The sequence below is a fragment of the Microcella sp. genome, assembly GCF_025808395.1.
Classification (GTDB): Bacteria; Actinomycetota; Actinomycetes; order Actinomycetales; family Microbacteriaceae; genus Microcella.
Window position 1 is genome coordinate 909006 of sequence record NZ_CP075524.1, and the last position, 457149, is coordinate 1366154.

Sequence of the window (457149 nt, forward strand, 5' to 3'; positions counted from 1 at the left end):
CGATCCTGACCCAGAATCGAGCTGGCGAGCAGATCGGGTAGGCCCCCGAAGAAAGCCATGGCCGGCACCACCGCGACCCCGGCCGCCTTCGCGGCTGCATCGCACTCGTGAAAAACCCGTCGCACAGAGTCTTGCTCCGCCGAGATATCGAGATAGTGCGCGCCCGCCGCGATCGCAGCATCGGCCAGCTCAATCGCGGTGTCGGCGAAGGGTCCTGCTGCGTTAATCACGACTGACGAGCCGGTGAGCGCGGCGCGCAGCGTGAGGGGCGAGTCGAGCGAGAACGCGCGCTGCTCGAGAGCTGGGTGGCGGGCGGCAAGCGACTCGAGCCGCACGGGGTCGCGGCCCGCCAGCACCGGGCTCACCCCGCGACTGACCAACTCGTCGACGATGAACCGACCTGTGTGGCCGGCAGCACCGTAGACAAGAACCTGATCTTTGCGACTCACCGGCCCATCGTGCACTGACATCGGGCACCCCGGTAAGTGTCCGAAACGACAACTGTCGTACACTTTCAGACATGCACCGGGTGGCCCTCATGATGCACGACACCACCATGCTTTACGAAGTGGCGATCGCTACCGAAGTATTCGGCGTCGATCGAGCAGACCTCTCACCGACTGGCGAGTGGTACGAATTGATCGTCTGCACCGCCGACGGAAAGCCGCACCCGTGGGTGCCCACAGAGTCAACGGCCGACTACTCGGCAGCGGCGAACTGCGACTCGATCATCGTGCCATCAACGGCCGACACATCGGCCGACGCGAGTGAGTACCTGATTGCGACCCTGCGCGAAGCCCACCGGCAAGGGGTGAGAATCGCCGCGCTCTGCACGGGCGCATTCGTGCTCGCCGCAGCAGGGTTGCTCGACGGTCGGGTGGCCACGACCCACTGGATGCACGCTGACGACCTTGCGGCGCGCTACCCGCTCATCGACGTGTCGGCCTCGATGCTCTACGCCGACAATGGCGACATCGTGACCTCGGCGGGCAAGACCGCGGCACTTGACCTGTGCCTGCACCTCGTCGGGCGTGACTTCGGAGCCGCTGCCGCCAACGGACTCTCGCGCCGCCTGGTCGCACCCGCTCAGCGCTCGGGAGGCCAAGCGCAGTACATGATCCGCCCGCACCCTGGAGGCGAGTCAGCTGGCCTCGCGACCGCACTCGACTGGGCGCGAGCCAACCTCGAGGACGTGATCACAGTGGGCGACATGGCGCGTCGTGCCAGCCTCAGCAGTCGGCAGTTCACCCGCCGAATGAAGACGGAGACTCTCAGCACACCGCTCGCCTGGCTGCATCAGCAACGCATCGCTCGCGCGCGCGAACTCTTGGAGTCGACAGGTGTTTCGGTCGAACGCATCGCTCAGCTCTGCGGCATGGGTACCGCAACGACCTTGAGGCGGCACTTCCACCAAGCGGTCGGGGTCTCCCCCACCGTCTATCGTGCGAGCTTCACCCCAGCTGCGCCAAACGATCAACCCTGACACGATCGCCCCACTCTGCGAGTGGGTCAAGCAAGGAGTTCAGCTCGTTGCCGCGTGCGGTCAGTCGGTAGTCAACCCGCAGAGGAAAGCCGGGTGCCGCCTCTCGATTGACCAAGTCGTCACGCACGAGTTCGCGAAGCTGATCGGCGAGCACCTTCTCGGAGATTCCGGCGATGGAGCGCCGCAGTTCTGCGAAGCGCCGATCACCTTCGGCAAGACGCCACAAGATCGTGGGCTTCCACTTCGAGCCGACAAGGCCGAACACCACGTTGACTCCACACTGTTCGCGGTCGTTCATCGATTCCGTCCTTACTCCGGGGGGTGTCCTTACTCCATTGTGCGTACTAGACCAACCACATGCACTCCTTCAGCATGGCGGGTATGACAGACACACACTCGCTGGCAGGAAGCACACCCCGCACTATCGCAGTGCTCGGGCTTGGGCCCATGGGAGCGGCGATCGCGGCTGCCGCAGACACCCGCGGGTATCGCGTCGTCGCATGGAACCGCAGGCCGAAGACTCTTGGCGACATCGGGTTCGAACATGACACTGCGGTGACGCTCGCCTCCACACCGCGGGACGCGGCGAGCGACGCTGACCTCGTGGTGGTGTGCGTGCGCAATCATGATGCGAGTCGATTGCTGCTCGATCAGATCGCACCAGAGAGCAGAGGCCGGATCGTCGTGAACGTCTCTACCGGAACCCCCGGCGAGGCTGCCGACTCGGCGTCACACGCCGCGCAACTCGGCGTGCGCTACGTGACAGGCGCGATCATGGTTCCGACCCCGATGGTCGGCACCGACGACTGCTTCGTCATCTACGCGGGAGCGTCAGAAGACCTCGCCGAGGCAAGCTACTTCTTCGACGTGATGAACGGCACAAGTGATGTCGTCGGCGACGACCACGCAGTTCCACCGGCACTCGACCTCGCGATGCTCGACATCTACTTCAGCGGCATGTACGCGCACCTGCACGCAACAGCGCTCGCCCGCGCCCACGGCATCGAAGCCTCGCGGTTCTTGCCATACGCACAGGGCATCGCCGACACACTTCGTGGGTCTCTCCCCGACCTGACGACAGCTATGGAACGTCGACGCTATGACGCTGGCGAGGCGAGCTTGGAGATGTGCCTCTCATTTCTCGAGCACATCGTGGAATCGAGCCGCGATGCGGGCATCGACCCCGGGATTGCAGAGCTCGTGCGCACCGCGTCTGCGCGTGCGATGCAGCGCTGGCCAGGCAACACCGACTGGGATGTGGTCGCGGAGCACTTTCTGGCGCCGCCGCACGCCACCAGCGAGCGAGCGCCGCAGGATCCGGAGACCGCGAAGACTCCGGTTTGACTCTTACGTTACGTCAACTTATAGCTTCGTGACGAACGAAGGAGAAGTCGCCGATGGCGCAGAAGAAGTTGATGGCACAGGTCAAACTCGAACTACAGGCTGGCAATGCCGCCATGGTCGACCTCGGCAAAATGCTCGGCCCACACGGCGTCGCGACTCTGGAAGTCAAGAAGCGGTACGACGCCGAGACTGCGCGCTTCGGAGGCGAGGTCATTCCGGTCATGATTCTCGTGTACGAAGACCGCTCGTGGGATCTACATCTCAAGACCCCGCCCACGGCCTTCCTCATCAAGCAGGTAATCCGAGCAAAAGGAGCCGCGCGCCCGGGGCACGACGAGCCTCAGACAATCACCGTGCAAGAGCTCGAGGCCGTCGCTCGTCGAAAACTGCCCGACCTCAACACCGATGACCTCGCCGCAGCGATGCGGCAGATCGAGGGAACGGCTCGCTCGATGGGCGTGCGCGTGCAGAGGTGACACGGGTGGCACGCGCGCGAAAGCTGCCAGACCTCTCTACGTTCGACGGGTTGCTCGATGCGACTCGTCGAGCACTGGATGCTGGCGCGCTCGACGGTGTGCTTTCCGCGCTACCTGACGAGAGGCACGCCACTGACCTGCTCAATGAGAAGCTCGCAACCCTGCAAGTGTGGTTGGCACGAAGCGCTACGCACGGAGGTTGGCGTATGCAGACAAGTGATCCCGCTGCGTCACGCCTGCCAAGTGACCGAGACGACGCTCTGCTCGGTCTTGCCCGGCTCGTCGAAGCAGACGGGTGGCATCGCATCAAGGCGTGCGAGTCGCCCAACTGCGAGAAGCAGTACATCGATGTGACCAATGGAATGGTTCGCAAGTTCTGCGATGCGCACGCGGCGAAACCGCGGACCCCCGCAGCTGCGCGATCTCGTAAATAGACGCCACGCGCATGTCGACCGTCTCTACTCGAACGGCCAGACCGGGCGTACCTCGACGCGGCCGAAGCGAGCCATCGGGTGCTTCGCTGCGACCTCGAGCGCCTCGTCGAGGTTGTCGACGTCGATGAGGTCGAAGCCGGCGATCCACTCTTTCGACTCGGCGAACGGGCCGTCGGTGAGGATCGTCGTGCCGTCGCGCACCGTCACCGTCGTGGCGTCAGTGGGCGGGCGAAGGCGGTTGCCGGTGCGGTAGGCGCCGCGCTGCTCGAGGTCGGTCACCCACTCTTCGACGTTGTCTTCTTCGGGCACGTAGGTGGGGGCGGCGGGGTCGCTGACGATGAACAGTAGGTATTCCATGGGGTTGGCTCTCTATCTCTTGTGTGAAGTGGCTCTGTGCAGGAAGGGGTGCTGACACCAGTACGACGAAGCACGGTCCAGTGCGAGGACACTTGTCGCTCGACACGGATCAGGCGAGCGGACTCAGCCCCGTGGAAGCAGAGCCTCGCCACGAGCGATCATCCGCTGTACTGCAGCGAGCGTCTGCTCTGGGCAGTGCGTCGTCGTGTCGATCACGTGAGGCTCAAAACTTGCGAGGTCTGCGAATTGATGCCACAAATCAATCACCGGAGCCTCGTCGACCAGAGCACCTGGCGCCGTACGCTGCTGCGCCCGTCGCAAGGCTTCATCGCGACTTGGGCGAAGCACAATGTAATGGAGTCGTGAGCCAACCCCCTCGACGGCAGCAGTCGGCTCGCGAAAGTGATGCAACATCCACGGCCCGATGATGCCGTCGATGACGGTCACGAAACCCCCTGCCGCGTATGCCCACGCTGCTCGCTGAATGACCGTCATGACCGTCTCGTTTTGCGCATTCGACTCGGGCAGGAATGGAGCGATGCGTCCAGAGACTATCGAGTGCCAAAAGTCGTCAGTGTGCAGATGAACCGACTTCGCGTAGGTCGTGGCGAGACCTCGAGCGGTCGTCGTCTTGCCTGATCCTGGCGAACCCGTCAACAGCACAATGTCGGCATTCATCGCTTCACCGTAACAGCGCACTCACAGATGAGACCGGCCAGCCACGTGGGCTCGACGCACACCCCCGAGCGGACGCGGCCGCACTCACAACACTGAAGCGCCACGGCGGAACGACCGATGTCGCTCAGATCGCAATCGGCGGAGGAGCCGAGCTTGATACGCCGGTCGAACGTCAGTGGGCGGGCGCAGGCTATGGCCGGTGCGGTAGGCGCCGTGCTGCTCGAGGTCGGTCACCCACTCTTCGACGTTGTCTTCTTCAGGGATGCAGGCGGAGCGGTGGGGTCGCTGACGATGAACAGTAGGTCCTCCATGGCTTTAGTTCTCGTCTGATGTGTGCATGAGGCGGCGCACCTCGATGGGCGAATGCTTGACCTCGGCGAACTTGCCGGCGATCTCGACGGCGCGCTCGCGGCTGGCGACGTCGACGATGTAGTAGCCGCCAATGTATTCGGTGCCCTCGGTGAACGGGCCGCGCGTGGTGACGGGGGTGCCGTTGTGGTGGCCGATCACCGTGACGTTCTCGGTGTCGAGCTCGTTCGTGTCGACGAGTTCTTTGCTTGCTGCCAGCTCGGCGATGACGGCGCCGTGGGTGGCGTCGAGGGTTTCGCGTTCGCCGTCGATCCACGCCTGATCGGCGGTCGGATTCGAATGGATGAGAATCACGTACCGCATGGTTTCACTGCCTTCTGTTCGTGACGATTACACCAGTGCGACGAAGACAGGGCCAGCGGGAGGACACGACTGACCGAAGAGTCGTTGAGCACTGTGCCGCTGACGGCACCTGCTGCAGTCGATTGGCCCGTAGCTAGTGATCATGAGTCGCAGTGTGCACGTGAGCGCGTTCGCCCTGCCGCCCGACCAGACTGAGGTATTCGACCGGCCCCGCGCTGGTGGCAGCGAACCAGTGCGGAGTTCGGGTGTCGAACTCGACGGCCTCGCCGGCCTGCAACAACACGTCTTGGTCACCGAGTACTAAGCGCAAGGTTCCGTTGAGCACGTACGCCCAGTCAAAGCCCTCGTGCGAACGCAGGTCAGGTTTCGCGTCATCTCTGCCCGTGGGCAAGACGAATTTGAAGGCCTGGATGCCACCGGGGCGACGCGTGAGCGGAATGATGATGGAGCCGTCAGAGCACGACATCGGCCGCAGATCGATGCGCGGATTCGCCGTGCGAGGGGCGTCGACGAGCGAGTCGAGCGTGACGCCGTAGTACCGGGCGAGCGGCAGCAGTTGCTCGAGAGTGGGCCGACGCAGACCGGCTTCCAATCGCGAAAGCGTGCTGGTCGAGATTCCGGTCTCGTCGGCGAGCGTGGTGAGGGTGACGTCTCGGCGCAGGCGCAAGTGCTTGAGGCGTGGCCCGACAGTGTCGAGCGTCGTGTCTGTCTCCTCCTGCATGGCGACATTTTGCCATTCGGCAAGAAAGATTGCCAGTCTGCTCGTTCTCGGTGACTCTGGTCTCACCCACGAGCAAGAAACCGAGGACTGATGGCCGAATTCGACGAGAGTTATTGGCGCGACCACTGGACCCCCGCCATCGCGCACCAAAACCTCCTCCCCGTGAACCCTTACGTGCCTGCCGAGACAGCACACCTTCCCCGTGGCACTGCGCTCGACGCGGGGTGCGGAGCAGGTGCCGAGGCGATCTGGCTCGCCGAGCAGGGATGGGCCGTCACAGCAGCCGACATCTCTCGCGCCGCCCTCTCACGCGCGCAGGCCCACGCCGTGAGCGCTGACGTGGATGCTCGCATCGAGTGGATCGAAACCGATCTCACCCGGTGGGTTCCGCAGCGCACATGGGATCTCGTCGTCACGAGCTACGCCCACGCCGACATCGGCCAGCTCGCGTTCTACCGGCGCATCGCCTCGTGGGTCGCCCCCGGCGGCACGGTGCTCATCGTCGGGCACGGTCACGGCGGTCACGTCCATCCCGACGACGCGACGGTCACCCTCCACGCCATCACCCGTTCGTTCAGCGAACCCGAATGGCGCATCGAGTCGAGCTGTGAAAGCACCCGAGTCGTCACGGCTGGCAATGCCCTCGTGACCCTGCGCGACGTTGTCGTGCGCGCACGCCGCTCCGGCACCAGCCGGCACGCATCCACCCTGAAAGGAACCCCACTGCAATGACGTCACCTTCTTCACTCGGCGCGGAATCTGCCGCTGCACCCCTCATCGACGATCCCCGTCGACGGCGAGCGATTCTGTGGGCTGTCTGCACCGCACTGATGGCCGTGGTCGCGTCGGTCTCGGGCCTGAACGTCGCCCAGCCGCAACTTGCGTTGACCTTCGAAGCCTCACAAGGCGAGGTGCTGTGGATCATCAACACCTACACCCTCACCCTCGCGGCGCTGCTGCTGCCCTTGGGCGCCATGGGCGACCGCCTCGGGCGCAAGCCGGTGTTCATAGCGGGCCTCGTGGTCTTCGGGCTCGCCAACGTCGCCGCCGCCGTAGCGCCGACCATCGAGGTGATGCTCGCAGCAAGACTGCTCACCGGCGTGGGTGCCGCGATGATCATGCCCGTCACGCTCTCGGTCATCACCGCCTCGTTTCCTGGCACCGCGCGCTCTCGGGCAATTGGTATGTGGACGGCGGTTGCCGGGGGTGGCGGCATTCTCGGCATGTACCTCTCTGCCCTGCTGGTCGACATCGCGACGTGGCGGCTGCTGTTCGCGCTGCCGCTCGTGCTCACCGCCGCGGCACTTATGATCGGCACTCGCGCGATTCCGAATTCTCGTGACGCTGCTCCCGGCCCCTTCGACCTGCTGGGTGCTGCCAGCTCGATCGTCGCAGCCGTGGGGTTCACCTTCGCGCTTCATGAGGCACCGTCCCTCGGCTGGACCGACCCGCTCGTGCTCGGCACGCTCGGCGCGGCCGTGCTCGCCGTCGCGGTGTTCATCATTTGGGAACTGCGTACGCCGTTCCCCCTGCTCGACATCCGACACTTCCGCAGCCGTAGTCTCTCGTCGGGCACGACCTTGCTGTTGGTCTTGTTCGGCATCATCGGAGGCATCTCTCTCGTGCTTTACCCCTACTTCCAGGTCGTGCTTGGTTGGAGCGGCCTGCTTTCCACGATCGGCATGATGCCCATGGTGCTGCTCATGATGTTCGCGTCTGGGTTCGCACCCCGAATCGCAGCGCGCATCGGCGCTCGAGCGGCCATGGCCACCGGCCTTGCCATCGCCACCGCGGGCCTCGCTCTCATGGCGGCGCTCGTCTCAACCGAGGGCGGATACCTCAGCGTGCTTCCCGGCATCATGGCCATGGGTCTCGGCGCTGGACTGGCCATGACCCCCTCGACCGAGGCCATCACCTCGTCGTTGCCTCGCGAGCAACAGGGAGTTGCTTCAGCGCTCAACGACTTGACCCGCGAGCTCGGCGCAACGCTGGGCATCGCCCTTCTGGGCGGCCTGCTCGTCGCGGGGTATCACGGCGCGATCTCCGAACGACTCACCGGCGTGCCCGAAGCGCTTGCGGCCACTGCGCGTGATGGCATTGCCAGCGCCGCTGCGGCGAGCGAGCGCGCCGGGGTATTCGCCCAGCAAATTCTCACCGCCGCCAATGAGGCCTTCATCGTCGGATGGCAGCAGGCCTTGTGGGTCGGCGTCGCCGTCTTGAGCGTGCTTGTGCTGTTCGTCGTGTTCCGCGGGCCGCAGGGCTCGCCCACGCTGTCGGAGCCGCTGGGTCGCTCGCCTCACGTATGACGCAGTCGCCTGGCACCAAGACCTGAGCACCCGGCACACCGCCGCCCTGACACTCGCAATCGTCAGGGCGGCGGGTCGACCGATGTCGCCTAGATCGGTGTCGGCGCGGGGGCCGAGCTTGAGACGCCGGTCGCGCGTCTCAGCTGCACCGAGTCGAGATAGCTGACCCCGGTGCCGGCATCAACGAACTCGACGGTCAACTGCGTGTTCTGACCGCTGTCGAACGTCTGGGTGACCAGAACCCACCCATCGGAGGCCGCCACCGAGTGCGGCCCGGTGACCGGTGTTCCGTTGCCGCCGCGAACGACGTAGTCGATCGTGCCGCCGGGCGATCGTACCCAGAAGCTCAGCGTGTAGTCGGTGTTCGCCGCCGCCGAGATCGTCTGCGCGAGAGTCTCGTCGCTGCCCGAACCGTCGACTCTCATCGAGGCTGCGCCCTGGTACTTGTCGTCGTTCGACAGCCCGAAGCCTGACCCGACAACCCAGTTCGTCGTCGCTTTCGCGTCGAACTCGCCGTTGCTCACCAGGTTCGGGTACAGCGGCACGTCGGTCACGCGTTGCACGCTGATCTCGTCGAACAGGTGCGTGCCGTCGCCGTTGAACCCGATGTACACGGTGAGCGCAGTGCGGTTGCCGGCGTTGAGTCGAACGGTGTACTCCGTCCACTCACTGCTGGCCGCAACCGTGCGTTCCCCGACGACGATGCCACCTGCGGCAAGAATGCGCACGAGCGCGCGGTTGTCGGTCGACTTCGCCCAGAACGTCACTCGGTAGTCGTGGTACGGCTCGACGGTGATCGACTGGCTGGTGCCGCTGTTGGCGCCCGACACACCGACCGCTTGCAGCGCAGACGAGCCAGCGTGAACATCGCTGCCGGTCACTGAGAAGTAGTTGCCGAGGTTCCAGCCAGTGGCACCACTCTCGAAGCCGGAGTTCGTGACGAGGTTCGGCCCCGGGTCGGGTTCGTTCGGCTCGGGCGGGTCGACGCCGTCGCGCACGAGCTGCAAGTAGTCGAGGCTGACCCCGACGCTGCCCGGCATCTCGTCATTCTTCAGCGTCACCGTGTTGTGGGCTCCGGCAGCCAACTCGATGTCGACTGAGACCACCCCGAAGTTCACCCAGCCCGTCGTCGGAAAGTCCACTTCGCCTTGTCGAACGCCGTTGACATAGATGCCCATCGTGGCGCCCACGTTGCCGGTGCGATAGCGCACGTCGAGGGTGTACGTGCCGCCAGCGCCACCGTTGACGTGGTGCCACGTCAGGTAACGGCCCGGGTAGTGGAAGTTCGTCGCGAACTTGCCACCCGAAGCATCCGGGTTCGAATACACGCCCGAACCACCTTCGGCGATCTCGACGTGCTCAGCCTCCGTGAACTGCACGTCGACCGGGTCAACAGCCGGATAGGTCGGCGGGGGCGGTATCACCGGATCCGGCACGATAGGCAGCGAATCCGAGATGATCGTGGCCAAGTCGAGGTAGACCTCGGTGGCCCCCGACGCGTCGGCCTGCTCGGCGCGAATCTCGACGGTGTTGACGCCAGCCGCGAGTTGCACGACGGGCCTCACCGTCGCAAAGTCGAAGCGGTCATCGGTCGGAGCAAAGACGACATCGTGCACCTTGACGTCGTTGACGTACAGCGCCTTCTCGGCGGCATTCTCACCGCCCGAATAGCGCAGTTCGACGCGGTAGTCGCCAGCAGATGGTGCGACGACATCATCGAGGACGACGGATGCTCCGACCTGGCCTAGGCCACGCACGACGTTCCACCCGGAGGCTTCAGTGTTGATCGCGATCTGCGCGCCCCCGGTGCGAGTGCCCGTCTCCACCTCGATCTGCTGGCTGTCGGCGACCGGAAGAACTCCGTCGCCTCCATCGGGGTGCTCGACCGCGCCGCGATCGGGAGCCCCGGTGTAGAGCGGGTTGCCGAGAATGTCTTCGTCGCCCGCATCAGCGATCACCGTGCCGGTGTTGCGCGCGGGCGAGTCTGGGTGCAGGGCGAAGCCAGCGATGCCCGCGAGCCCGGCCTTCTCGATCACCTCGACGAACATCGGGTCGGCGACGATCTTGTTGTCATCTTTCGGCCCGGGAAACCCGTAGTAGAGGTTCGAGTCGAAGATTGGTTCAGCAAGACCCGGCACCGCCTTCACGCTCATGCCTTGACCGACGAAGATGTTGTTCTCGAAGAGGTTCGACTCGTAGGCGTCGCCCCACGTGTTCACCGTGATCACGTCGGTGTCGTTGTAGATGACGTTGTTGTAGATGTGCACGTTGCCGTCACCGAGCCTGAAGTCGCTCGACGCGTCGTTGTGGCTGACGTTGTACCGGTAGATGAGCTCGGTGTTGGGGTCGCTCTGCTGCATGACGAGCAGGGCACCCGAATTGCCGTACGTGTAGTTGTACTGGAACACGTTTCGGCCGCTCATGTGCAGGTCGAAGTCGAAGCCTTGAGAGTCGCCCGACTGCGCGGTGTTGATGATCTCGTTGTACTGGAACGTCAGATTCTTGCTGTAGGTCGGAAAGATGGCAGCGAAGACGTTCGAGTTGTACTGCGGCCTGAAGCTGCCCACGTTGACGAGTCGATTGTTCTCGATGAGCGCGCCATCGAGCATCCAGTAGATCTGTGCGGTATTGCCCGAGACGTTGTCGACATGCACGTTCGTGCTGAACGGGCCGCCGAGCGAGGTGTTCGACGAGTAGAAGTTCAACCCGTTGGGAATGCTGTTCATGGTCGTGATGTCTTTCACGAGCACTCGGTCGAACGCAGATGGCGTCACGGTGCCGCCCGCGTTGAAGTAGATGAGCGACGGAAACGACACGGTGCCGCGCACCTTGACGCCGTTGACGCTGTGCACGTCGATGTTCTGCACCGTGATGCCGCTCACGCGGCCACCCGGGGTGTTGATCGCTTCGACTCGCACGCCCATGAGGGTGTCGACGAACTCGACCTCGGCCATGTTCGTGATCTCGAGGTTCTCGATCGTCCACCACGACTCGTTGCGCAGCAACACGAGCTGCTCAACCTGCCCGTTGCCGTTGAGCTGCGGCTTCGCGCCCGTGCCGTAACTGCTGAGCACGATGGGTTGCGCGATCGTGCCCGAGCCCTTGAGCACAAGGCTCTCGCCGTTCCAGACCGAGCCAGCCTTCAGCAGAATCTGGTCGCCCGGAAGGAAGGTGTGCTCGTTCACCTTGGCGAGCGTCTGCCAGGGGGCGGCGCTATCGGTGCCGTCATTCGCGTCGTCGCCGGCGTCGGAGTCGACGTAGTAGGTGTCGGCGTCTCGAGGCTCGGCCGTCGTGACGGTGTAGCGGTCGAGGCGCAGCGGGTACGGCGTGGCCGCGGCGTTGATGAGCTGGATCGTGTTCGCGGTGCCCGGGTCGAGGGGCACGGTGATGGTCGTCTCGCCCCACACCGACCAGTCGTTCGACGGACTCGTCGACGCGAACACGACGGTGCCCACCGAGAGACCGTTGACGTAGATCGTCTTCGTGTTGCTGTTGCCTGCGCCGTTGGCATACCGGATCGTGACGTCAGCATTGCCGCCGATGCCGCCATCGACGCCCGTGATCGTGTTGTACTCGCCGACGGCTGTACCGACCCGCACGAAGGCCCCGCCCGACGCGTTCGCGTCAGTGACGATCTCGGTCTGCGCACCGCTGCTGAGCTCGCCGTCTTCGGCCTCATAGGCGACGTCTCCCGTCGCGACCGTCACCGAGTAGTAGTCGAGCCTGATCGGAAAGTACTTGGTCACGTCGTTGATGAGTTGAATCGTGTTGCCTGCACCGGGCTCGAGTGCCACCGTGATGGTCTTCTCGCCCCACACCGACCAGTCGTTCGACGGGCTCGTCGAGGCGAAGACGACGTTGCCGATCTCCACCCCGTTGACGACGAGCACCTTGGTGTGGCTGTCGCCGGCACCGTATGCATATCGGATCGTGACCTCTGCGTCGCCACCGATGCCGCCCTCGATGCCCGTGATCGTGTTGTACTGGCCGGCCTCATTGCCAACTCGCGCGAAGGCGCCGCCCGATGCGTTCGCGTCGGTGACCACTCCGGTCTGCGCGCCGCCGCTGCTCAGCTCACCGTCTTCGGCCTCGTAGACGGTCTCGACGGTGACCGGCGTCGCAGCGTGGGCCGCATCGGTGAACAAGGGCGGTGGCGCCAGAATGCCCACCGAGGTGATGACGAAACCGATGAGCGCGAGCAGGGCTGCCGATCGGCGCCCGAGAGTGGGTGAAGCAGACACGTCGTTCTCTCTTCTTCAGTGGGATGCGGCATTGCATCTGACGACGTCATTGCCCGTCGCCGATGTCACGGTATCCCTGCGTGAGAACTCACGTCAAGGATTAACCCGATGTTTAAGCCGCAATCTCGAGGCGTGACCCTCGACTTCAGAGCGTTTCGGTGTGGAATGGCGCAAACTCGCGGAGAGCATCCCGGTAAACATCCGAGCATTGAGCGCTCGGTGACCGCGCCGCGGGGCCTCAGCGCGCGGTCGGCAACGACGCCGTCGCCCCCGCAGGGCGAATGTCGGTGAGCGCACCCGAGTAGTGGCGCAGCGCGTGCGGCTGATACGGATACCGCGTGAGCGCCGCCGTGTCGATCTCGACGCCGAGGCCCGGGGCGTCAGACACCTCGACGACGCCATCGGCGAACCGCGCCGACTCTGATGCGATCTCGGCGCGCCACGGAACATCGGTCGCCATCGTCTCGAGCCAGCCGAAATTCGGGATGCTCGCCGCAAGCTGCAGCGTCGCCGCATTCGCCACCGGCCCGCTCGGGTTGTGAGGGCAGAACGTCACCTGCCACATCTCGGCCGCCGCAGCGATGCGCGACAGCTCGAGAATGCCCCCCGCGTGCGAGACGTCGGGCTGCACGTATGAGGCGCAGCCGCGCTCGAAGACCTCGCGAAAATCCCACCGGGTGTAGAGCCGCTCACCGAGCGAGATCGGCGTGCGCGTCGACCGGTTCAGGCGAGCGTAGTTCTCGAGATTGCCCGGAATGAGCGGCTCTTCGAACCACAGCACGTCGAAGCGCTCGAGCTCGTGGGCGATGCGCGTCGCGGCCGGCAGATCGAACCTGCCGTGGCCCTCGATCATGAGCTCTGCGTCGTCGCCGACAGCCTCGCGCACCGCCTCGACGCACTCGAGGGCCGCGCTGAGCTCGCGTCGCGTGAGGTCGCGAAAGGCTGCGCCGAATGGGTCCCACTTGAGCCCGGTGTAGCCGCTCGCCACCGTGTCGACCGCGCAGCGCGCGAAATCGGCGGGCGTGCGCGACCCCGCGAACCACCCGTTCGCATAGGCCCGGATGCTCGGCCGAACCCTGCCGCCCAGCAGTTCGTGCACCGGCACCCCGAGCGCCTTGCCCTTGATATCCCACAGCGCCATCTCGATCGCCGAGAGGGCGCTCGTGAGCACGACCCCGCCCCGCCAGTAGGCGTCGCGGTAGGCGTCGTGCCACCACGCGCTGATGTCGCGCAGATCGCGGCCGCGCAGGCTCGGCTCGAGCTCGTGCACGGCCTCGACGACGGTCTTCTCGCGATACTCGAGCGTCGCCTCGCCCCAGCCGTGGATGCCCGACTCGGTCGTGAGCTTCACGAAGACCCAGTTGGTGCGAAAAGCGTCGCAGACGAATGTCTCGAGTGTGGCCAGCTGCATGCGCGGTGCTCAGATCTCAGTCGCGGTAGCGGCGTCGCCGCAGCGTGCTCAGCGTGCTCTCGCCCTCGGGCACCGGCCGAGGGTCGAGGTATCCGGGCACGGCAGAGGCGTCGGTGAGCACGAGCGGGTAGTCGCTGATCGGCACGGTGAACCGCACCCCGAGAATCGCGTCGAACGCGAGCTGCTCGTCGAGCGGCATCGGCTCGATCACGTGCACGGCACCCGTGAGCATGTCGACCAGCACCGGTCGATCAAGGGTCAGATCGTTGTCCCACCACACCTGCACCTGCACCTCGCGCGGCGCCGAACGCTGCTGCGGGTCTTCACTGAGCCAGTAGGCGAACACCGGGTGCCCTGCGCGCGCGAAGCTCGCGCACACGGGAGCCGAGAGCATGCCGGTCTGCTCGGGATGCTGCTCATCGACCTCGCGGAACATGCTCAAGAGCTCACGGCGCTCGCTCGAATCGTCGACGAAGAACGCGACGCGCTGCAGCACCTCGAAAGCCTTCTTCGGCTCATAGCTGTCACCGCGGATGAGCCCCATCATCACCGGGGGCCGCTCGCCGCCATCTGACTGCCGATAGGCCTTCGCCATGAGGTCGACGGCGTGAAAGTAGAACGACCGCACGAAGCCCACCCCGAGATCGGCAAAGACCCGGCGCGCGACCCAGCGTGCCTGCACGTCTTCGTCGATGTCGTAGAGCCCGAGCCAGTCGTCGTTGTGACCGAACGCCTGCGAGGGGCACCCCGCTTCGCCCTGCCAGATCTCGACGCTGCCGGGCGGTGAGTATCGATCGAGCAGGCGCCGCACGAGGTCGTGCATGGTGCGCAGATTGTGCTCGGGCACAGGCTGGTAGGGGTGGAAGGTCAGCACGTCGATCGTGTCGGCGAGGCCCGCCTGCAGTGCCTCTTCGAGAAAGATCGGGTCGACGCGCGAGAGCGCACCCCCGACGATCACGACGTCGGGGTCGACCTCGCGCACGGCGGCAGCGGTGAGCGCGGCCAACCGGGCGTAGGCCGCCCCGTTCTCTTGCGCGGGCATCCAGAACTGCGGAATGTTGGGCTCGTTCCAGACTTCCCAGTGCGAGACGCGCCCGCGAAGATGAGCGGCGAGAGCACCGACATAGCGACACCATGCCTCGACGACGTCGTCGGAGTAGTTGACGGGCACGTAGCCGACGGCCGACTCGTGCGGAGCATCCGTCGTATAGAGAATGTTGCCGAACGTCAGCGACAGCAGCGTCGAGACCCCGGCCGCGGCGAGCTTGTCGATGATGTCGTCGAGCCACGCGAAGTCATACACACCCGGCGCTTTCTCGCACTTGCTCCACCCCGACTGCACGCGCGCCCACCCGACGCCGAGCTGCGCGAGCAAGGGGTACACCCGCTCAGGGTCGAACAGATCGCGGTCGAGCGTCTCGAAGCCGACGCCGAGGCGCGAGGCGATCGCACCCGTGCGCGACGGCAGCTCGAGAGTGCCGGCGACCGGAAGATCGATGAAGGTGGGTGCGGTGCTCATAGCCACTCGCTCTCGTGCTCGTCGGGGCGCCCCGTGGGGGCCGTGTAGTCATCAGGAAGGCGCGGAAGCATTGTGCGACCCGTGCGGTGGGCCACGAGCTCGCTGAGTGCGGGGTCAGCGCCGTCGACCCGCACGACGAGCTCGCGCGTCGTCACCGGTTCGGCGAGCACGTGCAGTCGCCCGACTCCGATCGAGCGCCCGCTCGCGATCGTCGTGCCGCCGGCGATGAGCTCGTGGTTCGTGGCGCGCTGGCCGCGAGAGAGGTCTTCGCGCACGCGCACGTGGTCGACCGTGACCTCGTCGTCGAACTCGGCGAGCCACTCACCGTCGCGCAGCGGGGTCAGGGTGGCGACGAGGGGGGTGCCGAACCGCCGCTGCAGCTCGTCGCCGAACTCGGTGATCACCCGTGCGTCGAGGGGGTCGATGCGACCGCGAGTGTCTGGGGGGATGTTGAGCAGCAGGTTCGCGCCCAACCCGATCGACCGGTAGTAGATGCCGAGCAGGTGCTCGAGCGTCTTCGGCGCATCTTTCGCGTGCCAGAACCATCCGCGTCGCAACGACACATCGCACTCGGGCGGCAGGTATGCCGCCTCGGGCAGGCCGATGCGCAGGTTCGTGTACTGGCTCGACATGGTCTGCGTCACGACGTACTCGACGGGGTCATGGGCCAGCCCGTCTTCGTTTCCGACCCACCGGATGCTCGGCCGACCCATATTGAACACGATCGTGCTCGGCTGATGGGCGTCGATGACCTGCATGATGCGAGCCCAGTCGTAGATGTAGCCCTCGCTGCCGGCGCCGTCGAGCCAGATCTCGGCGATCGGGCCGTACTGCGTGCAGAGCTCGGTGAGCTGCCGCGCATAGAACTCGGAGTACGCCTGCGGGTCGGCGTAGCTCGGCTCGTGGCGATCCCACGGCGAGAGATAGAGGCCCGGCAGCACGCCGCGCTCGCGGCACGCCTCGACGAACTCCCCCACCAGGTCGCCGCCCCCGCCCCGCCACGGCGACGAGGCCACCGAGTAGTCGGTGGTCGCGGTCGGCCACAGGCAGAACCCGTCGTGATGCTTGGCGGTGAGAATCGCATACCTCGCACCCGCTGCCACGGCGGTGTCGATCCACTCACCCACATCGAGGTCGCTCGGGTCGAAGGCCGACGCCGGCACGGTGCCGTCGCTCCACTCGAGGTTGGCGAAGGTGTTGACGCCGAAGTGAAAGAACGCCCCCATCTCGAGTCGCTGCCAATGCAGCTGCTCGCGGGTCGGAACGGGAATCTCGGTGGCGGCCGCAGCCTGGCTCGTCATCCCTTGAGCGCTCCCGCTGAACCGGCGCCCTCGAGAAAGTAGCGCTGCAAGACGAGAAACAAGCCGACCGGAAAGATGATCGCCAAGAACAGCGCGGCCATCTGAATGTTGAGCGGCACGATCTCGGCGACCCGCGGCAGGGCGACCGAGATCGGCTGCAGTGAGGCGTTGGGCAAGACGAGCATCGGCCAGAGAAAGTCTTTCCAGCTCGCGACGATCGTCAGCAGCGACGCGACACCGATGATCGGCTTCGACATCGGCAAGATGATCGTCGTGAAGACCCTGATCGGCCCGGCCCCGTCGATGCGCGCCGCCTCATAGAGCTCAGGCGGAATCGCATCGAAGAAGCGCTTGAAGACCAGCAGCAGGAAGGGGCTGGCCGCGTGCGGCAGCCACACCGCCCAGTAGGTGTCGAGCAGCGAGATGTTGAGGAGCGGCATCTCGATGATCGTGAGGTAGAGCGGCACGAGCGAGATCACGTTCGGAATGAAGAGCGTGGCCAGAATCGCCCCAGCCACGAACCCGCCCCACTTGGGTCGCAGCACGCTCAGCACATAGGCACCGGTCATGCACGTGAAGATCGTGACGAACCACGACCCACCGACGACCCAGAGGGTGTTCAGCAGATACTGACCGACCCTGATGGTCGTCCACGCCGTGACGAAGTTCTCCCAGAGAAACTGCCCCGAGGTGAAGACCCCCATGGGATTGCGCACGAGCGTCTGCGACTCGGCGAGGGCTGCCATGAAGAGCCACACGAGCGGGCCGAGCGACACGACGATGAGCGCGATGAGCAAGAGCGACTGAGAGATGCCGAGCGCGATGCGCACGCTCAGCTTCTTGCGATCGGCGAACGACACCGCACCACGCTCGTAGTGGCGGGGCGCGCGGGTCGCCCGCTTGGTCTGCACGGTGACGAGTCCGGGGGTTGCACTCACTTCGAATACCTCCGCGTGGCGTAGAAGTAGATGACCGAGACGACGCACAGCACGAGGCCGAGCAGCACCGAGAGTGCTGTGGCCGCACCGAAATCGGCACCGATGAAGGCGTAGTTGTAGATCATCAGCAGGATCGTCATCGAGGCGTTGTCTGGGCCGCCCTTGGTGAAGATGAAGGGCTCGGTGAACACTTGCATGCTGCCGATGATCGAGAGCAGCAGAAGAATGAGAATGACGCCGCGGATCTGCGGAAAGGTGATGTGCCAGGTGCGCGACACGATTCCGGCACCGTCGAGCTCTGCCGCCTCGTAGAGGTCGCGACTGACACTCGTCATCGCGGCGAGATAGATGATCATGGCGCTGCCGGCACCGGCCCACGTCGCGGCGAGCACCATCGACGGAATCACCATGTCTGACGAGTTCAGCCAGCCGAACGGCCCGATGCCGAACACGCCGAGAATCTCATTGAAGAATCCGCTCGCGCCCGGGTTGTAGAAGAACTGCCAGAGCAGCACCACGACGACGGGCGGAATGAGCACCGGCAGGTAGGCCAGCACACTGTAGAGCCGCCGCGAACCGCGAAGCTCTGCCATGAAGGTCGCCATGAGCAGCGGCAAGGGAAAGCCGAACAGAATCGAGAGCCCGGCGAACATGAGCGTGTTGCCGATGACCTTGGGCAGCAACGGGTCAGTAAGCACGTACTCGAAGTTGCTCCACCCGACGAACTCGTCCGGGCCGAGAAAGTCGGGGCGTTGGAAGGCCATGGTGAGGCCACTGATGATCGGCCACCAGGCAAAGTAGCCGAAGATGAAGATCATCGGCACGGCGATCATCAGCGTCGAGAAGCCGCCCATGATCCACCATCGCCTGAGGCGATGCAGCGGGCCACGAGAACGCGGGGGGCGCGACGGCCGAGGCACCTCCGCGGTGCGGGCTTCAGCTGAAGCCCGCACCGCGGTGGTGATGGTGTTGTTCGTCATCGAGCGAGCAACCGCGCAACCGCCGTATTGGCCTCTTCGAGCACCGTCGCGGGGTCAGCAGACTCGTCTTCAAGAATCCTCTGCAAGATCACGCTCGTCTCGGCGTAGATCTCTTGAGTCTTGAGGGCGGGCTCGCCGCGCAGCACGTAGGTCGAACGCGAGTTCAAGAACGGCGCGAACTGCTCGATGGGCACGTTGTTGTACGGCGCGATCCACTCGAGGTACAGCTCGTACTGCTCTTCGCTCACCGGCGCGTAGCCCGGAATGTGGGCAGACGCACCCGACTCTGCCGCGGCCTGAGCCTGATCGACGGCGAAGGCCTCGTCGGTGAACTTGCGCAGGTGACGGTAGTTGATCCACTGCACCGCAGCGACCTGCTCTTCGAGCGTGGTCGTGGGGCTGACGATCTGAATGCCACCGCCGGAGAGGGTGCCAGGAGTCGCGCCGCCGCCGACCGGCATCGGCCCCATGCCGAAGATCGCGGGGTCGGCCTCATTGCGCACGATGATCGGCTCGTACATGCCGTTGTGCCCGATCATCATGCCGACCTGGTCGGCCGAGAACTCTGCGTAGCTCTCGGCACCACCGAAGACGACCATCTCGCCGACGGTGTTGTCTTCCCACCGCATGTCGCGGTAGAGGGTGAGGAAGTCGACGACCGGCTGCGACGTGAGCGTCGCCTCGGTGCCGTCGTCGCTCACGAGAGAACCGCCGAAACCCGCGGCGCCCGCGGCGAGCATCCAGCCGCCACCGGTGCCCTGCGTCGCGTAGGGAGTGAACCCGGTCTTCGCGTCGGTGCGCTCGACGATGAGCTTCGCGTATTCGCGAACCTCGTCCCACGTCGCCGGCGGCACGTCAGGGTCGAGGCCGGCTTGTTCGAAGAGCACACGGTTGTAGATGATGCCCAGAGGGCCGACACCGGTCGGAATCGCGTAGATGCCGCCGTCTGGCCCCGTCACGGTAGCGACGAGGTCGGGGTTGAGCGCCTCATCGAGCCCCGTGATGCGAAGTGCATCGTTCAGGTTGGCGACTTGCTGACGGCTCGCGATCGACGCCGCCTCGGTCACCGCGGTGAACATCACGTCGGGCAGATTGCCGCCGGCGAGCTTCGCCTGGAAGGTCTGGGGATCCCACGTCTCTTCGATCGGGTTCAGCGTGATGTGCGGGTATTCGAGCTGGAAGGCTTCTACCTGCTCGAGAAACTGCGCGCGAGAGGCCTCGTTCGCCTCGGGCGGCAGGTCTCCGATGGTGAGGGTGACTTCGAGCGTGGGGTCGAACGCGACCTCAGGCTCGGCATCGGGAGTCGCGGTGCATGCGACGAGCGAGAGCCCGGTCGCCAACGCGAGAGCGCCAGCCACCACCCTCCGCTGTCGTGTTGAGAGCACAACTGACATGTGACTTTCTCCTTTGATAAGTCCCACAGGATCGAGGGCAATCTTGGTGATGTTTCGTGATGGTGCAGAGCGACATCGGATGTCAACGTCATAATTGCTCCGATGTTTCCCTGAATTGTAGGCATATCGACCGGTCACCGTCAACAATTGATCCGATGTCTGTCTGCATGAGGCCCTTGGGGTCACCCGACCGAGTCGAAGGCCTCGAACCAGAGCCGCGCGATGAGTCGTTCGCCGAGGCCAGAAGGATGCACGCCGTCTTGGGCGAGCAGGGCCGCGCCTCGCTCGTGCGCGGCCTCGGTCATCGCCGCTTGCAGCGGAATGAAGTGCGCCCCATGAGCACGGGCGAGCGACTCGACGATCGGGCGCTTCGAGTCGAGATCGGCGCGCGCGAAGTCTTCGCCCGCCCTCCACGGCCCCGCAAACGGCACGTCGGTGAGAAAGAAGGGCTCGATGACGATGATGGTCGACGTGCCCTGTGCGACCGACCTGCTGAGCACGTCATCGAGGTCTGCTTCGAACTCGGCGGGAGGCGTCGGCTGGCCCTGAAACCAGGTGCGCACGGTGTCGTTGACGCCGATGTACACCGTGAGCACATCAGGCTCGAGGTCGAGAACATCGTGCTGCCAGCGGGCTCGCAGATCACGCACGCATTCGCCCGACACCCCCCGATTGATGACCTCGACCGACGCTGAGCGTCGCTCGAACTCTTCGGCGATGAGGTTGACGTAGCCGCTGCCGAGCTGCAGCGGGTCGCTGCGACGATGAGCATCGGTGATGCTGTCGCCGATGAAGACCATTCTGCGCATTCAGAGCCCCCCTCTCATGAACAGGTCGACGACTATGCGACGTCAGATCTCGGCACCTGCTGCGCCGCCAGACCACCGTCGATGATGATGCGCGACCCAATCATCGACGGCACAAGATCAGACGCGAGAAGTGCCACGAGCTCGGCGATCTCAGCCGCCTCGGTCGGCAGACCCCACGGCACGTTCGCCCGCCGACGCTCGAGCGCCTCGTCGGTGAGATGCTGCCAACGATCAGAGTGGATGTAGCCGGGTGCGATCGCGTTGACCCGCACTCCGTGCGGTGCGAGCTCGATCGCCATCGCACGCGTGAGGCCGTCGAGAGCAGACTTGCTCACGTCATAGGCGGGTCGGCCGTGAATGGCTCGCTCGCCGGCCAGAGACGAGATCATGATGATCGCACCTCGGCCCTCATCGATCATCGCCGCGGCCGCTCGTTTCGAGAGGTGATGCACCCCGAACAGATTCACCTCGAGCACCTCGCGAAACGCTTCGCGAGGCTGGGCCATGAACCCGGCAGACTCCACGTCGAGCAAGGCCGCGTTATTGACGAGAATCGAGGGAGACCAGCCTGCAGCGGCGAGCTCATCGACGGCGGCGTCGATCTGATCAGCGTCGGCGAGATCGAACACCGCCGTCGTGAGCTCGGCCTCGGGCACGAGCTCGATGATCTCGCGCCGAGCGTTCTGCGCCTCTGCGTCGGTGCGGGCGTGCACGACCACTCGCGCTGCCGCAGCCGCGAGCCGCGTCGCGATCGCGAGGCCCAGGTTGCGGCTCGAGCCGGTGACGAGCGCGGTGGCTGACGAGAGATCGATCGCCCCGGGGTTCACCGTCGGCGACTGGGCGCCCTGACCGCTCGACGACATGGCACGCCCTCCCCCCTGTGCTGGTCGCTCTGACTGCACCATCAGCGCACAACGACCTGTAGCGATCGTACACAAAGATCGGACGTTTGCGGGGCCGCGTTGCGCAGCGCGGAGAGCGTCACCATGCTGCAGCCACTGCGCAGTCGTCAGCGAAGAACTCGAGGTCTCGCGAGGTCTCGCCCTGCCGAACGAGGGCGACAAGCCGACGCCACGCGGCCCGATGAGCGGTCTCCCAGACCGACTCGAGCTCGTTCGCACCGGCGGGGCTCGTCACCACGACCCGACCCGGAGCAGCTGTCGCCGGGTCGAGAACGGTCAGCTGCACCACCCTCTGCTGGTTGACGATGCGCAGCGTCGCCGAGGCCGCCACCGAGTCGGTGCCGATCGCCGTGAGGTTCACCCGACCGCCGGTCGCGAGCACGGCGGTTGCCGAGTAGCCCGTGCGGTCTCGACGAATGACGTCGAGCGAACGTACCGGCGAGACCGCGGCGCGAATCACCGACAGCTGGTCGAGCAGCACGCGGTGCCACTCTGACCCGACGGCCGACGAGACACGCGCTTCGAGCAGACAACGATCATCGGCGACCTCGGCGAACGATGCGGCGCTCAGCTCGACCGCCGGATCATGAGTCCACATAGAGTCGATCACGACGGGCACGCCTCGAGCGGCAGCGCTCTCGACGAGCGATGCGGCGTCTGCGGGCACCGGCCGCACGATGAGCAGACCGCGGGCTCCGGCATCGATCGCCCGCTCGGCAGCCGCGGGCCAGCCGGCACCGCCGTCGATGCCGACGAGCTCGCCCGCTTCAGAGCCGCGCGCCAGCGACACCGGCAGCGACGCGATCACCTGAGCTATGGCACCCGAGTCTTGCGCGGCCTGGTCGAAGGCCACCGTGAGCGGAGCATCCATCATGCCTCCCTCGTCGACCGCATGCTGATCGCGTTGTCGCGGGCGGCCGCGGAGGCGAGATCTGACACCTCGAGCGCGAACCTGAGGTCGTCGACGAGCTCGTGCACGTCGATCGGTTCGGCGGTGCCGTGGGCGAGGTCGGCGAGAAACCGCCACTCGCCCTCGTAGCCGTTCATCGAGAACGGGCCGAGCACTCGAGCACTCGTCCCCTCGAACAGCGTGGCCGTCGCCGACCCCGCGTGCACATACGACGGCGTGAAGTCGATGCGCAGCGAGCGGTCGTCGGCGATCGCCTCGAGGTACCACTCGGTGCTGAAGCCCTGCGAGAAGATCGCGAGCATCTCGACAGTGCAGTCGCCGACGCGCAACGTCACCGAGTAGCCAGACGGGTCGAGAGCCGTGGCAGAGAGCACCTCGACACGGCTGACGTCTGAGCAGAGCACGCGCACGAGCGGGAGGTCGTGAATCGCCAGACCCAGAATGCCGCCGCGGAGCATGCGGAACGCCACCTCAGGATCAGTCGGGTCGGCGGGGGCGTGCACGGGGCGCGTCAGCACCTCGGTGGCGACGTCTTCGAAGCGCGCATTCGGCGGCAGCACCACCGAGTACCTGATGGTGTGCACCGACTCGACCAAGTCTGCCCAGTGCTGCCGGGCCGCGAGCCAGCCCGGGTCGAACGTGTGCATCGCACCGACGATGATCGGCACACCGGTGTCGGCTGAGACTGCAGCGATCTGCTCAGCCTCTTCTGCCGACATCGCGAAGGGCTTCTCGCAGAGCACCGCCGTCTTGCCGGCGCGGCAGGCGGCGATGACCTGTTCTGCGTGAAAGGGCGACGGGCTGCAGATGACGATGATCTGCGCTTCGTCGTCACCGAGAACGTCATCGATGCTCGTCGTGGCCTTCGCGCCGACGCGGGCGGCGACCGACGCGGCGACCTCGGCATCGACATCCATGATGTGCACGACACGGAAGAGGTCTTCGAGTCGAGACAGCGTGGGCAGGTGAATCGCCTGGGTCACCGGCCCTGCACCGATGATGCCTACCCCCAGAATCGGCGTGCTCATGACACCTCCATCTCGGGCTGACCGTGGCGCAACTCGGCTGCGCCCGCCGCGAGAAAGGCCAGGTCTGCCGCGGCGTCGTAGTGCGGCGGCGACATGTGATCGCCGGTGACGGTGAGATTCTCGAAGACTGCGAGGTGAGCGGCGAGCCCCGCCTCGACGAACCTGTCGATGTGCGCGGCCTTGGGGGTCATCGTGTCGTCGTACGACGCCCGCACGCGCAGACGGTACCCGCTGAAGTCAGCGGCGGCCCCGGTGAGGGGCGCGTGGCCGCGCACCCGAGTCGCGAAGTCGTGGGGCGTCGCATCGTACGCATCCCGAATCGCAGCAGACGACTGGCCCTCGTCGCACACCCACTGAAAGTTCAGCGCGGGTGCGAGCGCGACAGCAGCCATGATCGACGGCACGGTCTTGCGCAGCAGCACCGAGAACGTCGTTCCGCCGCCCTGCGACTCGCCCAGCAGCAGGCGAGGGCCGATGGTGAACACCGCACTGACATAGTGGTCGACGTTGGCGATGCAGTCGTGCGCGTACGAGTTGCCCCACGAATTGCCGCCGAGCGAGGCGGCAGAGATGACCCAACCCGCATCGATCGCCCCCGCGACATAGTCGGCGAACACCTCATCATCGATGACGGCGTCAGACCCTCCCGACCCGTGGAACATCATGAGATGCGGTCGAGGGGCGTCGGTGTCGAGGCCGTCTGCCCAGGCGATGGCGGTGCGGTCGGCGACGCCGTTCGGGTGCACTCGCGCGATCGAATAGCGCGTGCCACGCGGGGTGACCGCGGTGGCAGTGGTCAGTTCGTCAGGAAGCGTCATCACGATGGATGCCCCACCACACCCTTGCGCACCGTCGCGTTGCCGTACGTGCGCGTCTCGCCAGTGCGCACGATGATAAAGGCTTCTTTCGCCTGGGCGTAGTACTCGAAGCGCTCGACGAACCGCGTGGTGTCGACGTTCGTGCCCGCCGCGGTCATCAGCTGCTGCTGCACGTCGAGCACCGTGCCGTCGGCTGAGGTCATGAGGTCGAGACCGGGCTCGTCGTCGAGCGGAAGCACGGTGCAGATGGCCGCGAGCACGGCGGGGGTGCTCGTGCCCGGCAGGTCGATGACGTGGCGGCCGAGCGCCCACGCCGGAAAGTGCGCGTCTGCGACGACGACGGCGTCGGAGTGGCCCATGCGGTCGAGGTGCAGCAGCAGCTCGCCCGTCAGCAGCGGATCGATTCCTTCGAGCATCAGGTGCCATCCGATCGGGGAATGAGGTCTTCGTCGATGAGGTCACTCCAGAATGGCTCAGCGATCGGCAGAGCCGCCAGCTCGGCGTTCTCACGCACCTGCTCGGGGCGCGAGCCCGCCACCACCACCGAGCGGACCACCGGATCACGCAGCGGAAACTGCACGGCGGCCGCGGGAAGCGGCACGTCGTGATTGCGGCAGACACTCAGGATGCGCTGCAGCCGGTGCCAGAGCGCGTCGGGAACCTCGCCGTATTCATAGCGGGCGCTGCGGATCGGCTGCGCTGTCGCGAGCAGACCGGTGTTGAACACGGATGCCGCGACCACGCCGGTGCCGCGCTCACGGCAGGCCGGCAGCACGTGCTCGGCGGCGGGCTGCTCGAGCAGGGTGTAGCGCCCAGCGATCATGATGAGATCGAGCTGGGCTTCTCGCACACAGCGGGCGAGCGCCGCAGAGGTCATCGAGCCGACACCGACAGCATCCACTCGCCCCTCTGATCGCAGCCGCTGCAGGGCCGGAAGCGCCTCGTCGATCGCGAGATCGAGATCGTGCCGCTCGGGGTCGTGCAGGTAGAGCAGATCGACACGGTCGAGCCCGAGCCGGTCGAGCGACTCGTCGAGACTGGCGCGAATGCCATCGGCGGTGAAGCTCCACTCGCGTCGAAGAACATCTGGCACGAAGAAGTCGTTGTCGGTGTCGAGGCCGCCGAGATGGTCGGGGTTCTCTCGAAGAAGGCGGCCGACCTTCGTCGACACGACGAACTCATCGCGCGGCTTCGACTGCAAGAACGCACCGAGCCGCCGCTCGGCCAGCCCCAGCCCGTAGTGGGGGGCGGTGTCGAAGCAGCGGATGCCAGCGTTCCACGCGGCATCGAGAATCGCCCATGCGTCGTCGTCGTCGAGCTCGCGATGCAGATTGCCGAGGTTCGCGGTGCCGAAGCCGAGCCGGGGCACGCTGTCGAACGCGTCAGGCATACGTGCCACTCCAGGTGAACTCGGTGCGGCTGCTGTGCTTCATCTCCATGCCTGTTCCCGGCGCGGTCGGGGCCAGGTATGAGCCGCCGCTGATCACGGCGGGCACGACGAAGTGCTCGTGCAGGTGATCGACGAACTCTATCAAGCGCCCTTCGCGAGTGCCGGAGACGGCGATGAAGTCGAACATCGACAGGTGCTGCACTGCCTCGCAGAGCCCGACCCCGCCGGCGTGCGGGCAGACCGGCACCCCGAACTTCGCCGCCAGCAGCAGGTTGGCGATGTTCTCGTTGACCCCCGCGACGCGCACGGCGTCGATCTGCATGACCTCGAGCGAGTTCGCCTGCAGCAGTTGCTTGAACGTGATGCGGTTCTGCGCGTGCTCGCCGGTGGCGACTCGAATCGGGGCGATGCCGCGCGCGATCTCGGCGTGGCCGAGAATGTCGTCCGGATTGGTCGGCTCTTCGACCCAGGTCGGGTGGAACTCGGCGAGTGCCCGCACCCACTCGATCGCCTCAGAGACCTCCCAGCGCTGATTCGCGTCGATCGCGATCGGAAAGTCTGGCCCGCACACCTCGCGCGCCTTGCGAAAACGTCGGATGTCGTCATCGAGGTCGGCTCCGACCTTGAGCTTGATCTGCGTGAAGCCCTCGTCGAGCGCCTCACGCAGCAGCCGCTCGAGCTTCTCGTCGGAATACCCGAGCCACCCCGGCGTGGTGGTGTACGCCGGGTAGCCGGTGGCCAGCAGCTCGGCTTCGCGCTGCGCGCGACCGGGTTCGGCTTCGCGCAGCATCGTCAGCGCCTCATCGGCGGTGAGGGCGTTGCTGAGGTAGCGGAAGTCGACGAGCGAGACGAGCTCTTCGGGAGACATGCGCGCGAGCAACTGCCACAACGGCATGCCCGCCCGCTTCGCCTTGATATCCCACAGCGCATTGATCACGGCGCCGATCGCCATGTGCATGACACCCTTCTCGGGGCCGAGCCAGCGCAGCTGCGAGTCGCCGACGATCTCGCGGAACGTGCCGCCCATGTCGGCGAGCAGCGGTTCGATCTCACGGCCGACGAAGTGCTCGGCGAGGGCATCGATCGCAGCGACCTGCACGTCGTTGCCTCGGCCGATCGTGAACACGAACGCGTGCCCCTCGTCTGCGCTGTCGGTGCGCATGACCACGTAGGCCGCCGAGTAGTCGGGGCACGGGTTCATCGCGTCAGAGCCGTCGAGCGTCAGCGACGTCTGAAATCGGATGTCTGCGGTGTCGAGTGCGACGATACGACTCACGGGTGTCCTTCCATCCCGCAATCTCTCGTCGACTGCACGGAACACCAGGAGTATAAACATCGGATGTCTAGGCTGTCAATGTGAGCAGTCCTCTTGGAAGGGCTCTCGATCGACGACGATGCGGCTTGCCGCAAACATCCGACATATTTCAGTATGATGGTTGACGTGGCTGTCACAGATGACGCGATCGAACGCATCAAAGCGATGATCGTCGCGGGTGAACTCGCTCCCGACGACCGGCTTCCGCCCGAGAAAGAACTCGCCGAACGACTCGGCCTCTCACGCAACTCGATGCGAGAAGCCGTCAAGGCTCTCGAAGTCATGGGCGTGCTCGACGTGCGCCGCGGAGACGGCACCTACGTCACGAGCCTCGAACCACGACTGCTGCTCGAAGCGATCTCGTTCGTCGCCGACCTGCACAACGACGACTCGCTGCTCGAGATCTTTCACGTGCGCCGCATACTCGAATCGCAAGCGACCGGCATGGCGGCAGCGCTCGCCGATGAGGCCGCGATCGCCGCCCTGCAGCGCGAAGTCGAGACGATCGACCCTACCTCGGTCAGACTCGACGAACTGGTCGAGCACGACGTGCGCTTTCACCGAGAGATAGCGCAGCTCGCCGGCAATGCCTACCTCGCCAGCCTCATCGAGAGCCTCAGCGGCCAGACGGTGCGCGCCCGCATCTGGCGAGGGCTCACCGAAGAAGGCGCGGTCGAACGCACCCTCGCCGAGCACCGCGCCATCGCCGACGCCATCAGCCAGCACGACTCAGGGCTCGCCATCTCACTCGCCACCGCGCACGTCGCCGGGGTCGAGCGCTGGCTGCGCCAGGCCTCACTGCCGCCGGCGCCCTGAGGTCTCGAGGTGACGGGGCGGGCTGACAGGATTCGTCCCCACCGGCTCGCTGGTGCAATGTCGCACTGCTGATGACATGCGAAAGGGCCGTCCGTAGGACGGCCCTTTCGCATTCGGTCGGGCTGACAGGATTTGAACCTGCGACCCCTTGACCCCCAGTCAAGTGCGCTACCAAGCTGCGCCACAGCCCGTGGCCGGCCCGATGGTGCGCGGGCCGTAGAAGAGTCTAGTGCAGGGGCGCGGGTGCTGGCGCCCGCCGCGGCCCGAACGTCACCGTGATCGCCGCCGTGACGGCGAGCACGACAGCCGCGACCAGCAGGGCCGACGTGACACCGTCGAGAAAGGCTGACTTGGCTGCGTCGATGACGGGCTGGGCGGCGGCTCCGAACTCGGCGACCCGATCTGATTGGGTGAACGCGATCGACGACTCGACGGCCGAGCCGATCGCGGGCGGCAGGCCCGCGATCGCATCCTGAACCCCCGATTTGTAGGTGGCCGTCAAGATGCTGCCGAGCACCGCGATGCCGAGCGCGCTGCCGAATTCGCGCGCCGTGTCGTTGACAGCCGACGCCACGCCCTGCTTGCCAGACGGCAGCGACTGCGTGATCGCCGTCGTCGACGGAGCACCCGACAGGGCCATGCCGATCGCGAACAGCACGATGCCGGTGCCGAAGACGGCGTAGTTCAGCTCGACCTCGAGCCGCGAGAAGACCACGAACGCGGCCGCGATCAGCAGCAGCCCGACCGGGGCGACACGGCGGTAGCCGAAGCGCTCGGCGAGGCGCGGCGAGAAGCGCGCGAGCGGAATGAGAATGAACGGCATCGGCAGCAGGCACGCCGCCGCCCACAGCGGGCTCAGCCCCGCCACGAACTGCAGATACTGCAGCGCCGCGAAGAAGAAGCCGAACGCGGCGAAGAACTGCACCGCGAGCGACAGGCTGCCCATGCCGAAACCGCGCACCGCGAACAGGCGCGGGTCGAGCAGCGGTGCAGAGACACGCCACTCCCACAGTACGAACGCCACGAGCGCGGCGAGACCCGCGGCAAGCACTCCGAGTGCGAGCGGGTCGTCTGCACCCCGTTCAGGAATCTCGATGATGCCGAACACGATTCCCCCGACGGCGAGCAGGCTCAGCACGGCGCCGAACCCATCGAATCGAGGTGGATGCTCAGCTCGACCCGGCGGAACCACGAGCGCCGTGCCCACGAAGCCGTCAGTCGCGAGCCCCACGTTGAGCCAGAAGAACGACGGCCACTCGAACCACTGCAGCAGCAGGGCTGCCACGAACACCCCGATCGCTGCACCGCCGCCGGCCACGCCCACCCACACTCCGACCGCCTTCGGTCGCTGGTCGAGCGGAAACGTCGTCGTGATGACCGACAACGTCGTCGGCATGATCGCCGCCGCACCGATGCCCATCACGGCACGCAGCGCGATGAGCGCGCTCGGAGTCTCGACGAAGGCCGCGGCCGCCGCCGCCACACCGAAGATGGCAAGACCGACGAGCAGAATTCCCTTGCGACCCACACGGTCGCCGATCGCGCCGGAGGCGAGCAGGAGGCCCGCGAAGATGACGGTGTAGGCGTCGACGATCCAGGTCAGCTCGGTCTGGCTCGCACCCGTCGCGCGGGCGAGGCTCGGCAGCGCCACATTGAGCCCGCTCACGGCACTCACGACCGTCATGAGCGAGATGCTCACCACGAGCAGCACCAGTCGAGTGCGGTGCGCAGAGAGCAGCACAGGGGCGGCGCTGGCGTGGTGCTGCGAAGCGGGCATGTGCTGACGCTACTCCTGAGACGAGCCCTGCGCAGTTAGGGTGAACGCGTGACTGACGGTGACGCGAACCCCTGGCGCTCACTCGCGTCGCCCGCCCTGCTGCGGGGGCTCGCCGTCGCCGGGGTGATCATGCTCGTCGTCGGTGTCGCGGCGCAGATACTGGTCGCACTCGGCGACCTGCCCGGCTATGCCCGCGCCCTCGCCGGGCAGCTCAGCCGACTGTTCTACGCCGGGGCCGAATACACCGCCTGGGCCTGGTACACGGCCGCGCTCATGGCCGCCGTCGGCGTCACGCTCGCCGTGCTCGCCGCCCTGCACCATCGCGCTGGAAGGCCCGCGCAGCCCTACGCCGTGCTCGCCGCCGTCGCCCTGCTGCTCTCGATCGACGAGACCGCCCAACTGCACGAGTCGCTGTCGACGTGGCCCCGCGCACTCGGGCTCGAACGGCTGCCCACCGTCGACTGGCTGCTCGTGGGCATCCCGATCGCCCTCATCGCCGGAATCATGCTGCTCATCGTTGCCCGCCGCATCGACGCTCGGCTGCGGCGCTGGCTCATCGTCGGCGGCGCGGTGTTTCTGTTCGGGGCGATCGTGCTCGAAGGGGTCGGAGGGCTCGTCATGAGGGCGGGGTCGGGCGACCCGGTCGTCGAGTTCTGGTACCAGGTGCTGCTCGCTGTTGAAGAAGGGTTCGAGCTCGCGGGAGTGCTCATCGCACTCGCCGCATGCCTCGCCGCGATCGAATGGCGAGGCGTCGGCGCGAACGTCGAGGTGCGCGTGCGCGAACCTGCCGGTAGCGTGACAGCATGAGCGAACCGCCGACCGACGGGCCACGAGGCACCGGGGCATCGGGCGGCCGCCTCGCGCTCATGAGCCTCGGGCTCACCTTCTTCATCGTCGGAGTCGTCTTCAGCCTCACGATGCCCGACAACATCGCGCTCGGCATCACGTTTCTCGCCCTCGGAGTGGTCTTCTTCACGATCTCGGGCCGCAAGCAGCCGCCGAGCGTCTGAGGGCGGTTGTTCCACAGGTGGTGCTCGTGCCGTCTGCGTGTCGGTGGTCGAAGCTATGTTCGAATCACCGAACGGCAGAGGGAGGTGAGCGGCGTGATCGCGTCAGCGATGTCGGTGGCGGTGGATGCTCTCACTGCTGTCCCTCGTGCTCTCGAGTCGTATCGTGCGCTGGCTGATGAGGCGTTGCTTGATCTCACCCGTCTGGCGGCAGAAGAGGTGCGACTGGCGCAACTGCATGTGTCGCTGTTGGCGGGCGAGATCGCCCGCCGCTCGACCCCCGAGTTGGGCTCTGAAGGGCTCGCGCAGCGCACCGGGCACCGCACCGCCGAAGAGCTCGTGCGCGTCACGACCGGAACCCGCGTGGTGGATGCCCGCACGGCGGTGCGTGTCGGCACCACTGTCGGTGCTGAGGAGCAGAGCGTGCTCGGTGCGGCCGTCATCCAGGGGCGCGTCAGTGTTGCCGTTGCTGACGCCGTGAGCACCGGGCTGGGCCGAGTGGGCGGGGGTGTCAGCGCTGATGACCTCGACCAGGCTGCCGCTGCTCTGCTTCCGCGCATCGAGGGGCTCGATGCAGACCGAGCGGGTCGTGAAGCACGCGCGGCACGGGATGACCTCGATGCGGCTGGTGTTGCGGAGCGTGAAGAAGTCCGCCGCGAGCAACGCTCCTTCCGGCTTGGGCGTCGTGCTGACGGAATGGGGTACGCCCATTGGGTGCTCGACCCTGAAACCTTCGCCCTCGTCAGCGACGTGTTCGACCGCGTCACCTCACCCCGCCGCACTAGCCCACACTTCACCAGTTCCGATGAGAGCGGTGCCGACGAGAGGGCAACCTGCGACAGCGGGCGCAACGCCACATCGAGCACGGCGGCTGAGTTGGCTGACACGCGCACTCTCGAGCAGCGCGCTAGTGATGTGTTCGCCGAACTACTGCGGCAGGGAGCTGCCGCCGACACCACACATCTGCTCGGCGATGCCCCGATCGGGGTGCGCATGATCGTCGCCGCCACCGCTCTCGCCACTCGCACTGGTCGTGGGTTCATCGAAGGCCACCCCGACCCGGTCTCGATCGCCACCATCGAACGACACGCCTGCACAGCCGGCACCATCACCCTCACCGTCGACGGTGCTCCCGAGAACGCCGGACAACCTTTGAACCTGGGGCGTGAACGGCGCCTCTTCACACGAGCACAACGCCTCGCCCTCGCCGCCCGCGACGGAGGATGCCGCTGGCCCGGCTGCGAACGTCCCCCTTCTTGGACAGAAGCGCACCACATTGAGCACTGGCACCGCGACCGCGGAAGAACCGACATCGCAGACGGAATCCTCCTCTGCCGACATCACCACCTGCTCGCCCACAATAACGGATGGGAAATCACCCGCGCCGGGCCGGAGTATCTGCTCCACCCACCCGACAGTATCGACCGCGACGCACGAGAGATGCCCAGCAAGAGTCGAGCCCTCGGCGACGCACTGAGCAGCGCGCTGAGCGCGTGAGCACACTCGCGCTCGGTGACTCGTGACAGGCTGAACGCATGAGCCTGCCTGCCGACCGCCTGCCGACCGTGCTCGTCACCGGGTTCGAGCCCTTCAACGGCGCCGCCCTCAACCCCAGCGCAGAGCTGGTGCGGCGGCTGACTGAGCTCGGGCATCCCGATTGCCGCATTGTCGGCGACGTGCTGCCGGTGTCATTCGCGAACGCACCTGGGCTGCTGGCCGCCGCCATCGACGCCCACCACCCCGACATCGTCGTCATGCTCGGGCTCGCCGAGAACCGGCACGCCATCACGCCTGAACGCGTCGCTCTCAACCTCGCCGATGCGAGCATCGCCGACAACGACGGAGCCCAGCCGACGGATGCTCCGCTCGAGCCGCACGGGCCCGCCGCCCGTTTCACGCTGCTACCCGTCAAGCACATCGCCGACGCGATCAGTCAGGCCGGCATCCCAGCCGAAGTGTCGCTCAGCGCCGGAACCTACGTCTGCAACGCCGTCATGTATGCCGCACTCGGCATCGCCGAGCAGCGCGCCGCTGCGCGGGCGGAGGTGGTTTCGGGTGAGGACGATGTGACGCTTCGGGTCGGATTCATCCACGTGCCGGCGACGCCGCAGCTCGGCGGCGACCCGCGGTTCACGCTCGATGAGCTCGAGCGGGGCATCCGCATCGCCATCACGACCATCATCGACCAGCGCCGGTGAGCGAGACGACGCGCGACGGCACAGCCGCGACGCCTCAGCCGGGGGCAGCGCGGGGGGTCGCGGCCCAGGGCACCGTCATTCGCGTGTCGGCGGTGCTCGCGGTCGACGACGCCGGCCGACTGCTCGTCGTGCGCAAACGGGGCACGCACGTGTGGATGCAGCCCGGCGGCAAGCCCGAACCGGGCGAGACTGCAGCCGAGACGCTCGCACGCGAACTGCTCGAAGAACTCGGCGTGCGCCTCGACCCCGACGAGCTCGAACCGCTCGGCACCTTCACCACCGACGCCGCCAACGAAGCGGGCGCCACGCTCATCGCCGACGTCTTTCGTGCGCGCATCGAGCACCCGGTCGTCGCCGACGCCGAGATCGACGCCGTGACGTGGATGCACCCCAGCGAGTTCGACCAGCACCGACTCGCGCCGCTCATCACCCAGCACATGCTCGCCCTGCTGCCCAGTGTCGGCGAACCCCGCTAACGTTTCGCCATGACCGCGTTGACCATCGCGCCCGCCGCCGACGTGCCCTGGGCGTCAGTCGAGCGGCTGTTCGACTCGACAGCCGCGTCGCGACACTGCTCGTGCCGCTGGTGGCTCACGACCAACGCTGAAGCCGCCGTGCTCGACGACGCCGACCGACGCACCGCCTCGCAGGGCGACCATGCCGCCCGCACGCTGCGCGGGCTGATCGCCCGCCTCGGCGACGAGCCCATCGGCTGGGTCGGCGCCGGTCCGCGCGCCGACTTCGTGCGGCTGTCGCGCACCAAAGCCATCGCGGGCGCCGTGCCCGACAGCGACTTCGGCGATGCCGGTGTCTGGTCGATCGTGTGCTTCATCGTCGTGCCCGACCACCGCGGCACCGGCGTCGCGCGTGCGCTGCTCGCAGCAGCGGTGGCGCACGCCGCCGCAGCGGGTGCGGCCATCGTCGAGGCCTACCCCGTCGACGCAGACGCGCAGGCCGCGAACCCCGCGAGCACGAGATCCACGTTGAAGCCGAGCGGCCTCAACACCGGCACCGCAGCGCTGTTCAGCGACGCCGGCTTCGTCGAGGTCGGCGCGCGCGTCACAGACGCTCGACCCGTCATGCGCGTGTCGACGGCGGTGCAGTCGTGACGCGTCGAGGGCTGGTGCTGTTCATCGCGCTCGGCGTGGTGTGGGGGGTTCCCTACCTGTTCATCAAGATCGCGGTCGGCGAGCTCAGCCCCGAGTTTCTGGCCCTCGCCCGCTGCGCGCTCGCGGCAGCGCTGCTGCTGCCCATCGCCTTGCACCGCAATGCCGTGCGGTCGGTGCTCGTGCGCTGGCGGCCCCTGCTGATCTTCGCCGTCATCGAGATCGTGCTGCCCTGGTACTTTCTTGGCGCCGCCGAAGTGCGGTTGCCGAGCTCGACCACCGGGCTGCTGCTGTCGAGCATCCCGATCGTCGCCGTCGGCATCGCCTTTCTCATGGGACGACGCGACCGGCTCACCGGCCGCAACTGGGTGGGCATCGCCCTCGGCACGGCCGGAGTCGCCGCGATCGTCGGCTTCGAGATCGACGCCTCAGACAGCGGCAGCGTCGCCATGCTCATCGTCGTCGTCGTCGGCTATGCGCTCGGCCCGGCCATCCTCTCGCGATACATGCACGACCTGCCCGGCGTCGGCGTCATGGCGCTCGCACTGACCGCGAGTGCGCTCATTTATGTACCCGTCGTCGCGGTGACGGGCGGGTGGCCGACCGAGGTGCCGTCAGCGCCCGTGATCAGCGCCGTGCTCGTGCTCGCCGTGCTGTGCAGCGCCGTCGCGTTTCTGCTCATGTTCGCGCTCATCGCCGAGATCGGGCCGATTCGCATGACCGCCATCACCTACGTGAACCCCGCCGTGGCCGTCATCGCCGGCGCGCTTGTGCTCTCAGAGCCGATCACGATCTTCACAGTCGTGGGCTTCGCGCTCATTCTGCTCGGGTGCGCGCTCGTCACCCAGCCCGACCGGCGGCCGCCGACGATCGCAGCGGATGCTGTTCCGGTGCCCGCGATCGCCGACGAGGTGGCCCCTCCTCCCCCGCCTCGGTGACGGCGATCGGGTGTTGCTAGCGTGAGCGTGTGCACCTCGAACTCGACACCTTCGGCCTGACCGCGGCCATCTTGGCCGTCGCAGGTCTCGTCGCGTTTCTCGCACACCGCGCGAGGCAGCCCCTCATCATCGCGTTCATTCTCGTCGGCATCGTCGTCGGGCCCAGCGTGCTCGGCTGGGTCGCCGAAGTAGAGCCGCTCGAACTGTTCGCCGAAATCGGCATCGCCATTCTGCTGTTTCTCGTCGGGCTCAAGCTCGACGTCAACCTCATCCGCTCGATCGGCACCGTCGCACTGCTCACCGGGCTCGGTCAGGTGGTGTTCACCTCGGCGATCGGGTTCGGCATCGCGCTGCTGTTCGGGCTCGACCCCATCGCCGCGCTCTACGTCGCCGTGGCGCTCACGTTCTCGTCGACGATCATCATCGTCAAGCTGTTGAGCGACAAGCGCGAGCTCGACGAGCTGCACGGGCGCATCGCACTCGGCTTCTTGATCGTGCAAGACATCGTCGTCATCGTCGCCATGATCGCCCTCACCAGTTTCGCGGGCGGCGGCGATGCCCCGATCGGCGACCAAGTGCTGAGGCTTGTGCTGAGTGCGGGCGGCATCTTCATCGGACTGTTTCTCATGATGCGGTGGGTGCTGCCGTGGCTGCTGAAGCAGTTGGCGACCTCGCAAGAGCTGCTCATCGTGTGGAGCGTCGCGTGGGCCGTCATGCTCGCCGCCATCACCGACTTTCTGGGCTTCTCGATCGAAGTCGGAGCCTTTCTCGCCGGCTTCGCCCTCGCCTCGACGCGATACCGTGAATCGATCGCCGCCTCGCTGAGCGGCTTACGTGACTTTCTGCTCTTGTTCTTCTTCATCGTGCTCGGTGCGCAGCTCGACTTCAGCCAGATTGGCGCGCAGATTCCGGCCGCCATCGTCTTCTCGCTGTTCGTGCTCATCGGCAACCCGATCATCGTGCTCGTCATCATGGGCGCCATGGGCTACCCGAGCAGGGTCGGCTTTCTCGCCGGGCTCGCGGTCGCGCAGATCAGCGAGTTCAGTCTCATCCTCATCGCACTCGGGCGCGACCTCGGGCAGGTCGACGACGGCATCGTCGGGCTCGTCACCCTCGTCGGCCTCATCACCATCGCCGGCTCGACCTACATGATCTTGTACTCGAAGCAGCTCTACTCGTGGCTCGAACCCGCCCTGCGCATCTTCGAACGCCGCACCACCCTGCCCGAGCAGCAGTTCGACTCTGAACGCTATGACGCCATCGTCTACGGGCACGGCCGCTTCGGCGGTCAGTTGGTGCGCGAACTCGTGCAGAGCGGGTGCTCGGTGCTCGTCGTCGAGTGGGATCCGTATGCACGGGTCGAGATCGAGACTGAGCAGCTCGACGGCACCGTGTCTGTCGTGTTCGGCGACGCGAACAGCACAGAGTTTCCTGAAGCGCTGCCCATTCGGCACGCGCGCTGGATCATCAGCACGCTTCCCGATGCCGACACCAACCTGGTGCTCGCCGCAGCGTTGCGTCGCCACGGCGCGACGTGCCCGATCGCGGTCACGGTGCACACCGACGAGGCCGAGAGTCTCTACCGCGAGGCCCTCGCCGACGGCACCATTTCGGCCGTGCTGCACCCGTTTCGCGACGCCGCCGACGACGCGCTCGAGGTGCTGAAACGACTCGAAGACTCCGAGCCCGAGACGCCCTAGCCTTCGGCGTGCTCGTGCAGCCGCTGGCGGAGCGTCGGCCAGGCGGTGTCGAAGGCGGGGTGCAGGGGTAGAGCATCCACCTCGCTGAGGGGCACCCAGCGCAGGGCGACGCTCTCGGCGTCAGCCACGATCGGAGCAAACAGCCGCACCACTCGCACCGCGACAGTCGTGTATGACCAGAAGCCCAGGTCGAGTTCGCTCTCGAACAGCGGCGTGACCGCGTCAGCCGGAACGCCCGCCTCTTCATACGCCTCGCGCAGCGCGGCGTCGTGCGCAGACTCGTGCTGGTTGCGCGCCCCGCCGGGAAGCCCCCACGTGCCGCCATGGTGCGACCAGACGGCGCGATGCTGCAACAGGATGCCCGCATCGGCATGCCACGCCAACAAGCCTGCCGCCCCGAAGCGACCCCAGTAGCGCTGCCCGTCTGGCCCCTCGACCCAGGCGTCGCCGGGGTCGCGCGCGGCGCCCGAGGGCAGCGGCGGTGGCGAGCTCGACAGCGGGTCGTAGGTCATGGTGAGTTCAGGCTAGGCGAGGATGATGAGAGTGCGCCCGCGCTCGGTGGTCGTGCTGGGCGGTGGTGCTCGGTTCTCGGCGGTCGTGCTCGGTGCTCGGTGAACGTGCTCTGCGTCGTTCCTCGCGCCGCACCTCTTCGCGCCGCCCCTCGTCGCGCCGCCCCTCTTCGCGCGACCCAGCGCTCGCAGCGCGTGCGCGCGCCGCGTGTGAGACGCGGGTACGTCGCCGCGGGGATCCGGCAGTCATGCTCACTCCCCGCAGACTCCCGAAGTGTAGGAGTCGGCGGGGCCGATGTGCGCTCACCCTCCTACAGTTCGGGAGTCTGCGCGGGTGGAGCACCGACCCCCTCGGGGTGGGGGCAAGGAAGGCGGTCGGTGGCGTGGCGAAGACGCGAGGTGGTCTTCGCTGGAAGCGCTCTAGCGCTTCCTCTTTTCTCTGCCCGCGATCCGAGACGGATCGCGGCGTGTGCGAGGCAGAGGCCAGAAATGGCCTCTGCTGGAAGCGCTCTAGCGTTTCCTCTTCTCTCGCACACGCATGTTGACCTGGATGGGGGTGCCCTCGAATCCCCAGACCTCGCGCAAGCGACGCGTGATGAAGCGACGGTACTGCGGGTCGAGAAAGCCGGTCGTGAACAGCACGAAGGTCGGCGGGCGCGTCGACGCCTGCGTCGCGAACAAGATGCGCGGCTGCTTGCCGCCACGAACGGGGTGCGGATGCGCGGCCGTCAACTCGGCGACGAAAGCGTTCAGCTTTCCGGTCGCGATGCGGGTATCCCACGACTCGAGTGCGACCTCGAGCGCGGGCACGAGCTTCTCGAGGTGCCGACCAGTGCGCGCCGAGATGTTGACCCGAGGAGCCCACGAGACGTGGTGCAGATCTTGGTCGATCTCGCGCTCGAGATAGCGGCGGCGCTCGTCATCGAGCAGATCCCACTTGTTGAACGCGAGCACGAGCGCCCGGCCCGACTCGAGCACGAGGTCGATGATGCGAACATCCTGCTCGCTCAACGGCTCAGTCACGTCGATGAGCACGACGGCGACCTCAGCCTTCTCGAGCGCTGCGGCCGTGCGCAGCGAAGCGTAGAAGTCGGCGCCCTGCTGCAAGTGCACGCGACGACGGATGCCCGCCGTGTCGACAAACCGCCACACCTTGCCGCCGAGCTCGATCTGCTCGTCGATCGGGTCGCGCGTCGTGCCCGCCAACTCGTTGACGACCACGCGCTCTTCGCGCGCGGCCTTGTTCAGCAGACTCGACTTGCCCACGTTGGGGCGGCCCAGCAGCGCGACGCGGCGCGGCCCGCCGAACTCTTGCTTCGCCACCGCCGACACTTCGGGCAGCACCGTCAGCACATGGTCGAGCAGGTCGGCGACGCCGCGGCCGTGCAGGGCAGACACCGGCCACGGCTGACCGAGCCCCAGACTCCACAGCGAAGCCGCTTCGGCCTCTTGGCGCACGTCGTCGACCTTGTTGCCCGCGACGATGACCGGCTTGTTCGAGCGGCGCAGCATCGACACGACGAACTCGTCGGTCGCCGTGACCCCCGTGATGGCGTCGACGACGAACAGCACGGCGTCAGCGAGATCGACCGCGACCTCGGCCTGCGCGGCGACCGACGCGTTGATGCCGCGCGCATCTGGCTCCCACCCTCCGGTGTCGACGAGGGTGAACCGACGGGTATTCCACTCGGCCTTGTACGTCACCCGGTCGCGCGTGACGCCCGGCGTGTCTTCGACGACCGCCTCACGGCGGCCCAGAATGCGGTTGACGAGCGCGCTCTTGCCGACGTTGGGGCGCCCGACGATCGCGAGCACCGGCAGGGCCGGCATCGTGATGATGCCGTCGTCGCCGAGCTCGGCACCCTCGAGCAGCTCGATGTCGTCGTCGTCGAGCTCGTAGTCTGCGAGGCCGGCGCGCAGAGCATCCGCTCGCTTCGCCGCCAGATCGTCGTCGAGATCTGCGAGACGCGCGGCAACCGCCTCGGCGGCCTCCGCGTTGTCGAATTCAGGTTCGACGAACTCGGCGTCGTCACCCTCGCGCGGGGCGGTGTTCTCAGTCATGGTGTCCTCAAGCGCACAATGTCGATGAGACTCTGCACCGTCTGCTCGAAGTCGAGATCGGTGGAGTCGAGAGTCGTGACGCCCTCCGCCGCGGTCATGAAGTCGACCACTCGGGAGTCTTGTGCGTCGCGCTCGGCGAGCTGCCGGGCGGTCGTCTCGGCCGACTCGGCGCTCACCTCAGCCGACCTACGGGCCATTCTAGCCTCCGGTGCCGCTGTCAGCAGAATGCGCACCTCGGCGTCGGGCGCCACCACCGTGGTGATATCGCGCCCCTCGACGATGACGCCCGCCTCGTCGCGCTGCGCGATCAAGCGTCGAAAGAGCTCGTTGAGCACGGCCCGAACCTCGGGAACGCGCGCGACAGCGCTCACGACCGCCGAGACACGAGGCTCGCGAATGTCGAGCGTGATGTCTTCGCCGCCGACGCGCACGAAGTAGCGGTCGGGGCTCATGCCGATGTCATAGTCGAAGTCGGCGACGCGTGCGGCGATCGCCTCGGCGTCGTCGAGGTCGACCCCCTCATCGAGGCAGTGCCAGGCGAGGGCACGGTATGCGGCACCCGTGTCGAGATAGGCGAACCCGAGGCGACGAGCAGCCTCGCGGCTGACGCTCGACTTGCCGCTGCCGGCGGGGCCGTCGACGGCCACGATCAGATCGCTCATGAGGGGCCTTTCGGTGAGAAGCGGTGCGGGGTGGTGCGGGATGGTTCGGGATGGTACGGGGCGGGGTGGTGCGGGGTGGGCTGTTCGCCTGTCAACTCGCGCCGGCGATGCGCCAGCCACGGGACTGCAGCTCGTCGACGAGAAACTTCTCTGACTCAGGAACAACCGACACCTCGGCGAACCCGACCGGTGCACCCGGCGAGTGCTCGAGCCGCAGGTCTTCCATGTTGACGCCGAGTTCGCCGATCTCGGTGAGCAACTTCGCGAGCTGACCGGGGGTGTCGTCGATCATGACGACGAGTTGGGCGAATCGGCGGTCGTCTCCGTGCTTGCCCGGAATGCGCGCGACCCCCGTATTGCCCGCCCCGATGAGGTCGGCGATGGCCCGGCGCGCCCCCGCCGCGTCGGGGTCGGCGAGAGCCTGCAGCACCGTGTCGAGGTCGTCGCGCAGTGCGGTGAGGATTCCCGAGACCGGTTCGGCGTTGGCGCTGAGAATCTGCACCCACAGCCCCGGGTCGCTCGAGGCGATGCGGGTGAGGTCGCGCACCCCTTGCCCGGCGAGGCCGATGGCGCCGTTCGAGCCGCCGGTGAGCCGCGCGGCCATGGCGCTCGCGACCAGCTGCGGAACATGGCTGATGAGCGCCACCGAGCGATCGTGCTCGTCGACCGTCATCTCGATCGGCACTGCTCCGACGTCGAGAATGAGGTCTTCGATCGCGCCAGCGCGGCGGTAGTTGATGGCGTCGTGACCGGCGAGCACCCAGGGGCGGCCGAGAAACAGGTCGGCGCGCGCCGAGATGGGCCCGCCGCGCTCTCGGCCCGCCATGGGGTGCGTGCCGAGGTATCGGCTGACGTCGGCGCCGAGCGAGTGCAGTTCGGCGAGCACGCTGCCTTTGACGCTCGCGACATCGGTGACGAGAGCATCCGGATGCTCTCCGAGCGCCCTGGCCACCGTCTCAGCCGTGACATCCGGCGGCACCGCGACGACGATGAGCCCGGGTCGATCGTCGCTGCGCAGCGGGCGGCCGGCGCCGTAGTCGACGGCGAGGCGCACCGCCGTGGGCGAGACGTCGGTGAGTGTCGCCTGAGCACCTTTTTCGGCGAGGGCGAGGCCGATGCTCGTGCCGAGCAGGCCTGCTCCGATGATGTGCACCTGCTCGGTGAGGCGGCGGTCGGTCATGCGGGTGCCTCCGGGGTCTCGGGCGCTACACCGTGCTGCCGGGCGATCGTGAGCAGGGCGCCGCGTTCGGCATCCGTCAACTCTCGCGTCTTTCCGAGGCCGAGGCCGCCCAAGTGCAGCGGGCCGAACTGCCGTCGCACGAGTTCGACGACGGGGTGGCCCACTTCGGCGAGCATGCGCCGCACGATGCGGTTGCGGCCCGAGTGCAGCGTGAGCTCGACCATCGAGTGGCCCTGGCTCGGCGCGCCGAGCAGCCGGGCGGCGTCGGCGACAATGGGGCCGTCGTCGAGCTCGACGCCCTCTTTGAGCGTGCGCAGGGTCTGCTGGTTGACCGAGCCGCGCACTTTGGCGATGTAGGTCTTCTCGACCCCGTAGCGCGGGTGCGAGAGCACGTTGGCGAGGGGCCCGTCGTTGGTGAGCAGCAGCAGCCCGCTCGTCTCTGCGTCGAGCCGGCCCACGTTGAACAGGCGCTCGTCGAACTCGGCGGCGACGGTGCGGAGGTCGGGGCGCCCGCTCTCGTCGGCCATCGAGCTGACCACGCCGGTCGGCTTGTTGTACATGATGTAGCGCTTCGTCGGGTCGAGCTGAATGGCGACGCCGTCGACGGCGACGAGATCGCTCGCTGGTTCGACGCGGCTGCCGAGTTCGCTGACGACTTCTCCGTTGACGGTCACTCGGCCGGCGGCGATGAGTTGCTCGCTGACCCTGCGGCTCGCCACCCCCGCCGCCGCGAGCACTTTCTGCAGCCGTTCGCTCGTCGGCGAGTCACCTGCGCGCTGGTTGCTCGACCAGTCGATCTCGACGTCGGGCACGAGGTCTCTGTCGCGGCGCTTATCTGACATCGTCGAATCCTTCACTGCCGTCGTCGAGCAGCGGCGAGATCTTGGGCAGCTCGTCGAGCGAGTTGATGCCGAGCTGCACCATGAGCAGGTCGGTGGTCTCGTAGTGGATCGCGCCCGTCTCGCTGTCGGTGAACGCTTCGGTGATGAGCCCGCGGCCGAGCAGCGTGCGCACGACCGAGTCGACGTTGACGGCGCGAATCGAGGCGATCGCCCCGCGGCTGATGGGCTGCTTGTAGGCGATGACGGCGAGCGTCTCGAGTGCTGCTTGCGAGAGCTTCGAGGGGTTCTGGGTGTGCACGAAGTCGCGCACGACGTCGTCGAGCTCTGCGCGCACATAGATGCGCCAGCCTCCGCCGACCTCGCGCAGCTCGAAGCCACGGCGCGGGCCGCCCACCTCGCCGTCGTAGTCTGCGACGAGCTCGGCGATCGCCGCGCGCACCTCCTTCACCGGGCGACCGACAGCGCTCGCGAGCCCGACGACGCTCTGCGGCTCGTCGACCACCATGAGAATCGCTTCGAGCGCGCGTGCGATGTCGATGTGGTTCGGGATGCCCTGCTCTTCGGTTTCGGCTTCACTGGCCATAGTCGGCTCCCAGGTTCACGAGGTTCTCGTCGCTCCAATTCTCGGCCGTCCAGCGCACGGTGAGCTCACCGAGCGGCTCGAGCTGCTCGAAGCCGACGGCGGCGTTGCGATACAGCTCGAGCAGGGCCAGAAAGCGGGCGACGATGACGCCTTTGAGGTCGGCTCCGGCGATGAGCTGCCGGAACGTCATCGGCTCGCCCTGACGCAGCAGGGCAACGACGTGCGCCGCCTGCTCGCGAATCGAGATGAGCGGGGCATGCAAGTGCTCGAGCCCCACCACCGGAATCTCGCGCGGGGTGAGCGCCAACAGGGCGAGGGCGGCGAAGTCATCGAGGCTGAGAGTCCACTGCAGTTCGGGGGTGCGCTCGCGGTATTGGTCTTCGAGGCGCACCGAGCGCACGTGGCGGGAGCTCTCGTCGTCGATGCGCCGTGCGAACCACGCCGACACCTCTTTGAAAGCTCGGTACTGCAGCAGTCGCGCGAACAGCAGGTCGCGCGCTTCGAGCAGCGCGACATCTTCGGCGTCGACGAGCTCGCCCTGCGGCAGCAGGCTCGCGATCTTGAGGTCGAGCAGCGTCACGGCGACGACGAGAAACTCGCTCGCCTCGTCGAGCTGCTCGCTGTCGTAGCCGTGCTCGGTCTGCATCGCGCGCAGGTAGGCGAGAAACTCGTCGGTGACGACTCCGAGGCTCACTTCGGTGATGTCGAGCTCGCGCTTCGTGATGAGGCTGAGCAGCAGGTCGAACGGGCCGTCGAAGTCGTCGAGCGTGACGCGAAACCCTGCGGGAGCATCCGTCGGCGACGGTGCCGGCTCGGTGAGCGTCGCACTCACGACGCCGGCCAGCGAGCCGCCTGACACCGTGCCCGAGTCGTCGCCCACCGACTGCTCAGGCGACCTGGCCACGCGCGATCAGCTCTCGAGCCAGCTGGCGATACGCGGCCGCGGCCGGGTGGTCTGGCGCGAAGGTCGTGATCGGCGCGCCCGCGACGGTCGCATCGGGAAACTTCACGGTGCGACCGATGACTGTCTCGAGCACCTTCTCACCGAAGGTCTCGACGACGCGTTCGAGCACTTCGCGCGAGTGCAGGGTGCGCGAGTCGTACATGGTCGCGAGAATGCCGTCGAGCTCGATGGCCGGGTTGAGGCGCTCGCGCACCTTGTCGATGGTCTCGACGAGCAGGGCGACGCCGCGCAGGGCGAAGTATTCGCACTCGAGCGGAATCAGCACCCCGTGCGCCGCCGTCAGCGCATTGACGGTGAGCAGGCCGAGGCTCGGCTGGCAGTCGATGAGAATGACGTCGTACTCAGGCACGATCGGCGCGAGCACGCGCGCCAGAATCTGCTCGCGCGCCACCTCGCTCACGAGGTGCACTTCGGCCGCGCTCAAGTCGATGTTGGCGGGAATGAGGTAGAGGTTCTTGGTGGCCGTGGCCTGCACTGCGCGGCGCGCGTCTTTCTCACGGCCCAGCAGCAGGTCGTAGATGGTGACGACGTCGTGGCTCGGCATGCCGAGGCCGGCCGAGAGGGCGCCCTGCGGGTCGAAGTCGATGACGAGCACCTTGCGACCGTATTCGGCGAGCGCCGCACCCAGACTGATCGTGGTGGTCGTCTTGCCGACGCCGCCCTTCTGGTTGCACAGGGCGATGATGCGCGCGGGGCCGTGACCCTTGAGCGGCTTCGGCTCGGCGAAGTCGCGCAGCGGGCGACCGGTGGGGCCCGGCATGAGAGCGTCGAAGCCCGCGAGCTCTGCCCCGCTCGTCTCGTCGCCCATAGCGCCCCAGTCTAGTGACCTGCGGGGCTCACGCTCGGGTGCCTCGCGGGGCGTCGAGTTTGGTGATGGTCGTGGTTGACTTCGAGCATGCAGCAGAACCCGCCCGACGACGTGGTGTCAGCCGACACCGCGCAGCTCGAAGCCTGGGCGTTCGGTCGGCAGGCGACCGAGGCTGACGCTGAGCGCGCTGAGGAGGCGATGCTCGAGCTCGGGCGGCGCGCTGCAGCCGCGGCGGCCGCAGACGCTGCGGGCACCGACTCGACCGACCCGCGCACGGGCGACGAGAGCGAGAAGCGCACGCGGATCACGCGCATCACGATCGCCCTCGTGGCGTGCATTGTGCTCGCCGCGATCGTGGCCGTCGCGCTGCTCGTGTCGGCCCCCAGGGCCGTGCGGGCCCTCACGGTATTCGACCGCGAGCCCACGACGTTCGAGACGCTGCTCGGCGGCCAGTTGCAGGGCATCGGTCAGCGCGTCGACGCGGGGCCGAGCATCCTGGTCGAAACAGGTATGGCGACCATCGTCGCCTACCGGTCGAGCAGCCGGGCCAATGGGCCTCTCGACCTGGTGTGCGTCGCCGTCATCGAACCGCACGGGGTCGGTGACTGGTCGTGCGTCTCGTATGACGACTTCGCCGTCACGGGCCTCGACGCCACCCTGTACGGGCTGCTGGGGTTGTACGCGATCGACTGGAGCCCTCAGGGTGAGCTGATCGCACGCACGCCTGGGGCGTTCGATGTCGGCCCGTCTGGCGGTTCCGGGCCCCGCGGCGACTACCGCGACGCCCTGGTGGTCGATCAGTCCGAGATCGACCGCGAGGTCGGGCGGGTGCTGGGCGCGCTCGATGTCACGCTCGGCGCCGGCCCCGTCGTCGTCGTGCCGCTGGCGTCGCTCGAGGGCGGGCCGGCTGACGACCCGGGTGTCGTCGCCGCCTGGTCGGCGATCGCGACCGACCCGCAGACCGGTGTCATCGTCTGCCTCGGCATCGTCGACCTGCCAGCGCTCGGTGCGAGAGAGGGTGCGGTGCGGTCGTCAGAGTGCGTCGTCGACGAACGGATGTCCTCCGACGGCCTGCGCTTCGAGGCGAGCTACGGCACCCGCACCTGGGTGTGGCTCTGGAACGACGAGCTCGGCCTGCGAGGCAGCACTACCGATCGCTGACGCTGTGCGGTTGACTGAGGGCATGCCGACCGAGCCCGGCGATGCCGCTGGTGGGGACGAGGCGCTCAACCACGTGGTCAAGGGCCTCTTCGATGCCGAGCTCGAACGCCTCGCGTTCGGCCGCCCGCAGAGCGAGGGTGAACGGCAGAAGGCCGCAGCGGCCGTGCGCGAACTTGACCGCAGGGCTGCCGAGCATGCTGCGCGCGCCGGTGAGCAGGCACCCCCGGCCGTGCCCGACGTGCTGGCTGGGCACTCGGCTCGAGGTGCGAGTGCTCGTTCGGCGCTCGACCCGGCAGAGCGCCCGTGGTGGCGTCGCACCGCCACGATCGTCGCCGCGAGCGTGCTGCTGGTCATCGTCGCCGCGAGTCTGGCTCCTCTGCTGACGTCGAGCCCCGTGCAGTCGTCGTCGCTCGCGGTGTTCGCTCGCGAGCCGAGCCCTGCAGAGCTCGACCTGCGCACTCAGTTGCAGCTCGACGGGCTGCGCCTCAGTGCATCGCCCCGCGTCATCGCCGAGCGCGACTCGACGCAGATCGTGGCGTATCGCTTCGTGACGACGGCCCCCGGAGAGCGGCCGCGCAACGAGGTCTGCGTGGTGCTCGTCGATGTGCGGGTGATCGGGCTGCCGGCGTGCGCGACCCACGAGGCCTTCGCCCGCGACGGCCTGCAGACGACCCTCTCAGGCGTGTCGAATCGCTTCGTGATCGGCTGGGGGCCGTCGGGCACTCCGACCGTCTCGGTGCTGCCAGATGTCGACTCCTCACTCGGAGTGCCGTCCTCCCCCGCAGCAGAGGCCTTCTTCGCAAATCAGCCGAGCGACGACGACCTTGCGAACGCTTCGCTGCTCAGGGCGTTGCACCCGAACGATCGGCTCATCGTGCGTGTGCTCTCGACGACGGAGTCGTGGCGCGCAGTCGGAGCGCTCGTCGCCTCTGCCGACACCGCACTCTGGTCGTATTGCGTGCACCTTCTCGAAGAGTCTCGCGACGAGCGATTGCAGCTCGGCGCGAGCGTGACGTGCGCAGGGCGGGTGGCGTTCGAACGCGATGGGCTCGTCGCACAGGCACGCACCGCCGAGAGCAGTGTGCTGCTCGAGTGGAAGCCCGACGACACCGTCTTCATGCAGGAGCTCGGCAGGCCGTAACCCGCTCTGGCCGCCTTCCACAACAACGGAGCGGACGAGACTGATTCACCTGCTCCGCGGTTGTGGAAGCGTGTGAGGGTGGCACTGCGGCACCTGCGCGCGGCGACGAACGCGCGCCGACAAACGCCCGGAGACGAGTGCGCGGAGACGAGTGCGTGATTGACTGTCGTCGTGAGTGACGATCTCTCGACGGTCGACGCCGCGCAGCTCGAACGCTGGGCGTACGGTCGACCGACGACGGGTGAAGAGCAAGGCCGAGTCGAGCACGCACGAGCGGTGGCGGCCCTCGCCGAGCTGCGACGACGAGCGGCGGCCGAGCACGAGCGAGCGCAGCGCGAGCTGGTCGAGCGCGCCGCCGCCGAAGCGCACGCCAGCGAACGCGGCGCCACCGAGGCCGCGGGCGCCCCCGGCGTCGAGGCGCTGACCGACAGCGAACGCCGACACCGGCGACGGATGCTCACCACAGGCATCGCCGGACTCACCGCAGCCGCACTCTCCCTCGGCGCGGGCGTCTACGTGCTCAACCAGCCCGACCCCGATCCGCTCGCGATCTTCGAGCGCGAAGAAACCCAGCTCGACCGCGACTGGGCGCTCAGACTCGACGCTGGAGGGTTCGGGCCCATCACCACAGGCCCCCGAGCCATTGAGCTCGACGACGATCGCGTCATCGTCGTCGCACGAGTGTCGACCGTTACTGATGGCCGCAGTACCGAGTGGGACGCCTACTGTCTGTTCATGTCGAGTCTCCCCGAGAGCGACGGCTCATGGGGACTCAGTGGCGCGTGCACCTACCCCGAGAGGTTCGAGCGAGACGGGCTCATCCTGCCCGACCGGCCCTCGCTTCCTGGAGATGGATTCGACACCGCCATCTGGGGCCCTGAGGGCGAACCACGCATCGCCCGAAATCAACCCCTCTACGGCGAAGTTGGGCTCATCAGCAGCGTGCTTGACTGGTTGGCGGCTCCCGCAAACCGCGACCCACAGATCACGGCCGACGATCTCATCGATCACTCAGAACGCTTGCTCATGGGCCCCGTAGTCATTCCCCTCTCTGCCGAGGGCGCAGACCTTGCCGCTCTTCGTGACAGTGGAATTCAGGCCATCGCGATGCTCATTGCCGGTGAGCGGCCGAGTGGCAGCCCCCGGCTGTGCGTCTATGTCGACCTCGGCGATGGAACCAGCCGTTTGCCGTGCGCCGCCCTCGGCACCGTGCGCCGAGAAGGCATCGAGGTGCCCGTCACCGCCAACGGGCGCAACTGGCTCGTCACGATCGGCGCCGACGGGCGCGAGCGCAGCAACACCGTGCGGCTGCTCGACTGAACGACTACAGGGCGCGCGGGTGCGCCGTGGCCCACGCCTCGCGCACAGCATCTGCCGTCACAAGCGTGTAGAGCTGCGTCGTCGCGACCGACGCGTGGCCGAGCAGCTCTTGCACGACGCGCACGTCGGCTCCGCCCTCGAGCAAATGGGTGGCGAACGAGTGCCGCAACGTGTGCGGCGAAAGCTCGGTGGTGAGCTGAGCCTTGAGCGCAGCATCCCGAATCACCAACCACACGCTCTGCCGCGACAACCGGGCCCCGCGCGCGCCCAAGAACAGCGCAGGAGTCGCCCGCCCACGCGGAGACAGCAGCGGCCGCGCCCGCACGAGGTATGCATCGAGCGCCTCGCGCGCATACCGCCCGAGCGGAACCATGCGCTGCTTGCGCCCCTTGCCGAACAGGCGCACCGACTCGGCAGTGGCCCCACCCTCGCCCATGACATCGTCGACGTTGAGGTCGACCGCCTCACTCACACGGGCGCCGGTCGCGTAGAGCAGTTCGAGCAGAGCGCGGTCGCGCAGCGCGATCGGCTCATCGCCGCTGCAGGCCTCGAGCAAGCGCTCGACCTCGTCGATCGAGATCGCCTTCGGCAAGCGCTTCGGCTGCTTCGGCGGGCGCTGCTCGGCCGCGACATCGCGCGGCGCCAGACCCTCCTCAGCGAGAAACCTGTGCCAGCCGCGCACACTCGACAGCATGCGCGCGGCACTCGACGCGCTCACCCCCGCCGAGCCGTCATCGGGCTCGCGCACGGCGGCGACGAACGCCGACACATCGGCTTCGGCGATCGCCGCCGGGTCGTCGATGCCGCGCCCGGCGAGGTGCGTCAGGTATCGGCCGAGGTCGCGGCGATACGCCGACACCGTGTGCGGTGAGCGCCCGCGCTCGAGCGCCACGTGCCGCAGATACCGCTCGGCCGCCGCTTCGAGCGCAGCCACGGTCAGCCTCGAGTTCGACGAGCGTGCTCGGCGAGCACTGCGGCCAAGAAGATGCCGTTGTGCACGCGGCCGGTGAGCGCAGCATCCACTGCCTCATCGAGGGCGACCCACCGCAGCACGATGTCGGCCTCTTCAGAGTCGCGCGCGAACGCCTCGGGCGCCGCCGACAGGCCTGTCGCACGGAACACGTGAATGACCTCGTCAGACCCGCCCGGCGAAGTGTGCAGCGTGATGAGCGGCTGCCAGTCATCCGCCACCAGGTCGGCCTCTTCGGCGAGCTCACGCTGCGCGGCCTCGAGGGGCGGCTCGCCGTCGACGTCGAGCAGGCCCGCCGGAAGCTCCCAGTTGCGCATCTGAATCGGGTGACGATACTGCTGGATGCTCAAGACACGATCATCGGCATCGACGGCCAGCACGGCCACCGCGCCGGGATGCTCCATGAACTCACGGGTCAGCGTGCCCTCGCCGTAGGCGAACCGCTCGCGGCGGATATCCCACACGGCACCGTCGAACGCCACATCGCTCGCGAGCACCTCGACGCTGAAGGCCTCGTCGCGCAGCGACGCTGAAAGGTCAGGCTCGTTCACGCGCTCGCGCTCTGACCCGCGTCGACGGTGACCACTTCGCCGGTCTCGTCGTCGAACAACTTCGAGGCGCGCTGGCGGTCGAGTGCAGCGCCGACGAGCCCGCGAAACAGCGGGTGCGCGTTCGTGGGGCGCGAGCGCAGTTCGGGGTGCGCCTGGGTGGCGACATAGAACGGGTGCACCTCGCGCGGCAGCTCGACATATTCCACGAGGGTGCCGTCGGGGCTCGTGCCCGAGAAGTGCAGGCCCGCCGCGGCGATCTGCTCGCGGTAGGCGTTGTTCACCTCATAGCGGTGGCGGTGGCGCTCGTGCGAGACGGAAGCGCCGTACAGCTCTTCGACGATCGACCCGGGGGCGAGTGCGGCCTCGTAGAGGCCGAGTCGCATCGTTCCGCCCAGGTCTCCTCCGGCGATGATGTCGACCTGCTCGGCCATGGTCGCGATGACCGGGTACTCGGTGTCGGGGTCGAACTCGCTGCTCGAGGCGGTCGGCAGCCCGGCGACCGACCGCGCGAACTCGATGACCATGCACTGCAGGCCCAGGCACAACCCGAGCACGGGAATGCGGTTCTCGCGAGCGAACGTCAGCGCCCCGAGCTTGCCCTCGATGCCGCGCACGCCGAAGCCGCCGGGCACGCAGATGCCGTCGAGGTCGGCAAGGTTCTTCGCCGCACCCTCTGGCGTCTCGCACTCGTCGCTCGCGATCCAGCGAATGTGCACCTTCGCCTGGTGGGCGAACCCGCCAGCGCGCAGTGCCTCGGTGACGCTCAGGTAGGCGTCGGGCAGGTCGATGTATTTGCCCACGAGGCCAATAGTCACCTCGCGCTTGGGCTCGTGCACGGCGGTGAGCAGGTCTTTCCAACGATCCCACTGCACTTCGCCGGCGCGCAGATCGAGCTGGTCGATGATGTAGCTGTCGAGGCCTTGGCTGTGCAGCATCGAGGGGATGTCGTAGATCGAGGGAACATCCACCGCATTGACGACAGCGGCCTCGTCGACGTCGCACATCAGCGCGATCTTTCGACGGTTGGCGCTCGAGACGGGCCGGTCGCTGCGCAGCACGAGGGCGTCGGGCTGGATGCCGATCGAGCGCAGCGCCGCCACCGAGTGCTGCGTCGGCTTGGTCTTCTGTTCGCCGCTCGCGCCCATGTACGGCACGAGCGAGACGTGCACGAAGAACACGTTGCGCCGGCTGAGCTCGTGGCGCACCTGACGCGCAGCCTCGATGAACGGCTGCGACTCGATGTCGCCGACGGTGCCGCCGACCTCGGTGATGATGACGTCGGGCTGTGGTTCGTCGTGCGACTGCAGGCGCATGCGCCGTTTGATCTCGTCGGTGATGTGCGGAATCACCTGCACCGTGTCGCCCAGGTACTCGCCCCGGCGTTCGCGGGCGATGACGTCAGAGTAGATCTGGCCGGTCGTGACGTTGGCGGCCTGATCGAGGTTGATGTCGAGAAAGCGCTCGTAGTGGCCGATGTCGAGGTCAGTCTCGGCGCCGTCGTCGGTGACGAACACCTCGCCGTGCTGAAAGGGGTTCATCGTGCCGGGGTCGACGTTCAAGTAGGGGTCGAGCTTCTGCATGACGACGCGCAGGCCCCGCGCGGTCAGCAGATTGCCGAGGCTGGCGGCCGTGAGCCCTTTGCCGAGAGACGAGACGACGCCTCCGGTGACGAAGATGTGCTTCGTGACGCGCCGTTCGCCGTCGTGCCCGCCAGAACCTGTCTCAGAAGAGTCCACCACGGGGTTCAAGAGTATCTCACCGCGCCCACGGCGCCTCTCGACGCGCGGGTCGTCGGCGGCGTACGCTCAGCGCATGAGTACTCATCACGGTCTGCTGCCCTCTCGACGCCTCATCACGAGCGTCGTTCTCGCGAGCGCAGCGGCGCTCGTTCTGGCCGGATGCTCGGCCCCCCAGTCGATCGCCGCCGAGACCGTGCGCGGCCTGCCCGCCGGCGTCACGCTCGCCGACGACGAGCAGATGGGCGAGCAGCCGGTCGCCCTCTGGACAGACAACCGCGTGACCCTCACGGTGGTCACCTGGGGCTCGTCGAGCTGCCCGCCGATTCCGACCTCGCTCGAGGTGGAGTCGGCCGCGCTCATGATGCTGACGTTCGCCCCGCCCGCCGGCGAGGTCTGCACGGCCGACTTCGCGCCGACGAGCCACGTGTTCACGACCCCCGACGGCATCAGCTTCGGCGCCATGCAGCTCGAGATCACCTTCGAGGGGCGCGGCGGCGACGAGTCGACGACCGTGACGGTGCCGATTCGCGACAACGGCTGAGGTCGCTGACCCCCACCGTCGGCGGCGCGCGCCCTCGGGCGTGCGGCTCTACCCTCCGACGAGCTCGCGGGCCGTCTCGACGAGTTCGCGCGCGTGGGTGAGGCCCGACTCGCTGTCGGGCAGCCCGCTCAGCAGTCGCGCCATCTCGGCGATGCGGTCGTCTCCGGTCAACTGCCGCACGCTCGACGCCGTCACCGAGCCGTCGCTGTCTTTCACGACGCTCAAGTGGTTGGTGGCGAACGCCGCCACTTGCGCCAAGTGGGTGACGACGATCACTTGCGCCGACTGGGCGAGGCGGGCGAGTCTGCGACCGATCTCGATGGCGCTCGCGCCGCCGACACCCGCATCGACCTCGTCGAAGACGAAAGTCGGCACCGGGTCTGTGGCGGCGATGACCACTTCGAGCGCGAGCATGACGCGCGAGAGCTCGCCGCCCGATGCGCCTCGACCGAGAGCGCGCGGCTCGGCGCCGGGGTGCGGCTGCAGCAGAATGGCCACCTGGTCGCGCCCGCTCGCGGTGTATTCGTCGCGTGGCGTCACCTCGACGGTGATGCGCGCGGCGCCCATCGCGAGCGCCGCCAACTCACCGGTGACGCGCTCAGAGAGGCGGATGCCCGCCACCCGCCGCAGATCGCTCACACGATCGGCGAGCGACATGACTCGGGCTCGATCGGCGTCGACCTCGGCCCGCAGCGCGTCGATGCGGTCATTGTCGTGGTCGAGCTCGAGCAGCCGGGTGCTGCCCGAATCGAGGTAGTCGATGACCTCGTCGAGGGTGGGGCCGTACTTGCGCATGAGCACGCTCAGTTCGGCCCGTCGCTGCTGCACCGTCTCGAGCTCGCGGCCCCCGTCGCTGTCGAGCGAGGCGAGGTACGACGACAGCTGCGTGGCGAGCTCGCCGACGACGAACCCGGCGTTGGCGATCGCATCGACGATGGGCACGAGCTCGGGGTCGTGCGCCGCCACGCGGTCGACGGTGCGCCGCGCGCTCTCGATGAGCGCAAGGGCGTCGCGCGCCTCGTCGAGGCTCTCGCTCGAGATGAGCTCGTGCGCTTGAGCAGCCGCGAGCCGCAGGTCTTCGAGGTTGGTGAGGCGGTCGGCGCGCTCGGCGAGCTCGACGTCTTCGCCGCGTCGGGGCGCGGCCGCCTCGATCTCGGTCATCGCGAGCCGCAGCTCGTCGGCTTCGCGCGCCCGCCGGTCTCGGTCGGCGATGAGCACGTCGAGCTCGGCTTGAGCGTCGTTCCACCGTTGAAAGACCTCGCGGTAGTCGCCGAGCACCTGCTGCAGCTCTGGGCCGGCGAAGCGGTCGAGCGCTTCGCGCTGGGCGGTCGCCGACTTCAAGCGCACCTGGTCGCTCTGACCGTGCACGACGACGAGCTGCTGCCCGATCTCGTTGAGCACGCCGACCGGTGTCGACCGCCCTCCGACGACGGCTCGCGAACGGCCTTCGCCCGAGATCGAGCGACTGAGAATGAGGGCTCCGCCGTCGAGGTCTCCCCCGGCGTCGCGCACCCGGTCGGCGACGGCGCCGCGCTCGTCGACGTGCCAGTGGCCTTCGACGAGAGCCTGGCCCGAGCCCGAGCGAATCGCCCCCGTGTCGGCGCGATCGCCGAGCAGCAGCCCCAGGGCGGTCACGACCATCGTCTTGCCTGCGCCCGTCTCGCCCGTGAGCGCCGTGAAGCCGGGGCCGAGCGGCAGCCGCGCCTCACCGATGACCCCCAGATTGCGAATGGAGATCTCTTCGATCACGGTGCACGCCCTTCGTCGTCGACGGGCCCGCGCCAGCCGTGCACGGGCAACGCGAACTTGTTGACCAGTCGGTCGGTGAACGGCCCGGGGTGCAGCCGCGCCAGCCGCACCGGCGTCGACGAGCGACGCGCGACGACCCTCGCGCCCCGAGGCAAGTCGAAGGTTCGGCGCCCGTCGCACCAGAGCACGCCCACACCTTGCGTGCGGTCGAGCACCTCGACGGCGAGCGAGCTGCCGGGGCCGATGACGATGGGCCGCGCGAAGAGTGCGTGCGCGCTCAGGGGCACCATCAGCAGGGCATCGAGGCTCGGCCACACGACGGGCCCGCCCGCCGAGAAGGCGTACGCCGTCGACCCGGTGGGAGTCGACATGACCACGCCATCGCACCCGAAGCTCGACAGCGGCCGGCCGTCGACCTCGATGACGACTTCGAGCATGCGCTCGCGACTCGCCTTCTCGACCGTCGCCTCGTTGAGCGCCCACGTCTCGTACACGACCTCGCTGCCGAGCTTGACGCGCACCGACAGCGTCATGCGCTCTTCGACGAGGTAGTCGCGCTCGAGCGCCCGCTCGACCGCCGACGCGAGGTCGTCGCGCTCGCTCTCGGCGAGAAAGCCGACATGACCGAGGTTGACGCCCAAGAGTGGCGCCGAGCCGCCGCGCGACACCTCGGCCGCGCGCAAGATGGTGCCATCGCCGCCGAGCACGATGACCAGTTCGATGTCGCCCACGCCCACGTCATGGTGCAGCACGCTCAGAGTGCCGTCGCCCGCGGCGTCGCGAAGGTCGTCGAGCGATTCGGCGGGCACCACGGGCGTGACCCCGGCCTCGCGCAGCAGGTGCACGACCCGCACGGCGGCGTCGAGCGACTCGTCGCGGCCCGTGTGGGCGACGACGAGAATGTGCCGTTCGGTCACGAGGGGGCCTCCTGGCTGCTGTCGGTCGGGCTGCTGTCGGTGGTGGAGCCGGGCAGGGCGCGCGCGAGGGCTTCGGCGCGGCCCCTCCATTCTGTCGGATGCACCCCGGCACCCGGCCTGAAGACCGCCAGATACTCATGATTGCCCGAGGTTCCGACAATCGGGGAGGAGATCAGCTCGCTTGCCAGCAGACCCAGATCTGACGCCGCCCACAGCACCGCCATGATCGCGTCGTCGCGCACTCCTGCGTCTCGCACGATTCCTTCACGGATGCCCTGCCGCCCGGCCTCGAACTGCGGCTTGATCAGCACGACGAGCGGCACATCGGTGCCGACGGTGTCGACGATCGCGGGCAGCACGAGCGTGACGGAGATGAAGCTCAGGTCTGCCACGACGATGCCGATGGGCTCGGCCGCCGACACGGCGCCGCCGCTCACCTCGGCGAGTCGATCGACCGTGAGCGCGCGAGCGTTCTCACCCTCGACGACCACCACTCGGGAGTCGGCGCGCAGGGCGGGGTCGAGCTGACCGTGCCCGACGTCGAGCGCGATCACCCGTCGGGCTCCGCGTTCGAGCAGCACTTGCGTGAAGCCGCCCGTCGAGGCGCCGAGGTCGAGGGCGAGTAGGCCGCTCACGTCGAGCGAGGCCGCATCGAGTGCGGCCGCGAGCTTGAGAGCGGCACGGCTGACATACCGATCGTCTCCGTCGACCTCGAGCCGGGCATCCGGTGCCACGGGGGCCGCCGGTTTCACGACCGCGCGCCCGTCGACCGACACTCGCCCCTGTTCGATGGCGGCGCGTGCCGTGGTGCGCGAACGCGCGAGACCCCGCTCGACGAGCGCCACATCGAGTCGCAGGGTGGCGGCGCGATCGTTCACGATGCGAACGCCACGACGCTCATGCCGAGTGGCCGGCGTCGCCGTCAGCAGACTCGAGCTGGGTGCGCAACTCGTCGTGCAGGTGCCGATACGCTTCGGCGCGGTCGGCGAGCGGGCGCTCATCGATGAGCGCGAGGCGCGACAGCAGCGCGTCGTCTGGCGCCGTCACCGCGTCTGGCTCGCTCATGGTCACGAGACTACCGCGAGGTGCATGAGCTGCTCGTCGACGTCGAGCCCGTAGATCTGCAGGCCCGAGGCGTAGATGGCGGCGGCCCCCGCGCGCAGCAGGTCGAGCTCATCGTTGCCCGCGCGTGCGACGCGCACGACGTGCTGCTTCATGCGCACGACAGACTTGCCCACGGTCACGGTGCGCACACCGTCGGCGTCGACCTCGCTCGCCACCGCCGGGTACGGCTCGAAGAGCTCGCGCAGATCGCCGAGAATGTAGTCGGGCTGCATCGTGGGGGGCGCCGCGAGCACCTGCTTGGCGCGGTCGATGCCGGTGAGCACGAGAGCCGTCGCGTGCCCCGCGCGCTTGCCGCCCATGATGTCGGTGTCGAGGCGGTCGCCCACGACGAGCGGGTTCTGGGCCGCGAAGCGCTCGGTCGCGACCTCGAAGATCGCCGCTTCGGGCTTGCCGGCGAAGACCGGCAGCCGCCCCACCGCCAAGTGCACGGCCGACACGAGCGTGCCGTTGCCCGGCGCGATGCCGCGCGCCACCGGAATGGTCCAGTCGGTGTTCGTCGCCACCCACGGAATACCGGTGTGCAGCGCGAACGACGCCTCTGCCAGTTGCTCCCACCCGACGTGGGGGGCGAAACCCTGCACGACGGCGTCTGGAGCGTCATCGGCCGAGCGGGTGACCGAGAACCCTGCGGCTTCGAGTTCGGTGACGATGCCGTCGCCACCGACGACGAGGATGCGCGCACCCGGTGCCACGAGCGTGGCGAGCACGCGCACCGCTGCTTGCGGGCTCGTCACCACATCGTTCGCGGAGACATCGAGCCCGAGCTCGCGCAAGTGCTCGGCGACCTGCTCGTCGGTGCGCGAGGCGTTGTTCGTGATGTACCCCACGCGCATCGACCGAGCTGCGCGGTTGATGCTCTCGACGGCGTGCTCGATCGCACCAGGGCCGGTGTAGACGACGCCATCGAGGTCGAGCAGGAGGGCGTCTCGACCGGTGAGCGGAGTCGCGCGCGCCTTACCGAGCATCGTCGCCCTCGGGTTCTTCGAGCTCGGGCTCGGCGATCTCGGGCTCATCGATCGCGGTGACAGAGTCGAGCACGTCGCTGTCGTCGAGTTCGATGATCTCGATCGTCTCATCGCCCTCGGTCGCTCCGGCCGCCGCGAGCGCTTCAGCAGCGATGTCGGCGCGGCGGCCCCACACCTCGGCTTCGTCGGTGCGACCGAGCTCGTCGAGCACGATGGCATAGGCGTCGAACAGTGCGGGGCTGTAGCTGAAAGCGGTCGTGGGGTCGAGCTGCGAGATCTCGAGCTCTTCGAGAGCCTGCTGTGGCTGGCCGAGGTCGAGTCGGGCACCCGACATGGCGATGGCGAGCTCGACGCGAGTGGGCACGCTCAGCGTGCGTCGGTCGACCGAGCGGCCGAGCTCGAGCGCCTTCTCGGGCCGGCCGAGCCCGCGCTCGCAGTCGACCATGAGCGGCAGCTGCTCGTTCGACCCAGAGATGCGTCGATAGGTGCGCAGTTCGCGCAGTGCGAGCGCGAAGTCACCCACGGCGTAGGCGGTGATGGCGAGTGACTCGCGAGTGACGGCGATGCGCCCAGCACGACGAGCCGCCGCCTGAGCGTGCTTGTGCGCGAGCTGCGGATCGTCATCGATGAGCGCCGCAGCCATGACGAGGTGCTGCGCGACGCGGTCTGCGTTCTCTTTCGCGAGCGTCTTGAGCTCGTTGCGCGCGATGCGGTCGAGCTCTTTGCCCGTGATGTCGTCAGGAATCGGCGGGTCGTCATGCCTCGGCCGATCGTTGTCGCCCTCAGGTCGATTCGGGCGCGGAGGCCGCGAGCCGCCCGCAGGCCGCGCGCCGCGGTAGCCTGCGCCGTCGCGCCGCGGGGCGCCGTCACGCTTCGGGGCGCCGTCACGCCGCGGGGCGCCATCGCGCTGCGGGGCGCCATCGCGCTGCGGGGCGCCATCGCGCTTCGAGCCGCCCTCCCACTTCGGGGCGCCATCGCGCTTGGGGGCACCCTTGCGGGGCCCGGTGCCGTCGCGGCGCGGTCGTTCACCATCACTGTGACGGTTCGGGCGCTCTGCCATGGGTGCTCCTCAGGCTCACAACTGCTCGTTAACGCGAAATGGCCACCCATCACTGGGTGGCCATCTCACAAAGAAGTCCGGCGGTGTCCTACTCTCCCACGAGGTCTCCCTCGCAGTACCATCGGCGCAGAAGGTCTTAGCTTCCGGGTTCGGAATGTAACCGGGCGTTTCCCCTTCGCTATGGCCGCCGAAACACTATTGATTTATCAATCGTTTACGGACAGACATGCATAAGCATGGATCTGTGCGTAGTTCTCGACCGTAAATCGAGAACCACAAAGTGGACGCGAGCAACAAACTCAGATCTCTCAAAGAGAGGGTGTTGTCAAGTTATCGGCTTATTAGTACAGGTCAGCTGCAAGGGTCTTTAGTCCCCTCTTCCACATCCTGCCTATCAACCCAGTAATCTGGCTGGGAGCCTCTCACCTAAAAGGTATGGAAGTCTCATCTTGAGGCCGGCTTCCCGCTTAGATGCTTTCAGCGGTTATCCATCCCGAACGTAGCTAATCAGCGGTGCTCCTGGCGGAACAACTGACACACCAGAGGTTCGTCCAACCCGGTCCTCTCGTACTAGGGTCAGATCCTCTCAAACTTCCTACGCGCGCAGCGGATAGGGACCGAACTGTCTCACGACGTTCTAAACCCAGCTCGCGTACCGCTTTAATGGGCGAACAGCCCAACCCTTGGGACCTACTCCAGCCCCAGGATGCGACGAGCCGACATCGAGGTGCCAAACCATGCCGTCGATATGGACTCTTGGGCAAGATCAGCCTGTTATCCCCGAGGTACCTTTTATCCGTTGAGCGACAGCGCTTCCACAAGCCACTGCCGGATCACTAGTCCCGACTTTCGTCCCTGCTCGACCTGTCAGTCTCACAGTCAAGCTCCCTTGTGCACTTACACTCGACACCTGATTGCCAACCAGGTTGAGGGAACCTTTGGGCGCCTCCGTTACTTTTTGGGAGGCAACCGCCCCAGTTAAACTACCCACCAGGCACTGTCCCTGAACCGGATTACGGTTCGAAGTTAGATATCCAGAGTGACCAGAGTGGTATTTCAACAACGACTCCACCGACACTAGCGTGCCAGCTTCACAGTCTCCCACCTATCCTACACAAGCCACACCGAACACCAATACCAAGCTGTAGTAAAGGTCACGGGGTCTTTCCGTCCTGCTGCGCGTAACGAGCATCTTTACTCGTAGTGCAATTTCGCCGAGTTCGCGGTTGAGACAGCTGGGAAGTCGTTACGCCATTCGTGCAGGTCGGAACTTACCCGACAAGGAATTTCGCTACCTTAGGATGGTTATAGTTACCACCGCCGTTTACTGGGGCTTAAATTCGCAGCTTCGCTTACGCTAACCGCTCCTCTTAACCTTCCAGCACCGGGCAGGCGTCAGTCCGTATACATCGTCTTGCGACTTAGCACGGACCTGTGTTTTTAGTAAACAGTCGCTTCCCACTGGTCTCTGCGGCCTTCATCGCTCCAGGAGTAAATCCCTTCACGAGTCCGGCCCCCCTTCTCCCGAAGTTACGGGGGCATTTTGCCGAGTTCCTTAACCACGATTCTCTCGATCTCCTTGGTATTCTCTACCTGACCACCTGAGTCGGTTTGGGGTACGGGTGACTAAAACCTCGCGTCGATGCTTTTCTTGGCAGCATAGGATCACTGATTTCCCCCGTGAGGGGTACGCATCGGATCTCAGGCTATGTGAGAGACGGATTTGCCTATCTCTCGCCCTACATCCTTACACCGGGACAACCATCGCCCGGCTCAGCTACCTTCCTGCGTCACACCTGTTAATACGCTAGCCGCACCAGCATAGGGTCGAGTGCTAGCCCCGGAGCTCCTCCCCGAAGGGATCGGTCACCGGTATTCGGACTCTTAGCATTACTGGATTAGCTTGGGCGGTTTTTCGTCAGTACGGGAATATCAACCCGTTGTCCATCGACTACGCCTGTCGGCCTCGCCTTAGGTCCCGACTTACCCAGGGCGGATTAACCTGGCCCTGGAACCCTTGGTCTTTCGGAGGACGGGTTTCTCACCCGTCTTTCGCTACTCATGCCTGCATTCTCACTCGTGTGGCCTCCACGGCTGGTTCACACCGCCGCTTCGCTGGCCACACGACGCTCTCCTACCGATCCGCACGGCTGGACCACGAAGGCCTACCAAATATGCGAATCCTACGACTTCGGTGGTGTGCTTGAGCCCCGTTACATTGTCGGCGCGGAATCACTTGACCAGTGAGCTATTACGCACTCTTTCAAGGGTGGCTGCTTCTAAGCCAACCTCCTGGTTGTCTGTGCAACTCCACATCCTTTCCCACTTAGCACACGCTTAGGGACCTTAGTCGGTAGTCTGGGTTGTTTCCCTCTCGACGATGAAGCTTATCCCCCACCGTCTCACTGCTGCGCTCTCACTTACCGGCATTCGGAGTTTGGCTGACGTCAGTAACCTTTTGGGGCCCATCGGCCATCCAGTAGCTCTACCTCCGGCAAGAAACACGCAACGCTGCACCTAAATGCATTTCGGAGAGAACCAGCTATCACGAAGTTTGATTGGCCTTTCACCCCTATCCACAGCTCATCCCCTCAGTTTTCAACCTAAGTGGGTTCGGTCCTCCACGACGTCTTACCGTCGCTTCAACCTGGCCATGGATAGATCACTTCGCTTCGGGTCTAGGACATGCGACTGAATCGCCCTATTCAGACTCGCTTTCGCTACGGCTACCCCTCTCGGGTTAACCTCGCCACATATCGCTAACTCGCAGGCTCATTCTTCAAAAGGCACGCCGTCACAGCTGCTAGGGCTGCTCCGACGGTTTGTAAGCAAACGGTTTCAGGTACTATTTCACTCCCCTCCCGGGGTACTTTTCACCTTTCCCTCACGGTACTTGTCCGCTATCGGTCATCTGGGAGTATTTAGGCTTATCAGGTGGTCCTGACAGATTCACACGGGATTTCTCGGGCCCCGTGCTACTTGGGATACTCTCCGGGCCATTACGACATTTCGACTACGGGGCTGGCACCCTCTGTGGCTGGCCTTTCAAGACCATTCGTCTATATCGCGCTGTAACCCTTGTAGATCGGCAGATCTACGGGAAAGTCCCGCAACCCCGACCATGCAACGCCTGCCGGCTATCACACATGATCGGTTTAGCCTCTTCCGGGTTCGCTCGCCACTACTACCGGAATCACGGTTGTTTTCTCTTCCTGTGGGTACTGAGATGTTTCACTTCCCCACGTTCCCTCTACCCGCCCTATATATTCAGGCGGGAGTCACTAGGTCGCACAAGTACGCCCAGCGGGGTTTCCCCATTCGGAAATCCTCGGCTCAAAGCTCGCTTATCAGCTCCCCGAGGCTTATCGCAGATTGCTACGTCCTTCTTCGGCTCCAGATGCCAAGGCATCCACCGTTTGCTCTTAGAAACTTGACTACATGAGTTTGAATCGATCGGCGTCTGCTGCCCGAGGGCAACCAACGCAGACCAATGATCTATGTCTCTTTCGAGACGTTGATCGTAGAAAAGAGATCTTGCGATCTCAGTTCTAAGATGCTCGCGTCCACTGTGTAGTTCTCAACATACGGTCGGTACCGCTTCTGTCGACGACCCCGGAGGGTGCTTTCTAGTCGATCAGACCGCGGTCCGAGGAATCGTGTCTCGAGGTCACCCTCGAGGCCCGGTCCCTCAGGACCCAACAGCGTGCATGTGGCCGGCTCTGGTCGGCAGCGCTTCCAACCCCGAAGGGCGTACTGAGCTGCCGGCTTTCGCCTGCCACCAAAGTCAATGTTCCACCCATGAGCTACCAGCTGAGAACAGAGTCTCAGATCTGGCTTCTGGCTGCACTCGCCGAAGCGAGGCAGCAGATGCTCCTTAGAAAGGAGGTGATCCAGCCGCACCTTCCGGTACGGCTACCTTGTTACGACTTAGTCCTAATCACCGATCCCACCTTCGACAGCTCCCTCCTTGCGGTTGGGCCACTGGCTTCGGGTGTTACCGACTTTCATGACTTGACGGGCGGTGTGTACAAGGCCCGGGAACGTATTCACCGTGACGTTGCTGATTCACGATTACTAGCGACTCCAACTTCATGAGGTCGAGTTGCAGACCTCAATCCGAACTGAGACCGGCTTTTTGGGATTCGCTCCACCTTGCGGTATTGCAGCCCTTTGTACCGGCCATTGTAGCATGCGTGAAGCCCAAGACATAAGGGGCATGATGATTTGACGTCATCCCCACCTTCCTCCGAGTTGACCCCGGCAGTCTCCCATGAGTTCCCACCATGACGTGCTGGCAACATAGGACGAGGGTTGCGCTCGTTGCGGGACTTAACCCAACATCTCACGACACGAGCTGACGACAACCATGCACCACCTGTTTACGAGTGTCCAAAGAGTTGACTATTTCTAGCCCGTTCTCGTATATGTCAAGCCTTGGTAAGGTTCTTCGCGTTGCATCGAATTAATCCGCATGCTCCGCCGCTTGTGCGGGCCCCCGTCAATTCCTTTGAGTTTTAGTCTTGCGACCGTACTCCCCAGGCGGGGAACTTAATGCGTTAGCTGCGACACAGAAACCGTGGAATGGTCCCTACATCTAGTTCCCAACGTTTACGGCATGGACTACCAGGGTATCTAATCCTGTTCGCTCCCCATGCTTTCGCTCCTCAGCGTCAGTTACGGCCCAGAGATCTGCCTTCGCCATCGGTGTTCCTCCTGATATCTGCGCATTCCACCGCTACACCAGGAATTCCAATCTCCCCTACCGCACTCTAGTTTGCCCGTACCCACTGCAGGCGCGAGGTTGAGCCTCGCGTTTTCACAGCAGACGCGACAAACCGCCTACGAGCTCTTTACGCCCAATAATTCCGGACAACGCTTGCACCCTACGTATTACCGCGGCTGCTGGCACGTAGTTAGCCGGTGCTTTTTCTGCAGGTACCGTCACTTTCGCTTCTTCCCTGCTAAAAGAGGTTTACAACCCGAAGGCCGTCGTCCCTCACGCGGCGTTGCTGCATCAGGCTTGCGCCCATTGTGCAATATTCCCCACTGCTGCCTCCCGTAGGAGTCTGGGCCGTGTCTCAGTCCCAGTGTGGCCGGTCACCCTCTCAGGCCGGCTACCCGTCGTCGTCTTGGTGAGCCGTTACCTCACCAACTAACTGATAGGCCGCGAGTCCATCCTTGACCGAAGTTCTTTCCAGCTGATGACCATGCGGTCTCAGCTCGTATCCGGTATTAGACGTCGTTTCCAACGCTTATCCCAGAGTCAAGGGCAGGTTACTCACGTGTTACTCACCCGTTCGCCACTAATCCACCAGAGCAAGCTCCGGCTTCATCGTTCGACTTGCATGTGTTAAGCACGCCGCCAGCGTTCGTCCTGAGCCAGGATCAAACTCTCCGTAAATGTTTGATTGCACAGCGGCCCGAAGGCTGCCGGCACATCTAGTGTCTCTGCCGGACCGAGGTCTGAGCAGGGACGAGTTTGTCTGACTGAAGTTCGAATATCTACTGACATTCTTGTTTCAATCCAAAGGAATCTCATACGGATGATCGAGACCATCCGTCGAGGTTGTTTGGCATTGACTTAGTGCACGCTGTTGAGTTCTCAAGGATCGGGCGCTCCAGACCTTCGGCTTCTCAGCCGTCGCAACTGGGCAACTTCCCTAACATATCCGCCGGAGAGACCCGTGGCAAATCGGGGATCTCGGTGAACCGAGCCCGATCGACTGGATCGATCTTGGCGGCGGACTTACCATCCTACTTGGCGATGAGCGCACCAGCAAGTGGCTGCTCTGTCTTGGAGGATGTGCACCGCTTGAGCTGAGCCCCGCCTCTCGGCGAGCCGCATCATTTGGGGTGACGAGTTAGAAGATTACGGTTCGCCCGCACTCGGAGCAAGTTTGCCCGAATCCCGGGCGTGTCGCGCCATACTCGAGGGGTGATCGACCACCTCCCCGAGCCCGACCTGCCGCTGCGAGATCGCCTGCTGCGGCTGCAGAACTCGGTGCCGCGCTCGGCGTTGCAGGCCTGGGCAGCAGGGCTCGCGCTCGGTGAGGTGGGCGACGATTCGGCCGAGCACCCGTCGATCGAGTGGCTCGGAGGCACGCGCGGATGGCGGCCGTACTGGAGCCGAACGTGGGGCCTGCGGCTGCTGCTGCACATCGGAGTCGACGACGTCGCCGTGCCGGCACTCTCGGCTGTGCTGGCCGATGAGTCGTGGCGCGTGCGAGAGATGGCCCTCAAGGTGATCGCGCGGCACGAGCCGCCCGTCGACGGGCAGACGGTGGTCGAGCTGCTCGACGACCCCGTGGCGCGCGTGAGGGAGGCGGCAGGGCGCGTGCTCGCGCGGCCCGAGCGCTAGCTGCCCGAGAAGCGCACGCCCGCGAGGGTCTTCTTGCCGCGCCGCAGCACGGCGCACCGCCCGGCGAGCGCGGAGCCCTCGAGGGTCTGCTCGTCGCTCGACACCTTGACGTTGTTGAGCGAGACCCCGCCCTGCGCGATCGCGCGCCGAGCCTCGCCCGCGCTCGAGCAGAGGCCGGTGGCCACGAGCGCGTGCACGACGGTGTCTGACTCGGCGACGTCGGCACTGGGGAGCTCGGCGATCGCGGCGGCGAGAGTCTGAGCATCCAGCGCCGAAAGGTCACCCTGGCCGAAGAGCGCTTCAGAGGCAGCGATGGCGGCCGAGACCGCTGCGGCTCCGTGCACGAGCCCCGTCACCTCGAGGGCCAGCCGCTTCTGCGCGGCGCGGCGGAACGGCTCGGTCTCGACGAGCTCGGCGAACGCCTCGATCTCGGCGCGCGACAAGAACGTGAAGACCTTCAAGCGGTCGATGACATCGGCGTCGTCGGTGTTGAGCCAGAACTGGTACATCGCGAAGGGGCTGCACATGTCGGCGGCGAGCCAGATCGCGTTGCCTTCGCTCTTGCCGAACTTCGTGCCGTCGCTGTTGGTGATGAGCGGCGTGCCGATGGCGTGCACGCTGCGGCCCTCTGCCTTGTGGATGAGGTCGGTGCCGCTCGTCAGGTTGCCCCACTGGTCGCTGCCGCCCGTCTGCAGCACGCAGCCGTGCTGCCGGTGCAGCTCGAGAAAGTCGTAGCCCTGCAGAATCTGGTAGCTGAACTCGGTGTACGAGATTCCGGCGTCAGAGTTGAGGCGCGCGGCGACCGCGTCTTTCTTCAGCATCGTGCCGACGCGGTAGTACTTGCCGATCTCGCGCAAGAAGTCGATCGCGCTGAGGTCGGCCGTCCAGTCGAGATTGTTGACGAGACGCACGGCGTTCGCGCCGTCATCTGACAGAAAACGACTGACCTGGCCCTGCAGCCGTTCGACCCAGGCCGCCACCGTCTCGCGCGTGTTGAGCTGCCGCTCTGCGGTGGGCCGAGGGTCGCCGATGAGCCCCGTCGACCCCCCGACGAGAGCGAGCGGCCGGTGGCCGGCGAGCTGCAGCCGACGCATGAGCAGCAATTGCACGAGGTTGCCGAGGTGCAGGCTCGGCGCGGTGGGGTCGAAGCCGCAGTAGTAGGTGATCGGCTCGCCGCCGAGAGCCTCTTTCAGGGCAGTCTCGTCGGTCGAGACGTGCACGAGCCCGCGCCACACGATCTCGTCCCACACGGTCTCGAAGGTGGAGTCGTTGCGGGCGGGGGTCAGGGTGATCGAGTCGTCAGTCACGGGTGCGGCGGTCACCGCGTCAGCGTATCAGCGGCGGCGACCCCCGCTCGACGAATCATCCTTGTATGCTTGATCATCAAGAGATCATGCCGAGAGGGTTGATTATGGGAGCCATGTTCGTGGTCATCGCTGACCAAGTGGGCAGCCGCGACGACATCGACCGCGTCGCGGGCGCCCTCGAGACCCTCGGCGAGCGGTTCGGCGACCACTACGCACTCACACCCGAACGCACCGCGGGCGACGAACTGCAGGCCCTCACCGCCGACGCCGACGCCGCGCTCGAGACCGCGCTGCACCTGCTGCGCTCGCCCCACTGGCGGGTCGGGCTCGGCATCGGCGCCGTGCGCAGGCCGTTGCCGACGAGCGTGCGCGAAGCGAGCGGCAGCGCCTTCACCGCCGCACGCGCCGCCGTCGAGCGCGCGACCACCCGGTCGACGCGATTCGCCGCCGTCGGCGCCGACGCCCTCGCCGACGCCGTGCACGACTGGGCGGCCCTCGTCGACCTGCTGCTCACCCAGCGCGCCCGCTGGAGCGCTCCCGGCTGGCAACTGCACGACCTGCTCGACGACGGCCTCACACAGGCCGAGGCGGCCGCTCGGCTCGGCATCACGCCGCAAGCGGCCAGCAAACGAGCCCGCGCCGCCGCCCTGCGCATCGATTCGGATGCTCGCCGCGCGCTCACTCGCATCGTGACGCAGGTCGGGGCTACGGTGAAAGACCCGGTCGACACCACGCCGACCGGCGACGCCACCGCAACCGGAGACGAGTCATGACCCTGCTGCCGCCGTTTCTCGCCGAACTCATGGCCCTGCCCGCCTGGAGCGCCGTCGCCGCACTGCTGCTGCTCATCGCCGCCCTCGCCGTGCTCGCCACCGCGACCGCTCGACCCCGACTCGTCGTGCCCGCGATCGTCGTCATGACCGTCGGAGCCGCCGCCCTGCTGCTCGGATTCGAGCCGCGGCCCCCCGGCGTCTTCGCGCCTCTCATCGCCGTCATGCTCGCCGTCGTCGGCGTCGTCGCCGGCGGCCCCGTCGTCACCCTCGTGCTCGCCGCAGCCACGCGCGGCGGCGCACCCGACGGCGCGCACGGCGGCATCATCGTGCCCGTCGAAGCGTCGACCGGCACGAGCGCCCGGGCCAAGCCCACCACGCGAGAGGTGCTGCGCGGCGGGCTCACCATCGGCTACCTCGAACGCATCGTCGTCATCGCCGCCGTGCTCTTCGCCCGCTGGGAGCTGCTCGCCGCCCTCATCGCCGTCAAAGGCCTCGGGCGCTTCCGCGACCTCGACGCCGGCGCCGCCACCGAACGGTTCATCATCGGCACGCTCGTGAGCCTGCTGTGGGCGGGCGCGTGCGGCGCCCTCATCGTGCTGGGATCGACCGCGATCTGGTGACGGCGGGGCGATAGACCGACACCGTGGAATCCCCCGCGAGCCAGTAGCGCCAGGGGAACTCTGCGGTGCCGCCGGGGCCGCTCACGCCCACGCGCGGCCCTGACGCGATGCGCTCGGGCGGCAGCGGCTCGCCGAGCTCGAGGCGCAGGGGGCCTGCGGCGAGCATCCCGCCGCTGTCGGCCAGGTCGATGCCGAGCGAAGTCGCCAGGCGGGCGGGGCCGCGAGCGAGGTCGCGATGGGGAATCGTGCGGGATGCGCAGGCTCCCGCCCGGCGAGGTGCCGCGGCCGCGCGGCGCTGCTGCGCGAGCTCGGCGCCCGCGATCACCTCGCCCGCTCGCAGCAGCACGGCCCCGGCCTCGCCCGCCGGGCCGCAGACGAGGTTGAGGCAGCGGTGCAGTCCGTAGCTGAGGTAGACGTAGATCGTGCCGGCCGGGCCGAACATCGGCTCGGTGCGCGGGGTGCGGCCGCGAAAGGCGTGCGAGCCGGGGTCGGCGCCCTCGCCGCGGTAGGCCTCGACCTCGGTCAGCCGCACGCTCACACCGCGGCCGTGCAGCACGGCGCCGAGCAGCCGCGGAGCCACCACCACGGGGTCGTCGTCGAGCAGTCGCACGGCTGGTCAGGGCAGAGCCGCGAGGCGCTCGGTGAGGTGCGCGCGTTGCGCAGCCACGGCGGCCGGGGCCGTGCCGCCCGCGCCCGCACGCGAGGCGATCGAGCCCTCGACCGTGAGCACGTCGCGCACACCGGCGGTCAGGCGCGCGTCGATCGCTGCGTAGTCGGCGTCGCTCGGCTCGTGCAGCTCGAGGCCGCGCTGCTCGCAGTGCGCGACCAGCGCGCCCGAGATCTCGTGCGCCTCGCGAAACGGCACACCCTGCCGCACGAGCCAGTCGGCGACGTCTGTCGCCAACGAGAAGCCCTGAGGGGCGAGCGCGGCCATGCGCTCGGTGTCGAAGCGCAGCGTCGCCACCATGCCGGTGAACGCCGGCAGCAGCACTTCGAGCGTCTGGACGGCGTCGAACACGGGCTCTTTGTCTTCTTGCAGGTCGCGGTTGTACGCGAGCGGCAGGCCTTTGAGGGTGCTCAGCAGCCCCGTCAGGTCGCCGATGAGGCGCCCGGCCTTGCCGCGCGCGAGCTCGGCAATGTCGGGGTTCTTCTTCTGCGGCATGATCGACGAGCCGGTCGAGTAGCCGTCGTGCAGGGTGACGTAGCCGAATTCGCGCGTGTTCCAGATGATGATCTCTTCGGCGAGACGCGACAGGTCGACGCCGAGCTGCGCCGCGATGTAGGCGAACTCGGCGACGAGGTCTCGCGCGGCCGTCGCGTCGATCGAGTTCTCGGTCGGGCCGCTGAACCCCAGCTCAGTGGCGACGAGGGCCGGGTCGAGGCCCAGACTCGACCCCGCGAGCGCGCCAGCGCCGTACGGCGAGCGGTCACTGCGTGCCGCCCAGTCGCGCAAGCGCTCGAGGTCGCGCACGAGCGGCCACGCGTGCGCCAGCAGGTGATGCGCGAGCAGCACCGGCTGCGCGTGCTGCAAGTGGGTGCGGCCCGGCATGACGGCATCAGGATGCGCGTCTGCCTGCGCCGCGAGGGCCTCGATGAGCGACCGCACTTCGCGCGCGATCACGGCACCGTGGTCGCGCAGATAGAGCCGCACGAGCGTGGCGATCTGGTCGTTGCGGCTGCGCCCAGCGCGCAAGCGCCCGCCCAACTCTGCGCCGACCTCGGCGACGAGCGCCGCCTCGAGAGCACCATGCACGTCTTCGTCGTCTGGCCGAGGTTGCAGGCTGCCATCTGCCCAGCGCGCCTCGAGGGCGTCGAGGCCGGCGAGCATCCGCTCGAGGTCGTCGTCGGTCAGGTAGCCCGCCGCGGCGAGGGCGCGAGCGTGAGCGCGCGAACCCCGAATGTCGTAGCCGCCGAGCTGCCAGTCGAACTGGGTCGAGCGGCTGAGGCGCTGCAGTTCAGGCGAGGGTCCGTCGCTGAAGCGCGCGCCCCAGAGCGAGCCCTCGTTCGTGGCGCCGCTCATCGCGCACCCGCCGACGACTGCGCCAAGAGCCAGACCAGCAGCGCCTTCTGGGCGTGCAGCCGGTTCTCGGCTTCATCCCAGATCACCGATTGGGGGCCGTCGATGACCTCGGCGGTCACCTCGTAGCCGCGGTCGGCGGGCAGGCAGTGCAAGAACAGCGCATCGGGCTTCGCGTGCGCCATCATCGCAGGGTCGACCTGAAAGGCGCCGAACGTCGCCACGCGGTGCGCCTTCTCGTCTTCTTTGCCCATCGATACCCACGTATCGGTGACGACGACGTCGGCGCCCGTCACGGCAGCCACCGGGTCAGTGGTGACGGTGATCGAGCCGCCCATCTCGGCCGCGCGCCGCTCGGCATCGGCGACGACGGCGGCGGTCGGGGCGAACGCCTCAGGGGCCGCGACGCGCACGTGCATGCCTGCCGTGGCTCCCGCCAGCAGGTATGACTGCGCCATGTTGCTCGCGCCGTCGCCGAGAAAAGCCACCGTGAGCCCGGCGAGGTCGCCGCGGTGCTCGCGAATCGTCAGCAGGTCGGCGAGCAGCTGGCAGGGGTGAAAGTCATCGCTCAGCGCGTTGACGACCGGCACCGTGGTGCCCGCGGCCATCGCCTCGAGCCCCGACTGCGCGTAGGTGCGCCACACGATCGCCGCGACCATGCGCTCGAGCACGCGCGCCGTGTCGCTCGGCGTCTCTTTGCCGCCCAGCTGGCTGCTCGCGGTCGAGATGATGAGGGGCACTCCCCCGAGGTCGGCGATGCCGACCGCGAAGCTCACGCGCGTGCGGGTCGACGACTTGTCGAAGATGACGGCGACCGTCTGCGGGCCGGCGAGGGGTGTGCGCGCCCAGCGGTCGGCCTTGATCTGCATGGCGAGGTCGAGAATCTGGGCCTGCTCGGCGGGCGTGATGTCGTCGTCTCGCAAGAAGTGGCGTGCGGCGGGTGCGGTCATGGCTGGTCGGCCTCCGGGGTGTCGACGGTCGCGTGCGCTGCATGCAGGCTCGCGGCGAACAGGTCGAGAAAGCGAGCGATCTCAGCATCGCCGATGATGAGCGGCGGCGCGAGTCGAAGGCTCTCGTCGGTCGCGGCGTTGATGATGAGGCCGCGGTCGAGCGCTTCGGCGACGACGCGGTGCGCGAGCGGCGCGGTGAGCCCGATGCCGAGCAAGAGCCCGCGACCGCGCACCTCGGCGACGAGGGACGAATCGAGGCTCAGGATGCCCTGCCGCAGCTGCTCGCCCCGCCGAGCCGCGTTGCCGACGAGGTCGGCCCGTTCGATCTCGGCGAGCACGGCCCCGGCGACCGCCGTCGACAACGGATTTCCGCCGAAGGTCGACCCGTGCTGGCCGAGCGTGAACAGCTCGCTTGCCGCGCCGCGCGTGACGAGAGCACCGATGGGCACTCCCCCGCCGATGCCTTTCGCCACGACGATCGCGTCGGGCAGGTCGTCAGCGAGCTCACGCTGGAAGGCGAACCACTCGCCCGTGCGCCCCGCCCCGGTCTGAATCTCGTCGACGATGAGCAGCGCGCCATGCTCGCGCGTGAGCCGACGCGCCTCGGCGAGAAAGCCCTCGGGCAGCGGAACCACGCCGGCCTCGCCCTTGATGGGCTCGAGAATGACGGCGGCGACGTCGGGGCCGAGCGCGGCGGCGAGCGCCGCGAGCTCGGTCGGCAGGTGCTCGATGCCCGGCAGCATGGGCTCGAAGGGCTCGCGCAGGGCCGGCTTGCCGGTCACGGCCAGAGCGCCCATCGTGCGGCCGTGAAAGCCGCCCTCGAAGGCGAGAATGCGGGGCCGACCCGTGCGCCTCGCCAGCTTGACGGCGGCTTCGATGGCTTCGGCGCCCGAGTTGGCCGGGTAGACGCGGCCCGTGTCGCCGAAGCCGGCGAGTCGCACGAGCCGCTCGGCGAACTCGACCGCGGGCCGAGTAGTGAAGTAGTTGCTGACGTGCACGGCGCGCGCGGCCTGGGCGGCGATCGCCTCGACGACCACGGGGTGCGCATGACCGAGCGAGTTGACGGCGATGCCCGAGAGAAAGTCGAGGTACTCGTTGCCGTCGACATCGCGCACCAGAGCGCCGCGACCGTGGTCGAGCACGGCCATCGGGCTCGGGGCAGAGCGCATCGCGACACGGGCGAAGCGCTCGCGCAGAGCATCCGTCTCAGCACCGTGCCTCACGCGACCACCTCGGTGCCGATGCCGGCCTGCGTGAAGATCTCGAGCAGAATCGAGTGCGGAATGCGGCCGTCGATGATCGCCGCCTTCGAGACGCCGCCGTCGACCGCATCGAGGCACGCCGTCATCTTCGGAATCATGCCCGACTCGAGGCTCGGCAGCAGCGCGCGCAGCTCGTCTGCCTCGATCGACGAGACGAGCGAACTCGTGTCGGGCCAGTCGCGGTAGAGCCCCGCGACGTCGGTGAGAATCACGAGCTTCTCAGCGCCGAGCGCCACGGCGAGCGCCGCAGCCGCAGAGTCGGCGTTGACGTTGAGGCTCTGCCCCGGTGTGTCGCTGTCTGGCGCGATCGACGACACGACGGGGATGCGCCCCGCGTCGAGCTGCGCGAGCACAGCGGCGGGGTCGACGTGCACGACGTCGCCCACGAGGCCGAGATCGACTTCAGCGCCGTCGATCATGACACCTCGACGCCGACCCCGGAAGAGCCCCGCGTCTTCACCCGAGATCGCGGCCGCGAACGGCCCGTGCTCATTGATGAGGCTCACGAGCGATCGACTGATCTGGCCCGTGAGCACCATGCGCACGACCTCCATGGCTTCGGGGCTCGTCACGCGATAGCCGCCGCGAAACTCGCTCTCGATGCCGAACTTGTCGAGCATCGCCGAGATCTGGGGGCCCCCGCCGTGCACGATGACGGGCCGCAAGCCGACGGTGCGCAAGTAGACCATGTCTTCGGCGAACGCGCGCTGCAAGTCGTCGCTCACCATCGCGTTGCCGCCGAACTTGATGACGACGATGCGGTCGCGAAAGCGCTGCAGCCACGGCAGCGACTCGATGAGGGTCGCGGCTTTCACTGCTGCTTGGGCGTGGTCGTCGGCGACGGTCGCCGGGTCTCTCAATTCGCTCACGGTGGCCTCAGCTCGAGTACGCGCTGTTCTCGTGCACGTAATCGTGCGTGAGGTCGTTGGTGTAGATCTCGGCCTCGGCCTCACCGGCGTGCAGCTCGATGAGCACGCGAATGCCCCGGCCGCTCAAGTCGACCTCGGTGCGCGGGCGATCGGGCGCCCCCGCGTGGCACAGCCGCACCTCGTTGAACGAGACGTCGACGGCGTAGGGGTCGAAGTCGGCCTGCGTCGTGCCGATCGCGGCGAGCACGCGCCCCCAGTTGGGGTCGTTGCCGAACATGGCCGCCTTGAACAGGTTGCTGCGCGCGACCGACCGCGCCACCTCGACGGCGTCGGCCTCGGTCGCCGCGCCCTCGACCCTGATGCGAATGTCGTGGCTCGCCCCCTCGGCGTCGGTGATCAGCTGCTCGGCGAGGCTGTAGCAGACGGCCCTCAGCGACATCGTGAACCGGTCGAGTTCGGGGCGGATTCCGGATGCTCCGCTCGCGAGCAGCGCCACCGTGTCGTTGGTCGACATGCAGCCATCAGAGTCGATGCGGTCGAAGGTCGTGCGGGTCGCCTCGCGCAGCGCGGCATCGAGTTCGGCCGACGAGAGGTCGGCGTCGGTGGTGAGCACGACCAGCATCGTGGCGAGGCCCGGAGCGAGCATCCCGGCCCCCTTCGCCATGCCGCCGATCGACCAGCCGTCTGACGACAGCCACGACTCTTTCGGCACCGAGTCGGTCGTCATGATCGCGAGGGCCGCATCGGGGCCGCCCTCGGCGCTCAGCACTTGGCTGGCGACGGCCACTCCATCGAGCAGCTTCTTCTTGTCGAGCGGTTCGCCGATGAGGCCCGTCGAGCAGACCAGCACGTCGCCCGCCGACACGTCGTCGAGCATGCCGGCCACGAACTCGGCCGTCGCGTGCGTCACCTGAAAGCCCTCGGGCCCGGTGAAGCAATTGGCGCCGCCCGAATTGAGCACGATCGCGCTCACCTCGCCGTCGGCGATCACCTGCTGCGACCAGAGCACGGGGTGCGCCTTGGCGCGGTTGCTCGTGAATACCGCAGCGGCGGCCTTCGAGGGGCCCTGATTGACGACGAGCGCCAGGTCTTTGCCGCCGCTCGACTTCAGGCCGCAGGCGACTCCAGCGGCGACGAAACCGAGGGGGCGGGTGACACTCACGGGGCGACTCCGTTCACGGGCAGGCCGAGGGTCTCGTCGAGGCCGAGCGCGAGGTTGAGCGACTGCACGGCCGCACCCGCCGTGCCCTTCACGAGGTTGTCGATCGCGACGACGATGACCACGCGTTGCGCGTCGTCGTCGACCGCGAGGCCGATGAGCGCCGTGTTGGCGCCGACGACCGAACTCGTCGACGGAAACCGCCCCTCGGGCAGCACGTGCACGAACGGCTCGTCGGCGTAGGCAGACTGCCATGCGGCGCGCACGCTCGAGGCATCAGCGCCCGGCGCGAGTCGCGCCGTGACCGTCGCGAGAATGCCGCGCGCCATCGGCACGAGCACGGGCGTGAACGAGATGGTGGGCCGGTCGGCACCCGCCCAGCGCACGTTCTGCAGCATCTCGGGAACATGCCGGTGCACTCCCCCGACGGCATACGGCGTCGCGGCGCCCAGCAGTTCGCTTGCCAGCAGATCGGTGCGCAACGTGCGCCCGGCCCCACTCGGCCCGACGGCGAGCACCGCCGTCAGGTCGTGCGCTTCGATGACTCCGCTTTGGATGCCCGGTGCGAGCCCCAGCGTCACCGCCGTCACGTTGCACCCGGGCACGGCTATGCGGCGCGCGCCTTCGAGGCGCGACCGTTGGCGGCCACCGTCGGCGAGCACCAGTTCAGGAAGCCCGTAGGCCCATGCTCCGCGGTGCTCGCCCCCGTAGAAGCGCGCCCAGTCGTCGGCACTCTCGAGCCGGTGGTCGGCGCCGCAGTCGAGCACGAGAGTGTCGTCGGGCAGCTGCGCGGCGATTGCGCCCGAGGCGCCGTGCGGCAGCGCGAGCACGACGGCGTCGTGGCCGGCGAGCTGCTCAGCGGTGGTCTCGACCAGGGTCAGATGGTCGAGCGAGCGCAAGTGCGGGTGCACCTCGACCAGTGGTTGCCCGGCGTTGCTGTGCGCCGTCACCGTGCGAATGTCAACCTGAGGGTGGTCAGCGAGCAAGCGCAACACCTCGCCACCCGCATAGCCGCTGGCCCCAGCGACCGCCACCGAATAGGACATGTGCTTAACCTTTGCAGACAATACGATGTGAATTCGACACGGGCGCGCGCGAGGCCGCCCGTCGAATGAAGGAGCAAGAGCATGGACGACCTGAGCAGCCTCATCAACCTCATCCCGATCGGTGACATCGCCAAGAAGATCGGCGTCGACGAGAACGTCGCGAAGGCTGCGGTCGCCGTCGCTGTTCCCGCCATCGTCGGTGGGCTCGCCGCCAACGCGAAAGACAAAGACGGGGCGAAGTCGCTCGAGAGTGCGCTCGGGCACCACGCCGGCCGCACCCCGAAGAAGCTCGCCGACATCGACGAAGAAGACGGCGAGAAGATCGTCTCTCACGTGTTCGGGTCAAAGAAGAACGACGTGGCCAAGGCCGCGGCCGCGAAGGCCGACGCGAAGGCCGAGGGCGTCGACATCGGCGCGATCGTCGCTCAGGTGCTGCCGATCATCGCGCCGATCGTGCTGGCGTTCGTCGCCAACCAGTTCATGGGACAGAAGGCTGAGCCTGCCGCAAAGGCTGAGCCCGCCGCTGCCGCAAACCCGCTCGCCGATATGCTCGGCAGCCTCGTGTCGAGCCCGCAGGGTCAAGAGCTCATCGTCGGCGCCCTCGGCGGACTGCTCGGCGGTGGCAAGAAGTAGTAGCTCTCGCGGCAGTGACTCGGGCGCGGCATCCCTTGCGGGTGCCGCGCCTTGGTGTTGCTCGGGGTGGGTTGGTCGGGGTGGTTAGTCGGGGTGGTTGCTCGGGGTGGGTTGCTCGGGAGAGTTGCTCGGGGCAACGTGATCGCGCGGGTTGCCCGGGTGGGCTACGCGAGGCGGCACCGGCGGTTGACCTCGCGTTGTGCCGGTCTTGAAACGATCCATCGGTCACTTGTTGTGGGCAGTACTGAGTCGAGACGTCATAAGTGACCGATGGACGGCCGAAGTGACAGGTCGAGGGTGCTGCCCGGCATTGGTGAACCTCTTGGTGAGCCCGCGACGGTCTGCGGCGGCACAAGGTGCTGACACGTGCTGCAGAGGTTCAGAACCCCCACGACTGGTCAGTTGTTGCCGCTACACCCAGACGTAGCAGCAACAAGTGACCACTCGGCGTCGATTCGTGCACGCCTGGAGGGTCGCGCAACCGCAGAGCGCTCACCCTGCAGGGTCGCGCAACCGTAGAGCGCAAGGTCGCGCAACCGCAGCTTTCAGGCGCGCAACCGCAGCGGTCAGGCGCGTAGCGTCGCGCCCAGCCGCTCGGCGGCGAGTGCAAGCCCCGCGAGCTTGGCCTCGGTCGCTTCAGCGGCCGTCAAGGTGCGGTCGTCTGCCCTGAAGCGCAGCGCGAGGGTAATGGCTTTGGTGCCGGGTTCGAGGCCGGTTCCGCGATAGTCGTCGACGATCTGCGCGTCTTCGAGCAGCGCGCCCGCACCCTCGACGACGGCGTCGCGCACGGCTCCGGCCGTCACCGACTCATCGACCACGACGGTGAGGTCTTGCGTGGCAGCGGGAAACCCGACGATGCGACCCGCGACGACCTCGCTCGAGCCCAGCTCGATGAGCGCGTCGAGGTCGAGTTCGAGCACGCCGACCTGTCGCGGCAGGTCGCGCTCGAGTGCGACGGCGGGCAGCAGTTCGCCCGCGACCCCGACAGGGGTCTCGCCAACCCACAGCGACGCCGTGCGCCCCGGGTGCAGCGCGGGATGCGTGGCGGTGTCGACGCGCAGTTCGACGCCGACGACCGAGGCGATGGCACGCGCGGCGTCGAGCGCGTCGGCGATGCCCGCGGCTTCGGCGCTCTGGTCGATTCCGCGCGGGCGCCGCTCGCCGACGAACAGTGCCGTCACATAGCGGGGCTGCTGCGGGATGCTCTGCTGCAGCTCGGCCAACTGCGCGTCACTCGGCCGGGCGCCGCCCGGCGGCACGTCGTCGACGCCGTAGCGCTGACCGGCCTCGGGTAAGAACACCGTGCCGATCTCGAACAGGCTCACGTCGGTGAGGCCGCGCGACACGTTGCGGTGCGCGATGCGCACGAGCCCGGGAATCAGGCTGCGTCGCAGTCGAGCCGCCTCAGAGTCGATGGGGTTGGCGACGACCATGCTCGACGCCTCGGGCCCGTCGATGAGCGCGTTATCGGCTTGTGACACGAAGGGGTAGGCGAGCACTTCGGTGAGACCCGAGGCTGCGAGGGCGTTGGCCACCGCGCGGCGCACGCGCTGGGCTCGGGTGAGCCCGCGCCCCGGGGGCGCGATCGGCAGCACCGCCGGAATGCGGTCGTAGCCCACGATGCGCGCCACCTCTTCGGCGAGCGAGGCCGCGTCGATGAGGTCGGGTCGCCAACTCGGCGGCGTCACGAGCCAGCCGTCGGTCTCGACCGTGAGCGAGCATCCGATCGCCTCGAGCGAGTCGGTGATCTCGTCGAGCGAGAAGTCGACTCCGACGAGTGCGTCGACGTAGCCTTCGGCCACGTGAATCGTGCGAGGGCTCGGTGCGTCGACCCAGGCCGACCCGAGGTCGTCGGCGGTGCCGCCGGCGAGCTCGACGAGCAGGTCGACGACGCGCTGCGCCGCGGGTTCGGCCACGAGCGGGTCGACGACGCGCACGAAGCGGCGTGAGGCCTCGCTCGGCAGTTTGTGCCGCTTGGCGGTGCGGGCGATCGAGACGGGCTCGAAGCGCGCGGCCTCGATGAGCACGTCGACCGTCGTCGATGAGATCTCGGTGCTCGCGCCGCCCATGACCCCCGCGAGGCCGATCGGCCCCGACCCGTCGGTGATGAGCAGGTCTTCGGGGTGCAGGGTGCGGGTCTGGTCGTCGAGGGTCACGAGGGTCTCGCCCGCGCGTGCTCGGCGCACCGTGATGCCTCCGCTGAGCTTCTGCAGGTCGTAGGCGTGAATCGGCTGGCCGAGTTCGAGCATGACGTAGTTGGTCACGTCGACGACGAGAGAGATCGAGCGGATGCCCGCGAGCGACAAACGGGAGATCATCCATGCCGGAGTCGGTCGCGACGTATCGATGCCGCGCACGACGCGCGTGACGAACGCATCGCACCCGGGCACCGAGCGAATGGGTGCGTCATCGCGCACGACGACCTCGAAGCCGGATGCCCGGCTCGGGGTGACGGCGAGCGCCGGGTCGCGAAACACCGAGCCCGTCGAGTGCGAGTACTCGCGCGCGACGCCCCGCATCGACAGCGCGTAGCCGCGGTCGGGGGTCACGTTGATCTCGACCGCGACGTCGTCGAGGCCGAGCAGGGCGATCGCGTCGGTGCCCACCTCGGGGTCGAGCTCGAGCGTGGCCAGGCGCAGAATGCCGTCGTGCTCGTCGCCGAGGCCGAGTTCGCGAGCGCTCGCGATCATGCCGTCAGAGACGTGGCCGTAGGTCTTGCGGGCCGAGATCTCGAACGGCCCGGGCAGCACGGCTCCCGGCAGCGAGACGACAACCTTGTCGCCGACCTCGAAATTGTGCGCGCCGCAGACGATGCCGCGAACCTCGTCTGGCCCGGTCTGCACCTGGCACCAGCGGATGGTCTTGCCGTTCGACTGCGGCTCGTCAACGAATTCGAGCACCTGCCCGACGACGATCGGGCCCGTGAGCGGCGAGCCGTGAATCTCTTCTTCTTCGAGGCCGACGCGCACGAGTGCCGCGTGCACCGCTTCGGCGTCGCCCATCGGGTCGCCGGTCTTCGGCACGTCGACGTAGTCGCGCAGCCACGACAGTGAAACCCGCATCAGACCACCATTCCGAACTGCTGTGAGAAGCGCACATCGCCTTCGACCATGTCGCGCATGTCGCTCACCCCGTTGCGGAACATGAGCGTGCGCTCGACTCCCATGCCGAACGCGAAGCCCTGATAGACCTCGGGGTCGATGCCGGCCGACCGCAGCACGTTGGGGTTGACCATGCCGCAGCCGCCCCACTCGATCCAGCGCGGGCCTTCGCGAAAGGTCGGATGCCACACGTCGAGCTCGGCGCTCGGCTCGGTGAACGGAAAGTATGAGGGGCGCAACCGAATGCGAGCACCTTCGCCGAACAGTGCTCGCGCGAGGTGCTCGAGTGATCCGCGCAAGTGGGCCATCGTGAGCCCTTTGTCGATGGCGATGCCCTCCATCTGGTGAAAGACGGGGGTGTGCGTGGCGTCGAGCTCGTCGGTGCGGTAGACGCGGCCGGGCGCGACGATGTAGAGCGGAACCCCTCGGCGCAGCATCGACCGCGACTGCACGGGGCTCGTGTGCGTGCGCAGCAGCAGGTGGCGCTCTTCTGGCTCGACGAAGAAGGTGTCTTGCATGGCGCGCGCGGGGTGATCGGGCGCGAAGTTGAGGGCGTCGAAGTTGAACCAGTCGTTCTCGAGCTCTGGGCCCTCGTCGACCTCCCAGCCCATCCCGACGAAGATGTCGCTCATCTGCTCCATGAGCGTCGTCAGCGGGTGGCGCGCACCGGGCAGACGCAGGGGCGGGATGCCCGTCACATCGATCGCTTCGGCCTCGAGCCGTGCTTGCTCTTCACCCGCGACCAGTTCGGCCTCGCGGTCGGCGATCGCCTGAGTGACCCGCGCTCGAGCCTGGCCGACGAGCTTGCCGGCTGCCGCCTTCTGGTCACCCGGAACGTCGCGCAGCTGTGCACTGAGCGCTGCGAGCGCTGATGACTCGCCGACGTGCGCCGACTTCGCGGCCTTCAGCGCGGCCGAGTCGGTCGCGGCGGCGATCGCCTCGAGGGCGGCCTTGACGGCAGAGTCGACGGCGGATTCGGTGATCGCGGGCTGTGACGGCACGAAAGACGAGTTTAGTGCGGGTGAGCGGCAGCGGTCGCCCGCTGGGCGAAGGCGCTCTCGTAGAGGCACACCGCTGCTGCGGTGGCGAGGTTGAGCGACTCTGCCTTGCCGTAGATCGGCACGATCACCGCGCGGTCGGCGAGCTGCAGTTGCTCGTCGGTGAGCCCTCGCGCTTCGTTGCCGAAGAGCCACGCCGTGGGGCCGTCGAGGTGACCGTCTGACCGCACGGCAAGCAGATCGTCACCCGAGATGTCGGCGGCGAGAATGCGTGAACCCGCCTCGCGCAAGCGCTGCAGGGTCGACTCGAGCTCGACCGAGACGACGACGGGCAGGTGGAAGAGCGAGCCCGTCGTGGCGCGCACGACCTTGGGGTTGAAGACGTCGACGCTTGTGCCGGTGAGGATGACGGCATCGGCGCCCGCGGCGTCGGCAACCCTGATGATGGTGCCCGCATTGCCGGGGTCGCGCACCTCTTCGAGCACCGCCACAAGTGTGGGGCGGCGCTGCAGCAGCTCGTCGAGTGCGAGGGGAAACTGCCGGCAGACCGCGACGACTCCCTGCGGGGTGACGGTGTCGGCGATGGTGGTGAGCACAGCATCCGTCGCCGATTCGACGCGCACGTCAGACCGCGCAGCCTCGCGAGCGATGGCCGGGTGGCGGTCGAGGGCCGCCGAGGTGATGAAGATCTCGACGACGAGCTCTGGCCGATAGTGCAGTGCCTCGAGCACCGCCTGCGGCCCCTCGATGAGGAAGAGCCCGGTCTCAGACCGCTGGTTCTTCTTCGCGAGTTTGGCCGCCGCGCGCACGCGGGGCGAGCGCGGGTTGTCGATCACAGCGCCATGCTAGCGATCGGGGTATGAACGCACGGTGAACACGGCCGCGCGAACACGAACGCGGCGCGCCCCCAGTGAGGGGCACGCCGCGATGACGAATCGTGAGGCGATCAGGCCGCGTCGGTCTTCGGAGCAGACGTGTCTGCCGGAAGAGCCTCTTTGGCCACCTTCACGAGAGCGGTGAACGCCGCCGGCTCGTTGACGGCCAACTCGGCGAGCATGCGACGGTCAACCTCGACGCCCGCAAGGCCGAGACCCTGGATGAGGCGGTTGTAGGTGAGACCGTTGGCGCGCGACGCAGCGTTGATGCGCTGAATCCAGAGGCGACGGAACTCGCCCTTCTTCGCACGGCGGTCGCGGTACGAGTAGACGAGCGAGTGCGTGACCTGCTCTTTGGCCTTGCGGTAGAGGCGCGACCGCTGACCGCGGTAGCCCTCGGCCCGCTCGAGGATGACCCGACGCTTCTTGTGGGCGTTGACCGCCCGCTTGACTCTTGCCATTTCTTCAGTCCTTCAGTTTCGTCTCGGGTCTTACTTCTTGCCGATGAGCTTCTTGATGACCTTGGCGTCTTGCGGCGCGAGCACGACCTCGCGGTTCAGACGACGCGTGACCTTGCTCGACTTCTTCTCCAGGTTGTGGCGCATGCCGGCACCCTGCTTCATGACCTTGCCTGAGCCGGTCAACTTGAATCGCTTCTTCGCACCGGAGTGCGTCTTCTGCTTAGGCATTTCTTCCTCGTTTCGTCGTGGTTCTGCACCGACGGGTTCAGTCGCCGTCGGAAGTCTCTGGTGTTGCGGTGGCAGGTTCGTTGGTCTCTTTGCGAGCCGCCTTGGTGGCAGCACGTGCCGCCATCTGTTCTGCCTTCGCGTCGGCCTTCGTGCGCAACGGCCCGATGATCATCACCATGTTGCGGCCGTCGATCATCGGCGTCGACTCGACGGTGCCGAACTCGGCAACATCTTCTGCGAAGCGCTGCAGCAATCGCACCCCCTGCTCGGGGCGTGACTGCTCGCGCCCGCGAAAGAGGATCATGGCCTTGACCTTGTCGCCAGCCTGCAAGAAGCCTTCAGCGCGCTTGCGCTTGGTCTCGTAGTCGTGCTTGTCGATCTTCAAGCGAAAACGCACCTCTTTGAGGATGGTGTTCGCCTGATTGCGTCGGGCCTCTTTGGCCTTCTGCGCAGCCTCGTACTTGAACTTGCCGTAGTCCATGATCTTGACCACGGGCGGCTTCGAGTTCGGGGCAACTTCGACGAGGTCGAGGTCTGCCTCTTGCGCCAGGCGCAGGGCAACCTCGATCTTGACGACTCCGACCTGTTCTCCTGCTGGGCCGACGAGGCGCACCTCGGGCACACGGATGCGATCGTTCGTTCTCGGTTCGCTGATGCGATTCTCCTCTGCTGTGTCAACACGGGTGGTGCTGTGGTGAAAGCGGAGGAATTCCCTGGCGCAAACCAGTACCACCCACGGACTTCGCGCGGCCTTCCAGCCGTCGAACGGGGTGATGCGACCCGGTAACCTAGTAGTCGGTCAAGCGCGGGTGGGAGGTGACTCCACTTTCGTACCGGGGGTCTGGCCCCGGAGCCCGCACAACAATAGCAGGTGAAAGGTCTCATGAGCGAGAGCGCCACCGACACCGACCCTTCGCGCGACATCGCAGAGGTTCCGGCCGTCGAGATCATCAACACCGTCGCCGTGCACCTCTTGAGTGCTGCCGCGGTCAAGTGCGGGCTCTCAGAGAACGGCGACGACGAGATCGACCTCGCCGAAGCCCGCAAACTCATCATCGCCCTCGCCGGGCTCATCACCGCCTCGGCACCCGAGCTCGGAGATCACCACGCGCGCGTGCTGCGCGACGGTCTGCGCTCGGTGCAGCTCGCCTTTCGCGAGGCCTCGCCGTTTCCGGATGCCCCGGGCATGGGGCCGGGCGAGAAGCTCACGGGGCCCGTGTCGTAGGGGTTCTCGGGTCACTCCCCTGATCGCGGTGCAGCCCGTTGACGAACTCGACGAGGTCAACCCGTCTCGGGTGTTCGGGGTGGCTCCCCGGCGAGCACCTGACCCGCTCGGTACTCCGTCTCTAGACCGATCTCTCGTATGCCTAGGTTCCACCCTGGAACAGAGGACGGCACCAAGCCCAGGCCGAATCACTGCCGCTCGCACTCCGTCGCCGTCGGCTTCGAGGATGATCGAGCCGTGCAGGTTCGGATACGTCCACTGCTCACGAGGCTCAGCACCGAGCACGAAGCGCACTGCTGCGCCACCGGGAAGAGAGACCGTGTATTCCGTGATGGCACCGCCAGCATCCACCACCAGACCAGACAGATCAGCGGCGGCAGTGTGGGCGTAGCGAGTTGTGACCGCCGACTCACCCGGCACTGTCACCGAGCGAGCCACAATGCGATTGGTGACATCGCGCACGTACTCAATCACCGTCGACGTGGAGTCGCCATGATCGATGTTCCCGCGTGTGCTCTGCTCCGCAGCTACCGATTCGGCGGGGCGGGCTACTCGCTCGAAGCGGCCACGGGCTGCACCGTGAGCGAGTCGATGCGCTCGGCGACCGTCGCATCGTTCGACCACGCGGCGGTGAGGGCGCCGATGATGGTGCGCAGGGCATCCCCGTCGAGCCCCGGTTCGATCGCGAGACGCACGATCACCTCGGGGCCAGCGCCGCGCGCGAGCGGATCACCGGCCACGAGCGAGACCGCCCAGATCTGCGGATGCTCTGCCGCGGGCCGCGCCACCGCCTCGAGCACCCCGGCATCGTCCACCGCGGGCACCCACTCTTCGCCTTGCGCGATCGCCCACACCGCAGGGCGCGGCAGCACGACCTCGTCGCCGGCCGAACGCGCATCGATCACGACCCGATCGGTGCCCTCGCTCGCCGCCGCGAGCGCGACCCTCACGGCACTCGCCGGAACGGGGCGAGCATCGGGCCGCCAGCGGTTCATCGCCGCCACCGACGAGAACACGGGCAGAATCGGGCGGCCATCGGGCCCCGACACGGTGATGATCGACAGCTCTTGACTCTTGTCGACCACGAGTCCGTCGGCAGTGACGCCGGTGTCGCCCGCGACGGCGACGAGGGGAATGAGAAACCGACACTCACGAACGGCGTCGACGAGAGCGCTGAAGCTCAGCTCGCCGCGGCGAAACGCGTCGCGAGCCTCGACGTAGCTCGACGGCGCTGAACCGTCGTCGTCGGCGCTCGGGTTGGGCTCGAAGTGCCGCCCCTCCCAGGGCTGGCCCGCCGAATCAGCGGCCCGCGACATCCAGAGCTTCGGGCAGGGTGAAGGCACCGGCATAAAGGGCCTTGCCCACGATCGTGCCCTCAAGGCCGAGCGGCACGAGTTCGCGCAGCGCGGCGATGTCGTCGAGGCTCGACACGCCACCGGAGGCGATCACCGGGCGGTGGGTGCGCTCCATGACCGAGCGCAGCAGGTCGAGGTTCGGGCCTTTGAGAGTGCCGTCTTTCGTGACATCGGTGACCACATAGCGAGCGCAACCCGCCGACTCGAGGCGCTCGAGCACCGACCAGAGGTCGCCGCCCTCCTCCGTCCAGCCACGAGCCGCGAGCGTCGTGCCCCGCACGTCGAGCCCGACGGCGATCGCCTCGCCGTATTCGGCGATGACGTGCGCTGCCCACTCGGGGTTTTCAAGAGCCGCCGTGCCCAAGTTGATGCGCTTCGCACCCGTCGCGAGCGCTGCCTCGAGCGTCGCGTCGTCGCGAATACCGCCCGACAGCTCGATGTTGACGTGGCGAGGGGTGGTCTTGACGACCTTCTTGATGACGGCGCGGTTGCTGCCACGGCCGAACGCTGCGTCGAGGTCGACCAGGTGAATCCACTCAGCACCCTGATCGGCGAACTCGTGAGCCGCATCAACCGGGTCGCCGTAATTGGTCTCGGTGCCGGCCTCGCCCTGCGTGAGCCGCACCGCCTTGCCCCCCGCGACATCGACCGCCGGAAGCAGGGTCAGGGTCGGGATTCTCGAGAACTCACTCATGCGGGGCTTTCTGATCGTGTCACGGTGTCAGTCATCTCACGGCCGACGACGCAACGACGTGGCCAAACACAAGATCGTACTCCGACTCGGCGACGCTTCTGACCCGCACGCACAGACGAATCACAGCGTCTCAAGCCAATTGGCGAGCAAGCGCAAGCCAGCCGCCCCCGACTTCTCGGGGTGAAACTGCGTGCTGCACAGCGGACCATTCTCGACCGCGGCGACGAAACGCTCGCCGTGCTCGGCCCACGTGACCATCGGCGCAGCAATCGCCGGGTGCGGGTCGAGCAGCCACTCGTGCGCAGCATACGAGTGCACGAAGTAGAAGCGTTCGTCAGAGATTCCGGCGAACAAGCGCGACCCGCTCGGGGCTTCGACGGTGTTCCAACCCATGTGCGGCACCGTCGCAGCGGTCAGCTCGGTCACCGCTCCGGGCCACTGCCCGAGGCCGGCCGTCACGACGCCGCGCTCGACTCCGCTCTCGAACATGATCTGCTGACCCACGCAGATGCCGAGCACCGGTCGGCCGCCCGCGAGCCGCCGATCGATGAGTTCATCGCCGCGCACGGTGCGGAGGGCATCCATCACCGCATTGAACGCGCCGACACCGGGAACCAGGAGTCCGTCGGCGGCCAGCACGCGGTCGCGGTCGGCCGTGAGCTCGACGCGCGCCCCCGCAGCCTCGAGGGCCTTCGCCGCCGAATGCACGTTGCCAGAGCCGTAGTCGAGCACGACCACATCGGGCGCAGTCACGATCAGAGGGCGCCCTTGGTCGACGGAATGCCGTGCACGCGCTCATCGAGCTGCACCGCCTGGCGAAACGCGCGCGCGAAAGCCTTGAACTCGGCCTCGGCGATGTGGTGCGGGTCGCGCCCGGCAAGCACCGTGAGGTGCACCGTCAAGCCCGCGTGCATCGTGATCGCCTCGAAGACGTGGCGCACCATCGAACCCGTGAAGTGGCCGCCGATGAGGTGGTGCTCGAAACCGGCGGGCTCGCCAGAGTGCACCAGGTAGGGCCGACCGCTGACGTCGACCACCGCCCGAGCGAGGGCCTCATCGAGCGGCACGAACGCGTCGCCGAAGCGCGCGATGCCGGCCTTATCGCCGAGAGCCTGCGCGATGGCTGAGCCGAGCACGATGCCGGTGTCTTCGACCGTGTGGTGCACGTCGATGTGCGTATCGCCGCTTGCCGACACGTCGAGGTCGACGAGCGAGTGCTTCGCGAACGCCGTGAGCATGTGGTCGAAGAAGGGCACGCTCGTCGAGATCGACGAACGACCGGTGCCGTCGAGGTCGAGTCGCAACTTGATCGACGACTCACTGGTCTCGCGCCGAAGCTCGGCGATGCGGGGTGTGCTCACCGACCCATCCTAGCCAGCACCTCGAGAAACTCGGTCGTCTCACCAGGGGTGCCCGCGGTGACGCGCAAGTGGTTGTCGAGCCCCACATCGCGAATCAAGATGTCGTGGTCGAGCAGATAACTGAAGGTCGTCTGCGGGTCAGCGACACCGCCGAACAGCACGAAGTTGGCCCAGCTGTCGTGCGGGGCAAAGCCGAGCGCGGCCAGCTCGACGATGAGCCGATCACGCTGCTGCCGAATCACGTCGACCGTGCGCAGCATGGTCTCGGCGTGCTCGAGCGCCGCCACAGCCGCGGCCTGCGTCACCGCAGACAAGTGGTAGGGCAGCCGCACGAGCCGCAGCGCGTCGATGACGGCAGCGTCTGCGGCGAGATACCCCAGCCGCGCCCCCGCAAAGGCGAAGGCCTTGCTCATGGTGCGCGAGACGAGCAGCCGCGGCCGACCCTCGAGCAGGCCGATTGCGTCTGGCTTACCCTCTGGCATGAACTCTGCGTACGCCTCGTCGACCATGACGATGCCGCGGCTGGCCTCATAGACCGCCTCGATCGTGTCGAGACCCAGTGGCGTGCCCGTGGGGTTGTTGGGCGCGCACAAGAACACCAGGTCGGGGTCGTGCCGCTCGACCGCGGCCACGGCGGTGTCGGGCGACAGCGTGAAATCGGCGTCGCGCTCGCCCGTCACCCACGCTGTGCCCGTGCTCGCCGCGATGATCGAGTGCATCGAATAGGTGGGAGGAAAACCGAGCACCGTGCGGCCAGGGCCGCCGAACGCCTGCAGCACGTGCTGAATGACCTCGTTCGACCCGTTGGCGGCCCACACCTGCTCGGGGCGCACTCGCCCCGCGAGATAGCCGGCGAGACTCTCGCGCAACGCCGTGAACTCGCGATCGGGGTAACGGTTGATCGAGCGCAGCTCGCGCTCGACCGCGGCGGCGACGTGCGCCACGACCTCGTCGGGCACCGGATGCGTGTTCTCGTTGACGTTGAGCGCGATGCGCACCGACTTCTGCGGGGCGCCGTACGGCGACTGCCCCCGCAGGTCGTCACGAATGGGCAGTTCGTCGAGACTCGTCACGCCCTCAATCGTAGGGGCGCAACCGGAGGCGCTCAGTCGACGTCGGGCGGTGGCCCGCTCAGTCGACGTAGCGATCGGGAACGATGAGCTGCTGACCGGGGTGCACCGAGGCGCTCGTGAGGTTGTTGATCGCGATGAGGTCTGAGACGACATCGGCCGTCGAGCTGCCCGGGGCGATCATGCTCGCCACCTGCCACAGCGACTGCCCCGATTCGACGGTGACGGTCGTCACGGTCGAGGCGCCCGACGTAGCCGTGGCTCCCCCACCGTTCAGGGCCATGCTGATGAGCGCGAGCACGAGCGGCAGCGCCACGAGCACCGCGATCACCACGCGCCCGCGACGCGTGAGCCGCAAGCGGGTGCGGGGCGCGACCGTGCGCGCAGGGGTGCTCACCCAGCTGTCGTAAGAGATCGCCGTCATGATGTGGCCTTTCTCGACTGTCGTGGTACAGGTCCCCCGGCATCGGGGGGATGCCGGGGGATGCATGCGCACCTCGGCCGGGAGGAACCCATGCGAACCTGTGTTTCGAACATACCTTCGATCGAACACAGTTTCAAGCCCCCGAGACACTTTCTGCCCGATTTTTCTCGACACACTCGAACAGATGTTTGATCTGCGCCGTCTGACTGGATAGAGTTTCGAGGGTTCGGAAGTATTCCACTGCCGACCACCGACATTGCGCTCGAGCACTGCGCAGAACGGAGCCGATCATGGCCGAAGAGAACTCGACACACGAGAGCTCAGAGTTCGACGCCGTCGCGCCCGGCACCCGGCGCCGCACGACGCTGAGCGACAAGCAGCGCGAGATTCTCAGCGTCATTCAGGCCTCGGTCGCACGCCGAGGCTACCCGCCGAGCATGCGCGAGATCGGCGAGGCCGTCGGGCTCGCATCACTCTCGAGCGTCTCGCACCAGCTCGGTCAGCTCGAGCTCAGCGGCTATCTGCGCCGCGACCCGAACCGCCCCCGCGCGCTCGAAGTGCTCATCGACCTCGAGCCCGAGCCCGGTTTCGGCACCGACGTTGAGACGCCAGCGGGCCCCTCAGTGGGCGACGCCGCCATGGTTCCGCTCGTCGGTCGCATCGCCGCGGGTATTCCCATCACGGCAGACCAGATGGTCGAAGAAGTGGTGCCGCTGCCCCGCCAGCTCGTGGGCAAGGGCGACCTCTTCATGCTCACCGTCGTCGGCGACTCGATGATCGACGCGGCCATCTGCCACGGCGACTGGGTCGTCGTGCGTCAGCAGAACACGGCAGAGAACGGCGAGATCGTCGCCGCGATGCTCGACGACGAAGCGACCGTCAAGGTGTTCAAGCAGCGCGACGGCCACACCTGGCTGCTGCCGCAGAACTCTGCATACGAACCCATTCTGGGTGACCACGCGACCGTGCTCGGCAAGGTCGTGGCGGTCTTGCGCTCGGTCTAGGTCGAGCGAGCACTCACGCGGTCGGCTGAACGGCGAACTGCTCGACGAGCGTAGCGATCTCGGGTGTCGCGAAAGCGTGCACCCGGGTTCCGGCCTCGACGTACGACGTGTCGATGATGCGCCCACGCTCGTGCAGCAGCGAGACGAGGTCGCCGCGCTCATACGGCACGATCACGGTGAGCTCGACATCGGGGTTCGGCAGCATCGCCGCGATGCGGTCTTGCAGCTCGTCGATGCCCTCACCGGTCTTCGCCGAGACGAACACCGCATCGGGCACCAGGCCACGCAGCAGCAGTCGCGCATCGTCGTCGAGCAGGTCGCACTTGTTGATGGCCACCAGTTCGGGCAGGTCACGCGCACCCACCTCGCCGATGACGTCGCGCACGGTGGACAACTGAGCAGCAGGGTCAGGATGCGCGCCATCGACGACGTGCAGAATCACATCTGACTCGGCCACCTCTTCGAGAGTCGAGCGGAACGCCTCGACCAGCTGATGCGGCAGATTGCGCACGAAACCGACGGTGTCGGCGATCGTGTACGGGCGCCCGTCAGGAGTCGTCGACTTGCGCACCGTCGGGTCGAGGGTGGCGAACAGGGCGTTCTCCACCAAGACTCCCGCACGCGTGATGCGGTTGAGCAGACTCGACTTGCCGGCGTTCGTATAGCCCGCGATCGCGACGCTCGGCACCGAGTAGCGGTCTCGATTGGCGCGCTTCGCTGCCCGAGCAGGGGCGAAGCCCTTGATCTGGCGGCGCAGCTTGGCCATGCGCGTGTTGATGCGGCGGCGGTCGAGCTCGATCTTCGTCTCACCCGGGCCACGGCTGCCCATGCCCGCTCCCCCAGCGCCGACCTGGCCACCGGCCTGTCGAGACATCGACTCACCCCAGCCGCGCAGCCTCGGCAACAGGTATTCGAGCTGCGCGAGCTCGACCTGCGCCTTGCCCTCACGACTCTTCGCGTGCTGGCTGAAGATGTCGAGAATCACCGCGGTGCGGTCGATCACCTTGACCTTGACCACGTCTTCGAGAGCACGTCGCTGGCTCGGGGCGAGCTCGGTGTCGGCGATGACGGTGTCAGCCCCCAGCTCTTTGACGATGAGCGCGAGCTCGCGCGCTTTGCCCTTGCCCAGATAGGTGCTCGGGTCGGGGTGCGGCCGCCGCTGCAGCAGGCCGTCGAGCACGACCGCCCCGGCCGTCTCGGCGAGGGCGGCGAGCTCGCGCAGCGAGTTCTCGGCGTCGTCGAGCGAACCCTGCGGGTAGATGCCGACCAGCACCACGTTCTCGAGACGAAGCTGCCGGTATTCGACCTCGGTGACGTCGTCGAGCTCGGTCGAGAGGCCGCCGACGCGCCGCAGCGCCGCACGATCTTCACGATCGAACTGATCGCCATCGCGGTCGGCAGAATAGCTCGCGTCATCTTGCAGCGCAGAAGCGCCGTGCAGCGTCACCGAGCGCGCGCGCGACTCGCCATGGGCCAGAACGCGCGCCACAGCATCCGCCCCCGCATCGCGGGGCAGATCAGACGGCGCCAGCTCGGCGCCACCCTCGTCGGGCACTGTGCGGTCTCGATCGGTCATCGCGTTCACTGTACTCCGCCAAGGTTCGGTAGATTCTGGGCATGGCTCACGAGCACTACTTCAGCGCTCAGCCGAGCGGCGAGTTCACGCCGCGCCCACTCGACGTCACGCTCGCCGGCCGACCGGTGACGCTGCAGACCGCCGGAGGGGTGTTCAGCCCCTCGGGCCTCGACACCGGCACCCAGGTGCTGCTGGGCCACGTGCCGCCACCGCCGCCGAGCGGCGACCTGCTCGACCTCGGTTGCGGGTGGGGGCCGATAGCGCTCACGCTCGCTCTCGAGTCTCCCCACGCGACCGTGTGGGCCGTCGACGTCAACGAACGAGCGCTCGAGCTGACGCGCCGCAACGCCGAAGCGCTCGGGCTCGACAACGTTCGCACCGCGCTGCCGCACGAGGTGCCCGACGACGCCCGATTCATGTGCATCTGGTCGAACCCGCCGATTCGCGTCGGCAAGAACGAGTTGCACGGGCTGCTCGACGCCTGGCTGCCCCGACTGCGCGAGGGGGCAGACGCCTGGCTCGTCGTGGCGCGCAACCTGGGCGCAGACTCACTGCAGCGCTGGATGGATGCTCGCTATCGCGGCCAGCTCAGCGTCGGGCGGCACGCCACCCACAAAGGCTTTCGAGTGCTGCGCGTGCGCAACCGCACCGGGCTCACCGGCCCCATCACGACGATCGGTCAGTGAGCTAGCCGACGTCAGTCAGCTCGGCGTCGAACGTCAGCACGGCCGGGCCCGACAAGCCGACATGCTCGCCGTCTTCGGCGGCGAACATGCGCACGCCCAGCACGCCGCCCGGCACGCTGACCCGCCACTCGTTCGGCGCAGACGACCCCGCCCAGTGCCGCACGGCGAGAGCCGCTGCCGCAGCACCGGTGCCGCACGACAGCGTCTCGCCGCTGCCGCGCTCGTGCACGCGCATGCGGATGCGGCCGATGCCGTCGACCACAAGAGGGTCAGACGGCACCACGAACTCCACGTTGGCACCGCCACGCGGCGCTGGCTCGATGACGGGTGCAGCGCTGAGATCGAGGGCGTCGAGCTCGGCATCGCTCGCGAGGGCCACCACGACGTGCGGGTTGCCGACGCTGATGCCGAGGCCCGGCCGAGCGACGGGCAGCTCACGAGCGCGCACGAGAGGCTCAGAGCCATCGAGGCCCCAACGCCCCAGGTCGGCGGCGTAGCCGTCGGCGAGGCGGTGCACGTCGCGCACCCCTGCCCGCGTGCCGATGGCGATCGAGTGCCCCGGTTCGAGCGAGGCGAGGCCCGTCTCGAGCAGATAGTGCACGAACACGCGGATGCCGTTGCCGCACATCTCGGCCACGCTGCCATCGCTGTTCGAGTAGTCCATGAACCACTCGGCGTCGGGGTGCTCCTCCAGCAGAGCCCGACCCTCGTCGAGGTTCTCAGAGCGCACGGCGCGGATGAGCCCGTCACCGCCGACACCGAAACGGCGGTCGGTGATCGCCGCGCGTCTCGCCGGGCTCAACTCGAGCTCGCCCTCGGCATCGGCGACGAGCACGAAGTCGTTGCCGGTGCCGTGCCCCTTGGTCACTCGCAGCGCGCTCACGAACCCATGCTATCGACGAGCCCCTCGGCAACCTGACGGTCGACCTGGTCGACGAGGTCGTCGGCAGCAGCATCCACCCACTCTGTTGCAGCGTCGCGACGCAACCAGCTCACCTGACGGCGGGCATATCGCCGTGTGAGCGCCTGCGTCTGCTCGATCGCCTGCGCCTCGTCGAGCCTGCCGTGCAGTTGCTCGATCGCCTGCGCATAGCCAATCGCCCGACTCGCCGTCACCCCGCGCTCGAGCCCGAGCGGCAGCAGCGCGGTCACCTCGTCGAGCAGGCCGCCCTGCCACATCGAGCGCACACGTTCATCGAGCCGCTCGACCAGCTGTGCACGCTCAAGGCCCAGTGCGAACTGCCGGTAGGGGCGCCACGGCTCGGTGCGCGCCCCGAGACCTGCTGTGAAGGGCTTGCCCGTGAGCTCGCCCACTTCGAGGGCCCGAACGATGCGACGACCGTTGTGCGGCCCGATCGCCGCCGCCGCCTCAGGGTCTCGTCGCTCGAGCTCGGCGTGCAGCGCCGCGAGGCCGAGCCGCTCGAGCTCGCCCTCCCAGTGGGCGCGACGCTCGGCATCGGTGCCCGGAAACTCGAAGTTCGTCAGCACCGCGGCCAGGTAGAGCCCCGAGCCGCCGACGAGCATGGCCACATTGCCGCGCGCGGTGATCGCGTCGATGGCCTGCCGCGCGTCGTGCTGGTAGCGCGCGACACTCGCCTCGTCGGTGACGTCGAGCACGTCGATGAGGTGGTGCTCGACGCCCTCGCGTTCGGCGGGCGGCAGCTTGGCCGTGCCGATGTTCATGCCGCGATACAGCTGCATGGCGTCGGCGTTGACCACTTCGACCGTCACGCCGCGAGCTCGCAACCGCTCGGCGAGGCGCAACGACAGCGCGCTCTTGCCGGTTCCCGTCGCCCCCGTGATGGCGATGATCATGCGGATGCCCTCCGGGCGCTCAGCCTCGCACCGAGCTGGGCACGCGCAGGGTCGGAAGCCCGAGCGAGACAGAGCCGCCCTGCCCCGAGGCGCTGCCGGCCTGAGGTGACGGGGCAGCGCAGCTCTCGGCTTCGGCGCGATCCCACGCGTCACCTGCCCGCGTGCGGCGGATCTGCAGCGGCCCAGCGTGATCGGCCACCAGGTGGAACGATGCCGCGTGGGTGATGGTCGTCGTCACGATGTCGCCGGGTCGCGGCCGCTCACCGCCCGGCGGCAGTGCGACGTGCACGAGCCTGCCGTCTTCGGCGCGGCCCGAGATGCGATCGGTCTCGGCGTCCTTCTTGCCCTCGGCGGTCGAGATGAGCACTGCTACCTCGCGCCCGACCTGCCGCTGATTCTCTTCGGCACTGATGCGGTCTTGCAGCGCCATGAGTCGCTCGAAGCGCTCTTGCACGACGGCCTTCGGAATCTGGTCGGGCATGGTGGCGGCAGGAGTGCCGGGGCGGATCGAGTACTGGAAGGTGTAGGCGCTCGCGAAGCGCGACTGTTCGACCACGCGCAGGGTCTCGTCGAAGTCGGCGTCGGTCTCACCGGGGAAGCCGACAATGATGTCGGTCGTGATGGCGGCGTGCGGAATGCGCTCGCGCACGCGGTCGAGAATGCCGAGGAAGCGGTCGCTGCGGTAGGAGCGGCGCATGGCCTTCAGAATGCGGTCTGAGCCCGACTGCAACGGCATGTGCAGCTGGGGCATGACCGCGGGGGTGTCTGCCATCGCCTCGATGACATCGTCGGTGAAGGCGGCGGGGTGCGGGCTCGTGAAGCGAATGCGCTCGAGGCCCTCGATCGTGCCCGCTGCTCGCAGCAGCTTGCCGAAGGCGAGGCGGTCGCCGAACTCGACGCCGTATGAGTTGACGTTCTGACCGAGCAGGGTGACTTCGATGGCACCGTCGTCGACGAGGGCCTGCATTTCGGCGAGCACGTCGCCGGGGCGACGGTCTTTCTCTTTGCCGCGCAGCGCTGGCACGATGCAGAAGGTGCACGTGTTGTTGCAGCCGACCGAGATGCTCACCCAGCCGCTGTGGGTCGATTCGCGCCGCGTGGGCAGCGTCGACGGAAAGACGTCGAGCGATTCGAGAATCTCGAGCTGCGCTTCGTTGTTGTGCCGCGCCCGCTCGAGCAGGGCCGGCAACGACCCCATGTTGTGCGTGCCGAAGACGACGTCGACGTAGGGCGCCTTCTGCAAGATGACCGAGCGGTCTTTCTGCGCGAGGCACCCGCCGACGGCGATCTGCATGCCCTCGTGCTCGCGCTTGATGCTCGCGAGGTGGCCGAGGTTGCCGTAGAGCTTGTTGTCGGCGTTCTCGCGTACGGCGCAGGTGTTGACGACGACGACGTCGGCCTGGCCGTCGACGGCCTTGACATACCCGGCTGCTTCGAGTGATCCGCTCAGTCGTTCAGAGTCGTGCACGTTCATCTGACAGCCGTAGGTGCGCACCTCGTAGGTGCGCACGGGCTCGACTGCTGTCATGGACATGCGCCCAGTTTACGGTCGTCGACCTCAGCGAAACTGCACGCGGTGCACGACGCCCCCGCCAGAGTCGCTCTCGTCGAGCGCCTGTCGTGCGGCGTCTCGGGCCGTCGAGCCGGTGTGGCCCTTGCGCGCGAGAAAGTCGACGAGCCGTCGTTCTGCCGTCGAGCGGTCGAGACCGCCCAGTCGACGCGCGCGATCGCGGGCGAGTTCGACGACAAGATCGTCTGCAGCGTCGTCGAGCTCTGCCTCGGCCAGGGCCTCGTCGATCACCTCGCGGTCGAGCTTGCGGCGCATGAGCTCGTTGCGCAGCGCCGAAGGGCCGAGCTTCTTGCGGGTGCGCAGGCGATCGACGAGCTCGAGCGCGAGCGCCTTGTCGTCGATGAGACCCACCGATTCGAGCCTGTCGAGCTCGGATTCGACCACGCAGACGTTGATGTCGCGGCGCAGCAGAAGCTCCCCGATCTCGGCACGCGACTGACCACGGCGCGTGAGCGCGTGCATGCTGATGTTCTCTGCCCGACGTTCTTCAGCCTCATAATCGCTCTGCGACTCGTCAGTGCCGTATTCGTCTGTGCCGTACCCATCTGGGGCGAACTCCTCAGGGTCGTACTCATCGACACCCTGCTCGTCACCACGGCGCGCCCCGGGCAAGTAGGCGACGGGCGCGAGGCGCGGCTCGTCATCGTCTCTCTGCCCGGGGGCGCGCGTGGTCACTGTCAGGCTCCTGACGCGGCGCGCAAGGGGGCGTCTGATTCGCTCTCGGCAGCAGCACCAGCAGCCGGGGCGGCGGCGGGCTTCTGCTTGTCAGCACCGCCCTTGGCCGGTGCCGCGGGCGCGGCGAGCGGCTCGACCGCAGCGAGCTTGGCGCCGATGCCGAGCTTGGCGAGGATCTTGCCCTCGATCTCGGCCGCCATCGCCGGGTTCTCGAGCAAGAAGTTGCGGGCGTTCTCTTTGCCCTGGCCGAGCTGGTCGCCCTCGTAGGTGTACCAGGCGCCAGACTTGCGCACGATCTCGTGCTCGACCCCGAAGTCGATGAGGCTGCCCTCGCGCGAGATGCCGACGCCGTACAGAATGTCGAACTCGGCTTGCTTGAAGGGCGGCGCCATCTTGTTCTTCACGACCTTGACGCGCGTGCGGTTGCCGACCGCGTCGGTGCCGTCTTTCAGCGTCTCGATGCGGCGGATGTCGAGGCGCACCGAGGCGTAGAACTTGAGCGCCTTGCCACCCGCGGTGGTCTCGGGGCTGCCGAAGAACACGCCGATCTTCTCGCGCAACTGGTTGATGAAGATCATCGACGTGCCGGTGGAGTTGAGCCCACCCGTGAGCTTGCGCAGGGCCTGCGACATGAGGCGCGCCTGCAGGCCGACGTGGCTGTCGCCCATCTCGCCCTCGATCTCTGCGCGCGGCACGAGAGCGGCCACCGAGTCGATCACGACGAGGTCGACCGAGCCCGAGCGCACGAGCATGTCGGCGATCTCGAGCGCCTGCTCACCCGTGTCGGGCTGCGAGACGAGCAGCTCGTCGATGTCGACGCCGAGCTTCTGCGCGTAGTCGGGGTCGAGCGCGTGCTCGGCATCGATGAAGGCGGCGATGCCGCCCGCCTTCTGCACGTTCGCGATCGCGTGCAGGGTGAGCGTGGTCTTGCCGGACGACTCTGGGCCGTAGATCTCGATGACGCGGCCGCGCGGAAGCCCGCCAATGCCGAGCGCGACATCGAGGGCGATCGACCCAGTGGGAATCACCGCCACGGGAGCACGCTCATCGGAACCCAGGCGCATGACGCTGCCCTTGCCGAACTGTCGGTCGATCTGCGCAAGCGCAGTCTCGAGGGCCTTCTCGCGGTCTGCTGCTGAGGGCATTGCGGTCTCCGTTTCAACTCGTGTGCGGTGTGCCTGTCTGCTGCCGCTCGTCACCTGGCCGATGGAGCAAGGCCGGGTGGTTCACGACAAGGCGTGACGGCGTTCGCCGACGAGACCGACGGTACGCCTCGCCCCCGACATTGCCGGGTTCGACGCGCACTTCGCGCAATGACTCGTGTTCGAGTGCCGCTGTGAAGGAGTCTAGGTGAGAAGCGAACACATGTTCGAATGATGCGCCGTGCGGCGTGTCGCCGCACGAGCGACGCGAGCGCGCGCGACTACCCCTTCTTCGGCTCAGGGCGGCCTGCGCCGTACCAGCGCTCGCGCGGAACATCCATCGCGGCGCACAGCGCCAACCACACCTCGCGAGGCGCCACGCCCGCCGCCAGCGCCTCGTCAGCCGTGCGATCGTCGAGCGCCGTCAGCACCAGATCGCGCACCAGACTGCGCCCATAGGCCTCGCCGAACTCGTCGGCGATCGCTCGTGCGAACTCGCTGCGGGTCAGAATCGCGACCGATGTTCGAGAACGAGCGGCGTCAGCGCATCGCGAGGTTGGCGTCGAACTCGGCGACCAACTCGTCGGGCAGCGTGTCAGGAACCGCGCTGAGACCCTCGACGACCGCAAGACGATCGCCCACTTCGCGCATGATCACCGAGATGGGAGTATCGAGGGCGTCGGCCACCGAGGCGAGAATCTCGCTCGACGCCTCTTTCTGCCCGCGCTCGACCTCGCTCAAGTAGCCCAGCGCCACGCTCGCGCGGCTCGCCACCTGTCGAAGCGTGCGGCCCTTCTGCAGGCGCACGTCACGGAGGACCTCACCGATTTCTTGTCGAACCAGAACCATGGGAACCTCCTTCACTGCCTCTCGGCCGGTGCATCACCGGGTCGCACACGATACCCGATCACGATGTCTTCACTGTAATCGCCTGCACCTGTGCAACCGTTGTCAACTTGCTGTCTGTAACACGACTGTCACCCAGAGCATTCCCGCAGCCGATCGATCAGCAGCTCGAGGGCCGCGGCGACCGCTGCCGAGCGCACAGCGGCCCTGTCACCGTCGAAGCAGAACTCGCGCACGGCCGAACCACGCGCATCGGCCACAGCGACGAACACGAGGCCCACGGGGGCGTCGCCCTGCGGGTCGGGCCCGGCGACTCCCGTGGTCGCGACGCCGACAGCTGCAGGATGCCCTCCGACCGCCGCCGCGGCTCGAACCCCCTCGGCCATGAGCCCCGCCACCTCGGCGTGCACGGGCCCGTGTTCGGCCAGCAGCTCGGCTGGCACCCCCAGCAGGCTGCTCTTGAGCGCCGTGTCGTAGGCCACCACGGCACCGCGCAGCACCGCCGAGGCGCCCGGAATGCTCACCAGCTCGGCGCACAGCGCGCCGCCCGTGAGCGACTCGGCCAGAGCGACCGTGAGGCCCGCCCGGGCGAGCAGACCGATCGCCTCGACCGCGCGCGGCGAGGCCGACTCGGTCATGCTCGCGCGGCCCGATTCTGCCGCCACGCCTGCACGAGATAGTCGATGCCCGTCACGACTGTGAGCAGCACCGCGGTCGACATCAGCACGGTGTTGACGACGTGAACCCACTCGCCGAACCACTGCCAGAACGGCACCAGGGCGAACGAGATCGCGACAGCCTGCACGACGGTCTTGAGCTTGCCGCCGCGCGACGCCGGCACCACGCGGTCGCGCAGCACCATGAAGCGGTAGAGCGTGATGCCCCACTCGCGCACCAGAATCACGATGACGACCCACCACGGCAGCTCGGCCAGAATCGCGAGCATCACGAGCGCGGCACCCGTCAGCAGCTTGTCGGCGATCGGGTCGAGCAGAATGCCGAGATCGGTCACCAGATTGCGGCGCCGAGCGAGCATGCCGTCGACGCCGTCAGTGGCGATCGCGACGATGAAGAGCGCGGCCGCGGCGACGCGCAACGGCCCATCGGCGCCACCGTCGAGCACGAGCAGCACCACGAAGAGCGGCGCGAGCAGAATGCGCACCACCGTGATGATGTTCGCGAGGTTGCCGCTGCTCGCCGGGGTCTCCCCCGCTCGCACGACTCGGCCGCGCATCGAATACGACCGATCGCTCGAATCAGCCACAGAACCCTCCGGCTCGTCGGCGGCCTGGCCCCCTCGGGCGTCAGTCGCGATCGGTCAACTTCCAGGCGTCTTCCTCAGACTCGCCCTCGACCTCAGGATACCCCTCAGTCATGCGCTGCACCGGGTCGTCAGAGGCGGGTGACGCCGCCGGAGCATCCTCACCCCGAAGCCGCGCGAGCACGTCGGCAAGCTGGTCGGGGCTCACGAGCACATCACGCGCTTTCGACCCCTCAGAGGGGCCGACGATCTCGCGCGATTCGAGAAGATCCATGAGCCGGCCGGCCTTGGCGAAGCCCACGCGCAGCTTGCGCTGCAGCATCGACGTCGACCCGAACTGCGTGCTCACCACGAGCTCGGCGGCCGCCAGCAGCACCTCGAGATCGTCACCGATGTCGGCGTCGATCTCACGCTTCTGGGTCTCGGCGGCGACGTCTTCGCGGTATTCGGGCTGCGCCTGCTTCTTGACGTGGTCGACGACAGCGGCGATCTCAGCCTCGGTCACCCACGCGCCCTGCACGCGGATCGCCTTCGAGGCACCCATCGGCAAGAACAGCGCGTCGCCCTGGCCGATGAGCTTGTCGGCACCCGGCTGGTCGAGAATGACGCGGCTGTCGGTCATGCTCGACACCGCGAACGCCAGCCGACTCGGCACGTTGGCCTTGATGAGCCCCGTCACGACGTCGACGCTCGGGCGCTGCGTGGCGAGAACGAGGTGGATGCCCGACGCGCGAGCCAACTGAGTGATGCGCACGATCGAGTCTTCGACGTCACGCGGCGCCACCATCATGAGGTCGGCGAGCTCATCGACGACGACGAGCAGGTAGGGGTAGGGCTGCAGCGTGCGCTTGCTGCCCTCGGGCAGCTGGATCTCGTTGGCGAGCACCGCGCGGTTGAAGTCATCGATGTGCCTGAAGCCGAACGACGCGAGGTCGTCATACCGCATGTCCATCTCTTTCACGACCCACTGCAGCGCTTCGGCCGCCTTCTTCGGGTTCGTGATGATGGGCGTGATGAGGTGCGGCACGCCCTGATAGGCCGCGAGCTCGACGCGCTTCGGGTCGACGAGCACCATGCGCACCTCGGCCGGCTTCGCCCGCATGAGCACGCTCGTGATCATCGAGTTGACGAAGCTCGACTTGCCCGAGCCCGTCGAGCCGGCGACGAGCAGGTGGGGCATCTTGGCGAGGTTCGCCACGAGGTAACCGCCCTCGACGTCTTTGCCCACGCCGATCGTCATGGGGTGCAGCGCCTTCGCCGCCGCGCTCGAGCGCAGCACGTCGCCTAGGCTGACGATCTCGCGGTCGACGTTCGGAATCTCGACGCCGATCGCGCTCTTGCCCGGAATCGGCGACAGGATGTTCACCTCATTGCTCGCGACGGCATACGAGATGTTCTTGGTCAGAGCCGTGAAGCGCTCGACCTTGACACCCGGCCCGAGCTCGACCTCGTAGCGCGTGACGCTCGGGCCGCGGCTGAACCCCGTGACCCTCGCATCGACCTGAAACTGTGCGAGCACTTCGGTGATCGACGCCACCACGGCATCGTTCGCGGCAGACTTCGACTTGGGCGGGTCACCCGGCTCGAGCAGCGAGGCGGCGGGCAGTCGGTAGGGTCGCGCGCCCGTCGGCTTTGCTGCTGGCGCATCGGCGAACTCGCCAGCCGCACCCTTCTCGCTGGCCTTCGTCGTGAAGCCGGGCAGCACCGCGGGGGCGAGAGGCTCGCCCACTGCCGGCGGCGCGACATCGCCCGTGAACCGCTGCACGGCCTGCTCTGCCCGCTCGAGCTCGCGCTCGAGGTCGCCCGTCACATTCGAGCGCACCACCGGGTCGATGACGTCGGTGACCTTCTCGCGCTCGACCGGGCTGTCGAAGGGCGCGGAGTCGCGCGAGGCCTTGCCCTTGCGCCACCAGGGCATCGAACTCGTGTCATCCATGTCGAGACCGAGATCGGTGAGCGAGCCGAACTCGACCGCCTCGGTCTCGCCCTTCTGCTTCGGCTCACGCGGAGCCAGCTCGGCGCCGAACAGATAGTTGTAGAGCTCGCGCAAGCGATCGCCGATGCGGTTCGGCGGAGTCTTGGTCATGATGAGCACCGAGAGCGCCGCGAGCAGCGAGAGCACGGGCACCGCGACGTAGACCGTCGCGAACAGCAGCGGGGTCGCGAGCACCCAGCCGACGATGCCGCCAGCCTGGGCGAGCACGAGCGCACCATCAGACGGCTGCGGGGTGCCGTACGCGATGTGGCAGAGACCGCTCACGCTCGTGAGCAGCACTCCGAGCCCGATGCCGATGCGCGTGTTGTCGTGCACGCTCGCCGGGTGCCTGAACAGCCAGGCCGCGAAGACGATCATGATGACGGGCAGGGCGTACGCCAGTCGACCGAACAGCCCCCCGAAGGTGTAAGCGTTGAGGGCGACGGCCACCTCTTGCCCTTGCGCGAACCACTCGACGACCGCGCCGATGATCGCCAGCACCACGATCAAGAACGGCACGCCGTCTCGACGCTCATCCTTCGCGAGCGTCTCGCGCCCGAGCACCCTGAAGGCACCGCCGGTGATGTGCGCGAGACCCATCCAGAGCGAGGCGAGCATGCCCCGTTCGGGCTCGGCAGCTGGCAGCTTCTTCGTGGGCTGCGTGCGCGCGCGACTCGACGGCGTCGACGAACGCGAATTCGAGCGCGACGACGAGGCGCGCGAGCGCGACGACGATCGAGTGCCCGAAGCCATGCGCCCACGGTACCCGCGAGAACGCGGGCCGCGGCGGGACGACACGCACGCGACGAGCACCGAATATTCGTGTCACTAACCATTGACATGAAACTTCGACCAGGCGTACGGTCGGCTGCATGAGCCCGCCCCGCGCCTACACCCTGGGCCGCCGCGCCACCAGTGCGGCCGCCACGCGAGAAGCCATCATCGGCGCCGCACTGCAGCAGTTGGCTGATCGACCCATGAGCGACTTCACGCTCGAACGCGTCGCCACGCTGGCCGACTGCTCGGTGCGCACCGTCATCAGGCACGTCGGCGGTCGCGATCGAGCCATCGATCTCGCGCTCGAACGACTGCTCACCGACGCCGAGTCGCACCCGCCTGAAGCATGGGAGAGCGTCGACGAAGCTCTCGACAGCATCGTGCAGCACTACGCGCAGTGGGGCGGCCTGGTGAGCAGGCTGCTCGAGCAAGAGCACATCGAGCCCAGACTCGCCGGAATCACGCGAATGGGTCGAGACATGCACCGCGCAGAAGCCCGACGAATCGTCGAACTCGCCACGGGAGAAAGCGAACCCAACGACGCGCTCATCGACCTCGTCGCCATCGCCACCGATGTCTCAGCGTGGCAACTGCTCGTCGACGTCTACCGCCGAAGCCCGCACGACGCGGCACGCTCGATGCGCCGCATGGCGCTCGCCGTGATCGCGCACCGCGAAGGCACGCCATGAGCCGCTACGTGCTGGCCACAGTCGACGCGGGCGGCAACGTGCCGCCCATGGCCGGCATCGCGCGAGAGCTCGTGCGACGGGGGCACGCAGTGACCCTGCTCGCTCACGCGCACCAAGCTGAGGCACTCGCAGCCACGGGCGCGAACGTTGTCGCATACCCCACCGGCCGCACCTACGTCGCCGCCGAGCAGCGCAGCGACCTCGCAGACATGGTGGCGTTCAGCGGCATGATGGCCGATCGCGCCATCGCCCGCGACATTCGCGAAGCTGCAGACCGAGAACGAGCAGATGCCGTGCTCATCGACTGCCTGCTGCCCCGCGCGATCAGAACCCTCAGCCAGTCGAGGCATGCCACCGCCGTGCTCGTGCACACCCTCTGGAGCTACTGGAGAGCCGCGTCGAGAGGCCCCTTCGGCCTCGCGGTCGCCGCCCGAGGGTCGCGAATGCTCGGCGATGCGCAGCGCGCCGACCTCATCATCGTCGCCACACTGCCGTCTCTCGACGCACTCGACGAGCGCGATCGCCGCAACACGGCACTGCACCACGTCGGCGGCGTCTGGAGCGATGCAGGTCGAGAAGCCACTCCTGACGAACCAGAGCACATACTCGTCAGCCTCAGCACCACTGCGTACAGCGGACAACCTGAGGTTCTGCAGCGCATCGTGACGGCACTGCGCGATCTGCCGCACCGAGTCGTCGTCACCACCGGCCCCGCGCTCGACCCAGGCACGCTCGACTCGGCAGCGAACATCGACGTGCGACGGTGGGCAGACCACGGCGCGCTGCTGCCGCGAGCCACGGCCCTCGTGACCCACGGCGGCCACAGCACCACCATGCGAGCGCTCGAGCACGGCGTGCCCATGGTCGTCGTGCCGCTGCACAGCGACCTCGATCAACCGCGCATCGCCGAACTGCTCAGCCAACGCGGCGCCGCCGTGCACGTGCAGCGAACGGCACCGCCAGACGAGATCAGCCGAGCAGTGCAGCGCGTGCTCGAAGAACCGAGCTATCGCGAGGCCGCGCACCGCCTGCAGCAAGAACTCCGTGAGCGCGACGGCGCCGCGGTGAGCGCCGACCTGCTCGAGCACCTCGCGTCGACCTAGTGACTACGCCTCGGCCCGCGCCGCTCGCGCGGCGCGGCGAACCAGCACCGTTTGGGTGATCGAGGCTACGCCTCGATCACGACTGGCACGATCATCGGGCGGCGGCGGTGCTGAGTGTTGACCCAGCGTCCGACCACTCGACGCACGACCTGACTGAACGCGTGCTGGTCGCGAGTGCCATTCGCCGCGGCCTCCGACAGGGCTTTGATGATCTGCGGCTTGACGTCATCGAAGATCGCCTCGTCGGGGGCGAACCCGCGCGCGTGAATCTCGGGGCCGACGACGACCCTGCCGGTCTGAGCATCCACCGCCACGAAAATCGAGATGAAGCCCTCTTCGGCGAGAATTCGGCGGTCTTTCAAATCGGCGTCAGTGATCTCGCCGACCGTCGAGCCGTCGACATACACGAAGCCGATGTCGAGCTGACCGGCCACGCGCGCCACACCGTCGCGCAGATCGACGACGGTGCCGTTGTCGGTGAGCAGCACATTCTGCTCGGGCACACCCGTCGCGATCGCGAGCTCGGCATTCGCCACGAGGTGGCGCTGCTCGCCGTGCACCGGCATCACATTCTTCGGCTTGAGCACGTTGTAGAAGTAGAGCAGCTCGCCCGCCGACGCGTGGCCCGACACGTGCACGCGCGCCGTGCCCTTGTGCACCACCTTCGCCCCGAGCTTCATCAGGCCGTTGATGACGCGGTAGACCGCGTTCTCGTTGCCCGGAATCAAGCTCGACGCCAGAATCACCGTGTCGCCATCGCCGATCTCGATCTGGTGCTCGAGATTCGCCATGCGAGCGAGCACCGCCATCGGCTCGCCCTGGCTGCCGGTCGACATGTAGACGATCTGATCGTCTGGCAGGTTCGCGGCCTTCTTGTGGTCGATGAGCAGATTCTCGGGAACGTTGAGAAACCCGAGCTCGGCCGCGATCGTCATGTTGCGCACCATGCTGCGACCCATGAGCGCCACCCGTCGGCCGTTCGCGTGCGCGGCGTCGAGCACCTGCTGCACGCGGTGCACGTGGCTCGAGAAGCTCGCCACGATGACGCGGCGCGGCGCCCGGGCGATCACATTCTCGAGCACCGGGCCGATGTCGCGCTCGAGCGCCGTGAACCCCGGAACATCGGCGTTCGTCGAATCGCTCAGCACGAGGTCGACGCCCTTCTCGCCCCAGCGAGCGATCGCGCGCAAGTCGGTGATGCGGTCGTCGAGGGGCAACTGGTCCATCTTGAAGTCGCCCGTGTGCAGCACGGTGCCCACGGGCGTCTGCACGACGATGGCGAGGGCATCGGGAATCGAATGGTTCACCGCGATGAACTCGAGCGTGAACGGGCCCAACTGCTCGACCTGACCCTCAGATACCGTGTTGGTGTACGGCTGAATGCGGTGCTCTTTGAGCTTCGCCTCGATGAGCGCGAGCGTCAGCGTCGAGCCCAGAATCGGAATGTCGTGGCGCATGCGCAGCAGATAGGGCACGGCGCCGATGTGGTCTTCGTGACCGTGCGTCAGCACCACCGCGAGCACGTCGTCGAGGCGATCGCGAATCGGCCCGAAGTCGGGCAAGATCAGGTCGACGCCCGGCTGCGTCTCTTCAGGGAAGAGCACGCCGCAGTCGATGACGAGCAGCTTGCCGTCGAGTTCGTACACGGTCATGTTGCGGCCAACCTCGCCCACCCCGCCGAGCGGGATGATGCGCAGCGTGTCGCGGTCGAGAACGGGCGGGTCGAAAAGTTCACTGGCCATAGGGTGCCTGACTGTCATCGTGCTCGGCGGGGCTCGCGGGCCCCCTGATTGTGGACTATCGGGTGGTGCCAGCCACCTTCGGCAGGGCGCCACCGGCGGCCGCGTTGCGGTCGGGGCGGAAGTTGCTGACGTCGACCCCTGCGACACCGTGCACGAGATCGAGCTCGTCTTCGATGATCGCGGCCTCGTGCTCTTCGGGGCCGACCAGAGGCAGCCGCACGCGGGGCGAGCCGATGCGACCGAGGCCGTGCAGCACGTACTTCGCCGCGACCGTGCCCGGCACGTGCGTCATCACGGCGCGCACGAGCGGCTCAAGACGACGGTGGTGCTCGGTCGCGGTCGCGAGGTCGTTGTCATTCACAGCATCCACGATCGCCCGATACGGAGCTGGCGCGATGTTCGCCGTCACGCCGATGAGGCCGGTGCCGCCGATCGCGAGGGTCGGCAGAATGTTGGCGTCGTCGCCCGAGAAGTACATGAGGTCGGTCTGGTTGAGCACGCGGCTCACCTCGCTGAGATCACCCTTCGCGTCTTTCACGGCGAGAATGTTCGGGTGCTTCGCGGCGCGCAAGATCGTGTCGTAGCGAATCTCGATGCCAGCCCTGCCCGGAATGTCGTACAGAATCACCGGCAGGTCGGTCGCGTCGGCGACCATGCGAAAGTGCGTCAGCACCCCAGCCTGCGTCGGCTTGTTGTAGTAGGGCGTCACGATCATGACGCCGTCGGCGCCGGCCTTCGCGCTCGCCTTGTAGAGCTCGATCGCGTGCGCCGTCTCGTTCGAGCCGCCGCCCGTGATGATGGATGCTCGGCCGGCGCTCACCGACTTTGCGACCTCGACCAGCCGAATCTTCTCGGCGTCGGTCAGGGTGCTGGTCTCACCCGTCGTGCCGGTGACGACGACACCGTCGGCACCCGCCGTGATCACGTCGTCGATGTGCTTCTCGACCCCGGGCCAATCGACCTCGCCGTCAGCCAGCATGGGCGTGACGAGCGCGACGAGCACTTGACCGAAGGGGTTGTTCGCAGACACGTGCTTCAGGGTATCGCGCCGACGCGGGGCCGCGCGCGGCTGTGTGCCGTTCGCGAGCCGCGCCGTTGCCCTGCCCGACACCTGCCGAGGCGCGTGAGCGGGCGCGTGTCCGCTCGCCCCGGGGAACCGCGCGACACGCGCGCTGCAGAGTGCGACACGCTGCGCTCGACCTCAAGCGCCGGGGCGAACGGACAAGTGGTCGCCTCGAGCAACGATGGCTGCGACAGTCGCAACGACCCCGTCCGGGTCACCGAACACTTGTCTGTAGTCGGGCCGATACACGCAGAAGCCGAGGGCTATGAGCGACTCGTCGCGCCGAAGATCTGCCCGCCGGTTCGCCGGCTCCGCGTGGTGAGCCTCGCTATCGCACTCGATGAGCAACCGATCGCCGACGAGCAGATCGGCACGCGCGAAGTCGCCGATCGGAAGCGGCGCCTGCGGCGTCGAGTGGATGCCCGCCTCACCCAGCAGCACCCTCAGCACGCTCTCGGTACCCGACTCTGAGCGCTCATCGGTGAGCGCCGCCGCGGCTCGCGCCGCTGGGCGCCACGTGCTCGCGAGAAACTGCAACTCGACCGGCGTGAGTGGCGTCACTCGCAGAGCCGAGTCGAGCACCGCCACGGCGAACGGCAGTGGCAGGTCGTTGGCAGCGCGCGCGAGCGTCGCCTCGAGCGGTGCGACGCCGAAGCGTGGATGAGTGCCGGCGGGAAGCCAGTGCACGAGCACGGTCGAGCCCTGGGCGTCTGCGGGTCGTTGCTGCACTTCGTCGACGACCTCGACGTGCAGCACCGAACTCGCGCCGGGAGGCACCCACAGGCCGTGGTGGTGCAGCGCTGAGACTCCGGCGACGCGCCCGCCGACCTCGGCCGCACGACGGATATCTGGGTCGAGGTCGGGCAAGGTGTACACCCCTCGACGTAGCCGACGCAGTTCACCTCGAGCGTGTGCGCGTCTCAACGCCCGCTGGTTCGACTGACCGTGCGCGAGTTCAGAAGCCCGGGCGACTCCGCCGTGAGCTCGGAGTACCGCGGTGAACGAGTGCATGACGCGAGCATCCGTTGGCACGGCCCGACGGAAGAGGGAACGCGACCAATATGTGCACGGAGCGCGACCTTGGAGGGCTGGGGTGGAAGGGATCGGTGTCCGTTCAGCCCGGAGTTTGGCGCGACTCGCCGTCGTGCAGGCACGACTCGCCGCGGGGGTGCGGGTCACCGGGGTGAGCGGACAAGACCCGGGCACACGACCGCCAAGTGCGGGAGACGGGGCAGTGCGCGCGGGGCGCGGATCAGGGCGCGGGAGACAGTGCGGCCCGCGGCAGGGGCGGGCGGGTCAGGGGGCGACGCGGCCGTTGGCGTTGAAGGCGTCGTAGGTGAGGGGCATGAGCTCGGCGAAGTGCTGCTCCATGGCCTCGGCGACCATCTCGATCTCGCGCTGCGGAAACGACGGAAAGTGCGTGCCCTCGCGCTTCGTGCGCAGCGACAGAAAGTTCATGAGCGAGCGCGCGTTCATGGTGACGTACATCGAGCTGTAGATCGTCACGGGCAGCACCGCGCGGGCCACCTCGCGCGCCACACCGGCCTCGAGCATCCGCTGGTATGAGGCATAGGCCGCCGTGCAGACGCCCCGCACCTCGGCGTCGACGAGTGCGGTCTGCTCGGGGGTGCCCGGCAGAAACTCGTAGGCTCCGGGCTTGCCGACCTGCACGAGGTTGCGGGTGGGCCCCGGCACGTAGAACATCGGCCGCAGCTCGCGGTAGCGACCCGATTCTTCGTTGTAGGAGGCGATGCGGTGGCGCATGAACTCTCTGAAGACGAAGATCGGCGCCTGCACGTAGAACGTCATCGAGTTGTGCTCGAAGGGCGAGCCGTGGCGGTCGCGCATGAGGTAGTTGATGAGTCCGCGGTCGCGCACCGTCGCGTCGTCGCCCGCTGCGGCGGCCTCGAGCGTCTGCTCGCCCTGCGTCGACACGCGAGCGGCGAAGAGCACGTCGCTGTCGTGGGCGCTCGATCGCACGAGCTCGACGGTCATCTCTGAACGGAACTGGATCTCGGGCGCCTCGGTCACGCCGCCACCCTACAAGCCGGTGCGGTGCGGTGGATGCTCGACGCGCGCCGCCGTGCCCAACACGTCACCCCACTCTCGGTCGATGGCCGAGCGTCACGGATCGTCACGATCGGGAATAGTGCGAACTGTTTCTCTATTCTGCAAGGTATGGACTTCGTCACCGCGATCGTCATCATCGCGCTGCTCATCGCCGGCGCGACGGCGCTCGGGCTCATCGCCCGCAGCCGATCGGCTCGCGTGGCCTCGGGGTGCGGCGGCGACGAGCACGACCTCGTCGTGGCGGGCGCAGAGGTGACGCTCGTGCAGCTCTCGAGCCCCGTGTGCTCGGCGTGCGACGCGATGCGCCGGGTGGCGCTGCAGCTCACCGAGGCCGACTCATCGATCGGTCACCGCGAGATCGATGTGGTCGACGCGCCAGAGGTGGCGAGCCGCCACTCGGTCTACTCGACCCCGACGACGCTCGTGCTCGACCACGAGGGCCATGTGCGGGCGCGGCTCATCGGGGCCGTTCGACCGGCAGACGCACGCGCGGCGATCGACGCCGCGCGCACAGAGAGGGTGCCCGCATGAGCGAGAAGCCGTTCGGCATCGACCCGCGCGGGCCGCGCTTCGGTGCAGCCATCACGTCGGTGCTGCTCATCATCGTCGTGCTGCTCGGGCTCACCGAGCCTTTCGGTGCCGACCTCGTCGCACGCGCGCTGCAGCCGTCAGCGCTGCTGCTGACAGTGATCGTGGCGCTCTTCGCCTGGGGAGCGTTCGCGGGCATCCAGCGCCACCCCTACGGAGTGCTGTATCGCCGACTCGTGGCCAAGCGCCTCACGCCGCCCACCGAGCGCGAGCACCCCGCGCCCCCCACCTTCGCGCAGGGTGTCGGGCTGCTGGTGACAGCGGTGGGGCTCGCGCTGCACCTCGCGGGGGTGCCCGGCGCACTCGTCGTGGCCGCGGCGGCGGCGTTCGTCGCCGCGTTTCTGAACGCCGCCTTCGCCTACTGCCTGGGGTGCCAGATGTATGTGCTGTTGGTTCGCCTAGGAATCATTCGCCGGTCGAGCTCACCCGCATAGGCTGGAGGCCCGCAGCGAGCGAAGTCAAAGGAGCACTGCCATGGCCGTCACCAGCGAAGCAACCACCCTGTGGTTCGGATCACTCACCGAAGGTTCGGGCACGACCTCGCTCGATTCGTCTGACGCCGGGGAGTTTCCGGTGACCTGGGCCGCGCGCTCAGAAGGCGTCAGCGGTCGCACCAACCCAGAAGAGCTGCTCGGCGCCGCGCACTCCGCGTGCTACTCGATGGCGCTCAGCCACGCGCTCAGCCAGGCAGGGCACGCGCCCGAGAGCCTGCAGGTGACGGCGGCCGTCACGTTCGTGCCGGGCGAGGGAATCACCGGCAGCCATCTGCTGGTGAGCGCCAAGATCGCCGGCATCAGCGCTGAAGAATTTCAGACGTTCGCCGAAGAAGCGAAGACCGGATGCCCGGTCTCGGCCGCACTGACCGGCACGTCGATCACGCTCGAAGCCTCGCTCGCCTAGTGGCGGCGGCAACGCCGATGCGCGTGCTCATCGCGGGCGCGTCGGGCATGATCGGCACCGAGCTGCAGCGGCAACTGGCGGCCGAGGGGCATGAGGTGCGCACCCTCGTGCGCCGTCGGCCCCGCACCGAGACCGAGTTCTCGTGGGCACCGGAGGCACGGGTTCTCGATGCGAGCGTCTTCGACACGGTCGATGTCGTCGTGAATCTGTCGGGCGCGTCGATCGCGCGGATTCCGTGGACTCGCGGCTACAAGAAGCAGATTCTCGACTCTCGTGTGCAGGCGACGCGCGCACTCGCCGAAGGCATGGCCAGGGCGAAGACGCCTCCGCGCGTGTTCATCAGCGGCTCTGCCGTCGGGTTCTACGGCGACCGCCCGGCCGCCCGGCTGACCGAAGACGCGGCCAAGGGCGAGGGATTTCTCAGCGATGTCGTCGCCGCCTGGGAAGAAGCCGCGATGCTGGCTCCGGAGAAGACCCGCACCGTGGTCGTGCGCACCGGACTCGTCGTGGGCGACGGCGGCGCGATGACGCCGCTGAAGCTGCTCACGAGCGTCGGCGCTGCCGCGCGCATCGGCACGGGAGGGCAGCACTGGCCGTGGATCAGCCTCTACGACGAGGCGGCCGCGATTCGCCACCTCATGACGTCGACGCTGCGCGGGCCCGTGAACCTGGCTGGCCCCACCCCGGCCACGAGCGACCGCATGACCCGCGCGCTCGCGACGGCGATGCGCCGGTGGCATCTGTTCACGATTCCGGAGGGTCTCATCGCGGGGCTCATGGGCGATGCCGGTCGTGAGCTGCTGCTCTCGAGTCAGAAGCAGATTCCGGCGAAGCTGCTCGCCGATGGCTTTCGCTTTCGGCATGAGACGGTCGAGCAGGCGATCGAGGCTCTCGTCAGGCCTCAGCGGGGGGGGCGACCAGTCGCCCCCCGAGGCTGACCGCCCCGATTGATGCGGATGGCCTCGCGCAGCGCCCACCGCGCACGCCTGCGGTCTCGCGCGGCGTCGTAGGCGAGCGCGAGTCGAAACCAGTGCTGCCAGTCGTGCGGGTTCTGACGCACCTCGGCGGCATAGCGCTCGAAGGCCTCGTCGGCAGCCTGCCGCTCGATGCGCCCGCTCGCACTCGCGGGCAGCGCCTCGCGCGGCATGCCGCCGTCAGCCTCGAGGCGACGAGCCAGTGACTCGGCGCGAAACCCGAAGACGATCTCGGCGGCGAGAGCCCAGGCCCCGATGACCGGCAGCACGACGAGCGCCCACCCGATCGCCTGCGCGACCGGCACGGGGTCTGCGATGAGCCGCGCGGCATAGCCGAGCACGACGACGAGGTAGAACGCGAGCAGCCCGGCCATGCCGAGTGCCGCCCATCGGGTGCGAGTCACTCGTCGTCGCCGGAGGTGTCGTCGCCCGCAGAGTCGTCGGCACCAGAGCCGTCGGCGCCCGGCGTGAGACCGATGAGCGAATCGAGCCCCACGATGAGCCCCGTGGCGGTCGCCGCCGCGCGCAGGCCGAGCAGAATACCGGCGTCGTATGAGCTCGCCGACAGCGTCTCGTGCGTCACGGTGACGAGCTCACCGATGCCGCCGAAGTGCACGTCTTGCCGCGCGACGGCACCCTGCAGGCGCAACGAGTGAATCGGCACGCTCGCGACCTGCTGGCCTCGCGCCCGCTGGTCGGTGTGCGGGGCCACGACGGGGCCGAGCTCGCTGCGCGCATGCCCGATGAGCTCGGCTGTGCGCACCGCTGTGCCCGAGGGCGAGTCGACCTTGGCCGCGTGGTGGGTCTCGACGATCTCGATCGACTCGAAGTATCGAGCGGCGACGGTGGCCAGGTGCGTGGCGACAACGCTGCCGATCGAGAAGTTCGGAATCACGATGACCCCGCAGTCGGGGTGGGCATCGACGAGGGTGCGCAGCGAGCGCAGCCGGTCTTCGTTCCAGCCGCTCGTGCCCACGAGCACATTGAGCCCGTTGCGCACGGCGTGGTCGACGACGGTGGGTGATACGCCCGGAGTGGTGACATCGAGCACGACGTCGGCTCCGAGCATCTCACCGAGGTCGCTGCGAGAGTCGAGCTGCGCGACGAGCGAGAGGTCGCTCTGCTGCTCGATCAGTGCGCACGCAGAAGACCCGAGCCGCCCGCTCGCACCGACGACGGCAACTCGTGTGACCATGCGGCCATCCTACGGCGCACTCGCGACGCCTAGGCTGAGCGCATGGTGACCTGGCGAGACTCCCTGCCGAGCAACGAGTCGGCGCTCACACTGCTCGACCAGTACTTCACCGCGCGCGCCGCCGACTTTCCGGCCGGGCCAGACGCCTACCGGCGCGCCCAGCCCCTCGACGCGCAGTTCGCGCCGCCGCACGGCGTCTTTCTGCTCGCCGAGGGAGAGAACCTGTCTGGCGAGCCAGCCGACATCGGTTGCGGTGGCGTGAGACGCATCGACGACGGCCCGCACGGCTCGCGTTTCGAGGTCAAGCACCTGTGGGTGCAGCCCCACGCGCGTCGCCTCGGCGTCGGCCGGGCTCTCATGGCCGAACTCGAGCGTCGGGCTGCCGACCTCGGCGCCGCCGAGCTCGTGCTCGACACGAACGACAGTCTCGAGCAGGCGGCGGCACTGTACCGCTCGCTCGGCTTCTCTCAGATCGAGCCCTACAACGACAACCCCAACGCGACGACGTGGCTGGGCAAGCAGCTCACGCCAGGCTGAGAAAGAGCTTCTCGAGATCGGCGACCTCGACCGGGTCACCGGTGCCGTCTTCGCGCAGGCACTCTTTGAGTGCCGAGGCGATGATCGCGAAACCCGCCCGGTCGATGGCGCTGGATGCTGCGCTCAGCTGGGTGACGATCTCGCGGCAGTCGCGACCGTCGTCGATCATCGAGAGCACGGCTCCGAGCTGCCCCTGCGCTCGGCGCAGGCGATTGGTGATCTTCTTGGCCTCGTCGGCGGGAATAGTGGTCATCGGTCGTCTCCTGTCTGGTAGTCGAGCCCGCGCTGCACCCAGGCCATCGTGCCGCCCGCGACCGAGACCGCGTCGAACCCGTTGGCGTTGAGGTAGTCGGCGGCGCGCAGGCTGCGCGCACCCGAGCGGCAGATCACGTAGAGCGTCTCGTCGCGCGGAAGGGCATCCAGTGCATCGGGGATCGTGCCGAGCGGCACGAGTCGCACCCCCGGCACATGCGCATCGATGTACTCATCGACTTCGCGCACGTCGACGACCGTCGCGCCGCGGTCGAGCTCGATGACCAGCTGGTCGACGGTGATCTCTTCTGCCACGGTGTTCTCCTTCGTCGGTGGTCGGGTCACGGGGTCGAGACTGCTGCGGTTCCGGCCCGCCACGTCGTGTACCCACCATCAAGATTGGCCACGGTGACACCGTACTGCCGAAGCAGCGCCGCCGCGGTGTGGCCGCGCTGACCGACCTTGCACGTGACGATCACACGCTCGCCGCGCAAGCGCTCTGCGTGCTCGCGCAACGAGTCGAGCGTGATGAGCTCGCTGCCCGGAATCGCCCCGAGGGCGTTCTCGTCGGCGGTGCGAACGTCGACGAGCTTCCAGCCCTCGGCCATGCGCGACGCGAGCTCGTGCCACTGCACGCTCTGCTCGCCGTCGATGAGGTTGTCGTCGACGTAGCCGAGCATGTTGACGGGGTCTTTCGCCGAGCCGAACTGCGGGGCGTAGGCGAGCTCGAGATCGGCGAGGCCGCGAGCCGGAATGCCGCCGGCCATCGCCGTCGCGATGATGTCGATGCGCTTGTCTGCGCCGCCGCCGACAGCCTGCGCGCCCAGAATCGCATCGGTGCCGGCATTGACGATGAGTTTGAGCGACAACTGCTCGGCACCCGGGTAGTAGCCGGCATGGTCGGTCGGGTGGGTGTGGATGACCCTGATCTCGCGGCCCTCGTCGCGCAGTTCTCGCTCGGTGCGACCGACCGCGGCGGCGGTGAGCCCGAACAGCCCGATGACGGCCGTGCCGAGCGCGGGCACGGCGGCGTGCGGCCGACCGGCGATGGCATCGGCCGCGAGGCGGCCGTGCCGGTTGGCGAGACCGGCGAGCCACACGGGAGACGGGTCGCCGTCGAAGCGCTGCTTCACGACGGCGTCGCCGACGGCGAAGATCGCGGGATCTGACGTGCGCTGGTGCGCGTCGACGACGATGTAGCCGCGGGCATCGAGATCGAGACCCGCGTCGCGTGCCAACCCACTCTCGGGCCGCACCCCCACCGAGAGCACGACGAGGTCGGCGGGCAGTGTCGCGGCTCCCCCGTCGAGCACGACGTGGTCGGGCTCGATGCCGCTGAGCGCCGTGCCGAGGTGCAGCTCGACTCCGTTGGCGCGCAGCCGCTGCGCGACGATGTGCGCCATCTCGGCGTCGAAGGGCCGCAGCACCTGGGGCAGCATCTCGACGACGGCGACGTCGAGGCCGCGGTGTCGCAGGTTCTCAGCGAGTTCGAGGCCGATGAAGCCTGCGCCGGCGACGACGACTCGGTGAGCATCCGTCGCCGCGTCGATGATGCGATCCATGTCGGCGATGTCGCGCAGCACGAGACCGCGCTCGACCCCAGGAATCGGAATGCGCAGAGGCGAGGCGCCGGGGCTCAGCACGAGTGCGTCGTAGCTGAGCGACTGCTCGTCGCCGCTGTCGAGCGCGCGCACCGTGACCGTGCGCGCCTCGCGGTCGATCGCGACGGCTTCGGTGCGCACGCGCACGTCGAGCGCGAAGCGGGCGCCGAGCGACTCTGGAGTCTGCAGAATGAGAGCGCTGCGATCGTCGATGACTCCGCCGACGTGGTACGGCAGCCCGCAGTTGGCGAACGAGACGTGCTCGCCTCGTTCGATCACGATGATGCGAGCGTTCTCGTCGAGGCGGCGGAGCCTGGTGGCGGTCGACATGCCGCCGGCGACGCCGCCGACGATGACATAGGTGCGCGGTGTGGTCATGAGCACAGCCTATACCCCCTGGGGTATTCATCGTGGGATGTTCGCCCTGGGCAGAGCACGGCCCGACTCTCGCTCTCAGCCGGCTCACGAGCTTCAGCCAGAGCACTGTGCCAGAGTCGGCACTATGGCCCGACCCGCCCTCACCACGCGACTGCGCGGCCGGGTGCTCACCATGTTCTCAGGAGAACCCGACGGCACCCCCGATTGGGTGCGAGTGCTCGAGACCGGAGACGACGAAGGCTACTTCGGGCCAGGCTCGGCCGTCTGGCAGGTGCACAGCGGCATGCCGACGGTCGTCGCCGGCATTCGAGCGCTGCTCATGCAGACGCTGCACCCGGGCGCGATGGCCGGGGTGCACGACCACTCGCGCTTTCGCGAAGACCCGCTCGGGCGGCTCGCCGGAACCGTGCGATGGGTGCTGACCACCACGTTCGCCGATCGCGCGCAAGCGCGAGCGGCGTGCGAGTGGGTCGCTCGCCTGCACGAGTCGGTGCGCGGTGAGTACCTCGACGCCGAGGGCAACCTCGTCGCATACTCGGCCGCCGACAGCGACCTCATCGCGTGGGTGCACTGCGTCTTCGCCGATGCGTTCATCGGCAGTCATGAGACCTGGGGAGGCGCGATCAGCGGCGGGTCTGACCGGTACGTCGCCGAGTGGGCGACGGCCGGCATCTTGATGGGGATGCCCGACCCCCCTCGCACCCGCGCCGAGCTCGACGCCCGCATCGCGTCGTACCTTCCCGTGCTGCGACGAGACGCCCGCGTCGACGACGCCGTGCGGTGGCTGCGCAACCCGCCGCTCGGCAGAGGCATCGGGCCGGCCTACCGCATGCTGTTCGCCGGCGCTGTCGCCTCGCTGCCCTCCCCGTATCGAACGCTGCTCGGCCTGAGACGACCGTGGTGGCCAGCCCTGACGATCACCAGAGCAGCGCTGTGGTGGTTGCGGCTCGTGCTCGGGCCGGAGTCGTCGAGTCTCAGCTACACGAAACGACGGCTCGCTCGACTCTCGGGCACGCAGTCGGCCGGGCCAACGCCGACCCGCTAGAACGGCTGCTCGACCGGCAGCCCGGTGCGCAGCTCGACGGGCAGGTGCCCCAGATCGTTGTGAGTCACGAGCACCGGCGGCTTCGCCGACCGCACTCGAATGATGGTCAGGCCACAGTTGGCCTGGTTGACACCCATCCACCGCCACGCCGGGGCGCCGAACACCTCGCGCACGAACCAGGCGATGACGAAGTTGTGGGTGATCAGCAGATCGTGCCGGTCTTCGCGAGACGGCGACAGCCACTCTGAGGTGGCGTCGGCCATCTGAGCCTCCCCCGCGGCGATCTCTTCAGGCGTGATCGCTCCGAAGAACGGCTCGAACGCGTGCGGCATGTCGGGCGTCGGGCCCGAGGGGATGCAATCCATGAGCAGGGCAGACGGCTGCGGCTCGATCGCGGGCATGAGCTGGGTCATCGAGAGCGCGGTCTCGACCGCGCGCTGCAGCGGCGAGGTGTGCACGCTCGCGAACGGCACGCCGCTCAAGCGCTCGGCGATGGCGCGCGCCTGGCGTTGACCGCGGCCGCTGAGCGGCCCATCGGGAAGCCCGTGCTCGGCATCTTGCTGCTCACCATGACGCACCAGATACACATACCGAGACACGACCCACGCTCCTCATCAAACCCCGTCGAGCATAGGCCATCGATGTGAGCGAGCTGGTGACCAGCAGATGAGCACGCGGGGACAGACAGCACGGTCTGTCCCCTCTGGTACTGTGGGGGAGTTCGCGCCACCGGCCGGCCCACCCGAGGCCTCAAGACCGGTGCTCTTCACCTTCTGGAGTTCGTGGTGACATCTCTACTGCAGGCCGAGACCACTCGGCGCATGGCTCCTGCCAAGGGTCGAATTCTGGCCGCAGCGACCTCGCTGTTCGCCGCCGAGGGCATCCGCTCGGTCGGCGTCGATCGGCTGATCCAGCAGTCGTCTGTCACCAAGGCGACGTTCTACAAGCACTTCGGTTCGAAAGACCGCCTCATCCATGACTACCTGCAGGCGGCGTCGGTGGCGAGCATCAGCGAACTCGACGACATCATCGTGAGCGCCGACTCGGCTCGAGCTGCGCTCTATGCGATCGCCGATGCCGTTCGCGACGCTCTGCACAACGACAAGTTTCGCGGGTCGATGTTCATCAACGCCGCTGCCGAGTTTCCTGACCCTCGAAGCGCTGTGCGACTCGTGGTCGCCGATCACCACGAGGCGGTCTCAGAACGCTTCACGCAACTGCTGCAGCGGCTCGAGCATCCACTCGCCGGTGAAGCGGCAGACGAGCTGATGCTCGCCTACGTCGGTGCCTTCTCGTGGGGCCACGTCGGCGACCCGATCGGAGCCTCGGTCGCACTGCGGCGCACCATCGACCGCATCGTCGCCGACGCGTCGCCCGCTGCCTGAGCCCTCACAGACTCGGCGTCAGGCGCTGGCGCGATCGAGTTCGGTGAGCTGCTGGCGTGACAGCGGGGTGCGCGGCGCCGACATGATCTGGTCGAGCTGATCTGCTGAGCTCACTGAGACGACCGGCGCCACCACGCGCGGCCGACTCAGCAACCAGGCCAGCGCGATCGTGGCGACCGACGACTGCGCCTGGTCGGCGACGCGGTCGAGCGCCGTGATCACCCGCGCACCTCGACGCGTCAGATACGGCACGACCTCGTGGCCCCGGCGGTGACGCTCGAGGTCGCCTCGCGTGCGGTACTTGCCCGTCAGAAAGCCCGCCGCCAGGGCGAACCTCGGCAGCACCCCGAGATCGAGCTGAGCAGCGATGCGCGCGAGGTCTTTCTCGTATTCTTCGCGATGCATGAGGTTGTAGTGCTTCTGCACCGCCACCATGTGGGCGACCCCCAACTGAGCAGACGCGATGCGCGCTTCGAACAGGCGATTCGCGGTGTGATCGCTGCCGCCGAAGTAGCGCACGTGTCCCGCGCGGATCAGCTCATCGACGGCCAGCAGGGTCTCGTCGAAAGGGGTGTCTGGGTCATCGACGTGCAGAAAGAGCAGATCGATCTGCTCGACGCGCAGCCGACGCAGTGATGCTTCGACCGCGGCTCGAATCGCGGGGGCCGAGAGCCCAGGATGGTCTGGCCCTTTGCCCACCTTCGTCGCGATCGTGAGCGAGTCGCGATTGCCCCGAGCGCGCATCCAATTGCCGATCATGATCTCGCTACGCCCACCCGCGTACGCGTCTGCGGTGTCGATGAACGTGCCCCCGAGCTCGACGAACCGGTCGAGAATCGCGGTGGTCGTCGGGCCGTCTGCCGTCCACCCAAAGACGGTGCCGCTGAGAGCGATCGGAAACACCGACAGATCGCTCGGCCCCACGCGCCGAAGCACCGCATTCGGCCCGGTACCCAGCGGCGCGTCGAGCGGCTCGGGGCTGGCAGCGGGGGCGTTCACGGTTCGGCGTCTCTCTCGCGACCCCTCGGTCGGGGCAGTCGGTGGTGTGTGCGAGGCTAGCGCCTCACCGATGCGAGAGAGGCTCACGGCGCGCGATCGTTATCGTGCCGTGTCGAACGAGGTGACGCTGCACAGAGCGACGCCGGTGCGACCACATCGTCAGACATGGTCGCACCGGCGCTCGAGACGCTGCCGTCAGCGCGAGAGAGGGTCAGACCCCCTGCACGCGCTTGATCTGCGCCGACTCGTCGACGCTGCTCTGCTTCGCAGCACGCACCGCGATGAGACCGAAGCCCACCTTGTTGAGCACATCGGCGATCACGTAGATGATCGCGGCGACGCCGATCGCGAGCGCAGCGTCGCTGCCGCTCAGCTCGAGAAACTCTTGCGTGGCGGTTCCGATCGGGTAGATGGCCCAGCCGGCGATGACGAACCACTTCATGATCGACACCGCGCGCTGCACGTGGGCGGGCGCGTCAGCGCCGAGCTTGAGCGTGTAGACGACGTAGACGATGTAGAGCCACGCTGCCGACGAGATCACGAAGAAGACGATGTTGCCGATCGATCCCGGAACACCGATCTCACCGAGGTAGCCGGTGACGATCATGACGATGTCGGCGATGATGAGCTTCGTCAGCAGCCCTTTCTTGAGCGCGCCGGCGATGGCCACGATGAGCGCGAACTCGACGAGCAGCAGCGGCGTGGTGAGCAGCCAGTCGATGTACCGCAGCGGCAGGGTCGCGTCGACGTCGGCCGCCGTGATCTCGCCGCCCGGAAACTTGACGACGTCTTTCATGACGTAGTACATGATCGCGGCGATGAAGGTGATGACCGCGGCATACGTCGCCACCGAGCGCAGCTCTGGCTTGAGGTCGTTGCGCTCGAGATAGAACCACAGGGTTCCGGCCGCCATGGCGACGAACCCGAGCATGAAGAACGCTTGCACAATCTGGAAGTCCACAATTCTCCTTCGAATCGTGTCGGAGGGCGCCACAAAGAGGCTCGCCGACAAGGGGGTTGACGATGAGTGCGAAGTGTCGACACACGCCAGGATCGGGGCCAGAGCGAATCGATTTCAGTGAGACTGTACGCCCGAGTCTGCGCTGCCACCCGGGGATTCGCTGGAAGTCGCCGTGAGCCGGCTGTGTGTTTCGAGCGCGAGCGCTTGACTCCAAGTTGAACACACGTTTAGCATGTTGAACATGCGTTCACCCTCGCCCGATCTGACGACGCGCGCCCGCATTCGGGATGCTGCGCTCGAGCTGTTCGGCGCGCAGGGCTTCAGCGCCACCACCGTGAGAGCCATCGCCGATCGCGCCGACGTGAGCGCCGCCCTCGTCATTCACCACTTCGGCAGCAAAGAAGAACTGCGTGCGGCGTGCGACGCCGTCATCGTCGACGAGATCATGGGGCGCAAGTCGGCGACGCTCGCCGACATGGGCTCGCAGGCCGACCTCTCGGCCACCATGCGGGGGTGGCTCGCCGACATGGACACCTTTCGCCCCAGCTTCGACTACCTCGCCCGCATGATCATCGACGGGGGCGAAGCGGGGCAGGCCCTATTCGACGCGCTCGTCGACCGCACCGAAGCCATGATCGCCGAGGGCGTCGCCGCCGGCGCCATGAACACACCCAGCGATCTGCGCACCACCGCTGTCGTCGTCGCCAGCTACGGCGTAATGCCGCTGCTGCTCGAACGCCACATAGGGCGGGTGATGGGCGGCGACGGCCTCACGCTCGACATCGTGCGCCGCCTCACCGTTCCGATGCTCGAGATCTACACTCACGGGCTCTACGCCGACGACACCGCGCTCGCAGCAGCGACCGCTGCCCTCGAGGGTGTGCTCGACACCAGCCGGGGCCCGCACTCTGACAAGGGCGCTGGCGACCCGAACCAAGACCCCGACCCGCCCGAGTAGGCATCAGCAGACGACTCACGGCGCCATCAGGCGCTTCACCACGACGAAAGGAACCGGGGATGACCCCCGTCATCGAAACACGGGCGCTCACGAAGCGCTACGGGCGCCGTACGGCCCTGCACGGCATCGATCTCGCGATCGAGCCGGGCCGCGTCTTCGGCGTCATCGGCCCCAACGGGGCCGGCAAGACCACGACCATGCGCGTGCTGCTCGACATCATCAGGGCCACGAGCGGCGACGTTCGGGTGCTCGGCCACGACCCGCGCACTGCGGGCCCCGCCCTGCGGCGCAGAATCGGCTACCTGCCTGGCGAGCTCTCGATGGAGGGCCGAGTGACAGCACGCTCTCTGCTGACGCACTACGCCCACCTCAACGGCTCGAGCGACACCGCGCGCATCACTGCGCTCGCAGACCGCCTCGGCCTCGAGCTCGGTCGCCCAGTGCGCTCGCTCAGCAAGGGCAACAAGCAGAAGGTCGGGCTCGTGCAGGCATTCGCCCACTCCCCCGAGCTGCTCGTGCTCGATGAGCCGACGAGCGGACTCGACCCCCTCGTGCAGCAGGAGTTCTTGAGCATGGTGCGCGAGGCTCGAGATGCCGGCCAGACGGTGTTCTTGAGCTCGCACGTGATCAGTGAGATCGAGCAGGTGGCCGACGATGTGGCCATCTTGCGTGATGGCCGCATCGTCGACGTCAGCACCGTCGCGCAGCTGCGCGCGACGGCGCAGCGAGACGTGCGCGTGACCGTGCAAGCATCGACCGGTGCCTCGCTTGCTGAGAGACTCGCCGCCCTCGAGTCGGTGACCGACATCACGGTGTCGAGCGACGCAGACCGCGACATTGTGTCTGCTCGGCTCAGCGGCGGTATCCCCGCCTTCGTGTCGTCGCTCGCGACGTCAGACCTGCTCGACCTCGTCGTGCAAGAACCCGACCTCGAACGCACCGTGCTGCACTACTACGGCTCGCAGACGGCGAACGGCGAGGTGACGGCATGAGCGCGCTCCCCCTGTTTCGTCGTGCACTCGCCGACTCGTGGCGCGGGCTCATCGGCTGGGGTCTCGGCGTCACCGCGGTCGTCGCGATGTACCTGCCCCTCTACCCCTCGATCGGCGGAAACCCGCAGTTCATCTCGATCATCGAGAGCATGCCGCCCGAGCTGATCGCCGCTCTCAACTTCGATCAGATCACGTCGGGCGCGGGCTACACGCTCGGCACGGTGTATGGCCTCTTGGGCTTCGTGCTGCTCACGATCGCTGCGGCGGGATGGGGTGCGAACGCGATCGCCGGTGACGAAGAGCGGGGCACCCTCGAGCTGACGCTCGCGCACGGCGTCAGCCGGCCTCAGGTCGTGCTCGAACGCCTCGCGGCGATCGTGGTGAAGATCGTCGCTCTGGTGCTCTGGGTGACACTGCTCGTCGCCGCCCTCAACGAGCCGAGCGAGCTGAGCATCAGCGGCGAGGGAATCATCGGCGGCGGACTCGCCCTGCTCGGAACAGGGCTCGTCACAGCAACGCTCGCGCTGCTCGCGGGAGCCATCACGGGTCGACGATCGATCGCGGTCGGCGTCGGCGCCGGCAGCGCCGTGCTGGGCTACGCCTTCAACGCTCTCGGCAACCAGAGCATCGACCTCGAGTGGCTGCACGCCGTCTCGCCGTACTACTGGGCGTTCGGCACCAACCCCCTCGAGGGAGACATGGCGGCCAGTGTCTGGCTGCTCTACGCAGTCGCTCTCGTCGCGAGCGCGATATCAGTGCTCGCCTTCCAGCGCCGCGACGTCGGCGTCTGATCGCGCGCCGCTCGCGCGCAGACGACGGATGCCCGCCCTCGGTTCGAGGGCGGGCATCCGTTCGTTCGTGCGAGGCGGCGGCAGTTAGCCGTCTTCACCCTCGGCGGGGGCGTCGCCGCCCTCGCCCTCAGCCAGCACCGGGGCGAGCGAGAGCTTGCCTCGGTCGTCGGTCTTGGTGATCTCGACGAGGATCTTCTGGCCGACGGCGAGCACGTCTTCGACGTTCTCGACGCGCTTGCCACCCGCGAGCTTGCGCACCTCGCTGATGTGCAGCAGGCCGTCTTTGCCGGGCATGAGCGAGACGAAGGCACCGAAGGCTGCGATCTTCACGACCGTGCCCAGGTACTGCTCGCCGACCTCGGGGTTGATCGGGTTCGCGATCGCGTTGACCTGCAGGCGAGCCGCCTCGGCCGACGCACCGTCGACAGCACCGATGTAGACGGTGCCGTCTTCCTCGATCGAGATCTGCGCGCCGGTCTCGTCCTGGATCGAGTTGATGGTCTTGCCCTTGGGGCCGATCAGCTCGCCGATCTTGTCCACCGGAATCTGCACGCTGATGACGCGAGGGGCCGTCGGGGCCATCTCGTCGGGCGCGTCGATCGCCTGGTTCATGACGGCGAGAATCGCCATGCGGGCGTCTTTCGCCTGGCCCAGCGCCTGCTGCAGCACCGACGACGGGATGCCATCGAGCTTGGTGTCGAGCTGGATGGCCGTGACGAACTCGCTCGTGCCGGCGACCTTGAAGTCCATGTCGCCGAGCGCATCTTCGGCACCGAGGATGTCTGTGAGAGCTGCGTAGCGGGTCTCACCATCCACGACGTCGCTGATGAGGCCCATGGCGATGCCCGCGACGGGCGCCTTCAACGGCACACCCGCGTTGAGCATCGAGAGCGTCGACGCGCAGACCGAGCCCATCGACGTCGAGCCGTTCGAGCTCAGCGCCTCGCTCACCTGACGGATCGCGTACGGAAACTCTTCGCGGCTCGGCAGCACCGGCACCAGAGCGCGCTCGGCGAGGAAGCCGTGCCCGATCTCGCGGCGCTTGGGGCTGCCCACGCGGCCGGTCTCACCGGTCGAGTAGGGCGGAAAGTTGTAGTGGTGCATGTAGCGCTTGCTCGTGACCGGGTTGAGCGAGTCGATCTGCTGCTCGAGCTTGAGCATGTTCAGCGTGGTGACTCCGAGAATCTGAGTCTCACCGCGCTGGAAGATCGCCGAACCGTGCACGCGCGGGATGACCTGCACCTCTGCGTCGAGCGCACGGATATCGGCCAGCCCGCGGCCGTCGATGCGCACGCCCTCGGTGAGCACGCGCGCGCGCATGATCTTCTTCGATACCGACTTGTAGGCGGCCCCGAAGTCTTTCAGCGACTCTTCGGGCAGCGAGCCGTCGGCGATCTTCGCTTCGATGGCCTGCTTGGTGCGGGCCTTCAGTGCGTCGTCTGCCGTCTGGCGCTCGACCTTGTCGGCGATCTGGTAGACACCCGCGAGCTCGGCCTGAGCCGACTCTTCGACGGCGCTGTAGAGCTCGGCGCTGTACGAGAGAAACACGGGGTAGTCCTGGATCTCTTTCGCCGACTGCGCGGCCAGCTCTGACTGGGCCTTCGCGAGCTGCATGATGAACGGCTTCGAGGCTTCGAGGCCCTGGGCCACGATCTCTTCGCTGGGCTTGACGGCGCCGCCCTGGATCAAGTTCCAGCTGCCCTCGGTGGCTTCGGCCTCGACCATGGTGATCGCGACGTCTTCAGAGCCGTCGGAGTTGGTGACGACTCGACCGGCGACGATGATGTCGAAGACTGCTTCAGCGAGCTGGCTGTGCTTGGGGAAGGCGACCCACTGGCCTCCGCCGTTGTTGTCGGGCATGAGCGCCAGTCGCACCGAGGCGATCGGGCCGCTGAACGGCAGCCCCGAGATCTGCGTCGAGGCACTCGCCGCGTTGATCGCGAGGGCGTCGTAGAACTCGTCGGGAGCGATGCTGAGCACCGTGATGACGATCTGCACCTCGTTGCGCAGCCCCTCGATGAAGGTCGGGCGCAGGGGGCGGTCGATGAGGCGGCACACGAGGATCGCTTCGGTCGACGGACGACCTTCGCGACGGAAGAACGAGCCGGGAATCTTTCCGGCGGCGTATGCGCGCTCTTCGACGTCGACCGTCAGCGGGAAGAAGTCGAAGCCCTCACGGGGGTGCTTGCCGGCGCTCGTCGCGCTCAGCAGCATGGTCTCGTCGTCGAGGTAGGCGGCGACGGCGCCCTGGGCCTGCTGCGCGAGGCGGCCCGTTTCGAATCGAACAGTGCGCTTGCCGTACTTGCCGTTGTCGAGAATCGTCTCGGCGAACTTGATTTCAGGACCTTCCACGAGGTCTCTCTCCTTTGCGTCTGTGCACGAGCTCTCCGTCTGAGAGCGCGCGCGTACACGCGGAGCAGGAGCGGGCAGGAAGGGACGGTGTCGTCAATCGACGCCGGGCGTCTGCTCTGGCCAACAGTAGAGATGCACCGATTCGCTTGATCGTGCGATTCGGGAGACCACCACCGGTGACCAGCTTCGAGCCGGCCTGCTCCGTGCGGTATTCACTTGAATGGCGCGAGGAATCGCGCCGCCGCTCAGACTATCAGCCCGGCGTGTCGCGACCTAGTGCCGGCGACGCAGCGGCGCGCCGACCGAGTCTCGAGGCGCCGTCATCAGGGGCGAATCGCGGGTGGCTCGAGTTGGCTGAGGGCACGGCCGGGGTCGGGGCAGGTCGCACGAATCTGCTGCGCCGTCGCGTCATCGACGTTGCGCAGCTCGGCGACTCTCCAGACGCTCTGCAGAGGTTCTGCAGCCAGTGCCCCGGCTGGCGCGCTCGACAGCCCTCCGGTCGTGGGGTAGATCGATGCATCGATCGCCGCCTCGAGGTCATCGATGACGAGCTCACCACCCCACCGCCGCACGCACGCTGGCAGAGCCACGGTGACCTGATGCGTGACCCACGCGTGCTCGACCGGGCCGCCGAACGCGGCGGAATCGCTCCACGGCGACAGCTGCACCGTGCAGCGAACATGCGCGACCGGCAGGGCCCAGGTGGGCTCTTTCGCGGGCCGCGGCGCCAAGACGAGGTTGTTGCGCACCACCGAACCGACAGTGCGCCCGGTCGCGAGGCTCATGCACTGCAGCACTTCAGAGGCATAGCGCTCGGGCGCGACCCATCGGTCGAATGCCAGGGTGGGGTGCACAGCGTCAGGCCACTCCCGCCGCAGATATGCGTCTGCCTCGGCGGCGACTCTCAGCCACTGGTCGGTCGCGGTTCGTGAGCGCTCATCGATGACCTCGTCGAGCCCGGGCGCTGCCGCGGTCGACGCACACCCGGTGAGCGCAACGATGAGGGTCGCGGCCGCGGCCGCGAGGCGGCGCATCACCGCTCACTGCCCGAGGGCAAGAGCTGACTGAGAATCGTCGAGGGATGCGGGCACAGCGCCTGCACACGTCTCAGTTCGCCGGCATCACCTCGAGCGTTCACATACGGATCCCACCGCGGAGTCGAGCCCCCCGACACGATCGCGAAGGGTTCGGTGCCGAGCGGCGGAGCGATGACACCCTGTCGGCGCAGGCATGCGGGCAGCTCGACGCGCGCATACTGGGTGACCCAGGCGATCTCGACGCCACCCGGTTCGTTGCGTGCGAGGTTCGGAGGCGGAAATCGCCCGTGGCAGAGGTAGATCGACACCTCGAAGTCGCGCAGCTGCCCCGCCGTTCTGGGCGCGGGGTTCGCGTGCACGCCGATCGACGGGTCAGTGCGCACCGTCAATCCCGAATACTCGCGCGCACAGTCTTCGAACGCCGCCCGCCACTCACCAGTGTCGAGCCAACGGTCGACGCTGGTCTCGGGAAGCTGCAGGTCTGGCCATCGGCCGGTCAAGTAGTCGGCATAGGTGCTCAGCAGCGTCTCGACCCGTTCGTCTGCCCGCTCGGCACGCTCGGCGGCCACCTGGTCGAGCGTGACGGTCGTCGACGATGAGCCAGCGCAGGCGGCGAGGCTGAGGCTCAGAGCCGCGCCGCCGATCACGGCGAGCGCCGACCTCACGGCAGCGCCTCGAGCACGGCGTCGGCCGACGGGCAGGTCGCGGCCGCGCGGGCCCGCTCAGCGATCGACTCGCCGACCAATGCGTACGGGTCGAATTGCTCGTCGGTGCGCCAGGTGGCTGTGAACTGCTCGTCGGCGGGCAGTGGCGCCACGAGATAGCCGGCGGCGAGCAAGCACGGCGTCACCACCGATTGCGTGAACTCGCGCGCCCACGGCGCCTCGACCTCACTCGTGACACGCTCGAACCACGAGAGCACCGGATACTGCGATTGGCAGGCGAAGGTCGCGACATCGAGCGCGTAGAGCAACCGCGGCTCGGTCGTGCGCACCCCGCTGAAGTCGAGGCGCTCGCCGCCTTCGGCTACGAGAACTCCGGCGACTCCTTCGCTCTCGAGGCACGCGGCCACGGTCGGCGCCCATTCCGAGGCCGCCACCCACCGCTCGATACCGCGATCGGGCAGCGGCACCGGCCCCCACTTGTCCCGCAGATAGCTCGCAAGGCGGGCGGTGCTCGCCGTGTGTGCCGCTGCCGCCGCGCGCTCTCGTTCGACCAGCATGCGGTCAAGGCTGTCGCTCATCGGCTGCACTGCCGGCGCACAGGCCGCGAGCGAGGCCGTGGCAATGAGCAGGCAGACAGCGGCGATCGCTCGACGCGTCGGCATGCTCTCTCGCATGGCGCCAGCGTGCCCGCCGCAGTCGGGAAACCGCTGACAGCGTGCTCATAGCCAAAGTGCAGTCACTGCATTGCAATCTGCAGTTACTGTAGATACGTTAGCCCCCCACCGAATGGAGCCTCCATGACCCTCGACCACCCGCCCGCGGCGACCCCCGCCTCGAGCCCCCCGCCCGCTGCCGCCCTCGAGGCCGTGAGCCTCTCGAAGCACTACGGCAGCGGCGCCAGTCGGTTCGAAGCCCTGACCGACGTGAGCCTCTCGATCGCCCCAGGTGAATGCGTCGCCATCGTCGGCAAGAGCGGCTCAGGAAAGAGCACGCTCATGCACCTGCTCGCCGTGCTCGACGAACCGTCGAGCGGTGAGGTGCGCATCCACGGCACGAATGCCCGAAGCCTCTCGCCCAGGGCGCTCAACCGCCTGCGCAATCGCGAATTCGGGTTCGTCTTTCAGCAGTTCTTCCTCAACGCCCAGCAGACGGTGCTCGAGAACGTGACGCTACCGCTGACGATCGCGGGAATGCGACGCACCGCGCGGCGGGAGAGAGCGATGCACGTGCTGGCCTCGCTCGACATGGCCGACAAGTCGACCGCCAGGGCGATCACCCTCTCGGGCGGGCAGAAGCAGCGCACCGTCATCGCCCGGGCGCTCGCCGGCAGCCCCTCAGTCATCTTCGCGGACGAGCCGACCGGCAACCTCGACTCGACGACGGGCGCCATCGTCGAAGACATGCTCTTCGAGCTCAACCGAGAGCACGGCATCACCCTGGTCGTCGTCACGCACGATGACGAGCTGGCTGCCCGCTGCGACCGCCAGGTCGTGCTGCGAGACGGTCGCATTGTGCGCGACAGCGCCACAGCCGCGCTCGAGGCGGTAGCGCGATGAAGGCCACCGACCTCGTGCGCACCGCTGTGGCCAACACCTTTCGCTCACGCCTTCGCACCACGCTCACCGTGCTCGCCCTGTTCGTCGGAGCCTTCACGCTCACCCTGACGACCGCGCTCGGCGCAGGAGTCTCGAACTACATCGAGACGCAAGTGAACTCGTTCGCCGCCGACGACGTGCTGCTCGTGCAGGCCACCGCCGACGCTACGGCGGCCCTGCAGAATGATGGGCCGGCCGAGTGGAATGCCGAGACCTCGACCTCGACGAGTTCGCAGCCAGGTGGAGCACCGCTGGCCGCTGCTCAGGCAGAACCGCTGAGCGATGACGACCTCGACACGATTCGTGCCATCACGGGCATCAACGGCATCGACCCGGTGCGCTCTGTCTCTACCGACTGGGTGCAGCACTCATCGAGCGCCAAGTACGAGTTCAGCGTGAACCCGCAGTCGGCGGTCACCATCGCCGACCTCGATGCCGGAGACCAGCTCGATCACTCGACGAGCAGCCTGCAGGTCGTGCTGCCCAACGACTACCTCGAGGCACTCGGCTTCGAGACCGCGAACGACGCCGTCGGCGCAGAGGTGACGATCGGGATGACCGACATCACCGGCACTGCGCACGAGCTCATCGCCGAGGTGGTCGGCGTCAGCCGCTCGAGCCTCTTCGCGAGCGGTGCTGGAGCGAACAATGCTCTCGTCACCGAGTTGGCAGAACTTCGCACGGCAGGCATCGACGGCGCTCAGCAGAACTCGGTCATCGCCATCGCCTACCTCGAGAGTGGCCTGACCGCCGCTGACATCGACGCCGTGAAGAGCGAGCTCGCCGATGCCGGCTTCAGTGCGCAGACCATCGAAGACCAGCTCGGCATCGTGACCACGATCATCGCCGGCATCACGGGCGTGCTCAACGCGTTCGCGATCGTCGCGCTCATCGCGGCGGCGTTCGGAATCGTCAACACCCTGCTCATGAGCGTGCAAGAACGAACTCGCGAGATCGGGCTCATGAAGGCCATGGGCATGGGCAGCGGACGCATCTTCACGCTCTTCAGCCTCGAGGCGGTGGCCATCGGCATCATCGGCAGCGTGCTCGGGGTGGGCACCGCGATGCTCGCCGGGGCTGGTCTGAGCTCTGCGCTGTCGGCCGGGCTGCTCGCCGACCTCGAAGGGCTGACCCTGTTCATGTTCGAACCGCTCAGTCTGCTGGGCGTGGTGGCTCTCATCAGCACCATCGCGTTCGTCTCGGGAGCGCTGCCGGCGAGTCGAGCGGCTCGCCAGCGACCGATCGAGTCTCTGCGATACGAATGATCACCCGGTGCCGCGAGAAGATAGAGCCATGAGCGACGACGGAGGGCAGCGCGCCCGGACGAGCGCGCAACCCTCTCGCGGCACGGCGACGGCGCTGCGCATCGAGCGCAGCGCCGTCGCGCTCGTGGTGCAGCACGGGTTCGACGACACGACCGTCGACATGATCTGCGCAGATGCGGGCGTCTCGCAACGCACCTTCTTCAACCACTTCGCCACGAAAGACGCCGCCGTCATCGGCACGGCAGAGCCGCGCCTCGACGAGCAGCGGGTGCGAGCGTTCATCGCCTCGAACGACGCCAACATCTTGGCCGAGGCGACGACGCTGGTCTCGGTAGCGATGATGGACGCCGCAGCCGACCACGAGCTTCTCGCAGCCCGCATGCGCGCCATCACCTCGAGCCCGGTGCTCATGCAGCGCCAACTCGAACGGTTCTCGGCCATCGAGACCGAGCTCGCCGAGGTGATCCACTACCGCCTGGTGAGAGTGTCGCCTGCTGATGAGTCTGCCGAACGACTCGCCGAGCAGTCGCGGCTCACCGCGATGCTGCTCGCCGGAGCCATGCGCTACTCGGCGGGACGAGTGATGCAGGCCGCTCCCGGCTCGGTATCAGACGCACTCGACGACACGCGCCAACTGCTCATCGACCTTCTGCCCAAACTCAGCGGCGGCGCTTCTGCCACCACTCGACGAGATAGCTGAGCACGATCGCGGCGACACCCAGCACGACGATCACCCGGAAGACACCGCGCAACGGCCCGAGCAGGTTGGTGAATGCCAGCACCAGCAGGCCAATGACGGCGATCGCGATCACGAGCCGCACGGTGCTCACTCGAGTCAGCGGCCCTGTTGCTCGAGGTGTCACCCCTCCATCGTGGCATGGAGCAGTCGGGAGCATGACCAGGCGGTCGCACCTGGGCGTGCTCGCGACTGCTATATCGTCGAGCCATCGGCCCGACGAACGAGGAGACGGCAGTGAGCACAGAGCCCGGCAATCACCCGGATTCTGAACCCACGGCACGGCCATGGGTGCCCCCAGAGCCACTCGAGACGAGCCTTTCGGTCACCGCGCGAACGGCGAGCCCAGAGCAGTCATCGACCGCGACGACATCGTCACCAGGTACTGCCGACCAGCCACCGCGCTCTGCCGCACGCCGCAGAGTGCTCGCCGTCGGCATCACCGCGGCGTCGCTCGGTCTGATCGCCGCGATCGTCGCACTCGGTGTCGGACTGTCTGCGGCCATCACCGCCGCGATCGGCGGATCGACCACCATCGCCGAGCCACTCATGGTCGGTGCACCGGGCAACCCGGCGCCACTCGAAGCCACCGACTGCGACGACCCGTGCTTCGGCGACGATCACCTCTACGAAGCCCGCCTCGACGCGAGCGAGTTCGCGCGCCTCGGCACGCCGCTCGTGCTCGACCCCGACTTCTGGTATGCCGAGACCTCGCCCGTCGAGCAGTACGACCAGACGATCGACTACTGGCGCAGCAGCCGATTGACTCCCGACACCTGTCTCTTCACCGCCACAGAGACCCCGACAATCATCACCGCGGGTGAGCGACCCGTCGACCGTGATGCGATCCACTGGCTCGCGAGCTTCGAAAGCGAAGGCGGCCACTCGATGGCGGTGCGCGCTCTGCGGATGTTCCCCTCGGCTGACGCAGCAGGCGCACACCTGCGTCAGTTGCACGAGCGCGTGCCGAACTGCGTGCAGTACGGTGCCGACGGTCTCGGCGCAGGGTGGAGCACGACCGTCACTCCCATGCCTGCGCTCGAGCTGCCGCCCACTGTCGCAGCAGTCGGTTGGGTTGAGACCCTCAGCGGGAATGGCAGGTACTACGCCGTCGACATACTGCGCTCGAACGCGGTCATACGGCTCAGCGTGCTGACCGACAACAGCGTCTCAGAAGCGGCGTTCCGCACCCTCGCCCAGACCGTGGCAGTCGATCTCGCCGGCTGGCCGCTCGAGGTCGACGGCGGGTGGGGCTCTGAAGGCAGGCCCGCTCCGGGCTTTCAGCCCGAAGACGGGCAGCCGCTGAGTGATCGTGAACCCTGCCGAGGGCAGTGCAGCACCGTCGACCAGGCCATGACCCTCGCCCCCACCGCAGCCGACCTGGCAGCGCTCGGTCTCACTCGCGTCGGCGATGCCCAGCCGGTCGGAGACACTGCAGGGGCCGCACTCGATGCTCGGCAAGCCATCGAGACCACTAACGCGCAGTGCCGCTTCGCGCTCGGCATCGAGCCTGTGGTGCGCGGCAACCCCGCTGCCGCGTCAGGGGCACGCCTCGACGAGCTCGTCGATCTGGGGCGCTACGAGCGCTCGGGCACGAGCATCCGGATCGTCGCACGCGTCTTCGAGAACCCGCAGCGTGCCGAGGCATACGCCGCCGCCGCCGGGTACGCGCTGAACCTGTGCAGCCGGCAGACCCTGTCGAGCCCCAACGGCGAGGTGCTCGTCACGATGCTGCAGGCGAAGATCGTCGGCTACGACTCGAGCAGCGACCCGATTCGCGCTGAGCGCCCTGTGACCCACATCGGCTGGCAGCACGCAGGCGGTCGCAGCGACCGCGGGCACGACCTGCAGTACGGCAACGTCGTCGTACGAGTCGTCATCGACGGCGAGAACGCGCAGCCGATGACCGAGAGTGAGGTCTCGCGCCTGTTGCTGCCGATGATCGATCGGCTGCAGGTACTCGCCCCGAGCACCTAAGCCGCGCGAACCACGAAGGCCGCCACCCGACGCATCGGGGGCGGCCTTCGCAGAAGAAGTTCGCGGTGTCTCTCGACGACGCGCTAGCGCACAGGAGTGAGGCTAGCGGCGCAGTCCCAGTCGCTCGATCAGCGAGCGGTAGCGCTCGATGTCGATGTCGGCCAGGTAGCCCAGCAGACGGCGACGCTGCCCGACGAGCAGCAGCAGGCCACGACGTGAGTGGTGGTCGTGCTTGTGCTCTTTCAGGTGCTCCGTGAGGTCTTTGATGCGACGCGTGAGCATCGCCACCTGAACCTCAGGGGACCCAGTGTCACCGGGATGGGTTGCGTATTCGTCGATGATCGCCTTCTTGACGTCTGATTCCAGTGCCATAGATGGGACCCCCTTCTCTGCTCGTTGCGCGGCGCCCGCAGCAGGATGCTCGAGCTCTCTTTCTCCGCGGCCGTTAGACGGCAACCTTCAGATACTACCAGGGTCTCGCAGACTCACGACTTGCGGCGATTGCTGAGCCAGCGCAGTAACAGGTATCCCAGAACGACCGCGATCACAGCCGCGAGCATCAACTTGACGACGACGACGAGAGCGCTGAACAGCACCTCGACGACCCACCACGAGACGAGGAAGAACAGAATTGTGACGACCGGGTTTGGAACGCACATCTATATGTGGTGCAAGGCCAATCTCATAGCCGCCCAGCACTCCCGGGCGGCGAGGCCATGCGGTTCAGGACCTTCGGCCCTACACACTCGCGCGTGAACGGAGTGAGATGAAGAACTCGACAGTGCCGTGACGAACGGTGCCGTGCAGAAGGGACTCGATCGTGGTCATGGGATTCGGAGGCGTCACCGAGCTAGCTGCTGACGACTGCTGGAGCCTCTTGCGCGACCACTCACTCGGACGCATCGCGGCGAGCGCGGCCGGCACTGTCGACATCTTTCCGGTCAACTACGCCGTCGACGATCAGTCGATCGTCTTCCGCACCGCGCCGGGCACGAAGCTGCTCGAGCTCGCCATCAACGACCGCGTCGCGTTCGAAATAGACGGGCGCTCGGCGACAGAGGCCTTCAGCATCGTCGTCAAGGGCGTCGCCGAGCGCCTCGAGCGGCAGACCGAGATCGATGAGGCAGAGAAGCTCGGCTTGACGCCCTGGATTCCGACCCTGAAGTACCGCTGGGTGCGCATTCACGCGACCGAGGTGACGGGCAGGAGATTCGCTCTAGGGCCCGAGCCCGAGCGCGTCTAGGCTGACGCCAGGCCGAGTCACTCGCTCGGCGCACCCCTCCGGAAAGCAGGAACCACCATGGCTGCACCCAGCACGGCTCCCTCACCCTTCGTCGTCGAGCGCGGCTTCGTCATCGCCTCGGCGATCTCGGCCATCGTTCTCGGCATCGTCGCCCTGATCTGGCCGGGCGCGACGCTCTTGACCGTGGCACTGCTGTTCGGTGCGTTCTTGGTCGTCACCGGCATCTTCAGGCTCGTCATCGCCTTCACGAGCAACGCCCTCAGCGCAGGGCTGCGCTGGCTCGTCGGCATTCTCGGCGCCCTCGTCGTCATCGCCGGTGTGTTCGCGCTCGCCAACCCGCTGCTCTCGCTCGAGATTCTCGCCTACGTGATCGCCTTCGGCTGGATCTTCGACGGCATCGCGGCGATCGTGGCCGGTGTGCAGGGCACGTCGGCCACTCCGCGCTGGCTGGCCATCGTCTCGGGCGCAGTGTCGGTCATCGCCGGTGGCGTCATGCTCTTTCTGCCCGCGCTCGGCATCGCCACGCTCGTGCTCGTCGGCGGCTGGATTCTCATCGCGATCGGCATTGCGACCTTCTTCACACTGCCGAAGAAGTCGGCCGACGCCGCAACGCCGGCCGTCAACGAGAGCGCGACTGCCTAGGCAGCGCGACTCGCGTCAGACGTCGAGGGCCCCGCGCACAATGGAGTTGCCAGAGTGCGTGGGGTCTCCGTCTACCGGCTCGGCGCTGATGTCGACGACCGAGAACCGAGTGAGATCGACCGTGGCCGGAATCACGAACTCACCCGTCGGCCCATCGAGCAGCCCGAGGCTGATGAGACCGTCGACGCTCTCGGTGAGCAGCCACACTTCGCGCACGAGATCGTCGTCGACGACAGCGTCGAGGGCGATGCGAATGACACGCTCGCCGTCAGCACGCTCGGCCACGGTCGCCTGACCGGCAGCACCGACCCAGTCGGGCAGAGCATCCAACTGCGCCGATGCGACCGTGACTCCGGGATCACGGGGGGCACCCGCGCTCCACGAGAGCACGCCCGCCGTGACGAGGGCGGCCGCGGCTGCCGAGGCGAGCACCGGGGCGATGAAGCGGCGGATGCCCGCTCGACGAGCACGCACGTCGTCGAGTCGCACGGGCTCGGCGACGACGGCCTCAACGTCAGCCACACGGTTCGGCACGACCCCGGCAGCAAGGCCCAACTCGGCGCTGATCGAGTTCCAGACGTGCGCGGGCGGCTCGGTGAGCTCGTGCTCGCCGACAGTCGAGCGCGCCAGCGTCACGGTCGACCGCAGTGCTTTGATCTCGAGGCGGCACGACTCGCACGATTCGAGGTGCCCACTCACCCTGGCATCGGCCACGGGTTCGCCGAGCGCGGTGAGCGCGGCGATCTCTGGGTCAAGATGCTGGTCCATGGCTCACCTCCAAGCGGCCTCTGAGTTTGCTCAAGCTTCGTCTGATGTGCGACTTCACTGTTCCGACCGGCAGGTCGAGGCGCTCTGCGATCTGCACGTGCGTCAGGTCGTCGTAGAACGCCAGGTGCACCACGGTGCGGGGTATCGGGTCGAGTCGGGCGATCTCGTCGGCGATGAGCAGTCGATCGGCGAGATCGACCTCGGCGCTCGGAACCGACTCTTCGGGAGCGAACGCCGCCGCCTGCTCGGCCAGCCTGCGCTCACGCGCACGAGACTCGTGCATATCGGCAATGGTGTGCCGGGTGATGCCGACCAACCATGCCGAGACTGTCGCCCGCTCGGGGTCGAACCGCTCGCGCCCGCGCCACGCAGACACGAACACCTTCTGCGTGACGTCTTCGGCATCGGTCGCGTTGCCGAGCGATCGCAGTGCGAGCGAGTAGACCAACGACGACCACTGACCGTAGATCTCAGCAAGAGCCTGCTCATCGCCGGCAGCGAAGCGTCGACCGATCGCGGTCGCGCTCTCGAGTGCCGTTGACATCGCTGCAGACCACCCTTGCGTCGAAGACCCGTCAGTGCGCTCGGCACCCATGGCGGTCATCGTAGCCGTCGCGGCTGTCATGTCACCTTCTCGGCCGTCACGATGTAGTTGTCGCGGTACGACGAAGCCTGGGCGTTCCACTCGCCTCCGCACGTCACGAGCACGAGGTGCGGCTCGCCGACCCCCGTGAAGACCCTGTTGAGCGGCACCTCAGCCTTAGCGATGCGCTCGACCTCGGTCACTCGGTAGACGTGCTCGACGCCGCTGTCATCGATCACCGTGACCTGCATGCCGACTGCGGCCTCTCGCAACCTCGAGAACGGCCCCTTTCCCTCGGCGAGCGAGTCGACGTGGGCGGCGATGACCGTCGAGCCCTGCACGCTGTCGGGTGCTGAGCCGTAGGCGTACCACCCCGCGGTGAAGGGGCTGAAGGGCAGCGACATCTCGCCGATCTCGTCGAGGCCGTGAGGTTCGACCGGCATGTCGATCGACAGGTCTGGCATCGAGAGCCGAACCGGTGCGGTGAACGACTGGTTCAGCAGCGAGAGCGAGTCGGTGTTGAGTTCATTCGGCTGACTGGCGGGTGCAGGTGGTGACGACGCCGGCTCGACCGTGACCGGTGAGCACGCCGCCGCCACGGCCACGAGGCCGGCCGCGGCGAGAGCCGCCACGACCGACCTCGTGGATGAGTGCATGCGGTTCATCGTGCCTTAGCGGTTGACCGTCGCCGTGCGGGTGCGCACCACGAGAGCAGTACCGGCCATGAGCGCGAGCACGAGGGCCGCGATGCCGCCCAGGGCAGCCGCGTTGAGCGGAGCGCCCTCGTCGACCAGACCTGCCGTGCCACCGGGCACGCCGCTCGGCGTGGTGAGACCACCGAAGCTGAACACGACGGCACTGAAGTCGCCCTCAGTGTCAGGGCCGTAGGCGTGCACGAAGATGTTCGTGGCCGCGGGCAGGGTCACATCACCGAGCGAGATCGCCGGCGTTGCGGCGTCGACACCCGCGTAGACGTTGGGGTACGTCGCGGCAGGAACCTCGAGCACCGCCTGGTTGGGGTTCGCGAGGGGGCCCGCGAGCTCGGTGCCGTCAGAGTAGATGTTGACCGGCACGACGTCGGCGGTGTGGCGCACGGTGATGACACCGTTGCCGGCAGCCGCGGTGACCTGGTTCTCGAAGATCGAGACCGTGAAGGCTCCACCGATCGCGGGGTGGGCCACGGCGGTGTACGACTTGTTCGCCGCGAGCGTCACGTCTTGGTTGAAGAGCTCGGTGGCGGTGCCCGCGAGCGTGATGGTCACGTTGTACGTTCCGGGATCGAGGTTGCCGAGAGCGGCAACTGCGACGTTCGGGGCCGCAAGGCCGGGGCCAGCGGCCACACCCTCCGGCACACCGGGAAGATCGATGGCGCCGCCGGCGATCGAGATGTCGACCGTCGTGTCGGGGATTGTCGCGGTCGCGGGGAAGGCGTGGACCAGGTACAGGTCAGCCTTTCCGGCGTCGAACGCGTTCGCCGGAGCGGCGAAGCCAACGGTGGCGAGGGCGGCAACGCCCAGCCCCGCAAGAATGCGCTTGTGCATGGTTCCTCCTTGGTAGGTCTCCCGAGGGAGTGATCCCCTCTCGGGGAGTGAGGCGGAAGTGCCTTCACTCATCACTTCTCTGCAGACCCGCTCGGCGGATGCGCCACAACCTGGCAGTTGCCTGAGAACGAGCGCGCGCGACTGCGCGAGCGATCAGGAGAGCACCGCGTTGAGACCGCCCACGGTCACGACGAGCCCGGCGATCCAGAGCACGAGATTCACTCCCCCCGCCGCAAGCCCGGCGACCGCCAGACCGCGACCACGGGTGACTCCATTGGCCGTCTCACGAATCGCGCGCGTGCCCGTGATGCCGCACACGGTCATGAGTGCGGCATTGCCGACGAACATCACCGCGAGCACGAAGAACACCGCAGCCCAGGCCCCGTCGGGCTCGCCGTTCTCGACGCGGGCGAGTGCCACCCTGCCGAGCTCGGTCGCCACCAGGTTGCCGACCACTGAGAGGGCGAGCGGCGCGATGCCCGTGACGAGCGACCAGGTCGCCGCGGTGCTGCGCGCCGCGGGAGCACGACGGTGCACTCGTGGCGCGATGCGCGCGGGGATGGCCGATGGTGCCACCTCGCTCGGCTCTGATGCGAGCGCAGGCTCCGGAAGCGCCGGCGACGCGGGAGGTTCAGGCGAGACAGCGGGTTCGGGTGCGACAGCGGGTTCGGGTGCGACAGCGGGTTCGGGTGCGACAGCGGGTTCGGGTGACGCGGGAGACACGCTGAGGGGCAGGCTCGCCGGTGCGGGCAGCGAGACGGGAGCATCCTGCACCGCATCGATCGCCGTGCCGCATCGCGTGCAGAAGCGCGCGCCATCGCGCACCGAAGCGCGGCAGGCGGTGCAGGTGGGCATGGCGGCGGATTCCTCTGCTGGTCGAAGCGACGCCCGACAGGCTAGCAACCGCAGGTGGCGCCGACCTGCGGCCTGTGCACTTCGCGGTGCAGAGCGATCACGATCGAGCGGGTCTTGCGGCGCACGCTCGCCCGGTGCAGACTGGAATCAGATCAACTCGCCGCCCAGAAGCGCCGGAGGCATCGCCCCGCCACTGGGCGGCGAGTCTGTTTCACACGGCACGAACAGCGCATGACAGGCTGAGCGTGTGGATCGCACCATCGACTACACCCCCCTCTTCGCCGAGGTGTCGCGTGACGACGTCGTGCAGTATCGGGCCGAGCTGGCGAGAGCATCGACGCACGCCGCTCACGAGCACATCACTCGCGTCGTCACGTGGGTGATCGCCGCACTGGTGATCATGACGATGAGCCTCGTGGTCGTCTTTCCGCTGCTCGTCACTGTTGTCGCCATCGCGAGCGGAGCGCGACCGATCACCGAGTCGGTCGCAGCGCTGCCGGGGCTCGTCATCGTCGTCGTCGCCGTCGTACTCGCCGTGCGGTTTCTGCGCAGTGCACAGCAGTCGTGGCAGCAGCGCGTGCGCATGAGCCGGTTCGCCGCCGCCAACGGGCTCATCTTCGAGCCCCGAAGCCCTGCCCCCTCCTACCCGGGCGCGATCTTCGGCCTCGGATCATCGCGACTCGTCACCGATCACTTCCGCACCCCAGACGGCAGGTTCATCGACTTCGGCAACTACACCTACGTCACGGGCAGCGGCAAGAGCCGCACCACTCACCGGTGGGGCTTTCTGGCCATGCACCTCGATCGCGCTCTGCCTCACATGCTGCTCGACTCGACCGCCAACAACGGCATGTTCGGGGCCTCGAACCTGCCCACCGCCTTCAGACGAGACCAAGTGCTCTCGCTCGAAGGCGACTTCGACCGGTACTTCACCCTCTACTGCCCGAAGCAGTATGAACGCGACGCGCTGTATGTCTTCACGCCCGACCTCATGGCCCTGCTCATCGACGAAGCGGCCCCCTTCGACGTCGAGATCATCGACCGTTGGCTCTTCGTCTACGCAGCTCGACCCTTTCCCCTCGCCGACCCCGCCACCTACCAACGACTGCTGCGCATCGTGTCGACGGTCGGCGCGAAAACCCTCTCGCAAACCGACCGCTACGTCGACGAGCGCATCGGCGTCTTCAGCGCCAACATCGTGGCTCCCGCCGGTCAGCGCCTGAAGGGCAGCGTTCGCTGGGCGGGAATCATCGTGATCGGGGTGATCGTGGTCGCCTGGGTCGTGCCGATCGTCTTCTCGTTTCTGCAGTGACCAGGCGCCTGCACGCTCACTGCGGGCTCGAGGCAGTGCCGCGCAAGGTGTGGCGCGACGCCGCGACGCGGCGAAGAAGTTCTGCCTCGTCTGCCTGCGCACCGATCGTGTCGCGGTCGCCCAGAATGCGCTGCCGAGCGTAGGCGAGCGATGTCGAGTCGCGGATGAACGCCTTCATGACGGGTGCGACGCCGTTCGTGCGCGCCCAGGCCATCGCGGCGCGCCTGCCCGCGGGGTTCGAGAGCATCGCCACCTCTTGCTCGTGAAACCACCCGACCGCTGCGTACTCGGCCAATCGCAGCGCGGTGATGCGCTGCTCTTGCTTGCGCAGCAGCGAGACGAGCCAGACCGCGATCACGAACATCGGCACCTGCACGAGCACGTAGTAGCCGTAGAAGTCGCTGATGAAGAACAGAACGCCGTTCCAGAAGGCATGCAGCAGCACGGCGGGCACCAGACCGACGCCGAAGGCGACGACTCCGCGCCACCACCCCGGCTTCTGCGCGGCATAGCCGATCGCAGCACCGATGAAGGCAGTGAACATGACGTGGGCGAACGGCGACATGATGCCGCGCACGAAGAACACCTCGAGCGTGCTGGCGGTCGACGACGACAGCAGCTCTGCCCCGAAGTACAAGATGTTCTCAGTGAAGGCGAAGCCGCCAGCGACCCAGGCGCTGTAGACGATGCCGTCGACCGGGCCGTCGAAGTGGCGGCGCACCGCGAAGAAGAGCAGCAGAACGCCGAGACCCTTGCCCACCTCTTCGACGATCGGAGCCTGCACCGCATACCCGAAGAACTCCACCCCGAAGCCGCCCAGACCGGCAGAGGCGATGACGTTCTGAATCTCGGCATCGATAACGAGGGCGATGAGCACGCTGACGCCGGCTCCCCACATGAACGCGAAGACGAGGGCGCCACGCGGTTCGGGTTCCCACCGATCGATCCAGCGGATGCCCCAGAACACGATCGCGAGCGGCACGAGTGCCATCACTCCACCGATGACGACACCCGCTGCCCCCAGCCCGACGAACAGGTAGGCGAGCACGAAGAGCAGGGCCAGTGAGGCCGCGATGAACCCGATGACCGACGCGATGACAAGAGCGACGTTGGTGCGTCGTTGCGGTGCGGCGACGCCCTGCTGCGGCGCCGCCGTCTCGAGCTGCACGTCGGCTGGCGCCGACTGCAGCGGGGGCGCTTCGGCGTGCCCGGTTGCGGTAGCGGTGTAGTCGGGGGTGCGGCTGAACGACAGGGGCGGTGAGGGTTCGACCATGGGGGAAACTGTAGTGGGGCGAGGCCCTCTGCGGCAGTCACGGGTGATGTCTGATTTCCGCTAGTACGTGCTCGTGATTCCTGCCACCGTGGTGGCATGCCCGCACTCGATCATCACCGCTGCTATCGCGCCCTCGCCTCGCGCGATGCCCGATTCGACGGGCAGTTCATCGCCGGTGTGCACTCGACCGGCATCTACTGCCGGCCCAGTTGCCCCGCCGCCACTCCGCGGCCCCACAACGTTCGGTTCTATGCCACCGCTGCCGCCGCGCACGAGGCCGGGTTGCGGGCGTGCAAGCGATGCCAACCAGACGCCGTGCCAGGCAACCCCGACTGGAACCTGCGAGACGATCTGGCGGGCAGGGCGATGCGCCTCATCGTCGACGGAGTGGTCGAGCGCGACGGGGTGCCCGGCCTGGCAGCCCGACTCGGATACACGCCGCGGCATCTGGCGCGAGTGCTCATGCACGAGCTGGGCGCAGGCCCGCTCGCCTTGGCCCGCGCGCACCGCGCCGACACCGCTCGGTCGCTCTTGGCCGCGACCGACCTTCCCGCCTCGCAGGTCGCCTTCGCGGCCGGCTTCTCGAGCGTTCGCCAGTTCAACGACACGGTGCGCGAGGTGTATCAGCTGACACCCCTCGAGCTGCGATCACTCGCTCGACGGGGCAGACAGGGGGCACGACCCGAACCCGGCGTCGACGGCACGACGGTCTCGCTGCGACTGGCGGCCCGCGACCCCTTCGACGGCGACGGGGTGCTGCGCTACCTCGCCGATCATGCCATCGGCGGCGTCGAAGTGGTCGACCTCGACGCGGGGAGCGTCGAGCGACTCATCACGCTGCCCGGCGGCGACGCACACGTGCGGGTCGTGCTCGATCGGCAGCGCCCAGGTGTGCAGGTGACAGCTCGGCTCGGAGCTCTAAGCGATGTCGCGCCCCTCACCGCGCGGGTTCGGCGCTGGTTCGATCTCGATGCAGACAGCCGAGCCATCGACGAAGCCCTGCGCCACGACCCGCTGCTGGGGCCGTTCGTGCGCGCAGCGCCAGGAATCCGCATTGCGGGAGGCCTCGATCCTGCCGAGACGCTGCTGCGCACCATGGTCGGGCAGCAGATCTCGCTGGCTTCGACTCGCACCGTGCTCACTCGGCTGGCTCTCGAGCTGGATGACGGCCGCGAGTCATCAGATGCTCCACCTCGACTGCGCCCGTTTCCGTCACCGCAGGCATTCGCCGAGCGAGGCCGCGAGGTGCTGCGCGGGCCCGCCAGCCGAGTGCGAGCGATTCATGGGGCGGCGATCGCCATCGCGCGCGGAGAGGTCGAGCTCGATGTCGGCCTGAGCACCGCCGAACTGCGCTCTCGCCTGCTCGCCCTGCCCGGAGTCGGCCCGTGGACGGCCGACTATGTGGCCATGCGCGTGCTCGGCTCGCCCGACATCTTGCTCTCGACCGACCTCGTGCTGCTGCGCAGCCTCAGCCTCGCCGGAGCTGCCTCGACCACTCGAGAGGCAGAGGCCCTCGGCGCACGGTGGGCACCGTGGCGGTCGTATGCAACCCAGCATTTGTGGCGCGCGGCCGCCCCGGTGGCGCCGCAGCGGGCAGCGCGAGACACTGGAGGAGAGCCATCGACCACGACGAGGAGAGACACCCATGGATCGCGAGTATGAACCGAACCTCGACGACGAACGCTCCGTCGAGCTCGACGACGATGTCGTCGACGTACCGCCCCCGACCGTCGACCCCGACGAACGCATCGAGGCCGAACCCGAGGCGCCCGCGATCGACGACGAACGACCTGCCTGAGCTCGGCGGCTCTCAGCTCTCAGGCGCCACCATCGGCAGAGGAATCGCGCCCGTCGCCGGCACCACTCCGCTCAAGCGCTCGGGCGACAGCAGCTTCGCGATCTCGGCTTCAGTCATGAGCCCGCGCTCGATGACGAGCTGACGGATGGGCACCTTGGTCGAGAGGGCCTCGTAGGCAAGCGAGGCCGACTGCTGATAGCCGATGTAAGGAGTCAGCGCGGTCACGACGCCGACGCTCGCCTCGACCATCTCTGACAGCCGATCGGTGTTCGCCGTGATGCCGTCGATGCAGTTGAGTCGCAGTGTGCGGCACGCGTTGGTCATCCAGGCGAGCGACTGCATGATGCTCGTCGCGATCACCGGCTCGAAAGCGTTCAACTGCAGCTGCCCGCCCTCGACGGCCGCCGTCACCGTGGCATCGGCACCGATGATCGAGAAGGCCACCTGGTTGACCACCTCGGGAATCACCGGGTTGACCTTGCCCGGCATGATCGAGCTTCCGGCTTGACGCGGGGGGAGGTTGATCTCGCCGAACCCCGCCTGCGGTCCGCTCGAGAGCAGCCGCAGATCGTTGCATATCTTCGAGAGTTTCACCGCAGCGCGCTTGAGGGTTCCTGACACGGTCATGAAGATGCCCGTGTCGCTCGTGGCCTCGATGAGGTCGGGCGACGTGACCATCGTGTAGCCCGAGATCTCGCTCAAGTGGTGTCGCACCGCTTCGGCATAGCGCGGATCAGCCGTGATGCCGGTGCCGATCGCCGTCGCGCCCATGTTGATCTCGTTGAGCCACGGAATGATCTCGCTCAAGCGCTCTTGATCTTCGCCGAGCGTGGTGGCGAAGCCCCGAAACTCTTGCCCGAGCGTCATCGGCACGGCATCTTGCATCTGCGTGCGCCCGACCTTCAGAATCTGGGCGAACTCTTGGCCCTTCGCCGCGAACGAGTCGATGAGCAGCCGGTGCTCGTCGAGAAGGCTCTTCAGACTGAACACCATCGCCAGCTTGATCGCCGTGGGGTACACGTCGTTCGTCGACTGGCTGCGGTTCACATGGTCGTTGGGGTGAAAGCTGTCGTAGTCGCCCTTCGGCTTGCCCATGAGTTCGAGGCAGCGGTTGGCGATGATCTCGTTGGCGCACATGTTCGTGCTCGTTCCCGCGCCGCCCTGCAGCACACCGAGCACGAACTGATCGTGCAGGTGGCCGTCGATGATCTCGCTGCACGCCTGGTCGATGAGGTCTGCCCGTTCGGCGCGCAGCACTCCGATCTCTTTGTTGGCCCGCGCCGCCGCCTGCTTCACCATCGCGAGCGCGATGATCAGGTTGGGGTGATTGGAGAGAGCGCGACGGGTGATCGGAAAGTTCACGAGCGCTCGGGCCGTGTGGATTCCCCAGTAGGCGTCTGCCGGAATCGGCATCTCGCCGAGACTGTCGCGCTCGGTGCGCATGGCGCGAGGCGAGTCGGGGTCTTCGTCGAGGCCCGGTCGGTAGATCGGAACCCCGTCATCACTCGTGGCGAAGCTCGGGCCAGGGCCGGTGGTGCGCACCATGCTGAAAATCCTCTTCCTCGAGGGTCGGTTGCAATGCGGTGGCGGCACCTAGCCTAGTGGCGCTCGCCCGCCCTCGTCGTCAGTCTGTCGGCAGGGGCAGGCGAAGCCGAGCGGTGATGAGCCTGTCTGCCACGGGCGTGTGCGAGATCACGACGATGGCGCGCTCGGCACCAGCCGCGGCGCCCAGCAGCTCGTCGAGCAACGATTCGGCCTGCGCGGGGTCGACGTTGGCGGTCGGCTCGTCGAGCACCAGCACCGGAGCCTCGGTGAGCAGGGCTCGCGCGAGCGAGATGCGCTGCGCCTCGCCACCGCTCACGAGGCGGCCGCGTTCACCGACCGGCGCGTCGAGCCCTCCGCGCGCTCGGCACCACTCCCCCAGCCCGACCCGGTCGAGCACCGCGAGAAGGTCGGCATCGGTGGCCGAATCGCGCGCGAAGAGCAGATTCTGTCGGATGCTCTCATCGAACAGATGCGGAGCCTGCTCGCACAGCACGACCCTGGTGCGAACCTCATCGGGGTGCAGCTCTCGCACGTTCACGCCGCCCAGCAGATACTCGCCCTCGTGATCGAGAAAGCGCACGAGCACGTGGGCGAGGCTGGTCTTGCCCGCCCCGCTCGATCCTTCGACGAGCAGCCGATCTCCGGCCGTCAGATCGAGGTCGATGCCGCTGAGGGCGTCGCGCGACTCGCCCGGCCACCGAGCCGACACCCCACGCAGCCTGACCGTCGCCTCGAGCCGTGAGGCGTCGACCCCGCGCTCGGGCGCTGAGGGAATCTCGGCCGGAACCTCGTCGGGAATGATCGTCGCGATGCGGTCGGCACTCGCGCGCACTCGCCACCATGCCGAGAGTGCCGTCGGCAGCGCCGCCACCAGCTCGAACACCGCGAGCGGAATGAGCACGAGCATGGCCAGCACCGGTCCGGTGATCGAGCCGTTCAGGTGCGAGGGTTCAGCGACGATGAGGGTCGCCAGCACCGTGACGCCGGCACCGAGCGTGAAGAGGGCGGCGACACCACCGGCGGCTGCCGACTGGCGCGTCTGCGCCCGGCGCAGAGCGGCGTCGAGCGCCATCACCCGATCTCGTCGTTCGGCATCGGCGCCGAACGCGCGCAAGGTCTGCCAGCGCGTCACATACTCGAGCACCGCGTCGGCGAGCTGGGCACGCAGCGGCGCGATGCGCGAGTCGGCACCGCGACTCAGCGCCGACATCACGACAGCGGCGACCGCGGTCGTCACGACGAGACCGATGAGCAGGGCGACACCCGCCGCAGGCGTCACCCACCAGACGCCGACCACGGCCAGACCTGCCACCGTGAGCGCCGTGACGATCGGCTGCAGCACCCTCAGCGGAAGATCTTGCAGGGCGTCGACATCGCGCACCAGGGCCGTGAGCAGGTCACCGTGACGCACGCCGCGCAACCCGTCTGGCGCGACCGGCAGCAGTCGTCGGAAGACGCTGACGCGCAGCGTGCCGAGTGCTCGGAACGCCGCGTCGTGAGCGGTCAGCCTCTCGAGGTAGCGGAACACCGCTCGGCCCAGGGCGAAGGCGCGCACGCCGACGATCGCGAACCCGAGAAACAGAATCGGCGGCTGCTCGGCGGCTCGAGCGATGAGCCACGAACTGGTCGCGAGCAGCGCGACCGTCGAGCCGCTCGCGAGCACTCCGAGCGCGAGCGCAGGCCACAGCGAGCGCATCGGCGGCAGCGAGGCGCGCAGAATGGGCCGACGAGCGGTGCGTGCCGGTGAGCTCATCGTGCGACCCCCTCGACGCCGGCGGAGCGCGGCTGCACCGCGCTGTCGACGGTGAGCACAGCATCCGCCGCCGCCATCACGGCACGCCGGTGCGTCACGACGACCACGAGTCGCCCCTGCCCCGCAAGCTGGTGCATCCCCTCGATGACACGCCCTTCGGTGACCGCGTCGAGAGCCGAAGTCGGTTCGTCGAGCAGCACCACTCTGCTGCCTCGCTCGACGGCGCGATAGTGCGCACGAGCCAGCGCGACCCGCTGCGCCTGGCCGCCCGAGAGCCCCTCGCCCGCCGCGCCCAAGACGGTGCCACGCGGCACGTCGTCGACGGCGGCCCACGCGAGCGAACGCTCGACGAGTGCAGCGTCGACCGTCGCAGCACCGAGCGCGACGACGTCGTCGAGCGTGCCCCCGGTGAGCTCGGGGCGCTGCCCCGCCCAGGCGATGCGGTGCATGCGATCTGCCGGGCTCAGTGGCACTGCGTCGAGCTCGACCACACCCTCGGCCTCGACGAAGCCCAGCACTGCGCCGAGCAGCGAGCTCTTGCCCGCGCCGCTCGGGCCCGTGATGGCGAGCACCGTGCCGGGCATCCATGCAGCAGTCAGGCGATCGATCACCACCCGATCGCCGCGTCGCACCGTGAGATCGCGCACGGCCAGCGCGGGCACGGCGCTCGTGGCTCGGGAACGCGTCGAGTGGTCAGTTGCTGCCGCTACCGCGGCGGGTGGCAGCAACGAGCGACCACTCGACGTCGACCGTGACGCCGGGGGCGCCGGTGGCGCGGACTCAAGCAGCGTGAGCACGTCATCGGCCGCCGCGATGCCCTCGCTCGCGGCGTGGAACTGCGCACCCACCTGCCGCAGCGGCAAGTAGGCCTCGGGCACGAGGATGAGCACGAAGAGACCGAGCGCCAGACCGATGTCGCCGTCGATGAGTCGCACGCCCACCGACACCGCCACGAGCGCGACCGACAAGCTTGCGGCGAGCTCAAGGGTGAAGCCCGACAGAAACGACAGCCGCAAGACCTTCATCGTGCTGCGGCGATAGTGCTCGGTGACGCTCGCGATGCGGTCGACCTGCCGATGCTGCCGACCGAACACCATGAGCGTCGACAGGCCCTGCACCACCTCGAGAAAGCCCTGCGCGAGCGTGCCGAGCAAGCGCCACTGGCGACGCTGCACCGCTTGCGTCGCCATGCCGATGAGCACCATGAAGACGGGGATGATCGGCAGCGTGAGAATCACGGTGATGCCCGTCACCAGGTCTGCCATGAGCAGCGCCGCGACGACGAGCGGAGTCGCGACGGCGGTGAGGATCAGCTGCGGAACATACTTGCCGATGTAGCCGTCCATGGCGTCGAGCCCCTGGCCGACCACCGTCGCCACGTGCGCGCTCGAACGGTCGCCGAGCGTCGTCGACCCGCCCTCGTCGACCGCCGCGATCACCCGAGCCCGCAACTGGCTCTTGACCGTGGCGGCTCCGCGCACGGCCAGGGCGTCGAGCGACGCCTGGGTGCTCGCCCGCAGTGCGATGGCGATGGCGGTGGCGATGATCGGTTCGCCGAGCTCGAGCACCGGCACGCCGTCGATGACGCCGACGACGGCCTGAGCCGCGAACCAGCAGAACGCGATGACGCTGAGTGTGTGCGCGACGGCGACGACCGCGCCGACCGCCAGCAGAGTGCGGGCGGCCGACGCGGTGCGCAGCAGTCGGGGGTCGAGGGGCTTCAGTGCGCAGCCACCGGAATCGATTCACGAGTGATGCGGCGCCTGAACACCCAGTACGTCCACGCCTGGTAGGCGAGCACGAGCGGCAGCATCACCACGGCCACCCACGTCATCACCTCGAGAGTGTATTGAGAGCTCGAGGCGTTGGCGATCGTGAGGCTGTACGCCGGGTCGGTCGTCGACGGCATGACGTTCGGAAACAGGGCAGCCAGAATGCTCAACACCGCGAACGTGATCGTGACGGCCATGAGACCGAACGCCCACTTCTCGCGCCCGACGCGGTTGGCCACCCACGACCCGATCAGCGCGACCGCCGCCGCCGCCGCGAGCGCGACGAGCACGGGCAGGTGCGCGATATCGAGGTGCTGCAGCACCGTCCAGACCAAGAACGACGCCGCCACCACGATCGTGATGAGCCCCGACCGCACCGCCAACGACTGCGCGCGTGCGCGCAGCTCGCCGTCGGTCTTCAGCGCGATGAACTGCACCCCGTGCGTGAAGAACAGCATCAGGGTGGTGAGTCCGCCCAGCAGACCGTAGGGGTTGAGCAGGTCGAAGAGCGTTCCGGTGTATGTGCCGCTCGCGTCGATCGCCACACCCTGGATGATGTTGGCGAAGGCGACGCCCCAAAGCAGCGCCGGCACGGCCGAGCCGATGATGATCATCCAGTCGAACCAGGCCTTCCACTGCGTCGACTTGCCGAGCCTGCGGTACTCGAACGAGACGCCTCGCGCGATGAGCGCCAGCAGAATCAGCAGCAGGGCCAGGTAGAAGCCGTCGAACAGGGTCGCGTACCAGTAGGGGAAGGCGGCGAACAGGGATGCTCCTGCAACGATCAGCCACGTCTCATTGAGATCCCACACCGGGCCGATGGTGTTGATCATGACGCGCTTGTCGGTGTCGTCCTTCGCGAGGAAGGGCATGGCCATTCCAACACCGAAGTCGAACCCGTCGAGCACGAAGTACCCGATGAAGAAGAATCCGACGATGCCGAACCAGAGGATGGCGAGATCCATGATGTGTGCTTCTTTCGATTCTCTAGTAGACGGTCGCGAGCTTGGCGGGGTCGACGGAAACGTCGCCGTCGCCGGTGTGGTCGGCGTCGTACTTCGCCCACTCGAGGGGGCCGTCGACCGCCGCGCGAATGATGAGCTTGAACTCGACCACCGCGAGGGCACCGTAGATGAGCGTGAAGGCGATGAGCGAGATCAGAACCTCCAGGCCCGAGACACCTGGTGATACTCCGTCTTCGGTCAGCATGAGCCCGAAGACGATCCACGGCTGCCGGCCCATCTCGGTGAAGATCCAGCCCACGAGGCTCGCGACGAGCGGCAGCGGAGCCGACCAGATCGCGACCTTCCACATCCAGCCCTGCGGAGTGCGCCCGCCACGGGTGACCCACAGGCCCACCGCCGAGATCAGGGCGGCGAGTGCGCCGAGGCCGATCATCCACCGGAAGCTCCAGTAGGTGATCCAGATGATGGGCGTGTAGTCGCCGGGGCCGAACTGCTGCACGTACTGCGCCTGCAGGTCGTTGATTCCTTCGACCGTGCCCATGAAGTCGTGCGTCGACAGGAACGACAGCAGGTACGGGATTCTGATCGAGAAGACCTCGGCTGAACCATCGGGGGTTCCGAGCGAGAAGATCGAGAATGAGGCTCCCGCCGTCGTCGTGTAGAGCGCTTCGGCCGCGGCCATCTTCATCGGCTGGGTCTGCGTCATGACGATGCTCAACTGGTCACCCGTGAGCGCGACGCCGACGAAGGCGACGATGTTGACGATGAGGCCGAAACGCAGCGCCGTGCGCATCTCATCGAGGTACTGGCCCTTCGACAAGTGGTACGCGGCGACCGCGACGACGACCACGGCCGAGAACATGACCGAGGCGAAGATGGTGTGCGGAAACTGTGCGAGGGCGACGGGGTTCGTGAGCACGGCACCGATGTCGGTGAGCTCAGCGCGACCGAGCTCTTCATTGATCTCGAAACCCACGGGGTTCTGCATGAAGGCGTTGGCGGCGAGGATGAAGTACGCCGACAGGGTCGTCGAGAGCGCCAGCAGCCAGATGACCGCGAGGTGCAGCCTGGCCGAGAGCTTGTCCCACCCGAAGATCCAGAGCCCGATCATGCTCGCTTCGAGAAAGAATGCGAGCAGGCCCTCCATGGCGAGCGGGGCGCCGAAGACGTCGCCGACGAAGCGCGAATAGTCGCTCCAGTTCATGCCGAACTGAAACTCCTGCACGATTCCGGTGACGACGCCCATGGCGAAGTTGATCAAGAAGATCTTGCCGAACAGTCGCGTCAGGTGCAGATACTTCAGATTCGCGGTGCGCACCCACGCCGTCTGGAACATGGCGACGAGAATCACCATGCCGATCGTGAGCGGAACGAAGAGGAAGTGGTAGAGAGTCGTCAGACCGAACTGCCACCGGGCCAACAAGAGCGGATCGAGCCATTCGACCACGAGGGGTCACCTGCCTTGCAGAGAGAGGGTGAGAGTGCGGCACTCCGCCGCAGTCTTGAGCCTAGAAACCACGGTGGATGCTCCACACGGGCCGAAGGTCCTGAATCGTCATCGCGGTCAGAGGCTCTGCAGAGAACTCGCGGCTAGGCTCGTGCTGTGAACGAGTGGCTCGACGCGATTCTCGACCTCGTGCAAGGCGTCGACCCCGTGCTGCGCACCGCCCTCGCCGGCATCTTCATCATGCTCGAGACGACCATTCTGCTGGGCCTGATCGTTCCCGGCGACACCGTCGTCCTGGTCGCCAGCACCGCGGTCGCCAGCCCCCTCGAGTACTGGTCGCTGTCGATCGTCGTCATCGTCGGAGCGCTCGCGGGAGCCTCACTCGGCTTCGCGATCGGTCGGTACTTCGGGCCGCGATTGCGGGCATCCCGACTCGGTGCCCGCATCGGAGAGAAGAACTGGCAGCGCGCCGAGAACTTTCTCGATCGCCGGGGCGGCATCGCCGTGTTCGTGTCGCGATTCTTGCCCGTGCTGCACTCGCTCACGCCGCTCGTCGTCGGCATGAGCACCCTGCGCTACAAGACCTTCATGCTCTGGCTGACGCCTGCCTGCATCATCTGGTCGTTCGCCTACGTCTCTGTCGGGTCTGCGGCTGCAGTGGGATACCGCAGCATCGCCGAGACCCTCGACTCGGCAGCCCTGATCTTCGTGGCTGCGATCGTCGGCTTCTGGCTGCTGGTCTTCGGGGTCAAGAAGCTGCTCGATCGCTATGTGGCGCGATTCGCCGACCGACCGGGCGACGGCGACGCCACGACGCGCGACGACTGACTGACGACAGCCGAAAGGGGCGAGAACCAGTGCGGTTCTCGCCCCTTCCGGCGAATGGATGCTCTGCTCGACTAGGAGATGAACCCGTTGTCGGCGAGCCACTGCGCGGCGATCGCCGAGGTCGACTGCTGCTCGACCGTGCTCTGCACGTTGAGCTCGACGAGACCCTCAGGAGTGAGGGCCGCACTGATGGCGTTGATGATCGCCACGGCCTCAGCCGGCAGGTCGGCCGACGCGAGCGGAACGACGTTCGAGGCCAAGAAGAGCCCCTCGGGGTCGGCGAGCGTCACAAGACCGTTCGACCCGATGCGAGGGTCGGCGCTGTAGACGTTGGCGACGTTCACGATGCCCTCGAGGAGCGACTCGACGGTGGTGTCGCCCGTTGCCTGGAAGCCCACGGTGACGCCGTAGACCTCGAGCAGGCCGCTCGGGCCGTACGGGCGCTCTTCGAGCTCGGGGAACCCGCCGAGAATGAGGCCGTCGACGCCGGCGAGATCGCCGATCGACTCGAGCCCGTTCGCCGCGGCGAAGTCGGCGGTGATGTTGTAGCTGTCTTGGTCGGTGGCCGACGACTGGTCGAGCACCTGCAGACCGGCCGGCACGGCTGCCTGCAGCTCGGCGTAGACCTCATCGGCCTGCGTGGCCGTCGTGTCTGGCACCCAGAACTGCAGCAGATTGCCGGTGTACTCCGGGAACAGGTCGACCTCTCCTGCCTCGATGGCGGGAATGTAGGCGTCTCGCTGACCGATGGCGAAGTTGCGGTCGACGTCGAAGCCTGCGTCTTCGAGCGCTTGAGCGTAGATCTCGGCGATGATCTCGTTCGAGTAATAGGCCTGCGAGCCGATGACGATCGTCTCGCCAGAGCCCTCGGCTTCAGGCTCGGGCGCCAGCGGGTCGCCCGATGCACACCCTGCCAGGGCCAATGATGCCCCGACCGCGGCCGCCGTCATGGCGAGCCGGCCCTTGTTCCTTGCTGTGAACATGCGTGTCTTCTCTTCTCTATGTGGTGGTGGCCGTGGTGACCACCGCCGCACGACGCCCGGTTGGCGCAGTGCGGGGTTCTGGGGCGCGTGCCGCGCGCACACCGCGCGGCACCGCGAACTTCTCGAGCAGCGCGAAGACCGCGTCGAGCACGAGAGCAATGACGATGATGAGGATGGCCGCCCCGAGCATGCGGTCGTAGTCGCGCAGCGCGATGCCCTGGATGATGGGCAGACCGAGGCTGCCGAGCCCTAAGAACGCTGCGAGGCTTACGGTTGCCACCACTTGCAACGTGGCACTCCGGAGTCCGCCAAGCAGCAAGGGCAAGCCGAGCGGCACTTCGACTTTCCATAGAATCTGCCACTCGGTCATGCCCATTGCCCGAGCCGCATCAAGAGTGCGTCGATCAATGACCTCTAGCCCGGCATAGGCCCCGGCGAGAATCGGAGGGATCGCCAGCACGACGAGGACGAGCACGGTGGCCGGCCCGCTGTTGCGCGCCCCGAACATCATGACGAAGAGAAACACCAGGCCGAACGAGGGCAACGCGCGAGCAGCGCCCGCGATGCCGACAGCGAGCTCGCGGCCGCGCCCCGTGTGACCGATGAGCCACCCGACCGGTACGGCCACGAGCGCCGCGAAGACGACAGCGAGCAATGTGAACCACAAGTGTTGCCCCGTGAGCTCAATCAGGCCGTTCTGGCCGTGCCAGTTCTCAGCGTCGAAGAGCCAGGAGAAGGCGTCGCCGAAAATGTTCACGTCGTCACCTCACTCGGCACGAGGGCGCGACGGGGCGATTGCGAAAGTCGTGCCCATGGCATGAGCCACCGGCCCAGCAATACGAGGATCGCGTCGAACATCAACGCGATGAGCACGGTCATGACCACTCCCGCAAGCACTTGTTCGATGATCTGCCGTTGAAAGCCGTTCGTGAAGAGGTATCCGAGGCTCTGCACGCCAACGACGATGCCGACCGTCAGCAGGCTCACGGTGCTGACCGCGACGACGCGCAAGCCTGCGAGCAGCACCGGCCCCGCGAGGGGCAGGTCGACGGTCATGAACCGCCCCCAGCCTGAGTAGCCCATTGCGGTTGCCGCTTGCGTGACGCCCCCGTCGACACTCGCGAGCGCCTCGGCGACCGACCGGGTCATAATCGCGACCGCGTAGATCGTGAGCGCGATGAGCACGTTGGCTTCGCTGAGAATGCGCGTGCCCAGCAGCGGCGGCAAGATGACGAAGAGCGCGAGCGACGGAATCGTGTAGAGCAGGCCGACGAGCGTCAGCACGAGACCCCGGGTCAATCGGTAGCGATAGGCGACCCACCCCAGCGGCAGGGCGATGACGAACCCCAGCACGATCGGAATGATGCTCAGCCTGATGTGCTGCAACGTCAGCTGCAGAATCAGATCGAGATTGTTGAGCACCCAGGTCACGCCGGACCCGCCTCCACGAGGCGGCCGGCGGCGTTGCCGTCGGCATCGACGAGCACGCTGGCACCGTCGATCTCACGGATGCTCAGCGCTCGCTTGCCGCGATCAGCGCCGATGAAGCTCGCCACGAAGTCGTTGGCGGGGTTCGCGAGAATCTCGTGCGGCGAGCCCTTCTGGGCGATGCGAGCACCCTTCTCGAGAATGACGACCTGGTCGCCGAGCAGAAAGGCCTCGTCGATGTCGTGCGTCACGAACACGACCGTCTTGCCCAGTTCACGCTGCAGGCGCAGCAGCTCTTGCTGCAAGTCGGCGCGCACGATGGGGTCGACAGCACCGAACGGCTCGTCCATGAGCAAGATGTTCGGGTCGACGGCGAGCCCCCGGGCGACGCCGACGCGCTGCTGCTGACCGCCCGACAGCTGTGCGGGGTACCGCTCGGCCATCGCGCGGTCGAGCCCCACGGTGTCCATCAACTCGAGCGCTCGCTCGTGGGCCTCGCGCTTCGGCACGCCGTTTAACCTCGGAACCGTGGCGATGTTGTCGATGACACGGCGGTGAGGCAAGAGACCCGAGTTCTGCATGACGTAGCCGATGCGCCGACGCAGCTTCACCGGCTCGATCGTCGCGACATTCTCGTCGTCGATCAGCAGCTCGCCGCTCGTCGCATCGACCATGCGGTTGACCATGCGCAGCAGCGTGGTCTTGCCGCACCCGCTCGACCCGACCAGCACGGTCGTCTGGCGCGAGGGGATGACGAGGCTGAAGTCGTCGACCGCGATCGTGCCGTCGTCGAACCTCTTGGAGATGGAGCGAAACTCGATCACGATGCCCTCTTCTCGTCTGCCAGTGCTCACGGCGCACCCCGAAGGCAACGCACAGCGCACCCTCAGTCAAACAGCATTCGGAGCCGAGACAGCATCAGTTCGGGCCGATTAAGGGCAGTTCTCCAGTCACCCGCACGCGGGTGACGCGTCACGAGCCGCGCTACAGAACGTCGGCGAGCACCGCGCGCACCGCGCGCTCGGCCTCAGCGAGCAGCACGGGGTCTCCCTGAGGGTTTCGTGAGAACGCGCGCGCCGTGAGTGCATCGATGACCTCGACGGCCGTGCCGATCGCCCGACGCAGATCGGCGGAGTCGACCACCCCGTAGTGCGCGACGAGCGCATCGCTCACGGCCTCGGCGAACAGACTGTTGGCAGACGCCTCGGTCGTGGGCGGCAGCAGATCGAGCACATCGCCTGCCCGCAACGACCGATAGCCGGGCTCGGTGCGGAACAGATCGATGGTGACGGCGTTGATCGCCAGCACCGCATCGAGCGCCGAGTCGTGACGGCCAGAGGCCAGCTGCTCGTCGGCGCGACCCATGAGCCGCTCGACATTGCGGGCTGCGAGGCTCTGCAAGACCGCGATGCGGTCAGGGAAGTACCGGTAGACCGTTCCGATCGATGCGCCGGCACGTTCGGCGACCATGGCCGTCGTGAGTCGCTCATAGCCGATCTCATCGATCACCGCGGCTGCCGAGTTGAGAAGAGTGGCGAGGCGCGCGGTGCTGCGCGCCTGCACGGGCTCGTTGCGGATGGGCGCGGCAGCAGAGGCGAACGCTGCACTTGATTCGAGGGTGATCACGGTTCGTACCTTTCGACGTGCGCCACTGTACTCCTCGACCTGAGGATTAACGGGGAGAACGTTCGTTCTGCGATTCTGCAAGACTGGTCAGGTGACTGCCGAGACGACGACAGACGACTCGGCCCGACCGGCCCGATGGGCCAAGTGGGCGTCAGGCCTCGAAGACCGATTTCACCGCATGCGCGAGCGACTCGGGCGGCGCCGAGGTCTCGTGCCGGTCGTGATTCCCTACAGCGGATACGGTGGCGACGGCTGGATCCGAGTGCTCTGCCGCGTGCTGCTCGCGCGGCCGGTCGCCAGCACGAAGGCACGAGCGACGATTCGCGGGTGGCGCAGTTTTGTGAGCATCCCCGTCGCCGACTGCCCCGTGACCATTCGCGTCGGCGACGACGAGTTCACCGTCACGGCCGATCGCGGCGGAGTCGTCGACGTCGACATCGCTATTCCGCTCGAGCCCGGCGTGCGATCGATCCGCCTGCAGGCAGACGGATCTGCCGAGGTCACGGCGCGAATCTTCGTCGTCGAGCCCGACGCGCGCATCGGCATCGTCAGCGACATCGACGACACCGTCATGGTCACCGCCCTCCCCCGCCCCTTTCTCGCAGCCTGGAACACCTTCGTGCTCGATGAGCACGCGCGGCGCCCCGTGCCCGGCATGGCCGTGCTGCTCGAGAGGCTCGCTCGTGAGAACCCCGGCTCGCCCGTCGTCTACCTGTCAACGGGCGCATGGAACGTCGCCCCGACGCTCGACCGATTCATGAGCCGCAACCTGTACCCGCCCGGAACGATGCTGCTGACCGACTGGGGGCCGACGCACGACCGGCTGTTCCGCAGCGGTCGGGAGCACAAGCGCGACAGCCTCGAACGCCTCGCCCGAGAGTTTCCTGACATTCGCTGGGTGCTCATCGGCGACGACGGCCAGCACGACGAAGAGCTCTACCGAGCTTTCGCCGAATCGCACCCCGAGAACGTTGCCGCCGTGGCCATTCGACAGCTCTCGACGCCCGAAGCGGTGTTCGCCGGTGGGCGCAGTCGCGCCGATGAGAGCGAACTGTCGCGGGGTGACGCCGCACCATGGGTATGGGCCCCCGACGGGGCAGGGCTCGCTCACCAGCTGGCCCGGCTTGGGTTCATCACGATCGACGACGGCGGCTGAGCCTTCGCCCTCGAAGTGAGGTCGACCGCTCTCGAGCGTGAGAGTGTTCTCATTCGCGCGACTGCGGGGTGGCGCCCCGCACGATAATGGGGGCATGGCGCCCCTTGCGATGCCCCGCTGGTCGGTGCGGTCGCGCATCCTCGCGGTGATCCTCATTGTGACGAGCCTCGGCATGGCTGTCTCGGGCTTCGCGGCCTACGTGGTGCAGCGCGATCGCGTCCTGAGCGCGATCGATGCCGAACTGCTGGGCTCGGTCGAGGCCGCGCGCGCCATCGTCACCGGCGTCACAGTCGCTGCCGACGGCGACTCTACTGCGGTGGCCGACCTCGACACGACGACCTTCACCACGGTCGAGTCGGCGCTCAACGCGGTCATGTCTCGGCTCGTGCCCGGTCGCCACGAGAGCAGCGTGGCCATCATCGACGGCGTTGCACGATTCATTCCCGGCACCGAGATCGCCTTCCATCTCGAAGACGACCCAGACTTCATCGATCGTGTGTGGGCCGAAGCAGCGTCGGGCAGGGTCACGCTCGGCACCGCGATCACCAGCGTGGGCACGCTTCGCTACGTTTCGGTTCCGGTCACGATCGCGGGTGACGATCAGGCAGGCACTTTCGTTGCGGCGGTGGATGCCCAACGGGCGGTCGACGAAGTGGCAGGCGCCTTTCTCACTTACGCCGGTCTAGCCCTGCTCTCGCTCGCCGCGATCGCGGTCGCCGGATGGTTCGTCGCCGGACGGCTGCTCGCGCCGATTCGAATACTCTCTGAGACGGCATCTCGCATCACGGCAGAAGACCTCTCTGAGCGCATCCCCGTCAATGGAAACGATGACGTGTCAGCGCTCACCGAGACGGTCAACGACATGCTTGACCGCATCGACGAGGCCATCACCGGTCAGCGCCAACTGCTCGATGACGTGCGGCACGAGTTGAAGACACCCATCACGATTGTGCGCGGCCACCTCGAGCTTCTCGACGAAAACAGCCCTGCCGATGTGCGAGCGGTACGCGAAATCGCCATCGACGAGCTCGACCGCATGACCGGCCTGGTCGATGACATCGACGCTCTCGCGAGAGCTGAGCGCGCGATCGAACTCGTCGAGGCCACTGATGTCGCCGACCTGACTGCGATGGTCTTCAGCAAGATGCAGGCGATCTCTGACCACGATTGGCAACTCGAAGGCGCGGCCGAGGTGGTCGCCAGAGTGTCGCCAAACCGCATCACGCAAGCCTGGCTGCAATTGGCCGACAATGCCGCGAAGTACTCGCCGGCGGGATCGGCGATCAGGGTGGGAAGCACTCGCTACGACGCGAGCGTCGAATTCTGGGTGGCTGACGAAGGGCCCGGCATTCCGGACGGTGCAGAGCGCCGCATCTTCGAACGCTTTGGCCGTGCCGACACCGGTCGCGGCATCAGTGGTTCGGGGCTCGGGCTGCCGATCGTCGCCGCAATCGCCCGCGCCCACGGAGGATACGTCAGTCTTGACACTTCGGCCTCTGGTGCTCGCTTCGGCATCGTCGTGCCGACCGTCGACGGCGGTTCAGCGCCGCCGCCAGCTCAGGGTTTCGATGCAGACCTCGACGACGCGCCCACTACCGATTCGAGGAGCACACCGTGACCAGCATCTTGATCGTCGAGGATGAGACGCGAATCTCAACCTTCATCGAGAAGGGCCTCGCGGCTGCGGGCTACACGCCCACGGTCGTCACGGATGGGCGCGCCGCGCTCGACTACGTCGCCACGGGGTCATTCGATCTCGTGCTGCTCGATGTTGGGCTACCCGGAATCGACGGATTTGAGGTGCTCACTCGCCTGCGAGCGAACGGCGAGACAATGCCGATCATCATGCTCACCGCACGTACTGCAGTCGACGACACGGTGGCCGGTCTCGACGGCGGCGCCAACGACTACCTGCCGAAGCCGTTCAAGTTCGACGAGCTCGTGGCCCGCATCCGCCTGCGTCTGCGTGAATCGAGCCAACAGGCCGTCGCCGAGACCGTGCTTCGGCACGGTGACCTCGCTCTCGACCTGACGACGAGACGTGTGAGTGTCGGCACGGTCACGAATGATCTCTCCGCTCGAGAGTTCGCCCTCGCCGAGCAGTTCTTGCGCCACCCCGATCAGGTGCTGTCGCGCGAGCAGCTGCTGAGCAGGGTGTGGGGGTTCGACTTCGACCCCGGCTCGAACGTCGTGGATGTCTATGTGCGCTACTTGCGCGGCAAGATCGGAGCCGATCGCATCGAGACAGTGCGGGGGATGGGTTATCGACTGGTCTGAGCGCCGAGCGTCAGTCTGCCGAGTCGACGCTCGCAGGGCTCGGCGGGCTGACTGACGACGCGGGCTGCGGAGCTACCGGCTGAGCTGGCGGCGCGGGTGCGGGCACCACTGTGGGAGCTGATGCGGGCTCGGTCGGCTGCCCGGGCTCGACACTCGACTCTCCATCGAGAGTGACGTAGCGGCCCGAACCTTTCAGCTCGCCCGGCACTGTTGAGATGGGGGGAACCTCTGCGGTCGTCATCGAGTCGACCAAGGGCACAGCGTTCGCGATTCCGACGGCGCCGCTCGCGAGTGCACCGATGCCGAGTGCAGACGCAGCTGTGATCGCTATCCAGCGCGGTGCGGTCGCCATCGTCAGTTCCCCTCAGTTCGTCACCACCAGTGTGCGCGACCAGCATGAGAAGGATCGTGCTACGGAATGAGAAAACTCTCATGAGCTCACCACGACGAGCCAGTGAGGGGCCTCTCGTCTGCATGGACGACACGGTGGGCGCGCTCGAGAAGTTCGGCGGCTCCGGCAGACCCCGCCGCTGATCGCGAGAGTGCATGGCCCAGCAACTGAGTGGCGGCGATGGCGTGAGCGCGATCGGTGAACCCGGCTTCTGAGGCCGAGAACCAGCGTCGTCGCCAGCCGTCAGCGAGCACCGAGCATCGACGGGCCCGCACCGTGGCGCCACTGCCCCCGTCATGCACGACCGTGGCGATCAGATGGGCATACAGCGCCGCAGCGTCGTCAGCAGGGTCACCCCAGCCAGAGGTGTCGATGTCGAGAACGCCGGTGATGGCAGTCGGCTTGTCGGGGTCGACGAGCAGCTGCGCCAGGTGCAGGTCGCCGTGCACTGTCATCGACGGCGGTGGTGCGCCACCCGCACGATACCGGCGCGTGATGGTTCTGACAGTGCGTTCGATGAGCCCATCATGCTCGGGCAACTGCTCGATCAGGCGGTCTTCATACCAGTCGATTCGGCGCACGAGCGAGGCACGAGCAGCCGCCGTCGACGGCACGCTTGCGATTCCCGAGACAACTCGCTCGATCTCGTCGAGCAACGCGGCCGGATGCTGCACCCGGTCGAGCACCGAAATGACCTCAGCACCGTCGAGGGCTTCGAGCGCGACGAGCCCCTCTTCGCTCCAGCCGAGTACTGCGGGCACCGCGACCCTGTTCTCGCGCCAGAGGGTGTGCTTAGCCTGCAACGGCTCAGCTGCGGGCGGGCGAACGACCTTCAAGAAATATGCCGTGCCGGTGGTGTCGACTCGCACCACCGCGCGCTTGCCTGGCCGATACGCCGCGAGGCTGACGCGCAAGTCGTCGACGGGCAGTCCCAGTCTGGCAAGCACCACTCCCGCCGCTTCGGCGTACACCGCGGTTCGGAGGGCTGGGAGAGCGGGGTCTGCTGGGTAGACCCAGACATCGACCTTCTCTCCCGTCGAAGGATTACTGAGCGTCAAGACACCTGGTCGAGTCGCTTCAGGAGGCGAGGTCTCGACGAACACCGTGTGTTCGGCCGTCGAACCGGCATCGTCGATCATGCTCACCCGGTACCCGTGGGTGAAGCCGTTGCCCGTCGGCTCGACCTGAAGTGCATGAGCGTCGACCAGTCGGGACTCGAGCGACGTAGCAACCGCTTCGAGAACATCTCGATGCCGCAATCGCCCCCCCGGTGATGTCACCCTTCCATTCTGCCTGGTCGCGAGCACCCGGTTCGTTCACCGGCGGCGAGTCGCGACACCCCCTGTTGCGGGGCTCCCGGTTGAAGTCTTGACGGAGTATCATGAAATTCGAGCACCGGTCATCGAGGCCGTGCAGAGGCGCACCCGAGCGCCCCACCCTTTATCCCGACACCCAGCGGGAGGCGACGAAGCATGATTGCTCTTGCCGTGACCGCTGCCACCCTCGTGTTGGTCGGCGCGCTCGTTGTCTCGCTCGAGCGCCACCGGCGACTGACTCCGATCACCGCTCTCATCACCGGGCTTGCGACGCTGGCAATCGTGCTCGGCGCCATCACGACAACGATTGCCGCGGCAGACCCCGCCTTCGCCACCGGACCGAAACGCGGTGCGGTCAACCAGCCGCTGATCGAACGCGTCGTCGACGTCGAGCTTCCGCTGCCTCAGCCGCTCGACTGATCGCCACCGGCCTCAGAGCTACCCCAGCACTTCGGCCCGCAATCGATGAAGGGCCCGATCTCGACGCTCGCGTCGCGGCGCAGACCGAGCACGCGATGCAGCGAGGCGTCGATGCGTGACTCATCAAGCCGACCGTCATCGACTGCGGCGGCGAGCGCCGTCACCAGGCCAGAGAGGTCGACGCCCACCGTCGACGGGTCACCAGGCAGTACGTAGAGCAGAAGATCATTGCCCGCGGCGAGCGCACGCACGCCGTTCTCGACGGGGTCGCGATAGTCAGCAATGCCTGAGCGCTGCAGCATCAGCAAGTCGTCAGTGACGATCACACCGTCAAAGCCGAGTTCGTGCCTCAAGATTGCCACCCACGTCGGCGAGAGCGACGCGGGCAAGGGGCTGATTCGAGAGAACTGCAAGTGCCCCATCATGACGAGCTGGGCACCCTCGGCGATGCCTGCGCGAAAGGGCACGGCGTGCGTGGCACGCCATTCGGTCATTCCGATTGACGAGTGAGGAATGCTGACATGCGAATCGTCGGGGCTGGCGCCATGACCGGGAAAGTGCTTGAGAGTGGAGAGAACGATGCCCCGCTCGCCGCGAACCGCCGCTGCGACACGATCAGCAGAGGCGTCGGGAGACTCGCCGAGCGTTCGGCTCATGATGAACGACGACCGGTCGGGGGTGACGTCGGCCACGATGCCAAAGTTGATCAGCACGCCGGCCTGGGCGACCAGGGACGAGCGTTCACGAAACGCGTCTTCAGCGGCCTCTGGCGGCAAGTCGCGCAGTGCTCGCGCGGCCGGAGCGTTGTCCTCGCGCAATCGTCGAACGATGCCGCCCTCTTGATCGATCGCTGTGAGAACCGGCAGGCCAACCTCACTGTTCAGCGCTGAAGTCAGGCCCGCCACCACGGGAGCAAGACCGGCGATGTTGTCACCCATCAGAATCACGCCAGCGAAACCATGAGCGTCGACCACGTCACGGATGCGTGCGGGGTCGGTGCCGGGAACGTGAATCATGACGAGCGCCGCGACCTTCTGCTCGATGCTCATGGTGGCAATGCGCTGCTGCAGGTAGATCTCACGCACGTCGAGTGCGGCGGGCGCACCCACCAGCCGAGCCGGCGCTGGCGCCGCATCATGGTCGGTCGAATGAGCAGTGCACGCTGTTGTGCCGACGAGAGCGCCGACCATGACAGCTGCGGCGACTGCTCGCCACCTCACGCGTCGTCGCATGGCCTGATCGTATCCCGCCCTGGCCCCCGTACGATGGGCCGCATGGTGCGTGGCACGAGTGCGAAGGTGCGCGCGGTGGTGGGTGCTGCGCACATCGGCCCCAGCATTGTGGTCACCACAGTGACCGTCGTACTCGCCCTGTTGAGCGGCCTCGAACCGCTGCGCGTCGTCGCGGTGGCCCTCATGATGGCCTTCAACCAGTTGTCGATTGGCTGGTCGAATGATGCGATCGATGCTCATCGAGACGCCGACGCGCACCGCATCGATAAACCACTCGTGCGAGGCGACATCAGCTCTCGCATTGTGCTGTCTCTGGCGATCTCGGCTGCCGCGCTCTCGGTTCTCATCTCGCTCACCCTCGGGCCGATATTGGCGATGGTGCATCTCATCGCACTGGCGGGAGGTTGGGCGTACAACCTGGGTCTCAAGCGCACCATCGCCGCCACGGCCTGCTACATCGTGAGCTTCGGCTTGATTCCGGTGATCGTGACGAGCGCTCGAGAAGACGCAACTCTGGCGCCATGGTGGGCGATCGCGATGGGCAGTCTGCTCGGTCTCGCCGCGCACTTCACCAACGTGCTGCCTGACCTCGACGCCGATCGCCGGCACGGCATCCGATCATTGCCTCATCTCTTGGGGGCTCGCCTGGCAGGAAGCATCGCTCTCACCGCGTTGGCCGCTGCAGGGGCACTGGGCGTGCTCGCGCCCCTCGAGATTTCTCTACTCGCGATCGTGGGCGCCTCGGCGACGGCGGCTCTGCTCATCACCGGGGCGGTGATTCTGGTTCGGGCACCGCAGTCTCGTGCACTCTTCCGCGTGATCATGCTGTCGGCCCTTGCCGCTGTGGTGACTCTCGCGGGCTCGGCGGGCTCGTTCGTCGTCACCTAGTCGCCACGCCGGGCCGTCTGATGCCGATGGCCGAGATCACCCCACCCACCACCATGAGTGATGCGCACAGCACGAGCGCTCGATCGAGCCACTCGGGGTTCACCGTTGTGCCGACCACCGCACCCAGCAGGGCAATGGCGACAAGCCCTGAGATGCGCGACACCGCGTTGTTGACGGCCGACGCGATGCCTGAGCGCGCGGGATCGATCGCGCCGAGCACGGCCGATGTCAGCGGCGCCACCGTGATCGCGAGCCCGAGCCCTAGCGCGACGACACCGACGAGCGCTTGGCTCACGAAGTCGAACGGCTCGTCGATCGCGAGCATCGACACCAGCCCGCCAGCGGCCACGAGTGGCCCCGCCGTCATGAACCAGCGAGAGCCGTACCTGCCGGCAAGTCTTCCGAACAGCGAGGAGAACACGATGAGCATGATCGTCACTGGCAGCATCGTGAGCCCTGACTGGGTGGCAGACAACCCCGCAATCTGTTGCAGAAAGAGCACGATCACGAGGGTCGACAGAGACAGCGATGCGTAGATGGCGACCGTGGCGAGATTGCCGACGGCGAAATTGCGCTGGCGGAACAGTGCCAGGGGCATCATCGGATGCTGAGCCGTCGCTTGGCGCACGATGAAGCCGAACAGGCTCAGGCCGCCGACCACCAGTGGAATGATGACCAGCGGCGAACCCCAGCCGTAGTTCGCTTGCTCGATGAGGCCGAACACCACTCCCCCGAGACCCACGGCACCGAGAGCGGCGCCCACCAGGTCGAGAGGTACCTTCACGACGGCTGGCTCGTTGCGCAGGGGGGCCATCAGCAGCATCGTCGCGGCAATAGGCAGCACGTTGATGAGGAAGACCCATCGCCAACTCACGAGATCTGTCAGTAGCCCGCCGACCACGGGTCCGACGATGAACGCCGCCGAGGTCCACGCCGTCCAGAGCCCAATCGCTCGAGCCTGACTCTCACCGCGGTGGCTCGCCATGATGAGGGCGAGAGAGCTGGGCACGAGCAGAGCGCCCGCGGCACCCTGGGCTGCTCGAGCCACGATCAGTAGTTCTGCCGTCGGAGCGAGTCCGCACGCGATCGAGGTGATCGCGAAGCCAATGAGCCCGATGCGCAGCACGGCGATGCGCCCCAGAAGGTCAGAGAGCGAGCCCGCCAGCAGAATGAGCGCACCCAGCGTGATCAGGTAGGCGTCGACGACCCACTGCTGTACGGGCAGCCCTCCGCCCAACTCGTCGGTGATGGCAGGCAGTGCCACGGTCACGATCGATCCGTCAAGAAAGGCGACGAACGCTGCCAGGATGGCGACAAGCAACACTCGCCGATTGAGCGGGGTCGTCTCCATGCGCTCAGTCAAGCACGGCGAAGTGGGGTCTAAGGGCCCGAGCCTCGGCGCGACTCGGCAAGTACCATCGGGCTATGCGTCGCGACGAAGATCTTCGATGGCACGAGAGATCAGTTGCTGAGTCGCTAGAAGAGTTGTCGTCACGCAGGTCTGGCCTCAGCGATGATGACGTTGTCGAGCGCCGTGCCACGTTCGGGGTCAACGAACTCGTCAGCACCCCGCCAACACCGTGGTGGAAGACGTTACTTCGCCAGTTCTCGTCGCCGCTCATTGTCATCCTCATGGGAGCCGCGGTCGTCACCACGATTCTGGCGAAGTGGGTCGATACCGCGGCCATCATGATTGTGCTCGTTCTCAACGGCACCATTGGGTTCTGGCAAGAGCGCAAAGCAGCAGCAGAGGTTCGCGCGCTCGCCCGGCTTTCTCACCCGAGCTGCCGTGTGGTGCGTGAAGGCTCTGAAGTTGAACTTGATGCTCGCGACGTCGTGCCAGGAGATATCGTGCTTCTCGAGACCGGCGAAAGAGTTGCCGCCGACCTGCGCTTGATCGAGTCGACAGCCTTGCAGGTCGATGAGTCGATGCTCACCGGCGAGGTGCTGCCCGTCAGCAAGCACGTCGAATCGGTTGCTCGAGATGTCGGCATCGGCGATCGCACCTGCATGGCATACAGCGGAACCTTCGTCGTCTCAGGTCGCGGCAGCGGAGTCGTCGTGGCGATCGGGGCCGACACCGAGCTGGGGGTCATCAACGAGCTCGTGCAGCGGGCGTCGCCGACCACGCCGCTGCAGCGACTTCTTCGACAGCTGGAAGGGCGCATCGGTCTGTTGATCGGCGGAGTGTGCGCCATCGTTTTTGTCGCAGGTGCGGCACTCGGGGGTGACCTCGCCGACGTCTTCCTCTCTGCTGTCGCACTCGCCGTGGCGTCGATTCCCGAAGCACTTCCTATCGTGCTAACGATTGCCATGAGCATCGGTGTCGCGCGCATGGCCAAGAAGAACGCGGTGCTGCGCAGCCTGCCTGCTGTCGAAACACTGGGTTCGACGACGGTCATCGGCTCAGACAAGACCGGAACCCTCACTCAGAACATCCTCACCGTCGAAGAGGTCTGGACACCAGACGGCCGAACAGTGCTCGCCGACGAGCCCACGGCAGTGCACACTGACCCGCTTGTGCGCGACACACTTCGCGCAGGGGCACTCACGAATGAAGCGCGTGCATCCGCAGACTCACGCAGTGGTTTCGTCGGCGACGCAGTGGACGTCGCCATGGCGATGGCGGCAATCACTCACGGAGTGCTCACCATCGACGAACTGCAGTCTGCTATGGAGCTGCACGTGCCGTACGAGCCCGAACTCGCATACTGCCAGTCGGTGCGGCGCCATGCAGACGGCACGCGCATGCTCTACGTGAAGGGCGCGCCAGACAAGCTCATCGGCATGTCGACACACATGCGGACGGTGGCCGGAGACGAACCGATCGACAGCGACGAGGTCGCAGACGCCAACCACGAACTTGCCTCGCGTGGCTTGAGAGTGATCGCCACCGCTTGTCGCGCGCTTGGCGAAGATGAGGCCCGCGATGGTTTCTTGCCGCCGCCGAGCGAGCTCACCTTTCTCGGTCTCGAGGGCATGGCTGACCCGCCGCGGCCAGGTGTGGCGGCGGCTGTTGCCGCGTGTCAAGACGCGGGCATCGCCGTCAAGATGATCACGGGCGACCACCCCTCGACGGCGGAGGCGATCGCCGACCGACTGGGCATTCCGCGCCGCGGGCCCGCCATCACGGGCAAAGAGATGTCACGGCTCGACGACGATGTGCTCGTGGCGCGCTTGCGCGAGACGAGCGTGGCGGCACGCGTGTCGCCGAGCGACAAGCTGCGCATCGTCACCGCGCTGCAGCGCGCGGGCGAGGTGGTTGCCGTCACGGGTGACGGCGTGAACGATGCACCTGCGCTCAAGGCAGCATCGATCGGTGTCGCGATGGGTGCCTCGGGAACCGAGGTGGCTCGTGAAGCCGCCGACATCGTGCTCGCCGACGACAACTTCGCCACAATCGTGAGTGCGGTGCACCAGGGACGGGTGACCTTCGCTGCCATCCGAAAGGCGACCTTCTTCTTGCTGTCGACGGCGCTCGGAGTCATCATTGCGGTGCTCATTAACGTCTTCAGCGACCAACCCCTAATGTTCTTGCCGATTCAGGTGCTCTGGATCAACCTTGTGACGAACGGCCTTCAAGACGTCGCTCTCGCCTTCGAACCAGCCGAGGGTGGCGAACTTCAACGGCCCCCGCGCCGCCGCTCTGAAGGGCTTCTCTCTCGAGTGCTGTGGATTCGCCTCGTCATGACCGGTGCATGGATGGGTGTACTCATCTTGATCACGTTCTCGTGGGCTGTCGGTGCCGGATACAGCGATGACCACGCGCGAACGCTCGCCCTCACCCTCGTCGTATGTCTGAACTTCTTTCAGGCAGGCAGCTCGCGCGCTGAGCATCGATCGCTGTTCACCCTGAACCCCGTGAGCAACCCGTTCTTGCTCCTCACCGCCGTGGGCTCTCTCGCTCTGCACGCCGCCGCGATGTGGTGGGGGCCAAGCGCCTCGATTCTGAGCCTCGCACCCCTGTCACTCGCCGAGTGGGCGCTGTGTTTCGCGCTCGGCTCGACTGTGCTCGTCATCGTTGAACTCGAGAAGTTCGTGCGCCGCACCCGAGCACGTAGCTAACGACCCTCCTATACCCCCATGGGTATTTGATACACTCGCCAGAACGATCTGCTCTGGAGGAGAATCATGCGCCGAATCTTGCTGTCTATCGCCCTTGCTCTCGGCCTCGCTCTCGGGGCCAGCGCGTGCGCCTCCCCCGCCGAGCCTCGTGCGCTCGATGCCGGCACGGTGGTGATCGACGTACGCACCCCCGCCGAGTTTGCCTCGGGCCACCTCGAGGGCGCCGTCAACCTCGATGTGCAGTCTGCCGACTTCGAGGCACGCGTCGCCGAACTCGACCCTGCAGGCAGCTACTTCGTGTACTGCCGCAGCGGCAACCGTTCAGGTCAGGCCATCGACCGCATGAGGGCACTCGGCTTCACCGACCTCACCAACGGGGGCAGCGTCGAGGCCGCGTCGAGCTCGACCGGCATCGCCGTCATCACCCTGCCGTAGGTCGATCGCCGGGGCGAACCCGTCTACGAACTCGCGCCCACCAATCGATCAGCGAGCAGTTCACGCACCATCGGAATCACCCGCGTGCCGTAGAGCTCGATGGCGTGCAGGAGCTTGCCGTGCGCGAGAGGGCCCGTGCTGTACTTGAGATCGAATCGTTGGATGCCGAGGGCAGACACCGTGCTCGCGATCTTGCGGGCCACGGTTTCGGGCGAGCCGACATAGAGAGACCCGTGCTCGACCTCCGACCTGAAGTGGTCGTACGTCGTGGGGCCCCAGCCGCGCTCGCGGCCGATGCGACCGAACATGATCTCGTAGGCAGGCCACAGTTCTTCCATGGCCTGCTCGTCGGTGTCAGCGATGTACCCGGGCGAGTGCACTCCCACCGGCTGCCAGGGCTTCTCGAGTTGCGTGAGGGCGCGGTGGTAGAGCTCGACGAAAGGTGCAAATCGTTCAGGCTGCCCGCCGATGACGGCGAGCATCAGCGGAAACCCGTAGTTCGCGGCACGAACAACCGACTCTGGGCTGCCCCCCACCCCGACCCAGGTACGCAGCGCACCCGACTCGGTTGTCGGGTACACCATCTGGTCGGCCAGCGGGGCGCGCGTCGTGCCCTGCCAGGTCACGGGCTTCTCTTCGCGCACCGCCGCGAACAGGTTGAGTTTCTCTTCGAACAACGTCTGGTAATCGTTCAGGGCGTAGCCGAACAGCGGAAACGACTCGGTGAACGAACCCCGACCCATGATGATCTCAGCTCGACCGTGCGAGATCGCATCAAGGGTGGCGAATCGCTGGAACACGCGAATCGGGTCGTCAGAACTCAAGACTGTGACGCCGCTGCCGATGCGTATGCGTTCGGTGCGGGCGGCGATCGCCGTGAGCACCACGTCGGGCGCCGAGACCGCGAAATCGTCGCGGTGATGCTCACCCACAGTGATCGCGTCAACACCCACCTGATCGGCGAGCACCCCCTCGGCAACCACGTTGCGGATCACCTCGGCGTAGCCGAGGGGCTCGCCTCGGTCATCGCTCGTCACGTCACCAAAGGTGTCGAGACCCAGTTCAAGGTCGTTCGGGTCTGCAATGGGCATGTCGTGGCTCCCTCATCGTCTCTTCACGCATCCTATGCGTACGCATACACCTCGACAACGTCACACCCACGAGGTGTATTCCCGACGAGGCGTCAGGGCTGAAGTCTCTCGACCCGCCACGTCGAGTTCGCCTCGCGCTGGTAGATCAGCCTGTCGTGCAGGCGCGACGTTCGACCCTGCCAGAACTCGACGCGATGCGGCACGAGCCGAAACCCACCCCATCGCTCAGGCCGAGCCACGTCGTCGGATGCGGAGAACTGTGCATCAGCATCCAGCACCTTCTGCTCGAGGGCCGCACGCGACGCAATCGGCTGCGACTGATCGCTCGCCCACGCGGCGATCTGCGCGCCGCGCGGTCGTCCGGCGAAGTACGCATCAGAGTCAGCGGCATCGACCGGGTGCGCCACGCCGAAGATCTTCACCTGGCGGTGCAGCGTGTACCAGGGAAACACCGCGGCCACCGCCGGGTTCGCCAGCAGAGCGCGACCCTTGCGCGAGGAGTAGTCAGTGTAGAAGGCGAAACCGCGATCGTCGACAGCCCGCAGCAGCACGGTGCGAATCGACGGCGCCCCATCAGGGTCGATCGTGGCGAGCACCATGGCATTCGGCTCGTAGACCTGCCGCTCACCAGCTTCGGCGAGCCACGCGACGAACTGGCTGATCGGATCACTCGCGAGGTCGCCCTCGTCGAGCTTCTCGACGCCGTAGTCGGTGTGCGTGCGCAGCGCCGCGTCGAGCGCGGGCGGTTCGTAGGCGGTCATGCCCCTACGCTACGACGCTCGAGCCGACAACAGCCCGAGTCGAGGCGCGGTCGCTGCCCACACGGCCAGCACCGCACAGAGAATCAGGGCCGTGCCCAGCAGCTGATCGCCGAACTGGGCGAAGTCATCAAGGTTCAGCGGCACGTCGAGATTGCGCACCAGCACCGCGAAGGCGAGCACCGTCACGCCGAAGACGGCGTTCGCGAGAAACAGCAGCACCCGAGCCGCCCTCGGGTAGCGCGGTGAGTCGCCATGGGTCGCCCGTGCCTCGGTCGCGAAGCCCCAGACGAAGCCGAACAGCACGAGCGCGACACCGCTCGACCCGATCACGATGCTCAACGGATCGGCGATCACCTCTCGCCACGCGAGCGCCGCCGAGAGCACCAGGGCCATGGCCAGCAGTGCCGCGCGCTCTTCATCGAGCGTGCCCCGCACGGCGAGCACGACGACCACTACGCCGGTCACGAGCGCCACCCACACGGCCAGAGCGTCGCTCGACCAGGGAGCGGTCACCCCCAGCAGGGTCGGCAGGGTGGCGCTCACCGCGATGACGCCGATCGCCAGCAGCAGCTCGGCGGCTCCGCGTGGCAGTCGTGCGACGAAGGCGACCGCGACGACGATCAGTGAGACGCCGACCACAGCCCGAACGACAGTCGCCACCGCAGCGCTGCCCAGCACCGCCGCCAGCTCGAGGCCTGACGCCAGCAGGTCGACCGGCGCTCCCCACGACGCCGCGACCTGCACGATGAGCAGCATGACGACGATCGGCGCGATCGTGATCGACAGCCCAATCGCCACGGGAATCGCGATGCGGTCGACCGCGCTGTCGAGCTCGTCAGCCGCCCCCACCGAGTCACCGCGCCGTCGGGCGAGCACGAACCAGCCGACGGCCACGACCGCCAGCAGGATGGCGCTGCCCGGCAGGGCAGCGAGCAGCTCTCCGTCTGGCTCACCGGCCACGACCGACGGCACGACGACGTCGACCACCCTCCACACTCCGACGATCACGAGCAGCACCACCAGCGCCACCGGCACTGCGCGAGGGGTCGCGCCCGTCGAGCGGCGCACGACTCCGACCACGGCACGCGATGCGTTGAGTGCCACTTGCGCCACGACGAGCCCGGCGGCGATGGCGGCCGGAATGGCCAGTTGACCGATCGACGTCATCACGACCGAGAGCGCCGTCGGCCCGACGTCGATGCCGAACACCGCGCTCTGCATCGACGACGCGCCGAGGGCGACCGCTGCGCTCAGGCCGAGCAGGGCCAGCACCGCCGGAAACTCCCACCACGCGAATCGCGATCGCCGCCGCAGCACGGTGAGCGCGACCAGCCCCCCGGCAACGACCAGCGAGATCAGCTTTCCCGCGGTCACGGTGACCCCACCCTCCCCGTCTGGCCCGAGATCGATGGCTCCGATGAAGAGCACTGAGAGCACCGTCATCGCCGTGAGCACGATCGCGACGGTGCGATGCACGTGCAGGGCCGCGGTCTGCATGAGTGCGAGCGCCACGATGACCAGCCAGAAGATCGTCGGCAGCAGTGCTCGCGGCAAAGACAGCGTGCTCGCGCCGACCGTCGCCGTGAGGGGCAGCAAGGCCCGCAGAGCCGGAGCGGCGAGAATGAGCGCGACAGCGAAGACGAAGGCCCCAGTGCCGAGCGCGACGACGGGAGTCAGCCCGGGGGGCCACCCGGTATCGCGCACTCGACCTTCGCGAATGGGCGTCACCACGATGCCGCGCCAGACCCGGGCAGTGGCCCTGGCGCCGCCCGCGAACACCCCCGTCGCCGTCATCGGGCCGCCGCCCGCCACATCGTGCCGGTCGAGTCGACCACGATCACCGAGTCGCCGATGATGCTGAGCGAGCGGGTGACTCCCGGCAGCACAGCGCCGAGGGTGCGACTGGCGAGCGTGTCACCGCTCTCGACCGATTGCAGCACGAGTTCAGAGGCGCGCAGAGACACCAGGCTTCCGCCCGCGATCGCCGCCGCTGCTGCGCCCTCGTCGACCCAGAGCACCGAACCCGTCGTGGGATGCACGGCGCGCGTCGCGCCCTGCCCGACCAGCACGAAGGCCGCGTCACCGGCCAGCACCTGATGCACGACGTCGCCGCCGCTCTGCACGCTCCACGTCGTCGAGCCATCGCTCAGCGCGACAGCGAGAGCGAGCCCGCTCTCGAGCACGAGCACCGCCGAACCGTGCAGCTCGCTCACCGTCATGGCCTCGACGGGGCCAGGGTCGATCCTCCACCGCAGCTCGCCCGTTTCTGCGTCGACAGCGGTCACCCGACCTCGCTCATCGGCGGCCAGCACGACGCCTGCCGCGGCCACTGGTGCGCCGCGGCCATCACCGCCGAGGTCGGCCGACCACCGGGGCACGCCGCTAGAGGCGTCGAGCCGTGACACGGTGCCGGCGAGGGTGAGCACGATCGGATCACCCGCGTGCTGCGCGACAGGGGCGAGCGCGAGCTCGTCCATCGTGGTCGACCACACGCGGCGCCCGAGCAGGTCGTAGGCGGCCGTCTGCCGCGCCTCGGTCGTCACCACGGTCAGCGGGCCGACGGCCGCAGCACTGAGAATGGTGCCGCCGGGGTGACTCGACCAGAGCGAGGCGGGCTCGGGCGACTGCAGACTCCAGCGCTGCACCGAGTTGCCGCGGTCGTCGATGAGCACGGCATCTGCATCGGCAGCGACGACAGGCAGGGTGTACTGGCCTGTCGCCAGAAAGTCGCCGAAGAAGCCGTCGGTGAGGGTGAGCGTCGAGGCCACCGGTGCCGTGAGCGAGCGGGCATCTCGTGGCCACGACGCCGCGGCTCGAGGTGAATCGCCGCGCGCCTCGACCGCGCCGGTGGGCACCTCGGCGAATCCGATGGAAGCGCCGTTGACGGTTCCGGTGCTCCACACCGGGCCGCGACCGGGGCACCAGACTGTCGACTCGTCGAGCTGGTTCTCTGCCTGATCGACGGGGTCGGTGATCGTCACGAGCAAGCGCACCCCGATGCACCCCCACTCGAGAGCGATCTCACGCCCCCCATAGTCGAGAATCGGCTCGGTGACGGCGACAAGCTGCGTCGACGCGGTGTACGTGAGCAGACCGCCAGGCAGAGCACTGCCGGTGCCCTGCCACGACGACCCGGGCACGGCATCGGCAGGCACGAGCACCAGCGCAGGGTCGAACACCAAGCCCAGTTCGCTGCCCCATGTCGCCACCTGGGCCACCCCGGTCTCGCCGAGTCGATACAGGTCAGTGACGCGCCCGCCCTCGTCATCGGTGCGCGAAGCCCGCCAGAACCGCGAGCGACGCACGCCGTCTTCACCCCCGTGCTCGAGCAGCGTGCTGACCACGATCGACGGCGCGTCGAGCGCGCCCTCGATGCCCGCCGTGCGAGCGTGCTCGGTGACAGTGACCACCCCATCGGCCGAGGTGGTCAGCGTTCGGTGACCGTCGAGCGGCACGAGCAGCTCGGCAGCGCTCGCGACCGAGCCGCTCGGGGGCGCATCGGCGCCGGCCAGTGCCATCGCCACCACCACGGCGACGAGCGGCACCGCCACCCAGGCAGGCCAGTGCGCGGGCGGCGTCGGCTCGGGGTGCTCGGGTGTCGACGGCAGCACGCGCTCAGTGTAGGGTCAGCGCCGCCGCGAAGGCGAGGGTCAGCGCATCGTATCGAGCACGCTGCGCAAGTCGTCGATCGTCGTGCGCGGGTTGACAATGGCGAAACGAGCGTTCGTGCGCCCCGAGTGCGAGCTCGGCACGACGAACGCATGCTGCTCATCGAGCAGACGATTCGACCAGTGAGCGTAGTCTCCGGCGCTCCACCCGACGCGCTCGAACACCACGACCGAGAGCTGCGGTTCGCGCACCAGCCTCACGTGATCACTCGCGTCGATCTCGCGCGCGACGGCGTGCGCGAGCTCGATCGACGCCGAGATCGCGTCGCGATAGGCCTGCGCACCGAACGTGGCGAGCGAGAACCAGAGCGGAAGACCGCGCGCGCGCCTGGTCAGTTGCACCGAGTAGTCAGAAGGATTGAACTCGCTCGACTCGGTGAGAGCATCCAAGTATTCGGCGTGCTGCGTGTGCGCCGCCCTCGCGATCTCGGGGTTGCGGTAGATGAGAGCGCACGAATCGAACGGCGTGAACAGCCACTTGTGCGGGTCGACGATGAGCGAATCGGCGCGTTCGATGCCGGCGAAGCGCGGGCGAGCGATCGGCGTGAGAGCTGCGGCCAGGCCGTATGCCCCGTCGATGTGCAGCCAGAAGTCGTAGCGGTCTTTCAGCGCGGCGATCGACGCGATGTCGTCGACGATGCCGAAATTGGTCGATCCGCCCGTCGCGACCACGGCGATCACGGCGTCGCCGTGCTCATCGAGGGCGTCGCGCACCTGGTCGCCATGCAGGCTGCCGCTGTCGCCCACAGGCACCGCGACCACCTCGACATCCATGACCCGCGCGGCGCTCGCGATCGACGAATGCGCCTCAGCGCTGCACACGACGACCCACCGGTCGGGTCGGGGCTCGCCCGCCTCGAGGCGAGCACGAGCGGCGTGGTCGCGAGCGGCGACGAGCGCCGAGAGGTTGCCGATGGTGCCCCCCTGCACAAAGACACCGCGCGCCTCGACAGGCAGACCGAACTCGGCGGCGAGCCAGGCGAGCACCTCGTTCTCGGCGTAGACCGCGCCCGAGCCCTCGAGCCACGAACCGCCGTAGACCGCCGTCGCCGACACGATGAGGTCGAACGCCGTCGCCGCCTTCGACGGAGCCGACGGGATGAACGAGAGATACCGAGGATGCTCGGTCGTGATGCACGACGGAGCCAGCACATTCTCGAACAGTGCGAGCGCGCGACGGGCGCCCATACCGTCGTCAGAGATGCTGCCCCCGGCAAGGCGTCGCAACTCGGCTGGGGTGAACGGCTTGTCGAGAGGGGTGTCGTCGCTCAAGATTCGTCGACGAGCGTATTCGAGCACCATGTCGACGATCTGCGTGGTCTCGTCGCTCAGTGCATGCATGCGCACGGCGGGGTTGAGGGCATCTGCGGCCTGGCTGCGGCTCACGAAAGGTCCTTCCGAACCGGATCAGCACTGACACGTGCCGATCGTCCGACGCGCCGCCCCGCCACTCGGGCCAGCAGGCGCCGGATACGACGAATCCCGGCCGAGACCGGGATTCACATCGTGGTGGACCTGAGGGGACTCGAACCCCTGACCCCCTGCATGCCATGCAGGTGCGCTACCAGCTGCGCCACAGGCCCGTGGCGACCGGCCCACGGGGCCGGAGACAACTCACCAAGAGTAGTACACGCCGGCACGCGCGACCAATTCGCGCTCGAGGCCGAACTCAGTCAGCGCCGTCGGTCGCCGCGCCAGTGCCCACCGCGGTCAGCGGGATGGCGGGGCAGTCTTTCCAGAGTCGTTCGAGCGAGTAGAAGAGCCGCTCTTCTTCGTGGAACACGTGCACGACGATGTCGCCGAAGTCGAGCAGAATCCAGCGACCCTCAGCCCGCCCCTCACGGCGCAGCGGCTTGGCGCCGGCCTCGATCATGCGGTCTTCGACCTCAGAGGCGATCGCCTGAACATTGCGCTCATTGCGCCCCGTGACGAGCACGAAGACGTCGGTCAGCGGCAGCGGGCCAGACACGTCGAGAGCGACCACGTCGTCACCCTGCTTGGAGTCGGCCGCGCTCGCGGCGATCTGGGTGAGCGCGAGAGCGCGGTCAGAAGCGGTCACAGTGTCCTTTGGTGAAAACGAGAGAGCGGAGCACTCAGAATAGCCCGTTGACCGCCGCGACGACGAAGAGGCCGATGGCGACCACCGCCATGACGACGGTCGTGGCGACGAGCACAGTGGTGACGACGTTGCTGGTCGAACGCTTGCCCGTCATCACGGTGTGCGTGCCCGTGTGGCTGCTGACCGCCTTGAGGGCGCTTACCGGAGCGGAATCAGGAGCAGCCACCTCGTGGTCTCCCGGCTCGAACAGGTCATCGATATCGGGGCTGTCGTGCATGGTCGGCACGGTTCCCGTCGACGACACCACTCGCGACACGTCGATCATGCCCGTCACGATGATCTCACCGGTTCCGGCCACCGGCCCCGCGATGCTGCCCGTGGGCATCTCCGGAAGCACGAGCGCATTGGTGTTGAGCGCCGCCGTCGACCCGACCTCGCGGCTGAACGTGTTCTCGAAGGGGTCGTCGGCGTCGTGAATGCCCACCGACCAGTGCGAGCCGGTCGAGACGGGCACGACGGGCGCTGCAGGCGCGGCCGGTGCGACGGGCGCTGATTCGAGCAGGGCCGCCTCGACCGGGGCAGGCTCGATCGGCGCAGCCTCCATCGGCGCAGCCTCGACCGGCGCAGGCTCGATCGTGGCGTGCACCACGCCGTCGTCGTCATGCGTCGGCGCGACAGGGGCGGCAGGCGCAGCGGGCGCTGCCTCCGTCACCGAGAAGGCGGGCTGCTCGGCGATGGTCTGCGCGGCGCGGCTCTCGCGCAGCTCACGCCGCGACCGCGTCTGCTCGAGCGCGCCGAGACCCTGCGCGGGCGGCACGATGACGTGCACGGGCGCAGGCTCGACGGGCGGCTCAGACCGCGGCGCAGCATCCGGTCGCGGTGTGAGCTGGGTGTGGTACTCGAGCGGGGCGTCGAACGCCTCTCGAGGCTCGACCCGTGGCGCCTCGGCGGGCACCTCTGCTGGGGGGCGGAAGTCTCGACGGCGCACCTGCTGCACCGGATACGCGGGAGGAGCGGCGGGCACGAACGCCGGGGCGACGGGCGCCGGAGGAGCGGTCGGAGACACGAGAGAGGGCGGCGCGTCGTCGTAGTGCGGCACGCGGGGGCGCACCTCGGTGCGATAGGCGATATCGCTCGGAGCCGACGACGGAACAGACACGGGCGCGCTGCCGCGGCGACCGTCTGGCGCCTCGGCACCCTCACCGGGCCGAGCGAAGACCTCAACGCCCTCGTGGTGCGCCGCTTGCTCAGCCAGCCGTGCGGCGCGGCGGCTGAGCGGCGGATCGTTCGGGCTAGTCATGATGAAGTGCTCCGGTACAGCTGGTGCTTCGCGATGTACTGCACCACACCGTCAGGCACCAAGTACCAGACCGGAAAGCCCTGCTCGACGCGGCGACGGCAGTCGGTAGACGAAATGGCCAGCGCGGGAATCTCGAGCAAGCTTACGTCGCGGTGCGGCAATGCGCTAATGCTGAGCGCGTGCCCTGGTCGACTCACAGCCACGAAGTTCGCCAGCTGCCACAGCTCGTCGACATCTTTCCAGTCGAGAATCTGCGCGATCGCGTCGGCTCCTGAGATGAAGAACAGATCGGCATCAGGATGCTCGGCTCGAAGATCACGCAGGGTATCGATCGTGTACGTCGGGCCGTCTCGGTCGATGTCGACCCGACTGACGCGGAACCTCGGGTTCGAGGCCGTCGCGATGACGGTCATGAGATACCGATGCTCGCTGTGCGTCACCCCGCGCTTCTGGTAGGGCTCACCCGTCGGCACGAACACGACCTCGTCGAGATCGAACGCCTGCGCGACCTCGCTGCCCGCCACCAGGTGACCGTGGTGAATCGGGTCGAAGGTGCCGCCCATGATGCCGATGCGCTCACGCTTCGCGACCGTCATCATGGTGTCAGCGCCGCAGAAGCCGTGGTCGGGCTCAGTGACCTGCGGAGTTTCCGCTCGACTTCTTGTGGCTGTGGCGGTTCGCGACGTCGCGGTAGGCGAAGGTGACGAGACCCATCATGATGAAGACGAGCGCCGCGACACCGGCGATGACCTCGGCGGGCGCGACGAGCGGTGCGAGTTCTTCTTCAGAGGCGAGAATGACACTGGCCAGCGTCGTCAGCATGCAGAACTCCCGGGGTCGTTTCGATCGAGTAACACCAATCTACCGCGAATCATGCGCGCACCTGCCCATCGCCGCGCACGATCCACTTGGTGCTCGTGAGCTCGGGCAGGCCCATCGGCCCCCGAGCGTGCAGTTTCTGCGTCGAGATTCCGACCTCGGCGCCGAAGCCGAACTCACCGCCGTCGCTGAACCGCGTCGACGCGTTCACCATCACCACCGCCGAGTCAACCTCGGCCAGAAACCGCTCGGCGTTGGCCATGTCGCGCGTGATGATCGACTCGGTGTGCTGCGTCGAATAGCGGCGGATGTGCTCGAGCGCAGCATCCACATCGTCGACGATCGCCACCGACAGCTCGAGAGCCATGTGCTCTGTGGCGAAATCGGTGTCGTCGGCCGCCTCGAGAGAAGCGTCGATCTCGCGTGCCCGCTCGTCGCCTCGCACGACGACCCCGGATGCCCGCAGAGCGTCGATCACCGGTGGCAGCACTCGCGGCGCCGCCTCACGGTGCACGAGCACCGTCTCGACCGCGTTGCAGACGCTCGGCCGCTGCACCTTCGCGTTGTGCACGATCTCGACAGCCATCGCCTCGTCGGCACTCGCATCGAGGAAGATGTGCACGACACCGGCGCCCGTCTCGATGACGGGCACGGTCGAGTCGCGAACCACCGTCTGGATGAGGTCGGCGCTGCCGCGCGGAATCAGCACATCGATGAACCCGCGAGCTCGCATGAGCGCCGTCGCGCCCGCCCTACCGTGCTCGTCGATCGTCTGCACGGCCGTGCGCGGCAGCCCGCAGTCATCGAGAGCGCCCTGCAGGGTCGACACGAGCATGCGGTTCGAGTTCTCGGCAGCGCTGCCGCCGCGCAGCACGACCGCGTTGCCGCTCTTCAGCGCGAGAGCGGCGATGTCGACCGTGACATTCGGTCTCGCCTCGTAGATGGCGCCGACGACGCCGAACGGCACGCGCACTTCGCTCAGCTGGATTCCGTTCGGCAGGCGCGAACCGCGCACCACGGTGCCGACCGGGTCGGGCAGCGCGATGACGTCGCGCACGGCCGTGGCCAGGGCGCGAACTCGCGCCTCGTCGAGTCGCAGTCGATCTCGTAGGCCCGCAGAGAGCCCGTTCTGCTCACCGCGCTCGAGATCGAGGGCGTTCGCCTCGACGATCGCGTCGATCGACGACTCGAGTGCCGTCGCGATCGCGTCGAGCGCGGCGTTCTTGCGCGCAGTCGTGAGCGTGGCGACAACGCGAGATGCGGCCTTCGCGGCCGCGAGCTGATCGTCGAGCAGGCCGGGCGAAGACATGCAGTCAGTCTACCGGCGCGGCCTCGAACCAGGTTCCGACCTCGTCGCCGCGCAGCGCCTCGGCGACGAGCGTCGTCGACGTGAGCACGACCGGAACACCGCTCTCGACAGCGAGGCGTGCTGCTGCGATCTTCGTGCCGGCGCCGCCCGTGCCGACGCCGGCCGAGCCGATGTCGCCGAGCTCGACGCCGCTGAGATCGTCATCGTGGGCGACGAAGTCGATGCGCTCGGCTCCGGGCTCTGCGGGGGGCTTCGTGTAGAGGGCGTCGACGTCGCTCAGCAACACGAGCAGATCGGCCGACACGAGCTCGCTGACGAGTCCGGCGAGCCGGTCGTTGTCGCCGAAACGGATCTCTTGCGTCGCGACCGTGTCATTCTCATTGACGATCACCAGGATGCGCAGGCCGAGCAGGCGCTCGAGAGCGCGCTGCGCGTTGCTGCGTGGAGTGGCGTGCTCGAGATCAGTCGCAGTCAGCAGCACCTGGCCGGCGACGATGCCATAGCGGTCGAGGCTGTCTTGGTAGCGGTGGATGAGCGCATTCTGACCGACAGCAGCCGCCGCCTGCTGCGTCGCCAGATCGAGCGGCCGAGAGTCGAGACGCAGGAAGGGCATGCCGGTGGCAATGGCCCCCGACGAGACGAGCACGACCTCGACACCTCGAGCGTGCGCCGCCGCGAGCGCATCGACGAGGGGTGCGATCTGGCCGGAGTTGTCGCCACTGATCGACGACGAACCCACCTTCACCACGACTCGTCGCGCGCGCGTCACGGCATCACGGCGACCCCTCGAGGCGCCCCCTTCAGTCATCGTCGCCTTCCTTCCACATTCCTGCCTCGCGCTCGGCTTCCAACTCGGCGCGTGCCGCTGCCTTCGCATCCATGCGCTCGTGATACGTCTGACGCCGCTGACTCGTCGTCGGGCGGTTGAGCGCGTCGAGGCGCGGGTCGGTGCCGCGGGGCGCCGTCATGAGTTCGGCGGCGCTCGTCAACGTGGGCTCCCAATCGAAGATCACGCCGTCGGCAGGGCCGATCACCACGGTCGCACCTGCCACGGCGCCCGCCTGGAAGAGAGCATCCTCAATACCGATCTTGGCCAGCCGATCGGCAAGGTACCCCACCGCTTCGTCGTTGCGGAAGTCTGTCTGCTGCACCCACCGCTCGGGCTTCGCACCCAGAATTCGATAGATCGGCCCGTCGCTGCCGCCCTCGACGGCGATGCGGAACTCTTCGGTGTCGACCGGCTTCGGCCGCAGCACGATGCGCTCGCGCACCGTCGCCTCGGCCGCCTTCGCAGCGCGGTCAGACTCGACGAGCTCAGCCAGAGCGAACGTCAGAGGCCGCAGGCCCTCGCGGCTGACAGCACTGATGTCGAAGACCCGATAACCCCGCGCCTCAAGCTCGGGGCGCACCAGGTCGGCGAGATCGCGCGCCTCGGGCACGTCGAGCTTGTTGAGGGCGATCAGCTGCGGGCGATCGAGCAGCGGCACCTGACCGTCGGGAACCGGGTAGGCGGCCAACTCGGCGAGAATCACATCGAGGTCGCTGATCGGGTCGCGGCCGGGGTCGAGGGTGGCGCAGTCGAGCACGTGCAGCAGGGCGCTGCAGCGCTCGACGTGACGCAAGAACTCGAGGCCGAGCCCCTTGCCCTCGCTCGCGCCCTCGATCAGCCCGGGAACATCGGCGACGGTGAACCGGGTGTCACCCGACTCGACGACACCCAGATTCGGGTGCAGGGTCGTGAACGGGTAGTCGGCGATCTTCGGCTTCGCGGCGGAGATCGCAGCCACGAGACTCGACTTGCCGGCGCTCGGGTAGCCGACGAGCGCCACATCGGCGACCGTCTTGAGCTCGAGAACGATGTCGCCCTGCCAGCCCTCGGTGCCGAGCAGGGCGAAACCGGGAGCCTTGCGCTTGGTCGTCGCGAGCGACGCGTTGCCGAGACCGCCCTGGCCGCCAGGAGCGACGACGATGCGCATGCCCGGTTCGGTCAAGTCGGCGAGCTCGGTGCCATCGGCATCGCGCACGACAGTGCCGACAGGAACAGGCAAGACCAGAGGGCCGCCGCTGAAGCCTGAACGGTTGTCGCCCATGCCCGGGCCGCCGTTGTCGCTCGAACGGTGCGGACGACGGTGGTACGGCAGCAGGGTGGTCTCCTGAGGGTCGGCGACGAGCACGATGTCGCCGCCGTCGCCGCCATTGCCGCCGTCAGGCCCGGCGAGGGGCTTGAACTTCTCGCGACGCACCGAGACGCAGCCGTGGCCGCCGCTCCCTGCGCGCAGGTGAAGAGTCACACGGTCGACGAACGTCGCCATGATGGTGCCTCCTTCTGCTCTGCCGCGCCAGTCGACGTTCGATGTCGGTGCTGATCACAACCGTGCTGTTCAACGGCGAAGGGGCGGGCCGAAGCCCGCCCCTCGCGTGAGTCTGTGCAGTGCGTTATGCGCTGACGATGTTGACGACCTTGCGGCCGCCCTTCTGGCCGAACTCGACCGAACCGGCCGCGAGTGCGAACAGGGTGTCGTCGCCACCGCGGCCGACGTTCGCCCCGGGGTGAAAGTGAGTGCCGCGCTGACGCACAAGAATCTCGCCAGCCTTGACGACCTGACCGCCGAAGCGCTTCACGCCGAGGTACTGGGGGTTCGAGTCACGACCGTTGCGGGTGGACGATGCGCCCTTTTTGTGTGCCATGTCTTGTCGCGACCCTTCTTACTTGATGCCGGTGATCTTGACGCGGGTCAGATCAGCGCGGAAACCCTGACGCTTCTTGTACCCGGTCTTGTTCTTGAACTTCTGAATGACGATCTTCGGGCCGCGGAGGTCGTTCAGCACCTCGGCGGTCACCGTGATCTTCGCGAGCTTCTTGGCGTCGGTCGTGACCGTGTCGCCGTCGACGTGCAGAACCGGGGTCAACTGAATAGTGCCGTCTTCGCCCGCCTTGACGCGATCGAGCACGACAACCGTGCCGACCTCGACCTTCTCTTGCCGCCCACCGGCGCGCACCACTGCGTAGACCACGTTTCACCTTTGCTCTGTTATCACGACAACTTCTCGCCCGCACGAATCGTCGTGAGTGAGAAATCTTGAGGGAGGGTACTGGCGCGGGCGCAGCCCAGCGCACACCAACGGTCAAGAATAGCCGACGCGACGAGACCCGGTCAAACTGGTGGGGCGCGCGTCGCGCTCTCTTCTGGCGGCCCGCCTCGACTGGCGGGCCCGCCGTGCTCGCCCGCCACCTCCATGAGCTCTGTCCACAGGTGGTGCTCGTGCCGTCTGCGTGTCGGTGGTCGAAGGTATGTTCGAATCACCGAACGACAGAGGGAGGTGGGCGGTGTGATCGCGTCAGCGATGTCGGTGGCGGTGGATGCTCTCACTGCTGTCCCTCGTGCTCTCGAGTCGTATCGTGCGCTGGCTGATGAGGCGTTGCTTGATCTCACCCGTCTGGCGGCAGAAGAGGTGCGACTGGCGCAACTGCATGTGTCGCTGTTGGCGGGCGAGATCGCCCGCCGCTCTACCCCTGAGTTGGGCTCTGACGGTTTGGCGCAGCGCACCGGGCATCGCACCGCCGAAGAGCTGGTGCGCGTCACCACGGGAACCCGGGCTGTGGACGCCCGCACGGCCGTGCGCGTCGGCGCGACGATCGGTGGCGACCAGCAGGGGGTGCTCGGCGCCGCCGTGGTGGAGGGGCGGGTCAGTGTTGCCGTCGCTGACGCTGTCGGCATCGGTTTGGGGCGAGTCGGTGGGGGTGTCAGTGCTGATGACCTCGACCAGGCTGCCGCTGCTCTGCTGCCGCGCATCGAGGGGCTTGATGCCGACCGCGCCGGCCGTGAAGCACGCGCTCTGCGGGACGACCTTGACCTTGCTGGTGTTGCGGAGCGTGAAGACGCCCGCCGCGAGCAGCGCTCCTTCCGGCTCAGGCGCCGCGCTGACGGCATGGGATACGCCCACTGGGTGCTCGACCCCGAAACCTACGCCCTGGTCAGTGACGTGTTCGACCGCGTCACTTCGCCCCGCCGCACCGGCCCCCACTTCACCGACGCGCGCTCTGATGGCGCGAGCCCAGCCGACGCCTCCGCGGCTGAGTGGGCTGACACGCGCACCCCCGAGCAGCGCGCCAGCGACGTGTTCGCCGAACTCCTCAGGCACGGTGCTGCCGCCGACACCACACAGCTGCTCGGCGATGCCCCCATCGGAGTGCGCATCATCGTCGCCGCCACACACCTCACCACCCGCACCGGTCGGGGGTACATCGAAGGCCACGTCGACCCGGTCTCGATCGCGACGGTCGAACGGCACGCCTGCACAGCCGGCACCATCACCCTCACCGTCGACGACACACCCGACAACGCGGGACAACCCCTCAACCTCGGCCGCGAACGACGCCTCTTCAGCCGTGCGCAGAGGGTTGCTCTCGCGGCCCGCGACGGAGGATGCCGCTGGCCAGGCTGCGAACGACCCCCCTCCTGGTGCGAAGCGCACCACATCGAGCACTGGCACCGCGACCACGGAAAGACCAATGTCGCCGACGGAATCCTGCTCTGCCGACATCACCACCTCCTCGCCCACAACAACGCATGGGAGATCACCCGCGCCGGGCCCACCTACCTGCTCCACCCACCCGACGACGGCGACCCCACGCGCGACGACCCCACTCGCGACAGAGCAGCCCGCGAGAGCGCCTCGCGCGCCATCACCATGCCCAGCCGCAGCAGGGCGCTGCACGACGCCCTCAGCGCATGACCCACGTGCGGTCGACGCATGACGAATGCGCAGGCAGCGAGCGCCTAAGATTCCAGCACTATGACCGTGCTCATCGACGAAGCCGCCTGGCCCGCCCACGGCAGACTGTGGGGGCACCTCGTGAGCGACCAGTCGCTCGACGAGCTGCACAGCTTTGCACGCAGAGCCGGAATACCCGAGCGCGGCTTCGATCACGACCACTACGACTACCCCGAAGAACGACGGCACGCGCTCATCGCACTCGGGGCAGTACCGGTGACGGGGCGCGAACTGGTCGAGCGGTTGCAGGCCTCAGGGTTGAGGGTGAGCCAGCGCGAAAAACGCGGGCTCTGACCGGCGCGACCATCGCGGCAACGCAGCATCGCCAACGAACAGCACTGCAGTCACGCAGCCACATCGTCACTCAGCCGCACAGTCGCGCAGCCACTCAGCCACGCAGCCACGGGCCCCCGCTACCAGATGGCGCCGAAGCCCTCGAGCGTGCGCACGATCGCCCCAGACTCGATGTCGACGATGACCGTGGTGATCGAGGTCGGGCGACCGTTCACGCGGCGACCGTCTGGCACAGCATCCGCCACCGAAGGGGTCACCTCCACCGCGACGAACTGGTCGTTCGGCGACACCGAGAAGCCGCCGATGCTTCCGCGATCGTCGACGGTGCTGAGCAGCAGCCGCGAAGCACCCGACCCGTCATCAGCGACGAGCAGCGTGCGGAAGGCTCCTCCCGTCGCGTCAGGAATGGCCACCTTCTGCACCCACAGGTCGCCCGCAGTGAAGATGGCCTCGCCGCCGAATGCCAGATCTCCCTCAAAGAGCGAGGGGTCGAGCCGCACCTCGGCTCCCGACTCGAGATCGAGGTAGATCACCCCGAAAGCGTCGGCACCGGTGAGCTTCTGCGCGTCGGTCGACAAGCCGAAGACTGTCTGCACCTGGTCGATCGGCAGCACGAGCCCCGACCCCGAGAGATCGATGCGCAGCACAGACTGGTCGAGCGCGTGCGCGATGAGAGTGGCACCATCGGGCAAGAACTCGGCCATCACGACAGAGACCGGAGCGCCGTCGAGCCCGAGCACCGGGGTGACCGAACGATCGCCGGCGAGATCGATGACGGCGAGCGTGTTCGAGAACTCAGGGATTCCCTGCTCGGGCCCCTCCCCCGGCACGCTCGACAGCACGACCGCCACGAGGGTTCCGAGAGGAGGAGCGATCAGCTGCTGAACCCGCACACCGTCAGGCAGGCGCAACTGCTCGACCGCACCACCGGGGCCCGGTTGCACCGACTCGAGCACGCTGCCGCCCTCGCCGTCGTCGCGAGCGAGCACGAAGACCCCCTCGACGGGAACGAAGTGCTGAATGCCCTCCGCTGCGACGACCACCTCGCCGCGACCGGCACCGAGCAGAGGCGCGCGCAGAATCTCATCGCCCGCGTCATCGCGGTCGAGGTAGAGCACGCTGCCGGGCGCTGTCGTGAATCGGTGCTCGAAATCTGCCGTCGCGTCGCGGCTCGTCGCACCCACGTCTCGCACCTCGACCACGTACTCGGTCGAGTAGCGCAGTCGCTGCTCGAACTGCACGATGAGCAGGTCGCCCTGCACGGCGACCGAGATCGACGCTGCCGGGGTGACCGTCACCTGGTCGGCCGAGACCTCGGCGAGCGGCTGATTGGCGAACAAGCGCAGCTGCACTCCCGCCTGCTCGGTCACGCGCTGCGGGTCGACCACGGCCGAGCTGAGTTTGGGGCCCTGCAGAGAACCGAGCAGCAAGAAGACTGCCGAGAAGGCGGCGAGCGAACCGGCAAGAATCCAGAACGTGCGCTCGAAGCGCCGCCGCGCCTGCTGCGACCGAAGCCGCTGCGACGTCGCCGCGACTCGAGCAGTGGCCGAAGCGGGTGCCGCACCCGTCGTGAGCGAGTCGCCGCGGTCGCCGTTCTGGGCTGCGTCGGGGGGAGACTCAGAAGAGGTAGGGCTCACGCGGCTGCTCCACCGCCTCGACCGACTCGGGAATCAGCACGATCGGCTGCGAGCTCGTGCGAGAAGGGTTGCTCGCGAAGGGCCCAGACACTTCGACCCAGGTGCCTTCGGCGAAGGTGGCCTGCCAGCCGGGCAGGTGCACCGGCACCCCGAGCGGTTGCGCGTCGACAGCGCAGCAGGTCACCACGAAGCGCGAGACGTAGAACATGTTGTCGGGGTCGTCGGTGTCAGGAGTCACGAAGCCGAGCAGCGCCGTGGCGGGCTTGCCGTCGAAGAACGCCAGATCGCTCGTCTGCCGCAGCACCGACGACCACTCGCGCACCGTGAAGCGCGCGATCGCCTCGGCGTCGGCCGTCGACGCCTGTTCGAGACTCGCCGAGTCGGTGCTCGCCGTCGCGTTGACCTCTCGCTGCTGCGCTGTCGCGGTGCTGAGCGTCGCGGGCGGAATGACCACCATGCCGAGAGTGAAGACCCCCGCGATGGCAGCAGCCGTGAGCCCGAGCATCCGTTCACGCCGCTCGGGAGGTGCGCCGTGCTCGTCATCGTGCTGGCGACGACTCGAGACAGCCAGCACCGACAGCACGACCGCGATGATCGACATCGTCACGGTGAAGACGATGTAGCGAGGGTGGATGTAGAGCACGAGCTGGCCGCTCACCGCGAGCCACAGCGTGATGGCGGCCATCGTGCCGATGATGACGACGCCGCGCCACCGCTGCACGCGACGCCACAGAGTGTCAGGCAAAGACGTTCACCACCAGTCCGAGGGCGAGGCTCAGCAGACCGACCATCGTGGTCAGCTGCACGAGCGTTCTCGTCGTGTAGGTGGTGCGCATGAGCGCGAGCATCTTGATGTCGATGATCGGCCCGAAGACCAGAAACGCGACGATCGACCCCGGCAGGAAGGTCGACGCGAACGGCAGCACGAAGAAGGCATCGACGTTCGAGCAGATCGAGATGATGAATGCGAGCAGCATCATCGCCAGCACACTGAACAGCGGGTCGCTGCCGAGCGCCACGAGCACCTCGCGCGGCACGATCACCTGAATACCGCCGGCCACGAGTGCGCCGATGACGAGGGCCGGCATGAGAATGCTCGACTCGCGCACGAACAGGTCGAGAGTCTGCTCGCGCCGGTTGCGAGAGTGCGTGTGCCCGTCGTCGAGTCGGCACTGCTCGGCGAAGCGGCCGCTCAGCAGACTCATCGGCTCGGGGTGCTTGCTGAACAGCCAGCCGAGAATGTTGGCGATCGCGAAGCCGCCGAGCAGCCGTGCGATGAGAATGCCGTCGTCGAAACCGAACGCCTGGTGCGTGGTGATGATCGTGACGGGGTTGAGAATGGGCGCCGCGATGAGAAAGGTCATCGACTCGGGCACCGTGAAGCCGCGCCTGACGAGCCCGCGCGCCAGGGGAACATTGCCGCATTCGCACACCGGCAGAAACATGCCGAAGAGCGAGATGACCGCGCGCCGCCCCCACTCGTTGCGCGGCAGAATGCGCAGCAGCCAGTGCTCAGGAATCCACACCTGCACCAGAATCGACAGCGCGATGCCGAGCACGATGAACGGAAGCGATTCGACGAGCACGCTCGTCGACAGCGTGAGCAGGTCTTGCACCGGGTTCGGGATGCTCGGGTCGAGATTCTCGGCCGTGAACGCCCGCACCGCCACGAGCCCGATGAGCACCGCGGTCGCCGCAGCCGCCCAGACCACGTGCACGGCGCGCCAGCGCCGAGGCGCTTCGTGCTCTGCGGGCTCGTGACTGCTGTGGCGGTGAGCGCCGTGGTCGGCGTCGTGGTCGTGACGCGGCCGAGTCGCACCGCGCTCGGTGTCGGGCTGGCTGTGCGTCACGCCGTCATCCTAGACAGCGAGTCGGTGCTCGTGCGTCAGGCGGGCCTGCCTCACGAACCGTCTGCGGACGAGGTGGTCGTGATCGTGCCGCTCGTGACCCGGCGCGAGGCGCGCTTGCGGGTTCCGGGTGCTGGAGGCTCTGGCAGCGATTCGAGCACCGAGTCGAGCAGCTCGTCTGCCGACTTCGGATCGAGCGCCGCCCGCTTGCGCACCGGCTTCGCCTCGACGGGGATGTCGAGAATCTCAAGGGTTGTCGCGGAGGGCTCGGTGCCCGCCGAGTCGGTGGTGCCGGGCTCGGTGGTGCCGGGCTCGGTGGCGCCGCGCTCGGTGCTGCCGCGCTGACCGCTGGACGACTCGACGCTGGCCGACTCGACGCTGGACGACTCGACCCTGGCCGACGAGTCGGTGGACGCGACTGCCTGCTCGGCAGCAGCATCCGTCGCCGAGGGAAGCGTGATCGCGCCCGTCGCCGTCGAGGCGACCGTCTTCGCCGCGATCTGCGCGAGCGCGCGACTCACGTCGTCGGTGATCGCGTGCGTGCCTGCCGAGGGGCCTGACTTGGTGGTCGAGCCGCCGTTGCGCGCGCCGCCGCCGTTCGGCGAGTTGCCGCCGCCGCGTCGCCGACCGCCGCCGTTCTGGGTCGAGTCGCTCGGGGCGCGGTGCTTCGCGACGGGGTCGTGGTGAATGATCAACCCGCGACCGGCGCACACGTCGCACGTCTCGCTGAAGGTCTCGAGCAGGCCGAGCCCGAGGCGCTTTCGCGTCATCTGCACGAGGCCCAGGCTCGTCACCTCTGCCACCTGGTGCTTGGTGCGGTCACGGCTGAGGCACTCGATGAGCCTGCGCAGCACGAGGTCGCGGTTCGACTCGAGCACCATGTCGATGAAGTCGACGACGATGATGCCGCCGATGTCGCGCAGGCGCAGCTGGCGCACGAGCTCTTCGGCCGCCTCGAGGTTGTTCTTCGTGACGGTCTCTTCGAGGTTTCCGCCCGAGCCGACGAACTTGCCGGTGTTGACGTCGACCACGGTCATCGCCTCGGTGCGATCGATGACGAGCGAGCCGCCCGAGGGCAGCCAGACCTTGCGGTCGAGGGCCTTCTCGATCTGCTCGCTGATGCGGTATTCGTCGAAGGGGTCGTGGTCGCCCTCGTACTTCTTCACGCGGTCGAGCAGGTCGGGTGCCACACCGCGCAGGTATGACTCGATGGTCTGCTGCGCGTCTGCTCCGCTGATGACGAGCGAGCTGAAATCTTCGTTGAAGACATCGCGAATGATCTTGATCAGCAGATCGGGCTCGCTGTGCAGCAGCGCAGGCGCCGGCGTCTTCTCGAGCTGCGTGCTGATGTCGGCCCACTGGCTCGTGAGGCGCTGCACGTCGAGGGTCAACTGCTCTTCGGTGGCGCCCTCGGCCGCGGTGCGCACGATGACGCCCACATTCTCGGGCAGCACCTCTTTCAAGATCTTCTTGAGTCGCGCACGCTCGGTGTCGGGCAGCTTGCGGCTGATGCCGCTCATCGAGCCATTCGGAACGTAGACGAGGTAGCGCCCCGGCAGGCTCACCTGGCTCGTCAGTCGAGCACCCTTGTGCCCGATGGGGTCTTTCGTCACCTGCACGAGCACCTTGTCGCCTGGCTTCAGTGCGAGCTCGATGCGACGCGGCTGAGTCTTGCCGTCGCTGTCGAGCGCGGCGGAATCCCAGTCGACTTCGCCCGAGTACAGCACGGCGTTGCGGCCGCGGCCGATGTCGACGAAGGCCGCCTCCATGCTGGGCAGCACGTTCTGCACCTTGCCGAGGTAGACGTTGCCGATGAGGCTCGACTCGCTCGACCGGGCGACGTAGTGCTCGACGAGCACACCGTCTTCGAGCACGCCGATCTGAATACGGCCGTCTTTCGACCGCACGACCATGGCGCGGTCGACGCTCTCGCGGCGGGCGAGAAACTCTGCCTCGGTGACGACCGGGCGCCGGCGGCCGGCGTCGCGGCCGTCGCGGCGGCGCTGCTTCTTGGCCTCGAGTCGGGTCGACCCCTTGATGCGCTGAGGCTCGGTGATCGGCTCGGGGCTGCGTCGACCGCGCGAGCGGCCGGAATCGTCGCCACGGCCGGAGTCGCCACGGCCCGCATCGCCACGGCTCGCATCGCTGCGACCGCCCTCGTTGCGGGCATCGCCGTCTGCGGATGCTCCACCTCGACTGCGACGCGTGCGCGAGCGTCGACGACTCGTGCTGGTGCCCTCGTCGTCGTCGAGGGCGTCGGCATCTGACGGCCGACGGCTCGGCGACACCGCGGCTACGGGAGGTGCGAAGAACAGCAGCGACGTCGTCGACTCGGGCTTGAGCTCAGGAAACACGGGTGCGGAGACGGGCTTCTCGACTGCTGAGGTGCTCGCGTCGAACGCGGGGCTCTCATCGAGCGAGGCACTCGCGTCGGACGCTGCGTTCGCGTCGGACGGGGCGCTCGCGTCGGGCTCGCGCTTCGCCCCGCGCTCGCGCTTCTTGGCGGGTTCGGTTGGTGCGTCAGGCTCGGCCTGTGCGGCAGTCGCTGCCGTGGCTGCCGGCTTGCGCCTGGTCTTGGCGGGAGCTGCCTCAGACGCGGGAGCCGTCTCGGGCTCAACAGCGTGTGCAGACTCCAGTGCGGACTGTGCGGCGGGCTCGGGCTCGGCGAGGTGCGCGGCATCGAAGCCGGGCTCGCTCTGCGACGCATGGTCGGTCGCCCGCTTGGGTGCTCGACCGCCGAAGAGTCTCGTGCGCTTCTTCGGGGCCGTGCTCTCGTCGTTCAGGTTGTCGTCACTCACCATCGCTGGTGCACTCCTCGACCGCTCGGGCCGCGCCCGCACGGTGGCATTGGGGGCGAGAGCTTCTCTCTCTCACCGAAATCTTTGGTTGTGGCACAGCGCCCCCGACTCGGGTTCGGCGCTCTCTCGGGCCCTGTCACGACCTCGCTGCTGCCGCCGCTTTCGCTCTGTCACAGCGGTGCGGCACAGGAAACTGGCTATTCCCCACGGTCGCGGCAATCGGTGCCGCGAAACTGGTCCGGTCATGCCCGGAAAGCTTTGTTGGTGGTCGTCGCGAGCGCGGCTGGCGACGACTTCGCCTCATTATCGCACGGACTCGACGTGTCGGGACGTTAGACCCAGGTGTCGCACGGTGCGCAGCGGGATAATCGAGCAGTGACCACCACTGCTGATCGACTTCACCCGCGCGCAGACGCACCTCGCCCCATCGCACTCGCGATCACCCTCATCGTCACGGGAGCGGTCGGCTGGTACGGCGCGATGTCGCTCATCGTCGAGCGAGTGCACTCGCTCATCGACCCCACCTACGTGCTCAACTGCGACGTCAACCCGCTCGTCTCGTGCGGCAGCATCATGGAGTCGTGGCAGGCATCGCTGCTCGGTTTTCCGAACCCGCTCTTGGGGGTCGCGGGTCTTGTCGCGCCGATCGCCGTCGGCGTGGGTCTGCTCGCCGGTGCACGGTTCGCCCGGTGGTTCTGGTGGAGCTTCATGGTCGGCGTCGCGGGCGCCTTCGTCTTCATCATGTGGCTGTTCGACCAGGCCGTCTTTCAGATCGGCATTCTGTGCCCCTGGTGCATGCTCGTCTGGGCCACGGTGATTCCGATGTTCTGGGTGCTGCTGCTCTGGACGCTCGCGACCGGCGCGCTCGTCGACAACCCTCGCGTCGCGCGGTTCGCGTCGACCGTGCTGCCGTTCGTATGGGTGCCGATCGTCGCCACCATCGTGGCGATCGTGGTGGCCATCGTCGTGCAGTTTCCGACCCTGATCGGGCTACTGCTGGGCTGACCCTGTCGGGCTCGGCGGCGTCAGGCGAACCAGAGCGCCAGCTCGCGAGCGGCAGACTCGGGAGAGTCTGAGCCGTGCACGAGGTTCTGCTGCACCTTCAGGCCCCAGTCGCGCCCGAGGTCGCCGCGAATGGTGCCCGGCGCCGCCGTCGTCGGGTCGGTCGTGCCCGCCAATGAGCGAAAGCCTTCGATGACGCGGTTGCCGGCGATGCGCGCGGCGACGACGGGGCCAGACTCCATGAACTCGATGAGCGGCTCGTAGAAGGGCTTGCCTTCGTGCTCGGCATAGTGGGCGGCAAGCAGGTCGCGGTCGGGCTGCACGAGCCTGAGGTCGACGAGCTGGTAGCCCTTCGCTTCGATGCGGCGCAGAATCTCGCCGGTGAGGTTGCGGGCGACACCATCGGGCTTCACGAGCACGAGGGTCTCTTCAACGGTGGTGGTCATGATGTCTCCTGATCGGTGTGGTCGGTGGATGCTGCGCTCGCGCTCGTCGCCGCATCGAGTTGCCGGCCCTTGACGAGGCCGTAGATCCAGAATCCCACGAAGACGGCCGCGGTCACGGCGGCGAGCACTTCGATGATGCCCGTGAGCAGCAGCACGACCTGCAATGCCGAGCCGAACCACACTCCCCAGCGGTAGCGTGCAACCCGCACGGCCACGACGAGCAGCACCAGCAACACGGCTCCGCCGATGAAGACCGATGACGACGGCAGTATGCCGAGCCCGTTGATGGCGAGGGTTCCGAAGACGACGGCGAGCATCTCCATGCCCAGGGTGATGACGAGCAGCGACTCTGTCGCGCTGCGGGTGCGCCGCGCGCGGCGCGCCGGCTGTTCGGGTGCTGGTGTCGAGGCGGTGTCGGTCACAGCACCCAATTCTGCTCGCGCGCGATGAGCAGCGCCTGACCGGCCATCGTCACCGAACCGGTGATGAGCACGGCGTCGTTCGGCCCGGCCTCTGCTCGAGCTGCGTCGATCGCCGCGGCCAGACTCGGCTCGACCGACACTCGATCGTGGCTCGCCACGGCGGCGACGACATCGGCGAGCTCGTCGCCGTCGATCGAGCGGGCCGTCGCGCTGCTGCTCACGATGAAGCGGTCGACGACCGGATCGAGGGCTTCGATGATGCCCCTCGCGTCCTTGTCATCGAGCACGCCGACGATCGCGGTGATCGAGTCAAAGGCGAAAGACGTGAGCAGTGCCCGCGCGAGCGCTTCGGCGCCGTGCGGGTTGTGCGCCGCATCGATGAGCACGCTCGGCTCGGTACCGATGAGCTGCAGCCGCCCCGGGCTCGTCACCGAGCCGAGCCCTTCGGCGAGCACGTCGTCGGCGAGCGGCTGCGTGCCGTCGCCGAGAAACGATTCGACGGCGGCGATCGCCACGGCGGCGTTCTGAGCCTGATGCACTCCGAACAGCGGCAAGAACACTTCGCGATACTCGCCCGCCCTGCCCCGCACGTCGATGAGCTGCCCGCCCACCGCGAGCCGGGCATCGACGAGAGCGAAGCCGATGCCTTCGCAGACTACCGCGGCTTCGTTGTGCTCGGCGGCCGCGGTGAGCTCTTGCATCGCCTCGGGCTGCTGGATGGCCGTGACGACCGTCGCGGCCGGTTTGATGATGCCGGCCTTCGTGCGAGCGATCTCACCGACCGTGCTGCCGAGAAAGCGTTCGTGATCGAGCGCGATGGGCGTGAGCACGGCGACGTCGCCGTCGGCGATGTTCGTCGAATCCCACTCGCCACCCATGCCCACCTCGAGCACGGCGACATCGACGGGAGCGTCGGCGAAGGCGGCGAACGAGAGCGCGGTGAGCGCCTCGAAGTTGCTCAAGGGCGCTTCGCCGTTCGCGGTCAACTCGGCATCGACCATGAGCAGGTATGGTGCGATGTCTGCCCAGGTGTCGGCGAGCATCCGGTCGCTGATGGGTTCGCCGTCGATCACGATGCGCTCGTTGAGGCGAGTGAGGTGCGGGCTCGTGAGCAGGCCGGTGCGCAGACCGTATGCGCGCAGGATGCTCTCGATCATGCGTGCCGTCGATGTCTTGCCGTTGGTGCCGGTGATGTGCACGATCGCGAAGCTGCGGTGCGGGTCGCCGAGCAGTTCAGCGGCGCGACGCGTCGCTTCGAGGCGCGGCTGAGGGTTCGCCTCGCCGATGCGGGCGAGCAGCTCGGCGTGCACTGCCTCGGCGGCGGCGCGGTCGTCGGCCGAACGGTCGGGGGTCATGCGCGCACCACCGACACTGTCACGGTTGCCGCATCGCCGACGGCGACCGCCGCACCCTCGCCACCCTCGACGACGTCGAGGCTCGTGGCGAGCGTCTCGGCGCTGATGAGCGGTGCGTGGGCCTCGATCGCGTCGCGCGTGCTGGCGTCTGCCGAGCCGAGCCGCAGCGCGATGCGATCGCTCACGTCGAGGCCTGCGTCTTTGCGCGCCTGCTGCACGGCGCGGATGACGTCGCGTGCGAGCCCTTCGGCCGCGAGTTCGGGGGTGACGCGGGTGTCGAGCAGCACGAATCCTCCTCCAGCCAAGAACACGACAGCCGCGGCGGGGTCGTCGAGCTCGAGCTCGAGGGTGTACTCCCCCGGCTCGAGGGCGAGCCCGCCGACGACGACGCTGTCGCCGTCGACCGACCAGTCGCCGGCCTTCGCGGCGGCGATCGCCTGCTGCACACTCTTGCCGATGCGCGGCCCGGCCGCGCGAGCGTTGACGGCGAGCCGCCGGGTGATGCCGTACTCGGCGACGAGCGACTCGTCGAACTCGACGAGCTCGACCGACTTGACGTTGAGCTCATCGCGCACGATGTCGCTGAAGTCGGCGAGCGCCGAGATTGCCGGGGCGACGACCGTGAGCGACTGCAGCGGCAGGCGCACGCGCAGCCCTTGCGCCTTGCGCAGTGCCAGACCTGCGCTCGCGATCGCCCGCACCGTGTCCATCGAGGCGACGAGAGCGTCGTCTGCCCCGAACTGTTCTGCTGCCGGCCAGTCGGCGAGGTGCACGCTCTCGCCCCCGGTGAGACCGCGCCAGACCTCTTCGGCGACGAGAGGCGCCAGGGGTGCCGACAGCCTGGCGAGGGTCTCGAGCACGGTGAAGAGGGTGTCGTGAGCATCCCGATCATCGCCCGCCCAGAATCGATCGCGCGACCGGCGCACGTACCAGTTGGTGAGCACGTCGGCGAAGTCGCGCAGCGCCGCTGCGGCGAGCGGCGCGTCGAGCGAGTCGAGCTGGCTCGTCACCTCGACGACGAGGTCGCGGGTCTTGGCGAGCAGGTAGCGGTCGAGCACATGGGGTGAATCGGTGCGCCAGGTGGCCTCACCGAGAGTGCCGGCGTTGGCGTAGAGCGTGAAGAAGTAGTAGGTGCTCCACAACGGCAGCACGAATTCGCGCACACCCGCGCGAATGCCCTCTTCGGTGACCACGAGGTTGCCGCCGCGAATGACTGAGCTCGACATCAAGAACCAGCGCATGGCGTCGGCGCCGTCGCGCTCGAACACCTCGCCCACGTCTGGGTAGTTGCGCAGGCTCTTCGACATCTTCTGCCCGTCATTGCCGAGCACAATGCCGTGGCTGATGACGCTGCTGAACGCCGGGCGGTCGAACAGCGCCGTCGCGAGCACGTGCATCGTGTAGAACCAGCCCCGCGTCTGCCCGATGTACTCGACGATGAAGTCGGCGGGGTTGTGCGAGTCGAACCAGTCGGCGTTCTCGAACGGGTAGTGCACTTGGGCGAACGGCATCGAGCCCGAGTCGAACCAGACGTCGAAGACATCGTCGATGCGCCGCATCGTCGACCGCCCGGTCGGGTCGTCGGGGTTCGGGCGAGTCAACTCGTCGATGAACGGGCGGTGCAGGTCGACCTCGCCATCGGCGTTGCGCGGCAGGGTGCCGAAGTCGGCTTCGAGCTCGGCGAGCGAGCCGTAGACGTCGACGCGCGGGTAGGTCGGGTCGTCGCTCTTCCACACCGGAATCGGGCTGCCCCAGTAGCGGTTGCGGCTGATCGACCAGTCGCGAGCGCCCTCGAGCCACTTGCCGAACTGGCCGTGCTTGACGTTGTCGGGCACCCAGGTGATCTGCTCGTTGAGCTCGAGCGCACGATCGCGCAGCTCGGTGACGCGCACGAACCAGCTCGAGACGGCCTTGTAGATGAGCGGGTTGCGGCAGCGCCAGCAGTGCGGGTAGCTGTGCTCGTAGCTGCGCTGCTGAAACAGACGGCCCCGCTCGCGCAGCATCGCCGTGAGCGGCTTGTTCGCGTCGAAGACCTGTTGGCCGGCGACGTCGGACACCTGGGGCAGAAACCGGCCGCCGTCGTCGACCGAGATGATCGTGGGAATACCGGCCGCCGCGCACGTCAGCTGGTCGTCTTCGCCGTAGGCGGGCGCCTGGTGCACGATGCCCGTGCCCTCGCCGGTGGCGACATAGTCGGCGACGAGAATCTGCCAGGCGTTCTCGGTGCCCCACGTCTCGACGTCGGCGTAGTAGTCGAACACGCGGTCGTACTGCACACCGCCGAGCTCGCTGCCGACGAGCGTGCGGGTGACAGCGGCGCGCGCCTCGTCGGCGTCGGCATAGCCGAGCTCTTTCGCATAGGCCGCAATCGTGTCGGCCGCGAGCAAGAAAGTGCGAGCATCCTGAGCCTCACCGCCGCGGGGCACGACCGCGTAGACCACCTCGGGGCCGACGGCGAGCGCCAGGTTCGTCGGTAGAGTCCACGGGGTCGTCGTCCACGCGAGGGCCTCGACACCCGTGAGGCCGAGCGCTTCAGCCTTCTCGCCGACGAGGGGAAAGGTCACCGTGACCGACTGGTCTTGCCGCAACTGGTAGACGTCGTCATCCATGCGCAGCTCGTGGTTCGACAGCGGCGTCTCGTCGCGCCAGCAATACGGCAGCACGCGGTAGCCCTCGTAGGCGAGCCCGCGATCGTGCAGGGTCTTGAAGGCCCACAGCACGCTCTCCATGAACGTGATGTCGAGCGTCTTGTAGTCGTTCTCGAAGTCGACCCAGCGCGCCTGGCGGGTCACGTAGCTCTGCCACTCGTCGGTGTAGCGCAGCACGCTCTCGCGGGCCTTCGCGTTGAACGCCTCGACGCCCATCTCTTCGATCTGCGCCTTCTCGGTGATGCCGAGCTGCTTCATCGCCTCGAGCTCGGCGGGCAGACCGTGGGTATCCCACCCGAACCGGCGGTGCACCTGCTTGCCGCGCATGGTCTGAAAGCGCGGAAAGACGTCTTTCGCATACCCGGTGAGCAGGTGGCCGTAGTGCGGCAGACCGTTGGCGAACGGCGGGCCGTCGTAGAACACCCACTCGTCGCACCCCTCGCGCTGCGCGATCGACCGCCGAAACGTGTCGTGCTCGGCCCAGTAGGCGAGCACCTCGTGCTCGAGCGCCGGAAGGTTCGGCGATGCGACAACACCGCTCTCGTCGCGGTGGCGGGGGTAGACCATGGTTCCTCCGGTCAGTGGATGCTGCGATCACTTCCCGCGAGGACGCCAGGCTCGTGAGCCTGCCGCGGTACCACCCCGCTTGCGAGCATCTGGGATGCTCGCCTCTCTCCTGCGGCGATGACGGGCCTGCCCCGCTCGGGTCTAGCAGCTCGCACGAGTCGAGCGTTCTTCCGAGAACTCCCCGGTGATAGCCGGATCAACGCTGTTGACTCGAGTGTACGCGATCGCGGTATGCGCGATGCGAACACCCGATCTGTCTACTGCGGGGGTGTCACGTACATGTCACGCGCATGTCACGCACGACGGCGCACACTGCGAATGCGCGGTGGGGACTGCGCCATCTTGTGTTCGGGGGGACCAATTGACCATCACGCACCGCACCACTCGACCGACCGCCTCACGGCTCGTCGCGCTCTTCGGCGCCATCATGCTCGCCGCGGCGCTGCTCACGGTCGGCGGGCACAGTGCACCGGCTGCGGCGGCTCCGATGCAGCAGTGCAACGGCGTGGGTGGTGGCGGCGGCGAGGGCTACGACTGCACCGTCACGATCACGAACCAGTACGACGTCGCGACGGGCCTCGGCAGCTCGACGATGCGCACGGTCGTCTGCAACGGCGGCGCGAACACCGACACCGAGCTCATGGTCTGCGTCGACTCGGGAATTCTCTCGTATCCGCACCTCACCGAGACCGTCAATCAGTGCAACGGCACTGTCGGCGGCGGCGGTGCCTCGCTCTACTGCTCGGTGTCGATGACCAACACCATCGTGGGTGATGCGACGACGTCGATCGCGACCGTCAATCAGTGCATCGGCTCGCTCGGCGGCGGCGGCGTCGTGCCCGGCAGCTACTGCGACCCGATTCAGTCGACGACGGGCGCAACGATCAACCAGTGCAACGGCAGCGTGACCGGCACGGGCAACTTCATGGTCTGCACCGTCGAGTCGAACTCAACGGCGAACTCGGCCTTCGACGTCTCGATCACGCAGTGCGACGGCTCGGCCGACGGCAACGGCAGCGTGCTCGTGTGCGACGTGAGCATCACGACGATCATCGTCCCTGCGGGCGGCGATGACGGTGGAGACGACGGCGGCGACAACGGCGGTGGTGACGACGGCGGTGACGACGGCGGCTCGGGGATTCTCGGCGGCGACGGCAGCGACAGCGGTCTCTCGCAGTTCTCGGGCAACCTCGCCGCGACCGGGCCGGCCGGTTTCGGCTCGTTCGCCGCAGTCAGCACACTGCTGCTCGTGATGGGCAGCGCGTTGCCGCTCGCGAGGCGCCGGGCAGCACTGCGGTAGCACCGGCGTACACTGCGACGACGAGAGGTCGTCTATGACTGCAACGCACTTGAGCCTGCTCGGCTCGTTCGAAGTCGCAGTCTCAGGAGCGCCCGCCGCCACCTCGACCGCGGGAACGCAGCGACTCGTCGTGCTCTTGGCCCTGCGAGACCGCGTCGTGTCGCGCGCAGCCGTCGCGGGAGCGCTGTGGCCCGACACGACGAGCGAGTTGGCCGCACTGCGGTTGCGCACGGCCCTCAGCCGGCTCGACAGCTCGGCGCAGTCCGTCGTCGAGATGACACCGGGAGGCTTGCGCATCGACGCGGCGTGCGCCGTCGACTACCGGCTCGCACGACAGCAAGCGTTCGACATGCTCGAGACCGAGCATCCGTCGCCGAGACAGAGCGCGGCGCAGACTCGAGAGTCGATCGCGCTGCTGTGCCTCGAGCTGCTGCCAGACAGCTACGACGACTGGGTGCTCGATGAGGCCGAAGACTGGCGGTTGCTGCGTGCGATCGCGCTCGAAGCGCTCGCGGCGACACTGTCGGCCGACCACCGCCCGCACCTCGCTATGGGAGCCGCGCAGGCTGCCGTGCGCAACGAGCCTTTGCGAGAGACGGCGCAAGCGGCGCTCATCAGGCTGCACCTCGTCGCGGGCAATCAGCACGAAGCCTTGCGCGTGTACGAGCGATTCGCCGTCGTGCTCGCCGATTCGCTGCAGCTGAGCCCGAGCCCCATGCTGCGCGATCTCGTGAGCACCCTCGTGCCGGTGTCGTGACCGATCGGGAATGCACGAAGGGCCCAGTACGCTGACGTTCTTGTGACGAACGCATCGCGCGGCCCGGCCGCCACTCACCCTGCCCCCGCCCCCTCCGACCCGCGCATCGCTCGCCGCGCTCGGTGGGCATCACTCGTCGGAACCTCGCTCGAGTCGTACGACTTCTACCTCTTCGCCTACTTCTCGGCGTTCTTCGCCGGCCCGCTGTTCTTCGAACCGCTCGGCGAAGTGGGGGCGAACCTCGCCGCGCTCGCGACCATCGGCGTCGCCTTCGTCATCAGGCCCGTCGGCGCCATCGTGTTCGGGCACCTCGGTGACCGCATCGGCCGCCGAACGACACTCATCGTCACCATCACCATGATGGGCGTCGCGACCGGACTCATCGGAGTGCTGCCCACGTTCGACCAAGCCGGCTGGTTCGGTGCGGTGCTGCTCGTGCTGCTGCGCGTCGCGCAAGGCGTGTCACTCGGCGGTGAGTGGGGCGGCGCCGTGCTCATCGCCACCGAGCACGAGAGCCGTGCCAAACGCGCCTTCGCCGCGGCGATGCCGCAGCTCGGCTCGCCGATCGGGTCGATCCTCTCGGCGGCAGCCTTCATCTGGCTCACGCTCGCCCTCACGAGCGAAGAGATCAGCGAGTGGGCGTGGCGCGTACCGTTCTTGACGGCGATTCCCCTTCTTGCGGTGTCGCTCTACCTGCGGCTGGCCGTCACCGAGACCCCGGTCTTCACCGCGGTGAAAGACGCCGGGCGCGCGCCGCGCATCCCCCTCGCCGCCCTGCTGCGCGCCCAGCCCGTCACGATCGTCGTCGCGGTCGGCGTCGCGCTGCTCGGCATCGGCTCGTACTCGCTCATGAACACCTACACGCTCAACTACGGGGCAGGCGTGCTCGGCTTCGACTACTACGAGCTCTTGATCGCGACGACAGCGGGCGGCCTGCTGCAGCTCATCACCATTCCCCTGTTCGGCGCGTGGGCGACCCGCATCGGCTCAGGCCTCGTCGTCGCGATCGGGGCGCTCGGCACACTGCTCGTCGCGTTTCCGATCTACTTCTTCTTGCAAGAGGCGAGCTTCGCGTTTCTCGTCGGCATGATGATCATCGGCGGCATTCTGCCGACCATGAGCTGGGCGGCGCTCGGCGGCATCTTCACCGAACTGTTCGACGAGCGCTACCGCTACTCGGCTCTCGGCTTCGCCTACGCGCTGGCCGCCGTCGTCGCCGGCTTCGTGCCCGCGCTCACGGGCGCACTCGGCGCTGCCACCGGCAACGCTTGGTGGCACCCCGCCGTGGTGCTCGCGGGCATGTCGCTCATCACCCTGGTGGCGTCGCTCGTGGCCATTCGCATTCGGGTCGACCGCGACGACGCCCTCGAGTGAGGGGCTGACTCGCCTCTGCCTCTAGCCTTCGGCGGCTGTCGAGCCATAGTCTGAGCCGCAGCGGCCGCACGGCTGCCGTCGACCTAGTGCACAGGGAGGCCACCGTCATGAGCGACCCCACCCCCGACGACGCGCCCACCGAGGCGTTCGCCGCACCCACCGTGCCCTTGCCCGAGCAGCCAGCTGCCGGGGGCGAACCACCGAGCGACGAGCGCAAGAACCGCACACTGCTCATCGCTCTGCTGTCGGTCGCCGGCGCGATTCTGCTCGCCCTCATCGTGCTCATCGCCGTGCTGCTCGGAGGTCAGGGCGACCCCGAGCCAGCACCGCTGCCGACCGAGACGTTGAGCGAGTCGCCGACGCCCTCGCCCGAGCCGACCGAGAGCGAGTCGCCCGAGCCCGAGCCGTCTGAAGAACCCGAGGCCTCGGCGAGCGCCCCGCCGCCGCCGCCGCCCCCGCCGCAGAGCCCGAGCTTCGCCACCTTCAGCGGGCCGAACAAAGCCAACTGCCCTGACACGTCGAGTTCGGTCGAGATCACCTGGAGCTGGAGCAGCAGCAACGCTGTCAACGCATGGTTCGGCATCGGCACGAACAACGCGAAGCTGCAGCCATACGAGCAAGTGCCGACGACGGCGACCTACACGTTCTACTACCAGTGCTCTGAGGCCAGCCAGATCTACACGGTGACGCTCGAAGACTCGGCAGGCCGACTGACGCACAAGACGGTGACAGCCACGCGGTAGTGCGGTGCTTCTGGGCTCGTCCCGATACCATGGGGCGACCCTGACATTCAGGCACCTCAACCCTTGACACGGTGCCGCACATACCGAAGCGAGACCGCGATGACTCACGCCAGCCTGCCCGAGAAGCCCGCCCTGGAAGGCCTGGAGGGCAAATGGGGCGCGGTGTGGGAATCGAACGGCACCTATCGCTTCGATCGTCAGGCGGCGGTGGATGCTGGCCCAGACTCGGTCTACGCGATCGACACTCCCCCGCCCACCGCCTCGGGCTCGCTGCACATCGGCCACGTCTTCAGCTACACCCACATGGACCTCGCTGCACGCTTTCAGCGCATGCGCGGCATGAACCTCTTCTACCCGATGGGCTGGGACGACAACGGGCTGCCGACCGAGCGCCGCGTGCAGAACTACTACGGTGTGCGCTGCGACCCCACCCTGCCCTATGAGCCCGACTTCACCCCGCCCTTCGAGGGCGGCGACAACGCGAACTCGAAGGCCGCCGATCAGGTGCCGATCAGCCGCCGCAACTTCATCGAGCTGTGCGAGCGGCTCACCGTCGAAGATGAGCAGCAGTTCGAAGACCTGTGGCGCACTCTCGGCCTGAGCGTCGACTGGAGCCAGACCTACCGCACGATCGGCGACGACGCGCAGCGCGCCGCCCAGCGCGCCTTCCTGCGCAACCTGGCGCGCGGAGAGGCCTACCGCGCCGACGCCCCGACGCTGTGGGACGTCACGTTTCGCACTGCCGTCGCGCAGGCAGAGCTCGAAGACAAAGAGATGCCCGGCGCCTTCCACCGGGTGAGCTTTCACCGGCCAGACGGCGGCACGGTCGAGATCGAGACGACGCGCCCCGAGCTCATCGCCGCCTGCGTGGCCCTCGTCGCGCATCCTGATGACCCCCGCTACCAGCCCCTCTTCGGCAGCACCGTGCGCACGCCGCTGTTCGGAGTCGAAGTGCCCGTCGTGGCTCACCACCTGGCGCAGCAAGACAAGGGCTCGGGCATCGCCATGGTCTGCACCTTCGGCGACGTGACCGACGTGGTCTGGTGGCGCGAGCTCGACCTGCCGATGCGCCCCATTCTCGGCAAGGATGGGCGCATTCTCGCCGATGCGCCCTCAGGTCTCGAGGGCGAGGCCGTCGAGACCTACGCCGAGCTCGCGGGCAAGACGGTCTTCAGCGCGAAGGCGCGCATGGTCGAGCTGCTGCGCGAGTCAGGCGACCTCATCGGCGAGCCACGCCCCATCACGCACCCGGTCAAGTTCTTCGAGAAGGGCGACAAGCCACTCGAGATCGTGACGACCCGGCAGTGGTACATCGCGAACGGTGCACGCGACGAGGCGCTCAACGCCCGGCTGCTCGAGCGAGGCCGCGAGGTGGCTTTTCACCCCGACTTCATGCGCGTGCGCTATGAGAACTGGGTGGGCGGCTTGAGCGGCGACTGGCTCATCTCGCGCCAGCGGTTCTTCGGCGTGCCGATTCCGGTCTGGTACCGCCTCGACGAGCACGGCGAGCAGACCGGCGAGCCGATCGTGCCGACCGAAGACCAGCTTCCGGTCGACCCCTCGTCGATGCCGGCCCCGGGGTTCGACGAAGCGCAGCGCGGGCAACCGGGGGGCTTCATCGGCGAGGTCGACATCATGGACACCTGGGCGACGTCATCGCTCACGCCGCAGATCGCCGGCAAGTGGGAAGACGACCCAGAGCTCTTCGACCTGGTGTTTCCGTACGACTTGCGCAGCCAGGGTCAAGACATCATTCGCACCTGGCTGTTCTCGACGGTGCTGCGCGCAGAGCTCGAGCACGGCACGGTGCCGTGGAAGCACGCGGGCATCTCGGGCTTCATCGTCGACCCCGATCGCAAGAAGATGTCGAAGTCGAAGGGCAACGTCGTCACGCCCGCCGCGATGCTCGACGAGCACGGCAGCGACGCCGTGCGCTACTGGGCCGCGTCGTCACGACTCGGCACCGACGCCGCCTTCGACCCGCAGAACCCGAAGCAGATCAAGATCGGGCGACGCCTGGCGATCAAGGTGCTCAACGCCGCCAAGTTCGTCTACTCGTTCGAGGCGCCCGCAGGCACTGCGTCGGGAGCCGATGCTGTGACCGAGCCGCTCGACATCGACATGCTCGCGACCCTCGGCGAAGTGGTCGCCACCGCGACGCGCGCCTACGAAGAGTACGACCACGCGCGAGCCCTCGAAGTCGCCGAGCAGTTCTTCTGGACCTTCACCGACGACTACCTCGAGCTCGTGAAAGAGCGGGCGTACGGTTCGCAGGGTGCAGAGGGCCAGGCGAGCGCGGTGTCTGCCCTGCAGCTCGCGATCGACGTCTTCGTGCGCCTGTTCGCGCCGGTGCTGCCGTTCGCGACCGAAGAGGTGTGGAGCTGGACTCACGACTCGTCAGTGCACACGGCGCCCTGGCCGACCGTCGACGAGCTGGGTGTCGACGCTCAGCATGGCGGGCTGCTGCCGCTCGTCTCTGAGGCGCTCATCGGCATCCGCCGCGCGAAGACCGACGCGAAGGCCTCGCAGAAGACTCCCGTGACGCGGGCTGTCATCGCCGGCCCCGCGCTGCTCGAGCACGCCGCGGGCGACCTCGCGGCGGTCGGGCGCATCGCCTCGCTCACGATCACTCCGGCCGACGAGGTGTCGGTGCTCGAGATCGAGCTCGGCGAGCTTCCGCAGGCCTGAGCGCAGCATCCCGGGCGGTGCTGGCGGCGCGTGGTGCGCGCCCTGGTCATGGCGCTGGTGCCCATCGCCCTGTCGCCCTGTCGCCTAGACCCGGTGATTTGCGCGACACGCCGTGTCGACAGCGCGACACGCCGGGGCGGGGCGAGAAGACCGGGGTGAGCGGACAATCCGAGGTGCGTGCGGCGCTCGCTGCAGCAGCCAGCGAGTCGTGCAGAGCCGTCGCGCGCCGCCGCCCCCGCACCGCCGCCATCGCCGCCAGTGCGAGAGACTGGAGGCATGAGCGACTCCAGCGCCGCGCGCGTGCGGCCGATCGACACTGGCGACGAAGCTCGATGGCGCGAGCTGTTCACCGCCTACGGGGTCTTCTACGAGACCGCGTTCAGCGACGAAGTTCTCGACGGTGTGTGGACGTGGCTCATGGATGCCCACCACCCCCTGTTCTGCCTCGTCGCCGATCTCGACGGCGAGGTCGTGGGCTTCGCGCACGTGCGCGAGCAGCCTGACACCTTCACGGCCGGCCCCGGCTGGTTTCTCGACGACCTGTACACCGTGCCCGAGGTGCGGGGCTCGGGCGCGGGAACTGCCCTGCTCGAGGCGATCGCCGAGCACGCCCGTGCGCACGGCGGCGGCACCGTGCGGTGGATCACCGCCGCCGACAACGAGCGCGCACAGTCGGTCTACGATCGGCTCGCGACCCGCACGAGCTGGGTCACCTACGAGTGGGAGGTCTGAGCCATGCAGCTCGGAACCCGGTGGTCGGTCGGCGACGATCCGCCCGCGCGCCTCGCTGACGAGGTTCGATGGGCGATCCGCGCCGTCGAGGCAGAACTGGTCGAGCTCGACACGAGCTCGTGGCGGTGGACGCTCACCTGGTTGGAGGGCCGCCCCGTCGTCGAGCTCGACGACGGAACGACCATTCGCGTCGCACCTGACGGCTCGGTCACGATCGTGGGCGCAGACGCACTCGACTGAGCGCGCTTCGGCCCGCTGTCGTCAGGAGTGGAAGCCGTAGCGTGGCCGGGCGTCACGCAGTGCGACTGCCGCTTCGCGAGCCAGCAGCCGCTGACGGGCGTCGTGGTCGCACGATGCGAGCTGCGCTCGGCCGACGGGGATGGCTCGCCCCCACGCGACGAGCGCGAGGCCGGTCGAGATGAGAAGGGTGCGCACGAAGGGCTGTCGGTGGCACTCCACTGACAGCGGAATGGCGGCGGTGCTCATGGCTGTGCCTCTTTCTGGTCGAAATCGGTGTCTGGGGTGTGGGGCTGAGGAATCTCGACCCCGTCGAGAACGGGAAAACCGAAGTACTGCACTTGCACCGGTCGAGAGCCGGGCACGCGTTGGCCTCGATACCGGGTGGTGAACTCGGTGATGAGGTCGATGATGGCCTCGTTGAGCTCGGTGAGCTGCGGCGCGGTCACGTGCAGGCTCGCCGAGTGCAGCACGGTGGCTTCGAGCCAGTTGCTCGGCAGTTCTTCCATGCCCCGATCGACGATGTCGCGCACTCCCGCTTCGCGGTGGTGCAGCCACTCGCGCATGACGACGCGCGAGGCTGCTTTGCTGGCGGCACTGTCGTCGAACTCTGGGCTGCCGATCTGGATGGGGCCAGGCACGCGCTCCCACCACCGCTCGCGCCCGGTGCCACGGTCGGCTACTTCACGCACGTAGTTGTGCTTCTCGAGCTGCCGCAGGTGGTAGCTCGTGGCGCCGCTCGACTCTCCGAGACGATCAGCGAGCGTGCTCGCCGTGTGCGGGCCGTAGGTCGACAGCGCTTCGATGATCTGCACGCGCAGCGGGTGCGCGAGCGCCTTGAGGCTGTCGAGGTCGGCGACACGCGCCTCGTGCTCGACTGGGTGATCTGTCATGTGCATCAGCGTAGCAATGCAAACATTTCTTTGCAAGCACTTCTTTGCATGACTTTCTTTGCAAGAGAATCTTTGCACGATCAGCGTAGGCTGAAGCCATGTCGAACCCGTTCTTCGCCGCGAGCACCCTTCCCTACCAATTGCCGCCCTTCGCCGACATCGCCGATGAGCACTACGGCCCCGCGATCGAGCAGGGGATGGCCGAGCAGCTGCGAGAGATTCGGTCCATCACCCGACGCCGTGACATGCCGACCTTCGAGAACACCATGGTGCCGCTCGAGTCGAGCGGGCAGCTGCTCACCCGGGCCCTGCGCGTCTTCTACAACAAGGCCTCTGCCGACTCGAACGACGCGACGAACGCGCTCGAAGAAGAGCTCGCGCCGAAGCTCGCCGCGCACGATGACGCCATCAGGCTCGACTCGGCGCTCTACTGGCGCATCGATCAGCTGCACCAGCACCTCGACTCGCTCGAGCTCACCGCCGAGCAGCGCTACCTGGTCGAGCGGTGGCACCGCGAGATGACTCTCGCCGGCGCCGGGCTCGACGACGACCAAAAGAGGCGACTGAGCGAGCTCAACGCGAGACTCTCGACGCTCACCACCCGCTTCGAGAAGAACCTGCTCGCCGACACCAACGAGCTCGCCGTCGTCATCGACGACCCCGCCGAGCTCGACGGGCTCAGCGCCGGTGAGATCAGCGCTGCTGCTCAGGCCGCCACCGATCGCGGGCTCGACGGCAAGTATCTGGTCACGCTCGTGCTGCCGACGGGGCACCCGTGGCTCGAGAGCCTCACGAACCGCGAGGTGCGCGCGCGCATCATGGCCGCGTCTCGCGCACGCGGCAGTCGCGGCGGCGAGCACGACAACCGCGAGGTGCTGCTCGAGATCGTGCGCTTGCGCGCCGAACGGGCAACCCTGCTCGGCTTCGAGAACCACGCGGCGTTCGTCACCGCCGACCAGACGGCGAAGACTCCCGCCCGCGTCGCCGAGATGCTCGAGCGGCTCGCCCCCGCCGCTGCACGCAACGCCGCCGCCGAGCAGGCGAAGCTCGAAGCCCTCGCGGGCCATCCGATCGCGGCGCACGACTGGGCCTACTACAACGAGAAGGTGCGCAAGGCCGAGTTCGACGTCGACTTCGGCGAGCTGCGGCCCTACTTCGAAGCCGAGCGCGTGCTGCAGCAGGGCGTCTTCGCCGCCGCCACGAAGGTGTACGGCATCACCTTCCACGAGCGCGACGATCTCGTCGGCTACCACCCCGAGGTGCGCATCTTCGAGGTGCGCAATGACGACGGCACCGAGCTGGGGCTCTACCTGCTCGATCTCTACACCCGCGACAGCAAGCGCGGCGGCGCGTGGATGAATGAGCTCATCGGGCAGAACACGCTGCTCGAGCATCCGACGATCGTCGTCAACAATCTCAACGTGCCGAAGCCCGCCGCGGGCGAGCCGACGCTGCTGACCTACGACGAGGTCAACACGTTCTTCCACGAGTTCGGCCACGCGCTGCACGGCCTCTTCGCGCACGTCACCTACCCGCGGTTCACGGGCACGAACGTCTACCGCGACTTCGTCGAGTTTCCGAGCCAGGTGAACGAGATGTGGATGCTCTGGCCCGAGATCGTGGGCGACTACGCGGTGCACCACCTCACCGGCGAACCGATTCCGGCCGAGACGCTCGACAAGATCCGCGCCAGTCAGACCTGGGGTGAGGGCTTCGCGACGAGCGAGTACCTCGCCGCGGCCCTGCTCGACCAGGCCTGGCACACGCTCAGCCCCGAGCAGGCAGCAGCCGTGACGGATGTCGCCGCCTTCGAAGCCGAGGCGCTGCAGCGGGCGGGCCTCGACAACCCGGCCGTGCCCACGCGCTACTCGAGCACCTACTTCGCCCACACCTTCTCGGGCGGCTACGACGCCGGCTACTACAGCTACATCTGGAGCGAAGTGCTCGACGCCGACACCGTGCAGTGGTTCGAGCAGAACGGCGGGCTCACGCGCGCCAACGGCGACCGGTTTCGGCAGTACGTGCTGGGGTTGGGCGGCGCGGGCGACCCGCTCGACGCCTACCGCGAGTTCCGCGGGCGCGACGCGGTCATCGAGCCGCTGCTCGAGCGCCGCGGGCTCGTCGCCTGATCGCGCTCAGAACCACGTGCTCAGATACGGGGCGCGCGTGGGCCGCACGAGCGCAGCGAGTCGATCGGCCGCACCGGGTGACCCTTCGGTGAGCCGACCGCCGAGGCGCAGGGCGTCGATCGGCGTGCCGCCGAGCAGCAGTGCTCCGAGCGCTTCGACACCGAGGTCGATCACCGCAGCGTCGGGTGACGAGCCCCCGGCGGTCACGGTGGCGCGCCCCTCGGAGTCGGTGCTGAGCAGCCAGGTTCCGGCGGCGAACCCGAGGTCGTCGGCAACGCGCAGCACGACGCTGTCTGCGGCAGCGTATCGGCGCGCGGTCACAGCAGCCGGTACGTCGAGAATGCGCAACCACAGGTGATCGTGGCGCGCCGTCGTCTGCACGGCGCGAGGGTTCGACACGAGCCACGGCAAGGGCTCGTCGACGGGCCGCATCGACGCCTTCACGGTCGACACCAGGTCTTGGTCGAGCACGTAGTGCCACAGCGCCGCGTAGGCGTCGTCGGTCGCGGCGCTCAGATACTCGACGCGCAGCGAATGGTCGGAGAAATCGTTCGGGTTCTCGGTAACCGAGTAGAGCACGTAGCCCTGCGGCACACCCGCGGCGTCGTCGTAGCGCGCTGCCCGCAGCTTCGCCGCGTGCGAGGCCGTGCGTGCCGCGAGCGCGAACAGGCGATCGTACTGCTGCCGCTCGAGCGGCACCTCGCCTGCGATGCGCCTCTGCGCCCGTTCGGTGAGCTCGACAGCGAGCGGCCGCAGGTCGCGCGCGGTGACCCGGTGCACTCGGCCGTCGGGCAGGGGTGCGGTGAACCGCAGCCCCCGCGTGTCGATGCGGTAGTCGGCGGTGTACGCCGCGGGGCCGAAACCCCAGCGACCGTAGATGGTCGCCTCAGAGGCAGTGAGCATGGCCAGCGGGATGCCCGCCGCGTGGGCAGCGCGCAGCTCGCCCTCGAGCAGGGCGCGGGCGACGCCTCGACGCCGGTGGGTGGCGGCCACCGAGACGAGGCTGATGGCCCAGCCTTCGACTTCCAGCGATTCGCCCGCCCGGCTCTCACCGAGACGCAGCGGTGAACGCCACGACGCGACTGTCGCGATCGGGCTCTCGGCCTCTGCCGTCGTCGAATCCCACACGCCGATCACCCGTGAGGGGCCGACGCCGTCGCGGTACTGCGCCAGTTGCTCGTCGGTGAACGCGTCGAAGTGGAAGCCTCGGTAGACCGCCTGCAGCCAGCGGTCGAACGCGGCAGTGTCGGCCGGGTCGAGCTGTGCATAGCGCAGGCCCTCGGCCGCGAGCGCGGCGCGCGAGCCCTCGTCGAGCGGGAGAGCGTTCTGGGGGTCGGTCATGCACCCAGGGTATCGAGCACGCCCCTCAGTCAAGCCCCCGGCGCAGGGCGGCGATGGCTGCGGTGGCGGCATCCACCCCGTCGGCGGCGGCGCGCTGCTCGAGGGCGGCGGCGAGCTCGGAGGGCAGCGTGAGCGCGAGGTGCTCGGTGGGCGACGAGCCGACGGCAGCGGCATCCACCACCGCGACCGCCGGTGCGTCTTTCACGAAGATGGCCAGCACGGGAACGACCACGGTGCCGAGCACGTCGAGAATGCCGACGACCCCGAAGAGCCGCCAGTACCACTCTTCGTTGTCATACCCGGGAATCTCGCCCTCGCTGACGATCGGCAAGATGATCATGATCGCCACCGCGGCGATCATGACGAGCGTGACCATGAGCCCGATGCGGATCAGCAGGCGTCGGCGACCGGCGAGCAACAGCAGCAGGTTCGCGTGGGCGAAACTGACGGCGAGCACCCCCGCCGTCGCGAAGACCTTGAGCCAGTCTTCAGAGAAGGCGTCGTACCAGTCGCGCCAGATCAGCACCAGGCCGGTGATGAGCGCGAGCGCGCTCGCCGCAAGACCCACGAAGCCGACGATGCGCATCGCACGATCGGCGATCGCCAAGTGGCACAGCGCAGTGATGCTCGACGCCCCCATGAGCAGGGTGGTCAAGATGATCTTGCCCTGCGTGTCGCCGAAGTCGCCGCTCAGCAGCGCGATGATGCCGACGATCGCGGCGATCGAGAACGAGACGATGATGCCGTAGATGGCGCCCTTGCGGGCAGCGCCGATGGTGGAGTCTCGACGGTCGGCGGCGGTGCCCGTGCGAGCACCCTCTGGGTTGGTCATGAGCGAACTCCTCTGCTGGTGGGCTCGACCCTACTCTTCTGCGCCCGCTTCTGGCACCGGCGGGCCGACGACCGTGCGAGGCCGGGTGACGAGCATCACGAGCGCGCCCACGATGAGCCCCCAGAACGCGCTGCCGACTCCGAGCACCACCACGCCCGAGGCGACGACGATCAGCGTGACGGCCGCCGTCAACCGCGTCTCAGGCACCTCGAAGGCGCTCACGAGGCCCGTCGTGAAGGCTCCGAGCAGGGCGAGGCCCGCGACGGCGATGATGAGAATCGGCGGAGCAGCCGAGACCAGGGCCGTCGCGACCCCAGCGCCGAGCCCGAGCACGATGTAGGTGGCGCCGCCCGCCACGGGCGCGACCCAGCGCTTGGCCGGGTCGGGGTGCGAATCGGGGCCGGCCATGAGGGCCGCGGTGAGCGCGGCAAGGTTGAGGGCGTAGCCGCCGAAGGGCGCCGCGAGCACGGTTGCGGCACCGCTCGCGGCGAGCATGCGGCGGGCGGGCACGTTGCGGTAGCCGAGCGTCGCGAGCACGGCGAACCCGGGCACGTTCTGCCCCGCCATCGTGACGATGTAGAGCGGAACTCCGAGCGACACGATCACGAGCGGGTCGAGCTCGGGCATCGTGAGGGTGAAGCCGGGCGTGAGGGTCGCACCGAGCATCCACTCGCTACCGGCGCTCACGACCACGCCGACGATCGCGACGAGCATCGCGGCCGGCACCGCCCAGCGCGGCCACCAGCGCACGAGCAGCAGCCACACGATGATGACGGGCGCCGCGAGCAAAGGCTCTTCGATCACGGCCGTGACGGGCGCGATGCAGATGGGGAAGAGGATTCCGGCGAGCATCGCCCCCGCGAGGGGCATCGGGATGCGCGTCATCGCTCGACCGAGCCACGACCACAACCCGCTCACGACGATGAGCAGCCCGCACACAATGAATGCGCCGATCGCCGCGCCGTACGAGCCCGTCGAGCCGCCAGCCGCGACGAGCAGCGCGGCGCCCGGCGTCGACCACGCGAAGCTCAGGGGCAGCTTCGACTGCCACGACAGCAGCGCCGCGAGCAGCGCTTGCGCGATGCACAGCGCGAGCAGCCCGCTCGCCGCTTCGTCGGGGCTCGCTCCAACAGCGATGAGCCCCGCGATGACGATGGCGAACGAACTCGCGAACCCCGTGAGGGCGCCGATGACCCCGGCGATGATCGGCTGCAGCACCTGCTCAGCCTAAGCCTGAGTCACGACCTGAAGACGTCGCGCAGTGCGGCCCAGTCGGCGGCGCGCACGTAGACCGGCGCCTCGTGCCACGGCACCTCGGTGGTGTGGGTCGCGCCGCCCTCGACCTGCTCGCCGCTGAACGCGTGCACCCACTCCCCCACAGGCAGTGTCGCCGTGTGCGACGTCGCACCCTCGGTCGTCACCGGTGAGACGAGGATGCTGCGGCCGAGCATCCACTGCAGAGGCGCGCTCCACAGCCGCTCGTCGTCTGGCCAGTCGAAGAACAGCGGGCGCATGAGCGACGTGCCCCGCTCGATCGCCCACGCGCTCTCGGCCGAGAGATGGGGCACGAGCCGTTCGCGCAGGTGCACGACGCTGCGCACCGCAGGCAGCACCCGCTCGTCGCCCGTTCGCTCTGCGATGTTCCACGGCGTGCGATCACGGCTGGGCGAGCGGTGGTGGTTGAACTCGCTGTGGTACTGCATGATCGGCACGAACGCGGCCGCAGCCATCGAGCGCAGGTACAGCTCGGGCGTCGGAATCTCGCCGCTGAAGCCGGCGATATCCCACCCCCAGTAGAGCATGCCGCTCGCGGTGGCGTTGAGGCCGGCGAAGAGCGACCAGCGAAACGCCTCCCACGTGGAGTTCTCGTCACCCGCCCAGATGGCGCCGTGGGCCTGGGCTCCTGTGAACCCGGCGCGCGAGAAGGTCACGGGCGCCTTGCCGGCACGGCGCAGCAGATCGCCGTAGGCCTTCGCATAGGCGACCGGGAAGGTGTTGTTGGCCTCATCGCCACGGCGACCGTCGAGGTAGAGCAGCTCACGACCCCAAGCGTGCTCGCCGCCGTCGGTCTTGAAACCGTCGATGCCGAGCTCGTCGACGAGATAGCGCCGCTTCTCTGTCCACCATTCGGCCGCTCGCTCGTCGGTGAGATCGGGCATGAGCCCGAGCGGAAACCACCAGCCGCGGTTGCGATACGGCCGTGGCCGGCCGTCTGGCCCCGGTTCGCGGATGAGCACGCCCTCGCGCACCGCTGCCTCTGCGTCGTGGCGGGTCTGCCCCCGGGGGTGCGGTCGCATCTTGATGAGCGGAATCTGCCAGAGCAGCAGGGCGATGTCGCGCGCGTGCAGCTCGTCGACCATGCCCTTCGGGTCGGGCCACGCGCCCTCTGCCGGAAAGGTGAAGTCGGCCAGGCGCATCGGCCCGCCATCGACCCGCGGGGTGTACTGCGCGTCGCGCCAGATGTGGAAGGTGCTCTCGTCGCTCCACGCTTCGATGACGATGCTGCCCACGGGAATGTCATGCTCGCGATGCGCATCGGCCTGGCGCATGACCTCGGCTTGCGTGTTCCACTCGTTGCCACTCGCCCAGAGCCTCAGCACCCAGTCGGGCAGTTGCTCGGGCCTGCCGACCTCGGCGAGAAAGGCGTCGAGCACGTCGTGCGGGGTGCCGGTGTATGCGGCGACATCGAGCACCGCAGCCGCCGAGCTCGCTGCATCGATCTCGGCCTCGATGACCAACCGATCGGGGGCAGACGCGCCCACGTCGAACCAGACGCGGCGCGACGTGCGCACGTGAAAGCCCCAGCCGCGCCCGCCCACGACGTGCGCGAAGGGCATCGGCAGGTAGGTCTTGCGCTCGGCTCCCTGCGACTTGTACTGCTCGAAGACGACCGAATCGAGGGATGCTCCCCGGTGGTCGAGCGCGTCGAACCGTTCTCCGAAACCACTGACATGCTCGCCGGGCGCGAGCGCGAGTGCGAAGCGCACGCGCCGCAGACGCTCACCGTCATCGAGCACCTCGACGCTGCCCGCGATGAGACCGGCCGCAGCATCCACCGCCACCATGCCGTCGTCGACGCTGCGCCACGCTGCGACGCGCAGGTCGAACCAGCGCGTGCTCTGCGAGCGCGGCGCCGAGCTCGGGCCGCCCACGAAGCGGTAGCGGTAGGCGCGGTGCGGCTCGAGGTCGGTGAGGGTCACCGAGAACCCGCTCTGCGCCCGCGCGAGCCGCGCTTGCGCGCTCGCGAGGTGCCCGCCGTCGACAGTCTGCCCGCGTGAGCGGCGAGCCGCCCGCTCGAGCGCATGCTCGGTGACGGTCGAGGCGTCGTGCCACTGCAACCGCACCTCGTCGACACCCGCAGAGGCGCGAACGCCGAGCGTGAGCGGCGTGCCCGCGACCGGGTCGACGGGGTCACGCTGCTCGGTATCGATCGAATAGGGGTGCCCCGAGCCGAACGGTGTGTGCCGAATCATGCGCCGACCTTCCGCTCGAGCCTCGCCGCGGGCATCACGTCGAGCTCGACCGCGAGCCGCACGAACATGGCGTGGCTCCACAGTAGCGGCGTGGCCACCGGGCCCCAGCGCTCGATCCACTCGTCGCGCCTCGAGGCGTCGAGCAAGTGATCGGGCACCTGCTCGGGCATGAAGCCTTCGGCCGTCTCGGTGCCGGCCGCCCAGACCAGCAGCCGCATCGCGGCCTCGCGGTCGCCGGCCCGCGCGTGCGCGAGCCCCAGAAAGCAGCTCAGCAGCGGCCACTGACCGCCGCCGTAGAACGTGTCGAGCAGATAGCGGTGCACACCGCCATCGACGCTGAGGTCTGACTCGATGGCCCGGATGCTCGCGAGCCCGAGCGAGCTCGTGGCGTCGATGACACCGAGCGGGGCGATCACCGCGGCGAGCGAGCCGTCGAGAGCCGTCGAGCCCAGCCACTTGCTGAGGTGGCCGTCGTGGCTGCCGCGCTCGGCGATCAGCTGGCGGGCCTGCAGTGCGGCCTCGCGCGCGGCGGATTCGACGTCGGGTTGCAGCACCGCGGCATTCGCCGCCGCCTCGAGGCCGGCGATGACGCAGCCGAGCGTCGAGACGTGCACCTCTTCTCGATGCTCCTCCCACCAGTCGTAGCAGGGGCGTCGCCAGGTGGCGAGCAGGTAGTCGACGCTGAGACGGATGCCCTGCCGCCACCGAGCCACATCGAGACCGTGGCGGCTCGCGTGGGTGACGCAGGCCCACACCCAGGTGCCGTAGCCGTCAGTCTGGAAGTCCCACCAGTCGTCGTCACCCTCGCCTCCGTCGAACGTGAATCGGGTGGGCAGCATGCGGTCATCGGGCAACGGCGTGCCGGCGGCCTCGGCGGCAACGATCTCGGCCACGTGGTCGCGGCGCTGGTCGAGCATCCGATCGCACCAGTCGAAGAATCGCGACGCCGACTCGACGGCGCCCGCCGCCGACATGCCGTCGGCAATGAAGGCTCCGTCGCGAAACCAGCTGTAGCCCTGGTAGGCAGAGAAGGTGGGGCTGGCGGGGTATGCACCGTCGGCGTCTTGCAGGCTCTCGATGAGCGCCACGCTGCGCGCGGCGAGGTGGGCGAGTCGATCAAGGTCGCTCGAAGTGGTCGTGGTCATGCTCGTGAGCCCTCCGGGGCGTGGCCGGGGAGGGGTTCCGGCGACTCGCGCCGCCGGAACCCCGCCAGAGGATGGACGTGGATCAGCCGCCGATGACGGCGTTGATGCGCTCCTCGGCGCTCGCGAGGGCCTCTTCGACGGTCTTGCGACCGGCCTGGGCCTCGATGAGCTCTTCATTGATGATGTCTTGCATCTCTTGCTGACCGCGCTCGACGATCGGGGTGAGCGCGATGCTGTCGAGCGAGTCGAACACTGCCTGACGGTTGGCGGGCAGGTCTTTCGTCAGGTAGACGGCGAGCTGCGCCTCGTCGCTGATCGGCGGAAGCTCCCACCCCGAGTCGAGTCGCACGTCTACCATCGTCTGCGACGAGGTCAAGAACTCGGCGAACAGGGTTGCCGCTTCGATGTTCTCTGAGTTCGCCGACACACCGACCGCGTTCGAGAACACGGCGCTGGCCTGCTGCGTGTTGCCCGGCTCGACGGCGATGTCCCACCCGAACGGAACGTCGGCGACAGCGCCGAAGACCCAGATGCCGGTGTGCATCATGCCGAGCTTGCCGTCACGGAACAGGTTGGTGTCGAAGTCAGGAGTGCCCTGACCCTGCTCGATGGTCGGCATGACCGTGCCGCTCTTCTCGGTGAGCCACTTCGCCGCCTCGATGCCGCCCGGCGTGTTGAACGCCACCGAGGTGCCGTCTGCGCTCAAGAACGACTCGCCGTTCTGCTCGAGCACCTTGTAGAACTCGTAGAACGACACCGGCTGGTGGCTGCCCCAGACGTCGTCACCGAGTGCGGTGATCGCCTCGGCCGCTGCCTTCTCGTCTGCCCACGTCCAGTCAGACGTCGGGTAGTCGAGGCCCGCCTGGTCGAAGAGGTCGGCATTGTAGTAGAGCACGACGGCCGAGAACGAGCTGGGCAGGCCGTAGCTCACTCCACCCGACGAGTAGGCCTCGACGAGCGACTCGCGGTATGCACCCGGGTTCGAGATCTCGAGCGGTGCGAGAGCACCGGCCGCGACCAGCTGCGGAAAGAAGTCGTAGTTCGAGTCGACCACGTCGGCGATGTTGCCGGCCGCGAGGTCGGTCTGCAGCGCCGTGAAGTAGTCGCCGTACGGCAACGTCGTGACCTCGACCTTGATGGTCGGGTTCTCGGCCTCGAAGGCGTCGACGATCGTCTGAAGGTTGTCTTCGTTGCCTCCCGCCGAGATGAAGTTGCTGTAGGTGATGGTGACGGTGCCCTCGGTCTCGGCAGGCTCGGTCGAGCAGCCTCCGAGCACGAGAGCGGTGGCGGCGGCGATGCCGACCGCTGCGATGAGTGATTGCTTCATGTGAGTGCTATCTCCTTTGATATTTCGGTACCGGTGGTGCGGATCGTGATGGATGGGTGGGTTCTCGAGGGCTACTTGATCCCCGAGCTGGCGACGCCCTGAATGATGTACTTCTGGGCGAAGATGTAGAGCGCGAGCATGGGCAGCACGCTGATGACTGAGCCGGCCATGACGACGTCCCACGCCGTCGTGTACTGCCCTTGCAGGCCGGCGAGTGCGATCGGCAGCGTCTGCACCTCGGGCGATCGCAGCACGATGAGCGGCCAGAGAAAGCTGTTCCAGCTGCCCATGAACGCGAAGATCGTGAGCGTCGCCAGCGCTGGCTTGATGTTGGGCAGGATGATCGAGAAGAACACCCTGAAATGACCGGCGCCGTCGAGCGTTGCCGCCTCATCGAGTTCGCGCGGCACCTGATTGACGGCCTGCCGCAGCAGGAAGATGCCGAAGGCGCTCGCGAAGGTCGGCAGCAGGGCACCCAAGTAGGTGTTGAGCAGGCCGAAGGCCTTGAGCTGCGCGAACAGCGGCACCACGAGCACCTGCAGCGGAATCATCATGGTGGCGAGGTAGACCGCGAACACCACCCCGCGGCCGCGGAACGGCAGCCGGCTGAAGGCGTAGGCCGCCGTTGCGCTCGTGAACAGCTGCACGATCGTCGTGATGACGGCGAGCAGAAGGCTGTTCATGACCACTCGGGCGAACGGTCGCTCGGTGAACAGGGTCTCGTACGCCGCGAACGAGGGGTTCTCGGGCCAGAGCCTCGGGGTGATCGAGAACCCTGCTCCTGGCGTGATCGAGGTGATGAAGGTCCACAAGAACGGAAAGAACATCGCGGCAGCACCGGCGATGACGGCGATGTGCAGCACGACCCAGGCCGTGCGGCTCGTAGTGCGCTCACGCATAGTGCACCCACCGCCTCTGACCGATGATCTGCACGACGGTGACCGAGAGGATCACCGCGAAGAGCATCCACGACAGTGCGGCGGCCTCACCCGCCTGCCCGTAGCGGAAGGTCAGGTCGTAGATCTGCTGCACGACCACCTGGCTCGAGCCTGCAGGGCCTCCCCCGGTCATGGCGTATACCTGGTCGAAGACCTGGAAGCCGTTGATGAGCGAGATCACGACGACGAAGAAGGTGCTGGGGCTCAGCATCGGCAGCGTCACATGCCGGAATCGGGCCCAGGCGCCGGCGCCGTCGACCTTGGCGGCGTCGTAGAGGTCGGTGTTGATCGCCTGCAGACCTGCGAGCAGGATGACCATGACGAACCCGAGGTCTTTCCAGGCGCTCGCGAGAATGATCGACGGCATCGACCACGCCGGGTCTGTCCACCAGCCGGGGCCGTCGATGCCGACCCAGCCGAGCACGGTGTTGACCACGCCGTTGTTGGGGTTGAGCAGCCAACGCCAGACGATCGCGACCGCGATCCAGCTCGTGACGACGGGCAAGAAGTAGATGCCCCGCCAGAACGAGCGGCCCTTGAGCGCACGGTTCAGCGCGAGAGCGAGAATCAGCCCGCCCACGTACACGAGCGGCAGGTAGCCGACGATGTAGTACAGCGTGTTGCCGAATACTGCGCCCGTGCGCGGGTCTGCCAGCAGTTCGGCGAAGTTGTCGACGCCCACGAACTGCATCGGGGTGATGAGGTTCCAGTCATGAAGGCTGATCCACGCTGCCGACACCATCGGCACGAGCACGAACATCGCCAGCGGCACGGCGCTCGGCAGCAGGAAGGCCGCGACGGTGAGCGCATAGCGCCAGCCGCGAGACTTCTTCGGCCGCGCCGGCGTCGAGAGCGGCGCGCTCGGCGCGCGGTCGACGAGGCTCGTCTGCAGGGTCGAGACGCTCACGAGTCGCCTCCGTGCACGGCGGCCTGCGCCACCAGCCGCCGACGCACGAGGTCGCCCTGCTCACCGGCGATGCCTTCGGCGTCGAAGGGGGTGGCGAGCACGAGGGTTGCCGCACCCTGCGCCCAGCTGTCGTCTTGCCATGACTCGACGGCCACGGCGACTCCGCGCCGTGACGGGATCAGCGCGGCGCGCAGGGCCGGCTCGAAGCCGAACGACCAGAGCGGCCAATCGACCGTGCCCTCGCCGAGAATGATGATGATCTCGGGGTCGAGTACGTGCACGAGGCCCGCGAGCGTGCGGCCGAGCATGTGACCGGCTTCGCTGAAGATGGCACTCGCTGCAGCGTCGCCGTCGACTGCCGCACGACGAAGCGCCTCGATGCCCGAACCCGGCTCGATGACTCGGCGCTCGTGGGCGATGCGCACGAGCGCCTGCTCGCTGATGAAGGTCTCGAGACAGCCGCGATTGCCGCAGGTGCAGAGCGGCCCCTCTTCACGCACCGGAATGTGGCCGATCTCGCCGGCCGCGCCGCGCGAGCCGCGCATGATGGCGCCGTCGATGACGACGGCCGCGCCGACGCCCGTGCCGATCGTCACGACGAGAAAGGTCTCGTGCCGACGACCGAGACCGTAGAGCCGCTCAGCCATGGCGACGGCGTTGACGTTGTTCTCGACGAGCACGGGCAGACCCAGCTCTCGGCGCAGCGTCGCCCCGATGGGCGCGTTGGTCCAGCCCAACTGGGTGGAGTTGACGATGCCCGTGCCTTGAGCATCCACTTCGCCCGGTACGCCGACTCCGACGCCGAGAAGGGGCGCATCTGAGCCGCCCGCGATGAACTGGCGCAGTCGGTCGGCGAGCGCGGCGAGCATCGTGGTGGCCGCAGCGTCGAAAGGCTCGCTCGCGGTGCGCAGCACCGTGCCGTCGATGCCGACCTCGACGAAGGCCACGTGATCGGCGGCGACTTTGACGCCGACCGCCCTGCCGGCGCTCGAGACCAGGCCGAGCATGCGGGCGGGCCGACCGCCCTGGCTGGGCTGGTGGGCGAGTTCACGGATGAGGCCGTCGGCGATGAGGTCTTTCGTGAGCTGCGTCATGAGGGCCGGCGAGAGTGCCAGCGATCGGGCGAGATCGGCGCGCGATGCCGGGCCGTGCGCACCCAGGTGGGCGAGAATCGCCGACCGGTTCACATCGGTTCGTGCTGTGGGGCGGAGCGCCATTGGTAACCCTTACTTCAGAACTAAAGAAACCATAGAATGAAGACGCGAAGCATGTCAAGCATGTCGCGCGAACCCATCCCCCGACTGCACAGGAGCACTCGATGCCACCCACCGTTCTCGACCGATTCGAGCGCTACCTGGCCGCTGTCGTCGAGCGACTCGCAGCCGACCCCCGAGTGCTCGGCGTGGTCGCCATGGGCTCGACGGCCGAGCGCGAACGCGTCGACGAGTACAGCGATCACGACATCGCCATCGTCACCCTGCCCGGGCACCAAGACGCACTGCGCCGAGAGCGCTCATGGCTGCCCGATGCCGAGCACCTCGTGCTCGACGTCGTCGAATGGCACGGCGGCGGCAAGCTCGTGTTCGACGACGGCCGAGTCGTCGAGTTCGGGGTGGCCACACCCGACGAGCTGGCCCGCTGGTCTGTGCACCACCACGACGTGCTGCTCGATCGCGGCGGCGTCGCCGAGGCAGTGGCTCGCGCAGTGGCGCAGTCGCCGCGAAACGCCGACGCCGATCTCGCCACCACTCTGCGCATCGTCGTCGCCCACACACACATCGCTGCAGGAAAAGCGGCACGGGGCGAACTGCTCGCCGCCAGTGCGTCGCTGCGGGGCGACGCGGTCACCGCGCTGCTCACCGCCCTCGCGGTCATCTCACCGAAGGATGCCCGCGCCGACTCTCTCGACCCTCGACGCCGCGTCGAGCGCACGCACCCCGAGGTCGCGGCCGCCCTCGCCGAGGCGATGCGCAGCGACGAGCTGACTCTCGCCCCGCGGCTGCTCGGCCTGGTCGAGCAGCTTTTCGGCGACCGCCCGGAGTATCCGGGCGCCGCGGTCGACGCCGTGCGCGCCCGCCACGGGTGGCCTGCGCGCGCCGACTAGCCTGCGCTTCGGTACCAGTGGCGCACGTGCTGCCGGTCGTGTCTGGCCTGCCAGAACTCCACTTCGGTGGGGCGCAGTGCCCAGGCGGCCCAGTCGGGGTTGTGCGGTTCGGTCACCGCCGGGCGTGCGGCCCAATCGGCAGCCGCGACGTCACTGGCGAGCTCTTCGACCTCTCCCGTGACACGCACCTGCCGCCCCAGTTCGGGCCAGTAGAAGGTGAGCGCTGCGCTCGGGTTCGCCGCGAGGTCGATGCCCTTGCGGGTCGACCGGGCTCCGGCGAAGACCCACTGGCCGTCGACGAGGTCTTTCAGAATGAGCGTGCGAGCTGTCACGTGCCCGGTCGGCCCCGCGGTCGACAGCGTGCACACATGCGGGTGTGCGACACCGCGCGCGATCGCGTCGTCGAGCCACTGCAGAAAGAGCTCATCGGCCCGTGCGGGGGCCGTCGTCGGGTCGAAGGTCGGCAGGGTGTCGGCGAACGCGGGCAGCGCCCGCAACCGGTCGCGCAGCGTGTCGCTCATGCGGTCAGGGTAGCCCGGTCAGGTGCGAATCGGCACCCGAACATCAGCGCCGCCCTCATGGGTGAAGCGCTGCCGCATGCGAACGACCCCGTTCTCACTCGAGAATCCCCCGACGAGCAGCGCCTGCCCCTGCGTGAACTGCGATGCGAGCGCCAACTGCTCACGCGGCACGAACCCGAAGACCGACGCCAACTCGTCGAGGTCGGTCGGTGACGTCATCTTCATGACACCCAGGTTGTCGCACTGCGAGATCACTCCCGGGTGCACCTTCGACGGCCGCTGGGTCGAGAGCAGCATCCACAGACCGTACTTGCGACCCTCGGCCGCGATCTGAATGATGCGCTCTCGCACCGCGACCGCCAGCGTGCCGGTGAGGTCGGGCGAGCACACGTTGTGCGCCTCATCGATGACGAGCAGCACGGGTCGGCGCTCTTCACGTCGACTCCAGAGGTCGTCGAGCACTGAGAGCACGAGCGTGAGCGACTCTTCGGCGTGCGCGAACCCGCCGATGTCGAGCACCGTCGCATCGGGGCGCTGCTCGATGATCTCGCTGGCGGGCGGGTTGCCCCCCGACCAGACCTGCCAGTCGAGCACCCCGAGGTTCTCGGTGCGCTGGGCGATGCCACGCTGCCCCGGGTCGATGGAGTCGCTGAGCTCTGCGACCAGCGCACGGGTGTCTGCGGTGGCACCCGTCTCACTCAGGTGCAGGAAGGCGTTGTACTCGATGCGGTCGATGATCGGGTCGAGGCGCAGCACCGCGGCCTTCGACTGCGGCAGCATCGTCGCGAAGCGTGCATGCAGCGGGTCCCCGCGCAGGTGCGAAGGCCTCAGCACGCGAATGTCGCGCGACGAGAGCTCTGCGGCGACATTCGCGTCGACACCGTCCCGCGTCTCACCGAGTCGCACGAAGTCGGCGTTCGGGTCGATGATGACGAGCGGCAGCTCGGTTCTCAGCAGCAGCTCTTCGAGCACTACTCCCAGCGCATAGGTCTTGCCTGAGCCGCTCTGACCGCACCAGAAGGTGTGACGGTTGAACCTCTCGGGGCGCAGGGTTGCCCGTTGATCTGTGCCGTCGAGTTCTCCGACGTGCAAGAGCGCGTCAGCCACCGCGGCGCGGCTTCACCCTAGGCAGACTTCTCGCGGCGCTGTGCGGCGCGTCGAGGCACGATCGTGGGCGCCGCGTTCTCGATGACGGCGTCGCGCGTGACGACGATGCGCTCGACGTCGTCGTTCGAGGGCACTTCGAACATGATCGGCCCGAGCACCTCTTCGAGGATCGCCCGCAGGCCGCGCGCGCCGGTCTGGCGCAGCACGGCGAGGTCGGCGATCGCATCGAGTGCGTCTTTCTCGAACTCGAGCTCGACGCCGTCGATCTCGAACATGCGCTGATACTGGCGCACGAGAGCGTTTCTCGGTGTCGTGAGAATGTCGATGAGCGCGTCACGGTCGAGCGGGCTCACCGTCGTGACGACGGGCAGCCTGCCGATGAATTCGGGAATCAAGCCAAACTTGTGCAGATCTTCGGGCAGCACCTCGCTGAAGAGGTTCAGCTCGTTGGCCTTGTCGTGCAGCGGCGCACCGAAGCCGATGCCGCGCTTGCCCGCTCGCTGGCTGATGATGTCTTCGAGACCGGCGAACGCACCCGCCACGATGAAGAGCACGTTGGTCGTGTCGATCTGGATGAACTCTTGATGAGGGTGCTTGCGCCCGCCCTGCGGGGGAACACTCGCGACGGTTCCTTCAAGAATCTTCAGCAGCGCCTGCTGCACGCCCTCGCCTGAGACATCGCGCGTGATCGAGGGGTTCTCGGCCTTGCGCGCGATCTTGTCGACCTCGTCGATGTAGATGATGCCCGTCTCGGCGCGCTTGACGTCGTAGTCGGCCGCCTGGATGAGCTTGAGCAGAATGTTCTCGACGTCTTCTCCGACGTATCCGGCCTCGGTCAGCGCCGTCGCGTCTGCCACCGCGAATGGCACGTTGAGTCGCTTGGCGAGGGTCTGGGCCAGATAGGTCTTGCCGCAACCGGTCGGGCCGATGAGCAGAATGTTGCTCTTGGCGATCTCGACATCGTCGGCGAGCTGGTCGGCCGCGGTGATGGTCGCTCGAGCACGAATGCGCTTGTAGTGGTTGTAGACGGCCACCGAGAGCGACTTCTTCGCCGCCTCCTGACCGATGACGTACTCCTCGAGGAAGGCGTAGATCTCTTTCGGCTTCGGCAGGTCGAACTCGGCGACTTCGGCCTCACCCGATTCTGCGAGCCGTTCTTCGATGATCTCGTTGCACAACTCGACGCATTCGTCGCAGATGTACACGCCGGGGCCGGCGATGAGCTGCTGAACCTGCTTCTGGCTCTTTCCGCAGAACGAGCACTTGAGCAGGTCGGCGCTTTCTCCGATGCGAGCCATTGCCTCACCCCTCACTCACGAGCCAGCATCTACATCGCACTGACCCTGCACCGAGCCTAACCCGGTCATGCGACGTTCGTGGCGCACTGCGCACCGCCCGGGTGTCGCGCACGGCTCGTACCGTAGGCTGAGGGCGCCATGTCTGCCCCTTCAGCTGTCGCCATCCGGCGTCACAGGGTCGCCGCATCAGCACTCGTGGCCGTTGTCGCCACTCTCGTCGCGGCATCGGCGCACGCCATCGCAGGGGGCGGTGTTCCTTCGATCGTCGCGGTCGCCGGCGCACTCCTCGTCTCGGTGCCGCTCGGCATGATCGTGGTCGGCCGTCGCCTCACCAGGGCACGCGTGGCCGCCGGTGTGGCCCTCGACCAAGTCGTCTTCCACGCGCTCTTCAGCTTCTTCGGTGCGAGCGGTGCCAGCACGGTCGCGAGCGCAGGCGGTCACCATGGTGGGCATGGGATGCTCGAGATCACCCTCGGCGCATCGACCACCGCCTCGACCGCGGCCATGGTCGTGAGCCACCTCGGGGCCGCGGTGATCGCCTACGCGATGCTGCGCCACGCCGTCGCTGCGCTCGCCAGCATCGTCGCCGCACTGGGTGTCGCGCTGCTGCGCGCGCTCGAGCCAGAGCTCACGCTGCCCCCTGCGCCCCCACCCCTCAGACTTCGGGCGCATGGGCACCACGCGGCTCACAGTTTCGACGCCCTGGTGCGCTTGCCTGACCGTCGCGGGCCACCAGCCCCTGCGGTTGTCTGACTGACACCGCCGAAACTTCATTCTCTCTTATCAGCTTTGGCGTCGTCGGCGCTCGTTGCGGCATGCCCTCTACGGCACACCGGAGCGCCTCGACGCACACTCAGCAAAGGACTCACTCTTGAAAAAACGAACTTCCCTCACGGTCGCCCTGCTCACTGCAGGCGTCCTAGCGCTCGCCGTGCCGAGCGCCGCCCACGCCCATGTCACCGCGACAGCCTCGAGCACCGGCGCAGGCTCGTATACCGTCGTGACCTTCTCGGTTCCCCATGGCTGCGAAGCGGCGCCGACGCAGGTCGTCACGATCGACATTCCCGAGTCGGTGCCGAACGTCACCCCGACGGTCAACGCATCGTGGTCGGTCGAGAAGGTCTTCGACGGGCCCGAGGGCGCCGAGCGAGTGACTCAGGTCGTCTACACCTCTCTGACGGGCGGCCTGCCCAGTGACCTGCGCGATACCTTCGCGCTGTCGCTGCGTCTACCCGAAGGAGCAGCCGGTGACGTCGTCGCGTTTCCAGTGACGCAGACCTGCACCGAGGGCTCAGTGGTGTGGGAGGGCGACGATGTTCCCTCGGTGACGCTGACGGCGGCCACGGGTGACGCCCACGGAGACGGCACTGCCGAGAGCCACAGTGACGAAGCCGAGCACGCTGCCGACAACAGCGAAGCCTCGGCGCCCGCCGCGAACGAGGGCGACGTGGTGGCTCGCGTTCTCGGCATCGTCGGAGTCATCGTGGGTATCGTGGGCATCGCTCTCGCGATTGCTGCCCGTCGTTCGACGGCCGCGAAGCCCTGATCGGAGAAGTGACCTCATGACGCGACAGCGACTGCTGCCCGCGCTCACGACCGCGGCGGTCGCCATGGGCTTCGTGCTCATGGCGGCCGCCCCGGCGGCGGCGCACAACTACATCGTCTCGTCGACACCAGCCGACGACGAGGTGCTCACAGAGCTTCCCTCCGAGTGGATGATCACCACCAACGAGAACCTGCTCGACCTGGGCGGTCAGGGCGCCGGGTTCGCGATGGTCGTGACCGATGTCGAAGGGCGCTACTACGGCGACAGCTGCGTCACGGTGCTCGGCGCCACGCTCTCGATGCCCGCTGCGTTGGGCGACACCGGCGACTACCTGCTGACCTACCAGTTCGTCTCAGCCGACGGCCACACACTGTCGGGAGAGATCGCGTTCAGCTGGCAGGCTCCCGCTGACTTCGAGCCGCACGTGGGGCTCGACGAGGTTCCGGTATGCGGTGAGACCGAGAGCGCTCCGGCACCCGAACCGACTGAGACAGTGCAGCCCGAGCCGAGCCCCGAGACGACAGTCGACGCCGAACCCATCGAGCCCATCGTCGACGAGTTCTCTCCACTCGCGATCATGGGCATCGCGGCCGCGGTGCTCGCGATCGCCGGCGTGGTGACGGCGGCGGTGCTGCGCGCACGCGCTCGGCGCAGAGCCGACGAGGCGAACGGGCCCGAGGGCACCGACGGCTGATCGAATCTGCACGACGCGAGCCCCGCATCCGACCGCCCTCGTAGGGGTCAGGATGCGGGGCTCGTGCGTTGCCGCCCGCAACGTCGGCGGGGCGATTGCGCAGAACGATCGCGCAGAGCGATTGCTATGAGGCGATGGCCGCCTGCACGGTCTTGCGGCTCGTGAGCACCTGGTCGATGAGGCCGTATTCGAGAGCCTCGTGCGCGATCAAGATCTTGTCGCGGTCGATGTCTTTGTTGACCTGCTCGACACTGCGGTTCGAGTGCTTCGAGAGCGTCACCTCGAGCCACTCGCGCAGCCGGGCGATCTCTTTCGCCTGAATCTCGATGTCGCTCGCCTGACCGCGGCCCGCATCACCGGTCGCCGGCTGGTGGATGAGCACGCGAGCGTTGGGCAGCGCGAGCCGCTTGCCGGGTGCGCCGGCGGCGAGCAGCACCGCTGCCGCTGAGGCCGCCTGCCCGAGCACGACCGTCTGCACCTGCGGCCTGATGTACTGCATCGTGTCGTAGATGGCGGTCATCGCCGTGAACGAGCCGCCGGGCGAGTTGATGTACATGACGATGTCGCGATCGGGGTCTTGGCTCTCGAGCACGAGCAGTTGCGCCATGACGTCGTCTGCCGAGGCGTCGTCGACCTGCACCCCGAGAAAGATGATGCGGTCTTCGAACAGCTTCGCGTAGGGGTCTTGACGCTTGTAGCCGTACGCCGTGCGCTCTTCGAAGCTCGGCAGGATGTAGCGGCTGTCTGGAATGCCGGGGTTCACGGCGCCGTAGGTGGGAATCTGCATGAGGTGTCCTAACGTCTCTCTCGCCGCTTACTTCTTGTCGTTCGTGCCGCCGCCGCCGACAACATCGCTCGCCGAAGCGCGGATGTGGTCGACGAAGCCGTAGGCGAGCGCTTCTTCAGCGGTGAACCAGCGGTCGCGGTCGCCGTCGGCATGAATCTGCTCGACCGACTTGCCCGTCTGCTCTGCCGTGATCTCGGCCAGACGGTTCTTCATGTCGACGATGAGCTGCGCCTGGGTCTGAATGTCGCTCGAGGTGCCGCCGAAGCCGCCGTGCGGCTGGTGCAGCAGCACGCGCGCGTTGGGCGTGATGTAGCGCTTGCCCTTCGTGCCAGCAGTGAGCAGCAGCTGGCCCATCGATGCGGCCATCCCGATGCCAACCGTGACAATGTCATTGGGCACGAACTGCATCGTGTCGTAGATGGCCATACCGGCGGTCACCGACCCACCCGGCGAGTTGACGTAGAGGTAGATGTCTTTCTCTGCATCTTCAGCGGCAAGCAGCAGCAGCTTCGCCGCGATCTCGTTCGCGTTCTCATCACGCACTTCTGATCCCAGCCAGATGATGCGGTCTTTCAGCAGTTTGTCGAAAACGCTGTTCGGCATTGCCGGTTCGGCCATGGGGAGAACTCCTGTTCGTCTCGTGGTTCGAATCTATCGAAGCCGCGAGACGCGCACTGCCGTGTTCGCCCTGGGCAGAGCAGGCCTGCGAGCGCGCCGAGAACGGCCGCCCCGGCTGCAGGCCTACTCGATGAGCTCTGCAGTGATCTCGTACGTCGAGCCCTCGAAGGCGATGACCGTCACGTAGGTCTCGGCGAAGCCTGATGACAGCACGACCGAGCACACGTACTCGGCGCCGAGAAACACCTCGACCTCGTCGAGGCCGCAGTTCACGACACCCCGCTCGCCGACCACCTGCTCGAGAGCAGCGGCCACGACGCTCTCGAAGTCGGCGCTCGCCACGAACCCGCTCTCGAAGGTGTCGGCCGCGGGGCCGTCGCTCGTGATGTCGATCTCGTAGTAGTCGCCGTCGATGAGCACGATCGTGATGCGCACCGGAATCTGCTCGTCGACTCCGACCTCGTTGCCGATGCAGTCGACGACTGTGCCCACCTCGAAGGGCACGGGGTCGGTGCCGCAATCGAGTCGAATCTGGGCCTGAAACTGGTCGAGAATCGTCTGCTCGGCGAGTGCTGCGACATCACCTGCCGGAATCGTCGTGGGCGCCGGCGGCGCACCGATGCTGAAACTGCACCCCGAGACTGCGAGGGCCAGTGCCACACCGAGAGACAGAGAACCGACCGAGCGAGGCGTCATCATGTGCCGACGCTACCCGCCGCTCGACCAGCTTGGCTAGTAGTCGCGACTGTCGCGCTCGTCATCGCCGACGATCGAGTGCATCGGCCGGTGCTCCGATGACTACTCTTCGACGACAGAAATCTCGTAGAACTCGCCATCGAAAGACGTGATGGTCGAGACGACGTATCCGCTCGTTGTCGAGGTCGAGTACGAGCACAGCACCTGGTTGCCGGCGAACAGCTCGATGTCTTCGGTGCCGCAGTCGACCACGGGCGTCTCACCGAGCGAGTCGGTGATGGCCTGGGCGGTGAGGTCAGCGAATGCCGATGCAGGCTCGAAGACCGCCTCGGCGCTCGGGTCTCGAACCTCAGACCCGACGACCTCGATCTCATAGTCAGAACCCTGCACACTCGTGATCGTCACCGTGTAGCCGCCCGTGTCTCCGGTCGCAGGGTCAAGAGCGCTGCACTCGACCGACGTGCCCACCGTGAGAGGAACATCGGCAGAGCCGCAGTCGATCTGCACCGTGAAGCCCTGGTCGAGCACGACCCCTTCGGCAGCGGCGGCGAGCTGCGCCGCGTTGATCGTCGTGGGCGCGCCGTCATCGACGGCCAGATCGATCAGCCCAGAGCATCCGCTGAGCAGAAGCACCGACACTGCTGATGTCGCGATGATCGACCGATTCATGGCCTGACCTCTTTCATGATCACGGGGGTGCCAGTGCTCGCGCAGACCGCCCGCGCGAGCGGCGATGAGACGCTACTCGCACCCTGCCATCGTGCGCAATGAGCAGAACATACTCGGCGCACAGGCGTCATCGGCCCGGTGCGACAGAGGGCCCGACGCGTCAGCGCCGAGCCCTCTGTGACACTGTGCTCGCTCTTAGTGGTCGTGACCCTCGTGGTCGTCGCCATCGTGCTCGTGAGCATCCACTGCATCGGCGACCGGCTGCACCGCGGCAGCCGTGAACGCCGTCAGATCGACAGCCTTGCCCTTCGAGTCGACGACCTTCGCCTTGCTGAGAGCCACCGAGAGGGCCTTCGAGCGCGCGACCTCTCCGACCATGCCGGGAATCTGGCCGTTCTGGTCGAGAATCTTGATGAACTCGCCCGGCTCCATGCCGTACTGCGCGGCGCCCTGAATGAGGTACTGGGTCAACTCGTCTTGGCTGACCTTCACCTCTTCTTTCTCGGCGAGGGCGTCGAGAAAGAGCTGAGTGCGAAACGTCGTTGCCGTCGACTCGGTGACCTCGGCACGATGCGCGTCGTCGTCGAGACGGTTCTCGTTCTCAAGGTGACGGTGCACCTCGCCCTCGATGAGCGAGTCGGGCACCGGAATCTCGACCTGCTCGAGCAGGTGCGCGAGCAGCTTGTCGCGCGCCTCGGCGCCCTGACCGAACGACTTCTGCTTGAGCAGCTGCTCGCGCAGGTCAGTGCGCAGTTCGCCGATCGTGTCGAACTGGCTGGCGATCTGGGCGAAGTCGTCGTCGGCCTCGGGCAGTTCGCGCTCTTTCACCGAGAGCACGGTCACCTCGATCTGCGCGACCTCGCCCTCGTGGTCGCCGCCGAGCAGCGTCGACTCGAACGTGGTGGTCTCTCCGGCGGTGAGCGTGTCGACGGCGTCGTCGATGCCCTCGATCAGTTCGCCCGAGCCGAGCTCGTACGAGATCGAGCTGGCCGTGTCGACGGTGTTGCCCGCGACTGTGGCGGTGAGGTCGAGCTGCACGAAGTCGCCCTTCGTCGCCGGGCGGTCGACGGTGACGAGCGTGCCGAAACGGCTGCGCAGGTTCTCGAGCTCGGCCTCGACCTCGTCGGGGGTCACGTCGGTGGCCTCGACCTCGATCTTCACCCCGTCATACTTCGGAATCTCGAACTCAGGGCGAACATCCACCTCGACCTCGACCTGCAGGTCGCCGGTGAAATCCTTCTCGTTCGGCCATTCCTTCACATCGGCCGAGGGGCGCCCGAGGGCGCGCAGGTTCTGGTCTTTGATCGCCTCGCGGTAGAAGGTGTCGAGACCCTCGCTCACGGCATGGTTGAGCACCTCGGCGCGACCCACCCGCTGGTCGATGATGGGCGGCGGCACCTTGCCCTTGCGGAACCCCGGAATGGTCACCGTCTCGGCGATGTGCTTGTAGGCGTGCTGGATGCTCGGCTTGAGCTCGTCAGGCGTGACAGTGATCGCGATCTTGACGCGCGTCGGGCTGAGCTTCTCGACCGTGGACTGGACCAAAGGGTTTCTCCTGGAGTGATGTGCTGAATACGTGTGCGAGGGGCGATGGTCGGGGCGACAGGATTTGAACCTGCGGCCTCCCGCTCCCAAAGCGGGCGCTCTACCAAGCTGAGCTACGCCCCGAAACCGTGACCGTGAACCACGTGAACGTCACGACGTGGCGTCGCTACGAAAAATGGCCTCGGCAAGTCTAGCCGAGTCGCGCCGTGCTGCCGCCGGGGGGCCGTGCCCATGCGTTACCATGAGAAGTCGAACGGGCCCACGGGCCCGCAGCGGGGCCGTAGCTTAGTGGTAAAGCCTCTGTCTTCCAAACAGATGATGCGAGTTCGATTCTCGTCGGCCCCTCCATATTGCCTTCTGGCTGCGCCGAGAGCGTACGCGCTCGCGTCGGCGCGGCCTGAGCGTGTGAGATGAAGGGATGGCGAGCATCCTGGTTCTGGGCGGAACGGCGTGGCTGGGGCGCGAGATCGCGACGCAAGGGGTCGCCGCCGGGCACGACGTGACGTGCGTGGCGCGCGGGCTGAGCGGGGATGCTGCGCCCGGCACGCGCTTCGTGCAAGCCGACCGCGCGGTGCCCGGGGCGCTCGAGAAGATCGCGGCGCGCGAGTGGGATCACGTGATCGAACTCGCGTGGGATCCGCCCGTCGTGTCGACCACGCTCGACGTGCTTGCCGACCGCGCCGCGCACTGGACTCTCGTGTCGAGCATCTCGGTCTACGACGGCGACACCGGACCGGGCGCCGATGAGTTGCAGCCGTTGCTCGCACCCGACTCCGACGGTGACTACGGCACTCAGAAGTCTCACGCCGAGACGCTGAGTGCTGCCGCCCTCGGCGAGCGCTTGCTCACCGTGCGGCCCGGGCTCATCGTCGGGCGCGGAGACTCGAGCGACCGCTTCGGCTACTGGCCTGCCCGGTTCGCGCTCGCGGCGGTTGATGGGCGACCGGTGCTCGCACCGCCCACCGCCGACGCCTGGGTGCAGTGCATCGAAGCGGTCGACCTTGCGGCATTCACGCTGCATGCGGCGACGGATGCCCGCACCGGCCCCGTCGACGCCACCGGGTTGCCCGTGCTGCTCGCCGAAGTGCTCGACGCGTGCGCGACTGCCGCGGGGTTCGACGGCGAGCGCCGCACGGCCGACGCCGACTGGCTCGTCGAGCACGATGTGCAGTACTGGGCCGGCCCGCGGTCACTGCCGCTGTGGCTGCCCGCCGAGATGACCGGTTTCGCGCAGCGCGACACCGCGCGCTTTCGGTCGTGGGGTGGCGCGACTCGACCACTGGCCGAGACAGCGGCCCGCGTGCTCGCCGACGAACTCGAGCGCGGCCTCGAGCGCGAGCGCCGCTCGGGTCTCACCCGCGCCGACGAGCTCGCGCTGCTCAACGCCTCGCCCTGAGCCGCACCCAGACGCGTCACATGACGTAACCCTCTGTCACGCAGCGTCACCATGCTCGACGGCAACCCCGAAGCGGGGCTACCGTCACTGCAACCTGCCGCGCACGTGCGACCGCGCGGCCCACGACTGCAAGGAGACCACCATGAGCACCACGACTGCACCCGTCGACAACGGCGTCAACACCGAAGCTTTGCTGGGGGCACGGGATGCCCTGCGCGAGGCTCCCGCCGCCGCCCAGTTCACCTGGCGCGCCACCTCTGAGTGGGTGCGGGGCACGCACTCGAAGCAGACCATCGACCGCTTCGTCGGTCTGGGTGAAGAGCAGCAGCACAAGAAGGCTTTCGTGCTCGAGGGCGACCACCCCGAGGTGTTCGCGTCTGAAGACCACGCTCCGACCCCCGTCGAGACGGTGCTGGCCGCGCTCGCGGGCTGCCTGACCGCCGGTGTCGCCGCCGTCGCGCAGAATCGCGGCATTCAGCTGAAGTCGGTCACGGCCGTCGTCGAGGGCGACCACGACATTCTCGGCATTCTCGGCGGCGACCCCGAAGTGCGCAACGGCTTCAACGACATTCGTGTCACGTTCGACATCGACGCCGACGCGAGCAAAGAAGACATCGCCGCGCTCGTCGCGCAGTCGCAGAAGCGCTCGGCAGTGTTCGACGCGCTCACCAACCCGACCAACGTCACCGTCTCGGTCGCGTAAGCGCGACACAGCATCAGCCGCATGAGCAGCGAGCAGCACACCGACGTCGTCGTCATCGGCGCAGGTCACAACGGCCTCGCCATGAGTCGACGGTTGAGCGAGCGCTCGATCGATCATGTGGTGCTCGAGCGCGGCGAGGTCGCCAACTCGTGGCGAGCCGAGCGGTGGGCGGGCCTCAGGCTGCTGACGCCCAACTGGCAGACGCGACTGCCCGGCGGCGGCTACCAGGGCGACGACCCCGACGGTCACCTCGGTGCGGTCGAGGTCGCCGAACTGCTGGGCGGCTACGCCCGGCAGATCGGCGCGCCTGTGCAGGCCCGCACGTCGGTCGAGCGGGTGAGCGCTGACGGGGATGGCGGGTACAGCATCCGCACCGATCAGGGCGCGTGGCGTGCGTCGAGCGTCGTCATCGCAAGCGGCGCCAACAGCGAACCGGCGCTGCCCGACTGCGCCGCCGCGGTTCCGGCGACGGTCACGCAAGTGACGACGCGCGAGTACCGCGGGCCGAACGCGCTGCCCGAGGGCGGCGTGCTCGTGGTCGGAGCCGCCGCGACGGGAGCGCAACTCGCCGACGAGCTCGCGCGCGCTGGCCGCCGCGTCGTGCTGAGCGTCGGCGAGCACGTGCGTTTGCCGCGCGACTACCGCGGTCGTGACGTTTTCTGGTGGATGGATCGCTCAGGCGTGCTCGACGAGCGCTACGACCAGGTCGACGACATCGTGCGAGCGCGGCATGTTCCGTCGCCGCAACTCGTCGGCTCGAGTGAGCGCCGCAGCGTCGACCTCGCTGCCCTGAGTGCCCTCGGCGTCGAACTCGTCGGTCGCCTGGGCGGCATTCGCGACGGCGTCGCCCTGTTCTCTGGCGGGCTCGCCAACACCGTGCGGCTCGCCGACCTCAAGGCCGAGCGACTGCTCGATCGTTTCGACGCGTGGGCGGCCGAGAACGACGTGACGGCGGATGCTGCGCACCGGCTCGCGCCCACCGAGGTGACGCACTCCCCCCGTCTGATGCTCGACCTGCAGCAGCAGGGCATCACGACGGTCATCTGGGCCACCGGCTTTCGCGCCCGCTACGACTGGCTCGACGTGCCCGTGCTCGACCACAAGGGCCGCATCAAACACGACGGCGGAGTGGTCGACTCCCCCGGCCTCTACCTGCTCGGCGCCAGCCTGCTGCGCCGCCGCCGTTCGACCTACATCGACGGAGCCGCGGCCGACACCGCCGAGCTCTCGGAGCACCTCGCCGAGCACCTCGACTCCGTGCCACGACGACTCGTCGCCTAGTCAGAACGATGCCCCCGCGGCCCAACCCGCGGGGGCATCGTGGTGAACCGGTGCTCAGTCTTCGAGATACGGCATGATCTCGCCGTCGAAGGGCGCCGGCAGTTCGATGATTCCCTCGATGAGAGAGACGATGGTGTTGAACCAGCCGTCGGGGTGCTGCATGGCGTAGCCGGGCACGAGCCAGGCGTTGCCCTCTGAGTCCCACATGAGCAGCAGCGTCGCCTCGGCCGAGTCGACCGTGACGGTCACCGTCTCGGGCTCGATGATCGGTTCGGGCATCGGCTCGGGCTCGATCGTCGGCTCAGGCTCAGAGCCCGGCTCGCCAGCCCCGTCGGGGTCGGTCGGCTCGGCGGGTTCGGTCTCGGCAGGCTCGCTCTCGCCCGGCTTCTCGCCCTCAGACGACACCGAGTCGTCGGGCGAGCCAAGGCCGGCACCAGCATCCCGAGCGAGCCCTGATTCGGCCGCAAGAATCTGCATGCCGCCCTGATAGTCGGGGCCAGCGGCACCGAACCAGCGCCAGTCGCTGAGGCGTTCGAGGGCAGCGGCGGGCGACACGGTGTCGAACTCGCCGCGCTCGACGACCTCGATCGAGTGCCCGGTGGCCCACACGATGTCACCGGTCGGCGACCATGCCACCGCATACTCGATGGCCGTGGCGGTGCCGTCGACCGTGAGGTTGGCGGTGGCCGTGGTCTGCCACTCGTCGGCGATGACGCGAACGTCGCGTGCCTCGACGTCGAGACCCGTCGCTGCGAAGATGCCCACCGCGAGCGAGCGAGCGTCGGCTTCGCTCGGTGCACGGGAGTCTTCAGGCGCAATGGGGGGCTGCACGCACTCGTCGTACTCGAAGACTTCGCCGTTCTCGTCTTCGTAGGCGACCGTCTCGCACACGGGCTCGGGGTACGCGCCGGGGTTGTTGAACCACCAGCTGCCGGTTCCCGTCCAGGTCACCGTCACCGAGGGGGCGGTGCCGTCTTCGGGCCCGACGACGTAGGTCGGGTATGCAGGGTCGAAGTAGTCGCTCTGCTCGACATCGCCCGAGACGCCGAGGGCTCCGGCCACCTCGCGCAGCACCTGCTCGGGCGAACCGACCCGCTGCACCTGGAACACCTTGCCGCGGCCGGCGTCGTCAGACAGCCCGGGGCCGGCTTCGTAGACGTAGTTGACCCACAGCGCGATGCGCGCCTCGTCTGCGAGCGACGACATCTCCATCGACGGTGCCGCGCCACCCGCCGCCGTGAACAGCGGGTCTCGAGGTGCGAATGGGTTCGCGATGACGAGCGAGCCGACGGCGACAGCTGCAACGGCGGCCATCGACACGCTCGCCGCGCGCGTGGCACGGCCGTGGTTGATCAGGCGGGGCGCCCGGCGGCCCGGGGCCGCCGTGACGAGCTCGGGTGAGAGCTGCGGGGCAGACGACTCAGAGCCGGCCGAGCGCCGAAGGCGCGCATCGAGGTCGGCCGCGGTGACGTCGTCAGAGGGTGTGCTGTGTTCGTTCATACCCTGTTTATGTCGGCGAGGTTCCTGATCTTTCAGCCTCGTCGTGAGAATTTTCGGCGAGCGCCGCGGCGAGCGCCTTCTTGGCACGGTGCAACCGGATGCTCACCGCATTGGCACTGATACCGAGAGCCACGGCGGCATCACTCACTGCCAGATCATCGATCACGACGAGTGCGAGCACCTCGCGGTCATTCGGGGCGAGCGTCGACCACGCGCGCGCCAACTCGGCGTCGGCGGTGACGAGCGATTCGGCAGACGGCGCCGAGTCTGGCACCGAGAGCAGCCCGAGCATCGAGGCCTTCGCGGCGAGCCGCCGCCGGTGGTTGGCGACGAGATATGAGGCGATGCGATAGAGCCACGGCAGCTCTTCGCCGGCGCTCACCGAACCGCGTTTGCGCCAGGCGATGGCGAAGACGTCTGCGGCCAGATCGTCGACGTCGTCTCGGTCGACGCGACGTGCGAGATAGCGGCTGACCGCGCCGAGGTGCTGGGTGTAGACGGCGGCGAAGTCGTCAGGTGACACAGGCATGTGCCCAGTCTGGCGAGCACGTCGCGAAAAGTGCACCCCAACGTTTTCGGGCACAGCACTGCACAGTCTCACCGAGAGTGCGTGACCTGGGGCGCGCACTGCCGATAGCGTGTGCGGCATGACTGCGACGCCACCCCAGCCGCCTTCTGGCAGCACCGCCTCTGACCGCGCGTGGGCGGGTCGCGTGGTCTTTCCGCGTTCTGATGTCGAACTGCGGTCGACCACGACCTGCCCGGCCTGCATGGTGCCGCTGACGGCCACCGTCTGCCGCGCGTGCGGGCTCGACTTGCGGCACCCCGCTTCTGCCGAACTCGCGAAGGCGTCGGCGGCTGCCGCCGATGCGCTGGATGCTCGACTCGACATCATCGGGCGCATTCGTCGTGAGACCGCGGCCGCGGCCGTGTCAGCGCCGCAGTCGACCGCACCCGCCGCGGCCCCACCGGCGCCGGTCGTCGCAGCCCCAGCCGCTGTGCCCGCCGCCGCGCCGCTCGGCGTCGAGGCTCCTGTCGCGACCGCTGTGCCGGCGAAGAAGCGTCGCTCGGGCATCCAGATCGGCCTCGTCGTCGTCGGCATCAGCTTGCTCTCGGTGTTCGCCGTATTCGGGCTCGTCTATGCCTTCGTCACCTACGGCTCGCTCGTGCGCATGACGATCATCTCGGCGGGCACGCTCGCGACGATGGTCGCCGCCGGCATGCTCAAGCGCCGCGGGCTCGACGCCACCGGCGAGGGCGTCGCCGTGCTCGGCACGGTCATGCTCGCACTCGTGTCGTGGGCGGTGCGGCTCAACGACCCCGATGGTCTCGGCCGCGTCGACGAAGCGCTCTACTGGGGCGTCGCGCTGCTCGTGGTGGCCGCGATCTGCGTACTCTGGTCGTTCACCAACCGGCTCGCCACCCCCGTCGTGGTGGCCGCGGCGCTGCTGCCCGTCTCGGTCGGGCTCATCACGGGCCATCTCGTCGGCGAAGCACTGCCGGCGACCGGAATCGCGCTCACCGCTGCCAGCCTCGCCGCGTTCGCGACGGCCGCCCTGTCGTGGATGCTCGCTCGACCCGCACACCCCGCCACTCGCCTCGCCGCTCGCGTGACAGCCCAGTCGCTCGGAGCCCTCGCGGCGGCGACCGCTCTCGTGAGCATCGTGCCGCTCGACGAGCCGAACCGCTGGGCTCCCCTCATCGGCGGAGTCGCCATCGCCGCCGTCGCGGGGCTGCACCTCGTGACGACGGCTCGCGAGCTGGCGAGCCCCCGCCGCGCCATCGACACCGTGCTGCTCGTGAGCCTCGGAGGCGGCGCCGCCTTCGCCGCCGTGTCAGGAGCGGTGCTGTCAGCGCTGCGCTTCGATGACGAGCGCGTCATCGTCAGTGCACCCGTCATCGCGGCGGTCGTCGTCGCACTTGCCGCCGAGCAAGGGTGGCGTCGGCTCGCGGCCGACTCGCCGTGGCGCTCGGCGTTCTCGGGCGCGACGGTGGTCGCCGCAGTGCTCTCCGCGATCGCGGGGGGCCGCACTGCGCTCGCCGGCATGTCGGCGTTCGCCGAGGCGTCGACGCGGGCACTCGGCGACACGCCGCTGTCGATCGACAGTGCGGTCTCGAGCGCTGATGGGTCGACCGGCGCAGCGCTCGGCGCGCTGGCCCTGTGCCTCGGCCTTGCGGCGGCCAGTTGGGCCAGCCTCGGTGCGCTCGTGCGTCGCGCCCGCGTGCTCACCCTGATCGGTGCGATTCTCGTCGTCGCGATCGTGCCCGTGCTGGGGCCGTGGTGGCTCGTCATGCTCACCTACGCAGTCTTTGCGGTCGGCGCGGCGATCGGCCTGCATCGGGCGACTCGCGCGACGTCGGCCGAGGTGCGCCGCGCCCTGCTGTCCCTCGCCATTCCACTGGCTTCGGGTTCAGCCTTCGGTGCCTTCCTCATCGGCTGGGCCGTGCCGCGAGGCTGGATCATCGGCCTCATCATCGCTCTCCTGACGATCGGCATCGCCCGACCCGCAACCCCGATCGTGCCCCTGCGAGCGGCCTCGGTGGGGCTCGCCGCAGCACTGCTGCTGGGCAGCGTTCCTCGCCTCGCGAGCGACGCCACTGCGCTCGGGCTGCCGGAGATCGGAGCGGGTGCCGCCCTGCTGCTCGCCGCCGCGCTCATCATCGTGCTGAGTCAGGCCGGCGCACTGGCCGCCGTCGAGCGCATCGTCGCGGGTGCCGTTGCGCTCAGCGTCGGGCTCGTCGTCACGCTGAGCGTTGCGCTCGCCACTCTGCCGGGTGCGTCGAGCACTGAGCGTGTCGACGAAGTAATTGCCCTCGCCGCGCTCACACTCGCGCTCGCCATCGTGGTCGTGCGCCGCACAGCGCTCGAACGCACGGTCGCCCGCGCGGTGCTGCCGCTCGTCGTCGCTACCGCAGCCCTGGCTGCCGTTGCACCGCTCGGTCTCGACCCGGTCTGGGTCGGGGTGATCGCTGTGGGCGCCCTCATCGTCGTGACGGCCCTCGGCCTGATACCGGTGGCCGCGAACTCGGGCAGTTCACGATTCGACCGCGTCACGGCCGACATCGTCGCCGCCGTGCTCGCTGCGCTCATCGCGGCCGACGCAGCGGCCTCATCAGCCTCGTCGAACCTGCACTGGGCCGCGCTGCTCGCGCTCGCTCTGCTGGCGCTCGTCACGGCGATCAGTCGAGACGGCCTGTTCGGCTCGCGCTCACCTCGACGCTTCATCGGCTGGATCGCCCTCGCCCTCGCGACCACCGCGCTCTGGGTGCAGTTGGCCGATGCAGGGGCAGACGACCCCGAACCGTACGCCCTGCCCCTCGCGGGGGCCGTGCTGCTCATCGCGGCAGTGAACGCGGTCGTCACTCGGCGCGCTCGCGATGCCAGCGACCGCACGGCAGCACCCTTGACGGCGGGAGCCCTGCTGGTCGCGCTGCTGCCGACGGCGCTCGCGAGCCCCGTCGTCACGGGGCCAGACGGGTCGTTCGTGCGCGGCGGTGTCGTCGCACTCGCCGCTGCCGTGCTCGCACTCGTGCCGCACCTCGGCGCGAAGCGCATCGACGCGCGACTGCCGTTCATGACCGCAGCCCTCGTGAGTGCTGGGCTCGTGTCGCTCGGCGTGCTCGCCCTCGCCCACACCATCGACCTGCTCGCCGTGGGTGCGGCCGTCACGGGAGTCGACCTCGTGCGCGCGTGCCTCATCGTCGCGGTTCCGAGCCTCGTGGCCGTCGCCTCATGGATGCTCGCCGCAGGCCGCCTGCGTCACATCGCCGTCGCGGCCACCGCCGGAGTGGCCGCGCTGAGCGCCGGCCTGCTCGGCCTTGCACAACTGGTCGACCCTGTGGAGCTCGTGAGCGTGCCCCTCGCGCTCGCGCTCATCGCGATCGGCGCCATGAAGTTGAGTGAGGACGCGGCCGCTCGCAGCTGGCCGTGGCTCGCCCCCGGCGTCATCGCGTTGCTCGCACCTTCGCTCTTCGCCATCGACGGCGCCGGCGAGCCGCTCTGGCGCGCCGTCGCACTCGGTGTCACCGCCGCCGTCGTCTTCGTGCTCGCGGTGAGGCTCCGGCTGCAAGCGCCGTTCGTGCTCGGCGGCACCGTGCTGCTCGTCCACCTGCTCGTGCAGAGCTGGCCGCTGCTCGAACAAGTGGGGCGCGCCGTCGAGTGGTGGCTCTGGCTCGGTCTCGCCGGCGTGCTCGTCGTCGCGCTCGCCGCACGCTATGAGCGACGGCTGCAGAACGTGCGAGATATGGCAGAGCGCATCTCGCACTTGCGCTGAGCTGGCTCTCGAGTCATGTTCAGGCCCGAGCGGTAGCGTGTCGCGCACACTCCCCACGAAGGAAAGGACGACACCATGACCGCCGTCGACGCAGCACCCACCGGTGCGAATGACTCCACCCTCACGCTCGGTGTCGCAGAGTATCTCGAGCCCGTCGTCATCGACCTGACCGCGCTCGCCCTCGAAGGCAAGCAGGCGCACTGGCACGTTCGCGGTGCCAACTTCATCGCCGTGCACGAGCTGCTCGACACGGTCGTCGATCACGCCCGCGCGGGGTCAGACCAGACCGCCGAGCGCATCGCCGCCCTCGGGCTGCCGCTCGACGCGCGCACCGCTGCCGTCGCGAAGAGAACCACTGTTCCCGCCGTGCGGTCAGGCTTTCAGCCCAGCGCGCTGCTCATCGAAGACATGGTCACGGCGATCGACGCGGCGCTCGTCACGCTGCGCGCGGCCATCGACGGCCTCGGCGACCTCGACCCGGTCAGCGAAGACATCGCGATCGGCATCACCGATCAGCTCGAACTCGACCGCTGGTTTCTCTTCTCCCACATCGCCGAGTAGCTCAGCGCGCTGTCGGCGTGCGTCAGGTCGCCAGCGAGCATCGTCGCCGCCACCGGCATCGTGCGCAGCGCACGGTGATCAGCGGCGAGTGGGTCGACATCGACCGCAATCAGATCGGCCGGCTCGCCGACCGCGACATGCGTGCGAGTCGACGCGGCGATCGCCTCGACCACACTGATGGCCTGCTCTGGGTGGAAAGCAGGGCGTTCGTCGCGAGTGCGCGCGGTCGCAGCCGCAATCGCCATCCACGGGTCGAGCGGCGCCACGGGCGCATCAGACCCGAGCACGATGCGTGCCCCGGCATCGAGCAGCGACCGCAGCGCGAACGACCGCTGCGTGCGACCGGGCCAGTGCTTCTCGGCGACATCACGATCATCGAGGGCGTGCTCTGGCTGCACGCTCGCCGTCACACCGAGCAGCGCGAAACGATCGAAGTCGCTCTCGTGCACGAGTTGCGCGTGCTCGATGCGTCCCCCGCAGCCGAGTTTGGCGAACACGTCGAGCGCCAGTCGGTTGGCCGCGTCACCGATCGCGTGCACGGCAAGGTCGAAGCCGGCGTCACGACCACGGGCGAGCAGGGGGTGCAGGTCGCAGGGGGTCACGTTGAGCAGGCCGTATGGGGCGGCGGGAGCATCCGGATACGGATCGCAGCAGTAGGCAGTGCGTGTGTTCAGAGATCCGTCGGTGATGACCTTGAGCGGCCCGACCGAGACGGTGCGCGACACCGCGAGACCCGAGCGCAGACCTTGCGAGATCGCGCGGTCGAGGTGCTGCGGGTAGACCCCGAACTCGACGCGCAGGGCGTCGAAGCCCGCCGTCGAGCGCCGAAGCCAGTCGTCGAGGTTCCAGCGCATCTCGAGGTCGACGACGCCGACCACGCCGCGTGCTGCCGCCTCGCGAGCGGCGTCGCCCACCCAGCGGTCGAGCTCGTCGTCGGGGGCTGAATCGAGCAACGCCGTGATCGCGAACGCGGCGTCTTCGCGCAGCACGCCGTCGCTTGAGTCTGCCGTGCCCTCGTCGACGCCGAACCTCACGAGCGCCGCGCTGTTGAGCCACACGCAGTGCACATCGGCACTGATGAGCACGATGGCGCGATCGAGCGCGATCGCATCGAGCAGGCCAGCGCTCGGGGCGTCTGGCCACAGCCCGTCGCGAAACCCCACCCCCACGATGACCTCATCGGCAGCAGTCGAACCCGCCGCCGAACGCACGATCGCGACGGCCTCGGCGGCACTGTGCGCCTCTGAGAGGTCGATGCGCCGCCGGTGCTGAGCCCACTGGGTCAGGTGCACGTGCTCGTCCCAGAGACCGGGCATGATGAAACGGCCCTCGACATCGAGGTCGTCGGGGCCGGGAGCGTCGATTCCGGCAGGCAGGATGCCCGTGATGAGACCCTCGTCGACCATGAGGTCGATCGGCTCGTGCCCGCCGAGAGGGCGCGCATTACGAATCACGCGGGTCATGCACTCTCCTCATCTCTCGTGCGAGCGCTGCGTGCGCATAGGGGCCTTCGCCCTCCAAGTGGCCGATGATGCTCGCGACGACCTCGGGCGACTTGCTCTGACTCAACTTTGCTCGCGCATCGACGCGAGTGATGACCACCCTGATGCCCACGGTTCCGCGGGCCACACGTCGAGAATACTCGGGGTCGAGGTGCAAGCCGCGGGGGTTGACAACGTGCTGCTCGAAATGATCGGTGAGGTCAGACAGCGCCTGCAGGTTCTCGTCGTCGCTCAGAATCTCAGGGGTGCCGTAGAGGTGCGCGGTGACATGGTTCCAGGTGGGAATGATGTCGCCCTCGGCATACCAACTGGGCGAGATGTAGCCGTGCGCGCCCTGCACGATGATGAGCACCTCGTGGTCGCCGAGCTCGTGGGCCTTCTCGTCTGGGCGACCCACGTGACCTATCAGCACGATGTCATCGCCCGTCGACGCCGCTTCGTCGAGCAGGAAGGCATAGTGCGAGGCGACGATACCTGCGGCCGTGTGCGAGACGATCGTCATCCACGGGTTCTCGCGCGCGAGGCGCCGAATCTCGTCATGATCGAGCAGCAGGTAGTGCGGGGTGTGCCTCATCGCGTCGTCCTCCGAGTCAACTCTGGCAGTTCGGGCACCAGTACAGTTTGCGAGCGGCGGCGAGTTGCATGGTCACGTGCGTGCCGCAGACCCTGCAGGGAAGTCCCTCGCGCTTGTAGACCCAGTGCCGGTCAGCACGGTTGCGCAGCGCGGCACGGTAGGCGTCGTCATCGAGGTCGTCCATCGTCAGCATCTGGCCCGTCTCGACACCGACATCCAGCAGGTGGCTCCAGTCGCGCCACAGGGCTCGCACGAGCTCGTCAGAGAGATTCGCACCCGTCGTGAACGGGTCGAGTCTGGCCCGAAACAGCATCTCAGCCCGATAGACGTTGCCGATGCCGCTCACCACCGACTGATCCATGAGCAGCAGGGCGATCGGCACCTTGCGTCGCCGCACGCGTTCGAGCATGCGCTGCTCGCCCTCGGTCGGGTCGTCGATGAGCGGGTCGGGGCCGAGTGCGGCGATCACGCGCTGCACCTGGGCAGCGTCGAGCACCTCGCACGCCGTCGGGCCGCGCAGGTCGGCGACGGCGGTGTCGGTCAGCAGTCGCAGCCGCACCTGCCCCACCGGCTCGGGCGGAAAATCACCCTCGACGGCGGTTGCCGTCTCGGCTTCGGCCATGCGCAGGCGCGTGCGCCGCGGAGCCCCGATCGACGAGAGCGACGACTCGTGCTCGCCGACGACGCTCGAGCGAGCATCCACCTCGTCGATCTCGGTGCCGCGCTGATTGGTCTGACCCATGCGCCCGCCCGCTGATCGCGCGGTCGCGTCGAACGCGACCGCGCCCGCGAAATCCCACGCGCCGTAGATGCCCAGATGCACGCGCAGCCAGACGGCGTCGTCGAACTCAAGAAAGAGCTGCTTGCCGACCGCACGCGCATCGGTCATGGTCAGGCCGTCGATGATCGACGCACCCTCGGCGAATCGGCCCTGCGGCGAACTTGCTGCGACCCGATGGCCGACGAAGTGGCGAGCGAACTGCCGCGCGATGCGATGAACGGAATGGCCCTCCGGCACGACGCGCCCTAGACGATCGAGTGGCCGGCGATCGCGCCGGTGGTCTCGTACTCGCCGAGCTGAGCGATGCGTCGGGCGTGGCGCTCGTCACCCGGAAAGGGCGTGGCGATGAAGAGGTCGATGAATCGCAAGACCTCGTCGACCTCGTGCTGGCGGGCGCCGATCGCGATGACGTTGGCGTCGTTGTGCTCGCGCGCGAGGGTGGCAGTCGACTCGCTCCAGACGAGCGCGGCTCGAATGCCCTGCACCTTGTTCGCGGCGATCTGCTCACCATTGCCCGAACCCCCGAAAACGACCCCGAGCGCCTCGACACCGGCCGCCTGGTCTCGCGCGACGGCCCGTGCAGCGTTGATGCAGAAGCTCGGGTAGTCGTCGAACGGGTCAAACTCGACCGGGCCGTGATCGTGCACCTCGTGACCGTGCTCGGCCAGGTGTGCGCGCACCGTCGCACTGAACTCGAGCCCGGCGTGGTCGGTGGCGACGTGGATGCGCATGACCTCGATTCTACGAGGCGTGACTTTGTGCCCTGGACTTCGAAGCGCCACGGTGACACCGTGGACGACAACGAGTGAAAGGACTCACCACCATGACTCGCACCTACCTCATCACGGGCTCGGCAAGCGGCATCGGGGCCGCGACCGCCGCAGCGCTCACCGCGCAGGGACACCGAGTGATCGGCGTCGACCTGCACGATGCCGACATCGCCGTCGACCTCACGACGCACGACGGTCGCGAGGCGCTCGTCGCCCAGGCCACCGAACTGAGTGGCGGAACCCTCGACGCCGTCGTGGCCAACGCCGGGCTGGCCACAGAGTCAGTCGCCACCGTCGCGGTGAACTACTTCGGTGCTCTCGCCACTCTTGAAGGCCTGCGACCGCTGCTGACCGGCTCAGATGCTGCGCGCGCGGTCGCGACGGCATCGATGGCATCGCTCTTTCCGGTCGACGACGAGCTCGTCGAGGCCTGCCTCGCCCACGATGAGCCGGCAGCACTGCACCGGGCGCAAGAGCTGCTCGACGCCGGCAAGGGCGGGCTGATCTACGGCTCGACCAAGCGCGCGCTCGTGCTCTGGATTCGGCGCAACGCCGCGACTGCGGAGTGGGCGGGCGCCAGTATTCCGCTCAATGCTGTCGCCCCGGGCATCATCCGCACGCCGATGACGGCCGACTACACCGCGACCGACGAGTCGACCAAGGCGATTCTCGACATGGTGCCGATGCCGCTCAACGGCATCGCCGACCCGAGCGTCGTCGCCGACCTCATCGTCTACCTGTCGAGCGTGTCGAACTCGCACCTCTGCGGGCAGGTGGTGTTCGTCGACGGCGGCAGCGACGTCGTGATTCGCGGCGACTCGACCTGGTGACGGTTGCCGCAGGGCTGTTCTACGCGATGTAGATCTTGCGCAGGGTGTCGTGCACGACCCAGGTGGTCTCTTCGCCGTCGTCGAGTCGACCCACCGAGCCGGCGACGAGTTCGACTTCTGAGCCGTCGCCGCGCTGCAGCGTGGCGTGCCCGCGCAGCACGATGAAGATCTCATCGACCTCGACGTCGGTCACCGTGCCTGGAGTGATCTCCCAGACCCCGACCTCCCAGTCGTCGAGCTCGGTGAGCGCAGCGATGCCCGTCGTCGGCGAGCCGTCGACGACCTGCTCGGCGTCGACCGGTTCGTGCTCGAGCTCGAGCTCGAGGGCCTGCAGCACCGTGGCTGCGTCAAGGGGAAGACTCACGAATCGAACCCTAGACCCACGCGGTCGAGGGTGCGAAGAAAAAGATTGCGTGTGCCCTGATTGTGATCTGCGCGATCGAGCGCCCAGCGCACCGACTGCACGGCGGGGTAGGTCGCCGGCTCGGGCGGAAACGGCAGCGGCATGCTGGTCACCATGTCGAGCGAGGTGCGCTCGGTGGTCTCGCCGGCGAGCTGATCGAGCATGACGTTCGCTGCGAACCGTGTGGCCGCAACGCCGAGGCCCGTGAAGCCCGCCGAGTAGGCGACGCGGCCCTGATGCGCTGTGGCGTGGAACGCGCAGAAGCGACTGCACGTGTCGATGACGCCGGCCCAGCGGTGCGAGAAGCGCACCCCTTCGAGCTGCGGAAAGGTGGTGAAGAAGTGGCTCGCGAGCTTCTCGTACGACTCGCGACGGTCGTCGTACTCGGGGCGGATGCGCCCGCCGAAGTGGTAGATCGCGTCGTATCCACCCCACAAGATGCGGTTGTCGGCGCTGAGGCGGTAGTAGTGAAACTGGTTGGCGCTGTCGGCGACACCCTGCCTGCCCTGCCATCCGATCGAGGCGAGCTGGGCATCCGTCAGCGGCTCGGTCATGAGCACGTAATCGTAGACCGGCACGGTGTGCAGCCGGTAGCGCTTGAGCAGCGAGGGAAACGCGTTGGTCGCGAGGGCGACGCGATCGGCACCGAGTCGAGCACCGTTCTTGAGCCGCAGTTCGATGCCGTCGCGTTGTGCCTGCAGGTCGAGCACGGGGCTCGATTCGTGCACCTCGACACCTGCGTCGAGGCACGCCGTCAGCAGAGTTTCGGCAAGCTTGCCGGGATGCACGAGCGCGGTATCGCGCGTCGACCACAGCCCGCCCTGATAGGTGGGCGAGTTGATCTGCGCCCGCATCGCGTCAGCGTCGAAGAACAGCTCGGTCTCGCTGTCGTGAGCAGCCGCAAGCTCAGCAACCTGGTAGGGCTCGGTCGCGACGGCGAATGAGCCGACCCGTTCGAAGTCGACGGCCCATCCACGGCTCTCGACGGTCGCGTGAATCTCGTCGAGGTTCTGCATGCCGAGCGCGGTGAGCGTGTCGAGCTCGTCGCCGAACCGGGTCTCGCCGTTCTTCTCGCCGTGCGTCAGCGACGCTTCGACGAAGCCGCCATTGCGGCCGCTCGCGGCCCAGCCCACGCTCTTGCCTTCGAGCAGCACGACTCGGCGCGATGGGTCGCGCTCTTTCGCGAGCAGCGCAGTCCAGAGCCCGGTGTAGCCGCCGCCGACGATGGCGAGGTCGCAGTTCGCCGTGCCCTGCAGCGCAGGCAGCGTCGCGCGCTCGGGCAGATCGTCGAGCCAGAACGGGGCGAGGCGTGAGCCGGCCAGGCTCTCGGCGATGATGCGGGCATCTGGTCGGCGGCGCTCGAAGACTGTGCTGTGCATGCACTCATGCTCTCACGAGTTGTCCACGTGGACAATATGCCCGCCTGGAACCGCTCCCAGGCGGCCGACCTAGACTGGCGCTCGTGCCGCTCACCGACCACTGGATGCGGGCGCTCGACGACGTGCGCCGCCCCGACACCGCGCCCGCCTGCTGGGCCGCGCTGGTCGCGCGCATCGACCGCGAGCTGCCCAGGCTGCAGAGTCTCTTCGAACGCATCTACGGCACGTCGGATCGCACCGAGGCAGAGCTGCGCTCACTGCTCGTGCAGGTTGCCGTCTCGGCGCAAGAGCGCAGTGACGAGCTCGCCGCGCTCGACGCCCGGCGCGAGGCCGACCCCACCTGGTTTCAGTCGAACCAGATGCTGGGCGGCGTCTGCTACGTCGACCGCTTCGCTACCAACCTCGACGGAGTGCGGGCGAGCATCCCGTACTTCAGAGAACTGGGCCTGACCTATCTGCACCTCATGCCGCTCTTCGCGGCTCCGGAGGAGAACAGCGACGGCGGATACGCGGTGTCGAGCTACCGGCAGGTGAACCCCGCGCTCGGCGACATGCAGCAGCTCGAAGACCTCGCGGCCGAGCTGCGCGAGAACGGCATCGCCCTCGTCGTCGACTTCATCTTCAACCACACCTCGAACGAGCATCAGTGGGCGAAGCTCGCCCTCAGCGGCGACCGCCGCTTCGAGGAGTACTACTACGTCTTCGACGGGCGCGAGCTGCCCGACGCCTACGAGCGCACGGTGCGCGAGATCTTTCCGGATGACCACCCCGGGTCATTCGTGCCCTTCCCGCTGCCCGACGGCACGGTGCCGAGCCGGGAGGAGGCCGAACGCTGGGTGTGGGCCACCTTCCACACCTTCCAGTGGGATCTCAACTACAGCAACCCCGCCGTCTTTCGCGCGATGGCGGGCGAGATGATGTTTCTCGCCAACCGCGGCGTCGACATCTTGCGCATGGACGCGGTGGCGTTCATCTGGAAGCAGCTCGGCACGACGTGCGAGAACCTGCCCGAAGCCCACCTGCTCATTCAGGCCTTCAACTCCGTGCTCGCGATGGCGGCCCCCGCGGTGCTCTTCAAGAGCGAAGCGATCGTGCACCCTGACCAGGTCATCGAGTACATCAGCGTCGACGAGTGCCGCATCAGCTACAACCCCCTGCAGATGGCGCTGATCTGGAACTCTCTCGCCACAAGAGATGCCCGCCTGCTGCAGCAGGCGCTCGACCGCCGCCACAACCTGCCCGAGGGCACCGCGTGGGTCAACTACGTGCGCAGCCACGACGACATCGGCTGGACCTTCTCTGACGACGACGCCGCCGAGCTCGGCATCGACGGCTTCGAGCACCGGCGGTTCTTGAACAGCTTCTTCGTCGGGCGGCACGAAGGCAGCTTCGCGCGCGGCATTCCGTTTCAAGACAACCCCGCGACGGGCGACTGCCGCATCTCGGGCACGACGGCGTCACTCGCCGGCCTCGAAGCCGGTGATGCCGGCGCGATCGACCGCATCCTGCTCGCGCACTCGATCATCGCCTCGACCGGCGGAATCCCGCTGCTCTATCTCGGCGACGAGGTGGGCCAGCTCAACGACCCGCATTGGGCCGACGACCCGGCGCAGGCCGACGACAGCCGGTGGGCGCACCGACCCCACTACCCCGCCGAGCGCTACGCGCAGCGCGACGACCCGAGCACTGACGCCGGCCGAATCTATGCCGGCCTGCAGCACCTACTCGCCGTGCGGCGCGCGACCCCCGAATTCGCTGGCACGACTCTCATCGGCTTCGATACGAAGAACCCGCACATCGTCGGCTACCAGCGCCCCGCGTCAGGCTCGCTCGTCGTCTGCTTCGCCAACGTCGACGACGAACCCCAGTCGATCACGGCCCTCACGCTGTCGGGGCTGCCGCCCCTCGCCGTCGACCTGCTGACGGATGCCCGCCACGACCTGCGCGCAGGGCTCACCCTGCCCGCCCACGGCGTTCTGTGGTTGCGCGTTTAAGCCGCAACGTCGAATTGTGCAGTTCTAGCGGCAAGCGCGATCAGGTGAACTGTCGGCATTCCCGACAGGTCACCAAGGTGAAGCGTCGAGCCGACATCATCCAATGCCTAGCACTGCACAGCCAGCTTGATACTGCTGTCGACAGTGCGATTGAGAAGACCTGCACCGTAGAGCCCTCGCCAAGTGGGTGCGCGATAGGGCCGGCCCCGGGATGCTCACTTGGTCCAGTTGTCCCAGAACTCGCACGGTGTACTTGTCGGATCAGATTGAGTCGGCAACCAAAGGTCAGCTGGCCAGCCTGCTTCGTCAACATTAACCTCACCATAAAGCCCGCTGTCGGAGCCAGATCGAACCGAAATAGACACCCAGGTTTCGTTGTCAGAAGCGAGTAGGTCTGTGCGGTCGATCATGACCCGCGCAACGTCTGAACTCGTGAGCGTGAGCCGATCTCCAGGCCGAAAAGATCTATTGACCTCTGCCAGAAAGAGAGTCATGCTTTGACTCTGACGGCGGTCTTCAGGTGTGCGTTGACGAATCTCGATCTCTTCTACAAAGATTTCTTCACAGAATGCAACCTCAAGAGTAGAACCATCACTACGTAGCGCGATAGGCGCAATCAGGCTGAGCGGGATCGAGTTGCAGGACGCGAGAACTAGGCAGAGCCCCGCGATACCGATAGTCCTGAAAGTTCGCCGGATTCTCACAGCTTTCCCCACCAGCAGGATTCCTGATATCCGCCGCCTGATGGCGCAAGATACTCCAAGAAGTTGAAGCAGCCACCGCCACCCACTGGCTTTCCGTCGAAGACGGACATGGCGTGTGAGAGCGCAAGACCTTCGAGCCATTTGACCGAGTACAGTGCGTTTCCCATGAGCGCCGACTGATCGGCGCGACCTTCTTCGTGTCGCATTAGCGCCGCTCGCGTTGGACCAAGCAACGTCGGCGTTTCGATGCTCGAGATGATCACATTTCCAAGGGTAATCGTGCCTTGGAACGAGGTTGCGCCGCCACACACGGCGATGAGATTCGCTTTCACGGCGCAGTTCTTGCCGGCACCACTGGCGTTGGCCACGATTGCACCAATCGCGCTCAGCGGACTATTATGAACAAGTCGGCCTGCATTTTTCACAGTGGATACCGTTGACTTCACAGCAGTCTTCACTCGACTGAAGCCGATTTCGAGTGAGCGCGTGAAGCTGTTCCACCAGCTACTAAACGCCCACCCTGCTGCAGACGCCCACATCCCCGTCAGGTCAACCTTGTTCACCGGATCCGCCGGGTAGTCATGCGCGTTATCGACACCCCCCTCAACCGGGTCCACCGACAGGAACCGACCCAGCGACGGCACATACACGCGCGCCCCCATCTGCACCACCGCCACCGACCCCTGATGCTCATACAACTTCCGATGCCCAACCACGAAGGCGTAGTCGGCATCGCCCGGAGCGTTGTCGATCACCGAGTCGTCCGCGGTTGAGGTGCCGATGCGCCCGGTGACCGGGTCGATCGGCTGCCCCCACGGGTCATACCTGACCACAGCCCCGACCCGCACACCATCCCCGTCCGCTTCCACAATGACACTGCCGAGCATGTTCGGATACGTCCACTGCTCACGGCTTTCAGCTCCGAGCACGAAGCGTGCGGCGGCACCACCGGGAAGAGCAACCGTGTATTCCGTGATCGCGCCCACAGCATCCACCACCAGCCCTGACACGTCGCCTGAGGCGGTGTGGGCGTAGCGGGTGGTGAGGTCGTTCTCCGTGCCGGGAGCATCGACCGTGCGGGAGACGATGCGGTTGGCCGCATCCCGTAGATACGCGATCACCGTCTCAGTGTCATCACCGTGATCGATCGTGGTCGAGACGTGCCGGTTCGCCACATCAAACACCAGGCTTTGGTCAGCGAAGGTCGTCGTGTTGCCGTGCGCGTCATACGCCAACTCCCCGCAGAAACAAGCCCCAAGGGAAAGTCCAGCTCGCCTCGTCTTGAGACGAATCCAAGATGGAGTCCAATCGAAGCTGACGGCGTGAGTACCCAAAGACGAGAACAGCCCACGCAGCGACCACGCCGATCCAGATCAAGAAGACTCGACGCACCATCAATTGCCTTCTCCTCTTCACAATTCACCCGTCTGGCGGAGGCTCCTGACTCTAGTCAGCCAGCCGCCCGGCGGTGCCGAGCGTTCGGAAGGTCACTGGGTACGTCCGCACTGAGATTGCATGTGATGTCAGACCATTAAGCGGTAGCGCCGTATCGCTGGCGCGCGGCTTCGCCGCTGGTGCCGATCGCGTTACCCACCTCACGCCAAGACAGGCGCTGTTCGCGAGCAGCGCGCACCGCGTCAGCGAGTTCGCGCTCGGCGACGTCTCGCCGCCATGCGGCCAGCTTGACGGCCATCACGGGCGGCACGGGTGCGTCGAGGTCGCCGGGCTTCGGGTCGTATCCCTCGAACATGTCAGCGAACTCGTCGGCACGTGCAGTGATCTCATCAATGGAGCGGGGGGTCATAGTGTTCACCTCACATACTTAGCTCGTGCTGGCCGCATCGCGTGAGCGATCGCGATGATGCCGTGCCATTCGATGACACCGACTTCGACCAGCGTGGCGGTCTCATCGGGGCCAATAAACATCGTCATCGCATCGTCTTGCACGAAGTGTCGGATGGGAAATCGAAGCGCGTGGAGCATCGCCGCCTCTGAGACACCGTGCCGGTGGGCACTGTCAAGGATGATCGGGCTCGGCTCCACTTCGCAAGTCTACTTGTCACAAGTTAAGTTGACAAGCTTGCCGCTGGTTCTCGTCTAGACCCCCGGATCAGCTCTGCAACGCTGCGCGTCTAGGCTAGGAACGCGCCGCCACGAGCCGCGCATCCGTACCCCCGTGCTGACCAGCACCGTGCCCCAAGGAGGCCGCAGCCGTGCCCGCAGAGAACCTGACCCGCGTCGAAGCCCACGAACGCAAGACGACTGTCGAGACCGAGAGCTATGACGTCGCGCTCGATCTGACGACCGGCGACGAGGTGTTCCGGTCGACGTCGACCGTGACGTTCTCGGCCACCGAGGGCGCGAGCACCTTCATCGACGCGATCACGCGCACCGTGCACAGCGTCACGCTCAATGGTGCCGAGCTCGACCCGGCCGCCGTGGCCGACGGCACGCGCATTCAGCTCGACGGCCTCGCCGAGCACAACGTGCTCACGGTGGTCGCCGATCACGAGTACACCAACTCGGGCGAGGGTCTGCACCGCTTCGTCGACCCCGTCGACGGCGAGGTCTATCTCTACTCGCAGTTCGAGGTGCCCGATAGCCGCCGCGTCTTCGCCGTCTTCGAGCAGCCCGACCTGAAGGCGACGTTCCGGTTCACGGTGACGGCGCCCGCCAGCTGGGTCGTCGTGTCGAACGCGCCCGTCGAGAGCCGCACCGAGTCGGGCGACGCCGCCACGACCACTTTCGCGCCGACGCAGCGCATGTCGAGCTACATCACCGCGATCATCGCGGGCCCCTACCAGAGCGTGCACAGCGAACTCACGAGCAGCGACGGCCGCACGATTCCGCTCGGCATCTTCGCCCGCGCGAGCCTCTTCGAGCACCTCGATGCCGACTACATCTTCGACATCACGTGCAAGGGCTTCGAATACTTCGAGTCGAAGTTCGGTGTGGCCTACCCCTTCGAGAAGTACGACCAGCTCTTCGTGCCCGAGTTCAACGCGGGAGCGATGGAGAACGCGGGCGCCGTGACCTTCACTGAGGTCTACATCTTCCGCAGCAAGGTCACCGACGCCGTCAAGGAACGTCGCGTCGTCACCATCTTGCACGAGCTCGCGCACATGTGGTTCGGCGACCTCGTCACCATGAAGTGGTGGAACGACCTGTGGCTCAACGAGTCGTTCGCCGAATGGGCGTCGACGATCGCCACGGCTGAAGCCACCGAGTGGCACGAAGCCTGGACCACCTTTCAAGCCATGGAGAAGAGCTGGGCATACAAGCAAGACCAGCTGCCGAGCACGCACCCCGTCGTCGCCACGATTAATGACCTCGAAGACGTGCAGGTCAACTTCGACGGCATCACCTACGCCAAGGGCGGCAGCGTGCTCAAGCAGCTCGTCGCGTGGGTGGGGCAAGACGCCTTCTTCGCCGGTGTCGGCCAGTACTTCCAGAAGCACGCGTGGGGCAACACCGAGCTCAGCGACCTGCTGCACGAGCTCGAGCAGACGAGCGGCCGCGAGCTCACCACGTGGTCGCAGCTGTGGCTCGAGACGGCGGGCGTCAACACCCTGCGCCCCGAGCTGACGGTCGACGAGGAGGGCATCATCACGAGCTTCGCCGTGCTGCAGAGCGCGCACCCCGACTACCCGACGATCCGCCCGCACCGCATGGCGATCGGCTTCTACGACCTGGTGGATGGTGCGCTGACGCGCACTCACCGCCACGAGCTCGACGTCGACGGCAACCTCACCGAGGTGCCCGAGCTGATCGGGATGCCCCGACCGTCGCTCGTGCTGCTCAACGACGACGACCTCGCCTACGCGAAGATTCGGCTCGACGACGAGTCGCTCGCCGTCGCCATCGAGCACCTGTCGAAGATCGAGAACCCGCTCGCCCGAGCGCTCGTGTGGGGCTCGGCGTGGGATTCGACGCGCGACGCCGAGACCGCACCGCGCGACTACGTGCGCCTCGTGCTCGGCAACATCGCCACCGAGACCGAGTCGACCACGGTGCGCACCACGCTCATGCAGCTGCTGACGGTCGCTCGCATGTATGTCGACCCGGCAGCCAGGCCCGGCACGATCGCCGAGATCGGCGACGCGCTGTGGTCGCTCGCTCAGAGCGCCGAGGCCGGCAGCGACAGCCAGTTCCAGTTCGTGAAGTTCTTCGCCAACATCGCGAGCACGCCCGCGCACGTCGACACGCTGCGCGGCTTGCGCGACGGCACCGTCACACTGCCCGGCGTCGAGATCGACACCGACCTCGAGTGGGAGCTGCTCGAGGGCCTGGCGCTCAACGGCGCAGCATCCCGAGCCGATATCGAAGCCTCGCTGGCACGAGACAACACGTCAAACGGCCAGCAGGCGGCCGCGCGCGCCGCGGCCGCGCTGCCGGGTGCCGAAGACAAGCGGGCTGCCTTCGACTCGCTCGTCGCGAGCGACGACCTGCCCAACGTCGTCGTGCGCATGACGACGATGGGCTACACGCACGTGAACGACCCGGCCAGCCTCGAGCCGCTCGTGGCGCCCTACTTCGATGCACTCACCGACGTGTGGGCGAACCGCACGCACGCGATCGCCGAATATATCGTGCTCGGTCTCTACCCGGCGCCGCTCGCCTCGGCCGAGCTCGTCGAGGCGACGCAAACGTGGCTCAGCGCCCACAGCGACGCTGCGCCGGCGCTGCGCCGCCTCGTCACCGAGAACCTCGCGGGGGTCGAACGGGCACTGGCGGCTCAGGAGCGCGACCGGGCCTGATCGACCGCGACACCGTCGCGGCCTTGCACGTCGCGCGCCCAAGTGCAAGCCCTTCTGGCTGTGCCACTGCCCGACCTACCGTGAAGGTGACAGCACTGGTGTGAGAGAGGGGAACATTGTGGACGCCATTGAGCACGTGCACGACGGCACGGAAGTGTTCGACAGTCGTGGAGAGTCGATCGGAAAAGTGCGCGAGGTTCGCATGGGTGACCCCGAAGCGGCGACGGGCGAGGGCCAGTCAATGCCGGGCTCGCCGATGTCAGACCTCTTTCGCGGCCTGTTCAGCTCGTCGCCCGACATCAGCCCCGAACAGGCAGAGCGACTCGTCCGTGTGGGCTATCTGCAGATCGACCGGCCGCTCTTCGAGCGCGACGCGTACGTCGCGAGCGACAGCATCGACCGCGTCGACGGCGACAGCGTGCACTTGAACATCGTCGTCGAGTAGCGCGCGTTCGCAGCGCTGCTCGATCGTCGCCGTAGACTGGCGCGCGATGGAGACTTTCGACTGGGCAGCGTTCTGGCAGGGCGTCGGCGAGTTCTTCGCCGTCTACGACGCCCCGTTTCGCATCGTCGGGGTGATCGTCGGCGCGGTGGTGCTGCGCTTCGTGCTCGTCATCATTATTCGACGCGTCGTCGACCGTGTGGTCTCGGGGGTCAAGAAGGCTCAGAACGTCGACGACACCGTCGAACTGAGCGCCTCGCCGTTGCACGCCGTGCGCGTCGTGCAGCGCACCCGCACGATGGGATCAGTGCTCAACAACCTGGTGACCTGGGCTATCGTCTCGGTCGCGTTCGTGCTCATTCTGGGTGAGTTGAACTTCTCGGTCACCGCGCTCATCGCATCAGCAGGCATCTTGGGCGCTGCGCTCGGCTTCGGTGCGCAGAACGTCGTGAAAGACATGCTCAACGGGCTCTTCATCGTCTTCGAAGACCAGCTCGGTGTCGGCGACATCGTCGAGTTGCAGTCGTCGCAGGGCCCCGTCACGGGTGTCGTCGAGACGGTCGGTGTGCGCGTGACGCAAGTGCGCGACGTCGTCGGAACCCTCTGGTACGTGCGCAACGGCGAGATCGTCAACGTCGGCAACAAGTCGCAAGGCTGGGCGCGCGTCATCATCGACCTGCCTGCGCCATACACCTCAGACGTCGACGACGTGCAGCGGGTGATGCTTGAGACGGCGGCTGCCATGGCGGCCGAACCCGAGTACAAGCGCAAAGTGCTCGAGAAGCCCGAGATCTGGGGTATCGAGTCGGTGTCGGCCGAGGCGCTCGTCATTCGCCTCGTCATGAAGGTGCGGTCTGCCGACCAGTTCGACATCGCACGGGCTCTGCGCCTGCGCCTCAAGCTCGCGCTCGACGAACTGGGTGTTGCGGTGCCGTCGCTCAACCGCGTCATCATGGATGGCCTCGCAGCCCCACCGGCGAAGAACGGCACTCGTCGACCGCCGGCCAAACTGCCGGACAGCGAGAGCTGAGATGGTCGAGATCGGTCGCGCTCTCGGCGACCCGCAGCAGACCTTCTTCGAGCAGGTCGGCGGTCACGAGACCTTCGAGCGGCTGGTGCGCCGCTTCTATGAGGGCGTCGCCGCTGACCCCGTGCTGCAGCCCATGTACCCCGAGGACGACATGGAGGGTGCCATCTGGCGCCTCACCGCATTTCTCGAGCAGTACTGGGGCGGCCCGGGCACCTACAGCGAGCAGCGGGGGCACCCCCGATTGCGGATGCGCCACCAGCCTTTTCACGTGAACCCCGACGCCCGCGACCGGTGGCTGGGGCACATGAGGGCCGCCGTCGAGAGCCTCGCGCTCTCTGCCTTGCACGAGGCGACGCTGTGGGACTACCTTGAGCGCGCCGCCTTCGCCATGGTCAACACCTTTGAGGAGACTTGAGTGACTGATCCCGCACCGTACTCGACACCAGATCCGTACTCGCGCGCGACGCCGGCAACGGCGCTGAGGGCCCCCGAGGGCACCGACCCGTACACGCCGTGGATCTGGCTCATCGTGGCGATTCCGGTGGTGCAGACGCTGCCGATCTTCTTCATCGACTGGAGCGCCTTCATCAGCGCGAGCATCAGCGATCCGACCGGACTCGGGCCGTACATGGTGCTCTTCTCCCCCGCCTACCTCGTGCTCATGGCGTTCGGCTGGATCGGGCTCGGCCTGCAGATCTGGTTCGCCTACCTCGACTGGCGAGAGCTGCAGCGTCGTGGCGTGCCTCAGCCGTTCCACTGGGCCTGGATCTTCTTGGCCCTCGCCGTGAGCTACGCCGTGTATTCGATCGGCCGTTCTGTCGTGGTGAAGCGCCGCACCGGTCGCGGGCTCGCCCCGATGTGGGTGACGATCGCGACGATCGTGGGCGGGTTCGTCGTCGGCATCTGGCTCACCGTGGTCATGTTTCAGCTGGTGTTCGACGCCGTCATGATGATGCCGTTCGGGCCCTGAGCAGCACCTGACGGGCGTGGCGCAGCAGGGGCTCGTCGATCATCTGCCCGTCGAAGACGAAGACTCCTGCTGCACGCTCGGCTGCGTCGATGATGGCGCGCGCTCGCTCGACGTCGGCCGTGCTCGGCCGATAGGCCTCGCGCACGGTCTCGACCTGCGAAGGGTGAATGCACGCGGTGGCGGTGAACCCCTGCGCGGCGGCATCTCGGGCTTCGGCTGCGAGACCTTCGAGATCGGCGATGTCGAGATGCACGGCATCGATCGCGGCGATGCCGTGGGCTCCGGCAGCGAGCAGCACCCGCGCTCGAGCGTGCACTGCGACGTCACGATAGCGGGCGTCGTCGTGCCGACTCGAGGTTCCGCCGAGAGAGGCGACGAGATCTTCTGCACCCCACATGAGCGCGACGACGTGGGGCTGCGCAGCCAGGGCTTCGCACGCGAGCACCCCGTGCGCGGTCTCGCACAGCGCAATGACCGAGAACCCGTCGAGACCGGAGACGTCGACGGCCTTGGCGAGCATGATGGTGCGGTAGTCGGTCTGAGCAAGAGCAGCGAGGTCGAGCTCGTGGTCGGCCGTGCCGCGAGGGTTCACCCGCACCACCGTCGTCGCCGGGTCGAGCGGGGTCTCGATGAGTGCTCGCCGCGCTGCCTCGCGGTCTGCGGGCGCGACCGCGTCTTCAAGGTCGAGAATCACTGTGTCGGCGCGCGCCGCCGCCTTGTCGAAGCGGTCGGCACGGTCGGCGGGGCAGAACAGCAGCGCAGGGCCGATGACCACCGTCACGAGCCGCGGCTCTCGCACCAGACGAGCACCGATCGCTCGGCAGTGGCCACGATCTCGCCCTTCTGGTTGTGCGCCGTGTGCTGCAGCACGACGATTCCCTGACCCGGCCGAGACGCCGACAACCGCTTGCTCTCGACGACTGTCTCGAAGTACAGCGTGTCGCCGTGCACCACCGGGTGCGGAAACGCCACAGACCCGAACCCCAGATTCGCCACGATGGTTCCCTGGGTCAATTGGGCGACGGATGCTCCGACCATCGTCGAGAGCGTGAACATCGAGTTGACCAGCCGCTCGCCGAAGGGCTGCTCGGCCGACCACGCCGCGTCGAGGTGCAGTGATTGCGTGTTCATCGTCATGGTGGTGAACAGCACGTTGTCTGCCTCGGTGACGGTGCGGCCCGGGGCGTGCACGTAGGTCGTGCCGACCTCGAACTGCTCGAACCACAGCCCGCGCTGCTCGATGCGTCTGCCTGTCGTCATGCGAACCCCAGTTGTCTCGAGATGATCATGAGCTGCACCTCGGTGGTGCCCTCGCCGACTTCGAGGATCTTCGCATCACGGTAGTGCCGCGCGACGGCATTCTCGTTCAGGTAGCCGTAGCCGCCGAAGATGTGGCTGGCATCGCGGGCATTGGCCATCGCCGCTTCACTCGAGACGAGTTTGGCGATGCTGGCCTCCATCGTGAACGGGGTGCCGGCGACGATGCGCCGCGCTGCGTCGTAGGTGACCAGTCGCGCCTGGTGCACGCGCGCCTGCATGCGCGCGATCATGAAGGCGATGTGCTGGTTGTCGCCGATCGGCCGCCCGAAGACGACGCGCTCTTTCGCATAGCGAATGGCCTCGTCGAGGCACCCCTGCGCCGCACCCGTGCAGAGCGCAGCGAACGCCACCCTTCCTTCGTCGAGGGTCTGCAGAAAGTTGACGAACCCGCGGCCGCGCTCGCCCAGCAGGTTCTCTTTCGACACCCGCACGTTCTCGAAGGTGAGGGGGTGCGTGTCTGACGTGTGCCAGCCGACCTTGTCGTATGCGGGGCCGACAGTGAGACCCGGCGTGCCGCTGGGTACGAGAATCGCACTGAGTTCGGGGGCACCGTTCTCGCGCCGCCCGGTCACGGCGGTCACAGTGATGAGCCGCGTGATCTCGGTGCCCGAATTGGTGATGAACTGCTTCGAGCCGTTGATGACCCACTCGTCGCCGTCGAGCTCGGCGGTGGTCTGCGTCGCCCCCGCGTCAGAGCCGGCCTCGGCCTCGGTGAGACCGAACGCGGCGAGCGCCTCGCCCCTGGCGAGCATCGGCAGCCACTCACGCTTCTGCTCTTCAGTGCCGCTGCGCAGAATGGGCATGGCGCCGAGGCCGACGCCTGCCTCGAGGGTCACCGCGATCGACTGATCGGCGCGCGCCAACTGCTCCACCGCGATGCAGAGCTCGACGTATCCCGTGCCCTGCCCGCCGTACTCCGTCGGTATCGCGAGGCCGAAGAGCCCCCTCTCGCCCATCTGCCGAATGATGTCGTACGGCAGCTCGCGCTTGGTGTCGTACTCGTACGCGGCGGGTGCGACGACGGTGTCGGCGAACTCGCGAATCTCATCGCGCAATCGCTGCTGCTCGGGGGTGAAGTCAATCATGCCGGTCTCCTTCGTGGGGGTCGATTCTCGCGACGACCTGGTCTTGTCGAACCTGGTCGCCCACCGAGACCGAAATGGTCACGGTGCCGGCGATGGAGGCGAGCGCTGCGTGCTCCATCTTCATCGCCTCGATCGTGACGAGGGGGTCTCCCTCGACGACCGAATCTCCTGTTGCCGCTGCGACGGCCACCACGGTGCCCGGCATCACAGCGCGCACGTGCGGATCAATGGTGCTCTGCGCCCGATCGAGCCCGGCGCGGTGCGCCGCGAGCAGCTCTGCTCGCGTGCGTCGCCGCAGGCGATGCGTGGTGCCGTCGACGTGCACCCACGTGGTGTCGTTCGTTCGCGCGACCAGGCTGCGAGTGAGCGCGCCTTCCCGATGCACGGTGACGTCGCCTGCATCGTCGACCACCCGCATCGTCTCGGTGCGCCCATCGATGGTCACCTCGACCCCGTCTTCAGCACTCGCGACCGCCACGCTCGCACCGTCGACGTCGTAGCGCGCGGCGCGATGCTCGCCCATGCGCCACCCGGTCGGTTGCCGCCACACCGTGGCCCCCGCAGCGGCTCGCGCATGCTCGAGTGCCGCGGCGATCGCCCGAGCGGTGAACGACGAGGGTTCGGGTGCCACGACCGCACGCTCGATGAGGCCCGTGTCGATGTCGCCTGCGCGCACGGCGTCGACGGCGAGGATCGCGCGAAGAAACGCTGCGTTCGTCTGCACGCCCAGCACCACCATGTCGGCGAGCGCAGCATCCAATCGATCGATCGCCTGTTCGCGGCTGTCGCCGTGCGCGATCACCTTCGCCAGCAGCGGGTCGTAGTCTGCCCCGACGACGAGACCGTCGTGCAGCGCGCTGTCGACTCGCACCCCCGCGCCCTCGGGGTCACGCACCCGCAGCACCGTGCCCGTCTCGGGCAGGAAACCGCGTGCCGGGTCTTCTGCGTAGAGTCGCGCCTCGACGGCGTGCCCGGTGAGGGTGAGCTCAGGCAGCGCAAGCCGTTCACCGGCGGCCATGCGCACCTGCTGCTCGACGAGGTCGACACCCGTGACGAGTTCTGTCACCGGATGCTCGACCTGCAGTCGAGTGTTCATCTCCATGAAGAATAACTCGTCTGGGCGGTCGGCTGAGACGAGAAACTCGACCGTGCCAGCACCGACGTAGTCGACGCTGCGGGCCACCTCGCAGGCCGCGACGCCGATGCGCTCGCGGGTCTGCTCGTCGAGCAGGGCAGACGGCGCCTCTTCGATGACCTTCTGGTGCCGCCGCTGCAGCGAGCATTCGCGCTCGGCGAGGTGCGCAACCGACCCGTGCTGGTCGGCGAGCACCTGCACCTCGATGTGACGAGGGTTCGAGATGAACTTCTCGAGCAGCAGGGTGTCGTCGGCGAACGCTGATGCGGCGACCCTTCGCGCGCCGCGCAGGGCTTCGGGCAAGAGGTCGGCACTCGTGACGACCGACATGCCTTTGCCCCCGCCGCCGCCCGACGGCTTGATGATGAGCGGAAACCCGAGTTCAGCCGCTGCGGCGATGAGCTCGTCGTCGGTCGAGCCGGCGGCCCCGAAGCCTGGGGTGATCGGCACTCCGCGCGCCGCCACGTGCTCGCGTGCGCGAATCTTGTCGCCCATCGCCGTGATCGCCGACACCGGGGGCCCGATGAAGACGATGCCCGCCGCTTCGCACGCGCGCGCGAAGTCGGGATTCTCTGACAGGAAGCCGTACCCGGGGTGGATCGCCTGAGCGTTCGACGCGAGAGCGGCGGCGATGACGGCGTCGATGTCGAGATAGCTCGACGCGGCCGGGGGCGGGCCGATGCGAACGGCGTGGTCGGCCTCTCGCACGTGCCGAGCGTCGGCGTCGGCGTCGCTGTACACCGCGACCGAGGTGATGCCGAGTGTGCGCAGTGTGCGCATCACGCGGCAGGCGATCTCGCCGCGGTTGGCGACGAGCACGGTAGTGAACATGCTCATGCGCCTACATTCTGAAGAGGCCGAAGGCCGGGTCGGGCAGCGGTGTTCGGCTGCAGAGGTCGAGGGCCAAGCCGAGCACGGTGCGTGTGTCTGCGGGGTCGATGATGCCGTCGTCCCACAATCGGGCGGTGGAGTAGTAGGGGTTGCCCTGCGACTCGTACTGCTCTCGGATGGGCTTCTCGAACGCAGCCTGCTCGTCGGCCGACCACTCGTCGCCGAGCTGCTCACGGCGCACCGTCGAGAGCACCTTGGCTGCCTGCTGCCCGCCCATGACCGAGATGCGGGCATTCGGCCACATCCACAAGAATCGCGGTGAATACGCTCGACCGCACATCGAGTAGTTGCCGGCGCCGAACGAGCCGCCGATGACGACGGTGAGCTTCGGCACTCGCGTGGTCGCGACGGCGGTCACCATCTTCGCTCCGTGCTTGGCGATGCCGCCCGCCTCGGCATCGCGGCCCACCATGAAGCCCGAGATGTTCTGCAGAAACAGCAGCGGAATGCCGCGCTGATCGCACAGTTCGATGAAGTGCGCACCCTTCTGCGCCGACTCGCTGAACAGCACGCCATTGTTCGCGACGATGCCGACGGGGTGGCCGTGGATGCTCGCGAACCCTGTGACGAGCGTGGCGCCGTAGTCGGCCTTGAACTCGTGCAGCTCGCTCGCATCGACGAGCCGAGCGATGACCTCTCGCACGTCGTACGCGGTCTCGACCTCGGTCGGAATCACGTCGTAGAGCTCTGACTCGGGCACCGCGGGTTCGCGGCTCTCGCCGACCCGCCAGGCGGGGTCGGCCGGTGGGGGCAGGGTCGCGACGATGTCTCGCACGATCTCGAGCGCGTGCGCGTCGTCGTCGGCGAGGTGGTCGACGACCCCGCTCGTGCGGGCGTGCAGCTCGCCCCCGCCCAGCTCTTCGGCCGAGACCACTTCGCCGATGGCCGCCTTGACGAGCGGGGGGCCGCCCAGAAAGATCGTGCCCTGCCCTCGCACGATGACGGTCTCGTCGCTCATGGCGGGCACATAGGCGCCGCCCGCCGTGCACGAGCCCATGACTGACGCGATCTGCGCCACTCCGGCCGCCGACATGCGCGCCTGGTTGTAGAAGATGCGCCCGAAGTGGTCTCGATCGGGAAAGACCTCGTCTTGCATCGGCAGAAAGGCGCCACCCGAGTCGACCAGATAGACGCACGGCAGTCGATTCTCGAGGGCGATCTCTTGGGCCCTCAGGTGCTTCTTGACGGTCATCGGAAAGTATGTGCCGCCCTTGACGGTCGCATCGTTGCTGATGACGAGCACCGCACGGCCTTCCACCATGCCGATGCCCGCGATGAGGCCGGCACCAGGGGCCTCATCGTCATACAGGCCGGTCGCCGCCAAGGGCGCGATCTCGAGAAACGGCGAGCCCTCGTCGAGCAGGCGGTCGATGCGCTCGCGCGGCAGCAGCTTTCCGCGAGCCACGTGACGCTCGCGCGAGCGCTCGGGGCCGCCGAGTGCGGCCAGGGCCAGTCGCTCGCGCAGGTCGGCGACGAGACCGCGCATGGCCTCGGCGTTGCGCTCGGCCGTCTCGGGCAGCCCCGCTGTCGAGCTGAGAGTGTGCACGTCTACTCCTTGAAGAGGGTGGTCACGGTCGGCTAGAGCACTGCCAGCGCCGACGCGGGGTCGTTCAGCAGTCCACCGACGTCGGTGAGCAGTCGTGCCCCCTGCTCGCCGTCGGCGAGACGATGGTCGAACGACAGACTCAGCGTCATGACGTCGCGCAGTGCCACCTCTCCCTCGAATTCCCACGGCTGACGCCGCACCGCCCCGACGGCGAGAATGCCGGCCTCGCCCGGGTTGAGTATCGGGGTTCCGGCATCGACGCCGAACACACCGATGTTGCTGATCGTGAAGGTGCTGCCCGTCAACTGCTCGGGTGTGAGCTGTGCCGCGCGAGCGGCCGCTGCGAGCTCGGCGATAGCCTCGGTCATCGCCGGCACTGACAGTCGCTCTGCGGCCGCGATGTGCGGCACCATGAGCCCGCGCTCGGTCGCGACCGCGATGCCGAGGGCGACGCTGCCGAACTGCACGATCTCGCCCGCCTCGTCATCCCAGCGAGAGTTCAGCTCTGGCGTTCTGTCGAGCGCCCAGCAGACTGCCTTCGAGATGAGGCCGAGCATCGACGCTCGGTGGCCCGACGCGGTGAGTCTGCCGATCAACTGAGTCGACCGAGTGACGTCGACGGTCAGAAACTCGGTGACGTGAGGCGCCGTGAAGGCGCTCGCGACCATCGCCGAGGCGGTCGCCTTGCGCACCCCGCGAATCGGTATCCGCGTCTCGCCGGCCGCCACCGTCGCCTGATCGGATGCCCTTCCGGCGCTCTCGTCGGCCGCTCGAGTGACGTCGGCGCGCACGATCACGCCGCCCTCGCCCGAGCCCCGCAGCGTCGTGAGGTCGACGCCCAGCTCGTGCGCGAGCTTGCGCACCGGCGGTGCCGCGAGCGCGAGAGCGCTGCCCGCACCAGAGCGAGCCGCACCCGCGTGCTGCTCTGCGCTCGGTCGTGTCGAGAAGGTGCGCGCCTTGCGCTGCGGCCGCACTCCCGTCTCGACCTTCGGCCCGTACCCCACCAGCACGGCAGTGCGTTGCGCCGGCAATGCTGCGTCAGCAGGGTCGTCAACGCCCGCCGGGTCTTCACCGGCCGTCGGGTCTTCACCGGCTACTGTGTGGTCGCCGGGCGGTGCGTCTGCTGCGGCGTCGACGGGGCCGTCGACCTCGAATCGCACGATCGCCGAGCCGACTGCCACGGTGCTGCCGGGCTCGGCGAGCAGGTCGACCACCACTCCGGCGACGGGCGACGGCAGCTGCACGACCGCCTTGGCCGTCTCGACGTCGGCGATGTTCTGGTTCAGCGTCACCGTGTCTCCGGGCGAGACGTGCCATTCGACCAGTTCAGACTCGGTGAGCCCCTCGCCGAGGTCGGGCATGCGAAACTCTCTGATCGTCATGACGCACTCCACCCCGTCAACGAGTTCTCTCTGCCCATGACGCGGTCGACGGCGTCGAGAATGCGGTCGAGATCGGGCAAGAAGTGCTCTTCGAGGCGAGCCGCCGGGTATGGCACGTCGAAACCGGTGACTCGTGCTGGTGGCGCTTCGAGGTGGTAGAAGCATCGGTCGGTAATCGCCGTCGCGATCTCTGCGCCGAGGCCGCCGAACTCTTGCGCTTCGTGCGCGATCACGAGTCGGCCCGTCTTGCGCACGCTCGCCTCGACGGTGTCGAGATCGAGCGGCGACAGACTGCGCAGGTCGATCACCTCGAGAGACAGCCCGTCGTCGACCGCCGCCGCTGCCGCATCGATCGCGGTGGCCACGAGCGGGCCGTAGGTGACCACCGTCGCATCGGCACCCTCGAGCACGACGCGCGCGAGGTCCATCGGATACTGTGCATCTTCGTCGACCTCGGCCTTCGTCCAGTAGCGCCTCTTGGGCTCGAAGAACAGCACCGGGTCGTCGCAGGCGATCGCCTGACGAATCATCGTGTGGGCGTCTTGCGGAGTCGAGCAGGTGACGACCCGCAAGCCTGAGGTGTGGGTGAAGTAGCCCTCAGGAGACTCGGAGTGGTGCTCGACGGCGCCGATGCCTCCGCCATACGGAACCCTGATCGTCAGCGGCATCGTCACCGCGCCCCGCGTGCGGTAGTGCAGCTTCGCCGCCTGCGCCACGATCTGATCGAATGCGGGGTAGATGAAGCCGTCGAACTGAATCTCGCAGACCGGTCGATAGCCGCGGTAGGCCATGCCGATGGCCATGCCGATGATGGCCGACTCGGCGAGCGGAGTGTCGATGACCCGCCGGGGCCCGAAGTCGCTCTGCAGGCCGTCGGTGACCCTGAACACTCCCCCGAGCCGGCCGATGTCTTCACCCATGATCACCACGCGGTCGTCGTCGGCGAGTGCGCGACGAAGACCCGAGCCGATCGCGTTCGCCAGGCTGAGCTGCGCCATCACCGCTCACCCGCCGTCGTGCTGCCGTGGTCATCGCCGATCGAGGCGAGGTAGGCCGAGTACTGCGCTCGCTGGCGAGAGATCGCCCGGTGCGGTTCGGCGTAGACGTGATCGAACATGTCGAGCGGCCGGGGATCGTCGAGCTCGAGGCACCCCCGCCGAAAACGCGCCGCGACTTCGTCGACTCGCGCCGCGATCGAAGCGGCGAGGTCGTCGGTGAGAACACCCGCCTGGCGCAGGTGCGATTCGACGCGCTCGATCGGGTCTTGCGCCGCCCACTCGGCACGCTGCGCTGGGTCGACGTAGCGGCTCGGGTCGTCAGAGGTCGTGTGCGGGCCCATGCGATAGGTGACCGCCTCGATGAACGTCGGCCCGCCCCCCGCACGCGCTCGCTCGAGAGCATGCCGTGTCACCGCCATGACCGCGAGCACATCGTTGCCGTCGACGCGCACACTCGGAATGCCGAACCCCGGAGCGCGTTCGGCGATCGGTCGCTGCGCCTGCAGCGTGACCGGCTCAGAGATCGCCCACTGGTTGTTCTGGCAGAAGAAGATCAGCGGTGCCGCGAACGAGGCGGCGAACACCATCGCCTCGTTGACGTCGCCGACACTCGTGGCACCGTCGCCGAAATAGGTGACGGTCACCGAGTCGACGCCGTCATGCGCACAGGCGACGGCGTGCCCCATGGCGTGCAGCGTCTGCGCACCGATGACGATCGACGGTGTTGCCATGCCGACCTCGAAGGGGTTCCAGCCCGACTGGGCCGTGCCCCTCCACACCCGCAGCAGGTCGGGCAGCTCGACGCCGCGGCAGTAGGCGACGGCGTGCTCTCGATAGCTCGAGAAGACGAAGTCGTCAGCGCGCAGGGTGCGCGCAGAACCGATCTGCGCCGCCTCTTGGCCGAGCAGCGGCGGCCACAGCCCGAGCTCGCCCTGACGCTGCAGCGACGTGGCCTCGGCATCGAGCCGGCGCACCACGAGCATGTCTTCGTAGAGGCTCGCGAGCTCGTCACCCGTGATGTCGGCGACGAAGGGGTCGAACTCATCGTTCGGCACGCGCTCGCCGTCTGGGTCGAGAAGCCTGACGAGATCGAGCGGTCGGGGGTCGAGTGGTGACTCTGGGCGCACTCTGTCGGCGCGCCGCTTGTCGAACACGGTGGTGGGCACAACGTTCTCCGATCTGCCCGTCTGCGGCTTGTAACCGACCGCGGGCGACCTTGACAGCTGCAGCGGGTGAGCCGCGTGCTGTCACCGAGCATCGTTGCTCGGCTTCCTCGACGGTAGTCAGGCGGGCTGGTCAGCACAAGGTCGACGCGCTGTGAATCGCGATGACGACACACGGCATACTGGGCTCACACCCGAGAGATTCGGAGAACATCCCCATGGCAATGACGCCTGACAGCGACGCGATCATCATCGGCGCCGGGCTCTCTGGGCTCGTCGCCGCCGCCGAGCTGGTCGAGGCAGGCAAGCGCGTCACGATCATCGATCAAGAACCCGAGGCGACGTTCGGCGGCCAGGCCTGGTGGTCGTTCGGCGGGCTGTTTCTGGTCGACAGCCCCGAGCAGCGCCGCATGGGCATTCGCGATTCGCTCGACCTGGCGCGCAGCGACTGGGCAGGAACCGCGGCCTTCGACCGCGACGACGACGTGCACGCGCGAGCGTGGGCCGAGACCTACGTCGAGTGGGCCGCGGGCGAGAAGCGCGAGTGGCTGCGGCACAAGGGCGTGCGCTTTTTTCCCGTGGTGGGCTGGGCTGAGCGCGGCGGCGACAGCGCCACACGGCACGGCAACTCGGTTCCCCGCTTCCACATCGTGTGGGGCACCGGCCCCGCGATTCTCGAGCCGTTCATCGCGACGGTGCGCCGGGGGGTGGATGCCGGCCTCGTCACCCTGCTCTTCCGTCACCGGGCCGACGCCCTCACCGTGGTCGACGGCAGCGTGGTCGGCGTGAGCGGCAGCGTGCTCGCCCCCGACGACGCAGAGCGTGGTGAGCCCTCGAACCGGGAGGTCGTCGGCGAGTTCGCCCTCGAGGCGGCCGCCGTCGTCATGGCGAGCGGCGGCATCGGGGGAAATCACGAGCTCGTGCGCGCCGCGTGGCCCGAGCGACTCGGCACACCGCCCACGACGATGGTGAGCGGCGTGCCGGCGCACGTCGACGGCCGAGGCCTCGGCATCGCCGACGCCGCCGGCGCACGGCTGGTCAACGGCGACCGCATGTGGCACTACGTCGAGGGCATCCAGAATCACAGCCCCGTGTGGGCGAAGCACGGAATCCGCATCTTGCCAGGGCCGTCGAGCCTGTGGCTCGACGCCACGGGCCGCCGACTTCCTCCGCCGCTGTTTCCTGGTTTCGACACTCTCGGCACGCTCGCCCATCTGCGCACCACGGGCCACGACCACAGCTGGTTCGTGCTGACGCAGTCGATCATCGAGAAAGAGTTCGCGCTCAGCGGCAGCGAGCAGAACCCCGACCTCACAGGCCGCAGCGTGCGCGAACTGCTGCGGCAGCGGCTCGGCAAGGGCGCCACCGGCCCGGTCGAGGCATTCAAGGAGAAGGGCGTCGACTTCATCGTGGCCGACACCGTCGACGAGCTCGTCGCGCGCATGGCCGCTCTCGAACCGGGTGCCCCGCTCGACGCCGCGCGCGTGCGCGACGAGATCGCCGCTCGCGATCGCATGCTCGACAACGAGTTCGGCAAAGACGCCCAGCTCACCGCCATCCATGGCGCCCGGCAGTACCGCGGCGACAAACTGATCCGCGTCGCATCACCGCACCGGCTCACCGACCCGAAGCGCGGCCCGCTCATCGCCGTTCGATTGCACGTGCTCACCCGCAAGAGCCTCGGCGGCATTCAGACCGACCTCGACTCTCGCGCGCTCGGCCACGACGGAGCCCCACTGCCCGGGCTCTATGCGGTCGGCGAGGCGGCCGGCTTCGGCGGGGGCGGTGTGCACGGCTACCGCTCGCTCGAAGGCACCTTCTTGGGCGGCTGCATGCACACCGGCCTGCGAGCGGGCCGCGCGATCGCGAGGCTCTAGCGCTCAGCCGCCGAGAGTCCAGGCCGACTGCTTGATGAGCACGTGCCCCCGGGTGGTGCTCAACCGCAACCACGGCCCCGCTGCATACTGCTGCACGGCGTCGTCGCCGAGAAAGCCGAGAGCCTCGAGTGCAAAGGCAGCGCCCGCCGGCACGTGAGCGGCGTCGGGCAGCGGCCGACCCCACACCTCGCTGCGCACGCGGTGCACGATCTGCTCGCCGGTTCCCTCAGGAATCGCAGCGGCAACCTCGTCGATACCGGCTCGTGCGGCCGCCGAGAACATCGACGCGCTCAGGTCTGCCATGCGCTGCCAGCCCCCGCGGGGCGGCGTGATGCCCGCCCACACGATGGTGCTCACGCTCGCTGGCGCGCGCAGCTCGACCGGGCCGTCGTCGAGCAACTCGAGAGCGGCATCCACCCTCGCCTGCAGCGAGCGCACCGGAACCACCGCATCGAAGCCGCCAGCGCTCAGAGCGAAGGTGCGCAAGCCGAGCACGGTCGGGCCGCGGTCGAGCAGACCGCGAGGCGTCAGCACCGCCGCATAGACGGCGAGCACGCCGCTGTCGGCGACGAGTCGCACGGCTGCGGCGTCGTCGAGCCGCACGGCGCGACCGAGCAGCACCGAGAGATCGTTGGCGGCGGCACGGGAGGTGAGGGTGAACGTCTCGTTCATCGCTCTTTAGACTACGCGTGTGACCGAAGCTTCTCGTGACCCCGTCTCAGACATGCTCGCCGCCCTCACCTTGACCGATGCAGGCGTGCGCACTCGCGAAGACATCTTCACGGCGCCGAGCCTCTGGACCCCGCAGCGCCGGGTCTTCGGTGGCCAAGTAGCCGCGCAAGCGGTGCTCGCGGCGATGCGCACGGTCGAACCCGATCGCTTCATCCACTCGATGCACGGCTACTTCTTGCGCCCGGGCGACGACGAGCAGCCCATCACCTTCTCGGTCGACCGCATTCACGACGGCCGATCGTTCTCGGCGCGCCGCACGCAGGCCTACCAGAACGGCGAGCCCATCCTGTCGATGATCGCGAGTTTTCAAGATGTCGACCCCGGGCTCGACCACCAGGCGTCGATGCCGACCGGCATTCCCGACCCCGACGATGTTCCGAGCGCGAAAGACGTCTTGGGCTCGATCGACCACCCGGTGGCGCAGTACTGGGCGAACAACCGGCCGTTCGATCTGCGACACGTGGATGCTCCGCTCTACTTCATGCCCGGTTCAGAGCCGAAGGCGCAGCAGGCCGTCTGGTTGCGCTGCATGAGCCGCCTGCCCGACGACGAGAACCTGCACCGCGCGGCCCTCGCCTATGCGAGCGACTACACGATTCTCGAGCCGATTCTGCGGCGGCACGGCCACACCTGGGCGACTCCGGGGCTCAAGATGGCGAGTCTCGACCACGCCATGTGGTGGCACCGCTTCGCCCGCGTCGACGAGTGGCTGCTCTACGTGCAAGAGTCGCCCACCGCGATCGGCGGCCGAGGGCTCTCGCAGGGTCGCATCTTCACGCGCGACGGGGTGCACGTGGCGACCGTCGCGCAAGAGGGCATGGTGCGTGTGCCGTCCAGCACCGGCTGACCGGCCTCTCGGTCAGTGGTCGTGCTCGACCTGCCACAGCGGAAACGGGTCGACGTAGGTAGCCCACTCCATCGGGCCAGCGATGAGCTCGCCATCGTTGAGCAGCGCGGCACCGAGGCAGTTCGTCAGGCGCCGGGCATCCAGCGTCGATCCGATGAAGGCGATCTCTTGCCCGCTCGGTGTCTCAGGATCATCGCTCATCATGGCCGTGGGATCGAGCGAGAAGCTTCCGCCCACAGTCGACCATGAGCCCACGCGGCTCGGTCGACTGGCCAAGCGCACCAGGCCTCGAGACCGCCAGATCGTTCCTACAACCTCTGGCCTCAGGCACTCGGCGACGACGTGGGCGAGTCGCGCTGGGTGAAAAGGGCGGGGGTCACGAAAGACCACCGTCGAGATGCCGTCGGGGGCCTGCAGTCTGGTGCCATTGAGGGCGAGCATCCACCCCTGAGCCCGACCAAGATCATCGACAGGCGGCCGCACGACAGAGCGGAGCCGCTCGAGCGTCACCGCCCTCACATCGTCGACCGCGACGACGGCAGCACGGGGATTGAGAGCGTGCGCGATCTCGACGGCGAGTCTCGCATCGGGATCGACGACGACGATCATGGTCGCGTACTCGAGCCTGGTTGCCACGGCATCGAGCTCTGCGGGGTCGGCGGGGCGATCAGGGTCTACGAGGGGCACAAACTCGCTCGGGTCGACAACAGTGATCACGTCACGCAGATGCACTGGCGGCAGTGAGGGGTGACGCTGGGCGAAGAGTGCCAGCAGGGTGAGCCCGAGCTGCTGAGGGTCGATGGCTGCATCGACTCCGACAGCGATGGCCCCCCGGGTGCCAGCGCGCGCGGCTGCGTCGATCGTGTCGACCAGTGCCTCGGCGACGTCATGACCGCCTTGCTGCGGGTCAGAGTAGCTATCGGCGGCACCGACGCACCATTGCTCGCCGCCGAGCGACCGCATGAGCAGTGAGCGATGCTGCTCGGCTGCCCCTGTCACCAGGGTTACGAAGAGGGGTTCAGCGTGGGGGCTCACGGTGTGGCTCGCTCTCTAGGGTACGGTGTTATTGATAACCATACTCATTAAGCGAAGGGGCAGTTCTGTGAAAGTGCGCAACTCGATCAAGAACCTCAAGAAGATTCCGGGTGCACAGGTCGTACGTCGCCGTGGCCGGGTCTTCGTGATCAATAAGTCGAACCCGCGCTTCAAGGCCCGGCAGGGCTAAGTTGCCCGACCAGGGTGCGCGCCTCAACCGCGAAAGACGACCGGCGGCTCGATGTAGGGCTGCCAGGCAGCACGAGCGTCATCGCTCACACGGCGAGGCTCGCCGCTCGCGCGATCGACGAGCACGAGTGTCGTCGACGCTCGTGTGTACAGCGTGCGCTCGCCATCGACGACGGCGCTGAAGATCTCGTATGAGATCTCGAGGCTCGCCCCGCCGAGCCGACCGATCCACAACTCGACATCGAGCGGCTCGCGAAGATAGGGAATCGGCACGAGGTACTCGATGCGCTGAGCGGCCACGAGGGTGACCGTCGGCGAGCCGGGCCCGGTGTCGAGCACGGCGGTCGGAGCAGCAGAACCGGGCACGCTCCAGAACGCCGCGATACGCGCCTCTTCGAGCAGGGTCAGCATGCGTGCATTGTTGACGTGGCCGTAAGCATCGAGGTCGCTCCAGCGCAGGGGTACCGCTACGTGCAGTCGCACCTCAGTCGCGCGTGAGCTTGCGGTAGGCAGAGCGATGAGGCTTGGCCGCCTCTGGCCCGAGCCGCTCGATCTTGTTCGCCTCGTACGACTCGAAGTTGCCCTCGAACCAGTGCCAGTAGCTCGGGTTCTCGTCGGTGCCCTCATAGGCGAGGATGTGGGTGGCGATTCGGTCGAGGAACCACCGATCGTGCGTGATGACCACGGCGCAGCCGGGATACTCGAGCAGAGCGTTCTCGAGGCTGCCGAGCGTCTCGACATCGAGGTCGTTCGTCGGCTCGTCGAGCAGCAGCAGGTTGCCGCCCTGCTTGAGAGTGAGCGCAAGGTTCAGGCGATTGCGCTCACCGCCAGACAGCACGCCGGCCTTCTTCTGCTGGTCTGGGCCCTTGAAGCCGAACTGCGACACGTAGGCGCGAGACGGAATCTCGGTCTTGCCGACCTGAATGTAGTCGAGGCCGTCGCTCACGACCTCCCACAGCGTCTTGTTCGGGTCGATGCCGCCTCGACTCTGGTCGACATACGAGATGTCGACGGTCTCACCGATCTTCAGGGTTCCGCCGTCGAGCTCTTCGAGCCCGACGATCGTTTTGAAGAGGGTGGTCTTGCCCACGCCGTTGGGCCCGATGATGCCGACGATGCCGTTGCGCGGCAGAGTGAACGACAGACCGTCGATGAGCACACGATCGCCGAAGCCCTTCTTGAGCTTGGTCGCCTCGATCACCTGCGCCCCGAGGCGCGGGCCGACTGGGATGACGATCTCTTCGAAGTCGAGCTTGCGCGTCTTCTCTGCCTCAGCCGCCATCTCTTCATAGCGGGCGAGGCGCGCTTTCGACTTGGCTTGCCGACCCTTCGCGTTCGAGCGCACCCACTCGAGCTCGCTCTCGAGTCGCTTGGCGAGCTTGGCGTCTTTCTTGCCCTGCACCTGCAGGCGAGCAGCCTTCTTCTCGAGGTAGGTCGAGTAGTTGCCCTCGTAGGGGTAAAGCCGACCGCGGTCGACCTCGGCGATCCACTCGGCGACGTGGTCGAGAAAGTACCGGTCGTGGGTGATCGCGATCACAGCGCCTGGGTACTTCTGCAGGTGCTGCTCGAGCCACAGCACGCTCTCGGCGTCGAGGTGGTTGGTGGGCTCGTCGAGCAGCAGCAGGTCGGGCTTCTCGAGCAGCAGCTTGCACAGAGCCACGCGGCGCTTCTCTCCGCCCGAGAGGTGCGTCACCAGTTCGTCTCCGGGAGGGCAGCGGAGGGCATCCATCGCCTGCTCGAGCTGCGAGTCGAGATCCCACCCATTCTGCGCATCGAGCTCTTCCTGGAGCGATCCCATCTCGGCCAGTAGAGCATCGAAGTCGGCGTCTGGGTCGGCCATCGCTGCCGAGATCTCGTTGAATCGGTGCAGCTTGTCGGCCAGCTCGCGCACGCCCTCTTGCACGTTCTCGAGCACCGTCTTCGACTCGTCGAGCTCGGGCTCTTGCATGAGGATGCCGACGGTGTAGCCGGGGCTCAGCCGCGCTTCGCCGTTCGACGGGGTGTCGAGGCCCGCCATGATCTTGATGATCGTCGATTTTCCGGCACCGTTCGGGCCGACCATGCCGATCTTCGCGCCCGGGAAGAACGACATCGTGACGTCATCGAGAATGAGCTTGTCACCGACCGCCTTGCGGGCGCGCACCATGGTGTAAATGAATTCGGCCATGCCTACCAGTCTATGGAGAGCGTGCGCCCCACCAGACACCGCCCCGTGCCCAGCACGTCGGCGAGCTGCGAGGTGAGAACCGCCCCCTTCACCTGCCCGATCAGGCATTGGCCGTCGATCTGCACGGCAAACAAGATCGAGTCAGCCAGCTGCCCGGTCGGGGTGACGTCGGCAGTCACTTCCATCGCGGACTTGTCGAAACCGCCCGCCGCGAGTGCATCGACGATCATGGCGCTCGACGGAGTGGGGTTCTGCTCGAGCAGGCCCTCGACGACGAACTCGAAGTAGGGGCGATTCTGACCGGCGGTGCCGCCCTCGATGAGCTCAGGGTCAGCAGTGCGCGTCGGTGACGGCGCGGGCTCGGTCGTCGCGGTGGGTGCGGGCGGTTCGGACTCGGCGGTGCAGCCAGCGAGCAGGAGGGCGCACGCCACGACGACTGGGAGAAAGACCCGGGCGATAGTGAGCTGCATGACACCTCTTCTCGAGAGCTCGAACCTGCGCCCGATGAGTCTACGGTCGTCAGCGCGATCGCCCGCGCACACAGGCTTCACAGGCTTCATTCGCATTGCGAACACCGTGCACTGTAACCGCTTGCGCCCCGTGAGCGCCTTCGCCATCATTCTTGTAACGGAACAGTGCGAGTGACGATCGGGGGATCGTCGGGGGTCGCAACCGATACCGGTAGTTCTGCGTCGTTCGGGTCGACTCAGAGCTCCTCACAGTACGGTCGTTCCTGGTCTCTTCGGGTGAGACCAGGAACGACCGGCTGTCGTTTCGGCGAGGTGAACGTTCTGAGAGCCGCCTTCACCGGCGGTGTCGACCGAAGGCGAGAACCCGAGATGACCGTGCGTGAAGCGCTCGGAGGCCCGTGGGCGACCCACTGGCTCATCTGGGTCGGCCTCTTCGTGCCGACCTCCCTGCTGGTGCTGCTGCGCGAGTTGGCCACGCCGTTTCCTGAACCCTGGTGGCCGCTCGTCTCTGCCGTCGTGCAGCACCTCGTCGTCGGGGCGATCGTGATCGGTGTCGGAGCCGTGGCGCGACGGCGGTATGCGCTGCTGCCCCTCGCGCTCGTCGCCGCACTGTGGATTACCGCTGCGGTCGTGCGAGGAGTCGTGGGCGGGGCTCTTGCCGCCGGAGTCGCGGGCGTGGAGCCGGAATTCGCCCTGCGGTCGTTGACCTGGATCGTCGGCACCGTGGTCTGGATTCCGGTGGTCGTCTACACCGTCGCACAGGTCGACCGGCGCCGACTGCTGCTGGGCGCCTTCGAGACTGAGCAGTCGTTGCTCGAGAAGCAGCGCTCTCGCGCCAACGAGACCGGCCAAGAGATCAGTCGTTCATTGAGCTCGGCCGTGCGAAAGACGCTCGAGCCCGCACTGAAAGAACTCGTCACCAGCCTGGAGTCGTCTCGTGAGAACATGGGCCCTCGCGCGGTCGCCGAGCTCAGTCTGCGCATCTCTCAACTGCACGATCGCACGTCTGACCTGCTGGAGCCGACGACTGACGACGCTCTGCGGCGTCGCCCCCCGCGGGCCAGCGTGAGGCGGGCCTTCGACGTTCCGGTTCCGCAGCCGTGGCTGCTCGCCGCTCTCGTGACGACCGCGACCCTCTCGGTGATTCTTCCCGAGGCCCGGCGGGTGTTCGGTGAGCTCGCCGCTCTCGAGGTCGTGGTCTCTTCGGTGGCCGCCGGGCTCGTCATCGGCCTCGTGCCCTGGCTGGCTGCACGGTTCGCCTCCGAGTCGTTCGAGGCGAGAGGGCAAGGCATCACCGCTTCGGCCTGCGTCGTCGCCATTCTCGTGGCGGCATACCTCATGCTCAACAGTGGAATCGACCCCATCACGACGAACGGTCTGCTCATCGTTCCCCTGCTCGCCATCAGTCTGACGCTCGCTTGCGTCACCTTCGTCGCCGCCATCAACCTCGCGAACGTCAACATCATCACCGAGCAGCAGTTGCGCGACCTGCGCAACCAGGGTGCTGTCGAGCGTGAAGCCCACGACGAACTCACCGAACGTGAACGTCAACGCCTTGCCGACCTGCTGCACGGGCCCGTGCAAGGACGGCTCGCGGCCTGCGTCATGGCACTCAACTTCAGCGCAGCCGACGGAGTCAGCGCAGAACGCACCCACGAACTGGTCGACTCGGTGCTACAGCACCTTCGCGCCGTGGCTCGAGACCTGACGTCGATCGCCGCCGCCGACTCGCCTCCCACCCCCGAAGGGGGGTAGCCGACCGCCGACCTTCTTCGTCGAGAAGCTCTCGTCGCGCCTACACTGGGGCGCATGGCCACGCCCGAAGGGTCTCAGGCATCAGTGCTGATCGCTGATGATGACCCTCTCGTGCGCCGCGTGCTGCGCTACGCCCTCGAGTCGCGGGGTTATCTAGTGACGGAGGCGCTCGACGTCGCCGAGGTCGTCTCCGCAGCGGCGACCTGTGAGCCTGACCTCGTGGTGCTCGACATCAACATGCCGGGAGGCACGGTGCACGAGGCGATCAGCGCACTTCGTTCACGGCACCCCGGTATGCCCATTCTGGTCTTGAGCGGCGAGACTGCACCCACTCTCGACATCGACTCCCCCGTCACCGACTTCGCCCAGAAGCCCATCGACCTCGACGACCTCTTCTCTCGAGTCGAGCGCCTGCTCGAGGCGGGCGCCCAGGTGTAGCAATGAACTCGGTGCCCGGGCCGACGCACGACGGCCTTCGTTCGCTCGCCACTGCATTCGCCGTCAGTGTGCACTCTCACCCGCACGCGGCCTTCATGCTCGATCTCGACGGTCGGTTCATCTCGGTGAACCCCGAGCTGTGCCGCCGATTGCAGACCACTGAGAGCGAACTGCTGGGTCGCACCTTTCACCACACCGTCGAGCCTCATGACCTCACCTTCGTGCTCGAGCACTTCGAGCGGGCACGCGACGGCGAGTCTGTGGAGTACGAGGCCACCGGAACCCGGCCAGACTCCACGATCTTTCTCGCCCGAGTCACGAACTACCCGGTGCGCATCGACGGTGAGATCGTGGCCGTCGTGGGCATCGCCGTCGATGTGTCTCACCAGCACGACGAACTCACTCGACGCAGGGCGAGCGAAGATCTGCTGCGCTTGGCCGGGCGCCTGGCCCACTTCGGCGGGTGGTCTGTCGACGCGGTCTCGAGACGCGTGATGCTGACCGACGGCGCGCTGCGCATGTTCGGATTCGCCGATCTCGACGAGTACACCAACGAACCCCAGTGGAGCCCCCACGCTCCTGAAGACCGCGCCCGCTTCACCCAGCTGCTGCAGCGATGCCTGACAGACGGCGATGCGTTCGACATCGAGTCGAACATGATCGCCCGCGATGGCTCGCGCTTGCGCGTGCACACCATCGGCGAGGCCGAACGTGACGAGTCGGGTGCGATCGTTCGGGCGCACGGCGCCGTGTGGGACGTCACCGAGTATGCGATCGAGCGCGAGAGGGCGCGCTACCTCGATGAGCGCCTCTCGGCATCGCTGACCGCGATCTCTGACGGGCTCATGTTTCTCGACACCGACTGGAAGGTGAGCTTCGTCAACCCCACTGCCGAGCAGCTGCTCGGCAGATCGCACACCGAGTTCATGGGGCATGGCCTGTGGCAGCTATACCCCAATACCCTCAATACCGACTTCGAACGGGCCTTCCGCGAGGCCGAACGTTCCCGCAATCGCGTGATTCATCGAGAGTGGGTCGAGTTGACGCGACGCTGGGTCGACGTCACGATCTACCCGATCGACACCGGTCTGGTCGTGCACCTGCGCGACACGACCGACGATGTGGCGGCCCGCCAGCGCGAAGACGAGCATGAGCGCCAGCTGCAGCAGCAGGCTGCGCTGCTCGACATCTCGCGCGACGCCATCGTCGTGCGCGGGCTCGATGATCGCGTGCAGTACTGGAATCGCGCAGCGGCCGAGCTCTACGGCTGGCCCGCGGCGGAGGCGGTCGGGCAGTTGATCACCGATCTCATCTACCACGACCCCATCGAGATGCGCACGTTCACGGCAGAAGTGCTGCGAGAGAGCTACTGGGCCGGCGAACTCGAGCAGCGCACCCGATCGGGCGCGACCATCATCGCCGATTGCCGCTGGCAGCTCTTGAACGACGAGGCAGGCCGGCCCCGCGCCATTCTCTGCGTCAACACCGACATCACGGCATACCGCAAAGAGCAAGAGGCGCGGGCACACGGGCAGCGCATGGAGAGCCTCGGCACTCTGGCTGGCGGCATAGCCCATGACCTCAACAACGTGCTCACTCCGGTGCTCATGTCGATTCAGCTGCTCGCACTCGACGAGTCAGACGAGCAGCGCCTCGAGCTGCTGTCGACGGTCGAGACCTCGGTCAAGCGCGGCGCCACGATGATCAAGCAGGTTCTGGCGTTCGCTCGCGGCCTGGAGGGCCGTCGCGAGCCGATCGACATGGATGCTCTGCTCGACGACCTCGCTGCCTATGCGATCGACGCCCTGCCGTCGAGCATCACCGTCGATGTGAGCAGGCCTGAGGCATTGCCCGACTCGACCGGCGATGTCACGCAGCTCATGCAGGTGCTCGTCAACCTGGTGGTCAACGCGCGTGATGCAATGCCCGACGGCGGTCGGCTTCGCATCACGGCCGAGGTCGAGCGGCTCGACGAGGCGGTGAACTCGGTGAGCCACGATGCACAGCCTGGCGACTACGTGGTCATCGCGGTCGAGGATGACGGGGCCGGCATGCCCCCCGACGTCGTGACGCGGGTCTTCGAGCCGTTCTTCACGACGAAAGAGACGGGCCATGGCACCGGGCTCGGGCTCTCGACGGCCCTCGCGATCGTGCGGAGCCACGGAGGGTTCATGCAGGTCTACAGCGAGCTCGGTCACGGCACCCGGTTTCGAGTGGGCATGCCGCTCGCGGCGAAGTCGAGCCGGCCGCGACCCGAGCCGACGAATGAGCGACCGTTGCCGCGCGGCAACGGTGAACTCGTGCTGGTCGTCGACGACGAACCGGCCATTCGACAGGTGGCGTGCCGCACGCTCGAGATGCATGGCTATCGGGCCGCGAGTGCCGCGAACGGTCGCGAGGCGATCGACTTCATCGAGTCTGGCGGCGACCGCGTCGATCTCGTGCTCACCGACCTCATGATGCCGGTGATGGATGGTGCCGCGACGACGGCCTACCTAGAGGACCACCATCCCGAGATTCCGATCATCGCCGCGAGCGGTCTCGCCGCGAACGGTGACCCCGGTCGCTCGATCGGGCTGGGCGTCGCACGGTTTCTGCCGAAGCCCTACACGACGAGCCTGCTGCTGACGACGCTGCACGATACTCTGCTCGAGCGATCAGTGCGCGGAACGGAGAGTGAATGATGCCGACCGAGAACCGTGCTCTGCGCGTCGTCGTCGCAGACGACGACGCGTTCACGCTCTCGCTCGTCAGCGGCGGCCTCGAAGCGAAGGGCTTCGCCGTGACCGTCGCGACCTCGGTGGCACAGGCCCTCGAGGCAGTCAAGGCGATCGATCCGCATGCGGTGGTCAGCGACCTCAACTTCGGCACGGCAGAGACCGGTTCAGATCTGCTGCAGTTCGTCGCGCGCGAATACCCCTGGGTGGGTCTCGTCGTGCTGACGTCGCATCGTTCGCCCGAACTCGCCGTGGCCAACCCCGAGAAGATTCCGCGCAGCGCGGTCTACCTGGTGAAGTCGCAACTCACGCGCATCGATGATCTCGCTGACGCAGTGAATCGCGCCATCAGCGGCAGCGATGGAGCCGACGACATGCTGGTGGAGAGTGAAGACGGGGTTCCGACGGTGACCGCAGCGCAAGCTGAAGTGCTGCGGCTGCTGGCGTCCGGTGCGTCGACGCGAGCACTCGCCGAAGCCCGCGGAACCACACCGCGGGCCGTCGAGACGATGCTGCACAGGCTGTTCGTCGCACTCGGCCTCGACACGAGCGAGAACGCGAACCCCCGCGTCGCCGCCGTGACGATGTGGCAGCGCGGGGGAATCCGCGTTCGCTGAGGTCGACGCCGAGCACATCTAGAACGGAGTCGAGCCGCCCACCGCGACGAGCTCGTCGGCATCGGCTGATGACGAGTCGTCGAGCTCGGTCGGAAGCTCAGCCTCTGCCGCGCCCGTGATCGCCGTGTCGCCCGATTCGGTGTCAGGCTTGGCGGCGATGACGCTTCGAGTGAAGGTGGCACGACCCCAACTGAGGTCATGACCGAGCGCTTCGGCATCGATCTCGATCGAGGTGCCGTTCTTCTCACCGCTCTCCCAGTCGCGAATGCGCACGCGGCCGGTGACGATGACGCGCTGCCCTTTCTCGATCGACGAGGCGGCGTGCACGCCGAGCTGCCGAAAGGCGGTGATCGTGTACCAGTTGGTGTCGCCGTCGACCCAGGCGTTCTGCCCTCGATCGAAGCGACGCTGGTTCGAGGCGAGCCGGAACGAGGTGATCGCGAGACCTTCGCTTGTGACGATGTGGCGCGGTTGGGTGGCGACCAGCCCGGTGAGGGTGATGGTGTCGGTCATGGAGTCCTCCTGACGAATCGATGTCGGTGGGCGCCGACGGTTCGTGCCGGAGATCGCCGGCGCCCGCGGAGGAGCATGCTCGACGCACCGCCTCGCGAGCGGCGAGCATCCCGTTTCGGGGACGACCTTGATCGGCCCAGGCGGTGGGGAGGAGGCCTCGTCAGTGAGCGCTGAACTCCGGGCGCTCGGCACCCGGACCGAGCGCGGCGTGCAGCGCGCTCTTCGCCGCCTCGAGCGTCGCGAACGGCCCGCGCTCGGCGTCGGCGCCGAGCAGTCGAACGCGAAACCCGGGTTCAGCTCGATGAATGGTTCCGACGGTGCCCGCGCTGCCGCGTGCTACCCACGTCGTCGTACCGGTGGTCATGCTCATGAGAGATTCCTCCTCGTCAGGCGAGACACAAGCGGTGCTCTGACGACGCTACGCCGACAGCGCCGCGCTGTCGAGGGGGCGTGGATGCTCTCAGGAAGCCTTGACGTACGGCGCGTACGACGCCCGAATCTTGTTGACTTTCGGCAGCGCCACGGCCAGGCAGTAGCCCTGCCCCGGGTTCTTGGCGAAGAAGTCTTGGTGGTAGTCCTCGGCGATGTAGTAGGTCGAGAGCGGCGAGATCTCGGTGACGATGCCGCCCTCCCAGTAATCGGAGGCACGGTCGCGCGCCGCTTCGAACAGCGCCTTCTGCTCGTCGTCTGCGTAGAACATGGCCGAGCGGTACTGCGTGCCGACATCGTTTCCTTGCCGGTTCAGCTGCCGGGGGTCGTGCAGCGTGAAGAAGACATCGAGAATCACGTCGGCAGGGATGACGTCGGGGTCGAAGGTGACCGCCACGGCTTCGGCATGACCGGTCGAGCCGGTGCACACGAGCTCGTAGGAGGGGTTCTCGACGTGCCCGCCCGTGTAGCCAGACACGACATCGTGCACGCCGTCGAGCACGCGGTAGACCGCGTCGAGGCACCAGAAGCAGCCGCCGGCCAGGTGAAAGGTTCGCATGGCCGAATCTTAGGGCCGGGAGGCGTGTGCGAGCCGAGTACCAGCCGGTCGTACGCTGGTCACATGGCCAACACCCACGACCCCTACGTCGCCGCTGACGACCGATACGAGCGTCTCGAGTATGCGCGCGTCGGGCGCAGCGGTCTCAGACTGCCGCGCATCTCTCTCGGCCTGTGGAACAACTTCGGCGACGACCGACCGATCGAGACGCAGCGCGCGATTCTGCGTCGAGCGTTCGACCGCGGTGTGACCCACTTCGATCTGGCCAACAACTACGGCCCGCCGGCGGGCAGTGCTGAAGAGAACGCGGGCGCGATCATCGCCCACGACTTCGCGCCGTACCGCGACGAGCTCATCATCTCGACCAAGGCCGGCTACTACATGTGGCCGGGGCCGTACGGCGAGTGGGGTTCGCGCAAGTACCTGTTGAGCTCGCTCGACGCGAGCCTCAAGCGACTGCGCCTCGACTATGTCGACATCTTCTATTCGCACCGACCCGACCCCGAGACTCCCCTCGAAGAGACCATGGGAGCACTCGCGACAGCGGTCACGAGCGGCAAGGCGCTCTACGCCGGGGTCTCGAACTACAGCGCTGAGCAGACGCGCGAGGCGCACCGCATCATGCGCGAGCTCGGGGTGCCTCTCGTCATTCACCAGCCTCGGTACAACATGTTCGATCGGCGCATGGAGGAGGGGCTGCTGGATGCCCTCGCTGAGCTCGAACTGGGCAGCATCGTGTTCTCTCCGCTCGCTCAAGGCTTGCTCACCGCTCGCTACCTCGACGGCATTCCCGCCGATTCGCGCGCGGCCGAGGGTCGCTGGATCAGCAGCGAGAACATCGATGACGTCTACCTGAGCCGAGCGCGAGCGCTGCACGCGATCGCCGAGGCTCGCGGTCAGTCGCTCGCGCAGCTCGCTCTGCTGTGGGTTCTGCGCCATCCACAGGTGACCAGCGCGCTCATCGGTGCGAGCAGTGTGCGGCAGCTCGACAACAGTCTCGACGCGCTCGACGGGCCGCCCTTGTCGCACGATGAGCTCGCGGCGATCGAACCGCACGCCGTGCACGGCACCGGCACCCGCTAGCCGACCGTGGGATACCTCTATGCCCTTCTCGCTGCCCTGCTGTTCGGCGCGAACGGCTCTGTCACCAAGCTCACCATGGAGGCGGGGCTGAGCCCTGCTCAGGTGACCGAGTTCAGACTCGTCGGCACGGCACTCATCGCGGGGCTCGTGCTGCTCGTGCTCGACCGCCGAGCCTTCCGTCTGCCGCGCTCGCAGTGGCCGGTCATGATCGTGCTCGGCGTGTTCGGCGTGGCGCTGCTGCAGGCCACCTACGCCGCCGCCGTGCAGCTGCTGCCCGTCGGCATCGCCCTGCTGCTCGAATACACAGCGGTGCTCATGGTGGCCCTCGTGGCCTTCTTCATTCTGAAAGAGCCGGTCAAGGCCCGACTGTGGGTGGCGATCGCGTTCGTGCTCGTCGGGCTCGCCGTCGTCGCGCAGGTCTGGGCGAGCACACTCGACGCGCTCGGCGTGGTGCTCGCCCTGGCCGCGGCGGTGTGCCTGGCACTGTATTTTCTCGTGGGCGAGCGGCAGGTCGCGCGTATCTCGCCTCTCGCGGTGTCGTTCTGGACGATGTCGATCGCCGCGGTCTTCTGGTCGTTCGTCAGCGGCTGGTGGGAGCTATCGCCCTCGATCTTCGCCGAACCCGTCGACATCGGGGGCGCCAACGCCGTGCTCGAGGTTCCGATGGTGCTGCCCCTGGCCTGGAACATCGTCATGGGCTCGTTCGCGCCGTTCTTGCTGAGCCTCGCGGCGCTCAGGCACCTTCCGGCGACGGCCGCGGGCATCGTGGCGTCGAGCGAGGTGGTGTTCGCCTTCGCGGTGGCGTGGCTATGGCTCGGCGAGGTGCTCGACCTGGTGCAGATCATCGGCGCCGCCATCGTGCTTGCAGGCATCATCCTGGCGCAGTCGGCGCGCGTGTCGAAGACGGTCGTCGATGCAGACCTCGCACTCAATACAGGCCCTATCACAACCGTGAGTCAGCCGGAAGGGTCAGAGGTCCGCTAGGTTCTACCCCCTTTTGGGGGGTACTCTGCCCTCTATGAACTGGGGGAACGAGTTTCTAGCGTGGCTGGCAACAGACGCGGGGTGGCGCGTGATGTCGGGTGCCGTCATTCCGGCTGTCGCCATCGTGGTCGCCGGCGTCATCGCCGCGGTGATCGCGAAGGGTGCGGTTCGCCGCCTCATCGCGCTGCATCGACAGGATGCCCTCGCCGCGGCCGTGAGCGGCTTCGTGCTCGCGGGCCGCAAGTCGGCCCACTGGCACGAGCTCGGCGAGGTCGAGCGGGTGCAACTCGAGCACCTCATCGCCGAGAGCGAGACGCGCATCAGGCTGCTGCCCATCGCCGGGTCGGGGCTCGCGGCCACATGGGCCTCTCACCAGCTCGAGTCGATGAAGCGCGACTCGTCTGGTTTTCGCTTTCAAGCGCTGCAGACCCTCGGCGACTACCGCGATCGGCTCATCGAGTGGAGCCAGAAACCCCGCTCGGCCAAGAAGCTCTTCGGCGCCGACCTCGAGCAGTGGTCGATCGACGCATCGAACGAGTACCGGCCGAGCAGCCCGATCGACGGCGCGCCGGTGAGCGAGCCGGAGTCTGCCTGGGTCTCGTCACCTGGCACGACCGACGACCGCACGACGCTGACTCCCGAGCCGCCGAGCTCTGTCGCCGTGCACACGGGCACGATGCCCCTCATCATCACGCACCCTCGACCGGCGAGCAGCGTGCGAGAGAGAGTGCTGCCCGGCTCGGTGTGACGCCGAGACCGCGCTCGAGCATCCTGTCGGCGCGGTGTGCTCAGCCGACCCGGCTGGCGCTCAGTGCGTGGCCTCGTAGGCGCGACGCGACCACATCGACACGTGGTGATGCATCTCGGCGATGAGGGGTTCGTGCTCGGGCTTCATGAGCACGCTGCGCATGATGCGGGCTCGCTCGGCATCGTGCTCGAGCTCGATGCCGCGCGCCTGCAGCTGCGCAGGGGTCACCACATAGGTGGCGAGGTGCGTCTGCTGCGGCCTCGTCGTGTCGGCGGCCATCTCGAAGATCGCCTGACTGACACGGTCGAGCTCTGACATGCGCTGCACGCGCGGCAGATAGGTGATGATGTCGAGCTGAGGGCGCTGGTACGGCTGCAGGATGTCGCTCTCGGCGATGAGCCCGTGCCAGGTCTGCGCCGCACGATAGCCGGGCAGCACGATCGCCCCGAGACCCTGCCTCGTCAGAGGGAACACCTTGAGCGTCGCCCACAGCGCAGCTGCACTCGCCCCCGCTCGCGAGCACTCGAGCTGAATCTCGCCGAAGTGCCGCTCGGTGCTCGCGAAGTAGGTGTAGGGCGACTCGTGGTGGTAGAAGCGCAAGATCGACTGGTCGTTGAACAGCACCGCCCCGCAGCCGTAGGGCTGCAGGCCGTGCTTGTGCGGGTCGACGACGACAGAGTCTGCCTGCGCGATGGCGCGAAAATGCCGCGCGGTCTCAGGGTCGAGCTCGTCGGCGATGATGGTGAAGAACCCGCCATAGGCCGTGTCGACGTGCACGCGCGCCCCGTGCTCGCGAGCGAGCGGAATGATGTCGGCGAGCGGGTCGACCGCCCCGAGCCCGGTCGTGCCGAGGGTGGCGACCACGACGCCGATGCGCCCCGTGGCGAGCTCGCGCTCGAGGGCGTCGAGGCTCATGCGGCCGTCGGCCTCGGTCGCGATGCCCACGGTGTCGATGCCGAGCACCTCGCCCATGCGCGAATGCGTGTAGTGGGCATCAGTCGAATGGGCGATCGCCTTGCCGGGCGCGATCTCGCGACTCACCCAGAGAGCCTCGAGATTGGCCGTCGTGCCGCTCCAGGTCAAATGGCCCATGTAGTCGGCGGGGTAGCCGAACATGGCGGCGAGCTGGTCGAGCACCTCGTGCTCCATGACGGTGGTGGCGCGGCTCGCGTCGATCGAGTGGTTGTTGGGGTTCAGCTGCATCGTCGCGACATAGGCGGCGACCGCAACCGGGTGCGGGGGCTTGAGCATCTGCCCGGCGTACTGCGGGTGGAAGTACGGAAAGTCGGCGTCGAGGCGCTCGACGAGCTCGCCGAGCACGGCGTGCACCTGGTCGGGGTCGACATGCTGACTCTCGTGCACCTCCCACTCGCCGAAAGTGGCTTTGAGATCGGTGATGCCCTGAATCGGCTGCGGTAACAGCTCGCTCAACGACACGGCTCGCTTCTGGCTCACGCCGCACTCCTTTGTGAGGATGGTTGTGCAGGCGAGTCTACCGCCGGGTCGTTCGGGGGCGTATGACTCTGAAGCACCACGAGATTCACTCCAGTGCCCTCGGCAGGAATCGAACCTGCGACCAAGAGATTAGAAGGCTCCTGCTCTATCCGCTGAGCTACGAGGGCTGGCTGATCAAGGGTACCGGAGCAGGTTCTCGGGTGACCCCCAGAGAAGCCCGCCACGCTGAGCGGAGTCGAGAGGGGCATCCATTGGTCGATCGCATTCTGGGCGTGTACAACGCCGACGGCGGCATCGTCGGCGAGCTGCGGTACATCATCGGCCACGCGCTGGGCACCGTCAGCTGCGCACTGTGCGACATCACCCACTCACCCGTGCGGCGCAAGCGCGAGTGGGACGCGTTCGTGGCAGCGCTCGGCATACCCGTCGACCTTCGGCACCTCAACGAGCTCGATGATCGCGAGCAGGCCGCGGTGGGCTCGAGCGCGCCCGTCGTGCTCGTCGAGCACGGCGGAGTGCTCGAACCGCTGCTCGACGCCGCCCAGCTCGAGGCGCTCGACGGCTCGGTCAGCGCATTCGAGGTGGCCGTTCGCGCAGCGCTCGCCGACCTCAGTCGAGGCTCTGCGCCAGCGCCGTGAGCAGTCGAGGCAGCGTGGGAACGCCGCTCGCGCGCAGCACCTCTGCCCCCTCGGCGTCGAAGATGATCGTCGTCGGCGTGCTCGTGATCTCGAGGTCTGCCGCGAGTTCTTGGTGAAAGGCGACATCGCGCTCGGTCACCTCGAGGGCCGGCACGAGCCGCTGCGCCTCGGCGACCACCTCGCGCGCCCGGTGGCAGGGTTCGCAGAAGGCTGAGGTGTAGAGGTCGAGTCGCACCGTTCCAGCGTAGGCGAGTGGGGTCTGAGCGCCTCGATAGACTTGCTCAGTGAGTTCAACGACCGACCGCCTCGTCTGGATCGACTGCGAGATGACGGGGCTCGATCTGTCGGTCGACGACCTCATCGAAGTGGCGGTGGTCATCACCGACTACGAGCTCGAGCCCGTGCATCCGGGCTTCCAGATCGTCATCGCTCCCACCGAGGCGGGCCTCGCGAACATGGGCGAGTTCGTCACCGAGATGCACAAGTCGAGCGGGCTGCTCGACGAGCTCGCCGCCGGTGTCGCCATGGCAGACGCCGAGCAGCAGGTGCTCGCCTACATCACCGAGCACGTGCCGACCGCCGGGCAGGCGCCGCTCGCGGGCAACACCATCGGCACCGATCGCGCGTTCATCGCGAAGCACATGCCGCGCGTCGACGCCCACCTGCACTACCGGTCGGTCGACGTCTCGAGCATCAAAGAACTCGTGCGCAGGTGGTTTCCGCGCGTCTACTTCAACGCCCCGGCGAAGAACGGCGGGCACCGCGCCCTCGCCGACATTCTCGAGTCGATTCGCGAGCTCGACTACTACCGCAGAGCCGGGTTCGTCGATGACCCGGGGCCGAGCTCAGACGACGCGCAGCTCATCGCCACTGAGGTCGTTGCGAAGTGGGAGTCTCGGCTGTAATAGACTGTCGTGTCGGCTCTCGCAAGAGAGCCAGCATGGTGGGTATAGCTCAGCTGGCAGAGCGCCTGGTTGTGGTCCAGGAGGTCGCGGGTTCAAGCCCCGTTACTCACCCCAAGTTGTGCGTCACCTCACGAGTCATCGGCCTGTACTGCGGGCGTCTTCAGCAATGACCGGCAGACTGAAGACGTGACTCCCCCGACGACGGCCGCGCCGAGGCTTGACGAGAAGCTCGCCGAGCAGCCCCTGCACGCCGCCGAAGTGCCGTGGACGACCGTCGTCTGGAACGACCCCGTCAACCTCATGAGCTACGTCTCGTGGGTCTTCCGCCGACACTTCGGCATGGATGCTCGCACGGCCGAGCACGCCATGATGCAGGTGCACAACGAGGGTCGGGCAGTCGTGGCCGAAGGCAACCGCGAGCACATGGAGCGTCACGTCGAGGCCATGCACGAGTACGGGTTGTGGGCCACCGTCGAGAAGGCGCCGCAGTGAAGATCGCGCTGCCTGAGGCGGCGAGCGCCGAGGTCTGCACGGTGACGGTCGAACCCACCGAGGCGCGCATTCTGGTCTCGCTCGCCGACCAGCTGCAAGTGCTGCTCGCCGGCTCGCTCGAGCCGGGCGCCGACCTCGACACCGCTGTTCGTCGCCTGCTGCCCGATGCCTATCGCGCCGACCCCGAGCTCGCCGACGAGTGGAAGCGGCTCAGTCGCCGAGGGCTCGTCGACCGCAAGATCGGCTTCGCCCGCACCCTCTCGACCGCGCTCGCCCCCATCGTCGACGCTGAGACGGCGGTCGACGTGGCGTTGACGACCGAGGGGGCCCTCGACTGGGTGCGCGGCATCGCCGACCTGCGGCTCGTCATCGCCGACCGCATGGGCATCGTCGTCGACGGCGACGAGGGCACCTTCGCAGAGCCGGGGCTGCGCGAACTCTTCGAGCTGCTCGCCTGGATGCAAGACGGGCTCGTGCACGCGCTCGACACGGCTGACTCGACGTGAGGCCGGCACCGTGACCGACGACGACGCGCAGCCCGCGCTCGACCTCGACACCGAGGCTTTCGAAGCGCTCGTCGTCGCCGAGCTCGACGAGCTGCCCGACGAGATGGTCGACGGCCTCGACAACGTGGTGTTCGTCGTCGAAGACCGCCCAGACGACGGCTCGCTCGACCTGCTCGGGCTCTATGAGGGCACCGCGCTGACCGACCGCGGGCAGTACGGCTTCGGCGAGCTGCCCGACCGCATCATCCTCTACCGCGAGCCCCTGCTCGCCATCAGTGCAGACCTCGACGAGCTGCGCGACCAGATTCACGTGACCCTCGTGCACGAGATCGCCCACTACTTCGGCATCGACGACGACGAGCTGCATCGACTGGGGTGGGCGTGAGCCGCGCTCGGCGCGTGACGAGCGCCATCGTCGCCGTAGCCGTCGTCGCCGGCGCGGCCTATGGGGCGGCTGCACTGCTGAGCCCGGTGCCGCGCTTGCAGGCCGTCGAGAGGCCGATCGACCTCGAAGCGAGTTGGAGCGAGACCCTCGCCCTGCCAGAGTCGGGCTCGACCGCCGCACTCACCGAGACGGGATCGATCGTGTCGGCGGGCAGTGCAGACCCTCGACCCATCGCCGGAGTCGCGAAAGTGGTGCTCGTCAACGTCGTGCTCGCGACCGAGCCGCTGACCCTCGGCAGCCCCGGGCCCGCCCTCATGATCGACCAGCAGGCGGTCGACCGCTACCGCGAGCTCTCGGCCGTCGGCGCCCGCACCGTCGCGGTGGGCTTCGGCCAGACCTGGACTCGCCACGACCTCATCGCCGCCACCCTGCTGGGCTCGGCCAACAACACCGCCGAACTGCTCATCGACGACGTCTTCGGCGACCTCGAGGGCTACCTCGCTGCCGCGAACGCCTGGCTCGCCGACCAGGGGCTCGAGCAGTCGAGCGTCGTCGACGGAACCGGCCTGGATGCTGGCTCACGCTCGACCGCCGACGAGCTGGCACGGCTCGGGCAGCTGACCATCGAGCATCCGGTGCTGGGCGATCTGCTCGAGCGCCGCCCGCGCGACACCAGCGCCGGCGTGCGCTTCGTCGACCAGGCGGCGTTCATCGCCGATGCCGGCACCATCGGCATCGTGCGGTCGTACACCGACGCCGCCGCCGTGTGCGTGCTCATGATCGTGTCGATCGCCGTGCCCGGCGTGGGCACCGAGCTCGTCTCGGTCGCGATGCTCGGCCAGCCCAGCTACCCCCAGGCCGAGCGCGCAGCACGCGAGATCGTCGCCTCGCTCGGCGAGTCGGTGCGAGCGGTCGAGGTCGTCAGCGCCGGTCAGGTCGTCGCAGAGCTGCAGTCAGAGTGGGGGCAGTCGACGACGCTCGTCGCCGGCAGCGCGGTGAGCGTCAGCTCGACCGACCTCGACGAGCTGAGCACGAGACTCGAGCTCGCCCCCCGCTCGACTATCGTTCGCGGCACCGACGCCGGCAGTCTCGTCATCACCGCACGAGGCGTCGACCAGGTCGTGCGGCTGACCTCGACCGGCGGCATCAGCGAGCCAGGAGTCGCATGGCGCTTCGCCGACCCTGTCACGGTCATCCAGCGCTGGACGCGCTGAACCCGCTCACTCGGCGGCGACGATCTCGTCGGCCATGCCGCGCGGATCATGCAGCCGGGCGTGCCACTCCTCCTGCCGCGCCCAGCGCTGCCAGTTGCGCGCGAACGCCTCACCGTCTCGAGCGATCGCGCGACGCCGACGCTCATCGTCGGGCAGCTCGATCCAGATGGCGTGGTCGGCGAGCGCACGGGCCGCGGGGCTGATGGCTCCGCAGCCCTCGACGACGAGCGCGCGGCGCGGGTCGAGGTCGTGCCACGAGCCGGGGCGAGCATCCACCCAGTTCCACGACCGCCAGCGCGGGGTCGTGCCCTCGGCGATCGCCCGCAGCACGTGCCGCAGCACGTGCGCCTCGCCCGCTTCGAGGCCGTCCCACCCCGGGTACACGTCGTCGAGGCTCAGCAGCTGCGCGCCCGTGCGCGTCGCGAGCGCGGTGGCGAACGTCGTCTTGCCCGAGCCGGAACGCCCGTCGACGAGGGTGATGCGCGGCCGGTCAGATGACACTGTTGAAGCTTCCGACGAGCACGGCGGTCGTGACGGCGATGACGGCCACCGCGATCGCGACCACCACCACAGCCGTGTCTGAGCGACGCCACGGCGAGGGGCGAGTCCACGTGCGCGGGCCGGGCGCGCCGAAGCCGCGCGCCTCCATGCCGATCGCGAGCGCAGAACCGCGGCGAATCGAGAGCACCAGCAGCGAGAACACCAACCCTCCGGCGCGACGCACGCGACTGCGGTCGCCGATGCCGCGCGCGCGACGCGCCCGCTCGAGCATGCGCGCGTCGTCGCGCAGCACGGTGAGCAGGCGCAGTGCGGCGACACCCCCGAGCACGAATCGACTCGGCAGTCGCAGATTCTGACCGAGAGCATCCCCCAACCGCGTCGCATCAGGCCGCGCGAACAGGGCGATCGCGGGCACCCCGATGGCGAGAATGCGCAGCAGGGTGGCGAAGGCGAGCTCGATCGAGCCATCGCTGATCTGCACGAGAAGAAACTCGGCGTAGACAGTGCCGCTCGACTGCCCGTAGAGCACGATCGTGATCGCGGCGAACGGGGCCGCGATGAGAATCGGGGCGATGCGGCGCAGCAGGGTGCGCCACGGGATGCCCAAGAGGGGTATCAGCAGCCACTGCAGCGTCACGGCGACCGCGGCCGACACCACGTCGATCGTCGTGACCAGCAGCAGGGCAGGCACGAGCGAGGCCGCGATCGCGGCGACGGGGTTGAGCCGCTCGCCCAGCGGCGCCCGCGCGTCGAGTCGTGCCCGGGCGTCGACGCCCGCTCGCGCGGCAGAGTTTGTCCGCTCGCCCCGGAAACCTTCTCCGGCGCTCGGCGTGTCGTCGCCGACACGCCCACCGGCGTCGGCAACACCGGGTCGAGCGGACGCAAGAGGCTCAGCGAGTTCGGCCTGAGCGGGTTGCTCGGCCTCGGGTCGAGAGTCGAGCGCCGGCAGGGCGACCTCGCGCGCGCCGAGCGCCTCGACCAGGGCGCGGTCGTGCGTCGCCATGACGACGGCTCCCCCGGCGTCGCGGTGCTCGGCGAGCAGCGCCGCCAGCCCGGCCCACGTGCGCGCGTCTTGGCCGAAGCTCGGCTCATCGAGCAGCAGCACGGGCGGTGCCGTGGCCAAAGCTGTCGCCACCGAGAGCCGGCGCTGCTCGCCTCCACTCAGCGAGAAGGGGCTCGAGCCCGCGTGCCGCCGCAAGCCGAGCCGATCGAGCAGCGTGTCGACACGCGCGGCAGTTGGTGGCCCCGCCTCAGGCGACGCACCGCGCCCGCGCGAGGCAGCGCGCTCGAGTGCGCGCGGCCCCACGGCCAGTTCGTCGCGCACGGTGCCGGCGACGAACTGGTGCTCGGGGTTCTGAAAGACGACGCCGAAGCGCGCGGCGAGCTCGGCGGAACTCCACTCGGTGGGCGAGCCTGCCTCGAGTGCCTCGATGAGCCCGCCCGCGGGCGGCAGCAGGCCGGCGAGGGTGAGCAGCACCGTGCTCTTGCCTGCGCCGTTGGGCCCGGTCAGGGCGATGACCTCGCCCGCGCGCACCGTCAGGTCGAGCCCGAGCTCGATCGGCTCGCCCCCGGCGGGCCGCACATCGAGGGCCTCGCAGCGCACGAGCGGCGCACCGGCCGGGGCCGTCGCCGGTGCCGGATGCTCGGGCTCACGCCCCGCAACCCACACGCCGCGCGCCGCCAAGGCCTGCCCCTGCTCGGCGAGCACCGCGTCGATCGGCCCATCGGCGATGACTCGCCCGCCGTCGAGCACGATCACGCGGTCGACGAGCGAGGCCCACACGTCGACACGGTGCTCGACGACGACGAGCGTCAACCCGCGATCGCGCACGAGCTCGGCGACCGTGCGGGCCACCTGCACGACTCCTGCGGGGTCGAGCTGGGCGGTCGGCTCGTCGAGCAGCAGTGCCGCGGGCTCGAGCGCGAGCACTCCGGCGAGCGCGAGCCGCTGACGCTGCCCGCCCGACAGCCTGGCGCCCTCGGCGCCGTCGGGCAGGTCGAGCCCGACGGCTGCCAGACAGGCGTCGACGCGCTCGGCGATCTGCGCGGCAGGCACCCCGAGGTTCTCGGGCCCGAACGCCACGTCGTCTCGAGCGCGCGCGAGCACCAGTTGAGCATCCGGATCCTGCAGCAGCAGGCCCACCCGCCCGCGTGCCTCGCCCGGCGACCGGTCGTCGACGAGCAGCTCGCCGCGCTGATCGCCCTCGTCTGAGCCGCCGAGCACGCCGGCCCACGCCTGCAGCAGGGTCGACTTGCCGCTGCCCGAGGCTCCGAGCAGCAGCACGCGCTCACCCGGCGCGATGGTGAGGTCGAGGTCGTCGAGCACAGGTGTCGTGCGGCCGGCCGGAACCCAGCTCCAGCCGACCGCGCGCAGCGCGGCGCCCGTCGTCGTCACGAGGTCGATGGGGGTTCCTCACGAGCGGCGATCTCGCGCCCGGCGGCGAATCGCGACAGCGCGCCCGTGCGGGCGAGCCCGCGCACGATGAGCCAGCTGCCGAGACCCGCGATGAGCGCGCCAGACACGATGGCGCTCGACGCGTAGACGACCATGAACTCGGGGCGCGCCGCGGCGTAGTAGAACGTGAGGTCCATGACGACGAGACCAGCGGCGGCGCCGATGCCCGCGACGATCGCCGGCACGAGACTCCACGCTCGGTAGAGGAAGAGCGCGAACACGATCTCGGCGCCGAGGCCCTGCACAAGGCCCCACGCGAGTGCCGTCCAGCCCCAGAAGCCGCCGAGCAGCGCCGAGACCGCGGCGGCGACGAGCTCGCCGTAGAGGGCAGCGCCCGGCTTGCGCACGATGAGGCCGACGAGCACCGCCGGAAAGAGCCAGACGGCGTAGACGAGCGCCTGCAGCCCGGGCAGCACCGCTTCGATCGGCGCGGTGAGGGGCGAGTAGACCAAATTCCAGAGGGTGAAGACGAGACCGCCGGCGACGCCGAGCACGCTCGCGACGACGATATCGACGACGCGCCACCTCATCGAGGGGCGAGTGCGGGTAGTGGTTGCAGTGCTGACCATGTGCGTGCCTTTCGCTCTGCGCGGGCACGACGGTCGCACCCGCGGTTTCGGTCGGCACGGGTGCGAGAAGTCCTCCCTGCGCCGGCATGATCCGGATCAGGTTCGACGGTCGAAGCTTGAAATGAGCTTCCTCTCAGCCCGGCTCACCGGACTCCCGTGTACGAGCACCAGTCTACGGCCCCCAGGCAGACCCGTGCGCCGTGGATCGACCGGTCGCAGCGACGCCCGTGCCAACTAGGCTTCGAGGCATGGAACTGGCCTTCTCGCCCGAGCTGCTCATCGCCTTCGCCACACTGCTCGTGCTCGAGATCGTGCTGGGCATCGACAACGTCGTGTTCATCTCGATTCTCGCCGCGAAACTGCCGCCAGAGCAGCAGAATCGGGCACGCGTGCTCGGGCTGACGCTCGCGATGTTCATGCGCATCGCGCTGCTCTTCGCCGCGACCTGGATCATCGGCCTCACCGCCGACATCTTCGAGCTGTTCGGCATGGGCTTCTCGGGCCGAGATCTCATCTTGATACTCGGCGGCCTCTTTCTCGTCTACAAGGCCGTGGTCGAGATTCACGAGAAGCTCGAGGGCGAGCAGGGCCACGCTCGCACGGGCAAGGCGGTGACGTTCGGCGGCGTCATCGTGCAGATTCTGCTCATCGACATCGTGTTCTCGCTCGATTCGGTCATCACCGCGGTCGGCATGGTCGACGAGCTCTGGATCATGATCGCGGCTGTCGTCATCGCGATCGTGCTGATGCTCTTCACCGCCAAGGCGATCAGCGACTTCGTCAACCGCCACCCCACGGTCAAGATGCTCGCCCTCGCCTTTCTCGTGCTCATCGGTGCCACGCTCATCGCCGAAGGCTTCGACGTGCACATCGACAAGGCGCTCATCTACGGCCCCATCGCGTTCGCGATCGGTGTCGAGGTGCTCAACCTGCTCTACCGTCGAGGCCAGGCGAAGCGACGCGCCACAGCCCCCGAGCCTGTCGAACTGCGACCGACGCTCGTGAAAGAGCCGCGCCCCGCGCGCATCACCCCCGTGCCGCTCGGCGCCGAGCGCCGATCGCTCGCCGCCCTCGACGCCATGAACCAGCCAGACGGAGCGCCGTGATGACTGCCGAAGGCGCACAGCAGCAGTCGGGCCCAGCCGTCGACGTGCTCGTGCGGCGCATTCTCGAGCGCGCCGACACGCTCGACGAGGGCCACCACAAGGTGGGGCTGCTGGTCTCGGCCGCCCAAGTGTTCGCCGAAGACCTCGACGTCACCGCCGCACTGCAGCGCATCGTCGCCGTCGCTCGAGAACTGGTCGGAGCACAGTACGGCGCACTCGGGGTCATCGGCCCGAACGGCAGGCTCGAGCGCTTTCTGCACGCGGGACTGAGCGACGAGCAGGTGCGGCTGATGGGCGAGCCGCCGAGCGGCAAGGGCATTCTGGGGGCGGTGATCACCGAGGGGGCGAGCATCCGTCTCGATCATCTCTCGCACGACGCCCGCTCAGTGGGTTTTCCGGCCCACCACCCGCCCATGGATTCGTTTCTCGGCGTGCCCATCGATATCGACGGCACCGTCTTCGGCAACCTCTACCTCACCGAGCGCCGCGACGGAGCCTTCGACGAGGTCGACGAAGAGATCATCGCCACACTGGCCGGCATGGCGGCCACGGCGATCGCCAACTCGCGGCTCTACGAGCAGTCGCAGAACGACCGCCGGTGGCTCACCGAATCAGAGAAGCTCACCCAGCGTCTGCTCTCGGGTGCTGTCGACGGCGACGACGAGGCCGCCATCATCGAGGTCGTGCGCGAACTCGCGCAGGCCACGCACGTTGCGCTCGTGAGCGCCGACGACGCGTCGAACGATGCCCGCAGCGAGCTCGCGCGACTGGCGGGCACCGACGGGCACGGCCCGGTGCTGATCGTGCCGATGCAGGGCAGCGCCGATCGGCCCGTCGGCGAGCTCGGCATCGCTCGCAGCGCCAGCGGTCACCCCTTCACCGACGCCGAGCGCGCCACGATCACGAGTTTTGCCCGCTCGGTGACCATCGCTCGTGAACTCGCCGGGGCCCGCGTCGACGAGCAGCGCATCGCGCTCGCCGACGAGCGCGAGCGCATCGCGCGCGACTTGCACGACCACGTCATCCAGAGCCTCTTCGCGGTGGGGCTCACCCTGCAGAGCGTCGTGGGCGACCCGAGCACCCCGACGGGGGGCAAGATCGCGGCGCAGGTCGACGCGATCGATTCGACGATCCGGCAGATTCGTCTCGCGATCTACAAGCTCTCGAGCCCTCCGAGCGCGGCGACCTACAGCCTTCGCGCTCGCATCAACACGCTGGTGCGCGAGACCCTCGACGGCGAGCAGCTTGACTCTCGGCTCGAGTTCAGCGGGCCGGTCGACACGCTCGTCGACACCGAGCTCGGCGACGAGGTGGCCGCGGTGCTGCGAGAGGGCCTGTCGAATGTGATGCGGCACGCGCACGCCACCACGGTCGAGGCGAGTGTGGCGGTGCGGGGTGCCGCCGTCGTCGTCACGGTTCGCGACGACGGGGTGGGCATGTCTGAGACCGCGCGCCGCAGCGGGCTCGCGAATCTCGCGGCCCGGGCGCACGAGCGCGGGGGTAGCTTTGTCATCGAACCAGCCTCACCCCAGGGAACACTCGTGCGGTGGAGCGTACCCTGGGAGGCACGATGAACTCTTCTGTCATGGTGTTTCTGCTCGACGATCATGAGATCGTGCGCCGCGGCATCGCCGACCTGCTCGAGCAGGAAGACGACATCACGGTCGTCGGAGAGGCAGGGGTCGCGACGGGCGCCGCCGAGGCGATTCTGGCGTCGGGCGCCACCGTCGCAGTGCTCGACGGCAGACTGCCCGACGGCAGCGGCATCGATGTGTGCCGAGATCTCAAGTCAGAGCGGCCCGAGCTCGGGTGCCTCATTCTCACCTCGTACGACGACGACGAAGCAGTGCTGGCTGCCGTGCTCGCCGGCGCCAACGGGTACCTGCTGAAAGAGGTGCGGGCCACGAGTCTGATCGAGGCGATTCGTCGCGTGTCGGCGGGCGAGACACTGCTCGATGCCGCCGTCACCGAGCGAGTGCTGAGCCGCGCGCACGATGCCTCGGCCGCGTCTCCGCTCGACGCGCTCACCCCCCGCGAGACCGACATTCTCGCGCTCATCGCCGAGGGCCTCTCGAATCGCGAGATCGGGGCGCGCCTCTTTCTCGCCGAGAAGACCGTCAAGAACTATGTGAGCGGCATTCTGTCGAAGCTCGGAATGCAGCGACGCACGCAAGCGGCCGTGCTCGCCACCGAGTGGATGCCCAAGAACGGCAAGCAGCGCTGAGCAGCTCGGTCGTGGCGCGACCCCGCTGCTATGACGCCGTCTGCCTCGCGCGCCGGGCTGCCAGTTCTTGGTGCCCCCAGCGCAGTCCTTTGGCGATCGGGTAGACCGCGAGAAACACCCACGCGGGCGCTCGCAAGGCGCGATTGCGAACGTTGTGGTGGGTGTAGGTGCGGTCGAAGCGGCCGACGTACGAGACGTAGTCTCGGGGGCTGTCGTCGACCCTGCGGGCCGACATGCCCGTCACCATCGTCGGAACGTAGACGGCACGCAGCCCCGCATCGTAGAGGTGCACTGAGATGTCGATGTCTTCGTGAAACAGGTCTTCTTCGTCTCGGCACACGTCGTCGCGAATGGCCCGCCAGGCGGTGGCGCGCAGTGCCATGTTGCTGCCGAAAACGAAGCTGTACTCGCGCGCGAGCTTGAGCATGGCGCGGCGCAGGGTGTCGTCGGCGCGCAACCCGAACCGGCGAAGCGGCATGTCGTAGTAGAGCACGGGGCCGGTCGTCGCCGCAACGGTCGGGTCGACGAAGGCCTTCTGCACTTCGGCCACCCACGTGGGCTCGAGCACTGAGTCGGCATCGATGCGCCCGATGACGTCGCCCACGGCGCTGTCGAGGCCCAGGTTGCGAGTGGGCACGAGCCCCTGCTCGACGTTCTGGCTGAGCAACCGCAGGGGCGCGTCGGGGTTCGCCTGCTGCAGCTCGGTGACGATGTCGACCGTGCGGTCGGTCGACAGGTTGTCGACGACGATGATCTCGTGCGCCGGCACCGTCTGCGTGAGCGCGGCCGTCACGCACGACCTGATGGTCGACTCTTCGTTGAACGCGGGGATGACGATCGACACGGTGGGCAGCGCTGCGAGTGCGGTCATGAGAGTGGCCCGTCGTCGTGAGTGTCAGCGGTGATCGGCGCCGCGAGCAGCGACACCATGATCGAACCGCCCTTGGTGCGCTGTGTGCCCACTTCGACGAATCCGAGTCGAGCATGAAAGGCCTGGCTGCCCGGATTGGGCGGGTCGAGATTCACTTCGCATGTGACCTCGCGTCGACCCTGCCGCCTCGCCGCGTCGAAGACGGCGTCGTAGAGCACTGCGCCGAGCCCCGCACCGCGCTCACTCTCGGCGATGACGATGCGATCGACATAGAGGTGATCGACAGCACGCGCCTCGAAGAATCGGTAGTTCTCGCTGTCGTAGTCGGCGCCAGGGGCGATCGCGATGACGAAGCCCACCAGAATGCCCTCGCGCTCGAGCCCCAGGGCGAGGTCTGCCACCGTGATGAGCCGGGCGAGATCGCTCGTCGGCGTCGCGGGCACGGCCGGCGACGCGGCGTCGTTGAGCGGCGCGATCTCGGGCGCGTCGCTCACCGAGAGCGGCCGCAACGAATAGCCGACGTGTCGACTCAACTGCTGGGGGCTCATCGGCACGTGCTGAGCGTAGCAAGTGCAGGCGCTGAGCGGTGGGTGCCCTACTGCGCCCCGTTCGAGGCGAGCCAGGGGGCCGGGTTGATGGGGCTGCCGCCGATGCGGATCTCGAAGTGCAAGTGCGGCGCCGTGGTGACGCCGGTGCTGCCGACGGTGCCGACCTGATCGCCGACTCGCACCTCATCACCGACCGCGTGCCTGATCGAGCCGTGCTCCATGTGCCCGTAGACGCTCGAGACCGCTTGCCCGTTGACGACGTGGTCGATGACGATGTAGACGCCGAGCGAGCTGCCCGAGGTGACGACCTTGCTCACGACCCCGTCGGCCATCGCGACGATCGGAAAGCCGCGCCCCGGGTTCCAGTCGATGCCGGTGTGATTGGTCGAGCACGCACCGCAGGCGGCCGTGCGATACCCGAACGGGCTGCCGACCGGCGCCCCTGCCCCGACCGGGTACATGAGCGGGGGCCGAGCGTCGACCGTGTATTCGAGGTTCTCGATCGGCGCGGCGGCGATCGACGCGGCGGCGAACACCTGGCTCACGGGCGGGGCATCGTCGCTCTCGTCGGCGACGGCGATCGCCGCCGGAACAGCGTTGATGAGCAGCGCTGCGGCGGCGACGAGCGCGGTCGCCCCCACGAGGGCGCGATGGCGGAGGCTGTGCGGATCAAGCGCGGCGGCGCGCGCGAGCGAAGGGTGAACCAGATGGAGCATGAGAAGAGTGACTTCCTGGTGGCGGCGGTCAGGCCGGAGACACGGTGAGTGCACGTCATTGCGCGTTCGACCTCGCCACGCCCGCAATGAGGAGCTGACTCGTGAGGTCAGGAGGTCATAGCACCCGCCCGGCGGATAGCGTCACACCGGCGGCACTCGCCCCTGTCGGCTTCGGCGCCAACACTCCAGCGTTGCCGATGAACCTGGGAAACCCCTGTTCGCGTCCGAACGATCAGGCGATCGAGGCCCCGAACGCCAGCCCGAGCAGGTAGGTCGCCGCTGCCGCTCCGTAGCCGATCGCCAGCTGCCGCAGGGCGCGGGCCAGCGGCGAGGCCCCCGACAGCACCCCGACAATGGCGCCCGTGATGAGCAGGGCGATGCCGACGAGCACCGCTGCGACGACCACCGCCGTGATGCCCTCGAGCCCGATGAGATAGGGGATGACCGGAATGATCGCCCCGGAGGCGAAGAACGCGAAACTCGACCCGGCGGCGCCCCACGCCGAGCCGATGGCCTCGTGCTTCTCGACGTCGACCTCGGCGGCGCGCGCGGCCGCCACCGGTTCGTACTCGGCCAGCACGCGCCGAGCGTGGTCGTCTGCCTCGACCGCAGCCATTCCTCGGGCCCGGTACACCAGGGCGAGCTCGTTGGCATCGACGTCAAGGTGCGGCAGTGCATGGTGCGCGTCGGGGTCAGGAGTCGACGCTTCGAGAAGCTCACGCTGCGATCGCACCGACACGTATTCCCCCGCACCCATCGACAGGGCGCCGGCGAGGAGGCCCGCGAGACCGGTGAGCAGCACGGCGCCAGGGCCGAGCCCGGCTGCTCCGATGCCCATGACGAGCGCCAGGTTGCTCACGAGCCCGTCGTTGGCGCCGAACACGGCTGCACGAAAGGTGCCAGAGAGTCGTTGGCGACCCCGCGCTGCGAGACCCCTGACCACCTCACTGTGGATGCGCTCGTCTGCCGCCATCGACGGCGTCGCGTGAGCATCCGCCTCATAGGGCGAACGCGATTCTGCGCGCTGCGCCAGCGCCAAGACGAAGACGCTGCCGAAGCGTCGCGCGAAGAAACCGAGAACCCGAGTGCGCATCGAGACAGCCGGCACGCGCTCTGCGTGCTCGCCGAGCAGGCTCACCCAGTGCGCTTCGTGCCTGGCCTCGGCGTCGGCGAGCGCCACCAAGATCTCACGCTCATCGCCCGAGCGGCGTGACGCGAGGTCGCGGTAGACGGCCGCCTCGGCGCGCTCGTCGGCGAGATATCGGCGCCAGCGTCGAATCTCAGCGCGAGATGGCTCATTCACCTCGCCATCTTCTCAGCGACGGCGTTCGACCGCAGTTCGGAGGCCCGAAAAGCGACGTCGCTACCAGCCCCAGGTTCCGGGGGCGCCCTTGAAGGGCCCCACGATGCTCGCCGTGATCCAGCCGCCATAGAAGTCGCCCTCTTGCGGAGTGACGGTCTCGCCGTCGATCGTGCACCGCTGCATGCGGCCCGGGTACACCGAGACGTAGCCCGTGATGCTCTCGAACCCTGGGCTCGGTGAAGGATACGACCAGGCCGCACGTGCCGCCCGACGGTCGCCGCCGATGACGTCGAAGTATCGCGCGCGACCCTTGAACTCGCAGAACGACGAGCCGTCGGCCGGCTGCAGTGCGCCCTCGACGAACGCCTCGGGCGGCAGATAGATCGCGGGCGGATGACTCGTCTCGAGCACCCGCAGAGCCGCCGTCGTATCGGCGATCATGCGCCCGCCGAGCTCGATGGTGACTCGGGCGTGCAGGGGTTCGACGCGCGGTGGTCGCGGGTAGTCCCAGACCGACTCCTGCCCCGGCCCCGGCACTGCGCGCTCGAACCTCGCCACGACGGCCGCCTAGAACCCGAAGTCGCCGAAGTCGGCGAACCCGCCACTGTCGAGGCCCGGGTCGCCACTCGCATCGAACGCGCCGCCCGCATCAGCGACCCCGGGGTCGAACGGCGGCAAGAAGGCGCTCGCGAGCGCTGAGCCGATGACGTAGCCCGCGACGGTTCCGACGAGCGAGGCGCCCACGATCTGGCCGAACGACGGGCCCGAGAGCGAGCGCTCCATGGCCCCTGGGCTGCGCAGCTCGGCGCGGGTGGCCGAACGCGCGAGAGTGCCGGGCTCGTCGTCGGCAGGCGCTTCGCCGCGGGGGGCCGTGGTGGCGAGCTCGTCGAACACCAGCCGGCGCTGCTCAGGGGTGAGCTTCGCAAACGCTTCGGCGTGCACTCGCTCGATCGTCTCGGGCGGAGCCGTCTGCAGCAGGTAGCGATAGCGTTCGATGGCCCGCTCGTCGTCGCCGCGAACAGCGCCCTGCCGCCCCTCCGGCTCGCGTGCGGGCGCTCCGAACAACCGGTCGAACAAGCTCATGGGGTCACTCCTGGGGGTCGAGACCCTCACGGTACGGCGCTACGCTCGGCGCGCGCTGTGCACTCGGCGTGTAACAACTCGGTGAAGGATGCCCCCGAACACGGGTCTGTGCACTACTGTCGGCAGTGAAGTTGATACGCCTCGGCGATCCGAACGTGCCGTGCAAGCAGTACGTGCTCTCGTATAGAGCAGGATTCACGAGTGGTTCGACTGGTGGTTTCGACAGTCGAAACTCCGTGAGTAACAAGGAGTCAGCAATGACGACAGGCACTGTTAAGTGGTTCAACGCCGAAAAGGGTTTCGGCTTCATCACCCCCGATGACGGAAGCGCCGACGTGTTCGCGCACTTCTCCGCCATCCAGTCGAACGGGTACCGCTCGCTCGACGAGAACCAGAAGGTCGAATTCGACGTCGCGCAGGGCCCCAAGGGTCTGCAGGCTGAGAACATCCGCCCCCTCTAGTGCTCTCCGGTCTCGTCGAGGCCCGTTCGTCAGAACTCACTCGACGTGACACCACGAAAGCCGCCTCCCGATGACGTGGGGCGGCTTTCGTCATTTCTGCAGCACCGTCAGTCGGTCGTGACGAAGTCGATCAGTTGCTCGACCCGCCCCAGCAGCGCAGGTTCGAGGTCTGCGTAGCCGCGCACGCTTGCGCGGATGCGCCGCCAGGCCGCCGCGCGATCGGCGCTGCTCTCGTGCGGCCAGCCGAGCGCTCGGCACGTGCCGGTCTTCCAGTCGACACCGCGCGGCACAACTGGCCAGGCGGCGATGCCGACCGCCGACGAGCGCACCGCCTGCCAGATATCGATGAACGGATGCCCGGTCACGAGCACGTGCGCCGCATCAACCGCCGCGACCGCCTCAGTGGCGATGCGCGACTCTTTCGAGCCATCGACCCAGTGGTCGAGCAGCACCCCGACGCGGCGGCCTGCAGACGGGCCGAACTCGAGCAGCCGCTCGGCCAGGTGGTCGGCGCCCTCGAGGTATTCGACGACCACGCCTTCGACGCGCAGGTCGTCACCCCACACCTGCTCGACCAGCTCGGCGTCATGACGCCCCTCGACCCACAGTCGGCTGGCGCGGGCGACGCGGGCCCGAGCATCCGCCACCGCGAACGAACCGCTCGCGGTGCGAGCACGCCCCGATGAGACGACTGCCGCCGCCGGTGCGACGAGCCGCACGGGCTCGCCCTCGACCAAGAACCCGGCGCCGAGCGGAAACACGCGCACCCGCCCGTGACGATCTTCGAGGTGCACATTGCCCGCCTCGACGAGCACGACAGCGCCGACGAAACCGGCAGCGGAGTCGGCACCCGAGCAGTCGTCGGGCAGCTCGACCACGAGTCCGCTGTCGGCGGGCACGTCGAGCACCACTGTGCGCCCGTGCGCACGCCAATCGCCAGACAGCACGTCAGAGTCATAGTCACGCACTCCGTGAGGGTACGACCTGACGGCTAGGGTTGCCGCGACGACTCGCGACGACAAGGAGACTCGCATGCGCACGACCGGCCAGTTGTTTCGGTGGGGGCTGACGAGCCTGCTGCTTGCTCCCCTCGCCTTCCTCGCCGCCTTCGTGGCGGGCGGCCAGGCCGCTTTCGCCTGGCTGGGCCTCGTGCTCGTGCTGCTCGGCGCAGTGCTCAACGCTGCGGCCCTCGTGCGCGGCGTGAAGCGCATCGGCTCGGGCGCGATCATCGCCGATCTCGACGGGGTCGACCTCGCCGAAGTCGGGCCAGACGCCGCGCGGTCGCGACCTGCCGACCCGATCGTGCCTCGCCAGCGCATCATCTTTCCCCCCGAGCCCGACGCCTTCCCCGACCCCGGGCTGCGACGCCGAGTGGGCATCGGGGCAGCGCTCGCACTGCTCGGGCTCATCGCGTTCGGGGTCTACTCGCTCGCGATCGAGCAGCCGCTCGCGATCGCGCAAGGGCTGCTCACTCTCGACGAGGTGTATGCGACGTGGGGTGCCGGGTCTCGCATCGCCTTCACGATCGCTCTCACCCTCTGGGTCGTGCTCTCGGCGGCGGTGGTGCTCGGAGTCGCGATTCTGGCGCTGCTGCCATCGCTCAACGCTGACCGGCTGCTGACGAGCCGTCGCATGCTCGCCGCGGCGTGCATCGCCGGCAGCGTTATCGTGACGGCGGCCGTGATTCCGTACTTCATGGTGGGCATCAGCCTGCCCGACGACATGCCGTTCGCAGCAGGTGGAGTCATGAGCCCCGCGAGCCTCTCGTTCGGCCTGCTCGGGGTCGCCCTGAGCGCGACGGCCATACTGCTCACGGTGCCCGACTGGCGCACGCACCGCAGGGCTTGACACTCGCCTGGTTCTCTGGTTAGTTACTTGACTAAGTAACCAACGCACCGAGAGCAGGCACTGTGGACGAAGGGCGCCCGATCTTCCGGCAGCTCGCCGAGCAGATCGAGAACCAGATCATCGACGGCTCGCTCGTCGAGGGTCAGCAGGTTCCGTCGACGAACGAGTTCGCCGCATTCCACCGCATCAACCCGGCAACCGCCCTCAAGGGCATCACCCTGCTCGTCGATGCGGGCGTGCTGTTCAAGCGTCGCGGAATCGGCATGTTCGTCGCCGACGGCGCGCGCGAACGGTTGCTCGCCGAACGGCGCGAACGCTTCGCCGCCGAGTTCGTGCAGCCCCTGCTGCTCGAAGCGCGGGGGCTGCAGCTCTCGACCGACCACATCATCGACATCATTCGAAAGGAATCAGCCTCATGACCCCTCTCGTCGAGGCTCGCGGCCTCACGAAACGCTATCGAGGCATCACCGCCGTCGACAGCGTCGACTTCACCCTCGAGCGCAACACGATCACCGGGCTGCTCGGGCGCAACGGCGCGGGAAAGACCACGCTCATGCACCTGCTCACCGGGCAGGAGTTCGCCACCAGCGGCACGATCACCGTCATCGGTGAGAACCCCGTCGAGAACCCCGGCGTGCTGCAGCACTTGTGCTTCATCAAAGAGAGCCAGCGATACCCTGATGACTTCAAGCCCCGGCACGTCTTCGCGGCAGCACCCCGGTTCTTTCCGCACTGGGATGCGCAGTTCGCCCGCGACCTCGTCGACGAGTTCAGGCTGCCCGTCGACCGCCGCATCAAGAAGCTCTCACGCGGACAGCTCTCGAGCGTCGGCGTGATCGTCGGGCTCGCGGCGCGCGCACCCCTCACCATCTTCGACGAGCCATACCTCGGGCTCGACGCGGTGGCGCGCCAAGCGTTCTACGACCGGCTGCTCGCCGACTACAGCGAGCACCCGCGCACGGTGATCCTCTCGACCCACCTGATCGACGAAGTCTCGCAGTTGCTCGAGCACGCCCTCGTCATCGACGAAGGCCGCATCATCATCGACTCATCGGTCGACGCACTGCGCGCTCGGGCCGCGACGCTCGCCGGGCCCGCCGACGCGGTGGAGCGCGTCGTCGCCGGGCTCGACGTCATTCACCGCGAGCGGCTCGGCGGGTTCGTCAGCGCGACCGTCGACGGCATGACCGACATGGTGGCACGCGAGGCCGCTGCGGCGGGCCTCGAGGTCGGGCCCGTGTCGCTGCAGCAGCTCATCATCCGTCAGACGGGCGGCGCCCCGACCGAACACTCTCAGCACGCACTCGTCGAGGAGGTCGCACGATGACCAGCACAGCATCCACCCCCAGCCTGCCGACCCTCTCGGCACGCCCCCGCCCCCTCGCAGCCCGGGTGAGAGCGGTCGTGCGCCTGCTGCTCGGCAACCCGTGGACGGCGATCTACACCCCGCTGCTGATTCTCACCTTCATCGTGCTCGTGAACGCTGCGATCTGGGGGATCATCCGCGCGAACATCCCGCCCGAGGGCGAGTCGGCATCGAACGTCAACGGCGGAGCCCTGTTTCTCTTCGTCTACATGCTCGTCGTCGCCGTGCAGTCGGTGAACCAGACGTTCCACCTCGCCCTCGGCTACGGATCGACCCGGCGCGACTTCATGCTCGGATTCGGCGTCTTCGCCGTCATGCTCTCGATCGGCTACGCGGCGCTGCTGGCGACCCTGTCGGCCATCGAGACAGCCACTGGCGGCTGGGGCATACGCCTCAACTTCTTCGAGACGGCGACCGCCGGGCTCGACACCTGGGGTGAAGCAGTGCTGTTGGGCACACTCGCGTTTCTGCTGTTCTTCGGCATCGGCGCGGCGACCGCCTCGGTCTACGTGCGCTGGAAGGCCTCGGGCATGTACGTGTTCTGGGCAGGGCTCGTCGTGCTCGTGCTCGGCGGGGCCGTGCTCATCACGTGGCTGCAGGCGTGGCAGCAGGTGGGAGCGTTCTTCGTCGCAGCCGGCATCATCGGCTCGGCCGCGTGGAGCCTCATCATCACCGCGCTGTGCGCACTGGCGGCCTGGCTCATCCTGCGTCGAGCGACGCCGTCGCAAGGCTGAGCACCCCGACGGTGAGCAGCTCGCGCACCTGAGGCAGCAGCTGCTCGCGCAGAGCGCCCTCGTCGACCTCGAGCAGGTCGGCGAGGGCGCCGACGATCTCGGCCACCGTGAGCTCGCCGTCGCTCGCGCCGACGAGGCCGGCGAGCGCAGCATCCGCGTCGATGGTGCGAGCGAAACCGCCACCCTGCCGAAGCCTGATCACCGTCGGGTTCTCCTCCCCCGGCCAGTAGTGACGTTCTTCGGTCACGTCGCCGGCCACCACAAGCCGCCTGCCCCCCAGCTCGGCATCGTCGAGCGCGCCGGCCTCGTCGAACGAGCGCAGGCAGGCGAGCAGATGGTCGCCGATGCCCGTCGGCACCGACGCGAAGGGCGACGTGAGCCGCTCAGTGCGCACGATGCGAGACGTCGACTCGGTCGGCCGACGCAGCACGATGTAGCCGAACCCCACCGACGACACACCCCGTGCCGCGAAGTCGTCGAGCCACTCGGCAGCCTGCCGCTCGAACTCGGCAGTGCCCACGCGAGTGCCGCCATCGCGAATCCAGGTGGCGGCGTACTCGGCGGGGCTCTGCCGCTCACGCTCGATGACCCAGCCGTCGAGGCCCGCCTCGGTGATCCACTCGCGCACGCGGTCGAGGCCGTCAGCACCGTCGCGATACTCCCAATTGCCGAGCAGGTGCGCGGTGCCTCCGGGCACCAGGTGCTCGGCGACACCGCGCACGACGTGCTCGACGAGCGCATCGCCGACCATCCCGCCGTCGCGGTACTCATAGAGCGGCACGCCCGCGCGCCGAGGGGTGATGACGAACGGCGGGTTGCTCACGATGCGGTCGAAGCGCTCGCCCTGCACCGGCGCGAACAGATCGCCCTGCCGCACCTCGACCGACGTGATGCCGTTGAGTCGCAGCGTGAGCCTCGCGACGTCGATCGCGCGCGCCGAGATGTCGGTGGCGACGACGCGTGCCGCGTGGCGTGACGCGTGCAGCGACTGGATGCCGCAGCCGGTGCCGAGGTCGAGCACCGAGTCGACGCTGCTCGTCGGGATCAGCGAGGCGAGCGTGATCGACGCACCTCCGACCCCGAGCACGTGCTCGGCCGGCAATGGGCCGCCGAGCGCGAGCTCACCCAGGTCTGACACCACGAACCAGTCGACCGCGCCCGAGCCGTCGATCGCCGAGTAGGGCCGCAGGTCGAGCAGAGCTCGCCCCGCACCGTCGACGAGCCCGAGCTCGCGCGCGCCCGCCGACCCGAGGTGCGGCAGTGCAGCCGCGAGCTGCTCGGCGGGCGCAGGCTCGCCGAGCAGAAAGGTGCGGGCGAGCGTGGCCGCAGGGTCGGGCGCGCTCGAGTCGAGAGCGTCGAGCGCTCTGCGAGCGGCAGTGCGGTCACCCCGCGCGAGCGCCGCATCGGCGTCGTCGCCCCACAGCTGCCGCAGCCGGTCGACCGTGTACTGCGCCGCGAGCAGGTCGGCGCGCAGCAGGACGGCGAGCGCAGCATCCACGCCCCTATCCAACCCCACCCAGGGGTGTCACGAATCACGGGGCCTCGACCGCGTGACGGCTCTCTGCGCCGACGGGTGCGTCGCGTCGTCGGCCCAACGCCGTGATTCGTGACGCACGCGGGAATAGGTGCGGGGTCGCGAGGCGTTGGCCCCACCGTGGTCAATGCAAACGCATGATCATGATCATCGACGAACGCAGGAGAGAATACGAATGAGCACCACGATCACCGCCGAGACCATCGAGGGATACCGCACGGGCACCTGGGTCATCGACCCCAGTCACAGTGAGATCGGCTTCACCGTGCGCCACCTCGCCATCAGCAAGGTGAAAGGCGTGTTCGAGCGCTTCGACGCGACCGTGGAGGCAGCCCCGAACCCCGCAGACTCGACCGTGACCGTGACCATCGAGGTCGCCTCGATCAACACCAAGAACGCCGACCGCGACGCGCACCTGCGCACCAACGACTTCTTCGCCCCCGACGACCACCCGACGATCACCTTCGTCTCGACCGGCCTGCGCGTCGAGAGCGGCGACCTGCTGCTCGACGGCGACCTCACCCTGCGGGGCGTGACCAAGCGCATCACGTTGAAGGGCGAGTTCGGCGGCATCGCCACCGACCCATGGGGCAAAGTCAAGGCGGCCGCGAGCGGCACCGCCGTGATCAACCGCCACGACTTCGGCGTCAGCTGGAACTCAGCGCTCGAGACCGGAGGCTTTCTGCTCGGCGACGAGGTGACGCTGCACATCGACGCGCAGTTCACGCTGCAGGGCTAGTGGTGGGCGCAGCGCCCCTACGACGAGTGCTCTTCGTCGGCGGGGCGCTGCAGGCCCGCGGCGGCGCCCGGCCCGGTGACGATCGGGCCGGTATCGGTCGACGCCACGATCTCGGTGTCGGTGAGCGGGTGCGCGAGCTCGTCTGGCCCGAGCCGAGCGATGAGCAGCGTCAGCGCGGCGAGCACGACGGGAATCGCCCCGGCGGCGAGGAAGGCGATCGGAATGCCGATGAGCTCGCCGACCGGCCCCGCGATCGCCATCGAGATCGGCATGAACAGCAGCGACACGAAGAAGTCGAGGCTCGAGACCCGACCGAGCATCTCGGGGGGCACGCGGCGCTGCAAGAGGGTTCCCCAGATGACGGTGGCGCCCGAGAACAGCATGCCGCACACGAACAGCGCCACGACCATGAGCCACAACTGATCGGTGAGCCCGATGACGACGAGCGGCGCGCACCCCAGACCCCACGCGGCGATCATGATCGTGAGGTAGCGGCGCGGCAGCCGCATCGAGGCGACAGCGATTGAGCCGAGCGCTCCGCCGATGCCGAAGGCCGCGAGCGCCAAGGCGAACGCCCCGGCGCCGCCACCCGTCTGGTCGCGCACGGCGAACGGCAGCAGCACCTCGATGGGGCCCATGATGACGAGCACGAGCACCGCCGAGTAGAGCAGCGTCGCGAGCAGCCAGCGGGTGCGCACCATGTACCGCACGCCGTCGCGCACATCGTTGACGACCGCACGCACGGCGTGCACTGGCTCGTCGTCAGCCTCGCGCCGCACCGCCGTCAAGCGCATGAGAGAGAGCATCACCGCGGCCGCGCCCTGCGTCACCGCGACGATCGCGAAACCGAGCCCCGGTGACAGGATGGCGATGGCCGCACTCGCTGCCGCTGGCCCCGCCGCCTGCATGACGGCTGGCCGCAGCACGCCCTCGATGCCGTTGGCGGCGAGCAGCTCGTCGGCGGGCAGCAGCGCGGGCAGCCAGGCGGAGTAGGCGGGATAGAAGAATCCGTCAGCCATGCCGAGCAGCAGCGAGGCGACCGCGAGGTGCCAGACCTCGATCGACTCGGTGAGCGCGAGCGCGGCGACCGCCGCCATCGAGAGGGCCTTCATCGCCTCGACGGCCGTGAGAATGCGCTTCTGCGGAATGCGGTCTGCCGCCACCCCGCCGAGCAGCACCGCGAGCACGAGCCCGATGCTGCCGGCGGTCGCGACGATCGACAGATCGATGGGCGTGCCACCGAGCTCGATGACTTGCCAGACGACCGCGACGAGCCACACCCCTGTGCCGAACAGCGAGAGCACGAGAGCGATCGCGAGCAACCGGTATTGACCAGTCGCGAAGGGCTGCAGAGCGCGAGGCAGTGATGGCATGGCGTTCATGCTAGCGACGACCTTCTCAGCCCGGTGACGTACGCTGAGGGGCGATGAGAGAACTGACTGCCGAGCAGATTCGTGCGTCGATCGTCAACGCGAGCGAGGCTGAGATCGAGCGGATGCCCCTGCCCGGTCTGCACGAGACAGTGTGGAGCGAGCGCGAGTTCTTGGGGTGGCGCGACCCGGCCGGTTCTGCCCGCGGCTATATCGTGCACTGGGTCGGCGATCGGCCAGTCGGCATCATGCTGCGCGCCGCGTCGTCACCGCTGCGCCCGGGCATCGGCGCGATGTGCTCGCTCTGCCACACGCCGCAGCCGTCGACGCAAGTGGTCATGTTCAGTGCCGCCCGCGGAGGCGATGCCGGTCGCGACGGCAACTCGATCGGCACTTACATCTGCACCGATCTGGCGTGCTCGATCATGATTCGCATCGTGCCGGCCACGAGTGAGCTGCACCTGCACCGCGACGAGCTGATCGCGCGGCGCAGCGCCGGGCTGCAGCAGCGGGTCGAAGCGTTCACGGCGAACGTGCTCAAGACCGCCTGAGCGGTTGAGCCGAGAGCGGGCTACTCGCGCTCGCGGTGACCCAAGATCGTGAACGGAATCGCCATCGAGAGCGTGACCGCCATGATGCCGATGAAGAACGTCAGCGCCGCCCACTCTTCTGGCACCGCGTAGGCGTAGGCGAAGAGCGCGAACGACGACAGGAAGAGGGCGATCGACACGATCGCGGCGAAAATGTTCATGATGCTCCCATTGTGCCAGGTCTGCTCTGCGATCATGGCACATGGCCTCTCCTTCGACACGACGTCGTCACCGACCCGCGAGTCGGCCTCGGCGCCGCGTGCGCGCGATCGGTCTCGGCGCGCTCGGCGCCCTGCTCGGGGTGGTGTTCTTCTTTCTCATCTGGGCGCACACCCCCTATCGGGCCGACAGGGGCGCGACGCTCGAGGTCTTCCGCTCGAGCGACATCGTCGTCGAGACTGTCGACGAGGGCATCCTGATGCACAGGGCGACTGACACCGACGACCCCTCTGTCGGGTTGATCTTCATTCCCGGCGCTCGAGTCGACCCCTACGCCTACCTGTTCCAGCTGAGCGGAGCGGTCGAGCAGCACGGGCTCACCGTTCTCATCACCAAGCCGACGCTCAACCTGGCGTTCTTCGACACGCGCACTGTCGACGACTTCACGAGCGCCGCGCCGAGCATCGAGCGATGGTTCATCGGCGGGCACTCGCTCGGCGGTGTTCGTGCGTGCCTCATGGCGCCAGATTCAGCAGTCGACGGGCTCGTGCTGTTCGGCAGCTATTGCGCCAACGACGTGAGCGACTCGAGGCTGCACGTGCTCAGCATCGCGGGTGAGAACGACCTGCTCAGCGACCTCGACACGATCACCGCCGCGGCACCGCGACTGCCCGCCGACGCCGAATTCGTCGTCATCGAGGGGGCCAACCACGCCGCATTCGGAGACTACGGCCCGCAGGCCGGTGACGGCGAGCGCACGATCTCGAGCGAGCAGATGCGTGACGAGCTCGCGGTGCTACTCGGCACCCTCCTGCGGCTCTAGCACCGCGTCGGGCGCCGCAACGGCCGGTACGCGCTCGCGGTGGGCGAGCGCCATGAGCCACCACAGCAACGACCCGATGAGCATGCCGCCGACGAGCGCGATCACGGGGGTCAGCAGCACTGGCCCGGCGATCGGGCTGTCGGTGAGCAGGTTGGCGATGCCGAGATAGATCCAGAAGAGGGCGATGTCGACGAGAGCCGCAATGCCGACCGCGGCGAGAGTCGCGCGCCAGGGGCGGTGCAAACCCGCCGCCGAGAGCATCCACCCGCTCACCAGAATCGACAAGCCGATCAGAATCAGGCTCGCCAAGAGAAAGGCGATGACCACCCAGAACAAGATGTCGGCCCCGGTGCCGATGCCCGACAAGATGGCGCTCGTCTCACCCCCGAAGGTTCTCGACGCCGCACCGATCAGCCCGCCGAAGAGCGAGGCCGCGATGAGCGCGGCGAGCGACATGCCGAACGCGAACCACCCGGTCTGAAACATCGTGTGAGCGACGGCGCCGGCGATCACCGCGCTCTGCGTCTGATTGCGGGTCAGCGGTGCGGCAGCCATGGTTGCTCCTCGATTGGTCGACTGAGAGCGAATCTACTGCGTGCCGCGGTGCAGCGCGATGCGCTCAGAGATGTACGACACCACGATCGCCGAGGTGGTGCCGATGATGACCAGGCCCCCCGCCATGAGCAGCGTCGCGAGACCGCGCCCGAGATCGGTCACGGGGTAGGTGTCGCCGTAGCCGACCGTCGTCAGCGTGACGATGGCCCACCACAGCGCGTCGCCGAAGGTGTTGATCGTGGCACCGTCGGCACCGCGCTCGACCTGCAGTGTGGCGAGGGCGATGATGTAGACGAAGACGACCGAGTAGATGAACGCGTGCGCCACGACAGAGCCGCGCACGGCCGCACCCGAGGTGCCGTTGAGCATCGGGATGTATCGCAGCAGCCCGACTGCGCGCAGGGCTCGAAACAGCGGAAAGAAGATCGACAGCACGTCGACCGGGTGGGTGAGCACGAATCGCACGCGGCGGCCCCGATCAGAGAGCGCGATGCGAGCGACCATGTCGACGAAGAAGGCCACCCAGGTCGTGAGGGCGATCGCGGCCATGACGACGGTGAGCCCGGCGGGCGCATCGGGCGCGAGCACGAAGACCGAATAGGCGATGAGAAAGAGCACGCCGAGCACGGTGAGAAACGGCGAGGTGCGGCGCTGCCATTCGAGACGACGGGCATCGAAGCCGACTGACTGCATGCGGCCATTCTCGTGCAGCATGCCGCCGCTCGAGCGTCGGCACTCGGCGCGTCACGCGGTCGGCGCCGACCACTCCCAGGTCGGGCGCGGCTCCGAATGGTGAGATGACAGCACTCACCTCAACCCCGGAGACACCATGCCGCGCACCGCGCTCGACACCACCGTTGCCGATCTGACGGGCAGGCTCGCCGTCGTCACCGGAGCCAACAGCGGTCTCGGCTTCGGCCTGACCGGCCGCCTGGCCGAGGCGGGTGCCGACGTCGTCATGGCGGTGCGCAATCGCGAGAAGGGTCAGGATGCCCTCGAGCGGTTGCTCGCACAGCATCCGACTGCTCGGCTGCGGTTGCTCGACCTCGATCTCGCGTCACTCGAGAGTGTGCGTGCGGCGGCGCAGACCCTGCTCGACGACGAGCGCGGCATCGACATCCTGATCAACAACGCCGGCATCATGGCGGTGCCAGACCGCCGCGAGACCGCCGATGGCTTCGAGCTGCAGTTCGGCAGCAACCATCTGGGTCCGTTCGCGTTCACCGGCCTGCTGCTGCCGGCGCTGCAGCGCGCCGCGTCGCCGCGCGTCGTCTCGACGAGCAGCCTCGCCGCCAACGTCGGCCGCTGGCAGTGGAACAACCTGCAGGGCGAGCAGAAGTACAGCGCGTGGCGAGCCTACGGGCTGTCGAAGCTCGCCAACCTCGCCTTCGCGCGCGAGCTGCAGAGGCGCAGCAACGAGCACGGCTGGGGCATCACGAGCGCCGCGGCGCACCCCGGTGGCACGAAGACCAACCTGCAGTCGACCGGCCCGCGCGACGGCGCAACGCTGAGCGCACGCCAAGAGAAGCGCTACTCGCGGTTCATGCAGGGTGTCGACATGGGAGTTCTTCCGTCGCTGTACGCGGCCACCAGTCCGCACGTGACACCGGGCGGCTATTACGGGCCCAACGGCTTTCTTGAGACTCGCGGGGAGCCTGCGCTGGCGCGACTGCCGCACGCCGCGCGCGATGCGACGGCGGCCGCGATGCTCTGGGACGTGTCTGAGCAGCTCACCGGCGTCGAGTATGCGTCGATCGCCGTGCCCGTGTCGCGAGCCTGACAGGATGGGGTCTGCGGGCACCGACTCAGAAGGAGGCGACCCATGGCAGAAGCAGGCGAAGGGCGCGTCGCGGTCTACATCGACTTCGACAACATCGTCATCTCGCGCTACGACCAGATTCACGGTCGCGGCGCCTGGCGCAAAGACAACGTCTACCGGCTGCCCGCCGGCCTGACGGGGGCGAGCGACGAGATCGCCGCGCGATTGAAGCACGCCGACGTCGACATCGGGGCCATTCTCGACTTCGCCTCGAGCTTCGGCTCGATCGTGCTCTCGCGCGCCTACGCCGACTGGTCGGTGGGGGTCAACGCGAGCTACCAGGGCCAGCTCATGGAGCGCTCGGTCGACCTGACGCAGCTGTTTCCGGCCACGCAGCAGATGAAGAACGGCGCCGACATCAGGCTCGCGGTCGATGTCGTCGAAGACCTCTTCAGGCTTCCCGACATCTCGCACGTCGTCATCGCTGCGGGCGACAGCGACTACATCGCCCTCGCGCAGCGGGCCAAGCGGCTCGGCCGCTACATCGTCGGCATCGGGGTCTCGGGCGGCACGAGCAAGAGCCTCAAGGCGGCGTGCAACGAGTACGCCGACTATGACGCACTGCCGGGCATCAGGCCTGCCGCGCACATCGCTGCCGAGATCGACGACGCCTCGAACGACGACGCCACTGCCGCGACCACTCCGCGCCGTGCCTCGACGAAGGCGACAACGACGGCCACGGCCGAGTCTGGCGAGAATGCGACGTCGAAGCGCGCCGCGAGCGCCCTGCTCGTGCGGGCCCTGCGACTCGTGCACGAGGCCGACGACACCGATTGGGCGCACGCCTCGGCACTCAAGCAGCAGATGAAGCGACTCGACCCGGCCTTCAACGAGAAGGCGCTCGGCTACAACTCGTTCACGAGCTTTCTGAAGTCACGAGCGAACGTCGTCGAACTCGACGAGTCGTCGCAGACCAGGCTCGTGCGGCTGCGCGAATAGCCGCCCCTGCCGCCGAGCAAGGCGAAGGCCCCGCGCCGATCGGCGCGGGGCCTTCGCTGTCACGCTCGTCAGCAGCGTGAAGAACGGCAGGTGACTATGGTCGGCCGCCGGGCGTACCCTCGGGCTTGCCGCCCGCGGGAGCGCTGTCGTCGTCGCCGTCTGCGTCACCGCCCTGGCCGTGGCCGCCGTTGTTCGAGGGCCGCTCGCCGGCCATCTCGTCTTTCAGCTCACGAGCCTGCTCTGACACTGATTCGCCGAACTCAGACCCGATCTTGTTCGGGTCTTTCGCCCCTTGCTGCACCCATTCGCTGAACTCTTTCGAGCCGACCGGCAGCACGGGCTCGACGACATCGCACTCGACGGCGCCCTCTGCTGCGCCCTCGTCGACGACGCACTCGTCGGTCGCACCGGTGCCGTCAGTCTCGTCGTCGGCGGGCACGAAGGTCATGACTACGCCGTCGAAGGCGTCTTGCGCCGGCCCCGGCAGCACTCCTGCTGCGCCTGCCGCGCCTGCACCGGCGAGTCCGAGTGCGAGCACTCCCCCAGCCGCCGCGACCTTGGCGGCGATTCCTAGACCTGACATCGTTGCGAACACCTTGGTGATCCCCTTTGCTGGTTCTCGTTCTGGCACGTCGCTGACCCCCAGCGACGGTCGTTCGAGACGAGCCACGAGAGCGGCCGAGGGCTGGGGCACGACGTGCTGAGCGGCTCGACGCGCATCGGCGATCGAGTCGGCCAGGCCGGCGAGCTCAGGGCGACCCTGCGGGGTCGCACCACTGAGCAGTGCGTGCGCCTCGGCATCGGTGATCGTGTGTTTTCTCATCTCACTAGTCGCTATCGCTCGAAGGGCCTGCAGGGGTACGGGTATCGCCGAACTTTTTTCTCAAGCGCTCGAGCGCACGACGCTGCAGCGCCTTCACCGCCGCCGGTCGCTTGCCGAGCACGACCGAGATCTGCTCGACCGTGAGGTCTGCGACGATGCGCAGCTGCATCACGTCGCGCTGGTCTGACGGCAGCGCTCTCAGCAGGGCGATCACACGCTGATCACCGAGGCTCGCCAGCGCCTCGTCTTCGGCACTGGATGCTCGGCGCGGGTCGTCCTCGGCGATCAGCTCGACCGTCTCACCCCGCCGGCCGCGCATGCGCAGTTCATCAACCAAGCGCCGGTACGCGATCGAGAACACAAAAGAGCGAAAGGCCGCGAGGTCGCCACGAAACTGCGGCAGACGATCGAAGACGGCCAAGAAGACCTCGCTCGTGAGGTCGTCGGGTTCGCGCGAACCCCGTGCTGCGGCGAACGCCGCGACCGCGGGCGAGTGGTCGTTCCACAAACGGGTGCAGGCCCAGCTCGCCCCCGCCTGCGCCGCGGCGAGCACTGAGGCAAAGCTCTCGCCACTCGCACCCTGCCTGGCAGTCATGGCTTCACACCGTAGGGGTGTGGTGCGCTGTTCGGCAAACGCGGCTGGCGGCCGCACCACCATATTCCGCCAGTGACATACATTTCTCACCGCAGTGATCGAGGGGTGCGCGGTAGCGCGCGCGGAGCCCGGTGTCAAGGCGGTGCTTCGACTGCGGGGTCGCACGTAGCGTGAAACCCGGCACGACGTCATCCGACGCAGACACGACGATGAAGGAGACCTACCATGGCCTACGACCTCACCGGCAAGAACGTTGCCTTCCTGCTCACCGACGGCTACGAAGACAGCGAGCTCACGGCACCGTGGCAGGCAGTCACGTCGGCCGGGGCGACTGCGGTGCTCGTGTCGCCCGCAGGCGGCTCGGTCACCGGCAAGAATGGCCACACCCAGTCGGTCGACCAACCCGTCAGCGAGAGCTCGGCCGAGCGGTTCGATGCGCTGGTGCTGCCGGGGGGCGTCGTGAACGCCGATCACTTGCGCATGGACGCTGCCGCGGTGGCCTTCACCCGCGACTTCTTCTCGCAGCACAAGCCCGTCGGCGTCATCTGCCACGGTGCCTGGATTCTCATCGAGGCCGACGTCGTTCGCGACAGAGAGCTGACGAGCTACCCGAGCTTGCGCACAGACCTCGTCAATGCGGGAGCCGAGTGGGTCGATGAAGAGGTGGTCGTCGATGCGGGTCTCGTCTCGAGCCGCACCCCCGACGACCTGTCGGCCTTCTGCGACAAGCTCGTCGAAGAGATCGACGAAGGAGAGCACGAGGGCCAGACCGCCTGAGGGCGGTTGCCCCGTGATGATCTTTCGCCGCCGGCGATCGTCGCACGACACGCCTCTCGCCGAACCCGTCACGACCCTCAGAGGGTTGTGGGTCGATCGACTGGGTCGGCTGAGCATCCGCAGCCTCCAGATCATGCTGGTGCTCGCACTCGCGAGCCTCGTCGTGCTCTCGCTCGTGGCCCTGCGCGTTGTCGTGATTCCGCTGCTGCTGGCGATCATCATCGCGTCGGCGTTCAGCCCAGTGGTGATGTGGATGCGCCGCCGCGGCCTGCCCGCCATGGCGGCGGCGTGGATCACGCTGCTCGGCTCGTTGCTCGTGCTGGGCGGCATCATCACCGCGATCGTGTTCGCGGTGCGACGACAGTGGTCAGACCTCTGGCAGCAGGCGCAGAGCGGTTTCGATCAGCTGCTCGACTGGGTGCAATCACTGCCGTTCGATGTCGATGAGTTCGATGTCGAGTCGCTTCGCGACGACCTCATCGCCTTCGTCACGAGCGCCGAGTTCGGCTCGGGAGCACTGTCGGGCGCCGTGGCCGTCGGAGAGTTCGTTGCCGGGGTCTTGATCTTCGTGGTGGTGCTGTTCTTCTTGCTCAAAGATGGCGACCACATCTGGCAGTTCATGCTGCGACCGTTCCGAGGGGTTCGGCGCGCGCGCGGAGAACGCATCGGCACCACTGCTGTGACGACGCTCGGCGGCTATATTCGCGGCACCTCGATCGTCGCGCTCGTCGACGCCGTCGCCATCGGGCTGGCGCTTGTGATTCTGCAGGTGCCCCTCGCCCTGCCGCTCGCCGTGATCGTCTTCATCGCAGCCTTCATCCCCCTCGTCGGCGCTACCGTGGCCGGAACCCTGGCCGCGCTCGTCGCACTCGTCGCCAACGGCCCCCTCATCGCTCTGATCGTCGTCATCGTCGTGATCGCCGTCAATCAGCTCGAAGGCGACCTCTTGCAGCCGGTCGTCATGGCGAAGACGATGAAGCTGCACCCCCTCGCGGTGCTGCTCGCTCTCAGTGCTGGCACCATTCTGGGCGGGGTGATCGGCGCGATTCTCTCGGTGCCGATCGCCGCGACGGCGTGGGCCATCGTCAAGACCTGGGACGACCCAGCGAACGCACCGCCTGCTCGGTCGTGATGACGGTGGCGAACTCGCCGTGCAGACTCGCCGCTGCCGCGCGCGCCACCTGTTCGGCCGCGATCACCGAACCGTCAGGCAGCGCGCGGTCGTGGCAGTGGGTGGCGTCGAGCACGAAGTCGACGTCATAGCCGAGGTTGCCGGCCATGCGGGCCGTGGTCGAGCAGCAGTGGTCTGTCGTGATGCCGCAGATCGTCAGGTGGCGAGCGCCGCGGCTCTGCAACCACGCGTGCAGATCAGGGTCGCCGTAGAAGGCCGAGTTGACGCTCTTGGTGACGAGCAGCTCGTGGCGGCCATCCACACCATCGTGGAATGCGTTGCCCGGCGCGCCCGGCGCGAGCGGCGACCCTGGCTCGATCGAGTCGTGCCGCACGAGCACGATGGGCTGCTCAGCGGCGCGCCAGACGTCGATCAGGCGCACGATGTTCGCTTCGGCATCGGGGTTGTCGCGCGGCCCCCACGCTGGGTCGGCGAAGGCCTTCTGCGCATCGACGACGATGAGCACGCGCTCGGGTGAGGTCATGACCCGAGAGTAGCGCTCGAGCATTCGCCTCGCGGCATCTATCGCTCGCGTCGCGGGAGCGCTAGATTTCACACGCGCAGTCTGGCGCACACGGCCCGTCGAAGGGTGACCCCATGACCGCTCGTTCTGCCGCTGCCGCCCTCGCGCTGGCAGCAATGCTCGCGCTCTCGAGCTGCGCCGCCGAAGCCCCTCCGGCTGCTGAGACCCCCGCACCGACCGTGACCGTGACGGTGTCGCCCAGCCCCGAGCCCGAAGTGGCACTCGGTGACTTCGGCTTCACCTATTTCGGTGCTGCCACGATCGACGCCGCCGACGTGGCAGCGCTCGAAGCGCAGCTCGGAGCCGCTGTCGACGTGCCGGCGGAATGCCCCTGGTACCCCATGATCGCCTCGCACGGCACCTACGCCGAGACGCGTGCCTTCTTCGACTCGCGCGGCGTCACGCCGGGTGTGCGCTTCTTCTACACGCTCGAGATGGGCGACGACGGCGTCATGCCGCGCACCGTCGAGGGCGTCGGAGTCGGCAGCACCGAGGCCGAGGTGCTCGCGGCGTACCCGAGCGCGGTCATCGACAACAGTTTCGAAGACGTGTCGCTCGGCCCCATCAAGCGCATCATCGTCGACGACCCCGCCAGCGATTCGAAGTATGTCTTCGGCCTCTTCGAAGGCGACGAATACATCGGCATCTTGCAGTGGGGCCCCGACGCGGGCGGGCAGTGGGCCCACCTCTGCCTACCGCTCTAGCGCAGCGGTCGATCGGCGGACGACGAAACTCGTCGCGAGCGGCGTGCTCACCGCGACGTTCTCGGGCTCTTCGATCGCGATGAGCAGCTTCTGCATGATGAGCGCGCCGAGGGCGGCGAAGTCTTGCCGCACGGTCGTCAACGGCGGCAGCAGAAACTCTGCCTCTGGCACGTCGTCGAAGCCCACGATGCTGACGTCGTCTGGCACGCGCAGCCCCCTGGCGTCGAGCGCGGCGACGAGCCCGAGCGCCATGTAGTCGTTGGCGGCGAACACAGCAGTACCGGGCCGAATGTCGGTGAGCCGAGTGCCCAGGTCGAAGCCGCTGCGTGCCGACCAGTCGCCGTGCAGTGCTTCGACCACGTCGAGCCGGTTGCCCGCAAGTTCGTCTTTCCACCCTCGAATGCGCTCGATCGCGTCTGGGGCGTCTGGCGGCCCCGCCAGGTGAAAGATCTGGGTGTGCCCGAGCTCGACCAGGTGGCGAACGGCCGAGCGGGCGCCGCGATACTGATCAATCGAGACGACAGCGGGGCTGCGGCGAGTGGATGCTGCCACCGCGACGATCGGAATGTTCAGGTCGAGGCTCAGCACCACATCGAGCACAGCGATATCGGTGACCACGAGAACGATCGCGTCGACACGCTGTCGCAACAGGGCCTCGACGCTCGATCGCACTGCGGCGGCATTCGATTCGGGCAGTGTCATGGTGTCGACACTGAACCGGGCAGCACGCGCGGCGACATTGAAGTACATGGCCGTCGACGTCGGGCCGTATTCGGTCGAGCCCGGAGTGATCATGCCGATGGTGCGTGTTCGCTTGGTGACGAGGGCTCGCGCGGCGGGTGACGGGCTGTAGCGCAGTTGCGCGATCGCCTGCTCGACTCGCTCGCGTGTCGCCGGCCGCACGTTCGGCACATCGTTGAGCACGCGCGACACGGTCTGGTGCGAGACGCCGGCCAGCCGAGCCACATCGAAGATGTTGGCCGCGCGCGAACTCTTGTCGTCGGGTGCCGCCCGACCGTCGGCCTCAGTCGTCATCGGGCTGGGCTATTCGCGCGAGCAGCGAGTCCATGGTGAGTGCATCAGAGTCGATCGTGTCGATGATGCGCCCGTCGCGCAGCAATACGACACGCGATGACACCCGCAAGACCTCCTCCAGCTCGGCCGAGATGAAGATGACCGACATTCCATTCTCTGCCAGTTCTCCGACCAGACGTTGCACTTCGACTTTGGCGCCGATATCGATTCCTCGCGTGGGCTCGTCGAGAATGAGCACTCGGGGGGCGAGAGCGAGCAGGCGTGCGAGCAGCACCTTCTGCTGGTTGCCCCCCGACAGCGCGCCAGCCGGCAACTCTGCCGAAGCGGTGCGAATGCCGAGCGCCTCGATCCAGCTCGCGGCGAGTTCTCGCTGGCGGTCGGGGCGCAGCCGGTGGAAGATGCCCAATTGTGCCTGCAGCGCGAGCGTGATGTTCTCTCGCACGGTGAGCTGATCGAAGATGCCTTCTGCCTTGCGATTCTCAGAGGCGTAGCTGAGCCCGAGGGCGATCGACTTCTTGATGTTGCCCGAGGGCACCCGTTGACCATCGAGCGTGATCGAGCCGGCATCGGCATGATCGATGCCCGCGAGCAGCCTCGCGATCTCTGTGCGGCCTGAACCGAGCAGCCCGGCGAACCCCAAGACCTCACCCTCGGCGAGCGAGAGATCGACCTCGGCGACTCGAGGCGACATGGTGACGGCGCGGGCTTCGAGAATCGCGTCGGCACTCGACACGTCTGACTCTGATCGCGCGGGCATCTCGAGCTCGAGCGAGCTGCGGCCGAGCATCTTCTGCACCAGGTCGATGCGCAAGAGCTCTTGGGTCATGTACTCGCCGACGAGCCTGCCGTTGCGCAGCACCGTGACACGGTCGCAGATCTCGTAGACCTGGTCGAGAAAGTGCGACACGAAGAGAATGGCGACACCGCGCTCTTTCAGTTCGCGAATGACGCGGAAGAGCTCGGCGACCTCATCGAGGTCGAGGCTCGAAGTGGGTTCGTCGAGCACCAGCACACGAACGTCTGATGAGATCGCTCGAGCGATCGCCACCAGCTGCTGCACGGCGAGCGAATGGCTCGAGAGCATCGTGCGGGGGTCGATGTCGAGCCCGAGCTCGGCGAGCACGGTGCGGGCTGACTCGCGCATCGCCGCCCAGTCGATGACGCCTCTGCGCCGAGGTTCACGACCGAGCATGATGTTCTCGGCGACGCTGAGGTTGGGCAGCAGGTCGATCTCTTGGTACACCGTGCGGATGCCGGCGCGTTGCGCATCGGCCGGCGTCGCGAAGGTCACGACCTCGCCGCCCAGCCGCACCGTGCCCGCGTCGAGCCGGATCGCGCCCGTGATGCCTTTGATGAGGGTCGACTTTCCGGCGCCGTTCTCACCCATGAGCGAGTGCACTTCGCCCGGGAACATTCTGAAGTCGACATCGTCGAGCGCGGGCTCGTGGTGAAAGCGCACAGAGGCGCTCGTCACCTCAATCACCGGCGTCGCCGCGATCGATGTCATGGTCACATTGTGATGGATGCCCGGGGGGCGCGATACCGCACCATGGCTAGCCGCGCCCTGAACGCGTCACGATGATTCTCTGCACGACCACGAACACCAGCAGCAGCGCCCCGATCGTGATGCGCGTCCACGACTGCTCTGCACCGAGAAACGAGATGACGCTCTTGATCGTGCCGTAGACGAAGACGCCGATCATCGACCCGAGCACATAGCCGCTGCCGCCCGTGAGCAGCGTGCCGCCGATGACGACGGCCGCGATCGTGTCGAGCTCTGTGCCCACCCCGTTGAGCGGGTAGCCCGACCCCGTGTAGGCCGCGAAGACGACGCCCGCGAGGCCCGCGCACGTGCCCGAGATGACGTAGACGAGCAGCTTGGTGCGCACCACCGGCAGACCCATGAGTCGAGCAGACTGCTCATTGCCGCCGATCGCGTAGACCGTGCGGCCGAACCGGGTGTACTGCAGCACCATGGCGGCCGCGAGCACCGTGAGCAGGGCGATGATGCCGGTCGGCGTGATGTACCACTCGCCCAACCGCAGCCGCGTCGACTGCAACCACAGAATCGACGGGTCTTCGACGCGGATCGACGACAGGCTCACGACGAAGGCGAGCCCCCGCGCCAGGAACATGCCGGCGAGCGAGGCGATGAACGGCTGCACGTCGAAGTACTGCACGAGCACGCCGATGAGCAGGCCGATGAGGGCACCGCTGACGATCATCGTCGGAATCACGACCCCCGTCGGCACCCCTTCACTCAGCAGTCTGGCGCACATGATGCCCGTGAACGCCAGCACTGACCCCACCGAGAGGTCGATGCCTCCGGTCAAGATGACGAAGGTCATCCCGACCGCCAGAATCAGCAGATAGGCGTTGTCGAGCAGCAGCGACGAGAGCAGCCCCGGGGTCAAAAAGTTGCCGAAGTAGGCCTGGGCGCCGACGAACATGACGATCAAGATCGCGAGCGCCGCGAACACGGGAATCCACGAGACGCGCCGTGAGATGAACATGCGCGATCGTGCGACCGCGCTGTCGAAGGGCCGCGCTGCCTTGACGGGTGTGATGGTCACGAGGCCACCTCTGCATTCGGGGGCGTGGGCGTCGAGGTGCGTCGAGTGAGCCAGTTCGTCAGTCGACCGGCACCGTCGCGCACTCGCCGCGACTGCACGAGCACGACGAGGATGACGACGGCCGCCATGAAGACGGGGCTCACCGCGGGCGGAACGCCGAGGAAGGTGATGGTCGACTTGAGAGTCTGGATGGTGAAGACGCCGATGACCGTACCGGCGATGCTGAACTTGCCGCCGGCGAGCGACGTGCCGCCGAGCACCACGGCCAGAATCGCATCGAGCTCGATGTAGAGCCCTGCCGCATTCGCGTCGGCGGCCATGATGTTCGAGCTGTACAAGATGCCGGCGAATCCGGCGAGCAGGCCGCTCGTGGCGTACGCGCCCCACGTGATGCCGCGCGACCTGACCCCGGCGAGCCGACTGGCCTCGGGGTTGATGCCGACTGCTTCAGTGAGCATCCCGAGCGCTGTTCGCCGCTGCACGAGCGTGACGATGATGATCGCCGCGACCGAGACGTACAGCGCGAACGGCAGGCCGAAGACGTAGCCCTGCGAGATGAACTTGTACGGCGCGCTGTTGATCGTCGTGATGAAGCCGCCCGTGATCAGCAGCGCGATGCCGCGACCCGCGAGCATGAGCACGAGCGTGGCGATGATGGGTTGAATGCCGAGCACCGCCACGAGAAACCCGTTCCAGGCTCCGAGAATGAAGGTGGTGAGCACGCCAGCCGTGATCGCGAGCAGCACGACGCCGAGATTCTCAGGCTCGGGCGACGCCTGAATGATGGTGAGCGCGACCGCGCCCGAGACCGCCATGAGGGCGCCGACCGACAGATCGATGCCGCGGGTGGCGATGACGATGGTCATGCCGAGCGCGACAAGCATGAGCGGTGCGCTGTTGCGCAAGATGTCGATGAGCGCGCCGTAGAGCTGACCGTCTTGCACGGTGACGCGCAAAAAGCTCGGCCGAGAGATCGTGTTGACGGCGACGAGAGTGAAGAGAGCGACGAGTGCCCAGAAGATGCGGTGTCTCACGATCGTCTTCATGCCACGTTCTCCTGGGCCTCTTGCGCGATGAAGTCGATGATGTCGTCGACTTCGCTGTCGCTCGACGTGAGTTCGCCGATTATACGTCGATCTCTCATCACGACGACCCTCTGGGCCAGCCGCAGCACCTCTTCGAGCTCTGACGAGATGAAGAAGACCGAGAGGCCCTGCTCTGCCAGCTCGGCGACCTTGCGCTGAATGTCGGCCTTGGCGCCGATGTCGATGCCGCGCGTGGGCTCATCGAGAATGATCAATTGCGGTGCCGTGGCGAGCCAGCGAGCCAGCAGCACCTTCTGCTGGTTGCCGCCCGATAGGTTGCGCACGAGACGCTGGGGGTCGGCCGGCCGCACGCCGAGTGCGGCCATGTAGTCACCCACGATCGCGTCTTTCTCGCTGCCCCGCACCTGGCGCAGCCAGCCCCGCTGGGCTTGAATGCCGAGCACGATGTTCTCGGCGACGGTGAGGTCGCCGATGATGCCCTCTGCACGTCGATCCTCAGACGAGAACGCGATGCGGTGGTCGATCGCATGACGCGGTGTGGTGATCTTCGTCGCCGACGTGCCGATCTCGACACTGCCGCTGTCAGCGCGATCAGCGCCGTAGAGCAGGCGCATGAGCTCGGTGCGGCCAGAGCCGAGCAGCCCGGCGATGCCGACCACCTCACCGCGGTAGATCGACACGTCGCTAGGAGCGATCGCACCCTTGCGGCCGACGCCCGTGGCGCGCAGCACGGGCGGCGTCGTGCGGTCGATCGGTCGATGCGCCGTGCTCGAGATGGCCTCGAGGTCGTCGAGCACACGGCCGATCATGTGCGAGATCAGCTCGGCGCGGGGCAGCTCGGCTGCGAGGTATTCGCCGACGAGCGCGCCGTTTCTCAGCACCGTGATGCGGTCAGACACCTCGTAGACCTGGTCGAGAAAGTGGGTGACGAAGAGAATCGCGACGCCCCGGTCGCGCAGGTCTCTGATGACGCCGAAGAGCTGCTCGACCTCGCCGCGGTCGAGGCTCGACGTGGGTTCGTCGAGCACGAGCACGCTGCAGTCGGTGACCATGGCACGACTGATCGCGACGAGCTGCTGCACGGCGATCGAGTGCATGCCCAGCACCGACTGCGTGTCGATGTGCAGCCCGAGCGCCTGAAGATGACGAGCGGCTTCTGCGTGGGTGCGCGGCCAGTCGATGCGGCCAGCGCGTCGAACCTCATGACCGAGCATGACGTTCTCGCCGACCGAGAGGTTCGTGCACAGGTTGACCTCTTGGTAGACCGTCGAGATGCCGGCGAGCTGCGCATCGGCCGTGGTGCGAAACACTCGTCGGGCGCCGTTGACCGTGATCGTGCCGCTGTCGATCGGGTAGACCCCGGTGAGCGCCTTGATCAGGGTCGACTTGCCTGCGCCGTTCTCGCCCATGAGGGTGTGCACTTCTCCGCGGCGAAGGGCGAAGTCGACGTCATCGAGCGCCTTGACTCCGGGAAAGCTGATGCTGATTCCTCGCATGTCGACGATGGGTGGCACTTCGGTGTGCGCAGGCATGTCTCGTGGTTCTCTCTGTCGTGAAGTGGTGCTTCGTGTCGAGTGAAGCGGGGGCCGGTCGGCGACCGGCCCCCGCTCTGCTGGGTTGTACCGTGTCTCGTACTCGTGGTGGTTAGTACGGGCGCGTCGGCAGCAGCTCGATGGCGTCTTCCTGCGTGAAGGCGCCGTCGGGAACGATGATCGACTTCTCGACGCTCTCGCCCGCGAGCACTGCCTTGACAACCTCAGCCACCTTCTCGCCGAGGATCGGGTTGCACTCGACGATGAAGTTGAACTCACCGTTGGCGAGGGCCTGCATGCCGTCGCGCACAGCGTCGATCGTCACGATCTTGATGTCGACGCCCGGTTCGAGACCGGCCGCCTTGATCGCGTCGAGGGCACCGAGGCCCATGTCGTCGTTGTGGGCGAACAGCAGGTCGATGTCGCTTCCGTACTTCTGCAGGAAGCCTTCCATCACGGTCTTGCCGTCGGCCCGCGTGAAGTTGCCCGTCTGCGAGTCGAGAATGGTGATGTTCGACCCGGCGATCGCGTCAGCGAAGCCCGTGGCACGGTCGAGCGCAGCCGACGAACCGGTCGTGCCTTCCAGAATCACCAGGTTCGCGCCTTCGTCGCCGAAGTTCTCGACCACCCATTCGCCGGCCGTGCGGCCCTCTTGCTCGAAGTCGAGCCCGATCCAGCTCGCGTAGAGGTCTTCACTCGCCGACACGGTGCGGTCTTCGAGGATGACCGGGATGCCCGCATCTTTCGCTTCGTTGAGCACGTCGTCCCACCCATCGACCACGATGGGCGCGATCACGATCGCGTCGACTCCCTGGTTGATGAAGCTGCGCACCGCGGCGATCTGCGCCTCGGGCTTGTTGTCGGCCGCGTTGAAGACGAGGTTGAAGCCGTTCTCTTCTGAGAACGCAGCCTTCATCGACTCGGTGTTGGCCGAGCGCCAGCCGCTCTCTGAGCCGGTCTGCGCGAAGCCGACGGTGATGAGGTCGTCGCCTCCGGTCGCTTCAGTGCCGGGGTTGCTGGCGCAGCCCGCGAGTGCGAGCGACGCCATGCTGATGACGGCGAGGCCGCCGAGGAATTTCTTCATAACCAAAACCTCCTTGTTCTGGCCCGGCGACGCCGGGTGCGTGGTGTTCGGGATTCCAACGCCACAATGACAACAGTGACATCACGGTGAATGTTAGCCTTCACATTCCCGAATCGCGCAACGAAAGTTAGGTCACGTTTTGGTAACGACGGGGGCTGCGCGCCGACTGCGCACGCTCATTTCCGCTTTTTTACAGGGTTCTGAGAGGCACGAATGGTGAGAGCGCTCTTACCGATCGCTGTCTCGCGTTAGACACAATCGCGCCGATTGTGAGGGATCACATTCGGCATCACGAGGGGTCATCGAGTGCTGAGCTCGGCGATCGTGCGCAGGTTGCGGGCCGTGGCGACGACCCCCAGCGTGCGCACGAGCTGGTCGGTCTTCAGCGTCGCCTGACTCGTGCCGCGGTCGAAGCGCACGTGCAGGTCGTCGCCGACCACGCGCCACTCGTCCCCGCCGCGCTCGACGGCGTCGGCAGCCGCCACTGCCGTAGCGGCCGGCGTGGCCGAGAGAAAGTACACATACGAGTGGGCGGGGTTCTCGACCTCGAACGGATGCTCTCGCAGGGCATCCTGCAGCTGCCCCGTCGTGCGATGCAGCACCTCGCGATCGAAGCCGAACCGATCGCGCACGGCGGCACGCAGCACCTCGGCGAACGCGACCGGATCGCCCGGAGGGCTCGCGATGAGGTTGCCCGACGCGATGTAGGTCTGCATCTCGGTCGCGCCGAGCTCAGCAGCGAGGGCGCGCAGCTCGGCCATCGGCAGCTTCGCCGTGCCGCCGACGTTGACGGCTCGAAAGAGAAAGACGTGGCTCACGGCAGGTCGACCAGCGCCAGCCGCACCACAACCGCGTCACCGGGCGCGATCGCCTCGGCGACTCGCACCGCCTTCTTCACCGGCAGCAGGTAGGCCTGCCGCTTCGAGTCAGGAAACACGCTCGTCGCCCACTCGCTGCCCCCGATGCGCACGCGCACCCGCACACTGCCGAAGCCGCGTTCGAAGCCCTCCATGCGTGCGGCGATCTCGTCGCTGACGTCGACCGGCACGGTCACGAAGAACCACGACGCCTTCGACGACCACTCCCACAATTCGGCAGAGAAGTCGAAGCTCGGGGATGCTCGCACGAGGTCAGTCTGCCGCACAGGTGCGACACGGCGCATCAGGCGAGCGTGGGCCGCCACTCCCCCTCGCTCCACAGCTTCCGGCGCAGCACGGGCCGCTCGATCGCGCTCCACAGACTGCTGATGGCCAGGTAGATCGCGGCGCCGAAGGGCACGAGCAGCGCGGGAATGATCGCGACGAAGGGCAGCACGCCGAGCATCGGCAGAGCGGCCGCGGGCAGCTCGGGGGCGGGCATGCCATGCTGCAGCATCCGCGTCGCACGGCGCAGCAGCAGCCCCGCGATCACGAGCGCCAGCACGACGACCGCCGAGAGCACGAATGCCCCGACCGCGCCGCCGAGCACTGCCGCCCCGAGCGCATCGCCGAACCCGACGCCGAGCACGTGCTCTGCTCGCAGCGGGTTCACCTCGCCGGCGATCGCCGGGCTCGCGAGCACGAGGTAGAGCAGCGACACGATCGGAGCCTGCGCGAGCATGGTGCCCATGCCGGCGACGGGCGAGACGCCGGCGTCGCGGTAGAGCTGCAGTGTGCGGCGCTGCAGCTCGTCGGGCTTGCGCTTCCACCTCGTGCGCAGCTCGGCCATATGCGGGGCGAGGCGACGGCGTGCGCCCTCAGCGCGCACGATGCGAACGTCGAGCGGAATCAGCAGTGCCCGCACGATGAGCGTGATGAGCACGACGGCGAGCGTGGCGGCAGCGCCACCCGCGAGCGGTTCGAGCAGGTCGATCAGGTGGTGCAGGCCGGCTGCGCCGAGCTGCACGAGGGGGCCGACGAGGGGCCAGGTGGTGAGATCCATGACGGTACTCCAGAGGGTCGAAGGGATGCGGGGCGTCTGGCCGCCGCACCCGACGACCCGGCATCACCGGGGTCTGGAGCGTTCTCGAATCGCGCTGAGCAGCGCGGTCAGGCGGCCGGGGCCGCCGCGCCGGGAGCCCGAGACAGGGGCCGACCGGCTGTGAGGGGGTGCGAAGGCTCGGCCTGGCGCGCGAGCGACTCGCGATGCGCTCGGGCTCGACTGCCCACCGCGAGTTCGACGTGGGCGAGCGGGCGCACGGCGTTGCGTGCCACGAGTGCGAGACCCACGACGAGCAGCACGCTCGCTGCCAGCACTGCGGCGGTCGCGAGCGGTGACGGCTGCCCGAGCGCGAGGGCGACGATGAGCGCGGCGCCGCCCGACAGGGCGAAGTGGCGCAGACGCTCGGTCATGGGGTCATCGTACTGCGACCAGCCGAGAGCGTTCGACGAATGTTCTGAATCGGCGTCATAGTTGCGCCCGAACGTGGTCTCTCCAGTGAAGGGCAACGGCGATTCGCGCCACCCAGACAGGAGGAAGGGCATGAAGACAGAGAGTGCACCTCACGCAGCACCGTCGGCCGCGGCGACCGGCGCAGCCATCATCAGCCTCATGGCCTGCGCCGCGATCGTCAGCCTGGCCCTCTTCGGAGTGTTCACCCACCCGATTCTCGCGAGCGCGGCGATCACCGCCGTGCTGTCGCTCGCGCTGGCGTCGATAGCGCTGCACCGGCTGGCGGCGCGCCCGCAGTACCGGCGCAGCACTACGCCGGCTTCGGAGGCATGAGCTCGCGCAGCCGAGCCGCGGGGGGCGGCTCGGCTGCGCGTCATGCGATGCTTGATTGTGCATCCAGCCCTGGCCGACCCGAAGATCAACGCCCCGCGGTGGCCGTGGTTGCGGCTGCTCGCCGTGGCCGGCATCGCGTGGGCCGCAGTCTCGATGATCGGCCGCATCGGCAGATCGTTGAGCGAGGCGAGTCTCGAGCTCGTGCTCTACTCGGTCTTGACGGGCATCGTCGTCGTGCTGGTCGTGGTGGTCGTGGCGACGGGGCTCGCGGTGCGCCGCCTGCGCGCCCTCGAGGCGCAGGTGCCGCCGGCTGGAGAGCACCGCGTGCTGTTTCCGACGTTCGGCTTCGGCGCCACCGGAGTGCGGATTCTCGTCATCAGCGGCATGGACGCCTCAGCGCGAGGCCTGTGGGGCTGGAAGCTCGTCGAGGTGACCGCCGACGGGGTGCGCGTGCACGGGCATCCTGATCGCCCCGAGTTGACGCGCACGTACGCCGCATCGAGCATCGTGGATGCTGCTGCCGGCGCGATCACGGATGGCATGCTGCGCATACCTACGCTCAACCTCGCGATCGAGCACCCCACCGGCACGGTCGGGCTGCCCCTCGGGCTCATGCGGCACCCGCTCGCGGTCATGGGCGCAGACGAGCGCGCTACGACCGTGGCTCAGGTGCGCAGGCTGCTCGGGGTGCCGCGAAGCTGAGTCAGGCCACCCGGCGACGCACGACGACGACTGCCGCGTCGAGCGCGAGCAGCAGGACCAGGTCACGCGAGAGCGGGATGCTCGCGCGGCGTCAGTCGCCCGCGCCGGTGCGACGTGCTTGCAACGCGGCGTGTGCTTCGACAGCGCCGCGCGTCGGCGCGAGGGCGAGCAGACCGCGGTAGAGGGTGTCGAGCGTGTCGAGGTCGGTCACACCACTACGGGCGCGATCGCAGTGCACCGATTGGATGGCGGCTTCGAGCTGAAACCTCCCGAGCGGCCGGCCGAGTCGGCGCGCGCGGTGCAGCAGCGCTTCGCCTTCGGCGATGAGTTCGGCATCCCACAGCGATACGTCTTGCTCGTCGAGCGGTGGCCAGGGGTCGCCGACTCGCGCGGGAGCGCGCGACTGCGCGAGCGTGATGAGCGCGGCGAGCCCCCACGCCTCGGGCTCGTCGTCGAGCAGCGCCGCAGTGAGCACGGCGAGCCAGCGCGCCTCATCGGCGAGCGACTCGCGATAGTGCTCGCCCTGCTGCAGCCACTCGATCGCGTATGCGCCGTAGATCGCTTCGAGCACGGCGGGGAGGCGGGCCGGCATGTCGGCCCGCGACGGCACCGCGAAGGGAATGCCGGTGACGCCGATGCGCTTCTTCGCCCGCACGAGGCGCTGCGCCATCGCCGCCGGCTCGACGTCGAATGCCTTCGCGATGCGGGCGGCGTCGAGCCCGAGCACCACCTGCAGCATGAGCGGCGTGCGAATGGAGGCATCGATCGCGGGGTGGGCGCAGACGAAGAGCAGTTCGAGGCGCTTATCGGGGATGCCCTCCGCACGCTCGATCAGTGCATCGACGTCGAGCCCTGCAGCGGGCAGGTGGTCGGCCGCCTCGATCGGCGTCGAGGTGCGCCGCGCGGCACTGCCGAGCAGGTCGCGCAGGCGGTTGCGAGCCACGGTGAGCAGCCACCCTTCCGGATTGTCGGGAACCCCCGACTCGGGCCATGCGCGCAGTGCGCGTTCGAGGGCGTCGGCGAGAGCATCCTGAGCCAAATGAAGATCGTGCGTCGAACTGGCGACGATCGCGAGCAAGCGGCCGTACGACTCCCGCGCGGCGCGGGCGGCGGCGAGCGCCGCGCGAGAATCGTCGGCTGCGGGCATCAGTGGTGGTCGTAGGTCGTCCAGGCGCCGTCGACGAATCGGGTGGCGCCAGGGCGAATCTCGACGTGACCGTATTCGGCAGAAGGCGACTTGGCCCCCCACGCAATCGCGGCGTCTAGGTCGGCGACGTCGATGACGACCGTGCCGCCGAGCTGCTCGCGCGAGTCGGCGAATGGGCCGTCTTGCACGACGAGCTCTCCCGAGGCGCGAGTGATCGTCGTGGTCGCGCTGCTCGGCTGCAGCACTTCGGCACTCAGCAGCACGCCAGCGGCGTCGAGCGCCTTCGCGTATGCGTCGAAGGCGCGCATGCCCTCGGCGAGCGCCTCGGGGCCCAGGTCGGCGGCCGACATCTCGGGGTAGTGCAGCAGCAGGGTGTAGCGCATGAGTTCATTCCCTTCGCGGACCGTCTGTCGATCCTGTCAAAGGGATGACGATTGAGGGAGGTCGGAATCGACACTGGAGCATGGCGCTGTGGCGGGCGCTGGGAGTTCGTGCACGAGTCGGGTCTATCGGTCAGTTGTTGCGGCAGTGTGCGCGGAGTGCCGCAACGAGTGACCGATCGACGTTTGCTGTGCACGTCGGCCTGCTGTGCGCGTGGGATTCTGTGCACGTTGGCGTGTTGTGCACGTCGCCTTGCCGGCCCCGTGCAGGTGCCCCCGGTCAGGGGGTGTCGCGCGCGCCGACCGCCCGACAGACTGGAGGGAGGCTCGACTTCTCTGCGGGCCGCAGCCGGGGGGGCGGCATGAGCGAGGCGGGCAGGTCGGCGGGCGTCGAAGCCGCGCGCCTTGTCGCGCTCGCTGACGCCTTCGACGAGCGGGCCGCTCTTGCGCGAGCTGAAGCCGAACGCTGGATGATCGGCCACCGCACCGAGCGACAAGTGGCCGGCACGCTCGCACCGCTGACCGCGTGCGGCTACACCTTCTTGCACGACCGCGGCTGGCCCGGCGCCAAGCGCGGCAGCCGCGCCCAGATCGACCACGTGCTCGTCGGACCGGGGGGCGTCTTCGTCGTCGACACGAAGGGCTGGCGCGACGTGACCGTGTCGGGAGGCCGCATCTTCCGCGGGCAGGCCGACGTCACCGACGACCTCGCCGGGCTCGCCGACGTGGGCGTGAGCACCGAGGCGGCGCTCGTCGAGCTGGGGCTCGCTCCGGGTGAGGTGCGCGTGGTCGTGGTGCTCGCGGGATCCGCCATGGACCCGGTGCCGCTCGCGAGCCTGGGCGGCCTGGTGGTGGTCGGCGAGCGGAGGGCATCCGCGTTCATCAACGGGTTCGGCCGGCGCCTGACCGATCGCCAGCTCGGGGTCGTGCTGGGGGCCGTCAACACGCACTTTCCGGTGCTCGGCGACGAGCCGGCGCCGCTCGATCTGAGTGTTCCCGAGCCGGTGCTCGACGAGCCCGCGCTGCTGACCGTCGACGAGGTGGCCGACACGTTTTTGGCCGGGATGCTCGCCGCCCCGATCGAGGAATGGATGGCGTTTCTGCACCCCGAGCAGGCGAAGCTCGTGCGGCGCAGCTTTTCGGGCCCGGCGCGCATTCGTGGTGCGGCGGGCACCGGCAAGACGGTCGTCGGGCTGCATCGGGCGGCGTACCTGGCGCGAGCATCCACGGGGCGCATCATCGTGACGACCTTCGTGAAGACGCTGCCGGCGGTGCTCGGCACGCTGCTGCACCGGCTCGCGCCCGAGACGGTCGACCGCGTCGAATTCACGGGCGTGCACGCGTTCGCGATGCGGGTGCTGCGCGAGCGCGGGCAGCGAGTGTCGCTCGATCTTGGGCAGGCGACGCAGGCGTTCAACGTTGCGTGGGGCACGGTTGGGCGGCGCGGGCCGTTGTTTGCGATCGACCAGAACCACCAGTACTGGCGCGACGAGATCGCGAAGGTCATCAAGGGCCGCGGGCTGACGACGTTCGAGCAGTACGCCGACCTGCCGCGCGCCGGTCGTCGTCGCCCGCTGCGGGTCGAGCAGCGGCGGGCCGTGTGGGAGCTGTTTCAGGCCTACGAGGCGGCGCTGCGCGAGCGCGGGCTCGTCGACTTCGAAGACCTGGTGCTGCGCGCCGAAGCCTCGCTGCGCCAGACCCCGATGACCGGTGTCGACCACGTCATCATCGACGAGGCGCAAGACCTCTCGTGCGCGATGCTGCGCATGCTGCACGCGATCGTCGGCGACCGCCCCGACGGCCTGACGCTCATCGGCGACGGCCAGCAGACCATCTATCCGGGCGGCTACTCGCTCGCCGAGGCGGGCATCTCGGTCGCCGGCCGCGGAGTCGTGCTCTCGACCAACTACCGCAACACCCGCGAGATCGCGGCCTTCGCTTCTTCTGTGGTTGAGGGCGACGAGTTCGTCGACATCGAGGGTGGTCCGGGACGGGCGGATGCTGCGCTCGACGTTCCGCGAACGGGGCCGTCGCCCGTGCTCGCGTCGTTCTCGTCTGTGGCATCGCACGACGTGGCGCTCGTGTCGCAGGTGCGCTCGCTGGTCGCGTCAGGCATCGACCCCGGCGACATCGGCGTGCTGACGGCGACGAATCGGGATGCTCTCGCCATGGTCACCGCGCTGCGCGCCGCCGGGTTCGACGTGATCGAGCTCGAGAGCTATGCGGGCCTCAGCGCCCCGTCGATCAAAGTCGGAACGATCAAGCGCGCCAAAGGCCTCGAGTTCAAGCAGGTGCTACTGGCGCGGGTCGATGGGTCGCTGCTCTCCCCTGCCGCCTCGGGCCTCGACGAGGGCGCGCTCGAACGCCGCGAGATCGAGCGACGAGAGTTGTACGTCGGCATGACCCGCGCACGCGATGGGTTGTGGGTTGGGTCGATTCAATTCGCGGGGTCAAAGTGACCGACCCCGTCGTGCGCAACGGAGGCACAATTGAGGGGAATAGCCACGCGGGAAGGAACGTCAGCAATGTTCTCACTGGAACGAGTGTTGACGAGCGAGCCGCCGGGTGAACACCAGTTCCGAGACTCGAATGCCAACACCTATCGCGTGCCCCTGGACGTGGTTTCGGATCACCAACTCGTTTTAGTTGTCGGTGACCCCGGCGGAGGGAAGACGTACTTGGTGGACACCCTCTGCAAACAGGTGGAGTCTCGGGGAACAGCGGTCAAGAAGTTGAACCTCATGGGCACTTCTGAGGCAGTCATTCTGAACACACGTATGGAACTCGACAACTTACCCGGCGCTGGTGGTGTCTTGTTCCTTGACGGTCTAGATGAGTCGCGTGCGGCTATCGCTTCGCTCGTTGCGGATGTTGGACTCTTGATAGAAAGTGCACAGAGAGTCGGCGTCCGGGTTGTCGCAACCTGCCGGAGCGCTGAAATCAACGATTCCATACGGCACCTATTCGATGTGCCAACGAGCGACAGTCATCCCGATTCCGCTACTGGGCGAGTCTTCTACCTGGCTCCGCTTGCGCGAACTGATGTAGAGGTAGCTTGCAGAGCTGCCAATATCGATGCACAGAGATTCCTGGTTGAAACGGACATTGCGGGCGCGCAGGGGCTGGCTTCGAATCCCTTCACGCTGGAGTTGCTAATTCAACACTTCCAGAGGTTGGGCACTCTCGCCGTGGATCGTTCCACGCTCTACGAGTCGACGATCACAAGCCTCCTTCAGCGCATGAAACCACCGCGTGCGCTTGCAATACGTCGACCGATAGTGCCGGATGAAGCTCGGCGAGACTTCGCTGGTCAACTCGCCCTGACACTCGTTCTGTCTCGATCACGCACGGTCACTATCGAAATTGGAGAGGGCCGGGCTGCTCTTCATGGGCGATACCCGGTGAGCGATCCGCACGGCAAGTACACATCGTCAGAGTGGCAAATCGCCATGGAGGATGTGCTCGACAGCGGACTGCTTGTTCGAGTTACCCACAATGAGCTAGCGTTCGCCCACCGATCACTTCTTGACTACCTGGCAGCACATCAACTGACGAGACTTCAAATCCATGTTGGTCTGGAACGCCGGTTGTTGACTTTGCCCGGCATAACGGATCTCCTGCCACTAGAGCTCTTCCCGATTGCCCGCTGGCTTATCACAATGAGCCCGAGGTTCGATTGGGTTGCTACGCTCGAGCCATTGCGACTTGTTCAGGCACGTGGGCAGGATGAGGTTGCTCGACTGCGGCCGGTCTTGATCGAGTCCCTACTGCGAGATGCGCTTCGCTGGGAGTATTCAGCCCCGTACGGCACCTCCTTCAGCGGACTTGACTGCCCCTCACTGTGCGATCTCGTCCGCGCGGCACTAACTCATGGTTCGGACGCGCAGCGCTCCATCGCACTCAGAATTCTTGCGGACAACCCAGAACGCGCCCTAGCTCCTGATGCGCTGGCGCTTGCCAAAGACCCCGAGGTTGACGGTCATGTGAGACAACTTGCCATTGATGCGCTCGTGGCTCTCGAAGCTCGCGATTCCCTTGCAGTCATCGCGGAAGGGCTCCTTCATGACTCCCTCCAGGTGGGAGAAGGCACACTTGGCGCTGCATTAAGTGCATGCTGGCCAATTGTTCTCAGCACCAGCGACCTGCTGTGTCTACTTGTGCCGCCTCGCGAAAATATGTTTGGCAGGTACAAGCACTTCTTGTTTGAAATGGTCGACCGTTCCAGCCCACAGGATCTCCTCGAAATCTCGCGCTGGGCTGCGGCGATGACGCTTCGGGATGCGCCCTCGAGAAATCGCGGATCACATAGACGCTCTTGGTCCCAGCGGATTCTGTCGGACGCCTTAGAGCGGCTCGAACAGCCGGCCGCTCTTGAGTTCGATGAAGACGAGACTGCGCTGATGCTCTTGGCAATGCAGGATGCAGAAAAGCCAGTAGAACTCGGCCTGAAGCGTCTAGCACCAGAGAATCGTCAGTCGATTGTGCTCAAGTCAATTCAACTGGGTTTCGACTCTGGCGTTGACTGGTACGATCTGCTGGGCCTCGTGGAAGACGGCGTGAACCTCGTGAACGAGTTGGACTTCGCTCTTCTGATGGTTCTGGCAACGGGCGATTCTCCCGAGTTTGCTGATATAGCGACTCGCGTTTTCGACCCTACTTTGGCCGAACATCGTGATGCCCTAGAGAGATTCGCAGGGACCGCACTCGGTCAGTCTCTACAAGCAAGACTTGAAGGCGCGAACTCAGCCAAACGAGTAGAAACCTGGTCAGCGCGTCGTCGTCGAGCTGGCGCTAGACCCGAGCAACCTCCGGCGAAGATGGACATGATTGACCGTCTGCGAATGGAGCTTTCTGAAGCCTCAAACGATCTCCGTAGGTTTTGGCTTCCGTACTTCGTGCTAACGGCGGACGTACAGTCAGGACGCTTTCGAGACATGTCCGGTGAGAACTACACAGAATTCGACTTCTACGAAGAACTCCCCCTTCTAGACAAGGTACGTCTGCGCAAGCTGGCAGAGCATTTCCTTAGACATGTTTCGCTCGAGGTGTTGCCACCGCACGAGGATCAGGGCAGCCATTCTCGCATTCACCACGCGGCCTACCAGATTCTGTACGTGGCGTTCGTCGGCAAATGGTCTGTCCTAGACGAGGTCACAGACGCCGGGTGGGGCTCGCTGGTTGATTCGGTCATTCGGTTTCCAGTCCATTTCGTGAATGGACCCCGGGATAGTGAAACCAAAGAATTGCTACTCGCATCACTACTCAAACGCGTTCCCGAAGCATTCCTTGCGCGCGTGCGAGTCTTCGTGGACTTGACAGTCTCTGATCCGAGCAAGCCGGTTGGCTTGAGGGAGGTTGCGCGGCTTCCCGATTCCCGGATAGCCGACGAGTTGATCCGAGTACTCGATGCGCTGTCGGGTCATGAACGAACAGAAGTCGTGAGCGCGTTGGTGACAGCAAGGCCCCAGTCTGAATTCGCCGACAACCTACTTCGAACCGCACCTGCAGAGGACGTCAGCGCCGCGCTTTCCGCTTATCTCTCACGCGACTCAAGAGACGGAACAACCAAGTTGCTTGAGGTCATCGAGGCGAGGCCGGAGCTCTCGGCGGAGCTGCTCCGGGGGATCGCACAAGGCGAGCGCTTTGAACGGCGCTTATTGGGAAACGTCAGCCAGATGATTGCCCTCTACCGCGCGGTGTTCCTCACCTTTCCACCAACGGATGATCCTGCTCAAGGTCCCGGGGCCTACACCGTCACCCCGCGGCACGACGTTGCATCACTTAGACGCCAGCTCCTCGAAGCGGTCTTGGCGATAGGAACGACGGAGTCCTACGCAGCCGTGCTGCGGTTGTCACAAGACGAGCCAAGCATGATCGATCCTTGGGAGCTTCACAGGGCAGCCGAGGCCTTGAAGTCCAATGGATGGCCGGGCACCGAACCTCACGTCCTACAAAGCATCCTTGTTGAGGGCCAGAAGGGGCTGATCGCCAGAAACCCTGATGAGTTGCTCCACAGCGTCATCGAAACGCTGACGAGTATCTGCGAGGACCTCGGGCCACCACGCCGGCTTGGTCGATATCTCTGGGCCGGCAACCGCCCACGGTCGGAGTCGGATATCTCAGACTGGTACGCACACGAGCTCCATTCCCGCCTTGCTGGTGCGTTTATCGATCGCGAAGTCCAGGTCAGCGGAAAACCTCGAGGATCAATCGGGGATCGCGCTGACATTCAGGTGGCCGCAACGGGTCCTGGATCCGAGGGATATGCGGTCTTGATTGAAGTCAAGGGGAGCTGGAACGACGAGGTGTTTACCGCAATCGATGAACAGCTTCTTGCCCGGTACCTAGTCTCTCGTGAGCTAACCCACGGTGTTCTCTTGGTGGCCTGGTTCAATCCAGAATCTACAGATTGGGCTCGCCCGCCGGCCAAAGCGGAACGCCTCACGCCTGCCGAACTGGCTACCGAACTAGGGAGGCAAGCGGAACTGGTCGAGCCACCGCGTCGCGTGGCGGCAGTTGTACACGAGGTTCCCAAGGAATAAGTTCGGGCGTGAGGAAGGAATCGGTGACAACTGATCGTTAGTGCCGGGTGGCGCTGACGGGGAGGATGTCATCATGCCCAGTCCCTATCCCAGAGAGTTCCGCGAGGATGTCGTCGCGGTCGCCCGACGCCGCGAGAGCGGCGTCACGCTCAAACAGATCGCCACTGATTTCGGTATCAGCGAAGCGACGTTGCAGAACTGGTTGCGCCAAGCCGACATTGAAGAAGGCAACCGCCCCGGTCAAACGGCCGACGAGGCAAGCGAGGTGCGAGAGTTGCGTCGCCGGAACCGTCTCCTCGAGCAGGAGAACGAGGTTCTGCGGAAGGCTGCGGCGTATCTGTCGCAGGCGAATCTGAAACTCGGTGGCTCCCCAAAATGATCTACCCGCTCGTTGCTGAGCTCGCCGAAGCGGGGATCCCCGTGACGGTGTCGTGCCGGGTCTTGAAGCTCGCCCGCCAGCCCTATTACCGGTGGCGGAAGGATCCCGTTCGCGATGCGGACCTGTTGCGCGCGTATCGGATCAATGCCCTCCACGACGCCCAAGCTGAAGACCCGACATTCGGCTATCGATATCTCGCTGACGAGGCCCGCAGGGCGGGCTGGCGGATGAGCCGGCGGACGGCGTGGAAGTTGTGTTCCCAGGCCGGGATCCTCTAGTCGGCCCAGCGACGCAGGCGCGGAAAAGGCAAGAAGGTTGGCCCGCCGGTATTCGACGATCACGTGCAACGCGTATTCCGCGCAGACGCGCCGAACCGTCTTTGGTTGACCGACATCACCGAGCACCGGACGACGACCGAGGGCAAGCTCTATTGCTGCGCAATCAAGGATGTCTTCTCGAACAAGATTGTCGGCTACTCCATCAGCGAGCGAATGACGGCGAAGCTTGCCGTCGACGCTCTCCGCAACGCCGTCGCCCGCCGCGGGGACGTCGCGGGCTGCATCCTGCATGCCGACAGGGGCAGTCAATTTCGCAGTCGAGCGATGGCAAGGGAGTTGCGCCGTCACGACATGGTCGGCTCGATGGGCGGCGTCGGCGCCGCCGGAGACAACGCCGCGATGGAGAGCTTCTGGTCGCTGCTGCAAACTAACGTCCTCAACCAGCAACGATGGGCGACGAGGCAAGAGCTGCGCCTCGCGATCGTCATCTGGATCGAACGGAAGTATCACCGGCAACGCGCCCAGGACACTCTCGGAGGGTTGACCCCGATCGAGTTCGAAGAGAAGCTAACCGAGTCGCGAGCCCTCGCGGCCTAAACCGAACCTGTCACCAGTTCGTTCCTCACGCCCGATTGCTCACAAGGTCCACGGCGTGGGTGCCCACATAACTCATTGGGGTTCGGATAGGACAAGCCGTCCGGCCCGCACTAGATTGAGGAGGTGAGTAGGATTCCACGATTCTTGAGAAACCGGAACCCGCGCGTGCGTTCGATACAGCCGCCGCCCGAGGCCCGGACGCGCGAGATGCGCCGTGAAGAGGCTCGGGTCGCCAATCGAGCTTTGGACTATGCCAATTCTGATCCATATGACGAACATTCGGGTGCAGCTCAACGATTCGAGCGAACGAGAGATCGAGATCCATTCCCCGAGATCCCGCCAGCGCTCCTGAACGCAGCAGACATCGCCGACTATGTAGCGGCGACCGGCATGATCTCACCCTTCGACCCGAACAAGTTGAAGACAGCTAGCTATGCCATCCCACTCCTTGGTAGCTGGGTCGCGGTTGACGAAAAAGGCAAGGTGCGCAGAGGCGTGATTGATAGGGGGGAGCCACTAAACATTCGTCGCAACAGCATCACCTACGTGACGACAGAACCAGTTCTAAGGTTGCCTGACTACATCGGCATGCGGCACAACCTGAAGATCAACCACATTTACAAGGGTTTGCTTGTCGGAACTGGACCGCTTATCGATCCTGGCTTCGTCGGTCGCCTGTCATTGCCGATACACAACTTGACGCAAAATGACTATGAATTTCATGGCGGTGAGGACGTTGTTTGGGTTGAGTTCACCAAGCTCAGCCCCAATCGACAGTGGGAAACGCGACCGAACGGCGATTTCCATCGAGCTGGCGCGTACCCACCATTCCCTTGGAGGCCCAGACGGGACGTCGTCGACTATGTGAATGAAGCCACCGAGCACCTGGACGTGCCTTCTTCTAGTGTGGCTCGCACCGATAGGCGATCGCGGCAAGCGGAGAAGACTGCCAAGAAGGCTCAGAAGCAGACGCGACTGCTGACTTTGGGAAGTGTGATAGCCATAATCCTGCTTACCGCCACGGTAATCGCACCCCTGATCGCAGAGATTACCTCCAGGTCAAACAAGCAGGAGGCGCGAATCGAGGAGTTAACTCAGACAATCTTGATTCTGCAAGACACAGTAGAAGATCTGCGGCTTGAGATTACAGATGCTGAGGATGAGGCGTCGAGCGAAATCAAACCTGAGCCTTAGTCCGCCTCGAGAAAGACCAACTTCACCGTGACAATATTGAACTGCGTGTCTCTAGTGATTCACGATCTATGCCTACGTAGTCGATCGTCTGACCAATTTCCCTTTCCGCGTTGCTAAGAAAAGCTCTGGCGGCCGCGATTCCGTCTACGCTCTGCATGTCGGCCACGTAGTCGAGATGGTTCAGCACGATGTGACTGGGACGGTTTGCATCGATAGCCCGCTTGACAAGTGAAGAGTCGAACTCGCCGACACGCCGCACCCGATTTGTGACTGTGGTTCTCTCGGCGGTGACTTCTCGTCCGGCTCTTGCACCGACGTCAGACCAGTCAATCTCATGACTAAGCGTTCCGCTGTTGCCCGCTACGCGAATCGGAAATGCGCGCGCCACTAGAACTACTTCGTCGACGTCGAGTGGACTGAGGCCAACCTCGGAGAGGAAACCCGCTGCAGTCGTGTCCCGACTGGTCGCGTAATCGCCTTCAAGGCCGTGCAACAGGGAGAGGCCGAACCCCTGAGTCCCTTCGACCACGACTCGTTCCCTGTTGGCCAAGCCCCGCAATAGAGGGAGCGTGTCACCCAAAAAAGGTTGGAGCGCGGGCGTGTCCCGCGCACGGAGCGTCTTGCCTTGGCGACGTACTCGCTCCGCCACGGCCGCCCCCACTCCGGAACACGTGCTCCCAATCCTTTCGCCTAGGTGTTGAGATCGTTCGGTCGCAATGTGGTCCTGCGTGACGATCACGGCTCTTGGATCGATTACTAGATTCGATGGGTTTGCGCCTACCAGTCCGATCTCGTTAAGCAGGACATCAACGTTGATGTAGCTACCGGGGGTCAAGATGCTCAAGCGTCCTTCGAGCAGGGAGGGTGTCGGCAGTTGCCGGAGCACGGTGGGAACGCCACCCTGGACGACTGTGTGTCCGCTGTTAGGTCCGCCGACTCGGACTGCAACACGCGCGCCGGTGTTTCGAGCCCACGCGAAAGCGACCTTGCCTTTGCCTTCACTCCCGTACTGCGCTCCAACAATGATGCTCACTGGCATTCGGTCACCCTCTTCCCCACGACACCCAAGACGCTTCTTCTCAAGTCTTCAAGGGTTCCGTTATTCGACAGAACCACGTGAGCAACCTGTTCCAACAGGTTCGCCTCGGATTCTGTGCTGCTCGCGTTTGCGCGCTCGAAGCTCTGCGAAAGTCGAGTTTGGCCACGCTCGCCGATTCTATCGAGGAACCTCCGACGTCGGACCAAATGGTCCGCCTCAACGTGTATGTGAAGGTAGCGCAGACCGAACTCCTCCTTGAAAGTTGCGAAATCCTCCAAGAATCGCACTCCGTCGATCACAGCTCGCTTGTGCCGCATCACTACGCGTGAGGTCTCCAACGAGAGTTCTCTCTGTCTTCCATCTGAGCGAATACGTTCCCCTGCCTCTTGTAATCGGCTGCGGTCGATCGGCTCTGAAGCCGTGAGCATCATCGAACGCACGACCGCGCTCATGCTGATCGTCAAGAAACCAGCGCTTTCCAGCATCTGAGCCACCGTTGACTTACCGGCTGCAGTGCGGCCACTCACGCCCACGACGAGCTCGACTGACGAATCGCGCTTGACCATGCTCGGGATAATCATGAAGTTCTCCTCGCGCGACCCAATCGCCTCGAACCTTCCGGCGAGGAAGAACTGTCCAGCTATCGCGCTCGACATCGCATCGACTTCGTCGTGGGTGACGGCCGACGCCTGCCAATCGCCTCCATTCAGGCCGTAGGCCGAGAGAGACCACTTGAGTTCCTCCAAGGAGACGCCCTTGCGAGGCATTCCCAGAATGTCCTGCAATGCGCCAGGGTAGCTTTCGATCACGGGCACGCCTTGCCGTCTCAAGGTCGACGCGAGAGCAATTCCCCTCGCCGTAAGCTGCTGCATGCTCTTGATGAGTGCCGGATAGGCGGAGACACCTCGCGACCACAAGACTCGTTCTGCCACCCGTACGATGCCTCTTGATCTCTCTGGATCCGAGTCAAGCACGCCCGTGCGGCCTGCGGGCAGAGAAAGAGGCGCGTCTATCGAGACGAGATCGGGTCGCGCGCCCAAGGTTCGCAGGATCAGTTCCTCATCCGAGGCGACACGTGCGGTGGTTGCTGATGCACCTTTCAGCATTGCCCAGCCTGATGGACGAGACTCACTACCGGTTAGGTCAATACCCACAACTACATAAGGTTCCTTGAGTTCAAGTTGGGGCAGCGTCACTCTCGGCGCCCCCGAGACAGCAGGCAATGTAGCAAAAGTCGATCGTCCATCTGGCCCCGAGCGCCATGCGGAATAGCTGGGTCGCGGTTCTTGACGAAGATCATGCCCAAGCAACTTTCCTGCAAGCACATCGAGAACTTGGGCGAGGTTTGCGACGTCCTGGAAGTTGTAGTGCACCAACCGTTCTAGAGAATCCGCATCGCCCCTGATGTATCGGTACCAAAGTGCAGGTGCGTCGCTGCCTGTCAGGTCTGGGAGGTCGCCGGAATCGCGGCCGATGCTGAGAGTTCGCTCTAGATCCTTCAGCCGCCCCGCCAGTCCCACTCTACGGGCCAGATACATTAAGTCTGCGTGCCCATGGGGCACGGGCAGTGACGGATAATTCGCTCGTAAGAAGCGAGCGTCGAATCGGATACCGTTAAAGGTCACAAGAAGCGGATACTCGACGAAACGCTCAGCCAGTTCCGCCAATTGCTTGGCCCCCAAAGGCCCCACAGCAACTCGAAACTGACCATTCGCGAGCGTGCCGACCAGCGTGACCTCGTGGTACGCATGACTTAGCCCCGTAGTTTCGATATCCAGAAACAGAGATCGATGCGGCAAGGCTGCCGCGACTCTCCAGTGATCGGACTTCGGTACAAGCTCACATAGACCCTTGACGTCCGCGCTTTCGAGCTTCTCCAATAAATCGCGCGCTCTATCGACGGCGAGGTGGCGCACTCCGCGCGGCAAGACATCCGCGTCCGCCACCAACTCTCGGATATCGGTGAACCCTGCAGCTTTCAGACGAGTCGACAGTGTTGGACCTAGGCCAGGCAGAAGGCTCATCTGTCTCGTCAAGCTTGAGTAGCGATCGAAGGTCACACGCTCGCGGTCTTGCGTCAATTCAAACAGTTCACCTTGGCCACCCAATGGCCCACCATCCTGTAGGTCGTTCGTCGCCTGGCGTAGCAGTGCTGGAAGCACTGTCAATACACATGCTAGGTGGCCATCGCTTAGGCACCCAAGCGGCTCGGCCAGGACTCTCGCGGGCGCCCACAAAACGAGAACCGTCGCAGCTCGCACTCAACTGTCGACCCGCTACGTGCGAGTTCGAGACTCGACGTCAAACCGTCGCTACGACTGCGCCCGCTCCAGCACCAACTCGCGCACGCGCGCCGCATCGGCCTTGCCGCCCATTGACTTCATGACGGCGCCGATCACGGCTCCGGCGGCCTGCACCTTGCCATCGCGGATCTTCTCGAGCACGTCGGGCTGCTGCGCGAGCGCCGCATCGACCGCGGCGATGAGGGCACCGTCGTCAGAGACGACCTCGAGGCCTCGGGATGCCACGACCTCGGCCGGCGTGCCCTCCCCCGCGATGACACCCTCGACCACCTGGCGAGCGAGGCGATCGTTGAGGGCACCTGACTCGACGAGCTCCACCACAGCGGCAACGTCAACTGACGAAATGAGCGACTGCGGCTCAGCATCCTGAGCATTCGCGATGCGGGCGATCTCGCCCGTCCACCACTTGCGGGCCTGCTGGGGGGCGGCTCCGGCGGCGACCGTGTCGGCGATCTCGACGAGCAGCCCCGAGTTCACCACGTCGCGGAACTCGAGGTCGGTGAAGCCCCACTGTTCTTTCAGGCGGCGTCGGCGGGCGGCCGGGGCCTCCGGGAGGGCATCCCGCAACTGCTCGATGAGCGCCGGCGACGGGACCACCGGCAGCAGGTCGGGCTCGGGAAAGTAGCGGTAGTCGTCGGCGTCGCTCTTGACCCGCCCGGGTGAGGTGGTGCCGGTGTCTTCGTGCCAGTGGCGGGTCTCTTGCTGAATCGTGCCGCCCTTGGCGAGAATCGCGGCCTGGCGCTGGATCTCGTAGCGCACCGCCCGCTCGACCGACCGGAACGAGTTGACGTTCTTCGTCTCGGTGCGCGTGCCGAGCTCTTTCTGGCCGCGGGGGCGTAGCGAGACGTTCGCGTCGCAGCGCAGGTTGCCACGCTCCATGCGGGCCTCGCTGATGCCGAGGGCGCGCACGATGTCGCGGATGGTCGACACATAGGCCTTCGCGAGCTCGGGGGCGCGGTGCTCGGCGCCGTAGATCGGCTTCGTCACGATCTCGACGAGCGGAACCCCGGCGCGGTTGTAGTCGACGAGGCTGTATTCAGCACCCTGGATGCGGCCCGTCGACCCGCCGACGTGCGTGAGCTTGCCGGCATCCTCTTCCATGTGGGCGCGCTCGATCAGAACCTGCACGAGGCTGCCGTCTTCCAGCTCGATCTCGAGGCTGCCCTCGAACGCGATCGGCTCGTCGTACTGGCTGATCTGGTAGTTCTTCGCCAGGTCGGGGTAGAAGTAGTTCTTGCGGCTGAAGGTGCTGCTCGGCGCGATCTCGCAGCCGAGCGCGAGGCCCAGAGAGATGGCGAACTGCACGGCCTGCTCGTTGACCACCGGCAGGCTGCCCGGCAGGCCGAGGCACACGGGCGTGATCGCCGTGTTCGGGTCAGTGATGTCGTTCGCGGCGAGGGCCGGGTTCGGCGCGTCTGAGAACATCTTCGTCTTCGTGCTGAGCTCGACGTGCACCTCGAAGCCGAGCACGGGCTCGAAAAGTTCGAGAGCCTGGTCGAAGTCCATGAGATCTGCGCGCGCCATGGGGTCAATCCTACGGGCGAGTGGATGCTGCGCCCGCGCCGCGCGTCGACCTCAGGGGCGCGGCTCTGCAGGCTGCGCCGCGCGGCTTCGGTGGCGCGCGATGGCGGCGGAGATCATCCACCCCACCACATCGACCACCGCGTGCAGCGCTATCAACAGAACCGCCGCAGCCGGCCCCCACTGCAGTTCGACGATGAGAATAATGCCCAGAATGATGCCGACGTGCAGCACGATGATGCGCGGGTAGGCGCTGAACATGAGCATGGTGCCGCGCAGCTGCGGCATCGGGCCCAGGCGGGCGGCGAGCACTTGCACGGTGCCGCCGATGATCCACACGAGCAGGGCGCCCCACCACAGAAACGCAGACTCAGGGGCGAGGCCGGGCGGCAGCATCACGCCGCCCACCAGCAGCAGCACGAAGATGCCGTGCACGAACGTGAACCCGCCGTAGTGCATGACGAAGAAGCCCGCGAGCTTCACGCCCGCGCCCGGACCATAGACGGGCTGCCCATTGATCGAGAGGCCCTTCACGACGCTCGGGTCATCGCCGCCGGGGGCTTTCGCCGAGCGCAGCAGCTTGATGAACATCGCGATGCCGAGGCTCACATTCTCGAGCCAATAGAGCAGCACGATCTCGCGCCAATCCCAGCCGAGCAGCAGCACACCCACGAGCGGCAGTGCGATGAACGCGACCAACATCAGGAAGCGGGTGAGGGTGGGCGTCATGGTCGTAGATTCTTGCAGGCTCGGGATGCTCGCGGGGGGTCGTGCGCGGGTGCTGGGTGTGGCGGCTTGGGTGCGTGGGTGATCGCGGGTCGGGGGTGCGTTGTTGCGGGGTGCGTGTGTGCGTCCTCGCGGCTCGCCCTGGCCGGCGCGACTCCTCCACAGGGCGCGGGCTCGAGTTCTTATCCACGAGTTCTGCTCAACATATGTACATGCGTTCTAGTGTGCGAGAGAATTGCAGCATGCCTTCTTCGAACACACTGACGACTCCCCGTGAGGGCGTTCAGTGTGCCGTCGAGGGCGCAGTCGGGTCAGACCAGCGCGCGGCGTTCTCGGTGCCGGCACTCGAGTTGCTCGCGCGTGAGTCGATCGAGAGCTTGAGCGATGACGCGCTCATGGCGTTGCAGTCAGAGCTGGCCGAGTTGCGGCGGCGAACCGATGCGAACCTCGCGCTGCTCGCCGATGACATCGCGCGGCGCTCTCACTACGAGCTCGGCCACTCGGGGCTCGCGCAGCGGCTGGGCAGTCGCACGCCTGAGAACCTCGTGCAACGCCTCACCGGAACCAGCGGCCGCGACGCCGCCGCCCTCGTGCGCGTGGGGTCGATGATGGCCGGTCGTGCTGCGTCGGGTGCGGCCGGCGGTGGTGATGCAGATTCTGAGTCGGCTGGTGGCGACCCGAGCAGTGCTGGCACGTCGGCCAGCGCCTCGCCGTGGTTGCGCGACGTGGTCGACGCAGTGAGCACGTCTCTGCTCAGCGTCGAGGCTGCCGACGTGATCGGTCGAGGGTTGGGGCGGCCCGATGACCTCATCACGGTCGCGCAGCTCGCTGAGGCCGCGACTGCCCTCGTCGCCGAAGCGTCAGTGCTCACGATCGAGCAGCTCGCGGTGCGGGCCCGGCAGGCTCGAGCGCTGCTCGACCTCGAGGCCGAGCCGTCACGCATCGCCGAGCGCGAGCAGACCTTGCGGGCCCGGCGCTTTCTGCGGCTCAGCCGCCAAGACGACGGCATGACGCGCCTCAACGCCCTCCTCGACCCTGCGTCTGCAGCCCTTGTGCGCGACGCCGTCGACGCCGCCACCTCGCCCCGTCGCGGCGGCCCGCGCTTCGTCGATGCTGGCGAGCGAGACCGTGCCGAACGGATGCTGCACGACAGCCGCACCACCGACCAACTCGCACTCGACGCCGTCGTCGAACTCATCCGACTCGGTGGCGCCGTCGCCCCGAGCGCGGTGATCGGCGTGCGCGCGCCTGCCGTGCAGGTCATCGTGGCCGAGCGCGACCTTCGCTCAGGCCATGGCCTGGCGCGATTCGAAGGGCAGAGCGAGCCGGTGAGTGTCGCCACGGCCGCGTCGCACGCTTGCGCGTCCGGGGTCGTCCCGATCGTGATTGACGACTCCGGCAACGTGCTCGCACTCGGCCGCCAGACTCGGCTGTTCACCCGACGCCAGCGCATCGCCCTCGCCGCACGAGACGGCGGATGCCGGTTTCCCGGGTGCGAACGACCACCCTCATGGGCGGAGGCGCACCACATCATTCCCTGGAGCGAAGGCGGAGCGACCGACGTCAGCAACGCCGTGCTGCTCTGCCGACATCACCACCTGCTGCTGCACAACAACCAGTGGCAGCTCACCCGAATCGACGGCGCACTGCACGTAGTTCCGCCACCCGACATCGACGCCGAGCAGCGACCGATACCTGCGCCCAGCAAGAGCCCCACACTCGCACGAGCGGGGTGAAGCGCGCGCGGCGAAACATGGCCGTGCGCGGGGAGGGCGGGATGCGGGCTGGGCTAGGCGCGGGCTGGGCGAGACGCGCGCGGCGAAACATGGCCGTGCGGGGTGCGAGGTGCGAGCTTCGAGGTGCTGGCTGGCTCTTGTCTCTACCCGAGCGACGGCGCCTGCGCCCAGAGCGGCCCGCCCCACTGCTGCTCGAGCAGAGCCTCGATGCCCGCACCCGCCTCATACAGCCGCGCGTCCTCACGCGCGGGCGCCATGAGCTGCAGGCCCACCGGCAGACCATCCTCCGGAGCGAGCCCCATCGGCAGACCCATGCCCGGCACACCCGCCAAGTTCGCCGGAATCGTCGTCACATCGTTCAAATACATCGCCAGCGGGTCAGCCATCTTCTCGCCGAACCTGAACGCCGTCGTCGGCGCACTCGGCGACACCAGAATGTCTGCCTGCTCGAAGCACGACGCGAAATCGCGCTGAATGAGCGTGCGCACCTTCTGCGCGCTGCCGTAGTACGCGTCGTAGTAGCCGGCGCTCAGCGCATACGTGCCCAAGATGATGCGTCGCTTCACCTCGGGCCCGAACCCTGCCTCGCGAGTCGCACCCATGACGTCTTCGACCGTTCCCGACACATCGGCGCGCATACCGAAGCGCACCGAATCGAACTTCGCCAGGTTGCTCGACGCCTCCGCCGGAAGAATCAGGTAGTACGCCGCGATCGCATACTCGAAGTTCGGCGCCGACACCTCGACGATCTCGGCACCCGCATTCGCGAGCAGATCGAGCGTCTCGGTGAAGCGCTGCTTGACGCCCGCCTGGAATCCGCCGCCGTCGCCGCGCAACTGCGTCACCACGCCGACCCGCAATCCCTTCAGCGACTCACCCGACGCCCCGCGCCGCGCGGCCTCGGCCATCGACGGCCACGCGTCGGGAATGCTCGTGGCGTCGCGCGGATCATGCCCGCCGATGACGTCGTGCACGTGCGCAGCATCCAGCACCGAACGCGACACCGGCCCCACCTGGTCGAGCGACGATGCGAGCGCGATCGCGCCATAGCGACTGACGCCCCCATAGGTCGGCTTGACGCCGACCGAGCCGGTCACCGCTGCCGGCTGACGGATGCTGCCGCCGGTGTCGCTCCCGAGAGCAACAGGCGCTTCGAAAGCCGAGACCGCCGCGGCCGAGCCGCCGCCCGAACCGCCCGGAATGCGCGACAGATCCCACGGGTTCTTCGTCGGGCCGTAGGCGGAGTGCTCGGTGCTCGACCCCATGGCGAACTCGTCCATGTTGGTCTTGCCGAGCGGAATCATGCGCGCCGCGCGAAGCCGAGCGACGACGGTCGCGTCGTACGGCGGAACCCAGCCTTCGAGAATCTTCGAGCCGCTCGTGCTCGGCATGTCGAGCGTGCAGAGCACATCTTTGATCGCGATCGGCACCCCGGCGAGCGCTGGCAGGTCGTGCCCAGCCGCACGGTCGGCGTCGACCTGCGCTGCGGTGTCGAGCGCGGCGGCGTTCACGTGCAAGAAGGCGTGCACGTCACCGTCGACAGCTGCGATGCGGTTGAGGTGCGCGCGCGTGACGTCGACGCTCGAGACCTCGCCCGAGGCGAGCAGGGTCGAGAGCTGCGCGGCCGAGAGTCGCGTGAGATCAGTCGGGGCACTGGGGGTGTTGGCGCCGGGCGTGGTCGCGCCGGGCGTGGTCGCGCCGGGCGAGTTTCCGCCGGGGCCGGTCGCGTTGCGGTCGGCTGCGCTGGGGGTTGCTGCGCCGCTCACTGCTCCTCCCCCAGAATGGCGGTCACGCGAAAACGGCTGCCGTCGTGGTCGGGCGCGCCAGCCAGAGCCTGCTCGGTCGTGAGGGTCTCGCCGATCACGTCGGGGCGCATCCCACCCGTCAGCGGAATCGGGTGGCTCGTCGCCGCGACATCATCGCCCGCAACCTGCTGCACGGTGGCGACCGCGTCGACGATCGCGCCCAACTCTGAGGTCAACTGCTCGATCTCGGCATCGGTCAACGCGATGCGCGCGAGCGACGCCAGATGTGCGACGCGCTCGGGCGTGATTTCAGACATGAAGCTCCCAGTAGAGACCGACGGTGGGGGATGCTTCAGTCTACTGAGGCGCAACCCCAACGTTTCGGCCGTGCCGGTCGTCTCAGAGAGTTAAGGAGGCCCACCATGACCCACGCCCGCAGATTGACGTCGCACGCCCGAGCCGCGACGGCGCGAACCGGCGGCACGACGACGCACGCCCGCACGGCGACGGCACGCACTCGCCGAGCGACCACCGTCGTGGCCGGCATCATGCTCGTCGCCAGCACCGCGTTGCTCGGCGGCTGCGCGGGAATGATGAACGGCACGAGCGCACTGCAGGGCGAATGGGTGCTCGAGAGCGGCAGTGATGCCGAGGGCACGTTCATCGACTCGATGCGTCCGATCACTCTGGAGTTCGACGGAGACTCGGTCAGCGGCAGCGCCCCGTGCAATCAGTACACGGGGCCGATGACCCGCGGGCCCGGAGTCGACGGCACCGGGCCGATCAGCTTCGGCGGCCTCACCCGCACCGAGATGGCGTGCGGTGAACAAGAGCAGAACCTGCTCGAGAATCGTTTCTTCGCAGCGCTCGAGGGCGCCGACAGCGTGTCGGTGAGCGACGACGGCGAGCGACTCGAGCTCACCGGAGACGGAGTGTTCTTGAGCTTCGACCGCAGCGAGAAGCGCGAGGGCTAGGCGCGGCGGGGACAGGCGCGCAGAGGGGGTCGGCGCGGCGCGGCTGAGCGCGGGCGGGCTCAGCGCGGGCGGGCTCAGCGCGGGCGGCACTCGCTCTCACCGAGCAGCGTGCTCGCATTCGAGCTGACGCGCAGCACGAAGAGCTCACCGTCAGTGCTCTCGCCCTTGACCTCGATCACATCGCCGACATCGGTGCGGGTGACGCGCATGCCCTGATCGTTCCAGGCGGTCTCGACCCGATCGGCAGCAATACTCACCAGTACCGGAGCATCGCCGATGCGCAGCGCCGGATACCGCTGGCCGGCGACCCAGAGCGGAATCACGCACTCCCTCGGAGTCGGGTCGTCGAGCACCTGCCAGTCGCCGCCGATGATCGACTGGGTGGCGTCGAGCTCGGCGAGAAAGCGATCTTGGGCTTCAGCATTCGTGACGGGCGTCGCCTGCTGCACCGCGCATCCGCCCCCCGTGACCACGACGAACGCCGCGACGGCGAGCGCGAGAATGCGTCGGTGCATGGCCTCAGGGTATCCGCCGCGTCGCGCAGGCAGCCGCGCGGCGTTCGCTGCGCGAACCCGCACCGCGGCCGGAGCCGCCGTCATCCGCAGTGCCGCCCGGCGCTCAGAGCACGAGTGCGAGGGTGCGCCCGGCGTCTCGCTGCGAGCCGTCGGTGACCAGCTCGCCCTTGTCGATGCCGATGAGCGCAAGGTTGCGCATCGATTCGGTGCCGGGGCTGAAGTATTCGTTGTGCCCCGTCGAGCTCGCCAGCACGCGGTGGGTGATCACATCGACCGCACCAGCCACGCTCATGACTCTCGCCCCGTAGGCGGTCGAGCCCGGGTCGGAGCCGAAGAACGAACTGTTCGGAATCGGATCCCACACCGCTTCGCCCACGAACACGTCGCCGCGAACATTCAACTCGTGGATGCTCTGCGCGGGGCTTCCGGGTGAGCCGATCATCGCCAGCGCGTCGACGACGGTGTCTTGCTCGAGTGCGAGCAGGGCAGCGGTTGAGCCGTAAGAGTGCGCGAGCAGCGAGATGAAGGGCTGGTTCTCGCCGCGAAGGGTCTGCAGCCCATCGATGGTCGCAGCGATCGCGTCGCGCCCCTCGTAGGCAAGGTCGAGGCTGCCGACGTTGAGCAGGTGCGGGGTCTGGTAGCCGATCCAGGCGACAGTGGCGACGGTCTCGAGCGCGACGTTGGCTCCGGCCTCGGCGAGCAGCGACAACCATGACACCTGCTCGTCGTAGAGTCGCGCCGCGGTGTCGGCCCACTCGACGACGTTGCCTTCGACCGTGATGAACATGCCGGGAATCAGGTAGCTCACGTAGTCGGCCGTGTCGAGGTCGCCGAGCACGATGGCGACCTTGCCGGCGTCGTGGGTGTCGAGGGAGATGAGCGATCGTGGGGGGTTGGCCGTCGTCGGGCCCAGCGCGTCGGCGATGGAGTAGAGCATGTTGAGCCGCTGCAGGTTCTGGGCTGCGATCGCACGACCGGCGTTGAGGCCTTCGAGTTCGAGCTCTCGGATGGTCGATCGCAGTTGGCGCCGGTTGGCGTCATTGCGCACCACGTAGGGCACGCCGTCGAGGTTGCCGATCAGTTCGGGAGCTCCGAGGGTGAGGTTGCGTCGATCGCTGTCGCTCAGGCTCGCCCACCAGCCTCCGACCTGCGCAGCGGGCGGCGGTGCACTGAGCAGGTCGCGCACGATGTGGGGGTTCTGCGAGACGAAGTCGCTGACCTGTGACGATGGCACAGCGGAAAGCGCCTGCAGTTGGGCAACCCCGCTGACGCTGACGATCGACGTGCTCGGCTTGTTTTCGAGCACCGCTGTAGGCCCCGCGACCGTGGCGACGGTGAGCGAGGCGACAATGATCGTCAACGCATCGAGCAACAAGCCGTGATTCCCCTCGACGCCAAGAATCTGGAATGCCCCAGCTCTTCTCCCTCAGCGTGCTTTTATGGTAGGCGAAAAATCCCCCTCTTTGGGGGTGAACCGAAAGTTCTTTCTCAATAGACATCCAGCCGTTACACCAACGACATCAAGTGAAAGCGCTGATCAGGGGCGCGAATGCTCCCACCCGCGGGCAGGGTGCGGCGCCGCGGGATGCGCGCCTCAGTGCCCTCAGTCTGCGGGGGGCAGAGCGTCTGGGCCTTCGCTCACCAGCACGGCGAACTGCGCTGCGTCGATGATGCGCACTCCGAGCTCTTCGGCTTTCGCAAGTTTTGAGCCTGCACCCGGGCCGGCAGCGACGAAGTCGGTCTTCTTCGACACGCTCGACGCAGCTTTTCCGCCCGCGGCGATGATCGCCTCTTGGGCGCCTTCGCGCGTGAAACCCTCGAGCGAGCCCGTCGCGACGACCGTCAGACCGGCGAGCACTCCCCCGGCGGCGGCCGCAGCACCCGGCCCGGCGTGGCCCGGCGTGGCCCACTGCACTCCGGCCGCGGCCCAGCGGTCGACGATCTCGACGTGCCAGTCGACGGTGAACCATTCATGCACGGCTTCGGCGATGATCGCCCCGACGCCGTCGACGGCGGCCAACTCGTCGACGCTCGCGGCCCGGATCGCGTCGAGCGAGCCGAACCAGTCGGCGAGTGCCCGAGCAGCGACCGGCCCCACATGACGAATGTTGAGCGAGACGAGCAGGCGCCAGAGCGGTTTGGTCTTCGCCTTCTCGAGCTCGTCGAGCAGCTGCAGCGCGAGCGCGCTCGGCACGGCGACCGGGTGCCGACGGATGCCCCGCGCACGGATCTCGCTCGCGTCGAGCCCCTCCGCCTCCGGCGGGTACTGCTGCTCGATGCGCCGGAACGGTGACCGACGTTTCGCCTCGCCCTCGTCGTCGAGCTTCGGCAGGCCGGTCTCGGCGTCGCGCACGATCACTTCGATGGGCAGCAACTGCTCGAGAGTCAGGTCGAACAGGGCCGCTTCGGTGACGAGCGGAGGAGCATCCGGAATCAGGGGCTGCGTGAGCGCGGCGGCGCTGATCTCGCCGAGACCTTCGATGTCGAGGCCGCCGCGGCTGCCGATGTGCTCGACGCGTCCGCGAACCTGGGCGGGGCAGCTGCGGGCGTTGGGGCAGCGCAGGTCGATGTCGCCCTCTTTGGCCGGCCGAAGCTCGGTGCCGCACTCGGGGCAGTCGCGGGGCATGACGAATTCGCGCTCGGTGCCGTCGCGCAGTTCGACGACGGGGCCGAGCACTTCGGGGATGACGTCGCCGGCTTTGCGCAGCACGACCGTGTCGCCGATGAGCACGCCCTTGGCTTTGACGACGTCTTGGTTGTGCAAGGTGGCCTGCCGCACCTCGCTGCCGGCGACGCGCACCTTCTCCATGACGGCGAACGGCGTGGCGCGACCGGTGCGGCCGACGCTCACGACGATGTCGAGCAACGTCGTGTTCACCTGCTCGGGCGGGTACTTGTAGGCGATGGCCCAGCGCGGGGCGCGACTCGTGGCGCCGAGCTCGTCGTGCAGGGCGAGCTCGTCGACTTTGACGACGACGCCGTCGATCTCGTGCTCGACGGCGTGACGGTGCTCGCCGTGGAACGAGATGAACTCGGCGGCCGCGGCGGCGCTCTCGTGCACACGGAAGTGGCTGCTGATCGGCAGACCCCAGCGCTCGAGCCGCCCGTAGACCTCGCTCTGCGCGGTGACGGGCGGGTTCTGCCAGGCGCCGATGCCGTGCACGAGCATGCGCAGCCTGCTGAGGCGGTCGCGCATGCGCGCCAGCTGCTCGGCGTTCTTGCCCTCGGCCTTCTGGCGCAGGCTGCCGCTCGCCGCGTTGCGCGGGTTGGCGAACTCGCGCTCGCCCGCCTCGCGCTGCAGAGCGTTGAGCTCGTCGAACGCGGCCTTCGGAATGAACACTTCGCCGCGCACCTCGACGAGGTCGGGCAGCTCATCGGGGCTGCCGGCGAGCCGCTGCGGGATGCCCGCCACTTGCAGCACGTTCTGCGTGACATCTTCGCCCACGCGTCCGTCGCCGCGCGTGGCCGCCGTGACGAGCATTCCGCGCTCGTAACGCAGGTTGAGGGCGAGCCCGTCGATCTTCAACTCGCACAGCCAGTGCACGGGCCGCCCCGAATCGCGCTCGACCTTCGCAGCCCAGTCGGCGAACTCGTCAGCGCTGAAGACGTTGTCGAGGCTCAGCATGCGCTCGGCGTGCTCGACGGGGGCGAACAGGGTCGTTTCGGCGACTCCGCCGACCGTCTGGGTCGGTGAGTCTTGGCTCTGCAGCTCAGGAAAGTGGTGCTCGATGAGTTCGAGCCGCCGCACGAGGGCGTCATAGGTGGCGTCGTCGTCGAGCAGCTCGTCGCGCGAATAGTAGGCGTCGCGCAGCTCGAGAATGCGGCTCGTCAGCGACTCGACCTCGGTGCGGGCCTCATCGCGGGTCAGGGTCTCGACGTCGCGCTCGTCGACGGGTTTCTCAGGCACGCGCACAGTCTACGAGCGGCATGCGACAGCACGGGGAGGGGTGAGCGGGGACGCCCGGCAGGCGCGAGCGCGGGGGCGGGGGTCGAGCGCCAGCGACGGTCTACCGGCCGAGCACGCGGTCGAGGTAGGGGTTGGCGAAGAGGCGCTCGGGGTCGAGCCGGTCGCGCACGGCGACGAAGTCGTCGAAGCGCGGGTAGGCGGGCCGGAGGTCGTCGGCAGTGCGACTGTGCAGCTTGCCCCAGTGCGGGCGGCCGTCGTGGGCGCGCATGATCGACTCGGCGGCGGCGAGGTACTCGCGGTGATCATCCCGAATGTAGCGATGCACGGCGATGTAGCTCGATTCGCGACCGTACGCCGTCGACAGCCACACGTCGTCGGCGGCGGTCGCCCGAACCTCGACCGGAAACGTCACCCGCCACCCGCGAGCCTCGATGACGCGGTCGAGCTCGCGCATGGCGGGCGCGACGGCGTCGAGCGGCACCGAGTATTCGAGTTCGCGAAACCGCACTCGCCGCTGCGTCGCGAACACGCGGTGCGAGTAGTCGGCGACGGTGCGGTTGAAGGCGACGCCGCTCGCGAGCCGGTTGATGCCGGGCACGGTGCCGGGCGCGAGGCCGCCGATGCGGCACAGCAGGCCGTAGAGGTCGTTGCCGAGCAGCTCGTCGTCGACCCAGCGCTGCAGTCGGCGGGTGGCGGTGCGCGGCGCGTCGGCCGGCAGCCGCGTGTTGTTGCGCGTGAGCGCGAGTTTCGTGTGCGGAAACCAGTAGAACTCGACGTGGTCGGCCTGCGCTGACCGGTTCGGCCAGTCGTCGAGCACGGCATCGAGGGGCTCCGGATGCTCGTCCGCCGCGAGCACGAACGTCGGCACGGTCTGCACGGTGAGGTCGACGAGCACCCCGAGGGCGCCGAGCCCGAGGCGGGCGGCGGGCCACAGGTCGGCGTTCTCGGTCGGGCTGATGCTGAGCAGCCTGCCGTCGGCGGTCGCGAGCGTGACGGCGCGAAGTTGCGTGGCGAGGCCGCCGAAGGCGCGGCCCGTGCCGTGGGTTCCGGTGCTGACGGCGCCCGAGATCGACTGCACGTCGATGTCGCCGAGGTTCTCGAAGGCGAGGCCGTGCTCGTGCAGCAGCGCCGAGGCATCGTGCAGCTTCGTGCCGGCGGCGAGGGTGACGAGCCCCGTGCTCGAGTCGATCGCGGTGAGCCCGGCGAGGTCGGTGAGGTCGAGCTGCACTCCGGGCGCGACGGCGATGCCGGTGAACGAGTGCCCTGAGCCGATGGGCTTCACGGCGAGGCCACCGGTGCGGGCCCGCGCGATCGCGTCGGCGACCTCGTCGGCGCTCGCGGGGCGCTCGACGCGGGCGGGCGTCACCTGCTCGGTGCGGGCCCAGTTGCGCCACGGCTTCGCCGTGCCCGTGGGCGTGACGGTCTGCGTCACAAGAACACCTTCCCTTCGCCGCGATAGGTCGGCAGCTCGCCCGTCACGCGGTCGCCGTCGACGACGTGCAGGGCGTCGAGGTGCTCGCTGAGCTCTCCGGCTTTGGTGTGGCGCAGCCAGACTCGGTCGCCCACGCGCAGACCCCGCGCCGCGGCCCCGCGCAGAGGAGTCTGCACTTCGCCCGCGGCCTCGGTGCCGAGCATCCTGAGGCCTTCTGGCCACACCACCTGCGGCAGTCGGTCGGCGCCGGGCGGCCCGCTCGCGATCCAGCCGCCGCCGAGCAGCGTGGCGATGTCGTCGGCGGGGCGGCGCACGACGGGCAGCGCGAAGGCGGCGGCCGGCGCGGGAGTGAAGGCGCGGTAGGTGTCGAACAGGTGCGGGCCCATGAGTCCGCTGCCGGCGGCGAGCTCGGTGACGCTGGGGTCGGCCGAAGTCGACTCGAGCGAGCCGGTGCCGCCGCCGTTGACGAAGCGCAGAGGCGTGCCCGCGGCGTCGGCGATGTCGCGCACGGCGGCGACCGCGCGGCCGCGGCGGTCGGCGAGTTCGGTGCGTGATCGGCGTTGGATGCTGCGCACGAGCGCACCGCGCACAGGCCTGCCGGGGGGCGCGTCGCCGAGCCCCGCGATCTGCGCCTCGTAGGCCATGATGCCGACGAGCGTGAAGCCCGGCCGCTCGGTGACCGTGCGCGCGAGCGCGGCGAGCTGCTCGGGCTCGTGCAGTGGGCTGCGGCGCACGCCGATGTGGCCGAGCGGGCCGCGCCAACTGGCGTCGAGTTCGAGTGCGACGCGGATGCTCGGCCTCGCGCCCGGCGCGGTCACCGAGTCGATCAGATCGAGGTGCGCCACATCGTCGATCATGAGCGTCACGCGCGCGGCCAGCTGCTCGTCGGCGGCGAGCCGCGCGAGGGCCGCGCGATCGGTCGAGGGGTAGCCCAGCACGACGTCGTCGATGCCGTCGCCCGCGCTGCTCGGGTCGGCGCCGTCGCCCGCGCCGCGCGGGCCGGCGAGCCACAGCGCTTCGGGCAGCGTGTAGGCGAGCACCCCTGAGAATCCGGGCAGCGCGAGCACCGCGTCGAGAATGCCGCGCACGCGAATCGACTTGCTCGCCACCCTGATGGGCACTCCCCCGGCGCGACGCAGCAGGTCGGTAGCGTTGAACGCGAGCGCACCGCGGTCGATGACCCCGAGCGGCGGGTCGAGGTGCGCGGTCGCAGTGGTGTGGCGTGGCCAGTAGTCGGCAGGGTTCGCACCCGGGCGCTCGGCCGGCACATCGTGCAGGCGCAAGAGGTCGGCGGTCACGGCGCCAGTCTAGAGATCACGGCGCGGGTGCGGCGCTGCGACGCCGGCGGGCGGCTATTGCGCCGCGACGAGGTCGGCCGCCACGGTGCGGTCGATCGTGCACTGCCCGAGCACGCGCGTGCCGACATAGATGACGGCCGTCTGGCCCGGTGCCACACCGTGCAGGGGCTCGCGCACCTCGACGACGAGTTCGCGGCCCGCGGGCGAATCCGGCTCCTCGACCTCGGCCGGCACCGTCACCACGCGGGCGACCGCCGGCACAGGGTCGGCGTGAGCCCGCACCTGCACGTGGCAGTCGAACGGCTGCAGGGCATCCACCTCGTCGGCGTCACGCGCAGTGATGCCGCTCGCCACCGGGTCGAGGCCCGCCCACGTGAAGCGGCGCCCGGCGAGCTCGCGGATCGCCAGCGCCTCGCGCGGGCCGACGACGACCTCGTTGGTGCGCGGGCGCACCTCGAGCACGAAGCGCGGGCGGCCGTCGGGCGCAGGCACGCCCAGGTTGAGGCCGCGCCGCTGCCCGACCGTGAAGCTCGTCGCGCCGTCGTGCGTGCCGACCGGCGTGCCGTCGCGGTCGACGATTGCGCCCGTCGCCGGCTCGATGCGGTCGGCGAGCCAGCCGCGCGTGTCACCGTCTGGAATGAAGCAGATGTCGTGGCTGTCGGGCTTCTGCGCGACCGTCAGGCCCCGCTCGGCGGCCTCGGCGCGCACGACGGCCTTCGACGGCGTCGTGCCGAGCGGAAACATCGAGTGCGCCAGCTGCTCGCTCGTCAGCACCCCGAGCACGTACGACTGGTCTTTCGCCTCGTCGGAGGCTCGATGCAGTTCACGGTTGCCGGCGGAGTCGGTGACGATGTGGGCGTAGTGCCCCGTCGCGACGGCGTCGAAGCCGAGCGCGAGGGCCTTCTCGAGCACTGCCGCGAACTTGATGCGCTCGTTGCAGCGCATGCACGGGTTGGGCGTGCGACCGGCCGAGTACTCGGCGATGAAGTCGTCGACGACGTCGGCGCGGAAGCGCTCGCTGAAATCCCACACATAGAACGGGATGCCTAGCAGTTCGGCCGCCCGACGCGCGTCGAGGCTGTCTTCGATCGTGCAGCAGCCGCGACTGCCGGTGCGCAGGGTTCCGGGCATGCGGCTGAGCGCGAGGTGCACGCCGACGACGTCGTGGCCAGCCTCCACAGCGCGCGCGGCGGCCACGGCGCTATCGACGCCGCCGCTCATCGCTGCCAGAACTCGCATGCTTCTAGGGTACGCGCGCTCGCTGAGGGTGCGCGCGCTGCTGCTGACAGGGAGATCGCACGCATCACGAGCCTCCTCGTCTGCAGGCCGGCCGGGCGGGTGCCCTGTGCGGAGAGGCTTCAACAACTACGGAACATCACGAACCGCCATCACTTTCTTCCGTAGTTGTTGAAGCGTGCGCGAGGGAGGACCCCGGCGCGGTCAGCAGAGGCGCACGCAGTCGGGGTCGACAGAGTTTGGAGGCCGGTGGCGGACGGGAGGGGGCGCGCGGGGGGGGGGAGGGGGCGGGCTGGCGGCGCGAGACGCTGGGCGGGAGGGGACGGGCTGGCGGCGCGAGACGCTGGGCGGGAGGGGGACAGGCTGGCGGCGCGAGACGCTGGGCGGGAGGGACGGGCGGCGGCGCGGGCGCTGGGCGGGAGGGGGCGCGCTGGCTGCGCGCGGCGGCGGGCGGCTGGCTGTGCGCGGCGGCGCCGGCGGGAGGCTAGCGGCCGAGGCGGGGGTCGCGCGCGGCGAGTCCCGCCGACTGGGCGCGTTCGACTGCGGCGGGCAGCACGGCGAGCAGTGCGTCGATCTCGTCGGCGGTGGTCGCCGGGCCGAGGGTGACGCGCAGGGCGCCGCGAGCATCCGCCTCGGTGAGCCCCATGGCGAGCAGCACGTGCGAAGGCTCAGGAACCCCCGCCTGGCAGGCCGACCCGGTCGAGACGGCGAACCCGGCGGCGTCGAGCAAGAACAGCAGCGAGTCGCCTTCGGCGCCGGGCACCGTGAAGTGCAGCGTGCCGGGCAGCGCGAGAGTGTCGATCGCGTCGGCGCCGGCGATCGCGCCCGCGGCTCCGCGCAGCACCGCCGTCGGCACCGTGCTGCGGATGCCCTCCGCGAGCCGCGCACGCAGCCAGCGCTTGTGCAGCGCACGCTCGTCGAGTTCGGCGTGCGCGAGCTCTGCGGCGGCGGCGAAGGCTGCGGCCCCGGCGGCGTCCATGGTGCCCGAGCGGCCGCGCTGCTGCGAGCCTCCGTGCATGAGCGGCACGACCTCGGCCGCGCGACGCAGCACGAGCGCCCCCACCCCCACCGGGCCGCCGACCTTGTGGGCCGAGATCGAGACGGCCGACACCCCGTGCGGCAGCGGATCGAGCCGCACCTGCCCGTAGGCCGCGATCGCGTCGACGTGCACCGGCACGCCGACCGCCGCGGCGAGCGCGGCAGCCTGCGCCACCGGTTGCAGCGTTCCGACCTCGTTGTTCGCCGCGAGCAGCGTGAGCAGCGCCACGTCAGAGCCATCGCCGAGGGCGGCCTCGAGGCTGTCGAGCCGCACCGCGCCGAGCGCGTCGACCTCGACCCAGCTGATCTCGGCGCCCTGATGCTGCGCGAGCCACTCGACGGCGTCGAGCGTGGCGTGGTGCTCGGCGCGCGGCACGACGATGCGCGGCCGGGGCAGCGCAGCGCGAGCGTTGGGCGACCCGGCAGGGTGCGGCGCAGCTGGGGGCGACGGGTTGCGGGCCCAGAACATCCCCTTGATGGCAAGATTCACCGCCTCGGTGCCGCCGCCCGTGAACGTCACCTCGATCGCCTCGACACCGAGCGTGGCGGCGATGCGAGCCCGGGCCTCATCGACCATCGCGCGAGCCCGCTGACCCGCCGAGTGGATCGACGAGGGGTTGCCCGCGAGCGAGAGCGCGTCGAGGTACGCCTCGCGCACCCGCTCGGGCATCGGCGAGGTGGCGGCGTGGTCGAGATAGATCACGAGCGCCTCCCACCCTCAGCCTGAGATCGAGCCGCGCGTGAACGGGGCGGGCTCGTCGTTGACTTAGCCTAAGACGCATGGCCTCAATGGATGCGCTCGGGCACCTGGGGGTGCGGCAGACAGCACGCGGCGGCGAACTGCGCGTCTGGAGCGAGCACGCGACGGCGATGCAGCTCTGCATCTTCGCTGCCGACGACCCCACCTGGGTGGCCGAGACGCACGACCTGCAACGCAACCGCTTCGGCGTCTGGCGCACCACGACCCGGTCGCTGCGGCCCGGCACGCGATACGCCCTGCGCGTCGACGGGCCGCACGGGCCAGGGCACGCGTTCGACCCCGATCGCCTGCTGCTCGACCCCTATGCGCGCGGACTCGGGCGCACCTCAGACGGCGACTGGCGCGCCTACGTGCAAGACGACGAGTTCGACTGGGGCGGGGTCGAGAAGCCACGGGTGCAGATCGATCACACCGTCGTCTACGAAGCGCACACGAAGGGGCTCACCAAGCTCTCCCCCGAACTGCCCGACGACCTGCGCGGCACCTACGCGGGCCTCGCCCACCCCGCGACGATCGCCTACTTGCGCGACCTCGGCATCACCACCGTCGAGCTGCTGCCCGTGCACCAGTTCGTGAGCGAGCAGCGGCTGCAGGGCCAGGGCCTCGTCAACTACTGGGGCTACAACACCCTCAACTTCTTCACCCCGCACGCCGCCTACGCCACCAAGTCTGCGCAGTTCGGCGGCACGGGCGCCGTGCTGCGAGAGTTCAAGGGCATGGTCAAGCTGCTGCACGAAGCGGGGCTCGAAGTGGTGCTCGACGTGGTCTACAACCACACCTCTGAGGAGGGCCCCGAAGGCCCCACGACCAGTTTTCGCGGCATCGACAACGCCTCGTACTACCGGCACACCCCCGACGGCGACTACATCGACACGACGGGGTGCGGCAACACCATCGACTTCTCGACGCCGGCGGCGCAGCGCCTCGTTCTCGACTCGCTGCGCTACTGGGCCAACGACGTGCAGGTCGACGGGTTTCGCTTCGACCTCATGGCCACGCTCGGCCGCGACGAGGCGGCAGAGTTCGACCCCGAGCATCCACTGCTGCGGGCGATTCTCGACGACCCGGCACTGCAGGGCGTCAAGATGATCTCTGAACCGTGGGATGTCGGCATGGGCGGCTGGCAGGTCGGCAAGTTTCCGGCCGGCTACCACGAGTGGAACGACGGCTTTCGCGACCGCGCCCGCGCGTTCTGGCTCACCGACGTGGGTTCGGCTCGCGAGCACGGCAGAGCCCCCGAAGGCATCGGCTCGCTCGCGCGCCGCATCACCGGCAGCGCCCACGTCTTCGCCGAAGAGCGCGGACCCCTCGCGAGCGTCAACTTCATCACCGCCCACGACGGGTTCACGATGGCCGACCTCGTGTCGTACAACGCGAAGCACAACCTCGGCAACGGTGAAGACAACCGCGACGGCACCGACAACAACCGCTCGTTCAACCACGGGGTCGAGGGCCTCACCGACGACAGCACGATCACGGTCGAGCGGCGCAAAGCCATGCGCAACCTCTTGGGCACACTGCTGCTCAGCGCCGGCATGCCGATGATCACGGCGGGCGATGAGATCGGCCGCAGTCAGCGCGGCAACAACAACGCCTACTGCCACGACAGCGAGCTCACCTGGCTCGACTGGAAGCACGAAGGCTGGCAAGAAGACCTGTTTCGCGTCACGCAGCGACTGCTGCAGCTGCGTCGCGACAACCCGGCACTGCGGCCCCTCAGGTACGGCCGATGGGGCGAGACGGTGCCGAGCGCGACGCAGATGGACTGGTACAACAAAGACGGCCTCGCGATGACGATGGACGACTGGGATTCACCCGCCGAGCGCACGCTGCAGTACCTCGCCGCCTCGACGCCAGAGTTCGAGGCCTTCAACCGCATTCTGCTCATCGTGCACGGCATCGAAGAGCCCGCCGATGTGACCCTGCCCGCCCACGAGGGCGTCGAGGGCTACACCCTGCTGTGGGACAGCTCGCACGACGACATCTCTGAACTCGAGCCCGAGCACTCGCCCGGTGACACGCTGACGGTGGGGCCGACGTCGATGCTGCTGCTGCGGGCGCATGGCTAGAGCACGCCCCTCGGCTGGCCCCGGTACTCCAGCGACGGTCGCGCTCACCGCGGCGGGCATCGCGTTCACCGCGCACACCTACGTGCACGACCCGGCGACGACGAACTACGGTCTCGAGGCCGCGTCGGCGCTCGGGCTCGACCCCGAGCGTGTCTTCAAGACGCTGCTCGCCGACGTCGACGGGCGGCTCACTGTCGGCATCGTTCCAGTGACGAGCATGCTCGACCTCAAGGCGCTCGCCGCCGCCGTGGGCTCGAAGCGCGCGGTCATGGCTGACCCGGCGGTCGCCGAGCGCAAGACCGGCTACGTCGTGGGCGGCATCTCGCCGATCGGGCAGAAGACGCCCCTGCCGACCGTGCTCGACGAGACGGCTGAGCTCTGGCCCACGATCTTCGTGTCGGGGGGTCGCCGCGGCTTCGATCTCGAACTCGCGCCCGACGACCTGCTGAGCGTCACGAGCGGCCGACTCGCCGACATCGCGCGCTGAGCGCGCTGAGCGGGATGAGCCCGCTCAGTCGGCGATGGCGACCAGCCCGAGCTCAGCCGGGTTGGCGAGCAGCGCATGCCGCGGGGTCACCCGCACCGTGTAGCCGAACGAGCCAGGGCGTTCGAGCGGCACGGTGGTCGAGAACGTCGCCGGCTGCCCGAGCTCGTGCCCGACGAAGTCGAGGGTCTTGCGCCGCACGTCGACGAGGTCGTCTCCGTTGCGGGCCCGACCGTAGGCGAGCTCGACGAGCACGTCGTCTGCCGTGAGCTCACCCAGGTGCACGTGCGCGCGCACCGACAGGTGGTCTCCGACCTGCGGAGACTGCACTCCGCCCGATTCGACGTGGGTCACGGCGACGTTCGGCCACTGCTCGGCGACGCGCGCCTTCCAGGCGGCGAGCTCGCGCGCAGGGCGGTAGCCGTCGACCGAGATCGCCTGCCCGGCGTGCGCCGCGGGAATGTACAGCCGCTCGACGTACTCGCGCACCATGCGGTCGGCCGAGAGCTCGGGCGAGAGCGTCGCGAGCGTGTGGCGGATGCTCTGCAGCCAGCGCCGCGGCAGGCCGTCGGCGTCGCGGTCGTAGAAGCGCGGGGCGATCTGGTGCTCGATGAGGTCGTACATGGCCTCTGCTTCGAGCGAGTCGCGTTCTGCGTCGTCTCCGGCGGCGTCAGCGGTCGGTATCGCCCAGCCGTTCTCGGCGTCGTAGTACTCGTTCCACCAGCCGTCGAGAATCGAGAGGTTGAGTGAGCCGTTGAGGGCCGCCTTCATGCCGGATGTTCCGCACGCCTCGAGCGGACGCAGCGGGTTGTTCAGCCAGATGTCGGTGCCGGGGTAGAGCACTCGCGCCATGCCGATGTCGTAGTTGGGCAAGAACACGATGCGCTGCCGAACCTCGGGGTCGGAGGCGAATTGCACGAGCTTCTGAATGAGGGCTTTGCCGCTGTCGTCTGCGGGGTGCGACTTGCCGGCGATGACGAGCTGCACGGGGCGCTCGGGGTCGGTGAGCAGCGCGCGCAGGCGGTCTTGGTCGTGCAGCATGAGCGTCAGGCGCTTGTAGGTCGGCACTCGTCGCGCGAACCCGATGGTGAGCACGTCGGGGTCGAGCAGCTGGGTCATCCAGCTCGGTGCGGCGACGCCGGGGTTCTGCTCGGCCCAGGCGGCGGTCGTGCGCGCTCGCGCGTCGGCGACGAGCTGCTCGCGCATCGCCCTGCGCACCGACCACAGGTCGGCGTCGGTGACGGCCTCTGAGCGCCAGTCGCAGTGGTCGGTCGCGTAGGTGCCGAGCTTCTCTTTCGCGAGCGCGACCATGAGCGGGTCTGTCCAGGTGGGTGCGTGCACGCCGTTGGTGACCGAGGTGATGGGCACGTCGTCGTTGTCGAACCCCGGCCAGAGGGCGCCGAACATGCCCCGTGAGACCTCGCCGTGCAGTTGCGAGACGCCGTTGGCGCGCTGGGCGAGCCGCAGCCCCATGACGGCCATGTTGTGCACGGCCGAGTCGCCGCCGTCGAAGTCTTCGGCTCCGAGTGCGAGCACCTCGGCGGCGCTGACGCCCGGCAGCAGCTCGGTCGAGAAGTATCGCTCGATCAGCTCGCTGTCGAAGCGGTCGATGCCGGCGGGCACGGGCGTGTGCGTGGTGAAGAGCGTCGCCGCACGAACGACCTGCAGCGCTTCGGTGAACGAGAGCCCTTCTGAGATGAGGTCGCTGATGCGCTCGAGCCCGAGAAAGCCCGCGTGGCCCTCGTTGGTGTGGAAGACGGTGGGTGCCGCGGTGCCCGAGACGTCGACGTAGCGCTTGATGGCGCGCACGCCGCCGATGCCGAGCAGCAGCTCTTGCAGCAGGCGGTGCTCGCCACCGCCGCCGTAGAGGCGGTCGGTGACGCCGCGCAGGTCGTCGTCGTTGTCGTGGATGTCGGTGTCGAGCAGCAGCAGCACGACGCGGCCGACGGTCATCTGCCAGACGCGTGCGTGCAGGGCGTCACCGCTGGGCAGGGCAAGACTGACGCGCACGGCACTGCCGTCGTGCTCGCGCAAGAGGTGCATCGGCAGGCCGTCTGGATCGATGACCGGGTAGCTCTCTTTCTGCCAGCCGTCGCGATCGATGGCCTGGCGAAAGTAGCCCGCCTTGTAGAAGAGCCCGACGCCGATGAGCGGCACCCCGAGGTCGCTCGCGCTCTTGAGGTGGTCGCCCGCGAGAATGCCGAGCCCTCCTGAGTACTGCGGTATGGCCGAGGCGATGCCGAACTCTGGTGAGAAGTAGGCGAGCCGCTCGGGGGCGTCGCTGAGGCTCTGGTACCAGCGCGGCTGCTCGAGGTAGGCGGTGAGGTCTGCCCGCAGCGACTCGGCGTCGGCGATGAAGGCCTCGTCGTGGGCGAGCTGCTCGAGGCGCGCCGGATCAACGGCGCCGAGCAGGGCGATGGGGTCGTGATCGAGGTCGTCCCACAGCTGCGGGTCGATGCGTGCGAACAGCTGCTTGGTGGGCTCGTGCCACGACCAGCGCAGGTTCGCAGCGAGCGCCCCGACTGCGGCCAGTGAGTCTGGCAGTACCGTGCGCACAGTGAATCGGCCGATCGCCTTCACGTTGAATCACTCCTCGAGGCGGGATACGTGGTGGGGTTGCTCCGCTCGTCCACTCTAGGCGAGTCGGCTCGGCGTCGGGAACCGGTTCCAGATGGGATGCTCGGCCGACGCCGCGCCCATGTACGACGCCGCACTCACCGGGCCCGACGCCGCACCGGAGGCGGCAGAAGTGCGACTCGGGCGCACAACACACAGGGCCGCCCCCGCTGCATCAGCGGGAGACGGCCCTGTGTCGCGAGGCCGTTCGAGTCGGCCTCGGTCGTCGGTAGTGCTCAGCACATGCCCACTCGACTGCCGAGTTCGGGTATCTCGGCATCGGAGCGAACCGGGCAAGTATATGCACGCGCATCGACGCTCTGCCAGGTGCTGACGATGATTCGCGTACCCCAGCCGGGGTACATTTCTGCGCCTGCGCCGCGCCGTCGTGCGACACCCGCCTCGGGAGCCAGACTGTGGGCAGATTCTCAGACCCCTTCGTCGACCGAGCGCCCGACCAGGGGCCCGGCGTAGGGTCGAGGGGTGGCATCGACAACGACCTCACCGTTCACTCACCGCATCGGGCGGATTCCGATCAGGCACCTGAGCCCGCAGCAGCCCGAGAACCGCTGGCCGAGCACCGCATTCGTCGGCGAAGTGGTGCCGTTCGCGGCGACCGTGTTCCGCGAAGGCCACGACGTCATCGGTGCCGACCTCGCACTCGTGGCGCCAGACGGCACGACGACCACGCACGCCATGAGCATGCGCGCCGCCGGAACCGACCGCTGGCACGTCGACGTGCAGCTCGAGCAGCCCGGCGACTGGCAGTGGTGGGTCGAGGCCTACAGCGACGACTGGGCGACCTGGCTGCACGCCGCCACCGTGAAGATCGCCGCAGGCGTCGACGTCGACCTCATGCTCGTCGCCGGGGCCCAGTTGCTGCAGCGTGCGAGCGCTCGCGCCACCGAGGCAGGCGACGCGACTGCGGCGACGGTGCTCACGGCCGCCCGCACGGCGATGGGCACGAAGACGCTCACCGCCTCTGCTCGCCTCGCCGTCGCCACCGATGCACGCCTCTCGGCGGCACTCGCGCGGCACCGCCCCACGAGCCTGCACACCCTGAGCGAGCGGCTGACCCTGCGGGTCGAGCGCACTCGGGCGGCGGTCGGCAGCTGGTACGAGTTCTTTCCGCGATCAGAGGGCGCCAAGAAGAAGCGCGACGGCTCGTGGCAGAGCGGAACCTTCGCCACCGCCACCAAGCGCCTGCCCGCGATCGCCGCCATGGGGTTCGACGTGGTGTACCTGCCGCCGATCCATCCGATCGGGCGCGTCAACCGCAAAGGCCCCAACAACACGCTCACCCCCGGCCCGCACGACCCCGGAAGCCCCTGGGCGATCGGCTCGAGCGATGGCGGGCATGAGGCGGTGCATCCTGATCTGGGCTCTGTCGACGATTTTCTCGCCTTCGTGAGCGCCGCCGCGAAGAACGGCCTCGAGATCGCCATCGACCTGGCACTGCAGTGCGCACCCGACCACCCGTGGGTCGCCGAGCACCCCGAGTGGTTCACCACGCTGCCCGACGGCTCGATTCAATACGCCGAGAACCCGCCCAAGAAGTACCAAGACATCTACCCGCTCAACTTCGACAACGACTTCGCCGGCTTGAGCGCCGCAGTGCTGCGCGTCGTGCTGCTGTGGATCGAGCGCGGCGTGCGCATCTTCAGGGTCGACAACCCCCACACCAAGCCCCTGCACTTCTGGGAGTGGCTGCTCGACCAGGTGCGCCGCGACCACCCAGACGTGGTCTTTCTCGCCGAAGCATTCACGAGACCGCCCATGATGCAGGCGCTCGGCGCCGTCGGCTTTCAGCAGTCGTACACCTACTTCACGTGGCGCAACACCAAGTGCGAGCTCGAAGAGTATCTGCACGAGCTCAGCCACGAGACCAGTGACTTTCTGCGGCCCAACCTCTTCGTCAACACGCCAGACATCCTCACCGAATACCTGCAGTTCGGCGGAGTGCCGGCCTACAAGATTCGCGCCGCGATCGCCGCCACGGCGAGCCCCACGTGGGGCGTCTACAGCGGCTACGAGCTCATCGAGAACGTCGCGCGCCCCGGCAGCGAAGAGAACATCGACAACGAGAAGTACGAGTACAAGCCGCGCGACTGGGCTGCCGCCGAGAAGGCCGGCGCATCGATCGCGCCCTACCTCACGACCCTCAACACGATCAGATCGCGGCACCCCGCCCTGCGGCAGCTGCGCAACCTCACCGTGCACTGGAGCGACGACGAGGCGATTCTCGTCTACTCGAAAGTGCTGCCGGGCAGGTTCGTGCGCAGCGGTCGCAGCGACGGCATCATCGTGGTCGCCAACGTCGACCCGCATTCGGCTCGCGCCACGACGGTGCACCTCGACCTCGAGGCGCTCGGACTGCCGGCAGGCTCGACCTTCGACGTCGTCGACCTCGTCACCGGCGAGCGCTTCAGGTGGGGGGCCGACAACTACGTGCGCCTCGACGCGTTCGTCGAACCCGTGCACATTCTGCGCATCGAGTATCCGAAAGGCGTCTGATGGCCGCGAAGAAGACAGCACCCCTGCCCGCGCTGCACCCCGACCACCGGCGCGCGCTCACCGAGGGCCGCCACCCCCGGCCCCACGATGAGCTCGGGCAGCACCACGTCGACGGCGGCTGGCTCGTGCGGGTCGTGCGCCCGCTCGCGGCGACGGTGACGATCGTGCGCACCGACGGCACCGAGCACGCCCTCACGCACGATGCCGACGGACTGTGGCACGGCCTGCTGCCCGGCGGCCTCGCCGATGGGCAGGCCTACACCGTGCGCACCACCTATGACGGCGGCCCCGACTGGAGCGCCGACGACCCCTACCGCTTCGTGCCCAGCCTCGGAGAAGTCGACCTCTACCTGCTGGGCGAAGGCCGGCATGAGCAGCTCTGGCAGGTGCTCGGCGCCCACCATCGGCCCCACGAAGACGTCGACGGCACGAGCTTCAGCGTGTGGGCGCCCCACGCGCAGGCGGTGCGCGTCATCGGCGACTTCAACTCGTGGAACGGCGCCGGCCACGCGATGCGCCGGCTCGACGACAACGGCATCTGGGAGCTCTTCGTGCCGGGGCTGCGCAGCGGCTCGACCTACAAGTTCGAACTGCTCACCGTGAACGGCGAGTGGGTCACGCGCGCAGACCCCATGGCGCGCTACACCGAGACTCCCCCGGCCACGGCATCGGTCGTCGGCGACTCTGCGCACGAATGGAACGACGGCGAATGGATGGCGAGCCGTGCGGCTCGCAACCCGCACGACGGCGCCATGAGCGTCTACGAGATGCACCTCGGCTCGTGGCGGCCCGGGCTCGGCTACCGCGAGATCGCCGACCCGCTCATCGACTACGTCACGCAGCTGGGCTTCACGCACGTCGAGTTCATGCCGCTCGCCGAGCACCCCTACGGCCCCTCGTGGGGCTACCAGGTGACCGGCTACTTCGCGCCCACGAGCCGCTTCGGGCACCCCGACGACCTGCGCTACCTCATCGACCGGCTGCACCAGGCGGGCATCGGCGTGATCATGGACTGGGTGCCTGCGCACTTTCCGAAAGACGAGTGGGCGCTCGGGCGCTTCGACGGGGCGGCGCTCTACGAGCACGCCGACCCGAGGCGCGGCGAGCATCCCGATTGGGGCACCTACATCTTCGATCTGGGCCGATCGCAGGTGCGCAACTTTCTCGTCGCCAACGCGCTCTACTGGCTCGAAGAGTTTCACATCGACGGACTGCGCGTCGACGCGGTCGCGAGCATGCTCTACCTCGACTACTCGCGATCTGAAGGCCAGTGGCTGCCCAACGAGAGGGGCGGGCGCGAGAACCTCGAAGCCATCAACTTCTTGCAGGAGGTGACGGCCACCGCCTACAAGCGAGTGCCCGGCATCGTCATGATCGCCGAGGAGTCGACCTCGTGGCCCGGCGTCACCAAGCCGACGAGCGAAGGCGGGCTCGGCTTCGGCATGAAATGGAACATGGGGTGGATGCACGACACGCTGTCGTACATGGCGCGCAACCCCATGTGGCGCTCGCACCACCACAACGAGATCACCTTCTCGTTTCTCTACGCCTTCAGCGAGAACTTCTTGCTGCCGATCAGCCACGACGAAGTGGTGCACGGCAAGGGCTCGCTGCTCGCCAAGATGCCGGGCGACCAGTGGCAGAAGCTCGCCAACGTGCGGGCCTACCTCGCCTTCATGTGGGCGCACCCCGGCAAGCAGCTGCTGTTCATGGGTCAAGAGTTCGGGCAGCCCAGCGAGTGGAGCGAAGAGCGCGGGCTCGACTGGTGGATTCTCGACCAGCCCGTGCACCAAGGGCTGCACCGGCTCGTCGGGCAGCTCAACCGCGTCTACCGCGACACGCCAGCGCTGTGGCAGCTCGACAACTCGCCCGAGGGCTTCGCATGGCTCGAAGGCGGAGACGCCGCCAACAGCGTCATCGCCTTCGAACGTCGAGACACCCACGGCACGCCCCTCGTCGCCGTCGTCAACTTCAGCGGCAACCCCGTCGGGCCCTACCGACTGCCCCTGCCGCGCGCGGGCCGGTGGCGTGAAGTGATCAACACAGATGCCACCGAGTTCGGCGGATCAGGAGTGGGCAACTTCGGCAGCGTCGACGGCACCGACTCGCCGTGGGGCGGGCGGCCCGCCTCGGTCGAGCTCACGCTGCCACCGCTCGCGGCGCTGTACCTGCAGCCCGAGTAGGGCCTGAGGTCAGAACAGCAGCGCAGTCAGCGCGCGGCGCGCGGCGATCGTGCGCTCGTCATCGGCGCCGACGATCTCGAAGTAGTCGAGCAGGCGAGTGCGCACGGCAGCCTTGCCCTCGGCGTCGAGCTCGGCGAAGATGCGCAGCAGCCGGGCGAACGCGTCGTCGACGTGACCCCCGCTGAGGTCGAGGTCGGCGACCGCGAGCTGGGCATCGACACTCGACGGCTCGGCGGCGGCAGCGGCTCGCACCGCGGCGGCATCGAGGCCGTCGAGTCGCTGCAGCAGCGACACCTGCGCAAGACCGGCGACGGCGAGCTGGTCGCGCGGGTTCTGCGCGATCGCCGTGCGGTATGCGGTGGCCGCGGCGGCGTAGTCGCCCTCGCTGATGGCGTCGAACGCCTGCTGGTGCAGAGGCGGCAGGGGTTCTTCGGCCGGCTCGACGCCGGCCTCGGCGTCGTCGACCGAGACGGTGCCCGTGACGCCGTTCTGCGCCGCGACCTCGAGCACCTGGTCGAGCACCTGGCGCACCTCGGGCTCGCTCGGCATGCCGACGAACAACTGCATGGGGCGGCCGCCGATGATCGCCGCCACGGCGGGCACCTGCTGCACCTGAAACGCTTGCGCGAGCTGCGGGCTGCGGTTGCCGTCGACGGTGGCAAGAACGAGCCGGCCACCGTACGAGGCGATGAGCGCACCGAGCGACGGCGCGATGCCCTCGGCGAAGAACTCGACGATGACGGGCACGGTGCGCGAGAGCTCGACGGTCTCGGCGAAGCTCGAGTCGTCGATCTCACGCACGACGGCGCTCTGCGGTGCCGCGGGTGAGGCGCCGGCGGGCGGCGCACCCGCAGGAGCGTGCGGCGACTGCGCCGCCCTCACGAGCGATGACAAGTCGACGGCGCCGCGCAGCGCCGCGCCGTTCAGTCGAGCGTCACTCACGCGACCTCCTCCGCACTGATGAGCCCCTGCGTGTAGCCGAGCAGCACGACCTGGTCGTCGCTGCCGAAGGGCGGAACATAGAACAGCACTTGAATGCCGTAGCTCGCCGAGATGCCGCGCGTGCTCTGCGTCTTGCCCGAGAGCGCGGCCACCGGAGCCGGCGCGTTGATCGCCGCACCGGCCTGGGTGGGCGTGACGCTCTCGGTCTCGGTGAGGTAGAGGGCCACGAGCGCGCCGCCGTCGTTCGTCACGAACGACACGATGTCTGCCTCGCCGACAGCACCGGCGAACGAGATCGTGGCCGTCTCGGGCAGGGCCGAGCGTCGTGCCTGCTTCGCTTCGGCACCGATCTGCTCGAGCAGCGTGTCGCCTTCGATCTGGAAGAGATCGAACGACTCGCTCTCGGCCCCTCGCAGCAGCACGTCGGAGTAGCCGGCGGCGACATCAGCAGGGCTCACCGCCAAGAGCGGAGTGTCGCTCTGCAGCACCGGGGTGCCGATCGAGGCCGGCGCCACCTCGGGTCGCGTGGCGTCTTCGGCGAGCGTCACCGTGATGGCGTAGTGCACCTTGTACTGGCTGCGCGGGTCAGCCTGCACGAGCACGAGAGCCATGGGCGGTGACGAGGTCTCGACGCCCTCGTCATCGACCACCGGAGGGGCCTGCACGATCGCGAACACCGAGCGCGGCCAGGTCGAGCCCTCTTCGGGCAGTCGTTGCGGCAGGGTGACCTGCACGGTTCCCGGCGGAATCACGGGGGCGATGGCGAAGTCTGCCTCGTCGTTGCGAATCGCGTAGCTCGCCTCGCGCAGCTCGAGGGCCGGGCCCGCGAGGCGGGTGGCGGCGAGCGAGGCGTCGATCGTCTCATCGGCCTGCGCGACGACTGAGCCGACTCGGCTGACGATGCGGTCGAGCTGGTTCTCGGTAAGGGCCACCGCCGGCGTCGTACTGCCTTGCGTCGGCGTCGGCGCCGGCGTGGCGCTGCTCATCATGACGCTGCCGTTCGTGCAGGCTCCGAGCGCGAGCGCGGTCGTCAGCAGCACGGGCACGAGGGCGACGCGCTGCACCGCGCGACGACCCTTCGGTCGGCCGCCGATCGAGCGGCCAGACGTGGGTCGATACCGTGAAGGCTTGGGCACCTTCGGCATCTTCGGCGTCTTGCGCCGGGGCCCGCGCTGACGACGCATGTGCAGCAGCGCCCACAGCAAGAAGAAGAGACCAATGATGAGCGATGCCACTCCGCCGAGAATCAGCATGGTCGAGAACGGTGTGCTCGAGTCGAGCGGCCACGTCACCGAGAACGTCTGGGGCGCGGGCAGCACGCCGTCAGACACCATGACGAGCGACACCGTGGGAGGCACGTTGATCGTGAGGCCCAGCTCGCCCTCGCCCGTGTAGTCGCCGTACCAGAGGTCGCCGCCGTAGAGGGCCGGAACCGCGGTCTCGGCGCCCCACACCGTCTCGGTCACCAGTTCGCCCAGCTCGGCGTCGAAGGTGACGAGCGTGTAGGTGGCGGGCCCGACCCAGGCGAGCACGTCGGCAGTGCGGCCGTAGGCCGCGGCGATGGACTGGGTCTCGGTGACGGCGGGCTCGACCTCCTCGTCGGCCGGCGCCTCGGTCGTGCCGTCGGTGACGATGGGGTCGGGCAGCTCGGCCGTGCCGCTCACGCCCCCAATGATCGAGATCGTCTGCCGCCCCTCATAGGCGTTGAGGGCGCTGCCGTCGATGACGGTCACGGCAGCGGTCGACTGCAGCTCGACGGTCGAGGTCACACGGTCGGGCGGCGCGAGAATCGTGCGCTGCGCGACCCCCAGGCCGACCCCGACGACAGCGACGACGAAGAACACAATGGCGGCGATGAATCGCACGGACTACTCCTCTCGTGCTGGTTCGGCGCGACCGAGTGATCGCGGCCCGCGACGGTCGAGCGATGGAGCCACTTGAAGATGCGGAAGCATCTCTCCACCTGCGCTCGACATCGGGCGAAAACCGTCAGAGTGACGGCCGACCAGCAGAACAAAGACATTCCAGAATAGCGGATGCTGACCTTGAGTCCCATTCGAGGCGCGAGTGAGGGCATCCATCACCCGTATTCGGGCGGCAGACCGCCATGAACCACGGCTACACTCAGACGGTTCCCCTCACCGAAATCCCGGGAGAAGCACGTGGCAGACACCGAATACGACTTCGGATCAGAAATGCGCGGCTACAAGCGCGACGAAGTCGACCGCGCACTCAACGAGGTTCGCCGAGAACTCATCAAAGCCAACACCGACCGCGCCGAAGCGGCGAAAGAGGTCGGGCGCCTGCAAGCGGTCATCGACGACCTGCAGGCCGAGCTCGACGAAGTGGGCCGACCGACCTACGCAGGCCTGGGCACCAAGCTCGAGCAGACCCTGCGCATCGCCGAAGAGCAGTCGACGCGACTCATCAGCCAGGCAGACATCGACGCCGAGAAGCTGCGCGCCGCGGCCCAGACCGAGGCGCAGAGGCTGCAGGCCGAGACCGCCGAGCGCACGACCCGCATGGTCAACGAAGCAGCCGCGCGCTCGAACCAGCTGACCGACTCTGCGGCGCGCGACGCCGAAGAGACGATTGCCCGCGCTCGCGCCGAGGCCGATGCGCTCATCGACGAGGCGACTCGCGAAGCCGCATCGATTCGCGGTGCCGTCGCCACCGAGGCGGCAGAGGCTCGTGCGATGGCCAAGCGCGAGGCGGCCGCCCTGCGCGCCGAGACCGAGCGCCAGCTTGCTGAACTGCGCGTCGTCGCCGACCGCGAGGTGGCCGAAGCACGCGAGGCTGCCGGCACGCTCGCGCGCGAGACCGAGCAGGCCAGGGCGACATTCGAGAGCGACGACGCCACTCGCCGTGCCCAACTCGACGCCGACATCCAGCACGGCCGTGACGCCCTCGAGGCCGAGCTCGCCCACCTTCGGCAGACCGTCGAGACCGAGCTCACCGAGCGGCAGAATGCCTGGGCGGCAGAGGAGGCTCGCCGCCGCAGCGAGCTCGAGCAGCTCGAGAAGCGATCGCGCGCCGCGCTCGAACTCGAGATCTCGACGGCTCGCGAGTCGTTCGCACGCGAACTCTCGACCGCTCGTTCCGAGCTCGAGAACGAGATCGCGACGGCGCGCGAATCGCTCGCGAACGACCAGGCGACCCAGCGCGCCGCCTTCGAGCGAGACATGGCCGCAGCGAAGGCCGAGCACGAGGCGAAGGTCGCCGAGCAGCAGGCCGCCCTCGAGCATGACGCCGAGACCCAGCGCCGCACCCTCGCCGACGAGGCCGCACGAGTGCGCGCCCAGCACCAGCACGATCTCGATGAGCACCGTGCGCGACTCGCCCGCGAAGCCGAGCAGGCCAGGGTCGACCTCGAGGTCGAGCTCACGGCCAGGCGCGACGAGGCCGAACGCGAGTACCTCACCCGGCAGCAGGATGCCGCCGCGCAGACGCAGAAGTATCTCGACGAAGCGACAGCGCAGCTCACTGCGGCGCAAGAGCGCGCTGCCACCGTGAGGGCCGAGGCCGAAGCGCTCGAGCGCTCGACCAAAGACGCTGCTGAGGCGACCCGATCGACGGCCGACGCCACGGCGCGGTCGGTGCTCGAGAACGCCGAGAGCCGGGCCGCCGAACTCGTGCGCGATGCTGAAGAACGCGCCCGCACGCTCGTCACCGAGGCTGAAGAGCGCCTCGAGCGCATCAGGGTCGAACGCAACGCCGTCGCTGGCTACTTCGAGGGTCTGCGCGGGGTACTCTCGCAAGCGGAGACACTGACCGCGCGCGACGAGTAGCGCGACGGCGGCGCTCTGACGAAAGGGCATCGTGAAGATTCAGAATGCGTTTCGGCTCGGCATCTTCGGCGGCCTGGGCGTGCTCGTCGCCGTGCTCATCGGCGGCGCCTTCGCCTCGCTGGCCACGATTCTCACGTACATCGGTGCCGCGATCTTCATCGCCCTCGGGCTCGACCCGCTCGTCACGTGGCTCGAGTCGCGCAAGTGGCCCCGCTGGGCGGCCATCCTCACCGTTCTCGTCGGCGTGCTCGGCCTGTTCACGGGGCTCGTGTTCGCGATCATTCCGGTCGTCATCGAGCAGTCGACGAAGCTCGTCAATCAGGTCACCGAGTACGTCACCACACTCGAGTCGCTCGACGCCTTCTTCGAGCAGGTGCAGGCGGTCATCCCGGTCGAGATCGTCGATGTGCGCGTCGCGGCGCAAGACGCTCTCGCATACCTGACCAACCCCGACAATCTCACGCAGATCGGCGGCGGCGTGCTGTCGGTGGGTGTCTCGATCGCGACGGGGCTCTTCGGCGCGCTCATCATTCTCATCCTGACGCTGTACTTCACGGCCTCGCTCACCAACATCAAGGCCGCGATGTACCGCCTCGTGCCGAAGTCGCGCCGCGAGCAGTTCATCAACATCTCAGAGCAAGTGGCTCACGCGGTGGGGCGCTACGTCGTCGGGCAGGTGTCGCTCGCCCTCATCAACGGCCTGCTGAGCTTCATCTACCTCAACATCATCGGCGCCGCCTACCCGGCACTGTTCGCCTTCGTCGCGTTCTTGTTCTCGCTCGTGCCGCTCGTCGGAACCCTGACCGGGTCGATCATCATCGTCGCCACGCAGCTGCTGGTGAACCCGGAGTCGATCGCCACCGTCATCGCCGCCGGCGTGTACTACCTGATCTACATGCAGGTCGAGGCCTATGTGCTGAGCCCCAACATCATGAACCGCGCCGTCAAGGTTCCTGGAGTGGTCGTCGTGATCGCGGCCCTCATCGGCGGAACCCTGCTGGGCATTCTCGGCGCCCTCATCGCCATCCCGGTCGCGGCATCGATTCTCATCGTCATCGACCAAGTGGTCGTGCCCAAGCTCGAAGAGAAGTAGCCCGACGGTCGGCGACGGCCACCCGTTCGGCTACGGCCACTCGGTGGGCAGCGGCAGCACCGCAGGGTTGAGCCGCTCGACGATCTCGCTCAGCACCCGGTAGGTCTGGTTCTCACCCACCCAGAGGTGCTTGCCGCCCTCGACCGCGACGAGCTCGCACTCGGGCACGACGGCGAACCTCTCGGCTGCCTCCTGCGGCCGCAGGTAGTCGTCGAGCTCGGGCACGACCGCGACGAGTCGTCGCCCGCTGCCCGACCACGCCGCGAGCTCGTCGACCGAGGTGCGGTGCAACGGCGGCGACAGCAGCAGCGCTCCGACGATGTCGTGCTCGAGCCCGTGCTTGAGCGCCACCTCGGTGCCGAACGACCAGCCGAGCAGCCACGGGGCGGGCAAGGCGTGCTCTGTGACGAACGCCATCGCCGCGGCGAGGTCGAACCGTTCGAGATCGCCGAGCCCGAACTCGCCCTCGCTCGTGCCCCGGGGCGAGCTGACCCCGCGGAAGTTGAACCTGAGCACGGCGATGTCGGCCATCGCCGGCAGTCGCGCCGCCGCCTTGCGCAGCACGTGCGAATCCATGAATCCGCCCGCGGTGGGCAGGGGGTGCAGGCACACGAGGGTGGCGATCGGGTCGTGCGACGCCGGCATGGCGAGCTCGCCGACGAGCGTCAGCCCGTCTTCGGTCGTCAGCTCGATGTCGGTGCGCGTCGCGGGCAGCACCGTCGCGGCGCGGATGAGCTCGGTCATGGATGCATCCTCCAGCAATACGAGTGCCAGTGTCGGCGGGCGGCGAGATCGGCCTCGTCACCCAGCGGCCCATCGGCGCGCCACGCCACGATGTGCGCCTGGCCCGCGGGCACATCGCTGCTGCAGCCCGGGCAGACGTAGGTCTTCACCGCCGCTGCGGCCGACACCGACTGAACGTTCCAGAGCCCCGAGCGCTTCGACTCGGTGCGACGCATGCCCGCCCGAATGCGATCGAGATCGAGCTGATCGTCAGCCGGCTCTGCAGCGCGGCCTGGTGCGCGCCGACCGCGCGGTCGATTGCTGCGGGGCATGGATGCTCGCGCCTAGTACCAGCCGACGCGCTGGCTGTGCGCCCACGCGCCGCAGGGTGTGCCGTAGCGAGCCGCGATATAGCCCAGGCCCCAGGTGATCTGGGTGGCGGGGTTGGTCGCCCAATCGGCGCCGGCGCTGGCCATCTTGCTGCCCGGCAACGACTGCGGAATGCCGTATGCGCCCGAGCGCTTGTTGTGCGCGTAGACGTTCCACCCCGACTCTTTCGCCCAGAGCGCGTAGAGGCAGTCGTATTCGTTCGACCCCCACCCGCGTTCAGCGACCATGGCCGCCGCGATCGCCTGCGCTGTGCCGGGGTCGGGGGTGCCGACCGCGGGAGCCACGCCATAGGTCACGACCTGCGTCGTCTTCCAGGTGATGCGCTCGATGCTGCTGACATAGTCGTCGGTCGCGACGAGCACTTGCGGCTCGTGCTGCGCAGCGGGGGTGGTGGTGGTCGACGACGTCGCAGTCGATGACGAGGGGTCGATGATCGTGGCGAGCACGAGGGCCATGGTGGCGAACGACGCGAACAGGGGCAGAGACCACGAGGCGCGCACGTGACGCTCGGCCTGCGGTTCTGAGGCGCGACGAAGAGCACCCCCCGCGCTGGCGACGTTCGAAGACTCGCTCAGAGCACTGGGGCGCCTCGTTGCCGTTGCATGTCGTCCCACAGTTGGACGAGTCTACCGTGAGGTCGTTCTGAGCGCTCAGCGAACGGCCAGCATGAGGTCGATGACGGTGTCGAGCAGCACGTCGACCTGCAGTTCGCGGTACCCGCCGTACTTCGGGCGGAAGGCGATCGTGCGCACCGTCTCGATCGCCAGCGGCCGCCCCTTCTCGAAGTACTGCGACACGAGCTTCGAGAAGGCGTCGACGTCGGCCGGGTGGTACCCGCGCGTGAAGGGGCTCACACGCGTGAAGCGCTTGCCCGCCGGCCTGGCCAGGCGGTCGAGAATCTCTTGAGCAGTCGCCCGCACTCCCGCGTAGTAGGCATCGGTGCCCTGCTCGCCGATGGCGTGCTCGCGCTCGCGGGCGGCGAAGGCTTCTTCGAGCCGTTCGAGCGCCGCGTCGACATGGCGGGCCGAGTAGCCGTTCTTGCGCACCACCCGAAAGCCGGTGTGGCGAATCTGCTGACTCGAGAGCGACTCGTCATGGCCGGCCGGCAGGGCGAACGCCCGCCGAGCGTTGTCGAGAAAGTCATCGACTTCAGAGCAGTCGTATCCGGGCTTGCCCGATCGCGCGAGAGGAAAGGTCGACGTCACCGCCCTATTCTGCCCCAGTGCGGGGTGCGATCAGCGCCACCGGCACCGTTCGACGGCTCAGCCGACGACGACGCTGAAGATCAGGTAGGCGACCACGGTCGAGGGCAGTATCGAATCGAGTCGATCGAGAAAGCCGCCGTGCCCCGGCAGCCAGGTCGAGATGTCTTTGATGCCGAGGTCGCGCTTGATGAGCGACTCGGTCAAGTCGCCGAGCGTCGCGGCACCGACGAGCGCGAGCGCCAGGATGAGCCCGACCCACCACGCGGTGCCGATCATCAGCACGGCGAGCAGGATGCCGGCGATGGTCGCCGCCACCACCGAGCCGGCGAAGCCCTCCCACGTCTTCTTGGGGCTGATCTTGGGCGCCATCGGGTGTCGGCCGAACAGCACCCCCGAGGCGTAGGCCCCTGTGTCGATCGAGATCACGACGATCAGGTAGGCGAGCACCCACCACTCGCCTCCCGGTTGCGCGGTCATGACGACGGCGAACCCTGAGAGCAGGGGAACATAGGCGAGCACGAAGATTCCCGCCGCGAGGTCGGTGCCGAGCGACACCGACTCACCGCGCATCGACGGCTTCACCATCTCAGCGACGCGCCAGAGGCTCACCACGGCGATCGCGGCCAGGAAGGCCCACCAGAGCCCTGCGGCGCCGCCGTAGAACGCCGACGGCACCATCGCGACCGAAGCGACGACGAGAGGGATGCGCGGCACATCGCGACCAGCGAATCGCAGCGCGCTCGCGAGCTCGTAGACGGTGAACACGACCAGGGCGGCCGCGAACAGCATGAAGACCTCTTTGACCACGATGAGGCTGAAGAGCAGCGCGAGCCCCAGCACGAGGCCGAAGAAGATCGCCTTGGGCAGGTTGCGCCCCGCGCGCGCCTCGATGCGAGCATCCATCTCGCGCGCCTTCTGCTCGATGTCGTGCACACGGTTCTCGATGTCGTGCAGCGCCGCTTCGACCTCTTCGCGGGCCTTGCCGCCCCGGCGTCGACGCGGAGAACGACCGGCGGGCGCAGAGGCGTCGACGTCGGTCGTCGGAGAAGAATCCTGTGGCTCGGCCATCTAGACCTCGAGCAGCTCCGCTTCTTTCTTCTTGAGCGCCTCGTCGGCGGCATCGGTCGCGCGCTTCGTGATCGCCTCGAGCTCTTTCTCGGCGCGGGCAACCTCGTCGTCGCCGACCTCGCTCTTGAGAGCGTCGAGGTCGTCTTTCGCCTTGCGGCGGATGTTGCGGATCGAGACCTTGCAGTCTTCTGCCTTCTGCTTGACGATCTTCACGTACTCTTTGCGCCGGTCTTCGGTGAGCTCGGGCATCGTGACGCGGATGATCTCGCCGTCATTGTTCGGGCTCGCACCGAGGTTCGGAAAGTTGACGATGGCCTTCTCGATCTCTTTCAGCGCACTCTTGTCGTAGGGCGTGATGAGAATCGTGCGCGCCTCGGGGTTCTGCAGGCTCGCCAGCTGCGCGAGCGGAGTCGGCGTGCCGTAGTACTCGACCAGGATCTTCTGAAACAGCTGCGGGTTGGCCCGGCCAGTGCGCACCGTCGCGAAGTCGTCTTTGGCGACCTCGACGGCCTTGGTCATCTTCTCGGTGGCTTCGGCGAGTACATCGGCGATCACGGCGGCTCCTTCGGTGGGTCGCCCACGAGTCTAGCGGTCGACGATCAGCGTGGGAGGGCAGTGCGACGGCGTGCGCTGAACGCGAGCGCACCCGCGCCCACGAGCAGCACCGAGCCCGCCGCGAGCGCGGCCACCGAGCTCGCGCCGGTCGCGGCCAGCTCGACCGACAGGGCGAACTGCACGAGAACGGGCTCTCTGCCTCGATGCACCACGAGCGTCACGGGCCCCGACCAGGCCTGCGTCGGCGTGCCACTGAGTCGCACAGCGAGAGAGCTGTCGTCTGGCACCCACTCGAGCACGGCGACCACTCCGGTCGGCCCGTCGACGACATCGACCCGCCAGTCGAGATCGACGAAGTCGGTCTCGTTGTCGGGGGCCCAGTTGTCGGCCACGAGCTCTGCCGACAGGGTCAAGGGCAGAAGCGCTGCGACCGGCTCGCCCGGCCCGACAGCGGGAGGGTTCACCGTCAGCAAGCAGTCGGTGGCGTACAGCGGACTGATGCTCTGGCCCAGGCTGAGCGTCGGCGCGAGGCCCGCCATGGTGTCGAGCGCATCGTCGAACGAGCACTCATCGAAGTCGATGACGCCGACGGTGACGCTCGAAGAGGCCGTGCCGGGTGCTCGGAAGATGACGGCACCGGGAACATCGACTGTTCCCATCTGCGGCGACACTCCGCTCAGGCGCCAGGCGATGACCGGGTCGCCACGATTGGTGTCGTGTGAGATCCATGCTCCGCCACCGAGGTCGACGTACGTCGAGTCGCCGTCCGAGCCGAGGTCGCCCCCGATCTCGATCTCGACCTCCGCGGGGTCGCCTCCCACGACGTCCGGTGACACCGTCCACCGAGCGGTCGAGTTCTCGATCTCCATCGTGAAGGTCACGGTGACCACTCGACCATCGCCGAAGTCTGCGGTGACGGTGCCCACCGTGGAGGTGCGGCCGTTGTCGACCCAGCTCGCCGACACGGGCGTGATCGGCAAGGGCCCGAGCACATCTGAGCCGAAGCGCACGAGCGGATACGTCGGCACGAACTCTCCGCCGTCGCCCGCCTCGGGGTCGAACGCCGTGATGCGCATGAGATCGTCGAACGCGTCGCGACGCCACCCGGCGAGCTCGACACCGCTGCCCAAGAAGTCGGTGTAGTACGACTCGACGTCTTGCAGGCGGTAGCCGTTGTCGTAGACATCGAGCCAGCGCCAGCCAGGAGTCGTGACATCTTGATCGGCGGCGACCGCTGCCGTCGCCGGCACGAGGGCGAGCGAGAGCGCCGCGAGCAACGAGGCGGCGAGGGTGATGCGTCGGTTCACGATCGGCTCCAAAGTGCTTCCCGCGCGCGCGTCGCGGTCACTCAGAAACTAGCAGGGCGATGCCTGCGAGCACGAGTGCGCTGCCGATGAGGCGGCGCACGGGGTGCGGCTCGCGGAAGAGCATCCACCCCGCGAGCGCGATGAGCACGACGCTCACCTCTCTCGCCGGCGCCACGATCGAGACGGGCGCGAGCTGGTAGGCGAACAGCACAGCGCCGTACGCCAGGGGCGAGAGCACGCCGACCACCGTGGCGGCGACAGGGTGCCGCCGGGCTGTCTGCACCACCGCCGTCGGCGAGCGCAGAGCGATGCCGCCGAGCACGAGCAGCTGCACGACCATGCTCGCCCAGTAGTAGCCGACCGGGTCGAGGTCGGCGATCGTGACCGCGGCGGCATCCCACAGCGTGTACGCCGCGATCACCGCGCCCACTGCTGCGCCATACCGGATGCCCCGCCACCGTCGCTGCGCATCAGAGTCGTGCTGCCGCGAGCCGGCGAGCCCGATCACCACCACTCCGGCGACGACCAGCAGCGCGCCCGCGAGTGCGACAGCGCCAGGGCGCTCGCCCAGCACGATCACGGCGGCGATGACGCTGAGCAGCGGCCCGACTCCCCGCGCGAGGGGATACACGACCCCGACATCGGCGAGTCGGTAGGCCCGCTGCAGCAGCAAGAAATAGCCCAACTGCAGCGCGGCACTGCCGACCACGAGACCGATCCAGGCGGGCGACGGCGGCGGCCCCGCGACGAGAGCCGTCACGCCGAACGGGGCGAACACGACCACGCCGATCAGCAGGGTGACGGCGATGAACGGCGTGCCGCTGGTGCCGGCGCGCTTCATGGCGATGTTCCACGCAGCGTGGGCGAGCGCGGCGCCACCGACCAGCAGGGCGACGATCATCGGCGGACGGTGCGCGCTAGTTCGAGACGCGCGTGCCGATGGCGTCGCCGCGGATGGCCTTGGCGATGTTGCCCGCGGGCTCCATGCCGAACACGACCATCGGCATGCCGTTGTCCATGCAGAGCGAGAACGCGGTCGAGTCGACCACCTTGAGACCCTGCACGAGGGCGTCTTGGTAGGTGACGGCGTCGAGCTTGTGCGCACTGGGGTCGTGCCGCGGGTCAGCGCTGTAGACGCCGTCGACGCCGTTCTTGGCGACGAGCACCTCGACAGCGCTGATCTCGAGCGCTCGCTGCGCCGCGACGGTGTCGGTCGAGAAGTACGGCAGCCCGGCACCCGCGCCGAAGATCACGACCCGCCCCTTCTCGAGGTGCCGTTCGGCACGCAGCGGAATGTACGGCTCGGCCACTTGCGTCATCTGGATGGCCGACTGCACCCGCACGGGTGCGCCCGCCTGCTCGAGAAAGTCTTGCAGCGCGAGCGCGTTCATGACGGTGCCGAGCATGCCCATGTAGTCGGCCCGCCCGCGGTCCATGCCGCGCTGACTGAGCTCGGCGCCCCGAAAAAAGTTGCCACCGCCGACGACGATCGCGACTTCGACGTCTTTCGCCGCCTCGGCGATCTCGCGGGCGATGCCGCTCACGACGTCGGGGTTGACGCCGAGCGACCCGCCGCCGAACGCTTCGCCCGACAGCTTGAGCAAGACCCGACGCTTCTTCTCGACCACAGCGGTCTCCTTCTCTCGTGCAGCGACTCCAGCGTATGGGGTGCGGGGCCCGCCGCGGGCCGCGAGTCGCCGAAGCGCCGGCCCTGAGACGACGAATGCCCCGGGTCTGTGATGACCCGGGGCATTCGACTGGCGGTGGTTAGGCGCCGACCTTGAAACGGGCGAAGCCCGTCACGGTGAGGCCGGCGTCTTTCAGCACCTGAGCGATCGTGAGCTTGTTGTCACGCGCATAGTCTTGCTCGAGCAGCGAGACCTGCTTGAAGAAGGCTCCGACGCGGCCTTCGACGATCTTCGGCAGAGCGGCTTCGGGCTTGCCCTCGTTGCGCGAGATCTCTTCGACGATACGGCGCTCGTTCTCGACCGTCTCGGCCGGAACCTCGTCGCGCGTCAAGTACTGCGGGTCGGCGAACGAGATGTGCTGCGCGATGCTGCGCGCCGTCTCGGCGTCGTCACCCTCGTAGGCGACGACGACACCGACCTGCGGAGGCAGGTCTTTGTTCGTGCGGTGCATGTAGACCGCGAACTTCGCTCCTTCGACGCGAGCCACGCGGCGAAGCTCGAACTTCTCACCGATGATCGCCGCCTCGGCGTCGATCACCTCGGCGACCGTCGAGCCGTCGAGCGGGGCGGCGAGCGCCGCGTCGACCGTGCCGGCACCGGCTGCGACGACCGCAGCGAGCACGCGCTCGCCGAGCGACACGAACTTGTCGCCCTTGGCGACGAAGTCGGTCTCGCAGGCGAGCTCGATCATGGTCGCGGCGTCTGCGCCCTCGTGGGCGGCGACGAGGCCTTCGCTCGTCGAGCGGTCAGCGCGCTTCGCGTTGCCCTTCGCGCCCTTGAGCCGCAGAATCTCGGTGGCCTTCTCGAGGTCGCCCTCTGCCTCGACCAGAGCGTTCTTGGTGTCGACCATGCCTGTTCCCAGGCGGTCGCGCAGGGTCTTGATGTCTTCCAGGCTGACGTTCGCCATAGAGGGGTTCCTTACTCGGTCTCGGCAGCCGGGGCCTCAGCCTCGGCAGCGGGCTTCTTCGCGGCAGGCTTCTTGGCCGCGGGCTTCTTGGCAGGCGCTTCAGCGGGTGCTTCGGCAGGCGCGTCAGCGGCAGCGTCGGCGGCCTCGGTGGCCTCGGCCTTCGCCGGAGCCTTCTTCGCGGCCGGCTTCTTGACCGGCTTCTCGGCGGGCGCTTCGGCCGCGGCCTCGTCGGCCGCAGGTGCCTCGGCAGCAGGTGCCTCTGCGGCGGGTGCGTCAGCGGCGGGCGCTTCGTCGGCGGTGGGCGCCTCAGCAGCGGGTGCCGCAGCGGCCGCTTCGGCGTTGCCCGCCTCGAGCAGCTCGCGCTCCCACTCGGCGAGCGGCTCGACGGCCGACACGTTGCCCTCTGCTTCGGGCTTCTGGTGCTTCTGGATGAGACCTTCGGCGGCAGCATCCGCGATGATGCGCGTCAGCAGCGCCACCGAGCGGATCGCGTCGTCGTTGCCCGGAATCGGGTATGCCAGCTCGTCAGGGTCGGCGTTCGTGTCGAGGATGCCGATGACGGGGATGCCCAGCTTGCGGGCCTCGTCGATGGCGAGGTGCTCGCGCTTGGGGTCGACGACCCACATGGCGCTCGGGGTCTTCGTGAGGTTGCGGATGCCGCCGAGCGACTTGTGCAGCTTGGTGAGCTCGCGCTTCTTGATCAAGAGCTCTTTCTTGGTGAAGCCCTTGGTGGTGTCGTCGAAGTCGAGCTCTTCGAGCTCTTTCATGCGCGCAAGGCGCTTCGACACCGTCTGGAAGTTGGTCAGCAGACCACCGAGCCAGCGCTGGTTGACGTAGGGCTGGCCGACGCGCGTGGCCTGCTCGGCGATCGACTCTTGCGCCTGCTTCTTGGTGCCGACGAAGAGAATCGTGCCGCCGTGGGCGACCGTCTCTTTGACGAAGTCGTACGCCTTGTCGATGTAGGCGAGCGACTGCTGCAGGTCGATGATGTGGATGCCGCTGCGCTCGGTCAGGATGAAGCGCTTGACCTTCGGGTTCCACCGGCGGGTCTGGTGCCCGAAGTGCACGCCGCTGTCGAGCAGCTGACGAATTGTGACGACGGCCATGGCCGTGCTCCTTTGTTCTCAGTTGTCGCCCCGCCCGACGGGAGGGGCCCTAGTGCCCGACGCTGGCCCCGACCCGAACGGTGCGACCGCCGATTGCTCGGTCACGTGGGGACTGATGGGGATATGCGCCATGAAATGGACACGCGAAGTCAGCCGTGACACGCACGACTGCGTCTGCCAGCATATCACCGCTCTCGGCGGGCGGTCGCGGGGCGCCCCTCCTCCCCCGCCAGCTCTGCATCGCCGGGTTCACCCGGTCGGGGCAACCACCGCTCAGGATGCTGCGCTCGCGACGATGCTGTCGTCATGCGTCTCGCCGTGCTCACCCTCGTCGCCGTGCTCGCGCTCGGTGCGCCCGGCTCGCTCGGCGGCGCTGGCAGTGCGCGAGACTCGACGTCGACGCGCGTGCCGGGCTGGGTCTGGCCCGTCGACGGGCCCCGCACGATCGTGCGGCCGTTCGTGGCCCCGCCGACTCCCTACGGGGTCGGGCACCGCGGCGTCGACCTGGGTGCTATGGCGCACCTCGTTCCCGTGGTCGCCGTCACGAGCGGCACCGTGCACTTCGCTGGCGTCGTCGTCGACCGGCCCGTCATCACGGTGCGGCAGGGGCAGATTCTCGCCACCGTCGAACCGGTCGAGCCTCTCGTGTCGGCCGGTGACGCGGTGGCGGCCGGCGATGTCATCGGCACGCTGCAGGCGGGGCACTGCGCTCGCGCCTGCGTGCACCTCGGGGTCAGAGTCGCGGGCGAGTACGTCTCTCCGCTGCTGTTTCTCGGCGGCCTGCGCCGCGCGGTGCTGCTGCCGACCCTGGCGTCAGGCGCGGGGGTGGGCGGTGCGGTACACGGCGGCGAGGCGCTCGGCACTGACGTGGGTGTAGACCTGCGTGGTGGCGAGGCTCGCGTGCCCGAGAATCTCTTGCACCGCTCGCAGATCGGCGCCGCCATCGAGCAGGTGGGTGGCGGCCGTGTGCCGCAGAGTGTGCGGCCCGGAGGGGCCGGTGCCCGGCAGGTCGGCGAGCAATCGCGCGATGACCTCATAGACAGCCCTGGTCGAGACCCGCCGCCCGCGCGGGCCGAGCAGCAGTGCCGAACCCGAGTCTGGCGTCAGAAGCGGTGGTCGACCATGCTCGAGGTAGTCGCGCAGAGCACGCTGGGCAGGAATGCCGAACGGAACAACCCGCTCTTTGGCACCCTTGCCGAGCACCCGCACGACGCGGCGCTGGTCGTCGACATCGCCCAGATCGAGGCCCACGAGTTCGCTCACCCGCAGGGCGCTCGCGTAGAGCAGTTCGACCGCGGCGCGGTCGCGCCACGCCACAGGGTCACCGCTGAGGGCGCGAGCTTCGAGGTCGTCGAGCAGGCCGTCGATCTGGGTGCGGGTCAGCACGCGCGGCAGCCGTCGCTCGCCTTTCGGCGCCCGCAGCCGTGCGCCCGCGTCGCCCTCGGTGCGACCCGTGCGGGCCAACCACGCCGTGAACCCCCGCACGCTCGACGTGCGCCGGGCGAGCGTCGAGGCTGCCAGGCCCTGCTCGTTCTGCTGCCACACCCACTCACGCAGCAGTTCGAGGTTCCACTCGAGCGGGTCGTCGGCTGCGCCGCGCAGTTCGACGAAGTCGACGAGCGTCGCGAGATCTGCCGCGTAGGCGCGAGAGGTGTGCGCGCTCACCCCTCGCTCGAGCTCGAGCGCGCGCAGATACAGCGCGACGGCGTCGCGCAGGGCCGAGGGCGGCTCGTGCATGCCTCCAGCATGCGCCTCGCGGCTGCGTCGCCACCCGGCGACAGGCCGAGATCGCGCAGAGCCGGCGCGCGAGCTGTTCGCACGCCGGCTGAGCGCAACGTGCGGCCTACGGCACCGCGGCCGTGACCCGATCGCCGTCGACAGGCGCCGTCTCGAGCGACTCGGGCATGCGCTCGGCCTGACCGTTCGCGCCGCGTGCCGCGGCCTCGGCGTCGGTGAGTTCGGGCCGCCGCGGCCACCAGAAGCGATCTTTCGCGAGGAAGGTCATGGCCGGCACGATCACCGTGCGCACCAGCAGGGTGTCGATGAGCACACCGATGCAGACGATCACCCCGATCTGGGTGAGCGCGATGAGCGGCAGCACGCCGAGCACGGCGAACACCGCCGCGAGCAGGATTCCTGCGCTCGTGATGACGCCGCCCGTCGCGGCGAGCGCGCGGATCATGCCCTCAGACGTGCCGAGCAACGGCACCTCTTCTTTCGCTCGAGTGACCAAGAAGATCGAGTAGTCGACGCCAAGTGCGACGAGGAACAAGAAGCTGAACAGCAGCACCGTGGTGTCGAGCCCCGGAAAACCGAAGACTGTCGCGAAGATGATCGAGCCGATGCCGACCGCACTGAAGTAGCTCGCGACGACCGCCACGAGCAGCAGCAGCGGTGCGACCAGCGCGCGCAGCAGCAGCACCAGCACGGCGAGCACGAGCACGAGGATGAGCGGAATGACCAGACCCTGGTCGCGCGCCTGGGCATCTCGAAGATCGAGGCCCTCAGCATCGATGCCGCCCACGAGCGCCGTGCCGTCACCGAGATCGTCGAGTGCGAGGCGCAGCTCGGCGATGATCTCGAAGGCGCGCTCGCTCTCGGGGTCGGCGTCGAGCACGACGACGATCTGCGCGATGTCGTCGTTCGCCGCGCCCGGTCGCGCGTCGACGACCCCCTCGACGTCGACGATGCCGTCGAGCACGTCATCGAGGTCGCCGACCGGCACGACCACCGACGCCGGGGCCGAGCTGCCGGCGGAGAAGGCCTCGGCCAGTCGCTCTTGGCCGAGAACAGCTTCGGGCTTGACGATGAAGCGGTCGTTCTGCGAGAGGCCGACGTTCGTGGTGGTGAGACCGGTCGCCATGGCGCCGAGCGCGGCGAAGCCGATGATGGCCACGACGAGAGGCCTCTTGCTGACGGCTCGGCCGAGCTTGCCCCAGGGGCTGCGTGAGATCGCATCGGGCGAGCCGTAGCGCGGAATGATCGGCCAGAAGATCCACCGACCGAAGATCACGAGCGCGGCCGGCAGCACCAGCAGCGCATAGGCCATCGCCACGATGATGCCCACGGCGCCGGCGAGACCGAGCGATCGGTTGCCCGAGAGCTCGCCGAACAGCAGGGTCGCGAGGGCGAGGGCCACGGTCGAACCGCTGGCGATAATCGCGGGGCTTGCACCCCGCAGCGCGATCGCCATCGCCTCGCGTCGGTCGAGGTGCAGGCGCAGCTCATCTCGATAGCGGGCGATGAGCAGCAGTGCGTAGTTGGTGCCTGCGCCGAACACGAGCACCGAGAGAATGCCCGTCACCGAGCCGTCGAGCGTGATGCCGAGGCTCTCGGCGACGAGTCGGGCCGCGATGCCGGCGATGAAGTCTGCGATGCCGACGACCGCGAGCGGCACGATCCACAGCACCGGGCTGCGATAGGTGACGATGAGCAGCAGGGCGACGACGAGTGCTGTGATGCTGAGCAGCACGAAGTTGGCACCTTCGAAGACCGCAGCGATGTCGACCGAGAAGCCCTCGGCACCGGTGAACCAGACCTCGATGCCGCTCGGCAGCCCGTCGGCGGCGATCGCGCGAATCTCGGCCGCGCGCTCGGCTTGCCCCGACACTCGATCTTCGATGGCGAGGGGCAGCACCACGAGCGCCGTGGTGCCGTCGTCTGACACCGAGGGCGGCGGCAGAAAGCCGTCGATCGACAGGTCGGCGAGCGCTTCGGTGCGATCGGCGATGGCCTCGAGGTCGTTCTCGCTCAGCTCGCCGCTCTCGCGGCCGAAGACGAGCAGCCCGCTCGTCGAGTCGTCGTCGGCGAACTCTTCGAGCAGGGCCGCTGCCTGCACCGACTCTGCAGAGTCGGGCAGCCCCACGGGGGGCGCTGCGTCAGCCGACTGGTAGCCGGCAGCGATGAACAGCGCCGCAGTGGCTGCGAGCCCCGTGATGAGAACGATCCACGACGTCTTGGCGGCGGTGATGAAGCGCGTCAGCGCGATCATGAGGCTCCTCGGGGTCCGCCTCTGCGGCGGCTGCTCAGGGATGGTTGGGCGGCGAAGCGTGGCTGTCTCGCCGTACGAGCAATATATCTCGATAGTCGAGATATTCGATCATCGAGAAACTATCGGTAGACTGGGGGTGTGGGCCAACCAGATCAGCAGACTCCCAGCTTCGGCGACGTGCACAGCGCGACGCTGCTGCTGCGCGAGCTGATCGACGTGACCGACGACTTCGAGCGATCGCTGGGCGACGAGCTCGGCGTCAACAGCACCGATCTCACCGCTATGCAGCATTTGATCTCGGCCGGCCCGCTCAGCCCCTCTGAACTCGCCGACCGACTCACCCTGTCATCGGCAGCGGTCACCACGGTGATCGACCGACTCGAAGCACTGGGGCACGCCGCCCGCACACCGCATCCGAGCGACCGTCGAGGGGTGCTCGTCGTCGCGACCTCTGCCTCTGTGCGCCGTGCGCTCGGGCGCATCCTGCCCATGGTGGGTCAGATCGACGAGACGATCAGGTCGTTCAGCGCCGACGAGCAGCAGGTCATCACCGCATACCTGAGCAGGGTCGTCGAGACGTATCGCACTCACGTCGGCGCAGCGCAGCCCGAGCGGCCGTGGCGCACAAGCGCGGGTAGTAGTGCGGGCCGCGGCACCGGCACCGGCACCGGCACCGGCACCGGCACCGAGCCTGACGCAAGCTAGGCGCGGCGACTACCGCACACCCTGAGCCGCGACCACTGCAGACCACGAGCCGCGCCCACTGCAGACCACGCATGCTCCGCGCCGCGTGCGGCCGCCGCACGCCGAGCGCCGCACCGCGCCTAGCGCACGCTAGGCGCCGCTCGCGGCCGCCTCGTTGAGGTTGAGCGGCGACTGCTTGCTCGAGAGCTGCGCGATGCGCTCGTCGGGTGACATCGCGTCGATCATCGGCCGGTACGAGTCAGAGAACCCGGTGACTTCGGCGAACGCCGCGACCGGAACGGTCGAGGTCACGACGCGGTCGCTGTAGAGGTGCACGTAGTCGAACGACTGCCCGCCATCGACACCGCTCAAGAGCCGCGACGCGTCGGCGCCGAGATCGAGGGTGTAGCAGGTGGCCGCGGCGACCGAGACGGGAATCGCGGCAAAGGTGCTGTGCGTCGAGTAGTGCAAGTGCCCACCGAGGATGATGCGCACGTCGGAGCCCTGCAGCACCGCCTCGAGGGCGGGCTGGTCGTGCAGTTCGAGCACCGACATGACTTCGAGCGGCGTCGGCACCGGCGGGTGGTGCACGGCGAGCACACTGCCATTCGGTGCCGGGGTGGCAAGCTCTGCACGCAGCCAGTCGAGCTGCTCGCTGCTCAGTTCTCCGTGGTGATACCCAGGCACCGTCGTGTCGAGTGAGATGACGCGCAGGCCGTTCACGTCGTAGACGCGGTCGTGGGGCGCATCGCTGGGTTCTTCGTCGAACAGCAGCGACGAGTACTGCGCCCGTTCATCGTGGTTTCCCATGACCCAGATGAGCTGTGCGCCCATGCGCTCGACGACGGGCTCGACGATGGCGCGCAGCCGCCGGTAGGCGTCTGGCTCGCCGAGGTCGGCGAGGTCGCCGGTGAAGATGACTGCGTGCGGCCGAACCGGAGCCGATTCGAGCCTGGCCATCGCGATCGTGAGCCGCTCGTCGACGGGCACGGCGCCGTACAGGGGCCGACCTTCACCCAGCAGATGGGTGTCTGAGATGTGCGCGATCACGTGCGTGGCGGGCGGATACTGCCCCAACTGCGTCATACGCTCAGGCTACTCGGCACTGCTCGGCTTCGCCCGATTCTCTGGGCGACGCCACAGCGCATCGTCGCCGCACAGCGCTCGGTCGTCGATGCTCAAGAGGCCGAGCACCGCTCGCACACGAGACTCGCTCTCTCCGACGGCGCGCGCGATGTCGAGTGTCGTCTGCCCGCGGCGCGGCCGCAGCGCATCGAGCACTCGGGTGTGCACGGGGTCGTCGCCGCTCGACGCCGCCGCGTCGTCGTCGGCGGGCAGCTCGAGCACGCCGTCGCCCTCGAACGCGAGCTGCATGATCTCGGTGACGCTCGTGACGCACACGGCGAACCCCTCGCGAATGATGCGGTGGCAGCCCGCGCTCGCTGCGCTCGTGATGGCCCCCGGAACCGCGCCGACGGGCCGCCCGATGTCGAGGGCGTGGTTCGCCGTGCTCAGGGCACCTGAGCGGTGCCCGGCCTCGACGACCACGGTCGCTCTCGCCAGCGCGGCGATCACCCGATTGCGCTGCAGAAACCGCCACTTGGTCGGAGCCGAGCCGCAGGGCGCCTCGCCGATCACGAGGCCGTCGGCGATGACGCGCGTGAGCAGCGCATCGTGCCCGCTGGGGTACAGCCGGTCGACTCCGCCCGCGAGCACGGCGATCGTGTCTGCAGCACTCGCGAGTGCCGCGCGGTGCGCCATGCCGTCGATGCCGTATGCGCCACCCGAGATGATGGCGACCCCTCGCGCGGCGAGGCCTGCAGTGAACTCCATCGCCACGTGCTCGCCATAGCCCGTCGCCGCTCGCGCACCGACGATGGCCACCCCTGGCCTGCGCAAGAGCGCGGTGTCTCCGCGCGCCCACAGCAGCACCGGCTCGCTCGGGCCGAGGGCGGCGAACCCCTCTGGCCAGTGCCGATCGTGGGGCACGACCATGCGAGCGCGGCATCGTGCCGCGTTCTCGAGGCTTCTCAGCACGTCGTCTGACCGCAGCCGGGGCAGCCAGCGATCGAGAGCGTCGATCGCCTTCTCATGAGTGATGTCGCCCTCGCACGCCTCGACGAGCGCGCTCGCGGGCGCGCGGTCGATGATCATGCGTGCCGCGCGATCGGCTCCCACCGCGGCGATGAGCTTCCCCGCGACGCTGTCGCCCGGCTCGATGAGCACGCTCCACACAGCGCGCGCGAAGAGGTCGTCGCGCTCTGGCTCAGAGACGGGTTCTGCCCTCACCGCTGCCAGCGCGGTGTCGATGCGGTGCTCGTCGATTCCCCAGGCGGCCATTCAGATTCCCTTTCTCAGGTAGAGCGCCCTGCCGACGTCGTCGGCCCCGGGTCGTTCGCGGTCGTCGAGGTCGGCGAGCGACCATGCGATGCGCAGCACTCGGTCGTACCCGCGCATCGTCAGCGCACCGCGCTCGAGCGCTCGATCGAGGGGCGCGCGGTCAGGGGCCGGCAGCCGCCAGGGCTGCGAGCGCAGCATCGGCCCGGGCGCGTGGGCGTTCAGGCTGAGGCTGCCACCACCCCATCGCTGTCGAGCGCGCTCGCGCGCCGCGGTCACCCGTTGCCGAGCCGCGGCGGTCGTGATCGCACCGTCGGTGCCCGCCGTCAGGTGCAGTGCGCCGACCCTGTGCACCGTGAGGTGCAGATCGATGCGGTCGAGCAGGGGCCCCGACAGCCGCCCGAGGTATCGGCGGCGAGCCATGGGCGTGCAGGTGCACTCGCCGTCGACCGAGCCGCCGTTGCCGCACGGGCACGGGTTCGCGGCGAGCACAAGCTGAAACCGTGCGGGAAACCGCGCCACCGATCGAGCGCGATGAATCGTGATCTCGCCCGTCTCGAGCGGTTGCCGCAAGGCGTCGAGCACCGACGACGCGAATTCGGGGGCTTCGTCGAGAAACAAGACTCCGTGTGCCGCCCGCGAGATCGCCCCGGGTCGCACGAGCCCGCTGCCACCACCGACGAGCGACGCCATCGTCGCGCTGTGGTGCGGAGCCTCGAGGGGTGGGCGCGTGACGAGCGAGGTGCCGACCGGCATCCCGGCGAGCGACCTCACCGACGATACCTCGACGGCCGCGTCGGGCTCGAGGTCGGGCAGCAGCCCCGGCAGCCGTGAGGCCAGCAGCGTCTTGCCCGCGCCCGGCGGCCCGAGCATGAGCACATGGTGCCCGCCCGCGGCCGCGACCTGCAGTGCTTCAACAGCGTCGGGATGCCCGACCACATCAGAGAGGTCGCCCACCTCGAGGGGCTGATCGTCGTGCATCGGCATCGTGAGCGGCTCGACCGGCATCGGCTCGAGCCGCGCCCCGTGCCCGATCAGCACTTCGCGCAGCGAGGCGGCCCCGATCACGCGGATGCCCGGCACGAGTCGAGCTTCGTCGGCATTGCCGCTCGGCACGACGACAGCTCGCGCACCGTTTCGCCGCGCTGCGAGCACGGCGGGCAGCACGCCCGCGACCGGACGCAGCCTGCCATCGAGCGACAATTCGCCCAGGTGCACGATGCGACTGATCGCCTCGGTGTCGACTGCGCCGGTGGTGGCGAGCGCCGCGACGGCGATGCCGAGGTCGAAGCCCGAACCGTGCTTCGGCAGTGAAGCGGGTGACAGGTTGACGGTGACCTTGCGGTTGGGCAGATCGCAGCCCGAGTTGACGGCGGCCGAGCGCACCCGGTCTTTCGCCTCGCCCAGTGCGGCGTCGGGCAGGCCGATGATGGTGAACGCCGGCAGACCGTTCGCGAGGTCGGCTTCGACTTCGACGATGGCGCCGTCGACGCCGTTGAGGGCGACGGCGAGTGTGCGGGCAACGGCCATCAGCCGGCCTGCTCGACGTGCTCGATGCGGGCGCCGCCGTCGGGCTCGATGATCACGCCGATCACGTCGACGCGCAGCGACTCGACCGGGCCATGCTCAGCGCACCATGCCCCTGCGAGTCGGCGCAGGCGGGCGAGCTTGACTGGCGTCACCGCCGCGAGCGGGTGCCCGAACCCGAGCCCCGACCGCGTCTTCACTTCGACGACGACTGTCGTGCGCCTCTCGCGCGCGACGATGTCGATCTCGCCCATGCTCGAGCGCCAATTGCGGTCGACGATGTCGTAGCCCGCGGCGATCAGGTGCTCGACGGCGAGGTCTTCTCCGCGTCGACCCAGGTTGTTGTTGCGTGGCATGTGGCCTCCCGCAGAGCAGGATGGCGCGCACGACCGAGCGACATCACGGTTCGCATTGCTCGGTGCCGCAGCGCACGCTCGAGCGCGCGTGTGGAGGAGACCCCGGGGCTACCTCGACGCGACCTCGACAGGCTCGTCGACGTCGTCATCGGTGGTGCTGCCTCCGGTGAAGTGCAGCACAGCCCAGAGGGTCAACGTGACGGCCGCGTAGATCGCCATCACGAGCATCCAGAAGCCGATGTCGGCGATCTCGACGTCGTCACCCGCCGCTGTCGGCATCACGATGAGCGCAAAGAGCGTCGCGACGATCGCGAACGATCCGGCCCACAGCGCCTTCGACCGGCGGAACACCTCGTGGCCGTCAAGGAACCCGAGGGGCAGCAGCGCGGCGACGGCGGCCGTGAGGCCTTCTGCCGTCGTGGCGATAAGCGCGTCGCTCACGAGCAGCTCGAAGGCATTCGGCTCACCTGTCGACAACGCGGCCATCACCGAGTAGCCCACCCAGGCGAGAACAGCGAGCCCCACGATGACCGAGATGTTGGTGAGAATGGCGCGCACGCGATGCGGGGCGCCCACGCGCGAGATGAGGTCGAGCCCGATCACGAGTCCGATCAGGAAGCCCGGCGAGAAGTCGAGCAGTCGCGCGACGATGACACCCACGACCGCGAAGACGAGGGCGGCCGGCTGCAGACTGACGCGTGTCTCGATGCTCCACACGCGGTCGATGATGGCGCCACTGATCCACGACGCCACATAGGTGACGATGAAGAGCCCGATGGCGAGCGAGACGGTCATGCGCACCGAGACGGGGTCGAACCCGTAGTTCGGGTCGACGAAGCCGAAGATGAGGCTCGTCAATACGACGAGAATCGCGGCGGCGATGGCACGCGTTCGGGTGACCGACGCGAACCACTCTGTTGCACGCTCGACGCTGCTTTCGATCGCGGAATACCAGCGCCCGATGCGGCGCGAGTTCGACGCGAGCGTGCTGTTGAGCAGCTCAGACGGTAGGGCAACGAGCAGCAGAATTGCCAGCGCCAGGCCGCCCGACGCGAGCAGCAGCAGCGGGGTGCGGAAGATGCGATCGATGGTCGGGATGCTGTCGCTGATGGCCGACGGACTCGCGAAGTCTGCACGGTCGACGTCACCGCGCACGCTGCCGTCAGAGATCGGTGTCACCGGCTCAGCGCCGGCCTCGGAGTCTTCGACGGCGTCGTCGCCCGAGACGGGTTCGGTGGCAGCGATCACCGTCACCGGAAACGAGACGATCGACTCGACACCACCGGGAGGCGTGGCGATGGCGACGAGCGTGTGTTGACCAGGTTCGAGGTCGTGCGGCACGGTGACCGGCAACACGAACGAGCCCGTGTCGCCTACGACGGTCGTACCGAGCAGGCGCGGTGTCGAACGAATCTCGACCTCGATCACGGTGCCCACGGGCAAACCTTGCGCTGACAGCGTCAACTCTTGACCGGGCGTGAGCGGGCTTCCGTCATAGCCGTCGAGCTGCCACGGCAGCGGTGTGGGCGCCGTGACGTTCGGTGCGGGGGGCACCACTGCGGGGGCCGTCGGCACCGTCACCGACAGAGGCGCAGTCGGTGCAGAGAGGCCGTTGTACGACCGCAACACACCGAAGTCGTCGGGAGGCGTCGCTACGAACCCGGTGGCCTGCTGAGTTGCTCGATATTGCGCGGTTCCGGTGGGCAGGGTGGCGGTGCACTGCCAGTTCGAACTGGCGCCGAGAGTAACCGTGCAGACAGTGTTGTTGCCCGGGCCCAGCACAGAGACGGTGTATCCGGCGGTTCCCGTGCCCGAGAACGTGACAGTGCGGTTGGCGTTCACGCCGGCGGTGAACGCGGCAGGCGTCTCGGGAATCAACACATAGTCGTCGGCCGACGACGTCGACATCTCAGAGAAGTCTTGAACGGTGTACAGGTTCCAGATTCCTGGGGCGAGACCGGTGAACGAGCAAGTCAATGCAGGCGGGTCGCCGTCGGCGTCGCACGTGGCCACCGGCGACCCGTAGACGTACTCGTCGCCTTCGAACGTCTGCACGCCGTAGAGCTCGGTATACAGCCAGGTCTCTGCGGCGCCCTGCGCGGTGATCGAAACGCTTGCCAGCCCGAGCGTGAGAGTGGTCGTCGGCGGCGGCGGCACAATGTCGCCACCGATCTCATCGTCGTAGCCCGCCGCGGTCGGCGCCCCGGTGACATCGGTGCCATAGGCGATGAAGTAGGTGTAGCCCCAACTGGGGCGAGGTGGCCCTGAACAACTCCAGCCTCCTGACGGCGAGACCTCGCTGATGGTGCAGTACGTGACAGTCTGTTCGCCAGCGCCGTCACCAAGGTTGTAGGCCATGTCGATCTGCACTGAACCGAGCGCCGGGCCGACGCCCTCCAGGGTGGGCGACGGGGTGGCCCACACATTGCTGAAGTCGGTGTAGTTCGTGAACTCGACCTGGGTGGTCGAGCCGACGAGCACGGTCACCGCATTGCTCGGGCCGCTCGTCGCGTCATCGGGGTCGACCTCCCACAGATCGACCGTGGTCGCGGTGATCTCATATTTGCCGGGGCCGGGCACGGTGAGGTCGCACGAGAACGTGTCTTGAAAGTACGGCACCGACTCGACGCACGAGGCGACCACCGCGTCGTCGAGTCGCGCTCGCACCGTCACATCTTGATCAGTGAAGTTGTCGAGGGTTCCTGACACTGAGATGGTGGTCGACACCGTCGAAGAGTCAGTGAGCGGCGAGGTGATGGTGGGGGCAGCGGGGGCGGCACTCGCACTCGAGACTCCGGCGGCCAGCGCCGCGGCAGCGAACAGGCCGATCGCGCCGATAGCGACAACGCGGCGAAAGGGAGGGCGCAGATCTGACACGAGAGCCTGCTTCGACGTATGGGAGTGTGCGCGGGGGTCGCACGTTGCTCATCATAATGCGACACGTGTTCGCTTGTGTGTCAGCGAGTTGACACTTCTACTCGTCGAGCGCGAGCTCTTTCGGCAGTTTGAGCTCTTTCTTGCCCAGCTCTTCGACGTTGACGTCTTTGAAGGTGAGCACTTTGACGCTCTTCACGAAGCGGTCAGCCCGATAGACGTCCCACACCCAGACATCGGTGAGGGTCAGTTCGAAGTAGAAGTCGCCACCCATCTCGCGCACGACCTGCTCGACCTCGTTCGCAAGATAGAAGCGTCGCTCGGTCTCGACAACGTACTGAAATTGCGACACAACATCGCGGTATTCGCGGTACAGCGCCAGCTCGACCTCGCGGTCGTAATCTTCGAATTCGTCGTCGTCCATAGCGGTGTCGAGTCTAGACGGTCGTGCCAGGCACGCGGTCGAGCTCATCGAGCATCGACGGCTGGCGCAACCACGTGATGCGGTGGCGCGGCGACGGGCCATGCTCGGCGACCGCCGCGAGATGCGCCGCGCTGCCATAGCCCTTGTTGCCGCTCCAACCGTAGGCCGGCCACTGGTCATGGTCGGCGACCATGAGGGCGTCACGATGGCGCTTCGCCACCACCGAAGCGGCAGCGACAGACGCGCAGTCGCGATCAGCTTTGACCCGAGTCACGATGCGCAACGGCGACGTGAGCACGGGCGTCAGCCAGTCGTGGCTTCCGTCGAGCAGCACGGCCGAACGCCCGACGTCGACCCCCGCCTCGTGCAGCGCAACGAGGGCGCGACGCGCGGCCAACCCCAGCGCGACCACGATGCCGTGGGCATCGATCTCGTCTGGCCCGGCCTCCCCTACCGCGACCGCGGTCGCCCACGCCCTCACCGCGGGTTCGACCTCGGCCCGCCGCGCTGGCGAGAGCAGCTTCGAATCTCGAAGCCGCTCGGGCGGAGCATCCGTCTGCGGCACAATCGCGCACGCTCCGACGGCGACGACCCCGGCGATCGCGCCACGACCAACCTCATCGCATCCGATGACGACGTCGGCCCCCGACGCGAAGAGTTCGCGCTCGAGCTCGAGAGTCGGCGCCGCGCTCATCGTCGACCGCTCACTCGACCTGCTCGACCCCGTCGAAGGTGATCGGCGGAGTGTCGAGCCAGCGCCAACGATCGACAGGCCAGCTGATCACGAACGCACGACCCACCACATCGTCGATCGGCACGACTCCGTGAATGCGCGAGTCTGCCGAGTCATAGCGGTTGTCACCCATGACCCAGAGAGTGCCCTCGGGCACATCTTCTTGAAAGTCGCGAGAACTGACATTGGTCGTGTCAGCCGGAAGCTTCACGTAGCGTTCGTCGATCGGCACACCGTTGATGCTCAACTGCCCCAAGTCGTTGCAGCACACCACGCGATCTCCTGGCAGCCCGATCACGCGCTTGACGAGGTGCTCGTCGCTGTCAGACGCGCTCAATCCGATGAGTGACAGCACCCAGTCGCCCGCGGCGTCGAGCGGCGGCCGCGGCTGCTCGGGCTGCGCCGGCAACCAGCCGCCCGGGTCGCGGAAGACGACGATGTCACCACGTTGAATGGGCGTGATCTGCGGCACGAGCTGGTTGACGATAATGCGGTCGTTCACCTGCAGCGTCGACTGCATCGACGCTGAGGGAATGTAGAACGTGCGAATCAAGAACGTCTTGATCAAGAACGAGATGAGCAACGCCGCGACGACAATGATCACGACGTCGCGAACGAAGAGCAAGACCGTTCGTCGCGTGCTCGCGCGGCGAACAGGCGTCGGCGCGGTGGTGGATGCCCCGCTCGACGCGGGCGCGCTCTGCTCAGTCATGACTCCCCTGGTGGTCTCAGCCAGTCTAGGCGCCCGAGTGAGCAACAACGACGAAGGCCCCGCCGAGTGGCGGGGCCTTCGTGAGACAGCAAGCGCGACCTACGACTCGCGCTTCTCTTTGATCTTGGCCTTCTTACCGCGAAGGTTGCGCAAGTAGTAAAGCTTGGCGCGACGCACGTCACCGCGGGTGACGACCTCGATGTGGTCGATCACCGGAGAGTGCACGGGGAAGGTGCGCTCGACGCCCACCTGGAAGCTGACCTTGCGAACGGTGAACGACTCGCGAATGCCCTCGTTCGAACGGCCGATGACGACGCCCTGGAAGACCTGGATACGCGAGCGGCTGCCCTCGACGATGTTGACGTGAACCTTGACGGTGTCACCGGGGCGAAAGTCGGGAATGTCGCTGCGCAATGACGCGGCATCGACCTGGTCGAGAATGTGCATGAGTGTTCGCTCTCTGTGACCGCCACAGGTCGACCACGGCTCAAAGTTTCGGCTAGAGATGAGTCGTCATGCCCCGCAGACACACGGCTCCCCTGTGGCAGAACCGCGCCGAGGCACAAATGAAAATCATGCCACACTGGGCGGCTTGCCACCAACCAGTGAAAGGATAGGGCTGTACAACGACGATGATTTCGGGGGAAACATCATGAATGCACCAACCGCACTCGCGACCGACAAAGTATCGATGCGCACCGAGCCCATCCAACAACGCAGTGCCGAACGCATCAAGCGCCTGCTCGATGCGGCAGCCTCACTCATCGACGACGCCGGCATCGACGGCGTCACCACGAGCGCCGTCGCCGTCAGGTCGAAGTCGTCGGTGGGCGTCGTCTACCGCTACTTTCCGAACATCCAGTCACTGCTGCGGGCGCTCGCCGCGCGCAATATGGAGCGCTACCTCGAACTGGTTTGGAAGGGTGTCGAAGCGTCTGGCCCCGAACCGTGGTCGTCGTTCGACAGCACCCTCGACGCCTTCATCGAGCTCAGCCGCACCGAACCGGGGTTTCGCGCCTTGCGATTCGGCGACGTCATCGACCAGCGCTTCATCAGCCCAGAAGTCAGCAACAACGCCATGCTGGCGCGGGAGTTCGCGGCCCAGATCGGTCGCACCTACGACTTCGAGCCAGACGACGAGCTCGTTTTTCACGTCGAAGTCGCCGTCGAGATCGCGAGCGGCCTCATGTATCGCGCGTTTCAGCTCGACAAAGACGGCGACGCCCGCTTTATTGAGACCACGCGCACGCTCTGCGGCGACTACCTTCGCCGCAACATTCCCCTGCCCAGGAGCTAGATGATCGAGTTACGCACGCCGGCCGAGATCGAACAGATGCGACCCGCCGGACGCTTCGTCGCGAGCGTGCTCACCGCCACAAGCGCCGCCGCTGACGTGGGCGTCAACCTGCTCGAACTCGACGCGCTCGCGCACGACATGATCAGAGCAGAGGGCGCGACCAGCTGCTACATCGACTACCACCCCTCGTTCGGCGGCTCGCCGTTCGGCAAGGTGATCTGCACCTCGGTCAACGACGCGGCACTGCACGGACTCCCGCACGACTACCGGCTGCGAGACGGCGACCTGCTCACGCTCGACTTCGCCGCCTCAGTCGATGGTTGGGTGTGCGACTCGGCGACCACGATCGTCGTCGGCACGCCCAAGCCCGACGACCTCGTGCTGATCGACACGGTCGAGAGGGCACTCGCGGAGGGCATCCGTCAGGCACGGGTCGGCAATCGGATGGGCGACATCTCGGCGGCGATCGGTGATGTCGCTGCCGACGCCGGCTACCCCGTGAACCTCGACTTCGGCGGCCACGGCGTCGGGCGCACCATGCACGGCGACCCGCACGTGGCCAACGACGGTCGGCCAGGTCGCGGCCTCAAGCTCAAGGCCGGGCTCGTGATCGCCATCGAGCCGTGGTTTGTGCCCGACACCGACGAGATCTACACCGACGTCGACGGCTGGACACTGCGCAGCTCGACGGGAACCCGTGCTGCCCATGCCGAGCACACCGTCGCCATCACCGCCGACGGCCCAATCGTGCTGACGGCGCGCGACTAGGGTGCCGAGCCAGACCAGTCGATCACGATGTCGCCCTGACCGGCCCCGCGTCGCGCTGCGAGCCGTGACCCGGGGTACAGGGCAGGCAGCGACTCGGCCGGCACTCCGTTGCCGACCTGGGTCTGATAGGGCGCCTCGCCTTCAGCGATCACGGTCAGCGTGAGCAGGTACACGGCGTCGCCCGAGGGCCCCGTCATGCCGAGCGGTTGAGCCTGCACGAGCACAACCTCGACCGGGGCACCCTCCGCCAGAATCGACTCGGCGCTCACCTCGCCCTCGGGTCGTTCGACCTGCACCTCGGGTGGCGCGGTCGAGAAGTCGAGGGCGATGCTCGCCGGGTTGGCCGGGTCAACGCGCACCGCGACCCAGGCGCGGCCCGAGGCGAGCTGCGGAATGTAGACCTCTTGCACGCGCTGCACGGCGGTCGCCGCGTATGGTTCGTGGCCTTCGCGATAGACCGTCACCGCGAAGGTGCACTTGCGCTCACGCAGACCGTTCATGACGCTCATCGACATCGAACTCGCCGACAGCCCCGTGATGTGACCACGCGCGAGCTCACCGCTCGCCAAGAGGGCGTCGTCAGGCGACCCGATCAGACTCGACAACCACCGCATCATCGACCCTCTCTTCTTCGTCGCCGCGCTGCACCCGGCGCGACCGCAACGTGTTCGATGCCATGACGCCGAACGCGAGCCCGGCCACCGCGATGAGCAACGGCCACAGCAGATAGCCCAGAATGAGCGCGTCAGGCGTGAGGGTGATCGCGACGACGGCCACCACCACCACGAACTCGATCACCAGCAGCAGCTTCTCGCCGATAGTGAGGTGGGGCGGGCGGCGCAGTGTCACCGTGATGTGGTTGATCACGAGCGACAGCGCGAGACCCGGAAGCACGAACGAACCAGTGATGAGGGCCTGCAGTGTGGGCAGCGCGCTGACATCGCCGCTCAGCTGCAGCACCCAGGCGACGATTCCGGCGGCAGCGGCGACAACGGCGGCGACGGGTTGCGACCACAGCCACAGCCGGTCGGTGATCGTCATGATTCGCCGATGAGATCGGGGCGAACGCGTCGTGTGCGCTCGAGCTGTTGCGCGTGCCTCCAGGCCGCGATGGCCCCGTGGTCGCCGCTCAGCAGCACCGGGGGCACCTCGAGACCGCGCCAGAGTGAGGGCTTCGTGAAGGCGGGGTATTCGAGCAGCCCGCCTTCGTGGCTCTCTTCGACCAGGCTGTCGGGGTTGCCCACGACTCCGGGCACGAGTCGGCCGATCGCCTCAATCATCGCCATCGCCGCCACCTCGCCCCCATTGAGCACGTAGTCGCCGAGGCTCACCACTCGAACCTCGTTGCGCTCAGAGTAGTGGTCGACGACGCGCTGGTCGATGCCCTCGTATCGCCCGCACGCAAACACCAGGTGATCGCGTTCGGCAAGTTCGCGCGCCATCGATTGCGTGAACGGATGCCCGGCCGGGCTTGGCACGACCAGCACGCTGTCGCTACCGAGCAGCGCATCAAGCGCTTCGCCCCAGGGTTCGGGCTTCATGACCATGCCGGCGCCGCCGCCGTACGGGGTGTCGTCGACGGTGCGATGACGATCGTGCGTGTGCTCGCGCAAGTCGTGCACCGCCACGTCGACGAGACCAGAAGTGCGCGCCTTGCCCAGCAGCGAAACATCGAGCCCCGCGAAGTACTCGGGAAAGATCGAGACGATGTCGATGCGCACGCTTGCGAGTCTAGGCAGTCGCTTCGCCCGACTCGTCGGGCGGGGCCGGAGCGTCGTCGTCGAGTTCTTCGAACAGGCCAGGCGGCGGCGTGACCGTGACGGTGCCGGCCGCGAGGTCGACGCTCGGCACCATGACCGAGACGAACGGCACCAGCACCTCGGCGTCGGCGGTGCGCACGACCAGCAGATCTTGCGCAGGAAAATGCTCGACTCGGGCGACCGTGCCCACCTCGACCCCGTCGCGCACGACCGTGAGGCCGACGAGCTGATAGTCGTACCAGGCGTCGTCTTCGGCCGGCTCGTCGGTCGACTGATCGATCCACAGAATCGCCTTCACGAGGCTCTCAGCGGCCGAGCGGTCGGTGACGTCGTCGAAGAACGCCACAGGCTGGCCGTTATACCAGCGCAGCTCGGTGAGCGTCAACGTCGAACCGTGCCACGGCGAGGTCGTCGGCACCTGCAGAGTGAAGCGGGCGCCGGGCGTGAAGCGTTTGGCGGGGTCGTCGGTATAGAGCTCGAGCTTGAGTGCGCCCTTCAGGCCGTGAGCCTTGACGAGACGGCCAACTCGAAGTTGCTGTGCAGCCGCGTTCACTGCTGGCGGGCTGAATCGAGATCGGTGTCGACCACGTCGACCCGCACCCGTCGCCCGTCGGCCAGCGACGCGATCACAGTGCGGAGGGCTTTGGCGGTGCGACCGCCGCGGCCGATCACGCGGCCGAGGTCATCGGGGTGCACTCGCACCTCGAGGACCTCGCCGCGTGTAGAGCTCTGCGCGACGACGGCGACATCGTCAGGGTGATCGACGATCCCCTTGACGAGATGTTCGAGCGTGTCAGCGAGCACTATCGTCAGGCCTTCTCGGCCTCAGCGTCGTCAGCAGCAGCCTCGGCCGGAGCCTCGTCAGCAGCAGGTGCCTCGTCGGCGGGTGCCTCAGCCGCGGGCGCCTCGGCAGCGGGTGCCTCAGCGGCGGGGGCCTCAGCCTCGGCGGGCGCCTCGACCGGAGCCTCGTCGACCGGAGCCTTCTCTGCCTCAACCGGCTTCTCAGCCTTGGGCTTCAGCACCGGCTTCTTCTTCTCGTCGATGGTGAAGGGAGTCTTCGGCTCGGCGACACGAACGGTGCTCTTGGCACCCTTCTCGCCCTTGAAGGTTCCCCAGTCACCGGTGAGCTTGAGAATGGCGAGCACCTGCGGGCTCGGCTGTGCGCCGACGCCGAGCCAGTACTGCGCGCGCTCAGAATCGACCTCGATGAACGAGGGCTCTTCGGTGGGGTGGTACTTGCCGATCTCTTCGATCACGCGACCGTCGCGCTTGGTGCGCGAGTCGGCCACGACGATGCGGTAGTACGGTGCACGGATCTTGCCCATGCGCTTGAGGCGAATCTTGACAGCCACGTTTCTCCGAAATGTGTGAAGGAAGTGAGTCGCAGCCGGTTGCGTGGGGCACACTCGGCGCGGAAGCTCGTGATGGATGCTCGCTGTGCCTGATTAGAGGGTCGGGCGCGCGAGCACTCGACCGCCTATTCTGGCAGATTTTCGGCGTCGGCGTGACCGCGCAGGATGCTCACCGCTGGTCGTCGCGCCACGCAAGCCACTCGTGCACGACCGCAAGGTCTGCCGTGGCCGACGTCAGGCCGACTGTGAAGAGGCTCGCACCACGGTCTCGCAACTCGTTCGCCTCACTCAGACTGCGCCCTTCGGGGCCGGGCGTGAAGCCTTCACTGCGCGGGCGGCGCGACACTTCGACCGAGATCTCGATCTCGCTCGTGTCACGGCCGACCGCTCGACCGTGCTCGGCGAGGATGCCGAGTTTGCGCTCGAGTGTCGGCGCATCGCTGAACGAGTGCCAGATGTCGGCGTGCTCGGCGACGATGAGCAAGGTCTTCTTTTCTCCCCCACCCCCGATGAGAATCGGAACCTCGCGCGTGGGCGTCGGGTTGAGAGCGTGCCATCGCGAGCGGATGATCGGCAGATCGCGCGCGAGGTCGTCGAGCCTGCTGCCCACGGTGCCGAACTCATAGCCATATTCGACGTAGTCGCGCTCGAACCAGCCCGACCCGGTGCCGAAGATGAAGCGACCCGTGCCGCCCTTCGCGCTGATGTGATCGATCGTGCGGGCCATGTCGGCCTGCAGGTTCGGGTTTCGATAGCTATTGCAATTCACGAGCGCCCCGATCTCGGCACGCGTGGTCTGCTCGGCGATGGCGGCGAGCATGGTCCACGACTCGAAGTGGGTGCCGTCGCGGTCGCCCGAGAGCGGAAAAAAGTGGTCCCAGTTGAAGATGATGTCGACGCCGAGGTCGTCGAGCTCGGCGGCGAGATCGCGAATCTTCTCGTAGGGGGCATGCTGGGGGGCGATCTGCACGCCGAGGCGTACGGGGCGAGAGGTCATGCTCGTCAGCCTAGGGTCGCCTCTCGCCTCGCGGCTGTGCGCTGCCAGGGAGCCGCCGCTTCGAGTTGCGCGGAAATCGAGAGCAGCAGCGCTTCGGCAGTGCCGTCACGAGTGGGGTGCGCGACGAGTTGCACGGCGAGCGGCACCTCGGCACTCTCGTGCCACCCGGCGGGCACCACGGCGGCGGGCCAACCGAGCAGGTTCCAGAGGGCAGCGTAGGGTGCGTAGCCGATGTTCGAGCGCAGGTTGGCCGTCCAACTGCGCCGGTGCCACTCATCGGCGGGCGGCCCCGGCTGGGCGAGCCCCGGAGTGAGCAGCACATCGACGGTCGCCGTCGCTGCCTCAACCTTGGCGCGCGCACGGTCAACAGGGCCAGGGCGCAGGGCACCGACTCTGGCAAGCCGACGACCAGCGCGAACGTGTGCGCGCACACGGGGCTCGAGCAGCCGATCATCGAGCCCCTCGTGGTCAGCGTCAGAAGCCGCACCGGCGAACCAGCGAGCAAGCACGGGCAGCGGGTTCGACGGATAAGGAATGCGCAGCTCGACCACCTCGTGCCCGGCGGCGCGCAAGGTCTCAGCGGCCGACTCTGCCGCGGCTTTCCACTGCGGGTCGAGGCGCGCGAGCGGGGTCGGGATGCCCGTGGCGAGGCCGATGCGCACTGGGTGCTCGGGCATGCTCACCTCGGCGAGTTCGGGGCGGCCTGCCATGACCGAGAGCATGAGCGCAGCATCCGCCACCGTAGTCGCCAACGGGCCGTGCTCGCTCATGCCGAACCAGCTGTGGGCGCCCATGTCGGCAGGCACGAGCCCCGAGCCGGGCTTGAGCCCTACGAGGCCGCAGTTGGCGGCGGGAATACGAATCGACCCCATGCCGTCGGCGGCATGAGCCGTGGCCACCATGCCGCTCGCGACAGCGGCGGCCGAGCCGCCCGACGAGCCGCCCGAGGTGCGCTCGGGGTTGTGCGGGTTGCGGGTGGTGCCGAAGACCGAGTCGGTGGTGCCGAAAACACACAGTTCAGGCACACGCGTGAGCCCCACGACAACGGCACCCGCTGCGCGCAGTCGGGCCACCACCTCGTGGTCGGCAGGCCGCGGTTCGGCGCTCATCGCCGCACTGCCCTCGCGCATCGGCTCGCCCGCGACCGGAATGTTGTCTTTGATCGCGATCGGCACGCCCGCCAGCGGCAGGTGCTCGCCCGCGGCGATGCGCGCATCCACCGCTGCTGCTTCGGCGAGCGCCTTGTCGCCGCGCACCACCTGAAACGCACCCAAGGCTGGGTCTCGTTCGGCGATGCGGGCGAGCGCCGCCTTGGTCTCGGTGGCCGCGGTCGTCGTGCCGGCGCGCACCGCTGCGGCGGTCGCGACAGCGGTGGCGGTCGGTTCAGAGTGCGCGTCGTCGGGCAGGCTCATGCGATCACCCTACGACCGAGAAGCGCAGGTCGACCTCAGCGGCCCAGCATCTTCTGAATCGTCGCGAGGTCTTCAGCGCTCGGCTGGGCTGCGCCAGCCGCGCCGCCGCCGAGACCGAATCCGGCACCGGATGCGCCCGGAGCCGAACCTGCCTTGACGCCCTGCGCGCGAGCGGCCTCTTCGGCAGCCCGCTTGGCCGGGTTGCCCGACTTCGACGCGCCCTTGCCCTTCTTCTTGGCTGCGGACTTGCGCGCCGAAGCGGCTCCCCCGCCGCCGCCCATGCCGGGCATCGGCCCCATGCCCGGAACCTGGGGCACGCCGCCCTTCGCCACGGTCTTCATCATCTTGGCGGCCTGCTCGAAGCGGTTGACGAGCGAATTCACTTCGGTGACCGTCGTGCCGGAGCCTTTCGCGATGCGCAAACGACGCGAACCGTTGAGCAGCTTCGGAAGACGTCGTTCGGCCGGAGTCATCGACCGGATGATCGCCTCAGTGCGCGTGAGCTCGCTCTCGTCGAAGTTGTCGAGCTGTTCACGCATACCGCGCGCGCCCGGCAGCATGCCGAGCATGCTCTTGATCGACCCCATGTTCTTGAGCTGCTGCATCTGGTCGAGAAAATCGTCGAGCGTGAAGCTGTCGGTCGCGAACTTCTCGGCCGTCTTGCGGGCCTCGTCTTCGGTGAAGTTCTTCTGCGCCTGTTCGATGAGGGTGAGAATGTCGCCCAGGTCGAGAATGCGACTCGCCATGCGGTCGGGATGAAACGGCTCGAAGTCGTCGAGCCCCTCACCCGTGCTTGCGAACATGATGGGGCGACCCGTGATGCTCGCAACGCTGAGAGCGGCACCGCCGCGCGCGTCGCCGTCGAGCTTCGACAGCACCACCCCCGTGAAGTCGACACCCTCTTGAAAGGCTTTCGCCGTCGAGACGGCGTCTTGACCGATCATCGCGTCGATGACGAACAACACTTCGTCGGGGTCGACAGCCTTGCGAATATCGGCCGCCTGCTTCATGAGTTCGGCATCAACACCGAGGCGGCCAGCAGTGTCGACGATGACCACATCGTGCACGCGATCTCGCGCGTGCTTGAGCGCGTCTTTCGCCACCTTCACCGGGTTGCCAACGCCGTTGCCGGGCTCGGGGGCGAACACGGCCACGCCCGCCTGCTCAGCCACCACCTGCAGCTGCTGCACGGCGTTCGGGCGCTGCAGGTCTGCGGCGACGAGCAGCGGAGTGTGCCCCTCGGCCTTCAGCCACTTCGCGAGCTTGCCCGCGAGAGTCGTCTTGCCGGCGCCTTGCAGGCCCGCGAGCATGATGACGGTCGGCGGGGTCTTCGCGAACTGCAGCCGCCGCTGCTGGCCGCCCAAGATGCCGATGAGCTCGTCGTTGACGATCTGCACCACCTGCTGCGCAGGGTTGAGCGCCTTGTTGACCTCATCGCCGAGAGCGCGCTCGCGCACGGCAGCGGTGAAGTCTTTGACCACAGGAAGGGCAACGTCGGCGTCGAGCAGAGCCCGACGAATCTCGCGCACCGTGCCGTCGACATCGGCGGCGCTCAGCTTGCCTTTGGTGCGCAGCGCCGTGAACGTCGAGGTCAAACGGTCAGAGAGAGTGCCGAAAGTTGCCATAGTGGCCCCATTCTAGGCGGCGTGCATCTGCTTGACTGGGTCTCACCGTTCAAGGAGGAACCATGCGACGCGCAATCTTCGGCCACGAACCTCACGTGGATGCTGATGCCTGGGTCGCCCCCAACGCCACACTCATCGGCAACGTGCGCATACACCCGCGCGCCTCAGTGTTCTACGGAACCGTCCTGCGCGCCGACCGCGACCTCATCGAGCTCGGCGAAGGCTCGAACTTGCAAGACAACGTGACCGTACACGGCGACCCTGGCAAGCCCACGATCGTCGGTCGCGGCGTCAGCGTCGGCCACAACGCCATGCTGCACGGGTGCACAGTCGACGACGACTGCCTCATCGGCATGAGCGCGACCGTGCTCAACGGCGCAGTGATCGGGCGTGAATCGCTCGTCGCCGCGGGTGCGGTCGTGCTCGAAGGCACCATCGTGCCACCCCGGTCGCTCGTGGCCGGCGTGCCCGCGAAGGTGCGGCGCGAGTTGACCGACGACGAGGTGCAGGGCATCCGGAACAATGCCGAGACCTACCTCATGCTCGCCGCCGAACACGCCGCGCTCGACTGACCGCAGCCCCCGCCCGCGGCGCGTCAGATCTGGCGCAATTCGGCGCTGTGCGCTGGCGCACAGCCCATACGGGTCAGATCTGCGGCATTGCGGGGCAGCTAGGGCACGAGGCTCGCCGCGAAGACGTGCGGCGTGAACCCGGTGAGATCGCCGATGCCCTCGCCCTGCCCGATGAGCTTGATCGGAATGCCGGTCTGCTGCTGAACGCGCAGCACGAAGCCGCCCTTGGCCGAGCCATCGAGCTTCGTGACAACGAGCCCAGTGACCCCCGCGCTCTCGATGAACGCCTCGGCCTGCGCCAGCCCGTTCTGCCCCGTCGTGCCGTCGAGCACGAGCAGCACCTCGGCGATGGGCGCGAGCTTATCGATCACTCGAGTGACCTTGCCGAGCTCATCCATGAGCCCCGCCTTCGTCTGCAGTCGCCCCGCCGTATCGATGATGGCGATGTCAATGTTGTTGTCGATCGCGAACTGCACGGTCTGGTACGCCACGCTCGCGGGGTCTTGGCCCTGATGCTGGGGGCGCACCACTTGCGCGCCAGCGCGCTCAGCCCACGTCGCGAGCTGGTCGACCGCCGCCGCCCGGAACGTGTCAGCTGCACCGACGACGATCGAGCGCCCGTATCCCGTCAGAAATTTCGCGAACTTGCCGATCGTGGTCGTCTTGCCGACCCCGTTGACGCCCACCACGAGCACGACCGCGGGGCGGTTGCTGAGCGTGAGCGTCGGGTCGTGGGCGGCGAGGCGCTCTTCGAGAGCCTCGCGCAGCATGCGCTTGAGGTCGCGCGGGTCAGTGGTCTTGAACTTGGCGACGTTCGCCCGAAGCTCGTCGAGCAGCTGCTCAGTGATGTCGGGGCCAAAGTCGGCGCTCAGCAGGGCGGTTTCGAGGTCGTCCCAGGTGTCGTCGTCGATCGTCGGGCTCGAGAACAGCCCCGGCAAGGCGCCCCCGAGTCTCCACCCCTCAGCCATGCCCCCAGCCTACTTCCCATCCGCCAGCGCCAGATCTGGCGCAAATGGGCGCTCTAGCCGCGATTGGGCGCAATATGGGGCGAATCTGGGGACGTGTGGCAGTCATGGCACGGCGACCGGAGGGATGCTGAGCCGAGGTGGCCGCGACGGCCTCCACCCGCGAGCTCTCAACCGTCGCGCAAGAGACTCGAGCACTCGACGGGGCTGCGCGTATAGGTCGCGCGACGTGCACCGCACCGTGGCCCAGTCGACGTCGCCGAAGGCGTCGAAGCGCTCGATGTCGAGCGCGAAGGTGCGCGCATCGGTTCGGTGATCGTCGCCCTCGTACTCGACGAGCACGTGATACTGCGGCCACGCCAAGTCGGGGTGCAGAGTGCCCACAGGCGTTGCAATCGCTGGGGCTACCTCCGGGTCGGGGAACCCCGCGGAGGCGAGAAGCAGTCGAAGGTGCGACTCCGGTCTCGAGCGCACACCAGCTCGCGACCGAGCCACTGCCCGGCGAAGGTTCGCCGAACCCGCGCGCCGTGAGCTGCGCTCGAGCATCCGATAGATATCGCCAAGTGCGCCTTCGTCGTCAACCTGCCGTGCGGCGTCGACGAGGGCCACCATGTCAGCGAGACTGAGTTGTGTTGCCGAGGTTAAGAGCGTTGCGCCGATCGTGGCGACACGAAGAGGAAGCAGTTCGGCGCGACTCGATCTCACGAGCAGGGTCTCGCACGCCGGCGCGGCGATATTGCGCTGGTGACCGACGACCCCCGCACCGCGAGGTGCTCGTGCGTGCGTCGGCACGGTCACGTGCAAGGGCCCGCGTTCGAGCGCACGCGGCACCGGTAGCCCTCGTAGCGCGGCCGCTGTGGTGTTCGAGAACCAGGCATCGGCGTGCATTACCTGCGTGTACGCCCACGCCCGATCGACAGTGGCACGGGGCCGCTGGCCGAAACTCACGACGCCATGGAAGGGATGATGCGCGTCTGAGCGGCGAAGTCGATCGGGCGCGGCTCCGCGGCGCAACGCCTCGGCACTCGCCACGATTTCGTCAGCCAGCGATGGCGGCAGGGGTCTGGGTGCTCGCGTCATGCGAGGAACCCTGGCGCAGACTCCCCGTGCTCTGGGCGACGCAGCCAGAAGCCGTCAGATTTGCCTCACAATGTGCCTATGGGGAGGACAAGCGCCTTTTCGCGCCAGATCTGGCAATAAAGGGCTACTCGTCGCGCATGCGTTCGTAGATCCTTTTGCAGTCGGGGCAGATGGGGAACTTCTCGGGGTCGCGGCCGGGAATCCACTTCTTGCCGCACAGCGCGCGCACGGGCTTGCCGGTGAGCGCCGATTCGAGAATCTTGTTCTTCGGCACGTAGTGCGAGAAGCGCTCGTGGTCGCCGTCTTCGAGTTGCTCTTCGTTGAGCAGTTTCTCGAGTTCGCGATCGAGCACGTCGACGCCGCCGCCCTCGCCTCCGCGGCCGGGTTCGTCAAGAGTCGCCATGCGTTCATTCTACGACCGCGTGTTTGCGCTGCGATGAGGGGATGCTCGATGAGCGCCGCACCGACCGATCAGCCGCGCATGACGAGGTCGAGCAGTTCGGGCGCGCGCCGACGAAAAGCCCTGCCCCCCGCCAAGATGCCAAGCAGCAGGACGCCAACCCCGGTTGCGAGCCCGGAAACCCCTGCGGTCAGGTACCAGCTCGCGTCGAGAGTTGCCCACCAGGTGACCACGAAGGTGGGAGTCATGAGCCCGAGCGTCGCGATGAGTGAAAGTGCTTGAGTCCAGCCAGCGCGGGTGCCCTGCGTGGGCGGCTGCTCGAAAGCGCCCGCACCGGGCCGAGCCGCGGGGTACGCGCTGATCGCCGACGTCACGCTCGAGACTCCGAGGCCGGTGAGTAGCAGCCCCAGGCTCACACCGATGAGGGCGGGCAGCACATCGTCGACTCCTGACCAGAGGGCGAATACGGGGGCGAACGCGAGAATCAGCGGCGTGCCGATGAGCAGCGGAGGCACTGCTCGACCCCAGCGGTCGGCGGTTCCGCGCATCGGCGCGGCGACGTGCAGCCAGACGGCAGTGTGGTCGTAGGCGACATCGTTGTGGTTGAACCACCCGAGAAAGAACGCGAGCACGGGCAGCGGCAACAGCCACAGCGGCGGCAGTGGAGAGCCGGCCGTCGCGAGCGCGAGCATCATGATGACGGGCGCGAGCGGCAGGCCGATCAGCACGAAGCGGTAGCGGGGGTCGCTCGTCCAGTAGAGCAGGCTGCGCGCCGCGACCACGCCGGCCGCCGTGGCGGGCACGAAATCGAACCAGCCGAGCCCGGTCGAGGTCGAGTCGGCCCGAGATCGCACGGGCGTCTCGAGCAGTCGCGACACGATGAGGCCCCAGCCGAAAGCGAGCACCGCCACCATGATCGCGCCGGCGAGCAGCCGGGCGGCCAGCGCCGCCGGGTCTGAGCCGGGCGCCGCCCACAGCATGCCGAGGGGCGTGTTGGCGAGCCAGGCGGCCACACCGACGAGCGTGGCGTCATCGGGGTCGAGCTGCACCGTCACCACCGTGAGAGTGGCACACGCGAGCGCGATGACGATGACGAGTCGAGCTGCAGCGGTGACTGCTCGACGGGCCGAGGTCGAGGTCGACAGCTGAGAGCCGACCACGACGAGGTACTGCGAGACGATCACGATCGAGATCGCGCCCAGCACTCCCGCGACGACCGCGGCAGCAGCGGTCGGCGAGCCCGCCCAGGCGATCTCGAGCGAGATGCCGAGCAGCGCGGCGAGGATGCCCGGAACACCGATCGCGGCCGCGGCGCCCAGCCCGAGGGCGAGCCGGCGGGGCTCGATGCCGAACGAGACGAACCGTCGTGGCTCCATGGCCGAGCCGAGGCCGGCGCTGAGGGGGGCGACGGCGATGCCCATTGCGACCGCGGTCGCCACGATCACGAGTGCGGCGCGGTGGCTGTCGAGCGACAGATCGACCTCGGTCGCGAGGAGCACCATGCCGACGGCGACCGCCCCCGCGAGCACGAGCGCACCGAGGGTTCGGGCGAGCGTGGCACCCGGTCGAAACGCTGAGGCGAGCAGGGCGAGCTTCAGTCGGAGAAAGTGGTCAACCACTCCAGCCCCTCCACCGCGACACGGCCGCCCGCGAGTTCAACGAATCGTTCTTCGAGGCTGCTCGAGCCCCTCACCTCGTCGAGCGAGCCCGATGCCAGAATGCGACCTTCGACGATGACCGCGACCGAGTCGCAGACTCGCTCGACGAGCGCCATGTTGTGGCTCGACAGCACGACGGTGCCGCCAGCCGCGGCGAACCGCTTGAGCACCTCGACGGCGAGAGCGGTCGACACGGGGTCGACCGACTCGAACGGCTCGTCGAGCACGAGGAGTCGAGGAGAGTGGATCATCGCGGCGGCGAGCGAGATCTTCTTCACCATGCCGATCGAATAGTCGCGAACCGGCCGATCGAGTGATCCGTCGAGACCGAGCGCGACAGCGAGGTCGTCGGTGCGGCGACGTGCGGTGTCGCGATCGAGGCCGTGCAGCACGGCGCAGTAGTAGAGCATCTGGGCGCCGGTGAGGCGGTCGAAGAGCCGCATGCGGTCGGGCAGCACCCCGATGATGCGCTTCGCCTCGACCGGGTTGCGCCAGACATCGGCGTCGCCGACGACAACTGACCCGGCGTCGGGGCGCAGCAGCCCGGTGATCATCGACAGCGTGGTCGTCTTTCCTGCGCCGTTGGGCCCCACGAAACCGAACACCGAGCCGCGGCGCACGGTGAGGTCGACGTCGTCGACGGCCACAGAGCCGGCGAAGCTCTTGCGCAGAGAAGAGACCTCGAGCACCACCGGTGGAGGCGGTGCGGCGACGACCTTCTTCTTCGTGGTGCGGGGCTTCTTCGCTGGAGTGCGAGAGGCCGGTTTGGTCACGCGGCCGGATGCCGTCGATCGAGCCGGTTTCGCCGGACGCTGCGATGACGACGAGGATTCCACCGGTCGAGGCTATCAACCCTGCGTCTGCGCGGTCACCAGGCGCTCACCAGACGACCGTCGCATCACGTTTCGGAAACAACTGATGAACAGTGCATGACCTGGAGGGAGGCCCCGCGGTAAACTTTCGATGCACAAGGGTGTGTCACATTCTCAGACGCAGACACATCAGGAGCCACCATCATGACCATTCAGGTCGTCATTCTCGCCGCAGGCATGGGCAGCCGACTCGGCCGCGAACTGCCGAAGCCGCTCACCGAGCTCGGCGACGGCCGCACGATCATGCAGCAGCAGCACGACAACATCGCTGCGGCGTTCGGCACCGATGTGACCATCACCACGGTCGTCGGCTACAAGCTCGAGCACATCATCGACGCCTTCCCCGACGTCGACTACGTCTACAACGAGCAGTACGACCAGACCAACACCTCGAAGAGCCTGCTGCGTGCCATGAAGGCCACGGGCAAGAGCGGCGTGCTGTGGATGAACGGCGACGTCGTCTTCGACCCGCAGGTGCTCGTGCGCGTCGCCGGGCGCGTGCACGCCGACCAGTCGTTCGTCAGCGTCAACACCTCGGCCGTCAGCGACGAAGAGGTCAAGTACACGGTCGACGCTGACGGCTTCGTGCGCGAGCTCTCGAAGCAGGTGAGCAACGGTCTCGGCGAAGCAGTGGGCATCAACTTCATCTCGAGCGCAGACAAGGCGGCGTTCACGCGTCAGCTGCAGCGGTGCGGCGACCAAGACTATTTCGAGCGCGGCCTCGAGCTGGCGATCGAGCACGATGCCCTCAAGCTCGAGCCCGTCGACATCAGCGACCTCTACGCGGTCGAGATCGACTTCGCTGAAGACCTCGAGCGGGCCAACCGTCACGTGTAGGCCGGGCGCGCGGTCAGCGCCGGCGAGGGCGAATCGGCCCTCGTGCCACTACCGTTGTCTCCCGTGACCTCTGCCCCGCCTCCCCGGCCCCCGCGCACGCGCGGTCAGGTCTATCGGCAGTCGCTCTGGCTGTTGACGAGTCGCGACCTGAAGGTGCGATACACCACCTCGTTTCTCGGCTACGTGTGGACGATTCTCGACCCGCTGGTCATGGCGATCATCTACTGGTTCGTCTTCACCCAGATCGTCGACCGCACCATCGGCGAAGACCCCTACATCGTCTTTCTGCTCGCGGGGCTGCTGCCGTGGATGTGGTTCAACGCCGCCGTCGGAGAGACGACGCGCGCCTTCATCAAAGACGCGAAGCTCGTGCGGTCGACGCGTATTCCGCGCACGGTCTGGGTCAACCGCATCGTGCTGTCGAAGGGCATCGAGTTCGTCGCGGCGATTCCGGTCATCGTCGTGTTCGCGGTGCTCTTCGGCGCCGAGCCGACCGCCGGTGTGCTCTGGTTGCCGGTGGCGATCGTGCTGCAAGCTGCCCTCACTGTCGGTCTCGGGCTCATCATCGCCCCGCTCGTGGTCTTCTTCCGCGACCTCGAGCGTGCGGTCAAACTCATCCTGCGGTTCTTGTTCTACGGCTCGCCGATCATCTACGGGCTCTCAGACCTGCCGGGCGGTCTCGACTCGTGGGCGGCGTTCAACCCGCTCGCGGGCATCATCTCGCTCTATCGGGCGAGCTTCTTTCCCGATCAACTGGATGCCCGAGCGGTGATCATCGCGACCCTCATGAGCCTCGGCGCTCTCGTCATCGGCCTGCTCGTGTTCCGCCGCATGGTGCCGGCCGTGCTGAAGGAGGTCTGATGAGCTGGGAGCGCAGTGCAGCCGGCGCACCCGTGGCCGATGACGTGGTCATCAGGGTGCGATCTGCGGGCATCCGTTTTCGCCGCAATCGGCGCGGGCGCCGCTCGTTCAAAGACCTCTTCGCCGGGCGCAATCGTCGCTCGCGACCCGACGAGTTCTGGGCGCTGCGCGGCATCGACGTCGACGTGCGCTCGGGTGAGGCGATCGGCGTCGTCGGGCGCAACGGGCAGGGCAAGTCGACGCTGCTGAAGCTCGTCGCCGGCGTCATGCTGCCCGACGAGGGCAGCGTCGAGGTGGTCGGAGGGGTCGCTCCGCTCATCGAGATCACCGGAGGCTTCGTCGACGACCTCACCGTGCACGAGAACCTCTACCTCACTGCGGGGCTGCACGGCATGGCGAAGCACGAGATCGATGAGCGGTACGACGAGATCATCGACTTCGCCGAGCTGCACGACTTCACGCAGACGCCGTACAAGCACTTGTCGAGCGGCATGAAGGTGCGGCTCGCCTTCGCCGTCATCTCGCGCCTCGAGGAGCCCATTCTGCTGGTCGACGAGGTGCTCGCGGTCGGCGACAAGGCGTTTCGCGACAAGTGCTATCGGCGCATCGACGAGCTGCTCGCGGGCGGGCGCACGCTGTTCTTCGTGTCGCACAACGAGCGCGACCTCAAGCGCTTCTGCACGCGCGGGCTCTACCTCGACGGCGGGGCCCTCGTGCTCGACGCGCCGATCGGCGACGTGCTCGATGCCTACAACAGCGCTCACGGCGAGGGCTGAGCACGCCTCGGTACACTTCTCGTCGGCCAGAGCAAGGAGATCGATGATGTCGAGCGACACCCCTGAGCGGGCGCCCGTCGATCGCGGCCCGCTGCAGGGCATCCCGATCACCGACGATGGCACGGCGATCGTTCCTCCGGTCGCCCCCGTCGGGGCTCCCCCCGTCGACCCCTTGCTCATCCGCGGCCTGCGAGCGGCGATGTCGGCGCAACGGCCCGCCGTGCTGCTGCACATCAGGGCGATTCGTCGGCAGTACCCTGCCGCCACGCCCGAGCAGGTGGTGCGCATTCTCGAGCGCCGATTCTTGAACTCGATCACGTTAACGGGTGCGGGCAGCGGCGCGGCAACGCTGATTCCCGGAGTCGGCACCGTCATCGGCCTGACGGTCATCGGCGTCGAGACCGTCGCGTTCTTCGAGATGACGGCCCTGTTCGCGCAGTCGGTCGCTGAGATCCACGGCATCGTCGTCGACGACGAAGAGCGGGCCCACAATCTGGTCATGGCGCTCATGCTGGGTGGGCCAGGCAAAGAGCTCGTGCAGCAGTTCATCGGCCAGGCGACCGGGGTCGGCCCCGACCGCACGCAGTACTGGGGCGAGTCGATCACCGCGAGCATGCCGAAAGCACTCGTGACGATGCTCAACAAGAGGCTGCGCGACGAGCTGGTGAAGCGCATGACCGTCGCGCAGGGCGGCAGCATGGCCGGCCGGCTGATTCCCTTCGGCATCGGAGCCGTCATCGGCGGCGCAGGCAACCGCATCATCGGCGGCAAGGTGGTGCGCACAGCGCAGCAGGCGTTCGGCCCTGCCCCCGCCTGGTGGCCGGCCGAACTCGCAGAACTCAGTCCCCCGAAGGAGCCTCGTCTTCGTCGTCGTCCTCGTCGAAAGGGTTCGACTCCGACGTGATCGGGTCGTGGGCGTGCAGGGCCGCCACACGATTCCACTCGGCGTAAAGCGTGTCGATGGCCGCATGAAAGCGGGCCGTCGCCGCCCCCTGGGTGGTGTCGCCGAAGTAGTGCTGCACCCAGTGGGTGAGCGCGTCGTGCGCTTCGTCGCTCGTCAGCACACGGTCGACGAGCGGCACCACCTCGGGCGAATCACCGGGCAAGAGCCATTCGCACGCACTCAAATACCCCGTGCCATCGATCTCGGCGTAGGGCGACGCGGGCCGCGTGACGATGAGCGGTTTGCCCGTCGCGAGTCGGTCGTAGACCATCGCCGAGATGTCGGTGATGGCGACGTCGGCGGCCACCAGCTGCCAGCCCAGTTCGGGCTTGTCGTCGTAGACGTGCTGGGCTGTCGCATCGGCGGCGTTGGCGCGCTCCAGGGCCGCGATGATGCGCCGGTGGGCGTTGCCATAGGCCTCATCGACGACCCCGCTGCGCGGGTGCGGCCGGTAGATCACTCGGTGGCGGCCGGTCGCGAGCAGAGCATCCACCAGTTGCTCGCCGTGCGTCGCGATCGAGCCGTACGCGGCCGACGGGCGATCGCCCTCCCACGTGGGCGCATACAGCACCACCGTGCGGCCGTCGGCGTCGTATGGCGTCTCGCCGGCGAAGTGGTCGGCCTGCGGGCGCCCGATCTGCATCGTGCGACTGGCCACGTCGTATGACCACAGCTTGCGTTCGAGTCGCTCGCGCGCCGCGTCTCCGGCGATGAAGGCGTAGTCGTATGCCTTGTACTGATTGGTGGTCATGTACATCTTGTCTGACTCGCCATGGTTGATGAAGACGTGCCACATGCGCCCGTACCGAAACATCTGAAAGTTCTTGGTGTTCTGGTTGACGTAGAGCACGATGCGCAGCGGATTCGTGGCGACGAAGTGCTCGAGGTCAGTCACCTTGCGCAGATACACCGCGGGCACGGGCGCTTCATCGAGCAGCGTCATCATGGTTCCGGGGCTGCGGCTGATGATGGCCACCGGATGCTCGCGCGCGAGCTCGGCCAGCGGCGCGTACCACTGCCTGATCTGGTACAGGTTCACGCGGGTGTCGGCGAAGTAGACGACGATCTCGGTCGTTCCGGGGGGCGGGGGCGTCTCGCGCTCGAGCCGCTTCGCGAGCGCGATGCGGTTGCGACGAGAGCGCCACAGGTCGCGCACGATGCGGCGCGCGGTTCTGAACTGCCCCACGATCTTCACGCTCACGATTCTTTCAGCGGGGGTCGAGGCGGCCCGACCAAACGGCCACACCGTTACCGACTTGTTCGCAACTCAGGCTGACGTCGCAGATATGTCTGATCACACGGGCACAATGGTGCGCTCAGCCTGAGTTGTGAACGGCATAGGCGTGACAGAATCGGGCGCGATGGCCCGCTTCACGTTCAGCGCCGGCAACGCGCGCGTACTCGCTCGCGCCCCGCTCTATGCGCTCGGGGCGCTCATCGCGGTGCTCGTGCCGCGCAGCCCTCAGCGCTGGGTCTTCGGCTCGGGCATCGGTCTCGGCGAGGGTGCACTCGTGCTGCACGACCACGTGCGCTCGGTCGACCCCGCTCGACGCGTCACCTGGCTGGCCTCGAGTGCCGACGAGCTCGCCGAGGCTCGAGCGCGCGGCATGCGCGCGCTGCGCAAGCGCCGCCCGCGCGGGCTCTGGGCGACGCTGCGTGCGGGTGTCGTCGTCGTGACGCACGGGTTCGGCGACGTCAACCGGTTCGGCGTCAGCGGTGCGCGCGTCGTGCAGCTGTGGCACGGCATCCCCCTGAAGCGCCTGCACCTCGACACCGGCGCCACGCTGGGGCTGCCCCTCATCGGGTCGTTGCCCGGAGTCGGGCGGCTCATGGCCGCGCTGTACCGGCGGGCGGGGGCGCAGATCGCGCTCTTCGCGGTGGCGTCAGAGCTGGTGGCGGCGCGCATTCGCTCGGCGTTCGGGCTGCCGGCGTCGCGCGTCATCGTCACGGGCGACCCCCGAGACGACGTGCTGCTCGCGGGCACCGCAGAGTCTCGGCGCGAGGCGGCGCGCACGCTCGTGTCGACTGCGCTGACGGCGGCCGGAGGTGCTGCCCTGCCCGCCGACGGGCCGGTCGTGCTCTACGCGCCCACCTGGCGTGACGGGGCGAGGGATGCTGCGATTCCCACTGCGGCCGAGTGGCAGGCCATCGGCGCCTGGGCCGACCGTTCGGGGGCGACGCTGCTCATTCGCTCGCACCCGCTCGGCGCAGGGTCGTATGCGGAGGGCGCCGCGAGCTCGCCCCGCATCAGGCCGCTCGGCCGCGACGTGCTCACCGACGTGACCGGGGCGCTGCCCGCCGTCGACGTGCTCGTCACCGACTACAGCTCGATCGCGTTCGACGCGGCCATCGCCCGCGTGCCGAGCGTCTTCTTCGCCCCCGATCTGGCGAACTACTTGGCCACTCGCGGGCTGTATCAGCCCTACCGCGAGTTCGCCGGAGGCGAGCCGGCCACGAGCTGGGCCGAGACCCTTGAGCGCGTCGACGCCGCGCTCGGCGGCGCCGGCCGAGAGGCCGCGCTCGCGCACGCCGCGTGGCTGCGCGACGAAGTGGTCGATCACCTCGACGGCCGCGCGACCGAGCGCGTGCACGACGCCGTGCTCGAGCTGCTCGGCGAGTCGGTGCCGAGCGAGCGAGCGTCGCGCGATGGCGAAGACTCGCGACGAGTGGTCACTCGTGGCCGCATCGTCGTCGAGACTGCGACGACACGCGACCACTCGGTGGGCGCTACGCCGCGGCCCGCGGACGGCGCGGCCGTCGAGCTGACGGGCACCTCGCCCCGTGCGATCGAGGCGCTGACCCTCGTCGGCGCTCGACACTCGATCGCCGGTGTCGTCGAGCAACGGGGCGACGCGTTCACGGCCACCTTCGCCCTCATCGGCGAGCGCTGGGGTGCTGCCGGGCTGGCGCCGCCGAGCGGCGACTACCGGCTCGAGACGCTGCTGCAGGGCGACTCGCGGGCGACGGCGCGATCGACGGTGACGGCGGAATCCGCCCCCGAACTGCGCACCGAGCTGCTACGCGCCTCTGTGCGGGCCGATGCGGGCACCCTCGTCGTGAGCGTTGCGGCCCCGTTGGCGGGCGACGAGCGTTCAGCATCCGATCAGAGACGGCTCGAGCAGTGGTATCGCGCTCGCATCGCCGACCCCGAGAACGCGGTGTTCTTCGAGAGCTTCTACAGCCAGACCGCCGCGTGCAATCCGCTCGCGATCGACCGCGAGCTCGCCCGCGTGCGGCCCGATGTGACGCGCTACTGGTCGGTCGTCGACCGTTCGATCGCGGTGCCCGACGGCGCCGTCGCGATCGTCGAGGGCTCGGCAGAGTGGTGGCGGGTGCGCGCCGACGCCCGCCTGCTGGTCGTCAACGACTGGCTGCGCAAACGGTGGATGCCCCGCCCCCACCAGCGCGTGCTGCAGACCTGGCACGGCACCATGCTCAAGCGCCTGGCGCTCGACCGCGACGGCGTGGGCCTGCGCACGCGCGTCGCCGTGCGGCGTGAGAGCCGTCGCTGGAACGTGCTGCTCGCGCAGAACGACTACGCGGCTGAGATCTTTCGGCGCGCCTATGCCTTTCGCGGCGAGCTGTGGGTCGAGGGCTACCCGCGCAATGACGCTCTCGTCACCCACGCGCAGCAGCACGCCGACGGCACCGATCGGCAGCGCGTGCGCGCGCGGCTCGGCATTCGCCCCGAGCAGCGGGCGGTGCTCTACGCACCGACCTGGCGCGACGACGCGACCGAGATGGTCGACTACCTCGACCTGCCCGGCCTGCCGGCAGCGTTGGCCGAACTGCCGGGCGAGCACGTGGTGCTCGTGCGCGGGCACAGCCGCACGCTGCGCCACGGGCGCGACCTCGACGCCGTGGGACTCATCGATGTGACGACCTACCCCGACATGGCCGATCTGCTGGTCGCGGCCGACGTGGTCATCACCGACTACAGCTCGCTCATGTTCGACATCACGGCCACCGACACTCCGCTGCTGCTTTTCACCCCCGATCTGGCGCGCTACGACCGTGAGCTGCGCGGCTTCTACTTCGACCTCATCGCCGAAGCCCCCGTGCCGGTGCTGCAGTCTCGCGACGAGGTGCTCGCCGAGCTGGCGAGGCTCGCCCGCGAGCCCATCCCCGTCGGCCCCTCCCCCGCGCTCGAGCAGTGGCGGGCGCGGTTCACCCCCCTCGACGACGGACGCGCGGCTGAGCGTGTGGTCGCGCGCATCATCGAGAACGGGATGCTCGACGCGAGCTGATCGACCCTACGACTCGATGCGCGAGCGGTCGACGGCGTCGCGCGCCCCGAGGGCGACGCCCCGCACGAACCCTGCACCCCAGCTGTAGTGCATGACGGCGATCACGGCGGCGAAGGTGGCGCGGTCGGCGAACCGCTCGCCGGTCGCTCGCACGAACAGGAGGGTGGTCAGCAGCACCGCATAGAGCACGGGCCCGAGGTACACCACCGAGAGCAGCCAGGCGACGGGGCCCGTGACGAGGCCCGTCACTTCGAGTGCCATGAGCGCGAGGCTCAGCGCGCTCGACAGCACGAGTGCCGGCGGGGCGAAGTAGCGCAGCGAGTTGCGGGCGCCGAGGCGTCGCACGAGCTCGCCGCGCCAGATTCCGGTGGCAGTGAACTGACGCGCCAGCTTGCCCCACGTGTCGCGCGGCCAGTAGGTGACCTGCAGGCTGGGGTCGAGCCAGACCAGGTGGCCGGCCTCGCGCAGTCGCTGGTTGAGCTCCCAGTCTTCTCCGCGCTTGAGGCCTTCGTCGTAGAGGCCGACGGCGAGCAGGGCTTCTCGCCGCATGATGCCGAGGTATGCACTCTCGGCCGGGCCTTCAGATGCTCCGCCGTGGTACGCGCCGCCCCCCAGCCCGAGGCGACTGTTGTATGCCCGGGCGATCGCCGACTGCAGCCGCCCCCTCCCGGTGGCGACCATGAGCCCTCCGACACTGGCGGCCGAGGTGCGCAGCAGGGTGGCCACCCCGACGAGGGTGTAGTCGGTGGGCAGCTCGGTGTGAGCATCCACTCGAACGATGATGTCGTGAGCGGCGGCGCGGATGCCGAGATTGAGGCTCAGCGGAATCGAGAGCGCGTCGTTGGTGACGATGCGAATGCGCTCGTCTGCGGCCGCCCGCTCGGTGACGCGCTCGGTCGTGCCGTCGGTCGAGGGGCCCAGCACGACCACCAGTTCGCGCTCACCCGGATACTGCTGCGCGAGCACGCTCTCGATGGCGTCGTCGATGTAGGCCGCCTCGTTGTACACCGGCATGACGTAGCTGACGCCGGGGTGCGCCGAAGCGGGTGAGGCCATACCTGTGAAGGGTAGTGCCTGCGGGTGGTGCGGGCTGTGAGGCTATCGAAGCTCGCCGAGCGTCACCGTGACTTCGCGCGCCGTGCCGCCGCGCACGTAGGTGAGGGTTGTGCTGGCTCCGCCGGCGAGCACGCGCACTTGCGCGGTGAGGTCGACGCTCGAGCTGATCGGCACCCCGTTGAAGATGGTGATGACGTCGCCCGAGCGCAGTCCCACCTGGTCGGCTGCGCCGCCGGGGGTGACGCTGTCGATGAGGGCGCCGACGACGGTGCTCGCCGCGTCGTTGATCGAGTCGGTGACGAGTGCCCCGAGCAGCCCGTGGCTGGCGACACCGTTCTCGATGAGTTCGTTGGCCACGCGCAGCGCGAAGTTCGACGGAATCGAGAAGCCGACGCCGATGCTGCCCGCCTGCCCTCCGCCCGAGCCGCCCGTGGTGGCGAGCGCCACGACGATGCCGATGAGTTGACCTTGGTCGTTCAGCAGCGCTCCGCCCGAGTTGCCGGGGTTGATGGCGGCGTCGGTCTGAATGACGGGCAGCGAGATGGTGGCGCGGGGCGTCGTCGACTGGGGGTCGTTCTCGGTGCCTGGCACATCGAAGTCCCAGAAGTCGAACGGTGCTTCGCTGTCGTTGGGCGGCAGCGGCTGCTCGAGCGACTGCTCGGGCACGGCCGACGACCGCACGGTGATCGAGCGGTTGAGCGCTGAGACGATGCCGTTGGTGACGGTGCCCGACAGCCCGAGCGGGGCACCGATGACGATCGCGCGGTCTCCCACGTTGAGGGCGTCTGAGTCGGCGAACTCGATGACGGGCAGGTTCTCGGCGCCCTCGATCTTGACGACGGCGAGGTCGGCGAGCGGGTCTGAGCCGACCAGTTCGGCGTTGAAGATGCGCCCGTCTGAGAGCGAGACGCGAATGCTCGGCGACAGCGTTGCGCCTTCGAGTGTGGCGACGTGGTTGTTGGTGAGCACGTAGCCGTCTTCGCTGAGGATGACGCCGGAGCCGCCTCCGGCTGTGCCGCCGCCCGCCACCTGCAGGCTGACGACTGAGGGCATGGCGGTGGCGACCACTCCGGTGACGAGGGTTGCGTCGCCCGGGTCGTTGACGGTGATGGCGGTGGGGCCTTGGGGGGCGCCGACGACGCTCGACTGGTTGCCGGCGAGCACTGCGGCGGTGACGCCGCCGCCGGCGACTCCGCCGATGAGGGCTCCGACGGCGAGCATGCCGAGCAGCGGGCCCATGGCGATGCCGGTTCGGGCTGGCGCGGGCGCCGGCGTGGCGGGCGCCGTCTCGACGGGCGCCTCGGGTGCCGGCTCGACCGGCGCCTCGGGTGCGGCGTCGTCGATGTGCTCAGGCGTCGTGGTCATCGGGAGGGCTCCTTTCGCCGGTGTCAGCGTCCTCCGCAAACCTGTGTATTCTATTTGCCCCGCCTGAACGCTCTCTTTCGCTTCGCTCAGCGCCGCACTAGCATCCGGGGCCGGCGGGCGGCTGCGCGCAGTGCCGGTCGACGAGCACGGTGACAGCGTCGCCCGCGGTGGCGACGAGGCGGTTGGCGGGCAGCACGACGATGCCGCTCAATCGCACCCACCCTCCGCCGGCGAAGCGGTACTCGGCGGTGTATTCGACGTCGAGGTCGATGAAGTAGGTTCCGGATGCCCGATAGACGTGGCTCGTCGGCGTCGGGTCGAACTCGGCGAGGCCGAGAGCCTGCCACGGAGCGCCCTTGGTGAGCAGGCGAGCAGCCGAGCCGTCTCCGTAGCGCCACCGGTACGCCACGGGAGTGAACCGCACCTCGGCCGGCGACCCGAGCAGCTGACCGGCGACGACGTGCCGGTCGATCAGCGCGTAGAAGTTGGTGTCGAGCCCGACGATCATCCAGCCGTCTGGCTGCATGCGCTGCGTCGCCGGTTGCGGCCTGAAGTGGGCGATATCGCTGAGCGTGAGGGGCGGGATGCCCGGCGCAGCCTCGCCCCCCTCACCCGGCCTCTGCGGGCCCTGGCCGTAGCAGAGGCCCGGCAGAACCTCGGTGCACGGAACCTGCGGCGCGGCCGAACCGCCCGAGCCTCCCGACCCTGCAGAGCCGCCGCCTGACCCACCGGGCGACCCGGGAGCCGACTGGTTGCCCGTCAACGTCGCTCCCCCGCCGCCGACCTCGCCGCTCACGTTCGGGCAGCCTGTGCCGAACTGCGTTGAGTCAGAACATGCGCCCGACGCACTCGCTGCGTTCGCCGAGGAGCCCACAATCATCAAGATCGCAGTCAGTCCAACCGTGACTAGATGCCTCAGCATGAGGTTTCATTGCTCCAGAAGTCGCGTTCACTGACCAGTGCCTGACCCTGTTCAAAGACTACGGATGCTTCAAAGACGGTGTATCCGGGTCGATCGTCTGTCGTAAGCGAGTTCCCGTCAGAGTCGATCAGCTCGACGCCCGTTATGTCCTCACAGAAGTATGCGATCACCGTAGTGTTCGAGACGTCGATAAACACCTGCTGCAGCTCGGACCTCGCAAGCACACGCGATGCGGACAGGCGAAGGCCGTCCGCCAAGAACTCCATAACACTTTCACGAGCCGAGTCGAGTGCTTGGCCAACAGCAACTCTGTCTAGTTCGGCATTGACTTGCCGAGGGGCTTTCAGCAACTCGTCAAGAGCCCCAAGGTACTCTTCATAAGCCTCCGTCGCCGCGGCGAGCGCCTCCTCGTCTGAGGCGAAGAGCGGAGCAGCCGTCGGGCTCGGCTCCGCCGCGGGCAGCCGCGTCGTCTCGACGCAGGCCGCGAGCGATACGACGAGGGCGATGGCGAGAACTGCACGGCCTGAGCGTCTGAGCATGCAGGTCACGGTAGAGAATGCGTGAGCATCCCGAGCGGTCTTTCCACATGGCGTTCGCACCCCGAACTGGGTGCACAGAATCGTCTACCGCTGAACGTATGATGCAGTAACGCACCAATCACACCCCCACCGAATGATTGAGGCATACACCCCATGTCACACACGAACCTGATCGACGTCGACTCTGTGCTCGACGCAGCAGCCGACATCATCACGAACGACGGATACGCCTCGGTCACCGTGGCGTCGATCGCGTCGCGCGCCGGGCTGAGCGAGGCCGACGTGCAGTCGGTGTTTCCGACGGCGAACGATGCGCTGGTCGCCATGCTCAACCGCGAGTTTCAGGGCATGTACGGCAACATCGTCGAGAACATCGAGCGCGACCCGCGCGGCGGGCTGCTCTCACGCATGTACACCTACATTCTTGCGTCCGTCTACGAGCGCCCGCTCGCGAAGGCGCTCTTCGTCATCGACCGTGACGCCCTCAACTCGATCATGCGCAACTCGCACAGCTTCGCGTACACGCCCAATGTTGGCATTCGCAGCGAGCTCATCGAACGCCTGCAGATGGTCGGCATGGTGCGCACCGACGTGGATGCCCACATCGTGTCGAGCGTGCTCTCATCGTGCTCGGCCGGGCTCGCCCTGACGGCGCCCCACGACGACCTCGATTCGATCATCGACGGACTCGCCACGCTGCTGTCGCGCGGTGTCGACGCCGACGTCGACGACACCTCGCCGGGCAAAGCCGTCTTCTACGAGTGGGCGACGAGCCTCACTCTTCCGAAGGGCGCCGCCTGAGCCTCTCGATACGCTGGCCGTATGGCCGACGACGCTCACGCAGCCCACGCACCCTGGAAGCGCACCGCGGCAGCCGCGGGGCTTGTCGACGCTGAGGGCCAGGCTCGCCCCACGATCTTCGCCGAGATGTCGGCGTTGGCCGCGGAGCATGGCGCCATCAATCTGGGCCAAGGCTTTCCAGACGACGACGGCCCCGCCGAGGTTCTCGAAGCCGCTGTCGAGGCGATCAGGGGCGGCATCAACCAATACCCCCCAGGGCGCGGGTTCGCCGACCTGCGCCACGCCGTCGCCGAGCATCAGCAGCGGTTCTACGGCCTTGACGTGAACCCCGAGTCGGGCGTGCTCGTGACGGCGGGCGCCACCGAGGCGATCGCGGCGAGCCTGCTCGCCTTCGCGGGCCCCGGTGACGAGGTGATCACCTTCGAGCCCTACTACGACGCCTACGCGGCCGTGATCGGGCTCAGCGGCGCACGGCAGGTGACCGTCAGACTGCAAAGCCCCGACTTTCAACCGGTGCCGGCCGAGATCGACGCCGCCTTCAGCGACCGCACCCGGCTCGTCGTGCTGAACTCGCCGCACAACCCCACCGGCTCGATCCTCGAGCGCGAGCACATCGAGCGCATCGTCGCGCTCGCGGCGAAGCATGACGCGGTGATCGTGAGCGACGAGGTCTACGAGCACCTCGTCTACGACGGGCGCCGCCACGTTCCGGTCGCCGCGGCGGCGGGTGCTGCCGAGCGCACCCTCACGGTGTCGAGTGCGGCGAAGACGTTCTCGGTGACGGGCTGGAAGATCGGCTGGGTGACCGGCCCGGCCGCGCTCATCGACGCGGTGATCGCCGTCAAGCAGTGGCTCACCTACGTCAACGGCGCCCCTTTTCAAGGCGCAGTCGCGACCGGCTTGCGCATGCCCGATGAGTTCTTCGACGAGCTGCGGGCCACCCTGCAGCGTCGACGCGACCTGCTCGCGGCGGGACTCATCGACGCCGGCTTCTCGATCGCCCCGACCGCGGGGTCGTACTTCATCGTCGCCGAGCCGCCGGCAGCGCTCAGCCTGGGCGATGCGGCCACGAGTGCACGGGCGCTCGCGCTCGACCCGGGCGTGGTGTCGATTCCGTTGAGTGCGTTCGGCAGGTCAGACGGCGGCGTCAGCCAGACCGCCCTGCGCTTCGCCTTCTGCAAACCAGACGACGCCATAGCCGAAGCGGCGCGGCGCCTGCAGACCCTGCGCCGTTAGGCCGGCTCGACTCGGAATCGGCGCAACTGCAGCGCGGGGTTGAGACGGCGCACCTCATCGAGGTGGGCGCGCGAGACGGGGGCGACCGCAGCATCCGTCGCCGTCTCGATCGAGGCGAGCAGCTCGCCACGCGCGTCGACGATCATGCTGTGCCCGACCCCGACGGGGGGAATGTGGTCGGCAGCCGCCACATAGACGGTGTTCTCGATGGCGCGCGCCGTCACCAGGGTCGTCCAGGCGTGCACCTTGCCGGGGCCGGCGACCCACTCGCTGGGCACGAGCACGAGCTCGGCCCCCGCGTCGACGAGGCGGCGCGTCACTTCAGGAAAACGCAGGTCGTAGCAGGTCTGGATGCCCACGCGCAGCCCCAGCGCTTCGAACACTCGGGGCGGCTCGATGCCGCCGGGCTCGGCCCAGTCAGACTCGGTGGCTCCGAACGCGTCGTAGAGATGCAGCTTGCGCGAGACGCTGAGCAGCGTGCCGTCTGGCCCGACCGCGACGATCGTGTTGCGAAAGCGGTCGTCGCGCGTGCCCGTCTCGATGAGGCCGGCGACGATGATGGAGCCCGTCTCACCGGCGAGGTCGGCGAGGCCGGCGACGAAGGGCCCGTCAAGGTTCTCAGCGGCCGCCAGCCAGTCGGGGCCCAGCTTCGGGGTGAAGTACGACGAGTACTCCGGAAAGACGATGAGCCCCGCGCCTTGCTCGACCGCCCGCAGGGCGAGCGCCCGCATGCTCGCGAGGTTGACCGCGCGATCGGCGACGGGGCCGAACTGGCAGACGGCGACGGCGTGGGCGGTGGGCGAAGTCACGGCCCTCAGCCTAGGTGCGACCCGACCGCTCTGCCACGATAGAGACCATGGTCGCCTCGCTCATCGTTCTCGGCTCAGCCAACACCGACTACACCGTGCTCGTCGAGCGCCACCCCCTGCCGGGCGAGACGCTGCTCGGCGACGAGCTCGTCGTGGCGACGGGCGGCAAGGGTGCCAATCAGGCTCTCGCGGCTGCGCGGTCGGGCGCGATGCCCGTCTTTCTCGGTGCCGTCGGAGATGACGCCAACGGTCGGCAGATGCTCGACGCGCTGGGGTCGGGAGGCGTCGACGTGTCGAGTGTCGCCGTGGTCGACGACGCACCGACGGGCATCGCCCTCATCACGGTGTCGCGCGACGGCGAGAACACGATCGTCGTCGCGGCAGGAGCCAACGCGCGAGTCAACGCACATGAGGTCGAGGCTGCGCTGCGCGCGGTTGCGGGGCCAGGCACGGTGCTGCTCGCGCAGCTCGAGATTCCGCTGCAGGTGGTGGTCGAGGCGGCCGCGATCGTCGACGAACTGGGCGGGCGAACGGTGCTGAATCTGTCGCCGAGTCGTGAGATTCCGGATGCCCTGCTCGAGCTCTGCGACCCCCTGGTGGTCAACGAGGCCGAAGCCCACGACCTCACCGGCCTGACCGTCGACTCAGTCGATCACGCCACGGCCGCGGCCGCCGCGTTGCTCGAGCGCTGCCGCAGCGTCGTCATCACGCTCGGTGGCGACGGCGCCGTCTTCGCGGCGCCGGGTGCCAGCGGCCACCTGCCAGCGCCGCGAGTCACCGTCGTCGACACCACCGGTGCCGGAGACGCCTTCGTCGGCGCCCTGTGCGCAGAGCTCGCCGATGGCGCCGACCTGCGCACCGCCGCGAGTCGGGGCGTCGATGCTGGAGCCGCCGCCGTGCAGTGGCTCGGAGCCCAGCCGCCCCGCGCCTGAATCGAGTTCAACTCCCACGCGCGAGTGCTAGCGTCGGCCGCACATCTCACGAAGGAGTGCAGTCATGGCGCAGAAGGTCTACACCCCCGAGCAGCAGATCGACAGGCTGCGCATCTACAACATCGTCGCCGGAACCGCCCACCTGCTGCAGGCGATCGGCTTCGCGATCGTGCTCACCATGCTGAGCACGCAAGTGCTGTTCGCCGTCACCGCCGACTACCTGGCTGGCCCTCCCGGCGTGCCGATCCCGCCCGAGCGGGTCACGCTGTTCGAGGTCAACATCGGCATCGGCGTCGTCGCCTTCCTCGCGCTCAGCGCGTTCTTCCACTTCTTCATCTCGAGCCCGTGGTTCTTCGGCCGCTACAAGAACGGACTGCTGCAGAACCGCAACTACTTTCGCTGGACGGAGTACGCGCTCAGCTCGTCGATCATGATCTGGCTCATCCTCGCCATCAACGGCGTCACCGACATCGGCGCGCTGTTCGCCGTCTTCGCGGTCAACGCCGCAATGATTCTGTTCGGGGCATTGCAAGAGAAGTACGAGCAGCCCGGCTCGGGTGGCCTGCTGCCGTTCATCTTCGGCTCGATGGTGGGCATCGTGCCCTGGATCTTGGTGCTCATCTACTTCTTGCGCCCGGGCAGCGAGAGTGAGGTCGCGCCGCCCGCGTTCGTCGTGGGCATCGTCATCTCGCTCTTCATCTTCTTCAACACCTTCGCGATCAACCAGTGGCTGCAGTACAAGCAGGTTGGCAAGTGGAAGAGCTACTTGCAGGGCGAGCGCACCTACATCACACTGAGTCTCGTGGCAAAAACCGCGCTCGCCTGGCAGGTGTTCTCAGGCGCCATCATTCCCGCGATCGCATCGTGACGACAGCGTGTCGCCATGTCTGATTACGAATTCTCCGTCTCGGTTCTCGCAGAAGACGGCGGCCCCGACGCGCCGCTCCGCGAACGATTCGCGACCGTCATCGCCTACCGTCTCGAACTGCTCAACGAACGAGACGGCACCTACCCGGCCGTGGGCGACTGGTTCGACTTTCTCGACTCGTTCGATGGCCCGTTCGCCTGGCAGATGACCGATGAAGAGTTCGAGGCCAACCCGCCGACCCGCGTCGACTTCGAGGTTGTCGGAGTGACCCCGACCGAGGCGGCAGGCTCGGGCCTCGTCACGGTGACTGCTCGACTCGCATCGTAGCGATGACGCTCGTCAACTCACGAGCGGCCGGTGCTCTCAGTCAACCCGAATGAGTGAGAGCACCGACCGTGTCGAGCGGCGTGCGATCGCGAACCTGAAGGGGGGCGGTCGCGCACGCCCAGGCGGGTCCCCTACCCGACGCGCCCATCGTCGCGCGTAGCGCAGAGGGTCGCAAGCACCGACGGGCCTGAAGCTTCGCAAAGCGAATACCGGGGGCTCGCCTCGCGTCTGCCGGCTGCGCCTGACTGCTCGTGCTGCGCCGGTAGCCTCGAGAGCGTGCGGAATATCGACAGAGACCGGGGGCCGGCATGAGTGCGTCAGCCTCACGTCGACCGTCTGCCGCACTCATCGCACTGCTGGCGGGCGCCAGCGTCGTGGCACTGTGGTGGGCGTTCATCACCACGTCGACCGGTCAACGCATCGAAGGAGTCGCGCTCGACAGTTCTCTGATCGGCAGACGAACGCTCGCGGCTCCGACGCTCGCGGTGCTCGAGCTGCTCTCGCTGCCGTTTCTCGCCATCGTGACACTCTGCGGAGTCGCCGTGACGGCCGCGCGTCGACACTGGATGCTGGCGGTCGCTATTCCCCTGTTCGTCTTCGCAGCGAACGCGACGACGCAGGTGCTCAAGAACGTCGTGATCACTCGCCCCGACTTCGGGCTCGCACACGACTACGGCAACTCCTTTCCGAGCGGGCACACCACGGTGGCCGCCACTGCGGCGGTCGTCGCGATTCTCGCGGTTCCGTCGGCGTGGCGCTGGTTGGCGGCCGTGCTCGGTTGGGGCTTCGCCGCGATCACCGGCATCGCCACCATGGTCAACGGTTGGCACCGGGCATCAGATGTGGTCGCCGCCCTGCTCGTCGCGCTCGCGTGGGCCGCCCTGACGCTCGCGGTGATCGGCCCGCAGCCGTCGTCGCCACGAGGGTCGACTGCCACAGTTGTCACCTCGCGACTGCTCACCCGCGCCGGGGTCGTGGCCGCGGCGCTCGCCACTGTCGCGCTGGTGATCACGTTGTGGGGCGTCGAGGCGCTGGGCTCGACCGCACGAGTGGCGCTCATCATCGCGTACGCGGGCGCATGGTCGGCGGTGGCCGCGATCAGCTGCCTGGCGGCGGCGATTCTGCTGCGTTTGAGCACGTCGCAGGCTCGGTGATCGATCAGCTCATTGCCCGATAGACATCGGATGTTTATACTGGGCGTGGATCGTGCACCCCCACTGCGGCAACCCGCTGCATTCGAGACCAGTCGGCAGGAGTTTTATGAAGTTCGCCAGGCTCGGCGAGGTCGGTCGAGAAGTGCCGGTGGTCTTCCACGACGGTCAGTACTTCGACCTCAGTTCATTGACATCCGATGTTCACGGAGACTTTCTTGCTGACGACCCTGTCGGTCGCACCTCGGCAGCGCTCCGAGCCGGCACGCTGCCGCTCATGGTCGAGGCTGAATCGTTGCGCATCGGCGCTCCGATCGCACGCCCGAGCGCTGTGGTGTGCATCGGATTGAACTACGCCGCGCATGCGGCGGAGTCGGGAACCGCACCACCCGACGCCCCCGTCATGTTTCTCAAGACCCCGAACACCGTCGTCGGACCGAACGACACGATCACCATTCCTCGAGGAAGCACCGCCACCGACTGGGAGGTCGAACTGGGCGTCGTCATCGGCCGTCGAGCCGCTTACCTTGAATCACCGGACGACTCGAACGCGCACATTGCGGGGTACGTCGTCGCGAACGACCTCTCTGAGCGCACCTTTCAACTCGAGGTCTCTGGCGGCCAGTGGTCGAAAGGCAAGTGCGCGCCCGGCTTCAACCCCACCGGGCCGTGGCTCGTGACGCCCGACGAGGTCGACTCCACGGCGCTGAGACTGCGAAGCTTCGTCAATGGCGCACCGCGACAAGACTCGTCGACTGCCGACATGATCTTCAGCGTCGACCAGATCATCTGGCATCTGTCGCAGTATCTGACGCTCGAGCCCGGCGACCTCGTGCTCACCGGCACCCCAGAGGGTGTCGCGCTCTCTGGCCGGTTCTCATACCTTGCGCCCGGCGACGTCGTCGACATCGACATCGAGGGTCTCGGCCATCAGCGTCAGCACTTCATCGCCTGGGAGGCCGCCCGATGACCGCGCCGCAGTTCGACGGCCTGGTCGCCGTCGTCACGGGCGGGGCGTCAGGAATCGGGGCGGCTATCGTCGCGCGGCTTCGCGAGCACGGCGCGATCGTCGCCGTGCTCGACCGCGACATCGCGCACGCCGATACCGCAGTGTCGGCCTTCCATGCCGATGTCTCAGACCGTCGAAGCGTCGATGCCGCCATGGCAAGCGTCGGTGAGCGCTTCGGGCGCATCGACATTCTCGTCAACAACGCGGGCATCGGCGCGCAGGGTGACATCACAGCGAACGACGACGACGAGTGGGCCAGAGTGCAGTCGGTCAACGTGACCGGAATCGCGCGCACGTCAGCCGCGGCGATGCCCTGGTTGCGCCGATCGCCGAGTGCCGCCATCTGCAACATCGGCTCGGTCGCCGCAATCGTCGGAATGCAGCAGCGCGCCCTCTACAGTGCGACGAAGGGGGCTGTCGTGGCGCTCACGCGCGCCATGGCCGCAGACCATCTGCGCGAGGGCATTCGAGTGAACGCCGTGAACCCCGGAACGGTCGACACCGAGTGGGTCGCCAGGCTGCTCGGCTCGGCCGAGAACCCTGCCGCAGAGCGCGCAGCGCTCGAAGCGCGTCAGCCGCACGGACGACTCATCGAGGCCCTCGAGGTGGCCGATGCAGTGCTCTACCTGGTCAGCCCGCTCTCTCGCTCGACGACGGGAACCTGCGTCGAGGTCGACGGCGGCATGGCTGCCCTCCGACTGCGCCCCGCGGCAGGGTGACGACTCACGCCACCTGATAGACGCGTGCAGCGTTCGACCAGAGAATCGCGTCTGCGCGGTCGCTGACGCGGTCGGCCAGCCAGTCTGTCACCGTCGTGAACCATCGACCGTAGTCAGGCGAGACCGGCCAGTCGCCGCCGAACAGCAGCCGCTCAGGGCCGAATGCATGCAGTGCTGCGTCGAGATAGGGCCACAGTTGCTCTGCGCGCCACTCACCGCGGATTTCGGCGGGCAGCCCCGAGAGCTTGCACCATGTGTTGGGGCGCTCAGCGAGAGCGCGCAGGTCGTCGAGCCACGCCACAACACGAGCCTCTGCGGGCTGCTCATGCATGCCCATGGGCGGCTTACCGAGGTGATCGAGCACGATCGACAACTCCGGAACCGCATCGGCGAGTGCGACCACGTCGCCGAGCTGACTCCACCGCACGCACGCATCGAACGTCAAACCGGCCCTCGCGACTCGCCGCGCTCCGTCGCAGAACTGACGGGTGGTGGCAAAACCGTCAGCCTCGTCTTGCAGAAGTCGCCGCACGCCCACCACGAGACGGCGGTGTGCCAGGGCGTCGAGTTCATCGTCAACAGCGTCACCGCGCTCGACGCCTGCGCGAGCGACGATGCCGCGAATACTGAGCCCCTCGCTCAGCGACGTGACCGAGTCGACCTCGAGCAGCGACTGCGAGGGCAGCGGATCAGCCTCGACGACGATGAACGAACGCTCCACCGTCGGCTGCACGCCGGCGAGCTCCTCGACGAGCTCGCTCGACGCGAATCGTCGTCGCAAAGGGCCGTCGAGCCACTCGTACGTCACGACAGCGGGATCCCAGAGATGCAGATGGGAGTCGAGAACGCGCATGACCGCTGCCTTTCGCAGAAGACCCCCGAACCGTGAGGTTCGAGGGTCTTCGTGGCCCTGAATCAGGACGATGGTTGCGGGGGCAGGATTTGAACCTACGACCTCTGGGTTATGAGCCCAGCGAGCTACCGAACTGCTCCACCCCGCGGCGCAGAGTCAAGCCTAGCAGGCTGATGAGGCCCAGAGCCAATCAGCGGCCGCGGCAGCCGTGCTGCAGCCGCCGCGATCACGCGGTCATGCGCGTGCGACTCACTGCTGCCCAGCAGCGCTCCACACGATGCCCTGAACCTTCTCGGCGAGCCCGCGCAGCAGACTGAGCTCGGCCTGAGTCGTGACCGGCCGAGACTTGGTGTCGATGACGCACAGAGCGCCGATGCGCCGACCGTGGGGGTCTTCGATGGGCACGCCTGCGTAGTAGCCCACGGTCTTGTTCGTGACGAAGGCGCTCGCCGCGAAACGCGGGTCGTGCGCGGCATCGGGCACCACCATGGCGTCGTCGTGCCGCACCGCCACGGCGCAGAACGACTGCTCGATCGGCACTGACTCGAGATCGAGACCATAGCGCGACACGTGCCACTGCGTGTCGGGGCCGAGAACTGTCACGAGCGCCGTGGGCGCACGAAAGCCCGAGGCTGCCATCTTGACGATCTTGTCGAGCGAGTCGGCTTCGCTGCGCAGCAGGCGAGCGAGCGACTCGCCGTCGTCGACCCCCGCCGTCACCCCATCGGCGATCGAACGGTGGCGCTCGCCCGAGTAGGCCAGCCCGTCGAGATGGTCGACGAGCTCGGCCGCGATCTGGCGCGCCCACAGATCGTAGTCTTCGGGAGTGCGTCGACCGAGCGACGCGCTCGGCTCGACATCGAGGGTGGGAAGCACGGTCGTGGTGACGGTATCGACCGTCGCGGCGATCTCGTCGGTCAGCCGATTGAGCGTGAGGGCCAGGCGATCGGCGAGCCGACCAGCGAGACCGGTGAAGATCGAGATCGAGCGAATGGGCTGAATGCCCACCATGAGCAGCAGGTTGCCCTGGCGCACGCGGGTCGACCAGATCTCGACGGCCCGCGAGATGCGGCGGTGCCACTCGCCCGGCGAGGTGAAACGCACAGCGTCGTTGGTGCCCACGGTCGTCACCACGGCGTCGTAGCGCTCGAGCTGGGCTCCGCCGAGCACAGCCGCGAGCGAGGCGGCTGTCATGTGCACATCGGCGATGACATCGACGATGCAACCACGACCCGTTCGTGCACGAACCGCCCGCGCAATCGCCCCGGGCAGGGCCAGGTCGTGCGACGACACACCCCATCCTGCGGCGGGCCCCGAGCCGATGAGCAGAATGCGGTCAGCCGACGGGCCGTCGGCCACCGAGCGCGGTTGGTCGAGAGGCCTCGGCATCATCGCGAGCTCGTCTTCTTTGATCGCCGCCCAGGCGCGCATGAACGGTCGAGCAGTGTGCAGTGCAGCGGCAATCAGTGCCGACACAGGGCTTCCTTCCAGGCCCCCCTTCGACCACCACGGTATCGACGCCGCGCACCGCCAGGAATCCCCACATGGGGTGACGCCCGAATGGGGGTGTCAGTCGCTGCGACGGGTCGCCGCGAGGCTCATGCCGAGCGGCAGCCACGCTGTGGCGGGCCACCCCCAGAGGCCGCCCTCACGCGGTTCGAGCACCGAGAACATCTGCCACGGAACCACGTCGTGCTCGTGCACGAAGTCGATGGTGAGCCCGGCATCGATGAGAGCGGTGATCGTCGCACCCAGGGGATGCATGAACTCGATGGTGCGCGTGTTCGTGATGCGAGCATCCGGGTCGGCATAATCGCCTTCTTCGTCGATGTCGATCGGAGCGTCATCGAAGTAGCCGAACCGTGCAGGCGGAAAGAGGGCGGGGCCGCCATCGAGCAAGGCGGCGGGAGCCCCGGCTGGGGCTCGTCGAACACGAAGGCCGACGGGTGCCCGTCGGCGAAGTAGAGCCTGCCGCCCGGCTTGAGAAACCAGGCGATGATGCGGGCCCACTCGGTGATGTCAGGCAGCCAGCCGATTGTTCCCCAGGTCGTGTACACGACATCGAAGCCCTCGGGCTCTGGCAGGGCGTGGCGGGCGTCGTAGACGTTGGCGCAGACGAACCGGGCGCGCTCAGAGAGCTCGAGCTCGGCGGCGAGGGCGCGCGCCTGCTTCACCGCGGGCATCGAGAAGTCGAGCCCCACGACGGTGGCGCCGCGCTGCGCGAGCGTGAGCGTGTCTGCACCGAAATGGCACTGCAGGTGCAGCACGCGCAACCCGTGCCAGCCCTCGGGCGCGATCAGCGGCAGCTCGGCCTCATCGATCGGCACGAGGGTTCCGGCACCCGCGCGCAGCTCGGTGAGGTCGTACATGTCGCTCGCGAGATGCACATCGACGAGCTCATCCCAGCGGGCCCGGTTGACCCGGGCCCACTGGGGAGCGTCGTCGGCAGCGCCCACCGGCCTAGTCGCTCAGCGCGATTGCCCGCTCGAGCGCCTCTTGCAGGCGCTCGTCGGCTTGAGCAGCCCCGACCAGGTCGTTGCGGGCGTACGCCGCTTCGCGCTCGAGCAGCGCATCGCGAGCGTCACGCAGTGCCTGCGCCAGAGCCGCCGAGATCTCGACGCCCGGCTCGCTCGGGTCGGTCGGCGCCGTCGGGTCGGTCGGGTCGACAGGCTCGACATCGCCGTCGCCGGCGTTCGCGCCCGAGTCGCCGCCGAACAGAGCGTCGAGCGCCTGATCGAGGGTGTCTTCGAAGGCGATCTCATCACCGAAGGCGACAAGAATCTTGCGCAGCAGCGGGAAGCTCGTCTCACCCGTCGACTGCACGTAGATCGGCTGCACGTAGAGGAAGCCTCCACCGACCGGCAGCGTCAGCAGGTTGCCGCGCAGCACCTCGGTCTCACCGCGCTGCAGCAGGGCCAGCTGGTTGGCCACCTCGGTGTCAGAGTTGAACTGGTTCTGCACCTGACCGGGGCCCGGAATCGTCTGCGACGGCAACGTCAGCAGCGTGAGCTTGCCGTAGTCCGGGCCCGGGTCGGCATTCGCCGCGAGGTAGCCGGTGAGCACGTTGCGCTCGTTGTCGCTCGCCGTGCGCGGAATGAACGTCGAGTAGAGCGTGAAGCCCGGCGACGAGGTTCCGGGCACCTGCATCGTGAGGTAGTAGGGCGGCTGCAGGGTGGGGTTCGCCGCCGACGAGATCGGGTCGTTCGGCGTGCGCCACTCGTCGTCGGTCGAGAAGAACGAACCGGGCTCGGTGACGTGGTAGGCCCCGAGAATGCTGCGCTGCGCCTTGAACAGGTCGGCCGGGTAGCGCACGTGCGACAGCAGGTCGTCACTCATCTCGTCTGCCGAGACGATCGTGGTCGGGAAGACCTTCTGCCAGGTCTGCAGAATCGGGTCTTCGGTGTCCCACGCGTAGAGCGTGACCGAGCCGTCGTATGCGTCGACCGTCGCCTTCACCGAGTTGCGGATGTAGTTGATCTGGTCGAGCGCGAACGCCGGCGGCGGCGTGTAGGTGTCGGCGATCGCCTGGCTCAGCGAGATCGACGTCGAGTACGGGTAGCTCGCCGTCGTCGTGTAGCCGTCGACGATCCACACGATGCGGCCGTCGACGATCGCGGGGTACGGGTCAGAGTCGAGCTTCAGGTAGGGCGCCGCCTTCTGCACACGGTCGAGCGGGTTGCGCTCGTACAGAATCTGCGAGTCGTCGGTGACGGCCTCAGACAAGAAGATCTGCTCAGACTGGAACTTGATCGCGTAGAGCAGTCGCTTGAACACGTTGTCGAGCGTCGGCCCGCCATCGCCGGTGAAGGTGTAGGTGGCGTTGCCCGCCTGCTCTGAACTGCCCTCAGACGGGAAGTCGAGCTCGAGCTCGGGGCCGCCCTCCGGCCCTCCGACGATCGAGTACACCGGCGACGATTCGCCGAAGTACACGCGCGGCTCGTACTCGCCGAGCTCATCGGTCAGCGAGCCGCCCGCCGGAATGCCGCCCTCGAGAAAGAGCGGGCGACCGTCGTCGGTGCGCTGATTGCCGTAGGCCGCGACCACGCCGTAGCCGTGCGTGAAGACGATGGTGTTGTTGTACCAGTTCTGCGAGGTCTGCCCCGCCGGGTTGAGCTCGCGCAGCGAGAGCACCGTGTCTTGAATCTGGCCGTCGATCTCGTAGCGGTCGACGTCGAGGAAGCGCGGGAACTGGTAGTACTGGCGGAACTGCTCGAGCTGCGCGAACGCCGTCGTGACCAGAGCAGGATCGATGATGCGGATGTTCGCAGTGGTCTCGGCGTCTTCACGCAGCGCCCCGGCCTCGGCGTCGACGACCGCGCTGTACGAGATCTCTTGCAGGTCTGCGACGCCGAAGGCATCACGAGTGGCATCGATGTTGCGCTGGATAAACGGCGCCTCGATGGTGCGAGCGCTCGGCTCGACCTGGAAGCGCTGCACGATCCACGGGTAGACGCTGCCGATCAGCAGACCGCTCACGAGCAGCAGGGCGGTGCCGACGATGGGCAGGCGCCAGCGGCCGATGATGGCCGTGATGATGAAGAGCAGTGCCACGAAGATGGCGATGCCGGCGAGGATGCCGCGGCTGGGAATCGTCGCGTTCACCTCGGTGAATCCCGCACCGATCGCGAGGAAGCCGTCGCTCGGCTGCACGACGGTGGCGTACTGGTCGAACCAGATGCTCACACCCTGCAGGGCGATGTAGATCGCGGCCATGATGGCCAGTTGGATGCGCGCGGTGCGCGAGATGCGAATCTCGCGACCGTTGACGCGGATCGCACCGTAGAGGTAGCTCGTCGCAACCGCGGCAAGAATCGAGATGAGCACGACGCCCGACGCGAAGCCGATGATGCCGCGGATGAACGGCAGCTCGTAGACGAAGAACGAGATGTCGAAGCCGAACTGCGCGTCGGTCGTGCCGAATGGCGTGCGGTTGAGCCACTGCAACACCATCTGCCACTGACCGGCCGCCGTGACCCCGGCGAAGAGACCCAGCACAGCGGGAATGCCCAGCATCGCGACGCGGCGCAGCGGCTCGACGACCTCTTGATAGCGGTCGAGCTGCGAGTTCAGCTTCGCGTAGACCGGTCGCCACCGGTAGGCGATCTGCAGGCTTGCCCAGACCGGCAGGAACATGCCGAGAAACCCGACGACGAACATCGCACCCGTCGCGATCCACTGCGTGGTCAGCACATTCAAGTAGCCGAGCTGATCGAACCAGAGGATGTCGGTGTAGACGTTCGCGAAGACGAAGAACAGCACCACGATCACACCGAGAACAACGGCGGAGATGGCGAGGGTCGAACGCGACCGATTGGCGGGGGGTGCAGCGGTGGACGTCACGGTTGTACTCCCGGGTTGTGAGGGGTGAGCCTCATCAGCCTACCGGGCGCGACTTGGCGATCGCCCAGAGCCGCCTAGCCCTCGCAGCGCGCGAGCTCGCCGAGACCGCTGTCGTCGGCGATCGCCTGCAGCACCCGGATGGCGTCGTCGAGCGTCGCCACCGCGAACACCTCGAGGCCCGCAGGCACGTTGCCGGCGACCTCGGCGCAGTTCGCCACAGGAGCCAAGAACCAGCCGGCGCCAGCACCCACGGCACCGTGCATCTTCTGCACCACTCCGCCGATGGCCCCCACGGTGCCATCGGCCGCGATCGTGCCCGTGCCCGCCACGTCAGCGCCGCCCGCGAGCGACCCAGGGGTCAGCTTGTCGATGATGCCGAGGGCGAACATCATGCCGGCGCTCGGGCCGCCGACGTTGTCGAGCTGAATCTCGACATCGAACGGAAAGACGTACTCCCCCGCGATCAGCACGCCGATCACGGGCACTCGAGGCTCGCCGTCGCTCAGCACCGGCGTGATGCTCACCGTGCGATCCGACCCCGAACGGCGGATGCCGATCTCGACGGGGCCCGCAGTGCCGTGGGCGGCGATCGCGGCGCGCAGCGCCGTGACATCCCGAACCGGTTCGTCGGCGACGGTCAGAATGATGTCGTCGCTGCGCAGCGTGCCCTCGGCCGGGCTGTCTGGCACGGTGTCGGCCACGCGAAGCTGGCTCTCGTACGGCTCGCCGATGGCGCGCAGGGCTGCGGCGATGGCCTCTTGCTTCGAGTTCTCCATGTCGAGGCGACTCTGCTCGCGGCGCTGCTCGGTGCTGACGCCAGGCGGAAAGATCGAGTCGACGGGCACCACCGACTGCGACGGGTCGACCCAGGCCCGCATGACGTCGAACCACGACGGCGACTGCTCGCGGTTGCCGAAGACATTGACCGTCAGCAGACTCAGCGACCCCGTCGTGTCGAAGGTCGGCTCGGTCGGAATCTGAATGAGCGGCACCTCGTTGCCATCGATCGTGACGACGCCGAGAGTGTCGAACACGGGCCCCGGCCGCTCGATGACATAGGGCGATGGCAGCACGGCCAGGCCGAACACGCCGAACAGGGTCAGCGCCAGCAGCAGCCAGCCGACGCGTCGACCGCGCAGACGGGCATCGGCGGCGGCGTGCGCATCGTCGGTGAACAGGCTCACCGGGCTCCTCTCGACACGGCCGAATGGCGTTGTTCGCCCACGGCGCAGGGGCACCGGGTCAGCCTAGGCGAAAACCCACCAGACGCCGAGGTGCGGCCACTAGCGTAGAGAGCATGGCTGACGATTCGCTTGGCGGCGCCGACGACGAGTTTCGTGAGATGCTCGCCAAGTTCTTGTCGGGGGAAGGCGAGCTCGACCCCTCGAAGCTCGCAGGGGCCGCAGGCCTGCCCACCGACCCGCTCATGGTCGCGCGCCTCATGGGGCAGCTGCAGAAGGCGATGAACGCCAACGCAGACGGAGTCGACTGGCAGCTCGCACGCGACGAAGCCGGCCGCATCGCGGCACAGGGCTCGATTCGCTCGAGCGGCGCAGAACTCGACCAGCTGCGGCAAGCGCTCAACGTCGCCGCCCTGTGGCTCGACGAGGCCACCTCGATCACGCAGCTCACCTCAGAGCCCACGCTCATGACCCGCGCCGACTGGGCCAGGCTCACCCTGCCCGTCTGGACGCAGCTCGCCGAGCCCGTCGCGACCTCGATCGCCGACTCGCTCACCACCGTGCTCGACGAGCAGATGCCCGAAGAGCTCAAAGGCATGGTGGCGAACGCCGGCCAACTCATGCGATCACTCGGCGGCACGCTCTTCTCGATGCAGCTCGGCCACGTGGTCGGGCAGCTGTCGGCAGAAGTCGTGTCGGGGGGCGACATCGGCATTCCCCTGCTGCCAGGCCGAGACGACCACGACGTGCAGGCTGCACTCATACCCCAGAACCTCGCCGCGTTCGGTGCCGGCCTCGACATCGCGCCCGATCAGGTGCAGCTCTACCTGGCCGTGCGCGAGCTGGCGCATGCCCGGTTGTTCCGTCACGCGCGATGGCTGCGCCTGCACCTCATCAGCGCGATCACCGACTATGCCAAGGGCATTCGCATCGACACCGAGCGCATCGAGTCGCTCGCCGCCGAGTTCGACCCCGCCAACCCCGAGAGCCTGCGCGAAGCGCTCACCTCGGGTGCCCTGATTCCGCCCAAGAGCGACGCCCAGGTCGCCGCGCTCGGCCGGCTCGAGACCACGCTCGCCCTCATCGACGGCTGGGTCGACGTCGTGACCGCGAGCGCCACCGCACGACTGCCTCGCGCCGACGCCATCGCCGAGACCGTGCGGCGACGTCGTGCGGCGGGAGGCCCGGCCGAGAGTGCGTTCTCGACCCTCGTCGGCCTCGAGCTTCGACCCAGACGCCTTCGCGAGGCGGCGGCCTTCTGGCGTGCCGTCGAAGACGCCGTCGGAGCCGAGCAGCGCGACGCCCTCTGGGCTCACCCCGACCTGCTGCCGGGCTCAGACGATATCGACGACCCCAGCCGGGTGATCGCCTCGCTCTCGGGCACCGCAGACGCGAGCGCCGATGCCCTCGACCAGGCGTTGAGCGACCTGCTCGCCGACGACGGCGGAGCCCGCCCGGTCGAAGGGGCGCCCGGCGAGGCGCCAGACGAGCCGCCGGGGCCGGACGAGCCGACGGCGTAGGTAGGCGGCGCGGGGTGCCGCGCGCGGTGCTGTTGGGCGCGGTGCAGCGGGGCGCGGGGCCAGATGCGGTGCGGCGCGGTGCTCGTCGAACCCGTGCACATGAGGCGTCGATCGGTCACTCGTTGTCGGCGACGCGATGCATTGCGACAACAACTGACCGATGGAACGTTTCAATGACGGTGCAGGTGCTGCCGGGCGGCGTGCCGGGCAACACCGTGCACATGAGGCGTCGATCCGTCACTTGTTGTCGGTGACGCGATGCATTGCGACAACAACTGACCGATGGAACGTTTCAACGACGGTGCAGGTGCTCCGAGGGCGCGGCGGGGGCGGTGCCGCGGGCTGTGGAGGCCTCGCGCGGCGATCGAGCGAGCACCGCATCATGTGCGGCATGATTCTGCGACTCGACGACCGCCGGCCCATCGTCTGGAGAACTCCGCACTGCGTGCAGATCGGCGTCGACCCGGTGGCCGCGGTGCTCGACGGGGTATCAGACGGCGACGCGCGGCTCATCGCGGCGCTCGGCGTGGGGGCGAGCCGGGAGGCCCTCCGTGCGCTCGGCGCCCAGGCCGAGGTGCCCCCGCACCGGGTCGACGAGGTGCTGACGGCGCTGGCTCCGGCGCTCGAGCGCGAGCAGCGCGCACCGCGTGCCGCGCAGCGGCCGCCCCTCGCGATCGTCGGCAGCGGGGCGATGGCCGCGCGGGTGGCGGGAGTGCTGGGTGAGGCGGGGCATCCGGTCGCCGTCGGAGCGTCGGTCGAGCGGGTCGGGGGCAGGCGACCTGCCGCGGCCGTGCTCGTCAGCGCTCACGTGGTCGACCCGCTCGCCCACCAGCGCTGGCTGCGCCGTGACATCGCGCACCTGCCCATCGTGTTCGGCGAAGTGGCGGTGACGATCGGGCCGCTCGTTGTTCCGGGTCGAACCGCGTGCCTGACCTGCGCAGAGCGGCATCGCGCGGCGCGCGACGAGGCGTGGCCCGCGATCGCCGCGCAGCTGTGGGGCAGGTCGGCGAGCACCGAGACGGTCGCTCTCGCGACCGAGGCGGCGATCGAGGCGGCCCGGCTGCTGCGAAAGGCGCGCAACGGCACCGCCGTGCGCCTCGACACCGAGACGAGCGACCGCACCGAGAACGACGTGAGCGGCATCGAGCAGTGCGGCTGCCGCGAGCTCAGCGCTGCGCCGGCGCCCGAACCTCGTCGAGAAACCGGCTCGCGGCACGCTCTGCGCGCGACGACGACTGGCGCTGCGCCCACGACAGTTCGAGCACCCTTCGCGCTCGCGTGATGCCCACGTAGACGAGCCGCCGCTCTTCATCGATTGCCTCGAGGCTCTGCGCGAAGCTGATCGGAATAAGCCCCTCGCTCAGGCCGACGATGTAGACGACATCCCACTCGAGGCCTTTCGCGGCGTGCAGGGTGGCGAGCGTGACGGCCGACCTCGTGGGGGCGTGCTGCTGCTGCTGGCGGCGCTGCAGCTCGCGCACGAAGTCGACGAGGGTCGTGCCCGCCGGCGCCTCTTCGGCGAGCCCGATGAGAGCGTTGAGGCTCTGCCACTTGGCGTGCTCGGCTCCCCCGCCCTCGGGCGGGTCTTGCCGCCAGCCGAGCCCTCTGATGACGTCGCTGACACTCTTGAACAGCGGCTCATCGGTGATCGAGATCGAGGCGCCCCGCAGCAGCATGATCGCCTGCTTGACCTCGATCTGGTCGAAGTAGCGGCTGTCGGCGCGCGACTGCACTGGCACCCCGAACCGGCTGAGCGCCGACTCGAGCGCGATCGACTGCGTGTTGATGCGGTAGAGCACAGCGATCGACTCGGGCGGTGTTCCGTCGGCGATGCGCTGCGCGATCGACTGGGCGACGGATGCCGCTTCGTCGGCATCGTCGACGAAGCGACGCACCGCGGGCGCCGGGCCGCGATCGCTGCCATCACCCGCCGCGTGCAGCGTCAGGGCTCCGGGTCTGCCGCGCATGAGCCGGTTCGCGAGCGTGATGATGGGGGCCGTCGAGCGGTAGTTGTCTTCGAGGCGCACCACCCTCGCCTCGGGATACTCAGAGCCGAAGCGCACGAGGTAGTCGCTCGACGCTCCGGCGAACGAGTAGATCGTCTGCGAGGCGTCACCGACCACGCACAGCTCGCGCCTGCCGCCGAGCCACAGCCCCAGCAGGTCGTGCTGCAGCGGCGACACGTCTTGATATTCGTCGACGACGAAGAAGCGGTATTGCGCCCGAACCTGGTCGGCGACGCGCGGCTCGCTCTCGATCATGCCGGCGGTGGCGAGCAGCACGTCTTCGAAGTCGATTTGCTTGCGCTCGTCTTTGAGCTGCTCATACTGACGCTGCAGCGCGGCCATCGCGTCGACGCTGAGCCTCGCCGGCAACGAGCGGCTGCCTGCCGCGCGCGCATAGGCGTCGATCGACATGCGGTTGACCTTTCGCCACTCGATCTCGGCTGCGGCGTCGCGCAACGACGCGGTGTCGAGGCTGAGTTTGAGCGCCGCGGCGGCTTGACCGAGCAGGGCGCCTTTGCTGTCGAGCACGCGCGGCGGGGTGCCGCCGACGACGATCGGCCAGAAGTAGTGCAGCTGACGCAGCGCCGCAGAGTGGAAGGTGCGCGCCGCGACCCCCTCGGCGCCCAGGGCCCGCAGGCGGCCGAGCAGCTCGCCCGCCGCGCGCGTCGTGAACGTGAGCGCCATGACCCGGCTGGGGTCGTAGGCGCCCGTCGCGACGCCGTAGGCGATGCGGTGCGTGACGGCGCGCGTCTTGCCGGTGCCTGCGCCGGCGAGCACGCAGACGGGGCCGAGCAGCGTCTCGGCCACCTCACGCTGTCGCTCGTCGAGCTCGGCGAGCAGCCGTTCGGCGAGGGGGGCGTCGCTCACGGAGCGTCCAGGCGGCCGCCGAACCAGTCTTCGATGATCGCACGGGCGATCGACGTGCGACCCGGCAGCAGGATCTGGTCGAGACTCGCCACCAGCTCGTCGCGACTGAACCAGCGCAAGTCGAGAATCTCGGTGCCGTCTGGCCTCAGTTCATCAGCATGCGCGGGGTCGAGTGTGGCCCTGAAGCCGAGCATGAGCGACGCCGGAAACGGCCACGGCTGCGAGCCGACATAGACCGGATCGATGATGCGCAAGCCCGTCTCTTCGTGCACCTCGCGCACGACGGCGGCCTCGAGCGACTCGCCCGGCTCGACGAAACCGGCGAGCAGTGAGAACCGATTCGACTCCCACAAGGCGTTGCTGCCGAGCACGATGCGATCGTCTGGGTCGGTGATGCCCACGATGATCGCCGCATCGGTGCGCGGAAAGAGCTCGGTGCCGTCTCGAGAGTCGATGCGCACCCAGCCGCCCTTGACCGACTCGGTGGGGTTGCCCGTGCGGGGCGAGAACTGGTGGGTCGCGTGCCAGTTGGCGATGCCGAGCGCCTCGATGACGAGCCCCGCATCACGATCGCCCCAGCGGTGCCCGAGGGTGCGGGGCGAGCCCCACAACGCCACGTCGGGCTCGAGTGCTGGGCCCGCTTCGTCGTCGAGCACCACTGCGACGATGGGCGTACCGGCGGCGACATCACCCTCGTCATCGATCGTTCGGCCGAGATAGATGTGCAGGGCATCGGCCGGCACAGCCCCCCACGGCAGAAACCGCAGTGCTGGGGCCAGAGCCGCATCCGTCGCCGCTGCGTCGACATCGGCCAGCAGCACTTCGCCGCGCCACAGGGCGATGACCCGCGTCGACGCGTCGTCGGCGAGCTCGGCGAACAGGTGGGGGCGCTCGCGGCCCACGTGGTCGCGGTCGATGCGGTACCGCGCCAGGGGCAGCCGGTGCGTCAGTGAACGGTGCATGCACGACCTCTCGACGATTGCGGGCGGCCCGTGCGCCCGACACTGACGACGGTTCAGCACCCGCCCGAGGCGTGGCGCACGCGACCGTCAGCCACCGGGCAACCTACCCTGTCGGTATGTCACGCCGCTCTCCGCTCACTCTAGCCGCGCTCGCAACCTCGGCAGTGCCGGGCCTCGACGTGACGCATGCGGCACCGCTGGGCGGCACCGGCGGCGACGTCGACTCAGCGCTGCTGAGTGCTCGAGACGGTCGCACCCTCGTCATCAGAGTGCCGCGCACGGCCGCCGCGGAGAGCGAGCAGTCTGCTGATCTGGTGGCCATTCGGGCGCTCAGCGACGGCGTGCGCGCCCGACTGCCGTTCGGGGTGCCGCGCATGCTCGGTCAGGCTCCGCTCGACGGCACGCGAGCCGTGGTCTCAGAGTTCGTCGACGGCACGCCCCTGCTGCTCGAGCAGGTGACTCCCGGCATCGCCGCCTCGATCGGGCAGGCGATCGCCGCCATTCACGCCCTGCCCACGAGCGTCGTCGCCGACGTCGGGCTGCCGCAACTGCGCGCCATCGACGTCATGCGTGAATCGGCGACGACCCTCGACCGCGCCGCCGCCACCGGGCTCGTGCCCGCAGCACTGCTGCACCGCTGGGAGCTCGCCGTCAACGATTCGAGCCTCTGGCAGTTCACGCCCACCGTCATCAACGGCTCGCTCAGAGCGTCGTCGTTTCTCGTCGTGGGCGAGTCGGTGACGGGGCTGCTCGGGTGGGCCAGGCTGCAGGTCGGCGACCCCGCCCGTGATCTGTTCTGGATGCTCGGCTCGAGTTCGCCCGCAGTGCCCGAGAGCGGCTTCGACGCGTATCACCAGTCGCGCGGAGTGCACGACCGACAGGTGGGCAGGCGCGCGGTGCTCGCAGCCGAGCTCGAGCTCGCCCGCTGGCTGCTGCACGGCACCGAACGCCGATCGACCGAGATCGTCGACGACGCCGTCGACATGCTGCACGCACTGCTCGACCGCGTCAGCGGCGACCTCACCAACCCGCTCACGGCAGAACCCGCGGTCGCCGCGGGGCTCGACGAGGTCGACGAGCTGCTCGAGCGCGGGGCGCCGCGCTCGCCGAGCTCGGGCTACTGAGCTAGCGGCTCGCGGCCGCGGCGACGAGCGCCTCGAACAACCGCAGATCGTCTGGCGTCTCTTCGGGGTGCCACTGCACCGCCACACCGAACGTCATCGCGTCGACCTCGACGGCCTGCACGACGCCGTCGTCGCCGTGCGCCGTCACGGTGAGACCCTCGGCCACCCGGTCGATCGCCTGGTGGTGATAGCTCTTCACCGTGAGGCTTTCGCCCAGAATCTGCGCCGCGCTCGTGCCGGGCACCGTGATGACCGGGTTGTCGGCGAACACCGCGTTGCCGTAGCTGTAGCGGTTCGACCCGAGCACGTCGGGCAGGTGCTGAATGAGCGTGCCCCCCAACGCGACGTTGAGCACCTGCAGCCCCCGGCAGATGCCGAAGAACGGCAGGTCGCGCTCGATCGCGGCCAGCACGAGGGCGACCTCCCACGCGTCGCGGTCGGGCCGCGGGGCGTCGTTCTCGGGGTGCGGCTGCTGGCCGTACAGCCGGGCGTCGACGTCTTTGCCACCGGTGAGCATGAGGCCGTCGATGCCGTCGAGCACGCGCGCCACCACCTCGGGCGTCGGCGGCTGCGGTGGCAGAGTGACCACCGCGGCCCCCGCACCGATGACGCAGTCGCTGTACACCTGCGGCAGCATGCTGCCAGGGCGGCTCCACAACCCCATCACGACCGGCTCGAGGTACGTCGTGACCCCGATGGCCACGGTCACGCGGCGTCGCCCCCCGAAGCACCGGCAGCGCGTCGCGCGATGATCGCGCGGCTGCGATGCACAGCACGAACGAGTTCGGGCTGACGGATGCCCAGCTCTTGACTCACGTCGCTGTAGGTGCGGCCCTGCAGCAGCACACCGGTGGCGGCGGCCTGCAGGTCGTGCGGCAGCTCTGCGATCGACGCCTCGAGCTCGGCACGGTCGAGTGCGGCGACGAGGTGCTCGTGGCGAGCATCCGTCTCGTCGATCACGTCGAGATCGAAGTCGTCGTCACGCATGGTCTTCTCCTTGTGTCAGAAAGCCCACCGGGCGGTCGGATCGGCGACCGCCCGGCGAGCGTCAATGAGCAGTCAGTGCCTCAAGACGCGAAGTCTTTCACCAGCTGCTCGTTCTCTTTCTTGTTGATGAGCGCCACGATGTAACCCACCACGAGCGCGATGAAGGGCAGCAGCACCAAGAACCAGCCGAGCGGGTCGAGCAGCCAGGAGCTCTCGGGCAGCGACGGGTCGACGCCTTCGGGCACCGTGCCCGCCAGCAGGTTGAACCGCGACATCAGCAGGTAGAGGCCCAGCGCCAGAACGATCGCCGACAGGGCCGGCGCGATCTTCGTCACCCACAGGTTGCCGGTCTTCTCGCGCACGAAGTACACGATCACGGCGATGCTCACCAGAATCTCGACGAGCACGATGGCGATGACCGTGATCGAGCTCATCCAGAAGAACAGGTTGAGCACGGGGTCGAAGCCGACGATCGCGAAGATGATCATGACGAGAGCGGCGATCGACGAGACGATGATGACGCCCGCCTGCGGTGCGCCTGCCTTGTTGGTGGTTCCGACGCGTGCCGGCAGCACTCCACCGCGCCCGAGGGCGAAGAAGTAGCGCGCGGCCGCGTTCTGGAACGCGAGCAAACCGGCGAACAGGCTCGTGATGATGAGCACGGCCATGATGACGACCGCCCAGCCGCCCGCATACTGGTCGGCGAGGCTGAACAGCACGCCCTCCGGAGCGGCGAGCCCGTCAGAGCGCTCGAGCACCTCGTCGATGAGGTTCGAGCGGCCCAGACCGGTGACCATCGCGAGCGAGACGATCGCGAACAGTGCCGTGATGACACCGATCGCCACGTACGTCGCGATCGGCACCGTGCGCTTCGGGTCTTTCGACTCTTCGCCGTAGATCGCCGTCGCTTCGAAGCCGATGAAGCTCGCGAACGCGAAGGCGAGCGCGATGCCCGCCGTGCCGGCGAAGCCGCCAGCGAAGATCTCGGTCGGGCTGAACGAGGCGGCGAAGTCGATGCCTTCGGGGCCACCGGCGATGTAGATCGCGAAGCCGACGACGAGCAGGATGAGAATCTCGAGGGTGAGCAGCACTCCGAGCACCTTGGCGCCGATGTCGACGCTCAGCAGCGACAGACCGCTCACGATGAGCCACGCCAGCAGCGACCAGACGAACCAGGGCAGGTCGACGCCGAGGCCCGCCATCGTGCCGCCGACGACGGCGCCGAAGAAGCCATAGATGGCGAGCTGGATGGTGATGTAGGCGGTCAGCGCCGTGAAAGCGCTGGCGACACCGGCGTTGACGCCGAGGCCTTTGCCCACGTAGGCGAAGAAGGCGCCCGAGTTGGTCATGGTGCGGCTCATCGCCGCGTAGCCGACCGTGAAGAGCAGCAGGGTCAGGCCGACCGCGAGGTAGGCGCCAGGCACAGCCGCGCCGTTGCCGAGCACCATCGCGACGGGCACAGCGCCCGTCATGCCGATGAGCGGGGCCGATGCGGCGACGACGAAGAAGACGATGCCGATGACGCCGAGCTTGCCTGACTTCAAGGTTGAGGTGGGGGTGTCAGTCATGAATCCATAACTCCTCTTTGAGTTGGGGTGGATCGTTCGTATCAAAACGACCTGGCACAAGAGTGCTGTACTCAGTCGCGCGCGTCAAGCAGCGATGCTCGCCGATATCGCCGATGTGCAGCATTTTCGGCCGAACTTTCGCGCCATGGTGCGAGAAACGGGCGACATCGATGGCGGCTCGGCGGAGCATCCCGAATTGCCTATCGTTTGTTTACGAATGATTGGGTAGCCTGACTCGCATGGCTGACCTCAACGGATTTCTCGCCCCCCAGACTCCGAGCGGCGCGAGCGCCCTCGTGCCCGACATGCCCTGGTACTACTCGGGCACGCTGCTCACCGCCGAGTACCGCACCGACCCCGCCAACGTCGCGGCACTGCTGCCCGACGGCCTCGAGCTCGCCGACGACGACCCAGGAGCAGTGGCGCTCATCTGGGCCGACTGGCAGTCGTGTTCGACCGGCGGCGCCGAGCTGCTCGACCCTGTGCGCTCGCAATACCTCGAGACGTTCGCGGTCGTACGCGTCAAGCACGAGGGTGTGACCTACACGCGCTGCGTCGCCATCTGGGTGACGAAAGACTTCGCGATCGGCCGCGGGTGGTTTCAGGGGTACCCGAAGAAGCTTGGGAGCATGGCCGTCACGCGCGTGTTCAACGTGGGCAAAGCATCCCCCCGCCTCGCGCCGGGTGCGCGCCTCGGCGCCTCGCTCGCGGCCTACGACCACCGCCTCGCCTCGCTCGTCGTGACGCTGCGGGCACCCAGCGACTCGAACGGCTTCGTCAACGGCCACCCCATGCTGCATTCACGGTGGATGCCCTCCATCACCCCCGGCGCTGGCAACAGCCTCGACCAGCTCATCACCATGAGCACGACCGACGCCGAGATCGGTGAGACCTGGGTCGGAGACTTCGAGCTCGAACTGCACGACTCCCCCTGGGACGAGCTCGCGTCGATCTTGCCGGTGCACGAGAAGATCGCGGCGTACTACCGCGAGGTGGGCGTGACGTTCAACGGGGGGTCGCTCGTCGAGGACCGGTCGAAGCCTTCGGTCTGAGGTCGTCGGCGCGGGAGGAGCTTCTGCCTTTCAGCAGACTCCCCAATTGTAGGAGTCAGCGCTAGCGGCCCACGCGTGCCAGACGTGGGATCTGCCGGGTTTGTCGTGGCCAACAGACGACTACGGCGATCACCGCGCCCACCAGAGCGACAGCGACGGTGATGACTGACGCAGTCGCGTCGAAGTAGCTTGCTCCGAGTAGAAGCCACCAGGCCACGAGCGCAACGGACCAACCCACCACTGCTGCCGCAACAACTGCAACAACAGGTGGCAACACTCGCTGAAGTAGCCATAGCGCCGCAATCACCGCTCCAGTAGCCAGTGCTCCGAAAGGTGGACCCCAGCCAACGAGGGCAACAGAAAGGAGGCTGAAGGGGTGGCCGGAGATGACGGCCGGTGCGGCCCAGAAGACGATGAGCCACAAGGTTACCCAGGCCGAGGAACACAGCAGCAACAGCCCAACAACGGGTGACCTCACGAGAGGTTGGACTGCAACAGAGTCATGACCTTCGTGCTCTTGCTTGGCGTCCCCATCTATCCCTGCATTCTGCTGCAGAGGGTGTCAGTTCGGACGATCTGCCGCGACTTAAAGATCGAGGAAGTACTCCTTGACCTCCCAGTCGGTGACGTCGCGCGTCGTGGGGTCGTCGACGGCGTCGGTGTAGCGCTCGATCTCGTCGCGCTTCATCACCTCGAAGACGTTCACGAGGTCGCCGCCGATGATGTCGATGAGGCGGGTGTCGGCGCGCAGAGCATCCAGAGCATCGCCCAGCGTCATGGGCAGCACGGCGAAGCGGTCGTCTTCGTAGGCGTAGCCCACCGAGGGGTCGGGGCACTCGAGGCCGCGCTGAATGCCGTCGAGCCCCGCGGCGAGCAGGGCCGCGGTCATGAGGTAGGCGTTCGCGGCTCCGTCGCCGAGGCGCATCTCGAGGCGCGTGCCCTGGCCGCGCTCCGGCGGAATGCGCAGCATGGCGCTGCGATTGTCGTAGCCCCAGTTGCCGCGGTAGGGCGCGAGCGTGTCGGGGCCGAGGCGCTTGTAGGCGTTGATGGTCGGGTTGCAGATGGCGGTGAGCGCCGCAGCGTGCTCGACGATGCCCGCGATCATCTGCTTCGCGAGGGTGCTGAGCTCGCCGCCCTCATGCATGAGGTTGGCGCCGTCGCGGTCGGTGAGCGACATGTGCAGGTGGAACCCGCTGCCGCCCTCGTCGCTCCACGGCTTGCCGGCGAAGGTCGCAGCCTGGCCGAGTCGGGCGATGACGTCTTTCACTCCCGCCTTGAGCATGAAGATGCGGTCGCACGCGTCGAGCGCCTCGCCGTGCCAAATGTTGATCTCGTACTGACTCGGGCTGAACTCGTGGTTGCCGGCGAAGACGCCGATGCGCATCTGGTCGAGCATGCGCAGCAGGTGCAAGAAGGTGCCCTTGGGGTCAACGGTTGCGCCGCTCGTGTACACACGGCCGGTCGCCTCGAGGGCGCGGCGGTATCCGCCGTCGTCGGTGCGGTCGGCGATGTAGAACTCGAGCTCGGGGCCGACGACGGGCGTGTAGCCGAGGTCGCCGAACTTCTGCACCATGCGCTCGAGCAGCACGCGGGGTGAGAGCGGGTTGGGCTGGCCATCCGGGTTGTTCGCCCCGGCGACCGCGTAGGCGACGCCCGGTTCCCACGGCAGCGCGCGCCAGCCGTCGGGAACGATCTGGCTCACGAAGTCTTCAAGCCCGTTGCTGAGCACGTCTGCGCCGTCGAGCACGCCACCCTGCGTGGTCGTCACCCAGACGCCCTGGCAGAACGTCGGGCCGCCGTGGCTCACCTTGTCGAGTTCTCGCACGAGCAGGTCTTTCGACCGCACGGTGCCGATGATGTCGGCGTAGATCACCCGCAGCACGTCGATATCGGCAGCGAGCAGCTCGCTCTGCAGGTTGGCCAGGCTGTGACTCATGTGCGACTCCTTCGTGGCACTGGGGGCGGCGACGTTGCCGATCGTTCGGGTTCAAACGAGATAGTAGACTACCCGCACACTCGATGGGGAGGCCCGATGCGCGTTCTGTTCATCCAGCACGATCATGTCAGCCCCCTCGGGCCGGTCGGCGAGCGTTTCGCGCAGCTCGGCTTCGACATCGACACGCATCTCGTCGTGCCAGAAGAGTCGTTCTCGTCGCCCAACGTCGCGACAGAGTTTCCTGACCGCGGCGACTACGACGTGCTCGTGCCGCTCGGCGCCCCCTGGGGCGCGTGGGACGACGCCTGCATCGGCCGCTGGCTGCTTCCTGAGATCTCGTGGTTGCGTGACGCCGTCTCCGGTGGGATGCCCGTGCTGGGCATCTGCTTCGGTGGCCAGCTCGTCGCGCGCGCCATGGGCGGCTCGGTGTCGCCCGCACCGCGAGCCGAGATCGGCTGGACCTCGATCTGGAGCGATCAGCCGTCGCTCGTGGGCAATGGCCCGTGGTTCCAGTTCCACTACGACCGCTGGGCCGTGCCGCCCGGCGCCGTCGAGCTCGCGCGAACCCCCGCCGCTTCGCAGGCGTTCACGATCGAGAGCACGCTCGCCGTGCAGTTTCACCCCGAGCTCGATGCCGCTGGGCTGCAGGGGTGGCTCGACTGGGGTGGAGCATCCAAGATTCGCGAAGCCGGCCTCGACCCCGACATCATGCTGGCCGAGACGGTGGCGACGGCCGACGCGGCGCGCGACCGCACGTATGCGCTCGTCGACGCGTTTCTCACCGAGGTCGCGGGGCTGCTGCCGCGCTGAGCGCGCGCTACGAACGGCCTGCGCGACACTTTCACGCTCGAGTTGCCAGTTGTTGCTGCAAACCCACAGCGAGGCGACGACAACTGACCACTCGGCGCGGCGCGGGTCAGGCCACGCGCACCGGCATGCGCTTGATGCCGTGCACGAAGTTGCTGCGCAGGTAGTCGATGTCTCCGGTGCGCTCGAGGGTGACGTCGCGCGTGATGAGGTCTTCGAACATGATGCGCAGCTCGATGCGGGCGAGGGCGTTGCCGAGACACATGTGAGGCCCACCGCGGCCGAACGACATGTGCTCGTTCGGGGTGCGGGTGACGTCGAAGTGGTACGGCTCGTCGAACACGGCGTCGTCGCGGTTTCCCGAGGCGAACCAGACGACGACCTTGTCGCCCTCGGCCACCTGGGTTCCCGAGAACTCGACGTCGCGCGTGGCGGTGCGCCTGAAGTGGTAGACGGGCGAGGCGTAGCGCAAGAACTCCTCGACCGCCCACGGGATGAGCGAAGGGTCGTTCTTGAGAATCTCGAGCTGCGACGGATTGTTGAGCAGGTTGCTCATCGAGTGCGAGATCGTGTGGCGCGTGGTCTCGTTGCCGGCCACGACGAGCAGCAAGAAGTTGGTGTTGAACTCGTGCTCGCTGAGCGGCTGGCCGTCGCTCGGCACGCCATCGGCGAGCAGCGTGATGAGGTCGGTGCCGCCCTTGCCGCGACGCTCAGCGGCGAGGTGCCGGCCATACTCGTAGACCTCGATCGCCGCCGGCGAGCGGAACGGCACGTGCTTGTACTGCTCGCTCTCGGCCGAATCGATCAGCAGGTCGGCGTGCTCGGGGTCGGTGTTGCCGACCATGCGGTTGCCCCAGGCGATGAGCTGGCCCGTGTCGCTGTCTGGCACACCGAGCAGGCGCGCGAGCACCCGAATCGGAAAATCTGCGCTCACCTCGTCGACGAAGTCGAACTCTTTCTTCGCGAGCGCGGCATCCACCGTCTTCGCAGTGATGCCGCGCAGGAAGGTCTCATACTTGGCGACCGCCTGCGGGGTGAACTCCCCCTGCAGCATGCGGCGCAGGGCGCGGTGGCGCAGCCCGTCGGTCTCGAGCAGCGACCGGCGCTGGTCTTGCAGCTCGGGCTCGACCTCTTCGAGGTTGGTGAACTTGGTCGACGTGAACGTCTCGGTGTCGCGCAGCACGCGCACGATGTCGTGATAGCGCGTCACCGACCAGAACCCGCTGCTGGGCGACTCTTCGGTCGACCAGTGCAGGCCGGGAGTGGCACGCAAATCGTCGAACAGACCCCACGGCGCCCCATGGGCGAAGAGGTCGAGGTCAGCGAGGGTGAGATCGGTCGTAGTCGCCATGAGCGCCTGCTTTCGTAGGAAGCGATTTGTTCGGATGCTAACGAACTTCCGCGCGCCCGTCGAGTCCCCCGCGCGGCCAGCCGCGATCGCGAGCGTGCCGAACGCCCTGATAATGAACGCAGGAGGATTCCATGCCCAGCGCACACACGCTCGCCGAGACCGAGGAGCAGGTCGTCTCGAAGCTCGGCTCGCTGCCGCTCGACTTCGAAGCCATGGCCGTCGTCTCGAACCTGTTTCGCGCGGCCAACGCGACCCGCAACTACCTCGAGCGCAGCGTGCTCGCCGAGAGCGGCCTGTCGTGGACAGCCTTCGTCGTGCTCTGGGTCACCTGGATCTGGGAGCCGATCGAGACCCGGCAGATCGCCGAAGAGGGCGGCTTCTCGAAAGCCACCCTCACGGGGGTGCTCGGCACGCTCGAATCAAAGGGCTACCTCGCCCGCGAGCGCAGCGAGCGAGACGGCCGGCTCGTCAACGTGTCGATGACGCCGTCGGGGCGCGAGCTCATGGTGCGGCTGTTTCCGACCTTCAACGATCACGAGCGCACCATCTCGAGCACGATCGACCCGAAGCGGCGCCGCGAACTCGCCGATATGCTGCGCGCCGTGACACTCGTGACCGAAGGTCAGCGGTAGGTCAGTACTGAGGGCGCCCGGTAGCGCCATCGTCACGGGATGCCCGCTCACGCAGGCAACCGCCCTAGCCCTACCGCTCGGGCCGCGACTCGGTTACTATCGAAAGACTCGTTCGTATCCGAACGACTCGCGACAGCAAGGGAGCCGCCCGCGTGCAGACTGCAGCGCACCAGGTTGAACTGGCCACACTGACCGTCGACACGCGGCACTACATCGACGGCGCCCGCGTCGCGAGCGATTCGACCTTCGAGAGCATCTCGCCCATCGACGGCAGCGTGCTCGCGCATGTCGCGCGCGGCGGCCAGGCAGAAGTCGATGCCGCCGTCGCCGCCGCTGCCGCCGCCTTTCCCGCCTGGCGCGACCTCGGCCCCGAGGGGCGCGGCGAAATTCTGCATCGCCTCGCCGACCTCATCGAGGCGAACGTCGAGCAGCTGTCGCAGCTCGAGACCCTCGACAACGGCTCGCTGCTGCGCAGCCACCGGCGCGGGGTCATGCCGCGCGTCGCCATGAACATCCGATTCTTCGCCGACTGGGCGATGACCAAGCTCGAGCACCCCGTCTGGCAGACCCGCGGGCACGACAACGTCGTGAGCTGGGACCCGACCGGGGTCGTCGCCATCATCACCCCCTGGAACGCCCCGCTCATGCTCGCCACCTGGCGCATCGGCCCGGCCCTCGCGGCCGGCGACACCGTGGTGCTCAAGCCCGCCGAATGGACGCCCCTGAGCGCGAGCTACTTCGCCGACCTGTGCGCCGAGGCCGGCGTGCCCGCGGGAGTCTTCAATGTTGTGCAGGGGCTCGGTGCGGAGGCCGGCGCGGCCCTCGTCGCGCATCCCGGAATCGCCCGCATAGCGTTCACCGGCTCGGTGCCGACCGCGAAAGCGATCATGCGCTCGGCCGCCGACAACCTCACCCCCGTGAGCTTCGAGCTCGGGGGCAAGAGCCCGCTCATCATCACCGACGACGCCGACCTCGACCTCGCCGTCGAGATCGCCATCGAGCAGTATGACAACGCCGGCCAGGTGTGCCTCTCGGGCACGCGCCTGCTCGTGCACGAGCGCATCGCCGAGGCCTTCGCCGAACGCTTCGCCGACGCCGCCGCCGCGATCGTGCAGGGCGACCCCCGCGACGAGGCGACGCAGATCGGCCCGCAGATTCACCAGGTGCATTTCGACCGCGTCGCCGGATTCGTCGAGCGCGCGCAAGCCGACGGCGCTCGCGTCATCATCGGCGGCTCGGGCAACGACGAGCTCGGCGGCCTTTACTTCAGGCCGACGCTCATCGTCGATGCGGCGCCCGACAGCGAGATCGCCACCGCTGAAGTCTTCGGCCCCGTGCTCACGATGCAGACCTTCTCGACCGACGACGAAGCCGTCGAGGTCGCCAATGCCACCGAGTACGGCCTCGCCGCCGTCGTCGTGTGCGGCGACCGCGAACGGGCCGAACGGCTGACGACGAATCTCGTCGCCGGCACGATCTGGGTCAACTGCTTCTTCGTTCGAGACCTCGCCGCGCCGTTCGGCGGCAGCAAGAAGAGCGGCATCGGCCGCGAAGGAGGCGTGTGGTCGTTCGACTTCTACGCCGACGTCAAGAACACCGTCTACGCACCCTCAGGGTGGAAGGAGTAAGTCATGGGCAAGGTTGTCGGAGCCGCGATCCTCGCGCACGTACCCACCATCATGCTGCCGCAAGATGTGCGGCACGACCTCAACGGGGGCAAAGAGATCACGCTCGTGCCCGGCCTCAAGCGCCTGCGCACCGAGGTCATGGAGACCCTCGACTACGACACCGTCGTCGTGCTCGACTCGCACTGGGCGACGACCGTCGAGTTCGTCATCACCGCGCAGGCCGAACGCAGCGGACTCTTCACGAGCGAAGAACTGCCGAGAGGGATGTCGCAGATTCCCTACGCGTTCAGGGGTGACCCCGAACTCGCGAATGCCGTGGCGAACTACGACGAGAAGAACGGCACCTGGGTGACGCCCATCAGCGACCCGCACCTGCCGATCTTCTACGCCACCGTCAACCTGTGGCACTACCTCGGCCGCGGGCTCGACAAGCGCTGGGTGAGCATGTCGGTCTGCCAGACGGCGACGACCGAAGACTTCTTGCGCTCGGGGCGCGCGCTCGGCGAGGCGATTCGCGACAGCGACCGCAAGGTGCTGCTGCTCGCCTCGGGGGCGCTCTCGCACACCTTCTACAAGCTGCGCGACCTGCGCAAGCACGAGGCGAGCGACCCGTCGCACATCTTCAGCCCCGAAGCCCGAGAGGCCGACCTCGAGCGCATCGAGTGGATGAAGCAGGGCGACCACAAGCGCATTCTCGACACCATGCCCGAGTTCAAGAAGTACAAGCCAGAGGCCAACTTCAGCCACTGGCTGCAGATGGCGGGCGCCACGGGCGAAGAGGCCAACACGGCCAAGGGCGTCATGTACTCGGAGTATGAGAACTCGATCGGCACTGGCCAGGTGCACATCTACTTTCCTGAGCCCGAGGGCGGGTTTCCGCTGCCGAAAGACGTCACGCTCTCGCGCGACGACTCCTCCGACGTCGCGGGCGCCGCATGACCGAGTACCGGCGCATTCTGCTCGACGGCGCGGCCGTGCAGGTGGTGCGGCACGGCGACGAGCTGCGAGCATCCGATGGCCGCATCGTCGCAGTCGACGAGGCCATCCACTTGCCGCCGACCGAGCCGACCAAGATCATCGCCGTGCACTTGAACTACCCGAGCCGCAGCGATGAGTTCATGACGAAGCTGCCGCCGGCGCCGACCTACTTTCACAAGCCGATCACGGCGCTCAACAGCCACAAGGGCGCCGTCGTGCGCCCGGCAGGCTGCCAGTGGCTCAACTATGAGGGCGAGATCGTCATCGTCATCGGGCGCACGTGCCGCAACGTCTCGCCAGACGAGGCGGGCGACTACATCGCTGGCTACTCGGTGGGCAACGACTACGGGCTGCACGATTTTCGCGACACCGACGCAGGCTCGATGCTGCGGGTCAAGGGCAGCGACACGCTCGCACCCGTGGGGCCGGGCCTGGTGACCGACTGGGATTTCCGAGGCAAGACGATTCGCACCCTCGTGAACGGCGCTGTCGTGCAAGAAGACTCGACCGACACGATGGAGTGGAACATGCACTACCTCGTGGCCGACCTCGCCCGCACCATCACGCTCGTGCCGGGCGACATGATCTACTCGGGCACGCCCGCCAACTCGCGCCCCGTGCAGCCCGGCGATGTGGTCGAGGTCGAGGTCGACGGCCTCGGTCGCCTCACCAATACGATCGTCGAGGGCCCCACACCGATTCGCACCGACGTCGGCGCCCAGCCGACCTCGAGTGAAGAAGTGGTGTCGACGGCGCTCGGCGGCGATTGGGAGTTCCGCGGAATCCGCACACCCTCGAAAGACCTCTACCCGTCTCGCATCCAGGAGGAAGAAGACGCATGATCAAGATCGACGTCGACATGGACAAGTGCCAGCACTACGGCCAGTGCGTCTTCGAAGCCCCTGAGGTGTTTCAGCTGAACGCCGACGACAAGCTCGAATATCAGGCCGAGGCGCCCGACGAGATGCTCGGCGACCTCGAGGCTGCTGCTGACGTCTGCCCCATGCAGGCGATTCTCATCACCAAGGCGTGACCTCGCGTGGCTGAGCGTGCGGTTCAGGATGCTCCGCTACTGATCGTCGGAGCTTCGATGGCCGGTCTGCGCACCGCTGAAGGTGCTCGGCGCGCGGGCTACGCGGGGCCGATCACGTTTCTCGGTGCTGAAGCGCACGCGCCGTACAACCGCCCGCCGCTGTCGAAAGAGCTGCTGCAGACCGAAGGGCAGGGTCACGCCGACGTGGCGTTCCCGATTCGCTCGGCGCTCGAAGAGAACGTCGAGTGGGTGCTCGGGCGCGCGGCTGCCTCGCTCGATGTCGAGCGTCAGGTGGTCGTCGACGATCGCGGGGACGAGCACGCCTTCAGCGCTCTCGTCATCGCGACCGGCCTGCGGCCGAAGCCCTTGCCCATCGACGACCACGGTCTGGGTGGAATCCACGTGCTGCGCACCGTCGACGACGCCATCGCGCTGCGCTCGGTGCTGCGACCGGGTGCCGACGTGGTCATTCTCGGCTCGGGGTTCGTCGGCTGCGAGATCGCGGCGACGGCGGCCAAGAACGGGGCGAAGGTCTCGGTCGTCACGCAGAGCCGGGTTCCGCTCGAGCGTGCGCTCGGCCCGCTGCTCGGCGGCGAGCTGCGCCGCAGGCACGAGCAGCACGGTGTGCGGTTCTTCACGGGTGAGTCGCTGTTCGGGCTCATCGGCGACCCCGACGTCGAGCGCGTCATTCTGACGAGCGGCGTCATGCTCGAGTGCGATGCGCTCGTGGTCGCGGTCGGCAGCGACCCCAACACCGAATGGCTGCGCGATTCGGGGCTCGACGTGAGCGACGGCGTGCTCGTCGACGCGGGGCTGCGAGCCGTCGGAGTCGACGGGGTCGTGCACCCGTCGGTGTTCGCGGTCGGCGACGTGGCGCGCTACGCGAACCCGCTGTTCGACGAGGTGCCGCGCCGCGTCGAGCACTGGAACCTTCCGACCGAGACCGGCAAGCGGGCGGGGCAGCTCATCGCCGCGCACTACGCGGGCGACGACTGCGAACCCCTCGCGGCCGCCGGGTTCGCGCCGCTGCCCTCGTTCTGGAGCGACCAGTACGACGCCCACGTGCTCGCGTTCGGCATGACCTACCTGGCCGATCACAGCGAGCTCGTCGCCGGCTCGCTCGACGACGAGTGCGTGGTCGAGTTCTACCGGGGTGACACTCTCGTCGGAGTCTGCGGCATCGGCATGCGCAGCCTCGTGCAGAGCTATCGCACGCGCTTCGCGGTGCCCGCGGTGCGGGCGTAGGTCGGCGCCGGGTTCACGCCGTGCCGACGGCGGCGCGCCATCGCTCGCGCAACTGCTGCTCGTCGGGCAGCGACTCGGGGCGCAGCACGGCGTCGTCGACGACGAAGTAGAACGCCGCCGTCACCGACTCGAGCGGCAGGGCCGCCCAGCGCGCGTACGCGACGCGGTAGAGCGCGAGCTGCAGCTCTTTCGCCGCGCGGTCGGCGTCGTCTCGTGGAGCTTTTCCGGTCTTCCAGTCGACGATCTCGACACTGCGCGGGCCGTGGCGAGCATCCCGAGCGCGCACGGGGTCGAAGTCGGGGTCGGTCGAGTAGACGGCGTCGATCTTGCACACCAGGATGCGCCCCTCGAAGGGCACGTGCAGCTCGCGCTCGACGTCGATGGGGGTGCGCGTCGCCCACTCCGAGCGCTCGAACGTGGCCTGCAGGGCGGCGAGCGCGTGCGCATCGATGCCGTCGGCGGCGACCCCGCCGGCAGCCGCACCGGCGAGCCCGCCCGCCGCGAGGTCGAACTCGGCGTCGAGGCCGTCGACCGAATCGGGCGTGGCTCCGAGGCCGTAGCGCTGCTCGACCCAGCGGTGAAAGACCGTGCCGAGCCTGGTCGCTCGATAGGGGCGCTGCGGCATCGGCCGCCGCAGTCGCTCGGCCACCTCGGCCGGAGCGGTGATGAAGTCTTTGAACGACGACGCCGGCACCCTGAGCGGCAGCGCCACCCTGCCGGTGGCCTCGAGTCGTTCGGCGCGCTCGGCCAGCAGCAGGTCGATCTCTCGCTGCCAGCCGCGACGGTCGTCGCCGCGCACGGTCGGGTCGGCCGCGCGCACGCGCTCAGCAGCGGCGACGACGCGGTCTCGACGCGCGCCGAAGGGGTCGAAGGGCCACCACGGCTCGACTGCGCTGTCGTCGACGACGGGGTTCTCGTCGTGCTGCGGCCCAGAGGGGGGCGAGGGGATGAGGCCGCGCTCTGCGAACGGCTGCAGAAACGGGCTCGGCCCCCGAGGCTTCGACTGCGACGCCCAGAACGACCCGGTGAGCAGCAGCCGGTGGCGCGCACGCGTCACCGCGACGTAGGCGAGCCTGCGCTCTTCGCGCTCGAGATGCGCCTTGACCTCTTCGGTGAAGGCATCGCGCCGCAGCAGCAGTTCTTTGCGACTCTCGGCACCGCGCCAGTCGAAGCCCGGCAGCTCGGCGTGGTCTCCGCGCAGCTCGTAGGGCAGCACTCCGAGGCGAAGCCAGCCGGTGGTGCCGTCGCGCGGCTTGCTCGGCAGCTCGTCGACGACGAGGCGCGGCACGACCACGTGATCCCATTCGAGACCCTTCGAGCCGTGAATGGTGAGCACCTGCACGGTTCCGGGCTCGGGGGCTTCTGACCGGGGCGAGAGGTTGTCGCGCCACTCGGCTTCACGCAACCAGCCGAGAAACCCGCCCAGCGAGGCGTTGTCGGCGAGGGCGAGGTAGCCGTCGAGCGCCTCGTGAAACGCCTCGCGCGGCGCCTCGCCCATCGTGCGAGAGGGGTTCGCCGCCACCTCGATGTCGAGCATGAGGTCGTGCTCGACGGCCACGACGAGGTCGGGCAGGTCGAGCGCGGTGCGCGTGCGCAGCGTGGCGAACAATCGGCCGGCATCGCGCAGCCGCTCGAGACCCGCCGGGCTGAGCGCGGCCAGCTGCGAGTGGCCGTCTGATGCCGTCGCGACGAAGTCGAGGGCGTCGACGAGCGAGACCCCGTCGGTGCGGGCGACGGAGGCGCGCAGCTTGGCCTTCACCTCGTCGCTGAACGCGCGCTGCGACAGGTCACGGTCGCGCAACCACGAGGCGATGCGGCTGAGGGCGTGCAGGTCGGCGACGCCGATGCTCCACCGCGGGCCGGCGAGCAGGCGCACCAGCTCGGTGCCGGCCGCGGGGTCGCCGATCACCGAGAGCGCGCTGACGAGGTCGGCGATCTCGGGCTGCTCGAGCAGACCGCCGATGCCGAGCACGTGCACGGGAACCCGCGCCTCTCGCAGCGCGGCGAGAAACACCGGTTGCGTCGTGCGATTGCGCATGAGCAGCGCCGCGCTCGCCCGCAGGGGGCGGCCCTCGGCATCGACAGCGCCGGGCTCGCTGCCCGGCGGCGGCTCGGCCACCCGCTCGGCGAGCCACGCTGCGACGGCCGTCGCCTCGTCGTGCAGGGTTTCTGCGAACACCAGGTCGAGGGGCTCGCTGCTCGCGACCGGTGAGGGCCGCAGCGTCGCCACGGCGACTCCCCCGCGGGCGGTGAGGGGCTCGACCAAGAGATTCGCGGCCTCGAGAATGCTCGTGCCGTTGCGCCACGACGTGCTCAGCGAGTAGCGGCCGACCGCACCACCCGAACTGCGGGCGAACCGTGCGGCGAAGTCGTCGAGGTTCGAGGCGCTCGCGCCGCGCCAGCCGTAGATCGACTGGTGCGGGTCGCCGACCGCCATCACGGGGGTCGAGCCGAAGAGCTCGGCGAGCAGCCAGGTCTGCGCCACATTGGTGTCTTGGTATTCGTCGAGCAGCACGACGCGATACCGCTCGCGCAGCTGTTCAGCGACACTCGAGTGCCGACGCACGATCGAGAGCGCGAGGCTCACCTGGTCGGCGAACTCGACGAAGCCGTCGCGGTGCTTCACGTGCTGCAGCCGCTCGACGAGGTCGACGATCGGAAGGGTCGCCCCCAGCTTCATGAGGGCCTCGAACTTCTCACGCCGCTCGTAGCGATCGCCATAGGGCAGGTCGGCGAGCTCGAGAAACTCGGTGATGACGCGGCGCACGTCGGCGATGTCGGCGTCGTGCTCGGCGACCGAGTGCGCGAGCTGCAGCACTGTGGCCGTGAGCCTGTCGACGCTGAGGTCGAGGTCGGCGAGCCGGGCATCCGTCGTCGAGGTGACGATCTCGCGCGCCAGTTGCCACGCGCTCGCGTCGCGCAGCACGACCGAGTCTGGGTCGCGGCCGATGAGCACCGCGTGGTCGCGGTAGAGGCTCGAGGCGAACGAGTTGTAGGTGGCGACGGTGGGTTGGGTGAACGCGTCGACGACGGTGCCCGACTGCTCGAGCAGCCCTGAAGCGCTCAGCTGCACGAGCCGTTGCCGAATGCGCGCGGCGAGTTCGCCGGCCGCCTTGCGGGTGAACGTGAGGCCCAGCACGTGCTCGGGCGAGACGAGCCCGTTGGCGACGAGCCAGAGCACTCGCGCCGACATCGTCTCGGTCTTGCCCGAGCCCGCCCCCGCGACGACGAGGGCGGGGCCGAGCGGCGCCTCGATGATCGCCCGCTGCTCGTCGGTCGGCTCGTGCTGGCCGAGCTCGCGAGCGATGTCGACGGCGCTGAATCGCATGCGCTCACTCATCGCCCGTCACCGGCCCCACCCGATGGATGCGATGCGCAAGACCCGAGAAGTCGAAGCGATCGATCGTGCGCACGCCCGTGAGCCGTGCCACAGCGATCGCCGACACGGCTTGGCGCAGGCGCTCGCGAAAGCCCTCGAGCTGCTCGTCATCGAGCGGCTCTTGCACTGCTTCGCGGTAGTCGGCGCCGCCTTTGCCCTCGCGCACGTAGAGCAGTCGGGCGCCCCCTGCGTGGTGCGGCAGGCCCTCGAGCACCGTGTCGAGAATCTCGTCGAATGCGCCGTCTGCGTAGGCCAGCTGATAGGCGCCGAGCTGTGCGTGCTCGTCGATCTC

Annotated in this window: 435 protein-coding genes, 7 tRNA genes, 3 rRNA genes, 4 pseudogenes and 1 riboswitch (2 of these 450 running past the window's edge); of the genes and pseudogenes, 158 read left to right on the plus strand and 291 right to left on the minus strand. The window is 67.7% G+C overall.

From position 1 onward, the window contains the following. Positions 1 to 449, minus strand: partial view of a saccharopine dehydrogenase NADP-binding domain-containing protein gene (locus KIT89_RS04480; protein ID WP_297603411.1) — the start only. 616 nt of this gene lie to the left of the window's left edge; 449 of the gene's 1065 nt are visible here — the first part of the coding sequence; the start codon lies at positions 447 to 449; its stop codon lies beyond the left edge, outside the window. Positions 450 to 520: 71 nt separating this feature from the next. On the opposite strand from KIT89_RS04480, the gene KIT89_RS04485 reads away from it, so the two are divergent. Next, positions 521 to 1483: a GlxA family transcriptional regulator gene (locus KIT89_RS04485; protein ID WP_297603412.1), complete on the plus strand. Its 963-nt coding sequence runs from the start codon at positions 521 to 523 to the stop codon at positions 1481 to 1483. On the opposite strand, the gene KIT89_RS04490 is transcribed toward KIT89_RS04485, so the two are convergent. Continuing rightward, a complete protein-coding gene (locus tag KIT89_RS04490) occupies positions 1452 to 1781 on the minus strand; it encodes a helix-turn-helix domain-containing protein (protein ID WP_297603413.1) in 330 nt (109 codons plus the stop codon). The genes KIT89_RS04485 and KIT89_RS04490 overlap by 32 nt on opposite strands. A gap of 83 nt (positions 1782 to 1864) precedes the next feature. Between KIT89_RS04490 and KIT89_RS04495 the strand changes: the two genes are divergently transcribed. Both KIT89_RS04495 and KIT89_RS04500 read left to right on the plus strand, forming a co-directional pair. Then, entirely contained in the window at positions 1865 to 2827 is a 963-nt protein-coding gene (locus tag KIT89_RS04495; RefSeq protein ID WP_297603414.1) for an NAD(P)-binding domain-containing protein, read from the plus strand. Positions 2828 to 2880: 53 nt separating this feature from the next. After that, positions 2881 to 3303: a 50S ribosomal protein L11 gene (locus KIT89_RS04500; RefSeq protein ID WP_297603416.1), complete on the plus strand. Its 423-nt coding sequence runs from the start codon at positions 2881 to 2883 to the stop codon at positions 3301 to 3303. Positions 3304 to 3761: 458 nt separating this feature from the next. On the opposite strand, the gene KIT89_RS04505 is transcribed toward KIT89_RS04500, so the two are convergent. The 4 genes from KIT89_RS04505 to KIT89_RS04520 all read right to left on the minus strand — a co-directional run bounded on the left by KIT89_RS04505 (position 3762) and on the right by KIT89_RS04520 (position 6165). Continuing rightward, entirely contained in the window at positions 3762 to 4094 is a 333-nt protein-coding gene (locus tag KIT89_RS04505; protein WP_297603417.1) for a YciI family protein, read from the minus strand. 123 nt (positions 4095 to 4217) lie between these two features. Further along, positions 4218 to 4772 carry an AAA family ATPase gene (locus KIT89_RS04510; RefSeq protein ID WP_297603419.1) on the minus strand — a complete coding sequence of 185 codons (555 nt, stop codon included), beginning with the start codon at positions 4770 to 4772 and terminating at the stop codon, positions 4218 to 4220. A 315-nt stretch (positions 4773 to 5087) separates the two neighbouring features. Continuing rightward, positions 5088 to 5444 carry a YciI family protein gene (locus tag KIT89_RS04515; protein WP_297603420.1) on the minus strand — a complete coding sequence of 119 codons (357 nt, stop codon included), beginning with the start codon at positions 5442 to 5444 and terminating at the stop codon, positions 5088 to 5090. 133 nt (positions 5445 to 5577) lie between these two features. After that, positions 5578 to 6165 carry a helix-turn-helix domain-containing protein gene (locus KIT89_RS04520; RefSeq protein ID WP_297603422.1) on the minus strand — a complete coding sequence of 196 codons (588 nt, stop codon included), beginning with the start codon at positions 6163 to 6165 and terminating at the stop codon, positions 5578 to 5580. A gap of 90 nt (positions 6166 to 6255) precedes the next feature. On the opposite strand from KIT89_RS04520, the gene KIT89_RS04525 reads away from it, so the two are divergent. Then, positions 6256 to 6897: a bifunctional 2-polyprenyl-6-hydroxyphenol methylase/3-demethylubiquinol 3-O-methyltransferase UbiG gene (locus KIT89_RS04525; protein WP_297603423.1), complete on the plus strand. Its 642-nt coding sequence runs from the start codon at positions 6256 to 6258 to the stop codon at positions 6895 to 6897. Further along, the gene (locus tag KIT89_RS04530) at positions 6894 to 8471 is read left to right on the plus strand and encodes an MFS transporter (protein ID WP_297603424.1); all 1578 of its coding nucleotides are present in this window, start codon (positions 6894 to 6896) and stop codon (positions 8469 to 8471) included. The genes KIT89_RS04525 and KIT89_RS04530 overlap by 4 nt, the downstream gene beginning before the upstream one ends. A gap of 89 nt (positions 8472 to 8560) precedes the next feature. On the opposite strand, the gene KIT89_RS04535 is transcribed toward KIT89_RS04530, so the two are convergent. The 15 genes from KIT89_RS04535 to KIT89_RS04605 all read right to left on the minus strand — a co-directional run bounded on the left by KIT89_RS04535 (position 8561) and on the right by KIT89_RS04605 (position 27388). Further along, the gene (locus KIT89_RS04535; RefSeq protein ID WP_297603426.1) at positions 8561 to 12712 is read right to left on the minus strand and encodes a carbohydrate binding domain-containing protein; all 4152 of its coding nucleotides are present in this window, start codon (positions 12710 to 12712) and stop codon (positions 8561 to 8563) included. A 238-nt stretch (positions 12713 to 12950) separates the two neighbouring features. Then, entirely contained in the window at positions 12951 to 14123 is a 1173-nt protein-coding gene (dgoD, locus tag KIT89_RS04540) for a galactonate dehydratase (RefSeq protein ID WP_297603427.1), read from the minus strand. A gap of 16 nt (positions 14124 to 14139) precedes the next feature. Next, the gene (locus KIT89_RS04545) at positions 14140 to 15642 is read right to left on the minus strand and encodes a beta-galactosidase (protein WP_297603429.1); all 1503 of its coding nucleotides are present in this window, start codon (positions 15640 to 15642) and stop codon (positions 14140 to 14142) included. Then, positions 15639 to 16943, minus strand: a complete 1305-nt coding sequence (locus KIT89_RS04550; RefSeq protein ID WP_297603430.1) for an alpha-L-fucosidase — start codon at positions 16941 to 16943, stop codon at positions 15639 to 15641. Before KIT89_RS04550 ends, KIT89_RS04545 begins: the two co-directional genes overlap by 4 nt. Further along, positions 16940 to 17881 (minus strand): carbohydrate ABC transporter permease, encoded by a 942-nt coding sequence (locus KIT89_RS04555; RefSeq protein WP_297603432.1) that lies wholly within the window; start codon positions 17879 to 17881, stop codon positions 16940 to 16942. Before KIT89_RS04555 ends, KIT89_RS04550 begins: the two co-directional genes overlap by 4 nt. Beyond that, positions 17878 to 18861, minus strand: coding sequence for a carbohydrate ABC transporter permease (locus KIT89_RS04560; RefSeq protein ID WP_297603433.1), 984 nt, complete (start codon positions 18859 to 18861; stop codon positions 17878 to 17880). Before KIT89_RS04560 ends, KIT89_RS04555 begins: the two co-directional genes overlap by 4 nt. After that, positions 18858 to 20255, minus strand: coding sequence for an ABC transporter substrate-binding protein (locus KIT89_RS04565; RefSeq protein WP_297603435.1), 1398 nt, complete (start codon positions 20253 to 20255; stop codon positions 18858 to 18860). The genes KIT89_RS04560 and KIT89_RS04565 overlap by 4 nt, the downstream gene beginning before the upstream one ends. Positions 20256 to 20437: 182 nt before the next feature. Beyond that, positions 20438 to 21064 carry an SGNH/GDSL hydrolase family protein gene (locus KIT89_RS04570; RefSeq protein ID WP_297603436.1) on the minus strand — a complete coding sequence of 209 codons (627 nt, stop codon included), beginning with the start codon at positions 21062 to 21064 and terminating at the stop codon, positions 20438 to 20440. A 32-nt stretch (positions 21065 to 21096) separates the two neighbouring features. After that, positions 21097 to 21927: an SDR family oxidoreductase gene (locus tag KIT89_RS04575; RefSeq protein ID WP_297603438.1), complete on the minus strand. Its 831-nt coding sequence runs from the start codon at positions 21925 to 21927 to the stop codon at positions 21097 to 21099. 118 nt (positions 21928 to 22045) lie between these two features. Beyond that, positions 22046 to 22840, minus strand: a complete 795-nt coding sequence (locus tag KIT89_RS04580; RefSeq protein WP_297603439.1) for a hypothetical protein — start codon at positions 22838 to 22840, stop codon at positions 22046 to 22048. After that, positions 22837 to 23904: a Gfo/Idh/MocA family oxidoreductase gene (locus KIT89_RS04585; RefSeq protein WP_297603440.1), complete on the minus strand. Its 1068-nt coding sequence runs from the start codon at positions 23902 to 23904 to the stop codon at positions 22837 to 22839. The genes KIT89_RS04580 and KIT89_RS04585 overlap by 4 nt, the downstream gene beginning before the upstream one ends. Beyond that, a complete protein-coding gene (locus tag KIT89_RS04590; RefSeq protein ID WP_297603442.1) occupies positions 23901 to 24722 on the minus strand; it encodes a hypothetical protein in 822 nt (273 codons plus the stop codon). The genes KIT89_RS04585 and KIT89_RS04590 overlap by 4 nt, the downstream gene beginning before the upstream one ends. After that, positions 24722 to 25138, minus strand: coding sequence for an RbsD/FucU domain-containing protein (locus KIT89_RS04595; RefSeq protein WP_297603443.1), 417 nt, complete (start codon positions 25136 to 25138; stop codon positions 24722 to 24724). The genes KIT89_RS04590 and KIT89_RS04595 overlap by 1 nt, the downstream gene beginning before the upstream one ends. Then, positions 25138 to 26112 (minus strand): aldo/keto reductase, encoded by a 975-nt coding sequence (locus KIT89_RS04600; RefSeq protein WP_297603444.1) that lies wholly within the window; start codon positions 26110 to 26112, stop codon positions 25138 to 25140. Before KIT89_RS04600 ends, KIT89_RS04595 begins: the two co-directional genes overlap by 1 nt. After that, complete coding sequence (locus tag KIT89_RS04605; protein ID WP_297603445.1) at positions 26105 to 27388, minus strand: enolase C-terminal domain-like protein; 1284 nt, start codon at positions 27386 to 27388, stop codon at positions 26105 to 26107. The genes KIT89_RS04600 and KIT89_RS04605 overlap by 8 nt, the downstream gene beginning before the upstream one ends. 165 nt (positions 27389 to 27553) lie before the next feature. Here KIT89_RS04605 and KIT89_RS04610 point away from each other — a divergent pair, with 165 nt between their 5' ends. Then, the gene (locus tag KIT89_RS04610) at positions 27554 to 28243 is read left to right on the plus strand and encodes a FadR/GntR family transcriptional regulator (RefSeq protein WP_297603446.1); all 690 of its coding nucleotides are present in this window, start codon (positions 27554 to 27556) and stop codon (positions 28241 to 28243) included. 117 nt (positions 28244 to 28360) lie between these two features. Here the strand turns inward: KIT89_RS04610 and KIT89_RS04615 are convergent. Both KIT89_RS04615 and KIT89_RS04620 read right to left on the minus strand, forming a co-directional pair. Beyond that, a tRNA-Pro gene (locus KIT89_RS04615) sits at positions 28361 to 28434 on the minus strand. A gap of 35 nt (positions 28435 to 28469) precedes the next feature. Then, complete coding sequence (locus KIT89_RS04620; RefSeq protein ID WP_297603448.1) at positions 28470 to 30020, minus strand: MFS transporter; 1551 nt, start codon at positions 30018 to 30020, stop codon at positions 28470 to 28472. A gap of 48 nt (positions 30021 to 30068) precedes the next feature. Between KIT89_RS04620 and KIT89_RS04625 the strand changes: the two genes are divergently transcribed. From KIT89_RS04625 to KIT89_RS04660, 8 genes are all read left to right on the plus strand, one after another. Then, positions 30069 to 30827 carry a hypothetical protein gene (locus KIT89_RS04625; RefSeq protein WP_297603450.1) on the plus strand — a complete coding sequence of 253 codons (759 nt, stop codon included), beginning with the start codon at positions 30069 to 30071 and terminating at the stop codon, positions 30825 to 30827. Beyond that, positions 30824 to 31030 (plus strand): hypothetical protein, encoded by a 207-nt coding sequence (locus KIT89_RS04630; protein WP_297603451.1) that lies wholly within the window; start codon positions 30824 to 30826, stop codon positions 31028 to 31030. The genes KIT89_RS04625 and KIT89_RS04630 overlap by 4 nt, the downstream gene beginning before the upstream one ends. Positions 31031 to 31123: 93 nt before the next feature. Next, entirely contained in the window at positions 31124 to 32524 is a 1401-nt protein-coding gene (locus KIT89_RS04635; protein WP_297603452.1) for an HNH endonuclease signature motif containing protein, read from the plus strand. A gap of 38 nt (positions 32525 to 32562) precedes the next feature. Beyond that, positions 32563 to 33225 carry a pyroglutamyl-peptidase I gene (locus KIT89_RS04640; RefSeq protein WP_297603453.1) on the plus strand — a complete coding sequence of 221 codons (663 nt, stop codon included), beginning with the start codon at positions 32563 to 32565 and terminating at the stop codon, positions 33223 to 33225. Then, a complete protein-coding gene (locus KIT89_RS04645) occupies positions 33222 to 33701 on the plus strand; it encodes an NUDIX domain-containing protein (RefSeq protein ID WP_297603454.1) in 480 nt (159 codons plus the stop codon). The genes KIT89_RS04640 and KIT89_RS04645 overlap by 4 nt, the downstream gene beginning before the upstream one ends. Positions 33702 to 33710: 9 nt before the next feature. Continuing rightward, entirely contained in the window at positions 33711 to 34334 is a 624-nt protein-coding gene (locus tag KIT89_RS04650) for a GNAT family N-acetyltransferase (protein ID WP_297603455.1), read from the plus strand. Beyond that, complete coding sequence (locus tag KIT89_RS04655) at positions 34331 to 35269, plus strand: DMT family transporter (protein ID WP_297603456.1); 939 nt, start codon at positions 34331 to 34333, stop codon at positions 35267 to 35269. Before KIT89_RS04650 ends, KIT89_RS04655 begins: the two co-directional genes overlap by 4 nt. A gap of 29 nt (positions 35270 to 35298) precedes the next feature. Further along, on the plus strand, positions 35299 to 36969 hold the full coding sequence (locus tag KIT89_RS04660; protein WP_297603457.1) for a cation:proton antiporter: 1671 nt from the start codon (positions 35299 to 35301) through the stop codon (positions 36967 to 36969). Here KIT89_RS04660 and KIT89_RS04665 read toward each other — a convergent pair. The 8 genes from KIT89_RS04665 to KIT89_RS04700 all read right to left on the minus strand — a co-directional run bounded on the left by KIT89_RS04665 (position 36966) and on the right by KIT89_RS04700 (position 44578). Then, positions 36966 to 37481 carry an NUDIX domain-containing protein gene (locus KIT89_RS04665; protein ID WP_297603458.1) on the minus strand — a complete coding sequence of 172 codons (516 nt, stop codon included), beginning with the start codon at positions 37479 to 37481 and terminating at the stop codon, positions 36966 to 36968. The two genes, KIT89_RS04660 and KIT89_RS04665, sit on opposite strands and share 4 nt — an antisense overlap. Positions 37482 to 37988: 507 nt before the next feature. After that, positions 37989 to 39539, minus strand: a complete 1551-nt coding sequence (der, locus tag KIT89_RS04670; protein WP_297603459.1) for a ribosome biogenesis GTPase Der — start codon at positions 39537 to 39539, stop codon at positions 37989 to 37991. Further along, positions 39536 to 40201 (minus strand): (d)CMP kinase, encoded by a 666-nt coding sequence (cmk, locus tag KIT89_RS04675; RefSeq protein WP_297603461.1) that lies wholly within the window; start codon positions 40199 to 40201, stop codon positions 39536 to 39538. The genes der and cmk overlap by 4 nt, the downstream gene beginning before the upstream one ends. Positions 40202 to 40292: 91 nt before the next feature. After that, complete coding sequence (locus KIT89_RS04680; protein ID WP_297603462.1) at positions 40293 to 41381, minus strand: prephenate dehydrogenase; 1089 nt, start codon at positions 41379 to 41381, stop codon at positions 40293 to 40295. Beyond that, complete coding sequence (locus KIT89_RS04685) at positions 41378 to 42223, minus strand: pseudouridine synthase (RefSeq protein ID WP_297603463.1); 846 nt, start codon at positions 42221 to 42223, stop codon at positions 41378 to 41380. The genes KIT89_RS04680 and KIT89_RS04685 overlap by 4 nt, the downstream gene beginning before the upstream one ends. After that, positions 42213 to 42806: an SMC-Scp complex subunit ScpB gene (scpB, locus tag KIT89_RS04690; protein WP_297603464.1), complete on the minus strand. Its 594-nt coding sequence runs from the start codon at positions 42804 to 42806 to the stop codon at positions 42213 to 42215. The genes KIT89_RS04685 and scpB overlap by 11 nt, the downstream gene beginning before the upstream one ends. Further along, positions 42796 to 43638, minus strand: coding sequence for a ScpA family protein (locus KIT89_RS04695; protein ID WP_297603903.1), 843 nt, complete (start codon positions 43636 to 43638; stop codon positions 42796 to 42798). Before KIT89_RS04695 ends, scpB begins: the two co-directional genes overlap by 11 nt. 55 nt (positions 43639 to 43693) lie before the next feature. After that, entirely contained in the window at positions 43694 to 44578 is an 885-nt protein-coding gene (locus KIT89_RS04700; RefSeq protein WP_297603465.1) for a ParA family protein, read from the minus strand. Between the two features lie 87 nt (positions 44579 to 44665). Here KIT89_RS04700 and KIT89_RS04705 point away from each other — a divergent pair, with 87 nt between their 5' ends. The 3 genes from KIT89_RS04705 to KIT89_RS04715 all read left to right on the plus strand — a co-directional run bounded on the left by KIT89_RS04705 (position 44666) and on the right by KIT89_RS04715 (position 48200). After that, positions 44666 to 45739: a hypothetical protein gene (locus tag KIT89_RS04705; protein WP_297603466.1), complete on the plus strand. Its 1074-nt coding sequence runs from the start codon at positions 44666 to 44668 to the stop codon at positions 45737 to 45739. A gap of 22 nt (positions 45740 to 45761) precedes the next feature. Continuing rightward, positions 45762 to 46880, plus strand: a complete 1119-nt coding sequence (locus KIT89_RS04710) for a hypothetical protein (RefSeq protein ID WP_297603467.1) — start codon at positions 45762 to 45764, stop codon at positions 46878 to 46880. A gap of 171 nt (positions 46881 to 47051) precedes the next feature. Next, entirely contained in the window at positions 47052 to 48200 is a 1149-nt protein-coding gene (locus KIT89_RS04715) for a hypothetical protein (protein ID WP_297603468.1), read from the plus strand. A 4-nt stretch (positions 48201 to 48204) separates the two neighbouring features. Here the strand turns inward: KIT89_RS04715 and xerD are convergent, their stop codons facing one another. From xerD to KIT89_RS04730, 3 genes are read right to left on the minus strand one after another with little or no spacing between them, the layout of a single operon-like run. After that, positions 48205 to 49140 (minus strand): site-specific tyrosine recombinase XerD, encoded by a 936-nt coding sequence (xerD, locus tag KIT89_RS04720; protein WP_297603904.1) that lies wholly within the window; start codon positions 49138 to 49140, stop codon positions 48205 to 48207. Continuing rightward, on the minus strand, positions 49137 to 49721 hold the full coding sequence (locus tag KIT89_RS04725; protein ID WP_297603469.1) for an NUDIX hydrolase: 585 nt from the start codon (positions 49719 to 49721) through the stop codon (positions 49137 to 49139). Before KIT89_RS04725 ends, xerD begins: the two co-directional genes overlap by 4 nt. After that, on the minus strand, positions 49718 to 51460 hold the full coding sequence (locus tag KIT89_RS04730) for a CTP synthase (protein ID WP_297603470.1): 1743 nt from the start codon (positions 51458 to 51460) through the stop codon (positions 49718 to 49720). The genes KIT89_RS04725 and KIT89_RS04730 overlap by 4 nt, the downstream gene beginning before the upstream one ends. A gap of 73 nt (positions 51461 to 51533) precedes the next feature. On the opposite strand from KIT89_RS04730, the gene KIT89_RS04735 reads away from it, so the two are divergent. Further along, a complete protein-coding gene (locus KIT89_RS04735; RefSeq protein ID WP_297603471.1) occupies positions 51534 to 52001 on the plus strand; it encodes a hypothetical protein in 468 nt (155 codons plus the stop codon). A 48-nt stretch (positions 52002 to 52049) separates the two neighbouring features. Here the strand turns inward: KIT89_RS04735 and recN are convergent, their stop codons facing one another. The 9 genes from recN to KIT89_RS04780 all read right to left on the minus strand — a co-directional run bounded on the left by recN (position 52050) and on the right by KIT89_RS04780 (position 63218). After that, positions 52050 to 53750 (minus strand): DNA repair protein RecN, encoded by a 1701-nt coding sequence (gene recN, locus KIT89_RS04740; protein ID WP_297603473.1) that lies wholly within the window; start codon positions 53748 to 53750, stop codon positions 52050 to 52052. Then, complete coding sequence (locus tag KIT89_RS04745) at positions 53747 to 54667, minus strand: NAD kinase (RefSeq protein ID WP_297603474.1); 921 nt, start codon at positions 54665 to 54667, stop codon at positions 53747 to 53749. The genes recN and KIT89_RS04745 overlap by 4 nt, the downstream gene beginning before the upstream one ends. After that, on the minus strand, positions 54664 to 55545 hold the full coding sequence (locus KIT89_RS04750; protein ID WP_297603475.1) for a TlyA family RNA methyltransferase: 882 nt from the start codon (positions 55543 to 55545) through the stop codon (positions 54664 to 54666). Before KIT89_RS04750 ends, KIT89_RS04745 begins: the two co-directional genes overlap by 4 nt. Before the next feature lie 19 nt (positions 55546 to 55564). Further along, entirely contained in the window at positions 55565 to 55732 is a 168-nt protein-coding gene (locus tag KIT89_RS04755; protein ID WP_297603476.1) for a hypothetical protein, read from the minus strand. A gap of 2 nt (positions 55733 to 55734) precedes the next feature. Then, positions 55735 to 56757 (minus strand): HAD-IIA family hydrolase, encoded by a 1023-nt coding sequence (locus KIT89_RS04760; protein WP_297603477.1) that lies wholly within the window; start codon positions 56755 to 56757, stop codon positions 55735 to 55737. After that, entirely contained in the window at positions 56747 to 57817 is a 1071-nt protein-coding gene (locus KIT89_RS04765) for a hypothetical protein (RefSeq protein WP_297603478.1), read from the minus strand. Before KIT89_RS04765 ends, KIT89_RS04760 begins: the two co-directional genes overlap by 11 nt. A 75-nt stretch (positions 57818 to 57892) precedes the next feature. Further along, a 5S ribosomal RNA gene (rrf, locus tag KIT89_RS04770) occupies positions 57893 to 58009 on the minus strand. A 129-nt stretch (positions 58010 to 58138) separates the two neighbouring features. Then, positions 58139 to 61253: ribosomal RNA gene (locus tag KIT89_RS04775) — 23S ribosomal RNA — on the minus strand. Positions 61254 to 61695: 442 nt separating this feature from the next. Then, positions 61696 to 63218: ribosomal RNA gene (locus KIT89_RS04780) — 16S ribosomal RNA — on the minus strand. Together the 16S, 23S and 5S rRNA genes form the textbook arrangement of a ribosomal RNA operon. Positions 63219 to 63752: 534 nt before the next feature. On the opposite strand from KIT89_RS04780, the gene KIT89_RS04785 reads away from it, so the two are divergent. Further along, positions 63753 to 64175 carry a HEAT repeat domain-containing protein gene (locus KIT89_RS04785; protein ID WP_297603480.1) on the plus strand — a complete coding sequence of 141 codons (423 nt, stop codon included), beginning with the start codon at positions 63753 to 63755 and terminating at the stop codon, positions 64173 to 64175. On the opposite strand, the gene tyrS is transcribed toward KIT89_RS04785, so the two are convergent. Continuing rightward, on the minus strand, positions 64172 to 65497 hold the full coding sequence (tyrS, locus tag KIT89_RS04790; RefSeq protein WP_297603481.1) for a tyrosine--tRNA ligase: 1326 nt from the start codon (positions 65495 to 65497) through the stop codon (positions 64172 to 64174). The two genes, KIT89_RS04785 and tyrS, sit on opposite strands and share 4 nt — an antisense overlap. A 50-nt stretch (positions 65498 to 65547) precedes the next feature. On the opposite strand from tyrS, the gene KIT89_RS04795 reads away from it, so the two are divergent. Both KIT89_RS04795 and KIT89_RS04800 read left to right on the plus strand, forming a co-directional pair. Continuing rightward, on the plus strand, positions 65548 to 66255 hold the full coding sequence (locus tag KIT89_RS04795) for a DNA-binding protein (protein WP_297603482.1): 708 nt from the start codon (positions 65548 to 65550) through the stop codon (positions 66253 to 66255). Next, positions 66252 to 66875, plus strand: a complete 624-nt coding sequence (locus KIT89_RS04800; protein ID WP_297603483.1) for a hypothetical protein — start codon at positions 66252 to 66254, stop codon at positions 66873 to 66875. Before KIT89_RS04795 ends, KIT89_RS04800 begins: the two co-directional genes overlap by 4 nt. On the opposite strand, the gene KIT89_RS04805 is transcribed toward KIT89_RS04800, so the two are convergent. The 7 genes from KIT89_RS04805 to argC are packed head-to-tail and all read right to left on the minus strand — an operon-like array spanning position 66844 to position 74178. Then, complete coding sequence (locus KIT89_RS04805; RefSeq protein ID WP_297603484.1) at positions 66844 to 67485, minus strand: DNA-3-methyladenine glycosylase; 642 nt, start codon at positions 67483 to 67485, stop codon at positions 66844 to 66846. The genes KIT89_RS04800 and KIT89_RS04805 overlap by 32 nt on opposite strands. A 6-nt stretch (positions 67486 to 67491) precedes the next feature. Next, positions 67492 to 68895: an argininosuccinate lyase gene (gene argH / locus KIT89_RS04810; RefSeq protein ID WP_297603485.1), complete on the minus strand. Its 1404-nt coding sequence runs from the start codon at positions 68893 to 68895 to the stop codon at positions 67492 to 67494. Beyond that, positions 68892 to 69842 carry an ornithine carbamoyltransferase gene (argF, locus tag KIT89_RS04815; protein ID WP_297603486.1) on the minus strand — a complete coding sequence of 317 codons (951 nt, stop codon included), beginning with the start codon at positions 69840 to 69842 and terminating at the stop codon, positions 68892 to 68894. Before argF ends, argH begins: the two co-directional genes overlap by 4 nt. Beyond that, the gene (locus tag KIT89_RS04820; RefSeq protein WP_297603487.1) at positions 69839 to 71065 is read right to left on the minus strand and encodes an acetylornithine transaminase; all 1227 of its coding nucleotides are present in this window, start codon (positions 71063 to 71065) and stop codon (positions 69839 to 69841) included. Before KIT89_RS04820 ends, argF begins: the two co-directional genes overlap by 4 nt. Then, positions 71062 to 71964: an acetylglutamate kinase gene (gene argB, locus KIT89_RS04825; RefSeq protein ID WP_297603905.1), complete on the minus strand. Its 903-nt coding sequence runs from the start codon at positions 71962 to 71964 to the stop codon at positions 71062 to 71064. Before argB ends, KIT89_RS04820 begins: the two co-directional genes overlap by 4 nt. Before the next feature lie 16 nt (positions 71965 to 71980). Continuing rightward, positions 71981 to 73135 (minus strand): bifunctional glutamate N-acetyltransferase/amino-acid acetyltransferase ArgJ, encoded by a 1155-nt coding sequence (gene argJ / locus KIT89_RS04830; RefSeq protein ID WP_297603488.1) that lies wholly within the window; start codon positions 73133 to 73135, stop codon positions 71981 to 71983. Then, the gene (gene argC / locus KIT89_RS04835) at positions 73132 to 74178 is read right to left on the minus strand and encodes an N-acetyl-gamma-glutamyl-phosphate reductase (RefSeq protein ID WP_297603489.1); all 1047 of its coding nucleotides are present in this window, start codon (positions 74176 to 74178) and stop codon (positions 73132 to 73134) included. The genes argJ and argC overlap by 4 nt, the downstream gene beginning before the upstream one ends. Positions 74179 to 74259: 81 nt before the next feature. Here argC and KIT89_RS04840 point away from each other — a divergent pair, with 81 nt between their 5' ends. Next, complete coding sequence (locus tag KIT89_RS04840) at positions 74260 to 74811, plus strand: DUF937 domain-containing protein (RefSeq protein WP_297603491.1); 552 nt, start codon at positions 74260 to 74262, stop codon at positions 74809 to 74811. Positions 74812 to 75377: 566 nt separating this feature from the next. Here the strand turns inward: KIT89_RS04840 and pheT are convergent. The 6 genes from pheT to infC all read right to left on the minus strand — a co-directional run bounded on the left by pheT (position 75378) and on the right by infC (position 81129). Continuing rightward, positions 75378 to 77873, minus strand: a complete 2496-nt coding sequence (gene pheT, locus KIT89_RS04845) for a phenylalanine--tRNA ligase subunit beta (RefSeq protein WP_297603492.1) — start codon at positions 77871 to 77873, stop codon at positions 75378 to 75380. After that, positions 77873 to 78913 carry a phenylalanine--tRNA ligase subunit alpha gene (pheS, locus tag KIT89_RS04850; protein ID WP_297603493.1) on the minus strand — a complete coding sequence of 347 codons (1041 nt, stop codon included), beginning with the start codon at positions 78911 to 78913 and terminating at the stop codon, positions 77873 to 77875. The genes pheT and pheS overlap by 1 nt, the downstream gene beginning before the upstream one ends. An 11-nt stretch (positions 78914 to 78924) precedes the next feature. Beyond that, entirely contained in the window at positions 78925 to 79746 is an 822-nt protein-coding gene (locus KIT89_RS04855; protein ID WP_297603495.1) for an RNA methyltransferase, read from the minus strand. 110 nt (positions 79747 to 79856) lie between these two features. Then, positions 79857 to 80246 carry a 50S ribosomal protein L20 gene (rplT, locus tag KIT89_RS04860; RefSeq protein WP_293167641.1) on the minus strand — a complete coding sequence of 130 codons (390 nt, stop codon included), beginning with the start codon at positions 80244 to 80246 and terminating at the stop codon, positions 79857 to 79859. Positions 80247 to 80276: 30 nt separating this feature from the next. After that, positions 80277 to 80474: a 50S ribosomal protein L35 gene (gene rpmI / locus KIT89_RS04865; RefSeq protein WP_293167643.1), complete on the minus strand. Its 198-nt coding sequence runs from the start codon at positions 80472 to 80474 to the stop codon at positions 80277 to 80279. A gap of 37 nt (positions 80475 to 80511) precedes the next feature. Beyond that, entirely contained in the window at positions 80512 to 81129 is a 618-nt protein-coding gene (infC, locus tag KIT89_RS04870; RefSeq protein ID WP_297603906.1) for a translation initiation factor IF-3, read from the minus strand. A 228-nt stretch (positions 81130 to 81357) separates the two neighbouring features. Here infC and KIT89_RS04875 point away from each other — a divergent pair, with 228 nt between their 5' ends. After that, positions 81358 to 81699: a DUF1844 domain-containing protein gene (locus tag KIT89_RS04875; protein ID WP_297603496.1), complete on the plus strand. Its 342-nt coding sequence runs from the start codon at positions 81358 to 81360 to the stop codon at positions 81697 to 81699. 548 nt (positions 81700 to 82247) lie between these two features. Here the strand turns inward: KIT89_RS04875 and KIT89_RS04880 are convergent. The 6 genes from KIT89_RS04880 to KIT89_RS04905 form a co-directional block, all read right to left on the minus strand. Next, the gene (locus tag KIT89_RS04880; RefSeq protein WP_297603498.1) at positions 82248 to 83015 is read right to left on the minus strand and encodes an SseB family protein; all 768 of its coding nucleotides are present in this window, start codon (positions 83013 to 83015) and stop codon (positions 82248 to 82250) included. After that, entirely contained in the window at positions 82999 to 83748 is a 750-nt protein-coding gene (priA, locus tag KIT89_RS04885) for a bifunctional 1-(5-phosphoribosyl)-5-((5-phosphoribosylamino)methylideneamino)imidazole-4-carboxamide isomerase/phosphoribosylanthranilate isomerase PriA (RefSeq protein ID WP_297603500.1), read from the minus strand. The genes KIT89_RS04880 and priA overlap by 17 nt, the downstream gene beginning before the upstream one ends. Before the next feature lie 120 nt (positions 83749 to 83868). After that, on the minus strand, positions 83869 to 84501 hold the full coding sequence (gene hisH, locus KIT89_RS04890) for an imidazole glycerol phosphate synthase subunit HisH (RefSeq protein ID WP_297603502.1): 633 nt from the start codon (positions 84499 to 84501) through the stop codon (positions 83869 to 83871). Positions 84502 to 84503: 2 nt separating this feature from the next. Beyond that, positions 84504 to 85109, minus strand: a complete 606-nt coding sequence (gene hisB, locus KIT89_RS04895; protein WP_297603504.1) for an imidazoleglycerol-phosphate dehydratase HisB — start codon at positions 85107 to 85109, stop codon at positions 84504 to 84506. After that, positions 85106 to 86182, minus strand: a complete 1077-nt coding sequence (locus KIT89_RS04900) for a histidinol-phosphate transaminase (protein WP_297603506.1) — start codon at positions 86180 to 86182, stop codon at positions 85106 to 85108. Before KIT89_RS04900 ends, hisB begins: the two co-directional genes overlap by 4 nt. 58 nt (positions 86183 to 86240) lie before the next feature. After that, positions 86241 to 86603 (minus strand): LysM peptidoglycan-binding domain-containing protein, encoded by a 363-nt coding sequence (locus KIT89_RS04905; protein ID WP_297603507.1) that lies wholly within the window; start codon positions 86601 to 86603, stop codon positions 86241 to 86243. Positions 86604 to 86893: 290 nt separating this feature from the next. On the opposite strand from KIT89_RS04905, the gene lexA reads away from it, so the two are divergent. Then, on the plus strand, positions 86894 to 87607 hold the full coding sequence (gene lexA / locus KIT89_RS04910; protein WP_297603509.1) for a transcriptional repressor LexA: 714 nt from the start codon (positions 86894 to 86896) through the stop codon (positions 87605 to 87607). A 13-nt stretch (positions 87608 to 87620) separates the two neighbouring features. Here lexA and hflX read toward each other — a convergent pair whose 3' ends face one another. Then, the gene (gene hflX / locus KIT89_RS04915; RefSeq protein WP_297603511.1) at positions 87621 to 89183 is read right to left on the minus strand and encodes a GTPase HflX; all 1563 of its coding nucleotides are present in this window, start codon (positions 89181 to 89183) and stop codon (positions 87621 to 87623) included. 41 nt (positions 89184 to 89224) lie between these two features. Here hflX and KIT89_RS04920 point away from each other — a divergent pair, with 41 nt between their 5' ends. Then, positions 89225 to 89869, plus strand: coding sequence for a methyltransferase (locus KIT89_RS04920; protein ID WP_297603513.1), 645 nt, complete (start codon positions 89225 to 89227; stop codon positions 89867 to 89869). Position 89870: 1 nt separating this feature from the next. Here KIT89_RS04920 and dapF read toward each other — a convergent pair whose 3' ends face one another. From dapF to KIT89_RS04970, 10 genes are all read right to left on the minus strand, one after another. Next, positions 89871 to 90752: a diaminopimelate epimerase gene (gene dapF / locus KIT89_RS04925; RefSeq protein WP_297603515.1), complete on the minus strand. Its 882-nt coding sequence runs from the start codon at positions 90750 to 90752 to the stop codon at positions 89871 to 89873. Next, positions 90749 to 91684 carry a tRNA (adenosine(37)-N6)-dimethylallyltransferase MiaA gene (miaA, locus tag KIT89_RS04930; protein WP_297603516.1) on the minus strand — a complete coding sequence of 312 codons (936 nt, stop codon included), beginning with the start codon at positions 91682 to 91684 and terminating at the stop codon, positions 90749 to 90751. The genes dapF and miaA overlap by 4 nt, the downstream gene beginning before the upstream one ends. A gap of 19 nt (positions 91685 to 91703) precedes the next feature. Further along, the gene (gene miaB / locus KIT89_RS04935) at positions 91704 to 93218 is read right to left on the minus strand and encodes a tRNA (N6-isopentenyl adenosine(37)-C2)-methylthiotransferase MiaB (RefSeq protein WP_297603518.1); all 1515 of its coding nucleotides are present in this window, start codon (positions 93216 to 93218) and stop codon (positions 91704 to 91706) included. A 24-nt stretch (positions 93219 to 93242) separates the two neighbouring features. Beyond that, a complete protein-coding gene (locus KIT89_RS04940) occupies positions 93243 to 93929 on the minus strand; it encodes a regulatory protein RecX (RefSeq protein WP_297603519.1) in 687 nt (228 codons plus the stop codon). 2 nt (positions 93930 to 93931) lie between these two features. Then, positions 93932 to 95074: a recombinase RecA gene (recA, locus tag KIT89_RS04945; RefSeq protein WP_297603520.1), complete on the minus strand. Its 1143-nt coding sequence runs from the start codon at positions 95072 to 95074 to the stop codon at positions 93932 to 93934. Between the two features lie 278 nt (positions 95075 to 95352). Continuing rightward, positions 95353 to 95580: a DUF3046 domain-containing protein gene (locus KIT89_RS04950; RefSeq protein ID WP_297603907.1), complete on the minus strand. Its 228-nt coding sequence runs from the start codon at positions 95578 to 95580 to the stop codon at positions 95353 to 95355. Between the two features lie 31 nt (positions 95581 to 95611). Continuing rightward, positions 95612 to 95920: a helix-turn-helix transcriptional regulator gene (locus KIT89_RS04955; protein WP_297603522.1), complete on the minus strand. Its 309-nt coding sequence runs from the start codon at positions 95918 to 95920 to the stop codon at positions 95612 to 95614. A 128-nt stretch (positions 95921 to 96048) separates the two neighbouring features. Further along, positions 96049 to 96555: a CinA family protein gene (locus tag KIT89_RS04960; protein WP_297603523.1), complete on the minus strand. Its 507-nt coding sequence runs from the start codon at positions 96553 to 96555 to the stop codon at positions 96049 to 96051. Next, on the minus strand, positions 96552 to 97151 hold the full coding sequence (gene pgsA / locus KIT89_RS04965; RefSeq protein WP_297603908.1) for a CDP-diacylglycerol--glycerol-3-phosphate 3-phosphatidyltransferase: 600 nt from the start codon (positions 97149 to 97151) through the stop codon (positions 96552 to 96554). Before pgsA ends, KIT89_RS04960 begins: the two co-directional genes overlap by 4 nt. A gap of 70 nt (positions 97152 to 97221) precedes the next feature. Continuing rightward, the gene (locus tag KIT89_RS04970) at positions 97222 to 99906 is read right to left on the minus strand and encodes a DNA translocase FtsK (protein ID WP_297603525.1); all 2685 of its coding nucleotides are present in this window, start codon (positions 99904 to 99906) and stop codon (positions 97222 to 97224) included. Positions 99907 to 100025: 119 nt separating this feature from the next. Between KIT89_RS04970 and KIT89_RS04975 the strand changes: the two genes are divergently transcribed. Then, on the plus strand, positions 100026 to 100619 hold the full coding sequence (locus KIT89_RS04975; RefSeq protein ID WP_297603527.1) for a hypothetical protein: 594 nt from the start codon (positions 100026 to 100028) through the stop codon (positions 100617 to 100619). Next, positions 100616 to 101722 (plus strand): nucleotide disphospho-sugar-binding domain-containing protein, encoded by a 1107-nt coding sequence (locus tag KIT89_RS04980; protein WP_297603528.1) that lies wholly within the window; start codon positions 100616 to 100618, stop codon positions 101720 to 101722. The genes KIT89_RS04975 and KIT89_RS04980 overlap by 4 nt, the downstream gene beginning before the upstream one ends. Before the next feature lie 65 nt (positions 101723 to 101787). Here KIT89_RS04980 and KIT89_RS04985 read toward each other — a convergent pair whose 3' ends face one another. The 5 genes and pseudogenes from KIT89_RS04985 to thyX all read right to left on the minus strand — a co-directional run bounded on the left by KIT89_RS04985 (position 101788) and on the right by thyX (position 106522). Beyond that, positions 101788 to 103464, minus strand: a complete 1677-nt coding sequence (locus KIT89_RS04985) for a ribonuclease J (protein WP_297603530.1) — start codon at positions 103462 to 103464, stop codon at positions 101788 to 101790. Between the two features lie 55 nt (positions 103465 to 103519). Beyond that, positions 103520 to 104494 (minus strand): 4-hydroxy-tetrahydrodipicolinate synthase, encoded by a 975-nt coding sequence (gene dapA, locus KIT89_RS04990; RefSeq protein WP_297603532.1) that lies wholly within the window; start codon positions 104492 to 104494, stop codon positions 103520 to 103522. A gap of 171 nt (positions 104495 to 104665) precedes the next feature. Continuing rightward, complete coding sequence (locus KIT89_RS04995; RefSeq protein WP_297603533.1) at positions 104666 to 105394, minus strand: endonuclease domain-containing protein; 729 nt, start codon at positions 105392 to 105394, stop codon at positions 104666 to 104668. Between the two features lie 6 nt (positions 105395 to 105400). After that, a pseudogene (locus tag KIT89_RS13585) lies at positions 105401 to 105538 on the minus strand (type IV toxin-antitoxin system AbiEi family antitoxin domain-containing protein); the annotation flags it as partial. Between the two features lie 285 nt (positions 105539 to 105823). Beyond that, positions 105824 to 106522 (minus strand): FAD-dependent thymidylate synthase, encoded by a 699-nt coding sequence (gene thyX / locus KIT89_RS05000; RefSeq protein ID WP_297603909.1) that lies wholly within the window; start codon positions 106520 to 106522, stop codon positions 105824 to 105826. 183 nt (positions 106523 to 106705) lie between these two features. Between thyX and KIT89_RS05005 the strand changes: the two genes are divergently transcribed. Genes KIT89_RS05005 through KIT89_RS05020 form a run of 4 tightly spaced genes read left to right on the plus strand, consistent with a single transcriptional unit; the run spans position 106706 to position 109023 of the window. Continuing rightward, positions 106706 to 107128: a thioredoxin family protein gene (locus tag KIT89_RS05005; RefSeq protein WP_297603534.1), complete on the plus strand. Its 423-nt coding sequence runs from the start codon at positions 106706 to 106708 to the stop codon at positions 107126 to 107128. Further along, positions 107125 to 107619 (plus strand): DUF4395 domain-containing protein, encoded by a 495-nt coding sequence (locus KIT89_RS05010; protein ID WP_297603535.1) that lies wholly within the window; start codon positions 107125 to 107127, stop codon positions 107617 to 107619. The genes KIT89_RS05005 and KIT89_RS05010 overlap by 4 nt, the downstream gene beginning before the upstream one ends. Positions 107620 to 107659: 40 nt before the next feature. Beyond that, complete coding sequence (locus KIT89_RS05015; RefSeq protein WP_297603536.1) at positions 107660 to 108085, plus strand: OsmC family peroxiredoxin; 426 nt, start codon at positions 107660 to 107662, stop codon at positions 108083 to 108085. Continuing rightward, positions 108085 to 109023 carry a TIGR01777 family oxidoreductase gene (locus tag KIT89_RS05020; RefSeq protein ID WP_367275883.1) on the plus strand — a complete coding sequence of 313 codons (939 nt, stop codon included), beginning with the start codon at positions 108085 to 108087 and terminating at the stop codon, positions 109021 to 109023. The genes KIT89_RS05015 and KIT89_RS05020 overlap by 1 nt, the downstream gene beginning before the upstream one ends. On the opposite strand, the gene KIT89_RS05025 is transcribed toward KIT89_RS05020, so the two are convergent. Beyond that, positions 108987 to 109463, minus strand: coding sequence for a hypothetical protein (locus KIT89_RS05025; RefSeq protein WP_297603538.1), 477 nt, complete (start codon positions 109461 to 109463; stop codon positions 108987 to 108989). The two genes, KIT89_RS05020 and KIT89_RS05025, sit on opposite strands and share 37 nt — an antisense overlap. After that, positions 109460 to 110254, minus strand: coding sequence for a 4-hydroxy-tetrahydrodipicolinate reductase (dapB, locus tag KIT89_RS05030; protein WP_297603539.1), 795 nt, complete (start codon positions 110252 to 110254; stop codon positions 109460 to 109462). Before dapB ends, KIT89_RS05025 begins: the two co-directional genes overlap by 4 nt. Positions 110255 to 110296: 42 nt before the next feature. On the opposite strand from dapB, the gene KIT89_RS05035 reads away from it, so the two are divergent. Then, on the plus strand, positions 110297 to 110791 hold the full coding sequence (locus tag KIT89_RS05035) for a GNAT family N-acetyltransferase (RefSeq protein WP_297603540.1): 495 nt from the start codon (positions 110297 to 110299) through the stop codon (positions 110789 to 110791). Here the strand turns inward: KIT89_RS05035 and KIT89_RS05040 are convergent. The 3 genes from KIT89_RS05040 to KIT89_RS05050 are packed head-to-tail and all read right to left on the minus strand — an operon-like array spanning position 110778 to position 113022. Next, positions 110778 to 111044 (minus strand): metal-sensitive transcriptional regulator, encoded by a 267-nt coding sequence (locus KIT89_RS05040; RefSeq protein WP_297603541.1) that lies wholly within the window; start codon positions 111042 to 111044, stop codon positions 110778 to 110780. The genes KIT89_RS05035 and KIT89_RS05040 overlap by 14 nt on opposite strands. Beyond that, positions 111041 to 111388, minus strand: a complete 348-nt coding sequence (locus tag KIT89_RS05045) for a rhodanese-like domain-containing protein (RefSeq protein ID WP_297603542.1) — start codon at positions 111386 to 111388, stop codon at positions 111041 to 111043. The genes KIT89_RS05040 and KIT89_RS05045 overlap by 4 nt, the downstream gene beginning before the upstream one ends. Continuing rightward, positions 111385 to 113022 (minus strand): FAD-dependent oxidoreductase, encoded by a 1638-nt coding sequence (locus KIT89_RS05050; RefSeq protein ID WP_297603543.1) that lies wholly within the window; start codon positions 113020 to 113022, stop codon positions 111385 to 111387. The genes KIT89_RS05045 and KIT89_RS05050 overlap by 4 nt, the downstream gene beginning before the upstream one ends. A gap of 124 nt (positions 113023 to 113146) precedes the next feature. On the opposite strand from KIT89_RS05050, the gene KIT89_RS05055 reads away from it, so the two are divergent. Next, on the plus strand, positions 113147 to 114067 hold the full coding sequence (locus KIT89_RS05055; RefSeq protein ID WP_297603544.1) for an oxygenase MpaB family protein: 921 nt from the start codon (positions 113147 to 113149) through the stop codon (positions 114065 to 114067). Here the strand turns inward: KIT89_RS05055 and KIT89_RS05060 are convergent. After that, positions 114064 to 114666: a histidine phosphatase family protein gene (locus tag KIT89_RS05060; RefSeq protein WP_297603545.1), complete on the minus strand. Its 603-nt coding sequence runs from the start codon at positions 114664 to 114666 to the stop codon at positions 114064 to 114066. The two genes, KIT89_RS05055 and KIT89_RS05060, sit on opposite strands and share 4 nt — an antisense overlap. 186 nt (positions 114667 to 114852) lie before the next feature. Between KIT89_RS05060 and KIT89_RS05065 the strand changes: the two genes are divergently transcribed. Further along, entirely contained in the window at positions 114853 to 115452 is a 600-nt protein-coding gene (locus KIT89_RS05065) for a TetR/AcrR family transcriptional regulator (protein ID WP_297603546.1), read from the plus strand. 18 nt (positions 115453 to 115470) lie between these two features. Here KIT89_RS05065 and KIT89_RS05070 read toward each other — a convergent pair whose 3' ends face one another. Both KIT89_RS05070 and KIT89_RS05075 read right to left on the minus strand, forming a co-directional pair. After that, positions 115471 to 116451: an aldo/keto reductase gene (locus KIT89_RS05070; RefSeq protein ID WP_297603547.1), complete on the minus strand. Its 981-nt coding sequence runs from the start codon at positions 116449 to 116451 to the stop codon at positions 115471 to 115473. A gap of 211 nt (positions 116452 to 116662) precedes the next feature. Then, a complete protein-coding gene (locus tag KIT89_RS05075) occupies positions 116663 to 117412 on the minus strand; it encodes a bacteriorhodopsin (protein WP_297603548.1) in 750 nt (249 codons plus the stop codon). 241 nt (positions 117413 to 117653) lie between these two features. Between KIT89_RS05075 and KIT89_RS05080 the strand changes: the two genes are divergently transcribed. From KIT89_RS05080 to KIT89_RS05090, 3 genes are read left to right on the plus strand one after another with little or no spacing between them, the layout of a single operon-like run. Then, positions 117654 to 118370, plus strand: a complete 717-nt coding sequence (locus KIT89_RS05080) for a TetR/AcrR family transcriptional regulator (RefSeq protein WP_297603549.1) — start codon at positions 117654 to 117656, stop codon at positions 118368 to 118370. Between the two features lie 59 nt (positions 118371 to 118429). Next, on the plus strand, positions 118430 to 119362 hold the full coding sequence (locus KIT89_RS05085; RefSeq protein WP_297603550.1) for an ABC transporter ATP-binding protein: 933 nt from the start codon (positions 118430 to 118432) through the stop codon (positions 119360 to 119362). Further along, a complete protein-coding gene (locus KIT89_RS05090) occupies positions 119359 to 120153 on the plus strand; it encodes an ABC transporter permease subunit (protein WP_297603551.1) in 795 nt (264 codons plus the stop codon). The genes KIT89_RS05085 and KIT89_RS05090 overlap by 4 nt, the downstream gene beginning before the upstream one ends. 84 nt (positions 120154 to 120237) lie before the next feature. Here KIT89_RS05090 and KIT89_RS05095 read toward each other — a convergent pair whose 3' ends face one another. The 4 genes from KIT89_RS05095 to KIT89_RS05110 form a co-directional block, all read right to left on the minus strand. After that, positions 120238 to 122505: a polyribonucleotide nucleotidyltransferase gene (locus KIT89_RS05095; protein ID WP_297603552.1), complete on the minus strand. Its 2268-nt coding sequence runs from the start codon at positions 122503 to 122505 to the stop codon at positions 120238 to 120240. 323 nt (positions 122506 to 122828) lie between these two features. Then, entirely contained in the window at positions 122829 to 123542 is a 714-nt protein-coding gene (locus KIT89_RS05100) for a hypothetical protein (protein WP_297603553.1), read from the minus strand. After that, a complete protein-coding gene (locus KIT89_RS05105) occupies positions 123539 to 124207 on the minus strand; it encodes a hypothetical protein (RefSeq protein ID WP_297603554.1) in 669 nt (222 codons plus the stop codon). Before KIT89_RS05105 ends, KIT89_RS05100 begins: the two co-directional genes overlap by 4 nt. After that, positions 124204 to 124881 carry a hypothetical protein gene (locus KIT89_RS05110; protein WP_297603555.1) on the minus strand — a complete coding sequence of 226 codons (678 nt, stop codon included), beginning with the start codon at positions 124879 to 124881 and terminating at the stop codon, positions 124204 to 124206. Before KIT89_RS05110 ends, KIT89_RS05105 begins: the two co-directional genes overlap by 4 nt. A 123-nt stretch (positions 124882 to 125004) precedes the next feature. Between KIT89_RS05110 and KIT89_RS05115 the strand changes: the two genes are divergently transcribed. From KIT89_RS05115 to KIT89_RS05125, 3 genes are read left to right on the plus strand one after another with little or no spacing between them, the layout of a single operon-like run. Beyond that, entirely contained in the window at positions 125005 to 125763 is a 759-nt protein-coding gene (locus tag KIT89_RS05115; RefSeq protein ID WP_297603556.1) for an ABC transporter ATP-binding protein, read from the plus strand. Next, entirely contained in the window at positions 125760 to 127067 is a 1308-nt protein-coding gene (locus tag KIT89_RS05120; protein ID WP_297603557.1) for an ABC transporter permease, read from the plus strand. Before KIT89_RS05115 ends, KIT89_RS05120 begins: the two co-directional genes overlap by 4 nt. Positions 127068 to 127095: 28 nt before the next feature. After that, a complete protein-coding gene (locus KIT89_RS05125; protein ID WP_297603558.1) occupies positions 127096 to 127767 on the plus strand; it encodes a TetR/AcrR family transcriptional regulator in 672 nt (223 codons plus the stop codon). Here the strand turns inward: KIT89_RS05125 and KIT89_RS05130 are convergent. Further along, positions 127727 to 127930 (minus strand): hypothetical protein, encoded by a 204-nt coding sequence (locus KIT89_RS05130; RefSeq protein ID WP_297603559.1) that lies wholly within the window; start codon positions 127928 to 127930, stop codon positions 127727 to 127729. The genes KIT89_RS05125 and KIT89_RS05130 overlap by 41 nt on opposite strands. 110 nt (positions 127931 to 128040) lie before the next feature. Here KIT89_RS05130 and KIT89_RS05135 point away from each other — a divergent pair, with 110 nt between their 5' ends. Beyond that, on the plus strand, positions 128041 to 129780 hold the full coding sequence (locus tag KIT89_RS05135) for a hypothetical protein (protein WP_297603560.1): 1740 nt from the start codon (positions 128041 to 128043) through the stop codon (positions 129778 to 129780). Positions 129781 to 129882: 102 nt separating this feature from the next. Here the strand turns inward: KIT89_RS05135 and rpsO are convergent, their stop codons facing one another. Beyond that, entirely contained in the window at positions 129883 to 130152 is a 270-nt protein-coding gene (rpsO, locus tag KIT89_RS05140; RefSeq protein ID WP_293167733.1) for a 30S ribosomal protein S15, read from the minus strand. A gap of 113 nt (positions 130153 to 130265) precedes the next feature. Beyond that, positions 130266 to 130439 carry a hypothetical protein gene (locus KIT89_RS05145; RefSeq protein ID WP_297603561.1) on the minus strand — a complete coding sequence of 58 codons (174 nt, stop codon included), beginning with the start codon at positions 130437 to 130439 and terminating at the stop codon, positions 130266 to 130268. A 167-nt stretch (positions 130440 to 130606) separates the two neighbouring features. On the opposite strand from KIT89_RS05145, the gene KIT89_RS05150 reads away from it, so the two are divergent. Both KIT89_RS05150 and KIT89_RS05155 read left to right on the plus strand, forming a co-directional pair. Then, positions 130607 to 131023 (plus strand): pyridoxamine 5'-phosphate oxidase family protein, encoded by a 417-nt coding sequence (locus KIT89_RS05150; protein WP_297603562.1) that lies wholly within the window; start codon positions 130607 to 130609, stop codon positions 131021 to 131023. A 57-nt stretch (positions 131024 to 131080) separates the two neighbouring features. Then, entirely contained in the window at positions 131081 to 131665 is a 585-nt protein-coding gene (locus KIT89_RS05155; protein ID WP_297603563.1) for an HdeD family acid-resistance protein, read from the plus strand. Between the two features lie 15 nt (positions 131666 to 131680). On the opposite strand, the gene KIT89_RS05160 is transcribed toward KIT89_RS05155, so the two are convergent. From KIT89_RS05160 to KIT89_RS05180, 5 genes are all read right to left on the minus strand, one after another. After that, positions 131681 to 132433 (minus strand): anti-sigma factor, encoded by a 753-nt coding sequence (locus KIT89_RS05160; protein WP_297603564.1) that lies wholly within the window; start codon positions 132431 to 132433, stop codon positions 131681 to 131683. After that, positions 132417 to 133058: an RNA polymerase sigma factor gene (locus tag KIT89_RS05165; RefSeq protein ID WP_367275884.1), complete on the minus strand. Its 642-nt coding sequence runs from the start codon at positions 133056 to 133058 to the stop codon at positions 132417 to 132419. The genes KIT89_RS05160 and KIT89_RS05165 overlap by 17 nt, the downstream gene beginning before the upstream one ends. Next, a complete protein-coding gene (locus KIT89_RS05170; protein ID WP_297603565.1) occupies positions 133055 to 133672 on the minus strand; it encodes a class F sortase in 618 nt (205 codons plus the stop codon). The genes KIT89_RS05165 and KIT89_RS05170 overlap by 4 nt, the downstream gene beginning before the upstream one ends. A 15-nt stretch (positions 133673 to 133687) precedes the next feature. Then, a complete protein-coding gene (locus KIT89_RS05175; RefSeq protein ID WP_297603566.1) occupies positions 133688 to 134557 on the minus strand; it encodes a DUF4397 domain-containing protein in 870 nt (289 codons plus the stop codon). 153 nt (positions 134558 to 134710) lie between these two features. Further along, positions 134711 to 135412, minus strand: a complete 702-nt coding sequence (locus KIT89_RS05180; RefSeq protein WP_297603567.1) for a zinc ribbon domain-containing protein — start codon at positions 135410 to 135412, stop codon at positions 134711 to 134713. A gap of 247 nt (positions 135413 to 135659) precedes the next feature. Between KIT89_RS05180 and KIT89_RS05185 the strand changes: the two genes are divergently transcribed. Further along, complete coding sequence (locus KIT89_RS05185; RefSeq protein WP_297603568.1) at positions 135660 to 136724, plus strand: hypothetical protein; 1065 nt, start codon at positions 135660 to 135662, stop codon at positions 136722 to 136724. A gap of 16 nt (positions 136725 to 136740) precedes the next feature. On the opposite strand, the gene KIT89_RS05190 is transcribed toward KIT89_RS05185, so the two are convergent. After that, complete coding sequence (locus KIT89_RS05190; protein ID WP_297603569.1) at positions 136741 to 137997, minus strand: PrsW family intramembrane metalloprotease; 1257 nt, start codon at positions 137995 to 137997, stop codon at positions 136741 to 136743. 96 nt (positions 137998 to 138093) lie between these two features. Here KIT89_RS05190 and KIT89_RS05195 point away from each other — a divergent pair, with 96 nt between their 5' ends. After that, positions 138094 to 139659, plus strand: coding sequence for an Ada metal-binding domain-containing protein (locus KIT89_RS05195; RefSeq protein ID WP_297603570.1), 1566 nt, complete (start codon positions 138094 to 138096; stop codon positions 139657 to 139659). After that, positions 139643 to 139795 (plus strand): hypothetical protein, encoded by a 153-nt coding sequence (locus KIT89_RS05200; RefSeq protein WP_297603571.1) that lies wholly within the window; start codon positions 139643 to 139645, stop codon positions 139793 to 139795. The genes KIT89_RS05195 and KIT89_RS05200 overlap by 17 nt, the downstream gene beginning before the upstream one ends. A 12-nt stretch (positions 139796 to 139807) precedes the next feature. Here the strand turns inward: KIT89_RS05200 and KIT89_RS05205 are convergent, their stop codons facing one another. The 5 genes from KIT89_RS05205 to KIT89_RS05225 all read right to left on the minus strand — a co-directional run bounded on the left by KIT89_RS05205 (position 139808) and on the right by KIT89_RS05225 (position 147277). Continuing rightward, a complete protein-coding gene (locus KIT89_RS05205; protein ID WP_297603912.1) occupies positions 139808 to 141238 on the minus strand; it encodes an aspartate ammonia-lyase in 1431 nt (476 codons plus the stop codon). A 181-nt stretch (positions 141239 to 141419) separates the two neighbouring features. Continuing rightward, positions 141420 to 143093, minus strand: a complete 1674-nt coding sequence (gene cydC, locus KIT89_RS05210; protein WP_297603572.1) for a thiol reductant ABC exporter subunit CydC — start codon at positions 143091 to 143093, stop codon at positions 141420 to 141422. Continuing rightward, positions 143090 to 144838: a thiol reductant ABC exporter subunit CydD gene (gene cydD, locus KIT89_RS05215; RefSeq protein ID WP_367275888.1), complete on the minus strand. Its 1749-nt coding sequence runs from the start codon at positions 144836 to 144838 to the stop codon at positions 143090 to 143092. The genes cydC and cydD overlap by 4 nt, the downstream gene beginning before the upstream one ends. Beyond that, complete coding sequence (gene cydB, locus KIT89_RS05220; protein WP_297603573.1) at positions 144814 to 145830, minus strand: cytochrome d ubiquinol oxidase subunit II; 1017 nt, start codon at positions 145828 to 145830, stop codon at positions 144814 to 144816. Before cydB ends, cydD begins: the two co-directional genes overlap by 25 nt. A 22-nt stretch (positions 145831 to 145852) precedes the next feature. Further along, complete coding sequence (locus KIT89_RS05225) at positions 145853 to 147277, minus strand: cytochrome ubiquinol oxidase subunit I (protein WP_297603574.1); 1425 nt, start codon at positions 147275 to 147277, stop codon at positions 145853 to 145855. Positions 147278 to 147433: 156 nt separating this feature from the next. Here KIT89_RS05225 and KIT89_RS05230 point away from each other — a divergent pair, with 156 nt between their 5' ends. Next, positions 147434 to 148105, plus strand: a complete 672-nt coding sequence (locus KIT89_RS05230) for a DedA family protein (RefSeq protein WP_297603575.1) — start codon at positions 147434 to 147436, stop codon at positions 148103 to 148105. A gap of 71 nt (positions 148106 to 148176) precedes the next feature. Here KIT89_RS05230 and KIT89_RS05235 read toward each other — a convergent pair whose 3' ends face one another. The 5 genes from KIT89_RS05235 to KIT89_RS05255 all read right to left on the minus strand — a co-directional run bounded on the left by KIT89_RS05235 (position 148177) and on the right by KIT89_RS05255 (position 152142). Continuing rightward, complete coding sequence (locus KIT89_RS05235; protein ID WP_297603576.1) at positions 148177 to 149088, minus strand: ABC transporter substrate-binding protein; 912 nt, start codon at positions 149086 to 149088, stop codon at positions 148177 to 148179. Between the two features lie 16 nt (positions 149089 to 149104). Beyond that, a complete protein-coding gene (locus KIT89_RS05240; RefSeq protein WP_297603577.1) occupies positions 149105 to 149845 on the minus strand; it encodes an ABC transporter permease in 741 nt (246 codons plus the stop codon). Next, positions 149842 to 150519 (minus strand): ABC transporter permease, encoded by a 678-nt coding sequence (locus KIT89_RS05245; protein ID WP_297603578.1) that lies wholly within the window; start codon positions 150517 to 150519, stop codon positions 149842 to 149844. Before KIT89_RS05245 ends, KIT89_RS05240 begins: the two co-directional genes overlap by 4 nt. Beyond that, positions 150516 to 151340 (minus strand): ABC transporter ATP-binding protein, encoded by an 825-nt coding sequence (locus tag KIT89_RS05250; RefSeq protein ID WP_297603914.1) that lies wholly within the window; start codon positions 151338 to 151340, stop codon positions 150516 to 150518. Before KIT89_RS05250 ends, KIT89_RS05245 begins: the two co-directional genes overlap by 4 nt. Before the next feature lie 160 nt (positions 151341 to 151500). Beyond that, positions 151501 to 152142 carry a TetR/AcrR family transcriptional regulator gene (locus KIT89_RS05255; protein WP_297603579.1) on the minus strand — a complete coding sequence of 214 codons (642 nt, stop codon included), beginning with the start codon at positions 152140 to 152142 and terminating at the stop codon, positions 151501 to 151503. A 178-nt stretch (positions 152143 to 152320) separates the two neighbouring features. Between KIT89_RS05255 and KIT89_RS05260 the strand changes: the two genes are divergently transcribed. The 3 genes from KIT89_RS05260 to KIT89_RS05270 all read left to right on the plus strand — a co-directional run bounded on the left by KIT89_RS05260 (position 152321) and on the right by KIT89_RS05270 (position 155575). After that, complete coding sequence (locus KIT89_RS05260) at positions 152321 to 153298, plus strand: App1 family protein (RefSeq protein ID WP_297603915.1); 978 nt, start codon at positions 152321 to 152323, stop codon at positions 153296 to 153298. Between the two features lie 94 nt (positions 153299 to 153392). Beyond that, entirely contained in the window at positions 153393 to 154916 is a 1524-nt protein-coding gene (locus KIT89_RS05265) for a cell wall metabolism sensor histidine kinase WalK (RefSeq protein ID WP_297603580.1), read from the plus strand. Beyond that, on the plus strand, positions 154913 to 155575 hold the full coding sequence (locus KIT89_RS05270; RefSeq protein ID WP_297603581.1) for a response regulator transcription factor: 663 nt from the start codon (positions 154913 to 154915) through the stop codon (positions 155573 to 155575). The genes KIT89_RS05265 and KIT89_RS05270 overlap by 4 nt, the downstream gene beginning before the upstream one ends. Before the next feature lie 10 nt (positions 155576 to 155585). Here KIT89_RS05270 and KIT89_RS05275 read toward each other — a convergent pair whose 3' ends face one another. Together KIT89_RS05275 and KIT89_RS05280 are read right to left on the minus strand one after the other, a co-directional pair. After that, positions 155586 to 155927: a hypothetical protein gene (locus tag KIT89_RS05275; protein WP_297603582.1), complete on the minus strand. Its 342-nt coding sequence runs from the start codon at positions 155925 to 155927 to the stop codon at positions 155586 to 155588. A gap of 86 nt (positions 155928 to 156013) precedes the next feature. Then, on the minus strand, positions 156014 to 157246 hold the full coding sequence (locus tag KIT89_RS05280; RefSeq protein WP_297603583.1) for a phosphotransferase: 1233 nt from the start codon (positions 157244 to 157246) through the stop codon (positions 156014 to 156016). A gap of 192 nt (positions 157247 to 157438) precedes the next feature. Here KIT89_RS05280 and KIT89_RS05285 point away from each other — a divergent pair, with 192 nt between their 5' ends. Further along, on the plus strand, positions 157439 to 157702 hold the full coding sequence (locus tag KIT89_RS05285; protein ID WP_297603584.1) for a hypothetical protein: 264 nt from the start codon (positions 157439 to 157441) through the stop codon (positions 157700 to 157702). Here the strand turns inward: KIT89_RS05285 and KIT89_RS05290 are convergent. Further along, complete coding sequence (locus KIT89_RS05290; RefSeq protein ID WP_297603585.1) at positions 157687 to 158934, minus strand: glycoside hydrolase family 3 N-terminal domain-containing protein; 1248 nt, start codon at positions 158932 to 158934, stop codon at positions 157687 to 157689. The two genes, KIT89_RS05285 and KIT89_RS05290, sit on opposite strands and share 16 nt — an antisense overlap. A gap of 42 nt (positions 158935 to 158976) precedes the next feature. Here KIT89_RS05290 and KIT89_RS05295 point away from each other — a divergent pair, with 42 nt between their 5' ends. Further along, positions 158977 to 159822 carry a UbiA family prenyltransferase gene (locus KIT89_RS05295; protein ID WP_297603586.1) on the plus strand — a complete coding sequence of 282 codons (846 nt, stop codon included), beginning with the start codon at positions 158977 to 158979 and terminating at the stop codon, positions 159820 to 159822. Here the strand turns inward: KIT89_RS05295 and KIT89_RS05300 are convergent. Then, positions 159815 to 161173 carry a DHA2 family efflux MFS transporter permease subunit gene (locus KIT89_RS05300; RefSeq protein WP_297603587.1) on the minus strand — a complete coding sequence of 453 codons (1359 nt, stop codon included), beginning with the start codon at positions 161171 to 161173 and terminating at the stop codon, positions 159815 to 159817. The genes KIT89_RS05295 and KIT89_RS05300 overlap by 8 nt on opposite strands. Positions 161174 to 161247: 74 nt before the next feature. On the opposite strand from KIT89_RS05300, the gene KIT89_RS05305 reads away from it, so the two are divergent. Beyond that, complete coding sequence (locus KIT89_RS05305) at positions 161248 to 163887, plus strand: HAD-IC family P-type ATPase (RefSeq protein ID WP_297603588.1); 2640 nt, start codon at positions 161248 to 161250, stop codon at positions 163885 to 163887. Positions 163888 to 163953: 66 nt separating this feature from the next. Further along, positions 163954 to 164322 (plus strand): rhodanese-like domain-containing protein, encoded by a 369-nt coding sequence (locus KIT89_RS05310; RefSeq protein WP_297603589.1) that lies wholly within the window; start codon positions 163954 to 163956, stop codon positions 164320 to 164322. Positions 164323 to 164345: 23 nt separating this feature from the next. Here KIT89_RS05310 and KIT89_RS05315 read toward each other — a convergent pair whose 3' ends face one another. From KIT89_RS05315 to rplU, 15 genes are all read right to left on the minus strand, one after another. Next, a complete protein-coding gene (locus tag KIT89_RS05315; RefSeq protein ID WP_297603590.1) occupies positions 164346 to 165413 on the minus strand; it encodes an LLM class flavin-dependent oxidoreductase in 1068 nt (355 codons plus the stop codon). A gap of 92 nt (positions 165414 to 165505) precedes the next feature. Then, a complete protein-coding gene (gene pdxH / locus KIT89_RS05320) occupies positions 165506 to 166174 on the minus strand; it encodes a pyridoxamine 5'-phosphate oxidase (protein ID WP_297603591.1) in 669 nt (222 codons plus the stop codon). A gap of 9 nt (positions 166175 to 166183) precedes the next feature. Continuing rightward, entirely contained in the window at positions 166184 to 167968 is a 1785-nt protein-coding gene (locus KIT89_RS05325) for a hypothetical protein (protein WP_297603592.1), read from the minus strand. Continuing rightward, positions 167965 to 169785 carry a PQQ-binding-like beta-propeller repeat protein gene (locus KIT89_RS05330; protein ID WP_297603593.1) on the minus strand — a complete coding sequence of 607 codons (1821 nt, stop codon included), beginning with the start codon at positions 169783 to 169785 and terminating at the stop codon, positions 167965 to 167967. Before KIT89_RS05330 ends, KIT89_RS05325 begins: the two co-directional genes overlap by 4 nt. Before the next feature lie 39 nt (positions 169786 to 169824). After that, positions 169825 to 171183 (minus strand): aminotransferase class V-fold PLP-dependent enzyme, encoded by a 1359-nt coding sequence (locus KIT89_RS05335; protein ID WP_297603916.1) that lies wholly within the window; start codon positions 171181 to 171183, stop codon positions 169825 to 169827. Between the two features lie 166 nt (positions 171184 to 171349). Next, a tRNA-Ala gene (locus KIT89_RS05340) sits at positions 171350 to 171425 on the minus strand. Positions 171426 to 171511: 86 nt separating this feature from the next. After that, positions 171512 to 171901, minus strand: coding sequence for a ribosome silencing factor (rsfS, locus tag KIT89_RS05345; protein WP_297603594.1), 390 nt, complete (start codon positions 171899 to 171901; stop codon positions 171512 to 171514). 34 nt (positions 171902 to 171935) lie between these two features. Then, positions 171936 to 173201 carry a hypothetical protein gene (locus tag KIT89_RS05350; protein WP_297603595.1) on the minus strand — a complete coding sequence of 422 codons (1266 nt, stop codon included), beginning with the start codon at positions 173199 to 173201 and terminating at the stop codon, positions 171936 to 171938. Continuing rightward, positions 173198 to 173800, minus strand: coding sequence for a nicotinate-nucleotide adenylyltransferase (nadD, locus tag KIT89_RS05355; protein WP_297603596.1), 603 nt, complete (start codon positions 173798 to 173800; stop codon positions 173198 to 173200). Before nadD ends, KIT89_RS05350 begins: the two co-directional genes overlap by 4 nt. A gap of 31 nt (positions 173801 to 173831) precedes the next feature. Further along, on the minus strand, positions 173832 to 174023 hold the full coding sequence (locus KIT89_RS05360; RefSeq protein ID WP_297603597.1) for a hypothetical protein: 192 nt from the start codon (positions 174021 to 174023) through the stop codon (positions 173832 to 173834). A 49-nt stretch (positions 174024 to 174072) separates the two neighbouring features. After that, complete coding sequence (locus KIT89_RS05365) at positions 174073 to 175329, minus strand: glutamate-5-semialdehyde dehydrogenase (protein WP_297603598.1); 1257 nt, start codon at positions 175327 to 175329, stop codon at positions 174073 to 174075. A gap of 4 nt (positions 175330 to 175333) precedes the next feature. Further along, positions 175334 to 176137 carry a glutamate 5-kinase gene (gene proB / locus KIT89_RS05370; protein WP_297603599.1) on the minus strand — a complete coding sequence of 268 codons (804 nt, stop codon included), beginning with the start codon at positions 176135 to 176137 and terminating at the stop codon, positions 175334 to 175336. Next, positions 176130 to 177641 carry a GTPase ObgE gene (gene obgE / locus KIT89_RS05375; RefSeq protein WP_297603600.1) on the minus strand — a complete coding sequence of 504 codons (1512 nt, stop codon included), beginning with the start codon at positions 177639 to 177641 and terminating at the stop codon, positions 176130 to 176132. Before obgE ends, proB begins: the two co-directional genes overlap by 8 nt. A gap of 124 nt (positions 177642 to 177765) precedes the next feature. Continuing rightward, positions 177766 to 178017, minus strand: a complete 252-nt coding sequence (rpmA, locus tag KIT89_RS05380; protein ID WP_297603601.1) for a 50S ribosomal protein L27 — start codon at positions 178015 to 178017, stop codon at positions 177766 to 177768. 18 nt (positions 178018 to 178035) lie between these two features. Then, entirely contained in the window at positions 178036 to 178344 is a 309-nt protein-coding gene (gene rplU, locus KIT89_RS05385) for a 50S ribosomal protein L21 (RefSeq protein ID WP_137738410.1), read from the minus strand. 315 nt (positions 178345 to 178659) lie between these two features. Between rplU and KIT89_RS05390 the strand changes: the two genes are divergently transcribed. Both KIT89_RS05390 and KIT89_RS05395 read left to right on the plus strand, forming a co-directional pair. Beyond that, positions 178660 to 180066 (plus strand): HNH endonuclease signature motif containing protein, encoded by a 1407-nt coding sequence (locus tag KIT89_RS05390; RefSeq protein WP_297603602.1) that lies wholly within the window; start codon positions 178660 to 178662, stop codon positions 180064 to 180066. A 60-nt stretch (positions 180067 to 180126) separates the two neighbouring features. After that, positions 180127 to 180399: a DUF4031 domain-containing protein gene (locus KIT89_RS05395; RefSeq protein ID WP_297603603.1), complete on the plus strand. Its 273-nt coding sequence runs from the start codon at positions 180127 to 180129 to the stop codon at positions 180397 to 180399. A 119-nt stretch (positions 180400 to 180518) separates the two neighbouring features. On the opposite strand, the gene KIT89_RS05400 is transcribed toward KIT89_RS05395, so the two are convergent. The 4 genes from KIT89_RS05400 to KIT89_RS05415 all read right to left on the minus strand — a co-directional run bounded on the left by KIT89_RS05400 (position 180519) and on the right by KIT89_RS05415 (position 186684). Beyond that, entirely contained in the window at positions 180519 to 182036 is a 1518-nt protein-coding gene (locus KIT89_RS05400; protein ID WP_297603604.1) for a hypothetical protein, read from the minus strand. Beyond that, positions 182017 to 182781: a TIGR03943 family protein gene (locus KIT89_RS05405; RefSeq protein ID WP_297603605.1), complete on the minus strand. Its 765-nt coding sequence runs from the start codon at positions 182779 to 182781 to the stop codon at positions 182017 to 182019. The genes KIT89_RS05400 and KIT89_RS05405 overlap by 20 nt, the downstream gene beginning before the upstream one ends. Then, a complete protein-coding gene (locus KIT89_RS05410; RefSeq protein WP_297603917.1) occupies positions 182774 to 183706 on the minus strand; it encodes a permease in 933 nt (310 codons plus the stop codon). Before KIT89_RS05410 ends, KIT89_RS05405 begins: the two co-directional genes overlap by 8 nt. A gap of 230 nt (positions 183707 to 183936) precedes the next feature. Then, the gene (locus tag KIT89_RS05415) at positions 183937 to 186684 is read right to left on the minus strand and encodes an Rne/Rng family ribonuclease (RefSeq protein ID WP_297603606.1); all 2748 of its coding nucleotides are present in this window, start codon (positions 186682 to 186684) and stop codon (positions 183937 to 183939) included. A 372-nt stretch (positions 186685 to 187056) separates the two neighbouring features. Between KIT89_RS05415 and KIT89_RS05420 the strand changes: the two genes are divergently transcribed. Beyond that, entirely contained in the window at positions 187057 to 187686 is a 630-nt protein-coding gene (locus KIT89_RS05420) for a vitamin K epoxide reductase family protein (RefSeq protein WP_297603607.1), read from the plus strand. A 20-nt stretch (positions 187687 to 187706) separates the two neighbouring features. Here the strand turns inward: KIT89_RS05420 and ndk are convergent, their stop codons facing one another. The 4 genes from ndk to ileS are packed head-to-tail and all read right to left on the minus strand — an operon-like array spanning position 187707 to position 193121. Then, a complete protein-coding gene (ndk, locus tag KIT89_RS05425) occupies positions 187707 to 188129 on the minus strand; it encodes a nucleoside-diphosphate kinase (protein WP_297603608.1) in 423 nt (140 codons plus the stop codon). Beyond that, complete coding sequence (locus tag KIT89_RS05430) at positions 188126 to 188551, minus strand: DUF4233 domain-containing protein (RefSeq protein ID WP_297603609.1); 426 nt, start codon at positions 188549 to 188551, stop codon at positions 188126 to 188128. The genes ndk and KIT89_RS05430 overlap by 4 nt, the downstream gene beginning before the upstream one ends. Beyond that, a complete protein-coding gene (locus tag KIT89_RS05435) occupies positions 188548 to 189906 on the minus strand; it encodes a folylpolyglutamate synthase/dihydrofolate synthase family protein (protein WP_297603610.1) in 1359 nt (452 codons plus the stop codon). Before KIT89_RS05435 ends, KIT89_RS05430 begins: the two co-directional genes overlap by 4 nt. Continuing rightward, a complete protein-coding gene (gene ileS / locus KIT89_RS05440) occupies positions 189903 to 193121 on the minus strand; it encodes an isoleucine--tRNA ligase (RefSeq protein WP_297603611.1) in 3219 nt (1072 codons plus the stop codon). Before ileS ends, KIT89_RS05435 begins: the two co-directional genes overlap by 4 nt. Positions 193122 to 193482: 361 nt before the next feature. Here ileS and KIT89_RS05445 point away from each other — a divergent pair, with 361 nt between their 5' ends. The 7 genes from KIT89_RS05445 (at position 193483) to KIT89_RS05475 (ending at position 200955) form a co-directional block, all read left to right on the plus strand. After that, positions 193483 to 194421: a hypothetical protein gene (locus KIT89_RS05445; RefSeq protein ID WP_297603612.1), complete on the plus strand. Its 939-nt coding sequence runs from the start codon at positions 193483 to 193485 to the stop codon at positions 194419 to 194421. Between the two features lie 34 nt (positions 194422 to 194455). Continuing rightward, positions 194456 to 195178: a BTAD domain-containing putative transcriptional regulator gene (locus KIT89_RS05450; RefSeq protein ID WP_297603613.1), complete on the plus strand. Its 723-nt coding sequence runs from the start codon at positions 194456 to 194458 to the stop codon at positions 195176 to 195178. Positions 195179 to 195220: 42 nt separating this feature from the next. Next, positions 195221 to 196552, plus strand: a complete 1332-nt coding sequence (locus KIT89_RS05455) for an MFS transporter (RefSeq protein WP_297603614.1) — start codon at positions 195221 to 195223, stop codon at positions 196550 to 196552. A gap of 107 nt (positions 196553 to 196659) precedes the next feature. Further along, positions 196660 to 197295: a hypothetical protein gene (locus KIT89_RS05460; protein ID WP_297603615.1), complete on the plus strand. Its 636-nt coding sequence runs from the start codon at positions 196660 to 196662 to the stop codon at positions 197293 to 197295. A 99-nt stretch (positions 197296 to 197394) separates the two neighbouring features. Beyond that, positions 197395 to 199983: a valine--tRNA ligase gene (gene valS / locus KIT89_RS05465; RefSeq protein ID WP_297603616.1), complete on the plus strand. Its 2589-nt coding sequence runs from the start codon at positions 197395 to 197397 to the stop codon at positions 199981 to 199983. A gap of 276 nt (positions 199984 to 200259) precedes the next feature. Continuing rightward, positions 200260 to 200715: a GNAT family N-acetyltransferase gene (locus KIT89_RS05470; RefSeq protein ID WP_297603617.1), complete on the plus strand. Its 456-nt coding sequence runs from the start codon at positions 200260 to 200262 to the stop codon at positions 200713 to 200715. A gap of 3 nt (positions 200716 to 200718) precedes the next feature. Beyond that, positions 200719 to 200955: a hypothetical protein gene (locus tag KIT89_RS05475; RefSeq protein ID WP_297603618.1), complete on the plus strand. Its 237-nt coding sequence runs from the start codon at positions 200719 to 200721 to the stop codon at positions 200953 to 200955. 21 nt (positions 200956 to 200976) lie between these two features. On the opposite strand, the gene KIT89_RS05480 is transcribed toward KIT89_RS05475, so the two are convergent. Next, entirely contained in the window at positions 200977 to 201201 is a 225-nt protein-coding gene (locus KIT89_RS05480) for a hypothetical protein (RefSeq protein ID WP_297603619.1), read from the minus strand. Then, positions 201198 to 201845 (minus strand): helix-turn-helix domain-containing protein, encoded by a 648-nt coding sequence (locus tag KIT89_RS05485; protein WP_297603620.1) that lies wholly within the window; start codon positions 201843 to 201845, stop codon positions 201198 to 201200. The genes KIT89_RS05480 and KIT89_RS05485 overlap by 4 nt, the downstream gene beginning before the upstream one ends. Positions 201846 to 201943: 98 nt before the next feature. Between KIT89_RS05485 and KIT89_RS05490 the strand changes: the two genes are divergently transcribed. Beyond that, entirely contained in the window at positions 201944 to 203974 is a 2031-nt protein-coding gene (locus KIT89_RS05490; protein ID WP_297603621.1) for a M3 family metallopeptidase, read from the plus strand. A 6-nt stretch (positions 203975 to 203980) separates the two neighbouring features. Here KIT89_RS05490 and KIT89_RS05495 read toward each other — a convergent pair whose 3' ends face one another. From KIT89_RS05495 to KIT89_RS05535, 9 genes are all read right to left on the minus strand, one after another. Further along, complete coding sequence (locus tag KIT89_RS05495; RefSeq protein WP_297603622.1) at positions 203981 to 205315, minus strand: GNAT family N-acetyltransferase; 1335 nt, start codon at positions 205313 to 205315, stop codon at positions 203981 to 203983. Positions 205316 to 205340: 25 nt separating this feature from the next. Next, positions 205341 to 206147: a hypothetical protein gene (locus KIT89_RS05500; protein ID WP_297603623.1), complete on the minus strand. Its 807-nt coding sequence runs from the start codon at positions 206145 to 206147 to the stop codon at positions 205341 to 205343. A gap of 30 nt (positions 206148 to 206177) precedes the next feature. Then, positions 206178 to 207365 (minus strand): benzoate/H(+) symporter BenE family transporter, encoded by a 1188-nt coding sequence (locus KIT89_RS05505; protein WP_297603624.1) that lies wholly within the window; start codon positions 207363 to 207365, stop codon positions 206178 to 206180. Positions 207366 to 207385: 20 nt separating this feature from the next. Further along, positions 207386 to 209620: a TIM-barrel domain-containing protein gene (locus tag KIT89_RS05510; RefSeq protein WP_297603625.1), complete on the minus strand. Its 2235-nt coding sequence runs from the start codon at positions 209618 to 209620 to the stop codon at positions 207386 to 207388. Continuing rightward, positions 209617 to 210765: a glycoside hydrolase family 15 protein gene (locus tag KIT89_RS05515; RefSeq protein ID WP_297603626.1), complete on the minus strand. Its 1149-nt coding sequence runs from the start codon at positions 210763 to 210765 to the stop codon at positions 209617 to 209619. The genes KIT89_RS05510 and KIT89_RS05515 overlap by 4 nt, the downstream gene beginning before the upstream one ends. 82 nt (positions 210766 to 210847) lie before the next feature. Beyond that, a complete protein-coding gene (locus tag KIT89_RS05520; protein WP_297603627.1) occupies positions 210848 to 212092 on the minus strand; it encodes a sugar ABC transporter substrate-binding protein in 1245 nt (414 codons plus the stop codon). Between the two features lie 71 nt (positions 212093 to 212163). Next, complete coding sequence (locus KIT89_RS05525) at positions 212164 to 212991, minus strand: carbohydrate ABC transporter permease (RefSeq protein ID WP_297603628.1); 828 nt, start codon at positions 212989 to 212991, stop codon at positions 212164 to 212166. Further along, positions 212984 to 213937 (minus strand): carbohydrate ABC transporter permease, encoded by a 954-nt coding sequence (locus KIT89_RS05530; RefSeq protein ID WP_297603629.1) that lies wholly within the window; start codon positions 213935 to 213937, stop codon positions 212984 to 212986. Before KIT89_RS05530 ends, KIT89_RS05525 begins: the two co-directional genes overlap by 8 nt. Beyond that, entirely contained in the window at positions 213934 to 215154 is a 1221-nt protein-coding gene (locus tag KIT89_RS05535; protein ID WP_297603630.1) for an ROK family transcriptional regulator, read from the minus strand. The genes KIT89_RS05530 and KIT89_RS05535 overlap by 4 nt, the downstream gene beginning before the upstream one ends. A 101-nt stretch (positions 215155 to 215255) precedes the next feature. Here KIT89_RS05535 and KIT89_RS05540 point away from each other — a divergent pair, with 101 nt between their 5' ends. Continuing rightward, positions 215256 to 216041, plus strand: a complete 786-nt coding sequence (locus KIT89_RS05540) for a hypothetical protein (protein ID WP_297603631.1) — start codon at positions 215256 to 215258, stop codon at positions 216039 to 216041. Here KIT89_RS05540 and KIT89_RS05545 read toward each other — a convergent pair. The 3 genes from KIT89_RS05545 to clpX are packed head-to-tail and all read right to left on the minus strand — an operon-like array spanning position 216038 to position 218967. Continuing rightward, a complete protein-coding gene (locus KIT89_RS05545; RefSeq protein ID WP_297603632.1) occupies positions 216038 to 216562 on the minus strand; it encodes a pyridoxamine 5'-phosphate oxidase family protein in 525 nt (174 codons plus the stop codon). The genes KIT89_RS05540 and KIT89_RS05545 overlap by 4 nt on opposite strands. Positions 216563 to 216580: 18 nt before the next feature. Then, positions 216581 to 217669 (minus strand): DUF87 domain-containing protein, encoded by a 1089-nt coding sequence (locus KIT89_RS05550; protein ID WP_297603633.1) that lies wholly within the window; start codon positions 217667 to 217669, stop codon positions 216581 to 216583. A gap of 17 nt (positions 217670 to 217686) precedes the next feature. Next, positions 217687 to 218967 carry an ATP-dependent Clp protease ATP-binding subunit ClpX gene (gene clpX, locus KIT89_RS05555; protein WP_297603634.1) on the minus strand — a complete coding sequence of 427 codons (1281 nt, stop codon included), beginning with the start codon at positions 218965 to 218967 and terminating at the stop codon, positions 217687 to 217689. 138 nt (positions 218968 to 219105) lie between these two features. Here clpX and KIT89_RS05560 point away from each other — a divergent pair, with 138 nt between their 5' ends. From KIT89_RS05560 to KIT89_RS05570, 3 genes are all read left to right on the plus strand, one after another. After that, a complete protein-coding gene (locus KIT89_RS05560) occupies positions 219106 to 219720 on the plus strand; it encodes a hypothetical protein (RefSeq protein WP_297603635.1) in 615 nt (204 codons plus the stop codon). Between the two features lie 118 nt (positions 219721 to 219838). Then, positions 219839 to 220513 carry a YcnI family protein gene (locus KIT89_RS05565; protein WP_297603636.1) on the plus strand — a complete coding sequence of 225 codons (675 nt, stop codon included), beginning with the start codon at positions 219839 to 219841 and terminating at the stop codon, positions 220511 to 220513. 16 nt (positions 220514 to 220529) lie between these two features. Further along, positions 220530 to 221207, plus strand: coding sequence for a copper resistance CopC family protein (locus KIT89_RS05570; protein WP_297603637.1), 678 nt, complete (start codon positions 220530 to 220532; stop codon positions 221205 to 221207). Between the two features lie 124 nt (positions 221208 to 221331). Here KIT89_RS05570 and KIT89_RS05575 read toward each other — a convergent pair whose 3' ends face one another. From KIT89_RS05575 to KIT89_RS05600, 6 genes are all read right to left on the minus strand, one after another. After that, a complete protein-coding gene (locus KIT89_RS05575; protein WP_297603638.1) occupies positions 221332 to 221994 on the minus strand; it encodes an ATP-dependent Clp protease proteolytic subunit in 663 nt (220 codons plus the stop codon). A gap of 27 nt (positions 221995 to 222021) precedes the next feature. Beyond that, positions 222022 to 222612 carry an ATP-dependent Clp protease proteolytic subunit gene (locus tag KIT89_RS05580; RefSeq protein ID WP_297603639.1) on the minus strand — a complete coding sequence of 197 codons (591 nt, stop codon included), beginning with the start codon at positions 222610 to 222612 and terminating at the stop codon, positions 222022 to 222024. Positions 222613 to 222735: 123 nt separating this feature from the next. Continuing rightward, positions 222736 to 223311 carry a hypothetical protein gene (locus tag KIT89_RS05585; RefSeq protein ID WP_297603640.1) on the minus strand — a complete coding sequence of 192 codons (576 nt, stop codon included), beginning with the start codon at positions 223309 to 223311 and terminating at the stop codon, positions 222736 to 222738. Between the two features lie 99 nt (positions 223312 to 223410). Next, positions 223411 to 223977: a hypothetical protein gene (locus tag KIT89_RS05590; protein WP_297603641.1), complete on the minus strand. Its 567-nt coding sequence runs from the start codon at positions 223975 to 223977 to the stop codon at positions 223411 to 223413. 195 nt (positions 223978 to 224172) lie between these two features. Next, entirely contained in the window at positions 224173 to 225522 is a 1350-nt protein-coding gene (gene tig / locus KIT89_RS05595; RefSeq protein ID WP_297603642.1) for a trigger factor, read from the minus strand. 46 nt (positions 225523 to 225568) lie between these two features. Continuing rightward, positions 225569 to 225645: transfer RNA gene (locus KIT89_RS05600), tRNA-Pro, on the minus strand. Between the two features lie 151 nt (positions 225646 to 225796). On the opposite strand from KIT89_RS05600, the gene KIT89_RS05605 reads away from it, so the two are divergent. The 4 genes from KIT89_RS05605 to KIT89_RS05620 all read left to right on the plus strand — a co-directional run bounded on the left by KIT89_RS05605 (position 225797) and on the right by KIT89_RS05620 (position 228902). Then, a tRNA-Gly gene (locus tag KIT89_RS05605) sits at positions 225797 to 225870 on the plus strand. A gap of 70 nt (positions 225871 to 225940) precedes the next feature. Beyond that, entirely contained in the window at positions 225941 to 226918 is a 978-nt protein-coding gene (locus KIT89_RS05610) for an NAD-dependent epimerase/dehydratase family protein (RefSeq protein ID WP_297603643.1), read from the plus strand. Positions 226919 to 227060: 142 nt separating this feature from the next. Continuing rightward, the gene (locus KIT89_RS05615) at positions 227061 to 227621 is read left to right on the plus strand and encodes an OsmC family protein (protein WP_297603644.1); all 561 of its coding nucleotides are present in this window, start codon (positions 227061 to 227063) and stop codon (positions 227619 to 227621) included. Between the two features lie 21 nt (positions 227622 to 227642). After that, positions 227643 to 228902, plus strand: coding sequence for an NAD(P)/FAD-dependent oxidoreductase (locus KIT89_RS05620; protein ID WP_297603645.1), 1260 nt, complete (start codon positions 227643 to 227645; stop codon positions 228900 to 228902). Between the two features lie 54 nt (positions 228903 to 228956). Here KIT89_RS05620 and KIT89_RS05625 read toward each other — a convergent pair whose 3' ends face one another. Both KIT89_RS05625 and KIT89_RS05630 read right to left on the minus strand, forming a co-directional pair. After that, a complete protein-coding gene (locus tag KIT89_RS05625) occupies positions 228957 to 230402 on the minus strand; it encodes a hypothetical protein (protein ID WP_297603646.1) in 1446 nt (481 codons plus the stop codon). A gap of 7 nt (positions 230403 to 230409) precedes the next feature. Continuing rightward, positions 230410 to 230931, minus strand: coding sequence for a sigma factor-like helix-turn-helix DNA-binding protein (locus KIT89_RS05630; RefSeq protein ID WP_297603647.1), 522 nt, complete (start codon positions 230929 to 230931; stop codon positions 230410 to 230412). 118 nt (positions 230932 to 231049) lie between these two features. On the opposite strand from KIT89_RS05630, the gene KIT89_RS05635 reads away from it, so the two are divergent. Continuing rightward, positions 231050 to 234676, plus strand: coding sequence for a hypothetical protein (locus KIT89_RS05635; protein ID WP_297603648.1), 3627 nt, complete (start codon positions 231050 to 231052; stop codon positions 234674 to 234676). A 75-nt stretch (positions 234677 to 234751) separates the two neighbouring features. Beyond that, entirely contained in the window at positions 234752 to 235237 is a 486-nt protein-coding gene (locus KIT89_RS05640; protein ID WP_297603649.1) for a DNA starvation/stationary phase protection protein, read from the plus strand. Here KIT89_RS05640 and KIT89_RS05645 read toward each other — a convergent pair. From KIT89_RS05645 to KIT89_RS05660, 4 genes are read right to left on the minus strand one after another with little or no spacing between them, the layout of a single operon-like run. Beyond that, the gene (locus KIT89_RS05645; protein ID WP_297603650.1) at positions 235189 to 236700 is read right to left on the minus strand and encodes an amidohydrolase; all 1512 of its coding nucleotides are present in this window, start codon (positions 236698 to 236700) and stop codon (positions 235189 to 235191) included. The genes KIT89_RS05640 and KIT89_RS05645 overlap by 49 nt on opposite strands. Next, positions 236681 to 237313, minus strand: a complete 633-nt coding sequence (locus KIT89_RS05650; RefSeq protein ID WP_297603651.1) for an FMN-binding negative transcriptional regulator — start codon at positions 237311 to 237313, stop codon at positions 236681 to 236683. The genes KIT89_RS05645 and KIT89_RS05650 overlap by 20 nt, the downstream gene beginning before the upstream one ends. A gap of 16 nt (positions 237314 to 237329) precedes the next feature. Beyond that, positions 237330 to 238331 carry an Fpg/Nei family DNA glycosylase gene (locus tag KIT89_RS05655; protein WP_297603652.1) on the minus strand — a complete coding sequence of 334 codons (1002 nt, stop codon included), beginning with the start codon at positions 238329 to 238331 and terminating at the stop codon, positions 237330 to 237332. Positions 238332 to 238339: 8 nt separating this feature from the next. After that, entirely contained in the window at positions 238340 to 238825 is a 486-nt protein-coding gene (locus KIT89_RS05660) for a ribose-5-phosphate isomerase (RefSeq protein WP_297603653.1), read from the minus strand. Between the two features lie 92 nt (positions 238826 to 238917). Here KIT89_RS05660 and KIT89_RS05665 point away from each other — a divergent pair, with 92 nt between their 5' ends. After that, positions 238918 to 239694: an SDR family oxidoreductase gene (locus KIT89_RS05665; RefSeq protein ID WP_297603654.1), complete on the plus strand. Its 777-nt coding sequence runs from the start codon at positions 238918 to 238920 to the stop codon at positions 239692 to 239694. Positions 239695 to 239713: 19 nt separating this feature from the next. Here the strand turns inward: KIT89_RS05665 and KIT89_RS05670 are convergent, their stop codons facing one another. Both KIT89_RS05670 and KIT89_RS05675 read right to left on the minus strand, forming a co-directional pair. After that, a complete protein-coding gene (locus tag KIT89_RS05670; RefSeq protein ID WP_297603655.1) occupies positions 239714 to 240058 on the minus strand; it encodes a cupin domain-containing protein in 345 nt (114 codons plus the stop codon). Next, complete coding sequence (locus tag KIT89_RS05675; protein ID WP_297603656.1) at positions 240055 to 241476, minus strand: FAD-binding oxidoreductase; 1422 nt, start codon at positions 241474 to 241476, stop codon at positions 240055 to 240057. Before KIT89_RS05675 ends, KIT89_RS05670 begins: the two co-directional genes overlap by 4 nt. Positions 241477 to 241580: 104 nt before the next feature. On the opposite strand from KIT89_RS05675, the gene KIT89_RS05680 reads away from it, so the two are divergent. After that, the gene (locus tag KIT89_RS05680) at positions 241581 to 243470 is read left to right on the plus strand and encodes an alpha-amylase family protein (RefSeq protein WP_297603918.1); all 1890 of its coding nucleotides are present in this window, start codon (positions 241581 to 241583) and stop codon (positions 243468 to 243470) included. Positions 243471 to 244170: 700 nt separating this feature from the next. Here the strand turns inward: KIT89_RS05680 and KIT89_RS05685 are convergent. The 3 genes from KIT89_RS05685 to KIT89_RS05695 all read right to left on the minus strand — a co-directional run bounded on the left by KIT89_RS05685 (position 244171) and on the right by KIT89_RS05695 (position 246217). Continuing rightward, complete coding sequence (locus tag KIT89_RS05685) at positions 244171 to 245358, minus strand: RHS repeat-associated core domain-containing protein (RefSeq protein ID WP_297603657.1); 1188 nt, start codon at positions 245356 to 245358, stop codon at positions 244171 to 244173. A 347-nt stretch (positions 245359 to 245705) separates the two neighbouring features. After that, positions 245706 to 245978 (minus strand): hypothetical protein, encoded by a 273-nt coding sequence (locus tag KIT89_RS05690; protein ID WP_297603658.1) that lies wholly within the window; start codon positions 245976 to 245978, stop codon positions 245706 to 245708. A gap of 5 nt (positions 245979 to 245983) precedes the next feature. After that, a complete protein-coding gene (locus tag KIT89_RS05695) occupies positions 245984 to 246217 on the minus strand; it encodes a hypothetical protein (RefSeq protein ID WP_297603659.1) in 234 nt (77 codons plus the stop codon). A gap of 170 nt (positions 246218 to 246387) precedes the next feature. On the opposite strand from KIT89_RS05695, the gene pepN reads away from it, so the two are divergent. The 5 genes from pepN (at position 246388) to KIT89_RS05720 (ending at position 251373) form a co-directional block, all read left to right on the plus strand. Further along, positions 246388 to 248931: an aminopeptidase N gene (gene pepN, locus KIT89_RS05700; protein ID WP_297603660.1), complete on the plus strand. Its 2544-nt coding sequence runs from the start codon at positions 246388 to 246390 to the stop codon at positions 248929 to 248931. A 118-nt stretch (positions 248932 to 249049) separates the two neighbouring features. Then, positions 249050 to 249376 (plus strand): hypothetical protein, encoded by a 327-nt coding sequence (locus KIT89_RS05705; RefSeq protein ID WP_297603661.1) that lies wholly within the window; start codon positions 249050 to 249052, stop codon positions 249374 to 249376. Between the two features lie 46 nt (positions 249377 to 249422). Continuing rightward, positions 249423 to 250403 (plus strand): mechanosensitive ion channel domain-containing protein, encoded by a 981-nt coding sequence (locus tag KIT89_RS05710; protein WP_297603662.1) that lies wholly within the window; start codon positions 249423 to 249425, stop codon positions 250401 to 250403. 1 nt (position 250404) lies between these two features. Continuing rightward, positions 250405 to 250818, plus strand: a complete 414-nt coding sequence (locus tag KIT89_RS05715; protein WP_297603663.1) for a globin — start codon at positions 250405 to 250407, stop codon at positions 250816 to 250818. Beyond that, a complete protein-coding gene (locus KIT89_RS05720) occupies positions 250819 to 251373 on the plus strand; it encodes a hypothetical protein (RefSeq protein ID WP_297603664.1) in 555 nt (184 codons plus the stop codon). Here the strand turns inward: KIT89_RS05720 and KIT89_RS05725 are convergent. The 8 genes from KIT89_RS05725 to pdhA all read right to left on the minus strand — a co-directional run bounded on the left by KIT89_RS05725 (position 251348) and on the right by pdhA (position 260857). Further along, entirely contained in the window at positions 251348 to 252154 is an 807-nt protein-coding gene (locus KIT89_RS05725; RefSeq protein WP_297603665.1) for a CoA ester lyase, read from the minus strand. The two genes, KIT89_RS05720 and KIT89_RS05725, sit on opposite strands and share 26 nt — an antisense overlap. Continuing rightward, positions 252151 to 252633, minus strand: coding sequence for a MaoC family dehydratase (locus KIT89_RS05730; RefSeq protein WP_297603666.1), 483 nt, complete (start codon positions 252631 to 252633; stop codon positions 252151 to 252153). The genes KIT89_RS05725 and KIT89_RS05730 overlap by 4 nt, the downstream gene beginning before the upstream one ends. After that, on the minus strand, positions 252630 to 253778 hold the full coding sequence (locus KIT89_RS05735) for an acyl-CoA dehydrogenase family protein (protein ID WP_297603667.1): 1149 nt from the start codon (positions 253776 to 253778) through the stop codon (positions 252630 to 252632). The genes KIT89_RS05730 and KIT89_RS05735 overlap by 4 nt, the downstream gene beginning before the upstream one ends. Further along, positions 253771 to 255750, minus strand: a complete 1980-nt coding sequence (locus KIT89_RS05740; RefSeq protein ID WP_297603668.1) for a biotin carboxylase N-terminal domain-containing protein — start codon at positions 255748 to 255750, stop codon at positions 253771 to 253773. The genes KIT89_RS05735 and KIT89_RS05740 overlap by 8 nt, the downstream gene beginning before the upstream one ends. Before the next feature lie 4 nt (positions 255751 to 255754). After that, positions 255755 to 257290, minus strand: coding sequence for a carboxyl transferase domain-containing protein (locus KIT89_RS05745; protein ID WP_297603919.1), 1536 nt, complete (start codon positions 257288 to 257290; stop codon positions 255755 to 255757). 92 nt (positions 257291 to 257382) lie between these two features. Further along, a complete protein-coding gene (locus KIT89_RS05750) occupies positions 257383 to 258732 on the minus strand; it encodes a dihydrolipoamide acetyltransferase family protein (protein WP_297603669.1) in 1350 nt (449 codons plus the stop codon). Continuing rightward, a complete protein-coding gene (locus KIT89_RS05755; protein ID WP_297603670.1) occupies positions 258729 to 259730 on the minus strand; it encodes an alpha-ketoacid dehydrogenase subunit beta in 1002 nt (333 codons plus the stop codon). The genes KIT89_RS05750 and KIT89_RS05755 overlap by 4 nt, the downstream gene beginning before the upstream one ends. After that, positions 259730 to 260857, minus strand: coding sequence for a pyruvate dehydrogenase (acetyl-transferring) E1 component subunit alpha (pdhA, locus tag KIT89_RS05760; protein WP_297603920.1), 1128 nt, complete (start codon positions 260855 to 260857; stop codon positions 259730 to 259732). Before pdhA ends, KIT89_RS05755 begins: the two co-directional genes overlap by 1 nt. 260 nt (positions 260858 to 261117) lie before the next feature. Between pdhA and KIT89_RS05765 the strand changes: the two genes are divergently transcribed. Further along, a complete protein-coding gene (locus KIT89_RS05765) occupies positions 261118 to 262770 on the plus strand; it encodes an FAD-binding dehydrogenase (RefSeq protein WP_297603921.1) in 1653 nt (550 codons plus the stop codon). 3 nt (positions 262771 to 262773) lie between these two features. Here KIT89_RS05765 and KIT89_RS05770 read toward each other — a convergent pair whose 3' ends face one another. Beyond that, positions 262774 to 263442 (minus strand): hypothetical protein, encoded by a 669-nt coding sequence (locus KIT89_RS05770; protein WP_297603671.1) that lies wholly within the window; start codon positions 263440 to 263442, stop codon positions 262774 to 262776. 52 nt (positions 263443 to 263494) lie between these two features. Between KIT89_RS05770 and KIT89_RS05775 the strand changes: the two genes are divergently transcribed. Continuing rightward, positions 263495 to 264349, plus strand: coding sequence for an acyl-CoA thioesterase II (locus KIT89_RS05775; protein ID WP_297603922.1), 855 nt, complete (start codon positions 263495 to 263497; stop codon positions 264347 to 264349). A gap of 12 nt (positions 264350 to 264361) precedes the next feature. Here the strand turns inward: KIT89_RS05775 and KIT89_RS05780 are convergent, their stop codons facing one another. After that, complete coding sequence (locus tag KIT89_RS05780; RefSeq protein WP_297603672.1) at positions 264362 to 265384, minus strand: GTP-binding protein; 1023 nt, start codon at positions 265382 to 265384, stop codon at positions 264362 to 264364. Between the two features lie 67 nt (positions 265385 to 265451). Between KIT89_RS05780 and ykgO the strand changes: the two genes are divergently transcribed. Next, the gene (gene ykgO / locus KIT89_RS05785) at positions 265452 to 265574 is read left to right on the plus strand and encodes a type B 50S ribosomal protein L36 (protein ID WP_297603673.1); all 123 of its coding nucleotides are present in this window, start codon (positions 265452 to 265454) and stop codon (positions 265572 to 265574) included. Positions 265575 to 265597: 23 nt separating this feature from the next. Here ykgO and KIT89_RS05790 read toward each other — a convergent pair whose 3' ends face one another. The 3 genes from KIT89_RS05790 to KIT89_RS05800 are packed head-to-tail and all read right to left on the minus strand — an operon-like array spanning position 265598 to position 268210. Then, positions 265598 to 266056, minus strand: coding sequence for a thioesterase family protein (locus KIT89_RS05790; RefSeq protein ID WP_297603674.1), 459 nt, complete (start codon positions 266054 to 266056; stop codon positions 265598 to 265600). Between the two features lies 1 nt (position 266057). After that, on the minus strand, positions 266058 to 267740 hold the full coding sequence (gene ettA / locus KIT89_RS05795; protein WP_297603675.1) for an energy-dependent translational throttle protein EttA: 1683 nt from the start codon (positions 267738 to 267740) through the stop codon (positions 266058 to 266060). A gap of 2 nt (positions 267741 to 267742) precedes the next feature. Then, positions 267743 to 268210 carry a hypothetical protein gene (locus KIT89_RS05800; protein ID WP_297603676.1) on the minus strand — a complete coding sequence of 156 codons (468 nt, stop codon included), beginning with the start codon at positions 268208 to 268210 and terminating at the stop codon, positions 267743 to 267745. 369 nt (positions 268211 to 268579) lie between these two features. On the opposite strand from KIT89_RS05800, the gene KIT89_RS05805 reads away from it, so the two are divergent. The 4 genes from KIT89_RS05805 to KIT89_RS05820 are packed head-to-tail and all read left to right on the plus strand — an operon-like array spanning position 268580 to position 273737. After that, positions 268580 to 269965 (plus strand): hypothetical protein, encoded by a 1386-nt coding sequence (locus tag KIT89_RS05805; protein WP_297603677.1) that lies wholly within the window; start codon positions 268580 to 268582, stop codon positions 269963 to 269965. A gap of 54 nt (positions 269966 to 270019) precedes the next feature. Beyond that, on the plus strand, positions 270020 to 270403 hold the full coding sequence (locus KIT89_RS05810; protein ID WP_297603678.1) for a response regulator: 384 nt from the start codon (positions 270020 to 270022) through the stop codon (positions 270401 to 270403). A gap of 2 nt (positions 270404 to 270405) precedes the next feature. Then, complete coding sequence (locus KIT89_RS05815) at positions 270406 to 273087, plus strand: PAS domain S-box protein (protein ID WP_297603679.1); 2682 nt, start codon at positions 270406 to 270408, stop codon at positions 273085 to 273087. Further along, a complete protein-coding gene (locus KIT89_RS05820; protein WP_297603680.1) occupies positions 273084 to 273737 on the plus strand; it encodes a response regulator in 654 nt (217 codons plus the stop codon). Before KIT89_RS05815 ends, KIT89_RS05820 begins: the two co-directional genes overlap by 4 nt. A gap of 18 nt (positions 273738 to 273755) precedes the next feature. On the opposite strand, the gene KIT89_RS05825 is transcribed toward KIT89_RS05820, so the two are convergent. The 3 genes from KIT89_RS05825 to msrA form a co-directional block, all read right to left on the minus strand. After that, positions 273756 to 274250 carry a single-stranded DNA-binding protein gene (locus KIT89_RS05825; protein WP_297603681.1) on the minus strand — a complete coding sequence of 165 codons (495 nt, stop codon included), beginning with the start codon at positions 274248 to 274250 and terminating at the stop codon, positions 273756 to 273758. 160 nt (positions 274251 to 274410) lie between these two features. Further along, the gene (locus tag KIT89_RS05830; RefSeq protein ID WP_297603682.1) at positions 274411 to 274620 is read right to left on the minus strand and encodes a methyltransferase; all 210 of its coding nucleotides are present in this window, start codon (positions 274618 to 274620) and stop codon (positions 274411 to 274413) included. A gap of 90 nt (positions 274621 to 274710) precedes the next feature. Next, complete coding sequence (gene msrA / locus KIT89_RS05835) at positions 274711 to 275238, minus strand: peptide-methionine (S)-S-oxide reductase MsrA (protein WP_297603683.1); 528 nt, start codon at positions 275236 to 275238, stop codon at positions 274711 to 274713. 63 nt (positions 275239 to 275301) lie between these two features. Here msrA and KIT89_RS05840 point away from each other — a divergent pair, with 63 nt between their 5' ends. The 3 genes from KIT89_RS05840 to KIT89_RS05850 are packed head-to-tail and all read left to right on the plus strand — an operon-like array spanning position 275302 to position 278053. Continuing rightward, a complete protein-coding gene (locus KIT89_RS05840) occupies positions 275302 to 276321 on the plus strand; it encodes an aldo/keto reductase (protein WP_297603684.1) in 1020 nt (339 codons plus the stop codon). Positions 276322 to 276327: 6 nt separating this feature from the next. After that, entirely contained in the window at positions 276328 to 277305 is a 978-nt protein-coding gene (locus KIT89_RS05845; protein WP_297603685.1) for an EamA family transporter, read from the plus strand. A 34-nt stretch (positions 277306 to 277339) separates the two neighbouring features. Continuing rightward, the gene (locus KIT89_RS05850) at positions 277340 to 278053 is read left to right on the plus strand and encodes a hypothetical protein (protein ID WP_297603686.1); all 714 of its coding nucleotides are present in this window, start codon (positions 277340 to 277342) and stop codon (positions 278051 to 278053) included. Positions 278054 to 278113: 60 nt separating this feature from the next. Here the strand turns inward: KIT89_RS05850 and KIT89_RS05855 are convergent, their stop codons facing one another. Both KIT89_RS05855 and KIT89_RS05860 read right to left on the minus strand, forming a co-directional pair. Continuing rightward, positions 278114 to 279508 (minus strand): aminotransferase class V-fold PLP-dependent enzyme, encoded by a 1395-nt coding sequence (locus KIT89_RS05855; RefSeq protein WP_297603687.1) that lies wholly within the window; start codon positions 279506 to 279508, stop codon positions 278114 to 278116. Positions 279509 to 279602: 94 nt separating this feature from the next. Beyond that, positions 279603 to 279675: transfer RNA gene (locus KIT89_RS05860), tRNA-Arg, on the minus strand. Between the two features lie 33 nt (positions 279676 to 279708). Here KIT89_RS05860 and KIT89_RS05865 point away from each other — a divergent pair. Continuing rightward, positions 279709 to 280146 (plus strand): hypothetical protein, encoded by a 438-nt coding sequence (locus KIT89_RS05865; protein ID WP_297603688.1) that lies wholly within the window; start codon positions 279709 to 279711, stop codon positions 280144 to 280146. Here the strand turns inward: KIT89_RS05865 and KIT89_RS05870 are convergent. Beyond that, complete coding sequence (locus KIT89_RS05870; RefSeq protein WP_297603689.1) at positions 280118 to 280381, minus strand: thioredoxin family protein; 264 nt, start codon at positions 280379 to 280381, stop codon at positions 280118 to 280120. The two genes, KIT89_RS05865 and KIT89_RS05870, sit on opposite strands and share 29 nt — an antisense overlap. Before the next feature lie 49 nt (positions 280382 to 280430). On the opposite strand from KIT89_RS05870, the gene orn reads away from it, so the two are divergent. The 6 genes from orn to KIT89_RS05900 all read left to right on the plus strand — a co-directional run bounded on the left by orn (position 280431) and on the right by KIT89_RS05900 (position 283648). Beyond that, complete coding sequence (orn, locus tag KIT89_RS05875; RefSeq protein WP_297603690.1) at positions 280431 to 281051, plus strand: oligoribonuclease; 621 nt, start codon at positions 280431 to 280433, stop codon at positions 281049 to 281051. Between the two features lie 38 nt (positions 281052 to 281089). Next, a tRNA-His gene (locus tag KIT89_RS05880) sits at positions 281090 to 281165 on the plus strand. 129 nt (positions 281166 to 281294) lie between these two features. Beyond that, positions 281295 to 281543, plus strand: a complete 249-nt coding sequence (gene clpS / locus KIT89_RS05885; protein ID WP_297603923.1) for an ATP-dependent Clp protease adapter ClpS — start codon at positions 281295 to 281297, stop codon at positions 281541 to 281543. Further along, positions 281540 to 282049: a DUF2017 family protein gene (locus KIT89_RS05890; RefSeq protein ID WP_297603691.1), complete on the plus strand. Its 510-nt coding sequence runs from the start codon at positions 281540 to 281542 to the stop codon at positions 282047 to 282049. The genes clpS and KIT89_RS05890 overlap by 4 nt, the downstream gene beginning before the upstream one ends. A gap of 10 nt (positions 282050 to 282059) precedes the next feature. Then, complete coding sequence (locus KIT89_RS05895) at positions 282060 to 282434, plus strand: metallopeptidase family protein (RefSeq protein WP_297603692.1); 375 nt, start codon at positions 282060 to 282062, stop codon at positions 282432 to 282434. After that, a complete protein-coding gene (locus tag KIT89_RS05900) occupies positions 282431 to 283648 on the plus strand; it encodes a hypothetical protein (RefSeq protein ID WP_297603693.1) in 1218 nt (405 codons plus the stop codon). Before KIT89_RS05895 ends, KIT89_RS05900 begins: the two co-directional genes overlap by 4 nt. Positions 283649 to 283654: 6 nt before the next feature. Here KIT89_RS05900 and KIT89_RS05905 read toward each other — a convergent pair whose 3' ends face one another. Genes KIT89_RS05905 through KIT89_RS05915 form a run of 3 tightly spaced genes read right to left on the minus strand, consistent with a single transcriptional unit; the run spans position 283655 to position 287173 of the window. Continuing rightward, positions 283655 to 284149, minus strand: coding sequence for an ATP-binding protein (locus KIT89_RS05905; protein WP_297603694.1), 495 nt, complete (start codon positions 284147 to 284149; stop codon positions 283655 to 283657). Continuing rightward, positions 284139 to 286544 carry an ATP-binding cassette domain-containing protein gene (locus KIT89_RS05910; RefSeq protein ID WP_297603695.1) on the minus strand — a complete coding sequence of 802 codons (2406 nt, stop codon included), beginning with the start codon at positions 286542 to 286544 and terminating at the stop codon, positions 284139 to 284141. The genes KIT89_RS05905 and KIT89_RS05910 overlap by 11 nt, the downstream gene beginning before the upstream one ends. Further along, positions 286541 to 287173, minus strand: coding sequence for an ECF transporter S component (locus KIT89_RS05915; protein WP_297603696.1), 633 nt, complete (start codon positions 287171 to 287173; stop codon positions 286541 to 286543). Before KIT89_RS05915 ends, KIT89_RS05910 begins: the two co-directional genes overlap by 4 nt. Positions 287174 to 287229: 56 nt before the next feature. Further along, positions 287230 to 287341, minus strand: a riboswitch (TPP riboswitch). A gap of 80 nt (positions 287342 to 287421) precedes the next feature. On the opposite strand from KIT89_RS05915, the gene KIT89_RS05920 reads away from it, so the two are divergent. The 3 genes from KIT89_RS05920 to KIT89_RS05930 are packed head-to-tail and all read left to right on the plus strand — an operon-like array spanning position 287422 to position 290503. Next, positions 287422 to 288279 carry a TerC family protein gene (locus KIT89_RS05920; RefSeq protein WP_297603697.1) on the plus strand — a complete coding sequence of 286 codons (858 nt, stop codon included), beginning with the start codon at positions 287422 to 287424 and terminating at the stop codon, positions 288277 to 288279. Next, the gene (locus KIT89_RS05925; RefSeq protein ID WP_297603698.1) at positions 288279 to 289853 is read left to right on the plus strand and encodes a GAF domain-containing protein; all 1575 of its coding nucleotides are present in this window, start codon (positions 288279 to 288281) and stop codon (positions 289851 to 289853) included. The genes KIT89_RS05920 and KIT89_RS05925 overlap by 1 nt, the downstream gene beginning before the upstream one ends. Further along, entirely contained in the window at positions 289850 to 290503 is a 654-nt protein-coding gene (locus tag KIT89_RS05930) for a response regulator transcription factor (protein ID WP_297603699.1), read from the plus strand. Before KIT89_RS05925 ends, KIT89_RS05930 begins: the two co-directional genes overlap by 4 nt. A gap of 28 nt (positions 290504 to 290531) precedes the next feature. Here KIT89_RS05930 and KIT89_RS05935 read toward each other — a convergent pair whose 3' ends face one another. The 6 genes from KIT89_RS05935 to KIT89_RS05960 all read right to left on the minus strand — a co-directional run bounded on the left by KIT89_RS05935 (position 290532) and on the right by KIT89_RS05960 (position 295024). Next, positions 290532 to 291374, minus strand: a complete 843-nt coding sequence (locus KIT89_RS05935) for a glycosyltransferase family 2 protein (protein ID WP_297603700.1) — start codon at positions 291372 to 291374, stop codon at positions 290532 to 290534. Next, positions 291371 to 291922 (minus strand): GNAT family N-acetyltransferase, encoded by a 552-nt coding sequence (locus tag KIT89_RS05940; RefSeq protein WP_297603924.1) that lies wholly within the window; start codon positions 291920 to 291922, stop codon positions 291371 to 291373. Before KIT89_RS05940 ends, KIT89_RS05935 begins: the two co-directional genes overlap by 4 nt. A gap of 47 nt (positions 291923 to 291969) precedes the next feature. Next, positions 291970 to 292638, minus strand: a complete 669-nt coding sequence (locus KIT89_RS05945) for a M23 family metallopeptidase (protein WP_297603701.1) — start codon at positions 292636 to 292638, stop codon at positions 291970 to 291972. Between the two features lie 232 nt (positions 292639 to 292870). Further along, a complete protein-coding gene (locus tag KIT89_RS05950) occupies positions 292871 to 293941 on the minus strand; it encodes a VIT1/CCC1 family protein (RefSeq protein ID WP_297603702.1) in 1071 nt (356 codons plus the stop codon). Positions 293942 to 294001: 60 nt separating this feature from the next. Continuing rightward, positions 294002 to 294499, minus strand: a complete 498-nt coding sequence (locus KIT89_RS05955; protein ID WP_297603703.1) for a DUF427 domain-containing protein — start codon at positions 294497 to 294499, stop codon at positions 294002 to 294004. A gap of 9 nt (positions 294500 to 294508) precedes the next feature. Continuing rightward, on the minus strand, positions 294509 to 295024 hold the full coding sequence (locus tag KIT89_RS05960; protein WP_297603704.1) for a hypothetical protein: 516 nt from the start codon (positions 295022 to 295024) through the stop codon (positions 294509 to 294511). Between the two features lie 257 nt (positions 295025 to 295281). Here KIT89_RS05960 and KIT89_RS05965 point away from each other — a divergent pair, with 257 nt between their 5' ends. Continuing rightward, the gene (locus KIT89_RS05965) at positions 295282 to 295485 is read left to right on the plus strand and encodes a cold-shock protein (protein ID WP_055860048.1); all 204 of its coding nucleotides are present in this window, start codon (positions 295282 to 295284) and stop codon (positions 295483 to 295485) included. 107 nt (positions 295486 to 295592) lie between these two features. On the opposite strand, the gene KIT89_RS05970 is transcribed toward KIT89_RS05965, so the two are convergent. Then, complete coding sequence (locus tag KIT89_RS05970; protein ID WP_297603705.1) at positions 295593 to 296453, minus strand: DUF3097 family protein; 861 nt, start codon at positions 296451 to 296453, stop codon at positions 295593 to 295595. 64 nt (positions 296454 to 296517) lie between these two features. On the opposite strand from KIT89_RS05970, the gene KIT89_RS05975 reads away from it, so the two are divergent. The 4 genes from KIT89_RS05975 to KIT89_RS05990 all read left to right on the plus strand — a co-directional run bounded on the left by KIT89_RS05975 (position 296518) and on the right by KIT89_RS05990 (position 299433). Beyond that, positions 296518 to 297333, plus strand: a complete 816-nt coding sequence (locus KIT89_RS05975; RefSeq protein ID WP_297603706.1) for a hypothetical protein — start codon at positions 296518 to 296520, stop codon at positions 297331 to 297333. Between the two features lie 62 nt (positions 297334 to 297395). After that, on the plus strand, positions 297396 to 297752 hold the full coding sequence (locus KIT89_RS05980; RefSeq protein WP_297603707.1) for a GntR family transcriptional regulator: 357 nt from the start codon (positions 297396 to 297398) through the stop codon (positions 297750 to 297752). After that, entirely contained in the window at positions 297749 to 298660 is a 912-nt protein-coding gene (locus KIT89_RS05985) for an ABC transporter ATP-binding protein (RefSeq protein WP_297603708.1), read from the plus strand. The genes KIT89_RS05980 and KIT89_RS05985 overlap by 4 nt, the downstream gene beginning before the upstream one ends. After that, positions 298657 to 299433, plus strand: coding sequence for a hypothetical protein (locus KIT89_RS05990; RefSeq protein WP_297603709.1), 777 nt, complete (start codon positions 298657 to 298659; stop codon positions 299431 to 299433). Before KIT89_RS05985 ends, KIT89_RS05990 begins: the two co-directional genes overlap by 4 nt. Here KIT89_RS05990 and KIT89_RS05995 read toward each other — a convergent pair. Beyond that, positions 299399 to 300931: a methyltransferase gene (locus tag KIT89_RS05995; protein WP_297603710.1), complete on the minus strand. Its 1533-nt coding sequence runs from the start codon at positions 300929 to 300931 to the stop codon at positions 299399 to 299401. The genes KIT89_RS05990 and KIT89_RS05995 overlap by 35 nt on opposite strands. A gap of 211 nt (positions 300932 to 301142) precedes the next feature. On the opposite strand from KIT89_RS05995, the gene KIT89_RS06000 reads away from it, so the two are divergent. After that, positions 301143 to 301706, plus strand: a complete 564-nt coding sequence (locus KIT89_RS06000; protein ID WP_297603711.1) for a YceI family protein — start codon at positions 301143 to 301145, stop codon at positions 301704 to 301706. 17 nt (positions 301707 to 301723) lie between these two features. On the opposite strand, the gene KIT89_RS06005 is transcribed toward KIT89_RS06000, so the two are convergent. Next, positions 301724 to 303079, minus strand: a complete 1356-nt coding sequence (locus KIT89_RS06005) for an MFS transporter (protein ID WP_297603712.1) — start codon at positions 303077 to 303079, stop codon at positions 301724 to 301726. 53 nt (positions 303080 to 303132) lie between these two features. Between KIT89_RS06005 and KIT89_RS06010 the strand changes: the two genes are divergently transcribed. Continuing rightward, the gene (locus tag KIT89_RS06010) at positions 303133 to 303627 is read left to right on the plus strand and encodes an FBP domain-containing protein (RefSeq protein ID WP_297603713.1); all 495 of its coding nucleotides are present in this window, start codon (positions 303133 to 303135) and stop codon (positions 303625 to 303627) included. Between the two features lie 20 nt (positions 303628 to 303647). Here the strand turns inward: KIT89_RS06010 and KIT89_RS06015 are convergent, their stop codons facing one another. Next, complete coding sequence (locus tag KIT89_RS06015) at positions 303648 to 303827, minus strand: hypothetical protein (RefSeq protein WP_297603714.1); 180 nt, start codon at positions 303825 to 303827, stop codon at positions 303648 to 303650. Between the two features lie 98 nt (positions 303828 to 303925). Here KIT89_RS06015 and KIT89_RS06020 point away from each other — a divergent pair, with 98 nt between their 5' ends. Next, positions 303926 to 304648 carry an alpha/beta hydrolase gene (locus tag KIT89_RS06020; protein WP_297603715.1) on the plus strand — a complete coding sequence of 241 codons (723 nt, stop codon included), beginning with the start codon at positions 303926 to 303928 and terminating at the stop codon, positions 304646 to 304648. On the opposite strand, the gene KIT89_RS06025 is transcribed toward KIT89_RS06020, so the two are convergent. Both KIT89_RS06025 and KIT89_RS06030 read right to left on the minus strand, forming a co-directional pair. After that, the gene (locus KIT89_RS06025; RefSeq protein WP_297603716.1) at positions 304622 to 305203 is read right to left on the minus strand and encodes a hypothetical protein; all 582 of its coding nucleotides are present in this window, start codon (positions 305201 to 305203) and stop codon (positions 304622 to 304624) included. The genes KIT89_RS06020 and KIT89_RS06025 overlap by 27 nt on opposite strands. Before the next feature lie 33 nt (positions 305204 to 305236). Beyond that, on the minus strand, positions 305237 to 305896 hold the full coding sequence (locus KIT89_RS06030) for a potassium channel family protein (protein WP_297603717.1): 660 nt from the start codon (positions 305894 to 305896) through the stop codon (positions 305237 to 305239). Positions 305897 to 306032: 136 nt separating this feature from the next. Here KIT89_RS06030 and KIT89_RS06035 point away from each other — a divergent pair, with 136 nt between their 5' ends. Together KIT89_RS06035 and KIT89_RS06040 are read left to right on the plus strand one after the other, a co-directional pair. Continuing rightward, positions 306033 to 306983 carry an SDR family oxidoreductase gene (locus KIT89_RS06035; protein WP_297603718.1) on the plus strand — a complete coding sequence of 317 codons (951 nt, stop codon included), beginning with the start codon at positions 306033 to 306035 and terminating at the stop codon, positions 306981 to 306983. Positions 306984 to 307025: 42 nt separating this feature from the next. Next, positions 307026 to 307961 carry an NYN domain-containing protein gene (locus tag KIT89_RS06040; RefSeq protein ID WP_297603719.1) on the plus strand — a complete coding sequence of 312 codons (936 nt, stop codon included), beginning with the start codon at positions 307026 to 307028 and terminating at the stop codon, positions 307959 to 307961. Positions 307962 to 308055: 94 nt separating this feature from the next. On the opposite strand, the gene KIT89_RS06045 is transcribed toward KIT89_RS06040, so the two are convergent. Beyond that, on the minus strand, positions 308056 to 308784 hold the full coding sequence (locus tag KIT89_RS06045; protein ID WP_297603720.1) for a hypothetical protein: 729 nt from the start codon (positions 308782 to 308784) through the stop codon (positions 308056 to 308058). Between the two features lie 4 nt (positions 308785 to 308788). Continuing rightward, positions 308789 to 309379, minus strand: a complete 591-nt coding sequence (locus tag KIT89_RS06050) for a sigma-70 family RNA polymerase sigma factor (RefSeq protein WP_297603721.1) — start codon at positions 309377 to 309379, stop codon at positions 308789 to 308791. 225 nt (positions 309380 to 309604) lie between these two features. Between KIT89_RS06050 and KIT89_RS06055 the strand changes: the two genes are divergently transcribed. After that, complete coding sequence (locus KIT89_RS06055) at positions 309605 to 310156, plus strand: type 1 glutamine amidotransferase domain-containing protein (protein ID WP_297603722.1); 552 nt, start codon at positions 309605 to 309607, stop codon at positions 310154 to 310156. Between the two features lie 16 nt (positions 310157 to 310172). Further along, a complete protein-coding gene (locus KIT89_RS06060) occupies positions 310173 to 311288 on the plus strand; it encodes an AI-2E family transporter (RefSeq protein WP_297603925.1) in 1116 nt (371 codons plus the stop codon). Here the strand turns inward: KIT89_RS06060 and KIT89_RS06065 are convergent. After that, positions 311242 to 311811, minus strand: a complete 570-nt coding sequence (locus KIT89_RS06065) for a cysteine hydrolase family protein (RefSeq protein WP_297603723.1) — start codon at positions 311809 to 311811, stop codon at positions 311242 to 311244. The two genes, KIT89_RS06060 and KIT89_RS06065, sit on opposite strands and share 47 nt — an antisense overlap. A gap of 113 nt (positions 311812 to 311924) precedes the next feature. Between KIT89_RS06065 and KIT89_RS06070 the strand changes: the two genes are divergently transcribed. Further along, entirely contained in the window at positions 311925 to 312554 is a 630-nt protein-coding gene (locus tag KIT89_RS06070; protein ID WP_297603724.1) for a hypothetical protein, read from the plus strand. Here KIT89_RS06070 and KIT89_RS06075 read toward each other — a convergent pair. The 10 genes from KIT89_RS06075 to KIT89_RS06120 form a co-directional block, all read right to left on the minus strand. Next, a complete protein-coding gene (locus KIT89_RS06075) occupies positions 312543 to 313589 on the minus strand; it encodes a LacI family DNA-binding transcriptional regulator (protein WP_297603725.1) in 1047 nt (348 codons plus the stop codon). The two genes, KIT89_RS06070 and KIT89_RS06075, sit on opposite strands and share 12 nt — an antisense overlap. After that, entirely contained in the window at positions 313579 to 315096 is a 1518-nt protein-coding gene (locus KIT89_RS06080; RefSeq protein ID WP_297603726.1) for a sugar ABC transporter ATP-binding protein, read from the minus strand. Before KIT89_RS06080 ends, KIT89_RS06075 begins: the two co-directional genes overlap by 11 nt. A 46-nt stretch (positions 315097 to 315142) precedes the next feature. Next, positions 315143 to 316162 (minus strand): sugar ABC transporter permease YjfF, encoded by a 1020-nt coding sequence (locus KIT89_RS06085; RefSeq protein ID WP_297603727.1) that lies wholly within the window; start codon positions 316160 to 316162, stop codon positions 315143 to 315145. Continuing rightward, entirely contained in the window at positions 316159 to 317208 is a 1050-nt protein-coding gene (locus KIT89_RS06090) for an ABC transporter permease (RefSeq protein WP_297603728.1), read from the minus strand. The genes KIT89_RS06085 and KIT89_RS06090 overlap by 4 nt, the downstream gene beginning before the upstream one ends. Beyond that, the gene (locus tag KIT89_RS06095) at positions 317205 to 318740 is read right to left on the minus strand and encodes a sugar ABC transporter ATP-binding protein (RefSeq protein WP_297603729.1); all 1536 of its coding nucleotides are present in this window, start codon (positions 318738 to 318740) and stop codon (positions 317205 to 317207) included. Before KIT89_RS06095 ends, KIT89_RS06090 begins: the two co-directional genes overlap by 4 nt. A 112-nt stretch (positions 318741 to 318852) precedes the next feature. After that, the gene (locus tag KIT89_RS06100) at positions 318853 to 319824 is read right to left on the minus strand and encodes an ABC transporter substrate-binding protein (RefSeq protein ID WP_297603730.1); all 972 of its coding nucleotides are present in this window, start codon (positions 319822 to 319824) and stop codon (positions 318853 to 318855) included. 299 nt (positions 319825 to 320123) lie between these two features. Next, a complete protein-coding gene (locus KIT89_RS06105; RefSeq protein WP_297603731.1) occupies positions 320124 to 320642 on the minus strand; it encodes a DUF1697 domain-containing protein in 519 nt (172 codons plus the stop codon). Continuing rightward, complete coding sequence (locus KIT89_RS06110) at positions 320639 to 320986, minus strand: DUF1905 domain-containing protein (protein WP_297603732.1); 348 nt, start codon at positions 320984 to 320986, stop codon at positions 320639 to 320641. Before KIT89_RS06110 ends, KIT89_RS06105 begins: the two co-directional genes overlap by 4 nt. Continuing rightward, a complete protein-coding gene (locus KIT89_RS06115) occupies positions 320986 to 321744 on the minus strand; it encodes a membrane protein insertase YidC (RefSeq protein ID WP_297603733.1) in 759 nt (252 codons plus the stop codon). Before KIT89_RS06115 ends, KIT89_RS06110 begins: the two co-directional genes overlap by 1 nt. Before the next feature lie 107 nt (positions 321745 to 321851). Then, the gene (locus KIT89_RS06120; RefSeq protein ID WP_297603734.1) at positions 321852 to 322154 is read right to left on the minus strand and encodes a hypothetical protein; all 303 of its coding nucleotides are present in this window, start codon (positions 322152 to 322154) and stop codon (positions 321852 to 321854) included. A gap of 130 nt (positions 322155 to 322284) precedes the next feature. On the opposite strand from KIT89_RS06120, the gene KIT89_RS06125 reads away from it, so the two are divergent. Both KIT89_RS06125 and KIT89_RS06130 read left to right on the plus strand, forming a co-directional pair. Continuing rightward, positions 322285 to 322527 (plus strand): hypothetical protein, encoded by a 243-nt coding sequence (locus KIT89_RS06125; RefSeq protein ID WP_297603735.1) that lies wholly within the window; start codon positions 322285 to 322287, stop codon positions 322525 to 322527. Between the two features lie 42 nt (positions 322528 to 322569). Next, positions 322570 to 323229, plus strand: coding sequence for a hypothetical protein (locus KIT89_RS06130; protein WP_297603736.1), 660 nt, complete (start codon positions 322570 to 322572; stop codon positions 323227 to 323229). Positions 323230 to 323320: 91 nt separating this feature from the next. Here the strand turns inward: KIT89_RS06130 and KIT89_RS06135 are convergent, their stop codons facing one another. Together KIT89_RS06135 and KIT89_RS06140 are read right to left on the minus strand one after the other, a co-directional pair. After that, positions 323321 to 324376, minus strand: a complete 1056-nt coding sequence (locus tag KIT89_RS06135; protein WP_297603737.1) for a DUF6596 domain-containing protein — start codon at positions 324374 to 324376, stop codon at positions 323321 to 323323. Continuing rightward, positions 324376 to 324759, minus strand: coding sequence for a YciI family protein (locus KIT89_RS06140; RefSeq protein ID WP_297603738.1), 384 nt, complete (start codon positions 324757 to 324759; stop codon positions 324376 to 324378). Before KIT89_RS06140 ends, KIT89_RS06135 begins: the two co-directional genes overlap by 1 nt. Positions 324760 to 325118: 359 nt before the next feature. Between KIT89_RS06140 and KIT89_RS06145 the strand changes: the two genes are divergently transcribed. The 4 genes and pseudogenes from KIT89_RS06145 to KIT89_RS06160 all read left to right on the plus strand — a co-directional run bounded on the left by KIT89_RS06145 (position 325119) and on the right by KIT89_RS06160 (position 333746). Next, positions 325119 to 327215: a UvrD-helicase domain-containing protein gene (locus KIT89_RS06145; protein ID WP_297603739.1), complete on the plus strand. Its 2097-nt coding sequence runs from the start codon at positions 325119 to 325121 to the stop codon at positions 327213 to 327215. A gap of 66 nt (positions 327216 to 327281) precedes the next feature. Further along, the gene (locus KIT89_RS06150) at positions 327282 to 331298 is read left to right on the plus strand and encodes a hypothetical protein (RefSeq protein WP_297603740.1); all 4017 of its coding nucleotides are present in this window, start codon (positions 327282 to 327284) and stop codon (positions 331296 to 331298) included. A 73-nt stretch (positions 331299 to 331371) separates the two neighbouring features. After that, positions 331372 to 332552, plus strand: a pseudogene (locus KIT89_RS06155) (IS3 family transposase). A gap of 207 nt (positions 332553 to 332759) precedes the next feature. Further along, complete coding sequence (locus KIT89_RS06160; protein WP_297603741.1) at positions 332760 to 333746, plus strand: hypothetical protein; 987 nt, start codon at positions 332760 to 332762, stop codon at positions 333744 to 333746. A gap of 22 nt (positions 333747 to 333768) precedes the next feature. Here KIT89_RS06160 and KIT89_RS06165 read toward each other — a convergent pair whose 3' ends face one another. From KIT89_RS06165 to KIT89_RS06180, 4 genes are all read right to left on the minus strand, one after another. Continuing rightward, on the minus strand, positions 333769 to 334785 hold the full coding sequence (locus KIT89_RS06165) for an adenylosuccinate synthetase (protein ID WP_297603742.1): 1017 nt from the start codon (positions 334783 to 334785) through the stop codon (positions 333769 to 333771). Further along, positions 334776 to 336809 carry a ribonuclease H-like domain-containing protein gene (locus tag KIT89_RS06170; RefSeq protein WP_297603743.1) on the minus strand — a complete coding sequence of 678 codons (2034 nt, stop codon included), beginning with the start codon at positions 336807 to 336809 and terminating at the stop codon, positions 334776 to 334778. The genes KIT89_RS06165 and KIT89_RS06170 overlap by 10 nt, the downstream gene beginning before the upstream one ends. A gap of 288 nt (positions 336810 to 337097) precedes the next feature. Continuing rightward, positions 337098 to 338612, minus strand: coding sequence for an Asp-tRNA(Asn)/Glu-tRNA(Gln) amidotransferase subunit GatB (gene gatB, locus KIT89_RS06175; RefSeq protein WP_297603744.1), 1515 nt, complete (start codon positions 338610 to 338612; stop codon positions 337098 to 337100). A gap of 51 nt (positions 338613 to 338663) precedes the next feature. Continuing rightward, a complete protein-coding gene (locus KIT89_RS06180; RefSeq protein ID WP_297603745.1) occupies positions 338664 to 339338 on the minus strand; it encodes a DUF6498-containing protein in 675 nt (224 codons plus the stop codon). A 239-nt stretch (positions 339339 to 339577) separates the two neighbouring features. On the opposite strand from KIT89_RS06180, the gene KIT89_RS06185 reads away from it, so the two are divergent. Beyond that, positions 339578 to 341071, plus strand: a complete 1494-nt coding sequence (locus KIT89_RS06185) for an HNH endonuclease signature motif containing protein (protein WP_297603746.1) — start codon at positions 339578 to 339580, stop codon at positions 341069 to 341071. A gap of 143 nt (positions 341072 to 341214) precedes the next feature. Here the strand turns inward: KIT89_RS06185 and gatA are convergent, their stop codons facing one another. Further along, positions 341215 to 342678 (minus strand): Asp-tRNA(Asn)/Glu-tRNA(Gln) amidotransferase subunit GatA, encoded by a 1464-nt coding sequence (gene gatA / locus KIT89_RS06190; RefSeq protein WP_297603926.1) that lies wholly within the window; start codon positions 342676 to 342678, stop codon positions 341215 to 341217. Positions 342679 to 342833: 155 nt separating this feature from the next. After that, complete coding sequence (gene gatC / locus KIT89_RS06195) at positions 342834 to 343133, minus strand: Asp-tRNA(Asn)/Glu-tRNA(Gln) amidotransferase subunit GatC (RefSeq protein ID WP_297603747.1); 300 nt, start codon at positions 343131 to 343133, stop codon at positions 342834 to 342836. 105 nt (positions 343134 to 343238) lie between these two features. Here gatC and KIT89_RS06200 point away from each other — a divergent pair, with 105 nt between their 5' ends. Then, positions 343239 to 343790, plus strand: a complete 552-nt coding sequence (locus tag KIT89_RS06200; RefSeq protein WP_297603748.1) for an META domain-containing protein — start codon at positions 343239 to 343241, stop codon at positions 343788 to 343790. A gap of 74 nt (positions 343791 to 343864) precedes the next feature. On the opposite strand, the gene KIT89_RS06205 is transcribed toward KIT89_RS06200, so the two are convergent. The 7 genes from KIT89_RS06205 to KIT89_RS06235 all read right to left on the minus strand — a co-directional run bounded on the left by KIT89_RS06205 (position 343865) and on the right by KIT89_RS06235 (position 353919). After that, a complete protein-coding gene (locus tag KIT89_RS06205; protein ID WP_297603749.1) occupies positions 343865 to 344305 on the minus strand; it encodes a hypothetical protein in 441 nt (146 codons plus the stop codon). A 103-nt stretch (positions 344306 to 344408) separates the two neighbouring features. Next, the gene (locus KIT89_RS06210; protein WP_297603750.1) at positions 344409 to 345680 is read right to left on the minus strand and encodes an alpha/beta hydrolase; all 1272 of its coding nucleotides are present in this window, start codon (positions 345678 to 345680) and stop codon (positions 344409 to 344411) included. A 228-nt stretch (positions 345681 to 345908) separates the two neighbouring features. Continuing rightward, positions 345909 to 348212: an NAD-dependent DNA ligase LigA gene (gene ligA / locus KIT89_RS06215; RefSeq protein ID WP_297603751.1), complete on the minus strand. Its 2304-nt coding sequence runs from the start codon at positions 348210 to 348212 to the stop codon at positions 345909 to 345911. Between the two features lie 100 nt (positions 348213 to 348312). Continuing rightward, on the minus strand, positions 348313 to 349644 hold the full coding sequence (locus KIT89_RS06220) for a D-arabinono-1,4-lactone oxidase (RefSeq protein WP_297603752.1): 1332 nt from the start codon (positions 349642 to 349644) through the stop codon (positions 348313 to 348315). Beyond that, the gene (locus KIT89_RS06225; RefSeq protein WP_297603753.1) at positions 349641 to 350942 is read right to left on the minus strand and encodes an alanine racemase; all 1302 of its coding nucleotides are present in this window, start codon (positions 350940 to 350942) and stop codon (positions 349641 to 349643) included. Before KIT89_RS06225 ends, KIT89_RS06220 begins: the two co-directional genes overlap by 4 nt. 54 nt (positions 350943 to 350996) lie before the next feature. Continuing rightward, the gene (gene mnmA, locus KIT89_RS06230; protein ID WP_297603754.1) at positions 350997 to 352181 is read right to left on the minus strand and encodes a tRNA 2-thiouridine(34) synthase MnmA; all 1185 of its coding nucleotides are present in this window, start codon (positions 352179 to 352181) and stop codon (positions 350997 to 350999) included. 481 nt (positions 352182 to 352662) lie between these two features. Continuing rightward, positions 352663 to 353919, minus strand: a complete 1257-nt coding sequence (locus tag KIT89_RS06235; RefSeq protein ID WP_297603755.1) for a cysteine desulfurase family protein — start codon at positions 353917 to 353919, stop codon at positions 352663 to 352665. 77 nt (positions 353920 to 353996) lie between these two features. Between KIT89_RS06235 and glgX the strand changes: the two genes are divergently transcribed. Together glgX and ybaK are read left to right on the plus strand one after the other, a co-directional pair. Further along, positions 353997 to 356045 carry a glycogen debranching protein GlgX gene (gene glgX, locus KIT89_RS06240; RefSeq protein WP_297603756.1) on the plus strand — a complete coding sequence of 683 codons (2049 nt, stop codon included), beginning with the start codon at positions 353997 to 353999 and terminating at the stop codon, positions 356043 to 356045. Next, positions 356038 to 356532, plus strand: a complete 495-nt coding sequence (ybaK, locus tag KIT89_RS06245; RefSeq protein ID WP_297603757.1) for a Cys-tRNA(Pro) deacylase — start codon at positions 356038 to 356040, stop codon at positions 356530 to 356532. Before glgX ends, ybaK begins: the two co-directional genes overlap by 8 nt. Before the next feature lie 24 nt (positions 356533 to 356556). Here the strand turns inward: ybaK and glgP are convergent, their stop codons facing one another. After that, positions 356557 to 359109, minus strand: coding sequence for an alpha-glucan family phosphorylase (glgP, locus tag KIT89_RS06250; RefSeq protein ID WP_297603758.1), 2553 nt, complete (start codon positions 359107 to 359109; stop codon positions 356557 to 356559). Positions 359110 to 359679: 570 nt separating this feature from the next. Between glgP and KIT89_RS06255 the strand changes: the two genes are divergently transcribed. Continuing rightward, positions 359680 to 361659, plus strand: a complete 1980-nt coding sequence (locus tag KIT89_RS06255) for an alpha-1,4-glucan--maltose-1-phosphate maltosyltransferase (protein ID WP_297603927.1) — start codon at positions 359680 to 359682, stop codon at positions 361657 to 361659. Next, complete coding sequence (glgB, locus tag KIT89_RS06260; protein ID WP_297603759.1) at positions 361659 to 363842, plus strand: 1,4-alpha-glucan branching protein GlgB; 2184 nt, start codon at positions 361659 to 361661, stop codon at positions 363840 to 363842. Before KIT89_RS06255 ends, glgB begins: the two co-directional genes overlap by 1 nt. A 9-nt stretch (positions 363843 to 363851) precedes the next feature. Here glgB and KIT89_RS06265 read toward each other — a convergent pair whose 3' ends face one another. Both KIT89_RS06265 and KIT89_RS06270 read right to left on the minus strand, forming a co-directional pair. Continuing rightward, the gene (locus KIT89_RS06265; RefSeq protein ID WP_297603760.1) at positions 363852 to 364784 is read right to left on the minus strand and encodes a tetratricopeptide repeat protein; all 933 of its coding nucleotides are present in this window, start codon (positions 364782 to 364784) and stop codon (positions 363852 to 363854) included. After that, entirely contained in the window at positions 364781 to 366649 is a 1869-nt protein-coding gene (locus tag KIT89_RS06270; protein ID WP_297603761.1) for a hypothetical protein, read from the minus strand. The genes KIT89_RS06265 and KIT89_RS06270 overlap by 4 nt, the downstream gene beginning before the upstream one ends. Before the next feature lie 297 nt (positions 366650 to 366946). Here KIT89_RS06270 and KIT89_RS06275 point away from each other — a divergent pair, with 297 nt between their 5' ends. Both KIT89_RS06275 and KIT89_RS06280 read left to right on the plus strand, forming a co-directional pair. Continuing rightward, positions 366947 to 368572 (plus strand): hypothetical protein, encoded by a 1626-nt coding sequence (locus tag KIT89_RS06275; protein WP_297603762.1) that lies wholly within the window; start codon positions 366947 to 366949, stop codon positions 368570 to 368572. Positions 368573 to 368603: 31 nt separating this feature from the next. Then, on the plus strand, positions 368604 to 369665 hold the full coding sequence (locus tag KIT89_RS06280) for an AI-2E family transporter (RefSeq protein ID WP_297603763.1): 1062 nt from the start codon (positions 368604 to 368606) through the stop codon (positions 369663 to 369665). Positions 369666 to 369695: 30 nt separating this feature from the next. On the opposite strand, the gene KIT89_RS06285 is transcribed toward KIT89_RS06280, so the two are convergent. From KIT89_RS06285 to rpsB, 11 genes are all read right to left on the minus strand, one after another. Further along, complete coding sequence (locus KIT89_RS06285; RefSeq protein WP_297603764.1) at positions 369696 to 370409, minus strand: alpha/beta hydrolase; 714 nt, start codon at positions 370407 to 370409, stop codon at positions 369696 to 369698. Continuing rightward, positions 370406 to 370720, minus strand: a complete 315-nt coding sequence (locus KIT89_RS06290; RefSeq protein WP_297603765.1) for a hypothetical protein — start codon at positions 370718 to 370720, stop codon at positions 370406 to 370408. Before KIT89_RS06290 ends, KIT89_RS06285 begins: the two co-directional genes overlap by 4 nt. A gap of 12 nt (positions 370721 to 370732) precedes the next feature. Next, the gene (locus tag KIT89_RS06295) at positions 370733 to 371278 is read right to left on the minus strand and encodes a transglycosylase SLT domain-containing protein (RefSeq protein WP_297603766.1); all 546 of its coding nucleotides are present in this window, start codon (positions 371276 to 371278) and stop codon (positions 370733 to 370735) included. Between the two features lie 150 nt (positions 371279 to 371428). After that, the gene (locus KIT89_RS06300; protein WP_297603767.1) at positions 371429 to 371983 is read right to left on the minus strand and encodes a DivIVA domain-containing protein; all 555 of its coding nucleotides are present in this window, start codon (positions 371981 to 371983) and stop codon (positions 371429 to 371431) included. 57 nt (positions 371984 to 372040) lie between these two features. After that, positions 372041 to 373051, minus strand: a complete 1011-nt coding sequence (locus KIT89_RS06305; protein ID WP_297603768.1) for a phosphatidate cytidylyltransferase — start codon at positions 373049 to 373051, stop codon at positions 372041 to 372043. Further along, entirely contained in the window at positions 373052 to 373606 is a 555-nt protein-coding gene (frr, locus tag KIT89_RS06310) for a ribosome recycling factor (protein ID WP_297603769.1), read from the minus strand. 44 nt (positions 373607 to 373650) lie between these two features. Continuing rightward, positions 373651 to 374913: a hypothetical protein gene (locus KIT89_RS06315; RefSeq protein WP_297603770.1), complete on the minus strand. Its 1263-nt coding sequence runs from the start codon at positions 374911 to 374913 to the stop codon at positions 373651 to 373653. 37 nt (positions 374914 to 374950) lie between these two features. Then, on the minus strand, positions 374951 to 375814 hold the full coding sequence (locus KIT89_RS06320; RefSeq protein ID WP_297603771.1) for a DMT family transporter: 864 nt from the start codon (positions 375812 to 375814) through the stop codon (positions 374951 to 374953). A gap of 16 nt (positions 375815 to 375830) precedes the next feature. Then, the gene (gene pyrH, locus KIT89_RS06325; protein ID WP_297603772.1) at positions 375831 to 376541 is read right to left on the minus strand and encodes a UMP kinase; all 711 of its coding nucleotides are present in this window, start codon (positions 376539 to 376541) and stop codon (positions 375831 to 375833) included. A 139-nt stretch (positions 376542 to 376680) separates the two neighbouring features. After that, positions 376681 to 377508, minus strand: coding sequence for a translation elongation factor Ts (tsf, locus tag KIT89_RS06330; RefSeq protein ID WP_297603773.1), 828 nt, complete (start codon positions 377506 to 377508; stop codon positions 376681 to 376683). Positions 377509 to 377519: 11 nt separating this feature from the next. Continuing rightward, entirely contained in the window at positions 377520 to 378614 is a 1095-nt protein-coding gene (gene rpsB, locus KIT89_RS06335; RefSeq protein ID WP_297603774.1) for a 30S ribosomal protein S2, read from the minus strand. A gap of 513 nt (positions 378615 to 379127) precedes the next feature. Between rpsB and KIT89_RS13590 the strand changes: the two are divergent. After that, positions 379128 to 379316: pseudogene (locus tag KIT89_RS13590) on the plus strand (M23 family peptidase); the annotation flags it as partial. 111 nt (positions 379317 to 379427) lie between these two features. On the opposite strand, the gene KIT89_RS06345 reads toward KIT89_RS13590, so the two are convergent. Both KIT89_RS06345 and KIT89_RS06350 read right to left on the minus strand, forming a co-directional pair. Continuing rightward, a complete protein-coding gene (locus tag KIT89_RS06345) occupies positions 379428 to 380351 on the minus strand; it encodes a tyrosine-type recombinase/integrase (protein WP_297603776.1) in 924 nt (307 codons plus the stop codon). Between the two features lie 106 nt (positions 380352 to 380457). Further along, positions 380458 to 382605, minus strand: coding sequence for an MMPL family transporter (locus KIT89_RS06350; protein ID WP_297603777.1), 2148 nt, complete (start codon positions 382603 to 382605; stop codon positions 380458 to 380460). Between the two features lie 138 nt (positions 382606 to 382743). Here KIT89_RS06350 and KIT89_RS06355 point away from each other — a divergent pair, with 138 nt between their 5' ends. After that, positions 382744 to 383310, plus strand: coding sequence for a MarR family winged helix-turn-helix transcriptional regulator (locus tag KIT89_RS06355; protein ID WP_297603778.1), 567 nt, complete (start codon positions 382744 to 382746; stop codon positions 383308 to 383310). A gap of 129 nt (positions 383311 to 383439) precedes the next feature. Here the strand turns inward: KIT89_RS06355 and KIT89_RS06360 are convergent, their stop codons facing one another. The 9 genes from KIT89_RS06360 to rplS form a co-directional block, all read right to left on the minus strand. After that, positions 383440 to 384375 (minus strand): metallophosphoesterase, encoded by a 936-nt coding sequence (locus tag KIT89_RS06360; protein WP_297603779.1) that lies wholly within the window; start codon positions 384373 to 384375, stop codon positions 383440 to 383442. A gap of 9 nt (positions 384376 to 384384) precedes the next feature. Continuing rightward, the gene (gene dprA, locus KIT89_RS06365; protein WP_297603780.1) at positions 384385 to 385629 is read right to left on the minus strand and encodes a DNA-processing protein DprA; all 1245 of its coding nucleotides are present in this window, start codon (positions 385627 to 385629) and stop codon (positions 384385 to 384387) included. After that, complete coding sequence (locus KIT89_RS06370; protein WP_297603781.1) at positions 385630 to 387156, minus strand: YifB family Mg chelatase-like AAA ATPase; 1527 nt, start codon at positions 387154 to 387156, stop codon at positions 385630 to 385632. Next, positions 387156 to 387509 (minus strand): YraN family protein, encoded by a 354-nt coding sequence (locus KIT89_RS06375; protein ID WP_297603782.1) that lies wholly within the window; start codon positions 387507 to 387509, stop codon positions 387156 to 387158. Before KIT89_RS06375 ends, KIT89_RS06370 begins: the two co-directional genes overlap by 1 nt. Positions 387510 to 387617: 108 nt before the next feature. Continuing rightward, a complete protein-coding gene (locus KIT89_RS06380) occupies positions 387618 to 390386 on the minus strand; it encodes a hypothetical protein (protein ID WP_297603783.1) in 2769 nt (922 codons plus the stop codon). Between the two features lie 97 nt (positions 390387 to 390483). Continuing rightward, positions 390484 to 390807, minus strand: coding sequence for a DUF2469 family protein (locus KIT89_RS06385; protein ID WP_293172604.1), 324 nt, complete (start codon positions 390805 to 390807; stop codon positions 390484 to 390486). A gap of 13 nt (positions 390808 to 390820) precedes the next feature. After that, complete coding sequence (locus KIT89_RS06390; RefSeq protein ID WP_297603784.1) at positions 390821 to 391501, minus strand: ribonuclease HII; 681 nt, start codon at positions 391499 to 391501, stop codon at positions 390821 to 390823. Between the two features lie 10 nt (positions 391502 to 391511). Further along, positions 391512 to 392252, minus strand: coding sequence for a signal peptidase I (gene lepB / locus KIT89_RS06395; RefSeq protein ID WP_297603785.1), 741 nt, complete (start codon positions 392250 to 392252; stop codon positions 391512 to 391514). A gap of 99 nt (positions 392253 to 392351) precedes the next feature. Further along, the gene (gene rplS / locus KIT89_RS06400) at positions 392352 to 392699 is read right to left on the minus strand and encodes a 50S ribosomal protein L19 (RefSeq protein WP_297603786.1); all 348 of its coding nucleotides are present in this window, start codon (positions 392697 to 392699) and stop codon (positions 392352 to 392354) included. A gap of 205 nt (positions 392700 to 392904) precedes the next feature. Here rplS and KIT89_RS06405 point away from each other — a divergent pair, with 205 nt between their 5' ends. Both KIT89_RS06405 and map read left to right on the plus strand, forming a co-directional pair. Next, a complete protein-coding gene (locus KIT89_RS06405) occupies positions 392905 to 393549 on the plus strand; it encodes a TetR family transcriptional regulator (RefSeq protein ID WP_297603787.1) in 645 nt (214 codons plus the stop codon). Next, the gene (map, locus tag KIT89_RS06410) at positions 393550 to 394317 is read left to right on the plus strand and encodes a type I methionyl aminopeptidase (RefSeq protein ID WP_297603788.1); all 768 of its coding nucleotides are present in this window, start codon (positions 393550 to 393552) and stop codon (positions 394315 to 394317) included. Here the strand turns inward: map and KIT89_RS06415 are convergent. From KIT89_RS06415 to ffh, 9 genes are all read right to left on the minus strand, one after another. Next, positions 394314 to 394934, minus strand: a complete 621-nt coding sequence (locus KIT89_RS06415; protein ID WP_297603789.1) for a hypothetical protein — start codon at positions 394932 to 394934, stop codon at positions 394314 to 394316. The two genes, map and KIT89_RS06415, sit on opposite strands and share 4 nt — an antisense overlap. Then, positions 394897 to 395358 (minus strand): hypothetical protein, encoded by a 462-nt coding sequence (locus KIT89_RS06420; RefSeq protein ID WP_297603790.1) that lies wholly within the window; start codon positions 395356 to 395358, stop codon positions 394897 to 394899. Before KIT89_RS06420 ends, KIT89_RS06415 begins: the two co-directional genes overlap by 38 nt. Then, entirely contained in the window at positions 395355 to 396038 is a 684-nt protein-coding gene (gene trmD, locus KIT89_RS06425; protein ID WP_297603791.1) for a tRNA (guanosine(37)-N1)-methyltransferase TrmD, read from the minus strand. The genes KIT89_RS06420 and trmD overlap by 4 nt, the downstream gene beginning before the upstream one ends. 10 nt (positions 396039 to 396048) lie before the next feature. Beyond that, on the minus strand, positions 396049 to 396630 hold the full coding sequence (gene rimM / locus KIT89_RS06430) for a ribosome maturation factor RimM (RefSeq protein WP_297603792.1): 582 nt from the start codon (positions 396628 to 396630) through the stop codon (positions 396049 to 396051). Beyond that, the gene (locus KIT89_RS06435) at positions 396627 to 396881 is read right to left on the minus strand and encodes an RNA-binding protein (RefSeq protein WP_297603793.1); all 255 of its coding nucleotides are present in this window, start codon (positions 396879 to 396881) and stop codon (positions 396627 to 396629) included. The genes rimM and KIT89_RS06435 overlap by 4 nt, the downstream gene beginning before the upstream one ends. Positions 396882 to 396886: 5 nt before the next feature. Then, positions 396887 to 397429, minus strand: coding sequence for a 30S ribosomal protein S16 (rpsP, locus tag KIT89_RS06440; protein WP_297603794.1), 543 nt, complete (start codon positions 397427 to 397429; stop codon positions 396887 to 396889). Between the two features lie 169 nt (positions 397430 to 397598). Then, on the minus strand, positions 397599 to 398426 hold the full coding sequence (locus KIT89_RS06445; protein WP_297603795.1) for an LLM class F420-dependent oxidoreductase: 828 nt from the start codon (positions 398424 to 398426) through the stop codon (positions 397599 to 397601). A 5-nt stretch (positions 398427 to 398431) separates the two neighbouring features. Next, positions 398432 to 399838: an amidase family protein gene (locus KIT89_RS06450; protein ID WP_297603796.1), complete on the minus strand. Its 1407-nt coding sequence runs from the start codon at positions 399836 to 399838 to the stop codon at positions 398432 to 398434. Between the two features lie 35 nt (positions 399839 to 399873). Continuing rightward, on the minus strand, positions 399874 to 401463 hold the full coding sequence (ffh, locus tag KIT89_RS06455) for a signal recognition particle protein (protein WP_297603797.1): 1590 nt from the start codon (positions 401461 to 401463) through the stop codon (positions 399874 to 399876). Between the two features lie 62 nt (positions 401464 to 401525). Between ffh and KIT89_RS06460 the strand changes: the two genes are divergently transcribed. Further along, positions 401526 to 402035: a gamma carbonic anhydrase family protein gene (locus KIT89_RS06460; RefSeq protein WP_297603798.1), complete on the plus strand. Its 510-nt coding sequence runs from the start codon at positions 401526 to 401528 to the stop codon at positions 402033 to 402035. Positions 402036 to 402133: 98 nt separating this feature from the next. Here KIT89_RS06460 and ftsY read toward each other — a convergent pair whose 3' ends face one another. From ftsY to KIT89_RS06485, 5 genes are all read right to left on the minus strand, one after another. Beyond that, on the minus strand, positions 402134 to 403003 hold the full coding sequence (gene ftsY / locus KIT89_RS06465; protein ID WP_297603799.1) for a signal recognition particle-docking protein FtsY: 870 nt from the start codon (positions 403001 to 403003) through the stop codon (positions 402134 to 402136). 102 nt (positions 403004 to 403105) lie between these two features. Next, positions 403106 to 403384: a hypothetical protein gene (locus KIT89_RS06470; RefSeq protein WP_297603800.1), complete on the minus strand. Its 279-nt coding sequence runs from the start codon at positions 403382 to 403384 to the stop codon at positions 403106 to 403108. A gap of 820 nt (positions 403385 to 404204) precedes the next feature. Beyond that, on the minus strand, positions 404205 to 404483 hold the full coding sequence (locus KIT89_RS06475) for a DUF3039 domain-containing protein (RefSeq protein WP_297603801.1): 279 nt from the start codon (positions 404481 to 404483) through the stop codon (positions 404205 to 404207). 68 nt (positions 404484 to 404551) lie between these two features. Continuing rightward, positions 404552 to 406099: an ABC transporter permease gene (locus tag KIT89_RS06480; RefSeq protein ID WP_297603802.1), complete on the minus strand. Its 1548-nt coding sequence runs from the start codon at positions 406097 to 406099 to the stop codon at positions 404552 to 404554. Further along, positions 406075 to 406911, minus strand: coding sequence for an ABC transporter ATP-binding protein (locus KIT89_RS06485; RefSeq protein ID WP_297603803.1), 837 nt, complete (start codon positions 406909 to 406911; stop codon positions 406075 to 406077). The genes KIT89_RS06480 and KIT89_RS06485 overlap by 25 nt, the downstream gene beginning before the upstream one ends. A gap of 243 nt (positions 406912 to 407154) precedes the next feature. On the opposite strand from KIT89_RS06485, the gene KIT89_RS06490 reads away from it, so the two are divergent. The 4 genes from KIT89_RS06490 (at position 407155) to KIT89_RS06505 (ending at position 410388) form a co-directional block, all read left to right on the plus strand. Beyond that, positions 407155 to 407847 carry a phosphocholine cytidylyltransferase family protein gene (locus KIT89_RS06490; protein ID WP_297603804.1) on the plus strand — a complete coding sequence of 231 codons (693 nt, stop codon included), beginning with the start codon at positions 407155 to 407157 and terminating at the stop codon, positions 407845 to 407847. A gap of 63 nt (positions 407848 to 407910) precedes the next feature. Continuing rightward, a complete protein-coding gene (locus tag KIT89_RS06495) occupies positions 407911 to 408708 on the plus strand; it encodes an ABC transporter permease (protein WP_297603805.1) in 798 nt (265 codons plus the stop codon). Further along, entirely contained in the window at positions 408708 to 409484 is a 777-nt protein-coding gene (locus tag KIT89_RS06500) for an ABC transporter ATP-binding protein (protein WP_297603806.1), read from the plus strand. The genes KIT89_RS06495 and KIT89_RS06500 overlap by 1 nt, the downstream gene beginning before the upstream one ends. 43 nt (positions 409485 to 409527) lie before the next feature. Then, positions 409528 to 410388, plus strand: a complete 861-nt coding sequence (locus KIT89_RS06505) for a hypothetical protein (RefSeq protein WP_297603807.1) — start codon at positions 409528 to 409530, stop codon at positions 410386 to 410388. On the opposite strand, the gene KIT89_RS06510 is transcribed toward KIT89_RS06505, so the two are convergent. Next, the gene (locus KIT89_RS06510) at positions 410324 to 411628 is read right to left on the minus strand and encodes a CDP-glycerol glycerophosphotransferase family protein (RefSeq protein WP_297603808.1); all 1305 of its coding nucleotides are present in this window, start codon (positions 411626 to 411628) and stop codon (positions 410324 to 410326) included. The two genes, KIT89_RS06505 and KIT89_RS06510, sit on opposite strands and share 65 nt — an antisense overlap. Before the next feature lie 160 nt (positions 411629 to 411788). Here KIT89_RS06510 and KIT89_RS06515 point away from each other — a divergent pair, with 160 nt between their 5' ends. Then, positions 411789 to 414674, plus strand: coding sequence for a CDP-glycerol glycerophosphotransferase family protein (locus KIT89_RS06515; protein ID WP_297603809.1), 2886 nt, complete (start codon positions 411789 to 411791; stop codon positions 414672 to 414674). Positions 414675 to 414680: 6 nt separating this feature from the next. Here the strand turns inward: KIT89_RS06515 and KIT89_RS06520 are convergent, their stop codons facing one another. The 4 genes from KIT89_RS06520 to KIT89_RS06535 all read right to left on the minus strand — a co-directional run bounded on the left by KIT89_RS06520 (position 414681) and on the right by KIT89_RS06535 (position 418556). After that, positions 414681 to 415730 carry a glycosyltransferase family 2 protein gene (locus KIT89_RS06520; protein WP_297603810.1) on the minus strand — a complete coding sequence of 350 codons (1050 nt, stop codon included), beginning with the start codon at positions 415728 to 415730 and terminating at the stop codon, positions 414681 to 414683. Positions 415731 to 415772: 42 nt separating this feature from the next. Next, entirely contained in the window at positions 415773 to 417095 is a 1323-nt protein-coding gene (locus KIT89_RS06525) for a trypsin-like peptidase domain-containing protein (RefSeq protein WP_297603811.1), read from the minus strand. Between the two features lie 97 nt (positions 417096 to 417192). Then, positions 417193 to 417891, minus strand: coding sequence for a hypothetical protein (locus tag KIT89_RS06530; RefSeq protein WP_297603812.1), 699 nt, complete (start codon positions 417889 to 417891; stop codon positions 417193 to 417195). Positions 417892 to 418010: 119 nt separating this feature from the next. After that, a complete protein-coding gene (locus KIT89_RS06535) occupies positions 418011 to 418556 on the minus strand; it encodes a hypothetical protein (protein ID WP_297603813.1) in 546 nt (181 codons plus the stop codon). A 153-nt stretch (positions 418557 to 418709) separates the two neighbouring features. Here KIT89_RS06535 and KIT89_RS06540 point away from each other — a divergent pair, with 153 nt between their 5' ends. Both KIT89_RS06540 and KIT89_RS06545 read left to right on the plus strand, forming a co-directional pair. Continuing rightward, positions 418710 to 419357 (plus strand): TetR/AcrR family transcriptional regulator, encoded by a 648-nt coding sequence (locus KIT89_RS06540; RefSeq protein ID WP_297603814.1) that lies wholly within the window; start codon positions 418710 to 418712, stop codon positions 419355 to 419357. Positions 419358 to 419378: 21 nt separating this feature from the next. Further along, positions 419379 to 420593, plus strand: a complete 1215-nt coding sequence (locus KIT89_RS06545) for an aminotransferase class I/II-fold pyridoxal phosphate-dependent enzyme (protein ID WP_297603815.1) — start codon at positions 419379 to 419381, stop codon at positions 420591 to 420593. Here the strand turns inward: KIT89_RS06545 and KIT89_RS06550 are convergent. After that, the gene (locus tag KIT89_RS06550) at positions 420590 to 421402 is read right to left on the minus strand and encodes a carbon-nitrogen hydrolase family protein (RefSeq protein ID WP_297603816.1); all 813 of its coding nucleotides are present in this window, start codon (positions 421400 to 421402) and stop codon (positions 420590 to 420592) included. The two genes, KIT89_RS06545 and KIT89_RS06550, sit on opposite strands and share 4 nt — an antisense overlap. A gap of 47 nt (positions 421403 to 421449) precedes the next feature. Between KIT89_RS06550 and KIT89_RS06555 the strand changes: the two genes are divergently transcribed. The 6 genes from KIT89_RS06555 (at position 421450) to KIT89_RS06580 (ending at position 426408) form a co-directional block, all read left to right on the plus strand. Then, positions 421450 to 422334 (plus strand): ribokinase, encoded by an 885-nt coding sequence (locus tag KIT89_RS06555; protein ID WP_297603817.1) that lies wholly within the window; start codon positions 421450 to 421452, stop codon positions 422332 to 422334. A 64-nt stretch (positions 422335 to 422398) separates the two neighbouring features. After that, positions 422399 to 423202: a heliorhodopsin HeR gene (gene heR, locus KIT89_RS06560; RefSeq protein ID WP_297603818.1), complete on the plus strand. Its 804-nt coding sequence runs from the start codon at positions 422399 to 422401 to the stop codon at positions 423200 to 423202. Positions 423203 to 423217: 15 nt separating this feature from the next. After that, complete coding sequence (locus KIT89_RS06565) at positions 423218 to 423529, plus strand: hypothetical protein (RefSeq protein ID WP_297603819.1); 312 nt, start codon at positions 423218 to 423220, stop codon at positions 423527 to 423529. A gap of 308 nt (positions 423530 to 423837) precedes the next feature. Then, positions 423838 to 424683 carry a phosphatase PAP2 family protein gene (locus tag KIT89_RS06570; RefSeq protein ID WP_297603820.1) on the plus strand — a complete coding sequence of 282 codons (846 nt, stop codon included), beginning with the start codon at positions 423838 to 423840 and terminating at the stop codon, positions 424681 to 424683. 106 nt (positions 424684 to 424789) lie between these two features. After that, a complete protein-coding gene (locus KIT89_RS06575; RefSeq protein WP_297603821.1) occupies positions 424790 to 425650 on the plus strand; it encodes a fumarylacetoacetate hydrolase family protein in 861 nt (286 codons plus the stop codon). Further along, positions 425647 to 426408, plus strand: a complete 762-nt coding sequence (locus KIT89_RS06580) for an SDR family NAD(P)-dependent oxidoreductase (RefSeq protein WP_297603822.1) — start codon at positions 425647 to 425649, stop codon at positions 426406 to 426408. The genes KIT89_RS06575 and KIT89_RS06580 overlap by 4 nt, the downstream gene beginning before the upstream one ends. Before the next feature lie 4 nt (positions 426409 to 426412). Here KIT89_RS06580 and KIT89_RS06585 read toward each other — a convergent pair whose 3' ends face one another. The 7 genes and pseudogenes from KIT89_RS06585 to KIT89_RS06610 form a co-directional block, all read right to left on the minus strand. Further along, complete coding sequence (locus KIT89_RS06585; protein WP_297603823.1) at positions 426413 to 427261, minus strand: amidohydrolase; 849 nt, start codon at positions 427259 to 427261, stop codon at positions 426413 to 426415. 71 nt (positions 427262 to 427332) lie between these two features. After that, positions 427333 to 427409, minus strand: a tRNA-Met gene (locus KIT89_RS06590). Positions 427410 to 427510: 101 nt separating this feature from the next. Beyond that, positions 427511 to 428737, minus strand: coding sequence for a GAF domain-containing protein (locus KIT89_RS06595; protein ID WP_297603824.1), 1227 nt, complete (start codon positions 428735 to 428737; stop codon positions 427511 to 427513). A gap of 93 nt (positions 428738 to 428830) precedes the next feature. Further along, positions 428831 to 429160, minus strand: coding sequence for a hypothetical protein (locus KIT89_RS06600; protein WP_297603825.1), 330 nt, complete (start codon positions 429158 to 429160; stop codon positions 428831 to 428833). Positions 429161 to 429219: 59 nt separating this feature from the next. Continuing rightward, positions 429220 to 429630, minus strand: a pseudogene (locus KIT89_RS13595) (class I SAM-dependent methyltransferase); the annotation flags it as partial. A 91-nt stretch (positions 429631 to 429721) separates the two neighbouring features. Next, on the minus strand, positions 429722 to 432601 hold the full coding sequence (locus KIT89_RS06605) for a UPF0182 family protein (RefSeq protein ID WP_297603826.1): 2880 nt from the start codon (positions 432599 to 432601) through the stop codon (positions 429722 to 429724). A 74-nt stretch (positions 432602 to 432675) separates the two neighbouring features. Further along, entirely contained in the window at positions 432676 to 433785 is a 1110-nt protein-coding gene (locus KIT89_RS06610) for a S16 family serine protease (protein WP_297603827.1), read from the minus strand. A gap of 113 nt (positions 433786 to 433898) precedes the next feature. Between KIT89_RS06610 and KIT89_RS06615 the strand changes: the two genes are divergently transcribed. Continuing rightward, complete coding sequence (locus tag KIT89_RS06615; RefSeq protein ID WP_297603828.1) at positions 433899 to 435302, plus strand: zinc-dependent metalloprotease; 1404 nt, start codon at positions 433899 to 433901, stop codon at positions 435300 to 435302. Positions 435303 to 435693: 391 nt separating this feature from the next. After that, on the plus strand, positions 435694 to 436584 hold the full coding sequence (locus KIT89_RS06620; RefSeq protein ID WP_297603829.1) for a hypothetical protein: 891 nt from the start codon (positions 435694 to 435696) through the stop codon (positions 436582 to 436584). Here the strand turns inward: KIT89_RS06620 and KIT89_RS06625 are convergent. Then, positions 436469 to 438175 (minus strand): ATP-dependent helicase, encoded by a 1707-nt coding sequence (locus tag KIT89_RS06625; RefSeq protein ID WP_297603830.1) that lies wholly within the window; start codon positions 438173 to 438175, stop codon positions 436469 to 436471. The two genes, KIT89_RS06620 and KIT89_RS06625, sit on opposite strands and share 116 nt — an antisense overlap. Continuing rightward, a complete protein-coding gene (gene nudC, locus KIT89_RS06630; RefSeq protein ID WP_297603831.1) occupies positions 438172 to 439137 on the minus strand; it encodes an NAD(+) diphosphatase in 966 nt (321 codons plus the stop codon). Before nudC ends, KIT89_RS06625 begins: the two co-directional genes overlap by 4 nt. Positions 439138 to 439253: 116 nt before the next feature. Between nudC and KIT89_RS06635 the strand changes: the two genes are divergently transcribed. Further along, entirely contained in the window at positions 439254 to 440261 is a 1008-nt protein-coding gene (locus KIT89_RS06635; RefSeq protein ID WP_297603832.1) for a phosphotransferase, read from the plus strand. 1 nt (position 440262) lies between these two features. Here KIT89_RS06635 and KIT89_RS06640 read toward each other — a convergent pair whose 3' ends face one another. The 3 genes from KIT89_RS06640 to KIT89_RS06650 form a co-directional block, all read right to left on the minus strand. Beyond that, complete coding sequence (locus tag KIT89_RS06640) at positions 440263 to 440970, minus strand: gamma-glutamyl-gamma-aminobutyrate hydrolase family protein (RefSeq protein ID WP_297603833.1); 708 nt, start codon at positions 440968 to 440970, stop codon at positions 440263 to 440265. Continuing rightward, positions 440967 to 441248 (minus strand): hypothetical protein, encoded by a 282-nt coding sequence (locus KIT89_RS06645; RefSeq protein ID WP_297603834.1) that lies wholly within the window; start codon positions 441246 to 441248, stop codon positions 440967 to 440969. Before KIT89_RS06645 ends, KIT89_RS06640 begins: the two co-directional genes overlap by 4 nt. A gap of 80 nt (positions 441249 to 441328) precedes the next feature. Next, positions 441329 to 442816 (minus strand): APC family permease, encoded by a 1488-nt coding sequence (locus KIT89_RS06650; RefSeq protein ID WP_297603835.1) that lies wholly within the window; start codon positions 442814 to 442816, stop codon positions 441329 to 441331. 239 nt (positions 442817 to 443055) lie between these two features. Between KIT89_RS06650 and KIT89_RS06655 the strand changes: the two genes are divergently transcribed. Further along, positions 443056 to 443868: an acetoacetate decarboxylase family protein gene (locus KIT89_RS06655; protein ID WP_297603836.1), complete on the plus strand. Its 813-nt coding sequence runs from the start codon at positions 443056 to 443058 to the stop codon at positions 443866 to 443868. A 586-nt stretch (positions 443869 to 444454) separates the two neighbouring features. Here KIT89_RS06655 and KIT89_RS06660 read toward each other — a convergent pair. Beyond that, complete coding sequence (locus tag KIT89_RS06660) at positions 444455 to 445804, minus strand: glutamine synthetase family protein (protein WP_297603837.1); 1350 nt, start codon at positions 445802 to 445804, stop codon at positions 444455 to 444457. 96 nt (positions 445805 to 445900) lie between these two features. Here KIT89_RS06660 and KIT89_RS06665 point away from each other — a divergent pair, with 96 nt between their 5' ends. After that, entirely contained in the window at positions 445901 to 446614 is a 714-nt protein-coding gene (locus tag KIT89_RS06665; RefSeq protein WP_297603838.1) for a type 1 glutamine amidotransferase, read from the plus strand. Positions 446615 to 446720: 106 nt separating this feature from the next. On the opposite strand, the gene KIT89_RS06670 is transcribed toward KIT89_RS06665, so the two are convergent. Continuing rightward, positions 446721 to 447962: a cytochrome P450 gene (locus tag KIT89_RS06670; RefSeq protein ID WP_297603839.1), complete on the minus strand. Its 1242-nt coding sequence runs from the start codon at positions 447960 to 447962 to the stop codon at positions 446721 to 446723. Positions 447963 to 448093: 131 nt separating this feature from the next. On the opposite strand from KIT89_RS06670, the gene KIT89_RS06675 reads away from it, so the two are divergent. The 6 genes from KIT89_RS06675 (at position 448094) to KIT89_RS06700 (ending at position 453478) form a co-directional block, all read left to right on the plus strand. After that, positions 448094 to 448594, plus strand: coding sequence for a MarR family winged helix-turn-helix transcriptional regulator (locus tag KIT89_RS06675; RefSeq protein WP_297603840.1), 501 nt, complete (start codon positions 448094 to 448096; stop codon positions 448592 to 448594). A 152-nt stretch (positions 448595 to 448746) separates the two neighbouring features. After that, positions 448747 to 450222: an aldehyde dehydrogenase gene (locus tag KIT89_RS06680; protein ID WP_297603841.1), complete on the plus strand. Its 1476-nt coding sequence runs from the start codon at positions 448747 to 448749 to the stop codon at positions 450220 to 450222. Between the two features lie 3 nt (positions 450223 to 450225). After that, positions 450226 to 451161, plus strand: coding sequence for a catechol 1,2-dioxygenase (locus KIT89_RS06685; protein WP_297603842.1), 936 nt, complete (start codon positions 450226 to 450228; stop codon positions 451159 to 451161). Continuing rightward, the gene (locus KIT89_RS06690; protein ID WP_297603843.1) at positions 451158 to 452042 is read left to right on the plus strand and encodes a fumarylacetoacetate hydrolase family protein; all 885 of its coding nucleotides are present in this window, start codon (positions 451158 to 451160) and stop codon (positions 452040 to 452042) included. Before KIT89_RS06685 ends, KIT89_RS06690 begins: the two co-directional genes overlap by 4 nt. Further along, positions 452039 to 452233, plus strand: coding sequence for a ferredoxin (locus KIT89_RS06695; protein WP_297603844.1), 195 nt, complete (start codon positions 452039 to 452041; stop codon positions 452231 to 452233). The genes KIT89_RS06690 and KIT89_RS06695 overlap by 4 nt, the downstream gene beginning before the upstream one ends. A gap of 6 nt (positions 452234 to 452239) precedes the next feature. Beyond that, positions 452240 to 453478 carry an NAD(P)/FAD-dependent oxidoreductase gene (locus tag KIT89_RS06700; RefSeq protein ID WP_297603845.1) on the plus strand — a complete coding sequence of 413 codons (1239 nt, stop codon included), beginning with the start codon at positions 452240 to 452242 and terminating at the stop codon, positions 453476 to 453478. Positions 453479 to 453491: 13 nt separating this feature from the next. On the opposite strand, the gene KIT89_RS06705 is transcribed toward KIT89_RS06700, so the two are convergent. Further along, positions 453492 to 456806 (minus strand): ATP-dependent DNA helicase, encoded by a 3315-nt coding sequence (locus KIT89_RS06705; RefSeq protein WP_297603846.1) that lies wholly within the window; start codon positions 456804 to 456806, stop codon positions 453492 to 453494. Positions 456807 to 456810: 4 nt separating this feature from the next. Continuing rightward, positions 456811 to 457149, minus strand: partial view of a UrvD/REP family ATP-dependent DNA helicase gene (locus tag KIT89_RS06710; RefSeq protein WP_297603847.1) — the 3' end only. 2943 nt of this gene lie beyond the right edge of the window; only the last 339 of its 3282 coding nucleotides appear in the window; the start codon falls outside the window, past its right edge — the gene reads right to left on this strand; it ends in the stop codon at positions 456811 to 456813.

Bases quoted from the DNA above. Each gene is read 5' to 3' on its own strand.
- KIT89_RS04485 (WP_297603412.1), top strand. From the start codon at position 521: ATGCACCGGGTGGCCCTCATGATGCACGACACCACCATGCTTTACGAA.
- KIT89_RS04490 (WP_297603413.1), bottom strand. From the start codon at position 1,781: ATGAACGACCGCGAACAGTGTGGAGTCAACGTGGTGTTCGGCCTTGTC.
- KIT89_RS04495 (WP_297603414.1), top strand. From the start codon at position 1,865: ATGACAGACACACACTCGCTGGCAGGAAGCACACCCCGCACTATCGCA.
- KIT89_RS04500 (WP_297603416.1), top strand. From the start codon at position 2,881: ATGGCGCAGAAGAAGTTGATGGCACAGGTCAAACTCGAACTACAGGCT.
- KIT89_RS04505 (WP_297603417.1), bottom strand. From the start codon at position 4,094: ATGGAATACCTACTGTTCATCGTCAGCGACCCCGCCGCCCCCACCTAC.
- KIT89_RS04510 (WP_297603419.1), bottom strand. From the start codon at position 4,772: ATGAATGCCGACATTGTGCTGTTGACGGGTTCGCCAGGATCAGGCAAG.
- KIT89_RS04515 (WP_297603420.1), bottom strand. From the start codon at position 5,444: ATGCGGTACGTGATTCTCATCCATTCGAATCCGACCGCCGATCAGGCG.
- KIT89_RS04520 (WP_297603422.1), bottom strand. From the start codon at position 6,165: ATGCAGGAGGAGACAGACACGACGCTCGACACTGTCGGGCCACGCCTC.
- KIT89_RS04525 (WP_297603423.1), top strand. From the start codon at position 6,256: ATGGCCGAATTCGACGAGAGTTATTGGCGCGACCACTGGACCCCCGCC.
- KIT89_RS04530 (WP_297603424.1), top strand. From the start codon at position 6,894: ATGACGTCACCTTCTTCACTCGGCGCGGAATCTGCCGCTGCACCCCTC.
- dgoD (WP_297603427.1), bottom strand. From the start codon at position 14,123: ATGCAGCTGGCCACACTCGAGACATTCGTCTGCGACGCTTTTCGCACC.
- KIT89_RS04545 (WP_297603429.1), bottom strand. From the start codon at position 15,642: ATGAGCACCGCACCCACCTTCATCGATCTTCCGGTCGCCGGCACTCTC.
- KIT89_RS04550 (WP_297603430.1), bottom strand. From the start codon at position 16,943: ATGACGAGCCAGGCTGCGGCCGCCACCGAGATTCCCGTTCCGACCCGC.
- KIT89_RS04560 (WP_297603433.1), bottom strand. From the start codon at position 18,861: ATGACGAACAACACCATCACCACCGCGGTGCGGGCTTCAGCTGAAGCC.
- KIT89_RS04565 (WP_297603435.1), bottom strand. From the start codon at position 20,255: ATGTCAGTTGTGCTCTCAACACGACAGCGGAGGGTGGTGGCTGGCGCT.
- KIT89_RS04570 (WP_297603436.1), bottom strand. From the start codon at position 21,064: ATGCGCAGAATGGTCTTCATCGGCGACAGCATCACCGATGCTCATCGT.
- KIT89_RS04575 (WP_297603438.1), bottom strand. From the start codon at position 21,927: ATGTCGTCGAGCGGTCAGGGCGCCCAGTCGCCGACGGTGAACCCCGGG.
- KIT89_RS04580 (WP_297603439.1), bottom strand. From the start codon at position 22,840: ATGATGGATGCTCCGCTCACGGTGGCCTTCGACCAGGCCGCGCAAGAC.
- KIT89_RS04585 (WP_297603440.1), bottom strand. From the start codon at position 23,904: ATGAGCACGCCGATTCTGGGGGTAGGCATCATCGGTGCAGGGCCGGTG.
- KIT89_RS04590 (WP_297603442.1), bottom strand. From the start codon at position 24,722: ATGACGCTTCCTGACGAACTGACCACTGCCACCGCGGTCACCCCGCGT.
- KIT89_RS04595 (WP_297603443.1), bottom strand. From the start codon at position 25,138: ATGCTCGAAGGAATCGATCCGCTGCTGACGGGCGAGCTGCTGCTGCAC.
- KIT89_RS04600 (WP_297603444.1), bottom strand. From the start codon at position 26,112: ATGCCTGACGCGTTCGACAGCGTGCCCCGGCTCGGCTTCGGCACCGCG.
- KIT89_RS04620 (WP_297603448.1), bottom strand. From the start codon at position 30,020: ATGCCCGCTTCGCAGCACCACGCCAGCGCCGCCCCTGTGCTGCTCTCT.
- KIT89_RS04630 (WP_297603451.1), top strand. From the start codon at position 30,824: ATGAGCGAACCGCCGACCGACGGGCCACGAGGCACCGGGGCATCGGGC.
- KIT89_RS04640 (WP_297603453.1), top strand. From the start codon at position 32,563: ATGAGCCTGCCTGCCGACCGCCTGCCGACCGTGCTCGTCACCGGGTTC.
- KIT89_RS04650 (WP_297603455.1), top strand. From the start codon at position 33,711: ATGACCGCGTTGACCATCGCGCCCGCCGCCGACGTGCCCTGGGCGTCA.
- KIT89_RS04665 (WP_297603458.1), bottom strand. From the start codon at position 37,481: ATGACCTACGACCCGCTGTCGAGCTCGCCACCGCCGCTGCCCTCGGGC.
- der (WP_297603459.1), bottom strand. From the start codon at position 39,539: ATGACTGAGAACACCGCCCCGCGCGAGGGTGACGACGCCGAGTTCGTC.
- cmk (WP_297603461.1), bottom strand. From the start codon at position 40,201: ATGAGCGATCTGATCGTGGCCGTCGACGGCCCCGCCGGCAGCGGCAAG.
- KIT89_RS04680 (WP_297603462.1), bottom strand. From the start codon at position 41,381: ATGACCGACCGCCGCCTCACCGAGCAGGTGCACATCATCGGAGCAGGC.
- KIT89_RS04685 (WP_297603463.1), bottom strand. From the start codon at position 42,223: ATGTCAGATAAGCGCCGCGACAGAGACCTCGTGCCCGACGTCGAGATC.
- scpB (WP_297603464.1), bottom strand. From the start codon at position 42,806: ATGGCCAGTGAAGCCGAAACCGAAGAGCAGGGCATCCCGAACCACATC.
- KIT89_RS04700 (WP_297603465.1), bottom strand. From the start codon at position 44,578: ATGGGCGACGAGACGAGCGGGGCAGAGCTCGCGGGCTTCGACGCTCTC.
- KIT89_RS04705 (WP_297603466.1), top strand. From the start codon at position 44,666: ATGCAGCAGAACCCGCCCGACGACGTGGTGTCAGCCGACACCGCGCAG.
- KIT89_RS04710 (WP_297603467.1), top strand. From the start codon at position 45,762: ATGCCGACCGAGCCCGGCGATGCCGCTGGTGGGGACGAGGCGCTCAAC.
- KIT89_RS04735 (WP_297603471.1), top strand. From the start codon at position 51,534: ATGAGTACTCATCACGGTCTGCTGCCCTCTCGACGCCTCATCACGAGC.
- KIT89_RS04755 (WP_297603476.1), bottom strand. From the start codon at position 55,732: ATGAGCGAGCCAGACGCGGTGACGGCGCCAGACGACGCGCTGCTGTCG.
- KIT89_RS04760 (WP_297603477.1), bottom strand. From the start codon at position 56,757: ATGCTCGGTAAGGCGCGCGCGACTCCGCTCACCGGTCGAGACGCCCTC.
- KIT89_RS04765 (WP_297603478.1), bottom strand. From the start codon at position 57,817: ATGGCAGAGCGCCCGAACCGTCACAGTGATGGTGAACGACCGCGCCGC.
- KIT89_RS04795 (WP_297603482.1), top strand. From the start codon at position 65,548: ATGCTTGATCATCAAGAGATCATGCCGAGAGGGTTGATTATGGGAGCC.
- KIT89_RS04800 (WP_297603483.1), top strand. From the start codon at position 66,252: ATGACCCTGCTGCCGCCGTTTCTCGCCGAACTCATGGCCCTGCCCGCC.
- argH (WP_297603485.1), bottom strand. From the start codon at position 68,895: ATGAGCGGCGCCACGAACGAGGGCTCGCTCTGGGGCGCGCGCTTCAGC.
- argF (WP_297603486.1), bottom strand. From the start codon at position 69,842: ATGACCGCACCCGCCGCACGCCACTTCTTGCGAGACGACGACATCACG.
- argC (WP_297603489.1), bottom strand. From the start codon at position 74,178: ATGTCCTATTCGGTGGCGGTCGCTGGGGCCAGCGGCTATGCGGGTGGC.
- KIT89_RS04840 (WP_297603491.1), top strand. From the start codon at position 74,260: ATGGACGACCTGAGCAGCCTCATCAACCTCATCCCGATCGGTGACATC.
- pheT (WP_297603492.1), bottom strand. From the start codon at position 77,873: ATGCGGGTTTCACTGTCGTGGCTGCGCGACTACGTCGACGTGCCGAAG.
- rplT (WP_293167641.1), bottom strand. From the start codon at position 80,246: ATGGCAAGAGTCAAGCGGGCGGTCAACGCCCACAAGAAGCGTCGGGTC.
- rpmI (WP_293167643.1), bottom strand. From the start codon at position 80,474: ATGCCTAAGCAGAAGACGCACTCCGGTGCGAAGAAGCGATTCAAGTTG.
- KIT89_RS04875 (WP_297603496.1), top strand. From the start codon at position 81,358: ATGAGCGAGAGCGCCACCGACACCGACCCTTCGCGCGACATCGCAGAG.
- KIT89_RS04880 (WP_297603498.1), bottom strand. From the start codon at position 83,015: ATGTCGCGGGCCGCTGATTCGGCGGGCCAGCCCTGGGAGGGGCGGCAC.
- priA (WP_297603500.1), bottom strand. From the start codon at position 83,748: ATGAGTGAGTTCTCGAGAATCCCGACCCTGACCCTGCTTCCGGCGGTC.
- KIT89_RS04905 (WP_297603507.1), bottom strand. From the start codon at position 86,603: ATGACGGCGATCTCTTACGACAGCTGGGTGAGCACCCCTGCGCGCACG.
- lexA (WP_297603509.1), top strand. From the start codon at position 86,894: ATGGCCGAAGAGAACTCGACACACGAGAGCTCAGAGTTCGACGCCGTC.
- hflX (WP_297603511.1), bottom strand. From the start codon at position 89,183: ATGACCGATCGAGACCGCACAGTGCCCGACGAGGGTGGCGCCGAGCTG.
- KIT89_RS04920 (WP_297603513.1), top strand. From the start codon at position 89,225: ATGGCTCACGAGCACTACTTCAGCGCTCAGCCGAGCGGCGAGTTCACG.
- miaA (WP_297603516.1), bottom strand. From the start codon at position 91,684: ATGATCATCGCCATCACGGGGGCGACGGGAACCGGCAAGAGCGCGCTG.
- miaB (WP_297603518.1), bottom strand. From the start codon at position 93,218: ATGTCCATGACAGCAGTCGAGCCCGTGCGCACCTACGAGGTGCGCACC.
- recA (WP_297603520.1), bottom strand. From the start codon at position 95,074: ATGCCCTCAGCAGCAGACCGCGAGAAGGCCCTCGAGACTGCGCTTGCG.
- KIT89_RS04955 (WP_297603522.1), bottom strand. From the start codon at position 95,920: ATGGTTCTGGTTCGACAAGAAATCGGTGAGGTCCTCCGTGACGTGCGC.
- KIT89_RS04960 (WP_297603523.1), bottom strand. From the start codon at position 96,555: ATGACCGAGTCGGCCTCGCCGCGCGCGGTCGAGGCGATCGGTCTGCTC.
- pgsA (WP_297603908.1), bottom strand. From the start codon at position 97,151: ATGCGCGGCCGAGTCGTGCGAGCGGGGGAGACCCCGGCGAGCAGCGGC.
- KIT89_RS04970 (WP_297603525.1), bottom strand. From the start codon at position 99,906: ATGGCTTCGGGCACTCGATCGTCGTCGCGCTCGCGCGCCTCGTCGTCG.
- KIT89_RS04975 (WP_297603527.1), top strand. From the start codon at position 100,026: ATGAGCCCGCCCCGCGCCTACACCCTGGGCCGCCGCGCCACCAGTGCG.
- KIT89_RS04980 (WP_297603528.1), top strand. From the start codon at position 100,616: ATGAGCCGCTACGTGCTGGCCACAGTCGACGCGGGCGGCAACGTGCCG.
- KIT89_RS04985 (WP_297603530.1), bottom strand. From the start codon at position 103,464: ATGGCCAGTGAACTTTTCGACCCGCCCGTTCTCGACCGCGACACGCTG.
- thyX (WP_297603909.1), bottom strand. From the start codon at position 106,522: ATGACCGTCGAGCTCGTGCGATCGAGCGCCCACGACAGCGACGTGCTC.
- KIT89_RS05005 (WP_297603534.1), top strand. From the start codon at position 106,706: ATGGACTTCGTCACCGCGATCGTCATCATCGCGCTGCTCATCGCCGGC.
- KIT89_RS05010 (WP_297603535.1), top strand. From the start codon at position 107,125: ATGAGCGAGAAGCCGTTCGGCATCGACCCGCGCGGGCCGCGCTTCGGT.
- KIT89_RS05015 (WP_297603536.1), top strand. From the start codon at position 107,660: ATGGCCGTCACCAGCGAAGCAACCACCCTGTGGTTCGGATCACTCACC.
- dapB (WP_297603539.1), bottom strand. From the start codon at position 110,254: ATGGTCACACGAGTTGCCGTCGTCGGTGCGAGCGGGCGGCTCGGGTCT.
- KIT89_RS05035 (WP_297603540.1), top strand. From the start codon at position 110,297: ATGGTGACCTGGCGAGACTCCCTGCCGAGCAACGAGTCGGCGCTCACA.
- KIT89_RS05040 (WP_297603541.1), bottom strand. From the start codon at position 111,044: ATGACCACTATTCCCGCCGACGAGGCCAAGAAGATCACCAATCGCCTG.
- KIT89_RS05050 (WP_297603543.1), bottom strand. From the start codon at position 113,022: ATGACCACACCGCGCACCTATGTCATCGTCGGCGGCGTCGCCGGCGGC.
- KIT89_RS05055 (WP_297603544.1), top strand. From the start codon at position 113,147: ATGGCCCGACCCGCCCTCACCACGCGACTGCGCGGCCGGGTGCTCACC.
- KIT89_RS05080 (WP_297603549.1), top strand. From the start codon at position 117,654: ATGCGTTCACCCTCGCCCGATCTGACGACGCGCGCCCGCATTCGGGAT.
- KIT89_RS05085 (WP_297603550.1), top strand. From the start codon at position 118,430: ATGACCCCCGTCATCGAAACACGGGCGCTCACGAAGCGCTACGGGCGC.
- KIT89_RS05090 (WP_297603551.1), top strand. From the start codon at position 119,359: ATGAGCGCGCTCCCCCTGTTTCGTCGTGCACTCGCCGACTCGTGGCGC.
- KIT89_RS05110 (WP_297603555.1), bottom strand. From the start codon at position 124,881: ATGCGAGAGAGCATGCCGACGCGTCGAGCGATCGCCGCTGTCTGCCTG.
- KIT89_RS05115 (WP_297603556.1), top strand. From the start codon at position 125,005: ATGACCCTCGACCACCCGCCCGCGGCGACCCCCGCCTCGAGCCCCCCG.
- KIT89_RS05120 (WP_297603557.1), top strand. From the start codon at position 125,760: ATGAAGGCCACCGACCTCGTGCGCACCGCTGTGGCCAACACCTTTCGC.
- KIT89_RS05125 (WP_297603558.1), top strand. From the start codon at position 127,096: ATGAGCGACGACGGAGGGCAGCGCGCCCGGACGAGCGCGCAACCCTCT.
- rpsO (WP_293167733.1), bottom strand. From the start codon at position 130,152: ATGGCACTGGAATCAGACGTCAAGAAGGCGATCATCGACGAATACGCA.
- KIT89_RS05145 (WP_297603561.1), bottom strand. From the start codon at position 130,439: ATGTGCGTTCCAAACCCGGTCGTCACAATTCTGTTCTTCCTCGTCTCG.
- KIT89_RS05150 (WP_297603562.1), top strand. From the start codon at position 130,607: ATGGGATTCGGAGGCGTCACCGAGCTAGCTGCTGACGACTGCTGGAGC.
- KIT89_RS05155 (WP_297603563.1), top strand. From the start codon at position 131,081: ATGGCTGCACCCAGCACGGCTCCCTCACCCTTCGTCGTCGAGCGCGGC.
- KIT89_RS05160 (WP_297603564.1), bottom strand. From the start codon at position 132,433: ATGGACCAGCATCTTGACCCAGAGATCGCCGCGCTCACCGCGCTCGGC.
- KIT89_RS05165 (WP_367275884.1), bottom strand. From the start codon at position 133,058: ATGACAGCCGCGACGGCTACGATGACCGCCATGGGTGCCGAGCGCACT.
- KIT89_RS05170 (WP_297603565.1), bottom strand. From the start codon at position 133,672: ATGCACTCATCCACGAGGTCGGTCGTGGCGGCTCTCGCCGCGGCCGGC.
- KIT89_RS05175 (WP_297603566.1), bottom strand. From the start codon at position 134,557: ATGCACAAGCGCATTCTTGCGGGGCTGGGCGTTGCCGCCCTCGCCACC.
- KIT89_RS05180 (WP_297603567.1), bottom strand. From the start codon at position 135,412: ATGCCCACCTGCACCGCCTGCCGCGCTTCGGTGCGCGATGGCGCGCGC.
- KIT89_RS05190 (WP_297603569.1), bottom strand. From the start codon at position 137,997: ATGGTCGAACCCTCACCGCCCCTGTCGTTCAGCCGCACCCCCGACTAC.
- KIT89_RS05195 (WP_297603570.1), top strand. From the start codon at position 138,094: ATGCCCGCACTCGATCATCACCGCTGCTATCGCGCCCTCGCCTCGCGC.
- KIT89_RS05200 (WP_297603571.1), top strand. From the start codon at position 139,643: ATGGATCGCGAGTATGAACCGAACCTCGACGACGAACGCTCCGTCGAG.
- KIT89_RS05205 (WP_297603912.1), bottom strand. From the start codon at position 141,238: ATGCGCACCGAGCGCGACAGTCTCGGCGAGATGCCGATTCCGGCAGAC.
- cydC (WP_297603572.1), bottom strand. From the start codon at position 143,093: ATGAGCTCACCGGCACGCACCGCTCGTCGGCCCATTCTGCGCGCCTCG.
- cydB (WP_297603573.1), bottom strand. From the start codon at position 145,830: ATGGATCTCGCCATCCTCTGGTTCGGCATCGTCGGATTCTTCTTCATC.
- KIT89_RS05235 (WP_297603576.1), bottom strand. From the start codon at position 149,088: ATGTTCACAGCAAGGAACAAGGGCCGGCTCGCCATGACGGCGGCCGCG.
- KIT89_RS05260 (WP_297603915.1), top strand. From the start codon at position 152,321: ATGCGCGAGCGACTCGGGCGGCGCCGAGGTCTCGTGCCGGTCGTGATT.
- KIT89_RS05265 (WP_297603580.1), top strand. From the start codon at position 153,393: ATGGCGCCCCTTGCGATGCCCCGCTGGTCGGTGCGGTCGCGCATCCTC.
- KIT89_RS05275 (WP_297603582.1), bottom strand. From the start codon at position 155,927: ATGGCGACCGCACCGCGCTGGATAGCGATCACAGCTGCGTCTGCACTC.
- KIT89_RS05285 (WP_297603584.1), top strand. From the start codon at position 157,439: ATGATTGCTCTTGCCGTGACCGCTGCCACCCTCGTGTTGGTCGGCGCG.
- KIT89_RS05290 (WP_297603585.1), bottom strand. From the start codon at position 158,934: ATGCGACGACGCGTGAGGTGGCGAGCAGTCGCCGCAGCTGTCATGGTC.
- KIT89_RS05295 (WP_297603586.1), top strand. From the start codon at position 158,977: ATGGTGCGTGGCACGAGTGCGAAGGTGCGCGCGGTGGTGGGTGCTGCG.
- KIT89_RS05300 (WP_297603587.1), bottom strand. From the start codon at position 161,173: ATGGAGACGACCCCGCTCAATCGGCGAGTGTTGCTTGTCGCCATCCTG.
- KIT89_RS05305 (WP_297603588.1), top strand. From the start codon at position 161,248: ATGCGTCGCGACGAAGATCTTCGATGGCACGAGAGATCAGTTGCTGAG.
- KIT89_RS05310 (WP_297603589.1), top strand. From the start codon at position 163,954: ATGCGCCGAATCTTGCTGTCTATCGCCCTTGCTCTCGGCCTCGCTCTC.
- KIT89_RS05315 (WP_297603590.1), bottom strand. From the start codon at position 165,413: ATGCCCATTGCAGACCCGAACGACCTTGAACTGGGTCTCGACACCTTT.
- pdxH (WP_297603591.1), bottom strand. From the start codon at position 166,174: ATGACCGCCTACGAACCGCCCGCGCTCGACGCGGCGCTGCGCACGCAC.
- KIT89_RS05325 (WP_297603592.1), bottom strand. From the start codon at position 167,968: ATGACGGCGACGGGGGTGTTCGCGGGCGGCGCCAGGGCCACTGCCCGG.
- KIT89_RS05335 (WP_297603916.1), bottom strand. From the start codon at position 171,183: ATGCATGCACTGAGCGACGAGACCACGCAGATCGTCGACATGGTGCTC.
- KIT89_RS05350 (WP_297603595.1), bottom strand. From the start codon at position 173,201: ATGACTAGCCCGAACGATCCGCCGCTCAGCCGCCGCGCCGCACGGCTG.
- nadD (WP_297603596.1), bottom strand. From the start codon at position 173,800: ATGATGACGGTCGCGAAGCGTGAGCGCATCGGCATCATGGGCGGCACC.
- KIT89_RS05360 (WP_297603597.1), bottom strand. From the start codon at position 174,023: ATGCTGACGACGCTGGCCAGTGTCATTCTCGCCTCTGAAGAAGAACTC.
- KIT89_RS05365 (WP_297603598.1), bottom strand. From the start codon at position 175,329: ATGTCTTCGCCCGGCCTGCTCGACGATCAGCTCGCGGCCGCGAAGGCC.
- proB (WP_297603599.1), bottom strand. From the start codon at position 176,137: ATGACTGAAGGGGGCGCCTCGAGGGGTCGCCGTGATGCCGTGACGCGC.
- obgE (WP_297603600.1), bottom strand. From the start codon at position 177,641: ATGGCGACGTTCGTCGACCGTGTGACTCTTCACCTGCGCGCAGGGAGC.
- rpmA (WP_297603601.1), bottom strand. From the start codon at position 178,017: ATGGCACACAAAAAGGGCGCATCGTCCACCCGCAACGGTCGTGACTCG.
- KIT89_RS05395 (WP_297603603.1), top strand. From the start codon at position 180,127: ATGACCGTGCTCATCGACGAAGCCGCCTGGCCCGCCCACGGCAGACTG.
- KIT89_RS05415 (WP_297603606.1), bottom strand. From the start codon at position 186,684: ATGGTGAGTGACGACAACCTGAACGACGAGAGCACGGCCCCGAAGAAG.
- ndk (WP_297603608.1), bottom strand. From the start codon at position 188,129: ATGACCACCACCGTTGAAGAGACCCTCGTGCTCGTGAAGCCCGATGGT.
- KIT89_RS05435 (WP_297603610.1), bottom strand. From the start codon at position 189,906: ATGACCCCCGACCGTTCGGCCGACGACCGCGCCGCCGCCGAGGCAGTG.
- ileS (WP_297603611.1), bottom strand. From the start codon at position 193,121: ATGGTCTACCCCCGCCACCGCGACGAGAGCGGTGTTGTCGCATCGCCG.
- KIT89_RS05450 (WP_297603613.1), top strand. From the start codon at position 194,456: ATGACTGCAACGCACTTGAGCCTGCTCGGCTCGTTCGAAGTCGCAGTC.
- KIT89_RS05460 (WP_297603615.1), top strand. From the start codon at position 196,660: ATGAGCGACCCCACCCCCGACGACGCGCCCACCGAGGCGTTCGCCGCA.
- valS (WP_297603616.1), top strand. From the start codon at position 197,395: ATGACTCACGCCAGCCTGCCCGAGAAGCCCGCCCTGGAAGGCCTGGAG.
- KIT89_RS05470 (WP_297603617.1), top strand. From the start codon at position 200,260: ATGAGCGACTCCAGCGCCGCGCGCGTGCGGCCGATCGACACTGGCGAC.
- KIT89_RS05475 (WP_297603618.1), top strand. From the start codon at position 200,719: ATGCAGCTCGGAACCCGGTGGTCGGTCGGCGACGATCCGCCCGCGCGC.
- KIT89_RS05480 (WP_297603619.1), bottom strand. From the start codon at position 201,201: ATGAGCACCGCCGCCATTCCGCTGTCAGTGGAGTGCCACCGACAGCCC.
- KIT89_RS05485 (WP_297603620.1), bottom strand. From the start codon at position 201,845: ATGACAGATCACCCAGTCGAGCACGAGGCGCGTGTCGCCGACCTCGAC.
- KIT89_RS05490 (WP_297603621.1), top strand. From the start codon at position 201,944: ATGTCGAACCCGTTCTTCGCCGCGAGCACCCTTCCCTACCAATTGCCG.
- KIT89_RS05495 (WP_297603622.1), bottom strand. From the start codon at position 205,315: ATGACCGACCCCCAGAACGCTCTCCCGCTCGACGAGGGCTCGCGCGCC.
- KIT89_RS05500 (WP_297603623.1), bottom strand. From the start codon at position 206,147: ATGACCAACCCAGAGGGTGCTCGCACGGGCACCGCCGCCGACCGTCGA.
- KIT89_RS05510 (WP_297603625.1), bottom strand. From the start codon at position 209,620: ATGATTCGGCACACACCGTTCGGCTCGGGGCACCCCTATTCGATCGAT.
- KIT89_RS05515 (WP_297603626.1), bottom strand. From the start codon at position 210,765: ATGACCACGACCACTTCGAGCGACCTTGATCGACTCGCCCACCTCGCC.
- KIT89_RS05520 (WP_297603627.1), bottom strand. From the start codon at position 212,092: ATGAAGCAATCACTCATCGCAGCGGTCGGCATCGCCGCCGCCACCGCT.
- KIT89_RS05525 (WP_297603628.1), bottom strand. From the start codon at position 212,991: ATGCGTGAGCGCACTACGAGCCGCACGGCCTGGGTCGTGCTGCACATC.
- KIT89_RS05535 (WP_297603630.1), bottom strand. From the start codon at position 215,154: ATGGCGCTCCGCCCCACAGCACGAACCGATGTGAACCGGTCGGCGATT.
- KIT89_RS05540 (WP_297603631.1), top strand. From the start codon at position 215,256: ATGCCACCCACCGTTCTCGACCGATTCGAGCGCTACCTGGCCGCTGTC.
- KIT89_RS05545 (WP_297603632.1), bottom strand. From the start codon at position 216,562: ATGAGCGACACGCTGCGCGACCGGTTGCGGGCGCTGCCCGCGTTCGCC.
- clpX (WP_297603634.1), bottom strand. From the start codon at position 218,967: ATGGCTCGCATCGGAGAAAGCGCCGACCTGCTCAAGTGCTCGTTCTGC.
- KIT89_RS05560 (WP_297603635.1), top strand. From the start codon at position 219,106: ATGTCTGCCCCTTCAGCTGTCGCCATCCGGCGTCACAGGGTCGCCGCA.
- KIT89_RS05570 (WP_297603637.1), top strand. From the start codon at position 220,530: ATGACGCGACAGCGACTGCTGCCCGCGCTCACGACCGCGGCGGTCGCC.
- KIT89_RS05575 (WP_297603638.1), bottom strand. From the start codon at position 221,994: ATGCAGATTCCCACCTACGGCGCCGTGAACCCCGGCATTCCAGACAGC.
- KIT89_RS05580 (WP_297603639.1), bottom strand. From the start codon at position 222,612: ATGGCCGAACCGGCAATGCCGAACAGCGTTTTCGACAAACTGCTGAAA.
- KIT89_RS05585 (WP_297603640.1), bottom strand. From the start codon at position 223,311: ATGATGACGCCTCGCTCGGTCGGTTCTCTGTCTCTCGGTGTGGCACTG.
- KIT89_RS05590 (WP_297603641.1), bottom strand. From the start codon at position 223,977: ATGAATCGGTCGATCATCGCGACATCAGCAGTGTCGGTGCTTCTGCTC.
- KIT89_RS05610 (WP_297603643.1), top strand. From the start codon at position 225,941: ATGGCGAGCATCCTGGTTCTGGGCGGAACGGCGTGGCTGGGGCGCGAG.
- KIT89_RS05615 (WP_297603644.1), top strand. From the start codon at position 227,061: ATGAGCACCACGACTGCACCCGTCGACAACGGCGTCAACACCGAAGCT.
- KIT89_RS05620 (WP_297603645.1), top strand. From the start codon at position 227,643: ATGAGCAGCGAGCAGCACACCGACGTCGTCGTCATCGGCGCAGGTCAC.
- KIT89_RS05625 (WP_297603646.1), bottom strand. From the start codon at position 230,402: ATGAACGAACACAGCACACCCTCTGACGACGTCACCGCGGCCGACCTC.
- KIT89_RS05630 (WP_297603647.1), bottom strand. From the start codon at position 230,931: ATGCCTGTGTCACCTGACGACTTCGCCGCCGTCTACACCCAGCACCTC.
- KIT89_RS05635 (WP_297603648.1), top strand. From the start codon at position 231,050: ATGACTGCGACGCCACCCCAGCCGCCTTCTGGCAGCACCGCCTCTGAC.
- KIT89_RS05640 (WP_297603649.1), top strand. From the start codon at position 234,752: ATGACCGCCGTCGACGCAGCACCCACCGGTGCGAATGACTCCACCCTC.
- KIT89_RS05645 (WP_297603650.1), bottom strand. From the start codon at position 236,700: ATGACCCGCGTGATTCGTAATGCGCGCCCTCTCGGCGGGCACGAGCCG.
- KIT89_RS05650 (WP_297603651.1), bottom strand. From the start codon at position 237,313: ATGAGGCACACCCCGCACTACCTGCTGCTCGATCATGACGAGATTCGG.
- KIT89_RS05660 (WP_297603653.1), bottom strand. From the start codon at position 238,825: ATGCGCATCCACGTCGCCACCGACCACGCCGGGCTCGAGTTCAGTGCG.
- KIT89_RS05665 (WP_297603654.1), top strand. From the start codon at position 238,918: ATGACTCGCACCTACCTCATCACGGGCTCGGCAAGCGGCATCGGGGCC.
- KIT89_RS05675 (WP_297603656.1), bottom strand. From the start codon at position 241,476: ATGCACAGCACAGTCTTCGAGCGCCGCCGACCAGATGCCCGCATCATC.
- KIT89_RS05680 (WP_297603918.1), top strand. From the start codon at position 241,581: ATGCGGGCGCTCGACGACGTGCGCCGCCCCGACACCGCGCCCGCCTGC.
- KIT89_RS05690 (WP_297603658.1), bottom strand. From the start codon at position 245,978: ATGACCCCCCGCTCCATTGATGAGATCACTGCACGTGCCGACGAGTTC.
- KIT89_RS05710 (WP_297603662.1), top strand. From the start codon at position 249,423: ATGGAGACTTTCGACTGGGCAGCGTTCTGGCAGGGCGTCGGCGAGTTC.
- KIT89_RS05715 (WP_297603663.1), top strand. From the start codon at position 250,405: ATGGTCGAGATCGGTCGCGCTCTCGGCGACCCGCAGCAGACCTTCTTC.
- KIT89_RS05730 (WP_297603666.1), bottom strand. From the start codon at position 252,633: ATGACGACAGGCAGACGCATCGAGCAGCGCGGGCTGTGGTTCGAGCAG.
- KIT89_RS05735 (WP_297603667.1), bottom strand. From the start codon at position 253,778: ATGATTGACTTCACCCCCGAGCAGCAGCGATTGCGCGATGAGATTCGC.
- KIT89_RS05740 (WP_297603668.1), bottom strand. From the start codon at position 255,750: ATGAGCATGTTCACTACCGTGCTCGTCGCCAACCGCGGCGAGATCGCC.
- KIT89_RS05745 (WP_297603919.1), bottom strand. From the start codon at position 257,290: ATGCGCGGTCTCGTCGCCGACCTGCGCGAGCGACTGGCCCTGGCCGCA.
- KIT89_RS05750 (WP_297603669.1), bottom strand. From the start codon at position 258,732: ATGACGATCAGAGAGTTTCGCATGCCCGACCTCGGCGAGGGGCTCACC.
- KIT89_RS05755 (WP_297603670.1), bottom strand. From the start codon at position 259,730: ATGGCGCAGCTCAGCCTGGCGAACGCGATCGGCTCGGGTCTTCGTCGC.
- KIT89_RS05765 (WP_297603921.1), top strand. From the start codon at position 261,118: ATGACGCCTGACAGCGACGCGATCATCATCGGCGCCGGGCTCTCTGGG.
- KIT89_RS05770 (WP_297603671.1), bottom strand. From the start codon at position 263,442: ATGAACGAGACGTTCACCCTCACCTCCCGTGCCGCCGCCAACGATCTC.
- KIT89_RS05775 (WP_297603922.1), top strand. From the start codon at position 263,495: ATGCTCGCCGCCCTCACCTTGACCGATGCAGGCGTGCGCACTCGCGAA.
- ettA (WP_297603675.1), bottom strand. From the start codon at position 267,740: ATGGCCGAATTCATTTACACCATGGTGCGCGCCCGCAAGGCGGTCGGT.
- KIT89_RS05800 (WP_297603676.1), bottom strand. From the start codon at position 268,210: ATGCAGCTCACTATCGCCCGGGTCTTTCTCCCAGTCGTCGTGGCGTGC.
- KIT89_RS05805 (WP_297603677.1), top strand. From the start codon at position 268,580: ATGACCGTGCGTGAAGCGCTCGGAGGCCCGTGGGCGACCCACTGGCTC.
- KIT89_RS05810 (WP_297603678.1), top strand. From the start codon at position 270,020: ATGGCCACGCCCGAAGGGTCTCAGGCATCAGTGCTGATCGCTGATGAT.
- KIT89_RS05815 (WP_297603679.1), top strand. From the start codon at position 270,406: ATGAACTCGGTGCCCGGGCCGACGCACGACGGCCTTCGTTCGCTCGCC.
- KIT89_RS05820 (WP_297603680.1), top strand. From the start codon at position 273,084: ATGATGCCGACCGAGAACCGTGCTCTGCGCGTCGTCGTCGCAGACGAC.
- KIT89_RS05825 (WP_297603681.1), bottom strand. From the start codon at position 274,250: ATGACCGACACCATCACCCTCACCGGGCTGGTCGCCACCCAACCGCGC.
- KIT89_RS05830 (WP_297603682.1), bottom strand. From the start codon at position 274,620: ATGAGCATGACCACCGGTACGACGACGTGGGTAGCACGCGGCAGCGCG.
- msrA (WP_297603683.1), bottom strand. From the start codon at position 275,238: ATGCGAACCTTTCACCTGGCCGGCGGCTGCTTCTGGTGCCTCGACGCG.
- KIT89_RS05840 (WP_297603684.1), top strand. From the start codon at position 275,302: ATGGCCAACACCCACGACCCCTACGTCGCCGCTGACGACCGATACGAG.
- KIT89_RS05850 (WP_297603686.1), top strand. From the start codon at position 277,340: ATGAACTGGGGGAACGAGTTTCTAGCGTGGCTGGCAACAGACGCGGGG.
- KIT89_RS05915 (WP_297603696.1), bottom strand. From the start codon at position 287,173: ATGGTCAGCACTGCAACCACTACCCGCACTCGCCCCTCGATGAGGTGG.
- KIT89_RS05920 (WP_297603697.1), top strand. From the start codon at position 287,422: ATGGAACTGGCCTTCTCGCCCGAGCTGCTCATCGCCTTCGCCACACTG.
- KIT89_RS05925 (WP_297603698.1), top strand. From the start codon at position 288,279: ATGACTGCCGAAGGCGCACAGCAGCAGTCGGGCCCAGCCGTCGACGTG.
- KIT89_RS05930 (WP_297603699.1), top strand. From the start codon at position 289,850: ATGAACTCTTCTGTCATGGTGTTTCTGCTCGACGATCATGAGATCGTG.
- KIT89_RS05935 (WP_297603700.1), bottom strand. From the start codon at position 291,374: ATGACCGCACTCGCAGCGCTGCCCACCGTGTCGATCGTCATCCCCGCG.
- KIT89_RS05940 (WP_297603924.1), bottom strand. From the start codon at position 291,922: ATGAGCCCCCAGCAGTTGAGTCGACACGTCGGCTATTCGTTGCGGCCG.
- KIT89_RS05945 (WP_297603701.1), bottom strand. From the start codon at position 292,638: ATGCTCCATCTGGTTCACCCTTCGCTCGCGCGCGCCGCCGCGCTTGAT.
- KIT89_RS05960 (WP_297603704.1), bottom strand. From the start codon at position 295,024: ATGAGCTTGTTCGACCGGTTGTTCGGAGCGCCCGCACGCGAGCCGGAG.
- KIT89_RS05965 (WP_055860048.1), top strand. From the start codon at position 295,282: ATGACGACAGGCACTGTTAAGTGGTTCAACGCCGAAAAGGGTTTCGGC.
- KIT89_RS05975 (WP_297603706.1), top strand. From the start codon at position 296,518: ATGCGCACGACCGGCCAGTTGTTTCGGTGGGGGCTGACGAGCCTGCTG.
- KIT89_RS05985 (WP_297603708.1), top strand. From the start codon at position 297,749: ATGACCCCTCTCGTCGAGGCTCGCGGCCTCACGAAACGCTATCGAGGC.
- KIT89_RS05990 (WP_297603709.1), top strand. From the start codon at position 298,657: ATGACCAGCACAGCATCCACCCCCAGCCTGCCGACCCTCTCGGCACGC.
- KIT89_RS06000 (WP_297603711.1), top strand. From the start codon at position 301,143: ATGAGCACCACGATCACCGCCGAGACCATCGAGGGATACCGCACGGGC.
- KIT89_RS06005 (WP_297603712.1), bottom strand. From the start codon at position 303,079: ATGCCATCACTGCCTCGCGCTCTGCAGCCCTTCGCGACTGGTCAATAC.
- KIT89_RS06010 (WP_297603713.1), top strand. From the start codon at position 303,133: ATGAGAGAACTGACTGCCGAGCAGATTCGTGCGTCGATCGTCAACGCG.
- KIT89_RS06015 (WP_297603714.1), bottom strand. From the start codon at position 303,827: ATGAACATTTTCGCCGCGATCGTGTCGATCGCCCTCTTCCTGTCGTCG.
- KIT89_RS06025 (WP_297603716.1), bottom strand. From the start codon at position 305,203: ATGGCTGCCGCACCGCTGACCCGCAATCAGACGCAGAGCGCGGTGATC.
- KIT89_RS06030 (WP_297603717.1), bottom strand. From the start codon at position 305,896: ATGCAGTCAGTCGGCTTCGATGCCCGTCGTCTCGAATGGCAGCGCCGC.
- KIT89_RS06035 (WP_297603718.1), top strand. From the start codon at position 306,033: ATGCCGCGCACCGCGCTCGACACCACCGTTGCCGATCTGACGGGCAGG.
- KIT89_RS06040 (WP_297603719.1), top strand. From the start codon at position 307,026: ATGGCAGAAGCAGGCGAAGGGCGCGTCGCGGTCTACATCGACTTCGAC.
- KIT89_RS06045 (WP_297603720.1), bottom strand. From the start codon at position 308,784: ATGAGAAAACACACGATCACCGATGCCGAGGCGCACGCACTGCTCAGT.
- KIT89_RS06050 (WP_297603721.1), bottom strand. From the start codon at position 309,379: ATGACTGCCAGGCAGGGTGCGAGTGGCGAGAGCTTTGCCTCAGTGCTC.
- KIT89_RS06055 (WP_297603722.1), top strand. From the start codon at position 309,605: ATGGCCTACGACCTCACCGGCAAGAACGTTGCCTTCCTGCTCACCGAC.
- KIT89_RS06060 (WP_297603925.1), top strand. From the start codon at position 310,173: ATGATCTTTCGCCGCCGGCGATCGTCGCACGACACGCCTCTCGCCGAA.
- KIT89_RS06065 (WP_297603723.1), bottom strand. From the start codon at position 311,811: ATGACCTCACCCGAGCGCGTGCTCATCGTCGTCGATGCGCAGAAGGCC.
- KIT89_RS06070 (WP_297603724.1), top strand. From the start codon at position 311,925: ATGACCGCTCGTTCTGCCGCTGCCGCCCTCGCGCTGGCAGCAATGCTC.
- KIT89_RS06075 (WP_297603725.1), bottom strand. From the start codon at position 313,589: ATGACGACTGAGGCCGACGGTCGGGCGGCACCCGACGACAAGAGTTCG.
- KIT89_RS06080 (WP_297603726.1), bottom strand. From the start codon at position 315,096: ATGACATCGATCGCGGCGACGCCGGTGATTGAGGTGACGAGCGCCTCT.
- KIT89_RS06090 (WP_297603728.1), bottom strand. From the start codon at position 317,208: ATGAAGACGATCGTGAGACACCGCATCTTCTGGGCACTCGTCGCTCTC.
- KIT89_RS06095 (WP_297603729.1), bottom strand. From the start codon at position 318,740: ATGCCTGCGCACACCGAAGTGCCACCCATCGTCGACATGCGAGGAATC.
- KIT89_RS06100 (WP_297603730.1), bottom strand. From the start codon at position 319,824: ATGAAGAAATTCCTCGGCGGCCTCGCCGTCATCAGCATGGCGTCGCTC.
- KIT89_RS06110 (WP_297603732.1), bottom strand. From the start codon at position 320,986: ATGCGCCGTGTCGCACCTGTGCGGCAGACTGACCTCGTGCGAGCATCC.
- KIT89_RS06115 (WP_297603733.1), bottom strand. From the start codon at position 321,744: ATGGATCTCACCACCTGGCCCCTCGTCGGCCCCCTCGTGCAGCTCGGC.
- KIT89_RS06120 (WP_297603734.1), bottom strand. From the start codon at position 322,154: ATGACCGAGCGTCTGCGCCACTTCGCCCTGTCGGGCGGCGCCGCGCTC.
- KIT89_RS06125 (WP_297603735.1), top strand. From the start codon at position 322,285: ATGAAGACAGAGAGTGCACCTCACGCAGCACCGTCGGCCGCGGCGACC.
- KIT89_RS06130 (WP_297603736.1), top strand. From the start codon at position 322,570: ATGCGATGCTTGATTGTGCATCCAGCCCTGGCCGACCCGAAGATCAAC.
- KIT89_RS06135 (WP_297603737.1), bottom strand. From the start codon at position 324,376: ATGCCCGCAGCCGACGATTCTCGCGCGGCGCTCGCCGCCGCCCGCGCC.
- KIT89_RS06140 (WP_297603738.1), bottom strand. From the start codon at position 324,759: ATGCGCTACACCCTGCTGCTGCACTACCCCGAGATGTCGGCCGCCGAC.
- KIT89_RS06145 (WP_297603739.1), top strand. From the start codon at position 325,119: ATGAGCGAGGCGGGCAGGTCGGCGGGCGTCGAAGCCGCGCGCCTTGTC.
- KIT89_RS06150 (WP_297603740.1), top strand. From the start codon at position 327,282: ATGTTCTCACTGGAACGAGTGTTGACGAGCGAGCCGCCGGGTGAACAC.
- KIT89_RS06160 (WP_297603741.1), top strand. From the start codon at position 332,760: ATGCGCCGTGAAGAGGCTCGGGTCGCCAATCGAGCTTTGGACTATGCC.
- KIT89_RS06165 (WP_297603742.1), bottom strand. From the start codon at position 334,785: ATGCCAGTGAGCATCATTGTTGGAGCGCAGTACGGGAGTGAAGGCAAA.
- KIT89_RS06170 (WP_297603743.1), bottom strand. From the start codon at position 336,809: ATGAGCCTTCTGCCTGGCCTAGGTCCAACACTGTCGACTCGTCTGAAA.
- gatB (WP_297603744.1), bottom strand. From the start codon at position 338,612: ATGGCGCGCGCAGATCTCATGGACTTCGACCAGGCTCTCGAACTTTTC.
- KIT89_RS06180 (WP_297603745.1), bottom strand. From the start codon at position 339,338: ATGACGCCCACCCTCACCCGCTTCCTGATGTTGGTCGCGTTCATCGCA.
- KIT89_RS06185 (WP_297603746.1), top strand. From the start codon at position 339,578: ATGCCTTCTTCGAACACACTGACGACTCCCCGTGAGGGCGTTCAGTGT.
- gatC (WP_297603747.1), bottom strand. From the start codon at position 343,133: ATGTCTGAAATCACGCCCGAGCGCGTCGCACATCTGGCGTCGCTCGCG.
- KIT89_RS06200 (WP_297603748.1), top strand. From the start codon at position 343,239: ATGACCCACGCCCGCAGATTGACGTCGCACGCCCGAGCCGCGACGGCG.
- KIT89_RS06205 (WP_297603749.1), bottom strand. From the start codon at position 344,305: ATGCACCGACGCATTCTCGCGCTCGCCGTCGCGGCGTTCGTCGTGGTC.
- mnmA (WP_297603754.1), bottom strand. From the start codon at position 352,181: ATGCGAGTTCTGGCAGCGATGAGCGGCGGCGTCGATAGCGCCGTGGCC.
- glgX (WP_297603756.1), top strand. From the start codon at position 353,997: ATGGCCTCAATGGATGCGCTCGGGCACCTGGGGGTGCGGCAGACAGCA.
- ybaK (WP_297603757.1), top strand. From the start codon at position 356,038: ATGGCTAGAGCACGCCCCTCGGCTGGCCCCGGTACTCCAGCGACGGTC.
- glgB (WP_297603759.1), top strand. From the start codon at position 361,659: ATGGCCGCGAAGAAGACAGCACCCCTGCCCGCGCTGCACCCCGACCAC.
- KIT89_RS06285 (WP_297603764.1), bottom strand. From the start codon at position 370,409: ATGACCGAGCTCATCCGCGCCGCGACGGTGCTGCCCGCGACGCGCACC.
- KIT89_RS06290 (WP_297603765.1), bottom strand. From the start codon at position 370,720: ATGCCCCGCAGCAATCGACCGCGCGGTCGGCGCGCACCAGGCCGCGCT.
- KIT89_RS06305 (WP_297603768.1), bottom strand. From the start codon at position 373,051: ATGGCCGAGCCACAGGATTCTTCTCCGACGACCGACGTCGACGCCTCT.
- KIT89_RS06320 (WP_297603771.1), bottom strand. From the start codon at position 375,814: ATGATCGTCGCCCTGCTGGTCGGTGGCGCCGCGCTCGCCCACGCTGCG.
- tsf (WP_297603773.1), bottom strand. From the start codon at position 377,508: ATGGCGAACGTCAGCCTGGAAGACATCAAGACCCTGCGCGACCGCCTG.
- rpsB (WP_297603774.1), bottom strand. From the start codon at position 378,614: ATGGCCGTCGTCACAATTCGTCAGCTGCTCGACAGCGGCGTGCACTTC.
- KIT89_RS06345 (WP_297603776.1), bottom strand. From the start codon at position 380,351: ATGCACGAGCCGCCCTCGGCCCTGCGCGACGCCGTCGCGCTGTATCTG.
- KIT89_RS06350 (WP_297603777.1), bottom strand. From the start codon at position 382,605: ATGATCGCGCTGACGCGCTTCATCACCGCCGCCAAGACGTCGTGGATC.
- KIT89_RS06360 (WP_297603779.1), bottom strand. From the start codon at position 384,375: ATGACGCAGTTGGGGCAGTATCCGCCCGCCACGCACGTGATCGCGCAC.
- dprA (WP_297603780.1), bottom strand. From the start codon at position 385,629: ATGGCCGCCTGGGGAATCGACGAGCACCGCATCGACACCGCGCTGGCA.
- KIT89_RS06370 (WP_297603781.1), bottom strand. From the start codon at position 387,156: ATGGCCGTTGCCCGCACACTCGCCGTCGCCCTCAACGGCGTCGACGGC.
- KIT89_RS06375 (WP_297603782.1), bottom strand. From the start codon at position 387,509: ATGCCACGCAACAACAACCTGGGTCGACGCGGAGAAGACCTCGCCGTC.
- KIT89_RS06385 (WP_293172604.1), bottom strand. From the start codon at position 390,807: ATGGACGACGACGAATTCGAAGATTACGACCGCGAGGTCGAGCTGGCG.
- KIT89_RS06390 (WP_297603784.1), bottom strand. From the start codon at position 391,501: ATGAGCGCGGCGCCGACTCTCGAGCTCGAGCGCGAACTCTTCGCGTCG.
- lepB (WP_297603785.1), bottom strand. From the start codon at position 392,252: ATGACTGAGCAGAGCGCGCCCGCGTCGAGCGGGGCATCCACCACCGCG.
- rplS (WP_297603786.1), bottom strand. From the start codon at position 392,699: ATGCACATTCTCGACCAGGTCGATGCCGCGTCATTGCGCAGCGACATT.
- KIT89_RS06405 (WP_297603787.1), top strand. From the start codon at position 392,905: ATGAATGCACCAACCGCACTCGCGACCGACAAAGTATCGATGCGCACC.
- map (WP_297603788.1), top strand. From the start codon at position 393,550: ATGATCGAGTTACGCACGCCGGCCGAGATCGAACAGATGCGACCCGCC.
- KIT89_RS06415 (WP_297603789.1), bottom strand. From the start codon at position 394,934: ATGATGCGGTGGTTGTCGAGTCTGATCGGGTCGCCTGACGACGCCCTC.
- KIT89_RS06420 (WP_297603790.1), bottom strand. From the start codon at position 395,358: ATGACGATCACCGACCGGCTGTGGCTGTGGTCGCAACCCGTCGCCGCC.
- KIT89_RS06445 (WP_297603795.1), bottom strand. From the start codon at position 398,426: ATGACCTCTCGCCCCGTACGCCTCGGCGTGCAGATCGCCCCCCAGCAT.
- KIT89_RS06450 (WP_297603796.1), bottom strand. From the start codon at position 399,838: ATGAGCCTGCCCGACGACGCGCACTCTGAACCGACCGCCACCGCTGTC.
- ffh (WP_297603797.1), bottom strand. From the start codon at position 401,463: ATGGCAACTTTCGGCACTCTCTCTGACCGTTTGACCTCGACGTTCACG.
- KIT89_RS06460 (WP_297603798.1), top strand. From the start codon at position 401,526: ATGCGACGCGCAATCTTCGGCCACGAACCTCACGTGGATGCTGATGCC.
- ftsY (WP_297603799.1), bottom strand. From the start codon at position 403,003: ATGGCTGAGGGGTGGAGACTCGGGGGCGCCTTGCCGGGGCTGTTCTCG.
- KIT89_RS06475 (WP_297603801.1), bottom strand. From the start codon at position 404,483: ATGGCGACTCTTGACGAACCCGGCCGCGGAGGCGAGGGCGGCGGCGTC.
- KIT89_RS06490 (WP_297603804.1), top strand. From the start codon at position 407,155: ATGACCATTCAGGTCGTCATTCTCGCCGCAGGCATGGGCAGCCGACTC.
- KIT89_RS06500 (WP_297603806.1), top strand. From the start codon at position 408,708: ATGAGCTGGGAGCGCAGTGCAGCCGGCGCACCCGTGGCCGATGACGTG.
- KIT89_RS06505 (WP_297603807.1), top strand. From the start codon at position 409,528: ATGATGTCGAGCGACACCCCTGAGCGGGCGCCCGTCGATCGCGGCCCG.
- KIT89_RS06515 (WP_297603809.1), top strand. From the start codon at position 411,789: ATGGCCCGCTTCACGTTCAGCGCCGGCAACGCGCGCGTACTCGCTCGC.
- KIT89_RS06520 (WP_297603810.1), bottom strand. From the start codon at position 415,730: ATGGCCTCACCCGCTTCGGCGCACCCCGGCGTCAGCTACGTCATGCCG.
- KIT89_RS06525 (WP_297603811.1), bottom strand. From the start codon at position 417,095: ATGACCACGACGCCTGAGCACATCGACGACGCCGCACCCGAGGCGCCG.
- KIT89_RS06535 (WP_297603813.1), bottom strand. From the start codon at position 418,556: ATGCTCAGACGCTCAGGCCGTGCAGTTCTCGCCATCGCCCTCGTCGTA.
- KIT89_RS06540 (WP_297603814.1), top strand. From the start codon at position 418,710: ATGTCACACACGAACCTGATCGACGTCGACTCTGTGCTCGACGCAGCA.
- KIT89_RS06545 (WP_297603815.1), top strand. From the start codon at position 419,379: ATGGCCGACGACGCTCACGCAGCCCACGCACCCTGGAAGCGCACCGCG.
- KIT89_RS06555 (WP_297603817.1), top strand. From the start codon at position 421,450: ATGGTCGCCTCGCTCATCGTTCTCGGCTCAGCCAACACCGACTACACC.
- heR (WP_297603818.1), top strand. From the start codon at position 422,399: ATGGCGCAGAAGGTCTACACCCCCGAGCAGCAGATCGACAGGCTGCGC.
- KIT89_RS06565 (WP_297603819.1), top strand. From the start codon at position 423,218: ATGTCTGATTACGAATTCTCCGTCTCGGTTCTCGCAGAAGACGGCGGC.
- KIT89_RS06570 (WP_297603820.1), top strand. From the start codon at position 423,838: ATGAGTGCGTCAGCCTCACGTCGACCGTCTGCCGCACTCATCGCACTG.
- KIT89_RS06575 (WP_297603821.1), top strand. From the start codon at position 424,790: ATGAAGTTCGCCAGGCTCGGCGAGGTCGGTCGAGAAGTGCCGGTGGTC.
- KIT89_RS06580 (WP_297603822.1), top strand. From the start codon at position 425,647: ATGACCGCGCCGCAGTTCGACGGCCTGGTCGCCGTCGTCACGGGCGGG.
- KIT89_RS06585 (WP_297603823.1), bottom strand. From the start codon at position 427,261: ATGCGCGTTCTCGACTCCCATCTGCATCTCTGGGATCCCGCTGTCGTG.
- KIT89_RS06615 (WP_297603828.1), top strand. From the start codon at position 433,899: ATGGCTGACGATTCGCTTGGCGGCGCCGACGACGAGTTTCGTGAGATG.
- KIT89_RS06620 (WP_297603829.1), top strand. From the start codon at position 435,694: ATGATTCTGCGACTCGACGACCGCCGGCCCATCGTCTGGAGAACTCCG.
- nudC (WP_297603831.1), bottom strand. From the start codon at position 439,137: ATGCACCGTTCACTGACGCACCGGCTGCCCCTGGCGCGGTACCGCATC.
- KIT89_RS06635 (WP_297603832.1), top strand. From the start codon at position 439,254: ATGTCACGCCGCTCTCCGCTCACTCTAGCCGCGCTCGCAACCTCGGCA.
- KIT89_RS06645 (WP_297603834.1), bottom strand. From the start codon at position 441,248: ATGCGTGACGACGACTTCGATCTCGACGTGATCGACGAGACGGATGCT.
- KIT89_RS06650 (WP_297603835.1), bottom strand. From the start codon at position 442,816: ATGACTGACACCCCCACCTCAACCTTGAAGTCAGGCAAGCTCGGCGTC.
- KIT89_RS06655 (WP_297603836.1), top strand. From the start codon at position 443,056: ATGGCTGACCTCAACGGATTTCTCGCCCCCCAGACTCCGAGCGGCGCG.
- KIT89_RS06660 (WP_297603837.1), bottom strand. From the start codon at position 445,804: ATGAGTCACAGCCTGGCCAACCTGCAGAGCGAGCTGCTCGCTGCCGAT.
- KIT89_RS06665 (WP_297603838.1), top strand. From the start codon at position 445,901: ATGCGCGTTCTGTTCATCCAGCACGATCATGTCAGCCCCCTCGGGCCG.
- KIT89_RS06670 (WP_297603839.1), bottom strand. From the start codon at position 447,962: ATGGCGACTACGACCGATCTCACCCTCGCTGACCTCGACCTCTTCGCC.
- KIT89_RS06675 (WP_297603840.1), top strand. From the start codon at position 448,094: ATGCCCAGCGCACACACGCTCGCCGAGACCGAGGAGCAGGTCGTCTCG.
- KIT89_RS06685 (WP_297603842.1), top strand. From the start codon at position 450,226: ATGGGCAAGGTTGTCGGAGCCGCGATCCTCGCGCACGTACCCACCATC.
- KIT89_RS06690 (WP_297603843.1), top strand. From the start codon at position 451,158: ATGACCGAGTACCGGCGCATTCTGCTCGACGGCGCGGCCGTGCAGGTG.
- KIT89_RS06695 (WP_297603844.1), top strand. From the start codon at position 452,039: ATGATCAAGATCGACGTCGACATGGACAAGTGCCAGCACTACGGCCAG.
- KIT89_RS06705 (WP_297603846.1), bottom strand. From the start codon at position 456,806: ATGCGATTCAGCGCCGTCGACATCGCTCGCGAGCTCGGCCAGCACGAG.